This is a genomic window from Pseudomonas sp. GV047 (genome assembly GCF_003058245.1).
Lineage (GTDB): Bacteria > Pseudomonadota > Gammaproteobacteria > Pseudomonadales > Pseudomonadaceae > Aquipseudomonas > Aquipseudomonas marginalis.
This window is the reverse complement of record NZ_QCWA01000004.1, coordinates 1-458,848: the sequence shown is the minus strand read 5'-3', so window position 1 is coordinate 458,848 and position 458,848 is coordinate 1. Positions and strand designations below refer to the sequence as shown.

Below are 458,848 nucleotides of genomic sequence, written 5' to 3'. Positions count from 1 at the left end.
CGAGGCCGCCAGCCTGGCGATGCACAGCGGTGACACCCATTACACCGCCACCACCGGCACCCTCGCGCTGCGCCAGGCCGTCTGCCTGAAACTGCAGCGCGACAATGATCTGGTGTATGGCCTGGACGAAGTCGTCGCCGGCTGCGGCGGCAAGCACATCATTTATCACGCCCTGGCCGCCACCTTGAATCGCGGCGATGAAGTCATCGTGCACACACCGTATTGGGTGTCGTACCCGGACATCGCACGGCTCAACGACGCCACGCCGGTGATCATTGCCGGCGATGAAAGCCTGGGTTTCAAGCTGTCGCCCGCCGCCCTCGAAGAAGCGATCACCCCACGCACCAAATGGGTGATCCTCAACAGCCCGAACAACCCCAGCGGCGCGGTGTACAGTGAAGCCGAACTCTTGGCCCTGGCGCAGGTGCTGCGCCGCCATCCCCATGTGCTGATCATGGCCGATGAGATCTACGAGCACTTCGTCTACGGCGACGCCCGGCATGTGCCGTTGACACGCCTGGCGCCCGACCTCAAGCCACGCACGCTGATCGTCAACGGCGCGTCCAAGGGTTATGCGATGACCGGTTGGCGCCTGGGTTTTGGTGCGGGGCCGGCGTGGCTGATCGCGGCCATCGCCAAGCTGCTGTCGCAGACCACCACCTGCCCCAGCTCAGTGAGCCAGGCCGCCGCCGTGGCTGCATTTGCCGGTGACCAGGCGCCTATTGCCGCGATGCGCGAAGAATACCGGCAGCGTCGTGCCCTGATGCTGGAGCGACTGGCGGGTATTCCCGGCCTGGGCCTCATCCCGCCCGATGGCGCGTTCTATGTGTTCGCCAACGTCAGCGGCCTGATGGGCAAGCTCACCCCCCAGGGTGATCGCCTCGACAGCGACACCCAACTGGTGGACTACCTGCTGCGCGACTACGGCCTGGCCACGGTCAGCGGCGCGGCGTACGGCATGTCGCCGTATGTGCGCCTGTCGTTCGCAAGCGCCCTGGACGTGATCGAAGAAGGGTGCCGTCGCCTCAAAGACGCATGCCACGACCTGCGCTGACGGCCACCCGCAACACCCGGCGACCAGCGGACGGTCGCCTTTTGACTGCCTAGAACAACAACTTAAAAATCATTGATCAAATGAGGCATTCCCATGCACACGCCCCGTATTGCGCTGGTCTGGCAAATCATGATCGGCTTGCTCGCCGGTATCGCCATTGGTGCCCTGCTGCACCGCTTTCCCGAGTCCCGGCCGTGGCTGGTGGACAATCTCCTGCAACCGGCGGGCGATATCTTTATCAAGCTGATGAAGATGATCGTGGTGCCTATCGTGTTTGCCTGCATGGTGGTGGGCATTGCCGGCCACGGTGACGGCAAATCCCTGGGCCGTATCGGGGTCAAATCCCTTAGCTATTTTTTCTGCATCACCACCCTGGCGATCATCATCGGCCTGGTCATGGGCAACCTGCTCAAGCCCGGCGCCGGCACTGAACTGTCCAGCCTGCATGCGGCGAATATCACCCTGCCCACCAGCAACGGCGCCGGTCATAGCCTGGGGCAGATCATCGTCGGCATCATCCCCGACAACGTGGTCAACGCCATGGCCCAGGGCAGCCTGTTGTCGGTGCTGTTTTTTGCGGTGATGTTCGGCCTGGGCGTGGCGCGCCTGCCCGCCGAACGCAAGGACCCGGTCATCGCACTGTTGCGCGGCGTCAGCGATGCCATGTTCAAGGTCACCTCGATGATCATGGCCTACTCGCCCATCGGCGTGTTCGGCATGATCGCCGTGACCGTGGCCAACTTCGGCTTCAGCTCATTGCTGCCGCTGGCCAAGCTGATCATGGTCAGCTATGTGGCCATCGCGTTCTTTGTGCTGGTGGTGCTCAACCTGGTGGCGCGCGTGTGCGGGATCAACCTGTTCGCGCTGATGCGCCATATCAAGGATGAGTTGGTGCTGGCCTTCTCCACCGCCAGCTCGGCGGCGGTGATGCCGCAACTGATGAAAAAACTCGAAACCTACGGCGTGCCTCCTTCGCTGGTGAGCTTTGTGGTGCCGGTGGGTTACTCGTTCAACCTCGACGGCGCTTCCCTGTTCCTCGGCATCGGCACCCTGTTCGTCGCGCAGTTGTACGGCATCGACCTGAGCCTGGGCGATCAGGCGTTGCTGGTGGTGACCATGGTGCTCACCTCCAAGGGGGCTGCCGGAGTACCGGGATTCATGTTCGTGATCCTATCGGCCACCCTGGCCAGCGCGGGTTTGCCGCTGGAAGGCATCGCGTTCATCGCCGGGGTGTATCGCTTGATGGAGATGCCGACCACAGCGTTGAATGTGCTGGGCAATGCCTTGGCGCCGTTGGTGATTGCCAAGTGGGAGAGGCGTGAGGGGCGGGCGGGGCATGAGTCGGGCGGCGACACTATTCCTTTGCACTGAAGAGAGGCCCAGTCGTTTCCTGATGATGTGTAGGATCTGCCTGATTCCCCCCAATCCGGTTGGAACCAGCAGTATTTTTCCGCTAAATTCCCCCCAACGCATATGGGAAACCATGTGCCCACCTTCCGAGGCCCGTTGCGAGAAATCGCGCGGGCTTTCGTGTTTTTCACGGCTGGGGAAATCACATTTGGTGCAATACATTGCTTATCTGGATGAGTTTGGCCATGTAGGCCAGTACGTCTCACGAAAACACTCAATGTACAAAACCAGCCCTGTATTCGGGCTCGGCGGTATGCTGCTTCCCGCCAATGAAGTGCGTGAGTTCGCAATCTATTTCTACAAACTCAAATGTCAGTTACTTGCTTGGGATCTGGAGCACAAAAACCCTGAACACTTACCCGCCTATCATTGGGAAAAGAAAGGTTCTGCGCTTTTTACAGTGGCCAATGTAAGCAAATATAGGGAGCTGAGAAGGTCTTCGTTCCGTTTACTGAACCATATTCAGAAAATCGGTCGGTACGTTTTTTACACGGGAGAACACAAACCTACTGAGCACACGAAACACAACTCGACCGAAACATTCCAGCGGGTGTTGGTACAGTCCATCCGCAAGATTGATCGCTTCTGCACTTTAAACAACGCCTCTTTCATCGTTCTGCTGGATGAACAAAAAGCAGGAAATGAATGGCGTGAAAGAAACGTTGAAGCGTGCACGCTGGCAATGTTTGAAGACGCTTCGGAGAAATGCCGCACATTAATTGAGCCGCCGCTTCAAGGTGAAAGCTATCTTTTTCAAACGTTACAGTGCGCTGACTGGCTGTGTGGACTGATTGGTCGGTTGACGACCTATGCCGTCGCGCCAGAAGAGTTCGACGACTGGGAGCTATTTGACACCTATTTCGCAACGCGCATCGCCAACGTTGCCCTACCTTGCAGCGGTTTGGATCATAAGAAAGCAGCAAAGGTTACAAAAGTAGTCGCTCAGTTATCAGCAAATGACTGTTAATCATTGGGTCCAATAAAGGCGCTCCGAAGAGCGCCTTTATTCATTCCAGCCTTACTGCTCGCTGATGGATTTCACCTCGGCCTTGGCAGCACCGCCAATCGCAATGCGCTTAGGCTTGGCTTCCTCCGGTACCACCCTGAGCAGGTCGATGCTCAGCAACCCGTTGGCGAGTTGTGCGCCCTGCACTTCAATGTGGTCGACCAGGCGGAACGACAAACGGAACGCGCGCTGGGCGATGCCCTGGTGCAGGTAGGTGATGCCCTCATCGTGTTCGCGCTTGCCGCCGGCGACGGTCAACACGCCTTTTTCCACCTGGATATCCAGATCATCCTCCACCAGGCCTGCCGCCGCGATGACGATCCGGTAGTGATCTTCACCGTGCTTTTCGACGTTGTGAGGTGGGTAGGTGGTACCGGCCTCGCTGCGAAGCGCCGATTCAAAAAGGTCGTTGAAGCGGTCAAAGCCGACGGAATGACGGAACAGTGGGGCCAACGAAAGAGTAGTAGCCATTGCAAAATCTCCTGAGTTTTCTCCAAGTGATTTGACACGCGACCCGTATTCGGCATCGCGTAAAACCTAAGTAGGTTCAGGGGAAAAAATTTCAAGCAGCGCCAGCAAAAAAATTTATCCGCTGCTGTGATTGCGTGCAGACAGGCTGACGCAATGAGCCTTCCCCTAGGTCGAACAACCACTCAACGCCACATAGCAAAACGACAATTGTTGACTAGACTCATGGGCGCACTGCACTGGCAATGGGAATCGCTGCATGAGTGAAACAAACGCGCGGGCAGGGATGTTTTCCAGCCCGTGGCGACACAGGGAGTTGTTGTTTTCCATGGTCCAGCGGGAAGTGATTGGGCGTTATCGAGGCTCCATCATGGGGCTGTTGTGGTCGTTCCTTAACCCGCTATTCATGTTGCTGGTCTACACCTTCGTGTTCAGCGTGATGTTCAAGCTGCGCTGGCCCGCGGGCGACGGTTCGCGCACCGAGTTCGCGCTGCTGGTGTTTGCCGGCCTGCTGGTGTTCAACGTGTTCGCCGAATGCGTGGGACGTGCGCCAGGCCTGATCATCGCCAATGCCAACTACGTCAAGAAAGTCGTGTTCCCCCTCGAGATCCTGCCGTGGGTGGTGCTGGGCGCCGTGTTGTTCCACACCCTGGCCAGCCTGGTGATCTGGCTGGTCTTCCACCTGGTGTTTTTCGGCTGGCCGCCCCTGACCAGTGTGTTGCTGCCCCTGGTGTTATTGCCGCTGGCGCTCTTCACACTGGGAGTCACCTGGCTATTGGCAGCGCTGGGGGTTTACCTGCGTGATGTCGGCCAGGTGGTGGGCGTGCTGACCACGGCATTGATGTTTGTCTCGGCGATTTTTTACCCGACCAGCGCATTTCCGCCAGCCTACCAGGGCATCCTTCACCTCAACCCGCTCACCCTGGTGGTCGAACAGGCCCGTGACCTGCTGTTCTGGGGGGTGGTACCAGACCCTTTCACCTGGGCCTGCGGCCTGCTGGTGGCTGGTGGTATCGCCTGGCTGGGGTTCACCTGGTTCCAGAAAACCCGCAAAGGATTTGCCGATGTGCTCTGACATCGCCGTACAAACGGCCCACCTGAGTAAGAGCTATCACATCTACGACACGCCCAGGGATCGCCTGTGGCAGCTGTTGTCGCGCGGGCAAAAGCAGTTCTATCGAGAATTCTGGGCACTGCGGGACGTGTCGCTGCAACTGTGCAAAGGTGAAACGGTAGGGATCATTGGCCGCAACGGCAGCGGCAAATCGACGCTGCTGCAACTGATCTGCGGCACCCTCAGTGCCACCTCCGGCAGCATTGAGAGCCATGGCCGCGTGGCGGCGTTGCTGGAGCTGGGCTCGGGGTTCAATCACGATTTCACCGGGCGTGAAAACGTCTATATGAACGGTGCCGTATTGGGGCTCAGCCGCGCGGAAATCGATGCCCGTTTTGCCCAGATCACTGACTTCGCCACTATCGGCGAGTTTATCGACCAGCCCACCAAGACCTACTCGAGCGGGATGCTGGTACGCCTGGCCTTTGCCGTCGCGGTGTGCGTGGACCCCGACATCCTGATCGTCGATGAAGCCCTGGCAGTGGGCGACGCGTCCTTCCAGTTCAAGTGCCTCAATCGGCTGGAAGCGCTCACCCAGCAAGGCACGACGCTGCTGTTCGTGTCCCATGACATGGCCATGGTCAAGCGCTTTTGCAATCGGGTGATTTACCTGCGCGAAGGCCAGGTGCGTGCCAGTGGCTCTCCCGAAGAAATGGCCGAACTCTACCTGCTGGAGATGCGTGACGAACAGCGTCGCTGGGCCAGCGGCGGCGCGGTGGCGGTCGCCCCCAAGGCGTTTCTTGCCCAACAGGCTGGCATCGCCTTTGGCACCGATGAGGGGCATATCGTTGCGGCCTGCTTTACCAACACGGACAGCCTGTATTCAAGCTTTGTGTATGGCGAGACCATCGAACTGCGCATCGAAACCCGGGTACGCGAAAGTATCGAGCTGCCGACCCTCAGCGTGACGATCCAGGAGGCCCGCCTGCTGGTGATCGGCGGTGCCAACCTGCCGCTGCACCTGGAGGCAGCGCACAACGGCTGGCGCAAGGCGACGCTCAACGTCCGCTTCCCCGCCAACCTTGCGGCGGGCAAGTACCACATCACGCTGAAACTGATGAACGGCCACCTCGAAGAAACCGCGCAGCTCATCGAGAAGCAGGTCGCGCTGCTGGCGTTCGACACCTTGCCGGGTACCCGGGAATTCCTTGGTTTCGTCGATCTGGGAATAGAGGCCGGTCCTGCCCCTCACACGAATGAACCGGGGGTGCTGCAATGAGCCGAGAGTGGCAGGTCGGGATCTTCGGCACATTCGATGTCGCCAATTATGGCGACTTGCTGTTTCCCATTCTCGCCGAGGCGGAATTGACCCGGCGCCTGGGCGCGATAACGCTGCACCGGTTTTCCTATCACGGGAAAACACCGCCCGAGTGGCCGTACGAGGTCACCTCGCTGACTCGTTTGCCGGACATCGCCGGTCAGTTGGATGGAGTATTGATCGGCGGTGGTTTCATTGTGCGTTTCGACAAGCTGGTGGCCAGCGGTTATTACCCCCCGGATGCCACCATTCACCACCCCACCGGCTACTGGCTGACGCCCGCGCTGATCGCGCTGCAACATGGCATCCCGTTGATCTGGAATGCGCCGGGCATGCATTGCAACGACATCCCGCCGTGGGCCGCGCCACTGGTGCAATTGACCCTCGAACACAGCCCGCACATCAGGGTACGCGATGCGCTGTCCCAAGCGGCCCTGGCCCAGCTGTCGCCGACGGCCCAGGTCGAGGTGCTTCCCGACACGGCCTTTGGCCTGCCACGGGTGCTCGACCCTCATGCGCCGTCTACCCGGTTCCTGGCGCTGCGCAGCAGCGCCGACCTGACCCTCCCTTATCTGGTGGTGCATGCGATAGGAGGCTTGGACAGCTTCCTGCAGCTGTGGCAAACCCATGCCGGGCAGTTCGAGGACGTGCAACTGCTGCTGCTGCCCATAGGGCCGGTACTGGGTGATCATGAATCCGTACTGGGCGACGGCCTTGCGCGCGCGCGTTGCCTGCCCTTCTGGCCGGAGCCCCTGCTGTTGGCAGAGCTGATCGCCCATGCCGAAGGGGTGATCGGGCACAGCTACCACCTGGCGATCAGTGCACTGGCCTTTGGTGTGCCGGTCTTCTGCTCGGCGGACCTGGGCACCGGCAAATACACTGCGCTGCCGAGCCATGGACGAATATTCCAATTACGCCGGGACCAGCCGATTGATCCGCAGTGGTTTCGCGCACAGCTGGGCAAGCAACCGGTGTCCCAGGTGACCGCCGACGCGATGGTACGGATCGACGCACATTGGGACCGCGTGGCCGAGTTGATCCGCGAAGGTCCCAGGCCCACGCAGCCCGCGCTCAACCGCTACTGGCAAGCCTTGCCCGGCGTTCTCGAAGACCTGCACTCACACCTCGAAAGCCAGGCCGCCGAGCGACAACACGAACGCGAGCAACATCAACAGGCACTGGAAACGCTGTACCGCTCCAACTCGTTCAAGCTGACGGCGCCGTTGCGCCATCTGCGCCGAACCCTGAACAAATGGCTGGGAGCCCTTCGACATGATTGACCTGAGCAAACTGACGGCCCACCGCCTGCAGACCGTGCCTTTTTCCTGGGCGCAAATCGGTGCGCTCTACACCCCCGACGATGCCAAGGCGCTGGCCGAAACCTACCCGCACGACCACTTCAAGACGGTCTCCGGCTACGGCGGGGCCAAGGACTACGAATACGAGGCGCGGCAATTGATCGCCTTGGGCAGCCACCAGGTGGTCAACCCACAGGCCTTGAGCCCGCAATGGCTGGCACTGGCCCACAGCCTCTGTTCGCCGCAGTACCGCCAGGCCCTCTCCGCGCTGACCGGGGTGGACGTGACCGACGTCCCCATGGAAGCCAATCTGTTCCACTACGGCCCCGGGGCCAACCTCGGGCCGCACCCGGACCTGGAAGACAAACTGGTCACGCACGTTTTGTACTTCAATCAGACCTGGGACCCCGCCGACGGCGGCTGCCTGCAGATCCTCGGCTCTGCCAGGCCCACCGATATCGTCGCGCAAGTGACGCCCGAGGTCGGCAACTCGGCGATTCTCGTGCGCGCCGACAACTCCTGGCACGCGGTTTCACGGGTGGTCGAGGGTTGTCGTTCTTCCAGGCGCAGCGTGACGGTGACGTTTTACCGCCCCGGCTCTACCAGCTCGATGTGGCCGGACAACGACCCGACACCTCTGCACGCTTACGGCGAACAGCACAACACAAGGTTTTCGTGAAGGACGGCACCATGGACAGGCACACGGACGACACGCGCAACTACCTGCGCTACCCGGGCTTCGCCGCCGCAAATAACCAGGGGCTGCGCCTGCAGTCCTTCAGGGTACTGCAGACGTTGTTCCACATCGAAGACGGGCCGGTCGAGTCGGGCACGTTGAAAAGCGACTTGCTTTGTGGTGGTCGCCGCATCGCCGAAAACGTCCGGATGAGGTCGTCCCGCCCATGATGATCGAGCGACGCCCATCTGGCCGGCAGCGCTGGCGCGCGGTGTATCACCGGCTGCCGTTGCCGGCCAGCGCGAAAAAACTCCTGGCAGTCATCTACCGACGTGCACTGCTGCCCGCTGTGCGCGTACTGCGCGGCGTACTGCAACCGATGAAAACCTTAGCCGACCCAGCGCCGGCGCCTCAGCCTGCGCCCCAGCCACAACAGGCCGGGCTGGCGGATTACATTATCTGGGGCGCTATCGACTGGGACTTGCGCCACCAGCGCCCGCAGCAACTGGCCCAGGTGCTGGCCGCCACCGGCCGGCGGGTCATCTACGTGTCGGCCTCATTGATACATGCGCCCCAAGCCGGCTTTGAACTCGACTCGCTGGACCAGACGCAGCGGTTGTTCCAGGTCAAGCTGTTCGCCCGTGGTGCACCGCTGATCTACACCGCAGCGCCTGACGCCGCGCAGGTTCGACAGTTGTGCTGCAGTATTGGCGAGGTACTCCTCTGGGCCGGCTCAGCCCGGGTCATTTCACTGGTGCAGCACCCTTTCTGGTGCGACATCGCCGGTGAATTACCCAACAGCCGATTGATCTACGATTGCATGGACCATCATCAAGGCTTCGGCGACAACGGCCCGAGCATCCTGCAGCTGGAGCAACGGCTGGTGCGCAACGCGGACGTTCGGCTGTTCACCTCCGACTGGTTGGCCGAGCAATGGCCGGCCCAGGCCAATGAAACTCGCGCCATCCTGCGCAATGCCGCCGACTTCACCCGGTTCTGCACCCCACCTGCCTCGATCTACCGGGATCGCTTGCAACGTAAGGTGATTGGCTACTACGGTGCCATTGCACACTGGTTCGACCAGGCGCTCGTCGCCCGCATCGCCGAGGCGTTTCCACAGCATGTGGTGCTGCTGATCGGCGCCGATACGGTGGGCGCGCGGGCGCAATTGAGTGGCTATGCGAACGTAGAATTCACCGGCGAAGTGCCCTATGCCACCCTGCCCTACTACCTGCATGGCTTCGATGTGGGCATCGTGCCGTTTCACATCACGGCCCTGACGCTCGCTACCAACCCGGTCAAGGTCTACGAGTACCTGAGTGCCGGGAAACCGGTGGTCTCGGTCGACCTGCCAGAAATGCAACAATTCGGCTCCCTGGTGCAGGTCGGCCGGGACGGCCCGGCGTTCATTACCGCGATCACGCGGGCATTGCTGCCAGCGACGACCGAACAGATTGCCCAGCGCCAGGCGTTCGCTGCCCGACAAACCTGGACACACCGCGCCGATGCGCTCATCACCCTGGCCGAGCGCCGCGACCACGCGGCACGCATCAGCGTGATCGTGGTGACCTACAACAACCTGGCGCTGACGCGGGCGTGCCTGGACAGCCTCGAGCACGACAGCGAGGGGCCTGAACTGGAAATCATCGTGGTGGACAACGCGTCCAGTGACGGCACCGCTGAATTTCTCTCGCAATGGGCGGCCGACAGAGGCCAGACGATCGTACTCAACACCGACAACCGCGGTTTCGCCGCCGCGAACAACCAGGGCCTGGCGATCGCCAACGGTGAGTACCTGGTGCTGCTCAATAACGACACGCAGGTTACCAGCGGCTGGGCGAGTACCTTGCGCCGCCATTTACAACGCAATCCCGAGCTTGGCCTGATTGGCCCGGTGACCAACAACATCGGTAACCAGGCCAGGATCGACATCGGCTACACCGACCTCGCAGACATGCCACAAGCGGCTCGGCGCTTTACCTGCCGCCACCTTGGCGAGGTGGTCCGGCTGCCGACCCTGGCGTTCTTCTGCGTGATGATGCCGCGCAGTACCTACACGCGAATCGGCCCGCTCGACGAAGTCTATGGCCGTGGATTCTTCGAGGATGACGACTACTGCCGACGTGTCGAACATGCCGGCCTGGTGAATGCCTGCGCCCGCGATGTGTTTATCCATCACCAGCTTTCGGCATCGTTCGCGCTCATGAACCAGGATGAACGCCAAGCCCTGTTCGAGCGCAACAAGGCGATCTATGAAGCCAAGTGGGGCCCGTGGGTGCCCCATGAATATGAGTAACTAACGCAGGTCGTCCTGTGACAATAAAAATCCCCTGGGCGCGAAGCCAAGATCCCGGGCAGCCTCGGTATGCTCGAACACCAGGTCCTGGTTCATGCGCTGCGCCATCGCCGCCGACCAATGGCGGTAGCGTGGCAGTACTCGCAACAGCCACAACGTCATCCGGAACACCCAGAGCGGCACCGTGAGAAAACGCGGGCGGCGCTTCTGCGCGGTGAACACGCGGGAGACCATCTCCCGATAGGGCAACGTTTCTGCGCCGCTGAGGTTGTAGGCATGGCGGCACACCTGGGGTGCCTGCAACGCCCGCACACAGGCGCTCGCCACATCCTCGGCATGCACGGGTTGACGCAGTCCCATTGCGCCGCCCAACAGCGGGAAAAAGCCGAAGCGCCGAATAAAGCGTGCGATCTCGGTGATGTTTTTGTCGCGGCCCTGGCCGTAGATCAAGGTCGGACGCAGGATGCCCCAGTGCACCCCGTGGTCCTGCGCCCACTGCTCAACACGCGCCTCGGCATCGCCCAACAGGTTGGCGAGGCGCCGCTCTGCGGAGTCGACGGAGTGGCTTTTGCTAAAGCGACTGGTGGAAGACAGGGCCACGACCTTGCGCGCTCCGCAGGCCTGCAGCAGCGCAAAATGCTGCGGCAGCGTCCAAATCGGTGCCACGCAGATCCAGTAGGGAATCGGCGCGGCATACGCGCTTACACCCGCCTCAGGAAGCCGTTGCCAACTGACCGTATCGCTGCCGTGCCGGGGCTGGCGGGAAAAAGCGACGACCTTGAACTGTTCGCGCACAAGCAACACAAGCAGGCATCGGCCTACCAGGCTACTGGCCCCCAGCACACCGACCGTGACCTCAGGCATGCCCACTCCGGGATCGTCCCAGCAACCAATTGAATCCATGGTAGAGGCAGACCAAACCGAAGCGCAGCCACACCCCCAGGACCACCCACCACCACAATCCCTTGGGGTAGTTGGCCCTGAAGAACTTTGCGTAGAACCGCACCATCCCTCGGTGTTTGTGCCACTCGACAAAAAACCGTCGATTCCGGCTACAGGCGCCCCGCCAGTGCATGACGCGCGCCTGTGGCACAAACACGACGCGCCACTGTTTGAGCTTGAAGCGCATGCACCAGTCCAGATCCTCGCAATGCAGAAAATAGCCTTCATCCCAGAGGCCCACAGACTTCAACGCTTCACGCTTGACCAGCATGCAGGCACCGGAAATGGCTTCCACCGCGGCGGGCTCGGTGGGCAGCGGCTCACGATGCAACAGGAAGTCGGCGCACAGCGTGGGAAACACTCCATCCAGGCGCGATAAGCCAAAAGCCCGGACGAATGCTCTCCTGGGGGTCGGAAACACCCGGCGCCCGCCCGGCTGTTCGGACCCATCGGGGTTGCATAGAAAGCCCCCCACCATGCCCGTGGCGGCATCCGCGTGCAGCGCTTCCATCATGCCCAGCAATGAGCCCGGCAGCAGGACACAATCCGGGTTCAAGAACAACAATGCGCCGGCACTCGACACCCCCACACCGGTATTACAGGCCGAGGCAAAGCCCATATTCCGCTGATTCCGGATGATGCTCAGGCCCGTATAGGCCGGGCACTCATCCAGGTACGCCAGGCTGCCGTCAGTCGAAGCGTTGTCCACCACAATCACCCGCCGCGCGCCTTCCCTGAAGGCCGACGCTACGCATTCGCCGAGCAGCGTGCCGACGTTGTAGTTGACGACGATCACGTCGCAGTCATGGATGAAGCGTGGCGGCATCAAAACGCGCTTCCCATGAGTGTTGTCGTGCAAATGCACGGGCTTCGTCCGCATTGCGCTCACACTCCAAGGCGGCCTCGGCCAGCCCGGCAATATCGCTGTGCGAGTGACTGATAAAAACACCCGGCAGCCCTGAACGGCCATGCATCTCGCCGAAGTCAGTCGAGATCACCGGCAATGCCAGGCCGCGGTATTCGTAGTACTTGATCGGATCGACCGACGCGGTGAGCAGGGTCTTTTTGAAAGGAATCAAGCCCACGTCGAACTCGGCCATGGCGGCCAACGCCGCGCCATGATTATCGGCAGGCAACACCACTACGTTGCTCGGCAAATGCGCGGGCGCGGCGCCGAAGATCGGCCCCATCAAACGAATTTCATCGTTGGGCCTGGCTTCGGCCAAAGCCGCCACCCAGGCCCAGTCAAACCAGGTCGCCAGGGTGCCCACGTAGCCAAAAACCTTTCGACTCGATGACATCGGCGCCCGCTTTACGGCAGAGATCGCCGCCAAGTCCAGGCCGTTCAGCACCAGGCACACCTCGTTGCGATAACGCCGCCACTGTGCGTCGAGCACGGAACTCGACGTCCAGATGACGTCCACGTGCTGGGCGATCAGCCGCTCACGGCGCGCCAGGGCCGATCGCGAGAGGCCGGTATAAAACGCCGGGAAATCGTCCATTGCGTCATACAAGGACGCGCAGTGACGAAGCCGCTGCAACAACAGATGTGCCAGGACCGAGGGCTTGCCGACCACGAGCAAGGCTGGAGAGGCGTGGGTGAATTGATCGATCCTGCTCAATGCATGCCGCCAGCAAAAGCGGTTCACCCAGCCCGAGCACGGTAGAGGTTCTATCGGTAGACCGCCAGGCTTGATCAGCGTGAGCCATGGCGGCGTGCCACTGGATGGACTGGTTTGCGCGCAGGGCGCAGCCGCCTTGAGATCGCTCCACCTGGGCAGCCGCGTGGGATAAGGATCGACCCACAGCACCGACGCCCCTGTGCGGCTGTGCACCCAATCGACAAACTTGTGCGGCCGCTGGGCGAAGCTGTGCCAGGGCAACGGCGAGAGAAATACCAGGCGCTTCAAGAAAAGTGCTCGCGCAGGACCTTCACGATACGCCCGGCAGCCTGCCCATCGCCGTAGGGCGAAACACCTCGCACCATGCCACGGTAGGCCGATTCATCGTCAAGCAGGCGCTGCGCCTGCTCGATGATACGTTCATAGTTGGCCCCCACCAGCTTGACGCTGCCCTGCTCCACCGCTTCCGGGCGCTCGGTTTCATCCCGCATGACCAGCACCGGCTTACCCAGCGCCGGCGCCTCTTCCTGGACGCCTCCCGAGTCGGTCAGGATGAAATACGCCGCTTTCATGGCGGCGATGAACGCCGCGTAACCCAGCGGCGCGCACAGCCTGAAGTTCGGCATGCCTGCCAGGCACGCCTGGGCGACGTCCTGGATATTCGGGTTCGGGTGCACAGGGTAGAGAAACTGAACCCCAGGGTTGCTCTCGGCAAGGGTGCGCAGCGCTCGGCAGATGTCGAGAAACGGCGCGCCAAAATGCTCCCTGCGATGGGCCGTCACCAGCACCAGGCGCTTGCTCGGATCAAGATCAAGGCCGATCTCCACCTCACTGGCCGCGGTCATGATCAGGGCATCGATCACCGTGTTGCCCGTGACGAAAATGTCCCCACTGGCTACGCCTTCTTTCAGCAGGTTTTGCCGGGTGCCTTGCGTTGCCGCGAAGTGCCAGTGCGCTAATTTACCGGCAATGACCCGGTTGGCTTCCTCGGGGAACGGATGCTGCAGATCCCAGGTGCGTAGGCCGGCCTCAATATGCCCCACCGGTATGCGCCGATAAAAACAGGCCAGGGCACAGGCCATCACCGTGGTGGTATCGCCTTGCACCAGCACCGCATCGGGCCGTTCTTCGAGCAGGACAACATCCAGCTTGAGCAATAACTGCCCGGTCAGGGTGGCCAAGGTTTGATTGGGTCGCATGACGTCCAAGTCGATATCGGGCTCGATGCCGAAAAACGCCAGGACCTGATCCAGCATGTCGCGATGCTGTGCCGTGGCGACCACACGCACATCGACCCAGCCCTGCTGCTTCAAGGCCAGAATGACCGGGGTCATTTTGATCGCTTCGGGACGCGTTCCGACCACACAAAGAATTTTTTTTACCGACACATCAAGCCTATTTCCCTATTCGATAAGTGGCTGAATCGCTCAGGCGTTCAAGCTCATGCTCACGCACATTCCGCTGTGCTGTTTTGATGCTGTGATGGTGAAAATCCGGACTGCGGACAGCGAGAGTGCGGCGTCGAGACAGGTTCGTAGCGGGTCTCGACACCCATACTGCAGCATAGACACAGACTGCAATACCTGCACGGTGGATGGACTAAAGGACGGTCTGGTCCCGAGGAGTTCCCGCAAATCTACGCCAGGGAATGAGCGCACCGGTTCATGCCTGATGCGGTTGCCCTGGAAATGACGTGACCGACCTGTCGTTCGAGCCTGAAGACCGGCCAGATACAGTGCATAGCAGGCCAGCGCGGCTATCGTTTTTTTTGGGCCGCGTCTGTGAAAACGTCTGCTCAGGCCTGGCTGATATCCAGCAATCGAGGCATGGCGATCGCCAGATAGTCCTGCGTATCGAGCACCATCGACGCATCCAGCCGCCCCGCGTTAAAGGCTATTTCGGCGTAGCCTGTGGTCAAGGCTGGATCGACGATCAATTGAATCCGCTCATCGAAAACAAACGGAGGGATGGCGCCGATCCGGCACCCGGTCAGCTCCATGGCGGTTTCGGCCTTCACCAGCTCGGCTTTTTTCCCGCCCAGGGCCGCTCCGACTTTCTTCATGTCCAGCTTCTGGTCGCCCGGCAGTATCACCAGCGCATAGGGGCCGGCCTGGCCCTTGAGGGCGCAAAGCATGGCCTTCGCGCCTTGGCCGGGCTCGGTGCCACGGATTTCGGCGACGCGCGCCGACTGGCCCTCGGCATCGTGCATCAACACCCGGTAAGAGGCTGAGCGGGCATCGAGTAATGCCACGAGGCGATCGAACATGGGATGCATGGAGTTTTCCTCTGGTTTACAGGAACAGGTCGTAGGACAGCTTGCTGATCAGAATCACCAGTAACACCAGGAATAGAGCCCGGACAAAGGGCACGCCTTTATGAACCGCCAGCCAGGTGCCGGTGAGCGCGCCCAGGATGTTGAATGCCGCCATGGGGATTGCGATCAGGTAGAGCACGTTACCCGTCGGAATGAAGAATATCAGTGCCGCTACGTTGGTCGCGATGTTCACTAGCTTGGCCGATGCAGAGGCATGGAGAAAGTCGAAGGCGAAGCAGCGGATAAACAGGAAGATCAGGAAGCTGCCAGTGCCGGGACCGAACAGACCGTCGTAGAAACCGATGGCGCCGCCGATGACGATCGCCAGCAGTTTTTCCTTGGTACCGATGCGCATGGGTTTGTGCAGGGCGCCGAAATCTTTTTTCCAGAAGGTGTAGATCGCCATCAGCACAATCAACACCAGCACCGCCGGCCGGATCATCGACTGGGGTACGAACGACACCGTGGCGGCTCCGAAGAAGGCCATGACAAAGGCCGCGCAGGCGGCGGGGATCACAAGCCCCCAGTCGATCACCACCTTGCGCACGAAGGACCGGGCCGCGAATGCGGTGCCGCAGGCGGCCGCGACCTTATTGGTACCCAGCAGCGCCGCCGGTTGAGCGGTGGGTAGCACGTTGAATAGCGCGGGAATCTGGATCAGTCCGCCGCCGCCCACCGCCGCATCTATCAGGCCGGCGGCGAAGGCGAACACGCAAAGGATGACAATATCGACCATGAAATCAGGCTCTGACTATGTAGGGTTGATGAGGATCCAGCGGTACCACGCGTGCCGGATCATTGACCCCGAAGACACGCAACATCCAGCGATCACGGCCGTCGTAGCGGGGGGTAAAACCATCCCGGGCATGCAGGGTTTGCTGGTTCTTGAAGATCAGCATGTCCCCCGGTTGCAGCATGATGTGGTGCACGACATCGGGATGATTGGCGGCGGCGGCGAACAGCTGGAGAGCAAACTGCGCAGGGGCGCAGGTCGCTTCGACACTCGCTTTGTTGTAGCGGCAATACAGGCCATCGGTTGCGCTTCTGTACAGCAGGGGGACGTTTTCCAGCACATTCCCCTGTTTGCCGAAGGACGCCGGTCGGCGAACGGTGAAGTTCGGTCGTGACAGTTCTTCTTCGACGTAGGCCGGCAGAATGGCCAGCACCTCGTCAATGGCGACGATGCGCGTCGGCACGTCGAGCTCGCAGCGCAGGCCGGTCAGGGACAGGTACTCCGGACAGGCCGACAACTGCGAGATGGGTTCGCAGGTCAAAGGCAGGTGAGGGTTGTCGACATGCATGTCCAGATCCGCCCGCGAGCCATAGGAGCTCTTTTCGGTCTCCCGCTTGCGCTTGGGCGATACGTGACGGAACACGGAGTCGGTGCTTTCACCCTCGTACGCCAGCGGACGGGTTTGCAGAGTGTGCAGCACGGACAAAATAGCCCCGGCCAGAATCGACAGGTTCTCGATACCCGGCTCCAGGTCATAGGGCGTGGCGGGCAGTTGCGGGTCCAGCGGTAGCCCCCTGACGATCATCGCCACGTCACGGGCTTGTGGAAAATTGCGCAGCTGCTGGATTTTCTCGGTGCCCAGGACACTTTCCAGCAGCCGCCCCAGGACCGGCATCTGGCGGATACCCGAGGCGCTATCGGTCACGTCCAGCGATGCCAGCCCGGCCTGAAGTGTGCGTTGTTCTTCCAGCGACAGATGAATTTGCGGTATCTCCCGTCGGGTCAAAGTCACTGATTTTTTTTCCAGCCTTTCATGAATGACTTCATCAATACACGCTGCGGCTTTCCCGATTACTTCATCCAGCTTCGACACGTCCTTGCGCTCCTGTTTGCACCATCCTTGTGGGTTGAACGGGAAGGTTAACGGAAGGGCCTTTTTTGTGTTGCAATGCCGCGTTGTGAAAAATGCAATGAGGTGGAAAGTGGCACTGAATATGTTGGGGGAACTTGAAGCCTTCGCGACCGTGGCTCGCAAGCGCAGCTTCGTCGCCGCGGCACGGACGCTGGGGCGCTCCCCCAGCGCACTGACCCGTGCCGTTCAAGCCCTGGAGGAAAGTGTGGGGCTCAAGTTGTTCAATCGCTCGTCCAATGCCGTGAGCTTGACCGAAGCGGGCGAATGCTTATTGCCCCACGCGTACAAAATGCTCGATCTGCAACGTGAGGTGGATGAAGACCTGGCCGGCCTCAGCGGCCTGGCCTCCGGCTGGATCCGTTTTTCCGCCCCCGAGGTTCTCGGACACGGGGTATTGCCCCGGTTGATCGCGCAATACTGCGAGCGTTATCCAGACGTTAACATCGATGTGATCTTCACCGATGAGATCATCGACCCGGCCAAGAGCAAGCTGGACTTCTCGATTCGCGGCGCGTTTCCACAATCCAGCGACTTGATCGGCTTTGCGCTCTGGAGTTACTCACGTTACCTGTATGCCAGCCCCGGCTACCTGGAGCGCAACGGCATGCCCGACTCCATCGAGGCACTGGAGGCGCATTCGCTGATCCTGCATACGGCGCCGCGGATTCTCAAGGAGTGGAATTTTCGCAGTGAGGAGCAGGCCATCAGCTTTCGGGTTCATCCAAAATTTCGGTTCAGCTCCGGCCTGGCGGTATTCCAGGCAGCCCTGGCGGGCGTCGGGATCGCCCGCCTGGCGGATTGGATGGCGGAACCCGAAGTGGAAACGGGGCGCCTGCTCCGGGTGTGTCCTGAGTACAAGCTCACCTCCAGCAGCGGTGAGAGCCCACAGATGCACGCGGTATACCCGGCCGGAAACTTGCCGCTGCGGGTGAAGGCATTGATGGAGATGATCCGTGGCTTAGGTGAAAGCCTCGAATGTAAACGCGGCTCAGCACCTCTATGAAGACGGCCCTCACGTCGCTGTGAGGGGGATTCATTCAAGCATTCTGAATCGCCCCGGCACCGTAGACATCTCCAGCCTGCCAGGCTACGTTCATTAATGAGGCGTCATGGGAGGAAGGTAAAGGGTGTAGGCGCTGACCTTAGACTCCTTGTTCGAACGCTATATTGGGCTCCACTCTAAGTGCTCCCGCGGGCAAGCAAAGCGTGTGTTACTCGGCGATTCAGCCATCCAATTTGGTCATGCAAAATCACAATGGAAGTCACGGAGCAACTGAGTGACTGGCTCTCCCATCAAGCTCACACCAATGCAGTTGCAATCTTTCTGGAACGCCAGGCAAATCCCAGCACCATCAGCAGCCCTAGCCCCGCCACTGCCGCTCCAGCCAGGGAAATCGCCGGATAACCTAGCCCTGCATTGATCACCGCACCGCCCAGTGCCGCACCAATCGCATTGCCGAAGTTAAACGCACCGATGTTCACCGCCGAGGCCAGATTGGGCGCGTCCTTGGCGGCTTCCATGACGCGCATCTGTAGCGGCGGCACCAAGGCGAAACTGGCGATACCCCATATCAGGATGGCAACGGCCGCCGGCAGCGGCCAACGCATCAGTACCGTAAACGCCAGCAACACGAGAATCAGCACGCTCAGCGAAACGATCAGTGTGCGATCTATCGAGCGGTCGGCGGCCTTGCCGCCCCACATGTTGCCCAGTGTCAGGCCCACACCGAACAGAACCAGCATGGCGGTTATGTAGGCGGTGGACGCGTGAGTCTCGCTGCTAAGGATCGGCGCGATGTAGGTGAAGACGGTAAACATTGCGCCCGAACCGACTACCGTGAGGGCCAACGCGCCCAGCACCGGGCCACGGCCCAGTACCCGAATTTCGGCCATTACACCGACGCCTGGCGGCGCCTTCAGGTTGGGCAGGGCGAACCATAACGCGGCCATGGCGACCACGCCGAGGCCGGTAATGCCCCAGAATGCAGTGCGCCAACCGAACATTTCGCCAAACCAGGCGGCCAGCGGCACACCGCCAATGGTCGCCAGGGTGAGGCCCATAAACATTGCCGCGACCGCTCCGGCACGTTTCTCAGGGGCGACCACGCTGGCAGCAACGATAGAGCCAACGCCAAAGAACGCACCGTGGTTCAGTGAGGTCACCACCCTGGCGATCATGAGGCTGTAGTAATCGGTCGCCAGGGCTGACATCAGATTACCCAGGGTGAAAATCGCCATGAGTCCGATCAGCAGATAGCGCCGGGGAATCCTGCCGGTAGTCAGGGTCATCAGCGGCGCGCCGAGCAGTACACCCAGGGCGTAAGCACTGACCAACAGGCCCGCGGCGGGAATAGAAACGCCGAGATCCGCAGCGATGCCCGGCAACATGCCCATGGGGGCGAACTCGGTAACACCGATGCCAAAGGCACCTATGGCAAGTGCGACAAGTGGTGGATTGATACGCATGGAAGGCTCCTTATCTATGCCGCCAATGCTACGATCCAGCGTTTTAAGGCGGTAGATAGCATTTTTGGCAATCACCTATGCGTAAGGGGCACAAATGGACTTCAACGGCAGATCCGGTGACATGCTCGTGTTCGCCACCGTGGCGCAGGAAGGCAGCCTGTCGGCTGCCGCGCGTGCATTAGGGCTCACACCCTCGGCGGTCAGTCGGATCATCGCGCGTACCGAACAGCGCCTTGGCACCCGGCTGCTGTTGCGCACCACCCGAGCGATCAGCTTCACTGCCGAGGGCGAGGCTTTCCTGCGCGGCGCCCGGCGTATCCTGGCCGACATGGCCGAGGTGGAAGAAGCCATCGCCGACCAGGGCGTACCCAGGGGCCGATTGCGGGTCAGTGCCGCCCTTGGCCACGGGCGGCTGGCCATCGTCCCCCTGGTGGCGGCATTCAGCGCCCGCCATCCGAACATCTTGGTCGACCTCACCCTCGGCGACGAAGTGGTCGATATTCTCGGCGGCCAGGCCGATGTGGCGGTACGTTTTGGCCATCTGCCCGACAGCCCGCTGACCGCGCGCAGAATCGGCGACACCGGCCAGGTAGTGGTGGCATCGCCCGAGTATCTGCAACGCCACGGCATCCCTCGCGAACCGGAAGACCTGCTACGGCATAACTGCCTGCGCTTCAACTTCCGGCGTGCCGAACCCAACTGGCCGTTCATCCGCGACGCAAGAGAGTTCTCCCTGAAGGTCTGCGGCAACATCGAATGCAGCAGTGGTGAAGCGCTGGCACAACTTGCGCGAGTAGGTGCGGGCATTGCGCGTATCGGCGAGTTCAGCGTGAGCGAGGATCTGCAGCGCGGTGACCTGATACCGCTGCTGGAAGCCTGGAACCCCGGCGACCGGGAACCGATTCATGCGGTGTTCGTAGGCGGCTCGGCAATGCCGGCGCGGGTGCGATTGTTCGTAGACTTCTTGCTGGAGCATCACCGGATGTAAGCGGTGGCGTCAGCTGATTGAACGGATCATTGGAATGGATCAATGAGAGATTAGGAATGCAGGTGTGCGAAATGACCTGGTCGGCCCGGGTCTCGTTGTTCGCGATCAGTTGATAGGTTCCACCGGGCGCCTCGTGCGATAGCGCATAGAACGACGACAGCGACGGCTGATTAAAAGTCATTTGCTAGCTGTTAGTCGCAACGGTGCCACGGAAGAGCGTGGTGGAGAGATAGGGTTGCTGCATAGCGTGCGCTGTATGAGCTCAGCACGCCACGAAAGTTAGTCGTGTTGGATTGGGTGGTTGTCAAAGCGTGGTAAAGCAATGACTTGTAGGAAAAGGAGGCGGCAGCAGTCAGCTACCGGGCTATCTTCAATGCGTGTCTGAGCGGTTCGACTTCCAGATGGCGTTACTTCAAAGTTGTGGCAATTCGTAGCTACAGCACTAAAGGACAGACTATATTTAAAATTACTAAACCACCAAAGAATGGAATCGTGAGCTGACCTCGTTTGCTGACGCCCTATCCAGCAGCCTTCCCTACCTACAATGACAGAAGAAAGTCCTTCCAACCGCGTAAAGCCCGTTCGAAGTCATCCAAACTTATAGTTATTGAGAAGTCCTCATCATAAAGTGAATAAATTTTAACTCCACTTTTCGAAATATGGGTTGCCCAGGCATCGCGGGCCCATTCAGTGGTGACCTCGTCCTCTCGCCTCACGGCTATCAATCTATTCAGACCCTCGTCTAGCCAAGGAATAGTTTCGACAAAAGGTCCCCCTCCATCGTCGATCAATAGGCAAGCAAGAATATCTAAATCATCAGGCCCCAACCCATCCGTGCTACACCAAGGTATTGCTACCCCAGTTGACTCTTCCAAAAAAAAACAAATATTCCCCTTACCTCGTACGGGCATACGGTCCACTTCGAGATCCCCCCACCTCATCTTGATTTCACTAAAACCGGCTATAACTCAAAAATCCATGATCATTTCCTTAAACTTTAATCACAGTAGGCCGCGTACCAGCTGCATACTGAAAGTAAATCTGCTTTCCTTAGCAAGTTTTTCAAAGCTCGTACTTACATATCAACTTTTGTAGATCACCAGCTCTTTCAGGGTATTTATTCCCAAGAGCAAGCATAGATTCCTTCATGGCCTCCTTAACAGCCTGAACACTATAAACACGAGAATCAGGAAAAATACCGCTCATGTTCTGATCAGCTGAGAAAACATAGTGCCCAGAACAGGCATCCGGTTCGTATTCAAACTCCCAACCCGGGTCACCAGAAAGCCCTTCGCAACGTATAAACATCCTCTGCAAAAGCCCTTCTAAGTCACCCTCTGAAAACGCACCGATAGCAAACCAAAGAATCCAATATAACAGATTCTCACTATTTCCGGACAACTCACCCCACTTCATTTATCAACTCCAATTGGAAATACAGTTGAAACATATATCCCAACATTTTTTATATTAATCGGGACCTGAAACCTCTACTTACCAACAACAACTTCCTGCAGTCTCTCACCCGTCGCCTGATACTGAATGAGCGCTCTACGCAAGAAAATAGAGGTCAGACCAACATTCTTATTTTTAAAGAGCAATTTTTCTGGCCTTTATAAAAACATGGTCTGACCCCGATTTCTATGGGCTCGCGAGCAGGCAAATCGTTTGGATCCTCTTCAGCAGGAACTGGGCGAGGTCACCGAGCTTGCGGTTGAGCTGGAGAGTTGGTTCAGCGAGTCAAGCTTTGGGCGTAAGGAAAAGGATTGGTGGGGATGAAGCACCATTCGAAGACATCTACCCCCAAGCCCTCCACCGTAGCAAAGCGAAACCAAAAGCCGTCCACACACATACAAGCACTACTTTCAAGCGGTGCTTACCCAACTAGGAGCAGCCGACCTCTCATATAAGAAAACATCGTTCACATCACACTCCGGGTACACCCATTTACTCCAGTTATCAATCAGCCACCTTGTCGAAATCCCGTGACCAGGAGCACGACTTTCGATAGGGAGCTGAATGAGCATCAACCCTGACTTATTTCCAGACGCAACGACCAAAGAGTGCCCAAATTTCTCATCCGGGAGATCAACAACCATGAAATCCACAACACTTTCATATGGCCAACTTGCTGGCAGTCTAAATATATAGCCGCGCGAAATCAGCTCACCTGCATACTCAACCAGCTTAACACATGCCATTACTTAACCCTCAGATCATGACCACCAGAAGAGTCTTTTGAGTTTTCTACAGGACTAAGATCGAAGTTAACCTCTCCCATATGCGCCCCGCCCCTACCATTTAACTGCTCGAATCTACCATGAAGGGTATCAACCGAGTAAATAAAACCATCACCACCGACATAACGTCTCGCGAATTCATACTACTGAGACGGCTATCTTCCTTCCACCCAAGCGAATCAGAAGAAAATAGAGGTCAGACCAACATTCCCATTTTTAAAGAGTAATTCTGCTGGGATTTATAAAAAAGTGGTCTGACCCCGATTTCTTGAGTTCCATCATCAACGGCTGATGATGCCTCATATATTGCTTCGGTCGCTGCCATAAGCGAATCCTCTCCACCAGCTAAGGACAGCGCCGATACAGCGCGAGCTTGGCTAAACAGCTGAAGGTCTTCTACATTTAAGCTTTGCTCTTCGTCCAGGCTGCCTTGCAAGTCAAAATACTTCTCATCTAACTGTGCAGCTGAAGCATCTAGCCCAAATACCTGATCAGTCGTGAGTTTATTACCAGATTGTAGACACCTAAGAGACTCGGCAAAATTAAAAACTTCTACTGGACAGTCCTGAAATCAAGTTCGCAAGCCAATTTTACAGCACCTCTTCGTTATTCCTCACTGACTACCTTAAGTTTTTCTACAAAGCTTTTCTCAACCTTTTCTAAACGCATAATTATTATTTAGTCTCTGGCAGTGGTTTTAATGGCGCGGACACATCCTGTGCGCTCTTTAAACTACGACTGCCAAAATGTCAGACAGACGCCATATTCATCGAGAAGATCGTCAGCAATTTCAAACTGAAATACCTTCTCTGGAAAGGCATCGGATAAAGCGCGCTTCCAATATCTAGTGATCTGTTCAGCAAATAAATGACAAAGACGATAATCTTCTTCCGACAGACCCACTTTAAATACGGGTCTGCCCGGTGCATCCTCCCACTTTGAAAAGAACTGATTTATTGAAAAAATATTTCTGTATCGTTCAACGTCTCTACGCGATGTACTTTGTTCCAACACACTAGATTCGGTTTCAACCAGCCCGTTCAAATGAAATTTTTGTGGATCGTATTGCTGAGCGTTAGGCAGCCAGAAAATGTGACCCTTAGCCTCAATAAATCAGGAGAGAGCAAACCCAGAACAGAAATTGCCTGTTCTAATGAAACCAAGTGCCCTACATATGAAAAAAACTCTCCGGAGCCAATATCTGAAACAAACAGACTCAACGACTCTTTAGAAATATCACCCTGATAAAACTTCATCATTTCAACCCCAAGCTATCAAGAACCGACTGAGGAACATTTCCCTCAAAAAATTTTTGTGTCACTTCCCTTCTTGGGGAAATATGTTCCATTCGGAGCTTGGTTCCATTCGACCACCTTAATCCGAGAGCTAGACACATCATATAGTGCACGCCCCTCAGGACCGTAGACAACAACATGCCCATTTCCAAGATTCGCATAAGAATCGGGAGTTTACCCTTGCAACGGATACTGAACACCACCACGCGTTCCCGTGACCGTCACATTCGTTTGCCTGAGCCCCTTGGTATAATCTAAATCAATAGAGGAAAATAGGGGTCAGACCACTATTCTCATTTTTTAAAGAGCAATTTTTCTGGCCTTTATAAAAACGTGGTCTGCCCCCGATTTCTGCAAATAAACAACGGTGGGTTTCCCACCAGAACTAGCTAATTCTCCTGTCGCTTTTGCACCAACTAATTACGGCGAAATCAAAACCACTGGAAAATTTAAAACTCTTCCTTCAACATAATCCCAAGATAGGGCATGCAACTTCTTTGACACGCGCGAATCTATTGGCATAAGTAACATCAAGAAAGTCTCCAGTTCGTCACTATACTCTATTCCTTTTATACCTAAATTATCGTGCAGCCTTCCAGAATACTCACTTTCAATTCCATCATTCGAAAAGACATAAATTATCTCAGAGGTAATATCTGAGTAAACAATTGACTGAACAAAAACCTTACTGTTTATAGACGGAATGACCATTCCACACATCCTTAAACTCTTCAACGCCCATTTTGTACTGCGTACCATTAAAAGGATCTTTAATCAACACCCTGCCAACGTCATCCACTCCATCAACCACGACCCAGTGCCCCACTTTATTTCCAGAATCCCACATCATTGCACTCCAAGAGCCAGTTTTATTGAGTGCATTGAAGCTAGATACATCGACTGCATTCCCAACCAAACCAGAATCAACTGTATTCAATTTTCTCGCCAAGGAGTTCATGGAAGTAAGCTCGGTTCCAAGGTCAACCTGAGAAGTAAGAACACCTCGATCCTTCAACAGCATCTCACCACAGGCAGCACCGCAAGCTGCAAAACAATGACGTATAGGAAAAGGAGGCAGCGGCAGTCAGCTACCGGTTCATCTCCGATACGTATCGAACGGGGTCCACTTCTAGATGGAGTACTCAAGATTGTGGCAATTCGTAGGGACAGCACTAAGGGACAGACCATATTCAAAATTACTAACTAAACCACCAAAGAATAGAATGGTGGGCTGCCCCTAAGGAATCCCCACAAAACTTCCTTGCAGGTCAGTGAGATAGCTTGAAGTGCCGTGCATGAGTCGGGCAGTTTGGTAGTCGCCAAACAAACCAATATCTGAGACTCATGCAGGCCGTACGATTCTTACACAAGGCATTTTCCCAAGCACTCCCACTCTGTACCGCAAGCGCCTGAGCGCCCTGATGAGTCGCGTCAGCGCCTTGCTGTACGGGCACCGTCTGACGCCGACCGATCTGGGCAAATCTATGCCCAGCAGAGCTTACGCCAAGCATTCGATCAAACGTGTGAATTGCCTGCTCGGTAACGTTCAGCTGCAACCTGAACGTCCGCTGTTTTACTGGAAAATGCTCACGGCACTGATTGGCTCCTTGCGCCATCCCTTGATTTTGGTGCATTGGTCGCCTGATCAATGCCGCTTCTGATCTTTACCTGCTGCGGGCGTCAATTCCGCTGGCTGGCCGAGCGTTCCCTATTTACGAGAGTGTGCATGATCGTGAAGGTTGCCCCAGGCAGCAGCGGCGGTTGCTCGATGCGCTTGAACTTATGCTTCCCGAGCAGTGCGTACCGATCCTGCTGACGGATGCCGGGTTTCGTCGTCTCTGGTTCCAGGCCGTCGAAGCCAAAGGCGGGTATTACGTGGGACGTGTGCGCGATCGTGATCTCTATCGTAACGAGCAAGGTCAATGGCGACCGATAAAGCAGCTCTATCGGCAGACAACATCGACCGCACGTTCGCTTGCACAAATTGAGATGACACGTAGCGCACCGTACCGCGTTGCGCTGTACGGCATTCACCAACCGCCCAAGGGGAGAAAACATCGGCGAGTGACGGGTAACATCGCGCGCAGCAAACTCAGCCGACAGAACGCTCGCCGTGAACAAGAACCCTGGCTGCTCGCCTGCAATTTGCCGCAACCGCAATGGATGGCTCGGAAAATTTTCGGTATCTACCGCAAGCGGATGCAGATTGAGGAAGGTTTTCGGGACATGAAGAGTCTGCGTTTCGGCTTTACCTTTGACCTGCATCGAACGCGCAGCCCACGGCGTATCGAGATCCTGCTGCTGATCGCCGCGTTGGCCTGTTATGCACTGCATCTGGCCGGTCTTCAGGCTCGAACGACAGGTCGGTCACGTCACTTCCAGAGCAACAGCATCAGGGATAAATCGGTGCTCTCACTCTGGCGTCTCGGCCTCGAATACTTCGAGATGCTCCACCACCGGTTTGTCCTGCTCGAAATTGGCGGATATGGAACTATTGCTGCGCGATGAAGTGCACCGGCAAGCTCAGAGACTGGAGTAGATTTGTGGGGACTCCTCAGGGTCTGCCCCCGTTTCCCACTCGCCTGAAGAAATCAAACTAGATCCAGCCAGTCTCCGGAGAAACTATTGCCCCCATTAAGAATATAAGCACCATACTTTCGCTTGCAAAGCTCTATATTTTTAGAATCTATATCAATAGAAATAAATCCAGTGGGCTTTTCATACACACACAAAGACTCTATCTCAATGGTAGAATCTTCTACGCTAACAAAACGCCCAATAGCTTCCACTCTATGAAACACAAAGCTCTTCCCCCCACCAAGAGGATAAATACGATCTCTCACAGCATAAACAATATCAGAGTTTAATATCCTGACTTTCTTACTAATCTCATAGGGGTCGGCATAGCTCTCTTCCAAAATAAAAAACTCATTACCAATGATAACTAACCACCCGGAGAGACTATAAACGGCGCCACCCTCAACAAGCTCAGAAAGATGATCGCCTTCGAAAAGCAGCCCTACGTCCATAATCACCTCCCCACAATAATTGTGTTAGCGCCACTCGATATTGCTCTATCTACAAATAATTGCATTACTCCACGAGGCCCCGCAAGTGGATCTCGAGTCATATAATATCCAACCCCATCTACAACTTTAACACTATCCACTATAATAAAACGATATCCATTACCACCAACAGGAACTTGTAGAATCACATTCCTACCGCCTTGCAATACTTGATTAAGTTCGCTCGGCAGCATCGTAGCTTTCACGGTGTTATATACACCTGCATTTGATAAACCTCCGATAACTCCAGTGTATTCACACCTGACGATCTAATGCCGTTCGCAAACCCGCCAATTGCATCAACCAAACTAAGAGAGCGCCCCGTATTACCTGTTATTGTCATTGCCGCACATGCCGAACCGCACACAGGCGCATCTCCTTGCAAGACAACTGAGCCAGGAGGATCATATGAGATGGATGGTTTAAGACTACCACCAGCCCCATCTTTAATAACGTTTTCACCGGCGACACTGCCAACCGCTGCCTTCAGCCCCACTATATTCAGAAGCGCTTGCGCAAACCAACCAATACGCTCGCCAGTGGTCGCCTTCGTCTCTGTAATCGGGTTGGTGGCTCCAAACCCCATCGAAAGCTTGCATACGATACCGATTCCTAGCGACCCACCGCAGCCTTCATTGAATGAATCAGCAGCAATCTGCTTAAGCGACGCTATCGTATCGCTCGTCATCTTCTCCTGATTCGCTCGTCCTTCCAATGCCTGTTCGACAGTCACCGGCTTCAGATACCACTCGTCACCGTCAGCGGTTTTCACAGATTGATCTGTAACGACACAGAACGAGGTATAAGATGTATGGCACATGACGATGTCGCCAGGCTTGTGATCCAACTTGGACGCCTGTGTTGCATAAAATCGGCCAAAAGCGGACCGCCGGCGCAGTTCTGGTTCAGACCGATAGTCGAGGCTCACAGCATGCGACTGCATATCTAAAGTCATTCTGGCTTATTGCTTACACCCATATCCCTATTGGCTCCCTCTCGCCGTCCAGTTTACTGGGGGGATTGAAGACCCTCTAAGCTCAGCGGGAGCATGCTCCCGCCACAGGGGAACATTAAAGTCATAAGACTTGTATTGGCCACTGGGTAATTGGCATAGTGCTGCCACTCCCCAACTGACCCGGCGCCAAGGACTAAATCAGCCAGAAGCTGACGGAAGTTCAGGGCCTTGCCAGGTTGCTTGTTCCAAGGATCTGGACATTTACCCCATGAAAACATACGCAGCGCTGGCCCTTGCGCTCACCACTCTGTGCAGCACCGTCCACGCGGCGAGCTGGCAGATTTGCCGGTTGGACGTACAGATCGTCAACGTATTGAAACAACCGTACCCACAACTGCATGGGCGGATCCTCAAGGCCGCCCCGATCTCCACCACCACGCAATGTCCCCAGCAAGGCTCGATGGTCACCTTCACCCCGGAAACCACCGATTACCAGAACACCCTTCCGCGTCGGCAATGGCCTCGAAAAGGCCAGTCGGTGCAGATTGACTACCGGTATCTGGATGGCATTTGCAAGGGCGACGGCCACCCGCATCCGTGTCGCATCGACCACTATCCACTCATGGGACGCTAGTCGGGCGTCACTCGCTCACGCAACTTTCGCAGCAACCCATCGCATGGATATGCCCAGCACTCCTTCGCGCGAAATGCGTGGCGCTGTAGCATCATGAATTCTGCCAGCAATCCAGCCCTAAGGACGATTGATGGCTATTAACTTTGAACCCAAGATAGGCAGATCTTGGAGCGTAATTATGGCGGCTACCAGTACGATGAGAACGCCATGGCTATCATTAGAGGGACTCAAGCGCGCTAGCTGCCTATCAGCCATTCCAGCTCGGCCTTTCCAATTAGAAAGTCAGTTATCGGCCAAAAGGGGCCTTTGATAGACAGTAGTTGATGACGAAATTATCACTGTGGCTCTAATTCTGACCATAAACCTTTGCAGCCCATGCCGGCCATTAATGTCCCGAAGTCTTCAAAGTTGCAGACATTCACCTCAATCTGGCTCGCCCACGTTGCCTCACACTCGTCGCACACCCACAGTAAAAGTTGTGTAGAGCAGACCCGCATTGCTCGAACGTCACCTTGACCGCATCTTTGGCATTTAATCAGCATGAAAATAATCTCTGACAGGACCCCGGCGTAGTCTAATCAGATCGGTCGACTGTCGTCCGCGGCGACAGGCAGAGGTTGTCCAAAAGCAGAAATCTAAAGTGTCCCCACTAGAGTGGGGACTATTCAGTTGAGTGCCTGATGGTCGGCACGCTCTCAATCACCTTGGCGTCGTTCCGAGCGCGTACGCCGGCACTCTGGTCTCGGTGCTATTGCACACCTCGGCGAAAGCCGTGAATATCTTGAGGGGCGTCGTGACAAGCCTGTGGCTGTTGAGCTGCGCTGCCTTCGACTCATGGTGGAAATAAAAAATAGAGCAATCAGGGAATGGAATATCCTTCATTTGAAAACGAGCCAAAGAAAAAAGCTTTCTGGGCGGCGACGTGCCTGATTTTGGTAGTGGGCTGGATTGTTTATATGCTTTGGGCTAGTCGCATTGGGACTCGAATCGTTTTAATGGCGTCGATTTCTGAGTGGACCACCTATATAGTCGTTGGCTGTTTGGTTGGACTCGTTTTTACCGGACGAGCAATTTACTATCGCCCTGACGGAAGAGACTTGAAGCGAGTTGCCGACTATTTTGTGGGGGCGTTTGTCTGGGTCTTGTATTGTCTTTAAATTATTATAAGGTTTTTACTTATCTATTGCCTGGCGAGATTATTCATTATGAATCAGCTTATGAGCTACATATTCCGGGACCTTCCTTTGCAAGGTCTGGCCGGTGTGAGGCGGGCTTGCGGTTTAAGGATTTGAATACTGAGCGCTGGATTGAGCTGTGCACCACTGAGTTGGAGTTCAACGAGCGAAGGAAAAAAGGCATGGATTTCGTTTTGGTGACTGCACACTCCAATAAGATAGGCTCTTATATTGTTGGTTATCAGTTCATTTATAAATAAATTATAGTGGAGTCGCTTCCATAGACCTCAGCGCTTAATCAGCCTGTAAGAAACTCTGGCAGCACTTTGATGTAGCCTAGTACCGTCGTCCGCATCATCGCCGTTTCCTGTCATAGACGACAGGCAGAATCGACTCAAAAGCGGCTTCCGACACCGACAAAAATCCACAACTACAGATGCCACCAACGGCCGTAGCATCCGGGCGCCGAAAACAGATTTTCTAGAAGGCTAAAGGTCTATTTTCCTTCGGGTTGTGAGTCCAGGCGCCCAAGGCCGTAGTAATTCATGAATTCGCGCATAGTCGGTGAAAGCGTCTCTTGTGAAGCAATCTGCCAGAATTTTCTTTCCCCAAGAACCGGCTGTAACCGCTTGATGAGTTCCTGCGCCGTATTGTGATGGCCAGCACGCAGCCAATGCCTGAACATGTATTCGTTTTCTTGCCTCGGTAGCTGTGCTGCTTGGAGCAGTCTGAGTGAATACCGGAAGTTCAGTGGCCAAAGTTGCTTTAAAAAATCGAGCCTCTCAGCGATTGGAAGGCCCACTAACCATTGCCTCACATCTTTATCCACCTGAGCATTACCAGATCGCGACGCCATCTGCTGCGGGGTGAAACGAGAGTCGTCCATGAAGTGCAAGGCCTAAGAGTAAAAGGGAAGGTCACATTCTGTCGTATGCATAGGAATAACGGGCAGCTTATTTTTTGCCCTTTGCCTGCTATTGGCCGTTTTCTGCCTGTCCCGACCGACAGAAAACGACCCATTGCAGCCCATCGCGATCAGCGGCAGTTGGTCAGAACCAGCTGTTGACTGACTCTGCGACTCGACATCACGAGTCGAACGGTGAAGCTGAATAACGCTATTTTTTTTACAACCGGCCGAGTTGACCGCTTGAAGTAATCAAAGCTCTGGGCCGCTGAATTTTCCTGATGCAATACATTCTAAAAAAATTCTTTGTTCTGGTTTAAGAAGTTTGCGTGGCGTATAGCCGTGCTCATCAGGCTCCCTTAGCCACCTCGCCAAAGCTCGGCTCGCGGATTCCTTGAGAGCTTGACGCTCTGCGTCAGTGAAATTATGTTCCATCTCATGAGACATAGACTCAATTTCTTTTACTACCCAATCTTCGTCAAACCCTAAATCATCGCTTGAAAAATTCAGCGTCCAAAGATAGTTCAAAGCTATGTCCGCGAGATTATTCATAAACGTTCCTAATGGTCTATTCAGGGGACAATTTTGGCCGACCCGGATGAGCTACGCGAACAATTTTAAGCAGCTGTGTAGGTAGCCTCGCTGACTCGACCAAATGCGCAAAAAAATTCGCGTGTACATTACTCGATTCGCACGAAACGTGTCGATGGGAGAGGGTTGAAGGCTCTTCTCCAACACTTTCGTCATACGGTAGACTCTATTTCATTGATGCTGACCAGCATTTACTTTTGGCCGACCTCTGCCGGATGCGAAGGGCTGCAATGGGTCGATTCTGTTGAAAAAGCCGGCTTCGAATTCCGCGCCAGAAAAGTACGCGCCTGAGATTGAAATCTGAATTTTTGGCAGAAGGTTCAGCACTCGGATTTCGCGTAGCCGCGTGCAACTGAGGTGTTTTCATCCCTCAATATTCGAGTGTTTCGGGAAAGCCGACTTTTTCAACACAATCGGTCGATTTCTGCCGGCGGCGACAGGTAGAAAACGAGCCATTGCGGTCAATCGATCTGAGACGATGAGTTGGATGGCGTATACCAGTGAACTCTGGAGGCGACATAAACGTGTTTTTGCGTCTGAGGCGTGAAGGTGGTGTCGAGTGTGCCCAGTGCTATCGAAACCCAATCGGAAAATTCACCTTGAGAACGTGACCAGAACAAAGTCGAACCACACTGAGCACAGAATTCACGTTGCACAGATTCTGAAGAAGAATACTTAGTGATATACCTGGCGCCGTTGAGTATTCGTAACGCGCTTCGGGGCACGCTACCATACGAAGCGAATGCTGCACCGTGACCTTTACGGCATTGACTACAGTGACAATGACTCACTGCTTTTGGCGTAGTCAGTAGCTCATACCTGATTGCTGAGCATAGGCAGCTTCCCTTGTAGATCTCTGTCATGCCTTCGTCCCTGTCGCTGGAAGAGGCGCCAGCTTACTCACTTGAATCTGATCAGTCGAACGTCTGCTTCTGGCCGATTGTGTTGAAAAAGTCGGTTTTCTCAAACGGCCGAAAAATTGATCGGTGAAAGCGCCTTTTAGCACGCTGCTACGTGAAATCTCAGTCCGAATGCCTCTGAGAGAATTCTGGATTTCAATCTCAGGCGCTTACTTTTTGCCAAGGAAACTAAGGCCGACTTTTTCAACAGAATCGGCCGAAAGCAGGCGCTCGCGTGAGGCTGTTATCCGCCCCGCTTAAGAGTGAGTGATCTCACCGCACTGCAGACCGACGGTGCTGACTAGCAATTTAGCTTTTGCCCGACTACCACTCAGCTTTCGTCTCCCATGACGCTAGAAAGTCACCTCAACTGCACAATTTGAGAACCCCACTCAGGCTCTGGAGCCCCTCGTGCCCTCAATTCAGCGAAGACTTGCGCAGAACACTCACCGTAACCCGAATAGCCGAGTTTGATAGCAGACATACCATCTTCCTCCCGAACGTAGGTAGCGTCCGCTCCTGCTTGCAGAAGCAACATAGCGATCTCACTTCCCTTTTTCTTTCCGGCACTGCACGCGTGGAGCAAGGGCGTCAGCCCGTAGCGATCGACCTGGTCAATGGGTGCGCCGACCTCGATAAGAAATTTCACGAAGGCAATACGAAGCTTGTCCACTGCCGCCTCCATAGCGCCGTCCAGACTTGCGCCTGCATCCGCTAGCAACTTGGCTGCAGCAATCGTCCCGTTGTACACCGCCGATATCATTGCTGTACGGCCGAACTTATCTTTCAGGTCGACCTCTGCTCCGCGTTTGAGCAGCAACTTCGCAAGCTTTAAGTCACCCCTTCCGCAGACCGACGCCAGCGGCGTTGAGAGTTCACCCGTACCATTGGGGTTTCCTCCATGGTCGAGCGCATGCAGGAGTATTTCCTCCCTGCCGTAATAGGCGGCTTTGTCGAGCACGCTGTGGGGATCAGCTTCAAAGTCATATTCATGCCCAATGAAATCCAGAAGCTGCTGCAGGTCACAATCACGCATGAGGTTGCTGAGATCGTTTCTAAAACTCAATTCGCTCATTCAGACAAGTCCATTTGTTAGAGGTGAGTTTACGGGTGTTCAATGGATGGCAAAATAGTAGCAGACGATCTTGAGATATCGCTGAGTACGCACGCTCTCGATCAAAAAAATTGAAGGCTTGCATCAAGTAGGAGGGCTTGTTAACCCCATAGATTAAAGTTTACTGGGTTTTTATTGGCTTGCGCACCTAGTTCCGTAGACACCCGAAGGCCGCTTTTGGCCGGTTAGCGACGTTCTGATTTCGACCGTCACTATAAATGGTCAAACCTCAGTCTGTTCCGCCATCTCCAGGGCGTCATCGACCTCAATCCCCAGGTAAACAGTGCTCTCCAGCTTCGTATGGCCGAGCAGCAACTGAACCGCCCGCAGGTTCTTCGTCCTGCGATAGATCAGTGATGCCTTCGTACGTCTCATTGAGTGGGTACCATACATGGCTGGATCAGGGCCCACGGCTTTCACCCAGCCTTTGCGACAGCATGGACATCTCCGAATCCATTGACGTGCGCGACGCCTCCACACCCAGCGCCATCATTCCGATGGGCGCCGAACCTCAATCTCGACAATGTGGCGAGGACTCAGTCCACGCCGGGCATCGCCGTTGGCGATGGCGACTATAGCCGCGATGACCTTGGGCCAATCCTCATCCCGTAACTGACCGCGCATCAAATTCGCCAGGTTGAGCTCACCCAGGATGGCAATCAAACGAAACATCAGGGCGTGAGCGGGCATCTCCTGGCTATAGATCTGGACCGTGTTGGTGGGCTTCTGTTGAAGCGCGGCATCCACGACACTAAGTGCCAGACTGGTTTTCCCCATGGAAGGACGCGCCGCAATGACGATCAAGTCGGCATCTTGAAAACCACCCGTGACTTGATCCATCGCATCCAAACCACTGGGAATGCCGGTAACGCTGTCGCCCTCATTGAAGTGGTAGTCGATCCTTTCAACCACCTCCATCAGTGTCTGCTTCACGTCTACGAAATCACTCCGACTTCTATCCTGCCCCAGCAAGAAGAGTTTCTGTTCGATAAGGTCTTGGACCTCGGCGCTCTTGGCCTGGCTTGAAGAGGCCTCCCGACTGCACTCATAACCGAGCATCACCAAACGACGAAGGTGGGAGCGCTCACGGACGATCGCGGCGTAGGTCGAAATGTTGGCAACGGAGGGCGTGTTCTTTGCCAGCTCCGCCAGATAACTCAAGCCTCCAACTTCATCAGGTTCCTCGAGGGACTCAAGGACAGTGACAACGTCAATAGGTGAACTACGTGAAGCGAGCTGCTCAATTGCCTGGTAAATCAGACGGTGATCACGCCTGAAAAAATCGTCCGCAGAGAGGACGTCGGCGATGAGGTCCCATGTGGAGTTGTCAAGCATCAGGCCACCGATCACGCCTTGCTCGGCCTCAACCGAATGAGGTGGGGCTAGATCAAGGAGATCTCATACCGCAGTTCTCCCCAAGACCACCCTATTCGATAACAACGATATGTTCTGACTCAGACGCTCTTCGCTCAGCGCTTCAAATTTCGAGCGCCATTCGGGAAATAGCTCGATTGAGAGGTCTTTGATGACTTTGAAGGCGGTGGGTGAACGGCGGTGAGTCGGGAGGCGATACTCCAGGCGGTGCGCAGGAATGCCTTCTGTCGCAGCCCGACGAAAACTCACTGCCGCCGGGATCGTGGTCTGGATCATCTGAACCTTCGGATGATCAGCAAAGGTTTCGGTCAGCGTGTGATAAATCAGGTTTGCATCATTGGTTGCATCAAGCTTGTTGATCACGACATTCAACATTGGCGTCACTGCGCCCAATGCTGCCAACGGCTCAAGATCTCGATAGAGCTGGAGCATTCCACGCTGAAACTCTCGTGCAGTCAGCATATCCGGGGTGATGGGCGAAATCGCCATGTGTGCCCCAAGCAAGGCCATCTCCAGCACGATGGAGCGAGCGCCTTGGGTATCGATCAGAATCAGATCAAAGTCCTGCTCGAAAGCAGGCAACAGATTCTTGAGACGAAGGCGCCCGTCAGCAGCATGGAGCAACAAATTTCCCATCTGATTGAACGGATCATTGGAATGGATCAGTGAGAGATTAGGAATGCAGGTGCGTGAAATGACCTGGTCGGCCCGGGTCTCGTTGTTCGCGATCAGTTGATAGGTTCCACCGGGCGCCTCGTGCGATAGCGCATAGAACGACGACAGCGACGGTTGATTATCCAGATCGATGAGCAGGGTACGGATCCCTGCATCGGCGCAGAACGCGCCCAGATTGACGCCAACCGTGGTTTTACCCGGCCCGCCTTTGGTTGAAACGACCGCAGTGACTTTCATGATATTGACCTCGGAATCGTAGGATTTGAGATGCTTTCATGCAGGTCACGCTATGCGCTTTGATCACCCCGGAAAATCCAAGGCAAAAAAAAGCCTGCATCGCTGCAGGCTTTTCCCTATCTGGCTCCACGACCTGGACTCGAACCAGGGACCCAATGATTAACAGTCATTTGCTCTACCAACTGAGCTATCGCGGAATGCGCCGTATGTTACTGATTGAAAAGGAGAAGTCAAGCTTTCCCTGACGGCCTGGACGATTAATCCGGATGACCGGCTGAAAGCTGCTGCTCCTTGGCCAGGTCCAGCCAGGCGCGCACGGCGGGTGGCAGGTGGGCGCTGGCGCGCCAGGCCAGGGCGATGTGCCAGTCGGTGTGGGGTTCGTCGAGGGGGATCAGGGCGATGCCTGCGTGTTGATGCTTGTGCGCCAGCATGCGGGGCAGGAAGGCGACGCCGAGGCCGGCGGCGACCAGGTCGACGATGAAGTCGATCTGCCCGCTGCGCGCCGCCACGCGGGGTATCACGCCTTTGCGCTCGCAGGCGGCGAGGATCTTGGCGTTCAGGGCGAAGCCGGCTTCGAACAGGATGAATGGCGAATCCGCCAGGTCGGCGAAGTCGATGCGTTGACGCTGGGCCAGGGCGTGGCTCCTGGGCAGTACGGCCATCAGCGGTTCGTTGCGCACGGGCTGATAATCGAAGCCCGCATCCACCGGCAGCAGCAACGCAGCGAGGTCGACCTCCCCCGCTTCCAGGCACTCGCGCAATCTCTTGCTGCCGTATTCGGTGAGTTCGATGTCGATGTCCGGGTAACGGCTGCGATAGGTGGCAAACATCGTCGCAAACAGCACCCCACACCCCACCGGTGGCAGGCCGATGCGCAACACGCCGCGCTTGAGGCCGCGCAGGTCGTTGATCTCGGCGACCAGGTCATGGTGTTCGGCGAGCAGTACCAGGGCGCGGCGGTAGGCGATCTCACCCGCGGCGGTGAGTTCGTTGCGGTGGCCGAGGCGGTCGAGCAGCGGCATGCCGAGTTCTTCCTCCAGGGTCTTGACCGCCTTGCTCACCGTGGATTGGGTCAAGGCCACCACGTCGGCGGCCTGGGAAAATCCGCCCTGGCGCACCACTTCGACGAACGTGCGCAACGTTCTCAAGTTCATGGGTATTCCTTTAGCGACTGGTATCTAGCGATAAAAGTTGTTTTTATCATGACAGATATTTGCCTATCCTGACCCGCCCAGCCTTGTGGAGACACGCTTAATGATCATCTCGTCCGCCTCCGACTACCGCGCAGCGGCCAAACGCAAGCTGCCGCGCTTCCTGTTCGACTACATCGACGGCGGTGCCTACGCCGAGCACACGATGCGCGCAAACAGTTCGGACCTGGCCGAGATCAGCCTGCGCCAACGGGTGCTGCGCAATGTCGATAACCTGAGCCTCAAGACCACGCTGTTCGGCCAGCCCCTGGACATGCCGGTCATCCTCAGCCCTGTCGGCTTGACCGGCATGTATGCGCGGCGCGGCGAAGTGCAGGCGGCAAAGGCGGCGGCGAACAAGGGCATCCCCTTCTGCCTGTCGACGGTGTCGGTGTGTTCGATTGAAGAAGTGGCCTCGCAGAGCCCGCAGTCAATCTGGTTCCAGCTGTATGTGCTCAAGGACCGGGGCTTTATGCGCAATGCCCTGGAGCGGGCCCAGGCGGCGGGGGTTACCACCCTGGTGTTCACCGTGGACATGCCCACACCGGGCGCGCGCTACCGAGATGCCCACTCGGGCATGTCCGGGCCGTTCGCGACGCAGCGGCGCATGTTGCAGGCCGTCACCAAGCCGCAATGGGCGTTCGACGTAGGGCTCATGGGCCGCCCCCACGACCTGGGCAATATCTCCAGGTACCTCGGCAAACCCACTCACCTGGAAGATTACATCGGCTGGCTGGCCAATAACTTCGACCCTTCCATCAGTTGGAAAGACCTGGAGTGGATCCGCGACTTCTGGAAAGGCCCGATGATCATCAAGGGCATCCTCGACCCTCAGGACGCCAGGGACGCAGTGAGTTTCGGCGCCGATGGCATCGTGGTGTCCAACCATGGCGGCCGTCAACTGGACGGTGTGCTGTCCACCGCCAAGGCTCTGCCACCGATTGCGGACGTGGTGGGCGATGACCTGACGGTGCTGGTGGACTCCGGCATCCGTTCCGGGCTGGACGTGGTGCGCATGCTCGCCCTCGGCGCCAAGGCGTGCCTGCTCGGACGCGCCACCGCCTATGCACTGGCCGCCGACGGGCAGCACGGGGTAGAGAACCTGCTGGACATCTTCGCCAAGGAAATGCGTGTGGCCATGACGTTGACCGGTGTCACGTCCATAGACCAGATTGACCACAACACGCTGGTGCAATCAGCCAAATAACTGACGTCAGTGCTGAACGACCGTTTTTTTACTGTAAAAACGGTCTTTGATTTGTAAGGTTTTTTATTTATTTAAACGAAATGGCACGAATCTCGCTCTAACACCTTCCAAGCAGGTCAAGCGATGACAAGACGTGCGGCAGTGCCCAGGGGTTATAACCCCTGGTAAAGCGGTCTAAACTGTTTCCAATGTTTTACGGAACTGAAGGAACAGTAAGACGCCTGGCATTTGCCACTCTCATCCAGCCTGTAAGACAGCTAAGTGCTTAGAGGCCGTTTGCTTATGAAAACCCCCACCCAGACCAACGCAATTGACTTTGACAGTGCAAAATTGCAACGCCTGGGCTTTGGCCAACCCGCCCTCCTGCCACGTCGCCCCACCACCCTTGTCCAAACTCGCCAGCAACTGGGCATGCAACTGCAGACCAGCCTGGAACCGCAGCGCATCCTTGCCGTGTTCTTCCGTGAGGTCCAGCATCTGGTGCCCCTGGACGCCCTGCAGTACCGCCACGACGCCAGTGACCTGCGCCTGGAGTTCGGCCACCGTGGCCACCACTCGGTGAGCTACAGCCTGAGCCACGAAGGCGAGCACCTCGGCGAGCTGGTCTTTCGCCGCAACCAGCGCCTGCTGGAAGAGGAACTCGGCCAGCTCGAATCACTGCTGTCGACCCTGCTCTACCCGATGCGCAACGCCCTGCTCTACCGCGCCGCCACCCGCAGCGCCCTGCGCGACCCATTGACAGAAACGGGCAACCGCATTGCCATGGACCAGACCCTGCAACGGGAAATCGACATGGCGCGCCGGCACCTGAACCCGCTGTCCCTGCTGATGCTGGACATCGACCATTTCAAGACCATCAACGACACCCACGGCCATGCGGCCGGCGATAACGTATTGCGCGCCGTCGCCGGGGCAATCAAGAGCCAGTTGCGGAACGTGGACATGGTGTTTCGGTTTGGCGGGGAAGAGTTTCTGATCCTGCTGTCCAACACCGGCCGGGATGCGGCGGCCATGGTCGGTGAACGCCTGCGCCAGGCGGCACAGGCCCAGGACTATTGGGCGGATGGCACACGGATCGAATTGACGGTGAGCCTCGGTTGTTCGACCTTGCTGGCCGCCGAGTCGGCCGAAAGCCTGTTGCGTCGCGCCGACAGCGCCTTGTACGTGGCCAAGCGCGAAGGCCGCAATCGCCTGGCAATGGCGGGGTAAAACCCCGCCATCCCCGTTACATCACGCTTCGCTGGCGACCCGCAGCGGGCGCTCACGCACGGCAGCGCTCGCCGGTTTTTCTTTCTCCAGGCGCATGCAACTTTCCAGGAACAGATACATGTAGTCGTAGCTCTTGCATACGGCCTGGCGCAGCTCTGCCTGCAGTGCCCTGGTCGGGTTCATCCCGGCCAGGGTGCAGATGATTTCCAGGGCTTCCCAAGGATGGGCATCGTCGTACTGGGCGTGCATCTTCAACCACTTCATCGCACGCTTGCGGTCTTCCTCGGGAAAGGCTGCCGCATACACGCCGGTGGAGCACACCACCGCCGACCATTCCCCCGTCGCCCCCTCGATCGCATAGTTGGTCGCGGCAATGGCCACGATCAACGAATCGGCCGAGCTGGTGTGCCAGCACCAGTGGCTCAGCGCATGCAACTCCGGCGGCACGTCCTGGGCCTGCAGTTCTTCGAGGCTGACGCCATGGGCACGCGCCCAATGCACCCAATAGTCCGCGTGGTTCAGCTCCACACGGATATTGCGCATCAACCAACGGCGCGCCATGTCTTCCCCCGGATGGCGGGCAAACTTGGTTTTGGTGAGGTTCTGTGCCATGTACAAGGCAAACTGTTCCACCACGGGCCAGCCACCGATCAGGTAGTGACGCATGGTCTTGGCGCTGAGCGTGTTGTCACGCATGCGTTGGTACAGTTCGTGTTCGACAACCCGGCGCTTGCTCTCGCTGCAGTCCTGGATCAATTGCTGAGCCCAGGCGGGGTAGCTTGAGGCTTCCATAAGCGGGCCGGTTCTGCTGAATGTGTCGATCACTATTAAGGCTCCTTTTTAAGTGTGATTTACAGACCGGCGAATGTTTCAGCGGAATGTGCCGGGCGCCCTGAATAACAGAGGCTGCGGCCGCACGGGTCGACACTGCAAGCTATCGAAGGTAAACAATTGCGGTCGTTCAATCAGGTAGCCCTGAGCGTAATCCACACCAATATCGAGCAGGGCCTGTTCGATTTGCGGTGTTTCAACAAACTCGGCAATTGTGCGCTTACCCATGACATGGCCGATGTGATTGATCACTTCAACCATCGCGCGGTTAATCGGGTCGTCCAGCATATCCTTTACGAAACTTCCATCGATCTTCAGGAAGTCTACAGGTAAATGTTTGAGATAAGCGAATGAGGACATTCCGGCGCAAAAGTCATCCAGCGAAAAATGGCAACCTAAGGCCTTGAGTTCATTAATAAAGCGGATGGCACTGCCCAAGTTCGCAATGGCGCTGGTTTCGGTAATTTCAAAACAGATCATGCTGGGCGGAATAGCGTAGGTATGAAATTTCTCTCGCAGGAATCCGAGAAAGTCATCATCGCCAATCGTTATACCTGACAGATTGATCGCACACAGGGCCATGGGACGGCCCGGACGCTCTTTAATGCAACGGGCAATAATCTCAAATACATTCTCCACCACCCAACGGTCCAGGGACGTCATCAAACCATAGCGTTCGGCGGCCGGGATAAAGCTGTCCGGCAGGATTACACGCCCTGCCTCATCGTGCAGACGCAGCAGTATTTCGATATGCCCATTGCCGCCGTCGGTATGCCCGAGGGGGGAAATTTCCTGGGAGTACAGGCAAAAGCGGTTCTCCTCAAGCGCCATGTGCAGGCGCTGCACCCAGGCCATCTCGCCAAAGCGCAGGGACAGTTCGGAGTCGTCGGCGTGGTACACCTGCACGCGGTTGCGGCCTTTTTCCTTGGCCATGTAGCACGCCATGTCGGCGGCACGCAGCGAGGCTTCCAGGGTGGTCGGGGTGCTGGCAATGTGTACCAGGCCGATACTCACGGTGGTCATGAACGGCCGCCCCTTCCATACGAAATGCAGACTCTGCACGGTATGGCGCAGGCTTTCGGCGATTTTTTCCGCCACCGCCACCGGGCAGTTCTCCAGCAGGATGCCGAATTCATCGCCGCCCAGGCGCGCCAGGGTGTCACCTTCGCGCAGGTCCGATTGCAACAGCGCGCAGATGTGCCGCAACAGTTCGTCGCCTGCCGCATGGCCGCAGGTGTCGTTGACCAGCTTGAACTGGTCCAGGTCCAGGAACATCAACGCATGCCGCCCGGCCTGCGCCTGCCCTGCCGGGTGCAGCACCTGCTCCAGGCGATACTCGAATTCGCGGCGGTTGGCCAGGCCGGTCAGCGCATCGTGGGTCGCCTGCCATGACAGATTGGCGATGTACTGGCGCTCCTGGGTCATGTCATGCAGCACCAGCACCGCGCCCGAGACCTTGCCGGCGCTGCGGATCGGCGCGCCCACCAGGGTGACCGAGACCGTGCTGCCATCCAGGCGCTGGATCGTCTTCGAATGCTCGCTGCCGCCGCTGAGCTGGCCCTTGACGATGTGTTCGATCAGGGTGAAGCCATCCGGCTGTGCGTGGTCTTCCAGCAACTTGAACAACGCTGCCAGGGGCTGGCCCTGGGCCTGCGCCGAGTGCCAGTGAGTCAGCGCCTCGGCCGCCGGGTTCATATAGGTAATGGCACCGTCGACGTCGGTGGTGATCACCCCGTCGCCAATCGACTCCAGGGTGATCTGCGCCCGCTCCTTTTCTTCCTGCAAGGCATCGGCGAAGGCATGGCGCTGGGCCAGCAGCTTATGGGTGCGCAACAGTGCCAATACGATCAGGCCCAGGGCCGTCGCCAGGTTCGTGATGACCAGCAGCCGCAGAATCATGCGCGAACCTTCGCCGAGAGCATCGCTGAAGGCCTTGGCGGCGGGTGTCACGCCTTCGTTGATGGCGATGATATGCGCCTTCCACTGGCGCACATCGTTGGCGCCGATCTGGTCGTGAATGATCGCCTGGTGCATCTCGCGGGCCAGGTCATCCAGTTGAAGCAGGTAACCATCGCCTACGGTCCACAGTTGGATGGCTTTTTCCAGGTAGCTGAAATGGCGAAAGTTGAGGTACAGCCAGATCAGGCTGGAGACATCATCCGGGTGGTTGCCCCCCTTGAGGATACCCAGGCGGGCTGCGGCAAGGTCGGGCACGGGACGGTCAAGGGCAATGCGCAGTTCGTGCCCGCCCTGGGGCACGGCAATGGCCTGCTGGTACTTGAGGTACGTGCCGGCGTCGCGATTATCGGCGTAGAGCGTCAGGTAATAGATGGCGTCCTTCTGGCCCTTGGACCACAGGCTCTCGCCGGCCACGTAACCACGCACGGCCGAAAGCACGTAGAGACTGACGCAGCCCAATAATGCCTGGAACAGCACCACGGCGATAAATGGCCAGACAATGCCCAACAACCGGGGCGTTCCTAAAGTCCGCTTTTGCTTCATGAAGTCCCTTGCACATGCACTGCTGGATACGCACGCGAAAACCCGCTTCCGATAGCTCAGCCTAGGCTAAATCAACGTACCTGTTGCAAGTGTCCATACAGTTTGGCGTACAGCCCGCCATCGGCAATCAGCTGCTGATGGTCACCATCCTCGGCAATGTGACCGCCGTCGAACACCAAGACTCGATCCGCCTGCTTAACAGCCGACAGACGGTGGGCGATGATCAGTGTAGTACGCCCGCTGAGGAACCGTGCCAGCGCCTGGTGCAGGTTGTACTCGGTGGCGGCGTCCAGGGCGGAGGTTGCTTCGTCGAGTATCACCACCTTGGGTTCGGCCAGGACCATGCGCGCAATCGCCAGGCGCTGGCGCTGCCCACCGGAAAAACGCACCCCGGAACGCCCCACCACGCTGTCCAGGCCCAAGGGCAGTGCCTTGACGGTAGCATCCAACTGGGCGATTTCCAGTGCCTGCCAACAGGCCTGGTCGCTGCGCTCCCGGCCCATGGTCAAGTTGGCGCGCACGGTATCGTTGAACAGCGCCGGGTGTTGCAGCACCACCGCAACGTGCTCGCGAAGGGTCTCCAGGCCAATCTCCTGCTGGGTGGCACCGCCAAACCGGATACTGCCCGCCTGGGGTGTGTAGAGCCCGAGCAACAATTGCACCAGGGTGCTTTTGCCACCGCCACTGGCACCGACGATCGCCACCTTCTCACCGGGCGCGATGGCCAGGTTCAACTGGTCGAGTACCAGCTCTTCGCCGTAGCCGAAGTCCAGGCCGCGCACTTCGATGCCCACGGTGTCGTGCCCGGTGAACGGATCAGCACCGCCGGCATATTGCGGCTCATCGGCACGCGCCAGCAGCTCGTTGATCCGCGTCAGCGCCCCGCCTGCCGCGTAGTAGGCGTATTGCAGGTTGAGCAGTTGCTCCACCGGGCCGATCATGAACCACAGGTAGCTGAACACCGCGAGCATCTGGCCGATGGACAGGTCGGAAAACAGCACGGTAAGCATCGCCGCCGCACGGAAGATGTCGATACCGAACTGGAACAGCAACCCACTGGCGCGGCTCGAAGCGTCGGTTTTCCATTGCGAATGAATGGCGTAGTCACGCACTTCCTGGGCCCGCTGGCCGAGGCGCCCGAGGAAAAAGCCCTGGCGGTTGCCGGCGCGCACTTCCTGGATGGCATCCAGGGTTTCGGTCAGGGCCTGGGTAAAGCGCGAGGTGCTGTCGTTTTCCAGCTTCTTCAGGTGCTTGACGCGCTTGCCCAACTGCACCGTGGCGTAGATCACCAACGGGTTGAACAGCAGGATCAGCAGCGCCAGTTGCCAATGCATCCACACCAGGATCGCCGAGGTACCCACCAGGGTCAGCATGGCCACCAGGAAACGGCTGAGGGTTTCACCGACAAACTTGTCCAGCGTATCCAGGTCGGTGACCAGGTGGGTGGTGACGGTCCCGCTGCCCAGGCTTTCGTACTCGCCCAGGGAGATGCGCTTGAGCCGCTCGATCAGGCGCACGCGGATGCGGTACACGATGTCCTTGGCCAAGCGCGCAAACAACCGCGCCTGCACCACGTTGAACAGCAGCGCGCCACAACGCAGAAACAGCGTCACCAGCAGCATCAGGCCGATATAGCCGGCCGCCTTCTGCCAACCCAGGGGCAGTGCGTGGTTCATCACCTTGAGCGCGGCATCGCCGTGTCCCAACAGCACTTCATCCACCAGCAACGGCAACAGCAAGGGAATCGGCACGCTGCACAGGGTCGCCAGCACGGCGACGCCATTGGCGATCCACAGGGACTTCTTGTGCCGCAGGGCCAGGCGGCGAATTTCCGCCCAGGTCAGTCGGTCGGTACGGGGTGACTGATCATGCACAGGTCGCTCGCTCCAGCCATCGCCCCAACAACGGTGACAGCTCGGACAGCGGCTGGTAGCCGTTGGTCAGCAACGCCAACTGGCCATTACGCTCGGCAAGCAAGGTCGGAAACCCGGCGATCCCCAGGTCCTGGACCCAGGTGAAGTCAGCGGCGGTCGCGGCATGCTGCTCGGCACGGTCGAATGCGCCGGCAAACTCGATGCGCGGGATGCCTGCCTTTTCAGCCAGTTCCACCAGCACGCTGGCGAGGGTCACGTCGCGGCCCTCGACATAAAACGCGCGCTGAATCAGCCCCAACAGTGTCCAGGCGCAATCCGGCGCCAGGCTGCGCGCGGTGACGATGGCACGGCAGGCAGGCTCGGTGTCATAGACAAAGCCGTCGGGCAACGCGCCATCGCGCTTGAACGGCTGGCCGGTGGCGTCGGTGACCGCCTGCCAGTGCTCGAGGATGTAGCGCCGCGTGGTCGGTTCCAGTGCCGCGCCGCTGCCGGTGCGCAAGCCGCCCACCACCAGGTGCACGTCCACGCCGGCCGCCTGGGCCTGCTCGACCAGCGCCTGCGCCACCGGGGCAAAGCCCCAGCACCAGGAACACATCGGGTCCATCACATAGAGCAGGCGCGCGGGCATGGGTCAGGCCTCGGAAGGGGTTTGCTTGTAGTTGAAGCCAATCGGGTGCGGCATATTGCGGGCCTTGGCCAGCTCAATCTGCTTTTGCCGGTCGATCGCGCTGCGACGGGTTTTCTCCGGCAGCTTATCCCAGCAATGGGGGCAACTGATGCCAGCCACATAGTGTTCGGATGCGCGGTCGGAGGCGCTCACCGGTGTGCGGCAGGCATGACATTGATCGTAGTCGCCTTCGCTCAGGTCGTGGCGCACAGTGACGCGATTGTCGAACACAAAGCAGTCGCCCTGCCATTTGGTTTCTGCCTGCGGCACCTCTTCGAGGTACTTCAGGATGCCGCCCTTGAGGTGGTAGACCTCATCGAAACCTTCGCTGAGCATGTAGCTCGACGCCTTCTCGCAACGAATGCCGCCGGTGCAGAACATGGCGACCTTCTTGTGCCTGGCCGGGTCGAAGTTGGCTTTGATATAGGCGGGAAATTCGCGAAAACTGGTGGTTTTCGGGTCGATTGCGCCTTCGAAGGTGCCGATCGAAACTTCGTAGTCGTTGCGGGTGTCGATCAACAGCACTTCGGGGTCGCTGATCAGCGCGTTCCAGTCCTGCGGGTCGACATAGGTGCCGACTTTCTTGTTCGGGTCGACGCCTTCGACGCCCAGGGTCACGATCTCTTTCTTGAGCTTGACCTTGGTGCGGTAGAACGGCTGCTCATCGCAGTACGACTCTTTATGGTCGATATCGTCCATGCGCGGGTCGTTCTTCAGCCAGGCCATCAGGCCATCAATGCCTTCGCGGCTGCCGGAAACGGTGCCGTTGATACCTTCTTCGGCGATCAGCAAGGTGCCTTTGATGCCGTTGTCGACCATCGCCTGCAGCAGTGGCTCGCGCAGGGCGACGTAATCTTCGAGGGTGACGAACTTATACAGTGCCGCCACGACAATCGGTTGAGTCATGGGTGTTCTCTCCAGGTGGCTACCCTCGTAAGGGGTGAACCGGATGCAAAAAAAACGCGCCGGCTGAGCGGCGCGCTGCGGATTCTAGCAAATGCGGGGTGTCAGAGACACCCGCGTATCAGCCATGCCCGCCGGCGCAGGTCGGCGAGGCCGGGGCTGCGTCGATTTTCGCCCATTCTTCGGGCGTGTAGGTATGCAGCGCCAGCGCATGAAATTCGCTCATCAGGTCACCCAGGGTGGCGTAGACCTTCTGGTGGCGCTTGACGCGGTTAAGCCCCTCGAACTGCTGGCTGACCAGCACGGCCTTGAAGTGGGTCTGCAACCCACGGCTGTGCATATGGCTTTCATCCAGCACGCTCAAATGCTCCGGGGCCAGGGCGGCGAGCGCCGTTTCGATACGCTGTTGCATGGTCATTCCTGCTTACTTCTTCTTCGCCGGTGCGGCAGCTTTTGGCGTCAGCTCGTTGGTCATGTCTTCCAACAGCTTGTTGACTACCGGCACGGCGCTTTCCAGCTTGGCCTGGGTCATCTGGGCCGATTGCTGGGTCAGTTGCGGCATTTTTTCCAGGACTTTCTTGCCCAGTGGCGACTGGTAGAAGGCAACCAGGTCCTTGAGCTCGGATTCGCTGAAGTTGGTGGTGTAGAGCTTGACCATGTCCGGCTTCAGCTTCGGCCAGCCGATGGCCTGGTCCAGGGCGGCGTTGGCCTTGGCCTGGTAGCTGTCCAGTACGGACTGCTTGGCGGCAGGCGCCTTGGTCTGTTCGAAACGCTGGGCGAACATTTGCTGCACTTGCATGTACACCGGGGTACCCAGCTTGTCGGCATGGGCCAGGGTAAGGAAGGCTTCGGCACTGGCGTTGTGGCTGGCGGTATCGGCAAAAACCTGGCCGCTGGCGCAAACCAGAGCAACCGCGGTACAGATGGCACGAAGACGAGTCATCGAGTTTCCTTTTCTAGCAGGCGAGGTAAGACCCCAAGGGCGCCCATTCTGCGCCTAAAAAACGCTGCGGCTCAACCCCGGGCCTTACCGGGCGCGGATTGCAGTGAATGAATCCGATGAAAAGTCTTTTAGGGAACCCCCCAGGCCGATCAGGGCCTAAACTGCGCAAACGAACCTGAAGGAGAGTGCCCGATGAGCCGTATCGAAACCGACAGCCTGGGAGACGTGGAAGTCCCGGATGACGCTTACTGGGGCGCCCAGACCCAACGTTCGCTGGTGAATTTCGCCATCGGCGAGCAGCGCATGCCCCTCGCGGTACTGCACGCACTGGCCCTGATCAAGAAGGCCGCCGCCCGGGTCAACGACCGCAACGGCGACCTGCCCGCCGACATCGCCCGCCTGATCGAACAGGCCGCCGACGAAGTGCTCGATGGCCAACATGATGACCAGTTCCCACTGGTCGTCTGGCAAACCGGCAGCGGCACCCAGAGCAACATGAACGCCAACGAGGTCATCGCCGGCCGCGCCAACGAGCTGTCGGGCAAGCCCCGTGGCGGCAAGAGCCCGGTACACCCCAACGATCATGTGAACCGCTCCCAAAGCTCCAACGACTGCTTCCCTACGGCCATGAGCATTGCGGCGGTGCAAGCGGTGCACCAGCAATTGTTGCCGGCGATCAATACGCTGTCCGGCGGCCTCGCGGAGTTGTCGGCGCGGCATGCAAAGCTGGTGAAGACGGGCCGCACCCACATGATGGACGCCACGCCGATCACCTTCGGCCAGGAACTCTCGGCGTTTATCGCCCAGCTCGACTACGCCGAACGGGCGATCCGCAGCGCCCTGCCCCAGGTATGCGAGCTGGCCCAGGGCGGTACGGCGGTGGGCACCGGGCTCAATGCCCCCCATGGCTTCAGCGAGGCGATTGCTTCGGAATTGGCCGCCTTGTCCGGCCTGCCCTTCGTCACCGCGCCGAACAAATTCGCCGCACTGGCCGGCCATGAACCGATCGTGACCCTGCACGGCGCCCTGAAAACCCTGGCCGTGGCCCTGATGAAAATCGCCAACGACCTGCGCCTGCTGGGCTCCGGCCCGCGTGCCGGCCTTGCCGAGGTGAAACTGCCGGCCAACGAGCCCGGCAGCTCGATCATGCCCGGCAAGGTCAACCCGACCCAGTGCGAGGCGTTGTCGATGCTGGCCTGCCAGGTGCTGGGCAATGACGTGACCATCGGCATCGCGGCGAGCCAGGGGCATTTGCAGTTGAACGTGTACAAGCCGGTGATCATCCACAACCTGCTGGAATCGATCCGCCTGCTGGCCGATGGCTGCAATAACTTCCAGGAGCACTGCATTGCCGGCCTCGAACCCGACGCCGGGAAAATGGCCGAGCACCTGGAGCGCGGGCTGATGCTGGTCACCGCGCTCAACCCGCACATCGGCTATGACAAGTCGGCAGAGATCGCCAAGAAGGCCTACGCCGAAGGCTTGACCCTTCGGGAAGCGGCGTTGGACCTGGGCTACCTCACCGACGCAGAGTTCGACCAGTGGGTACGCCCGGAAAACATGCTGGGCGCCTAAGACGCCATGCGTAGCCGCCGGGCCTTGAGCCCGGCGAGCAACGACGGCGCCAGCGCCACCGCCGCCGACCCCAGCACCACCACCAACGCGCCGAAATAGCCCAGGGCATTGATCTCTTCGGCCTGCACATAGTCCGGCCACAGCCATGCCGCCAACGCCACCGCGACAAAGGTCACCAATGGCGTCAGGGCCAGGGTCGCGCTCACCCGCGAGGCTTCCCAGTGGGCCAGGGCCTCGGCGAATGCACCATAAGCCACCAGTGTGTTCATGCAGCACGCCAGCAACAGCCAGCCTTGCAGCGGGCTCAGTTGCAGGGCCTCCAGCGGATGGGCCCACGGCGTCAGCAGCACGGCGCACGACAGGTAGATCACCATCATCACTTGCAGCGAATTCCACACGGTCAGCAACTGCTTCTGTCCCAGGGCATAGAACACCCAGACCGAAGTCGCCAGCAGGATAGTCAGCACGCCGGCGGTGTAGGCGCCAAGGGACGTCAGCAACTCTTCCAGGCGTTGGTTGAAGAACAGCCCGAAGCCGATGATCAGCACCACCAGGCCCACGCTCTGCCCGACGCTGAAACGTTCCTTGAACACAAACACGCTGGCGATCATCAGGAAGATCGGGCCCATCTGCACCACCAACTGCGCGGTGCCGGGGCTGAGCAGTTTCAGGCCCACCAGGTACAACACGTAGTTACCCACCAGGCCGCACACCGCCATCGCCACCAGCCAGCCGCCCCTGGGGCCGAGTACCTTACGACTGGGCAGGCGCCTGGTCGCGGCGAGGTACACGAACAGGCAACTGCCGGCCACCACCAGGCGAAACCAGGTGACCGTGATCGGGTCCATGACCTGCAACACTTGCTTGAGCTTGATCGGCAGAATGCCCCAGAGCAGCGCGGTCAGCAGGGTCAGGAGAAAACCGTAGACCCAGCGGCCGGAAGAGATGTGCATGAGTGCCCCAGAAGCCAGAGGAAGTGGAGCGGGCATTCTAGGGGGAAGTGAGCGAATTGGGATACGCCGCCGTTCAAATGTGGGAGGGGCAAGTCGAATCGTCGCACTGTCCCTCCAACACTTATCAGCGCACGGCTTCGAACAGTCCGGTGGCGCCCATGCCGCCGCCCACGCACATGGTGACGATGCCATAACGCACATTACGCCGTTGCAGCTCACGCACCAGGTGCCCCACCTGCCGCGAGCCGGTCATGCCGAACGGGTGGCCGATGGAAATCGAGCCGCCGTTGACGTTGTACCTGGCGTTATCGATGCCCAGGCGATTGCGCGCATACAGGCACTGCGACGCAAAGGCCTCGTTGAGTTCCCACAGGTCGATGTCCGCCACCTGCAAGCCCCGCGACTTGAGCAGCTTGGGCACCGAGAACACCGGGCCGATGCCCATCTCATCCGGTTCGCAACCGGCCACGGTGAAACCGCGGAAAAACGCCTTGGGCTTGAGCCCCAGTGCCAGGGCTTTTTCCAGGCTCATCACCAGAGTCATCGAGGCACCGTCGGAGAGCTGCGAGGAGTTACCCGCCGTCACCGAGCCGTCTTCGGCAAATACGGGCTTCAACCCAGACAGGCTGGCCAACGTAGTGTCCGGACGGTTGCAGTCATCGCGATCAACCACGCCGTCGAGGATCTGCACGGCACCGGTGTTCTTGTCCTCGACCTTGTACTTGACCGCCATCGGCACGATTTCATCATCAAACAAGCCCTCCGCCTGGGCCTGGGCGGTGCGTTGCTGGCTTTGCAGGGCGTAGAGGTCCTGTTCTTCGCGGCTGACGTCATAACGGCGGGCGACGATTTCCGCGGTCTGGCCCATGGGGAAGTAAATGCCCGGCACCTGCTCCTTGAGCAGCGGGTTGATCAGGTTATCGGTGTTGACGCTTTTCATGGTCAGGCTGATGGACTCGACGCCCCCGGCAACGATGATGTCGCTGCAACCCGACGCGATCTGGTTGGCCGCAATCGCAATCGCCTGCAAGCCCGACGAGCAGAACCGGTTGAGGGTCATGCCCGCCGTACCGGTGCCCAATTGCGACAGCACGGCCACGTTGCGCCCGATGTTGTAGCCCTGGGCGCCTTCGTTGGAACCCGCGCCGACGATGCAATCCTCGACGCTGGCCGGGTCGATGCCGTTGCGGGTCAGCAGTGCGTTGACGCAATGGGCCGCCATGTCATCCGGGCGGGTCTGGTTGAACTTGCCGCGAAAGGATTTGGCCAAGCCGGTTCGCACGCTGTCGACGATCACTACTTCACGCATGGGCTACCTCGATCTTGTCGTTGTGGGGAGATGGATCGAGGATAGATCCAGGCCTGCCCCACCGCGACGATCATTCACCCGGCGTATACAAAAGCATGGTGACGGACATAAACCTGTTGCGGGGCGGGCCTGTTGTGGCAAGCGGGCCGGTTGTGGTGAGCAGGCTTGTTGTAGTCAGCAGGCCTGTTGTGGTGAGGGGGCCTGTTGTGGTGAGCGGGCTTGCCCCGCGCTGGGCTGCGAAGCGGCCCCAAAACCAGCCAATGAGGTCTGCCTGAAAGAACGCGGCGCCTTGGTCAGGGCCGCTTCGCGCCCCAGCGCGGGGCAAGCCCGCTCACCACAACAACCCTGCTCACCACCACAGCCCCGCTCGCCACAGAGGGCGGCACCCTGAACAACACCAGGCCAGTGGTTATTTCTTTTTCTTCTTGTCGTGCTTGTCGGACTTGGCGAACGCTTCCTCCAGGGCAAGGTTGATGGTGCGCAACACCTTGACCCGCGCCCAGCGCTTGTCGTTAGCCTCCACCAGCGTCCACGGCGAGACCTCGGTGCTGGTGCGGTCGACCATATCGCCCACGGCGGCGCGGTAGTCGTCCCATTTTTCGCGGTTGCGCCAGTCGTCTTCGGTGATCTTGAAGCGCTTGAAGGGGATTTCCTCGCGGGCCTGGAAGCGTTCCAGTTGGGTCTGCTTGTCGATGGCCAGCCAGAACTTGACCACGATCACACCGGCGTCGCGCAGTTGCTCTTCGAAGTCATTGATCTCGCCATAGGCGCGCATCCAGTCGGCCGTGGTACAGAAGCCCTCGATACGCTCCACCAGCACGCGGCCGTACCACGAGCGGTCGAACACGGTGAACTTGCCCCGCGCCGGGATCTTCTGCCAGAACCGCCACAGGTACGGCTGGGCGCGTTCATCCTCGGTGGGCGCGGCAATCGGCACGATGTGGTACTGGCGCGGGTCGAGCGCGGCCGCCACCCGACGGATCGCCCCGCCCTTGCCCGCCGCGTCGTTACCTTCGAAGACCGTCACCAGCGCGTGCTTGCGCATGCGCTTGTCGCGCATCAGGCCGGAGAAGCGCGCCTGCTCGGTAATCAGCTGTTCTTCGTAATCGTCCTTGTCCAGGCTCAAGGTCATGTCGAGGCTGTTGAGCAGGCTCATCTGGTCGACGGCCGAGGGCAAGGGTGCCGGGTTCATGCCGCTGGCCTTGCCCTTGGGCAGCTTCAGGGCGTTCTGCAGGCCTTCGAGCAGGATCTTGCCCACGGTGAGGCTGCGGTAGTTGGCGTCGACGCCTTCAATCACATGCCAGGGCGCGTAATCGCGGCTGGTACGGCGCAGGATGCGCTCGCCGAAATGCACGAACTTGTCGTAGGTCTCGGATTGCTGCCAGTCCAGCGGGCTGATGCGCCAACTGTGCAACGGGTCGTCGGCCAGGGCCTTGAGCCGTGCCTTCATTTGCTTCTTGGACAGGTGGAACCAGAACTTGAAGATCAGCGCGCCTTCATCGCAGAGCATCTTCTCCAGGCGCTCGGCGCCGGCGATGGCCTGGTCGAGCCGCGCATCCTTGATCTCGCCGTGCACCCGGCCTTGCAGCATCTGGCTGTACCAGTTGCCGAAAAAAATGCCCATGCGGCCTTTGGCGGGCAGTTGGCGCCAGTAGCGCCAGGCCGGGGGGCGGGCCAGTTCTTCGTCGGTCTGCTGGTCGAAGGTGCGCACCTCGATCAGGCGCGGGTCCATCCATTCATTCAGCAGTTTGACCGTCTCACCTTTACCGGCGCCTTCGATGCCGTTGATCAGGATGATCACCGGGAAGCGCTTTTGCTGTTGCAACTCGTACTGCACCTCCAGCAAAGCCTCGCGCAGGGCGGGCACTTCGGCCTCAAAGGTGTCTTTGTCGATGGCGTGACCGATTTCGGCAGATTCGAACATGGGCGGCTCCGTTCCAGAAGTGAGCAAGACTAGCGGATTGGGCAACAACGCGCGGGAGGAAATTCCACCTGGGCTTGCCGTGGGTCAATTCAAAGCCTGTTGATCGGCTAGAATGGCCGCCTTGCCTTTACCGAGCCGCCCATGAACCCCGTAACCCACGCCCAGCTCGACTGGGATGATCAAGGTCGCCCGCACTCGCGGGTGTTCGACGACGTGTATTTCTCCGACCAATCGGGCCTGGACGAAACCCGCTATGTGTTCCTGCAACAGAACCGCTTGCAGGAGCGCTTCGCCGCACTGCCGGCGGGCGGGCGGTTGGTGATTGGCGAAACCGGCTTCGGCACCGGCCTGAATTTCCTCTGCGCCTGGCAGTTGTTCGAGCAACACGCCGTAGCCGGTGCACGCCTGCATTTTGTCAGCGTGGAAAAATACCCCCTGAGCCACGCCGACCTGCAACGCGCCCTCGCCCTCTGGCCCGAGCTCGCGCCGTTCGCCGAGCAATTGCTGGCGCACTACATCGCCATTCACCAAGGCTTCCAGCGCCTGGTGCTGGATAACGGCCGCGTCACCCTCACGCTGCTGATCGGCGATGCCCTGGAACAGTTGCCGCAACTGGATGCGCAGATCGACGCGTGGTTTCTCGACGGCTTCGCCCCGGCAAAAAACCCCGAGATGTGGAGCGCCGAACTGTTTGCCGAGCTGGCACGCCTGGCGGCCCCGGGTTCGACCATCAGCACCTTCACCAGCACCGGCTGGGTGCGCCGGCTGATCAACGCCGCCGGTTTCAAGATGAAGCGTACGCCGGGCATCGGCCACAAGTGGGAAATCCTGCGCGGGGAGTTTCTCGGCTGGCCGGCCGAGACCCCGGCACCGGCCGCCGCCAAGCCCTGGTTCGCCCGCCCCTCCATGCCCAATGGCGAGCGCCGTGCCCTGGTGATCGGCGGCGGCCTGGCCGGCTGCGCCAGCGCGGCCAGCCTGGCGGCGCGGGGTTGGCAGGTCAGCCTGTTGGAGCGCCATGGCGGTCTCGCCCAAGAGGCCTCCGGCAATCCGCAAGGGGTGCTTTATCTCAAGCTGTCGGCACACGGCACGGCGTTGTCGCAGATGATCGTCAGCGGGTTCGGATACACCCGGCGCCTGCTGGAGCACCTGCAACGCGGCGTGGAGTGGGACGGCTGCGGCGTGCTGCAACTGGCCTTCAATGCCAAGGAGGCCGAACGCCAGGCGCAACTGGCCCAGGCATTCGCCCCGCAGCTGCTGCATCTGCTGGATAAGGCTCAAGCCCAGGCTCGCGCCGGGGTGGGCCTGGAACAGGGCGGGCTGTTTTTCCCCGAAGGCGGCTGGGTGCATCCCCCCGCGCTGTGCCAATGGCAGGCGCGCCAGCCAGGTATCGGGGTGCTGGCCCATCATGAGGTGCTGGACCTGCGCAAAGTCGACGGCCACTGGCAGGCCTGGGACGGCGATCGGCTGCTGGCCAGCGCCCCCGTGGTGGTGCTGGCCGGGGCGGCTGAGGTCAAACGGTTTGCCGCCAGCGCCGAGTTGCCCCTCAAGCGGATTCGCGGGCAGATCACCCGCCTGCCCCAGACCACCGCCAGCCAGGCCCTGGCCACGGTGGTGTGTGCCGAGGGCTACGTGGCGCCGGCTCGCCTGGGCGAACACACCCTGGGGGCCAGCTTTGATTTCAACAACGATGACCTCACCCCTACCGCCGCCGAGCACGCCGGTAACCTTGAGCTGCTGCAAGAGATTTCCCCGGACCTGGCCCAGCGCCTGCACGCCGCCGACCTTGCCGCAGAGACCCTGGAAGGCCGCGCCGCCTTCCGCTGCACCAGCCCGGACTACTTGCCGATTGTCGGGCCCCTGGCCGACAGCCTGGCGTTCGCCCAGGCCTACGACGCGCTGCGCAAAGACGCCCGCTACACACCGCAGGCTGCCTGCCCGTGGCTGGACGGCCTGTACATCAACAGCGGCCACGGCTCCCGGGGCCTGATCACCGCGCCGCTGTCCGGCGAGTTGCTGGCGGCATGGCTGGACAACGAACCGCTGCCCCTGCCCCGCAGCGTGGCCGAGGCCTGTCACCCGAATCGCTTTGCAGTGCGCGGGTTGATTCGCAGCAACGCTGCAAAAACGACCCCGTAGGCCGCGCTTCAACCTGCCGGTGGCAATTGGCAGGTGCCCAGCTCATCGAGCCTCAACGCCTCCTGGGTCAGGCGTTTGAGCTCGACGAGTTCGGCGCTTTCCCGCGCGCTCTGGATCGCGCCCATCTGGGTGTGATAGTCAGCGTCACCCAAGGTTTCCCTTTGCGCCCACACCGCTTCCATGCGATCGCCAAAAGGCTGGGTCAGGGTGTCGAACGAACCGCCATGGGTGCGCCTCAGGTAACTGCTCCAGAATGGCAGCTTCACCATATAGTTCAGCAGTTGCGGGGAAAGCTCGGCCTCCTTCAACTGCGCTTCGGCAACCTCCAGCATGTGCTCGGTCACCCCGGCCAGGCTGGCAAAGCGCATATGCCGGGGCTGCCCGGGCAAATGAAAGCGCTCCACCAGCCCGGTGCGATAAGCCAGGCTGACCTCCAGCGGGTCGAGCATCGGATGCTCGGCGCTGTGTCGGCTGGCCATGGACTCCAGGCGGTCGAGACGAAACAAGCCCCTGGCCAACCTGAGCAGCGGCTTGGCCGTGACCCTGCCGCCCTCCACCCGCTGCGAGGCCTCGTGGATTTCAACCAGCACCTCCAGGTCGCTGAAGCTCACGGCAGCGGCGTCATCACAGTTCAACGGCGTGGCCGCGCGCTCGAAAATCTCGGCCCGCAGCCGGGTATCGGCAGCGGCCGCCTCCAACACGCGCCAGATGCGGCGGTTCATGTCCTCGCGCACGTGGCTGGTGTCGGCGGCGCCACCCAGGCCGGCCAGCAATTTGAACAGGCCGTCGGAGCCGGGCTCATCCTTGAGCCCCAGCCAGGTCTCGGCCTTTTCGGCGAAGTGTGTCGCGTATTCATCGCCCAGCCACAGCTCCCGGGCGGTCTGCTCGTTGAGTCGCGCAATGTCATCCTCAACGAAGCCCATGCCCACGCCGATGGTGTCCCGGTAACGGTTCAAGGCCTGACGAGTGCTGGCGTCCAGAGGGTTATGCCGCACGTTGATGACTTCGGTGTGCTCACGCGGCGCATTGAACAACCATGCCGGCAAACTGGCGATGTCATTGTCCCGCAGGTCGAGTTGCTCCAGGTACGGAACGCGGGTAAAGCCGGTGGGCAGACTGGTCAGCCGGCAGTTGCGCAGCATCAGGTTGCGCAATTCGAACATCTTGTTGACGACGGGCGGGTCCACCAGGGGATTGTTGCTCAGGTCGAGCACGACCAGGCTCTTCAGGTCCGCGAGTTTGGTGCGGGTGTACTCGGTCAGTTGCAGGTGGTTATCGGCCATGTACAGCTGCCTGAGCCACGGCATGTGCTGGAGCACTTCCGGCAGCCGCGTCAGCCGATTGCCGTTCAACGCCAGGCTGCGCAGCCCCTTGAAGTGCTTGAGGAAATACGCGACGTCATCGTTGAGTCCCATGCGTTTCAATGACAATTGCCGGACATGCTCGAACTGCACGTGCGCCGGCAAGGTCGGTAACGCCCCGATGGCCATGCCGTCCAGGGACAGGCTCGGCACGTTCTGATGGTGTTCATCCGGCGCCAGCGACGCATATTGCCAACAACGCTCGATGGCCCGAGCGGCCTGGTGTCGCGCCAGGCGGTAGTCTTGCAGCGCGACGTCCGAGTAGGGCTGCGCCGGTTTGTCCTTGGCCCACAGCCTCAACGCCCGCTGCAGTGCCTCATAGTGCTGCTCAAGGGTGCGCACGGCTTTGGCCCGGGACAGGTGATCGGTGCCCAAGTCCTGCAGGAAGGTCGACAGGCGCCGGTCATCGAATAACGGGAAGAGTTTGCGAGCCTTGCGCATCAAGCCCGCAGGCTGTGGAGGCGGCGCAGGCGGCGAGCCTTGCACGCACGACAGGGCCGGCTCCTCGGGTACCGCGCGCTCGGGCCATAAGTAACGGCCGATGCGATTGCGTTCATCCTGCGCCTTGCCAATCAATGCATGCCGCAGCTGGCTGGCCCTGCCGCTCGCGGTCAGGCGCAGCGCGTCGCGTTGGGCGGCAGGCAAACTGTTGAGCAACGCCTCGTAGAAACCTTCCGACCCGCCGGCCAACGCGCCCAAGGCCTTACCTTGCCCATCGTGGGCGCGAAAGCCCTTGGCCGACTGCACCACGATGCGCCTCATATCAGCGTCTGCGTGGCCCACCTGGCCCAGGACAGTGCCCTGTACGCTTTCGCGGCGTACCTGCAAGAACAGATCCCCGGGCCAGCCTGGAACCCGTTGCAGCAACCCGGTGGCCACGCGCCGTGTCGCATCGGTGGCCAGCTCCGGCAAGTACAGGCCGGCCAGGGCGGCGTCTTCCTCCAGCGCTTCCAGGGCTTCCCGGGCCCATTGGCTGACCCGCAGCGGCACACGCCCGGTATGACGCAAGTGCCAGCGCTCCGCCGTGGAGGCCTGGGTCATGACCTCCCAGGCCACCCGGATCGGCAATTGCGGCAAGCGCTGCTTGAGCTGGCCGTGATCGGTCTGATCGATGAAATCGGCATCCATGCGCAGCCGCTCATAGACCGCCTGATGCGTGGTCTTGAGCGAGGCGGTGAGACGCCGCGCCAGGGCCGCTTGCGCTTCGTCGGCGTGGAAGGTGCCGCCGAGCAATTGCGCGGTTTCCTCGGGGTCGAGGGCGGCCAGCAAGGTGGGCAGGATCTGTCCGTTCCGCAGTTGTTGCGTGGTGAGGTGGATGCTCAAGTCCTCGTAATCGAACGGCGCGGTATCTGGATGGCGCTCAAGCAGGTAGCCCTCGTCGTCGAGCAGTTCGAAAAAACGCCCACGGGGCCACCCGTCCATCAGCGGCAGGGCCAGCATCTGTACACGGGTGGTGGCCGCATTAAGCGGGGCTTGATGCTCCATTTGCCAGATCAGGTCGCGAACCCCCTGGTTCAGCTTGAACCGCAGCGCACAATCGCGCAGCCGCTCCGGCAGCGGCAGGTTCTGCCTGGCCAGTTGCTGCAAACGCGGCAAGGTCGAGCCGGTGATAGCGGCGATATCCTTCAGGTGTCCGGCCGGGAAAACGCTGAGACTGGGGTCCAGCCGCCCCAGGATATAGTCAGGGCTGCGCCATTCATCCGCCTGCTCGAACGAGAACTGCCAGCCGCCCTGGTAGTTGTGGGTCAAGGGCGGCCGATAGGCCGAATCCCGCTGCGGATGCCGGGCTCGCCAGCGCCCGGTGCGGGCGTCAAAGACAATCGAATACAGCGCCCCGTCGACATTCACATAGGACTGGCCATTGAGCTGGTAGACCCCACGGGGGCTGGCCACTGTGCCTTCGAGCGAGACGGTGTGGCGATACGGCTCGGTACGACTGCGCCATAAGCGCGTGGACTTGTCGGGCAGCCGCACGGCTTCGAGGCTGTCGTAGAACCCCGCCGCCGACGGTGTGGTTCGCCACAGCCGGCCCACGACTTTTGTACCCGCGGCGAACAACGCCATGGCAGCGAGGTTTTCCGCAATGTTCGTCAGGTGCCTGAGGGCGCCGAGCTTGTCATGGTGCAGCCAGTCATCCACCCCCTCGAACACCTCGCCAAGCAATTGCCCAACGGCCACGCCGGTCATCAGTTGGCCCACCACCGGTACTACGAACCCGGCGACGTTGAGCACCGTCAAGCCGACATCCAGGTAATCCTGGATACGCTTGCGACGCGCGTCGTCATCGGCCTGGGCATTGGGAACCGCCAATACCTGCGCATCCAGCTGGATCTTGCCAACGCAGGCATTGAAAAAGAATGTCGACAACTTGCCTGTGACCGGGAGCGGCGTCACCCGCACGACGATTGCCTCCTGGTCAAAACGTTCGAAAAAACCGAAACGCTCGGACTCGTCCAGGTAACCCTTGAAGAAATCACGATAGGTACTGACGTGAAGCTTGAGGGTGAGGTAGAGCTTGAAATGCTCCAGTGATTCATAGCGGTACCACGGCCGCACGGGCTCGTTGGGCATATACACCACGATCGGGCCGCTGGAGAACCCTTCGGCCGATGCACTGGAAAACACCAATACCCCCCACAGGCAGGCGCCGTCGATGTTCAGGCCTTGCCAGGTCAGCGGCTGCTGGTTGAACCACAGTTGCCGGATGTCCCTGGCGGGCATATCCGCCTTGACCAGGCCCAGCAGCAACGCGCGGGTCGATGCATCGATATCGCCCTTGGCATGGGCCAGATGCAGGTCGATCTGCATGTCCACGCAACGGGATTGGCCGACCTGCGTCACCGAAGGGTTGAAGTCCTGGTCGGGCGCTACCAGGTTGAACACTTCGCGCACATGGGTCTGATAGGCATCTCCCAGGTTCAGCTCGCGGCAGTAGCCGATAAAGGCCTGGGCGCTGAGGGTTTGCGCAACTTGGCGCATGGGGCCGATGCGCACCACGGCAGTGGTCGGCGAGCCGCCTGGCTCGGCAGCCGCCTGGGAGAAATTCTGCATGGCCGCTTGCAGCAGGCTGTGCTTCTCCAGATTGACGGTCTCAATCATCTGACCGCCCAGGTCCTGGCTGACACCGCTGAACGAGCGCCGGGGGATTTCCAGGGTGTCGTTTTCGATGTCCAGGCCCCCATGCCCCTTGTCGTCCAGGAATGCCCTGAGCCGTCCGGCACAGAATTTATCCAGCGGTTGCAGACGGTTCAGCAATCGGTGCAGGGTTTCACGGGGGCGCTCGCTGTCGGCATACGCCTGCTCGATGGCCTGCAGTACATGGGAGTCGGCCTTGACCAACCAGGCCGGCAGCGTGTCGTGCAAGACCTGCGCTTTATCCAGGTCGCCGGTGATATTCAGCAGGGCCGCCATCAATTGGTCGTGGGGCACCGGCTCGAGCGCCTGGGTCAAATCAGTGGTTTGCGTCATTCGCAATGTTCCTTTATCGCGTTGAACAATGACGCCAGACGATAAGCGCTGCGATCGCGCAAAAGGGTTCAAATAGCTGCAGGATCAGCCCTCGTAACCGTCGATTTTTTGCATCTCACCTCGACTTAAGTACCGCCCCTTTCACCCACGCCGCACAGGCTGCTGGGGTGTTCCGAATGGGGGGCGGCGGTTTGCCATATAACTTATTGATCTAAAACTCCGCGTATAGCCTCGGGTCAGTCCCTAGGTACCCGCCCTTTTGGTGCGGGTCTTTCTATCCCTCCCCAACGGAAAAACCGGTAAGGAACCTATGTGCGGATTAGCTGGCGAGTTACGTTTCGATCACCAACCTGCGGACCTCGCAGCGGTGGAGCGAATTACCCATCATTTGGCCCCACGTGGCCCTGACGCGTGGGGCTTCCATGCCCAAGGGCCGATTGCCCTGGGTCATCGGCGCCTGAAAATCATGGACCTGTCGGACGGCTCCGCCCAACCGATGGTCGACGCCCAACTGGGCCTGTCCCTGGCGTTCAACGGCGCGATCTATAACTTTCCGGAATTGCGCCAGGAGCTTGAAGCCCTCGGCTACGCGTTCTATTCCGGCGGCGACACCGAAGTGCTGCTCAAGGGCTACCACGCCTGGGGCGAAGCGCTGCTGCCCAAGCTCAACGGCATGTTTGCCTTTGCCGTCTGGGAGCGCGATGCCCAGCGCCTGTTCATCGCCCGTGACCGTCTCGGCGTGAAGCCGTTGTACCTGTCGCGCACCGGCCAGCGCCTGCGCTTTGCCTCGGCCTTGCCGGCGCTGCTCAAGGGCGGTGATATCAACCCGATCCTCGACCCGGTAGCGCTCAATCACTACCTGAATTTCCATGCCGTCGTGCCCGCTCCGCGCACGCTGCTGGCGGGCATTGAAAAACTGCCGCCGGCCAGTTGGATGCGCATCGATGCCGAAGGCAACACCGAGCAGAAAACCTGGTGGACCCTGCCCTACGGCCCCCATGAAGATGAAAAAAACCTGAGCCTGGAAGACTGGACCGACCGCGTGTTGGACAGCACCCGCGAAGCCGTGGCCATCCGTCAACGGGCTGCCGTGGATGTCGGTGTGCTGCTCTCCGGCGGCGTCGACTCGAGCATGCTCGTCGGCCTGCTGCGTGAAGTGGGCGTGCAGGATCTGTCGACCTTCTCCATCGGTTTTGAAGACGCCGGCGGCGAGCGTGGCGACGAGTTCCAGTATTCGGACCTGATCGCCAAGCACTACGGCACCCGTCACCACCAACTGCGCATTGCCGAACGCGAGATCATCGAACAACTGCCGGCGGCGTTCCGCGCCATGAGCGAGCCGATGGTCAGCCATGACTGCATCGCCTTCTACCTGCTGTCGCGGGAAGTGGCCAAGCATTGCAAGGTGGTGCAGAGCGGCCAGGGCGCCGATGAGTTGTTCGCCGGTTACCACTGGTACCCGCAGGTCGACGGCGCGAGCGACCCGTATGCGGCTTATCGCGAGGCGTTCTTCGACCGCAGCTACGATGATTACGCCGCCACCGTCGCACCGAAATGGCTGACCGCCAACGATGCCGCCGGCGACTTCGTGCGCGAGCATTTCGCCATGCCCGGCGCGGACGCCGCCGTGGACAAGGCCCTGCGCCTGGACAGCACGGTGATGCTGGTGGATGACCCGGTCAAACGCGTCGACAACATGACCATGGCCTGGGGCCTGGAAGCGCGCACGCCCTTCCTCGACTACCGCCTGGTGGAACTGTCGGCCCGTGTACCGGGTAAATTCAAATTGCCCGACGGTGGCAAGCAGGTGTTGAAAGAGGCCGCGCGCCGGGTGATTCCGAGCGAAGTCATCGACCGCAAGAAAGGCTACTTCCCGGTACCGGGCCTCAAGCACTTGCAGGGCGACACCCTGAATTGGGTGCGCGAACTGCTGCTGGACCCAAGCCAGGATCGCGGCCTGTTCAACCCGGCCATGCTCGACCGCCTGCTCACCGACCCGCAGGGTCAATTGACCCCGTTGCGCGGCTCGAAGCTGTGGCAACTGGCCGCGCTGAACCTGTGGCTCAGCGAACAAGGAATCTGATTGATGAAACCCCATGCAGCGGCTTACAGCCAACGCTTGTTGAAGGGCCAGGCGCCGACCTACGAGCGCCTGCAAGCGCGTCTGGCCGAAGATGGCAGCCCATTGGCCGCCGAGCCGATCGCCGTGCATTGCGGCTGGGGCCGGTTGTTGATCGGCCATACCTTCCCGGACCCGGCGAGCCTGGCCCAGGAACTGCTCAACGAACAGCCCGGCGAGCGCGATATCGCGCTGTATGTGGCCGCGCCCCAGCAGATCCTCGGCATAGATCCGCAGCAGTTGTTCCTCGACCCATCCGACACCCTGCGCCTGTGGTTCAGCGACTACCGCCCGGCCACCCGTGTGTTTCGCGGCTTTCGGATTCGCCGGGTGCAGAGCGAGGCCGATTGGCTGGCGGTCAACCAGTTGTATCAAGGCCGCGGCATGCTGCCGGTCGACGCCGAACGCCTGACACCGCGCCATGAAGGCGGCCCGGTGTACTGGCTGGCCGAGGACGAAGACAGTGGCGCGGTGATCGGCAGCGTGATGGGCCTCAATCACCAGAAAGCCTTCCACGACCCGGAAAACGGTTGCAGCCTGTGGTGCCTGGCGGTCGACCCGCTGTGCACACGCCCCGGTGTGGGCGAAGTGCTGGTGCGCCACCTGGTGGAGCACTTTATGAGCCGTGGCCTGAGCTATCTCGACCTGTCGGTGCTGCACGATAATCGCCAGGCCAAGAACCTCTACGCCAAGCTCGGCTTCCGTGCCCTGACCACCTTTGCGATCAAGCGCAAGAACGGTATCAACCAGCCGCTGTTCCTCGGCCCCGGACCCCAGGCGGGGTTCAACCCGTATGCGCGGATCATTGTCGAAGAGGCCCATCGACGCGGCATCGATGTGCAGGTGGATGACGCCGATGCCGGTTTGTTCACCCTCAGCCATGGTGGCCGCCGCGTGCGCTGCCGCGAGTCGCTGAGCGACCTGACCAGCGCGATCAGCATGACCCTGTGCCAGGACAAGAGCCTCACCCACAAGGTGTTGAAAGCCGCGGGTTTGAAACTGCCTGCGCAACAACTGGCGGGCAGCGCCGATGACAACCTGGAGTTCCTCGACGAACACCAGCGCGTCGTGGTCAAGCCGCTCGATGGCGAGCAAGGCCAGGGCGTGGCGGTGGATCTGCAGAGCATTGAAGAGGTGCAGCAGGCAATCGAAGCCGCGCGCCAGTTCGACAGCCGCGTGTTGCTGGAGAGCTTCCACCAAGGCCTGGACCTGCGCATCCTGGTGATCGGCTTCGAGGTGGTCGCCGCTGCGATTCGCCGCCCTGCCGAAGTGACCGGTGACGGCCAGCATTCCATTGGTGCGCTGATCGAGGCCCAGAGCCGACGCCGGCAGGCGGCCACCGACGGCGAAAGCAAAATCCCCGTGGATGCAGAAACCGAACGCACCCTGCACGCCGCCGGCTACGACTACAGCAGCATCCTGCCCCGTGGCCAGACCCTGGCCGTGCGCCGCACCGCCAACCTGCACACCGGCGGCTGCCTGGAGGACGTCACCGCGATCCTCCATCCGACCCTGGTGGACGCCGCCGTGCGCGCCGCCCGCGCCCTGGATATCCCCATGGTGGGCCTGGACCTGATGGTGGCTGCGGCCGATCAACCCGAGTACGTCTTTATCGAAGCCAACGAACGGGCCGGCCTGGCCAACCATGAACCGCAGCCGACGGCGGAGAAGTTTGTGGACCTGCTATTCCCCCATAGCCAGCCGACAGCTCAATAACCCTGTGGTGAGCGGGCTTGCCACAACAAGCCCCTTGGCCACAACAGCCCCACTGGCCAAAGAATTTCACTTATTTCATCAGGAGTCTTCATGAGCCGAACCATCCCCGAACCGGACCTCAACTACCTGCAAAAAGTCCTGCTGGAAATGCTCGCCATTCCCAGCCCCACCGGGTTTACCGACACCATCGTGCGCTACGTCGCCGAACGCCTGGAAGAGCTGGGCATCCCGTTTGAAATGACCCGGCGCGGCACGATTCGCGCCACCCTCAAGGGCCAGAAAAACAGCCCCGACCGTGCGGTGTCCGCGCACCTGGACACCATCGGCGCCGCCGTGCGCGCGATCAAGGACAACGGCCGCCTGACCCTCGCGCCCGTCGGCTGCTGGTCGAGCCGCTTTGCCGAGGGCAGCCGCGTCAGCCTGTTTACCGACAACGGTGTGATCCGTGGCAGCGTGTTGCCGTTGATGGCCTCCGGGCACGCGTTCAACACCGCCGTGGATGAAATGCCGGTGAGCTGGGACCATGTGGAATTGCGCCTGGATGCCTACTGCGCCACCCGCGCCGATTGCGATTCCCTGGGGATCGGCATCGGTGACTACGTGGCGTTCGACCCCTTGCCCGAGTTCACCGAGAGCGGGCATATCAGTGCCCGCCACCTGGACGATAAAGCCGGCGTCGCCGCGCTGTTGGCTGCGCTCAAGGCCATCGTCGACAGCGGCGAACCGTTGTTGATCGACTGCCACCCGCTGTTCACCATCACCGAGGAAACCGGCAGCGGCGCCGCGGCGGCTTTGCCCTGGGATGTGAGTGAGTTTGTCGGTATCGATATCGCCCCGGTCGCCCCCGGCCAGCACTCCAGCGAGCACGCGGTCAGTGTGGCCATGCAGGATTCCGGCGGGCCGTATGACTATCACCTCTCCCGCCACCTGCTGCGCCTGGCCTCGGATAACGACTTGCCCGTGCGCCGCGACCTGTTCCGCTATTACTTCAGCGATGCCCATTCGGCGGTGACGGCCGGCCACGACATCCGCACCGCGCTGCTGGCGTTCGGTTGCGATGCGACCCATGGTTATGAGCGCACCCATATCGACAGCCTGGCGGCGCTGAGCCGGCTGTTGGGCGCGTATATCCTCAGCCCGCCGGTGTTCGCCAGTGACGCACAACCGGCCCAGGGCTCACTGGACCGGTTCAGCCATCAGATCGAGCACGAAACGCAGATGGAGAGCGACACGCGCGTGCCATCGGTGGACAGCCTGGTCGGCCAGAAGTCCTGACGCTGGCAACTGCGGTCCCGGCGCAGTAGGATCGCCGGGATCCATCATCTGAGGCTTGTATGCTGATTCCCTACGATGCACTTGAAGTCGACACCCTGACCCGCCTTATCGAAGACTTCGTGACCCGCGACGGCACCGACAATGGTGACGACACGCCCCTGGAAACCCGCGTGCTGCGGGTGCGCCAGGCGCTGACCAAGGGCCAGGCGCTGATTGTGTTCGACCCGGACAGCGAGCAGTGCCAGTTGATGCTCAAGCACGATGTGCCCAAGCATCTGTTCGACTGACTCAGGGGTTGGTGGCGGTTTGGGATTGCGGGGTTTGACGCTTGAGGATCTTTTGGTGGACCTCGGCACGATGGACATGCACCCCGACGGGCGCAACAACACCAAATTTCACCTGATTACCATTCAGCTCGAGAATGCGCACGGTGATGTCATCACCGATAGCGATGATTTCGCCTACGGCGCGGCTTAAGACCAGCATGGCGGTTGTCCTTATTGAATGACAGGACCCCGACCATGCGCGCTGGGTGTGGGCGCAGCAATGCCTCGCGGCAAAATCAGGCAACGCCTACACATGCAGGTAAATTGCCTGACAGACTACCGCCTGATCAGCCCTTAACAGCCTGTGCCTTGGCGCGCATCCTGTCGGCCATGGTGGTCATTTCGTCATAGAGCAACTGCGGGTTCTTCTGCTTCAAGGCCCACGCCATCCGCCCCTGCTCATGGGGCAGGATCATGAATTCGCCCTGCGCCACACGCTGGTAGATGTAGTCGGCAATGTCCGCCGCCGAGATCGGCGAACTCTCCAACAACTTGCCTACCTGCGCCTTCATCGCCGGTGTGGGCCCACGGAAAGAATCCAACAGGTTGGTCTGGAAGAACGACGGGCACACCACGTGCACGCCGACTTCCTGCTGCTTGAGCTCCACCAGCAAACTCTCCGACAGCGCCACCACACCGGCCTTGGCCACGTTGTAGTTGCTCATGGCCGGCCCCTGCATCAGGGCCGCCATCGAGGCGATGTTGATGATGCGGCCCTTGCTCTTTTCCAGCAGCGGCAGGAACGCCTTGCAGCCCTTGACCACGCCCATCAGGTTGATTGCGATCTGCCAGTCCCAGTCCTCCAGCGACAACTCGGCAAAGAAGCCGCCCGAGGCTACGCCGGCGTTGTTGACGATCACATCGATGCCGCCCAGCTTCACTTCGCAGGCCTGGGCAAACGCCGTGAGCTGGCTGTAGTCGCGCACGTCGCAGCGCTGGATAAAGCCATCGCCACCGGCTTCACGCACGCGCTTCAGGGTGTCCTGCAAGCCGGGCTCGCTGACGTCCGACAAGGCCAACTGCCAACCCTCGCGGGCCCAGCGCAGAGCGATTTCACGACCCAGGCCGGACCCGGCGCCAGTGATCATCATGCGATTTTGCATAGGAAGTAGCCTTGTGGTTCACAGAAGAAGTGATCGGCAGTGTAGCGAAGGTTTTTCCTGCACCCACGCACCATCAGAGTGATGAATGCCCCAGGCAAACCGTGGGCCGGGTCGGATACCTGCCGTCCGCCTAAGTTCAATGTTTTTCAACTAATAAGTGCTGGATGAGCGCGAATTAAAAGAAATAAGCGACTGACCGAAATGCTTTAAAAAAACATGGAATTTTCTGCGAAGCACCAGAGTCGGAGTAGTTAAGGCGTCTGTAATTAACTCTGCAGGCCTATCGTTAAACAACCGGTCTTTGCAGAAAGACAATAAGGAAAAAACCATGAGCCTCATTCTGATCATTATCTTGATCCTCCTGCTGGTCGGCGGTCTGCCGGTATTCCCGCACTCGCGTAATTGGGGTTATGGCCCGTCGGGTATCCTCGGTGTGGTGCTGGTGGTGCTGCTGGTCCTGTTGTTACTGGGCCGGATATAACCGCTCCGCGGTAATAACGAAGCAAAAAAAAGAGGCCTTGAAAAAGGCCTCTTTTTTATTGCCGGTTAATTAGTCCGGCTTACCGTTTACAACGCCTGCGGTGTTATCCAGCAAACTCTTGGTCGCGGTTTGCAGGAACGCTTCGAGTTTCTGCTTGAGTGCAGCCTCGTCCGGCGATTCGGCAATCACTTTACCGCTCGGGTTGGCGCCCAGTTCGTATTGCCACAGCTTCGGTGGCATTTCCTTGGGCAGTACCAGAATACGGTCTGCGGTGACCAGGGCCACGGTCTGGTCGCTGCCCGATGGCTTGATCACGCCAAAGCCCTTGTCGCCTTCCGGCAGGTTCAGCAGGTCGCGGCCCCAGCATTGGTGCAGGGTGTCACCACCCAGGCGGCCCATGATGGTCGGCACGATGTCGATCTGGGTGCCCACGGTGTGGTCACGCTCGCCGAACTTCTCCTGCACGCCCGGTGCAATCATCAGCATCGGTACGTTGAAGCGACCCAGGTCCATCTCGGTGATCTGCTGTTCGTTGCCGAAGCCATGGTCGCCCACGATCACGAACAGGGTTTCCTTGAAGTACGGCTCCTTGCGGGCCTTCTCAAAGAACTGGCCCAGGGCCCAGTCGGAGTAACGCATGGCCGTCAAATGCTCGTTGAGGCTGCCACGGTCGGTGACTTTCTCCACCGGCAATGGCGTCGGCAACGCGTACGGCGTGTGGTTGGACAGGGTTTGCAGGAGTGCGTAGAACGGCTTGCCGCCTTCACGGGCCTTCAACTCTTCCAGGCCACGGTTGAACATGTCCTGGTCGGACACGCCCCAGGTCGGGTCGGAGAACACCGGGTCGACGAAGTCGTTGCGGCCGATGAAGTTGGTCATGCCCTGGTTGCTGAAGAAGCCCGACTGGTTGTCCCAGGCGAAGTCGCCGTTGTAGACATACACGTCGTTGAAATCACGGGCGCTGAGCAACTGTGGCAGGCCCGACAGCTTATGGCTGCCTTCCGGGGTCTGCATCAGGTATTCAAAGCCTGGCAGGTTCGGGAAGCAGGCCATGGTGGCGAACATACCCTGGTGGGTATGGGTGCCGTTGGAGAAGAAACGGTCGAACAGCAGGCCTTCCTTGGACAGTTTGTCGAAGGATGGCGTGATGTTGCCGGGACGCCCCAAGGCGCCGACCGAGTGACCGGCGAAGCTTTCCATCAGGATCACGACCACGTTCTTGATCGGCAGGGTCTTCTCGGCCGGCGGCGTGTAGTCGCGGCGTACGGCGGCGATGTCGGTATCGACCAGTTTTTCCTGTGGCAGCACCAGCATGTCACGCACGGTCTGGGTGGCCAGCGGCTGGTCCAGGGTCGCCTTCCAGATGTTGGAGCGGTCCTCACCGAACCGGGCCTTGGCCGCCGCGATCAGCGACAAGGTGCCATTGAGGCCCAACTGGTTGGCGAAGTTCGAATCGGTGGTGTACACATCGCCCCAACGCAGCGGCGGGCCCTGGCGCAGGGTGCCACGGGCGGCAACCACGGCGATCAGCAGGCACACGACGAACACCGCGATGCGGCTGTACCACGGCGCCACCTGGCGCGTGCCGATGCTGCCACCACTGAACGGGCCACGTGGGCGCGTGGCGCGGTCGGCGCCTTTGAACGCGATGCTCAGGATCAGCGTGCCCACGGCCCAGGCCAGCAGGTAGCGCACCACCGGGAAACCGTACCAGAGCATGCTCATCACGGTTTTCGGGTCTTCCTTCACATACTGGAAGACCAGGCCGTTGAGGCGCTGGTGGAACTCGCGGTAGAAGTCCATCTCCATCAAGCCCAGGAACAGGGCGATGCTGGACGCAAGGGTCAGCCAGAAGCGGAATAACCCACGCGCGGCCATGGCCCGTACGCTGAACAGTGCCAGCAGCAGCGGGATCAGCAGGTAGACCACCAGGCGGATGTCAAAACGCAGGCCGTTGGCGAACGCTTCAAGGAAGGTCGAGGCCGGCGTGTCGAGGATCATCTCGCGGTTGTAGACCAGCAGCGCCAGGCGCAGCAGGGAGAACATCACCATCATGACCAGTGCGCAGAGCAGCGTGTACGCCAGATGGGATTTGACGGTCGGTTGCAGCAGGCGATTAGAAGCTCGCTGCTGACTCAGGGCGTCCGGGTTTGCCATGTCGTTTCAGGACCCATTGGAAGTTTAAGTGACGAAGTAATGCAGTGGCGCGAATGGTGCCCGATCAATGCCATCAAGGCTATTAATTACTGAACGAGCACCGCTGCGCCGCCTTTAAAAGCACCTGAGGCAGGGCCTTGGCAGGGAGAGATAGAGCCGGCGGATTGTCTTGGATAAGATGTGAAAATTGTGTGCAGCGAATATTTCGATACACAAAATACAGCGAAGAGACGAGCAAGTACCGTAGCAGCTGCCGAGCCTCGGCGAGGCAGCTGCTACAAGGAGGGAGCAGGGATCAGATCCGCACGTTACCGCGCGGCCCGGCGATAGCCCAGATGATCAGGCCCAGTACCGGCAGCAGCAGGATCAACAGGATCCACAACACCTTGGCCCCGGTGCTTGCGCCGCTTTTGAACACATTGATGATCGCCCAGATATCCAGCGCCAGGATGATCAAGCCGATCAGGCTGTTAAAAGTGGAACCCATGGTGTCGCTCCTAAGTGAGGGCATGCCCTTGTAGGATAGCCAGCCCTGGCCGGGGTTCCGTTTTATTTCAGACGTGCACGGCGACCTTCAGCGCTTCCAGGGATGGCTCGGCCTGGATGCCGACTTCGGCACACAACGCCAGCACGCGCGGCAGGTCATTGCCGAACACCAGCACCGCCTGGATCTCGTCGTCCAGCAACTGGCTGAAGTTGAGCAGCACATAACCGCCGTCTTCCGGGCTCAGGGCGCTCATCTGGATCTGGATACGGTTCAGGGCGGTGAGGCCGTCAGTCTTGGCCAGTTGCTTGGGTTTGAGGTTGAACGCCACACCCGGTCCGAACGACGCGACGATCTGCGCAAACAGGTCGCCATAGGTATCGGCCTGGAACAGCACGGTATCCGGCAGGCTGCCGACTACCACCCACTCCCCCAGCGGGATCGGAAAGCTGTCGTCGTAGTTGATATCCGGGTTGGCGGCCAGGAAGGCCGCCGGGTCGGCGTAGGCCTGGGCGGCCTCTTCGGCGATGCGCGCCACCTCGTCCGCGCCCATGACCCCGGCGCTGATTTTGCTGATAAGTTCGACGAGGGCGGTTTTCATGGGGTGATCCTGTAGCGGGCTGGTTTTTGAGGGCGCACAGCCTACACCAGTTTCTCCAACTGCGCCGCCGTGTCCTTCGCCCCCATGGTCTGCGCCGCCGCCAGCGCAGTCGCGCCCTGGGCATCGGTGGCCTTGGGGTTGGCGCCTTGGCTGAGCAGGTAGTCGACCATGTCGACGCGGTTGAACATGGCGGCCATCATCAACGCAGTACGCCCGTCGGACGAGGCGGCCTCGATCGGCGTGCCCCCTTCAATCAGCGCCTTGACCACCGGCAAGTGGCCCTTGAACGCCGCGCCGGCGATGGGCAACTGGTTCTTGTCATTGGCGATCAGCGGGTCGGCCTTGAACTCCAGCAGCACTTTTACCGCTTCGGCATGGCCGTGGTAGGCAGACAGCATCAGCAAGGTATCGCCGTTGTGGTTGCGAAAGTTGGCCGGCAAGCCTTTGGCCAGGAGCGCGGCGAGCATGGCGGCGTCGCCTTTGCGGGCGACGTCGAAGACCTGCTCGGCAAATTCGGCGGCTTCGTCTTCAGTCATTTGTTTGGCGTGGTCTGACATGTGGGGGCTCCTTGTCTGGTGCTTTATAGGCCGCCAGTGTCGCGAGGGAGTTCCCCACTGTCATGCCCTTTTTAGCAAAAGCGGCCATAGACAGAATCAATAGCGGAACTGGCCGCCCTGGATCTGCGCCAACAGTTGCCCGGTGACCGGCACATAGCAGTCCGACCCCGGCAACCAGGCATACACCGGGTCATTGCCGGCCTTGTCCGGATCAAAGGCTTCTTCCTTGAGCTTGACCTTCTGGTACTTGAAGGTACCGGTGGTTTCCATCTTGACCTTGATCCGCAGGAAGAGCGGCACCGCATAGTGGGGCAACTGGCCGTGGGCGAATTTCAGCAGCTCGCGCATGTCCAGCGAGGCCAGGGATTCACTCGGGGTGATGGCGACCATGCCCGCGCGGCCATTGGTGTTTTCGATCTCGACGCCATAAGCCACCACTTCGGCGATCTGCGGGTGTTGCAGCAGGACGTTCTCGACCTCGGTGGTGGACACGTTTTCACCTTTCCAGCGATAGGTGTCCCCCAGGCGATCCACAAATTGCGCATGGCCAAAGCCGATACTGCGCAACAAATCGCCGGTATTGAAGTAGCGGTCACCTTTTTCAAACACGTCGGTGAGTACCACCCTGCGATTCTTTTCCGGGTCGGTGTAGCCGTCGAAGGGCGATTTTTCATCGATCCTCGCCAACAACAGGCCCTGCCCGCCCGTGGGGACTTTACGCATAAAGCCATCGCTGCCACGCAGCGGCTCGCCGCTGTCATGGGCGTAGTCCACCAGCGCCCAGTGCTGCAGGCAGAAACCGATGGTGTTGTCGAAATTCAGCACGTTGGTAAAACCGATATTGCCGTCACTGGCCGCGTACAGCTCGCAGATATGCTCCACGCCATAGCGTGCCTTGAACTGCGCCCACACACCGGGGCGCAAGCCATTGCCAACCATCTTGGTCACGCAGTTGTCACGGTCGTTTTCGCTGGGTGGCTGGTCGAGCAGGTAACGACACAACTCACCGACGTAGCCGAGGGTGGTCGCCTTGAATCGGCGCGCATCGTCCCAGAACTGGCTGGCGCTGAACTTGCGGCGAATGGCGAAGCCCGAGGCCCCGACAATCGCCGAGCCCCAACACACGCAAAGGCCGGTGGCGTGGTACAGCGGCAAGGTGCAATACAGGACATCGTCCGGGCCCATGTCCAGCGCGATGCTGCCGAAGCTGACGGCAGTCTTGGTCCAGCGGCCGTGTTTCATGATGCCGGCCTTGGGCAGGCCGGTGGTGCCGGAGGTGTAGATATAGAAGCAAGGGTCGTTGAAGAAGATCTGCGCAGTGCTGGCCGGGTTGTCCACCGGGCACTCGGCGCTCGCCGCCAACAGGTCGATATACCCCTGCGGCACCAGGCTGGATGGCTGATCGGCGACGAACCAGGTTCGATTAGCCGCAATGGCCACCTGATCGCGCACCGCGTCATAGGGGGCCACCAGTTCCGCACCGACAATAATGGCCGCCGGGCTCACCAGGGTCAGGCTGTGCACCAGCGTCGCCTGGGTTTGCGCGGTATTGAGCATCGCGCAGATGCCACCCAGCTTGGCCACGGCCAGCACGTTCAAGAGCAATTCGGGGCGGTTTTCGATAAACAGCGCCACCACGTCACCCTTGCCGATGCCCTGGGCTTGCAGGTGATAGGCAATACGGTTGGCGCGCTGGTTGGCGTCGGTGTAGCTGAGCACACGGTCGCCGTACAGCAATGCGTTGCCGTCTGGGTTGCGCAGGGTGGCTTGCTCAAAGTGCCAGCCCAGCCCGCAAGGCTGCGCGGGGTCGGTGACATTGGCCGCACGCATGCCGCGCACTACGCGCGGCAGGGCGCGAACGATGGCCGGCACCTTACTCAGCAGCTTGCCCCAGGTGATCATGTCATTGTGCGGGTGGCTCATGGAGAAACGTCCTTTTTCTTATTCTTCGTCTGATCCCGAAGCACCGACACCTCCGTAAGAGGAAGGCCGAATGCATTGCAGGAAAATACGTCAGCCGTTCTTCGGCTGTACACGCGGGATTTGAAAAGTTTTGTATCCCGTCGGGTGGGTGCTCAAAAAAGGAATTTAGCTGCCCGCGAGTAGTCTTTATCCGTACAGGGGCGCCAACCCCATCCTATCGAGTAACGCAAAATGCAGGATGCATGATGGCCATTCATGCAAATTGCACGAAAGCGAAAATCCACTGTATTTTCAAGCCATTGATTTATAAGAATATTTTTTAAATCATAAGCTGGCACAATCACTGCACCTATCACTCCATGCTTGCCAACTTGAGCCAACGGAGCTGATAGACATGAGCCTGATCCAAGATAAATTCGCTTCAGTATTCTCCAACTACGACGTCACCACCCAGCCTCGTCCCGACGGCGGCATTCTGTTGACCCTGCGCAACAGTGACGGCAAGCAGGTCAAGCGTTCGATCTCTTACCAGCAGTTGCACACCGCCGATCAATTGACCTGGGTGATCAGCGCGATTCGTCGCGACCTGGCCGAACAAGCCAGTGAACTGCCGCAAATTTCGATGTTGCAAAGCCAGAACCGCTTTGCCCTGCCGACCTACCATTCGGCGTAAATACCGCAGTCATAACAAGGCCGCGACGCTCTTGAGCGTCGCGGCCTTTTTTGTTTGACGATGACTCCAGCCCGGCACTTCGCTGAACTGCGCCTGAGTCCGATACAGCTGTTTATACGCGAGTTCAACATCTGCCGGTGCCGTCTCGTCTTATAGAGTCGGCACCGGGGTGCCGCCGTTCAAGGCTGGAATCTTTGAAAACACCTCAGCCATGAAATCCATGAACACGATAGCCCGCGTGGGGAGCAATCTATTGGCGACATAAACCATCTGCACGGGGACAGGGGGAGCCCCATGGTTGGTGAGAATGAACTGTAATCTCCCGCTGTTCAGCCCGCCCTCAAACAGCCACGCGGGTCCATGCGCCACACCCAGGCCCGCCACGACCGCCGCACTCACAGCGTCGGGCGAGTTGACCCTGAGCCTGCCGGTAATCGGAATCTCCGCGTCCCGGAATCGCCAGGTCGCCCCGGACGACAGTAAGGTGTAGATGATGCAATCGTGGTCGCGTAGATCCTCCGGGGTCTGCGGAACGCCGCGTTTAGCCAAGTAGTCCGTGCTGGCGACGAAGACCCGGTCGTACCATCCAAGAGGCCGGGCGCGCAAGGTGCTGTCCTCCAGCAGTCCTATGCGAATGGCGAGTTCGGTGCCTTCATTGACCAGGTCTACGTATCGATCGTTGAGTTGGAGATCCAAGATCAATTGAGGGTAGCGCTCCAGAAAGGCCGGCACATGCGGCAGCACAAACGCGTGTGCGAGAGCTGTCGGACAGGCTACGCGCAAGAGTCCCGATGGATCGACGTTGTTTCTGAAGGACGATTCGGATTCATCCACCGCATCCAGGATGCGCCGGATGTCCGCATAGTAGCGTTCGCCCTCCGGTGTCAACGACAGCTTGCGCGTAGACCGGTGGAGCAAACGCGTCTGCAAATGATCCTCCAGAGCCGCTACATAGCGGCTTACATTCGGTTGCCCCAGCCCTAGATCCCGCCCCGCCGCCGAAAAGCTCCCGGTTTCTACAGCACGCGCGAAGCATGTCATCAACAGAAATCGGTCCACTTCTCCACCTCAATTCATGCTCAATTTGCATGAATTATATGCGAATAAGCAGTCTTATATACCATGGGGCATGAGCGCATATTCTCCCTGTCGACCGCGGTGGTCGTCATTCACCGGAGAATTCAAATGTCGCGCTTGCAAGGTAAACGTACGCTCATTACTGGCGGCACCAGTGGCATCGGGCTGGAAACGGCAAAGCAGTTCCTGGCCGAGGGTGCTCGCGTGATCGTAACGGGTGCCAACCCCGATTCGATTGCAAAGGCCCAGGCCGAATTGGGCCCGGAAGTGCCGGTGCTGCGCGCCGACTCGGCCAGCGTTGCGGCACAAAAGGAACTGGCACACGTCATCAAGGAACACTACGGCCAACTCGACGTTGCCTTCCTCAATGCCGGCGTATCCGTCTGGCAGCCCATTGAGGAATGGACGGAAGATATGTTCGACCGCTCTTTCGACATCAACGTCAAAGGGCCGTACTTCCTGATGCAGGCGCTGTTGCCGGTCTTCGCCAATCCTGCTTCGGTCGTGTTGACGACTTCCGTAAGCGCCCATGCAGGCGCAGATCGCTCGTCCGTGTATGCCGCAACGAAGGCCGCATTGCTGAACATGTCGAAGACGCTCTCGACCGAATTGCTGGGCCGTGGCATCCGTGTCAACGCAGTGAGCCCTGGCCCCGTCGAGACGCCGCTTTACGACAAGCTGGGTATTCCGCAAGCTTATCGCGCGCAGCTTAACAAAGAGATCGCGGCAACCATTCCGCTTGGGCGCTTCGGTACCTCCGACGAGGTGGCCAAGGCAGTGCTGTATCTGGCATCCGACGAGTCGCGCTGGACGCTCGGCTCTGAAATCGTCCTTGACGGCGGCCGCCTGCTGAATGGCTAAGCGCGCAGCTCAAGAATTACGCGAATGCCACATCGCCCGGGCTGAGTTAATCAGGTACTGAACGCCGGCCCCAGCACTCAGGGACGAAACAGTCCAATCCAGACTGCGCACACAGCGGTACGCGGGAAACCTCTGCCGCTGTTTGCGCTTGATAAACCATCCAGGGCCACTAAAAGCAATGAACGCTCTTACGCTGATAAGCCACCCACTATGCCCATTCGTACAGCGCGCCGCGATTGTGCTGCTTGAAAAGGGTATCCAATTCGATCGGATAAATGTCGATTTATCAGCCAAGCCAGACTGGTTTCTGGCAGTTTCGCCAACCGGCAAGGTCCCGGTGCTCAAGGTGCGCCGGGACAATGCGGAAGACGCGATCCTATTCGAAAGCATGGTCATCTGCGAGTACCTCGACGAAACCCAAGGCGGCGCGCCGATGTACCCCGTCGATGCGTTAGCTCGCGCACGGAATCGCGCGTGGATCGAGTTCGCGTCGCAGGCGCAGGCTGAAGCCTGGCAGTTTCTCCACGCTCGTGACTCTGCGACCGCAGATGCCAAGCGCACCGCATTTCGCGAACGGCTCGGCAAACTGGAGTCAGAAATAGGCGTGGGGCCGTTCTTCAATGGCTCGGCCTTTGGAATGGTTGATGCGGTTTATGCCCCGCTTTTCCGTTACTTCGAGAGTATCGACGCAACTGTCGCACACCAGATTTTCGACGGCCTTCCGCGCATTTCGGCTTGGCGTGAGGCGCTTGTGACACGCTCCAGCGTAAGGGATGCCGTTGTCGAAGACTATGCCGATCGTTTCCAGACGCATCTGCGCCAACAAGGAGCGCTGATCGCTGCCGCTTAGCCGACGCGATCAATCAAAAGACTGACGTCGAGCCTAGCGCCACCAATGCGACGTTAGGCATCGAGCCCCCCGAATGTGGGCGACACGATGAGGTCAATTAGGTGCAAGGTCGAGGTCATGGCATTACCGTTATTCCGCGTCAGGTACCGCCTCCGCTACGCCCGTTCATTGACACCCTCCGGAACTGGAGCCGAGTCGGTCGCCGAGGACATTCTGAAGGGGCATCCACGTAAGCACGACTTCGTTATGGCTGGACGATGACGCTTCAAACCGATTGCTTCGGTGGCCGAAAGCTGGGGTCAGCATAAACCTTGGCGTGCCGCCTCATTCATCGCCTGCACTCGGTTGGTCACGCCAAATTTGCCGTAGATATTGCGCAGGTGGAATTTCACCGTGGCTTCGGACGTGGTGCGAATCTGGCTGATCTCCCAGACGGTCTTGCCTTCGGAGGCCCAACGCAGGATTTCCAGTTCCGTAGGGGTCAGTGGTTTTCCGGACAAGCTCAAACGCCTCCTGGCGGCGTTGGGCACCGAATGTGGCACTGGAGACAATTCCCTGGGGCCTCTCATTAGTTTCACTCCCTTTTGCTGGCTATCGCCATATCACCTTCGGATTCCTCCTATTGACAGGTGATATAAACGTTGTTGCCGCAAAGAGTTACATAACCAATGGCACTAAGGCGCAGGCCCCGCGATAAACAGCCGGGCCTTACAAGAATAAGAGTTTATTCCCACAACAACTTCCAACATGCGGGGGTTGAAGTTTTCGATATGTCGTAATCAGTCATCCAGCCCGGGAAAGCGTCGGGCGATATCGTCGCCCGTCAACTCCGGCACCGGGTTTTGCGCCTGATTGAAGAGTCGCAGCGTTATACAGTGGGGGTTCTCCCCCATATCAAACCAATGCGGCATACCGGCGGGTACCACCAGCAGATCGTTTTTTTCACAACGCACGGCATACACGTAGTCGCCAACATGCAGGTTGAACAAGCCCTGGCCGGCGATGAAAAAATGCACTTCGTCTTCGCTGCAGCGGCGTTCATCCAGGAACCGGGCACGCCATTCGGCTTTTTGCGGGTGGTCGCTGGTGACACTGAGCACCGCCACCGCACCGTAGCCGAGGGCATCGATCTGCGGCTGATAGGCGGCAATCATCTCAGCGTCGCTGGCGCCCCTCTCGATCAGGGCAGGCTGCCAGCGCTCGAACCGCACACCGTGCTCGGCCAGGGTAGCGGCGATGTCGTCGACATGGGTCAGGACCTTGTTCGGGGTATCCGGTGAAGCGACGGGGTAGACGGCGACATAACTCATTGAAGGGTTCCTTGGTTCTGCTCTTGCAATCGAAAACCGATGATAGCGGCGGCGGCCAGGGCGGCGACGCTGGCAATACTAAAGGTGAAGGTCGGCCCCAGCAGGTTCCAGCTGTAGCCGGAATACAGCGCACCCAGCGCACCGCCGGTGCCGGCCAGGGCGGCGTACAGCGCCTGGCCCTGGCCTTGTTGCTTATCGCCAAAGCTGCGCTGCACAAAGGCAATCGCTGCGGCGTGAAAACTGCCGAACGTGGCAGCGTGCATGACCTGCGCCAGCAACAGCACCCACAGCAGTTCGGCAAACGAGCCCAGCAACAGCCAGCGCAGGGCCGCCAGCAGGAAACTGGCCAGCAGCACCCGGCGTACCGAAAAACGTGTGAGGATGCGGCTCATGCCCAGGAACATCAGCACTTCCGCCAGCACCCCCAGGGCCCACAGCATGCCGATCATGCCACGGCTGTAGCCAAGGTGTTCCAGGTGCAGGGTCAGGAAGGTGTAATACGGGCCATGGCTCATTTGCATCAGCGCCACGCAGGCGTAAAACGCCAGTACGCCGGGACTGCGCAGCTGCTTGAGGAAACCATCAGCGGCCAGACGATTGCCGTGGCTGGCGGGCTGCGCATTCGGGACCCACAGGCTGGCACCGATGATGCCGGCCATGATCACCACGACCACCACCGGGTAGATATCCAGGCTCAGCCAGTCGAACAGGCGGCCCATGATCACCACGGTGAGGATAAAACCGATGGAGCCCCACAGGCGCACCTGGCTATAGCGCGCGGTCTGTTTTTGCAGGTGGGCCAGGGTGATCACTTCAAACTGCGGCAGCACCGCGTGCCAGAAGAACGCATGCAGGGCCATCACCAGGGCCAGCCAGGCGTAGGAGTGGCTGACGAAGATCAGGGAAAAACTCAGCAGGGTGCACACCGCGCCGAAGCGCACGATGGCCAGGCGTCGGCCGCTGTAGTCGCCCAGCCAGCCCCACAGGTTGGGGGCCACGCAGCGCATCAGCATGGGGATGGCCACCAGCTCGCCGATGCGCGCGCTGGAGAACCCCAGGTGGTCGAAGTACAGCGCCAGGAACGGCGCCGTCGCCCCAAGCAGAGCGAAGTAGAACAGGTAGAAGCTGGAGAGGCGCCAGTACGGGAGGGCTGTCACCGCCGCGCCGTCACAGCTGGCCCAGCACCGGGGTACTCACGCGCACATCGGCATTTTGCCCGCGATTGCGCAGCAGGTGGTCCATCAACACGATGGCCATCATCGCTTCGGCAATCGGCGTGGCCCGGATGCCCACGCACGGGTCGTGACGGCCCTTGGTGATCACGTCCACCGGGTTGCCGTGCACATCGATCGAACGGCCCGGGGTGGTGATGCTCGAGGTGGCCTTGAGTGCCAGGTGCGCAACAATCGGCTGGCCGGAGGAAATACCGCCGAGGATGCCGCCCGCGTTGTTGCTGAGGAAGCCTTCCGGCGTCAGTTCATCGCGGTGCTCGGTGCCACGCTGGGACACGCAGGCGAAACCGGCGCCAATCTCCACGCCTTTCACGGCATTGATGCTCATCAGCGCGTGGGCCAGTTCGGCGTCGAGGCGATCGAAAATCGGCTCGCCCAGGCCCGGCTTGACGCCTTCGGCGACCACGGTGATCTTGGCGCCGACCGAATCCTGGTCGCGGCGCAGCTGGTCCATGTAGGCTTCCAGCTCCGGTACTTTGTCCGGGTCAGGGCAGAAAAAGGCGTTGTCTTCCACACTGTCCCAGGTCTTGAACGGGATTTCAATCGGGCCCAACTGGCTCATGTAGCCACGGATGACGATGCCCTGGGTCGCCAGGTATTTCTTGGCGATGGCGCCGGCTGCCACCCGCATCGCGGTTTCGCGCGCCGAGCTGCGGCCGCCGCCACGGTAGTCGCGTTCGCCGTATTTATGGTGGTAGGTGTAGTCGGCGTGGGCCGGGCGGAACAGATCCTTGATCGCCGAATAGTCCTTGGACTTCTGGTCGGTATTGCGAATCAGCAGGCCGATGGCGCACCCGGTGGTACGACCTTCGAACACCCCGGAGAGGATCTCGACTTCGTCGGGCTCCTGGCGCTGGGTGGTGTGGCGGCTGGTGCCGGGCTTGCGACGGTCGAGGTCACGCTGCAGGTCTTCCAGGGACAGCTCGAGGCCGGGCGGGCAGCCGTCGACAATGGCGACCAACGCCGGGCCATGGCTTTCGCCCGCGGTGGTGACAGTGAACAGCTTGCCGAAGGTATTGCCGGACATGCAGGGCGCTCCGTGAAATCAGTTGAATCAAGTCAACCGTAATAACTTAAGGCGGCCAGTATACGCAGGCTAACCGACTAGTTCATCCTCGAAACCTTACCGGTAGACCTTGGTCCAACCGGCACCTTCCTCATGATGGCGCGATGATGCTGCGAGTTCTTCTGTTTACCCTGACCCTGTTTACCGCCGTGGCCCACGCCGCCTCCCCTGTCGTACTGCAACGCCCGATCAGCCTGGACACCGGCAGTGGCGAACTGTTTGGCTCGCTGCTGCTGCCGCAGTCCGACAAACCGGTACCGGTGGTGTTGATCATCGCCGGCTCCGGCCCCACCGACCGCAACGGCAACAGCGCCGACGGCGCACGCAATGACAGCCTCAAGCGCCTGGCCTGGGTGCTGGCCCGGCATAACATCGCCAGCGTGCGCTACGACAAGCGCGGTGTGGCCGCCAGCCTCGCCGCCACGCCCGACGAACGCAACCTGACCCTCGATGCCTACGTGGCCGACGCGGTGGCCTGGGGTAAATTGCTCAAGGCCGACACACGCATGGGCCCGCTGATTGTGCTGGGCCACAGCGAAGGCGCGCTGGTTGCCGCCCTCGCCGCCCCCCAACTCGACCCGGCTGGAGTCATTTCCCTGTCCGGCAGCGCCCGCCCGGTCGACCAGGTGATCCGCCAGCAACTGGCCGATCACCTGCCCCCTGCCCTGCTGCTGCGCAGCAATGAAATCCTTGATCACCTCAAGGCCGGTCAGGTGGACGCCGATGTGCCTGGCCCGTTGCAGGGCATTTTCCGACCCAGCGTGCAGCCTTATCTGATCAGCCTGTTTCGCGCCGACCCTTCAGCGGCCTTTGCGAAACTGCGCATGCCGGCGTTGATCATCCAGGGCAGCAACGATATTCAGGTCGGTGTGGGCGACGCCGAGCAACTCAAAAGGGCCAAGCCCGATGCCGAACTGGCGGTGATCGAAGGCATGAACCACGTGATGCGCATCGTGCCCAACGACGTAAAGCAACAATTGGCCTCCTACAATGACCCGCAATTGCCGCTCGCCGCTGAACTGGGCACCCGCTTGGCAGGCTTTATCGACGGACTTCAACCCCGTTAACCGACAATTTGCCTCCAGTCCTGCAAAAAGCGGCCGATAAGCCCAGAGTCGACAGCAAAAAGACTGTCGACTGGCAGGGCTTGGACAGGATCGCACCGCATGACAACCACTGAAGCAACACCGGAACCGACCGCCGACACCCCGGCTGAAAAAACCGAGGCCATCGACACGGCGGCTCCCCTGCCGTGGGCGGATGTTCAGGCCGAGCATTTCAAGATGCTGCGCCTGGCCCCGCTGGCCACCGACCGCGCCACCGGCCTGCGGCCGCTGCGGTTCGTACAGTTCGGCTATGCCGAGCGCCATGACAAACACCACAGCCTGTTGCGCATGGTGATCCAATTGCCGGGGCAGCGGGTGCGCCGTGAGCAGAACCATCTGGATATCTGGGTGGATCACGATAAACACCGCGTGCACTTCGGCCCGGGCAACAGCCTGGAAATCGAACCGGCCAACCGCGGCATCGGCCGCTTCCTGGTGGCCCAGGGCGCCGCGTGGGCGAAGAAAAAATGGTCAAGCTACCGCGTCGACGGCGTGGACCTGGCCAACAAGGACGCACTCAACGAAGCCACACGCCTGCGCCGCGATCACTTCCTGCGCGTCCAGGGTTTCGATGTGGCCTACGCCGATGTGCAGCACCTCAAAGGCAACGTGCAGCCGGGCAAGGTCAGCGACGTACTGGACAGTTGGAACACCGAGAAGGTGCAGTTCGTGGAGATCCTTGAAGCCGCGCAGATGCTGCAACAGGCCGAGCACAACCTGCTGGAGCAGGAAGTGAAGCTGCGCAAGGAAGAAGAAAAGGTCACCAAGTTCAAGCGTGAGGACAGCGGGTTGCGCTTTACCATCACCTGCCTGGTGGCATTTACCGTGTTTCAGGCGGGGCTGTTGATCTGGATTGCCACGCACCGATAGCCGGCTGGAAAGCCATCGAAAGGTGGGAGGGGGCGTGGCCCCTCCTACATTTCCTACCCTAAGGTTGGTTAAACCCGAGCGGCGAAGATTGCCTGGTGCTCTCGGCACTGTTCGGCCGTGAGCATGAACACCCCATGCCCACCCCGCTGGAAATCCAGCCAGGCGAAGTCCACTTCCGGGTACAGCGCGTCAACATGCACCTGGCTGTTGCCCACCTCGACAATCAGCAAACCCTTCTCGGTCAGGTGGTCCGCCGCCTCGGCCAGCATGCGCCGCACCAGGTTCAGGCCATCGTCGCCGCAGGCCAGGCCCAGCTCCGGCTCGTGCTGGTATTCGTCCGGCATGTCGGCAAAGTCTTCGGCATCCACATACGGCGGGTTCGACACGATCAGGTCAAAGCGCTGGCCCGGCAGGCCGTCGAAGCCGTCGCCCTGCACGGTGTACACACGCTCGTCGACACCATGGCGCTCGATATTCTGATTGGCCACTTCCAGGGCTTCGAAGGACAGGTCACCGAGTACCACTTCGGCGTCCTGGAACTCGTAGGCGCAGGCAATGCCGATGCAGCCGGAGCCGGTGCACAGGTCGAGGATGCGCGTCGGTGGTTGGGCCAGCCAAGGTTCGAAGCGGTTTTCGATCAACTCGCCGATAGGTGAGCGCGGGATCAGCACGCGCTCGTCAACGATAAACGACATGCCGCAGAACCACGCCTCTTTCAACAGGTAGGCCGTGGGCACCCGCTCATGGATACGGCGATGCAACAAACGCTGTACGTGAGAGATTTCCTCTTCTTCCAGGTTGCAATCGAGGTAGCTGTCGGCAATTTCCCATGGCAGGTGCAAGGCACCGAGCACCAACTGCCGGGCTTCGTCCCAGGCATTGTCGGTGCCATGGCCAAAAAACAGGTCTTCCCCATGGAAACGGCTGACGGCCCAACGGATGTGGTCGCGCAAGGTGCGCAGGCGGGATGTGATCACGGGGGGCAGACTCCTGGAAAAAACGACTGGCGATTCTAACAGTCTTCGCCTGTATCGACGATGTACGAAAACCTGTTGCCGTACGTCGGATTTCATCCAAATCGCCATCATTCGGTTAAACATCGCCACCACTTGACATGGCTGCACGCCAGCAACGGCGTACCTTACGATAGTAGCGATTCACAGAACCGCTCAGCCAGTGGACAATGACGCAAAAGCCCCCCTCACAGGAGCCCCAGAATGTCCGTTCCAAAGACGATGTTTCAACTCAGCGGTCGTGGTTACGCAGCTGCCAACCTTGCCCATGCGACCCTCGTGATCATCGACGCTCAAAAGGAATACCTCAGTGGCCCGCTCGCCCTCTCCGGCATGGACGCGGCGGTCGGCAATATCAAGCAACTGGTCGCCGCCGCGCGCAACGCCGGGCGCCCGATCGTGCACGTGCGCCACCTGGGTACCGTGGGCGGCCTGTTTGACCCCCAGGGCGAACGCGGTGAGTTCATCCCCGGCCTCGAACCTCAAGGTGACGAAACCATCATCGGCAAGCTGCTGCCCAGCGCCTTCCACGGCACCGGCCTGGAAAAACACCTGCAGGACCTCGGTTCCCTGGACCTGATCGTCTGCGGCTTCATGAGCCACTCCAGCGTCAGCACCACCGTGCGTGCCGCGAAGAACCTGGGGTTTCGCTGCACCCTGGTGGAAGACGCCTGTGCCACCCGCGACCTGCCTTACAAAGGTGGCATCCTGAGCGCCGAGCATGTGCAGCAGACCGAGATGGCCATCATGGCTGACAATTTTGCCACTCTCGCACTGACTAAAGACCTGATCTGATCGCCCTTCGGGTGAGCGGCGCGGCCTGTTGCAGGTCCCGCTCATCCGCAAAGCCCTCTCATTTGGCGCATTTACCTCGGGTACAGGAACAACCTGTGTATCTTCCGGTCGAAGGGCCGATACCCTGGAGGAAAGGTCGGAATGAAGATATCCGATGGTTTTGACGCTCGTCGCTTGCGCCCCAAGGGCCCGAGCAACTGGCGTCTGCGCCTGGTGGCCGGCATTGCCGCGCTGCTGGCGGTCGTAGGTTTGCTGTTGACCGGCGCTGGTGGCGCCGGTTTGTTTGGCCACTCGCCGGCCCTTGGCGAACTGAATGCCAGCCCTGGCGGCTCGGCGATTCTGCTGGGGATCGGGCTGCTCGTGCTGTGGCTGGGCATATGGCTGTGGCGTCGCAGCCGTCGGAAGATGCGCCAGCCGTTGTCACTGAACATCGCCTCGCACCTGATGAAAAAGCACGACTGATGGCGCTTGGATAGCGTTTCCTGCGCCCCGGCCGCCGCGATTTAGGTAAACTGCCCGCCCTTCGCGGAGGCTGACATGCAAGACGACGATTTTTCCCTGTTCAAAAACGAGCTGCGCGGCGTCAAGCCGATCAAGCACGACCGCGCCGACACCGGCAAACCCAAGGCCGACCGCGCACAGATCGCCAAGCTGCGCCAGGCTGCTACCGTACGCACCGATGCCACCACCGTGGATGGCCTGTCAGACCAGTTCGTGATCGATGTCGGCCCCGAAGACGAGCTGATGTGGGCCCGCGACGGCGTACAGGAAAGCCAGATGCGCAAGCTCAAGGCCGGTCAGATCCCGTTCGAAGGCAGCCTCGACCTGCACGGCATGAACGTGGAGAAAGCCCGGGAAACCCTGTGGGCCTTCCTCGCCGAAGCCACCAAGTTTGAAATCCGCTGCGTGCGCGTCACCCATGGCAAGGCGGTGCGCTTGGACGGCAAGCGGCCGATGATCAAGAGCCACGTCAACACCTGGCTGCGCCAGCATGCCCAGGTGCTCGGCTTTACCTCGTGCCAGGCCCGTCATGGGGGCGCGGGTGCGGTGTATGTGATGCTCAAGCGCACGATGATGGAAGGGCGCGACGAGTAACAAGTGCCATCGTCAGGCTTGCAGCGATGTGTCGGCCACCGTAACCTTGCGCTTTGCGAAAATCCCACAGGTAGTTTCATGTCCCTGGAACAGAATTACACCGCGATCCTCGGCCAACTCGGCGAGGACGTCTCCCGCGAGGGCCTGCTCGACACGCCCAAGCGTGCCGCCAAGGCGATGCAGTACCTTTGCCGCGGCTATGAACAGACACTCGAAGAAGTCACCAACGGTGCCTTGTTCAGCTCCGACAACAGCGAAATGGTGCTGGTCAAGGACATCGAGTTGTACTCGCTGTGCGAACACCACCTGCTGCCGTTTATCGGCAAGGCGCATGTGGCGTATATCCCGAGCGGCAAGGTGCTGGGCCTGTCGAAGGTCGCGCGGATTGTCGACATGTATGCGCGCCGCCTGCAGATCCAGGAAAACCTCAGCCGCCAGATCGCCGATGCGGTGATGCAAGTGACCGGTGCCCTGGGCGTGGCCGTGGTGATCGAAGCCAAGCACATGTGCATGATGATGCGCGGTGTGGAGAAACAGAATTCGTCGATGATCACCTCGGTGATGCTGGGTGAGTTCCGCGAAAACGCGGCCACCCGCAGTGAATTCCTCAGCCTGATCAAGTAACAGGCTGGGTAGGGAAAAACCGGCGTTCATCGCCGGTTTTTTTTCGCCTGCAAAATTGAGGTAAGCTGCGGCCCCTTCTTCATGGGCAAGAGGTTTCAGCCATGTTCGTCAAAGCACTTCGAGTGGGCCTCGGCCACGTCATCATCGCCGGCGACTTCCTTACCCGCCCGCGCAAAAAGCAGCGCCCTGCCGAACAACAGGCGCAGGTGAACGCAGCGGCCAAGGACCTGACCCTGTATCAATTCCACGCCTGCCCGTTCTGCGTGAAGACCCGCCGCACCCTGCACCGCCTGAATGTGCCGGTGGCGCTGAAGGATGCGAAGAACAACGAGCAGGACCGCCAGACCCTGCTGGAGCAAGGCGGCAAGATCAAGGTGCCGTGCCTGCGTATCGAAGAGAATGGCCAGACCACCTGGATGTATGACTCCAAGGTAATCATCGATTACCTGGACAAGCGTTTCGCCGCGATCTGACCGACCTGGGCAGATTCACTGTGGGAGGGGCAAGTCCCTCCCAGAGTTAGTCCAGTAGTGCCAAATCGAGATCGAGCAGCGCCGAGCCGAGGCACTTGCCATGGGCATCCAGTGCCAGCGAGCGGGTTACGCCGCCGCGCAATATACCCGGCAGTACGAAGTTCAGCGCCTGCACATTCGGCAGTTCATAGCGCCGCACCGGGGCCGCGTCCGGCTCCAGCAGGCCGGCAAAAAAGTCGGCCACGCGCTCGGCGGTAAGCTGTTCACACAACAGCAGATAATCCTCGGCCCGGTAAGCAATGATCGAAATGTTCGAGGTATCGCCCTTGTCGCCGGTACGGGAATGGGCCAGCGTGTGCAGTTTCATGCTTCGATCCTCGGGTTGACCGCGTCACGGGGCAGCAGCAATGACGCCACCGCCACCACCTGCCGTACGCTCTTGCTGGCACCGCCGCCGCCGGACGGGCCGTTGGTGTAGAGGGTTTCCACTTCATTGCCGACCCGCACCGCTTCGCTGCGTTCTTCACAGCGGGCCGCCACGCGCAGGCGCACTTCCCAGGGCTCTACGCTGCTGCGCGGACCGTGCAGCGAGTCCATGCCGATCAGTTCGGCGCGTAGGTCCTGCATCTTCACACCCATCAGTTGCAAACGCTTGAGTACGACATCCCGCGCCAGCTGCGCCCGTGCGACCGCGCCGGGACCGCCGTAGGACATTTGCCCTTCGCCAATCCAGCCATCCAGGTAACCGACGCTCACCTTCAACTGCTCGGGCCGTGCGCGGCCAGCAGCACCGTGGGCACGTACCCGATCAACGCCCTCCTCATCAAACCCCACCTGGGAAAAATCGGCAGTCACGTCCGGGGTGAGATACGCCGCAGGATCATGCACTTCGTAGATCAACTGCTCGGTGCAGGTGGCACGACTGACCCGCCCACCGGAGCCTGCCACCTTAGTGATCACGGCCTCACCCTCGGCATCGATTTCAGCCAACGGAAAGCCCAGGCGTGCGAGGTCATCCACATCCTTGAAACCGGGATCGGCAAAATAGCCGCCGCTGACCTGCCCGGCACACTCCAGCAGATGCCCGACCAACGTGCCGCGCCCCAGGCGCTGCCAATCATCCGCTGCCCAGCCGAACGCAAACATCTGCGGCGCCAGGAACAGCGACGGGTCGGCCACCCGCCCGGTGATCACCACATCGGCGTCGGCGCGCAGGGCCTGCAAAATGCCGTCGACGCCCAGGTAGGCATTCGCGGAAATCAGTCGCTTGCCGAGTGAACCCACGGTCCGGCCGTTATCCAGTACTTGCTCGGGGCGCAAGACGTCCAGCACGTCATCGCCGACCACCGCCACCACCTTGAGGGCCAGGCCCAGCTCATGGGCAATCCGCCGCACTTCAAGCGCCGCCGACACCGGGTTGGCCGCGCCCATATTGGTGATCACCCGCAGGCGGCGGCGCCCTTCATGGCGGCCGACGTAAGGCAACACACGCTGCATGCGCTCACTGAGCAGCGGGTCATACCCCCCCTGTGGATCGCTGATTCGTGCCTGTTGTGCCAAGGCGATGGTGCGCTCGGCCAGGCACTCGAACACCAGGTAATCCAGGTCGCCCAGCTCGGCCAGTTCCACGGCAGGTTCGATGCGGTCGCCGGAGTAGCCGGCGCCGGAACCGATGCGCAAGGTTTTCATTTCAAATCACTCCCAGGAGCAACGCCGTCAGGGTCATCAACACCGACGCGGCAAACAGAAAAGGAATGGTGAAGCGCTGGTGATCGGCCAATTCGATCTTGCACAGGCCCACCAACAGGAAGGTCGCCGGGGTCAGCGGGCTGACCGGGAAACCGGTGGTGTGCACGCCCAGTAACGACGCCTGGGCCACTTGCAGCGGGTCGACGCCCAGGGCCTTGCCGACTTCGGCGATCACCGGCATCACGCCGAAATAATAGGAGTCGGGATCGAACAGCATGCTCAGCGGCATGGACATAAAGCCCACCACGGCCGGAATCAGCTTGCCGTGTCCGGCCGGAATCTGCGCTACCGCCACTTCGGCGATGGCCTTGAGCATGCCGGTGCCTTGCATGATGCCGGTGAACACCCCGGCGGCGAGCAGGATACTGGCCATGGTCAGGGCGGTTTTCGCATGGGCATCGATGCGGGCGCGTTGGGCGTCCACGTTCGGGTAGTTGATGCACAGCGCTACCACGGTGCCGAGCATGAACATCACCACCGGGTCGACCCAGCCGGCGATCATAACCACCATGACCAGCACGGTCAGGATCAGGTTGACCCAGAACAGGCGGGGGCGGCGCAGCTTGATGTCGTCGTCGCTGAGCACCCGTTGCGGCACGGCGTCCACGCTGGAGCCGGCGCCCAGGCCCAGGCGTCTTTCTTCTCGCCGGCCGAGCCACCAGGCGCAGGCGAAGACGAAGATCAGCCCGACGATCTGCACCGGGATCAGCGGCTGGAACAGGTCCGCCACCGGCACGTGCAAGGCCGCCGAAGAGCGCAGCACCGGGCCGGTCCACGGCAGGAAATTGACCCCGGCGGCCATCGCGCAGACACAGGCGAGGATGCGTTTATCGATGCCCAGCCGCGTATACAACGGCAGCATCGCCGGCACCGTCACCAGAAAGGTCACGGCACCGGAACCGTCCAGGTGCACCAACAGGGCCAGGGTCGCAGTCCCAACGACAATCCGTGTAGGACGTGTCCCTACCGTGCGCAGGATGCGATCAATGATGGGATCGAGCATACCGGCATCGGTCATGATCCCGAAAAACAGGATCGCGAACACGAACATGCCCACCACGGGGGCGACGTTCTTGATGCCGGTAATGATGAAGGCACTGGTTTGCAGGCCGAACCCACCGAGCAGCGCGGCGATGATCGGCAAGGCGATCAGGGCCACCAGTGGCGAAAGGCGTTTGCTCATGACGGCAGCGAGCAGGCACAGGATGGTAATGACACCCAGGGTTGCGAGCATGGGTTACTCCAGAGCGGCCTTGGTGGCCGGTTATTGTTTTCCCTGGAGTATTGGAAGCGCGTTACTCTTTGTAAATTGGAATGTTCAGCCAGTCATATTCGTAAAAACAAAACGCTCGAGAACAACAACAATGAAAAATTCGATCCAGCACATTCAGGCGTTCCTTGCGGTGGCCCGCACCGGCAGCTTTATCAAGGCCGCCCATGAGCTGCATCTTTCGCCTTCGGCACTCACCGTGCAGGTGCAACAACTCGAAGACTGGCTCGGCGTCGCCCTGCTCGACCGCAGCCCCCGGCATGTGAGCATCACCGCTGCCGGCCAGGACGCGCGCGGGCCGATGGAAAAACTGCTGCTGGACCTGGACAACATCGTCACCGGCTCCCGCGACCTCGCGGCCTTGCGCCGTGGCGTGGTCACCCTCGCGGCCCTGCCGTCGGTCTGCGCCGGCGCCCTGCCCCCGGCCCTGCGTCTGTTTCGCGAGCGTTTTGCCGGGATCGAAGTACGCCTGCAGGACCTGGTGGCCCATCGCATTCATGCCCAGGTGCGCGCAGGCGAAGTGGATTTCGGTATTGGCGTACGGGCGCGGCTAAGCCATGGCCTGGAGTTCACCCCGGTGCTGAATGATCGATTGTGTGCGTTCGTACCGCTGGATCACCCCCTCGCCCACCATCGCCAATTGACCCTGGAGCAACTGGCGGACCAGCCGATCATCCTTACCGGCCGCGACAGCAGCGTACGCGAGCAAGTGGATGGGCTGTTCGATGAGACGCGGTTGACGATGAACGCCGGGATGGAGGCCAACTACATGTCGACGGTGCTGGCGCTGGTGCGTCAGGGGCTGGGGATCAGCGTACTGCCGGAGTCGGCGGCGGACAGCCTGGAGGGGTTGAAGCGCATCCATATCGATCATCCCGGGGTGAACCGCGAGATCGGCTTGATCAGTCGTAGCGGGATGGGATTGAGCCCGGCGGCGCAGCGCTGTTTCGACCTGCTGAACGATGAATTATCTGGCACGGCATCGAGCTGAATGTGGGAGGGGCAAGTCGAATCGTCGCACCGCCCTCCCACCGTTTTTGACCGTGGTGATCAGTCGAGCATGGCCACATGCCTGGGATGGCTGGCCACGCGCTTCAACCAGGCCTGCACCGCCGGGTAAGGCGTCAGGTCAAACCCACCTTCATGGGCTACATGGGTGTAGGCATACAGCGCAATATCGGCAATCGAATACTGCTCGCCCACCAGGTATGGCGTGGTTTGCAGCTGACGCTCCATGACCTTCAGAGCCTTGTAACCGCGCTTGTGGGTGGTCTTGTATTCCTCCAGGCGATCTTCCGGCATGTTCAGGTAGAACTGGATAAACCGCGCCACCGCAATGTACGGCTCATGGCTGTACTGCTCGAAAAACTGCCACTGCAGCACTTGCGTGCGCAGGCGCGGTTCGGTGGGCAGGAATTCGCTGCCATCGGCAAGGAAGTTGAGGATCGCGTTGGACTCCCACAGGCAGGTGCCATCCTCCAGCTCCAGCACCGGGATCTTGCCGTTGGGGTTCTTGGCCAGGAATTCAGGGGTCTCGGTATCGCCGTTGAGGATGTCGATATCCACCCATTGATACGGGATACCCAACAGGTTGAGCATCAATTTGACCTTGTAGCAGTTGCCCGACTTGTAATCGCCATAAACCTTGTACATGGGGCTCCCCTTATGCCGCTTGCGCGTGCTGTGCTTGACGGACCACCGCGGCCAGGCGTTTGAGCCCTTCGTCCAGGCGGGCCGGGTCGATATGGCTGAAATTGAGTCGCAGTGAGCCTAAATGCTGGTCCGGCTCGGAAAAGAACGGTTCACCGGGCATGAACGCGACGTCCTGATCGAGCGCAGGTGCCAACAAAGTGCGGGTATCGAGCGGCTGTTTCAAGGTCAGCCAGAAGAATAATCCGCCCTGGGGCACTTGCCAGTCGGCCAGTTCGCTGAAGTGGCGTTGTAATGCAGCCTGGAATGCGTCGCGGCGCTCGCGGTAGAAACTGCGCAGTTCCACCAGGTGTTGCTGGTATTTCTGCGTGCCGATCCACTGCATGGCCTGCCACTGGCCGACGCGATTGGTGTGCAGGTCCGCCGATTGCTTGAGCTTGAGCAGGTGCGGGAACAGGTCCGGGCTGGCGATCAGGTACCCCACGCGCAGGCCGGGCAGCAAGGTCTTGGAGACCGTGCCGGTGTAGATCCAGCTGGCTTTTTTCAAGCGGCCGACGATGGGCTGCGCACTGCCGCCGTCGAAGGTCAGCTCGCGATAGGGTTCGTCTTCGATCAGGGTCACGCCGAACTCATCGAGCAAAGCGGCGACGGCCTCGCGCTTGGCTTCGCTGTAGCGCACGGCCGAAGGGTTCTGGAACGTCGGGATCAGGTAGATGAACGCCGGGCGATGGCGTTCGAGATTGGCGCGCAGGCTGGCCAGGTCGGGACCATCGGCTTCCAGTTGCACGCTGAGGCAATCGGCGCCGAACAGCTGGAAGATCTGCAGGGCGGCCAGGTAGGTGGGGCCTTCCAGCAGGATCCTGGTGCCTTTGTCGATATACAGCTTGGCCGCCAGGTCCAGGGTTTGCTGGGAACCGCTGACCACCAGCACCTGGCTGGCCTGGCACGGCACACCCAACCCACGCGCTTCGGCGGCGAGCAGTTCACGTAACTGCGGCTCGCCTTCGCTCATGCCGTATTGGCCGATGTTCAGCGGCATATCATCCCAGTCCAGCGCCGGCAGCATGGCTTCGGCCGGCAGGCCACCGGCGAACGACATCACTTCCGGGCGCTGGGCGGCCGCGAGGATTTCACGGATCAAGGAGCTTTTGAGGCGCGTAACACGTTCAGAGAAGGCCATAAGGTCACCGCTAGCGAAGCCTGTGGGAAATACGTCAAACTGGTTGACCGAAATTACGACAGCTTGAGTGGATACATCAACATGCTTGACCTTAAAAACCAAAGCAGCCAGCAACAAGCCATGGAAGCGTTCTTCTTTGGTTACCAGGCGTTCACTGCCAAGGCCGATGAAATGCTTGAACGCCGTGGCCTGAGCCGGGTGCACCAGCGCATCGTGTTTTTTATCGCGCGCTACCCGGCGCTGAGCGTCAAGCAACTGCTGGAACTGCTCGGTGTGAGCAAGCAGGCGCTGAACATACCCTTGCGCCAATTGCAGGAAATGCACCTGGTGGACAGCGTCGCGTCGCAGACCGACAAGCGCAAACGCCTGCTGGAGTTGACCGAGGAAGGCCTGCGTTTCGAGCAGTCGCTGCGCCGTGAACAGGTGAAGCTGTTGCAGCGTGCCTTCGCCGAAGCGGGCGAAGAAGCGGTAAACGGTTGGCTCGCAGTCAACCAGGCACTTGCAGGCCAGCCTTGATCCTCGGTGGCGCCCTGGCTTTGCCTTTCATCCTTTTCATGCAGAAAATAGAAAACATTATTTGCTTTATTTGTATACAAAAGCATAATTCGCTTCGTGCGAGTTCCTGACCTATTGGTCAACAAAACCCGCCGGTACCTCACAGCGCCCCGCGCTGGACATAACAATAAAATGCTTGAGGAGTACTCGCTGTGGATAGCCGCAAATCCGAAGCCTCGCCGCTGGACCTTGCCCCCTCACAGAACGGCTGGCTCGAACGCCTGTTCAAACTGCGCCTGCATGGCACCACAGTGAAGACCGAGCTGATCGCCGGGCTCACCACCTTCATCACCATGGCCTACATCATCTTCGTCAACCCCAACATCATGGCCGATGCCGGCATCGATCACGGCGCTGCGTTCGTCGCCACCTGCATCGCCGCCGCGCTGGGTTGCCTGCTGATGGGCCTGTACGCCAACTGGCCGGTGGGCCTGGCGCCGGGCATGGGCCTGAATGCGTTTTTCACCTACACCGTGGTCGGCACCATGGGTTACCACTGGGAAACCGCGCTGGGTGCGGTGTTTATTTCCGGGGTGCTGTTCATGGGCCTGACCCTTTCCCGGGTGCGTGAATGGCTGCTCAACAGCATTCCGGTGAGCCTGCGCCACGCCATGGGTGCTGGTGTCGGGCTGTTCCTCGGGGTGATCGGCCTGAAAACCGCGGGCATCATCGTCGACAGCCCGGCCACCCTGATCAAGCTCGGTTCGCTGCACGAGCCGGCGCCGCTGCTGGCGGCGGTGTGTTTCCTGCTGATCGCGATCCTCAGCTACCACCGGGTGTTCGGCGCGATCCTCATCAGCATCATCGCCGTGACCCTGGCCGGCTGGGGCCTGGACCTGGTGCACTACAACGGCATTCTCTCCACGCCTCCGAGCCTGGCGCCGACCTGGATGGCCATGGACATAAAAGGTGTATTCAATGTCAGCATGATCAGCGTGGTATTTGCCTTCCTTTTTGTGCACATGTTTGACACTGCAGGTACACTGATGGGCGTTGCGCAACGCGCCGGGCTGGTCAACGCCGACGGCAGGATCGATAACCTGTCCCGCGCCCTCAAGGCCGACAGCGCTTCGAGTGTGTTCGGTGCCATGGTGGGGGTGCCGCCGGTGACCAGCTACGTGGAAAGCGCCGCCGGGGTGGCCGCAGGTGGCCGTACCGGGTTGACGGCGGTGACGGTCGGCGTGTTGTTTGTGGCGGCCATGTTCTTCGCACCGCTGGCGGGCATGATCCCGGCCTATGCCACCGCCGGTGCGCTGATCTACGTGGCGATGCTGATGATGGCGAGCATGGCCCACATCAATTGGGATGAGGCCACCGACAGCATCCCGGCCATCGTGACTGCGATCATGATGCCCCTGACCTTCTCGGTCGCCGACGGTATCGCCCTGGGCTTTATCACCTATGTGGCGCTCAAGGCGGGCACCGGCAAGTACCGCGAGATTTCCGTAAGCCTGTGGGTGTTGTGCGCGATCTTTATCGCCAAGTTCGTCTTTCTATAGAAAAGGAGCATGCAATGAGTCTGGAAACCTGGCTGCTGTTCAGCGGCGCTGCGCTGGTGGTGATCCTGATCCCGGGGCCGCTGTCGTTGCTGATGATCAGCAACAGCCTGAACTACGGCCTGCGCCGCTCGTACCCGGCATTTCTCGGTGGGGTGATTGCCTCGATCTGCCTGTTGAGCGCGTCGGCCCTGGGCCTGGGCGCATTGCTGCTGGCTTCGGAACAACTCTTCAGCGCGTTGAAGATCGTCGGCGCGCTCTACCTGTTCTACCTCGCCTGGCAGAGCTGGCAGCAATCGCGCCAGCCGTCCCACGGCGCGACCGTCCCGGAGGCGGCGCCGGTGCCGCGTTTTCGCGCACTGTTCGGCCGCGCCTTCGTGCTGGGGGCCAGCAACCCCAAGGACATCCTGTTTTTCGCCGCCTTCCTACCGCAGTTCCTCAGCAGCCAGCAGCCGTTCCTGCCGCAATTGCTGATCATGATCGCCACCTGGACGCTCCTCGACCTGCTGTGCAAACTCGCCTACGGCCTCGGCGCCCATGGTGCTGCGCGCTACCTGCGCAGCGGCAGCGGCCAACACTGGTTCAACCGCGTCAGCGCCGCGCTGTTCGGCTGCGCCGGCGTTGCCTCGCTGCTCAAGGCACGGGTGGGCTCAGTTTGACGAAGTAAACGCTGGGCGCCAGGTTCCCCAGCACCGGCCACTGGATGCCTGCGACGATCCGAACCAGGCGCTGTTCCTCCATCGCCCCGCTGACCGTGGCGGCGAGGACGGAATCCCGGTGCGAACGGATGGCTGCCTGGAGCCAGCGGTCAGTGAGCCGCTTGTTCAACGCCACCGAACCGCGCTCGAACCACTGATAGGTCACGTAGTACAGGTTGTTCGAATGGGGATGGGTGGCAACCAGCTCAGGCACGAGGATCTTGCCGCGCCGCACACGCCATTCGTGAAGGCGGAAGCCCTGCTGCTCCAGTACAGCCCTGACGGCCTCCCGCTGCAGGGTTTTGCGTGCTTCGGAGACCTGCGCACCACCGGCCTTGAGTCGCGGCGCCACGGCGACCGGCGAACTGAAATCGACACGGGTGAAACCCGGCGCCTTGCCTTCGTAGCCAATGAACAGATTGGCGCCCCGCGTTGGCGTGGGCCGCAGCAGGTTGAGCAAATCATCGGTCTGGCCCAACCTCACAGGGTTGGGGGTCAACCAGTTGTCCAGGGTGGCCCGCAGGTTGAGCAAATGGCTGGCCGTGACCGAGCGCGAGGAATCGGCCAACTCAATCACCCTGGCAATCGCAGACGCCTGGCTTTGCCGCGTAATGCCCGGGAACGCCCTGCCCACCTGTGGCTCCAGCGGCCCGTCGAACAACGGCGCGTGCAATTGCCACTCCCCCGATGGCAGGCGCGACACCGGAATCGGCTGCTCCTGCAGCGCGCCGCCGGTCCAGCGCTCGATATCCACCTGGGCCTTTGAAACCAGCGGCTCGTTCCTGGCAATAAACCCGAGTGTGCTTAACGGTGCGTGATCACCCTGGTGAAGCAACCGGTAATAACCAACGCCCGATTGCGTCGCGGTGTCATACCTGGAGCCGATGTAAATAGCGTCGTAGGGAAAACCGGGCGGTTCCAGATGCACGTGAAATACCCCGGAAGCCGGTGTACTCGTCGCCTGGGCTTCAGGCACCCGGGTACGCCAACTGAACCAGTAGTCCGCCGGCGCGGAGGACTGAAGAATACGGTTGTGGGTGGCCATCGGTGCCGTGGGCGGTCGCCAGCCTGGTGCTCGGGCAGGTACCGGCCACGGGGTGAGCGTGGCCGAACTCGGCCCGGCCACGGGTGCATCCGCCCCCAGCAGCCACTCCCGGGGCTCATGGACCGTCAGGATCAACTCATCGGTGCCCGGCGCCTGCCGGTTCTTCAGGCGGAAATACGCTTCGTCGCCACGTCGGTAAACCGGGTAGTGGTGCGTGTCGTCCACCATGAAGTACTCGCCGTGTTTGACGTAGATGCCTTTTTCGCCCGGCCCCTTCAACGCCACGGCCTCCTGCGGCGCACCCTGGGTTTTGAAACGCTCCAGGGGATTGAAGCGCGCGCCCCTCGATGGCGACGGCTCCAATGGGGCGACCCGGCCCAACGTCGAGACGCTCGCGCGGTGGATACGATTCAAGCCGGCGCCCATGGAACGGACCGCCGGGTTCGCCACAGTGCCCGGCTTCAGCTTGGGGCCGGGGAAAAACGTCAGTAACAGGTCTATCGTCAAAAACACCGTGCCAAACGCCACATCCACCGCATCCCGCGCATCACCATAGCGGTGATAACGCCGCGAGGTGAGCAGCAACTCGTACAGCTGGTTACCCAAGCTGAAAAACGGCACCACCACCGACAGCAACGCCCGCCGACGCGTGTCACGTTGCGCCTCCAGGCGCTGTTCGCGGTAGCGCTGCAGCGCCTGGCCGGACTGACTGTGCGCCTGGGCCTGGCGGTGCAACTCAAGCACCCGCGCCCGGTACAACAGGGCCTGGGCATCGGCGTGGGACGTCGGGACCCAGGCCAGCCAGTTCAGCGGGTCGCTGGCGATTTGCTCAAGCAGTTGCTGTTCAATCTCCTCGACACGCGCCGCGGGCACCAGGTGCTTGATATTGAATGAGCGAACGAAATCAGCCGCGCGCCAGAGCCCCTGCAGCATGATCGCGCCCGGCAGCAGATTACTCGGCTGAAAAAAGCCGGCTTGCGCGTGCACCGGGCCCGGGTGATGGGCGATGGCTTCAAACGCCCAGCCCGGCGCAACATGCCGGGCCAGGGCGCTGACGTAATCGGGCAACGCCCCGACACGATTGAAGTGCTCATGGGCCTCTTGCAGGCTGGCGTACTCATGAATGTGCCGCGCATCCGGCGCACTGGGCCAATAGACCACGCAGCGTTGCGACAACAGGTCGTGAATCAGCAGGATGCCGGCGATATAGCGATCGTGCTGCAGGGTATGGCCCACCAGATGCGCCACGTGCAGTTGCAACTGATCGCCGTGTGCAAGCAAATCCGCGGGCACACGGGCCGCCATTGCCGTGTTGAAAAAACGTTGGGCACTCGGGGTCAGCCCCTGCTGAATCGCCGAATGGAGATGCGCCTCGATACCCGCCTGCAAGGCCCGCCTGAGCAGCTCCGGGACACGTGCGTCGCTCAGCCGGTGCGCAGCGGCATCGGGGGGATAAAACGCACGATTGATCAAGGCTTCGTAGCGCCCGCCAATATCCAGCGAGGACACCATGCCGATCAGGTAACGCGGGCTCAGTTGCTGCCGCCAGGCCGGTTGCAGGTACTGGGCATAACGGAAGCGCCACCAGGTGGACATCATCTGCGGGTCGAGGTTGTGCAGTGCCAGTTGCAGCAGGCTCAAGCGCGAACGCTCAGTACTGGGCGCGAGGACTTCCTTGCGATCGCCGACCGTACAGCCGCTTTCCCAACCGCAGAAGCGGCCATCGACCCGGTCGGGCATTTCGATAAACGGAGTGTCGATGTCCAGTTGCGGCGGCAGGCCGTCCTCACGCAAGCGCGCAATCAAAAGGCGGCGGGCGAAGCTGTGCAGATCCGGCAAACGCTGCCCGAGGCGCTCTTCATAGGCCAGGACGCTGCCCAGGTAGCGGCTCTGCAGGTACTTGAAACGGTTGCGTTGCGCCACCGTCGCCTCGGCCAGCCAACTCGGCAATCTGTGTTTGGCACTCGCCGCCTTGCGCACCAGATCGACCTGGGCCCGTGCTTGAATAAGGGCATCGCTGACCGGCGCGTCGAGGTGCTTCTCCAACTCGACGGCCAACAGAGAGCGAGTCAATTGGACATCCCGGGTTTCACTGAAAATATTCGCGCTGCCATCAAACCCGCGCTGCTGGCGCAGGTACCCCTTCATCAGCCTTTTGAGCGCAAGCAACACAGGATTACCCTCGCTGACCTCATAGCGCACCGCCAGGGTTTGATTGGCCACCTGTTCACGTAGGGCGTTGCGCTGCGGCCGCTCGATGTAGCGCCACAACACAGACCCATCACGGCTGTCGAGGCTGGCCTCGATGCCCAGGGACAAGGCTTCGAGGCTGGCAAACGTCGCCACGCCACCCTCGCGCCCCAACGCGCACAGCACCACCGGCACCCGGCGCTGCGGATCGTTGAGCGCCGTGGTGCGGGTCACCGCAAACACGCTGTGCAGAGGCTCAAAGGCGTCGGCGCTGCCCACCAGCACGGACAGCACGCGGGTATCACTGCCGGCGCGCTTGCTGGCCAGCGGCGTATCCAGCACATCCACCAGCAGGTCGCGATGGACTGCGCGGATCAATTGCAGCCGATGCAGCAAGAAGATGTCGGCGCGCAGCACATCACTCCACCCGTCGATGAGCGCGTTCAGGCGCCTGGCTTGACCGGTGGGGCGCGCCTTCCAGAAGGCAGGGTCGAACAGCTGCAATTGCGCGCCGTGCAGCAGCGTGTGCAGGGTGTCCGCGTGCACCTTGCGCCGCTGCTCCAACACGACGAAATCGTCAAAGGCCTGGGTATCCGCCCCGACGTCCTGCGGGTCGAGCAATGCCATCAGGCCTTTTTCATACCGTTTGAGCTGTTGCAGCGCCGTGTTCACGGGCAGGTGCGCGGCGGTGCTGGCGAACAGGATTTCCTTGCGCCGTCGATGCTGATCCCAGTCCTGCAACGTCCGGCGAAGGCTGCCCAGGCGTGCCTTGCCCACCCAGTGTCGGCGCGCGCGTTCGATATAGGCGAGCAGTCGCGCGGCATTCATCTCCAGCGGCTCGCGCCTGGCGGAAAACACCTGCGCAAGGTTGATCGACATCCCACAGGCCAACTCGTTTTCCCATTGCCCCTCCAGCACCGCCTGCGCGCTGTATGCCAGCGCATCGCCCCTCAATGCCACACCGCGTCCGGGCGCCGCCGCCGCGTCTTCGGGCCGGCACACCTCATGCCGGCGCCGCAGCGGCAGGCACTGCCAGAGGTCGTCGAACGAGGCGCCATTGATCAGTGCCACCAGGCCACACTGCAAGTGGGCGAACGACGGATATTCGTAGTAGTTGCGGCGGGCACCCGGCAGGTACATCACGTGCGGCCCGCCCGCCGGGTCGCCCTCGCGATAAATATGCAGGGCGCCGGGGATCGGCATCAGCCGCGGCCCCACGCCCGGCCACATCAACTCACTGGCCTTGACGCTGGCCCATGGCTCACCGGCGCGTCGGCGCGCCTCGGCCGTCGGAGCGTCCGCCAGCGCCTGGAGCATGCCCATCGCCCCCTCCGACAGCTCGTCCAACTGCCGCGCCACAAAGGCCTGGTCGGCGAACTGCTGCTTGTGCAAAACCGCCCAGCGCTCCTGGCGCGTCAGCCAGGAACCCGGCACCAGCGCCTGCCAATAGGCGCTGTGCACCTGGGCAAGTCGAGCCGAAAGGTTGAGCGCAATCACCCGGCGCAACGCCTCCAGCGGCGTAAACGGCAGCTGGCGTGCCGGTTCGGCCTTGAGGCTGACAGCGGTGAACTGATTGAGGTTGATCGGCACTGCAGGCAACACCATCAGCCGTAACGCACGGTCGGTCAGACTGTCGACCTGCTGCGCGGCTGCCGGCGGCTTGGGTTCGGTGAAGAGCAGGCCGTCCGGGTCCAGGTCAAAGGCCTTGCGCAGCTCGGCGCGAATCACCCGCAGCACCTTGGGCGCATGCAGGATCAGGCGAGACTGGTGTTTGACCGACTGGGAGCAGCGCAGGTCGGCAATGGCCAGCCAATTGATCAACAGGCTGGGATGGGGGCTGCGGTTGATGGACCGGGTCAGTTGGCGACGCATGGCCTGCAACGCATCGTCGTCAGCCATATCGGGATCGGTAGGTGAAGTCACGGCGGTATCTTCGTCGAGGAAAGCCCTAGCCTATGCAGCGCAAACGCCCAGGGGGCGCTAGATAATTGACGGGTGCCGCGCACAAAAAAAAGCCCGCAGTGTGGGCGGGCGAAAAACCAACGAAGAGCTTGGGGGTGTAACCAGGTGACGACTCAGCTACCGCGATAGGTGGAGTAGCTGTAGGGCGAAATCAGCAGGGGCACATGGTAGTGATCCTGTTCGGCGCTGATGCCGAAGCGCAATACCACCACATCCAGGAAGGCCGGCTCCGGTAATTGCACACTGCGGGCGCGGTAGTAATCGCCGGCGCTGAATTGCAATTGGTAGACACCGCTGCGGTAGTCATCACCTTGCAGTAACGGCGCGTCGCAGCGGCCATCGCTGTTGGTCAGCGCAGTGGCGACCAGTTCCAGCTGCGCGCCGTCGACGCGGTACAGCTCAACCTGGATGGCGCTGCCGGGGCAGCCGTGGGCTGCGTCGAGTACGTGTGTCGTCAGTCGTCCCATGGGGCGGGCTCCCTTGCATGAAGTGAAATAGGCTGCACCTTTACGGGGCATCAAAAAGCCGCTGATAGGCCGATTAAGACACTTTTAATAAAAATTGTACACAATAAAAACCACAAAGTTTCGCACAGGCTGCGACGCCTCGATCCTCAACGGGATTTCCCAGCAAGCCTTGCTTTTAAAAGACCTTTTGTCCGTTTACTGACCAATCGGGCAAGTTTCTTGCAGTGCTGAACGGCGGCAACTCCACGGAAAAAATGCGGAAATACAGGCTTACAAAGTGACCATTAAGTTGTATACAATCAGCCCATCGCTGTGACGCCACCCAGTCTTTCCGCTGGCCGCCACACACTTGCTACCACGAACAAGAAGGAAGACTGCAGTGAGCGCTGACTACCCACGCGACCTGATCGGTTACGGCAGTAACCCTCCTCACCCCCACTGGCCGGGCAAGGCACGCATCGCCTTGTCGTTCGTACTCAACTACGAAGAAGGCGGCGAGCGCAACATTCTGCACGGTGACAAAGAGTCCGAAGCCTTCCTTTCGGAAATGGTCTCGGCCCAGCCGCTGCAGGGTGAGCGCAACATGAGCATGGAGTCGCTGTACGAATACGGCAGCCGGGCCGGCGTGTGGCGCATCCTCAAGTTGTTCAAGGAATTCGACATTCCTTTGACCATCTTCGCCGTGGCCATGGCTGCCCAGCGTCACCCGGATGTGATCCGCGCCATGGTCGACGCCGGCCACGAGATCTGCAGCCACGGCTACCGCTGGATCGACTACCAATACATGGACGAGGCCCAGGAGCGCGAGCATATGCTCGAAGCCATCCGCATCCTCACCGAACTGACCGGCGAACGCCCGTTGGGCTGGTACACCGGGCGCACCGGCCCCAACACGCGGCGGCTGGTGATGGAGGAAGGCGGCTTCCTGTACGACTGCGACACCTACGACGACGACCTGCCCTACTGGGAACCCAACACCCCCACCGGCAAGCCGCACCTGGTGATCCCCTACACCCTGGACACCAACGATATGCGCTTCACCCAGGTGCAGGGTTTCAACAAGGGCGATGACTTTTTCGAGTACCTGAAAGACGCGTTCGACGTGCTGTATGCCGAAGGCGCCGAGGCACCGAAGATGCTGTCGATCGGCCTGCATTGCCGCCTGATCGGCCGCCCGGCGCGCCTGGCCGCCCTCAAGCGCTTTATCGAATACGCCAAGGGCCATGACCAGGTGTGGTTCACCCGCCGCGTCGACATCGCCCGCCACTGGCATGACGTACACCCTTTTCAGGGAGCGGCAAAATGACCGCTTTCCAGACCTTGAAACCTTCGACCTTGAGCCGTGACGCCTTCGTCCAGGCCTTCGCCGACATCTACGAACACTCGCCATGGGTGGCCGAAAAGGCCTTCGACCTGGGCCAGGACGCCTCGATCGACCAGATCGAAACCCTGCACCAGCGCATGAGCGACATCCTGTTGAGCGCCGATCACGCCAGTCAGCTGGCGTTGATCAACGCTCACCCGGACCTGGCCGGCAAAGCGGCCGTCCAGGGCCAACTCACCCAAGCCAGCACCGATGAGCAAGCTGGCGCGGGGATTCACCACTGCACGGCCGAAGAGTTCTCACGCTTCACCGAGCTGAACGATGCCTACAAGGCCAAGTTCAAGTTTCCCTTCATCATGGCGGTAAAAGGCAGCAACCGGCACCAGATTCTCGCCGCGTTCGAAACCCGCATTCACAACTCGGTGGATGCCGAGTTCAAGTGCGCGCTGGACGAGATCAACAAGATCGCGTTGTTCCGTTTACTGACCCTCTAAACGACCATCCCCAGCCACTCAATTTAAGGCAGACAAGAAGAATGAAAGCTTACGCCGTACCTTTCGAAAAGTTCGTCAACCTGGCCGACGCCCGCCTGGGCACCAAGATCATCTCCGTGACAGATGACTGGTTCGCCGACGCCAACCGCCTGTTCCAGCCGACCCCGGCCGTGTGGAAGGAGGGCGTTTTCGATGACAACGGCAAGTGGATGGACGGCTGGGAGTCACGCCGCAAGCGCTTCGAAGGCTACGACAGCGCAGTGATCCGCCTGGGCGTACCGGGCTCGATCAAGGGCGTGGACATCGACACGTCATTCTTCACCGGCAACTACCCGCCGTCGGCCTCCCTGGAAGCCTGCTTCCTGGCCTCGGGCGAGCCTGACGACAACACCCAGTGGGTAGAAGTCCTGTCGGCCGTCGAGCTGCAAGGCAACAGCCACCACTACCACGAGATCAGCAACGACCAGGCGTTCAGCCACCTGCGTTTCAACATCTACCCGGATGGCGGCGTGGCCCGTCTGCGTGTGTACGGCGTGCCGTTCCGCGACTGGTCGGCAGTGGGCGACAACGAACAGATCGACCTGGCTGCCGCATTGAACGGTGGTCGCGCACTGGCGTGTTCCGATGAACACTTCGGGCGCATGAGCAACATTCTCAACCCAGGCCGTGGCGTCAACATGGGCGATGGCTGGGAAACCGCCCGCCGTCGCACGCCAGGCAATGACTGGGTGATCGTCGCCCTGGGCCACCCCGGCGAAATCGAGAAGATCATCGTCGACACCCTGCACTTCAAGGGCAACTACCCGGACACCTGCTCGATCCAGGGCGCCTTCGTGAAGGGCGGCACCGACAGCCAGATCGAAACCCAGTCGCTGTTCTGGCGCGAACTGCTGCCGGCACAGAAACTGGAAATGCACGCCGAACACACCTTCGCCGAGCAGATCAAGGCGCTGGGGCCGATCACCCATATCCGCCTGAACGTGTTCCCGGATGGCGGTGTGAGTCGCCTGCGTGTGCTGGGTAAAGTCTCCAGGTAAACGCTGAATCCTGTGGCAAAAGAGCTTGTTGTGGTGAGCGGGCTTGTCGAATCGTCGCACCGCCCGCGTTGGGGCGCGAAGCGACCCTGGAAGCAGACACCGCGTTTTCACAGAAGAAACGCAGTGATCTTGTTGGGGCCGCTTCGCAGCCCAGCGCGGGCAAGCCCGCTCACCACATAAGCTCATTGCCACACACAAAATAGTTTTAACAACACAGAACTCGGATAAGAAGACAGCCATGCGCACACTGATGATCGAACCCCTGACCAAAGAAGCCTTCGCCCCTTTCGGAGACGTTATCGAAACCGACGGCAGCGATCACTTCATGATCAACAACGGGTCGACCATGCGCTTTCACAAGCTGGCAACGGTAGAAACCGCACAGCCTGAAGACAACGCGATCATCAGCATCTTCCGCGCCGACGCGCTGGATATGCCGTTGACCGTGTGCATGCTGGAGAGACACCCGCTGGGCAGCCAGGCCTTCATTCCGCTGCTCGGCAACCCCTTTCTGATCGTGGTCGCGCCACTTGGCGATGCACCTGTATCAGGCTTGGTCCGCGCCTTCGTCACCAACGGCAGGCAGGGCATCAATTACCATCGCGGCGTCTGGCACCACCCGGTGCTGACGATCGAAAAGCGGGATGACTTCCTGGTGGTTGATCGCAGTGGCACAGGCAATAACTGCGATGAGCATTTTTTCAAAGAGGATGAGCGGTTGATCCTCGCCCCCCACCAATAAGAGAAGGCCGGATCACCCGACAACAAGGGTGACAGGCGAGAGGTAAAGACTGTGGAAGCACATCTGTTGGAATGGCTGAACCTCAGCGTGCGCTGGGTTCACATGATCACTGGCGTCGCCTGGATCGGCGCTTCGTTCTACTTCGTCTGGCTGGAAAACAACCTCAACCGCGTCAACCCCAAGGACGGCCTGTCCGGTGACTTGTGGGCGATCCACGGTGGCGGTATCTACCACCTGGAAAAATACAAACTGGCCCCGCCGACCATGCCGGACAACCTGCACTGGTTCAAATGGGAAGCCTATTTCACCTGGATGTCGGGCGTCGCGCTGCTGTGCGTGGTGTTCTACCTCAACCCGACGCTCTACCTGCTCGCCCCCGGCAGCAGCCTCAGTGGCGGCGAAGGCGTCTTGCTGGGCATCGGCTCACTGTTCGCCGGCTGGTTCATCTACTCCTTCCTCTGCGACTCGGCCCTGGGCAAACGCCCTGCCCTGCTCGGCTTGATCCTGTTCGTGCTGTTGATTGCCGCCGCGTACGGCTTCAGCAAAGTGTTCAGCGGCCGTGGTGCGTACCTGCACGTGGGCGCGGTGATCGGCACCATCATGGTCGGTAACGTGTTCCGCATCATCATGCCGGCGCAGCGCGCGTTGGTGGCGGCGATCGCCGAGCACCGCACGCCCGATCCGGCCCTGCCGGCCAAGGGTCTGCTGCGCTCACGGCACAACAACTACTTCACCCTGCCGGTGCTGTTCATCATGATCAGCAACCACTTCCCGAGCACCTACGGCAGCCAATACAACTGGCTGATCCTGGCCGGGATCGCGGTGGCGGCGGTGCTGGTGCGGCACTACTTCAACACGCGGCATAACAGCCAGAAGTATGCGTGGACCTTGCCCGTGGGTGCGTTGGCCATGATTTGCCTGGCGTATGTGACCGGGCCCAAGCCGGTGGCGGAAGTCGCCAAGGCACCGGCGGCCATTGAGTACCAACCGTTGCCGGAAACCGCATTGGGCGGTGGCTTGAAACCCGCCGCGCCGGCAGCTCCGGCCGCCGCACCTGCGCCTGCCCAGGCGACGATTGATTTCGACAAGGTCCACGGGGTGATCCAGGAGCGTTGCGCCGTGTGCCATTCGGCCAAACCCACCAGCCCGCTGTTCAGCACCGCCCCGGCCGGCGTGATGTTCGATACACCGGCGCAGATCCAGCAACAGGCGGCACGTATCCAGGCGCAGGCCGTGGCAAGCCAGATCATGCCGTTGGGCAACATCACCCAGATGACCCAGCAGGAGCGGGATTTGATTGGCACGTGGATCAATCAGGGGGCGCGTACCAACTAACAGATTCACATAGTTCCAATGTGGGAGGGGCTTGCCCCCTCCCACATTTGGACCTGCAGTGTTTTGAAGATTGCGTTCCACACAACACAAAAATAAAAAAGATCCGAGGTGTTGCATGACCGAGTTAGTCGAACCGCAGATTCCTGCCGCACCCGCCATGGTGCGGCTGCCCCTCTTGCAACTGATTCTGGTAGGCCTGCAACACGTCTTGCTGATGTACGGCGGCGCCGTCGCCGTCCCCCTGATCATTGGCCAGGCCGCCGGCCTGAGCCGTGAAGAAATCGCCTTTCTGATCAACGCCGACCTGCTGGTAGCCGGCATCGCCACCCTGGTGCAGTCATTCGGCATCGGCCCGGTGGGCATCCGTATGCCGGTGATGATGGGCGCCAGTTTCGCCGCTGTGGGCAGCATGGTCGCCATGGCCGGCATGCCCGGTATCGGCTTGCAGGGCATCTTCGGCGCTACCATCGCCGCCGGGTTCTTCGGCATGCTGATCGCACCGTTCATGTCCAAGGTCGTACGCTTTTTTCCGCCGCTGGTGACCGGCACCGTGATCACGGCCATCGGCCTGTCGCTGTTCCCCGTGGCCGTGAACTGGGCCGGTGGCGGCAGCGCAGCGGCCACCTTCGGCTCACCGATTTACCTGGCGATTGCCGCCCTGGTACTGGCGACCATCCTGCTGATCAACCGCTTCATGCGCGGCTTCTGGGTGAATATCTCGGTGCTGATCGGCATGGGCCTGGGTTACGCCCTGTGCGGGGCCATCGGCATGGTTGACCTCAGCGGCCTGGCCCAGGCGCCGTGGGTGCAAGTGGTGACGCCGCTGCACTTCGGCATGCCCAGGTTCGAACTGGCGCCGATCCTGTCGATGTGCCTGGTGGTGGTGATTATCTTCGTCGAATCCACCGGAATGTTCCTGGCGCTGGGCAAGATCACCGGCCAGGACGTCACGCCGAAAATGCTGCGCCGTGGCTTGCTGTGTGATGCCGGTGCGTCGTTCTTCGCCGGTTTCTTCAACACCTTCACCCATTCCTCCTTCGCGCAGAACATCGGCCTGGTGCAGATGACCGGCGTGCGCTGCCGCTCGGTGACGATGATGGCCGGTGCCTTCCTGATTGTGCTCAGCCTGTTGCCCAAGGCCGCGTACCTGGTGGCGTCGATTCCCCCGGCGGTGCTCGGCGGGGCGGCGATCGCCATGTTCGGCATGGTGGCGGCCACCGGCATCAAGATCCTCCAGGAGGCCGATATCGCCGACCGTCGCAACCAGTTGCTGGTGGCGGTGAGCATCGGCATGGGCCTGATCCCCGTGGTGCGCCCGGAGTTCTTCGCACAGTTGCCCGTGTGGATGAGCCCGATCACCCACAGCGGCATCGCCATGGCGACCCTCAGCGCACTGTCGCTGAATATCCTGTTCAACATTCTCGGCGGGGCCGAACGCCCCGTAGTCGACCCCGCCCATACCTGACACGTGCCCCATTGTCGCCCTGTGCGCGCTGTAACGGCGCACTTGAGCCCTGACGTGGGAGCCAGTATTCTCCGCGCCCGCTTGAATCGACGGTTGTTTACCGCCTTGGCGCGGGTCTTGCTGTAGCAATAAAGCTGACCATTCAGACCACTTTTGTAACCACTAAAGGCGCCGCACCAGAGCGCTTGTGTAGAAGAAAAACCATAAAACTTTAACTCGGGAGCAACCGAATGAAACCTCTGTTCAAAGGCCTGATGCTGGCGGGATCCCTGCTGGCCGGCGGCCAGGCCGTGGCCGGTGACTTGTTGCAGTGGCAGAACAACAGCCTGACGTATCTGTGGGGCAAGAGCTTTACCGTCAACCCGCAGATCCAGCAAACCGTAACGTTCGAACATGCCGATGCCTGGAAGTACGGCGACAACTTCGTCTTCGTCGACCGCATCTTTTACAACGGCAAGGAAGACGGCAACGTCGGCCCAAGCACGTATTACGGTGAGATCAGCCCGCGACTGTCGTTCGGCAAGATTTTCGACCAGGACCTGTCCTTCGGCCCGATCAAGGATGTGTTGCTGGCCTTCACGTATGAGTTCGGCGAAGGCGACAACGAGTCGTACCTGCTCGGCCCTGGCTTCGACCTGAACATCCCGGGCTTCGACTACTTCCAGCTGAACTTCTACCAGCGCCAGACCGAAGGCAATCGCCCAGGCGACGGTGTATGGCAGATCACCCCGGTATGGTCGTACACCCTGCCGGTGGGCAACTCGAATATCCTGATCGACGGCTTCATGGATTGGGTGGTGGACAACGACAAGAACGCCCGTGGCACTTACCACGCCAACCTGCACTTCAACCCGCAGGTCAAATACGACTTGGGCAAGGCGCTGCATTGGGGCGACAAGCAGTTGTACGTGGGCTTTGAATACGACTACTGGAAGAACAAGTACGGGATCGAGGATTCCGGCGCGTTCAAGACGACCCAGGACACGGCGAGCTTCCTGGTCAAGTATCACTTCTAAAAGCTACTGCAAGACACATGTGGGAGGGACTTGCTCCCTCCCACATTCAGATAGGCGGCAGGCCCAGGAACCGCATGATCTCTTCACGCTTGGCCAGCGCATCCTTCCTGCCCAACTCAATCAACTCGCTGCAATACCCCGCCTCGAACAGCAAGTAACTCAGCACCCCTGCCCCGCTCGTCTTGGTCGCCCCCGGCCCACGCAGGAACAGACGCAATGCCGCCGGCAATTCCTGCCGATGCCTTGCGGCGATTTCGTCGATCGGCTGGCTTGGCGCAATGACCAGCACTTCCACCGGTGCCAGGCCACGGGCCGCGCTGTCGGCTGGCTGGTGATGGCTGAACTGGTTCAGACGCTCCAGCAGTTCGATATCGCTTTCCAGGCTGTCAATGAACGTGCTGTTGAGCATATGCCCGCCGATCTGGGCCAACGTCGGCTCCTGGCCGGTATAGGTGCGTTGCGCCATCGGTTCATTGCCCCGCGGGTTACCGCTGACACCCACCACCAGCACCCGGGTCGCCCCCAGGTGCAGCGCCGGGCTGATGGGGGCGGATTGGCGCACCGCGCCGTCACCGAAGTATTCCTGGTCGAGTTTCACCGGGGCAAACAGCAAGGGGATCGCCGAACTGGCCAGCAGGTGTTCAACGGTCAGTTGCGTCGGCACTCCGATACGCCGATGGCGCAACCAGGCGTCGATGGTGCCGCCGCCCTGATAGAAGGTCACCGCCTGCCCGGATTCATAGCCGAAGGCCGTGACGGCGACCGCATGCAGGTGCTGTTGGCGGATGGCCTCGTCGATACCTGCCAAATGCAGTTTGTCCTGCAACAAGTCCCGCAGCGGCGAGCTGTTGAGCAGCGCCACCGGCAACTGCCGGCCCAGCCCCAGCAAGCTGTGGGTAAAGAAGCGACTCGCCTGGCGCACCACCCCCGGCCAATCGCTGCGCAATACCAGGTGGCTGCGAAACCCCTGCCAGAACGCAGTCAGGCGCTGGATCGCCGCCGTGAAGTCCATCGCACCGCTGGCCAGGCTCACCGCATTGATCGCACCGGCCGACGTGCCGACGATCACCGGAAACGGATTGGGCGCCCCCGGCGGCAACAGCTCGGCAATCGCCGCCAATACCCCCACCTGATACGCCGCTCGCGCCCCGCCGCCTGAAAGAATCAAGCCTGTAACCGGTTCAGCTGCGCGCATTGCATCACTCCATGTGGGGGAAAGTCGGTCTTAGCGACGGCGTTTTTCGTACAGCTTGGGTTCGCCCGGTGGCCGACTCTTGAAGCGGCGGTGGGTCCACAGGTATTGCTCGGGACATTCACGCACCGAGGCTTCCACCCACCGGTTGATGCGCAGGCAGTCGACTTCATCGCTTTCGCCGGGGAAGTCGGTCAACGGCGGGTGGATCACCAGGCGGTAACCGCTGCCGTCCGCCAGGCGCTGCTGGGTGAACGGCACCACCAGCGCCTTGCCCAGCTTGGCGAACTTGCTGGTGGCAGGCACGGTGGCGGCCTGGATGCCGAACAGCGGCACGAAGATACTTTGCTTGGCGCCGTAGTCCTGGTCCGGTGCATACCAGATGGCGCGGCCGGCACGCAGCAGCTTGAGCATGCCGCGCACGTCTTCGCGCTCGACCGCCAGGGAGTCGAGGTTATGCCGCTCGCGGCCACGGCGCTGGATATAGTCGAACAGCGGGTTGCCGTGCTCGCGGTACATGCCGTCGATGGTGTGCTTCTGCCCCAGCAGGGCCGCGCCGATTTCCAGGGTGGTGAAGTGCAGGGCCATGAGGATCACGCCCTTGCCATCCAGTTGGGCCTGCTTGAGGTGTTCCAGGCCTTCGACATGGGCCAGGCGCGCCAGGCGCTGGCGCGACCACCACCAGCTCATGGCCATTTCGAAGAAGGCGATGCCGGTGGAGGCGAAGTTTTCCTTGAGCAGCTTCTTGCGCTCTGCGGGGGATTTTTCCGGGAAGCACAGTTCCAGGTTGCGGGCGGCGATGCGGCGACGTTCGCCGGCCACATGGTACATGCCTGCACCCAGCAGGCGACCAATGGTCAGCAGCGCACGGTACGGCAGTTGGGTCACCAGCCACAGCAGGCCGAGTCCCAGCCATAACAGCCAAAAGCGCGGGTGAAAAAATACAGCTCGAAAACGCGGGCGATCCATTACAGATTCCGGGAAAGACAGGGCCGCGCATTCTACAACGGTTCGACTCGGCTTGCGGCCAGTGAGTGTTCTCGTTATAAGTCTCGACACTTTTCGTGACAAGCCGCTTTTTGCCGACCATGAGCCAAACCGAACCGCTAGACCAAGATCCCGTGTTCCAGCTGAAAGGCAGCATGCTCGCCATCACCGTGCTGGAACTGGCCCGCAACGACCTCGACGCCCTGGACCGCCAGCTCGCCGCCAAGGTCGCCCTGGCGCCGAACTTCTTCAACAACGCCCCGCTGGTACTGGCCCTGGACAAACTGCCGGCCGGCCAGGGCAGCATCGACCTGCCCGGCCTGATGCGCGTGTGCCGCTCCCACGGCCTGCGAACCCTGGCGATTCGTGCCAGCCGCATCGAAGACATTGCCGCCGCCATCGCCATTGAACTGCCAGTACTGCCACCCTCCGGCGCGCGTGAGCGTCCACTGGAACCTTTGGTCGGCGAAGTGCAGAAAAAACCGGAAAAACCAGCGGAACCGACGATCAAGCCTACAAAGATAATCACCACGCCCGTACGCGGCGGACAGCAGATTTACGCCCAGGGCGGCGACCTGGTGGTGATCTCTTCGGTCAGTCCCGGCGCGGAACTTCTCGCCGATGGCAATATCCATGTATACGGCCCGATGCGCGGACGTGCCCTCGCCGGCATCAAGGGGGATACCAAGGCGCGCATTTTTTGCCAGCAATTGACCGCTGAGCTGGTGTCCATCGCGGGCCAGTACAAGGTTTCGGAAGATTTGCGCCGCGATCCGCTGTGGGGAGCCGCGGTGCAGGTCAGCCTGTCGGGCGATGTGTTGAACATCATCCGTCTTTAACGGATACTGCCGCATTTTCCAAGCATCTCTAGACTCTGATAGCACAGCGAAACTGGCATTACTTGCGTAGGAACATTTGAAGGTTGGCGTTTTTCCTGCGAAAACCCGTCTTTTTTCCTACAAAGGCTGTCCGCCTGCGGCGAGTTCCAAGAGATGTTTTTCAGGGGCTGAAAAGTCCTTTTTCCTTAGGGGTGAAACACCTTGGCCAAGATTCTCGTGGTTACATCCGGCAAGGGTGGTGTGGGTAAGACCACCACCAGCGCCGCTATCGGTACCGGCCTCGCTCTGCGCGGCCACAAGACAGTCATCGTCGACTTCGACGTCGGTTTGCGTAACCTCGACCTGATCATGGGCTGCGAACGCCGCGTGGTGTACGACTTCGTCAACGTGGTGAACGGCGAAGCCAACCTGCAACAGGCCCTGATCAAGGACAAGCGCCTTGAGAACCTGTATGTACTGGCCGCCAGCCAGACGCGCGACAAAGATGCGCTGACCAAGGAAGGCGTAGGCAAGGTCCTCGCTGAACTGAAGGAAACCTTCGAGTACGTGGTCTGCGACTCCCCGGCCGGTATCGAAACCGGTGCTCACCTGGCGATGTACTTCGCCGATGAAGCCATCGTGGTGACCAACCCGGAAGTGTCTTCGGTACGTGACTCGGACCGCATGCTCGGCCTGTTGGCCAGCAAGTCCAAGCGCGCCGAGGAAGGCCAGGACCCGATCAAGGAACACCTGCTGCTCACCCGCTACAACCCTGAGCGCGTCAGCAACGGCGAAATGCTCGGTGTTGAAGACGTCAAGGAAATCCTCGCCGTGACCCTGCTGGGTGTGATCCCGGAATCCCAGGCCGTGCTGAAGGCTTCCAACCAGGGCGTCCCGGTGATTCTCGACGACCAGAGCGACGCCGGCCAGGCGTACAGCGATGCGGTTGATCGCTTGCTGGGCAAGACCGTGGAACATCGCTTCCTCGATGTTAAGAAGAAGGGATTCTTCGAGCGTATCTTTGGAGGCAACTAAACAATGAAATTTCTCGACTTCTTTCGCGCCAACAAAAAGCCAAGCACCGCGTCGGTCGCGAAAGAGCGTCTACAGATCATCGTGGCGCACGAACGCGGCCAACGCAGTACCCCGGATTACCTGCCAGCCTTGCAGAAGGAGCTGGTGGAGGTGATCCGCAAGTACGTCAATATCGGCAACGATGACGTGCATGTCGCCCTGGAAAATGACGGCAGCTGCTCGATTCTGGAACTCAATATCACCCTGCCTGATCGTTGATCGAACAGGCGGCCGCCACGGCGGCTCGGTCACCTTGATCCCTTCGCGGGAACCGGGTGGTCGAGCCGCCGTTGGCGTTTGTTGCGAGGCTGTTTAATGCCGCTGTCCACTATTCATATCCTGCATCAGGACGACGCTGTCCTGGTGGTGAACAAGCCGACCCTGTTGCTCTCGGTGCCCGGCCGCGCCGATGACAACAAGGACTGCCTGATCACCCGCCTGCAGGAAAACGGCTACCCCGAAGCCCGCATCGTCCATCGCCTGGACTGGGAAACCTCGGGGATCATCCTGCTGGCCCGGGATGCCGATACCCATCGCGAACTGTCCCGCCAGTTTCACGACCGCGAAACCGAAAAGGCCTACACCGCGCTGGCCTGGGGCCAGCCGGAACTGGACAGCGGCAGCATCGACCTGCCCCTGCGCTACGACCCGCCGACCAAACCGCGCCATGTGGTGGACCACGAGTTCGGCAAGCATGCGCTGACCTTCTGGAAAGTGCTGGAACGCTGTGGCGACTGGTGCCGCGTCGAGCTGACGCCGATTACCGGAAGGTCGCACCAGTTGCGCGTGCATATGCTGTCCATCGGGCATCCGTTGCTCGGTGACGGCCTGTATGCCCATGAACAGGCCCTGGCTGCCTGGCCGCGCCTGTGCCTGCACGCGAGCATGCTGAGCTTCACTCACCCGCAAAGCGGTGAGCGCTTGCGCTTTGAGTGCCCGGCGCCCTTCTAAAGCTGTAAATACAGTACATGTGGGAGGGGCGGTGCGACTTGCCCCCTCCCACATTTGTTCTGTGCACTTCTCGCCCTCGAACGGTAAACTCCGCGCATTGCTGTCTGGAGCTATTTATGCGCGAAGCGTTGAATCAAGGCCTGATCGACTTCCTCAAGGCCTCCCCTACTCCTTTTCATGCCACCGCCGCCCTGGCCCAGCGCCTGGAAGCGGCCGGTTTCCAGCGCCTCGACGAGCGCGAGACCTGGGCCACCGAAGCCAACGGTCGCTACTACGTGACCCGCAACGATTCCTCGATCATCGCCTTCAAGCTCGGCCGCCATTCGCCGTTGCAAGGCGGGATTCGCCTGGTCGGCGCCCATACCGACAGCCCGTGCCTGCGGGTCAAGCCCCAGCCTGAGCTGCAACGCCAGGGCTTCTGGCAACTCGGCGTGGAAGTCTACGGCGGCGCGCTGCTGGCGCCGTGGTTCGACCGCGACCTGTCCCTGGCCGGCCGCGTCACCTTCCGTCGCGACGGCAAGGTCGAAAGCCAGCTGATCGACTTCAAGCTGCCCATCGCTATCATCCCCAACCTGGCCATTCACCTGAACCGTGAAGCCAACCAGGGCTGGGCGATCAATGCCCAGACCGAATTGCCGCCGATCCTCGCGCAATTTGCCGGTGATGAACGCGTGGACTTCCGTGCCGTGCTCACCGAGCAGCTGGCACGGGAGCATGGGCTGAACGCCGATGTGGTACTCGACTACGAGTTGAGCTTCTACGACACCCAGAGCGCCGCCGTCATCGGCCTGAACGGCGACTTCATCGCCGGCGCACGCCTCGATAACCTGCTGTCGTGCTACGCCGGCCTGCAAGCCTTGCTCACCAGCGAGAGCGACGAAACCTGCGTGCTGGTGTGCAACGACCACGAGGAAGTCGGCTCCTGCTCGGCCTGCGGTGCCGATGGCCCGATGCTGGAACAGACCCTGCGTCGACTCTTGCCGGAAGGTGATGAATTCGTACGCACCATTCAGAAATCCCTGTTGGTGTCGGCCGACAATGCCCACGGCGTACACCCCAACTACGCCGACAAGCACGACGCCAACCACGGCCCCAAGCTCAATGCCGGCCCGGTGATCAAGGTCAACAGCAACCAGCGCTACGCCACCAACAGCGAAACCGCCGGGTTCTTCCGTCACCTGTGCATGGCCCAGGAAGTGCCGGTGCAGAGCTTCGTGGTGCGCAGCGACATGGGCTGCGGCTCGACCATCGGCCCGATCACCGCCAGCCACCTGGGTGTGCGTACGGTGGATATCGGTTTGCCGACGTTTGCCATGCACTCCATTCGTGAACTGTGCGGCAGCCATGACCTGGCGCATCTGGTGAAGGTGTTGGGCGCGTTCTACGCCAGCCACGACCTGCCCTAAGACCAGGACTGGATGTCGTCAACATGTGGGAGGGGCGGTGCGACGATTCGCACTTGCCCCCCACATTTGGTTTACGTCCACCTGATCTGCATCACCTGCATTTCCTGCAATCCGACCTAGACTTGTCAGTATTCCCACTCCGACAAGGCCGTCGCCCCATGATCTCCATGTCCTCCTTCCACGCCATGCTTATCCCTATCCTGATCGGCATGATCATGCTCGCCGTCGGCTTCAACTTCCGCGACAAGCCCCTCGGCGTGTTCGGCATGTGGGTCGGCATGCTGCTGATCCTGGGCACCGTGGTGTACAAGATCCTCGCCAAACTGGCCGAATGACGCTTGCACTCGTACACTCGCTCAACCCGTCGTTTCCAAGGTTGACCGCCTCGTGCTTTCCCGTCTGTTTGCCCTGCCCTGCTGTTTCCTGATCGCCCTGCTCACGCTGCTGCCGCTCTCGTCCGCCCAAGCGGTGGGCCTGCCCGGGCTGCTCGGCACCACCAAGGCCCAACCCCAGGCCGAAGTGCCGTTGGGGCAGTCGCTGGACGAGGTGATCAAGACCCTGGAAAACGACCAGCAACGCACCCAGTTGCTGAGCGACTTGAAGAAGCTGCGCGCCGCTACCCAGAAGGCCCAGCCCGCCGCCGAGCAAGGCGTGCTCGGGCTGATCGGCAGTACGCTGTCGGGCCTGGAGCAGCAGTTCTCCGGCGCCGACAGCCCGCTGGGGCGCTGGTCGAATGAAATCGACCTGGCCAAGGACGAACTCAGCGCCCTGATGCTGCCGGCCAGCGAATGGCTGCCGATCATTTTCGGCTTTGCAGTGATTCTCGCGGTATGGAGCCTGCTGGCAGCCGCGTTGATCTGGCTGAGCCACCGGGTACGCGAGCGCTTCGGCCTGCCCGAGGAGTTGCCGCAACACCCGCGTACCTGGGACATGCTGCGCTTCGCCCTGCGCAAGCTGGGGCCCTGGCTGATCGCGCTGGTGATCACGGTTTACCTGAGCTACGCCCTGCCCTCGTCCCTGGGCAAATCCCTGGCGATGGTGCTGGCGTATGCGCTGGTGGTCGGCACCTGTTTCTCGGCGATCTGCGTGATTGCCTTCTCCCTGCTCGACGGCCCGCACCGCCACCGCGCGCTGTATATCCTGCGCCACCAGGCGTTCCGCCCGCTGTGGTGGATCGGCAGCTTTGCCGCCTTCGGTGAAGCCTTGAGCGACCCGCGGCTGGTGGCTGCGCTCGGCCAGCACCTGGCCCACACGGCGGCCACGGTCGCCAATGTGATGGCCGCGCTGTCCACCGGCGTGTTCATCCTGCGTTTCCGACGGCCGATCGCCCACCTGATCCGCAACCAGCCCCTGTCGCGCCGCCTGACCCGCCGCGCCCTCAGCGACACCATCGAGATCGTCGGCACCTTCTGGTACATCCCCGCCTTGCTGTTGGTGGGCATCTCGCTGTTCGCCACCTTCGTCTCCGCCGGCGACACCAGCACCGCCCTGCGCCAGTCGCTGTTGTGCACGGTGTTGCTGGTGTTGTGCATGGTGATCAACGGCCTGGTGCGGCGCCATGCGCTCAAGCCGCAACGGGGGCACAAGCGCCATGCGCTGTACTCCGAACGCCTGAAAAGCTTCGTCTACACCCTCGCCCACCTGGTGGTGTGGCTGGTGTTTATCGAACTCGGGCTGCGGGTGTGGGGCCTGTCGCTGATCCGCTTTACCGAAGGCGACGGCCATGAAATCAGCGTCAAGCTGTTCGGCCTGGGCGGCACGCTACTATTTGCCTGGTTGATCTGGATCCTCAGCGACACCGCCATCCATCACGCCCTCACCCGCTCGCGCAAAGGCCTGGCCAATGCCCGCGCGCAGACCATGATGCCGCTGATCCGCAACGTGCTGTTCGTGACCATCTTCATCATCGCCGCCATCGTCGCCCTGGCGAACATGGGCATGAACGTCACGCCACTGCTGGCCGGTGCCGGTGTGATCGGCCTGGCCATCGGTTTTGGTGCGCAGTCACTGGTGGCCGACTTGATCACCGGCCTGTTCATCATCATCGAAGACTCCCTGGCCATCGATGACTACGTGGACGTCGGCGGCCACCTCGGCACCGTCGAAGGCCTGACCATCCGTACCGTGCGCCTGCGCGACATTGACGGCATCGTGCACACCATCCCGTTCAGCGAGATCAAGAGCATCAAGAACTACTCGCGGGAGTTCGGCTATGCGATCTTCCGGGTGGCGATCCCGTACAACATGGAAATCGACGATGCGATCAAGCTGATGCGCGATGTCGGCCAGAAAATGCGCAACGATCCGCTGCAACGCCGCAATATCTGGTCGCCGCTGGAGATCCAGGGGGTGGAAAGCTTCGAGTCAGGCAGTGCGATCCTGCGCGCGCGCTTCAAGACGGCGCCGATCAAGCAGTGGGAAGTGTCGCGGGCGTTCAACCTGTCGCTGAAGCGGCATCTGGATGAAGCCGGTCTGGACCTGGCCACGCCGCGCTTGAGTGTGCAGGTGGTGACGGGGGCTGCGGGGGGGTTGGAGAAGGACAAGAACGCGTAAGGTCATGGCGAATGTGATGAGCTTGTTGTGGTTTGTGGTGAACTTATTGTGGTGAGCGGGCTTGCCCCGCGCTGGGCTGCGAAGCAGCCCCACTCAAGAAGCACTCGGTGTATCAGACATAACTCAGCGGCTGGTTTTGGGGCTGCTGCGCAGCCCAGCGCGGGGCAAGCCCGCTCACCACAACAAGCCCGCTCACCACAACAAGCCCGCTTGCCACAAAAAGCCTGCTTGCCACAACAGGCCCGCCCACCATAACAGGCCGGCCTACTGAAGGTTTTGCGTCAGGCCAGCGTTGCGCCGTCCATCTTCTGGCGCAGGCTCAACGGACGCATATCGGTCCAGGTTTCTTCGATGTAGGCCAGGCACTCTTTCTTCAGGCCGCTCTTGCCCACGGTGCGCCAGCCTTCCGGCACGGCCTTGTAGTCGGGCCAGATGGAATACTGTTCTTCATGGTTGACCACTACCTGAAACAGGATGTCGTCGCGGTCAAATACTGAGGTCATTGCTGTTCTCCATCGCTCAAAGGCTGGCTGCGCACCACGCGCAGCGCTGATATCTGTAGAAACGTACCAACACGCCAAAAAATTAGAGGCTGGCGACGGCTGCCGCCAGGGCGCGCCCGAAGATCTCGGCCACGCGGTCGATCTCGGCGGCGCTGATCACCAGTGGCGGCAGGAAGCGCACCACGCTGCCATGCCGGCCGCCCAGCTCGAGGATCAGGCCGCGCTTGAGGCATTCGCGCTGTACCAGCGGTGCCAGCTGGCGATGCACCGGCGGGTGGCCCTGGATATCCAGGGTGCCGTCCGGGTCCACCAGTTCCACGCCGAGCATCAGCCCGCGCCCGCGAATATCCCCCAGGTGCGGGTAGTCACGCTGCAGGATGCGCAGGTGTTCGCCCAGGCGCTCGCCCATGGCGGTCGCATGGCCGGCCAGGTCGTGCTCCTTGAGGTAGCGCATCACCGCCGAACCGGCCGCCATGGCCATCTGATTGCCACGGAATGTCCCGGCATGGGCGCCCGGCAGCCAGGTGTCGAGCCAGTCGCGATACACCACCACCGCCAACGGCAGGCTGCCGCCGATGGCCTTGGACATCACCACCACATCCGGAATGATGCCGGCGTGCTCGAAGGCAAACATCTTGCCGGTACGGCCGAAACCGCTCTGAATCTCATCGACAATCAACGCCACGCCGGCCTGTTCGGTGATACGCCGCAGGCCGCGCAGCCAGTCGAGATCGGCCGGGATCACCCCGCCCTCGCCCTGCACCACCTCGACAATCACCGCCGCCGGCAGCAACACCCCGGCTTCAGGATCGTTGAGCAGGTTTTCCAGGTAATGCAGATTGACCCGCACGCCTTCTGCGCCGCCGAGACCGAACGGGCAACGGTAGTCGTAAGGGAATGGCAAAAACTGCACGCCATTGCCGAGCAAGGCACCCAAGGGTTTTTTCGGCCCCAGGCTGCCCATCAGGCTCAACGCGCCCTGGCTCATGCCGTGATAACCGCCCTGGAACGACAGCACCGTGCTGCGCCCCGTGGCAGTGCGCACCAATTTCAACGCCGCTTCCACGGCATCGGTACCGGTGGGGCCGCAGAACTGGATCTTGGCTTCCCGCGCCAGTTCCGCCGGCAGCAGGCCGAACAGGTCCTGCACAAACTGGTCCTTGACCGGCGTGGTCAGGTCCAGGGTATGCAACGGCAGTTCGTCGCTCAGCACTTGCTGGATGGCCTGGATCACCACCGGGTGGTTGTGACCCAACGCCAGGGTGCCGGCGCCGGCCAGGCAGTCGATGAAACTGCGACCCTCCACGTCTTCCACGTAGATCCCCTTGGCGCGCTTGAGCGCCAGGGGAATGCGCCGTGGGTAACTGCGGGCGTTGGATTCCTGCTGGCGCTGGCGGGCCAGCAGCGGGCTTTCGTCGAACTGATAAAGCGTTTCATGCACCTGGGTATCTTCGATACGGCTGGTAGCGACTGACATCTCTCGATCCCTCAATACGCGGATGATGGTGACCAAACTGCCGATCCGTTGGCGTCTGGCCCAAGGGCATGCGCACGGATTTCCTGTTCTGGAGACGCACCAGCGAGAAAAGGATTTAGGGGGCAGTGATGGTTGACTGATGGATGAGGTCAAAGTCCGCGGTACTTTTCATTCAGGGCATACAGGATCGCGCAGGTCTCGGCATCCAACACACCACCATAATCCCGCGCCCGAAAGTGCATCTGAAACGCCCGGGTGCGCTGCTCGAACGCCTGGCGATTCTGCGCCGGCTTATAGCCATAGCGCTGAAATGCCCGCTCCACCTCCACTTCAGGCGGCAGCCCGACACAAAACCGGCGCTGGTACATGGCCCGCGTCGACTCGTCGAACCACGCCCCGACTCCCGCCTCGAACAAACCGCGCCACGGCAGGCGCGGTCCCGGATCGCTCTTGCGCCAGTACGCCACGTCCGAATGCCCAAGAATGTCGGCCGGTCCGATCTGCGGGTAACGCCCAAGGATGTCGCGAAGCAATGCGATCAACACCGCCACCTGCTCCTGGCCGTACGCGGGAAAGGTGAATACGCCGCCGTCATCCCGGGCCAGGTTGACGATTTCGATGCCGATCGCCCGACTGTTGAGGTTATCGCGCCCACCCCAGTGGCTCGCCCCGGCATGCCAGGCGCGCTGGTTTTCGTGCACCAGGCGAAACACGCGCAACTCGTCATACCCGGCGGCGCGGTAGCCGGGCTCATGGGGATCCGGCAGCAGGTAATGCGCGCTGACCCCGTTACGGGTGAGGGTGCGCAAGGAGGAGGCGAACGGGGCCGCGGTGTAATGCAGGATCACCTGCCGCACGGGTTCGCCGTGACGTTCGTTGAAATCCCTGGCGGGGAAACTGGTATCGATGACCAACATAAGAACCGTCCTTTTCAATACAGGCCGAGTCTTTCGGCCCGTTCAAGCGCAAAAAAATTACCGCCATCCTGAAGGCTTGCACCTCAAGCGGGCGGTAACTATTTGGCACGTGAAAGAACGCGGTCAGCGCCGCAACGGCATGCCCAGGTCAACGCGCAGGCCATCCACCTGGCTGTCGAACTTCAATGAGCAGGAACAGCGCTGCACGATCGCCTGCACGATCGCCAGGCCCAGGCCACAGCCCTCGCTGTTGCCGTTGCGCCAGAAGCGTTGGGTGAGGTATTGCAGGTCTTCGGGGGAGATCTGCTTGCCGTGGTCGCGCACGCGGAAGATCACGTGATCGGCGGCGGTAAACACGCTGAGCTCCACCCGTGTGTCTGCGGGTGTGTGGCGCAGGGCGTTGTCCAGCAGGTTGCGCAGGGCGGCAACTGCCAGGCCCACCGGCATGTCCACCGGGGTTTCGCTGAGGTTATCCGCCAGGTTCAGGTCGATACGCCCATTATCGCCGGCATTCGCATCCTGGATCGCCAGCCGTGCGACTTCCTCGGCGCTGGACTGCACGCCATCGTCGAATGACAGGCTGCCTTCCACCCGCGCCAACAGCAGCAATTGCTCCAGGGTGCGATGCAAGCGGTCGGCGCCCTCCTCGGCATGGACCAGGGACTGGTCGCGGGCCGCGCCTTCGGTCATGCGCGCCACTTGCAGGTGGGTCTTGATCGCCGTCAACGGGCTGCGCAGCTCGTGGGCGGCGTCGCCGGTGAGGCGGCGTTCGCGCTCGATGGTCTTGGCGATGCGTTGCAGCAGTTGGTTCTGGGTGTCGAGCAGCGGCTTGAGCTCGCTGGGCAGCGGGTGGATCTGCAACGGCTCGAGGGAATCGGCACTGCGGCGCATCAGCGCGTCACGCATGCGGTTGAGCGGCAGCAGGCTCTGGCCGATGCCCAGCCACAACAGGCACAGGCAACCGAGCATCGCCACGCCCACCGGCACCGAGGCGGCGAGCAGGATCGACAGGTTCAGCGCCTCGCGCTCCACCTGGCGGTCGGCGGTGGTGATCAACAGGTCGCCACGGGACAGGGTAAAACTGCGCCAGCCCACGCCATCGATGACCTGGTCACGAAAGCCGCTCTTGCGCGACTCCAGGCCCTCATCCGGCGTGGTATGGCTGCGGGCGAGGATTTCCCCGCGCAAGGAGCTGACCTGGCACGCCATGCCCCCCGGCACATTCAGTTGCTCGGCGCTGAAATGCGCGCCGCCGCTGACACTGGCCAGGCCCGGCATCTGCTCGGTCAGGCCCGCCACCATGCGCGCCGACGCCACCAGACGCTGGTCGAGGGAGAACATCATCTGATTGCGCAGGTCGTTGAGCATCCAGGCCGCCGCCAGTGCCCAGATCAGCACAAACGCGGCGCCGAGCTTGAACGTCAGGCGCAGGCGCAGGCTTTTCACGAAACGTTCTCGCCATCGTCTGCCGGGCCGAGGCGATAACCCAGGCCGCGTACGGTCTCGACGATGCCATTGCCCAACTTGCGCCGCAGGTGATGGATATGCACGTTGAGGGCGTTGCTTTCCAGTTCATCGTTGAAGCCGTAGACGCTGTCCTTGAGTTGCTCGCTGGACAGCACCCGGCCCTTGTTGTGCAGCAGCGCCTGCAACAGCGCCTGTTCACGTCGGGACAGGTCCACCGGCTGGCCGCCCAACAGGGTTTCGCGGCTGCTCGGGTCGTAGGTCAGTCGGCCGTGCTCGATCAGGTTGACGCTGCGCCCCGCCATCCGGCGCAGCAGGGTTTGCAGGCGTGCGGCCAATTCGCGCAGGTCGAAGGGTTTGAGCAGGTAGTCATCGGCACCGGCTTGCAGGCCGTCGACACGGTTGGTCACCGAATCCCGCGCGGTGAGGATCAGCACCGGAATCTCCAGGCCCTGGCTGCGCAACTGTTGCAGCAGCTTGAGGCCGTCTTCGTCGGGCAGGCCGAGGTCAAGCACCATGATGTCGAAGGTCGCCGCCTTGAGCATCGCGCGCGCAGCGGCGGCCGTGGCCACGCGCTCGACTGTAAAGCCCTGGGCTCCGAGGCCGGCCACGATGCCGCTGGCGATCAGTTCGTCGTCTTCACAGACCAGTACGTGCATGCTGAACCCTTCATGAAAGATGGGGGGATTAAAAGTGCAGCGGATTAAGCGCAGATTATGCCGTGAAAAGATGCAAGCTCAGATAATCCCTACACTTTAGAATAGCGCCCGGTTAATCATCGGTTAATCAACGCCACACATTGTGTGCCTCACTTGCATCGAACTAAGGCTTGACCATGCGGCATCTGTTTACCTTTCTGCTGGTGTTATTCGCGGGGTTCGCCCAGGCCGCGCCGGGCAATCCGTTTGAGACCAAACCTGATTTCCTCCCGGTGGGCAAGGCTTTCACCTTTACCTCCGAACGTCTTGAAAGTGGCGAGACCCAGCTGTATTGGCAGATTGCCGACGGTTATTACCTGTACAAGCAGCGCATGAAGTTCGATGGCCTGGCCGAAAAGCCCGTGCTGCCGCAAGGCGAAGCCCATAGCGACGAATTCTTTGGCGAGCAGGAAGTGTATCGCCAGGGCCTGGAAGTGAAGATTCCCGCCGGTGTCACCGGCCAGGTCAAGCTCGGCTGGCAGGGCTGCGCCGATGCAGGGCTGTGCTATCCGCCGCAGTCGATCAGCGTAGACCTGGGCGGCAACCCCGCCGTTGCGGCCACCGCCGAAGCCCAGGACCAGAGCCTGGCCAGCGGCCTGCAACAACGCAGCCTGGGCTGGAGCCTGCTGGTGTTCTTCGGCCTGGGCCTGCTGCTGGCGTTTGCCCCGTGTTCGTTGCCGATGCTGCCGATCCTCGCCGGCCTGGTGGTGGGCAGTGGCGCCAGCCCGCGTCGCGGCTTTGCCCTGGCCGGCAGCTACGTGGTGTGCATGGCGCTGGTGTACGCGGCGCTCGGCGTGCTCGCCGCCCTGCTCGGCGCCAACCTCGCCGCGCTGTTGCAAACCCCGTGGATCCTCGGCAGCTTCGCCGCCTTGTTCGTGATCCTCGCCCTGCCGATGTTCGGCTTCTTCGAACTGCAACTGCCCGTGGCCTTGCGCGATCGCCTGGATAACGTCAGCCGCAACCAGAGCGGCGGCAGCCTGGTCGGCGCCGGGGTGCTCGGCGCGCTGTCCGGCCTGCTGGTGGGGCCGTGCATGACCGCGCCCCTGGCCGGTGCATTGCTGTACATCGCCCAGAGCGGCAATGCCCTGCATGGCGGCCTGATCCTGTTCGCCATGGGCATCGGCATTGGCGTGCCGTTGCTGTTGCTGGTGACCGTGGGCAACCGTTTCCTGCCCAAGCCGGGCACCTGGATGAATGTGCTCAAGGGCATCTTCGGCTTCCTGTTCCTGGCCACCGCCGTGCTGATGATTCGCCCGGTGATCGACGAAAGCCTGTGGCTCGGCCTGTGGGGCGTGCTGGCCATGTCCATGGCCTACTGCGGCTGGCGCCTGGCCCAGGATTTCGGGCGGGTCGCCATGCTGTTCGGCGCCGGTTCCGTGGTCGTGGGGGTGTGGGGCGGCCTGCTGCTGGTGGGTGCTGCGGGTGGCAGCGATGACCTGTGGCAACCGTTGAAGGTCTACAGCGGCTCGCGGTCCACTGCCGCACCCAGCGCCCACGAAGCCTTCATGACCATCAATGACCCCGCTGTGCTGCAAGGCCAGCTCGACAGCGCCAAGGCCCAGGGCCAATGGGTGCTGGTGGACTACTACGCCGACTGGTGCGTGTCGTGCAAGATCATGGAAAAACAGGTGTTCGGCAAACCCGAAGTGCTCGATGCGCTGAAGGACGTACGTCTGCTGCGCCTTGACGTCACCGCCGACAATGCCGCCAGCCGCGCACTGCTGGGCCGCTACAAGGTACCGGGGCCGCCCAGCTTCGTGTGGATCGGCCCTGACGGTGAGGAACGCCGCGCCCAGCGCATCACCGGCGAAGTGGATGCCGCCGCCTTCCTGCAACGCTGGACTCACGCCCGGGACGCCCTCTGATGCTGACCCTGACCATCGGCACCTTCGCCATCGCCCTGAATCACATCCTGCTGATCAGCGCGTTGATTCTCGCCACCCTGGTGGGTTGGCGCGTGGCCAAGCGTGGCGGTGAAAATCCGGAATCGGTGCTGTTCAGCCTGTTCCTGCTGGGCATGCTGGCGGCCCGCGTCAGCTTCGTGCTGATGTACTGGAGTTACTACAGCAACGACTGGCTGCAGATGGTCGACCTGCGCGACGGCGGTTTTCTCGCCTGGCCCGGTATCGTCGCCCTGATCCTCGGTGCACTGCTCTATGGCTGGCGTCGCCCGGCGCTGCGCAAGCCCCTGAGCGCCGGGGTCATCACCGGGCTGGTGTTCTGGGGCATGACCAGCCTGTCCTTGAGCGTGTATGAAAAAGGCACACGCCTGCCGGACATCACCTTGCGCAACGCCAATGGCGAAGTGGTGCAACTGGCCGATTACCAGGGCGGTCCGCTGGTGATCAACCTGTGGGCCACCTGGTGCCCGCCGTGCCGCCGCGAAATGCCGGTGCTGGAAAACGCCCAGCGCATGCGCCCCGACGTGACCTTTCTGTTCGTCAACCAGGCCGAAAGCATGCAAAGCGTCAGCACCTTCCTCGCCACCCAGGGCCTGACCCTCGACAACGTGTTGTTCGACGCCAGCGGCCGCCTCGGCCAGGCCGTGGGCTCCATGGCCCTGCCCACCACGCTGTTCTACCAAGCCGACGGGCGCCTGATCAACAGCCACCTGGGCGAGTTGTCCCAGGCCAGCCTGGCCCGTGCCATGGAACCCTTCGACACCGCCCCTGCCGCCACAAGGAAACCGACATGCCTCGCCTACGCCACCTGCTGACCCTGCTGCCGCTGACGCTGGCGGCCACCCTGGCCCAGGCCGAAGACTGGCCGGCACCGATCAAACAGATCGAAGCCAAAGGCGCCAAAATCCTCGGCAAGTTCGACGCCCCCAGCGGCCTCACCGGCTACGCCGCGCAATACCAGAACCGCGGTATGGCGCTGTACCTGACCGCCGACGGCAAGAGCGTGATCGCCGGCAACCTGTACGACGCCCAGGGCAATGACCTGAGCAGCGCGCCCCTGGAAAAACTGGTGTACGCGCCGATGGCCAAGGAAGTCTGGGCCAAAATGGAAAAAAGCAGCTGGATCCAGGACGGCGACAAAAACGCCCCGCGCATCGTCTACCTGTTCAGCGACCCCAACTGCCCGTACTGCAACATGTTCTGGGAACAGGCGCGGCCATGGGTAAAAGCCGGCAAGGTCCAACTGCGCCACATCATGGTCGGCATCATCCGCGAAGACAGCGCCGCCAAATCGGCCGCCCTGTTCGCCGCCAAGGACCCGCAAAAGGCCCTGGAAGAACATGAAGCCGCCGGCAAGGGCAGCAAATTGCAGGCGCTGGCCAAGATCCCGGCGGACATCGAAGCCAGGCTCGATGCCAATATGAAGTTGATGGACGAGCTGGAACTGTCGGCGACGCCGGCGATTTTCTACCTGGATGACAAGGGCGGCTTGCAGCAACAGCAAGGGGCGCCGTCGCCGGAGAAGTTGGCGAAGATTATGGGGCCGAAGTAAGCGGCGCCTGGTCTGACGCCATCGGGGGCAAGCCCCCGATGGCGTCCTGACAGACAGCGAAGATCAGAGCCCCTCCAACTCCGCCATCAAATCACTCAACCGATCCACCTTCTCTGCACTGATCTCATTAGCCGCCAGCCCCTCGATGTACTCGGCCAACTCCGCCACCGTACTGCATTCGAACATCGCCCGCAGCGGCACATCCCGCTGCAGGGTCTTCTGCACGCGCGAGGCAATCTGCGTGGCCAGCAACGAGTGGCCGCCCAGTTCGAAGAAGTTGTCCTGCACGCCGACCCTGTCGACTTTCAGCACCTCGGCCCAGATCGCGGCCAAGGTGTTTTCCAGTTCGTTGCGTGGCGCCAGGTAGTCCTGGCTGTGCAACTGGCCGATCTCCAGTTCCGGCAGGGCCTTGCGGTCGAGTTTGCCGTTGGCGTTGAGCGGCAGGCGCTCGAGCCATAGCCAGTGCAGCGGCACCATATACTCCGGCAGTTCGGCGCGCAGGCGTTGCTTGATGCGGTCCAGGCGTTCGCCCGGATTCAGCCTCTCATCGGCGGCCACCAGGTAACCCACCAGATGCTTGCCGTTGACGCCTTCCTGCACGCCCACTGCCGCGTCGCGCACTAGGGGTTGTTCGTGCAGGCGCGCTTCGATTTCACCCAGCTCGATGCGGTAACCGCGAATCTTCACCTGATGGTCGATACGCCCGACGTACTCCAGCACGCCATCGCTGCGCCGCCGTGCCAGGTCGCCGGTGCGGTACAGGCGCTCGCCCGGTGCACCGAACGGGTTCGGCACAAACACCTGGGCGGTGCGCAGCGGATCGCTGACATACCCGCGGCCCACCGCGGTGCCGGCCACGCACAGCTCACCGACCGCCCCTTGGGGCACCAATTCCAGCGCACCATCCACCACGTACAAACGGTTATTGTCCGTCGGCGTACCAATCGGCAGGTAAGTGCCACGGGTGGACGCCAGGTCGACGCGGAAGAACGCCACATCGTCCGAACATTCCGCCGGGCCGTAGGCGTTGACCAGGCCGATCTCCGGGTAACGCAACAACCACTGGTGCGCCAGCTCCGGCGGCATCGCTTCACCGGTCGGCAGCATCCAGCGCAAACCGTCCAGGCTGATGCGATCCTGGGCCAGCATGCCCTGGATCAGCGACGGCACGCTTTCCAACACGGTGATGCCGTGTGCCTGCACATGGGCCAGCAAGCCCTGCGGATCGTGGGCGATGCTGTTCGGCACGATATCCACCCGTGCACCGAACAGCGGCGCGGCGAGGAATTGCCATACGGAAATATCGAAGCTTTGCGAGGCGGTCTGGGCGATCACATCCGCTGGCGTCAGGTCCATATACGGCACCTTGCTCAATTGGTTATTGAGCATGCCGCGCTGTTCGACCATCACGCCTTTGGGCAAGCCGGTGGAGCCCGAGGTGTAGATCACGTAGGCAAGGTTATCCGGGCCGCTGTAGATGCCAGGATTTTCCCCACGGGCAGGCACGTCCTCCCACACCAGCAACTGGCAGTCGACGCCGTCCAGCAGCTCGATGGCCTGCTCGCGGCACGCTTCGGTGCAGACCAGCAACGGTGTGCGACTCAGGTCGATGATGCGACTCAGGCGCTGGCTCGGCAGGCCCGGGTCCAACGGCAGGTAACCGGCACCGGCCTTGAAGCTGCCGATGATCATGCCCAGCAGGTCGAGGTTACGCTCGGCCAGCAACGCCACCGGTTGGTCCAGGCCGACGCCCGCCGCAATCAGTGCATGACCCAGGCCGTTACTGCGCCGGTTCAGCTCGTCATAGGTCCATTGCCGGTCCAGGCAACGGGCGGCGATGCGCTGCGGATGCGCGCTCACCTGGGCTTCGAACAGCTCGATATAGCTGCGTTCCAGCGGGTAGGCGTGTTCGCTCTGGTTGCAGCCGTCCAACAGGAACGCGCGCTCCTGTTCGCCCATCAGTGGCAGGTCGGCCATGTCGCCATGGAAGCCCTGCACCAGCGCCAGCAGCAGGCGCTTGAACTCGCCGAGCATGCCTTGCACGGTGGTTTCGTCGAAGTAACGCTGGTCGTAGGACAGGTGCAGGCCGAGGTCATCCCCCGGGTAGCACACGGCGGTCAGCGGGAAATTGGTGTGGGTGCGGCCGGAGTCCGAGGTGGCATTCAGGCTGTGGGCGCGGTCCAGCACCGAGACTTCCACCGGGGCGTTTTCGAACACGAACAGGCTGTCGAACAGCGGCTGGCCCTTGGGCAGTTCGCTGTGTTCCTGGATCGTCACCAGCGGCAGGTATTCGTACTCGCGCAGTTGCATATTGCTGTCGAGCAACGCGTTCAACCACTGGCGTACGCTGCAACGCTGGTCGTCCTCGGGCAGCTTCACCCGCAGCGCAATGCTGTTGATAAACAGGCCGACGGTGCGTTGCATCTCGGGCATTTCCACCGGGCGCCCGGCCACGGTGACGCCGAACAGTACGTCACGCTCGCCGCTCAAGCGTCGCAGCACCAAGGCCCAGGCCGCCTGGGCAAAGGTGTTGACGGTAAGTTGATGGGCCTGGGCCAGTTCGCGCAGTTGCGCACCGTCACGGGGGTCGAGGCGGGTGTAGCAGTCACCCACCACCATGCCGCCACTGTGGCCGGCATGTTCGCGCAGGAACGGCCGGTCGCTGGGGATCGGCGTGGTGCGCTCGAACCCTTGCAGGTTCTGCTGCCACCACTGGCGTGCTTCGGCCAGGTTCTGGCGTTGCAGCCAGGCGATGTAGTCGCGATAGCGCGGCGGCGTGGCCAGCTGCGCTTCACGACCTTCGCCGAGGGCCATGTAGATATCGAAGAAGTCATTCATCAACAGCGAGCGGCACCAGGCATCGATCAGGATGTGGTGGTTGCTCATCATGAACCAGTAGCGCGCTTCACCGACGCGGATCAGGCGCAGGTGGAACGGCGCCTGGTTGAGCAGATCGAAACCGGCTTCGCGCTCGGCCTTGAGCAGCGCTTGCAGGCGCGGTTCCTGTTCACTTTCCTGGTCGGCACTCCAATCCAGGTACTCGATCGGCGTGCTGCCCGGCTTGTGGATCACTTGCAGCATGTCTTCGCCGACGTTCCAGCAGAACGAGGCGCGCAAGGCTTCGTGGCGGGCGATCACCGCTTGCCAGGCCTGGGCGAAACGCTCGGGGTCCAGCGCGCTGTTGATGCGGTAGCGGTCCTGCATGTAGTAGAGGCCGGTGCCCGGCTCGAGCAGGGTGTGCAGCAGCAGGCCCTCTTGCATCGGGGTCAGCGGGTACACGTCTTCGATGGCGCCGGCCGGTACCGGCAAGCTGTCGAGTTGCGACTGGCTCAAGTGCGCCAGGGGGAAGTCGGACGGCGTGAGGCCGCCGGCGTTGTCCTCCAGGCAATGGGCGACCAACGCTTGCAGTTCGGCCAGGTAGGCCTGCGCCAGGTCCTGGATGGCCTGTGGGTCGTGGCGTTCGCGGCTGAAGGTCCAGCGCAGCACCAGTTCGCCGCCGTACACCTGGCTGTCCACACTCAGTTCGTTGGGCAGCGGCGCATCCGGGTCATGGGCCAGGCCCGCCGATTCGTCCAATGGGTGGAACAGTGCATCGGCGCCGAAGCTTTGATCGAACTGGCCAAGGTAGTTAAAGGTGATCTGCGCACTCGGCAAGGCGGCCATGCTCTGTTTGCACAGGTCATCGGCGAGGTAACGCAGCACGCCATAGCCCAACCCTTTATGGGGCACCGCACGCAGCTGTTCCTTGATCGCCTTGATCGAGTCGCCCTGCCCGGTTTGCGGGGTCAGGCGCAGTGGATAAGCGCTGGTGAACCAGCCGACGCTGCGGGTCAGGTCGATGTCGTCGAACAGGCTTTCGCGGCCATGGCCTTCGAGCTGGATCAGCGCCGCCCCGTGCCCGCTCCAGCGGCACAGCACACGGGCCAGGGCGGTCAGCAGCAGGTCGTTGACCTGGGTGCGGTAGGCGCTCGGCGCCTGTTGCAGCAACTGGCGCGTGTGTTCGGCATCCAGGCGCACGCTGACGGTGTCGGCATCGCGGTTGCGCCGCGAACCGTGCGGGTGGGCCACAGGCAATACCGCGTCAGGGCCGGCCAATCGGTCCTGCCACAGGCTCAGCTCTTCACGCAGGGATTCGCTGCCGGCATACGCCTGCAAGCGCGCGGCCCAATCGCGCAGGGCGCTGGTCTTGGCCGGCAGGCTGACGGACTGGCCGTCGCTGAGCTGGCGGTAAACGTTTTGCAGGTCTTCGAGCAACACGCGCCACGACACACCGTCCACCACCAGGTGATGGATCGCGATCAGCAAGCGTTGCTGGCCTTGAGGGCCATCCACCAGCAAGGCGCGCACCAGCGGGCCGTGCTCCAGGTCGAGGCTGCGCTGGGTGTCGGTGAACAGCGCGGTGCACTGTTGCATGTCGCGCACTTGCGCCTGCATCAGCACGCCGCCTTTCGGCACGGCCAAGTGTTCGGCATGCCATTGCGCATCGCGCCGGGTGAAACTCAGGCGCAGGGCGTCGTGGTGCTCGAGTACCGCCAGCAACGCTTGCTCCAGTCGATGAGGCTCGAGCAGTTGCAGCGGCTTGAGCACCAACGCCTGATTCCAGTGCTGGCGCGCGGGAATATCGGTGTCGAAGAACCAGTGCTGGATCGGTGTAAGGCCCGAAGCGCCGGTGAGCACGCCTTGCTCGGCGCTGACCTGCTCGGAGCGCGTGGCCACCCCGGCCAGGGTTTGCACGGTCTGGTGCTGGAACAGGTCGCGGGGGCTGAAGTGAATCCCCGCCTGCCGCGCGCGACTGACCACCTGGATCGACAGGATAGAATCGCCGCCCAGTTCAAAGAAGTTATCGTCGAGGCCGACTTGCTGCACGTTCAACACCGCGCACCAGATCGCCGCCAAGGTGCTTTCCAGCTCGTTGCGCGGCGCCACGTAGTGTTGGCGATTGGCCTCGGGATCAGGTTGCGGCAGGGCGCGGCGGTCGAGCTTGCCGTTGGCGGTCAGCGGCATGCTGTCGAGTACGATCAGGTGCGCGGGTACCATGTAGTCCGGCAGTTGCGCCTTGAGATGGGCCTTGAGCGCCTCACGCAAGGTGCCGTGGTCGGCGTCGCTGACCAGGTACGCCACCAGTTGCCTGCCACTCGGCGAATCCAGCGCCAGCACCACCGCTTCGCGCACAGCTGCGTGTTCCAGCAGGCGGGTTTCGATCTCGCCCAGTTCGATCCGGAAACCGCGAATCTTCACCTGGTGGTCGATACGCCCCAGGTATTCCACCAGGCCATCGGCACGCTGGCGCACCAGGTCGCCGGTGCGATACAGGCGACCGCCCTGGCGGGCAAACGGGTCGGCGACAAACCGTTCGGCCGTCATCCCCGGACGTTCGTGGTAACCCTGGGCCAGACCGGCGGCGCCCACATACAACTCGCCGGTCGCGCCTTGCGGTACCAACGCCAGGTCGGCGTCGAGAATATAAGCCACGCGGTCGCCGATGATGCTACCGATCGGCACGCTGGCGGCGCCCTCTTCCAACTGCTGCGGCGCCAGGCTGGCCAGGGGCATCACCACGGTTTCGGTGGGCCCATAGGCATTGAAAAACACCTCGGGCTGGAACGCCGCACGGATACGCTGCAGGTGTTCGCCGGTCAGCGCTTCGCCGCCGGTGATGCACATGCGCACCGGCAAGGTCTGGTGCTGGGTTGCCAGCCACTGCGCCAACTGGCTGCCGTAGCTCGGGGTAAAACCGAGGATGTTGATGCGATGGGTACGGATCAGCCCGCAGATTTCCTCGGCATCCCACTGGCCCTGGGCGCGCAGGACCACCTGGGCACCGCTGAGCAGCGGCACCAGCAGACGCTCGGTGGCGGCGTCGAAGTTGATCGAATAGAAATGCAGCTCGCAATCGTCCGGGCGCATGCCGAAGCGCTCGATCACGGCCTGGCAATGCATGGCGATTTCACCGTGGGACACCACCACGCCCTTGGGTTTACCGGTGGAGCCGGAGGTGTAGATCAGGTAGGCCTGATGTTGCGGCAAACTGATAAACGGCAGCTCGCCGGCCGGGTAATTGGCCAGCACCGGCAAGTCATCTTCCAGGCACCAGCAGGCCACGCTCGCCGGCAATTCGCCGAGGGCGTCGAACATCGCCGCATCGCTGAGCAGCAGGCCGATGCCGCTGTCTTCGATCATGTAGTGCAGGCGGTCCAGCGGGTATTCCGGGTCCAGCGGCACATAGGCGCCACCGGCCTTGAGGATCGCCAGCAGGCCGATGACCATTTCCAGCGAGCGCGGCAGCGCCAGGCCGACCCGCACCTGCGGGCCGACGCCGCGCTCGCGCAGCATCCAGGCCAGGCGGTTGGCGCGGGCGTCGAGTTCAGCGTAGGTGAGGGTCACACCGGCAAAGGTCAGCGCCGGGGCATCGCCACGCTTGAGCGCCTGCTGGCTGAACAGTTGCTGGAGGCACTGGTCGAGGCGATGCTCGCCCGCCTCCACGCCCAGGCTGTCCTGCAACGCGCGTTGCTCGGTGGCGCTCAGCAACGGCAGTTCGCTGAGACGTTGTTGCGGGTTGGCGATCAACGCTTCGAGCAGGTTGCGCCAATGCTCGGCCATGCGCGCGATGCGCGGTTCATCGAACAAATCGGTGCTGTAGGTCAGGCAGCAACCCAGGCGATGGTCGAGGTCGGTGACTTCCAGGTTGAGGTCGAACTTGGTCGCGCGGGCATCGTTGGCCAGGTATTCGACGGTCATGCCGGCCAGTTGGCGGCTCTGCTGGAATTCCCAGCGCTGCACGTTGCACATCACCTGGAACAACGGGTTGTACGCCGCGCTGCGCGGCGGTTGCAGGGCTTCCACCAGGTGGTCGAACGGCAGGTCCTGATGGGATTGGCCTTCGATCACCGTGTGACGGACCTGCTCGAACAGCTCGGCGACACACATCTGCCCCGTGAGCTGGCAACGCAGTACCTGGGTGTTGAGGAACGCGCCGATCAGCCCTTCGCTTTCCGGGCGAATGCGGTTGGCCACCGGCGCGCCGATACGCAGGTCGGTCTGGCCGCTGTAGCGATAGAGCAACACGGCCAGGGTGGCGGTCATGGTCATGAACAGGGTCAGGCCACGTTCGGCGTTGAAGGCACGCACACGGGCGGCCAGATCGTCGCTGAGGTCGAAGCGGTACAGCTCGCCCCGGTGACTTTGCACCGGTGGCCGTGGGCGGTCGCCGGGCAATTCGAGCAGTGGGTGTTCGTTGCCCAGTTGCGCGGTCCAGTAGTCCAATTGGCGTTGGCGTTCGCCGGACTCCAGCCACTGACGTTGCCACACGCTGTAGTCCAGGTACTGCACCGGCAACGGTGCCAGCGGCGACAGGCGCTCATCGATAAAGGCTTCGTACAGCGCGCTGAGTTCACGGGCAAAGATGTCCATGGCCCAGCCTTCGGTGACGATATGGTGCAGGGTCAGCACCAGGTAGTGCTCCCGCTCACCGGCCTTGACCAGGCACGCACGCAGCAGCGGCCCGGTTTCCAGGTTGAACGGGGTGTGCGCCTCGTGGTCGGCCAGTCGCTGCAAACGCTGCTCGCGCTCGCCTTCGTTCAACGCCGACATATCCTGCCAGTCCATGCGCAGGCCGGTCTGCGCCGACACCTTTTGATAGGCCACGCCGTCGACGCTCGGGAATGTAGTGCGCAGGGTTTCGTGGCGCATGACCAAGGCCTGCAACGCCGCCTCGAAACGCCCCACATCCAGCACGCCACGCAGGCGTGCCATGCCGCCGACGTTGTAGGCCGGGCTGTCCGGTTCCATCTGCCAGAGGAACCACATGCGCTGCTGGGAATACGACAACGGCACCGGCAGGCTGCGGTCGACGGTGGCGATTGCGGTTTGCTGGTTGCGTTGGCCGCTGGCCTGGATCAGGCCGACTTGCTCGGCAAACGCCCCCAGCTCGCTGGCCTCGAACAAGGTGCGCAACGGCAACTCGACGTCGCACGCCTGGCGGGTGCGGGAGATGATTTGCGTGGCCAGCAGCGAGTGGCCGCCGAGGGCGAAAAAGTCATCGCGCAGGCCGATTGCTGCCAAGCCGAGCACTTCGCGCCAGATCGCTGCAATCTGCTGCTGCAAGGGTGTTTCGGGCTCGATGTGTTCGCGGGTTTGCCACACCGGCGCCGGTAATGCGCGACGGTCGAGCTTGCCGCTGGGGCTCAGGGGCATCGCGTCCAGGCGCATCAGTTGCGCGGGCACCATGTACTCCGGCAGCTCGGCGGCCAGGGCGGCTTTGACGTCCTGTTCGTCCAAGGCGGCATGGGCGGTGTAGTAACCGATCAACTGCGCATCGCGCACCAGCACCACGGCCTGGGCGACACCGTCCAGGGCCAGCAGGCGCGCTTCGATTTCTTCCGGTTCCACCCGGAAACCGCGCAGCTTGACCTGCTGGTCGAGACGGCCGAGGTATTCGAGCACGCCATCCGCACTCCAGCGTGCACGGTCACCGCTGCGATACAGGCGCGCGCCCGCCTCGCCCAGCGGGTCGGCGACAAAGCGCTCGGCGGTCAAGCCGGCACGCCCAAGGTAACCACGGGCCAGGCCGATGCCGCCGATGCACAGCTCACCCGGCACACCGGCCGGCAAGGGGTTGAGCTGCTCGTCCAGCACGCGGCAGATCACATTGCCCAGTGGTCGGCCAATCGGCGAACGCTCGCCATCGTCAGCAGTGCAATGCCAGTGGGTGACGTTGATCGCCGTCTCGGTCGGGCCATAACGGTTGTGCAATTGCACCGCCGGCAACTGCGTCAATACGCGATTGCGCAACTCGGCGGGCAAGGCTTCGCCACCGGAGAACAGGCGACGCAGGCTGGTGCACTCGGGCACCAACGGTTCGTCGATAAACAGCTGCAACAGCGGCGGCACGAAGTGCAGCGTGGTCACGCCGTACGCCTGCACCAACTGCGCGATGCGGTGCGGATCGCGGTGCTCGCCGGGGCCGGCCAGCACCAGGCGGCAGCCGGTGATCAACGGCCAGAAGCACTCCCACACCGACACGTCGAAACTGATCGGCGCCTTTTGCATCAGCACGTCGCTGTCATTGAGTTGATAGGTGGCCTGCATCCACTGCAAGCGCTCGGCCAGGGCCGCATGGGTATTGCCCACGCCCTTGGGCTGGCCGGTGGAGCCGGAGGTGTAGATCACATAGGCGAGGTTGTCGCCATCGAGGTGCAGGCCGGGCGGCTGGGTCGGCCAGCTGTCGAGGTGCAGGCTGTCCATGGCAATCACGCACACGCCTTCGGCACTCGGCACACGGTCCAACAATGCGGTCTGGGTCAACAGCAGGTGCACGCCGCTGTCCTTGAGCATGTAGGCCAGGCGCTCGGCGGGGTAATCCGGGTCCAGCGGCACATAGGCGCCACCGGCCTTGATGATCGCCAGCAGGCCCACCAGCAACTGCGGCGAACGCTCGGCGGCGATGGCTACGCACACGTCCGGGCCGACGCCTTTGTCGCGCAGGTAATGGGCCAGGCGGTTGGCCTGGGTGTGCAGTTGGGCGAAGGTCAGGCTGCCGTCCTGCCAGACCAGCGCGGTGTTGTCCGAGGTGTGTTGATTGAGCAGTTCGGGCAACCATTGTTGAGCCGGTGCGCACGGCGCCTGGCTCCACGCTTGCTGTTCGTCCTGCGGCATCAGCGGGAGGTCACCGATGGCCTGTTGCGGCTGTTCGCACACGGCCTGCAGCAGGTGGATGAAGTGCGCGGCCAGGCGCTGGATGGTCGCGCTGTCGAACAGTTCGTCGGCGTAGTCGAAGGACAGGCTCAGGCGCCCGTTGCGGTCTTCTTCGCTGTGCAGCTGCAGGTCGAACTTGGCTTCGCGGCTGTGCCAGGGCAGCTCATCGGCGAGCATGCCCGGCAGGCGGCGCAAGGCGCTGAGGTCGCGCTGCTGGTGGTTGAACATGACCTGGAACAGGCCCTGTTCGCGGGCTTGCGGGAAGGCTTCCAACAGTTGCTCGAACGGCAGGTCCTGATAGGCCTGGGCGCCCAACGCAGTGTGGCGGGTGGCGGCCAGCAGCTCAGTGAAAGGCAGGCGCCCGTCCAGCTCGGCACGCAGCACCAGGGTGTTGATAAAGAAGCCGATCAGGCCTTGGGTTTCCTGGCGCGGGCGGTTGGCGTTGGGCACGCCGATGCGGATATCGCGCTGGCCGCTGTAGCGGTAGAGCAAGGTCTGGAACGCCGCCAGCAACAGCATGAACGGCGTGGACTCGTGGGCCTGGGCGGTCTGGCGAATCGCCTCGCTGAGGCTGACACTCAGGCGCACACTATGGCGCGATGCGCTGTGGCGTTGCCGGGCCGCACGCGGGTGGTCGGTGGCCAGGCTAAGGGTCGGGTGCTCGTCGCCCAACTGCGCTTTCCAGTACGCCAGTTGGCGCTGGCCTTCACCGTCGGCCAGCCATTGGCGCTGCCAGCTGCCGTAGTCGGCGTACTGCAAGGCCAGTGGCGGCAACGCCAGGGCCTGGCCCTGGCTTGCGGCGGCGTACAGGCGCGAGAACTCGTCGATGAGGATATTCAACGACCAGCCATCGGCGATGATGTGATGCAGGGTCACCAGCAACTGGTGATCGTCCTCGTCCAGGCGCACCAGGGTCACCCACAGCAGCGGGCCTTGTTCCAGGTCGAACAGGGTGCGGGCTTCGTCCTCACGGATCTGTTGTGCGCGGGCTTCACGCTCGGCGACGGGCAAGTCGCTGAGATCGATAACCTGCAGGTCAAAATCGCTATTGGCGTCCACACGCTGGAAGCCCTGGCCATCGCGCTCATAGAAGCGGGTGCGCAGGGCTTCGTGGCGCTGGATCAGGTACTGGAAGCTCGAGCGCAGCGCGTCTTCATCCAGCTCGCCACGCAAACGCAAGGCGCCAGGGATGGTGTAGGCGCTGCTTTGCGGGTCCAGTTGCCAGGTGATCCACAGGCGGTTCTGGGCCAGGGATTGGGGCAGTTCGTCCTGGCGCGACAACGGGCGGATCGCACCTTGGGCAATGCCGCCGTCCTGTTGCAGTTGCGCCACGCCGGCGGCGAACCCGGACAACGTCGGCGCCTCGAACAGCAGGCGCAGGTTCAGCTCCAGGCCGAGGGTTTCCCGCAGGCGCGCCACCACCTGGGTGGCGGTGATGGAGTTGCCGCCGAGCAGGAAGAAGTGGTCGTCGGCCACCACCGTGGCGACCTGCAACTGCTCGCGCCAGATAGCGGCGATCCGGCTTTGCAATTCGGATTCCAGTGCAACAGTGCTCGCCTGGGCATGCAGATCGGGGAACTGCGCGTAGCAGTCGAGGCTGCCGTCGGCCTGCCGAAGCGCGCACGCCGCACGCTGCACCTTGCCGCTGGAGGTCTTGGGCAAGCCGCCGGGATTGAGCAATACCACCACGCACGGCGCCTCTTGGTAGGCCTCGGCCACCGCCTGGCGGATGGCTTTGATCAACGCTTCAGGCGGCAGGATCTTCTGCACGCTGCGGCTGATCTCTGCGGCGATGCCGATGCCTTCCAGGCCGTTGTCATTCACCGCAAACGCCGCGACCCGGCCCTTGCGCACCACTTCCACTTCGCGCTCGATGGTCTGTTCGATGTCCTGGGGGTAGAGGTTATGGCCGCGCACGATCAGCAGGTCTTTCAGGCGACCGGTGATGTACACCTCACCCTCGCGGATAAAGCCCAGGTCACCGGTGCGCAGCCAGGTACGGCCGGCATGCTGCACGAAGGTCTTGGCGCTGGCCTCCGGGTTGCGCCAGTAGCCGTGGGCGATGCTCGGGCCGCTGGCCCAGAGTTCGCCGACGCAGTTGTCGGCCAGCTCGCTCAGTGTGTGCGGGTCGGCGATCAGCACCGCGTGTTCCGGCTGGGAGGTGCCGCAACTCATGATCGCACTGCCCTGCCCCGGCTCGGCACGGTTGGCGGCCAGGGCCTGCTCGTCAATGCGCAGCGCCGGGATGCCATGGCCCCGCCGGCCGCCGGCGACAAACAGGGTGGCTTCGGCCAGGCCGTAGGAGGCGAAGAAACTATCCGAGGTAAACCCGCAGGCGGCGAACTTCTCGGCGAAGCGCTCGAGGGTGTCGAGGCGGATCGGTTCGGAGCCGGAATAGGCCACGCGCCAGTTGCTCAAGTCCAGGCGTTCCAGGGCCGACTCACTGACCCGCTCGCTGCACAGGCGGTAGGCGAAATCCGGCCCGCCGCTGATGGTGCCGCGGTATTCGCTGATCGCTTCAAGCCAGCGCAATGGCCGGCCGAGGAAATAGGCCGGCGACATCAACACGCACGGCACGCCGCTGAAAATCGGTTGCAGCAGGCCGCCGATCAGGCCCATGTCGTGGTACAGCGGCAGCCAGCTGACGATCACGTCGTCAGGGTTCAGGTCGATGCCAAAGCCGCGCCGGATCAGCACTTCGTTGGCCACCAGGTTGCCGTGGCTGACTTGCACGCCCTTGGGCAACGCGGTGGAGCCGGAGGTGTATTGCAGGAAGGCGATGTCGTCGGGATGCAGGTCGGGGGCATTCCAGGCGCTGGCGATCTGTGCGTCGAGGGTGTCGACACTCAGCACCGGCGGCGCGTTTTCGATCTGCGCGAGGCCCTCGGCCAGGCTGGCGATGGTCAGCAACAGGCGCGGTTCGGCGTCACCGATAATCGACAGCAAGCGCTCCTGGTGATGACGGCGGGTGGACTCCGGCGGGTAGGCCGGCACCGCGATCACCCCGGCGTACAGGCAGCCGAAGAACGCCGCGACGTAGTCCGGGCCACTGGGGAACAGCAGCACCGCACGGTCGCCCTGTGCCGCATTGGCCTGGAGGGCGGCGGCGATGGTGCGGGCGCGTTGGTCCAGGTCACGGTAACTGAGTACCACGTTGTGCTCGGCCGACTCGGCGAGGAAGCGCAGGGCGACCTGGTCCGGGGCCTGGGCGGCGCGACGTTGAAGGGACTCGACCAGGGTGCGGGGAAGTTCGAAGGCGTCCATCATGGGGTTCCTGCCTGAAATCGGCTTGCGGGAAATTCGGGAATGGGAGAGCGATCAGCCGGCGGCCAGTTGCCGCGCCGCGCCATTGCGCCAGCGGGCCAGGTGTTCGTCGGCATAGCGCCGCACGCAGCGCAATACGGCGCTTTCGTGCTGGATAAGGAAGAAGTGGTGGCCGTCGAACATGTCCAGGGAAAAACCGCTGGCGGCATCGAGCTGCCAGTCGAGCAACTGGTCGGCGCGCACGCTGTCCTGCTTGCCGCCGAACACATGGATCGGCAGGTCCAGCGGCTTGCGCTCGCCGTAGGTGAAGCTGCCGCACAGCAGGAAGTCGGCGCGCAGGATCGGCAGCATCAACTGCATCAGCTCGGGATTGGCCAGGGCTTCTTCGGCAGTGCCTTGCAGTTCGCGCAGGCGGGCGATCAGTTGCGCGTCGGTCTTTTCGATGGCGTATTCGCTGACATCGCGGCGGGCCGGGCCGGCCGTGCCGGAGGCGAACAGCGCCAGCGGCGCAGGGACATTCCGTGCGTTTAACGCGTGGGCCAATTCAAAGGCCAGCAGACCGCCGAGGCTATGCCCGAACAACGCATAAGGGCCGCTCAAGTCGCGACTGATTTCCTCCGCGAGCTGCGCCGCCAAGGCCTTGATATCGCGTTGCAGAGGCTCGTCCATGCGCATGCCCCGTCCAGGCAATTCCAGCGGGCACACCTGCAGCCACTCCGGCAACGTGCGGCGCCAACGCGCGTAAACCATGGCGCTGGCGCCCGAATAGGGCAGGCAGAACAGGCGCAGTCGAGTCGGCGTAGTCATCCCGCGGCGACTCCAAACTGAAACACGCTGTGTGCACGATAAAAACCCATGTCGTCCTCCTGCGGGTGCTGATCCTTGGCCGCTTGACTAACGGCCCTGTCACCCAGAAGAACGGACGGCACCGGCAAATAATTAGTCGCCGGGTACCTGCGAGACGTGGTTCACACCTAACAAGAAAGCATAAGATTAGTTCGCCTTCTCATTTGACAATCATTATCATTCAGCATAATTTGTTGCCCGATGTGTAGGAGGCCTCAGCAAGGACGCCCTCCCCTAACCTCTTTTGCGACAAGGTGATTTCCATGACGGAACAAGTATCCACAGGCAGGTGCGACTCACCGCTTCTCCAGGCATTTGTCGACAATCGACTGATTCTGGTGAAGATTGCGGCACGTATTACCGGGTGCCGCTCCCGTGCCGAAGATGTAGTGCAGGACGCCTACTTCCGCCTGCAATCGGCGCCGACGATCACGTCATCGTTCAAGGCCCAACTGAGTTATCTGTTCCAGATCGTGCGCAACCTGGCGATCGATCACTACCGCAAGCAGGCCCTGGAACTCAAATATTCCGGGACGGAAGAGGAAGGCTTGAATGTGGTCATTCACGGCGCTTCACCGGAAACCTCCCACATCAATTTCAACACCCTGGAAAACATCGCCGACGCCCTGACGGAGTTGCCCCAGCGCACCCGCTACGCGTTCGAGATGTACCGCCTGCACGGTGTGCCGCAAAAGGACATTGCCAAGGAACTCGGGGTTTCACCGACGTTGGTGAACTTCATGATTCGCGATGCGCTGGTGCACTGCCGCAAGGTGTCCGGCAACCATAGCGATACGTTTGCACGGCGCGTGTGACCTCAGGGTACCGCCATCACATCGATGCGGTACGGCTCGAAAATCTTCAGCATCTCGCCGCTGTCGCGCAAGCGCTTGAGCAACGCCGAAAACGCCTCGCCCGTGATCGGCGCCTTGGGCCGCAGCAACGCGTAGTGGTGATAGACCTGGTCGATGCGCTCCGAGACCAGGAACTGCCCGGCCATATCCGCATTGCGCACCATGAAGTCACTCAAGTACGAACGGGTTACCAAGGCGATGTCCGCACGCCCGCGCGCAACCATCAGCAGGTTGCTGTCATGGGAATAGGTCAAGGTGGCGTTGAAGTGCTCGGCCAAGTACTTGGGGTCGGGGTTGAAGTTGGCAAAGGCGTAGTGATAGCCGCTGAACACGGCCAGGCGTTTTCCGGCAAGGTCGGCGAAATAGTCCTGGCCTCGACCGGGCTCACGCTGGGCGACGAAGATTTCCGCATCTTCCAGGCCCATGTCGATGCTGGTGTGGGCAACCTTCTGCCAGCCCCAATCGGGATTTTCGAAGATGGCCATGTCGATACGGCCTTGTTCGAAATCACGAAAACGCCGAGGGATGGAGGTCGGTACCAGCACAAACTGGTAGTCGGTTTGCGAGGCGTTCAGGGCCTCCACCAATTGAGGCAACAGACCGGTGTCGGCGCCTTGCTCCGGGCGCACGGTGTAGGGCGGAAAATGCGCCGCGCCGATACGCACCAGTTGCGCAGCCGAAGCCGGCAACCACGCTGCGGTGCCGAGTGCCCATAAAGTAAGTCCTGCAGCCAACCGCCATGGCGATAACATCAAGGCACACACCGTTCAATACATCGATGTCGATAAGCTAGGCGTTTTTGTCCAGCTAGACAACTTTCCACCGGAAAATTAATAGCTTGCGCCTCAATCGGCCTTCAAAACCATCAACAAGGCTTCTTCGGCCAATTGCTCCAGGGTCAGGTTGCCCTCGGCGCGAAACCAGGTGGTGGTCCAGGACAAGGCTCCGGTGAGGAAGCGTCGCGCAATAAACACATCGCCCTTGATGTAACCCGCCGCCTTGGCCTCGCCCAACACCTGCAGCCAAATGTCTTCGTACACATCGCGCAGCGCCAGCACCTGGGCCTGGGCGTCGGTCGACAGCGAACGCCATTCATACACCAGCACCGCCATGGCCTCGCCGCTGCCACCCATGATCGACTGCAATTCGCAGCGAATCAGCGCCAGCACACGTTCGCGTACGGTGCTCGCCTCCTCGAGCGAGGCACGCATCAAGGCGGTGTTGTAGTGGATGGTTTCCTCCATCACCGCGCGCAGGATCTCGTCCTTGCTCTTGAAGTGATGAAAGATACTGCCGGACTGGATGCCCACGGCACTGGCCAGGTCGCGCACGGTGGTGCGTTCAAAGCCCTTGTTGCGAAACAGGTGCGCCGCGGTTTGCAGCAACTTGCCCCGGGCACTGTCGGGGTCGGTCAATTGGCCGCCGTCGACCATGGTGCGCATCACCCGCAGGGCTTTGTGCTCATCCATGCTGCTCTCCTCTACTTCTACTGACGTCTTGGCCGGCAATTTAGGCCGTGCCAGTCACCCAAGCAAGCGCTTGGGCAAAACTTGTGACCGGAGTTTACAAACCAAGCGCTTGCTTGGTAGTCTCGTTGCCAGCCATTCGAGGAAGGATTTCTCATGAGCAAGACGGTTCGTATCGGCTGCGCCAGCGCCTTCTGGGGTGACACCTGCAGCGCGGCCGCGCAGTTGGTGCACGGCGGCAAGCTGGACTACCTGGTGTTCGACTACCTGGCGGAAGTCACGATGTCGATCCTCGCCGGTGCACGGATGAAAGATCCCCAGGCCGGCTACGCCACGGATTTCGTCGAGGTGCTCACACCGCTGCTGGCCGAGATCCAGCGCCAGGGCATCCGCGTGATCAGCAATGCCGGCGGCATCCACCCCCAGGCCTGCGCCGCCGCCCTGCAAGCTGCCTGCGATACAGCCCAGGTGCCGTTGAAAATCGCCGTGCTGCTGGGCGATGACCTGCAACCCCGGCTCAAGCACCTGCACGGCATCACCGACATGTTCAACGGCGCGCCGCTGCCCCCCCTGTGCGTCTCCGCCAATGCCTACCTCGGCGCACCGGGCATTGCCCAGGCGCTGCAACTGGGCGCGGACATCGTCATCACCGGCCGGGTGGTCGACAGCGCGGTGGTCAGCGCGGCACTGGTGCATGAATTCGGTTGGTCGTGGCAGGACTACGACCGCCTGGCCCAGGCCGCGTTGGCCGGGCATATCATCGAATGCGGCGCGCAGTGTACCGGCGGCAACTTCACCGACTGGCGCGACGTGCCCGACTACGAGCACATCGGCTTTCCCATCGTCGAAGTCAACGCCGAAGGCCAGTTCACGGTCAATAAAGTCGAGGGCAGCGGTGGCCTGATCAGCGAACTGAGCGTGGCCGAACAGCTGCTGTATGAAATCGGCGACCCACATGTGTATCTGCTGCCCGATGTGATCTGCGATTTCAGCCAGGTGAAGTTGCAGCAGCAAGGCAAAAACTGCGTACGCCTGCACGGCGCCAAGGGGTTGCCGCCAACGCACCAGTACAAGGTCAGCGCCACGTACCCGGAAGGCTTTCGCTGCACCGCCAGTTGCCTGATCGCCGGGATAGACGCGGTGGCCAAGGCCGAGCGGGTCAGCCAGGCGATCATCAACAAGACCTCGGAACTGTTCAGCCAGCGCGGCTGGGCGCCCTACACCGACGTAAATATCGAACTGCTGGGCAGCGAAGCGACGTATGGCCCCCGCGCCCTGCGCCACGACTGCCGCGAGGTGGTGGTCAAGCTGGCGGTGCGCCACCCGAGCAAGCCGGCCCTGGTGCTGTTCGCCCGCGAGATCGCCCAGGCGGCCACGGGCATGGCGCCGGGGCTGACCGGGATTGTCGGCGGGCGGCCGACGGTGTACCCGCTGATCCGCTTGTTCTCGTTCCTGATCGATAAGGCCGCCTGTGAGGTGGTAGTCGACTTCCAGGGCCAACGCCATGTCTGCACGCTGCCCATCGCCGACGCGCCGATCCTGCCTGCCGCCCCGATGGATCCGCCCCAGCCCCAAGGCCGCGCCGACGCCAGCGTGGCGTTGGTGAAACTCGCCGTGGCACGCTCCGGCGACAAGGGCAACCACAGCAATATCGGGGTCATCGCCCGCGCCCCCGAGTACCTGCCGTGGATTGCCGAAGCGCTGACGCCAGAGGTGCTCGTCGACTGGATGGGCCATGTGCTCGACCCCGTGCACGGCCGCGTTGAACGCTGGTATTTGCCCGGCAGCCACAGCCTCAATTTCCTGCTGGAAAACGCCCTGGGCGGCGGCGGTATCGCCAGCCTGCGCATCGACCCCCAGGGCAAGGCCTTCGCCCAGCAGCTGTTGGAAATCCCCATCGCTGTGCCGCAACACATTGCCGATCAACTCACGTAAAGGAGCATTGCCGTGGCCTTCGACTCGATCTTCAAAGCCGGCCTGTTCCAGGGCTACACCGTGATCGTCAGCGGCCGCGACACAAGGCGGAGCAATAAACCATGCCGCTGATTGACAGCCTGATCGATCCCCACAGCCCGCAGTTCGCCCAGAACCGCGCCGCCATGCTGGAAGGCATCCAACACCTGCGCCAGTTGGAACAGACCCTGCTGGGCAAGGCCGAGGAGGCCAGGCCCAAGTTCGAAAAACGCGGCCAACTGCTGCCCCGCGAGCGCCTCAACCTGCTGCTGGACCCGGGCGCGCCGTTCCTGGAACTGGCGAGCCTGGCCGGCTACAAGCTGCATGATGACAAGGACGGCAGCGCCGCCGGCGGGGGGTTGATCGCCGGCATCGGCTACGTCAGCGGCGTGCGCATGCTGGTGGTGGCCAATAACAGCGCGATCAAGGGCGGCACCGTTTCGCCCTCCGGCCTGAAAAAATCCCTGCGCCTGCAACAGATCGCCATGGACAACAAACTACCGGTGGTGACCCTCGCCGAAAGCGGCGGCGCCAACCTCAACTATGCCGCGGAGATTTTCATCGAAGGCGCGCGCAGCTTTGCCAACCAGGCGCGCATGTCGGCCATGGGCTTGCCGCAGATCACCGTGGTGCACGGCTCGGCCACGGCGGGTGGCGCGTACCAGCCAGGACTGTCGGATTACGTGGTGGTGGTGCGCGGCAAGGCCAAGCTGTTCCTTGCCGGCCCGCCGCTGCTCAAGGCGGCGACCGGTGAAGTCGCCACCGATGAAGAATTGGGCGGTGCCGAAATGCATGCACAGATCGCCGGCACCGCCGAATACCTGGCGGAAAACGACGCCGATGGCGTGCGCATCGTGCGTGAAATCGTCAGCCTGTTGCCCTGGGATGAGCGCCTGCCGCTGGCGCCCAAACGCAATTACGCCGAGCCGCTGTACCCCATCGACGACCTGCTGGGGCTGATCCCCGCTGACCCGAAAAAGCCCTACGACGTGCGCGAGATCCTCGCGCGCCTGGCCGACGGTTCGCAGTTCCTCGAGTTCAAGGCAGCGTTCGACGCCCATACCGTCTGCGGCCATCTGCACATCCAGGGCCGCGCGGTCGGCGTGATCGGCAACAACGGCCCGATCACACCCAAGGGCGCGAGCAAGGCGGCGCAGTTTATCCAGCTGTGTGACCAGAGCCGCACACCGCTGCTGTTCCTGCACAACACCACCGGCTTCATGGTGGGTACCGAAGCGGAGCAGCAAGGGGTGATCAAGCATGGCGCGAAGATGATCCAGGCGGTGGCCAACGCACGGGTGCCTAAACTCACGGTGGTGGTCGGTGGCTCCTACGGCGCCGGCAACTATGCAATGTGCGGTCGCGGCCTGGACCCACGTTTTATCTTCGCCTGGCCCAACAGCCGCACGGCGGTGATGGGCGGTGCCCAGGCGGGCAAGGTGCTGCGGATCGTCACCGAGGCCAAGCAGTTGAAAGACGGCCTGGTGCCGGATCCCAAGGTGCTGGACATGCTCGAACAGGTCACCGCGCAAAAACTCGACAGTCAGTCCACTGCCCTCTATGGCAGCGCGAACCTGTGGGATGACGGGCTGATAGACCCACGGGATACCCGTACCTTACTCGGCTTTCTGCTGGATATCTGTCACGAGGCCGACGTCCGCGAGTTGCAGCCCAACAGCTTCGGCATCGCGCGCTTCTAACCGGAGAACAAGAACAATGATCTTCACCCAGGAACATCAGGAACTGCGCCGCACCGTCCGTGCCTTCGTCGACCGCGAGATCAACCCCCATGTGGACGCATGGGAAAAAGCCGGGCGCTTCCCCATCCACGACATCTTCCGCAAGGCCGGCGACCTCGGCTTGCTGGGGATCTCCAAACCGGAACAATTCGGCGGCATGGGCCTGGACTACAGCTACTCGATCGTCGCCGCCGAAGAGTTCGGCACCATCCGCTGCGGCGGCATCCCCATGTCCATCGGCGTGCAGACCGATATGTGCACCCCCGCCCTCGCCCGCTTCGGTTCCGATGAATTGCGCGACGAATTCCTGCGCCCGGCTATCAGCGGCGAGCAGGTCGGTTGCATCGGCGTCTCGGAAACCGGCGCCGGCTCCGATGTGGCCGGGTTGAAAACCCATGCGCGCAAGGACGGCAGCGACTATGTGATCAACGGCAGCAAAATGTGGATCACCAACTCGCCCAGCGCCGACTTTATCTGCCTGTTGGCCAACACCTCCGACGACAAGCCGCATATCAACAAGTCGCTGATCCTGGTGCCGATGAACACCCCAGGGATCAGCGTCAGCCCGCCCCTGGAAAAACTCGGCATGCACAGCTCCGAGACCGCCCAGGTGTTCTTCGACGGCGTGCGCGTGCCCCAGCGCAATCGCATCGGCCATGAAGGCGCGGGTTTCATGATGCAGATGCTGCAGTTCCAGGAAGAACGCCTGTTTGGCGCGGCCAATATGATCAAGGGCCTGGAGTACTGCATCGACAGCACCGTCGAGTACTGCAAGGAGCGCCAGACCTTCGGCAAGGCGCTGATCGACAACCAGGTGATTCACTTTCGCCTGGCCGAACTGGCCACCGAAATCGAATGCCTGCGTGCACTGGTCTACCAGGCCACCGAGCAGTACATCAAGGGCCAGGACGTGACCCGCCTGGCCTCCATGGCCAAGCTCAAGGCCGGGCGCCTCGGCCGCGAAGTCAGCGACAGTTGCCTGCAATACTGGGGCGGCATGGGCTTCATGTGGGACAACCCGGTGGCCCGCGCCTATCGCGACGTGCGCCTGGTGTCGATTGGCGGCGGTGCCGATGAAATCATGCTGGGCATCATCTGCAAGTTGATGGGCACTTTGCCGGGGAAAAAGCCATGAATACCCTGCTGCTCGAACCCCACAACGGCGTGTTGCACATCACCCTCAACCGGCGCGAATGCCGCAATGCCATGAGCCTGGAAATGGTCAACGAACTGCGCGCGGTGCTGGCCGGGTTGGACAGCCAGGTGCGCGCCGTGGTGATCAGCGGCGCAGGCGGGCATTTTTGCGCCGGTGCCGATGTGAAGGACCTGGTCAGCGCCGGCGATCAATTGCAGGCCCTGAACCGGGCCTTCGGCACGTTGCTGCAAGCGGTGGAAGCCGTGTCGCCAGTGGTCATCGTGGTGCTGCAAGGCGCGGTGCTGGGCGGCGGGTTTGGCCTGGCCTGCGTGAGTGACATCGCGATTGCCGATCACCAGGCGCAGTTCGGTTTACCGGAGACCAGCCTGGGGTTGCTGCCGGCACAGATCGCACCGTTTGTGGTCAAGCGTATCGGCCTGACCCAGGCGCGGCGACTGGCGCTGACGGCGGCGCGGTTCGATGGGTTGGAAGCTCAACGGCTGGGGCTGGTGCACTTCACCGAGACCGATCCGCAGGCGTTGGCGGAGCGTCTGGATGAGGTGCTGGGGCAGGTGCTGCGCTGCGCCCCCGGCGCCAATGCGCGTACCAAGGCGCTGTTGCTGGCCAGCGTGGAGCAGCCCGTGGGGCCGCTGCTGGACCAGGCGGCGCAGTGGTTTGCCGAGGCGGTGACCAGCGCGGAAGGGATCGAGGGGACGCAGGCGTTTGTGCAGAAGCGCAAGCCTGGGTGGTGCAAATGACGCCCGCTGGGCATGGGTATCTACACAATTTTCTGTAGTCTGTGGCGAGGGCGCTTGCTGCCGTGGCGGCCTTCGGGCCGACCATGTCGTTGGCTTTGAGCGAGTACATATCCGTTGCTGCGGTAACGGCGGCTATGGGTTCCGCCCTTACGGCGGGTCACTTTGGAAAAGCCCCAAAGTAACCAAAGGGCTCTTGCCCCACCACTCGGTACCTCGCCTAGGCTCGGTATGCCCGAACGCAGGCTTGAATCCGTGGGCCGCCGTCATGGGCCATCCCTGGCCCAGGACGGCTAACCCGGCGTCCTGCCGGGTTACCCACGGATTCAAGCCTGCGTTCGGCCAGCGTGGTTAACGGGGCGCCTAAGATCAAAATCAAAAGCAGATCAAGAGCCAGAGCAGATCAAAAGATTGCTGACTTCGTCAGCGGTTAAGGAAGTAGAAGCCACACCGCGTACGCTTCAAAGATCAGGTCGGCTTTAAGGCCGCCTCGCTTTGTTTTTGATGTGGGATCGCCCCGTCAAACACGCTGGCCGAACGCAGGCTTTGGAGCGTGGGTAACCCGGCAGGACGCCGGGTTAGCCGCACTGGGCCAGGGATGGCCCAGTGCGGCGGCCCACGCTCCAAAGCCGGAGTGAGGGCACACCGAGCCTAGGCGAGGTGCCGAGTGTTGGGGCGAGGACCTTTTGGTTACTTTTGGGTCCTTCCAAAAGTGACCCGCTGTAAGAGCGGAACCCTAAGTGGCCGTTACCTAAATAACGGATATACACACGGAGCAAAAAATGCCGCAGTTCACAAAAATCCTGATCGCCAACCGCGGCGAAATCGCCTGCCGCATCCAGCGCACGGCCCAGGCATTGGGCTACCGCACCGTCGCCGTCTACAGCGACGCCGACGCCCAAGCCCGGCACATACAAATGGCCGACGAAGCCGTCCACATCGGCCCCGCCCCGGTACAGCAGTCGTACCTGAACATAGAAGCCATCCTCAATGCAGCCAAACTGACCGGCGCCGACGCCATCCACCCCGGCTACGGCTTCCTCTCGGAAAACCCCGGTTTCGCCCGCGCGTGCCAGGACGCCGGCCTGACCTTCATCGGCCCCAGCGCCGAGGCCATCGAATTGATGGGCAGCAAGCGCCGGTCCAAACTCGCCATGCTCGAGGCCGGCGTGCCTTGCATCGCCGGCTACCAGGGCAGCGCCCAGGATGACACCTGCCTGCAACGGGAAGCCGAGCGCATCGGCTACCCGCTGATGATCAAGGCCAGCGCCGGCGGCGGTGGCCGTGGCATGCGTCTGGTCCACCAGCCGGAGGCGCTGCTGGAAAGCCTGCACAGCGCCCGCTCGGAGGCCAGGCATGCGTTCGGCAGTGACGAACTGATCCTCGAACAGGCGCTGATCGAGCCGCGCCACGTCGAGATCCAACTGTTCGGCGACCGCCACGGCAACCTGATTTACCTCGGCGAACGCGACTGCTCGATCCAGCGCCGCCATCAAAAAGTCATCGAGGAAGCGCCCTGCCCGGTGATGACGCCCGAACTGCGCCAGGCCATGGGCGAGGCCGCGCTCAAGGCCGGGCGCGCAGTGAATTACCTCGGCGCCGGTACCGTGGAATTCCTGCTCGACCGCAACGGCCGGTTCTACTTCCTGGAAATGAACACCCGCCTGCAAGTGGAGCACCCGGTCACCGAGCTGATCACCGGCCTCGACCTGGTGGCCTGGCAACTGCAGATCGCCGCCGGCCAGCCGCTGCCGCTCGAGCAGGCGCAGGTGAGCCTGAGCGGCCACGCCATGGAAGTGCGCCTCTATGCTGAGGATCCGGCCCAGGGCTTCCTGCCGCAAACCGGTGAGGTGCTGCGCTGGGAACCGGCCGTGGGCGTACGGGTTGACCATGGGCTGTGCGAAGGCGAAACCATCAGCCCGTTCTATGACCCGATGCTCGGCAAGCTCATCGCCCATGGCGCCACCCGCGAAGAAGCCCGGCGCAAGCTGCTGCGGGCGGTGGAGGACACGTTGTTGCTGGGGGTGACGACCAATCAGCGCTTGTTGGCTGAATTGCTCAAGCACCCAGGGTTTATCGACGGTGATTTCAGCACCGGCTTTATCGCCGAGCACTTCGGCGAAATACCGCGCCAGGCCGCGACAAGTGATCAACTCGCCCTGGCCGCCGCGCTGTTTTACCAACACAGCGCCGACCAGCATCCCCACGGCCTCGCGGGATGGCGCAACAACGCCCGGGTTCCCTGCACCTTTCGCCTGGAGGTCGACGGCGAAACCCACACCGTCACCGCCGCCCCCCTGCCACTCAGCACCGATGGCCGTCACGCCACCGTGGTGCTCAACGGCATTCGCCGGCGTATCGCCTATCACCTGGAGGGCTCTCGGCTGTGGTTGCCTGGCCTTATCGTCACCAACCACACCCAGCAGGTTGCCGGGCGCCAGGCCGACGCCGGCAGCGGCACGGTCAAGGCACCGATGGACGGTGCCATCGTCGACGTCCGCGTCAGCACCGGTGAACAGGTGGCCAAAGGCCAACTGCTGCTGGTGCTCGAAGCCATGAAAATGGAGCATCCACTCAAGGCCGAGAGGGACGGCGTGGTCAAGGCCGTACAGGTGATGGCGGGCGATCAGGTACGCAATCGCCAGGTTCTGCTGGAGATCGAATAACCCCCTAGTCGGAACTACAAGGCCGGTCTACGCTCTATCCCCAACAGGAAAGGACGAGTACGGGAACCTGCGCGATGCCTCATTGGCTGATTATTGACCTTGAAGCCACAACGGATGAAGGCGGCTGGCCCGTGACGGAGATGGAAGTCATCGAGATCGGCGCGAGCCTGGTGAACCGCCAGGGCCGCGAGCTGGACCACTTCCAGCGCTTTGTGCGGCCGCTGCGCCGCCCCTTGCTCACGCCCTTTTGTCGCCAGCTGACCCATATCACCCAGGCAAATATCGACGGCGCTGCGCCGTTCATCGAGGTGTGGCCGCTGTTCGAGCGCTGGCTGGGCCAGCATCAGGCGCGCCTGGAAGGCTGGGCCAGTTGGGGTGACTACGACCGCGTGCAGCTGGAGCTCGAATGGCAGCGCCATGGCCTGGCCAGCGCCATGGCCCCCACGCCCCATGTCAACCTCAAGCAACGCTTCGCCAAGGCCCGGCGCCTGGACAAGCCCCTGGGGCTCAATGGCGCCCTGCAATTGGCGGGGATGCAGTTCCAGGGCCAGCAACATCGCGCGCTGGAAGATGCACGCAACACCGCGCGCCTGCTGCCGCTGATTTTGCCGGTCTAGGCAGCTTCCCTGGCCTTGGGCATACTGGCCGACCTTTCCAGACCCTTTTTCCGAGGATTCGCCCATGTTCAAAGTCAACGAGTACTTCGACGGCACCGTCAAGTCGATCGCTTTCGGCACCGCAGAAGGTCCGGCGACCATCGGCGTAATGGCCCCGGGTGAATACGAATTCGGCACCGCCCAGCGCGAAATCATGCACGTGGTGTCCGGCGCCCTGAGCGTCAAGCTGCCCGACGCCAATGACTGGGAAACCTTCGCCGCCGGCAGCCAGTTCAACGTACCGGCCAACAGCAAGTTCCAGCTGAAGGTCGCGGTAGACACCGCTTACCTGTGCGAATACCGCGGCTGATCGCTGCGCCGCAAAAAAAATGCCCGTCTCCCAGGAGACGGGCATTTTTTATGGGCCAATGGCTTATTCGAGGATGACCACCGGCATGCCCACTTCCAGGCGGCCCACGCCATCGTTGACCAGGTTCTGGCCAAAAATCGCGCCGTCCTCGGTCTTGCGGTAGGCCTCCAGCGTCACAAAAGGCTCACGGTCGGGACTGCGCTCGCCGGTGTGCGGATCGATGGTGGTGAGAATGCAGCGTGAGCAGGGCTTGACTGCACGAAACTCCACATCCCCGATGCGCAGGCGCTTCCAGCCATCCTCGGCGAAGGCGTCACTGCCTTCGATCACCAGGTTGGGGCGAAAGCGCAGCATGTCCATGGGACGGCCGACTTTTTGCGAGAGGTCGTCGAGGGACGCTTGCCCGATCACCAGTAACGGATAACCGTCGGCGAACGCGACCTGGTCATCATCGCGGCCGTAACCTGCCTGGGTAGTGCGCGCCAGCTCCAGAGGAATCTGCACCAGCCGTGTCGGTTTGCCGATAAAGGCGCTGACCCAGGCGGCGGCTTCGTCGCCGGCGTCCGGCACACGCAAGGTGTCGCGCCAGATGGTCACGCCACGTAACTCAGCCGCGCTGCCGGGCAACGCCACGTCCAGCGGCGCGTAGCCAGGCGAACTCAGGGTCAGGCCGCCGCTGCTGTTCCACAGCGCCGACAGTTGGCTCATCTTCGCCACGGCGCGCTGGGTGAGGAAACGCCCGCTGGCCTCATCCACCAGCATCCAGCGTCGATCGCCGTCCAACCCCAGTTTATCCAGGCCGATCTGTTGCAGGGTTTCGGCCTTGCCGGACTTCAAGGGGTAACGGTACAACGCGCTGAGACGAAGCATGGGCCAACATTCCTGAGGGGCAAAGCCGTCACCCTAAGGTCAAGCGGACGCTTCGTCCAGCATCAGGCGCTGACGCACCACATCCACCAGCTTGTCCGGCTGGAACTTGGACAGGAAGTTGTCGCAGCCGACCTTCTTCACCATCGAGTCGTTGAAACTGCCCGACAGCGAGGTGTGCAGCACCACGTAGAGCTTGCGCAGCCGTGGGTCGTTGCGGATTTCGGTGGTGAGGCGGTAGCCGTCCATCTCGGGCATTTCGGCGTCGGTGAAGATCATCAGCAGCTTGTCGGTCATCACATGGCCGGCGTCGGCCCAGGCCTTGAGCATGTTCAGCGCCTTGAGACCGTCGCTGGCGATGTGCATCTTCACGCCCAGTTGGCCGAGGGTGTCGCGCAATTGCGACAGGGCCACGTTGGAGTCGTCCACCAGCAGCACTTCGCGGCCACGGGCGCGTTCCAGCACCGGGTCGTCGAGTTTTTCGCGGGAGACCTTGGCGTTGTACGGCACGATCTCGGCGAGGACTTTTTCCACGTCGATGATCTCCACCAACTGGTCGTCGACCTTGCTGATGGCGGTGAGGTAATGCTGGCGCCCGGCGCTGGTCGGCGGCGGCAGGATGGCTTCCCAGTTCATGTTGACGATGCGGTCCACGCCACCCACCAGGAACGCCTGCACCGAGCGGTTGTACTCGGTGACGATAATGGTGCTGTTGGGGCCCGGCACCAGCGGACGCATGCCGATGGCCTGGGACAAGTCGATCACCGGCAGGGTCTGGCCCCGCAGGTTGACCACGCCGCACACGAAGGGGTGGCGCTGGGGCATCAGGGTCAGCTTGGGCAGTTGCAGGACTTCCTGCACCTTGAACACGTTGATGGCAAACAGCTGCCGCCCGGCCAGGCGGAACATGAGGATCTCCAGGCGATTCTCACCCACCAGTTGCGTGCGTTGGTCTACCGTGTCGAGAATGCCGGCCATTAAGAGCTCCTGGTGTGCGCTGGAAAGTAATGCGTGAAGTGTTTGTGCAGTTAGCTTGTTATCGGCGGCAAACGCCGGACCTTGACCCCGGTAAAATGCCACGTAAATTCATTGATGTCACACTGACATCATGCTTTACTGCTGAGGCCTGTTCATATGGCGGTGCAGCGACGTTGCGCGACATTCAAATCGACGCAAGGTTCCGCCATGTAAGGGATTCCCCTATACACAATCAGGCCCAACCTGATGTTCGCAATATCTAATAGCCATTAATGTGACGCCATTCTCATTGCATGAATGGAGTCAGGCTTTTGTTTGCCATCCCCAGCCCTCGTCTTATGGGTTTTCCAGACGCTCACGTCGCGGCAACTGAAGGTGTGCAATCGAGCCCGCTCACGGGGGCCACGCACAGCCGTCGCCGTCATTCAAATAAACGTCCTACTGAAAACTCAGAAGCAACCTACAGATTCCCGTTATCTTTCAGCGGTAGTTTTACGCCATTCACCCGGTGCGACCTCTCATCACCCGACCTTATGTTGTGGAGACTTGCATGATGAACGACGGTAACGAGTGGCAACTTGCACTTCCTGAGTTCCTGCGCGAGGCTGAAAAGCTGCTGACCAAGTCGGAAGAATGCCTGAGCCACCTGCATTTGATCCGCAACGACAGTGACGCCATCGACTGCATGAAAATCAGCCTGATCAAGCTCGCCGAAAAGGCCGATTGCCTGGCCCTGCAAGCGATCAGCGAGTTCTCGCGGCATATCCAGGACGTGATCGCCAACGCCGAAAACCCGTTGCAGTTACATGATCAAGCCCTGGACGCCCTGCATGACTGCCTGACATTGCTGGCCTGGCAGTTGGAATTGATCGATGCAAAAACAGGCCAACTGCCCCTGGATGAAGAAGAACAGACCAAGTTGATTGACACGGTCACCCTGCACATTCCGCAAAAGGGTTTCAGTTACAATCCGCAACAACGTATGCACCATTTGTCTTGAAGCGTTATCAGGTCGCATTCAAGCACGGGGTTATCTAAAAACGACGACTCCAACTAATCTGCTGGAGAAAAATGGCTATTCAATATCAATTAGCCATTAACGATACAAACCCTTTGAAATAATACAACCTCACTTCATTAACTCTGGGATTATCATTCCTCGAGTTGTTGCGCGTTTAAATAGGCCCGCCAGGCACGGCACCTGGCGACCAACGGTAAGAGTGGTGGTACTATGCACCCGCTTGAAGTGACTCAACTTCAGCCAGCTTGAGAACGATTCAAGAACGTATTCCAAACAGAGCCCGGTCAGCCGCGACCGGTCTTCCCGCAGCGAACCTTCATTGGCTCCATCCGCTATGCATGCCAGCCTCAAGACATTCATCGCAAGGTCCGCGTCCCGCAGTAACGCACGCCGTTTGATCCTCGCCCTGTGCCTCGGCTCGCTGCTGCTGAGCCTGTGGGCCTACAGCCGCTCCGCGCCGCTGCCACTGCTGGTGCTGCTGCTCAACCTGGCCATCTTGGTGGTGGTTGGCCTGCAACAGTGGCGCTCGCGTAAATCCATCAAGTTCCAGCCCCAGGAGTTGGCCGATCGCCTGTTGCAAGTGCAGGAAAACGAACGTCATCGCCTCAGCCGTGAACTGCATGACGATATCGGCCAGTTGCTGACCGCCGCCAAGCTGCAAAGCGAATGGCTCAAGCGCCGCCTGCCGGAGGAGCTGCAAAGCCAGTGCACCGTGCTGTGCAACACCTTGAACGAGACCCTGGCCAAGGTGCGCGACGTGTCCGCCATCCTCAACCCCCGGCAGCTCGCCAGCCTGGGCCTGGAAGCCAGCCTGCGCGCGCACCTGCTCAAGACCCTGGAAAACACCCCGGTGCACTGGAGCCTCGAATGCCAGCAACGACTGACCGGCATCCCTGAAGAAATGGCCGTGGCGGCCTTTCGCATTACCCAGGAAGCCGTGACCAACATGCTGCGCCACGCCCAGGCGCGCAACCTGCTGGTGCGCCTGCAGCGCCTGCCCGAGGGCCTGTCGCTGACCATCTGCGATGACGGCCAGGGCTTTTCGCCCGCCATCAACCCCGGCCTGGAAGGCCAACGGGGCATGGCCGGCATGTCCGAGCGCATTGACCAGCTTGGGGGTTCATTGTCCGTCAGCAGCCAACCAGGCCACGGCACACGGATCGACGCGCTTTTCCCCTGGGCGCCTCGCTCCCTCGAACGGGCCAGCGCCCCTAAGGTTATCGAGTGACCTGCACATTACTCCTGGTGGATGACCATGCACTGATCAGGGCCGGCGTACGTGCGCTGGTACAGGATATTCCCGGCTACACGGTGACCGGCGAAGCCAGCGATGGCGCGCAATTGCTGGAGCAGTTCAATACCCTGCTGCCGGATATCGTGCTGTTGGACTTGTCCATGAAACACACCACTGGCCTCGACGCGCTGCAGCAACTCAAGCGTGTGCACCCCAGGAGCAAGGTGCTGATCCTGTCGATGCACACCGATCCGGAGCTGATCATGTGCGCGCTGGAAGCGGGCGCCCACGGCTACCTGCTCAAGGACACCACTGCCAACGAGCTGGAACACGCGTTGCTGGCCTTGCGCAACAACGAGCGCTACCTGAGCCCGGCGATCGCCCATACCGTGATCAACCAGGCGCTGGTGCGCAGCCAGGGGCCGGCCACGCCCACCAGCCACAGCCATAACCTCACGGCCCGCCAACTGGAAATCCTGCGCCTGATCGTGCGCGGCAAATCCACCCGCGAGATCGCCCACGGCCTGGGCCTGAGCATCAAGACCGTAGAAGCCCACCGCTCGCAAATCATGAAGCGCCTGCAGATATTCGACGTGGCGGGCCTGGTGTTATTTGCCGTGCGCGAGCAGATCATCAGCCTGGACGACTAGGGGCGAACCCACCGGCAGATGCACGCGCAGGGCCTTGGGCAAGGCCTCGAAGTGCAGGTCGTCACCTTCCAGCGGCTCGCCATCGAGGTTGATGTACAAGCCCTGCGCGACCTTGATGTTGACCCACGGCAGGCGTGCCCGCACGAACATCGCGTCCAGCTCCCAACCGTTGCCCATCAGCTCGCGCAAGGTGCCGACCACTTCCTGGGGCGCCGGCAGGATACTGACGTCCAGCAAGCCATCGTCGGCCAATGCCCCAGGGCACAGCACATGCCCACCGCCCGCCTGGCGACCGTTGCCGATACCCAGGGCAAGCAGCTCGCCTTTCCAGTGGAAATCCGGCCCGTCCAGCTCCGCATAGGCGGCCTTCAACTCGCTGAAGCGCGTCAGGCCGGTGAACAGGTAGGCGGCGCCACCGAGGACTTTCTTCAGGTCTTCGGAGGTATTGGCGGTAACCTGGCTGCCGAAGCCGCCGGTGGCCATATTCAGGAAGATTTGCCCGCCGACCTGGCCGAGGTCGATCGCCCTGGGCGGCACATCCAGCAACGCCAGGGCCTGGGCGGGCTCCAAGGGCACGCCGGCAGCCTTGGCGAAATCATTGGCGGTCCCCAGGGGCATCAGCACCAGGCTGGCGTCACCCTTGGCCTGCGCCATGGCCTCGGCCACGTCGCGCAAGGTGCCATCGCCGCCGCCGGCAATGATGTGGGTATAGCCGCCCTCCAGGGCCTCCTTGACCAGGCGCTTTGCGTCACCGCCCTCCCAGGTCACCCGTACCGCCAGCTCCCAGCCCTGCTCGCGCCGGGCCAGCACGGCGCTGCGCACGTCCTCGTTGAGGGCCTGCTTGCCGTGGAGGATCAACAGTGCCTTGGGGGTGGTCATGGGTGGCTTACTCCTGGATTCAAAGGTGCTTGAAGGATGTGGACCCTGGGCGACCGAAAAAAAGCCATGGGCGTTGAAAATTAATCCCGCGACTCACTAGAAGTTATCCATCGCGTTGCACATCGACAGCTTGCCCTTGGGCACAGGCTCCACAGCGACCCATTGCTTGGCGCCCGCCGGCAGTTCATGCAACTGGATCGAACAATTGGCATACATGGACGCCTGCACCATGTAATCCACCCCGGGCCGAGGCACGAAGGCCATGCTGGCGGAGCATTGCCGGGAATACTGCAATTGCCCCAAGTAATGAAAGGCGATCGGCGTGTTCGCCGGCACCACCAATTCCGACGACACCGCAGCCGCCCACGAATAAATCGGCCCAGGCATGCCCAGGCTTTCACCGTTGTGATCGGGGAAGCCCGCTTTCGTCGACGCCATCACCCCGGCGCCCGGCACGTTCCAGTCCAGGCAATCACGCCCCGGCACCGCGCGCACCAGACCATCGGTGATCAACCGCACGCGGGCGGTCTCGCCGGTCTGCGGTGCAACGTAGCCGGTGGACAGGGAGCGGATGTTCGCCACTTGGCCGCAGCCGGTCAGCAGCACCAGCAACGCCACGGGAACCACACGTAAAAGGCTCATCAGCAGTCAACTCGCAGAGGAATAAAGGGCCGCTTACGGCTGACGGCAATTCTGCTTGACCGACAGCTCTGGCGCCGGCTCGTACTTCACCTGCTGCAAGCCATCAGCGCCCTGGAAGATGAAGTACTTGATCCGGCAGTCCTTGAACATCGGCGAATAACCCTCAGCCCGGAAGCCTTGGCCCTCGACCTGCTTGGTCACAGCGTTGTTTCGGCTGACCACCGCGAGCACCTGGGCGTAGCTCTGGCCCATCTTCACCCCCGGCTCGCCGGTGACCGTCATCGACGAGGCGCAACCGCCCAGCCCTGCCACCGCCAATGCCAGCGCGACGCCGTACAGTCCATTGCGTAGATCGTTCATTCCTTGCTTCCTTTTAGTGATGGATCAGCGGCGGCCATCGCACACTGGAGATTCGCCAACGCGGCCAAGCTTGCACAGGTCCAGATTATCCTTGCGGGTAAAGCCAGCGTCCTTCATGCAATAGAAGTGCTTCAGTCTCTCATCGATTGAGCCGCCGCCCGTGCCCGCCACATTCTCGTACCCGCACGCGAGCATGCTGCTCTTGACGCCCTCTACAGAGACCCCGCTCTTTTGCCAATCGGTAAAATCCGGCGGCGGCGGTTGGAAGCCCCTGCCCGTGCACCCAATCAATAACACCGCGTAAACACTCAACAGCAGCCCGCTCCTCAACATCGCGTTCCTCCTCATGGTTTGCGTAGACCGCTCACCCGCCAACGCGTCCCTGGCATGGCCCGTGGCTCAACGTGAGGTCAATGCCGCTGGCACCGATGCAACGTCCCTGCAACGGATCATCGACAGGGTTGACTGGACATCTTCAGCCTGATCGCCACTGAGCACGACGCGGTCGATCTTGAAGCACGGCATTTGATTGCGCGGTAAGCGCGGAGGTGGCAACCCAAGACGGCAGCCAAACAGAGGGTTTTGCTCGAGAGGGGATCAACAGGCATGTCGCATCCTTGTGAGTGAAACGTCCTACATGCGTAGCTTGGTCATCACAAACAAGTAAAAGTGCCACGGAAAAACATGGCACGGTGACGCATCCGACACAATCAGCCGCAGGCGGCATTCAAGGCATAGCGAGAAGCGCACGGTATACACGGCACAATCAGCTTTTGTGTAATTTACTCATCAACTGCGCCTCAGCCTGGGTCAAGCCACACGACTGGGTCAGTTCATCCACGGTAGCGCCCATGCCCACCAGCTTCGCCGCCTGGGCAAATGACAGGCTGGAAGGGTCACGCTGCTCGATCTGCGCCAGCTTGTCCGGCAGCGGCGCGAGAATGGCGCGCAGTTCATGCACCTCGTCCCCGACCCTCACCGCACTCTGCTGGAAGTGATCAACCCGCTTGACCAGCTCCAGCACCCGTCGATCACGCACCGCATCGCGCTCGGCCTGCTGCATCGCCAACTCGCGCTGCTGGCGTATGTAGCGCAGCAGAAAACCCAAGGTCCCGGCCCACAACAGGGCCAGGACAATCACCGCGACCTCAAGGAACAATCAGATGCTCTCCAGTTCCGACCATTCTTCTTCGCTCATCATTTTGTCCAGCTCAACCAGAATCAACAGTTCGTTGTTCTTGTTGCATACGCCCTGGATGAACTTGGCCGATTCCTCGTTGCCCACGTTCGGCGCGGTTTCCACTTCCGATTGGCGCAGGTAGACCACTTCCGCGACGCTGTCGACCATGATCCCGACCACTTGCTTGTCGGCTTCGATGATGACGATACGCGTGTTGTCGCTGACTTCGACCGTGTCCAGGCCAAAACGCTGGCGGGTGTCGATCACCGTCACCACGTTGCCGCGCAGGTTGATGATGCCCAGCACATAGCTTGGCGCACCGGGCACCGGAGCGATCTCGGTGTAGCGCAGCACTTCCTGCACGCGCATCACGTTGATACCGTAGGTTTCGTTGTCCAGTTTGAAGGTAACCCATTGCAGGATCGGATCATCCAAACCTTGTGCGGACGCTGACTTGTTCATATCTCTGACCCCTTCAAATGCCGATGTAGGCGGCGTGTGTACTTCTTTTGGCCGCACGTTCGCGCGGCCCTTGTTGTCCCATCAACTGCGTTTGTTCACCGGCATTGCTTTAACGGCACCGCTGGCGATCAACTCGGCCAGTTCGGCAACGTCCAGCAACGCACACATGTGTTCGATCACGGTGCCTGCCAGCCAGGGCCGCTGGCCCCGATGGCTGCGCCATTTGATTTCATTCGGGTCCAGGCGCAGCGAGCGGCTGACTTGATGCACCGCCAGCCCCCATTCGTAGCCCTGCACCGAGATCACGTATTGCAAGCCTTGGCGGAAGTCATCGCGGTAGCGGTCGGGCATCACCCAGCGTGCGGTGTCCAGCACCTTGAGGTTACCGGCCTGGCTCGGCAGGATGCCCAGGAACCACTCCGGCTGCCCGAACAACGGCGTCAGTTCCTGGCCCTCCAACGAGTAGATCGAGCCCAGGCACACCAACGGCACCGCCAGGGTCAACCCGGCGACGTCGAACAGCAGACATTCAAATGGCTCGGCCGCCCAGGCCGGCCGATCATCGCCACTCACCGGCGGTGGCGTGATGCTCGGTGGCAGGTGCACTTCCACGACCGGCTCGACCACCGCAGGTACGACGGGCGCGACCACCGGGACGCTGACCGGGACGACGAGTGCATCGCGGGCCTGCTCTTCCAATACAGCCAACTGGAACTCGTCCAGGCTGCTCGAGGACGGCACTTCGACCGCCGGCTCCAGCACCAGGATAGGCTCCTGTAATTCTTCTGCGGTCGCGTCCTGCAGCAAGGCATCCAGGTAGGATTCCAGTGCCAGTTGCGGCCGGGTCTTGACCTTGAGTTCGACGGGACGGTTCATCATCAGGCCACCTGCGCCACAAGCTGCTGGGACAGCAGGTGCTTGAGCAACGCCCGGTAGGCCAGCACACCGCGGCTTTTGCCGTCGAACTGCGACGGCGTGAGCCCGGCACGGCTGGCATCACGCAGGCGGGTGTCCACCGGAATGTAGCCGTTCCAGATAGTCTCCGGGTAGGCATCGCGCAGGACGCGCAAGGTGCCCAGGGACGCCTGGGTGCGGCGGTCGAACAGGGTGGGCACGATGCTGTAGGGCAACGCCTGTTTGCGCGAACGGTTGATCATCGCCAGGGTGCTGACCATGCGCTCCAGGCCCTTGACCGCCAGGTGCTCGGTCTGCACCGGGATCACCAGTTGCTGGCTGGCCGCCAAAGCGTTGACCATCAGCACCCCGAGCAACGGCGGGCTGTCGATGATCGCGTAGTCGAAGTCCTGCCACAGTTGCGCCAGGGTCTTGGCGATCACCAGGCCCAGGCCGCTCTGCCCCGGCGACTGGCGCTCCAGGGTGGCCAGCGCGGTACTCGACGGCAGCAGGAAAATGCTTTCGTTACTGGTGGGCAGCAGCAATTGCCCGGGCAGGTCGGCCGGTACGTTGCCTTTGTGCAGGAACAGGTCGTAGTTGCTGTGCTCCAGCGCATCCGGGTCGTAGCCGAAATAGCTGGTCATCGAGCCGTGGGGGTCGAGGTCGACCACGACCACACGCTTGCCCGCCTCGGCCAGCAAGCCGGCTAAAGCGATGGAGGTGGTGGTCTTGCCGACTCCACCTTTTTGATTGGCAACTGCCCAGACTCTCATTCGGATGGTTCCTCCCGGTGGGCACACGCGCGACCGAGACATTGCATAAGGTTATTGAGCCGGCGACGGAGAATTGACGGCACTCTGCTGAACCGGCGGCTTTGCAGGGGCCGGTGCAGTTTGTGTGCCAGCGCGCTTCAAGGCCGCATCCGGTGTTGCATTGGCGGTACCAGTGCCGGTCAGGCTACGGCGCACCTCCAGGTTTCGGGACACCACCAGCACCACCCGACGGTTGCGTGCGCGGCCTTCGAGCGTGGCGTTATTGGCCACCGGCTGGAACTCGCCATACCCCACCGACGCCAGGCGTCCAGGGTTCACGCCCTGCATCGCGAGCATGCGCACGATGCTTGCGGCACGGGCCGATGACAGCTCCCAGTTGGTCGGGTACTGCGCGGTACTGATCGGCACATTGTCGGTAAAGCCTTCAACGTGGATCGGGTTTTCAAACGGTTTGAGGATCGCCGCCACCTTGTCGATGATGGTGAACGCCTGGTCGCTGGGCAATGCATCGGCACTGGCGAACAGCAGGCTGGAATTGAGCTCGATCTCCACCCACAACTCATTGCCGCGCACGGTCATCTGGTTGGAGCTGATCAGGTCGCCAAACGCGGCACTGATATCGTCGGCGATGCTTTTCAGCGGATCACTGGTGCCGCCCACGCCGGCAGCGGTTTCGTCGCTGTCGTTGACCAGCGGCTTGGCCGGGGTCACGGTCCTGGGCCGCTCTTCGCCAATCGGGATCGGCTTGAGCGAACGGTCGGCGTCGTTGAACACACCGATCAACGCCTGGGAAATGACCTTGTACTTGCCTTCGTTGATCGACGAGATGGAGTACATCACCACGAAAAAGGCGAACAGCAAGGTGATGAAGTCCGCATAGGACACCAGCCACCGCTCGTGGTTGACGTGTTCTTCAGGCTCGCGACGGCGACGGCTCATTGGCAATACTCCCCATCAATCCATGAAGCCCTGGAGCTTCAATTCGATGGAGCGCGGGTTCTCGCCCTCGGCAATCGACAGGATGCCTTCGAGCAGCATCTCGCGATAGCGCGACTGGCGCATGGCAATCGACTTGAGCTTGCTGGCCACCGGCAACAGCACCAGGTTGGCACTGGCCACCCCGTAGATGGTGGCAACGAACGCCACGGCAATGCCGCTGCCCAACTGCGACGGATCGGCCAGGTTGCCCATCACGTGGATCAGGCCCATCACCGCGCCGATGATGCCGATGGTCGGCGCGTAGCCGCCCATGCTTTCAAATACTTTGGCGGCGTTGATGTCGCGGCTTTCCTGGGTGTAGAAATCCACCTCGAGGATGCTGCGGATCGCTTCCGGCTCGGCGCCGTCCACCAGCAATTGCAGGCCTTTGCGCGAATAGCTGTCGGGTTCGGCATCGGCCACGCCTTCGAGGCCCAGCAGGCCTTCCTTGCGTGCGGTGAGGCTCCAGTTGACCACACGATCGATGCCACCGGCCAGGTCGACACGCGGCGGAAAAATGATCCAGATGAGGATCTGCATCGCACGCTTGAACGAACTCATCGGTGACTGCAGCAACGCGGCGCCCACCGTGCCGCCAATCACGATCAGCGCCGCCGGGCCGTTGGCCAGGGCGCCCAGGTGACCGCCTTCGAGGTAGTTGCCGCCAATAATGGCGACAAACGCCAGGATGATGCCGATCAGGCTCAATACATCCATCAGAGGCAGGCCTCCACCAGATGCCTGCCGATGTCGTCCAGGCTGTAGACGGCGTCGGCCAGGTCAGCCTTGACGATGGCCATGGGCATGCCATAGATCACGCAGCTGGCTTCGTCCTGGGCCCAGATCGCACTGCCGCCCTGCTTGAGCAGGCGCGCGCCTTCACGGCCGTCGGCGCCCATGCCGGTGAGCACCACCGCCAGAACTTTGTCGCCGTAGGACTTGGCCGCCGAACCGAAGGTGATGTCCACGCACGGCTTGTAGTTGAGGCGCTCATCGCCCGGCAGGATTTTGATCGCGCCACGGCCGTCGACCATCATCTGCTTGCCGCCCGGAGCCAGCAACGCCAGGCCAGGACGCAGGATGTCGCCATCCTCGGCTTCCTTGACGCTGATGCGGCACAGCTTGTCCAGGCGCTCGGCGAAGGCCTTGGTGAACGCGGCGGGCATATGCTGGATCAACACGATCGGCGCCGGGAAGTTGGCCGGCAATTGGGTCAACACGCGCTGCAAGGCGACCGGGCCGCCGGTGGAGGTGCCGATGGCGACCAGCTTATAGGCCTTGCGCTTGGGCGCAGGCGAATGGGCAGCCGCCGGTGCCGACGTCCGCACCGGCGGCGCGGCAGGCCGTGCAACCGGCGCAGGTGCCGGGCGGCCAAACGTGGAACCGGCAGGCGCCGCCGGCGCAGCAACCGGTGCCGGCGCAGGGGCTGGCGCGCTGAACAGGCTGCGGCGGTTGCTGCGGGAAATACTGTGGACTTTCTCGCACAGCAGTTGCTTGACCTTCTCGGGGTTGCGCGAGATGTCTTCGAAATTCTTCGGCAGGAAGTCCACCGCCCCCGCATCCAGCGCGTCGAGGGTCACTCGGGCGCCTTCGTGGGTCAGCGAGGAGAACATCAATACCGGGGTCGGGCAGCGTTGCATGATGTGCCGGACTGCCGTGATGCCATCCATCATCGGCATCTCGTAGTCCATGGTGATCACGTCCGGCTTCAACGCAATGGCTTGATCAATCGCCTCTTTGCCGTTGGTGGCCGTGCCGACCACCTGGATGCTTGGATCGGCGGAAAGAATTTCCGAGACGCGGCGGCGGAAGAAACCCGAATCGTCCACCACCAGGACCTTGACTGCCATAAACACTCCGTTAGGTGGGGCGGGCAATACCGCCCTGCCCCACCAGAATCAAATACGCCGAGCGGCGTAACGCTTGAGCATGCTCGGAACATCGAGAATCAGCGCGATCCGACCGTCACCGGTGATGGTCGCGCCCGACATGCCCGGGGTTCCCTGCAGCATTTTGCCCAAAGGCTTGATGACCACTTCTTCCTGGCCAACCAGTTGATCGACGACAAAGCCGATACGCTGGGTGCCCACGGAGAGGATCACCACATGGCCTTCGCGCTGCTCTTCATGGGCGGCCGATGCAACCAGCCAGCGCTTGAGGTAGAACAGGGGCAACGCCTTGTCCCGCACGATCACCACTTCCTGGCCGTCGACCACGTTGGTGCGCGACAGGTCGAGGTGGAAGATCTCGTTGACGTTGACCAGCGGGAAGGCGAACGCCTGGTTGCCCAGCATCACCATCAGGGTCGGCATGATCGCCAGGGTCAACGGCACCTTGATGACGATCTTGGAGCCCTGGCCCTTGGTCGAGTAGATGTTGATCGAGCCGTTGAGCTGGCTGATCTTGGTCTTCACCACGTCCATGCCCACGCCACGGCCCGACACGTCGGAAATCTCGGTCTTGGTCGAGAAGCCAGGAGCGAAGATCAGGTTGTAGCACTCGGTGTCGGTCAGGCGGTCGGCGGCGTCCTTGTCCATCACGCCACGCTTGACCGCGATATTGCGCAGGATGGTCGGGTCCATGCCCTTGCCGTCATCGGTGATCGACAGCAGGATGTGGTCGCCTTCCTGCTCCGCCGCCAGGATCACCTTGCCGCCACGGGACTTGCCCGAGGCTTCGCGTTCTTCCGGGGTTTCGACACCGTGGTCGACAGCGTTGCGCACCAAGTGGACCAGCGGGTCGGCCAGGGCCTCGACAAGGTTCTTGTCGAGGTCGGTTTCTTCACCCACCAGTTCCAGGTTGATCTCTTTCTTCAACTGGCGCGCGAGGTCGCGGACCAGGCGCGGGAAGCGGCCGAAGACTTTCTTGATCGGCTGCATGCGCGTTTTCATCACGGCGGTCTGCAGGTCGGCGGTGACCACGTCGAGGTTCGACACGGCCTTCTGCATGGCTTCATCGCCACTGCTCAAGCCCAGGCGCACCAGGCGGTTACGCACCAGTACCAGCTCGCCGACCATGTTCATGATGTCGTCCAGCCGTGCGGTATCGACCCGCACGGTGGTTTCGGCTTCACTGGCCGGTTTTTCCGCGACCGGTGCCGCAGCGGCACGCGCTGGCGCCGGAGCAGCAGCCGGCGCAGGCGCAGGCTTGGCGGCGGGCGCGGCGGCTTTGGCGGCAACCGGTGCCGCCGTGGCTGCAGCAGCGGCCGGGGCGACTTCGGTGAACTTGCCCTTGCCGTGCAGATCGTCCAGCAGTGCTTCGAACTCGTGATCGGAGATCAACCCATCGTCCGCAGGCTTGGCGCCTGCAGCGGGTGCTGCCGGGGCCGCGGCCGTAGCGGCGACTGCCGGCAAGGCATCGGCCGCGAAGGTGCCCTTGCCATGCAACTGGTCGAGCAACGCTTCGAATTCATCGTCAGTGATGTCGGTGCTGGCAGAAGCGGCGGGCACCTCCGCAGCACCGGCGGCGGCACCGGCAGGCGCCACGGCGTCGGCAGCGAACTGGCCCTTGCCGTGCAATTGATCGAGCAGGGACTCGAACTCAGCGTCGGTAATGTCCTCGCTGGTCGGCGCGGCAGCCGGGGCAGCCGGGGCAACCGCAGCCGGCGCTTCGGCTTCGGCCTTGACGGCACTGAGGGAACTGAGCAGTTGCTCGAACTCGCTGTCCGTCACATCCGCTTCAGGCTCCGCCACTGGTTCCGGTACGGCTTCGACCACCGGCGCTGCCGTGGTGTCGGCCGGCTCGGCATAGCGCGCCAGGGCGGCCAGCAGTTCCGGAGTGGCTGCGGTGATCGGGGCACGCTCGCGCACTTCGCTGAACATGCCGTTGACCGCATCCAGTGCTTCGAGAATCACGTCCATCAACTCCGAATCAACGTGACGCTCACCCTTGCGCAGGATGTCGAACACGTTCTCGGCGATGTGGCAGCACTCCACCAGCTCATGGAGCTGGAGGAAGCCGGCGCCCCCTTTTACAGTATGAAAACCGCGAAAAATTGCATTGAGCAGGTTCGCATCATCCGGGCGGCTTTCCAGCTCGACCAGTTGTTCGGACAGTTGCTCTAAAATTTCGCCGGCCTCTACAAGGAAATCCTGAAGGATCTCTTCATCGGCGCCGAAGCTCATGTGGGTGCTCCTTAGAAGCCTAAACTGGATAACAGGTCATCTACGTCATCCTGACCTGACACAACGTCTTCACGTTTATCGGCATGAATCTGCGGACCTTCACCCTTGGCGAGATGTTTTTGTGGATCTTTTTCAGAGAGGATCGCTTCGCGGTCATGTTCGATGCCGGCAAAACGGTCGACCTGGCCGGCCATGAGTACCAATTTGAGCAGGTTGCTTTCCACTTCGGTGACCAACTGGGTCACACGCTTGATCACCTGACCGGTCAGGTCCTGGTAATCCTGGGCGAGCAGAATGTCATTGAGGTTGCTGGAAACCATGCGGTTTTCCTGCTCGCTGCGTGACAAAAACCCTTCGACCCGACGGGCCAGCTCACGAAACTCTTCCGCACCGACTTCACGGCGCATGAAGCGGCCCCAGTCAACGCTCAGGGCGTGGGCTTCCGTGGCCATGCCGTTGACCAGGGGCGTGGCGTTTTCCACCAGGTCCATGGTGCGGTTGGCCGCCGCCTCGGTCAGCCTGACCACATAGGACAGGCGTTCGGTGGCGTCGGTGATCTGCGAAATCTCTTCGGCCTGGGGCATGTGCGGGTCAATCTGGAAATTGACGATTGCGCTGTGCAGCTCGCGTGTGAGCTTGCCCACTTCCTGGTACAGGCCTCGGTCACGGGTCTGGTTGAGCTCATGGATCAACTGCACCGCATCGCCGAACTGGCCTTTTTCAAGGCTGTCAACCAACTGGTGAGCATGCTTTTTCAGGGTCGACTCAAAGTCTCCCTGTGACGTTTCTTTATGCTCCATAGCTCCCCCGCGATGGCATCAGCCGTGGATGCGTTCGAAGATCTTTTCGATCTTCTCTTTCAAGGCCTGTGCAGTGAATGGTTTGACCACGTAACCGTTGACCCCGGCCTGGGCGGCTTCGATGATCTGTTCACGCTTGGCTTCGGCGGTCACCATCAACACGGGAAGGCTGCGCAATTTTTCGTCGGCACGCACGTGGCGCAACAAGTCGATACCGGTCATCCCCGGCATGTTCCAGTCCGTTACCAGAAAGTCGATGCTCCCGCTGTTGAGGATCGGAATCGCCGTCAGGCCGTCATCCGCCTCGACCGTGTTTGTGAACCCAAGGTCACGCAACAGGTTTTTTATGATCCGCCGCATCGTTGAGAAGTCATCAACGATGAGGATTTTCATGTTCTTGTCCAATTCGACCTCCAAGCAGTCTTAAACGCGCCCAGCACCTGGACGCGCCATTTCAATCAACAGGCATTACACAAAAAGGACTGCCAAGGGCACCACGGCCCGAGCCCGCGAAGGCCTATCACCTTCGCGGTATCGCTTTGCAATGCTCCCCACACTGCCTGTCAGCGCGCTCGCCACTCTCCCAGACGCCCCCGCAAGCGGGCCGCGCACTGGCTATGCAACTGGCTGACACGGGATTCGCTGACCCCCAGGACCTCACCGATTTCCTTGAGGTTCAGCTCTTCGTCGTAGTACAGCGCCAATACCAACCGCTCACGCTCCGGCAAGTTGGCAATGGCGTCCGCCAACGCACCCTGGAAACGCTCATCTTCCAGGTCACGGGACGGCTCCATATGCGCGCTCGCGCCGTCCTCGTGCAGCCCTTCGTGTTCGCCGTCCTGCAACAGGTCGTCGAAACTGAACAGGCGGCTGCCCAAGGTATCGTTCAAAATCCCGTAATAATCGTCGAGACTCAATTGGAGTTCGGCCGCAACTTCGTGATCTTTAGCGTCGCGACCGGTTTTTGCTTCAATTGCACGAATTGCGTCACTGACCATGCGTGTATTGCGGTGCACCGAACGCGGCGCCCAGTCACCCTTGCGCACTTCGTCGAGCATCGCGCCACGGATGCGGATCCCCGCATACGTCTCGAAGCTCGCGCCCTTGCTCGCGTCGTACTTGGTCGACACTTCGAGCAGGCCGATCATGCCCGCCTGGATCAGGTCTTCGACCTGGACGCTGGCGGGCAGGCGTGCCAGCAGGTGATAGGCGATGCGCTTGACCAGTGGCGCATAGCGCTCGATCAACTCGCCCTGGCTGTCACGGGCAGATTTCTTGTAAGCGTTATAGCCGTTCGCTGTCATAGCACCGGTCCTGCACTCGTCTGATGCACCAATCGCTCGACGAAAAACTCCAGATGCCCCCGAGGGTTGGCAGGCAACGGCCAGGTATCGACCTTCTGGGCAATAGCCTTGAACGCCAATGCGCACTTGGAACGAGGGAATGCTTCGTAGACTGCACGCTGCTTTTGCACAGCCTTGCGCACACACTCGTCGTAGGGAACTGCACCGACGTATTGTAAGGCGACATCGAGAAAGCGATCCGTGACCTTGGTCAACTTGGCGAACAGGTTGCGGCCTTCCTGCGGGCTCTGGGCCATGTTGGCCAGGACGCGGAAGCGGTTCATGCCGTAGTCACGGTTAAGCAGTTTGATCAGGGCGTAGGCGTCGGTGATCGAGGTGGGTTCATCGCAGACCACCAGCAAGACTTCCTGCGCCGCGCGCACGAAGCTGACCACGGACTCGCCGATCCCGGCGGCGGTGTCGATCACCAGCACGTCGAGGTTGTCGCCGATGTCACTGAATGCCTGGATCAGGCCGGCATGCTGCGCCGGGCTCAGGTGCACCATGCTCTGGGTACCGGAGGCGGCCGGCACGATGCGGATCCCGCCAGGGCCCTGGAGCAGCACGTCGCGCAGCTCACAGCGCCCCTCGATCACATCGGCCAGGGTATGTTTGGGCGTCAGTCCCAGCAGAACGTCGACGTTCGCCAGCCCCAGGTCAGCATCCAGCAGCATGACGCGACGGCCAAGCTCTGCCAGGGCCAGGGACAAATTCACTGACACGTTAGTTTTCCCGACGCCACCTTTGCCGCCGGTCACCGCGATCACCTGTACGGGATGCATGCTGCCCATTTTATTTCTTTACCTTGTCTTGCTTAGACGCAGGCTACATGGCTTGGCCGCGTGAGTCGCTTGCAGACCATCGATGTAGGTACATTTCACGGTGTTCATCGCACCTCAACCCACCCGTTTTGCAGGCTTGTGGTAAAGGTCGGCGAACATATCGGCCATCGCTTCCTCGCTAGGCTCTTCTTGCATTTGCACGCTGACGGCGCGGCTGACCAGTTGATGACGGCGCGGCAGATGCAAATCATCCGGGATCCGCGGCCCGTCGGTCAGGTAGGCAACCGGTAGTTCATGGCTGATAGCCAGGCTCAACACTTCGCCCAGGCTGGCGGTTTCATCCAGTTTAGTCAGGATGCAGCCGGCCAGACCGCAACGCTTGTAGCTATGGTACGCAGCGGTAAGAACCTGTTTCTGGCTGGTGGTTGCAAGCACCAGGTAATTTTTCGACTTGATGCCACGCCCCGCCAGGCTTTCCAGTTGCAGGCGCAACGCCGGATCGCTGGCCTGCAGGCCGGCGGTGTCGATCAGCACCACGCGCTTGCGCAGCAATGGATCGAGCGCGTTGGCCAGGGACTGGCCCGGGTCGACGTGGGTGACCGGTACATTGAGGATACGGCCCAGGGTCTTGAGCTGTTCCTGGGCGCCGATGCGATAGCTGTCCATGCTCACCAGCGCGATGTTGTTCGCGCCGTACTTGAGCACATAGCGCGCCGCCAGCTTGGCCAGGGTGGTGGTCTTGCCCATGCCGGCAGGGCCGACCATGGCGATCACACCGCCCTCTTCCAGGGGTTCGATTTCCGGGGTGGCGATCATCCGCGCCAGGTGGGCCAGCAACATGCGCCAGGCCTGGCGAGGCTCTTCGATTTCGGTGGTCAGGGCCAGCAGGTCGCGGGACAACGGGCCGGACAGGCCGATGCGTTGCAGGCGGCGCCACAGGTTGGCCTGGTGCGGTTTGCTGCCTTGCAGTTGGGTCCAGGCCAGCGAACCCAGTTGCACTTCCAGCAATTCGCGCAGGCCGTTGAGTTCAAAACGCATCGAGTCGAAGACGCGCTGGTCGACTGCGGCGGCCGGGGCTGGCGCGGCAGGACGCGGCGGTTCGATGAATGTTGGCTCAACCAGCGGCTCGGCGGCGGTCAGCGGCAGGCCGGCGAACAACTGGCGATTGGTGGAGGCATCGCTGTCGCCACGCATGCTCAGCTCAGCCTGGGCCGAGACGATGCGCGAAGCGGTCTTGCGCAGCTCGTCTTCGAGTTCCATGTTCGGCACACGCGGCGCCAATGCCGAGGGGGTGTAGTCCAGGGCAGCCGTCAGCTCGACACCGCCGGCAATACGACGATTACCGATAATCGCGGCATCGGCGCCCAGCTCATCGCGGACCAGTTTCATGGCCTGACGCATATCGGCGGCGAAAAAACGCTTAACTTGCATAACCCACTACCCTCAGCCGTTGGGCCCTACTGTCGCGACGATAGTCACTTGCTTGTTGTCAGGAATTTCCTGATAAGCCAAAACGTGCAAATTCGGTACTGCCAGACGTCCAAACCGCGACAACATCGCCCGGACCGGACCCGCCACCAGCAGAATCACCGGTTGGCCCTGCATTTCCTGGCGCTGTGCGGCGTCGATCAACGAACGCTGCAGTTTCTCAGCCATGCTTGGCTCCAGCAGAACGCCCTCTTCCTGGCCTTGTCCTGCCTTCTGAATACTATTGAGCAATATCTGTTCCAACCTTGGCTCCAAGGTGATCACAGGCAGCTCGGAGTCAAGCCCTACAATGCTTTGCACGATTGCGCGGGACAATCCGACACGCACCGCCGCCACCAGCGCGGCGGTATCTTGACTCTTGGCGGCATTGTTGGCGATAGCCTCGGCAATGCTGCGAATGTCGCGTACCGGCACCTGTTCGGCCAGCAGCGCCTGCAGCACCTTGAGCAGTTGCGACAACGACAGCACGCCCGGCACCAGCTCTTCTGCCAGTTTTGGCGAGGCCTTGCCCAGCAAGCCCATCAATTGCTGGACTTCTTCGTGGCCGATCAGCTCGTGGGAGTGCTTGTACAGGATCTGGTTGAGGTGGGTGGCGACCACGGTGCTGGCGTCCACCACGGTGTAGCCCAGGGACTGCGCCTGGCTGCGCTGGCTGATTTCGATCCACACCGCCTCCAGGCCAAAAGCCGGATCTTTGGCGGTAATGCCGTTGAGGCTGCCGAATACCTGGCCGGGGTTGATTGCCAGCTCGCGGTCCGGGTAGATCTCGGCTTCAGCCAGAATCACGCCCATCAGGGTCAGGCGGTAGGCACTCGGGGCCAGGTCGAGGTTGTCGCGGATATGCACGGTGGGCATCAGGAAGCCCAGGTCCTGGGACAGCTTCTTGCGCACGCCCTTGATCCGCGCGAGCAACTGGCCGCCCTGGTTGCGGTCCACCAGCGGAATCAAGCGGTAGCCGACTTCCAGGCCGATCATGTCGATCGGGGTCACGTCGTCCCAGCCCAACTCCTTGGTTTCCTGGGCGCGGGCCGGGGACGGCAGCAGTTCCTGCTGGCGGGCGATCTCTTGCTGGGCCTGGACCTTGACCGCATTCTGCTTTTTCCAGAACAGGTAGGCCGCGCCGCCGGCCAGGGCCGCCATGCTCAGGAACGACACATGGGGCATGCCCGGCACGATCCCCATGATCGCCATGATGCCGGCCGCCACGGCCAGGGCCTTGGGCGAGGCAAACATCTGGCGGCTGATCTGCTTGCCCATGTCTTCGGAGCCCGAAGCACGGGTCACCATGATGGCGGCAGCTGTAGATAACAACAGTGATGGCAATTGCGCCACTAAACCGTCACCGATGGTCAGCAGGGCGTACACCTTGCCCGCATCGCCGAAGGTCATGCCGTGCTGGAAGATCCCGACCGCCATGCCGCCGATCAGGTTGATGAACAGGATCAGCAGGCCGGCGATGGCGTCACCGCGCACGAATTTGCTGGCACCGTCCATGGAACCGTAGAACTCGGCTTCCTGGGCGACTTCCAAGCGACGGGTCTTGGCCTGGTTCTGGTCGATCAGGCCGGCGTTGAGGTCGGCGTCGATAGCCATCTGCTTGCCGGGCATGGCGTCGAGGGTAAAGCGTGCGCTCACCTCGGAAATCCGTCCGGCGCCCTTGGTCACCACCACGAAGTTGATGATCATGAGGATCGCGAACACCACGATACCGACCACGTAGTTACCGCCGATCACCACCTCACCGAAGGCCTGGATCACCTTACCGGCAGCGGCGTGGCCGTCCTGGCCGTGGAGCATGACCACACGGGTGGACGCCACGTTCAGCGCCAGGCGCAACAGGGTTGCCACCAGCAGGATCGTCGGGAACACCGCGAAATCCAGCGGCCGCAAGGCGTAGACGCACACCAGCAGGACGACGACGGACAGGGCGATGTTGAAGGTGAAGAACACGTCCAGCAGGAACGGCGGCATCGGCAACATCATCATTGCCAGCATGACCAGCAACAACAACGGCACACCCAGATTGCCCCGCGAGAGGTCAGTCAGGGTGCCACGGGCCGTGCTGAACATTTGAGAGCGATCCACCACCGATATTCCTCGTTTCCTTGAAGCAAACTTTTGACGCCGGGAGGCGTCCTGGAGGCGGTATTGCAAGAAGCCTTCCAACTTTGCTTTTGAGGAGGTGGATCGCTACAGGCGCCCGAGTTCTATCGGATGTAAACACTCCAACGGTGAGAGAAAGGCTGCTCCCGTCCCACCGTTGGATCCGTTTGCATTTACTGCACGGGACCTTTCTATAACGGTCTCACATTGGCCGCCTGCGGCCCTTTTTGACCCGGAGTCACTTCGTATTCGACTTTTTGCTTTTCATCCAGGCTTTTGAAGCCCGCGCTGTCTATAGCGGAGTAATGGACGAATACATCCGCACTGCCGTCGTCGGGAGAAATAAACCCAAACCCCTTCTCCGCGTTAAACCACTTCACCGTGCCCGTTGCCATTGCCGTTCTCCCTAGATTTCACTCAAGAACCTGCGCCGGTGTCACAAGATAAGCCTGACCCTTGATGCATACACGCCATCGGGTCGATGGATCATCTGAAGCTCGACCTTCAAACCCACTGAAAGCCGAACCCCTTGCGAACCGAGCGAATCCACCAACACCACCTCTGCGCGATCATCCAGCACAATCACCCCCTTGCGGGACTTCGGGTCATAAGATTTGATCGTTCCCGTCACCACAGCCATCGCCACTCCCTGCATCTATTAACAGCGTGCGCGCAGTACCTGGTGGTATGGAACCGCGAGAATGGCAGGTTGGCTACTGTCAAACTTGACAGGTAGGCAAGGAGTGACGACGAATGGCAGGCCACTCGCCTGCCTCGGCTTTTACGTCGTTACTCGCTGGAGAAGCACACCCACAGGTCGCCGTTGGACTTCTGGGTTTCCATGCGATGAATGAAGGGTTTGAAAATAGAAATACTGTGATCCAACGTCCAGCCTTGCGCGTCATACACGTCAATCCGTCCGTGCTCTTCATAGGACCCGGTGTATACCCACTTCCCGTCCGGACTCACGGCCAATGACCGCACAGACAAACGCTGATTCTCCTTCTCTCTGCCGGTCTTCGTGTCGATGACACTGATAATGTCACCGCCGTATGCATACAGCCGCTGGCCATTGGCACTCAAGGTCAGCCCCCAGGCCGGGTGCTTGGATATTTTTTCGACGCGCTCACTGACAGGATCGAACCTATAGACCCCAGCCCCTTCGCCCAGCACGCCAAGACAAGCCACATAGACATGGCCGTCGTGCGGATTGCCCACGGTGTCGAACGTGATGGCCCCAACTGGTATTTTCTTGATCACTTCCTGCGACGCCCTGTCGACAATGATCAGCGAAGCTTCAGCGTTCCCAGGGCCACCCCACGCACCAACATAAATCTGGCCGCCATCGCGACCAAGCACCAGCCCCGTGGCGTATTCCTCAATGACAGCGCCTGGCAATAGCTCTTTTTCCTGCACATCAACGATGAACAAATGGCTATACAGCCAATTGCATGCATATAGAAACCGCCCGTCGGGGCTGAACCCTCCCAGCTTTTCAATGAAGACGGGATAGTTATCGACGAGGCTGATTGTCTGAAGATCGATCTTCGCAATGCCATTGACCCATTCGGCATGCAGATACCGGCCATCCGGACTGAACAGAAAACTGCCAATATTGCCCTCGATCATATGAACCACTTCGGCGGCCGCCGTGAGGGTGGCAATGCAGGGTTCGACCCTGATATCGATGTTCACATAGACACGTTCATCGTTCTTCTTCACGGGCACCCCCAAGTACAACAGGCGCTGGGCATGCACGCGGACGATGGCTTGGCGGGTGGCCTGACGCAGGCCCGAGCGACCTTGCTTGACCTGATAGCTCAACACATGCGGGCCATGGGTGAGCCGTTCGGCCGCTACCGAAAACTTGATCCCGGCCTGCAGCGGGTCACCTTCGAGCTTATGGCTGGCAATCACCTCGCCGTCCAATATCAGCTCAACAGCACTGTCGGCTTGGCCAAAGGTCTCACGCACATGCACATCGAGACCTTTGTTCGGATAAAAGCCGTGCTGGGCAGCCTGCTTGTCGACCGCATTGCCGGGACGTCGCCGCTGGCCAGGAAGGTTGATCGCAAGGAGAGGAAGGGGTTTGGTTGAGGAGCCGCTCATGGGGGGAAATCCCTCTGCATGGATGGGAATCCCATGTAACGCTCAGAAGTGCCAGCTCACAACTGTCAAACTTGACAGGTAGGCGGCATTTACCGACAGACTGAAACACCGCAAGCACGACAACCCTGCCTCAGGAGTCGCGGCGCAACTCAGGCGGGATCGGCAGATCCTTGAGCGGATCCGGGCGCTTGCCCTTGCCCGCGCGGTATTGGCGAATCTGATAGACATACGCCAACACCTGGGCCACGGCCAGGTACAACCCCGCCGGGATTTCCTGGTCAAGGTCGGTGGAGTAGAAGATCGACCGCGCCAGCTCCGGCGACTCCAGCAGCAGGATGTCGTGGGCCACGGCGATTTCGCGGATTTTCAACGCGGTAAAGTCGCTGCCCTTGGCCAGCAGCATCGGTGCGCCGCCCTTCTCCGGGTCGTACTTGAGGGCCACGGCGTAGTGGGTCGGGTTGGTGATGACCACGTCGGCGTCGGGCACCGAGGCCATCATCTTGCGCTGGGACATTTCCCGCTGCAGCTGGCGGATGCGCTGCTTGACCTCGGGGCGGCCTTCCTGGTCCTTGTGCTCGTCGCGCACTTCCTGCTTGGTCATCAGCAGTTTCTTGTGGCTTTCCCACAACTGGATCGGCGCATCCACCGCCGCGATGATGATCAGTCCGGCGGCCATCCACAGCGCACTCCAGCCCACCACCTGCACGCTGTGGATGATCGCCGACTCCAGGGGTTCATGGGCGATGCGCAGCAAGTCGTCGATGTCGGACGACAACACCATCAGCGCCACGAACAGAATCAGGATGAACTTGGCCAGGGCCTTGAGCAGCTCCACCAGGGCCTTGGCGGAAAACATGCGCTTGAGACCGGCCGCAGGGTTCATGCGGCTGAACTTGGGCGCCATGCTGCCGGCGGCGAACAGCCAGCCGCCGAGGGCGACCGGGCCGATCAGCGCGGCCAGCAGCAGGGTGATCAGGATCGGCTGCACCGCCAATATCGCGATCTTGCCCGAGTGCAGCAGGTATTGACCCATGGAGCCAGGGTTGAGCAGCACATCGCGGGGCAAGGTGAAGTTGTGCTTCATCAGCTCCATCAAGTCCAGCGCCAGGCCACCGCCATAGATCAGCAAGGCACCGGCTCCGGCCATCATGGTCGCAACGGTATTGAGTTCCTTGGAACGGGCAATCTCGCCCTTTTCCCTGGAGTCCTTTTTACGTTTCTCCGTGGGGTCTTCTGTCTTGTCCTGACCACTCTCGCTCTCGGCCATGGCTCAGCGCGCCCGTGCCAGATCACGTAGGAACTGCAAGGCGTCGGTCGCCAGCGGTTGATACTGATTGAGAATGTCAGCCAGGCCGACCCAGAAAATCCCCATGCCCAGCACCAGGGTCAAGGGGAAACCAATGGAGAAAATGTTCAGCTGTGGTGCCGCGCGGGTCATGACGCCAAACGCGATGTTGACCACCAGCAGCGCGGTGATCGCCGGCAATACCAGCAACAGCGAGGCGCCAAGCACCCAGCCGAGGCGCCCGACCACTTCCCAGAAGTGATTGACCACCAGCCCGGAGCCCACCGGTAAGGTGGTAAAGCTTTCGGTCAACACCTCGAACGCCACCAGGTGACCGTTCATGGCCAGGAACAGCAGGGTCACCAGCATGGTCAGGAATTGCCCGATCACCGCCGCCGACACGCCGTTGGTAGGGTCGACCATGGAGGCGAAGCCCATCCCCATCTGGATCGAGATGATTTGCCCGGCAATCACAAACGCCTGGAAGAACAGTTGCAGGGAAAAACCCAGCATGGCGCCGATCAGAATCTGTTCGGCGATCAGCATCAGGGCGCTGAGGTCCAGGGCATTCACCGGCGGCATGGGCGGCAAGCCCGGCACCAGCACCACGGTAATGGCCACGGCGAAATACAGGCGCACCCGGCGTGGAACCAGGGTCGTGCCGAACACCGGCATGGCCATCAGCATGGCCGTCACCCGGAACAACGGCAGGATGAACGAGGCCACCCACGTGCTGATCTGGGTGTCGGTCAATGCCAGCAAGGACTGCATCGGGTCAGCCGATCAACTGCGGAATACTGCCGTACAGCTGCAGGATGTATTCCATGAAGGTTTGCACCAGCCACGGGCCGGCGACAATCAGGGTGATCAGCATCACCAGCAGGCGCGGCAGGAAACTCAAGGTCTGTTCGTTGATCTGGGTCGCGGCCTGGAACATCGCCACCAGCAGGCCCACCAACAGGCTCGGCACCACCAGCACGGCAACCATCACGGTGGTCAGCCACAGTGCTTCACGGAACAGGTCGACGGCGACTTCTGGGGTCATGCTGCTTCACCTAACACATCACACCCCTCCGAAACTGCCGGCCAACGTGCCGATAATCAGCGCCCAGCCGTCCACCAGCACAAACAGCATGATCTTGAACGGCAATGAAATAATCAGCGGCGACAGCATCATCATCCCCATGGCCATCAGCACGCTCGCCACCACCAGGTCGATGATCAGGAACGGGATAAAGATCATGAAGCCGATCTGGAACGCGGTCTTCAGTTCCGAGGTGACGAACGCCGGCACCAGGATGGTCAGCGGCGCCTGGTCCGGAGTCGCGATGTCGGTACGCTTGGACAGGCGCATGAACAACTCAAGGTCGCTGGAACGGGTCTGCGACAGCATGAAATCCTTGATCGGGCCCTGGGCCTTGTCGATCGCATCCTGGGCAGTCATTTTTTCGGCCAGGTACGGCTGCAGGGCTTGCTGGTTCACCTTGTCGAACACCGGCGCCATGATGAACATCGTCAAGAACAACGCCATGCCGGTGAGGATCTGGTTCGACGGAGTCTGCTGCAGGCCCAGGGCCTGACGCAGGATCGAGAACACAATGATGATCCGCGTAAAGCTGGTCATCAGCATGACAAACGCCGGGATAAAGCTCAGCGCGGTCATGATCAGCAGGATCTGCAGGCTGACCGAATACTCCTGGGCCCCCGCCGCGTTGGTACCCAGCGTAATCGCCGGGATCGACAACGGGTCGGCGGCCAGCGCCAATGGCGTGGCCAGCAACAGCATGAGCGTCAATAAAACGCGCATTACTTCTTATCCTTCTGATCCTTGCCCAGCAATTCCATCAGGCGCTGGGCGAATTCTGGCGTGGCGGGCTGGGATTGGGTGGTTGGCACCGGGGTCTTGAGCACATGCAGCGGCGTGATTCGGCCGGGGGTAATGCCCAGCAGGATCTGTTCCTCGCCCACTTGCACCAGCACCAGCCGGTCACGCGGGCCGAGGGCGCGCGAGCCGATCATTTCGATGACCTGGGCATTGCCCGGGCCGATGCTCTGCACGCGCCGCATCAGCCAGGCCAACACGAAGATCAAGCCGACCACCAGCAACAGGCCCAGCACCAACTGCGTCAGTTGCCCGCCAACGCTGCCGCCGACGGGCGCAGCGGCAACCTGGGCTACCGGCTCCGCCGCCCACACCGCCAATGGCAGCGCGGCGAACAGTCCCACCATCAGCCGTTTCATATCAGCGCAACTTCTTGATGCGTTCGCTTGGGCTGATCACGTCGGTCAGGCGGATGCCGAACTTTTCGTTGACCACCACCACTTCGCCGTGGGCGATCAGGGTGCCGTTGACCAACACGTCCAGCGGCTCACCGGCCAGGCGATCCAGCTCGATCACCGAGCCCTGGTTGAGTTGCAGCAGGTTACGGATGTTGATGTCGGTGCTGCCCACTTCCATGGAGATCGACACCGGGATGTCGAGGATCACGTCCAGGTTCGGCCCATCGAGGGTCACCGGGTCGTTGTTCTTCGGCACGCTGCCGAACTCTTCCATGGGCAGGCGATTACCCGCTGGTGCTGTGGCGGCATCAGCGGCCAGCAGTGCGTCGATATCGTCCTGGCCGACATCGCCGGTTTCTTCCAGGGCCGCAGCCCACTCGTCAGCCAGGGCCTGGTCTTCGGCGGAAGTGTTTTCGTGTTCGGTAGCCATTACATGTCCTCGGCGGAGCAAACATTCATAAATAGGGATCAGCGACGGTTGATCGGCTCAACCACTTGCAAAGCGAGGTTGCCCTTGTGGGACCCCAGCTTGACCTTGAACGACGGCACGCCGTTGGCGCGCATGATCATTTCGTCCGGCAATTCGACCGGGATAATGTCCCCCGGCTGCATGTGCAAAATATCCCGCAGGCGCAACTGGCGCCGGGCCACGGTAGCGCTCAGCGGCACGTCGACATCCAGCAGGTCTTCGCGCAGGGCCTTGACCCAGCGTTCGTCCTGGTCGTCCAGGTCGGACTGGAAACCGGCGTCGAGCATTTCGCGCACCGGCTCGATCATCGAATACGGCATGGTCACGTGCAGGTCGCCGCCACCGCCATCGAGCTCGATGTGGAACGTGGACACCACAATGGCCTCGCTCGGCCCGACGATGTTGGCCATGGCCGGGTTCACTTCCGAGTTGATGTACTCGAAATTGACTTCCATGATCGCCTGCCAGGCTTCCTTCAAGTCAATGAAGGCCTGCTCCAGCACCATGCGCACCACGCGCAATTCGGTAGGGGTGAATTCACGGCCTTCGATCTTGGCGTGACGGCCGTCACCGCCGAAGAAGTTGTCCACCAGCTTGAACACCAGCTTGGCGTCGAGGATGAACAGCGCGGTACCGCGCAATGGCTTGATCTTGACCAGGTTGAGGCTGGTGGGCACGTACAGCGAGTGCACGTACTCGCCGAACTTCATCACTTGCACGCCGCCCACCGCCACGTCCGCCGAGCGGCGCAGCATGTTGAACATGCTGATCCGGGTGTAACGGGCGAAACGTTCGTTGATCATCTCAAGGGTCGGCATGCGTCCACGGACGATGCGATCCTGGCTGGTCAGGTCATAACTTTTGACGCTGCCGGGCTCGGCAGCCATTTCAGTCTGTACCAGACCGTCGTCGACGCCATGCAACAGCGCGTCGATTTCATCCTGGGACAGCAGGTCCTGCACGGCCATGGGGTGATCCTACTGCAATACGAAATTAGTGAAGAGCGCCTGCTCGATCACGACTTTGCCGAGCTCCTTCTGGGCCACTTCCTGCACGCTGGCAGTGACCTTCTGGCGCAGCATTTCCTGGCCCACCGGGGTGGCCAGGGTGTCGAAACTCTGCCCGGAGAACAGCATCACCAGGTTGTTGCGGATCACCGGCATATGCACCTTGAGGGCATCCAGGTCCGACTGGTTACGCGCCAGCAAAGTGATGCTCACCTGCAGGTAGCGTTGACGACCGTTCTGGTTGAAGTTGGCGACAAAGGCCGGAAGCATCGGCTCGAAGATTGCCGGTTGCTTGGCGTTAGTGGCGGTTTCGGCGGCAGGTGCCGGCTTGCTGGCACTGCTGTGCATGATGTACCAGGTGCCGCCCACCGAGGCGCCGATGGCCAGGAGCAGGCCCACGACAATCATCAGGATAAGCTTGAGCTTGCCTTTGCCTGCGGGTGCGGGTGCTTTTGCTGCGTCGTCGCTCTTCGCCATGCCAATAATCCGTCACTATTCGGGGATTCATAGATCTACGGAAAGGCAAGAGCAAGTGTTATGCCAGAGTTGTCTGGCTGAGCGCAGACAGAGGAACGCCACAAAAAAATGTGGAAGGGGGGGGGGCTGTGGTGGGGGGCTTGCTCACCGACAATGGGACTGCTGCGCAGTCCAGCGCGGGGCAAGCCCGCTCACCACAGCAACCCCGCTCACCACAGCAACCCCGCTCACCACTGCAAGCCAGCTCACCACAGCAAGCCAGCTCACCACAGCAAGCCTACCCACCACAGCAAGTCCGCTCCCACATTTTGTCCTATGCCAGACTCACATCAGGCGTAGTAGTCGACGGCGCTGGAGCCGATCACCGTCGAAGTCACGGGCGCCACGGCTTCGGCCACTTCAATGTGGCTGCCGCTGTCGCCGCTGTCGCCACCCCGCCCGCTGCGACTAACGCCCCCCGTCTGCGCCTGCTGTTGCTGTTGCTCCTGGCCACGGGACTGGTCGGACACGTTCACATCCACCTGGCCCATGCCCTGCTGGGCGAACATCTCGCGCAAGCGACCGGACTGGCTTTCCAGGGCTTCGCGCACCACCGGGTGAGCGCTCATGAAGTTGACCTGGGCCTGCTGGTCGGCGGTCATGTTGACCTTGATGTCCAGGCGCCCGAGCTCAGCCGGCTGCAACTGGATCTCCGCCGACTTGAGGTTGGCGCTGGAGAGGTACATCACACGGTTGACGATCTCGTCGGTCCAGCCGCTCTGATGCATGGCCAGCGGCGCATTCGTCACCGGCGGCAAGGCATTCGCGGTTTTCGGCGTGGCCGCCTGGGTCAATGCGGCCAGGCGGTTGGCGAAGTCATCGACGCGGGTGTCGCTGCTGGCCTCCTTCAAGTCCTTGAGGCCGCCTTCGATCAAGCCACTGAAGGCCTTGTCGCCGCCCTGGTCCGTACTGTCCTTGGTGGCTTGCTGGTCGACCATGGTGGCCAGGCCGGCGGCAAAGTTCTGGGCGGCGGTTGGCTGGTCCTGGGTGGTCGTCGGGGCAGTTTTGGCCGGTGCCTGGCTGCTGGCCGACACGTGCCCGCCCTGCTCCATTGCCAGGCGTACGGCCGGCATGGCGTCCAGGGGATCGGCCTCAGGGTCGAAGGCCGGCGTGGCGTCCTCGGTCGCTGCGATTGGCGCCGCAACCACGGGTGCGGCCTTGTCATCCTTGGCAGCGGCTGCGGGGACCGGGGTTTCCACCGGCACCGGCACCACCACCGGGGTGACCGTGGCAATCAATGCCGGGTCGACCACCGGGTCCACGGGAGGCTGCTGCGCCAGGGCCGGATCCACAGGTGCAGCGTCATCCTTGCTGGCAGTGTCGTCGGACGATGCCGCAGGCTTGGCAGGCAAGGTATTGCCGCTATCGGCAACCGCTGGCGTGGCGGCGGCAGGTTTGTCGTTGCCCGCCGCAGGCTTGGCGCTGGCATCGACAGGCTTGTCCCGCGTGGGCTTGGCCGAGTTGTCATCAGCCTTGACCGTGGGTTTGGAACCCTGGCTGGCGAACACCTGAGCGAAGCCTGGGCCCTTGTCCCGTGGGTCCGCAGCCACTGCCGGTGGATTGACGGCAGGCGCTTGAGGCTTGGCCGCAGGGGCAGCCTGGAGAAGCGAATTCGGGGCGACTGGCATAGGTAAAGGTCTCCACTGCATGGGGATCGGGGATGCAGTATCAGGAGGTAGAGCAAGAGTCGGGCCAGGTTTTCACACGGATGGAATCAAATCTGGAACCGCTGCCGCTCCGACTCATACATCGGCTTCACCAAGGCAAACTCATGATCGATCTGGTCCACCAGCGCCCCCAGGTCCGCCGCGGCCTCAGCGGACTCCGCCTCCAAGCGCTGGCACAGGTGCGCCAACCGCACTGCGCCGAGGTTGCCACTGCTGCCCTTGAAGCTATGGGCGATACGCCCCAGTGCCTTGGCGTCGTCCCGCGCCTTGCGCAACGCTTCGACGCGTTTCTGGGAGTCATCGAGGAAGGTATCGAGCAGCTTGGGATACTCGCCTTCCATGACCTCCTGCAAACCCGACAGCACGTCCGGGTCCATATGAATCTCAGCCACTTGCTCGCTCCTTGATCAAGAATCGGCGGATTATGCCAGAGCCCCCCAGCAAAACTCTACGCAGACACTGCGTCCGCCGTCGGACCAGCGCACCTGGCTGCTGAGTTGACGCACCAGGCTCAGGCCTCGACCTGACAGGCCATCGATGTCCAGCGGCCGGGCCAGCACCTGCTCCACGTCGAACCCTGGCCCACTGTCTTCAAGGCGCAGGGTCATCTTGCCGCCCGCCTCGGTGGGCACCACCTGCACATGCACGCGCACATAGCCACTGCTCAACTGCGCCAGGCGGTCATTGCGCTGGCGATAATACTCGGCAAAGCCCTGGGCATCGCGCTTGAGCCGCGAGTCCAGGCCCAGCACGCCATGTTCCAGCGCATTGGAATACAACTCGGCCATGACGCTGTAGAGCGCCCCGCTCTGCTCGCGCAGCCCCTGGATCTCCAGCAGCAGTTGCAGCAGGTAGGGCAAGGGGTTGTAACGCTTGAGGGTTTCGGCCCGAAATTCGAAACTCACCGACCAATCGAGCGGGCATGTCTGGCCGCTGTCGGCATACAGCAGCCCGGTCGCACGCAGCGGCTGCCCGGGTTGCAGGATGATTTCCACCATACTGACATCGTCCCGCGCCTCCCCGCGAAAAGCCGCCAGGGCGCGCTCGATGTCGTCGAAGAGCCGGTCGGGCTCACGGTTGGCGGCAAACACCTGCTGCAAGCGCTCGACGCCAAACAGCTGGTCATTGGCGTCGGCGGTGTCCAGCACACCATCGGAGAGCAGGAACACGCGGTCACCCAGCGCCATGGGCCAGACCTCGGTGCGATCATCAAACGCCTCCGCCGACAGCACCCCCAACGGCAAATGCCGCGGCTGCAGCGGCGTGCGCCTGCCGCTGGCGACTTCATGCACATAGCCTTCGGGCATGCCGCCGTTCCACACCTCCACCACCCGCCGCTGCGTGCTCAGGCACAGCAGGGTGGCGCAGCAGAACATGTCCACCGGCAGGATGCGCTTGAGCTTGGCATTCATCTCCCGCAGGATCTGCGCCAGGCCGTAGCCCTTGGCAGTCATGCCGTAGAACACTTCCGCCAGGGGCATGGCGCCCACCGCCGCCGGCAGGCCATGGCCGGTGAAATCGCCGAGCAGCACGTGCATGTCGCCCGACGGCGTATACGCCGCCAGCAGCAGGTCGCCGTTGAACAGCGCATAGGGCGATTGCAGGTAGCGGATATTCGGCGCCGCGTTAATGCAGCCGGAATGGGCGACTTTATCGAACACCGCCTTGGCCACCCGCTGCTCATGCAGCAAGTGGTCATGGTGCCTGGCGATCTGGTCGCGCTGCTGCAGCATCGTCGCCTGCAGCCGGCGCAGGCGGTCCATGGCGTTGATCTTGGCCGCCAGGATCAACTGGTTATAGGGCTTGGGCAGGAAATCATCGCCGCCGGCATCCAGGCACTCGGCCAGGGCGGCACTCTCGCGCAGGGACGTGAGGAAGATGATCGGCACCAGCTCCTCCCCCGCCAACTGCTTGATCCACCGCGCGGCGGTCAGGCCATCCATCACGGGCATGATCGCGTCCATCAACACCAGTTGCGGACGCTCGCGCGCGAATAGCTCAACGGCCTCCTCGCCATTGGTTGCAGTGAGCACCTGGTGCCCCTGGCGTCGCACAATGGTCGACAGCAACAGCAGGTCGGCGGCACTGTCTTCGGCGATCAGGATCGTCAGCGGCTCAACCGCGGGGGCCAGGGCGCTCAATTGATGTCGAACAATTTGTCGAAGTTGGAGATGGCGAGGATCTTGCGCACATCGGAGTTGGTGTTGATCACCTGGACCTCCGACTCCTCGCCGCCGGCATGGTCCCTCAACAGCAGGAGCATGCCCAGGGCCGAACTGTCCATGTAAGTGGTTTCCTTCAGGTCGACCACATACGACTCAGGCACCTTGTAGAAACGCTCGTAAGCCTCACGAAACGCCTGGTGGCTGCTGAAATCGAACCGACCCTTGATTGCGATCGTCAACTTCTTCCCGTCCAGGGATACTTCTGACTCAATTGACATGCGACTGCTTCCTTGTCATAGGCATAGACACAAGGTGTAGCAGGCGAATGGGATACCAGCAACACAGCAGATCAAATGTGGCAGGCGGGCAACCGTCAGTATTGTGATTGGCGCGGCAGGCGCTGGGACAATTCGTCGAGCAATTTCTGCTCGCGCTTGTCTTCCAATGCCCGCGCTTCGTCGATGTAGCGCTGCACCAGTTTGCGCAGGCCCTCGACGCGGGCGAAGGCTTGCTGCCAGCTCTCGCGGGCCTTGTCGAGGTTGTTCTGGTGCCAGGCCAGGCTTTGGCGCTGCTGGCCGACGGCCGTCTCGAGCTGATTGAGAAAGCCCTGGTAACCCATCAGCCATTGCCCCGACACACCTTGGGTGCCGCGTTCGATCCATTGCTGCTGGTACTCGCCACGAAAACGCTCCAGGTCGCCCAGCTTGCTTTCCGCCAAGCGCACCTGGCCCTGGAAATACCCCAGGCGCTGGACCGCGGTTTTCTCGGCCTTTTCGGCCATGTCGACCACCGGGGCCAGGCGCGCAGCGCGGCTGTTGGCCATGGCTTAGCCGCCCGGCGCAGGAGCGAAGATCGAACCCAGGTGCGCTTCGCTTTCACCCATGCTGATCTTGTCGTTGAGGCCCTGGCGCAAGTAGGTCACCAACTGCGGTTGCAGGGCGATCGCCAGGTCGGTGTCGCGGTCGCCGCCGGCCACGTAGGCACCGACGCTGATCAAGTCGCGGCTCTGTTGATAACGCGACCACAGCTGCTTGAACTGCTGCGCGCGGGCCATATGCTCCGGCGTGACCACCGCCGGCATGACCCGGCTGATGGACGCTTCGATGTCGATGGCCGGGTAGTGCCCCTCCTCCGCCAGACGCCGCGACAGCACGATGTGGCCGTCGAGCACACCCCGCGCCGAGTCGGCGATGGGATCCTGCTGGTCATCGCCTTCGGACAATACGGTGTAGAACGCGGTGATCGAGCCGCCACCGGCCTCGGCATTACCGGCGCGCTCCACCAGTTTGGGCAGCTTGGCGAACACCGACGGCGGATAGCCCTTGGTGGCCGGGGGCTCGCCGATGGCCAGGGCGATTTCCCGCTGGGCCTGGGCGAAACGGGTGAGCGAGTCCATCAGCAACAGGACGTTCTTGCCCTTGTCGCGAAAATATTCGGCGATGCGTGTGCAGTACATGGCCGCGCGCAGACGCATCAGCGGTGCATCGTCCGCCGGCGACGCAACGACGACCGAACGCTTGAGGCCTTCTTCGCCGAGGCTGTGTTCGATGAACTCCTTCACCTCGCGGCCCCGCTCGCCGATCAGGCCCACCACGATGATGTCGGCCTCGGTAAAGCGCGTCATCATGCCGAGCAACACCGACTTACCCACCCCCGTACCCGCGAACAGGCCCAGACGCTGGCCGCGGCCGACCGTCAATAAACCGTTGATGCTGCGAATCCCCACGTCCAGCGGCACACTGATGGGGTTGCGGTTGAGCGGGTTGATGGTGGGGCCGTCCATCGGCACCCAGTCTTCGGCTTTCATGCCGCCCTTGCCGTCCAGTGCGCGACCGGCGCCGTCCAGCACCCGGCCGAGCATGCTCATGCCCATGGGCAGGCGGCCGGTGTCGGCCAGGGGCACCACACGGGCGCCGGGGGCGATGCCGGCCAGGCTGCCGACGGGCATGAGGAAAATCTTGTTGCCGGAAAAACCCATCACTTCGGCTTCGACCTGCACCGGATGGTAGCTGTCGTCGTTGATCACCATGCAGCGGCTGCCCATGGCGGCCCGCAGGCCCTCGGCTTCGAGGGTCAGGCCGACCATGCGCAACAGGCGCCCTTCGAGGATTGGCTGGCCGGGCAATTCGGTGGCCTCGGCATAGCCGCCCAGGCGCTTGGCGAAGCTGGTGCGATCAAGGCGCATCGGGGGCGTCCAGGTCCACGCTCAGGTCCGGTTCGGCCGGGTTCAGCGCCTGCTCGTGTTGTTGATCAAGCAGCTTGGCCATGATCTGGCTGATGCGGGTTTCCACCGTGGCATCGATGCGGCTGTGCTCGGTCTCGACCCGGCAACCGCCGGGCTGCAGCGCCGCATCTTCGACGATGCGCCAGGTTTCTTCATGGCGCTCGCGCATCGCTTTGACCTGTTCGAAGTCCTGCGGGTTGATGTACAGCCGCACATTACCGACGCCCAGGGGCAGCAACTTGAGGGCTTCGCGCATCACGCTTTCGATCTGGCTGGAATCCAGCACCAGTTCGCGCTGGATCACCTGGCGGGTGATGTGCTGTACCAGGCCGACCATGGATTTTTCGATCTGCGAATCCTGCTCGGCGATGGGCGCGAACAGGTTGCCCATCAGGCGCTCCAGGCTGGCCAGCTTGACGCTCAGCGCCGCCTCGGCCTCCTGGCGCACCTTGAGGGTAGTGCTGCGAAAACCGTCTTTCTCGCCAGCGGCGAAGCCTTCGTTGTAGGCCTCCTGACGGATGCTTTCCAACTCTTCCAGGGTCAGTGGCTGGACTTCCTCCAGCGGCACTTCTTCCATTTCCACCGGCGGCTCTTCGACCGGTTCCGGCTCGGGCTCGGGCACATGCGGATCGAAGCTGGGCAACGACCAGATGTCGAACCCACCGACGTCCCGTGCGCGAATCAGATCGCTGGGCGCCTCATCTTTGTTCGACATGGGGAGCGCCTTAGATCATTTCTTCGCCGCCCTTCCCACCGAGAACGATTTCTCCGGCTTCGGCCATACGGCGGGCAATGGTGAGGATTTCTTTCTGCGCGGTTTCCACGTCGCTGACGCGCACCGGACCCTTGGCTTCCAGGTCGTCGCGCAACAGCTCGGAGGCACGCTTGGACATGTTCTTGAAGATCTTCTCCTTGACGCCTTCGTCCGAGCCCTTGAGGGCCAGTACCAGCACGTCGGAGGACACTTCGCGCAGCAACGCCTGGATGCCACGGTCGTCGACATCGGAGAGGTTGTTGAACACGAACATGAGGTCTTCGATCTGGCCGGACAGGGTGTCGTCGATCTCGCGGATCGAGTCCATCAACTGGCCTTCGACCGAGCTGTCGAGGAAGTTCATGATGTCGGCCGCGCGCTTGATACCACCCAGGGTGGTGCGCGAGGCGTTCGAGTTGCCCGAGAACTGTTTCTCGAGAATCGTGTTGAGTTCCTTCAGGGCCGCCGGCTGCACGGTGTTCAGCGACGACACGCGCAGGATGATGTCCAGGCGCACCTTATGGTCGAAGTGGCCGAGGACTTCACCGGCCTGGTCCGGGTCGAGGTAGGCCACCACGATTGCCTGGATCTGCGGGTGCTCGTAGCGGATCACGTCGGCGACCGCGCGCGGTTCCATCCACTTGAGGCTGTCCAGGCCACTGGTGTTGCCGCCCAGCAGGATGCGGTCGATCAGGCCGTTGGCCTTGTCTTCGCCCAGGGCCGAGGTGAGCATCTTGCGGATGTAGCTGTCGGAGCCGACGCCCAGGCTGGTCTGGTCGCCGACGATCTCGACGAACTCGCTCATCACCTGTTCGACTTGCTCGCGGTGCACATTGCGCATTTGCGCCATGGCCACGCCCACCCGCTGGACCTCTTTGGGGCCCATGTGGCGCAGCACTTGGGCGGCGTCGGTTTCCCCCAGGGACAGCAGCAGGACTGCGGCTTTGTCGACCCGGGAGAGCTTGGCAACAGCGGCTCGATCACTCATCTGCGTTAATCCACTCTTTCACGACCTGGGCCACACGGCCCGGGTCTTCTGCTACCAGACTTTTGATTGCGTTCAACTGCGCGTCATAGCCTTCGCTCGGGCTCGGCAACAGGATGCTTTGCGGGCCGCCGAGGCTGACGCGGTCGTTGGCCAGTTCGCCGTCCAGGCCGCCCATGCCACCCAACTCGACATCGCTGCCACCGAAGGCCGCCAGTTGTTTCTTGCCGTTGCCGGTGATGTTGTTGAGCACCGGGCGCAGCACGCCGAACACCAGCACCAGGATGAACAACACACCCAGCACTTGCTTGACGATGTCCCAGAACCACGGCTGGGTGTAGAACGCCGCTTCGGCGATCACTTCGCCACGCTCGGCGGAGAACGGCATGTTGATCACGCTGACGCTGTCACCCCGACTGGCGTCAAAACCAACGGCGTCCTGCACCAGGCGTGTGAAGCGCGCCAATTCGTCGGCGCTCCACGGTGCACGCGTTACAGCACCGTCAGCGGCGTTGACCTTGACCTGGTCATCCACCACCACCGACACCGACAGGCGATTGACGCGACCCTGCTGCTGCTTGGTGTGGCTGATGGAACGGTCGAGTTCGAAGTTCTTGGTGGACTGGTTACGCTTGTCCGCCGGGTACGGCGCGAGCATCGGCTGGCCGGTGGCCGGGTCCATGATCTGCTGGCCGTTGGCATCCAACAATGGCTGGCCAGGCTGGATCGCGCCCGCGGTGGCTGCGGCGCCACCGGTGGTTTGCGGCGCCGAAGCCGGGGCCGGCGGCTGGTTGCTCAGGGCACCGGGCACACCTTGCGGGCCATTGCTGGCGGTACGTTGTTCGCTGGTCGATTGCTCACTGCGCAGGGCCGGCTGGTCCGGGTTGAACTGCTCGGAGGTCGACTCGACGGCGCTGAAGTCCACGTCGGCAGACACTTCCGCCTTGTAGCGGTCATTGCCCAGCACCGGTTGCAGGATGTTGTGCACACGCTGGGTGAGCATGCTTTCCATGCGGCGGCTGTAGTCGAACTGCTTGCCGGCCTGGGTCAGCGCGGAGTTTTCGGCCATGTCGGAGAGCAGGTTGCCCTTCTGGTCGACCACGGTGATCTGCGACTTGCTCAGTTCGGGAACGCTGGTGGCCACCAGGTTGATGATCGCCATGACCTGGCCAGGCTCCAGGGAGCGGCCGGAAAACAGTTCGACCAATACCGACGCACTTGGCTTGCGCTCATCGCGCACAAACACCGAGCTTTTCGGAATCGCCAGGTGCACGCGGGCACCCTTGACGTTGTTCAGGCTGGAAATGGTGCGCGCCAGCTCGCCTTCAAGGCCACGACGGTAGCGGGTGGCTTCCATGAACTGGCTGGTCCCCAGGCCCTGGTCCTTGTCGAGGATCTCGAAACCGATATTGCTGTCGGACGGGGTCACGCCGGCGGCGGCCAGCTTCATGCGCGCACGGGCCACATCGTCGGCCTTGACCAGCAGGGCGCCGGAGTTGGGCTCCACGGTGTAGGCGATGTCGGCGGCGGCAAGGGTTTCCATGATCTGCTTGGAATCCATGCCCGCCAGGCTGCCGTACAACGGCCGGTAATCGGGTTGCTGCGACCACAACACCACGGCAAAACCAATCGCCACGCTGGCAGCCAGGCCGACCATCAGGCCCACCTGACGCAGCATGGTCATTTCCGAGAGGTTTTCCAGGAACGACAGGCCAAACAGCGGCGGCTTGCCGTCTGTCTTGGCGGGTACGTTGTCGGAGACTGCTTCTGCCATGACTTAAATCTCGCCCTTAAACCGGCATCTGCATGATGTCTTGATAGGCCTGAACCAGCTTGTTACGCACTTGGGTCAGGGCCTGGAAGGAAACGCTGGCCTTTTGCGAGGCGACCATCACATCGGTGAGGTCCACGCCGCTTTTGCCGATCTCGAACGCATTGGCCAACTGGCTGGAAGCTTGCTGGGTATCACTGACTTTGTTGATGGCCTGGCCGAGCATGTCGGCGAAGCTGCTTTGGCCCAATTCCGGCGCTGGCGCGACGGATTTCGGTTGAGCCATGGCATCCATCTGCATGGCGCGCATATCCAACATCAACCGATTGAACTCAATACCCTGGCTCATGACCTTCTCTCTCCAACCTGCAATTTTTTGACACTACGCAGCGATTACTAGGGGAGGTAGCAACAAGGGTGCCAGATCCGCATCAGCTCGTAAGAAAAGGCGACAAACATTGTCGACCTTCTTACCGGTTACGTGGCGAATAGATACGCTTCCACATCCATTCCGGCGTCACGCATCTGCGCCAGCTTGTAGCGCAGGGTGCGCGGGCTGATGCCCAGGCGCTCGGCGGCCTCTTTGCGCCGACCGCGCTCGGCGCGCAGGGTGTCGATGATCATCTGGAATTCGCGGCGACGCAGGTCGTCGCCGAGGGCGCCGGCCGATTCAGCCTCTGCAACCACCGGCGCGGGCGCCAACGTCGGCAATGGCGCCGCGCCACTGCCCATGGCCAGGCAGAAATCCTGGGGCTGGATCAAGCCGCCCTGCTGCAGGATCAGCGCGCGCTGGATGGCGTTGTCCAATTCCCGCACGTTACCGGGCCATGGATAACTGATCAGGCAGGCCTGGGCTTGCGCCGACAGCCGCGCCTGGGCGTGCTTCATTTTTTTGACGTGGTTGTTCAGCAGGCGCTCGGCCAGCGGAATGATATCTGCCGGGCGTTCACGCAGCGGGCGCCAGGCCAGGGGGAACACCGAAAGCCGATAGAACAGGTCTTCCCGGAAGCGCCCCGCCGCCACTTCGCCGGCGAGGTCACGGTTGGTGGTGGCGACCACACGGATGTCCAACTGGATCGGCTTGCGCGCGCCCACCCGCTCCACTTCGCGCTCTTGCAGCACCCGCAGCAACTTGGCTTGCAGGCCCAGGGGCATTTCCGAGATTTCATCCAGCAAAATCGTGCCGCCATCGGCCTGTTCGAACTTGCCCGCCTGGGCCGCGATGGCCCCGGTGAACGAACCTTTTTCATGACCGAACAGGGTGGCTTCAAGCATGTTGTCGGGGATCGCCGCGCAGTTGATGGCGATAAACGGTTGCTGGGCGCGGGTCGACTGCTGGTGGATATAACGCGCCAGCACCTCTTTACCGGTGCCGGATTCGCCGGAGATCAGCACGGTGGAGTCACTGCGCGCCACGCGGGCCGCCAACTCGAGCAATTGTGCACTGGCCGGCTCGAAGGCGATCGGGCCCTCGCCTTCGTTGGCCGGGATTACCCCCAGGGCGTGACGGGCCACCAGTTCGATCAGGGCTTTAGGCTCGAAGGGCTTGACCAGGTAATCCGCGGCGCCCTGGCGCATCGCGTCCACGGCACGCTCCACCGCACCGTGGGCGGTCATCAGCAACACCGGCAGCTGCGGCTGGCGCGCACGCAGCAGGCCGAGCAACTGGTGGCCGTCCATGCCGGGCATGTTCACGTCGCTGACCACCAGGCTGAAGGCTTCCTGCGCCACCGCGTCCAAGGCGTCCTCGGCAGAACCGACCGCCCGGTAGTCATGGCCCGCCAACAACAGCGTGTCAGCCAATGCTTCACGCAGGGCGCGATCGTCTTCCACCAACAGAACCTTGATAGCCATATCCTTACTCCGCGCTTGCCGCGCATGAAAACAGCGGCAAGGTCATCAATGCACAGGTGCCACGCCCAACGCGGGAATGCAGCTGCAATTCTCCCTGATGGGCACGCGCCACCGCCTTGACCACGGTCAGGCCCAGGCCGGTGCCGTTGGTTTTGGTGGTGAAAAAGGGTTCACCCAGGCGCTTGAGCACCACCGGGTCGATACCGCTGCCGCTGTCGCTGATGCACAGGCGCAGGGTTTGCTCGCGGTTGTACAGGTGCACCTTGAGCCGCGCGCCGGGACCGCTGGCCTGGGTGGCGTTTTCGATCAGGTTGAGCAGCGAGCCCACCAGGGTGTCGCGGTTGCAGAGCAGCTCGCCGAGGTGACTGTCGCACTGCCAGCGCACGTGCACGTCCTGGATATGGGCAGCGGCCGCCGCTTGCAGGGCCTGCATCAGCTGGGCCGGCGTCACGCGGTCGGTCAGCGGCAATTCGCCGCGGGCAAACACCAGCATGTCGCGGACCTGGTGCTCCAATTCATGCAGGCGCTCCTTCAGGCGCCCGGCAAAGCGCTGGTGCGTGGCGGCGGGCAATTGCTCATCAGTCAAATGACTGGCGTAGATCAACGCAGCCGACAACGGCGTACGGATCTGATGCGCCAACGAAGCGACCATCCGCCCCAACGAGGACAAACGCTCATGGCGCGCCAACTGGTCTTGCAGATGACGGGTTTCAGTCAGGTCGTTAAGCAGCACCAACTGGCCCGGCTCCGCATCCAGGGAACGGGTGGCGATGGACAGGCGGCGCCCGTCCTTCAGGGAGATTTCGTGGCCATCGTCCTCACGCGGCGCAAAGCAGCGGGTGATGACATGGCGCCACAGCTCGCCTTCCAGCGGCAGACCGAGCATGTCGCAGGCCGCCGGGTTGGCTTCACGCACGCGGCCTTCTTCATCGATGACGATCACGCCACCGGGCAACAGCGACAACAGGTTTTGCAGACGATTGGCCAGGCGCTCTTTCTCGGCCAACTCTGCCATGCGCTGGGCGCTGACCACGGCCAGTTCGCCTTTCAGCTCGGAGACCCGGGCTTCCAGCAGGCTGTAGGAGTCGGTCAGCTGGCTCGACATCTGGCTGAACTGCGAGAACGCCTGTTCAAGACCCTGGCGGGTCGGCGGCTCGACAGGCGGAACCAGCCCCTGGATGGCAGGGGCCGAAGATAGTTGGGCGGCGTGGGGCATGATGCTCTCTCGCTTGGCTGACCGTCAGTTAAACGGAACGTTGCGAGGGCTGTAGCAATAGTTGTGCCGAAAAAAAACCGCTGAAATATCAGCGGCTTGGAAAACAGGCGTCAATCATCTGCCTGTTCATCACCTTCTTTGCGGCTCATTCCGTACTTGCGCATCTTCTCCACCAGGGTGGTTCGACGGATGCGCAGGCGCTCGGCGGCACGGGCGACGATGCCGTTGGCGTCGTCCAAGGCCTGCTGGATCAACCCCTGCTCGAGGTTGCCGAGGTAGTCTTTCAAGTCCAGGCCTTCGGGCGGCAGCATGGCGGTGGAGCCGAAGTCCGGGGTGTGGCCGTTGATGGCAACCCGTTCTTCCATGTCGCTGCGCAGGCTGTCGACCAGTTGCTCATCTTCGTCGTCGACGTAGCGGAATTTCTTCGGCAGCTCGACCACGCCGATCACACCGTAGGGATGCATGATCGCCATGCGCTCCACCAGGTTGGCCAGCTCCCGGACGTTGCCCGGCCAGCCATGGCGGCACAGGGACATGATCGCGGCCGAGTTGAAGCGGATCGAACCGCGCTTTTCGTGCTCCATGCGCGAGATCAGTTCGTTCATCAGCAGCGGGATATCTTCCACGCGCTCACGCAGCGGGGCCATCTCGATCGGGAATACGTTGAGGCGGTAGTACAGGTCTTCGCGGAAGCTGCCGACCTCGATCATGCTTTCGAGGTTCTTGTGGGTCGCGGCGATGATGCGCACGTCGACGCTCTGGGTCTTGTTACTGCCCACGCGCTCGAAGGTGCGCTCCTGCAAGACGCGCAGCAGCTTGACCTGCATCGGCAACGGCATGTCGCCGATTTCGTCGAGGAACAGGGTGCCGCCGTTGGCCAGCTCGAAACGCCCGGCACGGCTGGTGATCGCCCCGGTAAAGGCGCCCTTCTCGTGGCCGAACAATTCGCTTTCGAGCAGCTCTGCCGGGATCGCTCCGCAGTTGACCGGCACAAAAGGCCCGTCGCGGCGCTTGGAGTGGTAGTGCAGGTTGCGCGCGACCACTTCCTTGCCGGTGCCCGACTCGCCGAGGATCAGCACGCTGGCGTCGGTATCGGCCACCTGCTGCATCATCTGGCGCACGTGCTGGATGGCACGGCTGGTGCCGACCAGACTGCGGAACAGGTTGGGTTCGCGGTGGCGACCGCGCTCGCGGGCCTGGTCGTACATCTCGCGATAGACCTGGGCACGGTGCAGGGAATCGAGCAGTTTGCTGTAGCTGGGGGGCATTTCCAGGGTGGAAAGCACACGACGGCGCTGGTCTTCGGGCAGGTCGACAGAAGAAATATCGCCTATTAGCAACACCGGAAGGAACTCATCCCAGGTTGACAGTGTCTTTAACAAGCCCAAAACAGCGCCAGGAGCGTTTACCGTCCCGATCAGCACACAGATGACTTCACGGCTCGATGACAATGAGCTGACTACCTGCTGCCAGTCATGGCTGCCGCAGGGCAGATTTTCTTCGCCAAGAAAATTCAAAATCACCGCTAAATCGCGGCGGCGGACGCTATCGTCATCGATCAGCAGAATTTTGGTTTCACGCCACATGCAATAGCAACTTCCCTAGTAAAACGCTCTGCCCAGTGTAGGGGCAATCGAGACGGCCGTAAGACTTCTTACTTTATAGACGTCTGAAATCTGAAAACAGCACTAGTTAAGTCAAAAAAGCTGGCACGGTCAAATTTATGACGCGCCGTTCGGATTAACTGCGCCTGTTCAGCCGAACAAATGGTAAACCTTTGACGCGTTCTTCGCTTGGTTGATCTGCGACATCTCTTCAAAAATCGCCTGGCGCTCGCCCGTCGTCACCTCAAGCAACTGCTGGTATACCGCCAACAGGCTCTCAAGCTTTTCACGCAACGCATCCTCATCCACCGGCGCTTCGCTGAGCACCTCGTCGATCACGTTGCGACAGCCCATGTCCAGCTCGCCAATGGCGTCCCAGTTACGGTCTGCCAGCGCGCCGATCAGCGCTTCACGGGTTTCATCAATGCGTTGCAATGCTTGGCTCATGACGTATTCCTCAAGGCCCTCAGGCCCTTCTCTGCTGCGCCTTACTCGGTTGCAGCCTGTGGCACAGCGATGGCATCCCAGCCTTCTTTCACGGTAATCAGCAAACGGGCGACTTCGTCGATCATGTCGGCATCGTTATGCAGGTTCGCTTCCATCAGACGGTTGGTCATGTACGCATACAGACTTTCCAACTGCTGGACGTAAGCCGGGTTGTCACTCTTTTCAGCATTCAGGCCGTCGCGCAGGCCGATCACGATATCGATGGCCTTGCCCAGCATCAGGCCCTTCTGGGCGATGTCGCCACGCGCCAGCGCCCCCTTGGCCTGGGCCATACGGTCCAGCCCGCCTTCCATCAGCATCTGCACCAGGCGATGTGGGCTGGCTTCGGAGATCTGAGCATGGGAATTGACCTTCTGGTATTGGCGAAGGGCTCTCATGGGATTCATGTTTCTACCTCGTGACAGGCGACAGCGAAAAGGATTCTAGTAACCAATATGTCGACTGACCCGCAAAAAGCTTTAGGGCCAGTCGTACCCCGATAAAAAAAGCCAGGCAGTTTGCCTGGCCTTTTTGCATCAGCAGGGGATCAAGAATTGGTTTTGACGTTGTTCAACGCATTGAGTGTGGTCATGACACTGGTGCTTTGCTGACGCAATTGGGCGACCAGGGTGTCCATGGCGTTGTATTTGGCCGACAGGCTGCTGGTGAGCAGGGTCATGCGCTCGTCGAGCGTGGCTTGATCCTTGGTCAGATCCTTCAACGTGTTCGACAAGGAGGTAGAGCGCGTCGCCAGGATCCCGGTGCTTGCCTTGGCAAAGTCATCCGTGGCGCTTTTCATCCGCGCCAGCATGCCGTCTTTGCCACTGAACATACTGTTGATGTCGGCCCCGTTGGTTTTAACCGCCGCGTCCCACTTTTTGTCATCAATCGCCAGCAGACCAGTGGTCGAACTGGTGGTCACGCCGAACTGAGCCAGGGACTTGAAGGCCCCGTTGCCCGACAGCGCGTTGAACTCATTGCGGATCGTGCTCTGCAACGAACGCATGGTCGAGTCACCCGTCAACGCTGCCGCAGTGGTGCTGCCGTCCAGGTTCGTGGTGACCTTGGTTTCGGCGTTCATCGCTGTGATCAGGGCGTTGTAGGTGTCAATGAACCCCTTGACCCCGGACTTGAGCGCGGTGTTGTTGGTGCTGACGGTGATGAGCGTGGCGTTCTTTTCACCCTCACTGCCCGTTTTGTAAGTCGACGTAGCTACCAGCTTGATATCCACGCCACTAAGAGCACCAGTGATGGTGTTGGACTTGGATACAGACGCAACCCCATCAATGCTGTATTGCGCATCCTTGGGAGGATCAACGACCGTGGCGCCCACATCCAGCCCCGAGGTGCCAGACAGCGTGAGGTCCGAGCCCGTCCCCATATTGGTAGAGGTCAGGATCAATCGAGAACCGTTGGAATCGGTCTGGATGTTGGCACTCAGCCCCGACGTACCAAACTGCGTATTGATCGAGTCACGTACCTGCTGCAGGGTCGCGCCGGCTGGAACGCTGAGGTCGTAAGCCTTGCCGGACTGACTGATGGTCAACGTGGTCGGCTTATCCGTCGCGTTGACAACCGTCGAAGTGCCACCGCTGAAGATCTTGCTCGACAGCTTGGACGCCTGGGCCAACTGGTCGACGATCAACCGGAAGCTGCCGTTCGAGGCCGTATTGCTGGCCGTCATGGTCGCGGTCTTTTCATCCGACGACGAACCGCTCAAACCGGTGAAGCTGCTGTCCTTGGACATGGTGTCCAGGGCGTTACGAAACGCATCCAGCGCTGCCTGAACCTTGCCGATCGAAGAAAGCGTGGTGGTCGCTTTCGCGGACGCGGTATTGATCTGCGTCTGCTTGGGCACCTTTTCGGCGTTAACCAAGGATGTCACGATCGCTTGCGTATCGATATTCGAACCGATACCACTTACCGTTGAACCCGCCATCATCTATCTCCTGTTCGGTGGCTGCCGTTATCTTGACTTATTACGCCTCAAGCCACGACAGCAACAAGTTTCATGCCAGCTCAGACTTTGTCGTCAAACAACAGGTTGCTTGCGCTGGAAAGGTTCTGTGCCAGCTTCAATGCCGTTTCCGACGGGATCTGGCGAATCACTTCACCACTGTCGGTGGCGATGACCTTGACCACCACACGGTGGGTGGAGTCATCAATGGAAAAGTCCAGTTTGCGCTGGGCCGCTTGTACGAATTCGCGAATATCAGTGACTGCTTTTTCCAGGTCGGCACGCTCAGGCTCTTTGCCTGTGGCCGGTGTTTCCTGGACTTTGGTGACGCTTTTGTCAGTTGCTGCTATCGGTGCAGGCGCGCTTTTAGGTGCAACCGGCGGATAAGACTGGTTCAGCTTTACACTCATGTCCATGTCCAATCTCCTCTAAACCGAAAAAACGGAAGGGCACGTAGACGCGCCCTTCCGTTAGTTACCAAGCGCTGGAATTACTGAAGCAGCTTCAGTACAGCGGATGGCAGCTGGTTAGCCTGCGACAGGATCGCGGTGGAGGCCGATTGCAGGGTTTGTTGCTTGGTCAGTTCGGCGGTTTCGGAAGCGAAGTCGACGTCCTGAACGGTGGAACGTGCAGCGGTGGAGTTCTTCTGAATGTTCTGCAGGTTGTCTGCAGTGGTAGTCAGACGGTTCTGAGTAGCACCCAGGCCCGAACGAACGCCGTCAATGGTGCCGATGGCCTTGTCGATAACAGCCAGCGCGTTTTGAGCGTTGGTAGCATCGGTCACGTCGGTGTTAGAGATAGTGGTCTTGGTCGACGAAACGGTAGCCGCCGAGAACAAGTCCGATACACCAGTACCAGCGTCGCTCAGGGAGTAGCCTTTAGCCGAATCCAGGGAAACCTGACCGGTCACAACGATTGCAGCAGCACCCAGAGCAGCCGGGGTGGCGAATGCGCCAGCGCCGTCTTTAGCGCCAACCAGGATGTTGGCCTGAGCGTTGGTATCAGCACCCGAGAACGACAGGTTTTCGCCGGAATCCGACTTAACCGACAGGGTTTTGTTGGATTCGTCGTAGTTAACGCTGATGCCCAGTTTGGCAGCGTTCGATTTCAGCTGGTCAGCCAGGCCGGCCAGGTCCTTCACGCCGACGAAATCAACAGCATTACCGCCGCCTACAGCCAGTTTGAAGTTCGACGGAGTGGCAGCGCCTACTTCCAGTTTGACTTCAGTGCTGGCGGTAGCGGTCAGGCCACCGATCGAACCGTTCAGGCCCGCAGCGATGTCTTTAGCCGAAGCGCCTGCAGCGTAAGTTACGGTTTTGGTCTGACCGTTGCCGGTAACAGTGATGTCGCCGCCAGCCAGGCCAGTTGCGCTAGGCACGATGGCCTTGGTTTTGATCTGCTGCGAACCAATGTTGTTGGCTGCAACGTTTTCCAGGCTCAGGTTGATGGTTTCGTTAGCGTTAGCGCCAACCTGGATGGCTTTGGTACCGTACGAACCGTCCAGCAGCTTCTGGCCACCGAAAGTAGTGGTTTGCGAGATACGGGTCAGTTCCGAAGTCAGGGCCTGGTATTCGTCGTTGTTCGACTTACGGTCGTCAGCGCTGAGGGAGCCAGTCGCGGAAGACAGAGCCAGGGTACGCATTTTTTGCAGGATGTCGGTCGAAGCCTGCATCGCGCCTTCAGCGGTCTGAGCGATGGAGATACCGTCGTTCACGTTTTTTACTGCTTGGCCCAGGCCGTTGATTTGGCTGGTCAGGCGGTTAGCGATCTGCAGGCCGGCTGCGTCGTCTTTAGCGCTGTTGATACGCAGGCCGGAAGACAGGCGCTGCATGGAGGTGGCCAGGGCGCCGCCGGCTTTGTTCAGGTTGCCCTGAGTAGTGATCGAAGCAATGTTGGTGTTTACTGTTAAAGCCATGACGAAATCCTCGTTGGATGGATACTGCGGCTTCCGGCCCTGGCAACCGCCGGGTGTGGCCTGAGAACCTACGTAATAGTTATCGTCGTGGTAGCCGGTTGCTTGAGGATTTTTTTTGATTTTTTTAATGGCGCCGTGCCACCCCTTGTAATTCAAGGGCTTACGACGGCTAAAAACCCATATTTCATTGGGTTTTCTGGCGCCAAATAAAAAACGCCGATGCTCTTTCGAGCATCGGCGTTTGCTTTTACGCAGAAAGCAGTCTATCGAAGCGTCACGGACGATAGAGAATCGCCGATCCCCACGACAGGCCCACGCCAAAACCGCTGATTGCCACGCGCTTCCAGGTGGCGTCCATCACATGCTTTTCCAGCAGCAACGGAATGCTCGACGACACGGTGTTGCCGGTCTCGACCATGTCCTTGATGAACTTCTCCACCGGCGCGTCTTCGAAACGCCGGGCCACGGCGTCGACAATCGCCGCACTGCCCTGGTGAATGCAGAACGCATCGATGTCATCGGCCGCAAGGTCCGACTCGTCGAGCAGCTCGTGCAAATGCGCCGGCACCTTGAGCAAGGCGAAGTTGAACACCTGGCGGCCATTCATGAAGAACACGCCATCGCTGACCTTGAGATGCGGTGCGCCGGAACCGTCGGTGCCGAACTTGGACTTGCCCAGCAACCACGGCGCGTCTTCGCCCATCCAGGTGGCGGTGGCGGCATCGCCGAACAGCATGGTGGTGTTGCGGTCTTCCGGGTCGACGATCTTCGAATACGGGTCGGCGGTGACCAACAGGCCGTTTTTCAGGCCGGTGGCTTCCATGAAGCCCTTCATCGCGTAGATGCCGTAGACGTAGCCGGAGCAGCCCAGGGAAATATCAAACGCCGCCACGTGGGTGGGCAGGCCGAGTTTGTCCTGGACGATCGCGGCCGTGTGGGGCAAACCCTCTTCATCGCCGTTCTGGGTGACGACGATCAGGGCATCGATGGACTCGCGCTTCAAATCCGGGTTGTTGGCAAACAAAGCGTTGACCGCCTCGACACACAGGTCGGAGGTTTCCTGCGCGGCTTCCTTGCGCGGCAGGAACGCCGAACCGATCTTGCCGATGATGAATTCTTCATCCTTGGCGAACTTGGCACCCTGGGCGTAGTTATCGATCCCGTCTGCCGGCACGTAACTGGCGATGCTTTTTATGCCAATCATTGTGGCTTCCCAATACTAAATAGCTGGAGAACACCCCAGACGTGGCCTGGAGTGCTGACAATAAAGGGGATAACCCCATAAAAATCTCGCTGAAAGCCGCCCCGCAAGGACCCTGTGACGACTTATCCTTTTCACACGATACAGTGAAGATGCGCTTTATGACTCACAGGTCACTCAATTGTGTGTGCTTTGTGCAAAACCTTCAAACAATTAAGTCCCAGAAACGGCAGCGGCCCGCCCTGTTTCCAGAGCGGGCCGCTTGACTTGACGCCACTTACATCTTGTTGAACAGGCTCAACTGCGAGACTTTCACGAAAGCCAGCTGCGAGGCCTCCAGCATGGTTTGCTGCAGGGTCAGGTTGATCGCTGCCTCGCCCATGTCAATGTTGGCCAGGTCACTCATCGTGGTCTTGTTGGCCAGGCCGACACTGGTGTTTTCACTGGACTGCACCGTGAGTGCATTCTGTCGCGCACCGATGGAGCCACGCACGTTGTCCACCTGGTCGGCCGAGTTGGTCAGGTTACTGACCGCGGCGTTCAGGGCGTCCTGAAGCTTGACCCGCGCACCGGGAATACCATCCGCCGGCTGTTCCAGGGCCTGGCGCAGCTGGCTCAGGGTGTCGAGGGCATTCTGGGTTTTCTGGGTGGTGTTGCCGACCGAAAACTGATCGCCGGTGTTCGGCGTACCGCTCAACTCGAAGGTGACACCCGCGGCGGTGATCGTGTCCTTGGCTGGCGGCGTACCGCTGACGATCACGCCATTATCGACAATCGGCTTGCTGTCGGGGGTATACGGCTGGGCATACACCTTATAAGCAGTCGGGTCGACATCGTCGAACTTGATCAGTACGCCGCTGTTGGGAAACGTACTGGAGTAGTCGGCTGCACTGCTGACGCGGGCATTGGTCAGTTGCGCCGCCGAAGTGTTGCTTGCGGTGCGAGAGACATTGAACGCGTCCGGCTTGGCGGCCAGGGTGAACTCACGCCCTGCGACCAACGCATCGGCATCCGGCCCGGTGGCCACGCCGGTGAGGTCCGCGGTGATATCGAATTTGACCCCGCGTACATTGATACTGGCGCTGCCTTCCTTGGTGGAGTCGAACGTACCATTACCTGGAAGCTGCGAAGTAATGTCGTTGTTGTCCTTGTCGGTCACAACGTACTGCGTGCTACTGGTAAAGGTCACCTTATAGGGCTGGCCGTCGGCAAACTGCTTGGTGTAATCGATGCCCGACGTTACCAGGCCTGCCGAGATCGCGACCTTGTGGTCATCCACCGTTGCAGGCGTCGTGTAGGTGGCTTGGGTGCGGCTGGTGTTGACCGCGCCTTCCAGGATGGTCTTGCCCGTATCGCTGGTGCGCACCTTCAGCGTCTCGGAAACCTGCAGGCTCAGCTCGTTTTCGTCGCCTTGATAGCTATAAGTACCATCATTGTTGCGCGAATACGGCGGCGTATCGGTCTTGGAACCGGAGAACAGATAGTTGCCCGCCGCATCCTTGCTGTTAAGCAAACCCAACAGCTGATTTTCAAGCGCGCCCACCTCGACCGAGATGGACTTGCGGTCAGCATCACTGGTCACGCCACCCGCACGCAGCGCCAACTGGCTGCCGGCCTGGATCGTTGTATTGATCGCCTCCAGCACGCTTTCTTCGTTCGTCAGGGTATTTTGAATGCTGGTGATATTGCCGCTGTACTGGGCGAGCATGTCTTTTTGCTGTTGCAGCATCAGCAAGCGCTGGGCGGCAACCGGATCATCCGAAGCGGTCTGTACACGCACGCCGGAGCTCGCCTGTTCCTGGGCCTTCACAACGCTGGAATAGTTGTTCTGATACTTGACGGCACTGGTGTCGTAATACTGCTGTGTAGAAATGCGCATCGTCCCAGACTCCCTTAAAGACTATTGATCAGCGTGCTGAAGGTTTCTTGCGCAGCCTTGATGATCTGCGACGACGCCGTGTAGTACTGCTGGAACTTGATCATGTCGCCCGCCTCTTCATCCAGGTTCACCTGGGATACGGAGTTGCGCGCGTTCTTGTTGGCGGCCAGCAGCGCACCGGTAGCGGTGTTGTCAGTGCCGGCCGAAGCGGCCTTGGCGCCGACGGTGGAGACCAGCTTGCTGTTGGCGCCCACCAGGCTGGTGCCGCCGCTGCCATCGGCCGCCAGGCCCACGGTTGCCTTGGTCTGCAGGTCGAGCAGTGCCTGGGCGTTGCGATTGTCGGACTTGCCGGTGGCATTGAACGAGAACGAGGTGCCGTCGCCGTTGGCCGGCGAACCGCCCACCGTGGTGTCGAAACTGAAGCTCTTGGCTGGCGACACCAAGGCACCGCTGGCATCACGCATCGGCACGCTGATGCTGATCTTATTGGCCTGTCCCGGAATGATGGTGCCGGAACCGATGGGATCGCCCTGGGCGTTACTCAGCGTATAAGGCTGGGTGCCATCGGCCGCCGGTTTACCGAAAACCATCTTCACCGGCATCGAGTATTCGATGCCGGTACGCAGTTGTGCCGTATCGGCACCACCCTGTATGTCCAGGGGCACGGTGAGCGTCGGCGGCGTGAAGGTGCCGGTACCCTGGTTGGTCTTGCTGGCCTCGCCCTGCAACGGCGCGGCAAAGGCAATCTTGCTGGGGTCGCTGAGGACCGTGCCGATTTCCTTGGCGCCGTTGGCGGTGGGGCTGACCTTGAAGCTGTCACCGGCCTGCACCGTACCGCTCTTGACCGCCAGGGTGAACCCATCGATGACCGGAGGCGGCGTGGCACTGAGGTCATAGGTGCCCATGGCCTTGCCGTCGGAACGCAGTACCGTGATCTTGTTGAGGTCGGTGCCGTCGTTGAAGCTGACCTTGTAATCGAAGCTGGTCAGCTGAGTGGTGTCCTTGATCGTCACGCCCAGGGCGCCGTCGCCCAGGTTGCCTTGGGCAGCCAGGCTACGCAGGGCAACCGAGGCTGCGTTGTTGATGTCGGTGAACATCGAGGCGCCGAACTCGCCATTGAGGTCCAGGCCCTGGCCCAACTGGCTGTTGACCGTATCGGCGGTGGCAATCGCGATGCGCCCCAGGTCATTGATCGCAGGAATCAACGCGTCGCTGCGATAGCGCAACAGGCCGCCGATGCTGCCGCCGCTGATCACGTTGCCCAGGTCCATCGTCGTACCGCCGGCCGCATTGAGCTGGATCGTGTACTGGCTGGTGTCGCTCTTGCTCGGTACGGCGGAAATGGTATTGGACTTATCACCCAGCACCAGGGATTGGCCGCTACCGGTGCTGACGCTGAACACACCGTTCTTCTCAGTGGCGGTCACACCGATCAGCTCATTGAGCGAGCGCACGGCTTCGGCGCGCGAGTCCAGCAGGTTGGCCGGGGTGGTGTTCGAAGAACCCTGCACCTGGGCGATCTGCTTGTTGAGAGAGGCAATCGACGAAGTCAGTTGGTTGACCTGATCGCTCATCGAGGACAACTGGCTGTTAATGGTCTCTTTCTGCTGGCTCAACTGGCTGGAAATGGAGTTGAACCGGTTGCTCAGCGTCTGGGCGTTCGTGAGCAGGATCTGGCGGGCCGAGGTATCGTTGGGGTTCGCCGAGGCGGTCTGCACAGCAGCGAAGAACGAACTGAGTACCGCCGACATGCCGGTGGTCTTGTCCGACAGGGTCTTGTCGACGGCACTGACCTGATCCAGGTAAGCCTTGGCATCGCTGTTGAGCGAGGTGCTGTTCTGGTAGGCGGTGTCCAGGTATTCGTTGTACACCCGACGCACGTCGGCCAGGGTGGTACCGCTGCCGATGAACACGCCGCCATACTGGTTCGACGCATTTGCGCTCTGGGTGGTCTGCTGACGCGAATAGCCCGCGGTATTGGCGTTGGCGATGTTGTTACTCAAGACCGACAACGATCCTTGAGCGGCGTTAAGCCCCGACATCCCGATATTGAGCAAACTCATGGTTCAGACCTTATAAATGAGTGGTCGCGCCCGCGGCAGCGTAATTCTGGTAACTGTTCATGGTTTTTGCGATCTGCGAAATCTTGCTGGCGTAGGCCGGGTCCGTGGCGTACCCGGCTTTTTGCAACTCGCGTACAAACTGTTCGGGGTTATCGGCCGATTTCACAACTTCTTTATAGCGATCATTGCTTTGCAGCAATGTCACGAGATCATGGAAGCTGTCCTGATAGGAGGCGTAGGAACGGAACTGCGCCGTTTCCTTGACCATCGCCCCATCACGAAACTCGCTGGTGATCGCACGGGCCTGGCCGCCCTGCCAGCTCTGGCCGGCCTTGATGCCGAACAGGTTGTGGCTGCTGCTGCCATCTTCGGCGCGCATCACCGACTTGCCCCAACCGGTTTCCAGGGCGGCCTGGGCCACCAGGTACTTCGGATCGACGCCGATACGCGCGGCCGCCGCCTTGGCCATCGGCAACATGGTCGCGACAAACTCATCCTGGGAGCTGAACGCCTTCTTCACCGGTGCCAATGGCGGCTGGGCCACGGCGCGGCCGTAGACCTGCATGCGCCCGCTCGGCACGGCAAACGTGCGCGCGGTGCTGTTGACCACATTGTCGGCGGCCGCGCTGTTACGCAGCGGCGCCGCCTGGGCAACGGTGGTGGTGTCGGTGCTCGGCACGATACCGGCGAGCAGGCGATCGGTCAGCTTGCTCGGCAAGGCGATACGGCGCTGGTTCATCAGTGCGATGTCGTTGCTGTGGGCCGCTGCAGCGCCCGCCTGGGGCTCCGCCACGCGATAGGCCCACAGTGGACGCTGGCCATTGGAACGCCCCAGTGGGCCCTCGGCCTGGGTGCCGGCGGCAATTTGCGTCGGCACATCGACTTTCTTGACCGCCTCGGCCGCCGCCGGGCCCTGCAAGGTGGCCGCCTGGGCGTCCACCGGCTTGTTCTTCTGCATCTGGCGCATCAGCACATCGGCCAGGCCGATGCCGCCGCCTTCGCGGGACATGGAAACCGCCAGTTGCTGGTCGTACATTTCCTGGTACTGCTTGGCGGCCGGGGTGTTCATCGGGTTGTCCTTGCCCAGGGCCTCGGTGGCCGAGCGCATGGACTTGAGCATCTCGCTCAAGAACAGCGACTCGAATTCCTGCGCCACCTTGCGCATGTTGCCTTCGCTGTTCTTGTCGCCGACCTTCAGTTGGTTCAGGCGATTCAAGTCGGAATACGAACCCGAATCCGCCGTGCTGGTCAGGCCGCTGTTACGCATGTCCATGGCCATGGCCTTAAATCACGATCAGGTCGGCTTGCAACGCGCCGGCCTGCTTCAACGCTTCGAGGATCGCCATCAAGTCGCCTGGCGCTGCGCCCACCTGGTTCACCGCACGTACAATCTCATCCAGGGTCGTGCCCGGGCCGAACTTGAACATTGGCTTGGCTTCTTGCTGGGCATTCACTCGCGAGCGTGGCACCACCGCCGTCTGGCCATTGGACAACGGCCCAGGCTGGCTGACGATCGGGTCTTCGGTGATGGTCACGGTCAGGCTGCCGTGGGTCACCGCCGCCGGCGAGACCTTGACGTTCTGGCCGATCACGATGGTACCGGTACGCGAATTGATGATGACCTTGGCCACCGCCTGGCCCGGATCGACCTCCAGGTTTTCCAGGATCGACAGGTAGTCCACGCGCTGGCTGGGGTCCAGCGGCGCGGTGACGCGGATCGAGCCGCCGTCGATGGCCTGGGCCACGCCAGGGCCGAGCATGTCGTTGATCTTGTCGACTACACGCTTGGCGGTGGTGAAGTCCGAACGGTTGAGGTTCAAGGTCAGGCTGTTGCCCTGGTTGAAACCGCTCGGCACCGTACGTTCAACCGTAGCGCCACCCGGGATACGCCCGGCCGACGGCACGTTGACGGTGATCTTCGAACCGTCGCGACCTTCAGCATCAAACCCGCCCACCACCAGGTTGCCCTGGGCGATGGCGTAGACGTTGCCGTCGATACCTTTCAGCGGGGTCATCAGCAGGGTGCCGCCCCGCAGGCTTTTGGAGTTACCGATGGACGACACGGTGATGTCGACCACCTGGCCCGGCTTGGAAAACGCCGGCAAGTCGGCACTGATCGACACCGCCGCGACGTTCTTCAACTGCACGTTGCCCGAACCCGCCGGCACCTTGATGCCGAACTGCGACAGCATGTTGTTGAAGGTCTGCAGGGTGAACGGGGTCTGGGTGGTCTGGTCGCCCGTACCGTTGAGCCCCACCACTAGGCCGTAGCCGATCAACTGGTTGGAACGCACGCCAGAGATGCTGGCGATGTCTTTCAGGCGTTCGGCCTGGGCGACTGCGCTCAGACTCAGCAGGAGTGCCGCCGCCATCAGCTGTTTGAGTTTCAAAGTGGCCACCTAGAAAGGGAACAGCGGGCTAAGGAAGAAACGGTCGAACCAGCCCGGCTGACTCGCATCAGCGAACGAACCCGTACCCGAGTAGGTAATGCGTGCATCGGCAATGCGCGTCGAGGGCACAGTGTTGTCAGTCGCAATGTCATCGGCCCGCACCATCCCGGCAATACGCACCAACTCATCACCGGTATTGAGGGTCATCCACTTTTCACCGCGTACGGCGATGATGCCGTTGGGCAACACATCCGCGACGGTCACGGTGATCGAGCCGGTGAGGCTATTGCCCTGCCCTGCGGCGCTCTTGCCGTTGGTGGCACGGTTGCCGCTGTACCCTGCGTTGAGGCTCAAGTCGCCGCTGCCCAGCGGGTTATTGGTATTCGGTACGGCACCAAACAACGAGCTCAGCCCAATGCTGTTGGTGCTGGTCTTGTCCACCTGGGAGTTGGCGTTCTTGCTGGCCGTCGTTCTCTCGTTCAGGGTGATGGTGATGATGTCACCCACGCGGAACGCCTTGCGGTCGCTGTACAGGTTCTGTTCGAAACCGGCCTGGTAGATCGAGCCATTGTTGGCCGCCGCCGGCAACGGCGTGCGCGGCAACACCGGCGCGTAGTACGGGTCATTGGGTTTTGGCGTCGGGGCGACACAGCCCGCGAGCACGGCAATCCCACTCAATGCCAGAACGGAAACATAGCGATTCATGACCCTTACCTCACGGTGTTGCAGGCGCTCTCAGGAGCGCCCCATAGACTTGATTACAGATTCTGCGTTACGAACGAAAGCATCTGGTCGGCGGTGGAAATCACCTTGGAGTTCATCTCGTAGGCGCGTTGAGTGGTGATCATGTTGACCATCTCTTCAACGGTGCTGACGTTGGAGGTTTCCAGGGTGCTTTGCAGCGTGGTGCCGAAACCGTTCAGGCCTGGGGTGCCGATTTGCGGCGCGCCGCTGGAAGCGGTTTCCAGGAACAGGTTGTTACCCATCGCCTGCAGGCCGGCCGGGTTGATGAAGTCGGCGGTTTGCAGGTTGCCGATCACTTGCGACGCCGGGTTACCGGCCACGGTGATCGACACGGTGCCGTCGTTGCCGACGGTGAAGGTCTGGGCGTTGTTCGGCACGACGATAGCCGGTTCCAGGGCGAAACCGTTGGCCGTCACGATCTGGCCATTGGAGTCCAGGTGGAAGGTACCGTCACGGGTGTAGGAAGTGGTCCCATCCGGCTGCAGGATCTGGAAGAACCCTTTGCCGTTGATGGCCATGTCCAGCGGCTGCCCGGTCTGCTGCAGGTTACCGGCGTTGAAGTTCTTCTGGGTGCCGACGATCTTCACACCGGTACCCAGTTGCAGGCCCGACGGCAATTCGCTGTCCTGGGTCGACTGGGCGCCTGGCTGGCGCTTGATCTGATAGAGCAAGTCCTGGAACTCCGCGCGGTCACGTTTGAAACCCGTGGTCGACACGTTGGCCAAGTTGTTGGAAATGGTGGTCAGGTTGGTGTCCTGGGCGGACAGGCCTGTTTTGGCAACCCATAGAGCCGGAAGCATGCTGTTCTCCTTCGTGCGCCTGTTTGTTGGCGCTGCGCTGCAAAAATTGGTAGTCGGTCAATAACGGGGCTATCAGCTCATCGCCATTACGCGAGTCATGGCCTGGTCGTCTTCCTTGGCGCTGTTCATCATCTTGATGTGCAACTCGAACTGCTTGGAAAGCGCCAGGACCGCGGTCATTTCTTCAACCGCGTTGACGTTGCTCGCCTGCAGGAAACCCGAGGTCAGCGTGACGTTCGCATCGGCGACGGCCGGCTGGCCATCCTTGGTATGGATGGTGCCATCCAGGCCTTTATTCATATTCTTGAGATCGGGCTGGACCAGCTTGATGCGGTCCACTTCAGCCATCACCCGCGGGCCTTCGCCCATGGCGCGGATGCTGATGGTGCCGTCGGCGCCCACCTCGACTTTCTGCTGCGGCGGTACGGCGATCGGGCCACCGTTGCCCATGATCGGCATGCCGTTGCCGGCGCGCAGCACACCCAGCGCATCGACGTTCATGCTGGCACTGCGCACGTAGGCTTCACCGCCATCGGGGGTTTGCACCGCCATCCAGCCATTGCCGTTCACCGCCACATCCAGGTCGCGACCGGTCTCGATCATGGCGCCAGGGCTGAAGTCGGTCGCGGGACGTTCGGTCATGGCAAACGCACGCGCCGGAAAGCTGTCACCGAACACCGGCATCGAACGCGCCTGTTCCAGGTCGCGTTGGAAACCGTTGGTGGAAATGTTCGCCAAGTTGTTGGCATGGGCCTTCTGCGCCAGTGCATTCTGGCTGGCGCCGGTCATTGCCACATAAAGGTACTTGTCCACGCTCTTTCCTCTTTCTGACGCAGGCTTGCCGCCCACCGCTGTACTGATGAGGCTTAAGCAATTTGCGAACCAACTTTTAAAAACAGGGGAAAGTCCAGGCGGGCTGGGGTTTTCGGGCAGGCAGCAGGATTTGAAGGACTGGAGATAGTCGAAAAAACGGCGGACTTATGCCGCTTACGGCAAGTACCCGTCTTACGGGTGACAGAGAACCAATGCGGGGGGCGCAGTTGGTTATTTGTCCGCCTTGAGGATTTCGTAATCGCGCAACTTATTGGCGATGGTGGTGTGCGACACCCCCAGGCGTTTCCCCAACTGCCGGCTGCTGGGATGCTCGGCATACAGGCTCTCCAGCACCGCCTTCTCGAAGCGCCCGACGATCGCCTCCAAACCGCCCTCCAGGGAAAAGTCGCCAAGGGGTTGGCGCACGCCGTAGTCCGGCAGGCGGATGTGTTCGACCTTGACCGTCCCGCCGTCACACAGCGACACCGCCTGGAACAGCACGTTTTCCAGCTGCCGCACATTCCCCGGCCAGTGGTAGTGGCTGAGCTTGTCCATGGCGGCAGGCGCCAGCCTGGGCAACGGGCAGCCGATCTGCCGGCTGGCCTGGTCGAGAAAGTGCTCGACCAGGGGCGCAAGGCCGTCGAGGCATTCGCGCAGGGGCGGGATATGCAAGGACAGCACGTTGAGGCGGTGATAGAGGTCCTGGCGGAATTCGCCACGGGCGCAGAGTTCGGAGAGGTCCACCTGGGTGGCGCAGATCACCCGTACATCCAGGTACACCTCTTCGTCACTGCCCACGCGCCGAAAACAGCCGTCCTGCAGGAAGCGCAGCAATTTCACCTGCAAGCGCGCGCTCATTTCCCCAACGCCATCGAGAAATAACGTACCGCCAGCCGTCAGCTCCAGCAGCCCGAGCTTGCCCTCGGCCCGCGCGCCTTCAAACGCGCCGGGGCCGTAGCCGAACAATTCGGTCTCGGCCATCGACTCGGGCAACCCGGCGCAGTTCAGCGCCATCAACGGCGATTGCCCGCGCGGGCTGGCCAGGTGGCACGCGCGCGCCAACAACTCTTTGCCGGTGCCGGTTTCGCCTTCTATTAATAGAGGCGCATCCAACGGCGCCATGCGCCGGGCTTCACGCACCACGGCGGCCATGACCTTGGAGCTTTGGAAAATACTGTCGAAACCGCGCAGCTCCTGTTTGCGCACATTGTAGATACGCTCGCCCACGCGGTCGGCACGGTGCAGGGTCAACACGGCACCGGCCATGGCTTCGCTGTCGTCATGTTCGGAGGATTGCAGCGGTGCGATATCCGCCAGGAACACGTCACCCTTGACCTTGACCCGCAGGCCATTGATCCGCGATTTACTCGCGCGTACCAGTTCCGGCAAGTCGAAATCCTCGGCGTAGCGTGACAGCGGAATACCCGGCACCTCGTCCACCCGCACCCCGAGCAACTGCGCGGCCGCACGGTTGGCGGCGACGATGGAGCCGCCCATGTCGATGGACAGCACCGGAAACTCCAGGGCACCGAGCAGCGCATTGAGCTCCATATGCCGACGCTCACTGGGCATCAGCCCTACCCTTTTGACGCCAAACACCCCGGCAATCGCCTCGAACTGCGGGCGCAGCGCCTGGAATTGCATGTTCACCAGGTTCGGGCAGAACAGGTAAATGGCGTTGCCATGCTCGCCGCCCACCTCACCCTTGGCGACGTTGACGCCGTACTCCACCAACAGGTTGAGGATGTCCCGCAGGATGCCGATGCGGTTCTGGCAGTGCACTTTGATACGCATGAAAAGGCTCGAAAAGTGGGTAGGCGCCGCGTCTTTTTGTCGCTGGGCGCAGATAGTCGTCAAGATTATGTGACAGCCTGGGGGCTTTTCCCAGCCCAATACGCCAACCAGTCGCGCTTCCGTAACGAATACTTTACGAAAACCAGTAATTTTTCCTACACAGCCGATGCTGAAGCCGATGGAATCTTGCCCCGCACGGCGTATCAATAGGCTCATCCCAGGACATAACAAGAACGAATGCCTAGCAGGAGAGCCGTATGAAGCAGACGCACTACGTGGCCCGCGAGCCCGATGCGCAAGGTTTTATCCACTACCCGGCGGAAGAGCACGCGGTGTGGAACACCCTGATCACCCGCCAATTGAAAGTGATCGAGGGCCGCGCGTGCCAGGAATACCTGGACGGCATCGACAAGCTCGGCCTGCCCCTGGATCGCATCCCGCAACTGGGTGAAATCAACCAGGTGCTGGCCTCGACCACCGGCTGGCAAGTCGCCCGCGTGCCGGCGCTGATCCCCTTCCAGACCTTCTTCGAATTGCTCTCCAACAAGCAGTTTCCGGTGGCGACCTTTATTCGTACCCGCGAAGAACTGGACTACCTGCAAGAGCCGGATATTTTCCACGAGATCTTTGGCCATTGCCCGCTGCTGACCAACCCCTGGTTCGCCGAGTTCACCCACACCTACGGCAAGCTCGGCCTCGCGGCCAGCAAGGAGCAACGGGTATACCTGGCGCGCCTGTACTGGATGACCATCGAGTTCGGCCTGGTGGACACCCCCGACGGTCGGCGTATCTACGGTGGCGGGATTTTGTCGTCGCCCAAGGAAAGTGTTTACTGCCTGTCCGACCAGCCTGAACATCAAGCCTTCGACCCGCTGGAAGCGATGCGCACGCCGTATCGCATCGACATCCTGCAACCGCTGTATTTCGTGCTGCCCAACCTCAAGCGCCTGTTCGAAGTGGCGCAGGAAGACATCATGGGCATGGTCGAGCGCGGCATGCAGCTTGGGTTGCATGCGCCGAAATTCCCGCCAAAACCCAAGGCCGCGTGAACCGTGGCTTTTAAGGCCAGGTGAGTCTGTTCCCCGGCACCGCGTTGCTTTAGGGTGACGCCACTGACGACCGTTTTTAAACACTCGAATTCAGGACACCATCACATGACCACCTTGAACCAAGCCCACTGCGAAGCCTGCCGCGCCGATGCCCCGCAAGTCAGCGATGAAGAACTGCCGGTGCTGCTCAAGCAGATCCCCGACTGGAACATCGAAGTGCGCGATGGCGTGATGCAGCTGGAAAAGGTTTTCCTGTTCAAGAACTTCAAGTTCGCCCTGGCCTTTACCAACGCCATGGGTGAAATCTCCGAAGCCGAAGGCCATCACCCAGGCCTGCTCACCGAATGGGGCAAGGTCACCGTGACCTGGTGGAGCCACTCCATCAAGGGCCTGCACCGCAACGACTTCATCATGGCCGCGCGCACCGACGAAGTGGCCAAGGACGCCGAGGGCCGCAAGTAATGCATTTCGATGCCATAGGCCGGGTACCCGGCGACCCGATCCTCGGCTTGATGGACCTGTATGCCCAGGACGCCAACCCGAACAAGTTCGACCTTGGCGTGGGCGTCTATAAGGACGACCAGGGCCTGACGCCGATTCCCGCTTCGGTAAAGCGCGCCGAGCAGCGCCTGGTCGACACCCAGGCCACCAAGACCTATATCGGCGGCCACGGCGATGCAGCGTTCGGCAGCCTGATCAGCGAACTGGTGCTGGGCGCCGACTCCGCCCTGCTGCGCGAACACCGTGCCGGCGCCACTCAAACCCCAGGCGGCACCGGGGCCCTGCGCCTGAGCGCCGACTTTATCGCCCACAACCTGCCCGGCCGTGGCGTGTGGCTGAGCGACCCGACCTGGCCGATTCACGAAACCATCTTTGCCAAGGCCGGGCTCAAGGTCAGCCATTACCCCTACGTGGGCGCGGACAACCGCCTGGATGTGGTGGCGATGCTGGCAACCCTCTCCACCGTGCCCAAGGGCGACGTGGTCTTGCTGCACGCCTGCTGCCATAACCCGACCGGCTTCGACCTGTCCCAGGATGACTGGCGCCAGGTGCTGCACATCGTGCGTGAGCGTCAGTTGCTGCCGCTGATCGACTTCGCCTACCAGGGCTTTGGCGACGGCCTGGAGCAGGACGCCTGGGCGGTGCGCTTGTTGGCGGCTGAACTGCCGGAAGTATTGATCACCAGTTCGTGCTCGAAGAACTTCGGCCTCTACCGCGACCGTGTCGGCGCGCTGATCGTGTGTGCGGCGGACGCCGAGAAGCTGAAGGATGTACGCAGCCAGTTGGCAAATACCGCGCGCAACCTGTGGTCGACGCCGCCGGACCATGGTGCGGCAGTGGTCGCGACCATCCTGGGGGATGCCGAGCTGAAACAGCAGTGGAGCGAGGAAGTCGAAGCCATGCGTGCGCGAATCGCGCAGTTGCGTTCCGGACTGGTGGAGGCGTTGGCGCCCCATGGTCTGGCGGAGCAGTTTGCGCACATCGGGGCGCAACGCGGGATGTTTTCCTACACCGGCTTGAGTGCCGAGCAGGTCAAGCAACTGCGCGAAAAGCACAGCGTGTACATGGTCAGTTCGGGACGGGCTAACGTGGCGGGGATCGATGCGACACGCCTGACGCTTCTGGCCGAAGCCATCGCCGACGTCTCCCACTGACGAAACCAGGACTGAAAATGTGGGAGGGGGCTTACTCCCTCCCACATTTTGACCGAGCACACCCCTCAGTTGGCGACCATCTCGGCTTTCAGCAGCGCTTCTTTCGCCTGGGCATCCGCCAAGCGATACAACTCGATGCTCCCATCCCAGTGCTCGATCAACGCCGTGCACGACTCCACCCAATCCCCGCAGTTGAGGTAATCCACCTCGCCCACCTTGCGAATCTCCGCATGGTGGATATGCCCGCACACCACGCCATGCAACTCGCGCCGGGTCACTTCGTGGGCGATGGCTTCTTCAAAATCGCTGATAAAGCTCACGGCGGTTTTGACCTTGTGTTTCAGGTACGCCGACAAAGACCAGTAGCCATAGCCGTAGCGGGCGCGCCAGTGGTTCAACCAGCGGTTCAAGGTGAGGGTGAACTCGTAGGCCGAGTCGCCCAGGAACGCCAGCCAACGGTGGTAGCGGGTGATCACATCGAACTGGTCGCCGTGGATCACCAGCAGATGGCGACCGTCGGCCGTCACGTGCACCGCCTCATCCACCAACTGGATATTGCCCAGGATCAGCTTGGAGTAGCGGCGCAGGAACTCGTCGTGGTTGCCGGTCACGTAGATCACCTCGGTCCCGCGCTTGGCCATGGTCAGCAGGCGACGGATCACGTTGGTGTGGGCCTGGGGCCAATACATGCCGCCGCGCATTTTCCAGCCGTCGATGATATCGCCCACCAGGTAGACCTTATCGGCGTGGTAGCCCTTGAGGAACTGCGACAGGTGTTCGGCCTGGCAATCCCGGGTGCCCAGGTGCACGTCGGAAATCCACAGGGTACGAACCCGCTGCTTGCGGCTGGGCTTGGTGAACTCGGCACTGGTCATGGGCATCCCTCGACGCTGTTTTCGCGAGCTTGCGCCCTGGCGATTAATAGCCCATGACAGTCGTGCGTCAGTCCGATGACAGCGCCCGCCGGCCGCGAAGCGTTGTAGACTGGCGCCCTGCCGCCCAGGAGACCGCGATGAGACCGTCGCTCACGCTACGCCACTACCTCGAAGCGCCCATCGCCCACAGCCATGACCATGCACAGTTGGTGTTCGGCCTGTCCGGCCACCTGGACCTGGAAGTCGACGGCCGTGGCAGCCAGGTGCGCGAAAGCAGCGTGATGGTGCTGCCCTTCTCCGCCCACCACGCCTGTGGCAGTCGCGATGGCAGCCGTTGCCTGGTGCTGGATGTGCCCACGGAGCATTGGCTCCTGCAATCCCTGGGCGAACACGCAGACGCCAGCCGCCGCCTGCTCGATCAACCGGCACGCCTGGCCCTGGATCCCCGGCAGCACCAACTGGTGCAATGGCTGGCGCACGGCCCCGTGGATGATCCACTGATCGTCCAGCAGGGTGCGGTGCTGTTGCTGGCCAGCCTCAATCATCCGCAGGCCCCGCAGGTGCCGGGCCGCCGCCTGCCGTATGCGGCATTCAATGCGCATATCGAGCGACACGTCGCCCATCCGTTGCAGGTCGCCGACCTGGCGCGTATCGCCGGCCTATCGGTGGCGCGCCTGCATGCGCGCTTCATCGCCGAATGCGGGCAGACGCCCATGGATTACATCCGCAGCCGGCGCCTGCAACTGGCCCTGAACCTGCTGCGCGAGACGCCGCTGCCCATCGGTGAAATCGCCGAGCGGGTGGGCTACACCTCACAAAGTGCCTTTGCCGCCGCTATGCTGCGTGAATTCGGCGCCTCTCCCGGCGCGTTGCGGCGCGCCCCATAGGGCGAGCCTTGCGCTAAAAATCGCGAGTCCCACGACAGACGCACACACCTGCACCCTCTAGACTGCGAACCTGTCACTCCCGTTGGTTCAAGGATCGCAATGACTCCCCGCTCAGCCCTCGGCGCCTTGCATATCGGCGCATTGATGTTTGGCCTCACCGGCGTATTCGGCAAGCTGGCGGCCGCCTCCCCGGCCATCATCGTCTTCGGTCGTGCCGCATTTGCCGTGATTGCCCTGGCAGTGTTTGCGCGCTTCGCCAGCAACGCCCCCTGGAAAACCCTGGCGCCGCAGGACTGGCGTCGCCTGCTGGTCAGCGGCGTGTTGCTGGCGGCGCATTGGGTGACGTTCTTCATTGCCGTCAAGGTCGCCGGCGTGGCCGTCGCCACGCTGGGGTTCACCGCATTCCCGGCGTTTACCGTGATCCTCGAAGGGCTGATCTTCCGCGAGCGTATTCGCGCCAATGAGATCGTGCTGGTGGCCCTGGTCACCGTTGGCCTGGTGCTGGTGACGCCGGACTTCAATCTCGCCAGCGAAGCCACGGGCGGCCTGCTTTGGGGAATTGTCTCGGGCTTGCTGTTCTCATTGTTGTCGCTGAACAACCGCGCCAGCTCCGGACGGATTCCCGCCGTGCAGGCAGCGCTGTGCCAGAACGTGGTGGTCGCGGTGTGCCTGCTGCCCGTGGCCGCGCCGGGGCTGGCGGACGTTCGCGCGCTGGACTGGTTGTGGATCGGCCTGCTTGGGGTGTTCTGCACCGGCCTGGCCCACAGCCTGTTTGTCGCCAGCCTCGCGGTGATCAAGGCACGCACCGCCTCGGTGGTGTTCGCCATGGAGCCGGTCTATGGCATCACGGTAGCCTGGCTGCTGTTTGCCGAAACCCCGACCCTGCGCATGTTGCTGGGCGGCGCGTTGATCATCGTCGCCATCGTGCTTTCCGGGCTGATGGGCAGCGCCAGCCAGGCCAAGCAGCCCGCTGCAACGGCCTGATCTATACTTTAAACATCCGCAACAGTCAGCCGTCGTTCAACGGATACAGACTCCTCGACGACAGCCATGGTGTTTTCTGCAGTTGCTGCACGCGAGTGGTCACTCCATCAACGCGATGCAGGGGTTTCATCATGGAAATGTTCATCAGCTTGTTGGTTCAGATCATCAGCGGTGCCGTCGGTGGCAATTTGGCCGGCATGACCAAACAAAGCCTGGGCACCGGGCTCAATACCATGCTGGGGGGTGTCGGCGGGCTCGTGCTGGGCCAGGTCGTAGCCGCGCTGACCGGCACATCGGGCGGCGAGGCGCTGGATGTGGCAGCAGTCGGCAGCAATATCGTCGGCGGCGGCGTGGGCGGCCTGGTGCTGACCTGGGTCGTGGGCTTCATCAAAAGCAAGATGGCCGCCAAATAGCGGCGCACTGAGGGGTCACCGCCCTGATGTAGCGGTGACCTTCATTGCGTACGGTCGTTGTGGCCCAGGTCGCGGTGTGGGTCGATCTGGTCGCGCACCCGTTGCTTGAGCACCTTGGCTTCAGGGAAGCCACCATCCGCCTTGCGCTCCCAGATCTGCACACCGTCGCAGGTGATCCGAAACGCACCGCCGGTGGCCGGCTCCAGCGCCACCCGGCCGAGGTCATCGGCAAACGTACTCAACAACTCCTGCGCCAGCCACGCGGCGCGCAGCAGCCACTGGCACTGGGTGCAATAGGTGATGACAATCTCGGGTTTGCTCAACGACATAATTTGAGAGGCTCCTGGCGTAACGGGCTCGGTGGATCGGATGGCTATAATACCGGCCTTTATCGCCCAGCCTCGAGATTCATGATGCGCCGCCTGTTGTCCTGCCTGTTCCTGTGCCTGCTCCCGCTTCTTGCCGACGCCGTTGAGACGCCCCGCCCCAAAATCGGCCTGGTGCTGTCCGGCGGTGCCGCCCGAGGCCTGGCCCATATCGGCGTGCTCAAGGCCCTGGAGGAACAGGGTATTCATATCGACGCGATTGCCGGCACCAGCATGGGCGCGGTGATTGGCGGGCTGTATGCGTCGGGCTACAAGATCGATGAGCTGGAAAAACTGGCCCTGGGCATCGACTGGCAACAGGCGCTGTCCGACGCACCGCCACGGGAAGACGTGCCGTTTCGACGCAAGCAGGATGACCGGGATTTCCTGGTCAAGCAGAAACTCAGCTTCCGCGATGACGGCAGCCTCGGCCTGCCCCTTGGCGTGATCCAGGGCCAGAACCTGGCGCTGTTGCTGGAAAGCATGTTCGCCCATACCAGCAACACGCGTAATTTCGACAAGCTGCCGATCCCCTTTCGCGCCGTGGCCACCGACATCACCACCGGCGAGAAAGTGGTATTCAGCAAGGGCCACCTGCCCCAGGTGATCCGCGCCAGCATGTCGATCCCGGCCGTGTTCGCGCCGGTGGAGCTGGATGGCCGCCTGCTGGTGGATGGCGGCATGACCGATAACATCCCACTGGATGTGGCGCGTGAGATGGGCGTGGACATCGCCATCGTGGTCGACATCGGCACCCCGCTGCGTTCACGCAAGCAACTGGCAACGGTGGTGGACGTGCTCAACCAGTCCATCACCCTGATGACCCGGCGCAACTCCGAAGAACAACTCAAGGCCCTGCAGCCCAGGGACGTCCTGATCCAGCCGCCCCTGGCCGCCTATGGCGTGACGGATTTCGGCCGCGCCAAGGACATGATCGACGCCGGCTACCGCGCCACCCGCGCCCTTGACGTTCGCCTGGCCCATTTGCGCCCCGCCGAGCCGATCGACCCGCAACTGGTGGCCGCGCGCACCGCGGGCGAACGCACCCCGGTGATCACCGCGATCAAGGTGGAGAACGACTCGAAGGTCAGCGACGACGTGATCCGCTACTACATCCGCCAACCGTTGGGCCAACCGCTGGAACTTGGCCGCCTGCAGACCGACATGGGCACCCTGTATGGCCTGGATTACTTCGAGCAGGTGCAATACCGCGTGGTGAAAAAGGGCCAGGACAACACCCTGGTGATCAGCGCGCGCGGCAAACGCAGCGGCACCGACTACCTGCGCCTGGGCCTGAACCTGTCGGACGATATGCGCGGCGACAGCGCCTTCAACCTCGGCGCCAGCTACCGCATGAACGGCATCAATCGCCTGGGCGCCGAGTGGCTGACGCGGGTGCAGATCGGTGATCGGCAGGAGCTTTACAGCGAGTTCTACCAGCCGATGGATACCGGTTCGCGCTACTTTGTCGCGCCGTATATCAGCGCCCAGGCACAGAACGTCGAGCTGATCCTGGACAACGACCCCATCTCCGAATACCGCCTGGAACGCTACGGTTTCGGCCTCAACGTGGGGCGGCAGATCGGCAACAGCGGCGAGATCCGCTTCGGTGTCGGCGAGGCCTGGGGCAAGGCGGATGTGCGCATCGGCGACCGCGACCTGCCAAGTGTGAGCTTCAGCGAAGGCTTCTATGAACTGAAGTATTCCTTCGACTCCCTGGATAACGTGTACTTCCCCCACAGCGGCGAGGACATTGGCCTGGCGTTTCGCGAATTCGAACCGGGGCTGGGCTCGGACCAGCGCTATCGACAATGGGAGTTCAAGCTGGACAAGGCCATGAGCCACGGTCCGGACACGCTGGTGCTGGGCGGGCGCTACGGGCGCACCCTGGATGATTCGGACGTGGTGATTTCCAGCTTCCTGCTGGGCGGTGCGCGGCAGTTATCGGGCTTCCGCCAGGATGCGATTTCCGGGCAGAACATCAGCTTGATGCGCGCGGTGTACTACCGCCGGCTGACACCGCGCTCCTATCTGCCGCTGGATTTCCCGCTGTACCTGGGCGCGTCCCTGGAACGCGGCCGGGCGTGGAACAACGACAATGAGTTCGACAGCGGCTATATCAACGCCGCGAGTATTTTTCTCGGGTTTGATACGCCGCTGGGGCCGCTGAATTTCAGCTATGGGTTCAACGATGATAATCAGAAGGCGGTATACCTGAACCTCGGGCAAACCTTCTAACCCTTGCTACAGGGCTCGGATCAGGATTTTTCCAGGTTTGCCAGGATGTGCCCATGCACCCGCATGCAGACACGCATATCTTCTTCGTCAATGCCCACAAACAGCTCGTGACGCAACGCCGTGGCGATCGTCTCGATCTGCTCGATCAACGGCTTGGCGGTGTCACACAGCAGGATGCGCTTGGCGCGACGGTCCTCCACCACGGCCTGGCGTTGCACCAGGCCCTGGCCTTCGAGGCTGTCGAGCAACCGGGCCAGGGTCGGCCCTTCTACGCCGACGCTTTGCGCCAACTCACGCTGGGTGGGGGCCTCTTCAAAACGGGCCAGGTGCAGCAGCACCAGCCAGCGCGCCTGGGACAGGCCCAACCCGGCCAAACGGCGGTCGAGCTCGGCGCGCCAACCTCGGGACATTTGCGCCAGCTGCATGCCAAAACGGTGTTGATCGGTTAACGGCATAAAAAACTCATGGTTTAGACTGAAAATAAAGTATGGCTAATTATTAGTCAGCTAAGCATGAGCCATGTCACTAGGCAAGAGTTGCTATGTACTGATTCGTTACATTGTCGTAATTGGCACACTAAATTTCGAATTCAGACTGCAAAGCGGCCCGCACGCAGTACAAAACCCCTTCAGGAACACGCCCGGTAAACAGCGGTGCAATCTCCGCAACCGGTGGCAATTCGCCTTCTCCGTCCAGGAATGCATCCTGGATTTCGCCGAGCAAATCTTCCGGCAAATCAAGGGCCTGCTCCAATGACAACTGCTGCTTGCCGATGGCTTCGGCCAGCAAGGTATAGACGTTTTTCTCCGTGCATTGCAGCTGGCCGGCGATCTGGATCGGGGTCATGCCGGCGCGGGCCAGGCTGATCAGCTCATGGCGAATATCGGCGATTTCCTTCGGCGCTTCGGCCTGGCCACCGAGCACTTCGAGGAACGCCTGGCCGTAGCGCTCCAGCTTGCGCGCACCGACGCCGCTGACCCGCGCCATTTCGGCCATGGTGGTGGGCTGCTCGCGCAGCATTTCCAGCAAGGTGGAGTCGGGGAAAATAACGTACGGCGGCACGCTGTGTTCCTGGGCCAGTTTGCGTCGCAGGGTACGCAGGGCTTCCCACTGTTCGCGCTCCTCGCCCCGTACAAGCTGGCTGGCCTGGCTGGTGCTGGTCTTGGCGGTGGTTTGCGGCTTGAGGTCGCGGCGCAGCTCCAGGCTCACCTCGCCCTTGAGCAGCGGCCGGCAGCTGTCGTTCAGGCGCAGGCCGCCGTACCCTTCGATATCGATGTCCACCAGGCCACGCGCGACCATCTGCCGGAACAGCGAACGCCACTCGCCTTCGGCACGGGCCTTGCCGACGCCGTAGACCGAGAGTTTCTCATGGCCGAAGCTGCGCACTTTTTCGTTGTCCTTGCCCAGCAATACATCCACCAGATGACCGACGCCATAACGCTGGCCGGTGCGGTAGATCGTCGACAGTGCCTGGCGCGCGGGCTCGGTGGCGTCCCAGGTCTGCACCCCATCGATGCAGTTATCGCAGTGACCGCACGGTTGCGGCATGTCCTCGTCGAAGTAGGCCAGCAAGGTCTGGCGGCGGCAGCGGGTCTCTTCACACAACGAGAGCATCGCGTCGAGCTTGTGCTGCTCCAGGCGCTTGTGGCGCTCATCGCCTTCGGAGTTCTGCAGCATCTGCTTGAGCATCACCACATCCTGCAGGCCGTAGACCATCCAGGCATCCGCCGGCAGGCCATCACGGCCGGCACGCCCGGTCTCCTGGTAATAGGCCTCGAGGGACTTGGGCAGGTCCATATGGGCGACGAAGCGCACGTTGGATTTGTCGATGCCCATGCCGAACGCGATGGTGGCCACCATGATCAGGCCTTCCTCGTTGAGGAAGCGCTTCTGGTGGGCAGCGCGCGTTTCGTTGGGCAGGCCGGCGTGGTACGGCAGCGCCGGGTAACCCTGTTCGCAGAGGAACGCGGCCACTTCATCGACCTTCTTGCGCGACAGGCAATAGACAATGCCTGCATCGCTGCGCCGCTCGGAGAGAAACGCCAGCAACTGCTTGCGCGGCTGCTCCTTGGGCACGATGCGGTAGAAAATATTCGGCCGGTCGAAGCTCGACAGGAACCGCTCGGCGTTCTGCAGGTGCAGACGCTCGACGATTTCTTCACGGGTGCGCTTGTCGGCCGTGGCGGTCAGGGCGATACGCGGAACGTCCGGGAACAGCTCCGCCAGTTGACCGAGCTGCAAATATTCGCGGCGGAAATCATGCCCCCATTGCGATACGCAGTGGGCTTCGTCGATGGCGAACAGGGCAATTTCCAGGCTCTGCAAAAACGCCAGCATGCGCGGCTGCACCAGGCGCTCAGGTGCCAGGTAAAGCATCTTCACTTCATCGCGCTTGATCCGCGCGGCCAGGTCGCGTTGCTGCTCGGCACTGAGGGTGGAGTTCAAGGCGGCGGCGGCAACGCCGAGTTCTTCCAGGGTCGCAACCTGGTCGTCCATCAACGCGATCAGGGGCGACACCACCACTGCCAGCCCGTTGCGCAACAACGCCGGCACCTGGAAGCACAACGACTTGCCACCACCGGTAGGCATCAGGACCAGGGCATCACCGCCCTTGGCCACGCGCTCAATGATCGCACCCTGGCGGCCACGAAAACTGTCGTAGCCGAAGATGTCCTTGAGGACGCGTTGAGCCTGATCGAGCATGTATAACTCCAACAAAATAGTGCCGAAATCCCTCTGTACAGGCTGGTCGAAAAAATGCGGGCTCACGGAAAATAATCCGTAAGCGAAGTTTTCTCGACCTGGCGCTTGGCCTGCAAGGGCATCACAAAACGCGGCAGTATACCCGAGCGTCATCCGGCAAAGGGTGCCGCTGACGAATTGCAGCCCGTCTCTAAAACCTGGCAAATATGCATGCCGACTGGCTTGGGCGCGCAAGAAAGCCTAGAATTCAGCATCGTTTATTCCCAAGGTAGTCCTTCAATGTCCTTCGCTGAGCAACTAACCCGCCTGCAAGCCTTCCTCGACGCCGATGAGCTGCATGACGAGGCGCTGGACTACGTGGCCGCCCACGGCTACCTGACCGCCCTGTCGATCTGCTCCGAGGTCGTTCCCGACCGTGAATGGATCGACGCACTGTTCGCCGAAGAGCCCCACTACGCCGACGCCGCCCAGCGCGAAGAAATCGAATCCACCCTGCTGGCCCTCAAGGCCCACATCTCTCGCCAACTGGCCTCCGATGAAGAGTTCGAGTTGCCGTGCGAGCTGGACCTGGGCGAGGAGCCGGACGACTCCGACCTGCGCGGCTGGTGCATCGGTTTCATGGAAGGTGTGTTCCTGCGTGAAGCCGCCTGGTTCGAAACCGCCGAGGAAGAAGTCAGTGAAATGCTCTTGCCGATCATGGTCGGTTCGGGGCTGTTCGAGGAAGAAGCTGAATTTTCCGACATCGCCGCCGACGCCAACCTGATGGACGACATGATCGTACAGATCCCGGAAGCCCTGACCGCCCTGTACCTGCTGTGCAACGCCCCTGACGAAAAACCGGCGATCCTCAAGCCACGCCACCACTGAGTCGCTTGCCCGTGACACCCATGGGCAATCGCTCGCTGCTCCTGCGCTACGTGCTGCTGGCCATCGGCTGGCTGAGCGTAGCGTTGGGAGTGATCGGTATTTTCCTGCCGGTATTGCCGACCACCCCCTTCCTCCTGCTCGCCGCCGCCTGCTTCGCTCGCAGCTCCCCGCGCTTCTACCAGTGGCTGGTGGAACACCCGCGCCTGGGCCCCTGGATTCGTGACTACCTGGACGGCAACGGCATCCCGCTCAAGGGCAAGGTCTACGCCATCGGCCTGATGTGGCTGAGTATCGGTTTTTCCTGCTACCTGGTGCCGTTGCCATGGGCACGTGGCTTCATGCTGACCAGCGCCGTACTGGTGACAATCTACATCCTGCGCCAGAAAACCCTGCCACCGCGCTGAACGCCCACTGCGACATTAGATCCCACACGACCTTGGTCGACACTGACTAACCCCAGGCATCATGCGAGACTGTCCAACCGGGCCTGGAATGCCTGGGTGTTCTCATGCTCGGAGTTACCATGACGCTGTCCAGCGGGCTGATCGCCGCCGTTGCCCTGGCCTATATGGCCATTATGTTTGCCATCGCCTTCTACGGGGACCGCCGCCGTGCGCCGCTGCCGCCGCGCATGCGTGCCTGGGTCTATAGCCTGTCGCTGGCCGTCTACTGCACCAGCTGGACCTTCTTCGGCGCCGTAGGCCAGGCCGCCGAACAACTGTGGGCGTTCTTACCGATCTACCTGGGACCGGTGCTGTTGCTGGTGTTGGCACCCTGGGTCCTGCAGAAGATGATCCTGATCAGCAAGCAGGAAAACATCACCTCCATCGCCGACTTCATCGCCGCACGCTATGGCAAATCCCAGTCCCTGGCGGTGGTGGTCGCGCTGATCTGCCTGGTGGGCGTGCTGCCTTATATCGCCCTGCAACTCAAAGGCATCGTGCTGGGGGTCAACCTGCTGATTGGCGCAGGTGCCGACACCACCGGCACCCGCGCGCAAGACACCGCCTTGATCGTGTCCCTGGTGCTGGCGTTGTTCACCATTGTGTTCGGTACCCGCAACCTCGACGCCACCGAACACCACCGCGGCATGGTGCTGGCGATTGCGTTTGAATCGTTGGTGAAGCTGTTCGCCTTTCTCGCGGTCGGGGCGTTCGTGACCTACGGCCTGTACGACGGTTTCGGCGACCTGTTCAGCCAGGCGATGCTCGCGCCACGCCTGGAGGAATACTGGAAGGAAACCATCAACTGGCCGTCGATGGTGGTGCAGACCGGCGTCGCCATGATGGCGATCATCTGCTTGCCTCGGCAGTTCCATGTGACGGTCGTGGAGAACATCGACCCCCAGGATCTGCGCCTGGCCAAGTGGGTGTTTCCGGCCTACCTGATCCTCGCCGCGCTGTTTGTCGTGCCGATCGCCTTGGGCGGCAAAATGATGCTGCCCGGCTCGGTGCTGCCGGACTCCTACGTGATCAGCCTGCCCATGGCCGAGGCTCACCCGGCCCTCGCCGTGCTGGCGTTTATCGGCGGTGCGTCGGCGGCCACCGGCATGGTGATCGTGGCGAGCATCGCCTTGTCGACCATGGTCTCCAACGACATGCTGCTGCCCTGGCTGCTGCGCCGTTCCAGCGCCGAGCGCCCGTTCGAAGTGTTCCGCCACTGGATGCTGTCGGTGCGCCGGGTCAGCATCGTGATCATCCTGCTGCTGGCGTATGTCAGCTACCGCCTGCTGGGCTCCACCGCGAGCCTGGCGACCATCGGCCAGATCGCGTTTGCCGCAGTGACTCAACTGGCCCCGGCCATGCTTGGCGCACTGTATTGGAAGCAAGCCAACCGACGCGGTGTATTTGCGGGGCTGGCGGCGGGTACGTTCCTGTGGTTCTACACCTTGGTCCTGCCGGTTACCGCGAAAAGCCTGGGTTGGTCCCTCGCCATTTTCCCGGGGCTGACGTGGATGCATTCGCACCCGCTCGGTTTGTCCGTCACCTCACTGACCCTGGGCACCGTGTTCTCCCTGACAGGTAACTTCACGCTGTTCGTGTGGGTGTCGATGCTGTCGCGCACGCGCGTGTCGGAACACTGGCAAGCCGGGCGCTTTATCGGCCAGGAAATCAGCCCGCGCGCCAATGCCCGCTCGATGCTGTCGGTACAGATCAGCGACCTGCTCAGCCTGGCCGCGCGGTTTGTCGGCGAAGAACGGGCCCAGCAGAGTTTTATCCGCTTCGCCTATCGCCAGGGCAAAGGCTTTAACCCCAACCAGAATGCCGACAACGACTGGATCGCCCACACCGAGCGATTGCTGGCCGGTGTGCTCGGCGCATCCTCGACCCGGGCCGTGGTGAAAGCGGCGATCGAAGGGCGGGAAATGCAGCTGGAAGACGTGGTACGCATCGCCGACGAAGCGTCCGAAGTGCTGCAATTCAATCGTGCCTTGCTGCAAGGCGCCATCGAGAACATCACCCAGGGCATCAGTGTGGTGGACCAGTCCCTCAAGCTGGTGGCCTGGAACCGGCGTTACCTGGAGTTGTTCAATTACCCGGACGGGCTGATCAGCGTAGGCCGACCGATTGCCGACATCATCCGCTACAACGCCGAGCGCGGCCTGTGCGGACCGGGCGAAGCCGAGGTCCACGTGGCACGCCGCCTGCACTGGATGCGCCAGGGCCGCGCGCATACCTCAGAGCGGCTGTTCCCGAATGGGCGGGTGATCGAGCTGATCGGCAACCCGATGCCCGGCGGCGGCTTCGTCATGAGCTTCACCGACATTACCGCGTTCCGCGAGGCCGAGCAGGCACTTACCGAGGCCAACGAAGGCCTCGAGCAACGGGTGACCGAGCGCACCCACGAACTGTCGCAGCTCAATGTGGCGCTCACCGATGCCAAGGGCGTTGCCGAGTCCGCCAGCCAGTCAAAGACCCGCTTCCTCGCGGCCGTCAGCCATGACCTGATGCAACCGCTGAACGCCGCCCGGCTGTTCTCCGCCGCCCTTTCCCACCAGAACGACGGCCTGTCCAGCGAAGCCCGGCAACTGGTACAGCACCTGGACAGCTCGCTGCGTTCGGCCGAAGACCTGATCAGCGACCTGCTGGATATCTCGCGCCTGGAAAACGGCAAGATCAACCCGCAGCGCCAGCCCTTTGTGCTCAACGAACTGTTCGACACCCTCGGCGCGGAATTCAAGGCCCTGGCCCAGGAACAAGGCCTGCGTTTTCGCCTGCGCGGCAGCCGCTTGCGCGTGGACAGTGACATCAAGTTGCTGCGGCGGATCCTGCAGAATTTCCTGACTAACGCTTTCCGGTATGCCGACGGCCCGGTGCTGCTGGGCGTACGTCGGCGCAAGGGCGAGCTGTGCCTGGAAGTCTGGGACCGAGGCCCTGGCATCCCGTTGGATAAACAGAAGGTGATCTTCGAAGAGTTCAAGCGCCTGGACAGCCACCAGACCCGCGCCGAGAAAGGCCTGGGCCTGGGCCTGGCGATTGCCGACGGCCTGTGCCGGGTGCTGGGCCATCGCTTGAGCGTACGCTCCTGGCCGGGCAAGGGCAGCGTGTTCAGCGTGCGTGTGCCGCTGGCACGCAACCAGGCCAGCCCGCAGCCCAAGCCTGCCCAGGAGAACGGCCTGCCGTTAAGCGGCGCGCAAGTGCTCTGCGTGGATAACGAAGAGAGCATCCTGATCGGTATGCGCAGCCTGCTGACACGTTGGGGCTGTGAAGTGTGGACCGCCACCGACCAGGCGCAATGTGCGGCGCTGCTGGAGCAAGGCGTACGCCCGCAACTGGCGCTGGTGGATTACCACCTCGACCACGGCGAGACTGGCACCGAGCTCATGGGCTGGCTGCGGGCGCAAATGGCGGAGCCGATTCCCGGTGTGGTCATCAGTGCCGACGGCCGCCCGGAGATGGTGGCAGAGGTGCATGCGGCAGGGTTGGATTACCTCGCCAAACCGGTGAAACCCGCCGCGCTGCGGGCGTTGCTGAGTCGACACTTACCGCTGTAAACCGGATGTACTCAGTCAAAATTGGGGAGGGGGCTTGCCCCCTTCCACCTTTCGGATTGTGTTTATTCGGGCAGGTGCGCCACGCCGTCGGCGTCGGTCATCGCCCGCTCCAGCAAATCCGCCGGCAGGCTCTTGCTGGCACGCGCACCGAGCAACCTTAATTGCTCGGTGCGACTGACCAGGTTTCCGCGCCCATCTGTCAGCTTGTTCCGCGCCGCGCTGTAAGCCTTGTCCAATTGCTGTAGACGATTGCCCACTTCGTCCAGGTCCTGGATAAACAGCACGAACTTGTCGTACAGCCACCCGGCGCGTTCGGCGATTTCGCGGGCGTTCTGGCTTTGACGCTCTTGCTTCCAGAGACTGTCGATCACCCGCAGGGTGGCGAGCAGCGTCGTTGGGCTGACGATCACGATATGCCGGTCGAAGGCCTCTTGGAACAGATTCGGTTCGGCCTGCAAGGCCGCGGAAAAAGCGGCTTCGATCGGTACGAACAACAACACGAAATCCAGGCTGTGCAGGCCTTCCAGGCGTTTGTAATCCTTGCCGGCCAAGCCTTTGACGTGATTGCGCAGCGACAGTACGTGCTGCTTCAAGGCTGCCTGGCCGATCACCTCATCATCCGCCGCGACATACTGCTGGTACGCGGTCAGGCTGACCTTGGAATCCACCACCACCTGCTTGTCGCCGGGCAGCATGATCAGCACATCCGGTTGGAAGCGCTCACCGTCCGGGCCCTTCAAGCTGACCTGGGTCTGGTACTCGCGGCCCTTCTCCAGGCCGGCGTGTTCCAGCACCCGTTCGAGGATCAACTCACCCCAGTTGCCCTGGGTTTTCTGGCCCTTGAGGGCGCGGGTCAGGTTGGTGGCTTCGTCTGACAGACGCAGGTTCAGCTGCTGCAGGCGTTCAAGCTCCTTGGCCAGGGAAAAGCGCTCGCGAGCCTCGTTCTGATAGCTCTCTTCCACGCGTTTTTCGAAGGACTGGATGCGTTCCTTCAAGGGATCGAGCAACTGGCCAAGGCGCTCCTGGCTGGTCTCGGCAAAGCGCTGCTCACGCTCATCGAAGATCTTGCCGGCCAGCTCAGCGAATTGCGCACGCAACTCGTCCCGCGAGCCCTGCAGGTCGGCGAGGCGCTGCTGATGGCTTTCCTGCTGCTCGCGCAGTTCGGCGCGCAAGGCGGCCGACAATGCGTCGAGGCGGCGTAATTCGGTTTCCTTGGCGCTGCGGTCAAGGTTCCAGGCGTGGGCGGCGTCGCGGGCGTTGTCGCGGTCGATCTGCAACAGCTCGACCTCGCGGCGCACTGCAGCCAGGTCCGCTTGCTTGGCGGCGTTGGCCTGGCTCAGATCGCTGATTTCATCGCGACTGGCATCCAGTTGAGCGGCGAGGCCCTCCTGGGCCAGTTGCGCAGTGGCCAGGCGCTCTTCGAGCAGTTCCCAACCGGTGGTCCGCGCGGTCAACCGCCGCTGAATCTGCCAGCACACCGCCAATAAAGGCACTGCGGCGCCAGCCAGGCCCAGGGCAACACTGGTCCAGTCAAAAACCATAGCCATTTCTGCCATCACCGAAAAGGAGCAAGGTTAACCAAGCGTAGAGCGTGAGGACAGCTCAGTCTTCGACCTGACCCAGTTCCCGTTGGGCACGGCGGTCACCGGCACGGGCGGCCAGGCGCAGCAGATCGTGGCCGATGCGGCGGTCGCGGGCGTTGCCGCACTCGCGGCACATCAATTGGCCCAGACGGCTTTGCGCAGCCACTACGCCCTCACGGGCCGGCTGCTTGAGCAAGCGCCCGGCGAAGTGTTTGACGTTGGTGCTATGCCCCAGGCGTGGGCTGTCGAGCAACCACAGGGCGACTTTCAAGGAAAAACGCTTGGGTGCGGTAACAGTCTGGGGGGTGTCGGTAACAGAAGGTGATACTGAGCGAAACTTCATAAAGCACTGTGGGACAGAACGGAAGGCGCGCCACTCTACTCTTTTTTTCGCACAGGTAAAGCTGAAAAAACCCGGCACGCCCGTTCTAGAGCAAGCGCTCGGGACAATCCACAGAAGCTGTGGATAACTCAGTGGACAACCAGCCTTTAACTCGCGCAAAGGCCCATGGAACGGGGCCCGCAGTCAAACTGACGATTTTTTCACCAATAAAAAAAAGCCAGATTTTTCATTGACTTAAATTTCCATTGCAGGCAAATGGCAGCCCTGTCCAGCGATCGACAGCCTGGTTACACACGCCGCAACTAATGTGCACAAGTACCGACCCGATGGTTATATCCCCGGCTTTTTTTGAAGCGATAGCCCTCAAAAATGTTACCGCCGAGGCAAAACAGGGACTTTTCAAATCTTTGCCAGCTCGCCACACTGCCCGACGGACAACACAACGCTGAGTGGGCCGATGAAAGGAATGCTGTTATTCGCCGTGTTGTTACTCGCCATCTGCGCCATTTCATTAGGGATCAATGTCGCGCTGCCATCCCCGGATGGGGCGTTGTTTGCCATCGCCATCCTGCTATCGGCCGCGTTCACCGCCGTGAGCTTGTGCATCGAGCTGGGTGAAGGGCGTATCGACGACATGGGCGATGTGATGAAGATGGTCGAGACCGGCCAATCCTTGCGCCTGACCCTGGCCGCCTATGGGTTGGGTTGTTCCCTGGCCGCCGCCGTCACGGTGCTGGTGTATCGCGGCCTGCTGGGCGGCTGATTGAAGTTTTTTGATTAACGCGCTTCCATTGCCTGTTTCAATCCGTTACTATCCGCAGCGTTAGTACCAAGCTGAAAGTCAATTCTGGTCGAACAACTCCCCTGAACAACACGGGATCGACCACCTCGATGGTTTCCAGGTATCACTTGCGACGACACTGCCTTTGAACAAGCAAAGGGTGCCGCGAAGTTTTCATACTCTGACCGAACCAACCTGCAAATTGATCAGGATCTTCACCCCGGGCCCAGAACCTTTGCCCTTGTTGTGTTGCCTGCCCTCCTAAGTACCTACCTGCCAGCCCAAGCGCGCCTAACTTAATCAGCGCTTCAAACTGGCTGCTTTGTTCCAGTCGGGTTCTTCGTTTGATCAATGGTGATCAACGTTACTGGAACGTTTTAACGTTGCACGGTTCTTATCCGTGTCATTTGTAGGAACACCAATAATATGTCCGCTATCCACACTCAGGATGCCATTCGCACCCTCACCAACGCTTTTGCCCCAATGAACTGCCTGATCATGGCCGCTCGCAAAGGCTGCTTCAGCTTCACCCTGGTCAACGAACATGGCATCGCCCGTCACAGCGAACGCCTGTACCCCGATCAATACTCCAGCGCTGAACCGCTGCAGGCCGTGATCGAGCGTACCCGTCAGGCACTGGTTGCCTGATCGACCCGAGTCGCTGAAACACAAAAAACCCTGTTTAAAACACAGGGTTTTTTATTGCCCGTCATTCTTGCCTCGAGTATTTGCACTAAGTTCAAATCGATATAAACGTTATAACTGGTTGAAGAAGATGTTTTAAAAACAGTCCTTTACCTCATGAATATGACACTACACTTCAACTCAAGCGGCATGATCCGCTTCCGACGAGCCTGAGAGCCGATCCACTGCTGCCAAGCCCCCTTTCTCAGGGCTCGTCGACCCTTTTCACGGATTGAGGCATGTATGGGTATCGCAGCCAGTGAATTGTGTCGTTATGTGATCCGGCCGACGCTGACGTACCTCGGCCAGCAGAGCCCCACGGCTGAGTCACTGCTGCTGGGTATCGCCGCCAGCCAGTCGGAATTGGGTTCTGCCCTGCATGATCGACGCGGCCACGGCCTGTACAGCATCACCGAACCTCGCCATCGCGCCTTGTGGGATAACTACCTGGCGCTCGACCCCGAGCGTGCCAGCCTGGTACGCGGGCTCGCCAGCCAACACGCCTTTCTCAGTGCGCCCCAACTGGAGCTCACCGTAAACCTGCGTTATGCCACGGCCATCGCCTGGCTCCTGGTCGAACAACACAGCCCCGCCCTGCCACCACCCGGTGATGTTTTAGCCATGGCGCGTATCTGGAAAGAAATATTTCATCCTCAAGGAAGGCTGCGGGATTTCGCCCAGGCCTGGCAAACCTGTGTTTCGCCCTTGAATCACGCGACCTGCTGACCGGGCAATTTGCAAGATTCGGCAAAAAAGCCGAATTTTGGTCTGATTGTCCTACAAAACCGCTCTATCTCCTGCATTACAGCCTATAGCGCGATGTTAATTTTATTGATACTTTCCGCTGCGGTGATCACCACGGAGTTCTAATAATGAAAAAAGTAATGCTCAAGACCACACTTAGCCTCGCCGTTGCCATGGCATCCTCCCAACTGTTCGCAAGCGGTTTCGCACTGAACGAACAGAGTGTCAGCGGGATGGGTACGGGTTTCGCAGGCCGCTCTTCTTCTGCCGATGATGCAAGCACTGTCTACGGTAACCCTGCCGGTATGTCGCGCCTGAATGGCCAGCAAATCACCGGCGGTGTTGCGGCTATCGATGCCTCTACCGACATCAGCAATACCGGTGGCAACTCTCGCGGCTCCAACAAAGGTGACATGGTTCCGTTCACCGCGGTGCCATTCGGTTTCTACACCAATAAACTCAACGATCAGTGGGCCGTCGGCTTCGGTGTATACGCACCGTTCGGCCTGGTGACCGACTATGAAAACGGCTTCCAGGGCCGTGGCTTCGGCAGCAAGAGCGAAGTGAAGGTCATGACCTTCCAGCCCACTGTCAGCTACGCCTTCAACGACCGTGTATCCATCGGTTTCGGCCCGACCATCAATCGGATTTCCGGTGTGCTCGAGTCGGACAAGACCCTCAGCCCGCTCGCTTCCGATACCAACGTCAAAATCAAGGGTGACGATACCGCCCTGGGTTTCAACGTCGGCGTATTGGTCCAGGCCACCGACACCACTCGCGTGGGCCTGACCTACCACTCGAAGGTCAAATACAAGCTGGAAGGCCACACCACGGTCAGCGGCCCAGCAGCCACTCAACCGTTCCTGCGTAACAACCGTTACGACGCTTCGTTGAAAATCGACACCCCAGAGTCCTACGACCTGTCGGTCACCCAAGACCTGACCGATGCCTGGAAACTCTACGGCGGTGCAACCTGGACCCGTTGGAGTCGCCTGAAAGAGATCACCGTCAACAACGAAGGCGTAACGGCTGCCGGCGGCGTACTGGCGCCAAGCCAACTCGGTTCCATCACCGAAGAACAAAACTGGCATGACACCTGGGCCTACGCCGTGGGTACCTCGTATCAGTTGACCAAGCAAGTCGTGCTGCGTACCGGCCTGACCTTCGACCAATCCCCGGCCAACAACACCGATCGTTCGCCGCGCATCCCGACGGGCGACCGTACGATCTTCAGCGTGGGCCTGGGCTACAAAGTCATGGATAACATGACCGTCGACTTGGCGTATTCGTACCTGAAAGAAGAAGACGTCAAGATCAACCAGACGGCTAACGCCCCGTCGACAGCCAGTTACCGCGCCAAATACGAAAACAGTGCCAACGGTTTCGGCCTGGGCATGACCTACACCTTCTGATCCGGATGGGTGTAAAAAAGCCCCGCTCTCCCGCAAGGGAGGCGGGGCTTTTCAGTGCCCGATAATCAGGGTTTGGACGCTATCGCCTGCTCCACCGCCTTGATCAGGTCGGGGCTGTCCGGCTTGGTCAGGCTGGAGAAATCGGCAATCACCTTGCCCTGGCGGTCGACCACGTACTTGTAGAAATTCCACTTCGGCGCATTGCTCTGCTGCGCCAATACCTTGAACAGGTGCACCGCGTCCGGACCCTTGACCTTCTGCGGCTCGGTCATGGTGAAGGTCACGCCGTAGTTCACGTAGCAGACCTTGGCGGTTTCTTCGCCGGTCTTGGCTTCCTGCTTGAAGTCATCGGATGGCACGCCGATCACCTCCAACCCTTCATCCTTGTAGCGCTGATACAGCGCTTCGAGGCCTTTGAATTGCGGCGCGAACCCGCAAAAGCTTGCCGTGTTGACGATCACCAGGGGCTTGCCGGCAAAACGTTGGCACAGGTCGATGGATTCCTTGGCGCGCAACTTGGGCAGTTGACCCTCCAGCAACGGCGGGCAATCGGCAGCCAACGCCACCCCGCCAAAAGCAGCCATCAGCACAGGTACAGCCAGCCAGCGCATCTGCATGTCGAAAAGTCCTTTAAAAAGTTCAGGCACCGAACTTAACAGATCGACATACCCAGTTGCATCAACGCCAGGCCACCGCGCTGCCAGCCCCACCAGGCCAGGGCCAGCAACAGCGCGGTCGCGGCGGCCCCGCAACACCAATACCAGGTCGAACTCATGCCGCCTCCATCTGCGCCTGCAATCGCGCCACCGGCCGCTCACGCACCGGCCAATTCAGGGCTGCGGCGAGCACGCTCAACAGGATCGCGACTTGCCAGATCAAATCGTAGTTACCGGTTCGATCATAGACCACTCCGCCCAACCAGCCGCCAAGGAACGAGCCAAGCTGGTGGAAAAGGAACACGATCCCACCGAGCATGGACAGGTTTCGCACTCCGAACAACGTGGCGACCGTGCCGTTGGTCAGCGGCACCGTGGACAGCCACAAAAAGCCCATGGCCATGCCGAACAGGTAGGCCGTGACTTCGGTCACCGGTGCCCACAGGAACAGGATGATCACCACCGCGCGCAGCAGGTACAACCCGGTCAACAGGCGCGGCTTGGACATGCGCCCGCCGAGCCAGCCGGCGGTGTAGGTACCGAAGATATTGAACAGCCCGATCAACGCCAACACCGTGGTACCGACGGTGGCCGGCAAGTGCTGGTCCACCAGGTAGGCCGGCAGGTGCACACCAATAAACACCACCTGGAAACCGCAGACGAAAAAGCCGAAGGCCAGCAGCCAGAACCCGGAGTGGGAGCAGGCTTCCTTCAAGGCTTCACCCAGGGTCTGCTGGCCGGCCATGACCGGCAGCGGGCGGTCCTTGAGCATGCTCACCAGCGGCAGGATCAGCGCCACCATCAAGCCCAGCGCCAGCAAGGCGGCCGACCAGCCCAGCCAACTGATCAAGCCCAACGTGCCCGGCACCATGGCGAACTGGCCAAACGAACCGGCGGCGCTGGCGATGCCCATGGCCATGCTGCGCTTTTCCGGCGCCACGGCGCGGCCGACCACGCCCAGAATCACCGAAAACGATGTACCCGACAGGCCAATCCCGATCAGCAGGCCGGCACTCAAGGACAATGACCACGCCGAATCCGACAGCCCCATCAACACCAGGCCTGCGGCGTACAACACCCCGCCGACAAACACCGCCCTGGTGGCGCCGAACCGGTCGGCCAGGGCACCGGTAAACGGCTGCGCCAGGCCCCAGATCAGGTTCTGCAAGGCGATGGCAAAGGCAAAGGTCTCACGGCCCCAGCCGAATTCGCTGCTCATCGGCGCCAGGAACAGGCCGAACCCGTGCCGCACGCCCAAGGACAACGCCAGGATCAGCGCACTCCCCACAAGGATCCAACCACTGGTGCGCCACATCGACGTCATTTCTTATTCTCCGTTCGCGGGTATATACCCGCTTGTATTCGAACAAACCCGCGTTCAGGCGAGTTCATCCAGCAAGGCCAACAGGGTTTCGCGTTTTTCCGCGCCGAGTTGATCGATCAATTTCTGTTGCGCCGCCTCCCAGGCGGGTAACGCTGCCGCCAGGCGCTCTTCACCGGCGGCGGTCAACAGCACCAGGCGGTTGCGCAGGTCATCGCCCTCTACCATCCGCACCAGGCCCTCACCTTCCAACACCCGCAGGTTGCGCCCCAAGGTGCTGCGATCCAGGCCCATGGCGTCGGCCAGGCTGGAAATGCTCGGTTGATCGAGGCGCTGCAGGTTGCACAGCAAGGAATACTGGGCGACGTTGATCCCGAAGCCGTCGAGGGCGCCGTCGTAGTGCCTGCTGACGCCACGGGCGGCACGTCGCAGGTTGGTGCATAAACATTGGGAGGCAAGCATGGAACGTGTATATACCCGCGATTAAGGAAATGCAAGAAAGTGTTACAACGCCAAACCGACCAGAATAGCCACTTCCAGCAGCTCCAGCAGCGCGCCAGCGGTATCGCCTGTGATGCCGCCGAGGCGATTGACCATCAGTTGGCGCAGGCCGATAAAACACACGGCCGCGAGCAGCACGGCGAGCCCCCCGCTGAAACCACCGATCAGGATGCAGGCCAGGCCACTGAGAATCAGCACCTGTTGCCCGACGACGCGGGGTAGATGATCCGACAACGCCTGGCCCAAGCCACCCGCTCGCACATAACGGGTGGTGAGAAACAACCCCAGCATCGACGCCCGCCCGATCAACGGCGCGAGAATCAACGCCACACCGTTGCGCTGTTCGATCAAGGCCACCAGTGCGGTGAACTTGAGCAGCAACACCAGGCCCAGGGTGACCACGGCAATCGGTCCGCTGCGCGGGTCTTTCATGATGCTGAGGGTGCGCTCGCGGTCGCCGAAGCCACCCAGCCAGGCGTCGGCGCTGTCCGCCAGGCCATCGAGATGCAGGCCGCCACTGAGCAACACCCAGGCCGTCAGCAGCAGCGCGGCGTGCAACAACAGCGGCGATCCGATCAAAAGCGTATTGAGCCCCCACAGCAGCACGCCGAACAGCAACCCGACCACGGGATAAAACAGCAACGAGCGCCCCAGTTCCTGCGGCTGCGGCATACCCGGCAGGCGAATCGGCAAACTGCTCAGGAACTGCACGGCGATCCAGAACGGCAGCATGCTCAGATTCCTTCCTTCAACACGCCATCGGCGCCGACCTGCAGGTTGAACAACCCACCATGAGCGACTTCGACATTCAGCAACTGCCCACGGGGCAGCCCCCGAGCCTGGGCCAACAGCAAACGCATCACCCCACCGTGGCTGATCAACAGCACACGCTCACCGGCATACGCCTTATGCAGCTGCAGGACGGCGCCCAAAACCCGCTGGGAAAACGCGCTGACCGGTTCGCCCTGGGGCGGCGTGAAGCTATAGGGATCGGCCCAGAACCGGCCCAGGCCTTCGGCGTCGGTCTCCATCAGCGCCGCCGCACTCTGCCCTTCCCAGGCACCGAAGTGCAGTTCCTGCAGGTCCTTTTCCAGGCTCACCGGCACATTCAACCGCGCGCCCAGTTCCTCCGCGAACCGCGCGCAGCGTTGCAGCGGCGAGCTGATCAGCCGATCCCAGGGCCCCTGCGCCAGCACGGCGGCGCGCATCTGTTCCCAGCCCTTGGCGGTCAATGCATCGTCAAGGCTGCCGCGCAGGCCGCCACCCAGTTCGGTTTCGCCATGGCGCAACAGGTCCAGGTGCAAAGTCATGCCGGACGATCTGCCACGGCCGCTTCGGCAAACGTCGCCATCTGCCCGTGCAGCGCACACGCCAGGCGCAGCAACGGTACCGCCAACGCCGCGCCACTGCCCTCGCCCAGGCGCAGGCCGAGTTCCAGCAACGGTTGTGCATCGAGGCTCTGCAAGACATGGCGATGGCCAGGCTCGGCACCGCGATGGCCGAACAGCAGCCAGTCGCGGCACGCCGGGTTCAAGCGCGTGGCGACCAGCGCCGCGACGGTGCAGATAAACCCATCCACCAACACCACGATGCCTTCCTGGGCACAGGCCAGGTAAGCCCCCACCAGGGCAGCGATTTCAAAGCCGCCGAGATTGCACAGGGTGTGCAGCGCATCCCCACGCTGCGCGGCATGCAGCGCCAGCGCGCGCTCGATCACCGCCACCTTGTGACTGACGCCTTGGGCATTCAATCCGGTGCCCGGGCCCGTCAGCTCGGCAACCTGGCAATCGAGCAAGGCGCAGGCCAGCGCACTGGCGGCGGTGGTGTTGCCAATGCCCATCTCACCGCCGACAAACAACTGCGCACCGCTTTCACGGGCGCGCAGCACACTGTCGCGACCCGCCTGCAATGCCAATCGGCCCTGGGCGCCGGTCATTGCCGGGCCCTTGACGAAATTGGCGGTGCCCGCGCCGATATTCAGGTGACGGACGCCGGGCAGGTTCAGCGAAGGGGTCACCGTACCGAGGTCGACCACTTCCAACTGCGCATCCAGTTGCCGCGCCAATACACTGATGGCCGCGCCACCGGTGACAAAGTTATGCAGCATCTGCCCGGTCACTTCCTGGGGAAACGCCGATACACCCTCGGCAACCACACCATGGTCACCGGCAAAGATGGCAATCCACAGCTGATCTACCGACGGCTTGACCTGGCCCTGCAAGCCGGCCAATTGCACGGCCAGCGCTTCCAGCTGGCCCAGGGAACCGGCCGGCTTGGTCAATTGCTGCTGGCGCGCCAGGGCTTGTTCGTACGCCGAGGCGTCAATGGCCTTACAAGGGTTGAGCCACCAGGTGTCAGTCATAACGCAGTACCTTTCAACGTCAGGGGCAGGCCGGCAACCGTCAGGACAACACGCTGACATCGCTCGGCCAAGGCTTGATGCAGCCAACCGGCTTCATCCACATAGCGGCGAGTCAATTCGCCCAGCGGCACGACACCCAGACCGGTCTCGTTGCTGACAAAAATAATTTCACCCGGCAGCACGGCCAGGCTTTCCAGCAATTGATCGCGCTCGAACGCCAGGCGCTGCGCGTCTTCGAGCATCAGCAGGTTGGTCAACCACAGGGTCAGGCAATCCACCAGCAGGCAACGACCGGGCGCGGCGTTTTCGCGTAGCACACGCGCCAGCTCGACAGGTTCTTCGATCAAACCCCAGTGATCAGGGCGACGCTCGCGATGCAAGGCAACGCGGGCATTCATCTCGCCGTCAAGCGGTTGGCTGGTGGCGATATAGATGACGGGCAAAGCGCTGTCGCTGGCGAGCTTTTCGGCCAGGCGGCTTTTACCGGAACGGGCGCCGCCTAAAATCAGTTGAAGCATGAGACACCCCCTACCCACCCACCCATCCACGATGCGCAGCGAGTCGTTTTTGATCTGGCTTTTGATCTGAGGTCGCCCCGTAAACCACGCTGGCCGAACGCAGGCTTGAATCCGTGGGTAACCCGGCAGGACGCCGGGTTAGCCGCACCGGGCCAGGGATGGCCCATTGCGGCGGCCCACGGATTCAAGCCGGAGTGAGGGCACACCGAGCCCAAGCGAGGTGCCGAGTGGTGGGGCGAAGGCCTTTTGCTTACTTTTGGGCCTTTCCAAAAGTGAGCCGCTGTAAGAGCGGAACCATAAGTGGCCGTTACCGCAGGAATGGATATGTACTCGGTATACCCGAACAATTCAGCACCTGATACACCGCTATCGGGGGCAAGTCGAATCGTCGCACCGCTCCTCCCACATTTGAACCGTGTGTACACCCTTAAACCCCACACAGTTTGCGCAACAAATCGGTATCCAAGTGGTTCTCCACCAGATCCGCCAGGCGCTCGATATCGCGCTCGCGCAGGGCGTGATAATCCACCGCCTGCACATCCTGCAACCCGGCCCAACGCAGCAACGCACCGCAGGCCGCCGGGGTCTCGAACACGCCATGCAGATACGTGCCGAGAATCTGCCCATCAGCACTGTGCGCGCCGTCACGGCGACCGTCCTCCAGCAGCACGGCGGCGTTCGCCAGGGCCGCGCCGCATGTCACGCCGGCATGGATCTCATAGCCACTGACCTCGGCGTCCTCCAGCAACAAACGCCCGCGTACATTACGCAACTGTTTCTCGGCTTCCAGGGTGGTACTGAACGCCAGCAGCCCCAGGCCGTCGCTGGAACCGGCCGGCCCTTCCAGGCCCAACGGGTCGTGCACCTGCTCACCGAGCATCTGCAAGCCGCCGCAAATCCCCAGCACCTTGCCGCCGTAGCGCAAGTGCCGCGCCACGGCGGTGTCCCAGCCATGGGCACGCAGGTACGCGAGGTCGCTGCGCACACTTTTCGAGCCCGGCAGGATGATCAGGTCGGCGGCCGGAATCGGCTGGCCCGGCCCGATGAACTGCAAATCCACTTGGGGATGCAGGCGCAGCGGATCGAAATCCGTGTGGTTGCTGATGCGCGGCAACACCGGCACCACCACCTTGAGCACCTGCGCCGTCTTGTCGATCTGACGTTGGTCGATGCCGTCCTCGGCTTCCAGGTGCAGGTCCATCACGTAGGGCAATACGCCCACCACCGGTTTGCCGGTGCGTGCCTCCAACCAGTCCAGGCCCGGTTGCAGCAGTGCGATGTCGCCGCGAAAACGGTTGATGATGAAGCCCTTGACCCGCGCCTGTTCGCTGGGAGAGAGCAGTTCCAGGGTGCCGACCAGATGGGCGAACACCCCGCCGCGATTGATGTCGGCAATCAGCAGCACCGGGCAGTCGACGGCCTCGGCGAAGCCCATGTTGGCGATGTCATTGGCGCGCAGGTTGATCTCCGCCGGGGAGCCTGCGCCTTCCACCATCACCACCGGGTAGGCTTCGCTCAACCGTGCGTGGGAGGCCAGCACCGCCTGCATCGCGATGGCTTTGTAGTCGTGATAGGCCACCGCGTTCATGCTGGTCACGGCGCGGCCATGGATGATCACCTGGGAGCCGGTGTCGCTGTTGGGCTTGAGCAGCACCGGGTTCATGTCGGTGTGGGGCGCCAGGTTGGCCGCCTGGGCCTGCACCGCCTGGGCGCGGCCGATCTCGCCGCCTTCGGCTGTCACGGCGCTGTTGAGCGCCATGTTCTGCGGCTTGAACGGCACCACGGCAATGCCCTGGCGTACCAGCCAGCGGCACAACGCAGTCACCAGGGTACTTTTGCCGGCATCGGAGGTGGTGCCTTGCACCATCAGCGTCGTCATGAGGCGTCCTTGTAGGCCGCCAGCGCTTCGTCAAGGCGCAGCCAGTCGGCCTCGGTGTCGGGCAGGCCAAACCGTACGCTGCTGTTGTGCACAAACAGGCGCAGCAAGATGCCGCGCTGGGCCATGAATTCGTGCATGCGTTCGGCGTGCGGGGTGATCAGCCATTGGAACAACGCGCAGCCGCCCTGGGGTTGAAAGCCACGGCGTTCGAGCAGTTCAAACAAACGCTGGCCGGCCTCGATGCAGCGTGCCCGCTGCCGCGCATGGCCGGCGGTATCGCGCAGGCACACTTGGCCCAGCACCCGCGTCGGCCCGCTGACGGCCCAGGGCCCGACCTGTTCGGCCAGCAACTTGAGCAGCCTGCGCTCGGCCAGCACAAAGCCCAGGCGCACACCGGCCAGGCCGAAAAACTTGCCGAACGAACGCAGCACAATCAGGCCGACCTGATGGGCCTGGCTCGCCAGGCTCAACTGCGGGGTGACATCCATGAACGCTTCGTCCACCACCAGCCAGCCGCCGCGCTGGGCCAGCCTTGTGTGCCAATCCAGCAGGCGTTGCGGGGCCAGGCTCAGCCCGGTGGGGTTATTGGGATTGACCACCACCAGCACGTCGAGGACGTCGAGGAAGAAGTCGACTTCCTGCTCCTGCACTTCACGCACCACGTAGCCGGCACGCCGCCAGGCCTCGGCATGTTCGGCGTAGCACGGCGACAGCACGCCGACCTTGCCGGCACGGCGCAGGCGCGGCAGCAACTGAATCGCCGCCTGGGAGCCGGGCACCGGCAGGACATGCGCGGCGCCGTAATACTCGCTGGCCGCCTGTTCCAGGCCGTCGTCCGATTCCGGCAAGCGCGCCCAGGCCCGCAGCGGAATCTCCGGGATCGGCCACGGCCAGGGCGCGAGGCCGCTGGACAGGTCGAGCCAATCGGCCTCGGCAATCCCGTACTGAATCGCTGCCTTGCGCAGCCGGCCACCGTGCTCAAGCATAAAATTGCCCCCCCACGCAGAGAATCAGCAACCACAACCATACGCCGCGCTGCACCAGTTGCCAGCCGCGGTCGATAGAGTCGGCATCCGCCGCAGGGCCTTCGCCCAGTGGCGGACGCTGGTGCACCTCGCCGTGGTAAATCGCGGCGCCACCCAGCTCAACGCCCAACGCGCCAGCGCCGGATGCCATCACCGGCCCGGCATTGGGGCTGTCCCAGGTCGGCCCCTGGGTGCGCCAGCATTTGAGGGCCAGGCGGGTTTTGCCCAGCACGGCGTAGGTCAAGGCCACCAGGCGTGCAGGAATATAGTTGAGTACATCGTCGATCTTGGCCGCGGCCCAACCGAAACGCTCGAAGCGTTCGTTGCGATAGCCCCACATCGCGTCGAGCGTATTGCTCAGGCGGTAGAGCACCACGCCCGGCACGCCGGCGACGACAAACCAGAACAGCGCGGCAAACACCGCATCGCTGCCGTTTTCCAGCACCGATTCGGTGGCGGCACGGGCGACTTCGGTACGGTCCAGTTCACTGGTCTGGCGGCTGACCAGGTAGCTCACCCGTGTGCGGGCCGCGTCGAGGTCATCGCTGCGCAGGGCCTGGGCCACCGGGATCACATGCTCGCCGAGGCTGCGCATGCCGAGGGCGCAGTACAACGCGAGGATCTCCAGGACCCAGCCGATATACGGCGCCCACGACAACGCGGTGGCCAGCAGGGTCAACGGCACCACGGCGATAACCCATGCGGTCACGCCATGGCTGCGCCAGCCCCGGCCACCGCTGTTGAAACGCTGCTCGATGCGCCCGGCAAAATTGCCGAACGCCACCAGCGGATGCCAGCGCCTGGGCTCGCCCAGCAGCGCATCCAGCGCCACTGCTGCGACACACAGCAAGGCCACACTCATTGACTCACTCCCCACGCGTTTTCATACACCATGTCACTCAACGGCCGAGGCTCGGTCCAGCCTTCGAGCTGCAACATCGGTGCCGGGTAAAACTCCGTCACCGGCCCCAGGCACAAGACCGCCAGGGGTTTCGCGCCGGGCGGCAGGCCCAGCAGGTCGGCCAGGGCCTGGGGGTCGAACAGCGAGACCCAGCCCATGCCCAACCCCTCGACCCGCGCCGCCAGCCACAGGTTCTGGATCGCACAGGACAGCGACGCCAGGTCCATCTCCGGCAAGGTGCGCCGCCCGAAGATGTGGCGCTCGCGATCATCCATCAACGCCGCCACCAGCACTTCGGCGCAGTCGTGGATGCCTTCGACCTTGAGCTTCATGAACGCATCGGAGCGCTCGCCCAACGCCTCGGCGGTGCGCACGCGTTCTTCTTCCACCAACTGTTGAATCCGGCTGCGCAATGCGCGGTCGCTGATGCGGATAAACCGCCAAGGCTGCATCAGGCCGACACTGGGGGCCTGGTGCGCGGCCTGGAGCAGGCGATGCAGCAATTCGGGCGCGACACTGCCGCCGCTGAAGTGGCGCATGTCGCGGCGTTCGGCGATGGCGCGGTAGACGGCGTCGCGGTCGGCCTGGGGGAAAGCGTTGTCGGTCATGGCCCTATCGGGGGCAAGCCCCCTCCCACAGTGGATGGGGTTTCAGCTCGGTCCGGGGCAAACAACGCGGCTACCGCCGTCGGATTCGACGGGAAATAGAAGTGCACGTAAGAGGCCGTCATCCGCCCCTGCCGGAACACCGCTTCGGCACCGCGCCCACCGTTCGGGCTCAGGCCACGGGCAATCGGCTGGCACTCGGTGCTGGTCAGGGAATGGTGATACGTGTGCCCGCGCAGCACGCCTTCCGGCAATTCGACGCTTTGCAGGGCGAGGGCCGCGAGTTTCTTTTGCATCACCGCATCGCCTTGCAGCAGGCCGACCAGTTCGGCGCGGGTGCCGTCGACATCGGTGAGCGAATCCAGCAGGTAGAGCATGCCGCCACACTCGGCGAGCAAGGGTTTGCCGGCGGCATGGTGGTTACGAATGGCGTCAAGCATCGGCGTGTTTTGCGACAGCGCCTGGTGGTGCAATTCCGGGTAACCGCCGGGCAAGTACAGGCTGTCAGCCTCGGGCAGTTGGCAATCATGGATCGGCGAGAAAAACGTCAGTTCGGCCCCCATCGCCCGCAGCAGGTCGAGGCTGGCGCCATAGGTGAAGGCGAAGGCTTCGTCACGGGCCACCGCAATGCGCACACCGGCCAGCAACGGCTCGGCCTCGATCACTTCCGGCGCGGCGAAGGTCACCGGTGGCGGCAATGCGACTTCGCAGCTGCTGCCCAGGGCCTGGGCGGCGGCGTCCAGGCGTACGTCGAGGTCATTCAGCTCGCTGGCCTGCACCAGGCCCAAATGGCGGCTGGGCAGTTCGATCCCGGTTTCGCGGGACAGGGCGCCATACCAGCGCAAGCCTTCGGTGAGGCTGCCTTCCAGCAACTGCGCATGGCGCAGGGTACCGACGCGGTTGGCCAGTACCCCGGCAAACGGCAGGTCCGGCTGATAACGCGCCAGGCCCAGGGCCAGGGCGCCAAAGGTCTGGGCCATGGCGGTGCCGTCGATCACACCGAGCACCGGCACGCCGAAATGCCGCGCCAGGTCGGCGCTGGACGGTGTGCCATCGAACAGGCCCATCACGCCTTCGATCAGGATCAGGTCGGCCTCACCCGCCGCTTCCCACAGCAGCCGACGACTTTCCTGCTCGCCCACCATCCACATGTCCAATTGATACACCGGCGCACCGCTGGCGCGCTCGTGGATCATCGGGTCCAGGAAATCCGGGCCGCATTTGAACACGCGTACCCTGCGTCCCAGGTTGCGGTGCAAACGGGCCAGCGCGGCGGTGACAGTGGTTTTGCCCTGGCCGGACGCCGGTGCGGCGATCAGGACGGCCGGGCAATGACGGGGCTGATTCAAAGTTCGACGCCCTTCTGTGCCTTGATCCCGGCCTGGAACGCGTGCTTGAGCATGCCCATTTCAGTGACGGTGTCGCCCATTTCGATCAGTTCAGGCTTAGCGCCACGGCCGGTGACGACCACGTGCTGCATCGGCGGACGCGCTTGCAGGTCGCTGAGGACCTGATCCAAGTCGAGGTAACCATGCTTGAGGGCGATGTTCAGCTCATCCAGCACCACCAGGCCGATGGTGGGGTCTTGCAGCAGCTCACGGGACACGGCCCAGGCGGCTTCGGCGGCGGCGATATCGCGCTGGCGGTCCTGGGTCTCCCAGGTGAAGCCTTCGCCCATCACGTGGAAACGCACTTGCTCGGGGAAGCGGCGGAAGAACAACTCCTCACCGGTGCTGTTGCGCCCCTTGATGAACTGCACCACACCGCACTGCATGCCGTGGCCCATGGCGCGCGCAAGCATGCCGAATGCCGAGCTGCTCTTGCCTTTGCCGTTGCCGGTCAGCACCAGCAGCAAGCCGCACTCATTGGGGGAATTGGCGATGCGCTCGTCGATCACGGCTTTTTTGCGCAGCATGCGCGCCAGGTGGCGTTCGTCGCGGTCGGGGGTATCGGTCATGGCAGCTCTCCATTGGGGCTGGACAAAAACGGCAGGCAGGAAAAAACAGACAGCCAAGCATCGCCCACCGTGATGCTGTTGGATGATCCAGGCCGGTCTCCGGGCTCATGAGTGGTGCGCTGGCTCATCGACAGAGCGAACACGCCGACGGCGCGCCTTCCCATATCGCGGGCGATACAGTGGCAAAAGGCACCGTCTTGACTCATTTACCGTTGCGGGGGCAGCGCCGGAATCGCGGCAGCACTGTGTACAAGTGCGCTCGCTCACCGGCTTCCCTGTTTCACTCGGTCGACCCATGGGTCACAGAGCACCTGGAACAAGCCGCGAAGGTTAGTGGGTTGGGGGTGGAGCGTCAATTAAAGCTGGCCTTGCACTTGAACCATCGCACCAGCGCCCTCCTCTACCCTTACAGGTATCAAGGAGAACACCATGCATAAAACCAGACTCGCCCTGCTCATCATGCTGGCCGGCACCCTCGCCGCCTGCGGTGAAAGCTCCACCCTGCAGGTGTCCGACGGCACCGGGCCGTCGCCGCAGCTACCGGAGCCGAACAAAACCCTGATTCCCACGGTGAACATTGCCCCGGCTATCGGCTGGCCGGAGGGCGTGAAGCCAACGGCAGCGGCCGGCACCCAAGTGGCGGCGTTCGCCGAAGGCCTGGATCACCCGCGCTGGCTGTATGTATTGCCCAATGGCGATGTGCTGGTGGCAGAAACCAATGCGCCGCCCAAGCCGGATGATTCCAAGGGCATTCGCGGCTGGGTCATGGAGAAGGTCATGGGCCGCGCCGGTGCCGGTGTACCGAGCCCCAATCGCATTACCCTGCTGCGCGACGCCGATCACGATGGTGTTGCCGAGACCCGTACGGTGTTCCTGGAAAACCTCAACTCGCCCTTCGGTATGACACTGGTCGGCAATGACCTGTACGTCGCCGATTCGGACAAGCTGCTGCGCTTCCCCTATCAAGCGGGCGAAACCGCGATCAAGGCAGTTGGCACCAAGGTGGTCGACCTGCCGGGCGGCCCCCTGAATCATCACTGGACCAAGAACGTGATCGCCAGCAAGGACGGCAGCAAGCTGTACGTGAGCGTCGGCTCCAACAGCAACGTCGGTGAGAACGGTCTTGAGGCGGAACAGGGCCGGGCGGCTATCTGGGAAGTGGATCGCGCCAGCGGCCAGCAGCGCATTTTCGCTTCCGGCCTGCGCAACCCTAACGGCATGGCCTGGGAACCCCAGAGCGGCAAGCTATGGACGGCGGTAAACGAGCGCGACGAGATCGGCAGCGACCTGGTGCCGGACTACATCACCTCGGTCAAGGATGGCGGGTTCTATGGCTGGCCCTTCAGCTATTACGGCCAGCATGTGGATGTGCGCGTCACGCCGCAGAACCTGGACCTGGTGGCCAAGGCAATCGTGCCGGACTATGCGGTAGGGCCGCACACCGCGTCTTTGGGCCTGACGTTCGCCGAGGGCAGCAAACTCCCGGTGCCGCTCAGCAACGGCGCGTTCATCGGCCAGCATGGCTCGTGGAACCGCAAGCCCCACAGTGGCTACAAGGTGATCTTCGTGCCGTTCGAGGCAGGCCAGCCTAAAGGGCAGCCGGTGGATGTGCTGACCGGGTTTCTCGATAAAGATGAGAACGCCATGGGCCGGCCGGTAGGCGTGGTGATCGATCAGCAGGGGGATTTGCTGGTGGCGGATGATGTGGGGAATAAGGTGTGGCGGGTGTCGGCCGCTAAATAAACGCCCCCAGAAGCATCACAAAACCAATGTGGGAGGGGGCTTGCTCCCGATAGCAGTGGGTCAGGCACAGATACTGTGACTGATACTTCGCTATCGGGGGCAAGCCCCCTCCCACATTTGGTTCAGGGATTACGTGCCAGGTTTGCTGGCAACACACGCTTGGCGCTCAGATAAGCATTCTGCCAATACGCCTTGGACAAGGTGTCCAGCTTGACCGTACCGCCGGTCTGCGGCGCGTGCACAAAGCGGCCTTCGCCCACATAGATGCCGGCGTGGCTGACCTGGGAACCGCCACCGGTGGCAAAGAACAGCAGGTCGCCGGTCTGCAGGTTCTGCTCGCTGACGTCCTGGGCGCGCATCACGATCAGCTCGCGGGTGGTGCGCGGCAGGGAGATGCCGGCGGCATCGCGGAAGACGAAGCCGATCAGGCCACTGCAATCGAAACCCGAGTCCGGCGTGTTGCCGCCCCAACGGTAAGGCGTGCCGACCAGGCCCAGTGCACGAAAGAGTACGTCTTCGGCCGCAGGCGAGAAATTCTGGGTGGAATAGTTGAATACCGGCTTGGGCTTGACCGCAACGGGAGCGGGTGGCGGCCGGCTGGCGCAGGCGCTGATAAGCGCGGCGCAGAGGATAAGGAGCAGGCGGGCTGAGGTCGACATGTGCAGAACAATCCTGGTCTGGATGCGGCTATCGCTGCCGAACGCTGAAAACCAGAACGCGCAAGCAAAGCTCGCGCGAACGGATTACAACAATGTCCAGAGATTCTAGCGCTTACACGTCAAACTTCAAGTATCACTTTAAGTTTACTTACTGGCGGTAACCGTAGTCGGGGCCATGGCGAGTGCGCGCTTGGCTTCGATGAAGGTTTTGCTCCAGTAGCTGTCACCCAGGCTGTCGACTCGAACACCGCCACTGCGACGGCTGCTGGAGTGGATAAACTGGTTATCGCCCAGGTAGATACCGGCATGGCTTACGCGACCACGGCCTGCAGTACTGAAGAAAAGCAGATCACCGGGCTTGAGGTTGTTGCGCGCGACCAACGGTGCTTTCACGTTGATCATTTCGCGAGTGGAGCGTGGCAGGTTCATGCCAGCTTCTTCACGAAACAGGTAGCCGATGAAACCGCTGCAGTCGAAACCGGCTTCAGAGGTACCGCCGAAACGGTAACGGGTACCGATCAGGGACATGCCGCGCTCGAGGATGCTGTCGGCCAGGACTGGAAGCTGGTAAGGCTTGTTGCCGGAGAAATCGGCCAGTTCCTTTTCGGTTGCCACCTCTTCTTCATAGACAGAAGCAGACTGTGCAGCAACGAATTTTGCCTGGGACTGTTGTTGAGGTTTTTGCTGCTCAACCACCTGTTGAGGGTGGGAGGCGCAACCAAACAACAGGGTAACGAGTGCGAGGGGCACGAGGGGTGCGAAGCGATTTAGCATGGGCACGACCGTGGCTGGTATGTAAAGAAGTCGAGACTATGCCTTCTATCACATCGATTTGCAAATTCAATCGTGATCTATGTGACTTCGCGATTGGACTATGACATCTAAGCCGTAATTCCATTTATCGGTTCACATGCGTAGCCAACGTGGCTTAAACGCAGGATTTCTGGCGCCTGGAAATTGCCGAATCCCGTAGATTCAAGCAGTTACCAGCCCAACGTTTCCTTGAGAAAAGGGATCGTCAATTTTCGTTGAGCCTGCAGGGAGGCCTGATCGAGCTGCTCGAGCAAATCGAACAACGCGCTCATGCTGCGGGTGCCACGGGTGAGGATAAAGTGCCCGACTTCATCGGTGAGGTGCAGGCCGCGACGGGATGCGCGCAATTGCAGGGCCCGCAGTTTGTCTTCGTCGGAGAGTGGGCGCATCTGGAAGATCAGCGCCAGGGTCAGGCGCGACTTGAGGTCGGCCAGCTTCACCGGTAACTCCCGTGGCGAGGTGGAAGCGGCAATCAACAAGCGCCGGCCGCTGTCACGCAGGCGGTTGAACAGATGGAACAGCGCCTCTTCCCAATCCGCCTTGCCGGCCACTGCCTGCAGATCGTCCAGGCACACCAGTTCGTATTGCTCAAGGTTGTCGAAGATCCCGATGCCGCGATCCATCAACTCGGCCAGGGGCAGGTAAACCGCCGGCTCGCCCATCTGCTCGAAACGCAGGCAAGCGGCCTGCAACAGGTGGGTACGCCCTACGCCGTGTTTACCCCACAGATAGATCAGGCTTTCGGTCCACCCGGCGTCGGCTTCGCAGAGCCGCTCGACATAGCCGAGTGCAGCGGCATTGGCGCCTGGGTAGTAATTGATAAAGGTAGCGTCATCACGCAGACGCACACCTAAGGGCAGCTGAATCGGTTTCATGCTGACTGAACGGCTCCCATCGAACCGTTAGTGGCCTCTGTGTAAAGTTTGCAAAGTTTATACCCGTGACGCCGGGCGCACAATGCAGCAGACCACAAGCAAAATCAAAGGTTTGCGTTAACTTGCCGGTTTTGAGCGGATTGTTTGACGCCATACCCCCATAAACAACAAACCCGGCCGAAGCCGGGTTTATGACGCAGCGGTTACAGGTCGGGGTCTTCGACCCCCGTATAGGCGTCGGAATCCTTGTACAGATCGTGCATATGACGCACCAGCACCATGATCACCGCCGCCACCGGCAGTGCCAGCAGAATGCCGGTAAAGCCGAACAGCTCGCCGCCCGCCAGGATCGCAAAGATCACCGCCACCGGGTGCAGGCCAATCCGGTCCCCCACCAGCAACGGCGTGAGCACCATGCCTTCCAGGGCCTGGCCAACCATGAACACCGCGACAATCCCCAGCATCGGGTACAGGTCGCCGCCAAACTGGAACAGGCCAGCCACCAACGCCGCGCCGATCCCGATCACAAAGCCCATATACGGCACGATAGCGGCAAGGCCGGCGATCAGGCCGATCAACAGGCCCAGCTCCAGGCCGATGGCCATCAAGCCCGCCGCGTAGATGATCCCCAGTGCCAGCATCACCAGCAGCTGCCCGCGCACAAAGGCACCAAGCACCTCATGGCACTCGCCGGCCAGGGCCACGATGCGCTCTTCACGGTTGCGGGGCAGCAGGCTACGGATCTTGGCCATCATGATGTCCCAATCACGCAGCAGGTAGAACGCCACCACCGGAATCAGCACCAGGTTGGTCAGCCAGCCGATCAGCGCCAGGCTGGAGGCGGTCGCCTGGCTGAGGATCACCCCCACAATATCGGTGGTCTGGCCCATGTGCTCGCTGATCGCCGCCTTGACCTTGTCGAACTTCCAGAAGCCATCCGACAGGCCCAACTTGGCCTGGGCCCACGGCATCGCCGTGTGCTGCAGCCAGTCGAGCATCTGCGGCGCCAGCTCATAGAGACGAAACAGTTGCTTGGCCAGCATCGGTACCAGCACCAGCACCAGCGCGGTGATGATCAACGTGAACAGTGCAAACACCGCAACCACGCCCAAGGTCCGCGACAGACCGGCTTTTTCCAGGCGATCCACCACGGGATCGAACAGATAGGCGAGCAGCAACGCAACCAGGAACGGCGTCAGGATCGAATGCAGCAGGAACACAAAAACGCACAGCAGGACGATCCCGCCAAGCCACACCCAACGACGCGTATCCGCCATAAACCACTCCATTATTTGCTTCTATCTATATAGGAAGAACTTTTACCAACGAAAATGCAGTTGCGCCTGGGGCGCAGGTGCCGCTGGCGGTTGTGTGCCATCGACCGCAGGCTGCTGCGCCGGGGCCTCACCGACAGGCACTTCCTGCAACCTGGCCAGGCTCAACTGGGTACGCAACTGATCGGCGCTGCCGTTGACCCGATACACAATACGATTGCCATCCACCCATTGCGGCTGGCCGCCAAACGGCTCAAGCAGGTGCCCCAGGGCCGCGTACCGCTCCAGGTTCATGCCCTGCACTTCCAGCAGTTGCTCGGTACTCACACCGGGCTTGACCGCAAAGCGCGGCGCCAGTTTTTGGCTGACCGCCAGCATGACTGCATCGGCCAGCGCGCCCGTGTCGGCGCCTTGCGCGGTGCCCTGCTCGCTCTTGTCACCCAGCCACAGGCGCCATTTGGCCTGCCATTGATTGCCTTCCTGGCGTGCATGCACGGCCAGCAAGGCGTCGGCACCGTAGCGCTCGGACGCGGCGCGCAATGGCGTGGCATCGGCGCTTTCAAGATTCGGCGCGGTGGCGACCACCTGTTCATCCAGGTCCCCCAGGGGCAGGCGCAATGGCAAGCCACGGTGCTGTGCCGCACGGCGCAGCGCCTGGGCAGCGGCCTGGCCATCGCCGACCAGGCTGCTGCCTTCGGTGGAGTCGTTCAGCCACCAGCCGAGGATCGAGGGCCGATTGCTGCCCCAGATCGACAGGCCGGCGTCACGCAAGGCGCGATCGGTGCTGACCGGGTCGAAGTCCACTTGCAGGCTCTCGGGCGGGCCGGCGTCGTAACCGTATTGAGTGATGATTTGCTGCGGATCCTTGCGAATCGCCGCCAGGCCCGGGCCTTGTGCGGCCTTGGCATCGCCGGTGAGGCGGATCACCAGGGTCTCCACCGCGCGCTGGGTCGCCTGGTCGCGCTCTTGCGGCGATTGGCTGCTGACGGGTTCGAGTACCTGGTACAGGCCATTGAGGGTTTCGGCATGACTCGCCAGGCTGATCAACGACAAGCAGCCTACAAAAAAGACATTACACAGACGCATGGAAGATTCCCGAACGACAAATTTAGCGGCTGGAACAGACCGCGTGAAATCGGTGTAGCCAGGCTGTGACCACAGCGACAACTAAAACATTCACGGGGTCCCGGTAAGTTTTCGCCATGTCATTAACGACAGCGGTTTAAAGGCTATACCTTAATACGTGCCTGAACAGACCCGATCAGCATTTTTTTAACCGGCTTTTTTAAATCTATCTGCCCTGCCCGTCGGCCCGAGGATGGCCGCTGCCCCTCAAGCCTGATAAAATCGCGCGCCTTCGCAGACCGTCAACGGCTGGGCCTTTTACCAAAAGCGCCTGCCCGCTCGGTCGTTACCCCTGAATCCCCCCTAAAGGCCTGGATCATGAGCAAGCAACCCTCCCTGAGCTACAAGGACGCCGGTGTAGACATCGACGCCGGTGAAGCATTGGTCGAACGCATCAAGAGCGTTGCCAAGCGCACTGCGCGCCCCGAAGTCATGGGCGGCCTGGGCGGTTTTGGCGCCCTCTGCGAGATCCCGGCCGGCTACAAGCAGCCCGTATTGGTTTCCGGTACCGACGGTGTGGGCACCAAGCTGCGCCTGGCACTGAACCTGAACAAGCACGACAGCATCGGCATCGACCTGGTGGCCATGTGCGTCAACGACCTGGTGGTATGCGGTGCCGAGCCGTTGTTCTTCCTCGACTACTATGCCACCGGCAAGCTGAACGTCGAGACCGCCACCCAGGTGGTGACCGGCATCGGCGCCGGCTGCGAACTGTCGGGTTGCTCCCTGGTCGGCGGCGAAACCGCTGAAATGCCAGGCATGTACGAAGGCGAAGACTACGACCTGGCCGGCTTCTGCGTCGGCGTGGTGGAAAAAGCCGAGATCATCGACGGCTCCAAAGTGGCTGCCGGCGACGCCCTGCTCGCCCTGCCATCCTCCGGCCCGCACTCCAACGGCTACTCCCTGATCCGCAAGATCATCGAAGTGTCCGGTGCCGACATCGAGAACATCCAGCTCGACGGCAAGCCGCTGACCGACCTGCTGATGGCCCCGACCCGCATCTACGTCAAGCCACTGCTCAAGCTGATCAAGGACACCGGCGCGGTCAAGGCCATGGCCCACATCACCGGCGGCGGCCTGCTGGACAACATCCCGCGCGTACTGCCAAAAGGCGCCCAGGCGATCGTCGACGTGGCCAGCTGGCAGCGTCCTGCGGTATTCGACTGGCTGCAGGAAAAAGGCAACGTCAATGAAACCGAAATGCACCGCGTGCTGAACTGCGGCGTGGGCATGGTGATCTGCGTCGCGCAGGAACACGTTGAAACCGCGCTGAACGTATTGCGTGAAGCCGGCGAGCAGCCTTGGGTCATCGGCCAGATCGCCACCGCTGCCGAAGGCGCGGCTCAGGTTGAACTGAAGAACCTCAAGGCTCACTGATGCCTCGGACCTGTGATGTCGTGGTGCTGCTTTCCGGCACCGGCAGTAACTTGCAGGCCCTGATCGACAGCACGCGCACCGGCGACAGCCCGGTGCGCATCGCTGCGGTGATCTCCAACCGCAGCGACGCCTACGGCCTGCAACGCGCCAGGGACGCGGGTATCGAAACCCGCTCGCTGGATCACAAGGCTTTCGAAGGCCGCGAGGCCTTCGACAGCGCCCTGGTCGAACTGATCGACGCCTTCAACCCCCAACTCGTGGTGCTGGCCGGTTTCATGCGCATTCTCAGCGCAGGTTTCGTGCGGCACTACGAAGGGCGCCTGCTGAATATCCACCCTTCCCTGCTGCCCAAATACAAAGGCATGCACACGCACCAGCGCGCCCTCGATGCCGGTGACAACGAGCATGGCTGCAGCGTGCACTTCGTCACCGAGGAACTCGATGGCGGGCCTCTGGTCGTACAGGCAGTGGTTCCGGTAGAGTCTGACGACTCGGCGCAGACCCTTGCGCAACGGGTGCATACCCAGGAACACAGGATTTACCCGCTGGCTGTGCGCTGGTTTGCCGAGGGGCGGTTGATTCTTGGTGACCAGGGTGCATTATTGGACGGTCAGTTACTTGCGGCCAGCGGCCACTTGATTCGAACCTAGGAGATTTTATGCGTCGCGCCTTGCTCTTCGCTTTTGCGCTGTTCGCCTTGCCTGCCGTGCAAGCGGCAGATCTACACCCGTTCTCCGCCAGCTACACCGCCGACTGGAAACAGTTGCCCATGAGTGGTTCGGCAGAACGCAGCCTGACCAAGAACGGTGACGGCACCTGGACCTTGAACTTCAAGGCTTCCATGATGATCGCCAGCCTGACCGAAACCAGCGTGATCCTGTTCGACAAGGACACCCTGCAACCGAAGAGCTATGCCTTCGAACGCGGCGGCCTGGGCAAGACCAAGAAGATCAACCTGGACTTCGACCCGTCGACCAAGAAAGTCACGGGCTTTGAAAACAAAGACCCGGTCAATGTGCCCCTGCAAAGCGGCATGCTCGACAAGTCGACCTACCAGTTGGCCTTGCAGCGCGACGTGGCAGCCGGCAAGAAAAGCATGAGCTACAACGTGGTTGAAGGCACCGACGTCGACACCTACGACTTCCGCGTGATCGGCCCGGAAAAGGTCCAGACCAAGGTCGGCAGCATTGACGCGATCAAGGTCGAGCGCGTACGCGACCCGACTCAAAGCAAGCGCATCACCCAGATGTGGTTCGCCAAGGACCTGGGTGGCATCCTGGTAGCCCTGCGTCAGGTGGAAACCGACGGCAAGGAATACAACATCATGTTGCAAGACGGTACCGTTGACGGCAAAGCCATCAAGGGCAGCTGATTGGATTGATGAGCAGAGAAGAGCCTCGCTGAATGCGGGGCTTTTTTTCGTCTGGGGGTTTTGGGTTCAAGTGTCTGCCGTCATCGGGAGCCCAACATGAAACTTCTGTCATAAACCTCTAAAGCGGTTTACTTAGCAAGCTAACAAACCGTATAAAAAGACCTGCGACGACTTGCCGCATACCCACCAGAAATTGGAGCAAGCAGATGACTGTAAAAGTAACTGAACGCGACGACGAACATATGTCCCACGAAGCGCTGGGCCATGGGATTCACATCTGGGATGTCCACCAACAGGACCTGCTGGTCGGCATGTTTCATAACGAGAGCGACGCTCATAATTATAAAAACGAGCTCGAAGCCCTTGAGATGAAACGCCAGACGCAAAGCGCCTGAAACTTCGAAATCCTGTAGGCCCCCCCCAGCCCCACGCAGCTGGGGGGGCCTATAAAACACAAACCCCGCCTTCTGAGCGGGGTTTGTGTGTTCTGGGGCTGCTTCGCAGCCCAACGCAGGGCACGCCTGCTCACCACAATTCGTTGCTACAGCCTTACCACATCAAATCATCCGGGATCTGGTAAGCGGCGTACGGATCATCCTCATCCGGCACCTGGCTTTCGGTGAGGATATTGAGCTGCACGATACGCTCCGGGGCGCGCTCCTGGATCTTCAGCGCGGCTTCACGGGGGATCACCTCGTAGCCGCCACCGTGATGCACGATGGCCAGGGAGCCGTTGCTCAGCTTGTTGCGCATCAACGTGTTGACCGACAGGCGCTTGACCTTCTTGTCATCCACGAAGTTGTAGTAGTCCTCGGTCGTGAGCTTAGGCAGGCGCGAGGTCTCGATCAGTTGCTTGACCTGGGCCGTACGGGCCTTGGCCTCGGCTTTTTCCTGCTGCTGGCGGTTCAGCTCCTGGTCACGCTTGACCTTCTCGGCCTGCGCTTCGGCGGCCAGGCGCGCCTGGGTGTCATCGGCCTCGATCTGGCCCTTGTGGACCAGGCGCTGCTGTTTCTGTTTCTCTTTGCCGACCTGCTTGGCCTGCTTTTGGTTGACCAGACCTGCTTTGAGCAACTGGTCGCGAAGGGAAAGGCTCATGGTGCTTACTCACTTAGGCAACTGCTCAACCGCAGCTGGACACGTTCTTTTCCTGACGTTTGGCTTCGCCCCACAGGGCGTCCAACTCTTCGAGGGTGCAATCTTCTATGGGTTGGTGGGTATCGCGCAATGCCTGTTCGATAAATCGGAAGCGTCGCTCGAACTTGGCATTGGCGCCACGCAGCGCGGTTTCCGGGTCGACCTTGAGGTGACGGGCCAGGTTGACCGCCGCGAACAGCAGGTCACCGACTTCATCGGCGATGGCCTCCGGGTCGTTGTCGGCCATGGCTTCGAGCACTTCGTCCAGCTCTTCGCGCACGTTATCCACCACCGGCAACGCCGATGGCCAGTCGAAGCCGACCTGGCTGGCGCGCTTCTGCAATTTGGCGGCCCGGGACAGGGACGGCAAGGCGCTGGGCACATCGTCCAGCAGGGACAGCTGCTCCGGCGCGTCGGATTTTTCCGCACGCTCCTCGGCCTTGATCTGCTCCCAACGCTCCTTGACCTGTTCTTCACTCAGTTGAGGAATATCCAGCGGCGCATACAGATCGCCGGTCGGGAACACATGGGGATGGCGGCGAATCAGCTTGCGGGTGATGCTGTCGATCACCCCGGCAAATTCGAAACGTCCCTCTTCCCGCGCCAGCTGGCTGTAATACACCACTTGGAACAACAGATCGCCCAACTCCCCCTGCAGATGATCAAAGTCGCCGCGCTCGATGGCGTCGGCCACTTCGTAGGCCTCTTCCAGGGTGTGCGGGACAATGGTCGCGTAGGTTTGCTTGATGTCCCACGGGCACCCGTATTGCGGGTCCCGCAGGCGACTCATCAGGTGCAGCAGGTCTTCAAGTGAATACATCTTTCTGTGTCCGATCAGTGTGGGAGCAAGCCCCCTCCCACATTTAGCCTGCATTCATTGCGCGAATCATGGGGTACGGTTGCGCCGCGTCTCAATGATGTTCGGCAGCTGGGAAATCCGCCCCAGCAACCGCCCCAGTGCGTCCAGCCCCGGAATCTCGATGGTCAGGGACATCAACGCGGTGTTGTCCTCTTTATTCGAGCGGGTGTTGACCGCCAGCACGTTGATGCGCTCATTGAGCAGCACTTGCGAGACGTCGCGCAGCAGGCCGGAACGGTCGTAGGCACGGATGATGATGTCCACCGGGTAGGTGAGCACCGGCACCGGGCCCCAGCTGACCTGGATAATCCGCTCCGGCTCGCGCCCGCCCAGTTGCAGCACCGAGGCGCAGTCCTGGCGGTGAATGCTGACGCCACGGCCCTGGGTGATGTAGCCGACGATGGCATCCCCCGGCAACGGCTGGCAGCAACCGGCGATTTGCGTCAGCAGGTTGCCGACGCCCTGGATCTGGATATCGCCGCGCTTGCCGGGCTTGTAGCCGGTGGCCTTGCGTGGGATCAGCTCCAGTTGTTCGTTGCCGCGCTCCGGCTCGACCAGTTGCTGGGCCAGGTTGACCAGCTGCGCCAGGCGCAGGTCGCCGGCACCGAGGGCGGCGAACATGTCTTCGGCGATCTTCATGTTGGCCTTTTCGGCCAGCTTGTCGAAGTCCACCTGCGGCAGGCCCAGGCGGCCCAGCTCGCGTTCGAGCAGGGTCTTGCCGGCGGCGACGTTCTGGTCGCGGGCCTGCAGCTTGAACCAATGGACGATCTTCGCCCGCGCCCGCGATGTGGTGATGTAGCCCAGGTTCGGGTTCAGCCAGTCGCGGCTCGGCGTGCCGTGCTTGCTGGTGATGATCTCGACCTGTTCGCCGGTTTGCAGGCTGTAGTTGAGCGGCACGATGCGCCCGTTGATCTTGGCGCCTCGGCAGTTATGGCCGATCTCGGTGTGCACGCGGTAGGCGAAGTCCAGCGGCGTCGCGCCCTTGGGCAAGTCGATGGCATGGCCGTCGGGGGTAAAGATGTAGACCCGGTCCGGCTCGATATCCACGCGCAACTGTTCGGCCAGGCCGCCGATGTCGCCGAGTTCTTCGTGCCATTCCAGCACTTGGCGCAGCCAGGAGATTTTCTCCTCGTACTGGTTGGACCCGGCCTTGACGTCGGTGCCCTTGTAGCGCCAGTGCGCGCACACGCCCAGCTCTGCCTCTTCGTGCATGGCGTGGGTGCGGATCTGCACTTCCAGCACCTTGCCCTCGGGGCCGATCACCGCAGTATGCAGCGAGCGATAGCCATTTTCCTTGGGGTTGGCGATGTAGTCGTCGAACTCCTTGGGAATGTGCCGCCACAGCGTATGGACGATCCCCAGCGCGGTGTAGCAGTCGCGCATTTCCGGCACCAGCACGCGCACGGCGCGCACGTCGTAGATCTGGCTGAAGGCCAGGCCCTTGCGCTGCATTTTGCGCCAGATCGAGTAGATGTGTTTGGCGCGGCCGCTGATGTCGGCATCGACCCCGGTGGCCTGCAGCTCGGCGCGCAACTGGCCCATCACGTCGCTGATAAAGCGCTCGCGGTCGAGCCGCCGCTCGTGCAGCAGCGTGGCGATCTGTTTGTATTGATCAGGTTCGAGGTAGCGGAAGGACAAGTCCTCCAGCTCCCACTTGATATGGCCGATACCCAGGCGGTGGGCCAGCGGTGCGTAGATGTCGAAGACTTCGCGGGCGACGCGGTTGCGCTTTTCATCGTCGGCGGTCTTCACCGCACGGATCGCGCAGGTGCGTTCGGCCAGCTTGATCAGGGCGACACGTACGTCGTCGACCATCGCCACCAGCATCTTGCGCAGGTTTTCCACCTGGCCCTGGGTGCCCAGCACCATGGACTGGCGCGGGCTGAGGCTGGCGCTGATGGCGGCCATGCGCAGCACGCCGTCGATCAGCTTGGCCACCACCGCGCCAAAACGCTGGCTGACGGTCGGCAACTGGATGTGCCCTTCGCGCACGCCGCGATAGAGCACGGCGGCGATCAGCGAGTCCTGGTCCAGCTTGAGATCGGCAAGGATCTCGGCGATTTCCAACCCGGTGCGAAAGCTGGAAGTGCCTTCGGCCCACAGGTTCTTGGCTGCATTGTCTTGTTGCTCAGACTCACGAGCGAACTCGCAGGCTGCTTTCAAGGCTTCACGGTCCAGTGCCGGGTCGACACTGATGGCATGATCCAGCCATGCCTCGAGATTGATACTGCCGTCGGTGTTGATCGGCTGGTGTGCTCTCACCTGTACCATCTTGCTTACCTTCCCTATGACGCACCTTGGATGCGCCAAAATCATCGCCGACCTTTTTACTGCGAGCTCCGTGGCAGATCATAGGCCTTGGAGAACGCAGGCCAGTCGGATTAAACGGGCATCCTAGCCCGCTTCAAATAACGCCATGGCCTCGACATGCGCTGTCTGCGGAAACATGTCGAGGATCCCGGCACGTTTTAGCCGGTAGCCTTGCTTGACCAGCTCAACCGTGTCCCGCGCCAGCGTCGCCGGGTTACAGGACACATACACCAGGCGCTTGGCCCCCAGGGTGGCGAGCTTACGCACAACCTCTTGGGCACCATCGCGGGGTGGGTCCAAGAGTACCGCAGAAAAGCCCTGTTTGGCCCATTCCGCGTCAGTCAACGGCTGGGACAAATCGGCCTGAAAAAACTGCGCATTATGCAAATTGTGGCTGATGGCGTTCTGCGCAGCCCGGTCCACCATGGTCTGCACACCTTCCACCGCCACCACGTCGCGCACCTGTTTCGCCAGCGGCAAGGCAAAGTTGCCCAGGCCGCAGAACAGGTCCAGCACCCGCTCATCAGGCTGTGGCGCCAGCCAGTCCAGGGCCTGGGCCACCATCGCCTCGTTGACCCCGGCGTTGACCTGGACAAAATCCCCCGGTCGGTACGCCAACTCCAAGTCCCATGGGCCCAATCGGAAACCTAGTGACTGATCAGGCTCAATCGGTTCCGGCTGGCCTTCCCCATGCAGCCACAGCTGGGCGTCATGGAAGCTGCAGAATTCTTTCAGGATCAGCAGGTCCGCCTCCGACAACGGCGCCATATGCCGCAGCAACACGGCGACGGACGAGCCGCTGAACAACTCCACATGCCCCAGGGCCTGAGGTTTGCTCAGGCGGCGCAGCATGTTCGGCAGGCGCTGCATGATCGGTTGCAAGGCCTGTACCAGCACCGGGCAATCATCGATGGCGACGATGTCCTGGCTGGCCACGGCGCGGAAACCCACCTCAAGCTTCTTCGCCTTGGCATCCCAACGCACCGCCACCCGGGCGCGGCGCCGGTAAGCGAATTCCGGCCCACTCAATGGTGCGGCCCACTCCTGCGGTTCGACACCGGCCACGCGGGACAGTTGCTCGGCGAGCATGCGCTGTTTCAGGGCAAGTTGTTCGGCATGGGGCAAGTGCTGCACGCTGCAACCGCCACAGCGACCGAAGTGCGCGCACGGTGCCGGGCGACGCAGCTCGCTGGCCGTGAACACGCGCTCGGTGCGGGCCTCGACCACCTTGCCGTGGGTGCCCAACACCCGCGCTTCAACCTCTTCGCCGGCCAGCGCACCGTTGACAAACCAGGTGCGACCTTCAAAGAACACGATGCCGCGGCCGTCGTTGGCCAGGCGCTCGATGGCCAGGCGTTGCTTCTTGCCCACGGGAATCTGTGGGGCCCGGCTGCCGCCCGTCGGTTGGAAGCGCAGGCCTCTCTCGTGCTTGGCCATCAGTTGGGTTCGTCGAAAATGCCGGTCGACAAGTAACGGTCGCCTCGGTCACAGATGATCGCGACGATCACCGCGTTTTCCACTTCCTTGGACAAGCGCAACATACCCGCCACGGCGCCGCCGGACGACACGCCGCAGAAGATGCCTTCTTCACGGGCCAGGCGGCGGGTGGTGTCTTCGGCTTCACGCTGGGCCATGTCGATGATGCGGTCCACGCGGGTCGCGTTGTAGATCTTCGGCAAGTACTCTTCGGGCCAGCGACGAATGCCTGGGATCGCCGCGCCTTCCATCGGTTGCAGGCCGACGATCTGGATCGCCGGGTTCTGCTCCTTGAGGTAGCGCGAGTTGCCCATGATGGTGCCGGTGGTGCCCATGGAACTGACGAAATGGGTGATGGTGCCCTGGGTCTGGCGCCAGATTTCCGGACCGGTGGTGGTGTAGTGCGCTTCGGGGTTGTCCCCATTGGCGAACTGGTCCAGCACCTGGCCACGGCCTTCGGCGGCCATGCGCTCGGCGAGGTCGCGGGCGCCTTCCATGCCTTCTTCCTGGGTGACCAGCACCAACTCGGCGCCATAGGCGGTCATCGCCGCCTTGCGCTCGGCGCTGCCGTTGTCGGGCATGATCAGCACCATCTTGTAGCCCTTGATCGCGGCGGCCATGGCCAGGGCGATCCCGGTATTACCCGAGGTGGCTTCGATCAGGGTGTCGCCGGGCTTGATCTGCCCGCGCAGTTCGGCGCGGGTGATCATCGACAGCGCCGGGCGGTCTTTCACCGAGCCGGCCGGGTTGTTGCCTTCGAGCTTGAGCAACAGGGTATTGCTGGTTTCACCCGCCATGCGTTGCAAGCGGACCAGGGGCGTGTTGCCGACGCAATCGGCGATTGTAGGGTACTGCAAGGTCATGGCGTATTCGCAATCCAGACTGCGGGGGCGAACATCATACCGGGAAAGGTCGGCGGGCCATATCACGCAAAGTGCGGTGCTTATGGCTTAAAGGAATAAGCGAGGCGGTGGTGGCTGAGCGGGCGCCATCGGGAGCAAGCCCCCTCCCACACTGGACCGCATTCTCATGCTGGAACTCGATCGAATGTGGGAGGGGGCTTGCTCCCGATGGCCGCGCCTCGATATCCCGCCTAGCGCAAATGCCCATCGCCATGATTTCTCCGAAAGACCTCCTCCCCCATCGCCGCAATCTGCCCTTCGATCAATGCATCAAACGGCTTGAGCAACGGCTCGAACGACACTGGCGCCTCCAGCACCTGCAACGCCTGCACAATCGCCTCCACCGTCGACAACGCCCCCGGTCCGGGCGCCTTGCGCAGTCGATAGCGAGACACGGCGCCCTCGACCAGCGTGACCCGTGGCAACGCCGCCAACACAGGATTGAGGTGCAGCAGTTTGCGCGCCTTGCGCCAGGTGCCGTCGGGCACTACCAGCAACAGCGGCTGATCGCCGGGTGCATAGGCTTGCAGCGGCTGTGCATCGTCAGCCGGAAACAACAGCCGCGCCTGATAGCCGGGCGGGTTCAACAGGGTCGGCAAGTCATCAAAGACCTCGCCCACCACCAACTGCGCATTGTTCAATCCCAACGCCGCCAGCCGCGCGGTATTGAGCGCATGGTTGACCTCACTCGGGTGCTGCAAAACAAGCACACGTGTGCGGCTGTCGAGGCTGGGAATCAGCGCGCACAGGCAATGGGCGGCGGGCCTGAGGCAGCGGGAACAGTGGGGTCGGGACATGGTTTTCAGGCCTGGTTGAGCTGCGCTTTGAGTAGATCGCGGAAGGTCTGGATCAGCGGTTCGCGGCTGCGGCCCCGGCGCATGATCATCGAGAACGGCGCCTGGTAGCCGAAGGTCGCCGGCAGCAATACGCGCAGGTCGCCCTTGTCGGCCCAGGCCTGGGCGTAGTGCTCGGGCAGGTAGCCGATGTAGGCACCGGAGAGCACCAGGATCAACTGCGCCTCCATACTTTCCACCGTCGCGGCGCTGTGCTTGAAGCCGTGGCGCGCCAGTTCGGCCTGGCTCCAGTAGCCGCGCCCGACCATGCGCTGCTGGGTGATCACCTGCTCGGGGATGCGTCGTTCGCTGAACAACGGATGGCGGGTGCTGCAATACAACCAGTGTTGCTCGCGGTACAGCGGCATGTAGATCAGCCCGCTCATGCGGTTGGAGAAGGCACCGATGGCCAGGTCCAGGCGGTTGTCCTGCACGCCGAGTTGCAGTTCGTAGGGGCTCATCACCGATAGATTCAGGTGCACCGCCGGGTGCTCCAGGCTGTAGGCGCCGATAACCTCGGCGAACGGCAAGGCCTTGTCGCTCACCGTGGAGTCGAGCACGCCGAGCTTGAGCGTCCCGCGCAGCTCGCCCTTGAGCGCGGCGGCGTATTGCTCGAAGCCTTCCAGTTCGCCGAGCAGGCGCAAGGTTTCCTGGTGGAACAGCTCGCCTTTGCTGGTCAGGCTGAACCCACCCCGGCCGCGATGACACAGCACCAGGCCCAACGCACTTTCCAACTGGCTCATGTAGGTGCTGATGGCCGAGGTGGACAGGTTGAGTTCGTGCTGGGCATTGGCGAACCCCTGGTGGCGCACGACGCTGACGAAGATGCGCAGGAGTTTCAGGTCGGGCAAGGCGCTGGCCATGGTCGGCTCCGGGTGTAGATGTGGGCAGTCTACCTGCCCGCATTAGTTTAGAAAAACCTGAACTAAGTATTTGCCCCTGCCGATTCTTCCCTTCCTGCGCTTTTCGCAGAATCGGCCCCTGATAAACACAACAACGATGAGGCAATCCCGTGGACAAGATTTTCCACCAACCACTGGGCGGCAACGAAATGCCGCGCTTCGCCGGCATCGCCACCATGATGCGCCTTCCCCACCTGCAATCGGCCAAGGGCCTGGATGCGGCCTTTATCGGCGTGCCCCTGGACATCGGCACCTCGCTGCGCGCCGGTACCCGCTTCGGGCCACGTGAAATCCGCGCCGAGTCGGTAATGATCCGCCCCTACAACATGGCCACCGGTGCCGCGCCGTTCGACTCGCTGTCGGTGGGGGACATTGGCGACGTGGCGATCAACACCTTCAACCTGCTGGACGCCGTGCGCATCATCGAAGAGGCCTACGATGAGATTCTCGAGCACAACGTGATCCCGATGACGTTGGGCGGCGACCACACCATCACCCTGCCGATCCTGCGGGCGATCCACAAGAAACACGGCAAGGTCGGGCTGGTGCACATCGATGCCCACGCCGACGTCAACGACCATATGTTCGGCGAGAAAATCGCCCACGGCACCACCTTCCGCCGCGCCGTGGAAGAAGGCCTGCTCGATTGCGACCGCGTCGTGCAGATCGGCCTGCGCGCCCAGGGCTATACCGCCGAAGACTTCAACTGGAGCCGCAAACAGGGCTTTCGCGTAGTACAGGCCGAAGAATGCTGGCACCACTCCCTCGCGCCACTGATGGCCGAGGTGCGGGAAAAAGTCGGCGGCGGTCCGGTGTACCTGAGCTTCGACATCGACGGCATCGACCCGGCCTGGGCGCCCGGCACCGGCACCCCGGAAATCGGCGGCCTGACCACCATCCAGGCAATCGAAATCATCCGTGGCTGCCAGGGCCTCGACCTGGTCGGTTGCGATCTGGTAGAAGTTTCGCCGCCCTACGACACCACCGGCAACACCTCGCTGCTGGGCGCCAACCTGCTGTACGAGATGCTCTGCGTACTGCCTGGCGTGGCGCACCGTTGATGAGCGTGCCGCAGGTATTGAAAGCCGCCGCCGACCTGGTGTCGGCCTTTGCACGCAACGACCGCGCCGCCTACTTCGGCGCGTTCACGGCCGATGCCAGCTTTGTGTTCTACACCCTCCCCCAGCCGCTGCTCAGTCGCGATGCCTACCAGGCGTTGTGGGACAGCTGGCGCCGGGATGAAGGATTTGAGGTGCTGTCCTGCACCTCAAGTAACGCCGTGGTCAGCCTGCAGGGTGACGTGGCGATATTTATCCATGACGTGGCCACCGAGCTGCGCATGAACGGGGAGCAATTCTTTAGCCAGGAACGCGAGACCATTGTCTTCAAACGCCAAGGATCTCGCACAGAACAACAAGAAGGCCCGTGGCTGGCCTGTCACGAACATTTGTCCGCTATGCCGGAAGGGCTGCCGCCCCCTTAGCCAATGTGATCGGAGCTGATCATGAATAATAAAAACAACGATAAAAGTATTCGCACAATAGAAACCAACGGGGTCGAACAGATCCCGGACAACGAACGTACCGCCACCCCCAAGGATCTGTTCCGCCTGATCTTCGGCGGCGCCAATACCTTTGCCACCGCCGTGCTCGGTTCCTTTCCCGTGTTGTTCGGCCTGTCGTTCCAGGCCGGCGTCTGGGCGATTGTGCTGGGCGTGCTGGTGGGTGCGTTGATCCTGGCGCCGATGGGTCTGTTCGGGCCGATCAATGGCACCAACAACGCGGTGTCTTCCGGTGCGCACTTCGGCGTGCACGGGCGGATTGTCGGCTCGTTTCTGTCATTACTGACGGCAATTGCCTTCTTCTCACTGTCGGTGTGGAGTTCAGGCGATGCGCTGGTCGGCGGTGCGAAACGGCTGATCGGCCTGCCGGAAACCGACCTGACCCTGGGCCTGGCCTACGGCGTATTCGCCATGCTTGTCCTGACGGTGTGCATCTACGGCTTTCGCTTCATGCTGTGGGTCAACCGCATTGCGGTCTGGGCGGCAAGCCTGCTGTTTCTGTTGGGCATCTTCGCGTTCGCGCCGACCTTCGACAGCCACTTCGCCGGCAGCGTAGCCCTGGGCCAGACCGGCTTCTGGGCGGCCTTTATCGGCGCGGCGCTGGTGGCCATGAGCAACCCGATTTCCTTCGGGGCGTTCCTGGGTGACTGGTCACGCTATATCCCACGTGAGACGCCGAAAATGCGCATCATGCTGGCGGTAGTCCTGGCACAGATCGCCACCTTGATCCCGTTCCTGTTCGGCCTGGCCACCGCCACCATCGTGGCGGTCAAGGCGCCGGACTACATCGCGGCCAACAACTACGTCGGCGGTCTGCTGGCGGTGGCACCGACCTGGTTCTTCCTGCCGGTGTGCCTGATCGCGGTAATTGGCGGCATGTCCACCGGCACCACTTCGCTGTATGGCACCGGGCTGGACATGTCCAGCGTGTTCCCGCGCCTGCTGTCGCGGGTCAAGGCCACGCTGCTGATCGGGGTGATGTCGATTGCCTTCATCTTTATCGGACGTTTCGCCGCCAACCTGGTGCAGAGCGTATCGACCTTCGCCGTGCTGATCATCACCTGCACCACGCCATGGATGGTGATGATGATCATCGGCCTGATCGTGCGTCGCGGCTTCTACTGTCCGGATGACCTGCAGGTGTTTACCCGGGGTGAAACCGGCGGCCGCTACTGGTTCAGCCATGGCTGGAACTGGCGCGGGCTGGGGGCCTGGATTCCGAGTGCGCTGGTGGGCCTGTGCTTCGTCAACTTGCCGGGGCAGTTTGTCGGGCCGCTGGGCAACCTGGCCGATGGCATCGATATCAGCCTGCCGGTGACGCTGGGGTTGGCGTCGGTGGTGTACCTGACGTTGTTGCGTGTGTTTCCGGAGCCGGCTTCGGTGTATGGCCCCAAGGGTCCGCTTCGCAGCCCTGCGGGAGCAAGCTCCGCTCCCACAACAAGTTCGCCTGTTACCTAAAACAATAATCGGAGACCCGCCGTCATGGCTTTGGATTTATTCGTCGTACTCATCTACGCCGCCGGCATGCTCGTGCTCGGCTATTACGGCATGCGCCGCGCCAGGACCCACGAAGACTACCTGGTAGCCGGTCGCAACCTGGGCCCGTCGCTGTACATGGGCACCATGGCCGCCACTGTACTGGGCGGTGCATCCACCGTCGGTACCGTGCGCCTGGGTTATGTGCATGGCATCTCCGGCTTCTGGCTGTGTGCGGCGTTGGGCATGGGGATCATCGCGCTGAACCTGTTCCTGGCCAAGCCGCTGCTCAAGCTGAAAATCTTCACCGTCACCCAGGTACTGGAAAAACGCTACAACCCCATGGCCCGCCAGGCGAGTGCGGTGATCATGCTGGCCTACGCGCTGATGATCGGCGTGACCTCGATCCTGGCCATCGGCACGGTGCTGCAAGTGCTGTTCGGCCTGCCGTTCTGGATTTCGGTGTTGCTGGGCGGTGGTGTGGTGGTGGTCTACTCGACCATCGGCGGCATGTGGTCCCTGACCCTCACCGACATCGTGCAGTTCGTGATCAAGACCGTCGGCCTGATGTTTATCCTGCTGCCGATCTGCCTGTACCGCGTCGGCGGTTGGGACGAACTCGTGGCCAAGCTGCCGGCATCGAGCTTCAGCTTCACCGCGATCGGCTGGGACACGATCATCACCTACTTCATGATCTACTTCTTCGGCATCCTGATCGGCCAGGACATCTGGCAGCGGGTGTTCACCGCCCGTGACGAAAAGGTCGCCAAGTACGCAGGCACTTTCGCGGGTTTCTACTGCATCCTTTACGGCCTCGCCTGTGCGCTGATCGGCATGGCGGCCCATGTGCTGATTCCGGACCTGGACAACGTCAACAACGCGTTCGCGGCCATCGTCAAAGTCTCGCTGCCGGACGGCATCCGCGGCCTGGTGATCGCGGCGGCACTGGCGGCGATGATGTCGACGGCCAGCGCCGGCTTGCTCGCCGCCTCCACCGTATTGACCGAAGACCTGCTGCCACGCCTGCGCCGCGGCAGACAATCGAGCCTGGCAATCAACCGCCTGTTCACGATGCTGACCGGTATCGTCGTGCTGGGCATCGCACTGGTGGTCAATGACGTAATCAGCGCCCTGACCCTGGCCTACAACCTGCTGGTGGGTGGCATGCTGATCCCGCTGATCGGCGCGATCTTCTGGAAGCGCGCGACCACGTCGGGGGCAATCACCTCCATGAGCCTGGGTTTTGTAACGGCGCTGGTGTTCATGTTCAAGGATGGCCTGGATGCGAACACGCCGATCTACTACAGCCTGGCAGTGGCGCTGGTGAGTTTTGTGCTGGTGAGTGTGTTGTCACGCCGGCCAGAGGCGGGGGTGGTTCGGGCGGTGTAAGCAATAACGAGGGTTGGAGCGGTTTCTTCAGCGGGTGCGACGTCGGATGTCGCACCCGTTTTTTATCATGAGTACATTGTGGAAACTGCGGGCGCCTTTGCCTGGATGATTTCCTCGACCAAGGAGGCCCACACCAATCCCTGGGTGGTGCCCCCGGCATACGTCCCGCCGGCGGCAATGCGGTTGTAGGCGGAGCAATAAACTATCGACAGTCCATCCGGAGTGCCAGGCCTGGCACATTCGATAATTTGCAAGTCGCCACTTTCGATCGCCCGGCGGTAAGACTTTGGAAAGTGACGAGAAACGGCTGCTTGACATGCCGTCAGTATCTGCTCCTTGTACGCAGGCGTGGAATCGGGAGGAACCTGCCCACCGGAGACAAGAATATAGTCCCCGTCCAGGCGGCAATTCATGACACCAATGGGCAGATCGTACTGCAGTTTGAGTCCGCGCATTCCGACAGCTTCACTACCAACAGCACGCATCTTAAAAAACCAGCCAATGATCGCGATGACTTCTTCTTCCTCTACCCCCATGGCAGTGACGACGACGTGTTCTCTGCTCAACTCAGCAATTTGGACAGGACTTAGATGCTGGGGTAGGAACTGAACCCCCGAGCGCGCCAAAAGCGCCACTATCTCATCCCTTAGCTGGACAAATTCCACATCGTAACCCGATACTTCAATAGCCCGAGCGATCCCTGGGACCCCATAACTTTTCTGGAATTGAAGGCGACTGATCTCTACAAGTTCACGTCCTGGCTTGCCACTCGGCCAAGGCCTTTTTTCAATATCGCGTTGCTCGTGGATCGCGGCTTCTACGCCACTAGCGTCGTCCATAAACGCTCGTACAATCCGCGACCGTGCAAACCGTGCTAACGATGGATTGTCGGCCAGAAACTTTTCAAACAGCTCAATGCCTGCACGATTGCACTCCACGGCCAGGTACTGGTTTCCAGGCATCAGATAAGCGTTGTCCAGCGGCTTTGCAGTCGTCTCCGTGGCTGAAAGGTGGCGCATGTTCACCTGCTTATGACTGGCGCCATCGCTCTGCTGATGTCCTCCGTAGACCGAGACCTGATAATTGGCCAGGCGGAACATCACGGCTTGGAGCAGGCCGTTGATGCCTCGACCGATGATCGATACGCGCGGCGCGCGGGCATCTGCCTGTTGCGCGGGGATCATCAATGAGTGGGCAAGTTTGCGCCGGACCAGGCAGCGCAAGGCGGTCAGGCTCAGTTGAATCGAGACGGCGTAGTCAAGGTCGCCGTGGCAGGCTTCAGTCATTGCCGCCTGGGTTGTCAGGGTCGCCGGCTTGCGCCACTTGGAGACACTGCAGCCGAGTGCCTGCGCGCGCACCCGAAATGCATCCAGTGTCCCAGGCCCGTAGTCCAATACAAGCTGGATAGCTTCAGCCGTTGCCAGGGCCCGTAAAGCGTCATCGCTGAAGACATCGGGCTTGGCGACGCAGACCAGGCGAGCCTGCCTGTGCAGGCACTGAATAAGGGCCCGATCAATGCGATGGGTGGACTCATCATTCAGGGATAAACAGATAGCGACGGCACGGGCCCCCTCCAGCACCTCGTGCCAGTCCACGCCAAAGGACACTCGGCTGTCGGAACAGGCTTTGCCGAGAGTGTCCGGCCTCTGACCATGTCGATCCAATACCTTGATCCGAACCTCCGGATCTCGATCAAGCAACAACTTGACCAGCTCCCTGCCCACGTTGCCGTATCCCAGCACACAGATGTCGCGCGGCAGGGAGCCATCAGCCAGTGTCAGCCAGCGCGCCATATAGGCGGCGACATGGGGCGCGTTGACCCCCGGCGTATTGACTACGCGGATGTCGTTGGAACCGCAAAGGTCCAGTCGCACCTTATCCAGGCTCGTACCTCTGCGGATCAAATGGAGGTCGCCAAACGGGTGGGATATGCGCCATTGGGCGATAACGTCTGCATCGATCGCCTGGTCCCCGACAATGATCGCCGATGGACTCAGGAGACCGATCTGAATGAGCAGATCGTGTTTGGTCAATGTCGGGGGGAAGAACACTACGTTGCTGGGTGCGTGAGCCTTCCAGGCTCTCGACACCGGTGCGAGATGCAGGATATTTCCGGTTATGGCGATGAGTGACGCGGCGACTGGCGGAATGGAAGAGAGCCTCATAGCTGTTTCTCCAACACTTCTGACGGACTGATGCCTCGCAGAGAGCCCTTCAATAAAGGGGGGGCGTTATTGGAAGGCCATTGAGAAACTCAACCTACGCTCATGGTTTGAATTGAATAAGCCAGCCACTTCTGATGAACAAGTAGCCTGATTCCGACACGTGAAGGTCAGAGGCCTGACTGACCTGCATGGATTCGGACTACTCGCCCAAGCTATCGAGGGACGACAGGGGTTCCTGAAAGCAGACGCTCGCATCCGAACGATTGTTCAGATCACTGGGGCGAGTGAGTGTTATGGCGTGAGGGTGCTATCGCGCAGGCCCGGGGCAAGGGTGACTGGGACGGCGAGAGGTATGACTGACGCTGAAAACGCTGTATGGACGCTGAGACGTAGGATGTCACGCCCGCTGGTTTTGCCTGGCGCAAAATAAACGGTGGGAGCGGGCTTACTCGCCCCCACCTTCAATCCTGCTTCAGCCAGAGATTATCTGCGGCGCGGACGACGCTGCTCGTCATCGGTACGAATCGGCACCGGTTGCAGGGGGGGCTCGATCAAGCCCAATGCAACGCCAAGGTCGTGGAGCCAGTTCTGGATTTTCTCTTTCATGGTTTGCCCCCTTTGAGGGAAATGCTGGTCGGCGCAAGTTCTGTCGCCTTTTCCTACATTGATAGTAGCCCTAAGTCCTACGTATTGCTTGAATGAAACCACAACGAACTGTTACTGAATTGATGCAAATCCTGACGGATCGCTCAAGCAATCGCACGTGCGTCTTGCAGGACCTCGGCCCTGCCCTCTTGCTGCAGGTCGATCCATGCGTTGAGGTTAGCGCCGAGCATACCCTTTCGCCACATCAGCCAGGTCGTCGCAGTGGCAAATTGCCCTGTCAGCGGATGAACGGACACGCTGTCCTTGCCCGGCAGGCTGTCGAGCATGGATTCGGACATCAGCGCCACACCTGAACCGGCGATGACACAGGCGAGCATGCCTTGATAAGACTCGATCTCAATCGCCCGCCCCATGGCGACGTGCTCGTGGGAAAACCAGGTTTCCAGGCGCGTGCGGTAGGCGCAACTGCGGCGAAAAGTGAACACCGAACGACCGGCAACATCCTGCGGCCCGCGCACCGGTGGGTGGTCGGCTTCGCATATCAGCACCAGGCGTTCTTCGCACAGGGCCACACCGTCCAGGGAGGCAATCGTGATGGGCCCGTCCACAAATGCGGCGTCCAGGCGACCGGTGATCAACCCTTCGAGCAGTTCACCGCTGGGCGCCGACAGCACCTGGAGGTTCACCATCGGATACGCCTTGTGATAGCACGCCAGCAGCTTCGGCAAATGCACTGCCGCCGTGCTGTACATGCTGCCCAGCACAAAATTGCCAGCCGGTTGCCCACCTTGCACGGCGCCATGGGCTTCATCATGCAGCGCCAGCAGACGAGTGCTGTAGTCCAGCAACACCTTGCCCGCCGGAGAAAGCTGCAAGCGCTGGCGTTCGCGCACGAACAATTCCACGCCAAGCTGTTCTTCCATCTGCTTGAGCCGGGTCGACAAGTTCGACGGCACTCGATGCAGGCGCTCGGCAGCACGGGTAATGGAGCCCTCTTCCGCCACCGCCTGGAAGATGCGCAATTGACTGAACTCCATGACTTTCTCCAAAACTGAACAAGTTGCTCACTATTATTCATTTTTACAGAAAGTCAATCCGCTCTAGCCTGACGGTATTCGCTTACCCGCAGGACACCCGACCATGTCACCCCTCACCCGCTTACTCGCCAGCTTTATCGCCCTGATGATGGCCATGGGCATTGGCCGCTTCGCCCTTACCCCGCAAATGCCCCACTTGCTCAGTGAAGGCCAGATCGACCTGACCGGCGCCGGACTGATCGCAGCGGCCAATTACCTGGGCTACTTCGTGGGCGCGGTGGATTCGATTTTTGCGCGCAGCCATCACCATGTGCGGGGTCGCCTGTATGGCGGGCTCTGGTTGTGCGTGTTGCTGACCCTGGCGTCGTACTGGGCCCAGGGTTTCTGGCCTCACATGCTGTTGCGCTTCGGTACCGGCGTTGCAAGTGCCTGGGCATTGGTGATGATCACCAGCCTGAGCCAGCCGCTGGCGATTGCCGCCGGGCGTGCACGCCTGGGCGCCCTGGTGTTCGCCGGGCCGGGGCTGGGGATTGTGTTGACCGGGTTGCTGGCGCTGGGCTCCAACCTGTTGGGCCAGAGCTCAGCAACCTTGTGGCTGATCTATGCGGTAGTGGCGCTGGTGATGCTGCTGGCAATCTTGCCCTTCCTGCCACAGCCGTCCGCCGTCACTGCGCCTGTTGCAAGCCACGCCGACACGGCCAGCAACGGCAGCATTACTCACCTGTGCTGGATCTACGTGTTGTTCGGCCTGGGCTACATCATTCCGGCGACCTTCCTGTCACAGATGGCCAGCGCGCAATTCAACGGCGCCTGGCAGGCTGATCTGTTCTGGCCCTGCTTTGGTTTGGCCGCGGCGATTGGGGTAGTGGTCGCAAGCCTGCGTCCCAAGGACCCGGACACCACCCGCCGCTGGCTGATGACCACGTTGTGGCTGCAGGCGGCCGGGGTATTCGCCTGCCTGCTGGGTAACGGTTGGGGCCTGGCGCTGGGGGTGTTGCTGTGCGGCGGGCCGTTCCTGGCCTGCATGCAGTTGGTGATGGCGCGCCTGCGGGACGTTGCGCCCCACGGCTATCAGCGCAACACCGGGCTGCTGACCGCCAGCTTTGCCATCGGCCAATTGAGCGGGCCGTTGCTGGCGTCGGTGAGCAGTCACCTGAGCGGAGGCCTGCAACCGGCGTTGGTGATTGCCGGTGCAGGCCTGTCAGTGGCGGGAGGGGTGTTGGTCAGCCGGCGACCAACGGTGCCGGCGCACGAACCTGCTCACGCCGCGCCAACACCAGGAAAAACAGCCCACCCAGGAAGCAGCCGGTGAACCAGGCAAAGTTAGCCATGCCCTGCAACGCCGGCGTGAAGGTGATCGCAACACCTGCCAGGGTCGCGGGCACCAGCGCCTTGACCGCCGTCCAGTTCACACCGCCGTCGAAGTAATAGCGCCCGCTCGGGCTGTCATCGAACAGCGCGTCCACGTCGATCTTCTGCTTTTTGATCAGGTAGAAGTCCACCAGCAGAATCCCGAACAGCGGGCCGATAAAGGCCGCGAGGATATCCAGGGTGTAGTGGATCATCAGCGGGTTATTGAACAGGTTCCACGGGGTGATGAAGATCGACGCCACCGCAGCGATCATGCCGCCGGCGCGCCAGCTGATCTTGCTCGGCGCGACGTTGGCGAAGTCGAACGCCGGGGACACGAAGTTGGCGACGATGTTGATGCCGATGGTGGCAGTCACAAATGCAAAAGCGCCCAGCAGCACCGCCATGCTGTTATCAATGCGCGAGACGGTCGCGATCGGGTCATGGAGCATTTCGCCAAACACCGGCAAGGTGCCCGAGACGATCACCACGGTCACCAGGGAAAACGCCAGGAAGTTCACCGGCAGGCCCCAGAAGTTGCCGCGCCGCACGTCCTGCATGCTGCGGCAATAACGGCTGAAATCACCGAAATTCAGGGTCGGCCCGGAAAAATACGACACCACCAGCGCCGTCGCCACGATGACCTGGCCAAACGCCTGCCAGCCCGACAGGGATTTTTCCGCCAGGGTAAAGCTGATATTCGCCCACCCTGCCTTCCACACGATCCAGCCGGCCAGGGCAAACATCACCGCATAGACCACCGGCCCCGCCCAATCGATAAAGCGGCGGATGGACTCCATGCCGGCCCAGAACACGGCCGCCTGCAACACCCATAAACTGAGGAAACCAAACCAGCCCAGGTAAGACAGGCCGGCAAAATGCGGCTCTGCAAACACCGCCATCTGTGGGAAAAAGCGCAATACCACAATGATCAAGGCACTCGACGCCAGGTAGGTCTGAATCCCGTACCAGGCCACCGCAATCAAGCCGCGAATCACGGCAGGAATATTCGCGCCGAACACACCAAACGCCAGCCGACAGATCACGGGATAGGGCACGGCGGCCTGCTGGCTGGGCTTGGCCACCAGGTTGGCAATCAATTGCACAATGCAAATGCCTGCCAGCAAGGCAATCAACACCTGCCAACTGGCCAGCCCCAAGGCAAACAGACTGGCGGCGAACACATAGCCGCCCACGCTGTGCACGTCACTCATCCAGAAGGCAAAGATGTTGTACCAGGTCCACTTTTGCGGCAGCGGCCCCAGGTCCTGGTTGTACAGGCGGGGGCTGTAGCCTTTGGGCAATTGTTCGGTCATCGCGGGCTCCTCGTCATACCGGCCTGCGCTTCCGTCACGGGGGTGCATACGGGAGGCGGCATGGTTTGTATACGAGATAGTCAGCAGAATACGTGCCAATAGCACACAATCCCTCTGCAACGGCGTTCCAACGGGGTACATAGGGGTTTAGTAACGGGGACTGCGCTCAGCAACGGTGCAGATTAATCCTGTACACAATCACTGGTGCACCCGATGTGCACACAAGTACCCGACCGTGCAGCAGGCCGCTGTGAGGAACGTGCCCCAGGCCATGTCCATCACCGCCAACCCGCCGGACCAGCCTTGCAGCGTGGCCCAATTGCTCAGGTCATAGGTGCCGTAGGCCACCAGGCCCAGCAATGCACCCAGTCGCGCCGCGCGCTGCCAGCTGGCACTGGGCAAGACCACGAACACCACGCAACCGAGGACATATAGGAGATAGAACAGCACTGCGGGCAACAGGCGAGGCTGATCGAGCATCAGCGGGCCCAGCAGGGATTTGTAGGTCGGGCCCATAAGGACGCCAAGCCAGAGGCCGTCGAGGACCAGGAAGGCAAGCAAGGTGCCGAGGTAGGCAAAGACAGACTTCTTGGACATTGATGCAGCCTCTGTAGGAGCGAGCTTGCTCGCGAAAATATTCCAGGCGCATCACGGTGTCGGATGGACCTTTTTCGCGAGCACGCTCGCTCCTACAGAAGAGCAAACCGCACTCAGCTTAGTTCAATGCGATCCGCGTGAATCACGATCTGGCCCTGCTTGTAGAGTGCACCAATGGCTTTCTTGAAGTTGCCCTTGCTCACGCCAAACAAGTTGCTGATCACCGCCGGGTCGCTCTTGTCGCTGAGCGGCAAACTGCCGTTGTTTTCACGCAACTTGGCGAGGATCTTCGAGTTGAGGCTGGACGCCGCTTCCTGGCCGACCGGTTGCAGGCTCAGGCTGATGTTGCCATCGGCGCGGATCTCTTTGATAAAGCCTTTTTCTTCCTTGCCCGGGCGCAGGAACTTGAATACTTCGTTCTTGTGGATCAGGCCCCAGTGCTTGTTGTTGATGATCGCCTTGAAGCCCATGTCGGTGGCTTCGGCGACCAGCAGGTCGACTTCCTGGCCTACGATGTAGTTGGCCGGCGTCTTGTCCAGGTAGCGGTCGAGGCGTGCGGTCGCGGTAATACGCTTGGTGTGTTTGTCGAGGTAGACATGCACCACGCAGTATTCACCGGCGGTCAGCTGACGTTTCTCTTCCGAATACGGCAGCAACAGATCCTTTGGCAAGCCCCAGTCGAGGAACACGCCAATACTGTTGACTTCCACGACTTTCAAACTGGCAAATTCGCCGACTTGAACTTTCGGCTTTTCGGTAGTGGCGATAAGTTTGTCATCGCTGTCCAGATAAATGAAAACGTTAAGCCAGTCTTCATCTTCACTGGGAATATCCTTGGGGATATACCGATTAGGCAAGAGGATTTCGCCATCTTGCGCACCATCGAGGTACAAACCAAAGTTAGTGTGTTTAACCACTTGCAAGCTGTTGTAGCGCCCGACTAAAGCCATTTCCAATACCCTCATTGCGTGGGCGGCATTCTACCCGAGTTGCCCTCGCCGCGCGCGCGCGCCTGAAAAATCGCGGGTTTGCCTGGCGTTCCAGTGGCACCGCCCCGCTCGTCCGATCATTCGGCTGAATTTTGCCACGCCACCGGTGCCGGCTCAGCCCGTGGTTTCGAGTTAAAACAGTAAGTTAGGGGTTTATTTCAAAGATGAACTTTGGCTGTTTTCCGCCGCCGCGCTTATTCCCGGGGGATATTTACCAAGCAATTGTCAAGTATTTCCTGTACGATGCCTGGCCAAGTTAATTTTCTACAGGTTAGTGGCCGCCATGCGTGTAAAAGCATCCAACAGCAAAGCAAAGCCAGCTCCCGCCGTTGAAACCAGCGAATCGATCAACAGCCAGATTGCTGCTTTCCTCAAGTCCGGTGGCGAAATCCAGCAAATTGCCAAGGGCGTGAGCGGCCAGACTTTCGGCCCGTCCAAGCAGATCAGCCTGGGTAAAAAGTAATACCGCGCAGCACATCTGGTCCCTAAGCGTCTTGCCTTCAAGGCGCTAGGACTAGAGCCCGAAATACCCTCTCGCGTCACCTTCAGAACGTGCAAATCGACGAACGGGCCTCACCTCCTGGCATTCGCCGGTATGCTTGCACACGTCTAGCACGGGCATCTGCCCTATTTTTCCGTTACTGCTCCTCGCTTTTCATGGAGTGAAGCATGCTTAAACGCTGCATTTTCGTGGCCAGTATCCTGGCGGCCAGCCCTCTCGCCGAAGCGCAGATTTTCCAGCGTGAACTGGGCGACTTCGACCTGAAATTGGGCACCACCCCCAGCCGTAGCATGGCCCAGGGCCTGGTCAAGCCGACCTCGCCGGGCAGTGACTCGTTCCATGGCGGGCTGGACCTGAGCCATGACAGCGGCCTGTACTTCGGCCAGTTTTCGCCGAACATGGGCCTGTCCTCGGCCAGCACCCTCGAAGTCGACTCCTACATGGGGTTCAAACACCCCTTCGACCAGACCCTGGGCTACGAAGTCGGCCTGATCCACTACAGCTACCCCAAGCTCAGCCCCCTCGACAGCCAGGAGTTCTACGGCGGTCTGAATCTACTCGGCAATCGTTTCGGCGCTTCCTTCAGCAACGACCCGGACCGCCAGGACAGCACGCTGTTCGCCGACCTCGGCGGTACCCAGCCCTTCGGCATCGGCGTCAGCATGAAATACACCACCCATCAGCTGGGCACGCCGGCTTCGGTAGAGGGCGGCACCATCAGCAGCTTCAGCGACTGGTCGGTACAGTTCTCCCGCGCCTGGAAAGGCATCGACCTGGACCTGATCTACAGCGACTCCAGCCTCAGCGGTGGCGATTGTTCGGCCTACTCCGGACACAATTCGCAATGCGATGGCCTGTTGACCCTGAAGGCGGTGCGGTCGTTTTATTGATGGGCTGAACTGTCGCGTGCGCCGCGGGTTCACATGCATTGACTCCCCTCTGCGCAAGGACACGCCCATGCTGCGTCGGCTCAAACTGCTGGTGGTATTCCTGACCCTGAGCCTGGTGCTCGCCGGCTGCAACCGCGTGGGCCTGGCCTACCGCAACCTGGACGTAATCATCCCCTGGACCCTCAACGACTACCTGGACATGAACGCCGGGCAGAAGAGCTGGTTCAACGACAAGCTCAAGGACCACCTGGCCTGGCACTGCACCACCCAATTGCCGGGTTACCTCGACTGGCTCGACCGCCTGCAAGCAATGGTCGAGAGCAACCAGGTCACCGATGCAGCGCTGCAAACCCGCACGGTTGAGGCCAAGCAGGCGATTGCCGAGGTGGCGCGGGAAATCACCCCGTCGGCGATTGAATTGTTACAAGGGCTGGATGACCAGCAGGTCAACGACATGAACGATGCCCTGGCCAAGGACCTGCGCAAACGCCAGGACGAATACCTCAAGCCGCCGCTGGCCAAGCAGATCCAGGACCGCGCCGAGCGTATGAGCAAGCGTCTGGATGCGTGGATGGGGCCACTGAGCGATAGCCAGAAGAACCGGGTAATGGCCTGGTCCATCAGCCTGGGCGAGCAGAACGAGCAGTGGATCGGCAACCGTGCCCACTGGCAGGCACAATTCATCGACGCCGTGCAGCAACGCCACAGCGCCGATTTCCCGCAGAAAATCCAGCAACTGCTGGTGGACCGCGAAAGCCTGTGGACACCGGAGTATCGCGCGGCGTATGCCCAGACCGAAGCCGCTGCACGCAGCTTGATCGTCGACGTCATGGCCGACAGCAGCGTGCCGCAACGGCTGAAACTCACCCAGAAAATCGACAAGGTCCGCAGTGACTTCCAGGCGCTCAAATGCCTGAAAAGCGCGCAGTCCTAATTGGGCGCCAGGGTGCCTAACCAGGCCACCAGCGCGAGGATCAGCGCCCCGGCCCCCATCTCCAGCACCATGCTGCGCCGTAGCGCAGCCATGGCAGCGACATAATCACCGGCCGCCACGGACCGTTGCAGAAGCGGCGTCAGGTGGAAACGATTGAGCGCCGCCAGCCCCAGCATCAGGCCAAACAGTCCCAGTTTCAGGCACAACAGGATCGCGTAGACACCGCCGGTAAGGCCGTCCAGATTCAGCCCGACCACCAACAGATAGTTGACCACCCCGGTGCCGATCAGCACCGCTACAAATCCCGCCCCCACATGCTCGAACCCCTTCAGCGCCCTTGCCAGCACCCGAACGTGATAAGCATCGTGCAAAGACGTGCACCTCGACAACAACCCGAACGCCGCCAACGCCCCGACCCAGCCACCCGCTGCCAACAGATGCGCGCCGTCGCTGAGGATGTGCCACACACCCAGCGTGCCTTCATGCATCACGCCGTGCCCGGTCCACGCCAGCGTCACCAACGCGGCGGCGCCCGACAACGCGGTCAGTGGCAGGCTAGGGCCAAGCGCAGCCACCACCAGCGCCCCCATCCGTAGCCACCACGTCACGCCCAGGTCGGTCTGCCAGAGCATCATGTGCAGATGCGGCCACAGCGTCTGCCAATCCGTTGCGCCACTCATGGCCTGGGTCAGCGCCAACAGCGACGCTATCGACAGCACTATTCCGACGCCAGCCGTCAGCCGCAGCAGGCCCCTCAAATTCAGCAGCACGCGCTCCGGCGCCTTGAGTCCGTAAAGACCAAAGAGCCCCAGGCCAAACAACAGCATCAGGTCAAGATAGAGCGCAAAGCGCAGTGTGACTTGGGTCAGTTCGCTCATGGCTGGACGCTGAACACCACGTTACCGGTAATCGGGTGCGTGTCGGATGACACTGCGCGCCAATCGACCCGGTAGGTGCCGGTAGCCAGTGCAGAAGCCGGCTTGATCAGCATCACCCTGGGGTCGGTGCTCGCCGCGACACTGGCCTTGATGGGCATCGGCGAATTGGGCATGCCGGGCATATCGGTCATGGTCAGCCTGGCTCCGGAAAACTGCGTCAGCAGGTTCTCCGAAAAGCGCAGTTCAATGACGGCCGGCGCGGCACCTTGGGCCCCGGCTGGAGGGAGGGAGGACAACAGTTTCGGATGGGCCGAGGCCGGCAGGCTGATCATCAATCCGACCCACAGCGCCCCCCCCGTTAACGCGGTTTTCAACATCGACATGCAAGGCTCCAGGCCGCTCAAGGCGGCGAGTTATAGGAATAAGAAACCGGTTAAAACCAAAGGCGCACACCGACCACCCAGCGCAGTTGGCTGATGTCCTCGTCTTCGTCGCGAGCGTATTGCGCCGTCCGCCCATAGCTGCGGTTCCAACTCACACCCACGTAAGGCGCCAACTCCCGGCGCACCTCGTAGCGCAAGCGCAGGCCCAGCTCGCTTTCCGACAGGCCTGCGCCCACCCGGCGCTGCGGATCGTTCTGCGCATAAAAATTGAATTCGGCCGTCGGCTGAAGGATCAGGCGGTTGGTCAGCAGGATGTCGTAGTCACCTTCCAGGCGTGCCGCGGTGTGGCCCGACTCGCCCACAAACAGCGTCGCCTCGGCCTCGAAGTTGTAGAGCGCCATGCCCTGCAGGCCGAACGCGGCCCAGGTCTGGCTGTCCCCGGGCTTGAAGTCCTGGCGCACGCCGCCAACCAGGTCCCACCAAGGGCTGATGGCGTGCCCCCACAACGCCTGGGCTTCGGCGCTGTCAGTGCGACCGGCGCTGCGCTCGCCTTCGCTGCGCAGCCACAGACGGTCGATGTCACCACCGACCCAACCCTTGATGTCCCAGTTCAGCGCACCACCGCCACCGCCGCCTTGCCATTCCAGCTGGTTGACCAGCAGCATTGAGTTGATGCCGCTGTCATGCACCACATGCCCGCCCGGCGCGTTATACACAGCGGCGCGATCAGCGTCGGTGAGCAGCGGGATCGGCGTACGGCTTTCGCTCAGCGCCGGAACCGCCGGGCTCATGCCTTGAAACTCCTCGGCCTGCGCCAGCGAGCCGAATGCCCACCCGGCCAGCGCGATACACACCGATAAAACCCGACGGCTCATGCTCGCGTCCTCATTCATGTACGCGCACTTCACGGAACATGCCCATTTCCATGTGGTACAGCAGGTGGCAGTGATAGGCCCAACGCCCCAGGGCATCGGCGGTCACGCGGTAACTGCGGCGCGAGCCCGGCGGCATGTCGATGGTGTGCTTGCGGACCTGGAACTGGCCGTTTTCATCCTCCAGGTCGCTCCACAGGCCGTGCAGGTGAATCGGGTGGCTCATCATCGTGTCGTTGACCAGCACCAGCCGGACGCGCTCGCCATAGGTCAGTTGCAAGGGCTCGGCATCGGAGAACTTCACGCCATTGAATGACCAGGCGAACTTCTCCATATGCCCGGTGAGGTGCAATTCAAGGGTGCGCGCGGGGTCGCGGCCATCGGGGTCCTCAAAGGTGCTGTGCAGGTCGGCGTAGGTCAGCACTCGCCGACCGTTGTTGCGCAGGCCGATACCGGGATCGTCGAGCTTGGGCACCGGGCTCATCGCCTGCATGTCCACCAAAGGGTTGTTCTGCTCTCTGGCCGGGTGGCTCTGCATCGACATCGCGCCCATCCCACTGTGATCCATGCCCGCCATATCCGGCATGTCCGCCATGGCGCCGTGATCCATCCCACCCATGCCCATGTCGTCCATGGTGAGCCAGGGGCGCGGCTCAAGTGCCGGTACGGGGGCCGTCGCCCCCGCCTGGCGGGCAAGCGTGCCACGGGCATAACCCGTGCGGTCCATGGACTGGGCAAACAGCGTGTAGGCCGCTGCCGTGGGCTCCACCAGCACATCGAAGGTTTCGGCGACCGCAATGCGGAACTCATCGACGCTGACCGACTTGACCGGCTGGCCATCGGCGGCGATGACGGTCATCTTCAGCCCCGGGATGCGCACATCGAAATAGGTCATCGCCGAACCGTTGATAAAGCGCAGGCGTATTTTCTCCCCGGCTTCAAACACCCCGGTCCAGTTGAGGCCGGGGGGCTGGCCGTTGAGCAGGTAGGTGTAGGTCTGGCCGCTGACGTCCGCGAGGTCGGTAGGGTTCATCTTCATCTGCGCCCACATCAGCCGGTCGCTGACGGTGGCCGACCAGCCCTGCTTGCCCACATCCCGTGCGAAATCGCCCACGGTGGGCTTATGCAGGTTGTAGTAATCGGACTGCTTCTTGAGGGTCTTCATCAGGGCGACGGGGTCTTCGTCGGTCCAGTCCGAGAGCATCACCACGTAGTCGCGCTGGCAGGTGAAGGGCTCGGGCTCCAACGGCTCGATGACCAGCGGGCCGTACACCCCCTGCTGCTCCTGGAACCCGGAGTGGCTGTGGTACCAGTAAGTGCCGTGCTGTCTGACCTTGAACTGATAGACAAACACGCCACCCGCCTCGATGCCCTTGAAACTCAGGCCGGGCACGCCGTCCATGGTCGACGGCAACAAGATGCCGTGCCAGTGGATCGACGTCGGCTCGCTGAGGCGGTTGTGCACGCGCAGGGTCACGGTGTCGCCCTCACGCCAGCGCAGCAACGGGCCGGGCAGGCTGCCATTGATGGTCAACGCGGTGCGCTGTTGACCCGTGAGATTGACCGGCGTCTGCTCGATAAACAGAGCGAATTCGCTGCCCGCCAGCACCGTGGGCTCGCCCGCACTTGTCAGCGCCCATACCGGCGTGCGCCATAGCCCGAGCCCGCCCAGCAGGCCGCCGGCGGCCAGGCCTTTGACGAAGGTTCGTCTGGAGGTAGTAGAGTGCATGCCGATTCAAGTCCGTCAGTTGAATGGCAGCAGATTAGGGGTCGCCGGCTGTCAGCAACCTTAGCGGCAGATTACCGATCCGACAGTTTCGGCGTGCCCGGCACCGCCTGGGTGCCGGGGCATGGAGGGGTCAGGCAATCTGTGCCTTGGACGCCACCTCAGCGAAGGTCGCCGGATCCAACGCATCGGCCTGCTCATCCAGCACCTGGCGCGGGTGATCGTTGCCCGGGATGGAGCTGTCGATCAGCGCCAACAGCTGCGCGCCCAGGGCGGTCAGAATGAAATTCTCTCCGTTACCGCCTTCTTCCTCAGGCCGCGACTCGATAAACCCACGCTTGAACAACAGCGCTTCATAGTCCGCGGCGGTCTTTTTAAGCGCATCCAGGTTACCGGTGGACTCGCCCGCAGTGGCCTTCTCGGCCGCTTCCTGCTCGGCGTATTTGCGTGGGGCAAAGCTGCCCTCGCCGTTCTGCACTTCATGCAGCAGACGTTCGATCAGATCCCAGTTGTAAGTCGTCATCCTGATTCCTCCTGCAGGCCTAAGGAAAGTAGCCCGTCTGTAGGAGTGACCCTGTGGGTCTGTGGCCGTTCATACCAACCGACGGGCGTCATTTCTCTGAACTTTCCAGACGTTCGCCCCCTCAACTGAGCATCACCGCCAAGGAGGTCCGACCATGAAAACCCTGATGAACCTGGCCATCGCCGCCACGTTGCTCACCGCCCTGCCTGCCTGGGCCTGCACGCCGGAGGAGGCCACGGCCAAGCGCGAGCAACTGGCCCAGGAAGTGGCCAAACTCACCGAGCAGAACCCGACCAAGGCCAAGGAGATGAATGACGAGCTGCAGAAGATGGACCTGGATACTGAAAGCGCGGAGTTCCCCGACAAGTGCCAGTTGATCGACGCCCGGCTCAAGGAATTGAAAGAAGCGGCGGCCAAGGCGAACAACTGAGGTTAAAAAAAACCGGACAACGTCCGGTTTTTTCACATCCCCCACGCCTTACTCGGCAGCGGGTGCTTCTGGCTTGCGACGCTTGAGCGGCGCCATGCCATCCTTGCTGACGAGCGACAGGTTGTCGGTCTTCGGCCGGTTGGCGATCTTGCGCTTGGTCGGCGACTTGGCACCGGCCTTTTTCTTCTCGCCCTTGGCGTCGGTTTTTTTCTTCTTCACGCCAACGGCCTTGCCCGACGCCTTGACCTTCTTCGGCCCGGTGTAGGTGCCTTTGACTTCCTTGATGGTGCGGCGCTCGAACGACTGCTTGAGGTAGCGCTCGATGCTCGACATCAGGTTCCAGTCGCCGTGGCAGATCAGCGAGATCGCCAGGCCATCGTTGCCCGCACGCCCGGTACGGCCGATACGGTGCACGTATTCGTCGCCGCTGCGGGGCATGTCGAAGTTGATGACCATGTCCAGGCCGTCCACGTCCAGGCCGCGCGCGGCGACGTCGGTGGCGACCAGGATCTTCACGCCGCCGGCCTTGAGGCGGTCGATCGCCAGTTTGCGGTCCTTCTGGTCTTTCTCGCCGTGCAGCACGAACGCCTTGTAGTCCTGGGCCACCAGGCGGCCGTAGATGCGGTCGGCGGCAGCGCGGGTGTTGGTGAACACGATGGCCTTCTGATAGGTCTCGTTGGCCAGCAACCAGTTGAGGATCTGTTCCTTGTGCACGTTGTGGTCAGCGGTGACGATCTGCTGGCGCGTGGTGGCGTTCAGGTCGCTGACGTTGTTGACCTGCAGGTGCTCAGGGTTGTTCAGGACCTTGGCGACCATCTCGCGCAGGGTCGAACCACCGGTGGTGGCGGAGAACAGCATGGTCTGCTGGCGGTTCACGCATTCAGCCACCAGGCGCTGCACGTCGTCGGCAAAGCCCATGTCGAGCATGCGGTCGGCTTCGTCGAGCACCAGCACCTCGACTTCCTTGAGGTCAAGGTTACCGGCGTTGAGTTGCTCGATCATGCGCCCAGGCGTGCCGATCAGGATGTCCGGCACCTTGCGCAGCATGGCGGCCTGGACCTTGAAGTCTTCGCCACCGGTGATCAGGCCGGACTTGATGAAGGTGAACTGCGAGAAGCGCTCGACTTCCTTCAAGGTCTGCTGGGCCAGCTCGCGGGTCGGCAGCAGGATCAGGGTCTTGATGCTGACGCGGACCTTGGCCGGGCCGATCAGGCGGTTAAGAATCGGCAGCACGAAAGCGGCGGTCTTGCCACTCCCGGTTTGAGCCGTCACCCGCAGGTCACGCCCTTCGAGCGCGAGCGGGATGGCCGCTGCCTGCACAGGCGTAGGCTCGACAAATTTAAGCTCGGCCACGGCTTTGAGCAGGCGTTCGTGCAGGGCGAATTGGGAAAACACGGGTGCTACCTCGAAGAAATACAAAAAATCAGCTGCATAGGGTACCGGTTTCGGGCGTCCAAACCGAGTGTCTTTACGCGAACGGCGCTAATCAGTTGCTTTTTTGTCAGAGCATTTGTCCACGGCATCAACTTTGTTGCACTTAAATGCTCTAATCGCGCCGTCTTGTCTTACAGAAGAATCGGTTTCATCCATGGATATCAAACAGCTCTGGCTCAACGTCCAAGACCTCTGGGGCACCCTCGACGAACACCCGCTGCTGCATGCCAGCCTCGGTTTCCTGGTGTTGCTGGTGGTGGCCCTGCTGCTCGGACGGGTGGCGCGTTACCTCATCCTGCACGCCGTCAAATTGCTCGGCCGGCAACCGGCGCTGCACTGGCTCAACGACCTGCGGCACAACAAAGTCTTCCACCGCCTGGCGCAGATGACGCCTTCGCTGGTGATCCAGTTCGGCCTGTACCTGGTGCCGGACCTGAGCAAGACCGCCATCCTGTTTATCGGCAACGTGGCCCTGGCCCTGACCATCCTGTTCCTGATGCTGGCCATGAGCGCCCTGCTCAACGCCCTGCTGGACATCTATGCGCGCACCGAACACGCGCGTACCCGCTCGATCAAGGGCTACGTGCAGTTGGCGAAGATGGTGCTGTACGTGTTTGGCGCGATCATCATCGTCGCGACCCTGATTGACCGTTCGCCACTGTTACTGCTGTCGGGCCTGGGTGCGATGTCGGCGGTGATCCTGTTGGTCTACAAGGACACGCTGTTGTCGTTCGTCGCCAGCGTGCAATTGACCAGCAACGACATGCTGCGTGTCGGCGACTGGATCGAAATGCCCCAGGTCGGCGCCGACGGCGATGTGGTGGACATCACCCTGCACACGGTCAAGGTGCAGAACTTCGACAAGACCATCGTCTCCATCCCGACCTGGCGCCTGATGTCCGAATCGTTCAAGAACTGGCGCGGCATGCAGGCCTCGGGTGGGCGACGCATCAAGCGCAGCCTGTTTATCGATGCCAGCGGCGTGCGCTTTTTGCGTGACGATGAAGAAGTACGCATGACTCAGGTGCACCTGCTCACCGACTACATCGGGCGCAAGCAGGCCGAACTCAAGGCCTGGAACGAAACCCAGGGCAATGTGGCGGCGATGTCGGCCAACCGTCGACGGATGACCAACCTCGGCACCTTCCGCGCGTATGCCCTGGCCTACCTCAAAAGCCATCCGGACATCCAGCCGAACATGACCTGCATGGTGCGCCAGATGCAAACCACCGCCGAGGGCGTGCCGCTGGAGATCTACTGCTTTACCCGCACCACCGCGTGGGCCGATTACGAGCGGATCCAGGGGGATATTTTCGACTACCTGCTGGCCGTGTTGCCGGAGTTCGGATTGAACCTGTACCAGCAACCCAGTGGCACCGACTTGCGCACCGGGATACTGGCCCTGGCAGGCACTGCCCGAACCTTGGAAACCCCGGAGTAGTGACAACGATATCGACGAGGGGCTGGGAAGCGCCTCGTCGCTATCTATATAGGACGATGGGCGCAACCGTATTCATCTAAACACGACCGATAAAAGCCAGCATCTATCTATAGCCGCTGCTGCCGATTATTCAACGGGCCCACCCCATAAAGAAAATTTCTCCTACGCCTTTAGTGAATTTCACTACTTGCGCGCACTATTTCTAATCTGTTTTAAAAAAAATCCACGCCTTAGCATCTGGCCATCAAACAACGCCAGCAAAAGGCCTCCCTCATGTTATGGACAACTCAGCTTTCCGATAATGCAGCAGACTTTGTATTAAGTTCGAATGCCGAAGCATTGACCCACTATTGTGGTGCTGGCGCCTTTGCTCAACCCCACGATTTTTATACCCAAAACCCCTACCAGCGCCCTTCGCGGCCGCAGGACGTCACCGATTCAATCATCACCACCTGCCTGACCAGCGACCAGCTTTCAAACAGCCAGCATCTATTGGCACAGCGGTTGTTATTGAATATCTACGAACAAGACCTGGTCTTCTTGCCCAAGCCGCCATTGGAACTCGACTTCAAGGCGTTCAAGCGTTTCTATGATCCCCAGCACGCGGCCAGTGGCAAAAAGATCCGCCCGTTGCTGGAACACTACTTGTACAACTGGCTCAAGGAAGAAGTACATATCAATGGCCCTTGGTGCCTGGACTCTTTTATCGCCCACACCGATAAAGTATTGGATGACGTCGCCCGATCCGAGTCCAAACTCCATGAAGTACTGACCACCAGCCGCCACCCCGAGCGAGCCGCCAGGTTTTTCATGACGCAGTGTGCGGGAGACTTCCTCAGTGAAGCATCGGCCATGGCCCGCAACGTACTGGGTAACAGCGGTGTGTACACCAGCGAATTGTTCAAGATCCTGATCGACGAGTACGGCTACGGCGTCGACAAAAAGAAGCACAGCACCATTTTTGAAGACATGCTCCAGGACATGGGCATGTCCCATCACGTGCACCACTACTGGCAGTTCTATACGCCGGCGTCGCTGTCGCTCACCAACTACTTCCACTATGTATCGGCCAACCATGGCGAGCTGTTCCGCTATATCGGCGCCATGTACTACACCGAAGCCACGTTGGCGCTGACCACCAAGCACCAGTCACGCGCGATCAAGACCATCTTCAACGGCAGCGTCTCCACGGACTATTTCGATGAGCATGCCCACATCGATGTGCACCACGGAAGAATGGCCCTCCAGCGCCTGATCATTCCCATGATCAAGCAGTTCGGCACCCAGATCATCCCCGACCTTATTCGCGGCTTTGAAGAGTTCAGGCTGCTTCAGGACATCGCCGACGAAGAGTTGTATGCCCATATCAACTGGCATGACGCGTTCGATGAGCATCGCGCACAGGCAGCGGCGCTCCAGGGCCACAAACCCGTGGACCTGAGGATTACCGAGACCGAACACGAGCTGTCGGTGCTGCATACCCACCCGAATGACGAACTGTTCTGGGTCGAATCAGGCGAGCTGGAGTTCGTCGCCAGCCCCGAACTGACGGTGCGCCTCAAGGCCGGCGAAGGCGTGGTGATTCCCAAGGGAATGCTGCACGGCACCCGCATCACCAGCCCGTCCTGCACGTACACCGTCACCGCCATCTGAGTAGGCAACCCAATGAAAGCCATCAGCCTGAATCTCGACCACGCCAACTTTGTGGCCGTGGGGGAAAGAACCTACTTTCTCAAGCGTCACGCCTATTCGACGCAATTGCTGCCCACCGCATGCCCCCACCGTGGCGGCCCGCTGCACATGGGCGAAGTGACAGGCGACGGCCAAAGCGTGATCTGTCCCTGGCACGACAATGCCTACAAGGTCTGCAACCTGGAAAAAAAGGCGCTGCCCACCGTGCGCGTCATGAACCAGATCAGCACCGTCGTCGGCGACACCGAGCGCTGTGTGCCGCTGCTTAAAATCTCCCGTTACGACTGATGAAGCCCATGAATACTAAATCGACATTGACCGCGTTCTATTCAATCGTGACCCTCTTCACCGGCCTCGACATGGCGATTGTCATCGCGATGGTCTGGTTCGGCCTGGAGACTACCGGTTCGACATTCCTGGTCGGCGCCACCTTGTGCGTGGCCACCGTGGTGCCCTATTTGTGCGAACAGTACATCGGCAAGTTCTTTACCATTGAACTCAGCCTGAAACGGCTGCTGTACATTCGCCTGGCGGCCTTCGCCGCAGTACTGGGGCTGTCGTTTACCCAGGCCGCCTTGCTGCCCATCGGCTTCCTGGCCATCGCGTTCGTGGTGGGCGTCACCGACTACTTCACCATCAGCACCCTGGAATCGAAAAATACCAAGCTGGTTCTGGCCGGCCTCACCGACAGCGATACCTGCGCGCGGTTGATGCAAACCTCCATCCAGATCGGTGCCTTCGGCGGTGCGCTGCTGGGCGGGTTGATCGTGGATGTGTTCTCGGTCAACCAGACGCTGCAGATCATCAGCCTGGCGGCGATCCTCTCGCTCGCGGCCATCCTCCTGGTGGCCGACAACCCCAACGAACACACCGCCGAACAGGCCACAGGGCCCTCCACTGCGCGGCCGCTGGACCTGCCGCGCAACCTCTACATCCTGATCATCGTGTTGAGCATGATCGGGTTCCATATCGGCGCGTTCAACAGCCTGGTGCCCATCGTTTTTCAAAAGCTCAATGAGTGGAATGCCACCCTGTTCGGCGTCGCCAGTGGCCTGGCCGGCCTGGGCGCCTTCAGCGCCGCGGTATTGCCGCGCATCAAGCTCAACAGCTACGGGGCCATCTCGCTGGTGATACTGGCGGACGTGGCAATCGTCTACTTCCAGAACCTCTACGTGATGATGGCCGCGGCCTTCCTGCTGGGTTTTTGCATCAACAGCCTGCGGATCCAATTGCGTAAAACCCTGATCGAGTCGGCGCCCAACGCCCGGGTAGCCGATGTGATCGCGGCCAAGAGTTCGCTCTACTACCTGCTGGTCAGTGGCTCGGCACCGATGATCCTGACGTTCTTCACCACCTCGGGATTTCTCGGACTCGAAGGCGCCCGCCTATTGATGATCGTCTCCGCCGGCCTGTTGGCCACCGCCGTACTGGCATGGAAACTGACCCCGGCCGCCGCGCCCACGGCCACCACGGAATAAGGAATGCACGACGTGAAAACCGTACTCATCGTTGACCCGTTCTCCACGGGCAAACTCTACGCGCCCTTGCTCAACGCACAGGGCATACGGTGCATCGCCGTGATCTCCACGCGCGCCTTGCCTGAACACTTCACCAACGACTTGATCACAGAGAACTTCCATGAGGTGTATGCCTGGGAAGAGAGCCTGTTGATTACCCTGGAAGCCTTGTCACCGAGCGCCGTGATCGCCGGTTGCGAAACCGCGATCTACCTCACGGACTACCTGACGGAGCTGCTCGACATCCCGGGCAACAGCCGTATCACCAGCGACCTGCGACGCAACAAATTCTCCATGCAGCAGGCGCTGAAAAAATACCAGTTGGCCCACATCGATTCGCACTTGCTGAGCTCACCGAGCCGCATCGGCGAAGTTCTGGGCAAACTCGACCAGGCGGCCACCTATGTGGTCAAGCCGCTGAACTCGGCCGCCACCGAAGGCGTGGTGTTTGCCCAGGGCAAGCGCGAAGTGGAGACCGCCTTGAAAAACGCGGCCTGGCAGCAGAAAAACGACCTGGGCGAAGTCAATCTCGGTTTTATCGTGCAGTCGTTCATAGCGGGACCGGAGTACGTGGTGGACATGGTCGCCTTTGACGGCACCTACGTCGTTGCCAGCGTCTGCAAGTACACCAAGATCCAGAAGAACGGCAGCATGTTTGTCTACGAAAGCCTCGACACCCTCGACCCGCGGGCTGAAGAACTGCAACCGCTGACCGATTACGCGCGCCAGGCGGCAGCGGCCCTGGGCGTGCGGGTCGGGCCGATTCATATGGAAATCATCTGGTCTGAGGCCGGGCCGGTGATGATCGAGGCCGGCGGTCGCTTGCACGGCGGCATCGCGCCCCTGCTGTTCCAGCAGGTGTATCACCCCGACTTGCTGTCACTGTCGATCGACAGCTACCTCGGCCACCCACGCCCCCAGGCCGATGCGGTCAGCCAGATCAGCCATGGCCGGATCGGTTTCTTCTGTTCCGATGAACGCCATGCCTTCGCTCCGCCCTCACCCCAGGCCATACAAAGCGCCCAGGCGGACGAGGCCTATTGCGGGCACCGTTATTTCATCGGCGCCGGCGATACCACGCCGGTCACGATCGACTTCGCCACCTGTCCAGGGCTGTTCTGGCTGCAAAGCCCTTCGGCGCAGCAACTGGACACCAGTACCGCCAACCTGCGAAAAAAACTGTGGGGCTAAGGTTATGAAAAGTCGCTTGATCATCAGAAAGTCAGCCTGTGAGCTGGGCATCAATAATGCGTGCGCCGCCGTGATCGAAGACATCACCGTGTCGGATGACCAGAGCTTCGTCGGGGTACTGCAAAGTAACCTGAACCACGTGGCCTCGCGCCTTAACGAGCTGGACTCGAACGTCGTATACGAGGGGTTTGCCAAACAGCTCAAGAAACTCGGCTACGAAAATACCGTGAGCGCCAACGAAAAGCTGCTGCGCCGCTTCATCGCCAAAGGCGTGTACCCCATCAACAACATCGTCGACGCCTATAACGCGGTCGCGATCCGACATGGGGTCAGCATCGGCGTGCACACCTATCATCAGAAGGATGACATCTACGTGATGCGGTCGGAAAAACCGAGGGTGCTACGCCCCCTGTTCGCCAAGAAGGCCATCACCATTCCCGTCGGCGATATCGTCTATACCTGCGGTGATGTGCCGTTGGCGAGCATCGGCAAGGTGGATGCCGATGCCCATGACTTCCGGCTGACAAAAGACTCGTCGAGGTTGTTGGTGGTGATCCTGGGGCACGACGACACATCGTTCCAATTCAACCAGGCGGTCATCGAAGAACTCGTGGACACCCTGCGCCAGAAAATGCCGAACCTGAGCCATCATTTTCTTGAAACCGTGCGCGACCACGCCTGAAGCCAGCACATGAAGGGGGGGCCGGCGCCTAGCGCCAGGCCTTCAGCACCGGGTTGACCACCACTTCCTTCACATGCTCGATCTTCAGCAGGCTGTCCTTGAAAACCATCAGTTCTTCAAAGCTCCTGTACCGAACGTCGAGCATCATGTCCACGTCGCCAAACAGGGAATAGGCATGCACCACCTGGCTGAACTGCTGGATCTTCGGAAACACCAGATGGCAGTTGCTGCCATTGAGCGTCAGCATCAAGAACGCCGCTTGCAGGGTCTCATCGCCCTCGGCGACGTTGATGGTGAACCCCAGGATGATGCCTTTTTCAATCAGCTTTTGAACGCGCGACTCCACTGCGGTTCGAGACTTGTGAACTTGCCGCGCCAATTGCGCCAGGCTGACTCGGGAGTCATCCTTCAAGGCTGCAATGATCAGTTCATCAATCTTGTCCACTCTGCCGCCCCCACACCGTTCTTTTCGATAGCAGACTTTCATTGTCGCTCACGCATGCCTTCGGCCGATCACGTCGCAGACTGTACGCCAGGCGCGGGCTTTACGCCCAATCGACTTATCCACACCGCCCCCAGGATCACCAGGCCACCCAAGGCCAGGCGACCCAACGGCTCGTGCTGGTTCCAGATCAGCAGGTTCAGCAACAATCCTACCGGCACATGCAGGTTGTTCATCACCGCCAGGGTTCCGCCATGCACCAGGCAGGCGCCTTTGTTCCACCAATAAATGCCAAGGGCAGTGCTGACCAGCCCGAGGAACAGCAAGACACCCCATTGCAGCGGCGCTTGCGGCAGGAAATCGGCCTTGCCGAACAACAGGAACGCCGGCAACACCACCAGCAACGCACCGAGGTAGAAATAACCGAAACGCCGGTAGTGCGGCAGGTCACTTGGGTAGCGTGCCACCAGGTGCTTGTACATCACTTGCCCGGCGGCGTAGGTGAAGTTAGCCAGTTGCAGCAGCAGGAAGCCCATCAGGAAGTGCGGGGTGATCTGGTCGAAGCGAATCACCGCCGCCCCCGCCACTGCCACCAGGGCAGCAACCAGTGCCCACGGGTTGAAGCGCCGGTTGAGCGCATCTTCGATCAGGGTCACGTGCAACGGCGTGAGGATGGTGAACAGCAGCACCTCCGGCACCGTGAGCACACGAAAGCTCAGGTACAGGCACACATAGGTCACGCCGAACTGCAGCGCGCCGATCACCAGCAGGCCGCGCATAAAGGCAGGTTCGACCGAACGCCAGCGAGTCAGCGGGATAAAGACCAGCCCGGCCAGTACCACACGCACCAGCACCGCGAAGTAGCTGTCGACGTGACCGGCGAGGTATTCGCCGATCAAGCTGAAGGAAAATGCCTGAATCAGGGTGACAACCAGTAGATAGCCCATGTGCGCCTCGCATCGAATGGGCGGGACATTAAAGGTTTTCGGCGATTGAAGAAACTCGGGGCAAAAAAAACCCGACCTCGCTAAAGCGGCAGTCGGGCAGGAGCACTCAGGAGCAACAAGTGCAAAGGGAGGTTCGTACGCGTACTTGAAGGGTTTGCGTGGAGCGATATAAACACCGCGCGATTATCTGACGATTAAAGGATCAACCACCTCATGCCACGAGCTGTACCAGCTGGGCCTTGGCGTGGTTGATGCCCTTTTCCTGGAAGTCCCCGCTCAGGTTCACCCCTTCGGCGTGAATGAAAGTGACGTCGTGGATGCCGATAAAGGCCATGACCTGGCGCAGGTACGGTTCCTGGTGATCGGAACTGGCGCCGGTGTGGATGCCACCCCGGGCGGTCAACACAATGGCACGCTTGCCGGTCAACAAACCTTGCGGCCCGGTGGGGGTGTACTTGAAGGTCACACCCGCCCGCAACACGTGATCCAGCCAGGCCTTGAGGGTGCTGGGGATGGCGAAGTTGTACATCGGTGCGGCCATCACCAGCACGTCGGCGGCCAGCAGTTCGTCGGTCAACTCGTTGGAGCGGTCGAGGGAAGCCTGTTCGTTACCGTTGCGCTGATCCGCCGGTTTCATCCAGCCGCCGAGCAGGTTGGCGTCCAGGTGCGGAACCGGGTTGAGCGCCACGTCACGCACCGTGATCCGGTCCGTCGGGTGGGCGGCCTGCCATTGGCTGATGAACTGCTCGGTCAGTTGACGGGAGATCGAATCCTGCTGGCGGGCGCTGCTTTCGATGATCAGGACATTGGACATGGCTTCGTAGGCTCCATCTGTAATTGCTGTAAGTCGATGGAGTGGAGATTAGACAGAGCCAATTCGATAAAAAAGCGCAAAAAACTGCTATAACCAATCTATAAATTTGTTTATAAGCGGAGTATCGCGAGGGGCATGCTCCGCTGCTGTGTTATTTCGGCGCGCAGGCCAACGCGATACGCATCTTGATAATGGCGCGGTTGAACTTGACCGTGGTGTTGGTGCTTTTCCCCGCCGGCACCGTAACCGTGCGACGACGCGGCGATTCCGGGCCATTGGTGAACGTTACCGAACACACGGCGTCCTGGGTGCCGTAGTTATTCAGCTGGATCGAGCTGATATCGCCGTCCACGTCGGAGGCGGTGTAATCGATGCTCACGCCGTCGATCTTTTTCGTCACGTCGATGGGGTAGGCAAACGCGCTCATCGGCAGCAGCGTCAGCAACACACAACAGAATTTTCTCATTCGGCAGTCTCCAATAGGGACCGCCAGCTTAGGACAAGAGGAACACATCTTGAAAGCGCCCCGCGTTACCCTCGATCAATGGCGCACGCTGCAAGCCGTCGTCGACCACGGCGGCTTCGCCCAGGCAGCGGAAGCGCTGCACCGTTCGCAGTCCTCGGTGAGCTACACCGTGGCCCGTATGCAAGACCAACTCGGCGTGCCGCTGCTGCGCATCGAAGGGCGCAAGGCGGTACTCACCGACGCCGGTGAAGTGCTGCTGCGCCGCTCCCGGCAACTGGTGAAAAACGCCAGCCAGCTGGAAGACCTCGCCCACCATATGGAACAGGGCTGGGAAGCCGAAGTGCGGCTGGTCGTCGATGCGGCCTATCCCAACGCGCGCCTGGTACGCGCACTCACCGCGTTCATGCCGCAGAGCCGTGGTTGCCGGGTGCGTTTGCGGGAAGAGGTGCTGTCCGGCGTCGAAGAGCTGTTGATCGAAGGCGTGGCCGACCTGGCGATTTGCGGCTTCAGCATCCCCGGCTACCTGGGCACCGAAATGAGCGACGTGGAGTTCGTCGCCGTGGCCCACCCCGAGCACGCCTTGCACCGCATGAACCGCGAGTTGAGCTTCCAGGACCTGGAAAGCCAGATGCAGGTGGTGATCCGCGACTCCGGCCGCCAGCAACCCCGGGATGTGGGCTGGCTTGGCGCTGAACAACGCTGGACCGTCGGCAGCCTGGCCACCGCCGCCGCCTTTGTCGGCAGCGGCCTGGGCTTTGCCTGGCTGCCACGGCACATGATCGAGCGTGAACTCGCCGAAGGCGTGCTCAAGCAGCTACCCTTGGAACAGGGCGGCAGCCGCCACCCCACGTTCTACCTGTATTCAAACAAGGACAAACCCTTGGGGCCGGCAACGCAGATCCTCGTGGAGCTGCTGCGCACCTTTGACACAGCCCCTCTGGACGCGCCTTTCGCCGCTCCCCAGCAAGCCTGAAACGGAGTTCATGCATGGCCTGGTTCGACCATGAAGGCTGCAGCCTGCACTATGAGGAATACGGCCACGGCACGCCGCTGATCCTGATCCACGGCCTGGGCTCCAGCAGCCAGGATTGGGAACTGCAGGTGCCGGCGCTGGCCCGCCACTACCGCCTGATCGTGGTGGATGTGCGCGGCCATGGGCGCTCCGACAAGCCTCGGGAGCGCTACAGCATCGAAGGGTTCACCTACGACCTGATCGCCCTGATCGAGCACCTGGACCTGCCGCCCGCCCATGTGGTGGGCTTGTCCATGGGCGGCATGATCGCCTTCCAACTGGCGGTGGACGAACCCGGCCGGGTCAAGAGCCTGTGCATCGTCAACAGCGCGCCGCAGGTCAAGGTACGCAGTGCCCGGGAGTACGGGTGGTGGGTCAAGCGCTGGACGCTCGCCCGTGTGCTCAGCCTCGCCACCATCGGCAAGGCACTGGGCGAGCGCCTCTTCCCCAAGCCGGGTCAGGCCGACCTTCGCCGCAAGATGGCCGAACGCTGGGCAAAAAACGACAAACGTGCTTATCTCGCCAGCTTCGATGCGATTGTGGGCTGGGGCGTACAGGAACGACTTTCGAGGATTACCTGTCCAACCCTGGTCATCAGCGCCGACCACGACTACACCCCCGTGGCCCAGAAAGAAAACTATGTAAAACTGCTGCCCGATGCGCGACTGGTGGTGATCGAGGATTCCCGCCATGCCACGCCCTTGGATCAACCCGAAGTCTTTAATACCACCCTGCTCGATTTTCTAGAGACAGTCGAAACCACTACCCAGGATCACTGACCCATGCTGAAAAAAATCGCCTTTTTTGCCGGTTCCGTTCTGTTCGCTGCCAACCTGATGGCCGCCGAGCCTTCCAAGGCGCCACACGTATTGATCTCCACCACCAACGGCGACATTGAAATCGAACTGGACCCGGTCAAGGCGCCGATCAGTACCAAGAATTTCCTCGCCTATGTCGACAAAGGCTTCTACACCAACACGATCTTCCACCGCGTGATCCCGGGCTTCATGGTCCAGGGTGGCGGGTTCACCCAGCAGATGTCGCAAAAGCCGACCGAAGCGCCGATCAAGAACGAAGCCAGCAATGGCCTGCATAACGTGCGTGGCACGCTGTCGATGGCCCGCACCTCGAACCCGGATTCGGCCACCAGCCAGTTCTTCATCAACGTGGCTGACAACGCCTTCCTCGACCCGGGTCGCGATGCCGGTTATGCCGTGTTCGCCAAAGTGGTCAAGGGCATGGATGTGGTCGACATCATCGTCAACTCCCAGACCACCACCAAGCAAGGCATGCAGAACGTGCCAATCGATCCTGTCCTGATCAAGTCGGCCAAGCGCATCGACTGAGGTCTGCAGGAAACTCCGCGCACGGCCCACAAGGCCGCGCGCGCATTTGAAAGGAGAGCCCGCCAGGCGGGCGTCAACCCTAATGCTCTATCGTCGTTTTGAACAACTGATCGATATTTTCCGCGACGCACCCAGCGCCGCCCCTCCCGACAAAGTCCTGCCCTTCTACCTCTACTACCTGCGCCAGGTGTGGCCGCACTTCGCCGCCTTGCTGGTGGTGGGCCTGATCGGCGCGCTGATCGAAGTCGCGCTGTTCAGCTACCTGAGCCGTATCATCGACCTGGCCCAGGGCACGCCACCCGCCAACTTCTTCCAGCTCCACAGCACCGAGCTGATCTGGATGGCCGTGGTCGCCCTGCTGCTGCGCCCGATCTTCGGCGCCTTGCACGACCTGCTGGTGCACCAGACCATCAGCCCCGGCATGACCAGCCTGATCCGCTGGCAGAACCACAGCTACGTGCTCAAGCAGAGCCTCAACTTCTTCCAGAATGACTTCGCCGGGCGTATCGCCCAGCGCATCATGCAAACCGGCAACTCCCTGCGCGACTCCGCCGTGGCGGCAGTGGACGCTATCTGGCACGTGGCGATCTACGCCATCAGCTCCCTGGTGCTGTTTGCCGAGGCCGACTGGCGCCTGATGATCCCACTCGTGACCTGGATCGTTTGCTACAGCCTGGCGCTGCGCTACTTCGTGCCGCGCGTGAAAGAACGCTCGGTGATCTCGTCGGAGGCACGCTCCAAACTGATGGGCCGCATCGTCGACGGCTACACCAACATCACCACCTTGAAGCTGTTCGCACACACCCAATACGAGCAGCAGTACGCCAAGGAAGCGATCATCGAGCAGACCGAAAAAACCCAGCTGGCCAGCCGCGTGGTGACCAGCATGGACATCGCAATCACCAGCATGAACGGCCTGCTGATCGTCACCACCACCGGCCTGGCCCTGTGGCTGTGGACACAGTCGCTGATCTCGGTGGGCGCGATTGCCCTGGCTACCGGCCTGGTGATTCGTATCGTCAACATGTCCGGCTGGATCATGTGGGTGGTCAACGGCATCTTCGAAAATATCGGCATGGTGCAGGACGGCCTGAAAACCATCGCCCAACCCCTGGCCGTGATTGATCGCGACAACGCCCCGCGTTTAAGCGTGCCCCGTGGCGAAGTCCGCTTCGAGCACGTGGATTTCCACTACGGCAAGCAGAGCGGGATCATTGGCGGCCTGAACCTTGAGATCAAGGCCGGGGAAAAAATCGGCCTGATCGGCCCGTCCGGCGCGGGCAAGTCGACCCTGGTCAACCTGCTGCTGCGCCTCTACGACCTGCAAGGCGGGCGGATCCTGATCGACGGCCAGAACATCGCCGAAGTGGCCCAGGAAACCCTGCGCGAACAGATCGGCATGATCACCCAGGACACCTCGCTGCTGCACCGCTCGATCCGCGACAACCTGCTGTACGGCAAGCCGGACGCCACCGACGAAGAACTCTGGGCCGCCGTGCACAAGGCGCGTGCCGACGAGTTCATCCCGCTGCTGTCGGACTCGGAAGGCCGTACCGGGCTGGATGCCCACGTGGGCGAACGCGGGGTGAAACTCTCCGGTGGGCAGCGTCAACGTATCGCCATTGCCCGTGTACTGCTCAAGGATGCGCCGATCCTGATCATGGACGAAGCCACCTCGGCGCTGGATTCGGAAGTGGAAGCGGCGATCCAGGAAAGCCTGGAAACCCTGATGCAAGGCAAGACGGTGATTGCGATTGCGCACCGGTTGTCGACCATCGCGCGGATGGACCGCCTGGTGGTGCTGGAGAAAGGCCAGATTGCCGAGACGGGCAGCCATGCCGAGCTGCTGGCCCATGGCGGCTTGTATGCACGTTTGTGGCAGCACCAGACCGGTGGGTTTGTCGGCATCGACTGAAGCAAATGTGGGAGGGAGCTTGCTCCCGATAGCGGTGGGTCAGTCACCACATTTTGCGACTGACACTCCGCTATCGGGAGCAAGCCCCCTCCCACATTTGGTGGCCTGGATTTGTGTAAAAACCATGCTGTACTCAGTGCAGTGCCCAGACGGGCGCTGAAGTAAATCTGCAGGGAGCATCACTGATTTACTGATTGGGTAGAGCGATCTATCAAGGACGTGCTGCATGTCTTTGTTCAAGCGTTCAGTCACAGAGGGGTTGGGAACGTTTTGGCTGGTGTTGGGCGGTTGCGGGAGTGCGGTGTTGGCCGCCGCTTTTCCCGCCGTCGGGATCGGGTTGCTGGGTGTGGCCCTGGCGTTCGGGCTCACGGTGCTGACCATGGCGGTGGCCATCGGGCATATCAGCGGTTGTCACCTCAACCCGGCGGTATCGGTGGGGCTGGTAGTGGGCGGGAGGTTTCCGGCCAGGGAGTTACCGGCGTACATCGTGGCCCAAGTCATCGGCGGGGTGGTCGCCGCCGCATTGTTGTACTTCATCGCCAGTGGCAGGCCGGGCTTTGAACTGGCCGGCGGACTGGCCTCCAACGGCTATGGCGAGCATTCGCCGGGCGGCTATTCAATGGCAGCGGGGTTTGTCTGCGAGCTGGTGATGACAGCGATGTTCGTGCTGATCATCCTCGGCGCCACCGACCACCGTGCCCCGAAGGGCCTCGCGCCCATCGCCATTGGCCTGGCCCTCACCTTGATCCACCTGATCTCCATCCCCGTGACCAACACCTCGGTCAACCCGGCCCGCAGTACCGGCCCGGCCTTGATCGTCGGCGGGTGGGCGATCCAGCAGTTGTGGATGTTCTGGCTCGCGCCGATCCTGGGTGCGGTGGCGGGCGGTGTTGTCTATCGATGGCTGGGCAAGGAGGAGCCGGCCTGAGGCAAAGGGTCAGCCCTGCCGGTAAGGCAGGGCTGCCCTCGCCTCTTCGGCATACGCCACAATCCCCACCCGTTCGCGCTCGAGGAAATCCTCGACGGCATTCTTCAACCCGGGATGGCGCAGGTAGTGCCATGACCGGGTGATCACCGGTTCAAACCCGCGAATCAATTTGTGCTCACCCTGGGCGCCGGCGTCGAAGCGTTGCAGGCCGTGGGCGATGGCGTAATCCATGCCCTGGTAGAAGCAGGTTTCGAAATGCAGCCGGTCAAACTCCGCCAGGCAACCCCAGTAGCGGCCGTAGAAGCTGTCGCCACCGATCAGGCTGAAGGCCATGGCCACTGGGCGTGTGCCTTGCTTGGCCAGCACCACACGGATCGCCTCGGGCATGCGTTCGGCGAGCAGGCTGAAAAATTCGCGGGTCAGGTAGGGTGTCTGGCGGCGGACCGCGTAGGTATTGGCGTAGCAGGCGTAGACAAAATCCCATTGCGCCTCGCTCAACTCGTGGCCTTGCAACCACTGGAAGTCGATGCCCTGCCCCGCCACTTGTTCGCGCTCCTTGCGCATCTGTTTGCGCTTGCGGGAACTGAGGGCATCGAGAAAATCCTGGAAGTCACGGTAACCACGGTTCTGCCAGTGAAACTGACAACCCAGGCGCTGCAACCAACCCGGTTGTTGGGCTAACGCCTCATCGGCCAAGCCGTCGGTGAAGTTGATATGGGCACTGGAGAGCCCTTCGATTTCCAGGTAGCCCGGCAGGCTCTTCAGCAGTTCGAAACCATCGTCGACGCTGGCCGCCAACAAGCGGGGGCCGCTGACCGGGCTGAATGGTACGGCCGTCAGCAGCTTGGGGTAGTAATCAATGCCCGCACGCTCGCAGGCATCGGCCCAACCATGGTCGAACACGTACTCGCCATAGGAATGCCATTTGCGATAACTGGGCAATGCCGCCACCAGGCGGTCGCCTTCCCAGTGCAACAAATGTTCCGGTTGCCAGCCCGATTGAGGGCCCAGGCTGGCACTGTCTTCCAGCGCGCTGAGGAAGGCGTGCCGCACAAAGGGCTGGGCGTCCGGCACCAGTGCGTCCCAGGCCTGCGGAGCGATTTCGGACAGGTTGTCCAGGCGTTGCAGCGGCATCGGCATCCTCACTACGTCATGGCATGAAAGCCTGGCGAGTATCGCTTATCGCAGGTCCGGGCACACCCCCAAATCGCCCGACAAGGCTCTAAATCAATAGTTCCATTCTTAAATAATTTGTCATCTACATGACATCACTTCGCCACTGCGCCGTCATAAACGATCGTGATACTGACGCCTGTTTTTAGAGCGCCTGGTTCTATCAGGTGGTTACTTTTCCGTCCGTCATCGGTCGGTTGTGTCCTGGATGGTTTGCCATCCCTCCTCACTTTCGGAGATTGATATGCGTCTTGCTTCCACTAAAACTGCAGCGGCCCTGTGCGGGGGCCTGTTACTGGCCCTGAGCGTTCCGGCCAGCGCTGCAGTCGACGCTAAATTGCTCGACATGCTCAAGGCCAACGGCCAGATCACCGCTTCGCAGTACACCGAACTGCAAAACGAGTTGGCCAAAGACCAGAAAGAACAGCAGATCGCACGGCAAGCTCAACAAGAGACCAACGAACAGATCGCGGCCACCGCGAAGAAAACCAACGAGCTGAGCAGCTTCGACCAGAAGCTGGCCTGGGCCGCCAAGACTCAGTTCAAGGGTGATGTGCGCATGCGCCACGAGACCATCAAGGTCGAAGGCGAAAATGGCGTTACCCGCGCCGGCGTCACCGGTCGTGACAAGGACCGCGAACGGATCCGCGCGCGCCTCGGCGCCTACACCGAAATCAACCCGCAGGTAGACACCGGTATTCGTATCGCCACCGGCGGCGGCAGCGATGCGCGCTCCACCAACCAGGACCTGGACGGCTACTTCGATAAAAAATCGATCTGGCTGGACCTCGGCTATATCGACTACCACCCCGACCAGATCAAAAACCTGCATATCATTGGCGGCAAAATGCTGCAGCCCTGGGTCAACATGGGCGATGTGATCTGGGATAGCGACATCAACCCGGAAGGCCTGGCACTCACCTACAAGTACCCACTGGGCGGCAGCGCCGAGCTGTTCGGCAGCCTGGGTAACTACAACCTCAAGGACAACGTGGACGGTGACGGCGTGCAGTACCGCCATGACCTGCGCCTGACCACCGGCCAGTTGGGGACCCGCTTCTCGGTGACCGACAACCTGAAAATGACCCTGGGCGGCAGCGTCTACGCCTACCAGAACGATGAAGACAGCCGTGCCTCAGGCACCAGTACCCCGAACGTGCTGGCCACCAACGGTAACACCCCCAACGGCGAGTTCCGCCTGTATGAAGGTTTCGGTCAAGTCGATATCGGCGGCCTGGCGGTCCCCCTGTCGTTCTACGGTCAGTATGTGAAAAACAACGACGCAATCGACGATGCGGACACGGCCTGGTTGCTGGGTGCCAAGTCCAAGGTGTTCGGTTTCAACCTGGACTACAACTATCGCGACGTGCAGAAAAACGCCGTGGTGGGTGCCTTCACCGATTCGGACTTCGGCGGCGGCTTCACGGGTTCCCGTGGTCACAAGTTCAAAGTCGGCTATGACATCGACAAGAACTTCGCCGTCGGCGCGACCTACTTCCTGACCAAGACCGACACCTACAGCCGCACGCTGGTGGACGGTAGCGCCAAAGCCAACACCTTCCAGCTGGATGCAGAAGCCAAGTTCTAAAGATAAGTGTTCAAGACCTCGGGCCAGGACGGCCCGAGGTGGCTGTACCAGACTTGCGTGGGTGGATCGGTCCCCATCATCCGTCCGATCGCCCCACGCGAGCCTGCTTATTCCCCGTCTTTCTGATCCTTGAGCCGCTCGGCAGCCAGCCGCTGCGCCAAGGCATCCACACCCTTCACCGGTTCCTGCGGCAGCATCCGCAACGTCGCCTGCAGCAGGCGCATCTGGCGGATAAACCGTCGGCAGTTGGGGCAGAACATCAAGTGATGACGCACCAGCAGACGTTCGCGAAAGGTCAATTGCCCATCGAGATAGTCACTGGAACGTGCCACTTGTTCTTTACAGGTCAACATTCGCCCGTTTCCTCAAAATGCTCCACCGTGGCGAAGACTTTAAGCCGTGCTCGATGCAACAGCACGCGGACATTGGAGAGTGAGAGCGTCAGAAGATTACAGATCTCCTCCAGCTCCAACCCCTGGCGTTCACGCAGCACCAGCACGCTGCTTTGCAGTTCGGACAAACTCAGCAACGTGTGCTCCAGGCACTTGCGCAGTTCATCCTCGGTCAGCAAGGCTTCCGGGGTGTCCTGGTGCCAGGCATACGGGGCGACGGCCCAGTGGCCATCATCGGCGGAGAATCGATCATCGCCGATGGTGCCGTGGGGCGAAGGCAAGTCGTCGAGCAGCACTTCCCGGCGATTCTGCTTGTAGCGCCCCTTGGCGGCGTTGGCGGTGATGGTCAGCAGCCAGGTCTTGAGGCTGGAGCGCCCTTCGAATTTGGCCAGGTTGCGCACCACCGACAGCCAGGCGTCCTGCACCACTTCGTCGGCATGGCGCTGGCCGGCGATGGCATACGCCACCGCCCGCATCGCGCTTTGGTACGTGGTGACCAATTCCTTGTAGGCCCGTTGCTCGCCCTTGAGCAGTCGTTCAAGCAGGTGCGCGTCGTCCGCTGCTGCCATTCAAGACCTCGATTGTCTTAACGCTTGCGCAGGATCACGCTACCGATCGAATAGCCTGCGCCAAACGAACTGAGGACCGCGACGGCGCCCTTGGGCAGATCGTCCTGGTAGGTGTGGAATGCAATCACCGAACCCGCCGAGCTGGTGTTGGCGTAAGTATCGAGGATCACCGGTGCTTCTTCCACCGTGGCTTCGCGGCCCAGCAGTTTCTTCACGATCAGGTGGTTCATGCTCAGGTTGGCCTGGTGCAGCCAGAAGCGCTTCACATCGGCCACGTTCAACTGGTTCTCGGCCAGGTGCACACCGATCAGCTCGGCGACCATCGGGCACACGTCGCGGAAGACTTTGCGGCCTTCCTGCACGAACAGCTTGTCGGGCGCACCGATGCCCTCTTCCGCCGCGCGGTTGAGAAAGCCGAAGTTGTTGCGGATGTTATTGGAGAACTTGGTCAGCAGCTTGGTGCTCACCACGTCGAACTGATGCTCGGACGTTGCCAGGTCGGCGCGCTCGAGGACCACCGCCGTGGCGGCGTCGCCGAAGATAAAGTGGCTGTCGCGGTCACGGAAGTTCAAGTGGCCGGTGCAGACTTCCGGGTTGACCATCAGGATCGCCCGGGCCTGGCCCAGCTGGATGCTGTTGGCGGCGTTCTGGATGCCGAAGGTCGCCGAGGAGCACGCCACGTTCATGTCGAAACCGAAGCCTGCGATGCCCAGGGCTTCCTGGACTTCGATGGCGATGGCCGGGTAGGCACGTTGCAGATTGGAACAGGCGACGATCACACCATCGATGTCGGCGGCAGTCTTGCCGGCGCGCTGCAGGGCCTGCTCGGCGGCACCGATGGCCATCTGGCAAAGCACCGACCACTCGTCATTGCTGCGTTCGGGCAGGCGCGGCGCCATGCGCTGCGGGTCAAGGATGCCGTCCTTGTCCATCACGAAGCGGCTCTTGATGCCCGAGGCTTTTTCGATGAACGCAGCGCTCGACTCCGTCAGCGCCTGGGCTTCACCGCGCTCGATGGCAGCGGCGTTGTCCGAGTTGAACTGGTGCACGTACGCATTGAAAGACTGCACCAGTTCTTCGTTGCTGATGCTGTTGGCAGGGGTGTAAAGGCCAGTGCCGCTGATGACGACGTTATGCACGATCGTTCCTCTAAATCTGTCAGGCAGATGATATTGGTACCGACGTACCAAACCGTAAGTAGTTCTATTCCGCCCAGCGGACATCAAACTGGCATCGCTTTATTCCATCGCGCCGTGGCTACACACCAGCCCATCACGACGATCCCGGCATTTATAACCGCGAAGTTTGCCACAAACCCTGGGGTTTGGCGCCATATGCCGGATAAACACCCCGATCAAAACGCGATCAAGTTTCAATGTGGGAGGGGGCTTGCCCTGATAGCGGTGTACCAGACACAGGTTCTGCCACTGACACATCGCTATCGGGGGCAAGCCCCCTCCCACATTTGGACCTGTCTGGTCTGGATAACCGAGAAAGGGATCAGGCCTCGACCAGGCTCCACTGCTTGCTCAAGCGCTTGTCGGAAATCGGCACCTTGGTCCCCAACTGCTGGGCAAACAACGACACCCGGTATTCCTCCAACCACCAGCGATAAAGTTCCAGTTGCGGGTCGCGCTTGCCTTCCTGGGTGTGCTTGTTCAAGCGGTTCTGGTACTGCGCCCACAGGCCGCCCAGTTCGCTGCTCCACACACGATCCTTTTGCACCTGGCTAGGCAATTTCTCCAGGCGCAATTCGATGGCCTTGAGAAAACGCGGCAATTCCTTGAACCACTGCGCCGGGGTTTCGCGCACAAAGCCGGGATACACCAGGCTGCTCAATTGCTGCTTGATGTCGTTCAGGGCCACGGCCTGGGCCAGGTCGATCTTGCCCTTGAAGCGCTTTTGCAGGCCATGCCAGAGCTTCAGCACTTCCAGGGTCAGGCGCGCCAGGCGTTCGGCGTGTTCGGTCCAACTGCCACGCTTGCGTTCAGCCAGCGCCGCCAACCCAGCACCGTCACGGGGCAAACTGGCTTCGCCTTCCAGCACACAGGTGTCGAGGCTGGCCAGCAGGATGTCTTCCACCAGGGCGTCGATACGCCCCAGTTCGCGGTACATCAGGCCCAGTTCAGTGAGGCCGGGCAATTTGCCGCGCAGGAATTTGGCCGGTTCCGCCAATTGCTGCATCAACAGGCGCTGCAACGCCCGGCGGTGCTGGAACTCAGCCTCGGCGGCGGTGGAAAAACGGCCCTCTTTCACGGTGCCGTTTTCTTCCACCAGCGCCGGATAGACCGTCATCGACAGCCCGGCGATCTTCTGCTGGGTTTTCTCGGCCACCGCCGCGAACACCTTGGCCTCCACCGGCTGCTGGCTTTTCGCGGTGTGCGGCACGGCCAGCGCGGCCTGGCTGGCTTCGGCAAACCGCGCAGTCAACTCGGCCAGGTCGCGGCCTTCGCCGAGGAACTTGCCCTGGCCGTCGACCACTTCCAGGTTCATCTTCAGATGGTTTTCCACCTGCTGCGCCGCTTCGGCCCAGGCCTCATCGCTGACCCGCGCCCCGGTCATGCGCAGCAATTCGCGCCCCAATGCCTGGGGCAGCGAACCCTGGCCAAACTCGATGCGCTGCAGCGCCGCCTTGACGAAATCCGGCACCGGCACGAAGTTCTTGCGCAGGGCCTTGGGCAGGTTGCGCACCAGGGCGATGCACTTGGCTTCGATCAGCCCCGGCACCAGCCATTCCAGGCGCTCCGGCGGCAAGGCTGGCAGCAGCGGTGCCGGTACGCGCAGGGTCACGCCGTCGCGGGGGTGGTTGGGTTCAAAGTGGTAACTCAGGGCCAGTTCCAGGTCGCCCAGGTGCAGGGTGTCCGGGTAATGGGCGGCAGTGACTTCACTGGCCTCGCGGGCCAGCACGTCTTCCTCGCGCATGATCAGCAACTGCGGGTCTTTCTGGCTGTTGACCTTGTACCAGCTGTCAAAGGTGGCGGTCTGGTGGATCTCCGCCGGCAGCCGTGCGTCGTAGAACGCGTACAAGGTCTCTTCGTCGGCCAGGATATCGCGGCGGCGCGCCTTGGCTTCCAGTTCGTCAAGCTGCTCCAGCAGTTGCTGGTTGGCCGTGAGGCACTTGGCGCGGGACTGGATCTCGCCACGCACCAAGCCTTCGCGAATAAACAACTCCCGCGACACCACCGGGTCAATCGGCCCGTAATGCACCGGCCGACGCCCGACCACGATCAGCCCGAACAGGGTGATCTGCTCGAACGCCACCACCTGGCCGCGCTTCTTCTCCCAGTGGGGCTCGAAGTGGTTTTTCTTGATCAAGTGCCCGGCCAGCGGTTCGATCCAGTCGGCATCTATCTTCGCCACCATGCGCGCATACAGCTTGGTGGTTTCCACCAGTTCGGCGGTCATCAGCCATTGCGGGCGTTTCTTGCCGATACCCGAGGACGGGTGGATCCAGAAGCGTCGCTGACGGGCGCCGAGGTAATCGCCGTCTTCGGTCTTCTGGCCGATCTGGCTGAGCAGGCCGGACAGCACCGCCTTGTGCAGCTTGGGGAAATCCGCCGGTTCTTTGTTGACGGTCAACTGCATGTCGCGGCAGATCAGGCTCAACTGGCGATGGGAGTCGCGCCACTCGCGCAGACGCAGGTAGTTGAGGAAGTTCTTGCGACACCAGTTGCGCAGCGGGCTGGCGGTGAGTGCCTGGCGCTGCTCTTCAAAGCCACGCCACAGATTGACCAGCCCGGCGAAGTCCGAGTCCGCATCTTTCCACTGTGCATGGGCCTGGTCGGCGGCCTGCTGGCGCTCCGGTGGGCGCTCGCGCGGGTCCTGGATCGACATGGCGCTGGCCACGATCAACACTTCCTGCAAGCTGCCGAGCTTGGCGGCTTCAAGCAGCATGCGGCCCATGCGCGGGTCCACCGGCAGGCGCGCCAACTGGCGACCCAATGGCGTGAGCTGGCTGTTGCGGTCGACGGCCGAGAGTTCCTGCAACAGGTTGAAACCGTCGCTGATGGCCTTGCCGTCCGGCGGTTCGATAAACGGGAAATCGGTGATTTCGCCCAGGCGCAGGTGCAGCATCTGCAGGATCACCGCCGCGAGGTTGGTGCGCAAAATCTCGGGATCGGTAAATTCCGGACGGCCGATAAAATCCTCTTCGCTGTACAAGCGAATGCAGATCCCCGGCTCCACCCGGCCGCAACGGCCTTTACGCTGGTTGGCACTGGCCTGGGAAATCGCCTCGATCGGCAGGCGTTGCACCTTGGCACGGTAGCTGTAGCGGCTGATGCGTGCGGTGCCGCTGTCGATTACGTAACGAATGCCCGGCACGGTCAGCGAGGTTTCCGCGACGTTGGTCGCCAGTACCACGCGGCGCCCTGGATGGGACTGGAAAATGCGCTGCTGTTCGGCCGGCGACAGCCGCGCGTACAACGGCAGGATCTCGGTGTGCTTGAGCTGGGCCTTGCGCAGCATCTCGGCTGCATCGCGAATCTCGCGCTCGCCGGGCAAAAATACCAGCACGTCGCCAGGGCTGCGGCGTTCGCTGCGCTCATAGGCGGCGATTTCATCAAGGGTGGCGAGGATCGCCTGGTCGACGGTCAGGTCGTCTTCGACGCGGTTGCCCTCCTCGTCCTGTTCCAGGGTCAATGGGCGGTACCAGGTGTCCACGGGGAAGGTGCGGCCCGAGACCTCGACAATCGGTGCGTCGTCGAAGTGCTTGGAAAAACGCTCCAGGTCGATGGTCGCCGAAGTGATGATGACTTTCAGGTCGGGACGACGCGGCAGCAGGGTCTTGAGGTAACCCAGCAGGAAGTCGATGTTCAGGCTGCGTTCGTGGGCTTCGTCGACGATGATCGTGTCGTAGCGTTCCAGGTAACGGTCGTTCTGGGTCTCCGCCAACAGGATGCCGTCGGTCATCAGCTTGATCAGGGTGTTGGCATCGCTCTGGTCTTCGAAGCGCACCTGATAGCCGACCAACGCGCCCAGCGGCGTGGCCAACTCTTCGGCGACGCGGCTGGCGACGCTGCGCGCAGCGATCCGGCGTGGCTGGGTATGGCCGATCAGGCCATATTGGCCGCGGCCGATCTCCAGGCAGATCTTCGGCAACTGGGTGGTCTTGCCCGAGCCGGTCTCGCCGGCAATGATCAGCACCTGATGCTTTTGCAGCGCGTCCTTGATCTCATCGCGCTTGGCGGCGATCGGCAGGCTGTCGTCGTAACGAATCACCGGCAGGCTGGCCCGCCGCGCCGTGACCTGGGCGCAGGACGCCTGCATGCGCGTGACCCACTGCGCCAGCTTCTCCTCGTCGGGCTTCTTGCGCAGCTCGAGCAACTGGCGCCGCAAGCGGTGGCGGTCGGCGAGCATGGCGTGGTCGAGGTTTTTCAGCAGTTGGTCGATAGCGGGCGCTTGGTCAGTCATCAGGTACGCAAAGGTCGTCTATTTATGCCGGGTGCGGATTGTCGCAGAAAAGCAGCTGCGAGCGGCAAGCTTCAAGCGGCAAGTCAGGGCGGATCTGCTTTTACTTGCCGCTTTGAGCTTATGGCTGCTCTTTTCTTTTATAAGGGAAGACATCGATCACTTTGCCTGCACGAATCGCCTCCTGCAGGCCTTTCCAATAATCAGCGTTATACAGCTCGCCGTGCAGTTCATCGAACAGCTTGCGCTGGCCGGCGTCGGCGAACAGGAACGGCGGGAACTCTTCCGGGAACACGTCCAGCGGGCCAATGGAGTACCAGGGCTCCGAGGCCATTTCATCCTCGGGCGTGCGCGGCGCGGGGATGTGGCGGAAGTTGGCTTCGGTGAGAAAGCAGATTTCGTCGTAGTCGTAGAACACCACGCGGCCGTGACGGGTGACGCCGAAGTTCTTCAGCAGCATGTCGCCGGGAAAGATGTTCGCTGCCGCCAGTTGCTTGATCGCCAGGCCGTAGTCTTCCAGGGCTTCGCGCACCTGGGCGGGGTTGGCGTTTTCCAGGTAGAGGTTGAGCGGGGTCATGCGCCGTTCGGTCCAGCAGTGGCGGATCAGTACCGTATCGCCTTCCACTTCTACGGTGCCGGCGGCGACGTCCAGCAGCTCCGCCAGGCACTCGGGCTCGAACTTGCCCAGGGGAAAGCGGAAGTCGGCAAACTCCTGGGTATCGGCCATGCGCCCGACGCGGTCGACGCTTTTGACCAGGCGGTACTTCTCGATCACCGTGGCGCGGTTGACGTTTTTCGACGGTGAAAAACGGTCCTTGATGATCTTGAACACGGTGTTGAAGCCCGGCAGGGTGAACACGCTCATGACCATGCCACGCACGCCAGGGGCCATGATGAATCGATCGTCGGTGGTCGCCAGGTGGTTGATCAGCGCGCGGTAGAACTCCGACTTGCCGTGTTTGTAGAAACCAATCGAGGTGTACAGCTCGGCGATGTGCTTGCCCGGCAGGATGCGTTTGAGAAAGCCGATGAATTCCGCCGGCACCGGCACGTCGACCATGAAGTAGGAGCGGGTGAACGAAAAGATGATCGACACCTCCGCCTCGTCGGTGATCAGCGCATCGATCTGGATGCCCTGGCCTTCGCGGTGCAGCAGCGGGATCACCAGGGGCCATTGTTCGTCGCGGGTGTAGATGCGCCCGACGAGGTAGGCGCCTTTGTTGCGGTAGAGCACCGAGGAAAACAGCTCGACCTTGAGGTCCGGGTCCTTGCACACCCAGTCCGGCAGGTTTTCCCGCAGTTGGGCTTCGAGGCGATGCAGGTCGGCTGCCAGGTCGGCGTAGGGCTCGCTGAAACGATAGTCGGCAAAAATCTGCGCGAGCATCTCGGGAATCTGGCCGGCGGGCGTGTAGGTACGGGTTTGTGCCGCCCGTGCCCGGCGCAGGCTCGGCCGCGTGGTGTGGATGAACATGCAGCCATCGCTGATCAGGTCATGGCTGAACAGCCCGCAGAAGATCGAGTTGTACCAGGTCTCGGACAGCTCATCGTCAAAGCGCAGGTCGATCAGGCCGATATAGGCGCTTTTCACCAGCGGCCACAGGTCAATGTCGAGCAATGCGCTGCCCTCGAAGTTCGCACGCAGGCGCGCGCTGACTTCACCGACCTTGTCTTCGTACAGGTTGATCCGCGCCGCCGACGCCGCCTGCCCCTGTTGCCACTGGGCCTTTTCGAAACGCTCGCGGGCGCCATCGGTGATCTGGCGAAAGTGTTCGCGGTAATCGTCGAAGCCTTCGAGGATGGTGCGGGCGATAGCGAGGGCAGGCGTGGATAGCGACATGCGGGAAACCTCGAGCGGGCATCTGGAAGCCCTGAGCTTAGCCAGTGTACGCAGGCAGGAGAAGGGTCATTTTTTGCACTGACTTGTACAGCTCCGTTCATTTCGTACATTTATTTTCAATTTTTTTAATTCGACCATCCGGTCAATAAACGCACCAAAAAGTCGCGCCACGTTTGATCCACACGCCTTTAACACCGTGGCCTGGGACGTAGCAGCGGGAAAACTGCCAACCAGCACGGGCGCGCGCGCTCCGCGGGGCTTTGGATCCAACTAAGGGAAACCCCGATTACTACCTTGATGGCACTTTGATATATAGCGCGCCCTCTCCCACCCTAACAAGGTCCGAAGACCGATCCGGGAGCAGGTTCTAATCGCCCAAGGAGCATTGAGATGTCATTGAGGAACATGAGGATCGGTCTGCGTGCCAGTCTGAGTTTTGGGGTTTTGGCCAGCTTGCTGGTGATTGTGGGAATGTTTGGCCTGGGCCAGATGGCCAAGCTGCGGGAAAGTGCGCTGGTCATTGAGCAAACCTGGATGCCGAGCATCGAGAATATCCATGACAGCGCAGCCTTGGTGGCCACCATCCGCCTGGAGTCCCTGCGCCTGGTGAGCACCGACGAATCTCGCGTGCGTGACACCAGCAGAGGCCTGATCAGCCGCACCAGCAGCGAACTGCAAGCCCTGCTCGATCGTCATGAAACCTTGCTGAGCAATGACGAAGAGCGCGAACTGCTGAAAACCCTCAAGGGCAATGTCGCGACGTACCTGGCCATCGTCGGACAGATGGTTGCGTTGGTGGACAAGGATCAACAGCAAGACGCCCTCGACCTGCTCGTCAGCCGCCTCGCCCCCCAGGGCACGATCCTGAGCCAGAGCCTGGAAAACCTGATCGTCTTTAACCAGAACGGCGTCGAAGCGGCGGCCGATTCGGCCGCACAGATGTATTCGAGCGCACAGTGGATTGTCGGCCTGATTATCGCAGTCGCATTGATCGCCACCTTGCTGCTGGCCTGGCTGCTGACCCGCAGTATCACCGCGCCGATCGGCCAGGCCCTGAACGTGGCGCGCACCATCGCCGCCGGCGACTTGAGCCAGCCGATCGTGGTGCGCGGCCATGACGAACCCGCGCAATTGCTGAGCGCCCTGGCGACCATGCAAGCGCAGCTGCAGACCACCATCCGAGGCATCAGCGAATCGGCGCAGCAACTGGCTTCCGCCGCGGAAGAAATGAGCGCGGTGATGGAACAAAGCACGCGCGGCCTGCAGGCGCAGAACGATGAAATCGAGCAGGCGGCCACCGCCGTGACCGAGATGAGCACGGCGGTGGACGAGGTCGCGGGTAATGCGGTGTCCAGCGCCGAGGCGTCCCAGGCTTCCGATGAGGACAGCAAGCACGGCCACTACCAGATCAGCGAAACCATCAGCTCGATCCAGAACCTGGTGGACGAAGTGCTCGGCGCCTCGAACAAGGCCGAAGGCCTGGCGCTGCAAGCCCAGGACATCAGCAAGGTGCTGGAAGTGATCCGTGGCATTGCCGGGCAAACCAACCTGCTGGCGCTCAACGCCGCGATTGAAGCGGCGCGTGCCGGTGAAGCCGGGCGTGGGTTCGCGGTCGTCGCCGACGAGGTGCGTTCGCTGGCACAGCGCACCCAGGACTCCACCGAAGAAATCGAACAGATGATCACCGGTATCCAGCAAGGCACCCAGGCCACCGTCGAGGCGCTGAACAGCAGCGCCGAGCATGCCGGCCAGACCTTGCAGCGAGCCAACAGCGCCGGCAGCGCCCTGGAAAAAATCACCGCCGCCATCTCGCAGATCAGCCAGCGCAACCTGGTGATCGCCAGCGCCGCCGAGCAACAGGCGCTGGTAGCGCGCGATGTGGACCGCAGCCTGGTGAACATCCGCGACCTGTCCACCCAGACCGCCGCCGGCGCCACCCAGACCTCGGCCGCCAGCCAGGAACTGTCGCGGCTGGCGGTGGACCTGAATGGGCTGGTGACGCGGTTTGTCCTGTAATCAGTGAAGGCGGCGTGCAACACTCGCGGCCTTATTGATGTAGGAGTGTTCCGTGAGGCCCGTTGACACCCTTTACCTGCTGGGGCTCGCCGCCATCTGGGGCGCGAGCTTTCTGTTCATGCGCATTATCGCGCCGGAAATCGGCACGGTGCCGACCGCATTTTTCCGCGTATCGATTGCCGCCGCCGGGCTATTGGTGATCCTGGCGATGGCGCGGGTGAACTGGGATTTCCAGGGCAAGTTCAAGACAGTCCTGTTGCTGGGGGTGATCAACTCGGGGATCCCGGCGACCATGTATTCGGTGGCCGCCCAGGTGCTGCCGGCGGGTTACTCGGCGATCTTCAATGCCACCACGCCGTTGATGGGGGTGTTGATTGGCGGGCTGTTTTTCAGCGAACGCCTCACCCCGTCGAAAATCGCCGGGGTGTGCCTGGGTCTGTTCGGTGTAGGCGTGCTGACCCGTGCAGGACCGGTGGCGTTTGACCTGGAATTATTGATGGGCGCACTGGCTTGCCTGTTGGCCACCACCTGTTATGGCTTTGCCGGGTTCCTCGCCAGGCGCTGGCTGGACCAGCGCGGCGGCCTGGACAGTCGTCTCGCGGCCCTGGGCAGCATGCTGGGCGCGACGCTGTTTCTGCTGCCGTTGTTTGCCTACAGCGCGATCAGCCATCCGCCGGCGAGTTGGGGTGGGTGGCAAGTGTGGCTGTCGTTGCTGGGGTTGGGGCTGGTGTGTACGGCGTTTGCGTACGTGTTGTACTTCCGGCTGCTCACCGCGATTGGGCCGGTGAGGTCGATGACCACCACCTTCCTGATCCCGCCGTTCGGCGTGTTGTGGGGGGCGTTGTTGCTCGACGAGCCGTTATCGATGGCGCATTTATATGGCGGCGTGTTGATTGCCGGGGCGTTGTGGCTGGTATTGCGGCCTCGAAAACCGTAGGCGCCGGCTGGCCGGCACCTACGGGGGGCATCAGTTTTTGCGGAACACGAAGACCAGCCCAATGATGATCAAGCCCATCCCCAACAGGCTCAGCATCGCGAGCCGATTGCCGAAGATCAGGTAATCCATCACCGCCGTCACCGCCGGCACCAGGTAGAACAGGCTGGTGACGTTCACCAGGTTGCCCCGGGCGATCAGGCGGTACAGCAACAGCGTTGCCAGCAACGACACCACCAGGCCCATCCACAGCACCGGCAGGTAAAAGCCGGCGTTGTGTTCAACATGGAACGGCTGGAACGGCACGAACACCGAACACAACAGCAGCCCCGCCAGGTACTGCACCGGCAGGGTACCAAGGGGGTTGTCGGTGATGCGCTTTTGCATGATCGAGCCGAAGGTCATGCTTGCCAGGGCCAGCAGCCCGAACAGCATCCCGGCCAGGGACATGCCCGCCAGCCCGATGCCTTGGTAGACCACCATGATCAGCCCGGCCAAGCCCAGACTCAGGCCGAACATCCGGCGCCAGGATCGCTGGCGCTCCATCAGCACCACGGTGAGGATCGGCTGCACCCCCATGATGGTCGCCATGACGCCGGGGGTGACGCTGAGGTCCAGGGCCAGCAGATAGAAAATCTGATAGGCCCCCAGCAACACCAACCCGGTTGCCGCCGCGTACAACAGGGGCTTGCCGGGACGCGGCAGTTTCAGCTTGAGGATCGGCACCAGCACCACCAAGCCTGCAAGGGCGACGGCAAAGCGGATCAGCAGGAAGGCGAAGGGTGACGCATGGGCCAGGCCCAGCTTGGAGAAGATCGCCCCGCTGCTCCACAGCAGGACAAACAGGCTCGTCGAGGCCGCCGCGGCCACGGAGTGTTTCGAAAGAACGGACATGGTTACCACCTGTAATCAGGCAAAAAAAGCCGATTCAGCCGCAGAGGCTGAAATTCAGTAGTTTTTTTCAGGCAGGCAGAGCGGGCACAGCAACGTGCCGATCAGCCCGAAATGCCAACACCCGGCGGTGATACGACTGCGTACACCGGCGTGCTACTGACAGGTGGGGGGTAGTGACTGATCTGCGCAGGCTGCTTGTTCGCGCACGGCACGCGCACAGCGTTGACCGCTGAATCGACTACCGCTATGCGCAGGGAAGCTGGCATGTGCTGATCTTTTTGACGGGATAAGGACGCAAGGACTATAACCAGCCGATGACATGTTTTGCAATCACTTGCCCAAGCCCTTTTGCGGGGAGGCGTTTTCACGTTTCGGGGCGCGGGCCGTCGCTATAATGCCGACCGGTTTTTTCCAAGGATTCCCCCATGCTCGCACTGCCCTGGCTGTACCTGGCGCTTCTTTCCATCGGCTATGTGCTGGCCTTGGCCTACGGGCAATTGGGCGTACTGGCGCTGGTGTCCGTCGCCCTGCTGTTGATCGCCGGCTATGCCGTACGCCAGCAGCGCACGCCGTGGGCGCGTTACCTGGGTCACGGGCTGTTTGTCGTGTTGGCGCTAGGCCTGGCGATGCATTGGCTGCCGGGGTTCCATAACGGTCGCGGCATTGCCCCGCAGCGCTTCACCCCCGATGCCGTGCCGTTCTCGATGTACCTGAACCTGGACAAGCCGTTGATTGGTTTCTGGTTGCTGCTGGCCTGCCCGTGGATTGTGGCGCGGCGTTCGTTGCGCCTGTCGATCTGCGTCACCGCGTTGTTACTGACCCTTACCGCCATCGTTGCGCTGGGTGGCGCAACCCTGCTGGGCGTGATCAGTTGGGCGCCGAAATGGCCGGACCAGGCCTGGCTGTGGGTACTCAACAACCTGTTGCTGGTGACCCTGGTGGAAGAAGCCCTGTTCCGTGGCTACATTCAAGGCGGCTTGAGCCGGCGCTTCAGACAGTTGCCCTACGGCGAAAACCTCGCACTGCTGCTGGCATCGCTGCTGTTCGGCCTGGTGCACGTGGGTGCAGGGTGGCAATGGGTGCTGCTGGCGGGCATCGCCGGGGTCGGTTATGGCCTGGCGTATCGGTTTGGCGGGCTGGGTGCGGCGATTGCCACGCACGTTGGCTTGAATCTGCTTCACTTCGGGTTGTTTACCTATCCGATGCTGGCAGGCTGATGACTGCCTTCGACGCTGCCCGGGTACTTTTACGACATTGGTAACACCTCGTAACCAGCCGAACGGTCAGTAGTCGGCCGCGTGCCCTTTGGGCAGAATCCCCCTTCGTTATCGCCCCACTCCGCACAACCCGGTCCCTACGCGCTGACACGCCTGGCACTGCGTTGAAGGCAGCTGTGCACCCGCGTTTCAGGCCCAGCTTTTACTCACCCTCCATACAAGAAGCCATCCCCATGCCTCTCAAGACACTGTCTATCTTCGGCACGCGCCCGGAAGCCATCAAAATGGCGCCGATGGTGATCAATCTCGCCAATGACGACCGTTTCCACTCGAGAGTGTGTGTCACGGCGCAGCACCGAGAGATGCTGGACCAAGTGCTTGAGCTGTTTGGATTGGTACCTGACTACGACTTGAACATCATGAAGCCGGATCAGAACCTGACGGATGTGACGACGGCAATCATCCAAGGGCTGCAAGCTGTCCTGGAAGACTTCAAACCCGATGTGATCCTCGTCCACGGGGATACGGCGACCACTTTTGCAGCCAGTCTGGCGGCCTATTACCAACAGATACCCGTTGCCCATATCGAAGCCGGGCTGCGTACCCACAACCTCTATTCCCCCTGGCCCGAGGAGGGCAACCGACGCCTGACCGGCAGCCTTGCCTCGATGCATTTCGCCCCCACCCAAACCTCGCGGCAGAACCTGATCAATGAGGGGGTGGCCGCCGAATGCATTCATGTCACGGGCAATACAGTGATCGATGCACTGCTCAGTGTTGTAGAGAAACTTCACGCCCCGACATCCCCTCTGCGCGGCCGCCTTGACCGGCAATTTGCCTTTCTGCCCCAAGACCAGCGGATGATCCTGGTGACAGGCCATCGCCGGGAAAACTTTGGTGACGGTCTTGAACGTATCTGCCAGGCCCTGGCTGAAACCGCCGCGCGTTTCCCGGCGGTGACCTTTGTCTACGCCGTGCACCTGAATCCCAATGTGCAGGAACCCGTGCGACGGCGACTGGCGAGCATCAGCAATGTACATCTGATCGAGCCGCTGGATTACCTGCCGTTTGTCTACCTGATGACCCGGGCGTACCTGATTCTCACGGATTCGGGCGGTATCCAGGAGGAAGCACCTGCACTGGGCAAGCCGGTGCTGGTGATGCGTGACACGACTGAACGCCCCGAGGCAGTCGATGCCGGGACGGCGCGGCTGGTGGGCACGGAGATCGCAAGCATTACCCACCACCTCAGGGAGCTGCTCAGCGATGACGCGGCCTACCGGGAGATGAGTAATGCCCACAACCCCTACGGTGACGGCAGAGCGTGCACACGCATTCGCGAAGTTCTGATCACAACCTGGCGAAAAAACGAGGCCGCGGCATGAGCGTGCCGACGCTCTGCGTCCTGGGCCTGGGTTATATCGGCTTGCCCACCGCCGCGCTGTTTGCCTCGCCGCAACGAACAGTCATTGGCGTCGATATAAACCCGCATGTCGTGGACCTCATCAATCTCGGCCAAGTGCATATCATAGAGCCCGACCTGGACCGGTTGGTCCGCTCGGCGGTCAGCCACGGCTACCTGCGGGCGACAACCCGGCCGGAGCCGGCGGATGCCTTCCTGATCGCCGTGCCCACCCCATTCCTGGAAAACCGCGAGCCAGACCTGAGCTATATAGAAGCGGCCTGCCGTGCCATCGCCCCGGTGCTGAAAAAGCACGACCTCGTGATCCTGGAGTCGACTTCTCCGGTCGGTACCACCGAACTGCTGGTGAAATGGCTGGCCAGTGTGCGTCCGGACCTGACCTTTCCCACCACCCATCAGCAAGCCAGTGACATCCGCATCGCCCACTGCCCCGAACGGGTACTGCCAGGGCATGTCTTGAGGGAATTGGTCAGCAATGACCGCATCATCGGGGGCATGACCGATGCCTGCTCAGCCGCAGCAGTACGGCTTTACCAGCAGTTTGTCGAAGGCCAGTGCATTGTCACTGACACACGCACCGCGGAAATGTGCAAGCTGACCGAAAACAGTTTCCGCGACGTCAATATCGCCTTCGCCAACGAACTCTCGATGATCTGCGCACAGTTGAAGATCGACACATGGGAGCTGATCCGCCTGGCCAACCATCATCCGCGTGTGAATATCCTGCAGCCCGGGCCTGGCGTCGGTGGGCACTGTATAGCGGTGGACCCGTGGTTCATCGTCAGTAAAACACCGGACTTGGCGCTGTTGATCCGCACCGCACGCCTGGTCAACGACAGCAAACCCCAGTGGGTCATCCAGCAAGTCAAGGTGGCGGTGGCCAACCTTTTGTTCAAGCACCCCGGGCTGCGCGCGCACAACGTGCGAATTGCCTGCTATGGCCTGGCGTTCAAGGCAGACATCGACGACCTGCGTGAAAGCCCGGCACTTGGCATTGCCCGCCAGTTGGCCAACGAACTGGGGATAACGCTGCTGCTGGTCGAGCCCAATATCGATGCACTGCCCGACGACCTGACTGGCCATTCCCTGACCGACGTGGCCTGTGCCTGGGACAGCGCCCATATCCATGTGTTGCTGGTCGGGCATCGCGAATTCAGATCCATGTCAGCGCGACATAGCAACGGCGTGGTGATTGATGCTGCCGGCGTACTGGCGAACTGACGATGAATAATCCACAGCCACTCGCCGATACCCATGATCGCGTCATGGAAGCCTATTACGGCAAGCTGGGCGAACACTTCATGCAGGAAACCCGTGCGCGGATCCATTGGATCTGCGCACAGGTCACCGGCAGGACAGTACTCGACGTAGGTTGCTCCCAGGGCATTATCCCCGTGTTGCTGGCCCGTGAAGGCCACAGGGTCACGGGCGTGGATAACGACCCCAGGGCGTTCGAGCAGGCCAAAGATTACCTGAGGGCCGAACCCGATCACGTGCAGCGCAACGTCCGCTACTTGAATGCAGACTTTATGTCGCTGGACACCCAGGGCATGGAACCTGACAGCATCGTGATCAGTGAAGTGCTTGAGCACCTCATCCACCCGGCAGCCTTCGTCGAAAAAGCCGCATCGATGCTCAAGCCGCGTGGCCGGCTGATCATCACCGTGCCGTTCGGGGTGAATGACTTCCTTGACCACAAGCACACGTTCTACCTGCTGGAACCCTTTCGGCTGTTGAGTGCGTACCTGCAGGTCATCCAGGTCGAAATGCTGGGCAAGTGGGTGGGAATGGTCGCCATCAAAACAGAACCCGAGGGCTGTTCGCTGGGTGTCGAGCATCTACGTCAACTGGAAGCGGCGTTCGAGTCCGTCGAGCGTAACCTGCTTGGCCAGGTAGCCGGCGGTCGCCAACAGCGGGAACAGGTCAATCAGAAATACCGTGAAGCGACTGAGCGCATTCAGCAACTCAAGAACGAACTGGCGTACTCAACCGAGTGCAATACCCGGCAGCAAGGGCAAATAGAAGTCCTGACCGCCAATCTGCAGCGCGCAAACGCCAGGTGCCACCTGCTGGAAAATCGCTTGATCAAGACGCGGGCCAGCACCACTTATCAGTTGGGGTATCAACTGCGTGTGGGGGTGGGCTCGCTACGTGAATGCCTGCTTTTGCCTGGCGCCTTGTTCAAGCTGTATCAACAAGCCCGCGCACGTCGCAAAGGCAACGCACCTACGGCCCCCCCTGGCGATGATGCGATCCCACCGGCGCTGCCTGGCACCGCCGCTTTCCTTGTCACGCCGGCCCCCACTCCGCTGGCGGATGCAGAGCATGTGCGCAGCCAGCTGTTGCTTGCCCCCCATGACACGGCCAAGCCCTTCAGAATGGCCTGTGTGATGGACACCTTTACCCATGAGGCCTACCGGTATGAATGCGATCTGTTGCAACTGACACCGGACCAGGGCCTGGCCGAACTGCAATCGTTCCAACCCGACCTGCTGTTTATCGAATCCGCGTGGCGCGGCCAGGATGGCCGCTGGCATAACAAGATCGCCCAGAACAGCACAGAGCTGCGCCAGGTCTTGCAGTGGTGCCGGGAACACAAGGTGCCAACGGTGTTCTGGAACAAGGAAGATCCGGTGCACTTCGAGACGTTCCTGGGTACCGCCACACAGTTCGACCTGGTGTTCACCACGGATATCGACTGTATTCATCGCTATAAAAGCGCGCTGGGGCATGAGCGTGTCTACCTGCTGCCCTTTGCCTGCCAACCGGCGATGCACAACCCGATCGAGTTGTACGAGCGCAAGGATGCGTTCTGTTTCGCCGGTGCCTACTACTGCCGATACCCCGAACGGACGCGGGACCTGGAACACTTCGTCAATGCCCTGCCGGGCTTTCGTCCGCTGGAAATCTACGATCGCAACTTCGGCCAGCCAGAAGCCAACTATCAGTTTCCGGCCCGATATCGGGGCTACATTGCCGGTACGCTTGAGGCGACACAGATAGACCTGGCCTACAAGGGCTACCGGTATGCGATCAATCTCAATTCGGTCAAACAGTCGCAATCCATGTTCGCCCGTCGTGCCTTTGAATTGCTGGGTTCCAACACCCTGACCGTCAGCAATTTTTCTCGCGGCCTGCGTGTGCTGATGGGCGACCTGGTCATCTGCAGCGACAACGGCCAGGAGGTCTTGCGTCGCCTCGACACGCCCGCCGGACACGCCAGGCTGCGGTTGGCAGGGCTGCGAAAGGTGATGCTGGAACACACCTATGCCCACCGGTTGATGTATGTGATGAGCAAGGTGACCCATCGCGTGCATGACCTGCCACTGCCGACGATTTGCCTGGTCGCTGAGGCGGCCGACGAGGCTCAATTGCAGGCGCTCATTGAGCATCTGCGGCGTCAGCGCTACCCCCGCGTCAAGCTGTATGTCGTGGTAAGCGACGCGCCGGCAAGGCAGCCCGCCACCGTTGACCCGCGCTTGCAGCTGATTGAGCGCAAACAGCTGGACAAGCTCACCCTCGGCGAGCTGGCAGGCGGCGCCGACTGGTTCGGCGCCATGCTTGCCGTGGACTACTACGGCCCTCACTACTTGCTCGACCTGGCCTTGGCCACGCGCTACAGCAAGGCCCGGGTGATCGGCAAGATGGCGCACCATGCCGCGGACGAACAGGATATACGCCTGATCAACCCAGGCCAGGAATACCGCAGTGCCACCGGGATAGCGGCACGTCGAGCCTTGATCAAGACAGAAGCGCTGGCACAACAGCCCGCCCGTGCCTGGCTGGAAAGCCTCCCGGCGCTCACCTACACCCACCCTCCATCCCTCGCGATCGATGCGTTCAACTACTGCGAAAACGCCGCGGGCACTGATCGACAGCACGTCGTTGCGGTGGTGGATGACCTCGAGCTGAACAGCGGAATCAGCCTCCAGCATCTCCAGCGCAGCAGTGAAACGATCCCGCCACTGAGCGCAGATACTGATGGCCCGCTGAGCAACGGCCGGGACCTGTCAGAACTGTTCGGCCCGCTGCGCAGCAAGTATCTGCGCGCGCAGGTCGAAGGCGGCACCTGGCATATCGACTCCTCCCTCGCGGACGGAAAACATGAATATCACTACGCCAGGCACGAGTTGAACGTTGCCCAGCTGAAACAGGCCGACGACACCTTGAGATTGCTGCTCGATGCCACGCCGGGCCTGAACCTGCAACTGGTCGTGCTGTATCTGGATGCGCAGAAACAACGGATCAGCCATGTCATGCAGCAGGCCAATCGCAATCAGGCCTGGGATATACCGCCCGAAACAGCGTACCTGCGCCTGGGCCTGCGGGCCCACGGCAGCGGCAGCACGACGATCAAGGCATTGGTTCAAGGACACCGGGAAATCCAACCCTCCCACCTCCTCGCCAAGGCCGCGCACCTGCTGCTGACCAACCACTACCCGGCCTATGACGACCTGTACCGTAATGGCTTTATTCATACCCGTGTCATGGCCTATCAGGAACAGGGCCTGGCGGTAGATGTCTTTCGTCTGCGCCCCGACGAGTCGATCAGTTATCACGAATTTGAAAATGTCGACGTGGTGACCGGCCCGGGCAGCGCCCTGGCAAGCATGCTGGACAGCGGACAGTACACGACACTGCTGGTGCACTTCCTGGATCCGCAGATGTGGGAAATAGTGCGCCCCTACTTGCCCCGCCTCCGGGTGATTGCCTGGGTGCACGGCGCGGAGATCCAACCTTGGTGGCGCCGGGCTTACAACTATGGCGACGAAACACTGTTGCAACTGGCCAAGCTCGACAGTGAGCGACGCATGGGCTTCTGGCTCAGCCTTTTGCAACCCATGCCGCCCAATCTGCAACTGGTATTCGTCTCCCGACAGTTTGCCGAAGACGTCATGGAAGACCTGGGGTTCAGGTTGCCGAGGAGTCAATACCGAGTGATCCACAACCCCATCAATACGCGGCTGTTTGCCTATCAGGAAAAACCGCCTGAGCAGCGCAAGAAAATCCTCTCGATCCGCCCCTATGTGTCACGCACCTACGCCAACGACCTGAGCGTCAAAACCATTCAACTGCTGGCGACCAAACCATGGTTCAACGAACTTGAGTTCCTGATGGTCGGTGACGGACCCTTGTTTGAAGAAACCCTCGCACCGCTGCGTCAGTACCCGAACGTCACCCTCGAAAAACGCTATTTGAAACAATCCGAGATCGCCGACCTGCACAAACACTATGGCGTGTTTCTGTGCCCCAGCCGCATGGACACACAAGGGGTATCGCGTGACGAAGCCATGGCGTCGGGCCTGGTCCCTTTGACTAATCGGGTCGGGGCCATCCCTGAGTTTGTTGACGACGACTGCGGTTTTCTATCGGCCCCCGAGAGTTTCACCGGGCTCGCCGAAGGAATAGAAACACTGTTTTTCAACCCGGAAATATTCAGGGCGAAATCATTCAACGCCAGGCAACGCGTGCTTGCGCAGAGCGCTATGCATTTGATCACCGCGGCCGAACTAAGCCTGATACGGGAACCCCACGGTGAGCCGAGACGTTAAGGCATTGCAATACCGTATCCTGTCGGCACTCCTGTGGTGCGTATGCCTGGGCCAGAACCTCATGAGCATCGCTCCACGTGCGGTGTTGATGGCCCATACCGCACATTTCTGCGCACAAGTGTTGTTGATAACGACGTACTTCCTGCCGATCAAGATTGTCATCCTGCTCGGTTCAGAGACGGTCCCCGCCTATTTGCCAGCCCCGTTGAAAGGCCTCGATCAAACCGCCCTGATCATCGGGCTCGGTCTGTTGACGGTGATCCTTTACGCTTTTTACCTGGGCGCCGGGTTCATGGCCTCCCGTTACTCAAGGGCGGGGGCACGCGCCCTGATAGACGGCGGTGCCGAACCTGCGCGGCTAAAAACCCAATTGGCCCTGGCAGCCAGGACATTTTCCAGGTTTGCGCGGGGTTTATCCGACGCCATGTTTACCCTGATCGTCTTCTGCGTGCTGCTCTACCTCTACCCGTCCCTCCTGGCGATCGGCCTGGCTTATTCCGTGCTCGCTGCGGCTGTGCTGATTGGCTTGAACAACCGTAGCCAACGTGTGCAGGCGGTACTCTCCCGTCACACACTCACGGTGGCCGATGCGTTTTACTCAATGGGCTTTCTGGCGGCATTCGCCTTCATCATTGTCGACTTTCTCTGCCTGACGCCTCCCCACCTGTACATCGCGTTGATAGCGCTGATCCTGATACGTCAAAGCCTCAGCAGACTGAAGGTCCTGACCCAGGACATTCTTTACCTGAACACCCACGCCCCGAGCATCAACCGGATGTTTCTCGCCCTCCACCCGACCCGCTGAACCCCGTCCACATCAACAGGAGTCTTCCGTGCCCCGCATCGCCATGATCGTCTGGAATGAGTTCCGCAACGACGCCCGCGTATTGAAGCAAGCCCGGACACTCCAGGCAGCCGGTTATCAAGTCACCGTGTTCGCCCTGCATGCGCCCGGCGTGACGCATCGCAAGGAGGTGCTGGCCGAAGGCATCCGCGTGGTACGCGTAGCGCGCAGCGTGCGCTGGGGTGCGGCCAACGCCGGATCGCCCCCATCGCCAGGCCCGTTCGCAGCCGAACAATCGATGCCCCTGCGACGCATTCTTTCGCGGCTTTGGGTACATGCAGGGCTGCTGCTACGTATCGCCCTGCATCGCGCTGCGGTGGTGCATGCCCACGACGTCAATACCCTGCCCACCGCCTGGCTGGCGGCCCGGCTCAGCGGCGCCAGGCTGGTGTATGACGCCCACGAAATCAGCACCAGCCGCGAGGGGTATGCGCGCTTTCGCAGCTGGGTAGGTTGTGTCGAAAAAACCTTGATGCCCAGGGCCGAAGGCATCATTACCACCACGCAAAGCCGGGCCAGGTTTTTTGCCAGGGCCTATGGAATCGCCCGCCCGCTGGTACTGCAAAACCGCCCCTGCCTGAGCGCCACCTCACCCGGCCAGAGGATTCGCCTTGAGTTGGGCTTGCGACACCCCTGGCCTATCGTTGTCTATCAGGGCGGCCTTCAACAGGGGCGCGGGCTGGAACGCTTGCTACGCGTGGCGGCGTCGTTGCAAGGCGCTTACCTTGTATTGATCGGGAGCGGCAGGCTTACCCCTGCCTTGATGGCATTGCGCACGGAACTTGGCCTGACAGACCGAGTGCACTTTATCCCGACCGTTGCACTGGCGGATTTGCCCAGCTACACCGCATCAGCCGATATCGGTGTGCAGCCGATCGAAAATACCTGCCTGAACCACTTCACCACCGACTCGAACAAATTATTTGAATATGTCATCGCCGGGCTGCCCGTGGTGGCCACGGACTTTCCGGAGATTCGCAAGATTGTCCGGGCCTACTCCATAGGACTTTTGGTACCGGCAGGCTCGGAGCAATCACTGCGCACCGCACTGCAGTGCCTGATCGATGAACCGTTATTGCGTCAGGCACTGGCGCAAAACGCAAAAAATGCCGCGCTGCATTTAAATTGGGAACGGCAGGAAAGCACGCTGGTGGCGCTGTACGAGCGTGTACTGCGGCGTAAAACCGAGGTGCGCGTATGACCAAGCGCATTCTCATATTGAGCTATTACTTTCCGCCCGATCTGTCGGCATTTCGCGTCGAGGCGTTGGTCAAGGCCTTGTTCACCCACGGTAACGGTGAGATAGAGATCGAGGTACTGACCACCCAGCCAAACCGCTACCCGTCCTATGAGGCTGACCCTGCCCACACCGCGCATCAGCCGAAGCTGTCCGTCACCCGCATCGGCCTCCCCGCGCACAGATTCAGCGCATGGGGCCAGGCCTGGGGGTTTGCCCACTATGCCTGCGGCGTCCTTCAGGCCGTGAAGGGTAAGCCGTATGACGTGATCGTGGCCACCTCTTCGCGACTGATGACGGCCGCACTGGGCGCCGCCATCGCGCGCAGAAAACACGCGCCTCTCTACCTGGATATTCGCGATATCTTTGTCGACGTCCTGCCCGAGCTTTTCCCCGGTGTTGTCGGCAAGCTCCTGGCACGGGTGTTTTCCCGCCTGGAAAAAGTCACCCTTGGGTATGCGACGCGGGTCAACCTGGTATCCCCCGGCTTCCTGAGTTACTTCGCGCCTCGTTATCCACACAAGACCTTCTCAACCTACACCAACGGTGTGGATGATCTGTTTCTTGAAACCCCCTTCCCTACCGAACCGCCTGACGACCCGACACGCCTGCTGAAGATCGTCTACGCTGGCAATGTCGGCGCCGGCCAAGGCCTGGAAAAAATCCTGCCCGCCCTGGCCGAACGGCTGGCAAACAGGGCCTGTTTCTATGTCATTGGCGATGGCAGCACGATGAAAAAACTGAGCGAGGCGCTGATCAAAAGAAACGTAAGGAATGTCGAGCTTATTCCTCCCATGCCTCGCCATAGACTGATTCACTACTATCAGCAAGCGGATGTGCTTTTTTTGCACCTTAATAGCTTTAAGGCATTCTTGAAGGTCATACCTTCCAAGCTGTTTGAATATGCAGCCACTGGAAAACCAATCCTGGCGGGGCTGGAAGGCTATTCAAAAGCGTTCACTCTTAACCATATTCCCAATGCTTGCGTGTTTGCCCCCGCAAACCCGGACGCTGCCGTTGCCGCACTCGCCCGTCTTGATCTGGGTACCACCGACCGAGCGGCATTTCTACAGGAGTATTCCCGCAGCAGGATCCAGCAACGCATGGCTCTGGACATTCTCGATACCACAACACCCGAAGAGCCGTGACCCTGGAAACTGCCAAGCCGATTGTTGCAAAAATAAGTTAAATAAACCCCCGTTACCGCCGATACCCAATGAAAGCCTTGCGGATTGAACAATCATGCGTAATAACCAGCCCGTTACCCAGCGCGAACGTACCTTCCCCGCTCAGCAACGGTTGATCTCCACCACAGATGCCAAAGGCGTGATCACCTACTGCAACGACGCATTCGTCGAAATCAGTGGATTCTCTCGCGACGAACTGGTGCGTGCCCCGCACAACCTGGTCCGTCACCCGGACGTGCCAGCGGCCGTGTTCGGGCATATGTGGACCACGCTCAAACAAGGCTTGCCATGGATGGGCATCGTTAAGAACCGTTGCAAGACGGGCGATCACTACTGGGTCAACGCCTATGTGACGCCGGTCTTCGAAGGCAACCAGGTGGTCGGCTACGAATCGGTGCGCATCAAGCCCACCGCCGAGCAGATCCGCCGTGCCGAGGCGCTCTACCAACGCATCAACCAGGGCAAGTCGGCCGTTCCCCAGCGGGACAAGTGGCTGCCGGTGTTGCAGGACTGGCTGCCGTTTATCCTGATCAGCCAGTTGAGCTTCATGATCGGTGCGTCGCTCAACTCCCACTGGGGCTTTGCCCTGGCAGCGGGTTTGTCGGTGCCATTGGGGCTGCTGGGCCTGAGCTGGCAACAGCGCGGTCTCAAGCGCCTGCTGCGCCTGGCCGAGCAGACCACCTCCGACCCGTTGATCGCGCAGATGTACACCGACAGCCGTGGTGCCCAGGCGCGCCTGGAGATGTCGATCCTCAGCCAGGAGGCACGCCTGAAGACCTGCCTGACGCGCCTGCAGGATACTGCCGAGCACCTCAACGACCAGGCGGCGCAGTCCAATACCCTGGCGCATAACAGCTCCAGCGGCCTGGAACGCCAGCGCGTGGAAACCGAGCAGGTGGCCACGGCGGTCAACCAGATGGCGGCAACCACCCAGGAAGTGGCCAGCCATGTGCAGCGCACGGCCGATGCGACCCAGGAAGCCAATCGCCTGACCGGTCGCGGTCGCGATATTGCCGGGGAAACCCGCGAGGCGATTCAGCGTCTGTCGGTGGCCGTGGGCGAGACCGGCGTGACCGTCACCCAACTGGCCAAGGACAGCGACGAGATCGGCGGCGTAGTCGACGTGATCAAAGGCATTGCCGACCAGACCAACCTGCTGGCGCTCAACGCCGCCATTGAAGCGGCGCGGGCCGGTGAGATGGGCCGTGGGTTTGCGGTGGTCGCCGATGAAGTGCGCCAACTGGCGCAGCGCACGGCTGAGTCGACCGGGCAGATCCATGCCCTGATCGCCAAGCTGCAGCAAACCGCTGCCGCTGCCGTGCAAACCATGGACACCGGGCATCGCCAGGCCGAAGAAGGCGTGGCGCGGGTGATGGAGGCGGACCAGGCATTGGTGGGCATCAGTGAAGCGGTGGCGCATATCACCGACATGACCACCCAGATCGCGGCCGCCACCGAAGAGCAAAGCTCGGTGGCCGAAGAGATCAGCCGTAACATCAGCACCATTGCGCTGTTGGCGGACCAGACCTCGGAGCAGGCGTTGAACTCGGCGCAGTTGAGTGAAGAGCTGACGCATACGGCGAATACCCAGTATTCGTTGGTCGAGCGTTTCAACCGGTAGACCGCTATCGGGAGCAAGCCCCCTCCCACAGTTAACCGCGTACATCCCTTGGAATGCGGTCGAATGTGGGAGGGGGCTTGCTCCCGATTGGCCCTAACAGGCGCTGAGAAACTCAGCCACCTGCACGGCCGCAGCCTCCAAATGCTGCTCATGCGTAAACCCCGAAGCCTTCAACGGCTTCAAGTCGTGATCCCCCGCCACCAGCCACATCACCTCGATGCTCGGCGACAAATCATAGCCCTCCACTGCTCCCCGATTGCCCAGGGCATCCCGTTCGCCCTGCACGATCAGCGTCGGCGTGCTCAGCCCGGACAAATGCTCGACCCGTGGTTTCTCCGGTTTCCCCACCGCATAGAACGGATACCCCAGGCACACCAGCCCGTCGGCGGCCAATTCGTCCGCCAACAGACTCGCCATGCGCCCGCCCATGGACTTGCCGCCAATGGCCAGTTTCCCAGCGACATGACGTCGCACCTCGGCATACACCCCGCGCCAGGCTTCCAGCAGTCTTGGCGCCGGGTTGGGCGGGCGTTTGCCGCCGTCCAGTCGGCGCTGGGCCATGTAGGGAAACTCGAAGCGCAACACGTTGACGCCATGCCCGGCAAGGCGTGCAGCCATGTCGTTCATGAAGGATGAGTCCATCGGTGCGCCGGCACCATGGGCCAGGATCAACGTCACGCAATCACCCGAAGCAACGCCCGACGCGACATCCCAAAGCCAACCGTGTTCCCGCACACACTGCGCCCATTGATCCCCGTCAATACTGGCCTTGTGCTCTTTGCCCATGCTTGCCTCGCTATTCAGTCTGCCTATAACTCCAGCCCAAGTGTCGCATTTGCTTGGGTTGAACCGTGGATGGGGAACCATGAACACTACTTTAAGTACCGCCTATAACTACAAGGTGGTCCGCCAATTCGCCATTATGACGGTGGTGTGGGGCATCGTCGGCATGGGGCTCGGGGTTTTTCTCGCCGCCCAATTGGTTTGGCCCGCGCTCAACTTCGACTTGCCCTGGACCAGCTTCGGCCGCCTGCGCCCACTGCACACCAACGCGGTGATCTTCGCGTTCGGTGGCTGTGCGCTGTTCGCCAGCTCCTTCTACTCGGTGCAGCGTACCTGCCAAACCCAGCTGTTCGCGCCGAAAATCGCCGCGTTCTGCTTCTGGGGCTGGCAACTTGTCATCCTTCTGGCCGCGATCAGCTTGCCCTTGGGCTACACCAGTTCCAAGGAATACGCCGAGCTGGAATGGCCGATCGACATCCTGATCACCATCGTCTGGGTGGCCTACGCCATCGTGTTCTTCGGCACGGTGATGAAGCGCAACACCAAGCACATCTACGTCGGTAACTGGTTCTTCGGTGCGTTCATCATCACCGTGGCGATCCTGCACATCGTCAACAACCTGGAAATCCCGGTCAGCCTGACCAAGTCCTACTCGCTGTATGGCGGTGCGACGGATGCCATGGTGCAGTGGTGGTACGGGCATAACGCGGTAGGCTTTTTCCTCACCGCCGGCTTCCTCGGGATGATGTACTACTTCGTGCCGAAACAGGCCGAGCGCCCGGTGTACTCCTATCGCCTGTCCATCGTGCACTTCTGGGCGCTGATCACCCTGTACATCTGGGCCGGTCCTCACCACCTGCACTACACCGCGCTGCCGGACTGGGCACAGTCCCTGGGCATGGTGATGTCGCTGGTACTGCTGGCGCCGAGCTGGGGCGGCATGATCAACGGCATGATGACCCTGTCGGGCGCCTGGCATAAGTTGCGCAGCGACCCGATCCTGCGCTTTTTGGTGGTGTCCCTGGCGTTCTACGGCATGTCGACCTTCGAAGGGCCGATGATGGCGATCAAGACCGTCAACTCGCTGTCCCACTACACCGACTGGACCATCGGCCACGTACACGCCGGCGCCCTCGGCTGGGTAGCGATGATCTCCATCGGCGCGCTGTACCACATGATCCCGAAAGTCTTCGGTCGCGAGCAGATGTACAGCCTCGGCCTGATCAACGCGCACTTCTGGCTGGCCACCATCGGCACCGTGCTCTACATCGCCTCGATGTGGGTCAACGGCATCGCCCAGGGCCTGATGTGGCGTGCGATCAACGAAGACGGCACCTTGACCTACTCCTTCGTCGAAACCCTGGTGGCCAGCCACCCAGGCTTCATCGTGCGGCTGGTGGGCGGTGCGGTGTTCCTCAGCGGCATGTTCCTGATGGCTTACAACACATGGCGCACCGTGCGCTCGGCACAACCTGTCGAAGCCGCCCCTGTCGCGCAGATGGCCTGAGGAGTCTGTGATGAAACACGAAACGATTGAAAAGAACGTCGGCCTGCTGATGCTGCTCATGGTGCTCGCCGTGAGCATCGGTGGCCTGACCCAGATCGTCCCGCTGTTCTTCCAGGACGTGACCAACAAGCCGGTGGAAGGCATGAAGCCCTACACCGCGCTGCAACTGGAAGGCCGCGACATCTACATCCGCGAAGGCTGCGTACAGTGCCACTCGCAGATGATCCGCCCGTTCCGCGCCGAGACCGAGCGCTACGGCCACTACTCGGTGGCCGGTGAAAGCGTGTGGGACCACCCGTTCCTGTGGGGTTCCAAGCGCACCGGGCCTGACCTGGCGCGCGTCGGCGCACGCTACTCGGACGACTGGCACCGCGCGCACTTGTACAACCCGCGCAACGTCGTGCCCGAGTCGAAAATGCCGGCCTACCCGTGGTTGGTCACGGCGGCGGTCGACAGCAGCCACACCGAGACCAAGTTGAAAGTGATGCGCACCCTCGGCGTGCCGTACACCGACGACGACATCAGTGGCGCCGTGGCCAGCCTCAAGGGCAAGACCGAAATGGACGCGCTGGTTTCGTACCTGCAAGTACTCGGCACTGCCATCAAGAGCAAGAGGTGAGCCATGGGATTTGAATTCGATGCGGGCACCATCCGCGGCCTCGGCACGCTGGTGGTCGCCATCGCCTTTATCGGCCTGTCGCTGTGGGTGTTCAACAACCGGCGCAATGCGGAATTCGAGCAGGCGCGCCTGCTGCCCTTCGCCGATGAACCCTCTCCAACCGACGCTCAAGAAGAGCCTGTAACAAGGAGCAACCGGCCATGACTACCTTTTGGAGTACATGGATCTGCGTACTGACCCTCGGCAGCCTGATCGGCCTGACCTGGCTGTTGTTCGCCACCCGCAAGGGCGAGACCAAGGGCAGCGTCGACCAGACCATGGGCCATGCCTTCGACGGTATCGAGGAATACGACAACCCCCTGCCCCAGTGGTGGTTCATGCTGTTCGCCGGCACCCTGGTGTTTGCCGTCGGCTACCTGATCCTCTACCCGGGCCTGGGCAACTGGAAAGGCGTGTTGCCGGGCTATGAAGACGGCTGGACCTCGGCCAAGGAGTGGGACAAGGAGATGGCCAAGGCCGACACCAAGTTCGGACCGATCTTCGCCAAATTCTCGGCCATGCCCGTGGAACAAGTCGCCAAAGACCCGCAGGCGCTGAAAATGGGCGGTCGCCTGTTCGCCTCCAACTGCGCGGTGTGCCACGGCTCGGATGCCAAGGGCGCATTCGGCTTTCCCAACCTGGCTGACAACATCTGGCGTTGGGGCGGTTCGGCCGAAGCGATCAAGACCACCATCATGAACGGTCGCCACGCGGCGATGCCGGCCTGGGGCGACATGCTCGGCGACGACGGCGTGAAAAACGTCGCCGCCTATGTGCGCCACGACCTGGCCAAGTTGCCATTGCCGGCCGACAGCACCGCCGACCTGGCCGCAGGGCAAGCCGCATTCAACACCACCTGCGTGGCCTGCCATGGTCCGCAGGGCCATGGCATGGAAGCCATGGGCGCGCCGAACCTGACCCTGCCCGCCGGCTACATCTACGGCACCAGCCTCGCGCAGTTGCAGCAGACCATTCGCCACGGCCGCCAAGGCCAGATGCCCGCCCAGGAAGTGCTGCAGGGCAACGACAAAGTGCACCTGCTCGCCGCCTACGTTTACAGCCTGTCCCATAACGCTGATGGCGCAACGCCAGAAAGCCCAGCCCAGTAACACCTGACTGCCGCCCCAATCTGGGGCGGCAGCTCTACCGCGCTACGCGACCAAGTGTCGCACCCTTCCAAAGCACACCTTTCCCCTCCTGCCATTCGGGTCTACGCTTGCTTGCACAGCGGACCGATCCTGGCGTACGCGACGACAGTCGTTGCGACCCCCGAAATTTCCTGTCCACTCGATCAGCTTTCGATTTCGGATTTTATCCTTACGCCAAACATGGAAAGGGCGCAGAATCTGGCGTGGAACGCATTGACACAGGTCAGCCTTGCGTTGCAATGGCCCCTTGCTTTCTACATACTTGCGGCCGAATTTTACCTATAAAAAAACCTAAACCGTGGAACCTTAGAATGAGCACAGCAATCAGTCCGACTGCTTATAACTATAAGGTAGTCCGCCAGTTCGCCATCATGACGGTGGTCTGGGGGATCCTTGGCATGGGGCTCGGGGTGTTCATCGCCTCGCAACTGGTTTGGCCGGAATTGAATTTCGGTCTGCCATGGACAACCTTCGGCCGCCTGCGCCCGCTGCACACCAACCTGGTGATCTTCGCCTTCGGCGGATGTGCATTGTTTGCCACCTCCTACTATGTCGTGCAGCGAACCTGCCAGACACGACTCATCTCCGACAGCCTCGCGGCCTTCACCTTCTGGGGTTGGCAAGCGGTCATCGTCGGCGCCATCGTCACCTTGCCGCTGGGCTACACCACGACCAAGGAATACGCCGAGCTGGAATGGCCGATCGCGATTCTGCTGGCCATCGTCTGGGTGACCTACGCAGTGGTGTTCTTCGGCACCATCGTCAAGCGCAAGACCAAGCACATCTATGTGGGCAACTGGTTCTACGGGGCCTTCATCCTGGTGACGGCGATGCTGCATATCGTCAACCACGCCTCGTTGCCGGTCAGCCTGTTCAAGTCCTACTCGGCCTACGCCGGGGCGACGGATGCGATGATCCAGTGGTGGTACGGCCACAACGCCGTGGGTTTCTTCCTCACCACCGGTTTCCTGGGGATGATGTACTACTTCGTGCCCAAACAGGCCGAACGGCCTATTTACTCGTATCGCCTGTCCATCGTGCACTTCTGGGCGCTGATCACCCTGTACATCTGGGCCGGCCCGCACCACCTGCACTACACCGCGCTGCCGGACTGGGCCCAGTCCCTGGGCATGGCGATGTCGATCATCCTGCTGGCCCCGAGCTGGGGCGGCATGATCAACGGCATGATGACCCTGTCGGGCGCCTGGCATAAGCTGCGCACCGACCCGATCCTGCGCTTTTTGGTGGTGTCCCTGGCGTTCTACGGCATGTCGACCTTCGAAGGGCCGATGATGGCGATCAAGACCGTCAACTCGCTGTCCCACTACACCGACTGGACCATCGGCCACGTACACGCCGGTGCCCTCGGCTGGGTAGCGATGATCTCCATCGGCGCCCTGTACCACATGATCCCCAAACTGTTCGGCCGTGTGCAGATGCACAGCGTCGGGCTGATCAACGCGCACTTCTGGCTGGCCACCATCGGCACCGTGCTCTACATCGCCTCGATGTGGGTCAACGGCATCACCCAGGGCCTGATGTGGCGTGCGATCAACGATGACGGCACCCTCACCTACTCCTTCGTCGAAGCGCTGCAAGCCAGCCACCCTGGTTTCATCGTCCGCGCCCTGGGGGGTGCGTTCTTTGCCAGCGGCATGCTGTTGATGGCCTACAACGTCTGGCGCACCGTGCGTGCCTCGGACCCGGCAGAAGCCGAAGCCGCCGCCAAGATCGCCGTTGTGGGAGCCCACTGATGAAGCATGAAGTCGTCGAGAAGAATATCGGCCTGCTGGCCTTCTTCATGGTCATCGCCGTGAGCATCGGTGGCCTGACCCAGATCGTTCCGCTGTTTTTCCAGGACGTGACCAACAAGCCGGTCGAAGGCATGAAGCCGCGCACCGCCCTTGAACTGGAAGGCCGCGACGTCTACATCGCCAACGGCTGTGTCGGCTGCCACTCGCAGATGATCCGCCCGTTCCGCGCCGAAACCGAACGCTACGGCCACTACTCGGTCGCCGGTGAAAGCGTGTGGGACCACCCGTTCCTGTGGGGCTCCAAGCGCACCGGCCCGGACCTGGCCCGTGTCGGCGGGCGCTACTCCGATGACTGGCAACGCGCGCACTTGTACAACCCGCGCAACGTGGTGCCTGAGTCGAAAATGCCGGCGTATCCGTTCCTCGTGGAAAACAAGCTCGACGGCAAGGACACCGCGAAGAAGATGGAAGTCCTGCGCACCCTGGGCGTGCCCTACACCGACGAAGACATCGCCGGTGCAGCCGCAGCCGTGAAGGGCAAGACCGAAATGGACGCATTGGTGGCCTACCTGCAAGGCCTGGGCACCATCATCAAAAGCAAACGGTGATTCTTCATGGATATCGGGATGATTCGAGGCCTGGGCACCGTCGTGGTGATGGTGGCCTTTATCGGCCTGGCGCTGTGGGTGTTCAGTCCCCGGCGCAAGTCGGAGTTTGACGACGCGACCATGTTGCCCTTTGCGGATGATCCCGAAGCCATCAAGCACGTCGAGCAAGCTTCTAGGAGTAACAAAGAATGACTACGTTCTGGAGTCTGTACGTCACAGTCCTCAGCCTGGGTACCATCTTCGCCTTGACCTGGCTGCTGCTGTCGACCCGCAAGGGCCAGCGCGCCGAGCAGACCGACGAGACCGTCGGCCACTCGTTCGACGGCATCGAGGAGTACGACAACCCGCTGCCCAAGTGGTGGTTCATGCTGTTCGTCGGCACCATCGTCTTCGCCCTTGGCTACCTGGTGCTCTACCCTGGCCTGGGCAATTGGAAAGGCCTGCTGCCGGGCTACAACTACCTCGACAACGACAAGCAAACCCCGTTCGCCAACGGCCAGACCGGCTGGACCGGCGTGCACGAATGGGAAAAGGAAATGGCCAGGTCGGACGCCAAGTTCGGGCCGATCTTCGCCAAATTCGCGTCGATGCCGATTGAAGATGTCGCCAAGGACCCGCAAGCCCTGAAGATGGGCGGTCGCCTGTTCGCCTCCAACTGTTCGGTGTGCCACGGCTCCGACGCCAAGGGCGCCTACGGTTTCCCCAACCTGACCGACGCCGATTGGCGCTGGGGTGGCGAACCGGCGACCATCAAGGAAACCATCATGAAGGGCCGCCATGCCGTCATGCCGGCCTGGCTGGACATTCTCAAGGAGCAAGGCGTCAGCGACGTCGCCGCGTTCGTCGTCACCAACCTCGACGGCCGCAAGCTGCCGGAAGGCGTAAAAGCCGATGTGGCCAACGGCGAGAAACTCTTCGCCGCCAACTGCGTGGCCTGCCACGGCCCCGCCGGCAAGGGCACTCCCGCCATGGGCGCGCCGGACCTGACCCACCCGGGTGCATTCATCTACGGTTCGAGCTTCGCCCAACTGCAGCAGACCATCCGTTGGGGCCGCCAGGGCCAGATGCCTGCGCAGGAGCAACTGCAAGGCAACGACAAGGTGCACTTGCTCGCGGCGTATGTTTACAGCTTGTCCCATGGGGATAAGAAGGCCGAAGAGCAGTAAGGCTCTCGGAAACAAAAGAGCCCCGCCCAGCGAAAGCTGGCGGGGCTTTTTCATTTCCAAGGCCGTGCCCCCCCCATGGGAAAAGCACGTTGACCGCTTGTAGCTTTAGGCTTGTGGCTTACCAAGGCCAAGTAGTAACGTAACTACATTCAACCCGCTCCAGGGGAGGCGCACCATGACTTTCACCACCATTTCCAGTCGCGAATTCAATCAAGACACAAGCGGTGCCAAAAAAGCCGCTCGCCAAGGCCCGGTTTTTATCACCGATCGCGGCAAGCCTGCCCATGTACTGCTAAGCATTGAGGACTACCAAAAGCTGACAGGTCGCAATGCCAACATCGTTGACCTGCTGGTGATGCCGGAAGCGGCCGATATCGACTTTGAAACCGAACGTGCCGTGATCACTCATCGACCCGTGGACCTCTCTTGATGTATCTACTCGACACCAACGTCATCTCTGAACTGCGTAAACCCCAGGCTGATGCAAACGTGGTCGCCTGGGCCAAAAGTGTCAGCGCACCGCGTATGTTTATTTCGGCAATCACCCTGAAAGAATTGGAAACCGGGGTCTTGCGCATTGAGCGGCGCGACCCGGCTCAGGGGAAGGTGTTGCGAACTTGGCTCAAGCGTCATGTGATGCCGGCCTTTGATGCCAGAATCCTGCCCGTCGATGCTGCAGTCGCGTTGCGTTGCGCACACTTGCATGTGCCGGACCGCGCCAATGAAAGTGACGCATTGATTGCCGCGACCGCGCTGGTGCATGGGCTCACGGTTGTCACGCGCAACGTCAGCGATTTCAAATCCAGCGGCGTTCCACTGATCAATCCTTGGGACGAATGACCGCTTCCTCCACGAAAACCGTCCATACTTCCCAAGTCAATTGATCCAGGTCACGTACACCATCAATTGATTTCCCCCAACGCGACCAAAGGTCGCACCCTTTGAGCACCATCGGGGGCGTATCATTACGCCACTGCAAGACCCTTAATTTGACCCCGGTTGGCACGTACTGGCCGAGGCAAATCTCCACCGCCGTGGGATGCAATGATGAGCAACCAGATACCGGTACATGACGTTACCCCGCCTGCCAAAAACGCCAGCAGTGCTGACACCAAGACTGTCGACCTGTACGCCTCGCGCGAAAAAATCTACACCCGCGCCTTCACCGGCCTCTTCCGCAACCTGCGCATGCTCGGCGGTGCCGGCCTGTTCCTGCTCTACTTCGGCACGGTGTGGCTGAACTGGGGCGGCCACCAGGCGGTGTGGTGGAACCTGCCGGAACGTAAGTTCTTTATTTTCGGCGCGACCTTCTGGCCCCAGGACTTCATCCTGCTGTCGGGCATCCTGATCGTCGCCGCGTTTGGCCTGTTCTTCATCACGGTGTACGCCGGCCGCGTGTGGTGCGGGTATACCTGCCCGCAAAGCGTGTGGACATGGATCTTCATGTGGTGCGAAAAGGTCACCGAAGGCGACCGCAACCAGCGTATCAAGCTGGACAAGGCACCCATGGGGGCCAACAAGTTCCTGCGCAAATTCAGCAAGCACACGCTGTGGCTGTTGATCGGTTTTGTCACCGGCATGACCTTTGTCGGCTACTTCTCGCCGATCCGCGAGCTGGTGTTCGACTTCTTCACCGGCCAGGCCGACGGCTGGTCGTATTTCTGGGTCGGCTTCTTCACCCTCGCCACCTATGGCAACGCCGGCTGGCTGCGCGAACAGGTGTGCATCTACATGTGCCCCTATGCACGCTTCCAGAGCGTGATGTTCGACAAGGACACCCTGATCGTTTCCTACGATCCACGCCGTGGCGAAGTGCGTGGCCCGCGTAAAAAAGGCACCGACTATAAGGCCCAGGGCCTGGGGGACTGCATCGACTGTACGATGTGCGTCCAGGTATGCCCTACCGGTATCGACATCCGCGACGGCCTGCAAATCGAGTGCATCGGTTGCGCCGCCTGTATCGACGCCTGCGACACCATCATGGACAAGATGGAGTACCCGCGCGGCCTGATCAGCTACACCACCGAGCACAACCTGTCGGGGCAGAAAACCCACAAGTTGCGCCCACGCCTGATCGGTTATGCCCTGGTGTTGCTGGCGATGATCAGCCTGTTGGCCGGGGCGTTCTTCATGCGTTCGCTGGTGGGCTTCGACGTGAGCAAGGACCGCGTGCTGTACCGCGAAAACGCCGAAGGGCGCATCGAAAACGTCTACAGCCTGAAGATCATGAACAAGGACCAGCGCGATCACACCTACGTGCTCGACGCCGCCGGCCTGCCGGACCTCAAGCTGCAAGGCCGACGTGAAATCAGAGTGGCGGCGGGCGATATCGTCAGCATGCCGGTGGAGCTGTCGAGTGCGCCGGAGCAACTGCCGTCGAGTACCAACGAGGTGAAATTCATCCTCACCGATGCCGATGACGCCAGCGTCCATGTTGAAGCCAAGAGCCGATTCATCGGCCCACAAGTTCGATAACGAGAGAACTGAACAATGCCCGTAGCCACTGCCGCAAGCCCCTGGTACAAGCACCTCTGGCCCTGGATCATCATTGGGATCCTGGCCTGCTCGGTGACCTTGACCTTGTCCATGGTGACCATCGCGGTGAACAACCCGGACAACCTGGTCAACGACAACTACTACGAGGCCGGCAAAGGCATCAACCGCTCCCTGGACCGCGAACGGTTGGCCCAGACCCTGCAACTGCGCGCCAAGCTGCACCTGGATGAGCTGACCGGCGAAGTCGAACTGCAACTCACCGGCTACAGCAACCCGAACACCCTGGAACTGAACCTCATCTCCCCGACCCAGCCGGAGAAGGATCGCAAGATCAACCTGACCCGCAGCGACAGCGAACCGGGCCGCTACATCGGCCAGGTCACCGACAAGGTCGAAGGCCGCCGCTTCGTGGAATTGCTGGGCGTGGAAGGCGACAGGACCTGGCGCCTGTTCGAGGAAGAAGAAGTCAGCCACGACAAGGATTTGCTGCTGGGTGATGAACCGTTGCAGGGTGCTGAAGACCTGAAAAAATAGCAGCGCCCATGACCAGCCCAACCCCCTGCTACCACTGCGCCCTGCCCGTCCCGTCCGGCAGTTGCTTCACCGCCGTGATCCTCGGCGAGCGCCGCGAGCTGTGCTGCCCCGGCTGCCAGGCCGTGGCCGAAGCGATTGTGGCCGGTGGGTTGGAAAGCTATTACCAGCACCGCAGCGAAGCCTCGGCCAACCCCGAGACGCTGCCGGTGCAACTGGTGGACGAACTGGCGCTGTATGACCGCGCCGACGTGCAAAAACCCTTCGTGCACCATGAAGGCGAGCTCGCCGAAACCACCTTGTTGATGGAAGGCATCAGTTGCGCCGCCTGTGGCTGGTTGATCGAGAAACACCTGCGCAGCCTGCCCGCCGTGGCCGAGGCGCGGCTGAACCTGTCCAACCATCGCCTGCAGGTGCGCTGGGCCGACGGGCAATTGCCGTTGAGCCAGTTGCTCAGTGAACTGCGCCATATCGGCTATGCCGCCCACCCGTATCAAGCGGACCGTGCGGCCGAGCAACTGGCCAGCGAGAACCGCCTGGCCCTGCGCCAGCTGGGGGTCGCCGGGCTGCTGTGGTTCCAGGCGATGATGGCGACCATGGCCACCTGGCCGGAATTCAATATCGACCTGAGCCCCGAGCTGCATGTGATCCTGCGCTGGGTGGCGATGTTTCTGACCACCCCCATCGTGTTCTACAGTTGTGCGCCGTTCTTCAAGGGCGCCATGCGCGACGTGCGTACGCGTCACCTGACCATGGACGTGTCGGTGTCCCTGGCCATTGGCGGGGCTTACCTGGCCGGGATCTGGACCGCAATCACCGGCGTGGGCGAGTTGTATTTCGATGCGGTGGGCATGTTTGCGCTGTTCCTGCTGGCAGGTCGCTACCTGGAGCGCCGTGCCCGGGAGCGCACGGCCGCCGCCACCGCGCAGTTGGTCAACCTGCTGCCCGCCTCATGCCTGCGCCTCAAAGGTGACGGCCAGAGCGAACGTATTCTCTTGAGCGAACTGGCGCTGGGCGACCGCGTGCTGGTGCATCCGGGCGCGGTTCTGCCGGCAGATGGGGTGATCCTCGACGGCCGCTCCAGCATCGATGAGTCGCTGCTCACCGGGGAGTACCTGCCGCTGCCGCGCCAAACCGGGGATGCGGTCACTGCCGGCACGCTGAACGTCGAAGGCGCGTTGACCGTCGAAGTGCGCGCCCTGGGCCATGAGACCCGCCTGTCCGCCATCGTGCGCCTGCTGGAGCGGGCCCAGGCCGAGAAGCCGCGCCTGGCGCAGATCGCCGACCGCGCCGCGCAGTGGTTCCTGTTGTGTTCGCTGATTGCCGCGGCGGTGATCGGCCTGTTGTGGTGGGAGCTGGATTCATCGCGGGCGTTCTGGATCGTGCTGGCGATGCTGGTCGCCACCTGCCCCTGCGCGTTGTCCCTGGCCACGCCGACCGCCCTCACCGCCGCCACCGGCACCCTGCACAAGCTCGGGCTATTGCTGACCCGTGGCCATGTGCTCGAAGGCCTGAACCAGATCGACACGGTGATCTTCGACAAGACAGGCACCCTCACCGAAGGCCGCCTGGCGTTGAAAGCGATCCGGCCCCTGGCCACTCTGAACAGTGACGAATGCCTGGGCCTCGCCGCCGCCCTGGAAAACCGCTCCGAACACCCGATTGCCCGCGCCTTCGGGCGTGCGCCGCTGGCCGCCGACGAGGTGCTCAGTTCCCCGGGCCTTGGCCTGGAGGGCCGTGTCGGCACACGCCAGTTACGCATCGGCCAGCCGGGGTTTGTTTGTGCACTCAGTGGGTGCCCGACTCCCGCCGCTCCGGAGGATGACGGCCAATGGCTGCTGCTGGGCGACGGCGACGGTGCCCTGGCCTGGTTCGTCCTCGACGACCGCCTGCGCAGCGATGCCCCTGCCCTGCTGGCCGCCTGCAAGGCGCGTGGTTGGCGCACGCTGCTGCTGTCGGGGGACAGTTCGCCGATGGTCGCCAGCGTCGCCGCTGAACTGGGCATCGATGAAGCCCACGGCGGCCTGCGCCCAGACGACAAGCTCCACGTGCTGCAACAACTGCACAAGGAAGGCCGCAAGGTGCTGATGCTCGGCGATGGCGTCAACGATGTGCCGGTGCTGGCCGCCGCCGACATCAGCGTGGCCATGGGCTCGGCCACCGACCTGGCCAAGACCAGCGCCGATGCGGTGCTGCTGTCCAACCGCCTGGATGCCCTGGTGCAGGCCTTTACCCTGGCACGACGCACCCGTCGGGTGATCATTGAAAACCTGCTGTGGGCGGGGCTGTACAATGGCCTTATGCTGCCGTTTGCCGCCCTCGGTTGGATCACTCCGATCTGGGCAGCGATCGGCATGTCCCTCAGTTCGTTGACCGTGGTGCTCAACGCCCTGCGCCTGACTCGCCTGCCGAGTGCGCAGGCCAGAAGCGCCCCTTTGGTAACCCGCCCGCTGCCGGCTTGAGCCGCGCGGGCATGGAGTGCAGATGCCAGCTCTATACGTGATGATTCCGGCGGCGCTGCTGTTAGTGGGCGTGGCCATCTACATCTTCTTCTGGGCGGTGGACAGCGGCCAGTACGACGACCTCGACGGCCCGGCCCACAGCGTGCTGTTCGACGACCAGGACCCCAACCACCTGGCGGCCGTGGACGAAGCCAACGGCCCCGAGCAACCGCCCGTGCCCAAAGACCCGCCCCATGCTTGAGCTGGCGCCGCTGCTGGTCTCTGCGCTGATCCTCGGCCTGCTGGGCGGCGGCCATTGCCTGGGCATGTGCGGCGGGCTGATGGGCGCGCTGACCCTGGCGATTCCCAAGGAACAACGCAGCCGTCGATTCCGCCTGCTGCTGGCGTACAACCTGGGGCGCATCCTCAGCTATGCCAGCGCCGGGTTATTGATCGGCCTCGCCGGCTGGGCGGTGGCCAACAGCCCGGCGGCCCTGTTCATGCGTGTGCTCGCCGGGTTGCTGTTGATCTGCATGGGGCTGTACCTGGCCGGTTGGTGGAGCGGCCTCACCCGCATCGAAAGCCTCGGGCGCGGCCTGTGGCGCTGCATACAGCCCGTCGCCAACCGTTTGCTGCCGGTGTCCAGCCTGCCCCGCGCGCTGCTGCTGGGCGCGCTGTGGGGCTGGTTGCCGTGCGGGCTGGTCTACAGCACCCTGCTGTGGGCCGCCAGCCAGGGTAATGCGCTGGACAGTGCGCTGCTGATGCTGGCTTTTGGCTTAGGCACATGGCCAGTACTGCTGGCGACCGGGTTGGCGGCCGAACGCGTGACCGCGTTATTGCGCAAGCGCAGCGTGCGTATGGCCGGGGGCCTGCTGGTGATTATTTTCGGTATCTGGACCCTGCCAGGTCCGCACCAGCACTGGCTGATGGGCCATTAAAAGGCTATGTGGCATAGCGCCGCTCCCCGTTGATGCAAATCAAGATGCCCTACCGGCCACGCCCCTAGACTCGGCTCACTAGCCTATCCGGGGAATGCCCGCATGCTCGACGCCATTCGTTGGGACCCACATCTGATTCAACGCTACGACCTGGCGGGACCGCGCTACACGTCCTACCCCACCGCCGTACAATTCGACAGCCAGGTCGGCACCTTCGACCTGCTCCACGCCCTGCGCGAAAGCCGCAAGGCCACGCGACCGTTGTCGCTGTATGTGCATGTGCCATTCTGCGCGAATATTTGCTACTACTGCGCGTGCAACAAGGTGATCACCAAGGACCGTGGCCGCGCCCAGGCCTACCTGCAACGCCTGGAGCAGGAGATTCAGCTGGTGGCCTGCCACCTCGACCCGAAACAATCAGTCGAGCAATTGCACTTCGGCGGCGGCACCCCGACCTTTCTCAGCCACGACGAACTGCGCCAGGTCATGGGCAGCCTGCGCCAGCACTTCAATCTGCTCGACGACGACTCCGGCGACTACAGCATCGAGATCGACCCGCGCGAAGCCGACTGGGCGACCATGGGCCTGCTGCGTGAACTCGGCTTCAACCGGGTGAGCATCGGCCTGCAAGACCTCGACCCCGACGTGCAGCGCGCGGTCAACCGCCTGCAAAGCCTGGAAGAAACCCGCGCGGTGATCGACGCCGCCCGCACCCTGCAGTTTCGCTCGATCAATATCGACCTGATCTACGGCCTGCCCAAGCAGACGCCGATCAACTTCGCGCGCACCGTGGAGGAAGTGATCAAGCTGCAGCCGGACCGCCTGTCGGTGTTCAACTACGCGCATCTGCCGGAACGCTTCATGCCCCAACGCCGGATCAACAGCGAGGAACTGCCATCGCCGGAATCCAAACTGCTGATGCTGCAAACCACCATCGAGCAACTGACCCAGGCCGGCTACCGCTATATCGGCATGGACCACTTCGCCCTGCCGGACGACGAACTCGCCATTGCCCAGGAAGAAGGCACGCTGCAACGTAACTTCCAGGGCTACACCACCCACGGCCATTGCGACCTGATCGGGCTCGGCGTGTCAGCCATCAGCCAGATCGGCGACCTGTATTGCCAGAACAGCAGTGACCTGAACGGCTATCAGAACGCCCTGGCCAGCGCCCAACTGGCCACCAGCCGTGGCTTGCTGTGCACCACGGATGATCGGTTACGTCGGGAAGTGATCCAGCAGTTGATCTGCACGTTCAGCCTGGCCTTCGAGCAGATCGAACAGGCGTTCAACATCGATTTTCGCGGGTATTTCGACGAGGTCTGGCCGCAACTTGAGGCGATGGCGCAAGACGGCCTGATCGAACTGGATGCCCAAGGCATTCGCGTGCTGCCCGCCGGACGGCTGCTGGTGCGTTCAGTCTGCATGGTGTTCGATGCGTACCTGGAGCACCAGAACCGGCAGCGGTTTTCGCGGGTGATCTAGTTACATCGACAACGACGCGGCTTTGAGCGCGTCATCGGCGCTCATGGTCTTCATCGCTTTGGCCAGAGAGGTCTGGGCCGTCATCAAACCTGCCTGCAACGAACTGATCGCGCCTTGCACATTGGCGGTCTTGGCCCGGGCCTGCTCCGGGGTCAAGCTTTTGTCTGCCGCGATCGCCTGAAGCTCAGCCATTTTCTCGGCGATCTGCTGTTTCAGCTTGCGGATCATTTTCAGCACCTCCTTGACGTTATCGTCCAGGCCGCTGTCGTCGATATCGGCATTCGCGCTTTTGGGCGCCCCGGCCGCCTTGAACGCTGCGGCGGAAATAGTCACCGTCACCCCTTCAATCACCTTGGTTTCAGGCGCCGGCGCGGTCACGGGCAGCTTTTCCTCGGCCTCGGCAGCGGGCTTCAAGTCCTGCACGCTGGGTACACGGATGGCAGGGTTGTAAGCCGCGATAACAGACATGATCCGAGCTCCGAAGGGTAGATATGCAACTGTATCGGCAACGGTACAAAAAGCTTTATACCGTTGCCTGTTTTTTGTACAGGCTGGCTTCACTGCCCACCAGTGCGGTACCCTTACGTCTTATGTGTGTTTTCCCACAAGGATTTAAGAAATGTCCGAGCCAGTCAAACTGCGCGCTCACAGCCAGGCTCACTGCAAGGATTGCAGCCTGGCCCCCCTCTGCTTGCCACTTTCGTTGAATCTGGAAGACATGGATGCGCTGGACGAAATCGTTAAACGCGGTCGCCCGCTCAAGAAAGGCGAGTTTCTGTTTCGCCAGGGGGACAAGTTCGATTCCGTCTATGCAGTACGTTCGGGCGCGCTGAAGACCTTCAGCCTGAGCGACAGCGGCGAAGAGCAGATCACCGGTTTCCACCTGCCCAGCGAGCTGGTCGGGTTGTCGGGCATGGACACCGAGATTCACCCGGTGTCGGCCCAGGCCCTGGAAACCACCTCAGTGTGCGAAATCCCCTTCGAGCGCCTGGACGAACTGGCCCTGCAATTGCCACAACTGCGCCGTCAATTGATGCGCGTGATGAGCCGCGAGATTCGTGACGACCAACAGATGATGCTGCTGTTGTCGAAGAAAACCGCCGACGAGCGCATCGCCACCTTCCTGGTCAACCTGTCGGCGCGGTTCCGTGCCCGTGGTTTCTCGGCCAACCAGTTCCGCCTGAGCATGTCGCGCAACGAAATCGGCAATTACCTGGGCCTGGCGGTGGAAACCGTATCCCGTGTGTTTACCCGCTTCCAGCAGAGCGAACTGCTGGCCGCCGAAGGCAAGGAAGTGCACATCCTCGACCCGATCCAGCTGTGCGCACTCGCCGGTGGTTCCTTGGAAGGCTGATGCAGACGCGTGCGGCCGCGCCAATCGGTGAGGCCGCAGGTATACTTCGAGTCCGTTTTCCGCCCAGGACTCTTCGACGATGACTTTCGATTCGTTCGACATCAAATCCCTGATCCGCCCCGTCATCGACTTCCCCAAGCCTGGGGTGATCTTTCGTGACATCACACCGCTGTTCCAATCGCCCAAGGCCCTGCGCCTGGTGGCTGACACCTTTGCCCATCGCTATGTCGAGGCCGATTTCAGCCATATCGGCGCGATGGATGCGCGCGGCTTCCTGATCGGCTCGATCATCGCCTACCAACTGAACAAGCCGCTGATCCTGTTCCGCAAGCAGGGCAAGCTGCCGGCTGACGTGCTGTCCGAGGGTTACCAGACCGAATACGGCGAGGCCTTCCTCGAAGTGCATGCCGACAGCCTGTGCGAAGGTGATTCGGTGCTGATGTTCGATGACCTGATCGCCACGGGCGGTACCCTGATCGCGGCGGCCAACCTGGTGCGACGCATGGGGGCGAAGATCTTTGAAGCGGCGACGATCATTGACCTGCCGGAACTGGGCGGCTCGCAACGCCTGGAAGACATGGGCATCCCGACGTTTTGCCTGACCCGCTTTGCCCTCACCGAGCGGTAACGGCTGCGCGGACTGACGTTATCAGGGGCAAGTGGATTCGCCGCACTGCCCCTCCCACATTTGATCCTGCGCTGATCGTCAGAGCGCGATCGGTTTACGACCGGCGAACGAATGCGCCAACGTGCCGCCGTCCACCAACTCCAATTCGCCACCCAGCGGCACGCCATGGGCGATACGCGAAGTGACCAGGCCTTTGTTGCTCAGCAGTTGGGCGATGTAATGCGCGGTGGCTTCACCTTCTACGGTCGGGTTGGTGGCCAGGATCACCTCGGTAAAGGTGCCCTGCTCCTCGATACGCGCCACCAGCTGCGGAATGCCGATGGCCTCCGGCCCCAGGCCATCGAGCGGCGAGAGATGGCCCTTGAGCACGAAGTAGCGCCCGCGATAACCGGTCTGCTCCACCGCATACACATCCATCGGCCCTTCCACCACGCACAGCAGCGTGTCATCGCGGCGCGGGTCGGCGCATTGCGGGCAGAGTTCTTCTTCGGTGAGGGTCCGGCACTGGCGGCAGTGGCCCACCCCGGTCATGGCCTGGCTCAAAGCCTGGGCCAACCGGGTACCGCCGCTGCGATCACGCTCCAGCAGTTGCAGCGCCATGCGTTGGGCGGTTTTCTGGCCGACACCCGGCAACGTGCGCAGGGCATCGATCAGTTGGCGAATCAGGGGGCTGAAGCTCATGGGCGAGTGGTCCGACAAAACAACGAGACGCGGTTTATACCCGCGCCTCGGATTAGCGTCAAATGCTCAATCCTGCGCGACCCGTACCACCAACTTGCCGAAGTTGCGCCCTTCCAGCAAACCGATAAAGGCTTCGGGCGCCTGCTCCAGGCCCTCGACCACGTCTTCGCGGAACTTGATCTTGCCGTCGCGTACCCACGGCGCCATGGCGCTGAGGAACTCCGGCTGGCGATCACCGTAGTCGTCAAACACGATAAAGCCCTGGATCCGTACACGCTTGGTCAACAACGTGCGTTGCAGCGCCGGCAAGCGGTCAGGCCCGCTGGGCGCTTCATGGGCGTTATAGCCGGCGATCAGCCCGCACAGGGGGATGCGCGCCTTGGGGTTGAGCAACGGCAGCACGGCGTCGAACACCTTGCCACCGACGTTTTCGAAATAAATGTCCACGCCCTTGAAGCAGGCCTGGGCCAAGTCGTCGGCAAAGGTTGCGCTCTTGTGGTCGATGCAGGCATCAAAACCCAATTCGTCCACCACGTAGCGGCACTTCTCGGCACCGCCCGCAATCCCGACCACACGCAGGCCCTTGAGCATGGCCACCTGGCCGACCACCGAACCCACCGCGCCGGAGGCAGCCGCCACCACCAGGGTTTCTCCGGCTTTCGGCTGGCCGATGTCCATCAGGCCCATGTAGGCGGTCATGCCCGGCATGCCCAGCACCCCCAGGGCCATGGACGGGCTGGCCAGGCCATTGGGCACCGGGATCAGGTTGCGGCCGTCGGAAATGCTGTGGCTCTGCCAACCGGTGGCGCCGACGACCAGATCACCCACCTCGAATTTCGGATTACGCGATTGCTCGACACGGCTGACAGCCCCGCCGGTCATCACCTCGTCGATTTCCACCGGTGCGGCGTAGGACGGTGCGTCGCTCATGCGCCCGCGCATATAAGGGTCGAGGGAGAGGTAGAGCGTCTTCAGCAGGACCTGGCCGTCTGCCAATTCCGGCAAGGTCACCCGTTCCAGGCGGAAGTTTTCCGGCGTGGGTGCGCCTTGAGGGCGTGAGACCAGGACAATGCGCTGGTTCAATGTCGGTTCGTGAGGCATGAAGGGGCTCCTTGATCGAATCTATCGGTATAGGGTGCAGACCATGGGTGCCGCGCCAGGGTTCGATTGGATTGGCACAAACAAAAATGCCAGGCACAAGGCCTGGCATTGGAGTCTAGCTAAAGCCTGGCGATCAGAACGGCAGCTTCATGCCCGGTGGCAGTTGCATGCCGGCAGTCACGCCGGACATTTTGTCCTGGCTGTTGGCTTCGATCTTGCGCACGGCGTCGTTGACGGCCGCGGCGAACAACGCCTCGAGCATTTCCAGGTCATCTTCGCCCACGCCTGGCAATACGCTTGGGTCGATGCTCACGCGCTTGATGTCGTGACGACCGGTCATCACCACGCTGACCATATCGCCACCGGCTTTACCGGTGACTTCGGCGTTGGCCAGCTCTTCCTGCATCTTGGCCATCTTTTCCTGCATCTGCTGCGCCTGCTTCATCAGGCCGGCCATGCCACCTTTCATCATGGGAATCACCTCAAAAGTACGTGGATCAATGAATAGCCCGGTGTCAGGATGACTGGGGCACCGGGGCTTCGACAGGTTCAATTGTATCTTGGCGAACGACCGCACCGAACTGCTGCATCATTTGCTGGATGAGCGGATCGCCGTGGATCGAGTCCTCAGCCTCGCGCTGGCGGTTGATACGCCGGCGGGTCGCGGCCTGGGCCGGGGTTTCCTGCTCGGGCTTGATCAACTCGATGGCGATGGTCAGCGTGCGCCCATGGTACTGGTTCAGGGCATCGTTGAGGCGCCGCTGTTGGGTCGCGTTGAACAGGGCGCTGTGGGCCGGGTCCAGGTGCAACAGCCAGTGGTCGCCGTCGATGGCGATCAGGGTGCAGTTGGCGGCGATGCTGCCGGTCATGCCGGAAATCGGCAGTTTCGGGAACAGCTCCAGCCATTGCAGGGCCAGGCCGGTGGCCGGTGCCGCAGCGGGCTCCACCTCGGGTTCCGGGGCCGGCTCGGCGGTGTGCTCGCTGGCCAGATCGTCCAGGTAGCTGTAGGCCGAATCCATGTCCGGCTCGATGTAGTCTTCGTCCAGCGGCGGTTCGTCGTCGAGGTCGATGCCCGGGGTTGCGGCTTCGACCTGGGCCACAGTCGGCTCGGGAACCGGGGCCGACACCCACTCGGGGGCGGCCGGTACCACGCTGTCCGGCGTCGGCGCAGGCATCGGCGTCAGCTCGGGCTGCTCACCGACGGTTTCCAGGACAGGCTCGACATAGGGCTGCTGTTCGACCTCGACCTCAGCGTCTACCGGGTCATTCCAGGGCAGGTCGACGACAGGCTCGGGCTCGACAACCGGTTCCGGCTCAACCACCGCTGCCGCCACTACCGGTGCCGGCTCAGGCGCCGGCGCAACAGGGGCAGCAACCACTGGCGCGACCACCGCCGCGCCAGCCACTGGTTTGGCGGAATCAACTGTGGCCTGGCTGATCCCCACTGGCTTTAGCGGCTGTCTCGGTGCGTCTGCCGAATCCGCCGGCCGGAAGGCCAGCATCCGCAGCAGGACCATCTCGAAGCCTCCGCGCGGATCGGGCGCCAAAGGCAGGTCGCGACGACCGATCAGGCCCATCTGGTAGTAGAACTGCACGTCTTCGGCCGGCAACGCCTGGGCCAGGGCCAACACGCGGTCGCGGTCGCCATGGCCGTTGTCGACACCTTCCGGCAATGCCTGGGCGATGGCAACGCGGTGCAGCACATTGAGGATTTCCGAGAGCACGCCGTTCCAGTCCGGGCCTTGCTCCGAGAGGTGGCGCACGGCTTCGAGCAACGCCTTGGCATCGCCCTCGATCAGCGCGTGCAGCACGTCGAACACCTGGCCGTGGTCCAGGGTGCCGAGCATGGCGCGCACATCGGCGGCCATGACCTTGCCTTCACCAAAGGCAATGGCCTGGTCGGTGAGGCTCATGGCATCGCGCATCGAGCCATCGGCGGCGCGGCCCAGCAGCCACAGTGCGTCGTCTTCGAACGGTACGTTCTCGACGCCCAGCACGTGGGTCAAATGCTCCACCACGCGCTCGGGGGTCATGTTCTTCAGGGAGAACTGCAGGCACCGCGACAGGATCGTTGCAGGCAGTTTCTGCGGGTCGGTGGTGGCCAGGATGAATTTGACGTAGGGCGGCGGCTCTTCCAGGGTTTTCAACAAGGCGTTGAAGGAATGGCTGGAAAGCATGTGCACTTCGTCGATCAGGTAGACCTTGAAGCGGCCACGGCTGGGCGCGTACTGCACATTGTCGAGCAGCTCGCGGGTGTCTTCGACCTTGGTGCGGCTCGCGGCGTCGATCTCGATCAGGTCGACGAAACGCCCTTCGTCGATCTCGCGGCACACCGAGCAGGTGCCGCAGGGCGTCGAAGTGATACCGGTTTCACAGTTCAGGCATTTGGCGATGATGCGCGCAATGGTGGTCTTGCCCACTCCACGGGTACCGGTGAACAGGTAGGCGTGGTGCAGCCGCTGGCTGTCCAAGGCATTGATCAGAGCCTTGAGCACATGGGTCTGGCCGACCATTTCGCGGAACGAGCGCGGACGCCATTTACGTGCAAGAACCTGATAACTCATCGAAAACCGTCGCAACTGGGAAGCGGAAGCGGGTAATGCTAGCGGAGCAAGGGGGAAATTGCATCCGGCACGCTCGCCTAATCTGACTAAGCTCTGCTGACTGGCCCCGAAAAGGCCTGAACCCGGAGAGTGTATGCGCGTAGTCCTGGGCGCTTTATGGATGATGACCACGGCTTGCCTGGCGGCGCCTGCACCGCTGCGTTTCTCGGTTTCCGACAGTTGGGCGATGCCCATGGTGCAGGTGGAGAACGGCCGGCCTACACAGGGGATTTTGTATGATTTGATGTTGAGCCTGGCCACCCAGGTTGGCCAGCCGGCGGAATTCCACGTGCTGGCCCGCGCCCGTATCGCCACAGCCATGGGGCACGGGGATATTGATGTGCGCTGTTATGTCACCCAGGCGTGGGTCGACAACCTGTCCGGCGACTACATCTGGAGCTTGCCTTTAATGGTGCAGCGCAATGTGCTGGTCAGTGTGCGCAACCAGCCGGTGCAGGTGCTCAAGCTGACACCCCAGCCGATCGGCACGGTGCTCAACTATCGCTATGGCGCCCTCGACCCACTGTTTGCCAACGGCCAACTAACCCGCGACGACGCCCGCAGCGAAGAACAGGTGCTGCACAAGCTGGTGGCGGGGCGATTCAACTACGCAGTGAGCAATGAATGGATCGTCGACCGTTTCAACCAGAAAATGCCAATCAGCCAGCGCTTGCACAAAGTTGCGCTGATTGAGGAGCAAAACCTCGGCTGCATCGTGCGCAACGATCCCGACGTGCCGGCCCAAAAGATCCTGCGCACTTTGCTGCGGATGAAAATGTCCGGCGAAATCGACGACATCATCAAGCTATACACTGGCGAAGACCCGGTCCCCCTGCACGCTCCTGACAAAAACTGACAGGCACTCCTTATAGACTCGGCGCCACACCACGCCCGTTCTCAAGGAGCCCACATGAACACCCTCGCCCATTACTTCCTGCTGTACGTCGACAGCCCGGCCACCAGTGCCCATTTCTATAGCCGCCTGCTGGGCAAGCCGCCGGTCGAATTGAACCCGACCTTTGCCCTGTTCATTCTGGACAATGGGGTAAAGCTCGGGCTGTGGTCGCGTCATACCGTCGAGCCGGCAGCCCGGTTCACAGGCGGTGGCGGTGAAGTGGGCTTCTCGCTGCCCGACATGGCCGCCGTGGACGCGTTGCACGACCAATGGGCAGAACGGGGCGCCATCATTGTCCAGTCACCGACGCCCATGGACTTCGGCTACACCTTCGTCGCCCAGGACCTCGACGGCCACCGCTTGCGCGCGTTTAGCCTGAACGACTGACCGCCAGCGCCCCTCCAGGCTGATGGCCGCCACGCTGGCCAGCACGATCACAGCGCCCAGCATCACCTGCACGGCAATGTGCTCGCCCAGCAACGTCGCGGCCATCACCATCGCCACCGGCGGGATCAGGTACATCGCCACCGACGCGCGGCTGACCTCCACATGCTTCAACACATACCCCCAGGCCAGATACGCCAAAGCGCTGGGAAAAATGCCAAGTACCAGCACCGCCACGTTCTCCGCCAACGGCGCCTGCACCACTGCAGCCGGCAGGCCCGGCAGGTTCACACACAGCATCAGGGTGCCCGCCCACACCATGTAGCACGCCATGGTCAGCGGACTGTAGCGGTGGGCATAGTGTTTCTGCAGGGCGAAGTACACGCTCCACGACACCGCCGCCAGCAGGATCGACAAGCCACGCGGGTCGATCTCACCCAGCCCCTGATCCCCCCAGATCACCACCAGCACGCCGAGCAGCCCCAGCAAGACGCAGCCCCAGCGCCAGGCACTGACCCGTTCCTTCAGACAGAAAAACGCGATCAGCACACTGAACAACGGCGCCGACTGCGCCAGGACGCTGGACGCCGCTGCCGTTACCCATTGCTGCCCATAGTTGAGGCTGGTGTGATGCAGGAACACGCCGAAGAACCCCAGCACCAGCAACCACGGAACATCCCGCAGGCGCGGCCGGCCGATGCCCATCACCAGTGCCACACCACCCATGAACAGCGAGGCAATCAAAAACCTTAGCAATGCCAATTGGCCGGGACTGTAGCTGTGCAGCCCGACGTGCACGCCAATCGGCGAATAGGCCCAACACAGGATGACGCTGGCGATGACTAGCGTAAGCTTTACAGGTGAAGGGGTATTCATCGATGGCGTCCAGAAACCGGGAAGGAGTGCCGTCAGTCTTGGCCCGGGCAAGGCGCAGGACAATTAACCGTTTCTGACTTCTGCAATCACTGGAACTGAGCAATGGAACTGGCCCAACTGAAAATGGTGCGAGCGGTGGCACAAACCGGCAGCGTGGCCCAGGCGGCCGTGCTGCTGCATTGCGTGCCGTCCAACATCACCACGCGCATCAAGCAGCTGGAAGGCGAGCTGGGCACACCGCTATTCATCCGCGCCGGACGTGGACTGGCCATCAGTGCCGCCGGTGAGATTTTCCTGGATTACTGCGAGCGCATCCTGGCGCTGGTGGATGAGTCCAAACGCGCCGTGGACGCCAATGCGATTCCCCGTGGCACCTTGCGTATCGGCGCGGTGGAGTCCAGCGCCAGCGGGCGCTTGCCGCCCCTGCTGGCGGAGTATCATCGGCGCTACCCCGATGTCAGCCTGGAACTGGTGACCGGCGCCTGGGGCCCGTTGCTCGACGACCTGCAACACCACCGCCTGGACGTGGCGCTGGTGGCCGCCGGCAACAAACGCACCAAGCTCGAACACAGCGTGGTCTACAGCGAACACCTGGTGCTGATCGCCAGCGCGTCCAGCGCCCCCATCAGTGGCGCCGAGGACCTCGCCGGCCGCACCCTGCTGGTATGGCCACTCGGCTGCCCCTATCGCGCAGCCCTGGAAAACTGGGTCAAGCCCCATGACTTCAAGCCGACCATCGCCAGTTATGCCAGCTGGGGCACGATCATCGGCTGCGTCAGCGCGGGGATTGGCGTGGCGTTGGCGCCGGAAGGGATCCTGGCCCGCTATGAGCAGGCCAACCAGCTGGCGTCTTATCGATTTGAAGAGTTGGCGGCGGTGGATAACCTGCTGTTCTGGCACAAGGACACCCAGCGGCATCTGGCCAGGGACGCATTTGCCGAGCTGTTGCGGGAGACTTTTGACTAACTCGCAACATGTTGTTTCGGTTATCCTCCAGCGAAATTAATTCAAAATGTAAGGGACTACCATGAATTACTTCCGCCTGGTGTTGGCGGCGGCCGCTCTGAGCCTGCCTGCCGCGCCTGCCGTTGCTGCTGCCTCGCCTGCCCCCGTTGAAACCAGTGCCCCCGCCGAAACAGCCGAGCACTTTCTGGCGTCACTCAACCAAAAGACCGGCACGGTCACCCTGCCCAGCGGCATCGCCACCCTCAAGCTCACCGACGAGTTCTACTACCTCGACCCCGCCGATACCGAGCGCTTGCTCACCGATGGCTGGGGCAACCCGCCGGGCTTCAAGACCCTGGGCATGATCGTGCCCAAAGCCGTCAGCCCATTGTCGGAACGCGGTTGGGGCGTGATCGTCAGCTACAAGGCAGATGGGCACATCTCCGACGAAGATGCGGCAAAAATCGACTACGCCGACCTGCTCAAACAAATGCAGGAAGAAGACGAAGCAGAGAACAAGGAACGCCAGAAACAAGGCTACGCCGGCCTGCATCTGCTGGGCTGGGCCGAGCCACCGCGCTACGACGACACCACCCACAAGATGTATTGGGCCCGCGAACTGAAGGCTGACGACGCCGACCAGAACACCCTCAACTACAGCATCCGCGTGTTGGGCCGTGAAGGCGTACTGGAACTCAACGCTGTGGCCGCCATGGCCGACCTGGCCACCATCCAACAGGAATTGCCTAAGGTGCTGGCCTTTACCAACTTCACCGACGGCAACCTCTATACCGACTTCAACCCGAAAACCGACAAGCTTGCCACTTACGGCCTCGCCGCGCTGGTTGCCGGTGGGATCGCCGCCAAGGCCGGGCTATTTGCCAAGATCGGTATCTTCCTGCTGGCTGCGAAGAAGTTCCTGGTGATCGGCGTAGTGGCGCTGCTCGCAGTGATTCGCAAGCTGTTCAACCGCGGCAAGGCCTGAACCCCAGGCACAAAAACGCCGCAGCGTGCCCGGCACACTGCGGCGATTGGGATGACTCAGTTGGGCGCGACCAGTCGACTGTATTGATCCTGGCTGATCCAGCCACTGAACGAGCGGTCGTCGTCATTGATGAACTCGACCTGGGCCCAACCGTCCTTGAAGGCCAGCACACCGACCACATCGCGCTTGACGATATACGGACGCTTGGCGGCCTTGGCGCCTGGGGCCTTGAGCAGGTAAGCCTTGTCGGCAGACACCGTCACCAGGCCGATCCATTGTTTGCTGGCGGTCTGGGTCAGGTCCAGGCCGGTGGCAATCTCCGGCATCAGCACATTCAGGCAGCCGGGGTGCTGGCGGCCCTCTTCCACCGTCAGGGTCACGCCATCGGACGAAGGCGCCAGGCTGCCGGGATGAGCCTCGTCAAGCCACGTGGTGAGCGCCTCAGGCTTGCCTTGCAGGTAAAACGCGCAACGGCGGGTGACGCCCTCGCCCATGGCTTCCGAATAGAACCCTTCGACCTGATGCTCCGGCGTCACCGCCAGCATCAGCCCTTCGTACTTGCCCGAATGCAACGCGGCCGAACCGGCCAAGGCAGGGCCCACGGCGCACAACGACAACACACCTATCGCTAGAAAACGGATCATCCTATTTTTTCCCTTCAAGTTTTTCGTAGGCTTTTTGCATAAGGACGTCGTAGTTGCCGTAGTCCTCGCCGTTATAGTTACGTGCCATGCCGGTAAAATCCTTGGCTTTCATGGCCTTCATCAATGCCGGGCTCTTGCTGCAAAAACCGAGGAAGGCTTTTAGTTGGTTACCGGCATTCACCTTTAGTGCTGCCGAAAACTCAAACACCGTCTTGTAGCCGCACGAGGCAAAGTTAAAGCCCATGATCTGGAACATGCCCCACGACGCCGACATGAGGGCCGCTTCCTGGTCCAGGGCAAAGGCGGTGGCCATGGTTTCCCAAGCCTTGGCCTGGTCCTTGTTATTGGCCTGCCACTGCGGCCCGGCCTTTTTCTTGTAGGGGTAGGACAGCAGCGGGTGCGCCTGGTCGTAGATGTGCTTGGTGTACTTGCGAAACAAGTGCCCTTCAAACGCGATCACCGGCAACTTGGCCGGCCCGAACCCGGAACGCCCACCTGATTCCACGGTGGCGAAGGCCTTGATGATATTCACCGAAATACCGCTGCCCAACTGCGTGGCAGCATTCTGGAAATCCGTTTCACTGAGGGTCATGCCCCCGTCGCACGTGGCCTGGAGCATCAATTGCCGGTTACGCCGCTCGGCCTCGATCATCGCGCGCATGCGGTCCAGGTACACATTGACCGTGGCCTGCACCGCATCGCCCTGGTTGTTGCCGAATGCATTGAGAAAACTCGGGATGCGCATCGTCGGAAAGGCCTTCACCGGCACCTTCACCGCTTCTTCGATCAGGCTGTTGAACGTACGACCGGTGGGGTCGACCACACCATCGGGATGGGCATACTTGAGGTGGCGAAACTGGTATTGGCTGATGCACTGCACCAACTGGCCATCGCACTTGCCGTTTTCGGCCAGCGGGAAACCCATCTTGGGAATGATCAGATTGAATAAATACTGGATGCACTGCACATCGGCGGGCAAGTTGCGGGCTTTACCCGGCGCACCTACCGAAGCACTGATAAGACGGGGTAACCCTTGCAGGCTTTTCATCACAGACATCCTTGTTAGTTAAAGAAGTGATGGCACTTCAATATCAAGTCGGCGCCCTCGTCATACTCTGTAACAAGTGGCCGGCGGAAACTAACAAGGCGGTTTGGGGTTGTCCAGAGGGGTGTTGGAAAGTTGTGAAACAACCATCATCGACCGCGCAATAAAACATCGGCAGTTGACTGAAAACAGGTGATTTGGATTTGAATCGAAGGGGGACTGCAAGGAAGAGCGCTATGGAGGCAACCCCACCAGCCACACCCCGGCACACAATGTTCCCGCTGTGGCTGCTGCCTTCCGGCTCTGACCAGGTTCACGGGTAATCGTTGCGGGGGGACCGATGGGGTCACCATAACGACGCTGGCCTCTCGGCAAGCGGGGCCATTGTACCGATCTCATCGGAAGTTACAACCGTTGGCGACGGATTAAAAATATGAAGGGGTTCAAGCACTTGCCATGGCCGTCAGCATCCCCTCCCACAGGGGTTCATCATTGTGCCTGCAACACCTCGTCCGCCCGGCCACCCTCTTCCTGGATCACCAGGTGGATGAAGTGCAGCTTGGCGATCACCGCCGGTGGCAGCACGAATGGGTAGAAGTCCGGCTGGCCCATGGCGCGGGACAGTTCATTGAGCATGCCCGCCAGTTCGATCCAGGCGTTGACGAAGGACAGGAATGCCACGCCGCCGGGATGTTCGGGGTCGTAGAGAGTGGTGAGTGGGAATGGCTGGTAATCCAGGTCCATCTCACGGGCGCTCATGCCAAAGCCCAGGGCGGTGTCGACGGCGTCCATCATGTGCAGGTAGTGGGCCCAAGTTTCGGCCCAGTCTTCCCAGGGGTGCATGGTGGCGTAGGCACTGACGCAGGTTTGCTGCCAGTCGGGGCGTGGGCCGTTCTGGTAGTGCTGATCGAGGGCGTCGGCGTAACTGGCGCGTTCGTCGCCGAACAGGTTGCGAAAAGGCTCCAGCCAGTGGCTGTTGGCGATCAGGCGATCCCAGTAATAGTGACCGACCTCATGGCGAAAGTGGCCCAGCAAGGTGCGATAGGGTTCGCGCATCTGCACGCGGATTTTTTCGCGGTGGGCGTCGTCGGCTTCCTTGATGTCGAGGGTGATCAGGCCGTTGGCATGCCCGGTCATGGGCGCGTTGCCTTCCAAGTCGATGCCGACGAAGTCGAACGCCAGGCCGCTGTCCTCGTCGACGCTCTTGGGCACCACTTGCAGGCCCAGGCTGATCAACTGCGCCACCAGCCGACGCTTGGCGGTCTCCACCTTGCGCCAGCGCTCAGGGTTCTCCGGGATCGACAGGTCGGGGATGGTGCGGTTGAGGCTGCACGCCACGCACAGCGGTGCGGTGCTGTGGGCGGGAATCAGCCAGTTGCAGGCCGCCGGGGTGTCGAGGTTGGCACAGCGGCGGAAGGCGCCTGCATCGAGGTTGTCGTCCTGTAGCCAGGTGCCTTCCACGGGCCCAGGCTGCAAGGAGGACAAGCGGCTTTGCTGCGGTTGATAGCCCAGCACCGCGTGGCAGGCCAGGCATTGGCTGTTGCGAAAGAACAGCGCTTGCCCGCACCGGCACTGCCACACCTTGCCGTTGCGCGAGGTTTCGGCCATGAACGGTGCGGCGATGCGCGAACTGAGTTGCTCGAAGTAGCGGAACATGGCGATCTCTCCCTGGGTGACTGAGACTAGATCATCTGGGACTCAGGATCGTTCCACTTTCTTCAAGGGCGGCTTCGCAGCCTGGCGCGGGCGGTGCGACGATTCGACAAGCCCGCTCACCACCGGCGCTGCGTCAGACCGAAATGTTGTGTTTGGCAAGGAACGCGACAAAGGCCTCTTCGTCCAGCACCTTCAACCCCAGTTCGCTGGCCTTGGCCAACTTGGAGCCGGCACCCGGCCCGGCCACGACGCAATGGGTCTTTGCCGACACGGAACCGGCCACCTTGGCGCCGAGGCTTTCGAGCTTGTCCTTGGCCACGTCGCGACTCATCAGCTCCAGGGAGCCGGTGAGCACCCAGGTATGCCCTGCTTCGGGCAGGCCTTCGACCACCTTCTTCTCGCTCTGCCAGTGCATGCCGAAGTCCTTGAGCTGCTGCTCGATGGCCAGGGCATGGCTGGCGTTGTCCGGGTTATCGAAAAACTCGCGCACGGCATTGGCCTGCTTCTCCGGCAGCGCCTGGCGCATGTCGAGCCAGTCCGCCTTGATCACACCTTCCAGGCTGCCGAACTTGTCCGCAAGTTTCTGCGCGGCGCCGGGGCCGACGGAGGGTACGTGCAGCTTGTCGAGGAAGCCGCCCAAGGTGGTACTGGCGGCGAACTCGGCGCTCAGCTCGCCCTGATCCTGCAATTGCAGGCCGCATTCATCAGGCGACAGCAACGCGCCGATCACGTCCTGGTTGTGGCTGTCTTCGAAGAAGCTGTGGATCTCATGGGCCACTTCCAGGCCCACATCCGGCAGGTACGTCAACACTTCCGGCAAGGCCTTCTGCACGCGCTCAAGGGACGCCAGGGAGCGCGCCAGCACCTTGGCCGTCTCTTCGCCCACATCGGGAATGCCCAGGGCGTAGATAAAGCGCGCCAGGGTCGGGGTCTTGCTGTTTTCGATGGCGGTGATCAGCTTCTTGCTGGAAATATCGGCAAAGCCTTCCAGGTCGATGATCTGCTCGTATTTAAGCTTGTAGAGGTCGGCCGGCGAACCGATGAGTTTTTCATCCACCAGTTGCTCGATGGTTTTGTCACCGAGCCCGTCGATGTCCATGGCCCGGCGCGAGACGAAATGGATAATCGCCTGCTTGAGCTGGGCACCACAGGCCAGGCGCCCGACGCAGCGGTACACCGCGCCTTCGCTGACGGTTTCCTTGCCCTTGCTGCGCTTGACCAGCTGGGTGCGCTCCACATGGGAGCCGCACACCGGGCAGCTTTCGGGGATCTGCACCGCGCGGGCGTGTTCCGGGCGGCGCTCGGTGACCACGGAGACGACCTGCGGGATCACATCCCCGGCACGGCGGATAATCACGGTATCGCCGATCATCAAGCCCAGACGCGCGACTTCATCCATGTTGTGCAGGGTGGCGTTGGACACGGTGACGCCCGCGACCTTGACCGGTTTCAAGCGCGCCACTGGGGTTACGGCGCCGGTGCGGCCGACCTGGAACTCAACGTCGAGCAACTCGGTGAGTTCTTCCATGGCCGGGAACTTGTGCGCTATGGCCCAGCGCGGCTCGCGGGCGCGAAAGCCCAGTTCACGCTGGGAGGCGATGCTGTTGACCTTGAACACCACGCCGTCGATTTCATAGGGCAGGCTGTTACGTCGCTCGCCGATATCGCGGTAATAGTCCAAGCACTCCTGGATGCCCTTGGCCAGTTTCAGCTCATGGCTGATGGGCATGCCCCACTTCTGCAGTTGCTTCAAGTTACCGATATGGGTGTCGCTGATATCCCCGGTTACCTGGCCGATGCCGTAGCAGCAGAACTCCAGCGGACGACTGGCGGTGATCTTCGAATCCAGCTGACGCAAGCTGCCCGCTGCCGCATTACGCGGGTTGGCGAAGGTCTTGCCGCCGACTTCCAGTTGCGAGGCGTTGAGCCGCTCGAAACCGGCCTTGGACATGAACACTTCGCCGCGCACTTCCAGGGTCGCCGGCCAGCCGCTGCCGTGCAGTTTCAACGGGATATTGCGCACGGTGCGCACGTTGACGCTGATGTCCTCGCCGGTGGTGCCGTCGCCACGGGTGGCGCCGCGTACCAATTCGCCATCCTGGTAAAGCAGGCTGACCGCCAGGCCATCCAGCTTCGGCTCACAGCTGTATTCCACCGCCGCGCCACCGCCGAACAGATCACCCACGGGCAGGTCGAGCCCCTCGGTGACCCGGCGATCAAATTCCAGCATGGTGGTTTCATCAAACGCATTGCCCAGGCTGAGCATGGGGATCTCGTGACGCACCTGGGTGAAGGCTGACAATGCCGCACTGCCGACCCGCTGCGTCGGCGAATCCCGCGTCACCAGCTCCGGATGCTCGGCCTCCAGGGCCTTGAGCTCGTGGAACAGGCGGTCGTACTCGGCGTCCGGAATGCTCGGTTCATCAAGCACGTGGTAACGGTAGTTGTGCTGATCCAGTTCAGCGCGCAGTTCGAGGATGCGGGTGTGGGCGGCGGTCATGGGTGTTCTCTCATAAAGCAAAAGAGCAGCCGAAGCTGCTCAAATGTTGGTGCGCTTATTCTAATGACAACGCTGGAAACCAATCCTCAGCGTTTCTGTGTCAGGGCGCGACGCTCGAACTCGACGATGCGCTGACGGTAGTGTTCGATGGTCTGGGCGGTCAGGACGCTGCGTTGGTCGTCCTTGAGCTCGCCGTTGAGTTCCTGGGACAGCTTGCGGGCAGCGGCCACCATTACGTCGAAGGCTTGTTTCGGGTGACGCGGGCCCGGCAGGCCGAGGAAGAAGCTCACCGCAGGGGTGCTGAACAGGTCGATGTCGTCCAGGTCGAAAGTGCCTGGCTTGACCGCGTTGGCCATGGAGAACAGCACTTCGCCGTTGCCGGCCATGCTTTCGTGGCGGTGGAAAATATCCATCTCGCCAAAGCGCAGGCCGCTTTCGAGGATGTTCTGCAACAGAGCCGGGCCCTTGAAGCCGGCGGCGTCGCGGCAGATCACGCTGATCACCAGCACTTCTTCGGCGGCAGGCTGATCGTTGACGGATTGACGCGGCGCATTCTTGCCGGCGTTTTCATCCGGGAAATCGTCATCACGGCTGCTGAAGCTCGGGCCTTCATCGACATCGAGGTTCAGGTCACCCTGATGGGGTTCGGCAACAGCTGCACTGGCGCGCTTGCCACGCTTGGAAGAGGGCTCGCGGGCTTCACGCACCGGTGCACTCATCGACGGCAGGTCATGCTCGTCCAGTTGCGGTTCCTTATGGGTATCCAGCACACGGGGCGGCCCCAGCAGCTCGGCGCTGCCGTCGTCGTCGGGCAAGTTGGACAGGTTGCGGTCCAGGCGGAATTTGAGCTTGCCCTTGCCACCGCGCATGCGGCGCCAGCCATCAAAAAGAATACCGGCAATGACAATAATGCCGATGACGATCAGCCACTCGCGCAGACCGATTTCCATGTAATCCCGTGCCTCTAATAAAAAATGCTGAAAAATAAGGGGTTTAGCACCGTGCAAACCGCTTTAAAACGTGGCGCCAACTCTATGTTCTGACTGACGTTTTGCCCACGCACACGAAAAATTGACATTAAACTAGCACGACCAAAGATAACTTTACACCGTCTGTCAAAATGCCTTGAACAAATATGTCCATTTGCCACTTTCACCAGGCCGGTAAATCACCTGACATCGCGCTGAAAACTTTCGCTCATGGCGCAGCTCAGGATTCCACCATCGCCATCGCTTCTTCGACATCCACCGCGACCAAACGTGAACAACCCGGTTCATGCATTGTCACCCCCATCAACTGATCAGCCATTTCCATGGCGATCTTGTTGTGGGTGATATAGATGAACTGCACCGTCTGGGACATCTCCTTGACCAGTCGCGCATAGCGTCCAACGTTAGCGTCATCCAATGGGGCGTCAACTTCATCGAGCATGCAGAACGGCGCCGGGTTCAACTTGAAGATGGCAAACACCAGGGCCAACGCGGTCAGGGCTTTTTCGCCGCCGGACAACAAATGGATGGTGCTGTTCTTCTTGCCCGGAGGCCGCGCCATGATCGTTACCCCTGTATCGAGTAGATCTTCGCCCGTCAGTTCCAAGTAAGCGCTGCCACCACCGAAAACTTTCGGGAATAACGCCTGTAAACCGCCATTAATCTGATCAAAGGTATCTTTGAAGCGGTTGCGGGTTTCCTTGTCGATCTTGCGGATCACGTTTTCCAGGGTGTCCAGGGCTTCCACCAGGTCGGCGTCCTGGGCATCCAGATAACGTTTGCGCTCGGACTGCTGCTGGTATTCATCGATGGCCGCGAGGTTGATCGCGCCCAGTCGCTGGATACGTGCGGCAATCCGTTCAAGTTCTTCCTCGGCTTCTTTCTCGTTGGCCTGGGCGGTCAAGGTATTGAGCACGCCATGCAAGTCGTAGCCGTCTTCGAGCAATTGGTCTTGCAGGGCCTTGCGGCGCACGGTCAGGGCTTGCCATTCCATGCGCTGTTGTTCGAGCTGGCCGCGAATCAGCTGGGATTGCTGCTCGGCCTGGGTCCGGCGTTTTTCTGCGTCGCGCAGTTCGCGGTCGGCGTCTTCCAGGGCGATCTGCGCGGTCTTGAGTTCTTCGTCGACGGTCATGCGCTTGTCGAGCAACTCTTCAAGCTTGAGGCGCAGCTCTTCCAGCGGTGCTTCGCCCTCCTCCAGGTTGAGGCTCAGTTGCTCGCGCTTTTCGGTCAGGCGTTCGGACTGCATCTCCAGGCGCTCAAGGGCCTGGGCCGTGGACGCGTGCTGGGCCTTGAGCGAACCCAGGCGCACGGCCAACTGATGGGCGTGGTCCTTGTGCTGGCGGGCTTCCTGGCGTACACGATCAAGGCGCTCGCGCAGGCTGTCACGCTGAGCCAGCAGCAATTCGCGCTGCTCGGTGTCCAGGGCCATGCTGTCGAGGGCTTCCTGCAATTGCAGGCGCGCTTCGCCGATCTGTTCGTGTTCGAGGGCGCGCTGTTCGCCCATCTCCGCCACTTCTTCGTCGAGGCGGGTGCGGCGCAGGGTCAGTTGCTCGGCCTTGGCCTTGCTCGCGGAAAGCTGGGCTTTCAATTCGCCTTGCTGGCGCGCTTCGTCCTGCAACAGGCGCCGCAGGTGTTCGCGGCCGGTCTCTTGCTGGCGCTGGGTGGCGCGCAGGGTTTGCAGTTCGGTTTCGAGGCTTTCCAGGGTGGCTTCGCGTTCTTCGCGCTCGGCAATCAGGTTGACGATTTCCTGACCTCGGGCCAGAACGCCGCTTTCCGCTTCACTGGCGCGGCGCACCCGCAGGAAGTGGCGGCCGACCCAGTAACCGTCGCGGCTGATCAGGCTTTCGCCGCCCGCCAGTTGACCGCGCTGGGCCAGGGCCTGTTCCAGGGACTCCACCGGCTTGACCTGGCCCAGCCACGGCGACAGGTCAATCGCCGCTTCGACCTTGTCCAGCAGGCTGCCCGGCACTCGCGTGCCATCAGCGGCGGGGCTGAGCAGACGCAGATCGCCCTGGGCGAAGCCGGCCAGGTCGAAGCCGCCAAAATCATCCACCAGTACGGCTTGCAGGTCGGCGCCTAGAACGGTCTCTACCGCCAGTTCCCAACCGGCTTCAACTTTCAAGCCTTCGGCCAAGCGTGGACGCTCGGCCAGGTGCTGGTCGCGCAGCCATTCTGCGGTGCCGGTGCCTGGGTCCAATGCCGCTTGCTGCAAGGCTTCAAGGGACGCCAGGCGGCCGTTAAGCCGCTGCAAATCACCCTGGGCCTGCTGCTGGGCCTGGGTCGCCTGTTGCAGTTGCTGGCGCAATTGCTCCAGGCGCTCCACTTGTTGTTCTTCGCTGGCTTCCAGCTCTTCCAGCGTCATCTCGCTTTCGGCCAGTTGCTCGCTGAGCTCCATGATCGCCGCGTCTTCCGGGTCGGCGGCAAGCAGCACGCGCTCTTCCTGCAGGCGACGCTGGCGCTCGGCCAGGCGTTCCATGCTGGTTTCCAGTTGCTGGATGCGCGACTGCTGCACCTCGGCCTGGCGCCGCGGTTCGGCGGATTGCAGGTTGAAGGCGTCCCACTGCTCCTGCCAGCCGTGCATGGTGGTTTCGGATTCTTCCAGCGCAGCGGCGGCCTCTTCGGCGGCGGCGTTGGTGATGTCCTGCTCGGGGGTGAGCATGTCCAGCTCTTCGCCCAACGTCAGCAGCAAGGTGCGGTCGTGGCCCAAATGGGATTCGGTTTCCAGGCGCGCGCGTTCCGCTTCCTTCAAGTCATCCTGCAACTGACGCAGGCGCTGCTGGCCGTGCTGGATGCTTTGCTCGACGCGGGCAATATCACCGCCCACCGAATAGAAGCGGCCCTGCACCAGATTGAAGCGTTCGGACAGGTCATGGTGCCCGTCGCGCAGGCGCTCGATGGCGGCGTCGGCATTGCGCTGCTCGGCCACCAGCGCTTCAAAGCTGATTTCCTGGGTGCCGATGATCGCTTCGCGCTGGCCCACCTGATCGTTCAACGCCTGCCAGCGCAGGGCCGACAGTTGCGCCTTGAGCTGGCGCTCTTCGCCCTTGTATTCCTGGTACTTCTCGGCCGCCTGGGCCTGGCGGTGCAGGCGCTCCAACTGGCGCTCCAGCTCTTCGCGCAGGTCGGTGAGGCGGGCGAGGTTTTCATGGGTGCGGCGGATACGGTTTTCGGTCTCGCGGCGGCGCTCCTTGTACTTGGAGATGCCGGCCGCTTCCTCGATAAAGTTGCGCAGGTCTTCGGGCTTGGCTTCGATCAGCTTGGAGATCATGCCCTGTTCGATGATCGAATAGCTGCGCGGGCCCAGGCCGGTACCGAGGAAGATGTCGGTAATGTCCCGGCGCCGGCACTTGGTGCCGTTGAGGAAGTAACTGTTCTGGCTGTCGCGCGTCACTTTGCGGCGGATCGAGATTTCCGCGTAGGCCGCGTATTCGCCGATCAGGGTGCCGTCGGAGTTGTCGAACACCAGTTCGATGCTCGCCTGGCTCACCGGCTTGCGGCTGGTGGAGCCGTTGAAGATGACGTCGGTCATCGACTCGCCACGCAGGTTTTTTGCCGAGCTCTCGCCCATCACCCAGCGTACGGCGTCGATGATGTTCGACTTGCCGCAGCCATTGGGCCCGACCACTGCCGCCATGTTACTGGGGAAGTTCACCGTGGTCGGGTCGACGAAGGATTTGAACCCCGCCAGTTTGATGCACTTGAGCCGCACGTTTAGGCGTCCGCCAACGCAGCGATGACCAGCGAGCTGCTGCGCTGGCAGTAGGCCGACAGCACCTGGCGGATCTGCTCCAGGTCACGGGCGAGTACGGCGGCGAGCAGTTGCTCGAACAGCGCCAGGTACTCGCTCATGGACGCCTTGCGCTGATCCAGGGCCAGGTAATAGGCACGGTTCATCGCCGGCTGCAGGTTCTCGACGGTTTCCTGCAAATACGGGTTGTTGGCGAAGGGGTACGCGGCGCGCATCACATTGAAGCATTCTTCGACAAAGGCGCGGATGTCCTGGCGCTCGAAATTGCTCACCAGGCGCTGCTGGATCTGGACGAACGGCGCCATGTCGGCCTGGGTCTGCCAGCCCTGGGCGACCGCATTGCCAAGCAGGATATACAGCTCACTCATCAGCGTGCACAGGCTCTGCACCTTGTGCGCCGTGAGCTCGGTCACATGGGCGCCACGGCGCGGCAGGATCGCGATCAGGTGGCGGCGTTCGAGGATCAGTAAAGCTTCACGCACGGAGCCACGGCTGACATTGAGCGCCAGCGTGACTTTCTGTTCCTGGATCCGCTCTCCAGGCTTGAGATCGCCGCGAATGATACGTTCGGCGAGGTGGTGAGCGATTTGCTCGGCGAGACTGTCCGGCGCCTTGAACGTCATGTTTTCCCTTCAAAATCGTCTATCGGTACAAGCGCGGCAGTGTAGCGCATTGGCCCGCTGATGGCGCTACGCCCACCGTGGCGAATTTGGCATGAAATAAGCAACGCTGAACACCCACACGCCCCCAAAAACGCCGGTTTCAGAAGACTGAACCATAATTGAAAGTGTTGCGATCGCATTTTCCTGACCTTCTGGTCAGAAAATCATTGACCGAAAAGTCAGACATGACTAGATTCGGCGCAAAGCGGTTAACAACAATAATGAGTCTGCGAGGCCTTCCGTGATCCAGTTTTTACTTAACCAGGAACTCCGTAGCGAGCACGCCCTGGACCCCAACCTGACCGTGCTCAACTATCTGCGCGAGCATGTGGGCAAACCCGGTACCAAGGAAGGCTGCGCCAGCGGCGACTGCGGTGCGTGCACGGTGGTGGTCGGCGAGTTGCACACCGACCCTCAGGGCGTTGAGCAGATCCGTTATCGCAGCCTCAATTCCTGCCTGACATTTGTATCGTCGCTGCACGGCAAGCAGTTGATCAGCGTCGAAGACCTCAAGCACCAGGGCCAACTGCACAGCGTGCAACAGGCCATGGTGGAGTGCCACGGTTCGCAATGCGGCTTTTGCACCCCCGGGTTTGTGATGTCGTTGTTCGCCCTGCAAAAGAACAGCGACGCCCCCGACAGCCAGAAGGCCCACGAGGCCCTGGCCGGCAACCTGTGCCGCTGCACCGGCTATCGGCCGATCCTGGCCGCCGCCGAACAGGCCTGCTGCAACAAACCGGCGGACCAGTTCGACAACCGCCAGGCCGAGACCATCGCCCGCCTCAAAGCCATCGCGCCGACCCAAACCGGTGAACTCAACAGCGGCGACAAACGCTGCCTGGTGCCCCTCACCGTTGCCGACCTGGCCGACCTCTACGACGCCTACCCGCAAGCCCGCCTGCTGGCCGGCGGCACCGACCTGGCGCTGGAAGTCACCCAGTTTCACCGCACCCTGCCGGTGATGATCTATGTCGGCAATATTGAAGAGATGAAGCGCATCGAGGACTTCGACGACCGCCTGGAAATCGGCGCCGCCACTGCCCTCTCCGACTGCTACACCGCGCTGCACCACGAATACCCGGATTTCGGCGACCTGCTGCACCGCTTCGCCTCCCTGCAAATCCGTAACCAGGGTACCCTCGGCGGCAATATCGGCAACGCCTCGCCGATTGGCGATTCGCCGCCGCTGTTGATCGCCCTGGGGGCGCAGATCGTGCTGTGCAAAGGCAACACGCGCCGTACGCTGGCCCTGGAAGACTACTTCATCGACTACCGCGTGACGGCGCGCCAGGACAGCGAGTTCATCGAAAAAATCATCGTCCCCAAGGGCCACGCGCTGTTCCGTGCCTACAAGGTTTCCAAGCGCCTGGACGACGATATTTCCGCCGTGTGTGCGGCCTTCAACCTGAAGATCGACAACGGTGTGATCAGTGATGCCCGCGTCGCGTTCGGCGGCATGGCCGCCACGCCAAAACGCGCGAAAAACTGCGAAGCCATGTTGGTCGGCGCCACCTGGAACGCCGCCACCGTCGAGAAAGCCTGCGCTGCCCTCGCCGAGGATTTCACCCCGCTGTCGGACTTCCGCGCCAGCAAGGAATACCGCCTGCTCAGCGCCCGGAACCTGCTGCGCAAATACTTCATCGAACTGCAAACGCCGCACATCGAGACTCGGGTGACCGCTTATGTCTAACCATCACGCCGTGGAAAAAACCCAGGCCGAACTGGCCGCGCTGTTTGCCCAGGACCTGACCTCCGGAGTCGGCCGCAGCGTCAAGCATGACAGCGCCGCCAAGCACGTGTCCGGTGAAGCGCAGTACATCGATGACCGCCTGGAATTCCCCAACCAGTTGCACCTGTATGCACGCATGTCCGACCGCGCCCACGCCCGGATCATCCGCATCGACACCACGCCCTGCTACGCCTTCGACGGTGTGCGTATCGTCATCACCCACGAAGACGTGCCGGGCCTGAAAGACATCGGCCCGCTGCTGCCCGGCGACCCCTTGCTGGCCATCGACACGGTGCAGTTCGTCGGCCAGGTGGTTTTGGCCGTGGCCGCCCGCGACCTCGACACCGCACGCAAGGCCGCGATGGCCGCCGTGATCGAATACGAAGACCTGGAGCCCGTGCTGGATGTGGTCGAGGCCTTTCGCAACAAGCACTTCGTGCTCGACAGCCACACCCACCAACGGGGTGATTCGGCCGGCGCACTGGCGACCGCCAAGCACCGCCTCCAGGGCACCCTGCATATCGGCGGCCAGGAACACTTCTACCTGGAAACCCAGATTTCCTCGGTAATGCCCACCGAAGACGGCGGCATGATCGTCTATTGCTCCACGCAGAACCCCACCGAAGTGCAGAAGCTGGTGGCCGAAGTGCTGGACGTGTCGATGAACAAGATCGTCGTCGATATGCGCCGCATGGGCGGCGGTTTCGGCGGCAAGGAAACCCAGGCGGCGAGCCCGGCGTGCCTATGCGCGGTGGTGGCGCGCCTCACCGGCCAGCCGACCAAGATGCGCCTGCCGCGCGTCGAAGACATGCTGATGACCGGCAAGCGCCACCCCTTCTATATCGAATACGACGTGGGCTTCGACGACAGCGGTCGCCTGCACGGGATCAACCTGGAACTGGCCGGTAACTGCGGCTGCTCGCCGGACCTGTCCAACTCGATCGTCGACCGTGCCATGTTCCACGCCGACAACGCGTATTACCTGGGCGATGCCACGGTGAACGGCCATCGCTGCAAGACCAACACCGCGTCCAACACCGCCTATCGCGGCTTCGGCGGCCCGCAAGGCATGGTCGCCATCGAGGAAGTGATGGACGCCATCGCCCGCCATCTGGCGCTGGACCCGTTGGCGGTGCGCAAGGCCAATTACTACGGCAAGACCGAGCGCAACGTCACCCACTACTACCAGACCGTAGAGCACAACATGCTCGAGGAAATGACCGCCGAACTTGAAGCCAGCAGCCAATACGCCGAGCGCCGCGAAGCGATCCGCCTGTACAACGCCCACAGCCCGATCCTGAAAAAAGGCCTGGCGCTGACGCCGGTGAAATTCGGGATCTCGTTCACGGCGAGCTTCCTGAACCAGGCGGGCGCGCTGATCCATATCTACACCGACGGCAGCATCCACCTGAACCACGGCGGCACCGAGATGGGCCAGGGCTTGAACACCAAGGTCGCGCAAGTGGTGGCCGAAGTGTTCCAGGTGGACATCGACCGCGTGCAGATCACCGCCACCAACACCGACAAAGTGCCCAACACCTCGCCGACCGCCGCGTCCAGCGGTGCGGACCTGAACGGCAAGGCCGCCCAGAACGCCGCCGAAACCATCAAGCAACGCCTGGTGGAATTCGCCGCGCGCAAGTACGACGTGAGCGAAGCGGATGTGGAATTTCATAACGGCCATGTGCGCGTGCGCGAGCAGATCCTGACCTTCGAGGCGTTGATCCAGCAGGCGTATTTCGCCCAGGTCTCGCTGTCGAGCACCGGCTTCTACAAGACCCCGAAAATCTTCTACGACCGCAGCCAGGCCCGCGGTCGGCCGTTCTACTACTTCGCCTTCGGCGCGGCGTGCTGCGAAGTGATCGTCGACACCCTGACCGGCGAATACAAGATGCTGCGCACCGACATCCTCCACGATGTGGGCGCCTCACTGAACCCGGCCATCGACATCGGCCAGGTAGAAGGAGGCTTTATCCAGGGCATGGGCTGGCTGACCATGGAAGAGCTGGTGTGGAACAACAAGGGCAAGCTAGAGACCTGCGGCCCGGCCAGCTACAAGATCCCGGCGGTAGCCGACATGCCTTTGGATTTGCGTGTGAAGCTGGTGGAAAACCGCAAGAACCCGGAAGACACGGTGTTCCATTCCAAGGCCGTGGGTGAGCCACCGTTCATGCTCGGGATTGCCTCGTGGTGCGCGATCAAGGATGCGGTGGCGAGCCTGGCTGATTATCGCCATCAGCCGAAGATCGATGCGCCGGCGACACCGGAGCGGGTGTTGTGGGGGTGTGAGCAGATGCGCAAGTTGCAGGCGGCGACAGCTGTCGAGACTGAAACTGAAATGGCTTCGCTCTAGACCGATGACGGCCTGACAGACACCACAAGAGGTGACTATGAACAACTGGATCAGCGCCCTCGCCGACCTGCAGAACCAGGGTGAACCCTGCGTACTGGTGACCATCATCGAAGAGCTCGGCTCCACGCCGCGCAATGCCGGTTCGAAGATGGTGATCAGTGCCGCGCAGACCTTCGACACCATCGGCGGTGGGCACCTGGAATACAAGGCCATGCAGATCGCCCGCGACATGCTTGTGCGTGGCCAGCAGAACACCCATCTGGAGCGCTTCAGCCTCGGCGCCAGCCTGGGCCAGTGCTGTGGGGGCGTCACCGTGCTGCTGTTCGAACCCATGGGCCAGGTGCAGGCGCAGATCGCGGTGTTCGGCGCCGGCCATGTTGGCCGCGCGCTGGTGCCGTTGCTGGCGAGCCTGCCGTGCCGGGTGCGCTGGATCGATTCCCGCGAGCAGGAGTTTCCGGAACATATCCCCCAGGGCGTGCGTAAAATCATCAGCGAAGAGCCGGTGGACGAAATTGCCGACCTGCCGGTGGGCAGTTACTGCATCGTCATGACCCACAATCACGCGCTGGATCTGGAACTCACCGCCGCCCTGCTCAAGCGCAATGACTTCGCCTACTTCGGCCTGATCGGCTCCAAGACCAAACGCGTCAAGTTCGAACACCGCCTGCGCGATCGCGGCTTCGACGCCGCGCAGTTGCAACGCATGCGTTGCCCCATGGGCCTCAGCGAGGTGAAGGGCAAGTTGCCGGTGGAGATTGCCATCTCCATCGCCGGCGAAATCATCGCCACTTATAACGCCAATTTCGGCCAGCACACCGCGAGCGCCGAACCCATTGCCAAATTGCTGCCGGCCTCGCGCCGCAGCCAAGCTATCAATTGAGACGACCATGCCTTTGACTCGCAAAGCCTACCTTGCCGCCCTCCTGCACAGCATCGCCGACCCCGCTGAAGTTGGGGTCGAAGCCTCGTATGAGTATTTCGAAGACGGCCTGCTGGTGATCGAAAACGGCCGGATCAGCGCCGTGGGCCATGCCGGCGACCTGCTGCCGAGCTTGCCTGCCGACATCGACATCACCCATTACCAGGATGCGCTGATCATCCCCGGCCTGATCGACACCCATATCCACCTGCCGCAGACCGGCATGGTCGGCGCGTATGGCGAGCAGTTGCTGGACTGGCTCAACACCTACACCTTCCCGTGCGAAAGCCAGTTCGCCGACAAGGCACACGCCGAAGAAGTCGCAGGCATTTTTATCAAGGAACTGCTGCGCAACGGCACCACCACCGCACTGGTGTTCGGCAGTGTGCATCCGCAGTCGGTGAACGCATTCTTTGAGGCGGCGGAAAAACTCGACCTGCGCATGATCGCCGGCAAGGTGATGATGGATCGCAACGCCCCGGACTACCTTACCGACACCGCCGAATCCGGCTACCAGCAAAGCAAGGCGCTGATCGAACGCTGGCACGGCAAGGGCCGCCTGCACTATGCGGTCACCCCGCGTTTTGCGCCGACCAGCACGCCGGAACAATTGGCGCTCGCAGGACAACTGTTGGGCGAATACCCGGACCTGTACATGCAGACGCACATCAGTGAGAACAAGCAGGAAGTCGAGTGGGTGAAGGCGCTGTTTCCGGAGCGCAACGGCTATCTGGATGTGTACGATCACTACCAGCTGCTGGGCGAGCGCTCGGTGTTTGCCCACGGCGTGCACCTGTGTGATGAGGAATGCGCACGGTTGGCGGAGACGGGGTCGGCGGTGGCGTTCTGTCCGACCTCGAACCTCTTCCTCGGCAGCGGCCTGTTCAACCTGCCGATGGCCGAGAAACACAAGCTGAATGTCGGCCTGGGCACCGATGTGGGTGGTGGCACCAGTTTCTCGCTGCTGCAAACCTTGAACGAAGCCTACAAGGTCATGCAACTGCAGGGCGCGCGGTTGAGCCCCTTCAAGTCGCTATACCTGGCCACCCTGGGCGGTGCGCGGGCGCTGCGCCTGGAAGACAAGATCGGCACGTTGCAGCCGGGCACCGATGCAGACTTCCTGGTGCTGGACTACAACGCAACGCCGCTGCTGAGCTATCGCTTGAAGCAGGCCAATAACATTGCCGAGACGTTGTTCGTGTTGATGACCCTGGGGGATGATCGGACGGTGTTGCAGACCTACGCTGCCGGCCAACTCGTGCACCAACGCTGATCTGCGCCACGACACAAAACAAATGTGGGAGGGGGCTTGCTCCCGATAGCGGTGGATCAGGCACTTAATTCAGTGACTGACACTCTGCCATCGGGAGCAAGCCCCCTCCCACATTTTTTAATCGGGTTTACAGCTTGACTGAAGAACGCCCCGGCTTCTTGGTCTGCAACAGATGCGAGAACACCGCATGCAAATCATCCGACGCACTTTCCTCGTCGAGGTTGAGCTTGCTGTCGATATGATCCATGTGATGCATCATCAAGTTCACCGCCAACGCCGCGTCCCGTGCTTCGATCGCATCGATCAGTTGGGTGTGCTCATCGTAGGAACAGTGCGAGCGGTTGCCGCTTTCGTACTGAGCGATGATCAACGAGGTCTGGGACACCAGGCTGCGCTGGAAGCTGATCAGCGGCGCGTTTTTCGCGGCTTCGGCCAGCTTGAGGTGGAATTCGCCGGAGAGGCGGATGCCCGCTCCGCGATCACCGCGGGAGAAGCTGTCGCGCTCGTCGTTGACCATCTGGCGCAGTTCGGCCAGTTGCTCAGCGGTGGCGTGCTGCACTGCCAGCTCGGTGATCGCTCGCTCTACCAGGCGCCGGGCCAGGAACACCTGGCGTGCTTCTTCCACGCTTGGGCTCGCCACCACCGCGCCACGATTGGGCCGCAGCAACACCACGCCTTCATGGGCCAGGCGCGACAGCGCGCGGCGAATGATAGTGCGGCTGACGCCGAAGATTTCGCCCAGTGCCTCTTCACTCAATTTGGTACCGGGTGCCAGGCGCTGCTCGAGGATCGCCTCGAAGATATGCGCGTAGACGATATCGTCCTGGGTTCCGCTGCGACCGGCCTTGCCGGCTCGCGGTTGTTTCTTGAGAGGTTGCAACTGTTCGTTCATGGGCACTCGGGTAGGGAGAACGGCGGCGAATTAACGGTAATACGGCAACTTTAAGGTAATACGGCAACACGGGGTCGCTGGCAAGTATCACCTAAAAACAGCGCACATTGTACACAACCCACTGCGCCAACACACTGTACGGCTGTTTGCGGTGCCGTCTGTATTGCAATGAGTCGTTACGTTTGAGTTTAGGCTTGAATCTGCGCCGTCACCGGCAAACACCCAGGTAAAAGGAACACCTCTCCATGACCGACGCCACCCAAGCGCCCTTGCGCCCGCTGGCCGACACTTCTGCCTCCGCCGTCGTCGCCGGCTTTATCGCCATGATGACCGGCTATACCAGCTCCCTGGTGCTGATGTTCCAGGCCGGCCAGGCGGCCGGCTTGACCACGGCGCAGATTTCTTCGTGGATCTGGGCGATTTCCATCGGCATGGCGGTCTGCAGCATCGGCCTGTCCCTGCGCTACCGCACGCCGATCACCATTGCCTGGTCCACCCCCGGCGCGGCGCTGTTGATCACCAGCCTGGGCGGTGTGAGTTACGGCGAGGCCATCGGCGCCTACATCACCTGCGCGGTGCTGGTGACGCTCTGCGGGCTCACCGGCAGCTTTGAAAAACTGGTCAAGCGTATCCCTGCGTCGTTGGCGGCCGCCTTGCTGGCGGGGATCCTGTTCAAGATCGGCAGCGAGATTTTCGTCGCTGCGCAGCATCGCACCGGCCTGGTACTGGGGATGTTTTTCACCTACCTGATCATCAAGCGTCTGTCGCCACGCTACGCGGTACTGGCCGCCCTGGTGATCGGTACCCTGCTGTCGGGGCTGATGGGCTTGCTGGACTTCAGCGGTTTCCACCTGGAAGTGGCGACGCCGGTATGGACGACGCCGCACTTCTCGTTGGCGGCAACCATCAGTATCGGGATTCCGTTGTTCGTGGTGGCGATGACCTCGCAGAACATGCCCGGCGTCGCCGTCCTGCGGGCCGATGGCTATAACGTGCCGGCCTCGCCGCTGATCACCGCCACCGGCCTGGCCTCGCTGGTGCTGGCGCCCTTTGGCTCCCACGGCATCAACCTGGCGGCGATCAGCGCAGCGATCTGCACCGGCCCCCATGCCCATGAAGACCGTAATAAACGCTACACTGCCGCCGTATGGTGCGGGGTGTTCTACGGGATAGCCGGGGTGTTCGGCGCAACACTGGCGGCACTGTTCGCAGCCTTGCCCAAGGAACTGGTGCTGTCGATTGCGGCCTTGGCCTTGTTTGGCTCGATCATCAATGGCTTGAGTATCGCCATGAATGAGCCGAAGGAACGGGAAGCGGCGCTGATCACCTTTATGGTCACCGCGTCAGGCTTGACGTTGTTTTCCATCGGCTCGGCGTTCTGGGGGATTGTGGCGGGGGTGTTGACGCTGCTGATTCTGAATTGGCGCAAGGCATAAAAAAACGGCGACCCTCAGGTCGCCGTTTTTTTCAGTATCACTTAGCCGCGTTGATCGGCTTTTCCGGATACCACACGTCCAGCAGCGGGCTGACTTCAGCCTTGGTCAGCTCGGAACGGGTTTTCAGCCAGGCTTCGACGGCAGCACGCTGCTCTTCGGAGACCGAGCCACGCTTCTGCAGGCAAACCAGACCGTAGTCGTCGCCGCCGACATAGCCCAGGCCGTTGGCTTCCATGGCTTCTTTGATGAATGCTTCGAGGAAAGCGTCGATAGCTTCTTCACTCAGGCCTTCTTTGAAGTCCAGGTTCAGTTCGAAACCCAGCTCTTGAAATTCATCAACGCACAGTTTTTTGCGCAGACGCTGGGAACGGTTAGTCGCCATTGGAACAATCCTCATAAGTAATAACGGGCGGCACTTTAGCAGTTTAAGGCGACGATTGCCCGACTCTCTGGGACGGGCGGCCGTTTGCTGTTAAAAAAACGCCGATTACCAGCTATCGTTCAGCTACAAGTGCCTTCACCTTGGGGCATAATGCCGACACTTTCATGACCATTGAGGGATTTTTCCTATCTACCCCTCGCCTTTTTCACCCTCCTCAGCAGTAGGGTTTTATTTCTTATGATCAAATCTTTGCGTCCATTGCTACTTGCCAGTTTTCTCCTGCCACTGGCCTTTTCCACCTCCGCGGCCCCGATCAATAACACCTTGCCTGCCAACGTCCAGCAGGCACTGGCCAAAGCCAAGCTGCAAAACACTGCGCTGTCCCTGGTGATGATCCCGTTGAACGGCCCCGGCACCCCCACCGTGTTCAACGCCGACGTCTCGGTAAACCCGGCTTCCACCATGAAGCTGGTCACCACCTATGCGGCCCTGGAAATGCTCGGCCCCAACCACCAGTGGAAAACCGAGTTCTACACCGACGGCACCCTCAGCGGTGGCGTGTTGCACGGCAACCTGTACCTCAAGGGCGGCGGCGACCCCAAGCTGAACATGGAAAAACTCTGGCTGCTGATGCGCGACCTGCGGGCCAATGGCGTGCAGCAAGTCACCGGTGACCTGGTGCTGGACCGCAGTTTCTTCAACCAGCCGCAGTTGCCGGAATTCAATGACGACGGCAACGACGAGAACAAACCGTTCCTGGTCAAGCCCGACGCCCTGCTGGTCAACCTCAAGGCCCTGCGCTTTGTGACCCGTAACGATTCGGGCCGCGTGCTCGTCTCGGTCGAGCCGCCGATTGCCAGCATCCGCATCGACAACCAGGTCAAGGCCTCCAACGCCAAGCAGTGCACCGGCGACGTACGCTACAACCCGGTCACAGGCGCCGATGGCAGTATGACGGTCACCGTCAGCGGCCAATTGGCCGATGGCTGCAGCTCGCAGACTTATCTGTCGTTGCTGGACCACGCCACCTACACCGCCGGTGCGGTGCGGGCGATCTGGCAGGAACTGGGCGGCACCATCGAGGGCCGCGATATCCAGGCGCCGGTGCCCAAGGATGCCAAGGTCCTGGCCCGCGCCTTTTCGCCGGACCTGGCGGAAATCATCCGTGACATCAACAAATACAGTAACAACACCATGGCCCAGCAGTTGTTCCTGAGCCTGGGCGCGCAGTTTCGCAACGATGCCGACGGCGACGATGCCAAGGCCGCGCAACGTGTGGTGCGCCAGTGGCTGGCGAAAAAAGGCATCACCGCGCCACACCTGGTGATGGAGAACGGTTCGGGCCTGTCCCGTGCCGAGCGGGTCAGCGCCCGCGAAATGGCCGCCATGCTCCAAGCCGCCTGGAAAAGCCCCTACGCTGCGGAATACATCAGCTCGATGCCGATCGCCGGCACCGACGGCACCATGCGCAAACGCCTGAAGACCACGGCCATGCGCGGCGAGGCCCACGTCAAGACCGGTACCTTGAACACCGTGCGCGCCATTGCCGGGTTCAGCCGCGACAACAATGGCAACACCTGGGCGGTGGTGGCGATCCTCAACGATCCGAAGCCGTGGGGCGCGTCGTCGGTGCTGGACCAGGTGCTGCTGGATCTGTACCGCCAGCCAAAACTGGCGGCGGCGGCTCCCGTCCTATAGGAGCGAGCGTCAGGCCCGCGCCCTCTCGGCCTCCACCCGGTCCCTGCCCGCCTGCTTGGCCACGTACACCGCCGAGTCGGCACGCAACAACAGGCCATCAATGCCTTCATCCACCCGCCAGCTGGCCACACCAAAGCTGGCGGTGACGATGCCCACAGGCTCCATCGGCAGGTTACGCAGGGATTGCCACAACTCCATGGCCAGGCCATAAGCCTGCTCGCCATCGGTATTGGGGCACAGCACCATGAATTCCTCGCCCCCCAGGCGGCAGAACACGTCGGTGCGGCGCAGACGCTGACTGATGCGCCTGCACAACTCCTGCAACACCCCGTCGCCAACCGCATGCCCGTGCTGGTCGTTGATACGCTTGAAATGATCGATATCGAGCATGATCACCGACAGCGCCCCACTGGTCCGGTTGAGCCTCGCCATCTCGGCCCTGAGGCGGTCCTGGAAATAGCGACGGTTGTGAATCCCGGTCAGGGAATCTGTGATGGACAGCGCGCGCAGTTCCTCTTCAACCCGCTTCAAGTCGGAAATGTCCGACACATAGCCATGCCACAGCGTACCGCCCCCCGGTAACTCTTCCGGGGTGGCCTCGCCGCGAATCCAGCGCAACCCCCGTTGCGGCAACTGCACCCGGTACTCTTCGCGCCAGTGGCTCAACTGCAGTGCCGACAGGCGAATCGAGGCCCGCACCCGCTCCGCGTCCAGCGGGTGGATTCGATCGAAGACCTTCGTCGCATCCCGCTGCAACGCGCTGACCTCGATTTCATAGATATCGCGCATGCCGTCGCTGGCGTAGATAAAGCGCCAGTTATCCTGGGGTTCCAGGGTGAATTGGAAGATCCCCCCGGGTACGTGGGCACTGAGTTTCTTGAGCAGGCGGTCCCGCGCCGCCAGGGCCTCGTAGGCGCGTTTCTGCTCGGTGACGTCCAGGTAAATCGCGAGGTGACCGATCCACAGACCATGGTCATCCAGCAAGACGGTGGCCAACATATTCACAATCAGCTGACTGCCATCCTGGCGGACCAAGGTCCACTCCCGGGCTTCGTGCAGGTTGTCGGGGCTTTCCACCAGCATCGCCTGGCTCGCCGGGATACGCTTGCCCAAGGTCACGCTCAGGCTCGCGGAACGTGCCTCCAGCTCCAACGCCAAGTGCAGGCTTTCCAGGGTCAGCTTGCCCACCACCTGCTCGGCCTCGTACCCCAGCATCTGCTCGGCACCGGCGTTGAAGGTGTTGATCACGCCGCGCAAGTCAGTGGCAATGATCGCCACTTGTGTAGCGGCGTTGAGTACGCTGCGCAACTGGCCATGGGCACCCCGTAGTTCCTGCTCACGCAAGCGCAACTGCACAGTGCGTTGCTCCACCAGTTTCAACGCACGCTGGCGCTGGCTCACCAGCACATAGAGCAAGGCGCTGAGCAGCAGGCTGAGTAGGCTACCCATGGTCAGGATCGTGGACAGCGAGGAATAGTTGGCCTGCTCGAACACCTTGCTCGGGCGCAGGCTCAGGGCGTACACATGATCGCCCAGGGTCAGGCGACGTGCGCCAGCAAGGTCACTGTTGGCCACGGTATTGCCGGACTCGAAGAGCACGCGCTTTTGCAGGTCTGAGGTGTCGACGATCTGCATCACCAGGTTGTCCCGCTCCGCTTTGGGCAAGCCGTCGGCGACCAACTGGCGCATGCTGATCACCGCCATCACGTAACCATATGGCTCATTTGGGGACGGCTCGGACGTGGGCAGGTGACTCACCGGCGCGACCAGTAATACACCCGTGGCATAAGCCGGCTCGACCCCCACCAACTGCATCGGTTGGGACACCGCCAGCTTGCCGCTCTTTTGCGCCCGCTCAAGGGTAGAGCGCCGCAGGGGCTGGGCCAACAGATCAAAACCCAAGGGCGACCCCAGCAGGCTTTGAGTCTGGCTGTAGAGCACCGGAACGTATTCATCACGCTCGGGCGCCGGGGCCAGTTCGCCGGCGCTATTAAGTTCACGGATAACAAAGGGTACCCCACGCAGGCGGGACACCTCTTGTTCAAACTGGCTGCGCTGTTCGCGAAACACACGGGGTGCCCAGGCGTAGGCGCGGGCGCGCAACAGTAACGGCTGGGCAAAGCCGTCGAACTCCTCGCGGGACACAACATCGGAATTGACGAAGAACCGCCGCAGGCTGTTCAGGCGTTGTTCCTGATCCTCGAAGCGTTCCTGCAAGCGGGTGTAACGCTCGTTGACCAGCAACTGAAAGCGCTGGCGAACCTGTTGCTGATAGAGGTCGGAGGCCGCCCAGGCGACGATGGCCGTCAGCGCAAAACCTGCCAATAACACCACCAACGCCACCAGCCAAGCCGACGCCTGTTCACTGATAAAGCCTAGGATTTTCGGGCGAACGGCTTGCAACGGCATAGGCAACACTCACAACGCCAGCGTGCGGGGGGTGTCACTTTGGCTAGGCCTTAAGTTATAGCCATCGGCCCAGGGTTTGACCAGCGTAAAAAAGCCGCAAGCCCGGAATAGTCCAGGCTTGCGGCTTTTTCGTGGCGGCGATCAGCGAGCAGTGATTTTCCACGCCCGGTGGATCTTCGCATTACGCGCAAAATCCGGATCGAGGGTCTTGTCGCTGATTTCCTCGACCGCATAGCGTTCGCTGAGATTGTCCTCCAGCTGGAACTTGCGGAAGTTGTTCGAGAAGTACAGCACGCCACCCGGTGCCAGGCGCGCCATGGCCAGGTCGAGCAACTGCACGTGGTCGCGCTGGACGTCGAAGATGCCTTCCATGCGCTTGGAGTTGGAGAAGGTCGGCGGGTCGATGAAGATCATGTCGAACTCATCGCGGCTGGCCTCCAGCCAGGCCATCACATCGCCCTGCTCCAGGCGGTTCTTGTCGGAAAAACCGTTGAGCGAGAAGTTGCGACGTGCCCAGTCCAGGTAGGTCTTGGACAGGTCGACACTGGTGGTGCTACGCGCGCCACCCTTGGCTGCGTGCACACTGGCGGTGGCGGTGTAGCAATACAGGTTGAGGAAACGCTTGCCGGCCGCTTCCTTTTGGATACGCATGCGCATCGGACGGTGGTCGAGGAACAGACCGGTGTCCAGGTAGTCGGTGAGGTTGACCAGCAGCTTCACGCCGCCTTCGCTGACCTCGGTGAACTTGCCCTGGGCACTCTGGCGCTCGTATTGCTTGGTACCGCTCTGGCGCTCGCGACGCTTGACCACCACGCGGCTCTTGTCGATGTTCAGCGCCTGGGGAATGGCCGCCAGGGCGTCGAACATGCGGGCCGAGGCTTTTTCCGGGTCGATGGATTTTGGCGCAGCGTATTCCTGGACGTGGACCCAGTCGTGGTACAGGTCGATGGCCATGGAGTATTCAGGCATATCGGCGTCGTAGACGCGGTAGCAATCCACCCCTTCACGCTTGGCCCACTTGCCCAGCAGCTTGAGGTTCTTTTGCAGGCGGTTGGCGAACATCTGCCCGCCTTCGCTCAGGCGCGCCTGCTCGACCACGGGGGCCGGGGCGGGCTTGATCGGGTTGCCGTTCTTGTTGTACTGGCGCTCCTGCGGCTCGACCGGAGCCTGGTCGTAAACGGCCTGCTCACGTTCGGCCTGGCGCTGTTCCGGGGTACGGCGCTCGCCGGTGACGAACTGATCCGGGTTGACCTTGATCAGCAGCAACTTGCACGGCAATGCGCCGTTCCAGAACGAATACTGCTTGTGGCTGCGGATCCCCATGCGCTTGCCCAGGTCCGGCGCGCCGGTGAACACCGCCGCCTCCCAGCCCATGCAGGCCTGGCGCAGGCGCTCGCCGAGGTTCTGGTAGAGGTACAACAGGCTGGCTTCGTCACCCAGGCGCTCGCCGTAGGGCGGGTTGCAGATCACCAGGCCTTTCTGGTTCTGGTCCGGGCGCGGCTCGAAGGTGCCGACTTCGCCCTGGTACACCTTGATCCAGTGGCTCAGGCCGGCGCGCTCGATGTTGTTGCGGGCGGGCTGGATCAGGCGCGGGTCGGCTTCGTAGCCCCGCACCCACAACGGCGGCTTGTTCATGCCGATGGCCGCGCGTTCAGTAGCTTCGGCGTGGAGTTTTTTCCACAGCGCCGGGACGTGACCGAGCCAGGTGGTGAAGCCCCACAATTCGCGATTGAGGTTAGGTGCCATGTCGGTGGCAATCATCGCGCCTTCCACCAGGAAGGTGCCCACGCCGCACATCGGGTCAGTCAGCGCGCCGCCTTCGGCAGCAATGCGCGGCCAGCCGGCACGAATCAGGATCGCCGCCGCGAGGTTTTCCTTCAACGGCGCGGCGCCCTGCTGCAGGCGGTAGCCGCGCTGGTGCAGGCTGTGGCCGGACAGGTCGAGGGACAGGATGGCTTCGCCACGGTCCAGGCGCAGGTGGATGCGCAGGTCCGGGTTGATCTTGTCGATGGACGGGCGTTCGCCGGTCGGGGTGCGCAGCTTGTCGACGATCGCATCCTTGACCTTCAGCGCACCGAAGTGGGTGTTGTCGATGCCTGAGCCGTGACCGCTGAATTCCACCGCCAGGGTACCGTCGGAGACCATGTGATCGGCCCATTCAATATCCAGCACACCGTGGTAGAGGTCTTCGGCGTCCTTCATCGGGAAACGCTTGAGCACCAGCAACACACGGTTGGCCAGGCGCGACCAGAGGCACAGGCGATAAGCGGTTTCCATGTCGGCCATGCCGCGCACGGCCGAGGTGTGCTCGCGGGCGTCCTCAAGGCCAAGCCCGACGGCTTCCTCGATCAGCAGGCCTTCGAGGCCCTTGGGGCAGGTGAGGAAGAGTTCAAAACGGTCCGACATGGGGCATTCCAGGCTTTTCAGCAATAAGTGAACGGGCGACGCATCGCCGGCTCGGTTTTCAATCAAGCACTTTTCTTGAAGAGTGCCCGCGTGGCACGAATGTGCCGTTCCACCCCGTCTGACGGGCCTTGGAGCCTTTATTGACGGGGCAGAGAGAGAATTTGACGCAACAAAAAGAAATATTCCGACCCTTCGTCGAATAATAACCGACTGCAACCAGCGGGCATTCTCACTAAAGGATTAAACCCGTCCTCTTTGCAGGGTGCATCATAGCTGGCTTTGCCCGACAAATGGGGCGAAAAGCCATCCCAGCTTATGGCTATAGCATCGTTATCGTTACGTGCTTATGACAAAACGATCATTGAATCCATGTGACCTATTGGTTAGAACTCAACACAGGTTGGCGCCGCAACGACGCCGACACATAGGCTCGCCACGCCGGCAGCGAGCCCACCAACGGCAGAAAAACTCTGCCCGGCCTCAGACGAGGCCGAAGGATATCAAGACAGTCAACAAGTGAGGGAAACACCCTATGAGAAGACTTAAGCGTGATCCGTTGGAAAGAGCATTTTTACGCGGATATCAATATGGCGTTCATGGCAAATCCCGTGAGCTTTGCCCATTTACTCTACCGTCGGTACGCCAAGCCTGGATCAACGGCTGGCGAGAAGGACGCGGCGACAACTGGGACGGTATGACTGGCACTGCGGGAATCCACAGACTCAACGAACTTCACGCCGTCGGCTAATCAAGGGCATTTAATTCCGACACCACCTCGAATATGTAGCGACTTAACCACGCACGCCCTATCCAGGCGGCGGGCTTCGGCCCAGGGGCTCCTCTTAAGGAGCCCTTTTTATTGGCCTGAGCATAATGAGGACTACCGCAGGAGCGAGATTGCTCGCGAAGAACCCGAGGGCGCCGCGTTAAACCAGATGCGCCGCGCTATCGTTGACGTTCTTCGCGAGCAAGCTCGCTCCTACACGCGCAAGGCCGCAATCGCATCCACTGACTGGCGGATCAACGCCGGGCCCTTATAAATAAAACCAGAGTACAACTGCACCAGGCTGGCGCCCGCAGCGATTTTCTCGGCGGCATGCTTGCCTTCGGTAATGCCGCCCACCGCGATGATCGGCAAACGCCCGGCCAGCTCAGCGGCCAGCACCTTGACGATATGGGTGCTCTTGTCACGCACTGGCGCCCCCGACAGGCCGCCCGCTTCATCGCCATGGGCCAACCCTTCGACGCCGACACGGCTGAGGGTGGTGTTGGTCGCGATGACCGCATCCATGCCCGCATCCATCAGTGCCTGGGCCACCAGCACGGTTTCTTCGTCACTCATGTCCGGGGCGATCTTGATTGCCAGCGGCACGCGCTTGCCATGGCGCACGGCCAGGTCTTCCTGGCGTTGGCGCAGGGCTTCGAGCAGTTGCTTGAGCGAATCGCCGAACTGCAGGCTGCGCAGGCCCGGGGTGTTGGGCGAGCTGACGTTGACGGTGACATAGCTGGCGTGGGCGTAGACCTTGTCCAGGCAGATCAGGTAGTCATCCACTGCGCGCTCGACCGGCGTGTCGAAGTTCTTGCCGATATTGATGCCGAGGATGCCCTTGTACTTTGCGGCCTCGACACGCGACAGCAGATGATCGACGCCCAGGTTGTTGAACCCCATGCGATTGATGATCGCCTCGGCTTCCGGCAGGCGAAAGATACGCGGCTTTGGGTTACCCGGTTGCGGTCGTGGCGTCACGGTGCCGATCTCCACAAAACCGAAACCCAACTGCGCGAAGCCATCGATGGCCGCACCGTTCTTGTCCAGGCCGGCGGCCAGTCCGACCGGGTTGGGGAAGTCGAGCCCCATCACCGACACCGGCATTTTCGCCGGTGCCTTGCATACCAGGCCATTGAGCCCCAGGCGGCCACCGGCGCCGATCAGGTCCAGGGACAGATCGTGGGAGGTTTCCGGGGAGAGTTTGAACAACAGCTGGCGGGCCAGGGTATACATGGGCGGGCTAGACTCGGATGGCGGCGAAAGGTGGCGGCGATTATAGCGGGGTGGCGGGGTGCACGCGAGGCGCGCCGCCCAAACGTCAGTAGCGTTGCTGTACCAGGGCCTCATAACGTGCCCAGATTTTTTCTGCATAGCGCATGCGCAACGCGTCGCGCTCAGGGCCGGAGCCGGGCCCGACATTGTAGGACCCCACCGCCGTCCAGTTGTAGCCAAAACGCTGGATAAACTCGGCCAGTATGGACGCCCCGACTTCCACCGACAGGCAGGGCTCACTCAACAGCCTTTCCTCGGTGATACCCAGCTTGAGCAGGCGAGGCAAATGGATACTGTTGATCTGCATCAGGCCGATATCCCGTGTGCCGTTACCGTTGGCGTAGTTCATCGCATCCGGGCGAAAATCCGACTCCACGGCGGCGATAGCCTGTAGCAACTCCGGCTCGATATCGTAGCGATGGGCGGTTTCCTCCCAGCAATAGGCCAGTGCCTGATTGCCGCTCGTCACCAGGCCAAGCCACAGCAGCCGGCGCCAGAACTCAGCCATGACTGACTTGGCCACAGGCCGAACACACATGCGGCACGGTATCCATAGGCCCGGGCCCCTGCCGCGCAGCCTTCACAGGGCATGTAAAGCGATACCCGCGACCATAAATGGTCTTGATAAAGCCTTTGTCAGCGCCAAGATGCTTGCGCAGCGAATAAATGCAACGGGTCAGCGACTCCTCGGCGACCTCCCCCTGGGGCCAGGCCAACTCCAGCAAACGATCCTTGGTCATCAGTGCACCGCCAGAGACCAACAACAGCCGCAAAACATGCAGCTCCTTGGGTGGCAACTGGACGTCGCTGCCGTCGCCGGTCAGGCGACCATCGCCATGCAGCGTCCACTGGGAAAAGAGCAGGGACGTCGTCGTCAACTCATCATTCACGACGGCCATATCTACCTCGACATCCGACTACTGACATTGAAGTCCTTATTTTCCAGTACTGGCTCTTGTGCCCACATCACGACTATAAAAAACCACCTTGCAGCCCACGCTAGGAAAAAACCCATACAGCCGACGCTTTTTAGCAACACCCTGTAAGACACTTCACCCACATACGTCAGGCGCTCCCCCATTTATAGACCTCGTGCAACTCAACACCCAACCGATCCTCCAGTTGCACCAACTCGCCCAATGCGAGCAACCGGCCATTAACCCGAACTTCCACGCAGTGGATGATGCCCGGCGACAATGGCAGCACCTTTCCAGCAGCAAAAGCTGCCAGGCGCCTGCGGCTGATCAGTTGTTCCTGTAGAAGAATTTCCAAATGCATGGGTCAACACCTTATTCACGGAGAGCTATCGCGACCCGGGCGTACAAACGCACGTTGCACGCGCTCGTATTGCGCCGCACTCAACGGTGGTGCGCCCACGCCTGTGGCCAACGCCTTCAACTCGCTACCCGCGGCCCGGGCCTGAATCACAAACAGGCGAACCTTGGCCGGGCCGGCTGGAGCGGTGCTGCGTCCCGGCTCATGCGCCTCACGGCTGAACGCTCCCAGCCACAGGCGCTTGCCCTGCGCGACCCTCACCACACTGCTGGCACTCACCCGTCCGACCGCGGTCGGTTTGCCGCGCCGCCCCGCCTGGCTCAATTGTCGACCATCCTCGACATGGAGCAGCATCTCGATCTGGTTCGCTTCGGCAAAACGCGGCAGTACGCTGACCTGGGAGCCGTATTGCACGGGCTTCCAATCAGCATGGTCGGCTCCGGGAGCAGGCAGGTAGAAGGTGTGGTTATCCTGGAACACGGCCGGCACATTCTCCTGGGTGAGAATCACCGGCAACGTCATCACCCTTGCTCGCCGCCGGCGCTCCAGCGTGGCGATTTGCGCCATCACGCGGTTATCGTCCATCGGCTCCAGAATGCGCGTGGCCTGGGCCTTCCCATCCTTGTCCCAGTCAAAACCCAGCTTTTTCAGCTCGTTACGGTCCACATCCACCATCCAGAGCGAGACTTCGATAGAACGCTTGGGCGTGTCCAACTCCGCCACCAGGCGCTCGATGAACCCCAACTGCGCAGGTTTACCCTTGATCAGCAGGCTATTGGTATCCGGGTATGCGATCACCACCAGGTTCTTGTCGGCCAGCGGTCCCTTCTGTTCGGAACCCAACAGGGTTTCGATCGTCGACGCGATTCCCGGCACCGTGACCTTTTCGTCACCCATGGCATAGCCGCGGTCTGCCACGTGGGTGTTGAGTACCTGAACGACAGCAAACGCCTGGTTACCTACTTGTAACTCAGCACGCTCGCGATCCATCAATTGGGCAAGGCGCAAAACGTGGTCGACATAATGAGGTGGGCCGGACACATCGAATGTGCGTGCCCCGCTCACGCGCAGGGGGTAGCGCGTCTCATCAAGCCCCCAACGGCGCATGAGGCCACGAAACCGCTCGACAGATATATGCCTCAGCACCACTGCCGAACGTTTTGCCTCGCTGGCGTTGTAGAGATAGAGCGCCTGGCCATCGCTGTACCAGATCAAGCCGTACTGCAACGCAAGCGTCTCCAGGGCGTGCAGCGGCATAGCGAGGTCAATGACCTCGCTGATGCGTATGCGCGCCACTTCACCGCTCACGACGATGGGCAGGCCCATGGGCACGGACAAGGCGGTAAAGACGGTATGCAGGCTCTCGTCCTGCGCCTGGTAGATTTCGCCCCGGGCACCGGCACTTCCCAGCATCAGCGCGGCAAGCAGCAGCCAGAGACAGGGAGTGGTTACGGAAAAGTGAGCGTACACCTGGGATTTCCTGGGCGGCCTGGCAGTAAGAAGCGGCCATACTGAGAGGCAGCCGAGTTTCAATCTTGATGAAAAGTTGACGGCTGGCGGCGCCCATCGGCCCGTGGCATGTGCCTTGCTACGGACTCTGTATCAAGGCGCGCACCAACGGCGGAGCGGGCTTACGGACAAAGGCGTCGTTACCCGCAATGGCCTTGCATCGCCATCTGAGGGAACGACGCTTTTTTGTGAAAGAAAAGGTAGGTGTTGATGAACGATTCGGTTGGCAACAGCCCGACGAACGACCCGCTGGCCTGGGTCAACGGCAGTGATGCCCCGGAAAAGAGCAGCCTTGACCTGGGCTTCATGGCCTTGAGCGATTGCGCATCCCTGGTGGTGGCGGCGACCCAGGGTTTCGCACAGCCTTATGGCTTGACCCTCAACCTCAAGCGCCAATCTTCATGGGCCAACCTGCGGGACAAACTGGTCAGCGGCGAGCTGGACGCCGCCCACAGCCTGTACGGGCTGGTCTATGCCGTGCACCTGGGCATCGGCGGCGTCGCACCTACCGACATGGCAGTCTTGATGGGGCTGAACCAGAACGGCCAAAGCATCAACCTGTCCCGCAGCCTGCAACAGCAGGGCGTGGTCACTCCTGAGGCGCTGGACCGTCATGTGCACCAAAGCCGAACAAAACTGACTTTCGCCCAGACCTTTCCCACAGGCACTCACGCCATGTGGTTGTACTACTGGCTGGCGAGCCAAGGCATTCATCCGCTACAGGATGTGGACAGCGTCGTGGTACCACCCCCGCAAATGCTCGCGCACCTGCAGGCCGGGCGTATCGATGGCTTTTGCGTCGGCGAGCCCTGGTGCGCCAGTGCCGTCAAGCAAAACCAGGGCTTTACCCTGGCGACCAGCCAGGCGATCTGGCCGAACCATCCGGAAAAGGTGCTCGGCTGCACCCAGGCATTTGTCGACCAGTACCCCAACACCGCCCGCGTGCTGGTGATGGCGATCCTGGAGGCCAGCCGCTTTATCGAGCAAAACACCGAAAACCGTCGCTCCACCGCACAACTGCTCAGTGGCCGCGAGTACCTCGATGCCCCGCTCGACTGCATCGAGCCGCGCTTGCTGGGCGCCTATGACGACGGCCTGGGCAACCAATGGCAGGACCCCCACGCCCTGCGTTTTTTTGCCGATGGCGAGGTCAACCTGCCCTACCTCTGCGATGGCATGTGGTTCATGACCCAGTTTCGACGCTGGGGCCTGCTGCGCGAAGACCCTGACTACTTGGGCGTGGCGCGCCAAGTGCAACAGCTGGCGCTGTATCGTCAGGCCGCCGAGGCACTGGGCCTCGGCGACAACGGCCAGGACATGCGCAGCAGTCAACTGATCGACGGCAAGATCTGGGACGGCTCGGATCCCGCCGGCTACGCGCGCAGCTTCCGCCTGCATGCCATGGCGGACCCTACCAGCCGCCAAGCCTTGCGCTGACAGGAGGATTTCCATGCTGCGAATCCTGTTGATCAACGACACGCCACGCAAAGTCGGCCGCCTGAGGACAGCGCTGATCGAGGCTGGTTTTGAAGTGATCGATGAATCCGGCCTGACCATCGACCTGCCTGCGCGCGTCGAAACGGTGCGCCCGGACGTCATCCTGATCGATACCGAGTCACCGGGCCGCGATGTGATGGAGCAAGTGGTGCTGGTCAGCCGCGACCAGCCCCGGCCCATCGTGATGTTTACCGACGAGCACGACCCCGACGTGATGCGCCAGGCGATCAAGTCGGGGGTCAGCGCCTACATCGTCGAAGGCATTCAGGCGCAGCGCCTGCAACCGATCCTCGACGTGGCCATGGCTCGCTTCGAGAGCGACCAAGCCTTGCGCGCCCAGCTCCAGGCCCGTGACCAGCAGTTGGCCGAGCGCAAGCGCATCGAGTTGGCCAAGGGCATGCTGATGAAAATGAAGGCCTGCAATGAGGAAGAGGCCTACACCCTGATGCGCCGCCAGGCCATGAGCCGCCAGCAGAAACTGATCCAGGTGGCGGAGCAGATCATCGCCATGAGTGAACTGCTCGGCTGAGCACACTACGGCCAGCATGTTGGCGCAGGACTTGCTAAGTAATCACCACAGGTAACCAACGGCGGTTGCCCCTTCACGACAAAGACGTCGCACACCCGGTTTGCCCTTGCGAACCCGGTGGCGGCGTTTTTTTGTTTTGGCCCCGGTAGCACGGGGCCGGTGGGGCGGCCTCAGCCGGCAGCTCCATCACCAGGCCTTCTTACAAGACTCCCAACCGTTGAGGTGCGTGATGAAATCAAGCTTCTGGAAATCCGGGCACACCCCGACCCTGTTTGCCGCGTTCCTGTATTTCGACCTGAGTTTCATGGTCTGGTATTTATTGGGCCCCCTGGCGGTGCAGATTGCCGCCGACCTGCACCTGACCACCCAACAACGCGGCCTGATGGTGGCGACGCCGATCCTGGCCGGCGCGGTGCTGCGTTTCCTGATGGGCATGCTGGCGGACAAGCTGTCGCCCAAGACCGCCGGGCTGATTGGCCAGGTGATTGTGATCGTCGCCTTGTTCAGCGCCTGGAAACTGGGGATTCACAGCTACGAACAAGCCTTGTTGCTGGGACTGTTCCTCGGCATGGCCGGCGCGTCCTTTGCGGTGGCACTGCCGCTGGCGTCCCAATGGTACCCGGCCGAACACCAGGGCAAGGCCATGGGCATCGCCGGTGCGGGTAACTCGGGCACGGTGTTCGCGGCGTTGCTGGCCCCTGTGCTGGCGGCGGCGTTTGGCTGGAGCAATGTGTTCGGCTTTGCGCTGATTCCGCTGATCCTGACGCTGATCGTCTTCGCCTGGCTGGCACGCAATGCACCCGAGCGGCCGAAAGCCAAGTCCATGGCCGATTACTTCAAGGCCCTGGGCGACCGCGACAGCTGGTGGTTCATGTTTTTCTACAGCGTGACCTTCGGCGGTTTTATCGGCCTGGCCAGCGCCCTGCCCGGCTATTTCAACGACCAATACGGCCTGAGCCCCATGACTGCCGGCTACTACACCGCCGCCTGCGTGTTCGGTGGCAGCCTGATGCGCCCACTGGGCGGCGCCCTGGCCGACCGTTTCGGCGGAATCCGCACCCTGCTCGGCATGTACAGTGTCGCGGCGATCTGCATTGCGGCAGTGGGTTTCAACCTGCCCAGCTCCTACGCGGCACTGGCGCTCTTCGTCTGCACCATGCTCGGCCTGGGTGCGGGCAATGGCGCGGTGTTCCAGTTGGTGCCACAGCGTTTCCGGCGTGAGATCGGTGTGATGACCGGCTTGATCGGCATGGCCGGCGGCATCGGCGGTTTCGCCCTGGCCGCGGGCATGGGCGCAATCAAGCAGAGCACCGGCAGCTATCAACTGGCCTTGTGGCTGTTCGCCAGCCTGGGCGTACTGGCCTGGTTCGGCCTGCATGGCGTCAAGCGTCGCTGGAGAACCACCTGGGGTTCGGCCGCAGTGACCGCTGCGCGCGTCTGATGAGCCTGCAACTGAGCGTCGCCCACGCCAGCGCCATCGGCCCACGGGCGGAAAACCAGGATGCGCTGCGGGTCGTCACCCCCGCAGCGGAACTGGCGGCGAGCAAAGGCTACCTGTGCGCCATGGCCGACGGTGTGAGCCAGTGCGCCGACGGCGGCCTGGCCGCACGCTCGACTTTGCAAGCCCTGGCCCTGGATTACTACGCCACGCCGCAAACCTGGGGTGTGGCACAGGCATTGGAGCGCTTGCTGCTGGCGCAAAACCGCTGGTTGCAGGCCAATGGCGGCGGCCAGCCGTTGCTGACCACCCTCAGTGCCCTGGTCTTTCGCGGCCAGCGTTTCACCCTGGCCCATGTCGGTGATTGCCGGGCGTATCGCTGGCTGGACGGTGAGTTGCAGCGCATCAGCGAAGACCATGTGTGGGAGCAACCGGGCATGCAGCACGTGCTCAAGCGTGCCCTCGGCCTGGATCAGCACCTGGTGCTGGATTTTCTCGACGGTCAATTGCGTGAAGGTGAGTGCTTCCTGCTGCTCAGCGACGGCGTCTGGGCCACCCTGGGCGATCACAGCATCAGCGCGATCCTGCGCGAACAAACCGACCTGGACCTGGCGGTCACCACGCTGGTCAATGCCGCACACCTGGCGGGCAGCCAGGACAATGCCAGCGCCTTGCTGGTGCGCGTCGACACACTCGGCGCTGCCACCCTCGGTGACGCCCTGGTGCAATTGCAGCAATGGCCCTTGCCACCGCTGCTGAAATCCGGGCAACGCTTTGAAGGCTGGCAGGTGGACAGCGTGCTGGCGCAAAGCAGGCAGTCGTTGCTGTACCGGGTGCGCGATGCCCAACAGCAGCCCTGGCTGCTGAAAACCCTGCCACTGAGCCGCGACGACGACAGCGACGCCGGCCAGGCATTACTGTCGGAAGAGTGGTTTTTGCGACGGGTAGCCGGGCGTGCCTTTCCTGAGGTGCACGCCGCCAGCGGGCGCCAGCATTTGTACTACGTCATGCGGGAATACCCGGGGCAGACCCTGGCCGAGCTGTTCCAGCACCAGGGCCCATTGCCCCTGGCGCAATGGCAGTCCGTCGCCGAGCGTTTGCTGCGCGCAGTCGGCATGCTGCACCGACGGCAGATCCTGCACCGCGACATCAAGCCGGAAAACCTGCTGCTGGGGGATGACGGTGAATTGCGCGTGCTGGATTTCGGCCTGGCCTACTGCCCGGGTCTTTCTGAGGACCGGGCCCACGTACTGCCGGGCACCCCGAGCTTTATCGCGCCCGAAGCGTTCAATGGCGACCGTCCGACAGCCCAGCAGGATTTGTACAGCGTAGGCGTCACCTTGTATTACCTGTTGACCGGGCATTACCCCTACGGGGAAATCGAAGCCTTCCAACGGCCTCGATTTGCCCAGGCTGTCAGCGCCAGCCGCTATCGCCCGGATCTCCCCGATTGGCTCCCCCTGAGCCTGGAGCGCGCCGTGGCTGCCCAGCCGGCGCATCGCTATGAAACCGCCGAGGAATGGCTGCTGGTGCTGGAACAGGCGGACCGCCATGAACTGAGCATCCGCCCCAGGCCCCTGCTGGAGCGCGAACCGTTGAAGGTCTGGCGCACCTTGGGCCTGGTCTCGATGCTGATCAATCTGATTCTTCTGTATTCACTCTTTCACAACTGACGTCAGCTCTAGACGAGGAAAAACCCATGAACGCAAAAGTCTGGCTGGTGGGCGCGGGCCCTGGCGATCCGGAGCTGTTGACCCTCAAGGCTGTACGGGCCCTGCACGAAGCCGATGTGGTACTGATCGATGACCTGGTCAACCCCGCAGTGCTGGAGCACTGCGCCGAAGCGCGGGTGATCACGGTCGGCAAACGCGGCGGCTGCCGCTCGACCCCGCAGGACTTTATCCACCGCCTGATGCTGCGTTACGCCCGCCAAGGCAAGTGCGTAGTGCGGCTGAAAGGGGGTGACCCGTGCATTTTCGGCCGCGGTGGCGAAGAAGCCGTGTGGCTGCGCGAACGCGGCGTCGAAGTAGAGTTGGTCAACGGGATCACCGCCGGGCTGGCGGGGGCAACGAATTGCGCGATTCCACTGACGTTGCGTGGCGTCAGCCGCGGTGTGACCCTGGTCACGGCCCATACCCAGGACGACAGCAGCCTTAATTGGCGCGCGTTGGCCGAGGGCGGGACGACATTGGTGGTGTATATGGGAGTGGCCAAGCTGGAGGAGATTCGCCAGCAATTGCTCGAAGGCGGGATGGCGGCAGATATGCCGGTGGCGATGATCGAAAACGCCTCACTGCCCCAACAGCGCGAATGCCGCAGTGAGCTGTCGCGGATGCATGAAGACGCACAGGCATTTGCCTTGAAGAGCCCGGCGATTCTGGTGATCGGCCATGTTGCGGCCGCCGAGCAGACGGCTTATGTCGCAGCCGCAGTCAGCGCCTGAGGCAAATTCCAGGCGAAAAAAAACCCGGCCGAAGCCGGGTTTTTTCTACATCTCAGTAATTACTGAGCGGTAGCTTCAACCGACGCTTCTACGCGACGGTTAACAGCACGACCAGCTTCAGTTGCGTTGTCAGCAACTGGGCGGGATTCGCCGTAACCTACCGCGGTGATGCGGCTAGGCTGAACGCCATCTTTAACCAGGACTTGCTTAACAGCGTCAGCACGACGCTGGGACAGCTTCTGGTTGTAGGCGTCTGGACCTACGGAGTCAGTGTGACCAGCAACTTCTACGTTGGTAGCTGGGTACTGAGCCATGAAGTCGGCCAGGTTTTTCACGTCGCCGTAGCTGTTAGGCTTAACAACGGCCTTGTCGAAGTCGAACTTAACGTCCAGCTCAACACGAACAACCTGGGCAACTGGAGCTTCTGGCTCTGGAGTTGGCTCTGGAGCTGGTGCTGGGGTAGGAGCTGGAGCAGCTGCGCCAGCGTTACCGCCGAAGTTCACGCCCAGGCCAACCAGTGCGGAGTAGTCCCACTTGCCGTTGTCCAGACCGTAGTCAGCTTCAACACCGGCACGAGCGTACAGGTTGTTGGTGAAGTAGTACTTCACGCCGGTACCAACGGTAGCGAAGGTAGTCTGGTCGCGACCGCTGTGGCCGTCAGCCTGGACGTTGGTACGGCTCTGGTGACCGAAGCCGCCTTCTACGTATGGACGCAGGCTGTCTACGCCAGCTTGACCGAAGTGATACTGGGCAACCAGGCTGCCGGTATCGCCTTTGATCTTCTGGTTACCAGTACCGTCGTTCGAACGGGTGTGGTTGGTCTTGTCGTAGGACAGGTTCAAGGACAGGTCGTCGGTCAGGAAGTAACCGATGCGAGCGCCAGGATTGAAGCCGTCTTCGATGTGCTTGACGCTATCGTTGTACTGCTTCTTGTAGAACAGCTCGCCTTCAACTGCGCCTTGGCCTTGTGCCAGAACGCCGAAAGAAGTAGCGGCAATAAGAGAACCAATGGCCAAGCCCAAGGTGTTTTTCAGTTTCATCCGTTAAATCCCCATCTGGTGATTGTAAAGCAGTCCCACAAACCGGGGGACAACTCGGCGACAAGTCTAACAGAACTTGCCTACACGTAAGAGATATTTGCCACGCACTAAGTTTCAGTCTCGCCCGCAAATTTCTCACGTAATTTATCTAGAGCACGCTTGTAACGCATTTTTGTAGCACTCAAACCCATGTGCATGATGTCAGCGATTTCCTGGAACTCCAGCTCTGCGACAAATCGTAGCACCAGAATTTCCCGGTCAATCGGGTTCACATACACCAGCCAGCGATCGAGTCCGCCCTTTTCCTCGGGTGCCGGCGCCTTTTCTTCAGACGCCTCCTCAAGGGGGTCCAGACTCAAGGCGTCCATCAAGCGACGCTTTCGCCGTTCCTTCCGATACTGCGTGATGCACTCGTTGTAGGTGATGCTGTACAGCCACGTCTTGAACTTCGATTTGCCCTCGAAGTTCTTCAGGCCGTACAGCACCTTGAGCATCACTTCCTGACAGACATCATCCGCATCTCTATCGTTCCCTAAATACCTTGAACAAACGTTGAACAGAGTGCGTTGATATCTGCGCATCAATTCTTCATACGCGCGAGTTACGTGAAACAGCTCCGTGTGCGAGCGCGCGACCAACTCCTCATCAGAGAGCTCACGGGGGTCATAGCGCGTGGACAGCGTTTGGGCTTTATTCAAAACAAGTCGTGCCGACAGTCAGGTCAATGTCCGCTACAGCCCGGTCAGCCGGGCTTGCGGCGGCGTACATTAGCAGGGTTTACCGGGTTAGCGGCTACTGACCTGCTGCTCGAGGAGAATCCGATTGGACAGCGACACCAGGTCGCCGTCATCGGTCAGCACCGTCGTCTTGACTGTGCCGATCTCCTCGATTTGCCCTTCGACCTCGCCCACACGCACCTGTTGCCCAACCTGATACAACTCACGCACATAGATTCCCGCGAGAATCTGGCCGGCAATTTCCCGGCTTCCCAAGCCCATGGCCAGCGCAACGGCCAGACCAACGGTAATCAAAACGATGACGATCACGTGGTTGAGCAGGTCAGTCTTGACCTCCAACTGGCTGATCGCGACCGAAATACTGATGATGATCACCAACCCCTGGGCGATGCGCCCCAGGCCAGCGGCATAATCCAACCCCACCCCTTCAGCGGCGCCGCGCACCAGCCCATTGGCCAGTTGAGCAAGCAAAACGCCTACGAGAAGCACCAGCGCGCCGCCGAAAACCTTCGGTAAATACAGCGCCAGCATGTCGAGCGTAGCTGAAACTCGCTCAAGTCCAAGGGATTGCGCCGCAGAAACCAGAAAAATCAGCAAAACAAACCAATAGACGATCTTGCCGATCAACGTGGAGATCGGCACCTGCAACCCGGCGCGGCCCAGCAGCTTGGTCAGGCCGGTGCCGGCCATCAGGCGGTCAAGGCCCAGTTTCGCGAGCAATTTGGACAGCAGGGTGTCGAGCAGCTTGGCCACGACAAAGCCCAGCAACACCAGGACCAGGGCACCAAACAGGTTGGGGATGAAATTCGCCACCTTGGTCCACAATGCGGTCATCGCGGTGACCAGGCTCTGGGTCCAGAGATCAAGTTCCATATTCAATCAGCCTTATCAGCAGTGCGAGCAAGAGGTTTACGACGGGAAACCGGCGACACGTGGGCCGAACCGTTGTTCAGGGCCATCATCAACGCCGGCATCCAGCGGCCGAGCAGACCGAACAGGTCACCCGCGCCCACCTGACGGTTAGCGGTTTTCAATACGCGGCCCAGGCAGGCATCGTCGTCACGGTTGGACGGCGAGGCATTGAGCATGTCACGCAAAGACTGTTCGAACGGATCGTGCATAAAGACCTCTCGCAAGTGTTTTAAAAGACGAGGGTAAAATTCCTGGGGTCACATAGGCCCCTTCCTACGTTCAGGTCATATTCAGCTCAAACCCAGCGCAATCGTCGAAACAGCCACCATTGTCCGAGTGCCACCGAGACCATCAACAGGCATGCAATCACGAATCCGTAGGGGCTGGCAGAGAACGGTATGCCCCCCACATTTATACCCAGCAAACCGGTCAGGAAACTCATCGGCAGGAAGATTCCCGTGATGATCCCGAAGCGGTACATGGTGCGGTTCATGCGTACGCTCAAGCGTCGGTCTTCGGCCTCAAGCACAAGCCCCACGCGCTCCCGGGTCAATTCGAGTTCTTCCAGGTAGCGGGTCAGGCTGTTGTTCAATTCGTTCCAATAGTCGGCATCGTCGTCACAGAACCACGGCAATTTTATCCGCGTGAGCTGGGCAAAAATATCCCGCTGCGGCGACAGGAAACGCTTTAGCCCGGCCGCTCGGCGACGGATCTGCAAAACACTGCCATGTTCAGGTGTATACCGTTCGTCGGTATCGAGTTTTTCTTCCTCCGCATCGACGATTTCCGACAAATCCGTGACCAGATCCTGGACCTTGTTGGTCAGGTACTGCGCCATATAAAGGATGAGCTCCGAAGCGGTTTTCGGCCCCTTGCCATCCGCCAACTGCACCAGCAGTTCATCGGTGGCGCGCAACGGGCGCAGACGCAGGGAGATCACACGGCTGGCGGCAGCGAAGATACGTACCGAGACCATGTCTTCCGGCTCGGCCCCCGGATTGAGGTTGACCCCGCGCAGGAACAGCAGCAACTCGGCATCCGGCAGCGGCAACAGGCGTGGGCGGGTGTTCTCCTCCAGCAGCAGGTCACAGGCGAATTCGCTCAAGCCACTGGATTTGCGCAGCCAGGTCTGGGTCTGGGGATGGCCGCGATCCCAGTGCAGCCACAGGCTTTCCTGGGGCTGCAGTTGCAAGTCGTCGAGCTCAGTCCGGGCAATCGAACGCGCACCGCCTTTACCGTCCAGCACCAGGGCATGCACCAGCCCCCACTGCGCGTTTTCTTCCTCGAACATCCTCACCCCTGTCGGTTATTGCGGTTTATTCAGGCATCTGCAGCGGGCTTGGCGAGACGATCACGCCATTATTGTCGGCGTAGATGTACTCACCCGGGCGGAACGTCACACCCGCGAATGTCACCACGACGTTCAGGTCGCCGATCCCGCGCTTATCGGTTTTCATCGGATGACTGGCCAGCGCCTGTACCCCAAGGTCGGTCTGGGCGATCACATCGACGTCACGGATGCAGCCATAGATCACCAACCCTTCCCAACCGTTTTTCGCGGCTTTCTCGGCGATCATGTCGCCCAGCAACGCGCGCCGCAGGGAACCACCACCGTCGACCACCAGCACCTTGCCGGCGCCCGGCTGGTCGGCCTGCTCCTTGACGAGGGAGTTATCTTCGAAACATTTGATGGTGACAATCTCGCCGCCGAAGGAATCTCGGCCACCGAAGTTGCTGAACATCGGCTCGACTACCTGCACCAGGTCCGGGTAGGCGTCGCACAGGTCGGGGGTCACGTAATGGTTCATTGAAAAATTCCTTTCCGCCAAAGAAGTGTCTTTCGAAAGAAGCACCAGCCGGAGCCGGTGCGCAACATCCCATCCGCTTCGTCGTAACGCAATAACCACTGCGCGACTGAATATGACCAGAAGCGTTTAACGCGTCATATATTAGCCGCAACCACACACGAGCGAAACGCCCTTGGCAGAGCCCTGGGTCAAACTACGACCAATGCCTCGGGCTTGGCAGCCAATAAAGGTGCCAGCGGGTCGTTCAACCATTGCTCAACCAGCGGCCAGACCTCGGCCTGGGCGGCCTTGCTGACGAGCATTTCCACATGCCCGAAATCACCGCTGAACCCTTGCTGGCGCCCCAGGCACAGGTACTGACGGTGCTCGGAGCCGATCTGCTCGAACAGCTTACGGCACGCCCAGTCCGGATCCTGCCGATCGCCCGCCGCGCTGACGGCCAACAGCGGCACATCGACGTCCGCCAGGCCTTTCCACCAATCGCGCTTACCTTCGCCAAAGCGACCGAACAGGCCATTCCAGCGCATGGCTTCGATCAGCACGCCCGCCGGTTCGTCCTCCGGGCCCCGCTTGAGCCGCGAGCCGGACACTGCGCCGAAACGCTTCAACAGCAGACGGCCGGTCCACTCCACCGGGGGAAGTTTCAAGGGCCAGTGGCTGCGACTGACCTGACAGCCAAACAGCGCCACCGAGGCCACTGCCGGCGCCCCCAGGTGCTGCCCACCCAGGGCCGCCGCCAGGGTTGTAGCGCCGAGAGAATGACCCATCCAATGGGGAATCTGCGCACTTTGCTCACGCACAAAGGCGCCAATGGCCGGCAGATCGTAACGCGCGTAGTCGGCGACGCGGTTGCGGGCGTAGCCCTGGTTGCGCCGGGACAGCCCATGACCGCGCATTTCCGGGATCCACACATCGAACCCCTGGCGGGCCAGGTAGGCGCCCAGGCCGATCCCCTTGGGCGAATACCAGAAACGCCGGTTGGAAAAACTGCCGTGCAACAAAATAACCGGGATGCCCCGGTTTTCCGGGACATCGGCCAGGCCCAAACGGGTCACCGCCAGCTCGACGGTACCGTCGGGGCTGTTACCGGGCTTGAGGCGATACACGTCTTCACTCAGGTCGCCACGACGCTCAGCGCTGATCAGGGCGACAGGAAACAGGTTGCTGCTGCTTTGCATAATGCTCTTGCACAAAAAAGGGCGACGTCCGCAAGGATTCCGCCCTGTACAGATAAGAATGCCGGTCACCCTGACGGGGGACCGGCACTTTTGACATGGCGACCTCAGGCGGACGCTTGGCCTTCCGCCAGGAAGAACCAGGTTTCCAGCACGGAGTCAGGGTTCAGCGAGACGCTTTCGATACCCTGCTCCATCAGCCATTTGGCCAGGTCTGGGTGATCGGAAGGGCCCTGGCCGCAGATACCGATGTACTTGCCGGCCTTGTTGCACGCCTGGATGGCGTTGGCCAGCAGCTTCTTGACCGCAGGGTTACGCTCGTCGAACAGGTGGGCGATGATCCCGGAATCGCGGTCCAGGCCCAGGGTGAGCTGGGTCAGGTCGTTGGAACCGATGGAGAAGCCGTCGAAGAACTCCAGGAACTCTTCGGCGAGGATGGCGTTGGACGGCAGTTCGCACATCATGATCACGCGCAGGCCATTTTCGCCGCGGGACAGGCCGTTTTCGGCCAGCAGGTCGACGACCTGGCTCGCTTCGCCCAGGGTACGGACGAACGGCACCATGATCTCGACGTTGGTCAGGCCCATCTCGTTGCGCACACGCTTGAGGGCGCGGCACTCAAGCTCGAAGCAGTCACGGAACGCTTCGCTGATGTAACGCGAGGCGCCACGGAAGCCCAGCATCGGGTTCTCTTCTTCCGGCTCATAGAGCTTGCCGCCGATCAGGTTGGCGTATTCGTTGGACTTGAAGTCCGACAGGCGCACGATGACCTTTTTCGGGTAGAACGCCGCCGCCAGGGTGCTGATGCCTTCCACCAGCTTCTCGACGTAGAAGCCCACCGGGTCGTCGTAGCCGGCGATGCGCTTGTCCACGCTTTCCTTGATGTCCAGCGGCAGGCCGTCGTAGTTCAACAGGGCCTTGGGGTGCACACCGATCATGCGGTTGATGATGAACTCCAGGCGGGCCAGGCCCACACCGGCGTTCGGCAACTGCGCGAAGTCGAAGGCACGGTCCGGGTTGCCGACGTTCATCATGATCTTGAACGGCAGGTCGGGCATGGCGTCGATGGAGTTTTGCTTGATGTCGAAGCCCAGCTCGCCTTCAAAGATGAAACCGGTGTCGCCTTCGGCACAGGACACGGTCACGCCCTGGCCGTCCTTGAGCAGTTGGGTGGCGTTGCCGCAACCGACCACTGCCGGGATCCCCAGTTCGCGCGCGATGATCGCCGCATGGCAGGTACGCCCGCCACGGTTGGTCACGATAGCGCTGGCACGCTTCATCACCGGTTCCCAGTCCGGGTCGGTCATGTCGGAAACCAGCACGTCGCCAGGCTGGACTTTGTCCATCTCGGACACGTCCTTGATGATCCGCACCTTGCCGGCGCCGATGCGCTGGCCGATGGCACGGCCTTCCACCAGCACGGTGCCGGTTTCTTTCAGCAGGTAGCGTTCCATGACGTTGGCCGAGGTACGGCTCTTCACGGTTTCCGGGCGGGCCTGCACGATGTACAGCTTGCCGTCGTCACCGTCCTTGGCCCATTCGATGTCCATCGGGCACTGGTAGTGCTTTTCGATGATCATCGCTTGCTTGGCCAACTCGCTGACTTCCGCGTCGCTCAGGCAGAAGCGCGCGCGCTCGGCTTTGTCGACGTCCACGGTTTTCACCGAACGACCGGCCTTGGCCTCGTCGCCGTAGATCATCTTGATGGCCTTGCTGCCCAGGTTGCGGCGCAGGATGGCCGGGCGGCCGGCTTCAAGGGTGTGCTTGTGCACGTAGAATTCGTCGGGGTTGACCGCGCCTTGTACAACGGTTTCGCCCAGGCCGTAGGCGCCGGTGATAAACACCACGTCACGGAAGCCCGACTCGGTGTCGAGGGTGAACATCACGCCGGCGGTGCCGGTTTCCGAACGCACCATGCGCTGCACGCCAGCGGACAGGGCCACCAGCTTGTGGTCGAAACCCTGGTGTACACGGTAGGAAATGGCACGGTCGTTGAACAGCGAGGCAAACACTTCCTTGGCGGCACGGATCACGTTTTCCACGCCGCGAATGTTAAGGAAGGTCTCTTGCTGGCCGGCGAAGGAGGCGTCGGGCAGGTCTTCGGCGGTGGCCGAGGAGCGCACGGCGACGGCCATGTCCGGGTTGCCGGCCGACAGGGTGGCGAAGGCGGTGCGGATTTCTTCGTTGAGCTTCTCGGGGAACTCGGCTTCCATGATCCATTGGCGGATCTGGGCACCGGTTTTGGCCAGGGCGTTGACGTCATCGACGTCCAGGGCATCCAGCGCGGCGTGGATCTGAGCGTTGAGGCCGCTCAGTTCGAGGAAATCGCGGTAGGCCTGGGCCGTGGTGGCGAAACCACCCGGCACCGACACACCTGCGCCTGCAAGATTACTGATCATCTCGCCGAGGGATGCGTTCTTGCCCCCTACGTGCTCTACATCATGGACGCCGAGCTTATCGAGGGAAACTACGTACTCTACCAAGGTGATCTCTCCACTAACTGTGTTGGAAAAGCTCAGGACGCCGGCTGCTCGTAGGAGCGATTACCCGCGTTTGTGGCCTGGACCTGGAAAATAAGTGAGAATGCGGCCCACTATGGGACGGCAAAATCGCGCCTATCATATCCAAGATTCGTCATCAGCTTAAGGCCCAGGGCTCAAATGAAACGATCTGCTTTCTTTATCTCCGACGGCACCGGCATTACCGCCGAAACCCTGGGTCAGAGCCTGCTCGCGCAGTTCGAAAACAATACCTTCGCCAAATTCACGCGGCCCTATATCGACAGCGTGGATAAAGCGCGGGCCATGGTACAACAAATCAATCTGGCGGCTGAAAAAGACGGCTTTCGGCCGATCATTTTCGACACCATCGTCAATCAAGACATCCGTGAGATTCTCGCAACGTCGAATGGTTTCATGATCGACATTTTCTCGACGTTCCTGGCGCCGCTGGAGCAGGAGTTGAGCGAACACTCCTCCTATTCGGTCGGAAAGTCCCATTCCATTGGGCACAACTCCAATTATATGGAGCGTATCGAGGCGGTGAACTTCGCCCTCGACAACGACGACGGCGCCCGCACTCACTACTACGACAAGGCCGACCTGATCCTGGTCGGCGTGTCGCGCTGCGGCAAAACGCCCACCTGTCTGTACATGGCCATGCAATTCGGCATCCGTGCGGCCAACTACCCGCTGACCGAAGACGACATGGAGCACCTGACGCTGCCCGCCGCGCTGCGCGCCCATTCGCACAAGCTGTTCGGCCTGACCATCGACCCGGACCGTCTCACCGCCATCCGCAACGAGCGCAAGCCCAACAGCCGCTACTCCAGCTATGCCCAGTGCGAGTTCGAAGTGCGCGAAGTAGAAAATCTGTTCCGTCGCGAGAACATTGCGCATATCAATTCCACGCATTTTTCGGTGGAAGAGATTTCGGCGAAGATTCTGGTGGAGAAAGGTGTGGAGCGGCGCTTCAAATAATGCCTTGAGACACTGTTTTACTGTGGCGAGCGGGCTTGCCCCGCGCTGGGCTGCGCAGCAGCCCTAAACCAGTCACCGAGAACTGGCTGACACACCGCATTTATCTTGATTGGGGCTGCTTCGCAGCCCAACGCGGGACAAGCCCGCTCACCACAACGAGCCTGCTCACAGCATGGACGTCCACTCGCTATAGGTGAAACCGCCCTCCCCCTTGCCCCAACGCCGTCGCCAACGCATCAAACCCCGCCCGCAACAACTGATCATCCCCCGAGGTATTGCAGATACTCGCCCGAATGAACTGCGGCACCGCCGTCTGCCCCACGGCAAACGCCTCGGCGGTGGCGATCAGGTAATTATTCTGCTTGAGCTCCGCCTCGATTTCCGACGCGCGCCAGGGCTCCGGCACCTCGATCCAGAAGTGCGGGCTGTTCAGGTGGGTGCGGTACGCCAGGCCGGCCAACAGGTCCTGCACCAGGGTCTTGCGGCGGCTGATCTCGTTGATCTGTTGGCGCAGCAGGTATTCCGCCGTGCCGTTTTCGATCCACTGCGTCGCCAGTTCCAGGGTCACCGGCGTGGCCATCCAGCAGGTGGAGCGCAACGCCGCCGAGATACGGCTGACCAGCGCCGGGGGCGCATGCACATAGCCCACACGCAGCCCGGCAGACACGGCCTTGCTCAGGCTGCTGATCAAAATCGTACGTTCGGGGGCAAAATGGCTGAGGGGCGGTGGACGGTCTTCAACCAACACGCCGTGGGCTTCGTCCTCAAGAATCAGCAGATTATGTTCCCGGCACACCTTCACCAGGGCTTCGCGGCGCGCCACGGATAACACCGCCGTGGTCGGGTTCTGGATGGTCGGCGTGCAATACAGCGCTGAAACCCGGTGATTACGACAGACTTCATCCAGCGCGCTCGGCAGCACGCCTTCTTCGTCCATCTCCAGGCCGATCAGGCGGATACCCAGCATGCGAGCCGCGGTGATCAGCCCCGGGTAAGTCAATTGTTCGGTGACCACCGTATCGCCGGCGCGCAACAGGGCCATCATCGCGCACAGCAGGCCATGCTGGCCGCCGTTGACGCAGATCACCTGCTCGGGGATCGGATGAAAATCACGCTGCACCAGCCACTGCGCGCCCGCGTCGCGATAACGCGGCAGGCCGGCATCGGGGGTGTAGGCGCTGATGTCCTGGAGGAACTTGGCGTTGGTCGACAGGGTTTGGAAGCTCTGTGCCAGGAAGGTGGTTTCCTGACCCGGGATATGCATGTTGCGACTCATGTCGAAGTACTGGCGCGGCTCCTCGCTGAAGTTACGAAAGCCTTCATCACGCTGGCGCTCCATCCCACGCTTGCGGACGAAAGTGCCGTCACCCACTCGCGCTACTACCAAACCCAGACGCTCCAGCTCACCGTAGGCCCGGCTGATGGTGCCGATGGTCACCCCCAGATTGTCGGAAAGCACCCGATGAGGCGGCAGTTTTCGTCCCGGCTCAATCAAGCCTTCGAGGATGCCCCGTTCCATGACATCGGACAGGCGCTTGTACTTCACGCCCTGCCCGTTGGACAACCCCTCACGCATAATTGACACCATGTCAATATTTGTTTTGACAGCCATCTTTCGCCCTAATAGTGTGCTTTTACGGGTTCAATCGCCGAATTTCATAACTCATTACAAGTTCAATATAGAGTTCAATTCAGGCTCAGGGAAGCAATAAACGATGCCAATGTCCGCCGTTCTCGAAAACACCGCCAAAACCAAAACGCAAAAACAGTGGCTGGCCGGGCTGGTGACCAGCGTGATGTTCCTGATCGTGTGCCTGAGCTGGGGCACCACGTGGCTGGGGATCAAGATCGCCGTGGAGAGCGTGCCGCCGCTGACGTCCGCCGGCCTGCGCTTCCTGATCGCCTTCCCGCTGTTCCTGTGCTTTGCCAAGGTGCGCCGCGAGCCCATCCTGTTTCCCCGCGAGAGCCGCTGGTTCTTCGTGTTCGTGACCCTGTCCTACTTCAGCGTGCCCTACTACCTGCTCAACTACGGCGAGATGCATGTGTCATCCGGTCTCACCGCCCTGCTGTTCAGTTGCATGCCGGTATTCATCCTGATTTTCTCCGCGTTGTTCCTGCGCGAGCGCATCTACTTTTCCCAGGTGGTCGGCATCGGTATCGGCTTCGGCAGCCTCTACATGATCATCAGGAGCCAGGGCCTGCACCTGGACCACGCCGAGTTCCTGGGGGTACTGGCGATCCTGGCGGCCGCGATCATGCACGCCTTGTGCTACGTCATCACCAAGCAAAAAGGCAGCGCCATCAGCGTGATCACCTACAACACCCTGCCCATCGGCATTGCCGGGCTGATGCTGTTCGTGGCCGGGTTGTGGTTTGAAACACCGACCTTTGAAGCCATCACCCTGCGCTCCTGGAGCGCGCTGTTCTACCTGGGGCTGGTGGCCTCGGTGGGTGGGTTCATCGTGTATTTCATGCTGCTCAAGCGCTTGAGCCCGATCATCCTGTCGTTCGTGTTCATCATCTTCCCGGTGTTCGCGGTGATCATCGGCGCCTGGTACGAAGGCGTGGCGATTTCCCGCGACCTGATGCTGTATTCGGCCATCCTGCTGGCCGGCTTTGCGATCACCAAATTGCCCATTGAAAAACTCCTGGCCAAGAAAAATTGACCCGCCATCAACGCGAGAGAAACATGGACGTCCTCCGCCCAAAAGCCCTGGAACAGATCTACGCCCACGCCAGCCGCAGCTACCCCGAGGAATGTTGCGGCTTTGTCTTCGCCGACGGCAGCGTGTACCTGGGCAGCAACATCCAGAACGAACTGCACCGCAAAAACCCCGAGATGTACCCGCGCAGCGCGGCCAATGGCTACACCTTCTCGGTGGCCGACACCCTGCTGATGAACAAGGCGTTTCGCAGCGACAACCCGGTGGTGGTGATCTACCACTCCCACCCGGATGTCGGCGCCTATTTCAGCGATGAAGACCAGGACAAGGCCCTGTTCATGGGCGAGCCGATCTACCCCGTCAGTTACCTGGTGGTCGACGTTCGCCAGGGCCAGGCCCTGGGTTCAAAACTGTTTGCCTGGGATGGCGAGCATTTCACCCTTAATCCCTTCAACGACCTGCACACGGAGTTGTCCATGAACGCTGTCTCTTTCCCCGACATTCTGGTTCGCGTGGCCAAGCTGCCGGAATCGACCCTCGAGGGCGCCGGATCGACATTGCGCGAAGTCATTGAAAACCTCTGCAGCAGCCACCCGCAGTTGCGCGCCCATCTGTTTCACGAAAAGAACAACCAGCTCAAGGAACACTTCCTGTTCACCGCCGAGGAAGAGCTGATCGGCGCCGATGACCGGCTGCCGGAAAAAGCCCGCATCGAAGTGCTGCTCGCCACCTCCGGCGGTATGGACGTCGACAGCCTCAGCAACGAGGAAGTGCAACGTTACGTGCGCCATATCACCCTGCCCGGCGTCGGCCGCGAAGGCCAGTTGAACCTCAAGAAAGCCAAGGTCCTGATCATCGGCACCGGCGGCCTGGGCTCGCCCATCAGCCTGTACCTGGCAGCGGCCGGTGTCGGTACCCTGGGGCTGGTGGATTTCGACGTGGTGGAAAGCAGCAACCTGCAACGCCAGATCGTCCACGGCAACAGCACCCTGGGCATGCCCAAGGTCGACTCGGCCAAGCAGCGCTTGCAGGACCTCAACCGCCATATCCAGATCAACGCCCACGACACCGCCCTGAACGCCGACAACGCCCTGGAACTGGTGGGCGCCTATGACCTGGTCATCGACGGCACCGACAATTTCGACACCCGCTACCTGGTCAACGACGCCTGCGTGCAACTGGGCAAACCCCTGGTGTACGGCGCCATCTACCGCTTCGACGGGCAGATCAGCGTGCTCAACTACCAAGGCGGGCCGTGCTACCGCTGCCTGTTCCCCAGCGCACCGCCCGCGGAACTGGCGCCCAATTGCAGCGCCGGAGGGGTGATCGGCGTGCTTCCCGGGGTGGTCGGGATGATCCAGGCCACCGAGGCGATCAAACTGTTGATCGGCATTGGCGAGCCCCTGTCCGGCCGCCTGATGCGCTTCGATGCACTGGCGATGAAGTTCAGCGAAATCCGTTTCAAGCGCCGTGCCGACTGCCCGTGCTGCTCCGACCTGCGCCACAGCGAAACCCTGGCGCCAGCCGTCTGTGCGGACGCCGTGCCCAGCCAACCGTCCCTGGCCGAAGAGCGCTATATCAAGCCGCGCGGACTCAAGCAGGTACTCGAACACCCCAGCAGCGCCGACGTGCTGCTGGATGTGCGCGACGCCAGCGAACTGGAGGTGTGCAAATTACCGGGGGTGGTGCATATCCCCCTGGCCGAGCTGGATGGCCAACTCGGGCGCCTCAGCCGCGACAACACCCATTACCTGATCTGCTACGCCGGCACCCGCGCCGAGCAAGCGGCCAGCACCCTGCTGGCGGCGGGTTTCGCCAACACCAAAGTCCTGCAAGGCGGCATGAAACACTGGGTTCGCGACGTCGAACCCGACATGCCGTTGTACTGACCCGGGGGCTGACCGATGCTGCATAACTCTATCCTCGACGCCATCGGCCATACGCCGATCGTCCGCCTGGCGCAGTTTTCCGAAGACCTTGGCATCGAGGTCTACGCCAAGCTCGAATCCCTCAACCCGGGGGGCAGCCACAAGGCGCGCATCGCCCTCGGCATGATCCTCGACGCCGAGCGGCGCGGCGTGCTGATCCGTGACGCCGGGCAAACCATCATCGAACCCAGCGGCGGCAATACCGGTATCGGCCTGGTGATGGCCGGCAACGTGCTGGGCTACAAGGTGGTGCTGGTGATCCCGGACAACTACAGCCCCGAAAAACAGAAGCTGCTGCGCCTGTACGGCGCCAAGGTGGTGCTCTCCGACAGCCGCCTCGGCAACAATTCCCACGGTGAAAAATGCATGGAGTTGCAGCTGGAAAACCCCAGCTACGTGATGCTCAACCAGCAACGCAACGGCGCCAACCCGCAAACTCACCGTGACACCACCGCGCCGGAAATCCTCCGCGCCTTCGGTGATCGCCGTGTTGACTATTTCGTCAGCGGCATCGGCACCGGCGGCCATATCACCGGTATCGGCGAAACCCTCAAGGCCGCCTGGCCAGCCCTGCGCGTGATGGGCGTGGAGCCCGAAGAATGCGACCTGCTGAAGAACCAGCACGCGCCGCACCATATCCAGGGCCTGTCCATCGGCCTGATCCCGAGCATCCTCAACCTGGAGGTGATCGACGGCATGCTCAAGGTCTCGCGCCAGGACTGCATCGACATGATGAAACGCATCATGCGCACCGACGCCATCAGCCTGGGCCTGTCCTCCGCCGCCAACATGGTGGCCATCGCCAGGCTCGCCCCCGAATTGCCGCCCGAAACGGTGGTGTTGACCATGGTCTACGACAATGCTGACAGCTACCTGCCCAGTTTCGAATAACGGGTTTTCCAACCAGCCAGAATGCGGGGGTGCCTCCATGGGCGGCTTTATCGACATGCAACAGTTGCACGATGAGTTGCTCACCCAGCTCATCAAGACCCTCACCCCCATGCAGATGAAACAGCTGGAGCCGCACCTCGCGCCGCTGATCCAGAATGCCGCCCAGGCGGTGGCCGAGGACTTGATCGCCTATGCCTATCGCGACCCGGCATCCCGTGGCCGCGGCGAACTGATCCTGGAGTCCTACGCCTCGTTCAAGGCGGTGCTCTATTACCGGCTTGCGCATCAGGTGTGGAATTTCCCCGACCAGACCAACGGCGTGTTTTCACGCATCGCCCTCAAGCTGAGCAACCAGGGCAAGGTCCTGTCCGGGGCCGAAATCCACCCGGCGGCGCGTATCGGCCGGCGCTTTGTGCTCGACCACGGCTACGGCACGGTAATCGGCGAGACCTGCGAGATCGGCAACGATTGCTACATCCTCTGCGGCGTGACCCTGGGTGCCCGCGGCATCGCCAACAATCCCGATGGCAAGCGCCATCCGCGCCTGGGCAACAACGTCGAGGTCGGCTCCGGCGCCCGGGTGCTGGGCTATGTGCTGATCGGCGACAACGTGTTTATCAGCCCCTCCTGTGTGATCACCCAGGACGTACCCGCCGGCACCAAGGTGAAGGTGGTGAACCAGATCCAACTGCAAAAAAACGATGAATCGGACCACAGCAACTACCTCGGGGCCTTCGCCCTGGATGAGCGCCTGCACGTGGTCGGCGAGGTCAATGCCAGCCACAAGGTCACGGTGCTGGACGCCGACTTTCATCCGTTGCAAGGCCTGATGCTGGAGCCAACGGTGAAGGAACGTCACCACCTGCAATTCAGGCTGCACCGCCTCGAATCCGGCAACTACCTACCGCGCCTGCCGCTGAACCTGAAAGTCTGCGGGCCGGAATTCGAAATCACCCTGCTCTCCCCCCCTGGCTTGAGCGCGATGGTGCGCCACCTGCTGCAGGCCAGCCCACTGATCGTCGGAGGTTGAACATGTCCGTGCACACCATGGAAACCCTGGCGCTGTTTGACAGCGCGCCCTACCAGAACGCATTCAGCGCCCGGGTGATTGCCGTCAGCGAACACGGCATCGCCCTGGAGCACACCCTGTTCTACCCCACCGGCGGCGGCCAACCCGGCGACACCGGCCACCTGACCCTGGCGGACGGTACCCGGGTCGACGTGACCGGCACGGTGCGCGACCCGGTGCTGCGTTCGATCATCTGGCACCAGGTGGAACACTGCCCCGAGCAACTGGTCGCCGGCGTGCTGGTGGACGCTGGCCTGGATTGGGAGCGACGCTACCAGCACATGAAAATGCACACCTGCCTGCACCTGCTGTGCTCGCTCATCGACGCACCAGTGACCGGTTGCAGCATCAGTGCCGACAAAGGCCGCCTGGATTTCGACCTGCCGGAAATGACCCTCGACAAGGACAGCATCACCCGTGACCTCAATGCGCTGATCGAACAGGCCCACGAGGTGAAGACCCTGTCGATGCCGGCTTCGGAGTACGCCACCCTGCTGCAGATCACCCGCACCCAGGCGGTTGCGCCGCCGGTGATCCAGGGTTCGGTACGGGTGATTGAAATCGGCGGGATCGATATCCAGCCATGCGGCGGTACCCATGTGCTCAACACCGAGGAAATCGGCCGGGTGTTCTGCGAGAAGATCGAGAAGAAGAGCAAGCACAACCGCCGGGTGATCCTGCGGTTTGAGTGAACGCAACAACTGTGGGAGGGGCTTGCCTCTCCCACATTTTTAGTTTTGCGGCGCCTGCTAGATGACGAACAGGTCCACGAAACGATTGACCGGCGTGGCCTCGAGCTTCGCCTGGTCCGTGCACAACGCAAAGATCTCGGCACTGCGCTGGGCGGTAAAGCGCGTGGCCAGGTTGGCTTTGAACTTGTCTTCCAGCAACGCAATGCCCTCCACTCGACGACGGCGATGGCCGATCGGGTATTCCACCGCCACTGGCTCGGTGCTGGAGCCATCCTTGAAGAACACCTGCACGGCATTGGCGATGGAACGCTTGTCGGCTTCCAGGTATTCACGGCTGTAGCGTGGGTCTTCGACGATGACCATCTTGTCGCGCAACTGATCAATGATCGGGTGAGCGGCGTGGAATGCATCCTCGTAGTGCTCGGCCACCAGGTTGCCGAATGCCAGGGGCACGGCGGTCATGTATTGCAGGCAATGGTCACGGTCGGCCGCATTGGCCAGTGGCCCGGCCTTGGAGATGATGCGAATCGCCGACTCATGGGTGGTGATCACGATGCGCTCGATGTCGTGCAGGCGATCCTTGACCAACGGATGCAAGGTCACCGCGGCTTCACAGGCGGTCTGCGCGTGGAACTCGGCGGGGAAGCTGATCTTGAACAACACGTTTTCCATCACGTAGGTGCCATACGGCTGGGACAGGCTGAACGCACGCTTGTCCTCGGGCTTGAGCGCCAGGTCGTTGTTGGTGTGGCTGAACAGCACGTCGTAGAAGCCCCATTGCGGCGCGCTCAGCACACCAGGGATGCCCATTTCGCCGCGCAGGGCTATATCCGCCAGGCGCACGCCGCGACTCGACGCATCCCCCGCCGCCCAGGATTTGCGCGAGCCGGCATTCGGCGCATGGCGATAAGTGCGCAGGGCCTGGCCATCGACGAAGGCGTGAGACAGCGCCGACAGCAACTGTTCGCGGTTGGCGCCCATCAGCTTGGCGGTAACCGCCGTGGAGGCGACTTTCACCAACAGCACATGGTCGAGGCCAACGCGGTTGAACGAGTTTTCCAGGGCAATCACACCCTGGATTTCGTGGGCCATGATCATCGCATCCAGCACCGCGCGCACGGTCAGCGGCGCGTCGCCATTGGCCACGCGCTGTTGCGACAGGTGATCCGCCACGGCAAGGATGCCGCCGAGGTTATCCGAGGGATGCCCCCACTCGGCGGCGAGCCAGGTGTCGTTGTAGTCGAGCCAGCGCACGATGCAGCCAATGTCCCAGGCCGCCTTGACCGGGTCCAGGCGAAACGAGGTGCCCGGCACCCGCGCGCCAAACGGCACCACCGTGCCTTCAACCATCGGCCCCAGGTGCTTGGTGCACTCGGGAAAACGCAGGGCCAGCAGGCCGCAACCGAGGGTGTCCATCAGGCAGTTGCGGGCGGTGTCCAAGGCGGCCTGGGACTCGATCCGGTAGTTGAGGACATAGTCGGCGATGTCCTGCAGAACCTGGTCGTAGTCGGGGCGGTTGTTCTGGTCGACGTTGGTGCTCATGGCAGATCTCCAAAGTGAGTTAGGGTTGTTGCATCCTCAGGGTCAGGGTTGATCGTTTCGCAGGTCTGAATGCCTGCTTATGACTGTGGGAGGGGGGCTTGCCCCTCCCACAGGGGATTGGTGTTGGACTTTAGAAAGAGTCGCCGGGTACGCGGACGAAACCTTCCATCAACACCCGCGCACTGCGGCTCATGATGGCTTTCTTCACCACCCACTCACCGTCCACCTGGGTGGCTTCAGCCCCCACGCGCAAGGTGCCGGAGGGATGCCCGAAGCGCACGGCATTGCGTTCAATACCGCCCGCAGCGAGGTTGACCAAGGTCCCCGAAATCGCCGCCGCCGTGCCGATCGCCACCGCCGCCGTGCCCATCATCGCGTGGTGCAGCTTGCCCATGGACAGGGCGCGCACCAGCAAATCCACATCGCCGGCCTTGATCGCCTTGCCACTGGACGCCACGTAGTCGGCAGGCTTGGCCACGAACGCCACCTTCGGCGTGTGCTGGCGCTGGGCCGCTTCGTCGAGGTGCTTGATCAGCCCCATGCGCAACGCGCCATAGGCCCGTACGGTCTCGAACATCGCCAAGGCCTTGGGGTCGCCGTTGATCGCGCCTTGCAGCTCGGTGCCGGTGTAACCGAGGTCTTCGGCGTTGATGAAAATCGTCGGGATGCCGGCGTTGATCAGCGTGGCCTTGAAGGTTCCGACACCCGGCACTTCCAGGTCGTCAACCAGGTTGCCGGTGGGGAACATCGAACCGCCGCCGCCCTCTTCTTCCGCCGCCGGGTCCATGAATTCCAGCTGCACTTCGGCCGCCGGGAAGGTCACGCCGTCCAGCTCGAAGTCGCCGGTTTCCTGCACCGCCCCGTCGGTGATCGGCACGTGGGCGATGATGGTCTTGCCGATATTGGCCTGCCAGACCCGCACCACGGCCACGCCGTTATGGGGCACGCGGGCCGCATCGACCAGCCCGGCGCTGATGGCGAACGAACCCACCGCCGCCGACAGGTTGCCGCAGTTGCCACTCCAGTCGACAAAGGGCTTGTCGATGGAGACCTGGCCAAACAGATAGTCCACGTCATGATCGGCGCGGGTGCTTTTGGCGAGGATCACGGTTTTGCTGGTGCTCGATGTGGCGCCGCCCATGCCGTCGATTTGCTTGTCGTAGGGATCGGGGCTGCCGATCACCCGTAGCAGCAAGGCATCCCGCGCCGCTCCCGGCACCTGCGCCGACTCGGGCAGGTCCTGGAGGCGGAAAAATACGCCCTTGCTGGTGCCGCCACGCATATAGGTGGCGGGGATCTTGATTTGCGCTGCGTGTGCCATGGTCATCCTCTTCAGGCGGTGGTCGCCGATTCCAGGAAATCCTGGGCAAAACGTTGCAACACGCCGCCCGCCTCGTAGATCGACACTTCTTCGGCGGTGTCCAGGCGGCACGTCACCGGCACCTCGACACGTTCGCCATCCTTGCGATTGATCACCAGCGTCAGCTGCGCACGCGGGGTGCGTTGGCCGATCACGTCGTAGGTTTCGCTGCCATCAATCTGCAAGGTGTGACGGTCGGTGCCCGGCAGGAACTCCAGGGGCAACACGCCCATGCCCACCAGGTTGGTGCGGTGGATGCGCTCGAAACCTTCGGCGGCAATCGCTTCCACACCCGCCAGGCGCACGCCCTTGGCCGCCCAGTCGCGGGACGAGCCCTGGCCGTAGTCGGCGCCGGCAATGATGATCAGCGGCTGCTTGCGCTCCATGTAGGTCTCGATGGCTTCCCACATGCGCGTGACCTGGCCTTCCGGTTCGATCCGCGCCAGGGAGCCCTGCTTGACCTTGCCGTTCTCCCGCACCATTTCGTTGAACAGTTTCGGGTTGGCGAACGTCGCGCGTTGTGCGGTCAGGTGGTCGCCACGGTGAGTGGCGTAGGAGTTGAAGTCGACTTCCGGCAGGCCCATTTTCGCCAGGTATTCGCCGGCGGCACTGTCGAGCATGATCGCGTTGGACGGCGACAGGTGATCGGTAGTGATGTTGTCCGGCAGCACCGCCAGCGGGCGCATGCCCTTGAGCGGCCGCGCACCGGCCAGCGCGCCTTCCCAGTACGGTGGGCGGCGGATATAGGTGCTCTGCGGGCGCCATTCGTACAACGGCGCGACTTTCGGGCCGGTGTCTTCGTGGATCGCGAACATCGGGATATACACCGCGCGGAACTGCTCCGGCTTGACCGAGGCCTTGACCACCGCGTCGATCTCTTCGTCGCTCGGCCAGATGTCCTGCAGGCGGATTTCCTTGCCGTCGGCGTCGAGGCCGAGCACGTCCTTCTCGATGTCGAAACGGATGGTGCCGGCAATCGCATAGGCCACCACCAGCGGCGGCGAAGCCAGGAACGCCTGCTTGGCGTACGGGTGGATACGCCCGTCGAAGTTACGGTTACCCGAGAGCACGGCGGTGGCGTACAGGTCGCGGTCGATGATCTCTTGCTGGATCACCGGGTCGAGCGCGCCGGACATGCCGTTGCAGGTGGTGCAGGCAAACGCCACCACGCCAAAGCCGAGCTTTTCCAGCTCATGGCCCAGGCCGGCTTCTTCCAGGTACATGGCCACGGTTTTCGAACCCGGTGCCAGGGACGACTTGACCCAAGGTTTGCGCGTCAGCCCAAGCCTGTTGGCGTTGCGCGCCAGCAGCCCGGCGGCGATCACGTTGCGCGGGTTACTGGTGTTGGTGCAACTGGTGATGGCGGCAATGATCACCGCGCCGTCGGGCATTTGCCCCGGCACTTCATCCCACTGGCCGGAGATGCCCTTGGCGGCCAGGTCGCGGGTGGCGACTCGGGCGTGCGGGTTGCTCGGGCCTGCCATGTTGCGCACCACACTGGACAGGTCGAAGGTGAGGCCACGCTCGTATTGCGCGCCTTTGAGATCGTCTGCCCACAGGCCGGTGTGGCGGGCGTATTGCTCGACCAGGGCGACTTGCTCGTCTTCGCGGCCGGTGAGTTTCAGGTAGGCGATGGTCTGCTGGTCGATATAAAACATGGCCGCCGTGGCGCCGTATTCCGGGGCCATGTTGGAGATGGTCGCGCGGTCGCCGAGGGTCAGTTTGGACGCGCCTTCACCGAAGAATTCCAGCCAGGCGCCGACCACTTTCTGTTGGCGCAGGAACTCGGTCAGGGCCAGCACCATATCGGTGGCGGTGATGCCCGGCAGCAACTGGCCGGTCAATTCGACGCCGACGCTTTCCGGCAGGCGCATCCACGACGCGCGGCCGAGCATGACGCTTTCGGCTTCAAGGCCGCCGACGCCAATGGCGATCACGCCCAACGCATCGACGTGGGGGGTATGGCTGTCGGTGCCAACGCAGGTATCCGGGAAGGCCACACCGTCACGCACCTGGACCACCGGGGACATTTTCTCCAGGTTGATCTGGTGCATGATGCCGTTGCCCGGCGGGATCACGTCGACGTTCTTGAAGGCCTTTTTGGTCCACTCGATAAAGTGGAAGCGGTCTTCGTTGCGACGGTCTTCGATGGCGCGGTTTTTCTCGAACGCGTCCGGGTCGAAACCACCGGCTTCGACAGCCAGGGAGTGATCGACGATCAACTGGGTGGGGACCACCGGGTTGACCTGGGCCGGGTCGCCGCCTTGCAGGGCGATGGCATCACGCAGGCCGGCGAGGTCGACCAGGGCGGTCTGGCCGAGAATGTCGTGGCACACGACGCGGGCCGGGAACCAGGGGAAGTCGAGGTCGCGTTTGCGTTCGATCAACTGGCTCAGGGATGCGTTGAGGGTGGCCGGGTCGCAGCGGCGCACCAGGTTCTCGGCGAGCACACGAGAGGTGTAGGGCAACGTGGCATAGGCGCCGGGGCTGATTGCATCGACCGCCGCGCGGGCGTCGAAGTAATCCAGGCGGCTGCCGGGGAGTGGTTTGCGAAATTCAGTGTTCATCGTCAGGACTCGGTCACGGTGATTGCAAAAGGAAGACCTGGGCCGATCCGGAATTGAAATGCGATTCAAATGTGGGAGGGGCGGTGCGACGATTCGACTTGCCCCCGATAGCGGTGTGTCATTCAACACCTATGGCAACTGATAAACCGCCATCGGGGGCAAGCCCCCTCCCACACTGGGTCCGGTTTCCACTTCGGGATCGTCGGTGTTCCCATTCAGCGACGTTCGATTGGCACGAACTTGCGCTGTTCGACGCCGGTGTACTCGGCGCTTGGACGGATGATGCGGTTGTTGGCGCGCTGCTCAAATACGTGGGCCGCCCATCCTGTAAGCCGCGAGCAGACGAAGATCGGCGTGAACAGCTTGGTCGGGATGCCCATGAAGTGGTACGCCGAGGCATGGTAGAAATCGGCGTTGGGGAACAGTTTCTTCTGCTCCCACATGGTCTTGTCGATGGCTTCGGAGACCGGGAACAGCACGGTGTCGCCCACTTCGTCAGCGAGTTTTTTCGACCAGCCCTTGATCACTTCATTGCGCGGGTCGTTGTCTTTGTAGATCGCGTGGCCGAAGCCCATGATCTTGTCCTTGCGCGCCAGCATGCCGAGGGTGCCTTCGACCGCTTCGTCTGCCGAACCGAAACGCTCGATCATTTCCATCGCCGCTTCGTTGGCACCGCCGTGCAGCGGGCCGCGCAGGGAGCCGATGGCGGCGGTGACGCAGGAATACAGGTCGGACAATGTCGAGGCACACACCCGCGCGGTAAACGTCGAGGCGTTGAACTCGTGCTCGGCGTAGAGGATCAACGACACGTTCATGACTTTTTCATGCAGTTCGCTCGGCTTCTTGCCATGCAGCAGGTGCAGGAAGTGGCCGCCGATGCTCGGCTCGTCGGTCACGCAGTCGATGCGCTTGCCGTCGTGGCTGAAGCGGTACCAGTAGCACATGATCGCCGGGAACGCGGCGAGCAGGCGGTCGGTCACGTCGCGTTGCACGCTGAAGTCTTTTTCCGGCTCGATATTGCCAAGGAAGGAGCAACCGGTGCGCATCACGTCCATCGGGTGGGCGTCGGCGGGGATGCGTTCGAGCACTTCTTTCAGCGCTTGCGGCAGGTCACGCAGCGTGCTCAGCCTGGCGCTGTAGGCGGCCAGTTCGGCCTGGGTCGGCAGTTCGCCGTACAGCAGCAGATAAGCGACCTCTTCAAACTGTGCATCGGCAGCCAGTTCGCGCACGTCGTAGCCACGATAAGTCAAGCCGGCTCCGGCCTGGCCCACGGTGGACAGTGCGGTCTGCCCGGCGACCTGGCCACGCAGGCCGGCGCCACTCAGTACTTTTGCTTCAGCCATGGTTTTTCTCCAATCTTGTCGTTATTCAGGGAGGCGTGTTCGTCACTTTTTCGCGGCGAACAGCGCGTCAAGCTTCTGCTCGAAGGTGTGGTAGTCGATGCGATCGTAAAGCTCCATGCGGGTTTGCATGGTGTCGATCACGTTCTGTTGAGTGCCGTCGCGACGGATCGCGGTGTAGACGTTCTCGGCAGCCTTGTTCATGGCACGGAAGGCGGACAGCGGGTACAGCACGATGGAAACATCGGCAGATTTCAACTGTTCAGTGGTGTACAGCGGCGTGGCGCCGAACTCGGTGATGTTGGCCAGGATCGGCGCCTTCACACGGGCGGCGAACAGTTTGTACATCTCAAGCTCGGTAATGGCTTCCGGGAACACCATGTCGGCGCCGGCTTCGATGCAGGCGGCGGCACGCTCCAGGGCGGACTCCAGGCCTTCCACGGCCAGGGCATCGGTGCGCGCCATGATCACGAAGCTGTCATCGGTGCGCGCGTCCACGGCGGCCTTGATGCGGTCGACCATTTCCTGCTGGGACACGATCTCTTTGTTCGGACGATGGCCGCAGCGCTTGGCGCCGACCTGGTCCTCGATATGAATCGCGGCCGCGCCGAACTTGATCATCGATTTGACCGTGCGCGCGACGTTGAACGCCGAGGAGCCGAAGCCGGTGTCCACGTCCACCAGCAGCGGCAGGTCGCAGACGTCGGTGATACGGCGCACGTCGGTGAGTACGTCATCCAGGCCGGTGATGCCCAGGTCCGGCACGCCGAGGGAACCGGCCGCCACGCCGCCGCCCGACAGGTAGATCGCCTTGAAGCCGGCGCGCTTGGCCAGCAGCGCATGGTTGGCGTTGATCGCACCGACCACCTGCAAGGGATGCTCGCTGGCGACCGCGTCACGGAAACGCTGGCCGGGTGTGCTTTTATTGTTCGAACTCATGACTCACCTCTATCAGGGGCGCCGCCTGGGAAATGACGGGCAATATTGCGTTTGGAAGCACCGATATGCCGGCGCATCAACAACTCGGCCAGTTCACCGTCGCGATCGGCAATCGCATCAAGAATGCGGTGATGCTCGGCAAAGGCCTGGCGTGGACGATTGGGGGTGGCGGAGAACTGGATGCGGTACATGCGCACCAACTGGTACAGCTCGCCGCAGAGCATCTGGGTGAGGGTGCGGTTGCCCGCACCTTGAATGATCCGGTAATGAAAATCGAAGTCGCCTTCCTGCTGGTAATAGCCGACACCCGCCTGGAACGCGGCGTCGCGCTCGTGGGTGTGCAGCACCTGACGCAGCTCTTCGATCTCCGCGTCGGTCATGCGCTCGGCGGCCAGGCGACAGGCCATGCCTTCCAGGGACTCGCGGATTTCATACAGTTCAACCAGCTCGGCGTGGCTCAAGGATACGACCCGGGCGCCCACATGGGGCACGCGCACCAGCAGGCGCTGGCCTTCCAGGCGGTGGATCGCCTCGCGCAGCGGGCCACGGCTGATGCCGTAGGTGCGGGCCAGTTCCGGCTCGGAAATCTTGCTGCCGGGCGCGATCTCACCCTTGACGATGGCGGCCTGGATGCGTCGGAAGACGTTCTCGGACATCGTTTGGGATTCGTCCGACGCCATTATCGGAGCTTCTGATTGACCCAGCATATTGTCGACACCTTTGAAAGCAGTGCGGCAAAAACTAGCCAATAAACCGCGACCAGTCAAAGAATAAATCGATATTGTCGACAATCGTCTAATAATCCCGGCTGTATCCCCTCAGGGCATGGCCGGCTGCCAGCGCTGGCGCCAGAAAAGCATCATGTTAGAATGCCCGCCGCATTTGCCTGACATCACTTGATGAAACGGCGCACGAAGGGAGCTTGCGCAGCAATGCCAGTCGCCTTGAATTGAACATCGCACTGCACCGCCTCAGGATCTATGAGACTCAAGCCCTTCCCCCTGTTGTTTTGCCTATTGTCCATACCGAGCCTTGGCGCTGCCGCCGAGAAGACGGTGTATGGCCTCAATGAATACGCGCAATTGGCCGGCATCGACCTGGAAGTAGCCGCCAAGCTCGACACCGGCGCCAAGACCGCCTCCCTCAGCGCCCGTGACATCAAGCGTTTCAAGCGCAACGGCGAATCCTGGGTGCGCTTCTACCTGGCCATCGACACCGCCCATTCCCATCCCATCGAACGCCCCCTGGCCCGCGTCAGCAAGATCAAGCGTCGCGCCGGCGACTACGACCCCGATGAGGACAAGAACTACACCGCCCGTCCTGTGATTGCCCTGGATATCTGCATGGGCACCGCTTTACGCAGCATCGAAGTGAACTTGACTGACCGCAGCGCTTTCCAATACCCGCTGCTGATCGGCTCCGAAGCGCTCAAACGCTTTGATGCCCTGGTCGACCCCAGTCTTAAATACGCAGCAGGCAAACCTGCCTGCGCCGCCGACGCTCATACCGCCGAGTAAACCGAATGCGCGCTCTAACCCTGCACCTGAGAATCCTGATCGCCATCCTGGTGGTGTTGGGTATTTCGGTCACCGCCTACCAGATCTTCGTGCTGGGCATTCCCGTCACCGAGGACGCCACCGACGACCTGTGGAACATCGACGCCAAGGTCGAGTTCGTCGCCAACCCCAAGGACCCGGTGAAGATCCAGATGTTCGTGCCGCCCTTGAGCCGCGACTTCGTCAGTCTTAATGAGAGCTTTATCTCGAATAACTACGGGGTGAGCGTCAACCGCATCGACGGCAACCGCAAGGTCACCTGGTCGGCACGCCGCGCCAAGGGCAACCAGACCCTGTATTACCGCCTGGTGCTGACCAAGCGCTACAGCGGCGAAAAAACCAAGATCAAGGGCCCGACCTTCCGCGACAGCATTGCCGTGGAAGGCCCGGAAAAAATCGCCGCCGAAGCCCTGCTGGCGCCGATCCGCCAGCATTCGGCCGACGTCGAGACCTTTATCACCGAGGCCATCAAGCGCACCAACAACCTCAACGACGACAACGTGAAGCTGTTGCTGGCCGGCGACCCGTCGACGCCGCACAAGGCCAAGATCGTCGAGCTGCTGCTGTCCATCGCCCACGTGCCGGTGGAAAAGGTCCACACCATCCGCCTGGTGGCCGACCAGCCGCAAACCCCGGAACTGTGGCTGCGCAGCTTCAATGGCAACGACTGGCTGTACTTCAACCCGGAAACCGGCGAACAGGGCCTGCCCGCCGACCGCCTGCTGTGGTGGACCGGCGATGAAAACCTGATCACCGTCGATGGCGGCAAGAAAGCCATGGTCACCTTCAGCCTCAATAACAGCGAAATGAACGCCATTCGCCTGGCCAAGCTGACCGACGAGAACACCGACGCCAACTTCCTCGAATACTCGCTGTACGGCCTGCCGCTGCAAACCCAGCAGACCTTCATGATCATGGTGATGATCCCGATTGGGGTGCTGGTGATCCTGATCCTGCGCAACCTGATCGGCCTGCAGACCCTCGGCACCTTTACCCCGGTACTGATTGCCCTGGCGTTCCGCGAGACGCAGCTGGGCTTCGGGATTGTGCTGTTCACGATTATCACCGCGCTCGGCCTGTCCCTCAGGTCGTACCTGGAACACCTGAAGCTGCAGATGCTGCCCAGGTTGTCGGTGGTGCTGACCTTCGTGGTGGTGCTGATCGCCGCCATCAGCCTGTTCAGCCACAAGCTGGGGCTGGAGCGCGGGCTGTCGGTGGCGCTGTTCCCGATGGTGATCCTGACCATGACCATCGAACGCCTGTCGATCACCTGGGAAGAGCGCGGCGCCAGCCATGCCATGAAAGTCGCGATTGGTACGCTGTTCGCCGCGTCCCTGGCGCACATCATCATGAGCGTGCCGGAGCTGATCTACTTCGTATTCACCTTCCCGGCGATCCTGCTGATCCTGGTGGGCTTCATGCTGGCAATGGGCCGCTATCGTGGCTACCGCCTGACCGAGCTGGTGCGATTCAAGGCCTTCCTCAAGGCTGACTCGTAATGTTCGGCTTCTGGAAGACCTGGAAGGCCCTGGAAGCGCGGGGGATCATGGGCATCAACCGGCGCAATGCCGACTACGTGCTCAAGTACAACAAGCGCAGCCTGTATCCGATCGTGGATGACAAGATCATCACCAAGGAGCGGGCCATCGCCGCCGGCATCCATGTGCCGGAAATGTACGGGGTGATCTCCACCGAGAAGGAAATCGACAAGCTCGACGAGATCATCGGTGGGCGCAGCGACTTCGTGATCAAGCCGGCCCAGGGCGCCGGCGGCGACGGCATCCTGGTGGTGGCGGACCGTTTCGAGGGGCGCTATCGCACGGTGTCGGGCAAGATCATCAGCCATGAAGAGATCGAGCACCAGATTTCCAGCATCCTCACCGGCCTGTACTCCCTGGGGGGCCACCGCGACCGTGCGCTGATCGAGTACCGCGTGGTGCCTGACCAGATCTTCAAGAGCATCAGCTACGAAGGCGTACCGGATATCCGCATCATCGTGCTGATGGGCTACCCGGTGATGGCGATGCTGCGCTTGCCGACCCGCCAGTCGGGCGGCAAGGCCAACCTGCACCAGGGCGCGATCGGCGTGGGCGTCGACCTCGCCACCGGCCTGACCCTGCGCGGTACCTGGCTGAACAACATCATCACCAAGCACCCCGACACCACCAACGCGGTGGATGGCGTGCAACTGCCCAACTGGGACGGGTTCATGAAGCTCGCGGCCGGCTGCTACGAGCTGTGCGGGCTGGGGTATATCGGCGTGGACATGGTGCTCGACCAGGAAAAGGGCCCGCTGATCCTGGAGCTGAATGCGCGGCCGGGGCTGAATATCCAGATCGCCAACGACTGCGGCCTGACCTTGCGCACCCATGCGGTGGAGGCGCGACTGGAAGAACTGAAAGCCGCCGGCGTGACGGAAACTCCGGAAGAGCGGGTGAAGTTCGTGCAGGAGATGTTCGGGCATATTCCCCCCGTGGAAGGCTGATCCGGTCTTCGAACTGTCTATCCCCGACATCCCCCCTAGGAGCAAATCCTACGGGGGACTACAATCCCTCTCCCCCCGCGCCATTGGCTGATCCAACCCCGCATGTCGACCTGCTCCGTACACCCATTGCCCTACCGGGCCAACCCCGCCGAGTATTTTGCGGCGATTCGCCACGCTCCCGGCGCGGTCCTGCTCGACAGCGGCCGCCCGGCGGCCGAGCGTGGGCGTTACGATCTGCTCAGCGCCTGGCCCGACGCAACCTTGACGGTAGCGCCTGACGAAAGCGGCGCTGCTTTCCTGCAACGCTTGCGGGAAAACCTGACGCGACTGGGTGAAGCCACAATTCCTGCCGGTTTGCAGTTGCCGTTCGCCGGTGGCTTGATCGGCTACCTGAGCTACGACTTCGGTCGGCACCTGGAGCCCATGCCGCACCTGGCGGTGGATGACCTGCACCTGCCGGACGCGCGCTTCGGGCTGTACGCCTGGGCACTGATCAGTGACCACCAGGCCCGGAGCAGCCAACTGGTGTTTCACCCCTCGCTGGCAGACAGCGAACGGCAACGGCTGATCGCGTTGTTCAGCCATGGGGCGGTCGACACCTCTGCGACGTTCAAACTCCAGGGCCCGATGGCCCCCGACCTCAGTGCCGAGGCCTACCGCCTGGCCATCGTGCGGATCCAGGATTACATCCAGGCGGGCGACTGCTACCAGGTCAACTTCGCCCAGCGTTTCCGCGCGCCGTGCCTGGGTGATCCCTGGGCCGCCTACTGCGCGTTGCGCGAAGCCTGCCCGACGCCGTTTTCCGGGTTCCAGCGCCTGCCGGACGACGGCGCAGTGCTGAGCCTGTCGCCGGAGCGTTTCGTGCGCATCAGCGAGCGCCACGTCGAGACCCGCCCGATCAAAGGCACCCGCCCCCGCGGCCTTACGCCGGAAGAAGACGCGGCGAATGCCGACGAACTGCTGGCCAGCCCCAAGGACCGCGCCGAGAACCTGATGATCGTCGACCTGCTGCGCAACGACCTCGGCCGCACGTGCCGCACCGGCTCGGTCAATGTGCCGGAATTGTTCAGTCTGGAAAGCTACCCCAATGTGCACCACCTGGTCAGCAGCGTGACCGGCACGTTGGCCGACGACAAAGATGCCCTCGACCTGATCGCCGGCAGCTTCCCCGGCGGCTCGATCACCGGCGCGCCGAAGATTCGCGCGATGCAGATCATCGACGAACTGGAGCCCACACGCCGTGGGCTGTACTGCGGTTCGCTGGTGTACCTGGATGTGCGCGGCGAGATGGACAGCTCCATCGCCATCCGCAGTTTGCTGGTCAAGGATGGCCATGTGTACTGCTGGGGCGGCGGCGGGATTGTCGCGGATTCGCAGTGGGAGGCGGAGTACCAGGAATCGCTGACGAAGGTGCGGGTGTTGTTACAAACGCTGGAAAGCCTGTAGCGCACAGTGCCTTCCTGGCTCTCAGACGCAGCGCCGGGCAGTAGAAAAAACCTGAATCAGAACCGCAGTAGACGTAGTTGAACGTCGGAAGATAGCGTCCGGCTTCAACCGTCCACCCGCCGTCTGTGAAGGATCACATGAAGCGACTGCCTACCCGTCAGGAAATATTTCCGAGATTGCGCCCCCTCTCAACCGCGCCTATCATCTCCCAAATTGGGAGGTTGCAGCGATGCGGATAATCGCCCTATCGACCTTACGAATATTCTGGGAAAGCCAACCCGCCTATATCGATGCAAAGGCACCGCTTATTGAACTGTATCGCCATATGGAAAAGGCCATTTACCCGACGCCACAAGCACTCAAGGCAGCGCTCAGGACCGCGAGCATTCTCAAAGGTGGCAGGGTTGTATTCAACGTGGGCGGCAACAAATATCGAGTGATCATGGCGATCGATTACCAGCGACAGCTTGGGTTCATACGGTTCGTAGGGACTCATGCGCAGTACGACCAGATCAACGCGGAGACCGTGTAATGAACATCAAACCCATACACTCCCAGGAAGACCTCACTGCGGCACTCGCGCGGGTGCAGCAGCTCTGGGGAGCGGACATCGGCTCGACTGAAGGCGATGAGCTGGAAATTCTTGCAGTACTCATTGAGAAGTACGAAGCCGAACATTACCCAATGCCACCCTCTGATCCGGTGGAAGCCATTAAATTTCGCATGGAGCAACTGGGCATGACTGCCCGCGACCTGGAGCCATTTATCGGCACCAGCGGACGGGTGTCAGAGGTGTTGAACCACAAGCGCAAGCTGAGCCTGTCGATGATCAAGCGGCTGCATGAAGGCTTGAGTATTCCTTATGAGCGGTTGCTTGCAGAGGGCTGACAGGAACATAGGCAGTGGCTTTACCCGCCCCATCAGCCCGGCCGAAAAAATTAAAGGCTCAACGGCCGATTCGAAGCCTTGATGAATTCCTTCTTCAAATCTTCAAACGTATGCACCGCCGGGAATTGCGGGAACTCGCGGATCACGTTCTCCGGCGCATGGAACAGAATCCCACGGTCGGCCTCGCCCAACATGGTGGTGTCGTTGTAGGAGTCGCCCGCGGCGATCACGCGGTAGTAGAGGGTCTTGAACGCCAATACCGACTGGCGCTTGGGGTCTTTCTGGCGCAGTTGGTAGCTGACCACGCGGTCGTTTTCGTCGGTGATGAGACGGTGGCACAACAAGGTCGGGAAGCCCAGCTGGCGCATCAGCGGCTGGGAGAATTCGTAGAAGGTGTCGGACAGGATCACCACTTGGAAGCGCTCGCGCAGCCAGTTGACGAACTCGATGGCACCGTCCAGCGGCTTGAGGGTGGCGATCACTTCCTGGATGTCGGCGAGCTTGAGCCCGTGTTCGTCGAGGATGCGCAGGCGCTGCTTCATCAGCACGTCGTAGTCGGGAATGTCCCGGGTGGTGGCCCGCAGGGATTCAATGCCGGTTTTTTCGGCGAAGGCGATCCAGATTTCCGGCACCAGCACCCCTTCCAGGTCGAGACAGGCAATTTCCACAAGACACTCCCATTAGATGTTGTTAGTTGAGCGAGCAAAAGGACTGCCGAACTCTAGCGATTCAAGCCCGCCGCCGCAACGCAGGGCGGATTTTGATACCATCGCTCCCCTATAGAGCGCTCAGCGCCATTGACCTGTAGGAACCGTCCTGATGAACCAAGCCTTCGACGTCGTTGAACTCGCCACGACTTATGCCAACAAGTCTGCCCAGGACATTCTCAAGCTGGCGTTCAGCCAGTTCGGTGATGACCTGTGGATTTCCTTCAGCGGCGCCGAGGATGTGGTGCTGGTGGACATGGCCTGGAAGCTGAACAAGAACGTCAAGGTGTTCAGCCTCGACACCGGTCGCCTGCACCCGGAGACCTACCGGTTTATCGAACAGGTGCGCGACTTCTACAAGATCGACATTGAACTGATCTCGCCGGACCAGAGCAAGCTGGAACCCTTTGTCAAGGAGAAAGGCCTGTTCAGCTTCTACAAGGACGGCCATGGTGAATGCTGCGGCGTGCGCAAGATCGAGCCGCTGCGCCGCAAGCTTTCCGGCGTCAGCGCCTGGGCCACCGGCCAACGCCGCGACCAGAGCCCAGGTACCCGCAGCCAGGTGGCGGCGCTGGAAATCGACACGGCCTTCTCCACCCCGGAACGTACCCTGTACAAGTTCAACCCGCTGGCGCAGATGACCAGCGAGGAGATCTGGGGTTACATCCGCATGCTGGAGCTGCCATACAACAGCCTGCATGAGCGCGGCTTTATCAGCATCGGCTGTGAGCCGTGCACCCGGCCTGTGCTGCCGAACCAGCACGAGCGCGAAGGGCGCTGGTGGTGGGAGGAAGCCACGCAGAAGGAATGCGGGCTGCATGCCGGGAATATCATCAGCAAGGCTTGAAGTTGATGCTGTAAAAAATGTGGGAGGGGGCTTGCCCCCGATAGCGGTGGGTCAGCCAGTTCAATAGTTGCTGACACACTGCAATCGGGGGCAAGCCCCCTCCCACATTTTGTCTTGTGCTGAATGTTAGAGATGTACACATAGATGTAACCATCGGTGCCATTTATGTGTGCAATTTCTCTTCAGCCGCACCATAACGTAACACCTCTCCCCTCCCGTCGATTGACCTGGCGAATCACAGGCTGACAGCGCAAAAATAAATAGCTGTTCAATCGGTCAATTTATATTTCTTCAAATTCAGCCAGTTATTTAACTAACCTATAAAAACGAAATTACCCAGAACTTTCATAGATCCAAAGCTGGCACGCATGTGGCTTAAGGTGAAATACGCTTTGTATACAATAAATACAAAACCTACATACACTTTGCCATCTGCAGCGCCCCGGCAGATGTGCTGGAGCCTGCCGGAATGCGTACAAGCCTCTCGAACAACATCGCACTGGATCTGCCCTCCTCCGCCCTGAACCCGGACGCCGCGAGCCCCGGCCCCCTGGTGCTCAGCCCGCGCCTGCACAACAAGGACCTGGCGCCCACCAAGATCGAAGGCCGACGCTGGGGGCGCTACAGCATCTTCGCGCTGTGGACCAATGACGTGCACAACATCGCCAACTATTCGTTCGCCATCGGTCTCTACGCGCTGGGCCTGGGCGGCTGGCAGATCCTGTTGTCCCTGGGCATCGGCGCGGCGCTGGTGTACTTCTTCATGAACCTGTCGGGGTATATGGGCCAGAAGACCGGCGTGCCGTTTCCGGTGATCAGCCGCATCAGCTTCGGCATTCACGGTGCGCAGATCCCGGCGTTGATCCGCGCCGTGATCGCGATTGCCTGGTTTGGTATACAGACGTACCTGGCGTCGGTGGTGTTCCGCGTACTGCTGACGGCGATTCATCCGGGCTTTGCCGACTATGACCACAACTCGATCCTGGGATTATCGACTCTGGGTTGGGCCTGTTTCGTGGCGATCTGGTTCGTGCAACTGGTGATCCTGGCTTATGGCATGGAGATGGTGCGCCGCTATGAAGGCTTCGCCGGACCGGTGATTCTGCTGACGGTGGCGGCGCTGGCCGGTTGGATGTACTTCCAGGCCGGCGGCAACATTGCCTGGTCGATCCGCGAACCGCTGAGCGGCGGCGAGATGTGGCGCAATATCTTTGCCGGTGGCGCGTTGTGGCTGGCGATCTATGGCACGCTGATCCTCAACTTCTGCGACTTCGCGCGCTCTTCGCCGTGCCGCAAGACCATCCTCGTCGGCAACTTCTGGGGCCTGCCGGTGAATATCCTGGTGTTTGCCGCCATCACTGTGCTGCTGTGCGGCGGGCAATTCCAACTCAATGGCCGAGTGATCGAAAGCCCGACTGAAATCATTGCAGCCATCCCCAATACCTTCTTTCTCGTGCTGGGCTGCCTGGCGTTCCTGATCGTCACCGTGGCGGTGAACATCATGGCCAACTTCGTCGCGCCGGCTTTTGTGCTGAGCAACCTGGCGCCCAAGTACCTGAACTTCCGCCGCGCCGGCTTGATCAGCGCCACCGTGGCCGTACTGATCCTGCCATGGAACCTCTACAACAGCCCGTTGGTGATCGTGTATTTCCTCTCCGGCCTGGGCGCGCTGCTGGGGCCGCTGTACGGGGTGATCATGGTCGATTACTGGCTGATTCGTAAAAGCCAGGTGGACGTGCCGCAGCTGTATAGCGAAAACCCGAATGGCGTTTATTACTACAGCCGTGGGGTGAATATGCGTGCCGTGGCGGCGTTTATTCCTGCAGCCGTGATCGCCATCCTGCTGGCGCTGTTGCCCGGATTTGCCAGCGTCTCACCGTTTTCCTGGTTGTTTGGCGCCGGTATTGCAGGGTTGCTGTACCTGCTGATCGCCAAGCGCCAGCCGTTCTACGCCGATGTCAGCGGCGAAAGCATTGCCGTCGATAACGTCAGTCACTGAGTAAGGACATTCCATGCGTATCCTTGTGGTCAACGTCAACACCACCGAATCCATCACTGAAACCATCGCTCAGCAGGCGCGGTCCGTGGCCTCGCCGGGCACCGAGATTGTCGGGCTCACGCCCTACTTCGGCGCGGAGTCGGTGGAGGGCAACTTTGAAAGCTACCTGGCCGCCATCGCCGTGATGGACCGGGTGATGGCCTACGACCAACCGTTCGATGCGGTGATCCAGGCCGGCTACGGCGAGCACGGCCGGGAAGGCTTGCAGGAATTGCTGAATGTGCCGGTGGTGGACATCACCGAAGCAGCAGCCAGCACCGCAATGTTCCTGGGCCACGCCTACTCCGTGGTGACCACCCTGGACCGCACCGTGCCGCTGATCGAAGACCGCCTGAAACTCGCCGGCCTGTACCAGCGCTGCGCCTCGGTGCGCGCCAGCGGCATGGCAGTGCTGGAACTGGAAGAAGACCCGCTGGCCGCCATGGAAGCCATCGTGCGCCAGGCGGAACTGGCCATCCGCGAGGACAAGGCCGAAGTGATCTGCCTGGGTTGCGGCGGCATGGCCGGGCTGGATGAGCAGATTCGTCAGCGCACCGGGGTGCCGGTGGTGGATGGGGTGACGGCGGCGGTGACCATTGCCGAATCCCTGGTGCGGCTGGGGTTGTCGACGTCGAAGATCCGCACTTACGCGACGCCACGCCCGAAGCAGGTGATTGGCTGGCCGACTCGGTTCGGCCGCTGACCGGCACCTGCTTTCAGATTGCGCTGAACCTCTGGCCCAGCTTCTTCTCGGCAAACTGCTCGATGATGAAATCCACAAACGCCCGGGTCTTGCCGGGCAGCAGTTTGTGCTCGGCGTAGTAGATGGAAATATTGCCGTCGTCGACACACCAGCCGGGCAACACGCGCACCACCGCGCCACTGTCGAGGAACGGCACGGCCATGGGCATGCTCACCAGCGCAATCCCCAGGCCCTGGGCGCTGGCACAGCAGGCGGCTTCGGAGTCGCTCATGGTCATGCCGGGCTTGAGCACCAGCGGGCGGTGTTCACGTTCGACACTGGTCAACTGCCAGGACCGGATACGCCCGGTTTGCGGCGAGCGGATCAGAATGCCCTTGCAGCGCGACAAGTCTTCGGGCTCGCGCACCGGCGGGCGCTGCGCCAGGTAACCCGGCGAGGCCACCAGCACCCGATGCGCCGGCGCCAGCTTGCGCGCCACCACCCCTTGGGGCAGCTCAAAACCGCCACCTATAGCGGCATCGAAGCCCTGGCCGATCAGGTCCACCTGGCGGTTATCGAAATGCCAGTCCGGGCTGATATCCGGAAAGCGCGCCATGAACGCCCCCAGCAACGGCACCACGTAGCGATTGCCAAACACCGTGCCCATGCTGACCTTGAGCGTGCCCACCGGCCGGCCTTCGGCGCTGGCCAGGTTAGCCACAGCATTCTGGATGGTGGTGAGGCTGCCACTGACTTCGGCCAGGAACAACTTGCCGGCTTCGGTCAGGGCCAGACGCCGGGTGCTGCGCTGGAACAGCCGCACGCCGAGGCGCACCTCCAGCTTGGCGACGCTTTTGCCGACCGCCGCCGGGGTCAGGCTCAGGTGCCGGGCGGCCTCGGCAAAGCTGCCACCTTCAGCGCTGCGCACGAAGCATTCGATACTGCCAAAGCTTTCCATGTCGCCCCACTCTAAACTTTTGGTTTACACAGACTATAGCAATCACGGTCTACCGGCAGCGGCGAGCGAGGTCGATACTCGGCTCCAACAACAGGGCATTGCGCCTTGAATGACCAGGAGATCGACATGACCACACACAACCTCAGCGGCAAAGTCGCCTTGATCCAAGGCGGTTCCCGCGGCATCGGCGCCGCCATCGTCAAGCGCCTGGCCGCCCAGGGTGCAGCCGTTGCCTTTACCTACGTCAGCTCGGCCGCCAAGGCTGAAGCCCTGCAGCACAGCGTGATCAGCGAAGGCGGCAAAGCCCTGGCGATTCACGCCGACAGCGCCGATGCCACTGCGATCCGCAACGCGGTCAACGCCACCGTGGAAGCCTTTGGCCGCCTGGACATCCTGGTGAATAACGCCGGCGTGCTGGCCATCGCACCGCTGGAAGACTTCAAGCTGGAAGACTTCGACCAGACCCTGGCGATCAACGTACGCAGCGTGTTTATCGCCACCCAGGAAGCCGCCAGGCATATGGGTGAAGGTGGCCGGGTGATCAACATCGGCAGCACCAATGCCGAACGCATGCCGTTTGGCGGTGGTGGCCCGTACGCAATGAGCAAGGCGGCGCTGGTCGGTTTGACCAAGGGCCTGGCGCGGGATCTTGGGCCGCGTGGCATCACGATCAATAACGTGCAGCCTGGGCCGGTGGACACCGATATGAACCCGGCAAACAGTGATTTTGCCGAGAGCCTGATCGGGTTGATGGCGGTGGGACGTTACGGGCATGTGGAAGAGATTGCCAGTTTTGTGGCGTATCTGGCCGGGCCGGAAGCGGGGTATATCACCGGTGCCAGCCTGACTATCGATGGTGGGTTCAGCGCATAACCCAATGTGGGAGCGGCTTGCCCCCTCCCACAGGTTGACCTTGTTGGTTCAGGAGATGGGCGGCAGGCCATAGGCCGCCAGGTCGAAATCCGCAAGCTTGCGGATGATCTGGTCGGCATGCTGGTACTTGCTGTCGGCCATGGCCTCATCGGGCACGGCGATGGCGGTCATATGGGCGGCCTTCGCCGCCGTCACACCAAACGGCGAGTCTTCGAACACCAGGCAATCCTCGGGCGCAACGCCCAGGCGGCGCGCAGCAGTAAGGAAGATGTCCGGCGCAGGCTTGGCGGCGCCGACTTCCGGGTCGTCAGCGGTGACGATGGTGTCGAACAAACCAAACCACTCGCGGTGCAGGGTAGTCTTGTGGCCAAACGAATTGCGCGACGAACTGGTGCCCACGCCAATCGGTATGTTGTGCGCCTTCAAGTGCCGCACCAGCGCCTCCGCGCCGGGCATGCCCAAGGCCTTGGGAAAGCGCTCGCTCATCAGCGGCTCGCGAATTTCGAGGAATTCAGCCGGGGTAATCGGCAGGTCCAGCGCCTTGACCACATAGTCGGCCAAATCCTGGGCGCCGCGCCCGATGATGTGCTGCTTGATGCCCCAGTCGTAGGTTCGTCCGTAGCGTTCAGCGATGATCTGCGTGACTTCGGTGTAGATGCCTTCCGTATCCAGCAATAACCCGTCCATATCGAAAATCACGGCCTTGATCGGACCGACTGCGGTACGCGGTGCATTCATCACTACAAACCCTGGAGGAAGGACTAAATGGATTCAGCACAATAACGGCCTGGGTTGCCTGCAAGCAACCTTCGCGGCCAGGTATTGAGTCGGCACACGCCTGCAATCTGTGTGCGATCAGTGATTCATACCGCGCAACAGTTTTACCCGCTTGCGTGCCATGCGGCCGTCTAGGGTTTGTAGGAACAGAGCGTTCGGCCGATAGCTCTCCTCTGAAAAATACCCCTTGCAAACCTTATAAAAGACTTATTAACTTCTGATGAACTCAATCCACTGGACCCGAAAAGCCGTCAAGCAATTGCTTCGATTGCATTCGTATCATCAGCAACAAGTGCGTGATGCCGTCTTCGTACTTGAACGCATGCCCGACGCAGTCAACGTCAAGGCGTTGGTCAACCACCCCTGCGGTTACCGATTAAGGGTCGGGAGTTACCGAGTCCTTTTCGACTGGGACGGCAATATCCAGGTAGTCAGCATTCAAGAGGTCAAGAAACGTGACGAGCGAACCTACTGCCATACAGATCATCCACAATACGGAGGGCAAGCCAGCGTTCGTGGTGATCCCTTATGAACACTATCTGGCCCGGCAGAACGATCCAAACCTCATCCCCCACGCGGTCGTCAGCCGCCTGGTAGATGGAGCCACTCCGATCCGAGCCTGGCGCGAACACCTGAACCTGACCCAGGAAGAAGTCGCCCTACGCCTGGGGATTTCCCAATCCGCATTTGCCCAGCAAGAGGCGGTGAACAAACCTCGCCGGACGACGCGGGAAAAGATTGCCAAGGCATTTGGCATTAACGCCGCTCAGCTCGAGCTATAAGGTCAACCGGGACAGTCCGCGCCTTCCAGCCACTTAAAAGCGAAACCCTATGCTCTATCGTCTAGCCGCAGACAGCCTCGTGCTGTTCCACCTGTGTTTCATCCTGTTCGTACTGTTTGGTGGGCTGCTGGCCCTGAAATGGCGCCCGGTTATCTGGCTGCACCTGCCCGCCGCCGCATGGGGCGTGGCGGTCGAAGTGTTCCACCTGCCCTGCCCGCTGACCCGCTGGGAAAACCTGTTTCGCCACCTCGCCGGGCAGGACGGTTATGGCGGTGGGTTTATCGAGCATTACATCGTTACGCTGATCTACCCGGCCGGGCTGACGCCACAGATCCAACTGGGCCTGGGCGGGTTGGTGCTGGCGATCAATATCGCGGTGTATGTACGCTTGATCAGGCGTTACGTACAGGCTTGAGACAGCTTCTCTGGTGAAGAATCAGACTCCCTCAGTCCCTTCACCGGCGCGCCCCCATGTCCGAAGCCTTCGAAGTCCCCAGCCCCCACGAAAAACACCTCGAACACACCACCGAACATGCCCACGCCCGTGGTGACAGTTTCGCCAGCCGCATCGCCGTCATGACCGCGCTGATGGCCACCCTCGGCGCCATGCTCAGCTACCAGGCCGGCTCCACCGAGAGTGAGGCGGCGATGGACAAGAACAACGCGGCCATCATCAAGACCGACGCCGCCAACCAATGGAACTACTACCAGGCCAAGTCCAGCCGACAGAACCTGGCGGAACTCGCGACCCATATTCCCGGTGTGGATGCCGCCCATTACAAGGATGAGATCGAGCGCTACAAAAGCCAGAAGGAAGAGGTACGCAAGCAAGCGGAAAAACTGGAAGCGACCTCAAAGGAATGGGATGAAAAATCCGAGCAGGCCCTGCACCAGCATCATCGTTGGGCCCAGGCGATGACCGCGATTCAGATCGCGATTTCGCTGGCGGCGATTACGTTGTTGACGAGAAGGGAATGGTTGAAGCGCATGTCCTATGCGGCGGCGGGTGTCGCGGTGGTGCTAGGTAGCCTGGCCTGGCTGCATATCTAGCAATTTTACTTGGGCGCGTTGCACTCATCGCTATATAGTAAATGGCATAACGCTACCCAAGGAGAGACCGGTGTCCGCACAACCCAAAGAAGCCGTGGGCGCCGCCTACAGCATTGAATCCATGCGCTATGCCCAGGCCATGACCTGGCAAGCCATCGACCACCTCGCCCAGCGCATCCGCCCCGGCATGCTGGAATCCGAAGCACGCGAATTGGGCAAGCACGTGCTTGCCGAACTCGACATGCAACGCATCTGGCACCCGCTGCTGGTGCGCTTCGGCGCCAACACCCTGAAGACCTTCAAACAACGCTCCGATGGCGACCCGGTGCTGGGCGACAACGACATTTTCTTCATCGACATGGGCGCCGTGTGGCAAGGCCACGAAGGTGACGCCGGCGCGACCTTCGCCACCGGCAACGACGCGGACATGATCGCCTGCGCCAACGCCGCCAAGGAACTGTTCGACCGCGTGCAAGCGCGCTGGATAGACGACCGGGGCGCCGGCCTGGAGCTTTACCGCTACGCCGAAGAACAAGCCCAGGCCATGGGCTGGCAACTGAACCTGGACATCAAGGGCCATCGCGTCAGCGACTTCCCCCACGCCATCCATCGTGGCGGCGACCTGGGTGACTTCGAGCACTACCCGAATGCAGGGCTGTGGATCCTGGAAATCCAGATCGCCCACCCGACCAAGCCCTACGGCGCCTTCTATGAAGACTTACTCGCCTGACCGTTAAAGGAACAGAAATGGAACGCTCCACTGAACACTCTGTGCTGTTGTTTTCCTACGGCACATTGCAGGACAAAACCGTGCAACTGGCCAACTTCGGGCGGGAACTGGCAGGCCGACACGATGCAATGCTGGGCTACGCACAAAGCTGGGTAGAAATCACCGACCCGCAGGTACTGGCCAGCAGTGGCAAGACCCATCACCCGATTGTGCAACCTACCACCGAGGCGGGGGCGCGTATTGAGGGGATGGTGTTTCAGATTTCCGAGCAGGAACTGGCGGCGGCGGATGCGTATGAAGTGGCGGACTACAAGCGCATGGCTGTGACGTTGGCGTCCGGGCTGACGGCGTGGGTGTATGTGCAAGCCTGAAGATGACGTTGCCCAAATCGCCCAAGCTTTAACCTGAGCCCGCGACGTATCATGGGCCAACCTTTCGAGGATGGCCCATGAACCTCAGTATCTTCTACGCACTCGCCGCCGCCGCCCTGTTCGGCGCCAGCACCCCGCTCGCCAAACACCTCGGCCTGGGCCTCTCGCCCGTGCTGCTCGCCGGCCTGCTCTATCTTGGCAGTGGCGTCGGCCTCGCTGGTGTGCGCGTGATTCGTGATCGCGGCTGGAAACCCTCCGGGCTAACCCCTTCGGAATGGCCCTGGCTGCTCGGCGCCATCGCATTCGGCGGCATCCTCGGGCCCGTCGCGTTGATGTTCGGCCTGACCCGCACCGCCGGCGCCACCGCCTCCCTGATGCTCAACCTGGAATCGGTGCTGACCGCCGTTATCGCCTGGGTCGTGTTCAGGGAAAACGCCGACCGTCGCATCGTCCTGGGGATGATCGCCATCGTGCTGGGCGGCGTGGTGTTGTCAGGGGCCGACGGCGGTGGCACCAGCCATGACTGGACGGGGCCGCTGGCGGTTGCCGTGGCGTGCCTGTGCTGGGGGATCGATAACAACCTGACGCGCAAAGTGTCTGCGTCGGACGCGCTGTTTATCGCCGGGGCCAAGGGGTTGATCGCGGGGCTGGTGAATGGCGGGTTGGCGCTTTATCTCGGGGCGCGGATCCCGGGCATGGCGCAGCTGGCGCCTATCTTGCTGGTGGGTTTTCTGGGCTATGGCATCAGCCTGGTGATGTTCGTGCTGGCGTTGCGCGGACTGGGCAGTGCACGCACGGGGGCGTATTTTTCGACTGCGCCGTTCCTGGGGGCCGCGATTGCGCTGCTGTTGTTGGGTGAGTCAGTGACGCTGGCGTTCTGGATTGCCTCAGCGCTGATGGCCGTGGGGGTTTGGCTGCACCTGACGGAGCGGCATGCCCATGAACATCAGCATGACGCGACGGAACACGGGCATCGGCATGTGCATGATGAACACCATCAGCATGAGCACGGGTTTGCGTGGGATCCGGCGGAACCCCATAGCCATGTGCATGTGCACAGTCCGCTGAGGCACAGCCATGCGCATTTTCCGGATGTGCATCATCGGCATCGGCATTGAGGGAGCCCCCACTACCTCTTCGACGTAGCGCTGTCGCGCAGCAAACGGGGACCTTTGTGGCGAGCGGGCTTGTCGAAGCGTCGCACCGCCCGCGTTGGGGTGCGAAGCGCCCCTGATGAAGACGAATGAGGTCTATCAGGCACTCCTCTGCGCCTGGTTTTGGGGCTGCTGCGCAGCCCAACGCGGGGCAAGCCCGCTCGCCACAGGAATGCGGTCGCCTGAAATTGCTTATGCAAGGCTCAAGACTTTAGGATGAAATATTAAATCTTAAAAATCAGTAAGCTATTTTAAGTTTGGTAAGCGATGTATTGCACAGCAGCAATAGATTTGAGCAACTTCCTACAAAGCCCTCAGAAGCGCCACTCCTGCTCTTTTTGTCGACACCACCGCGCCTCTGCAGATACTGCTCGATGCCGCGACATATCGACTTCACGCCGTCACCCAAGTCCTGGAGAACCTCGTACTACACAGTGAAATCAGCTGCGATGCCGTTGTTCTGAGCGATTTTGCATTGCTCTGCTCAATCCCTCTACGAGACGGATGCGATTTGCTGGATGTCATAGGGCGACGGATGGATGTGGCGGGCGCGTGATTTAATCCTCACAGACTTTTTCAGAATCCGAAAATTACAAAACCCTGGTTTCTTTCGAAATCAGGGGTTTTGTTTAAAAATCAAATAAATCTTTCCGCTTTTCCTTGTAAAACCAGAGTGCCGGGAGCCGGTAGGCCACTCTAGGGGGGATTGGTTTCCGGAGCCCGAAAAAAGGCCCCCGCACCAGGTCAAAGTGTGGGGACCCTTTTTACATAAGCGGCGTTATTCGTAATGCGTCCAGATGAATTTTTGAAAGCCAGCTATCGACCCATAGCAGTCATCTGAACCGCATTGATCGACAGAAATGTCCACCGCCAATCCTAAAATCGTGAAGGTAGCTCATTTCCGGTCTTGATATTCGAAAAGACCTCATCTGGATCTGCCTGACACCAATATCTGAACAGAAGGCGAGGTTCGGTATTTCCGAAATACTGATCAACGGTGCTGTCGGGCGGCACGGTCAATTTAGGTGCTGGCCATTGCTGCGCTAAAACACCTATTGGTTTGTCAGACGACCAAATAATCCAAGTAGCCTTGCCTCCATTGATACCCGGTAAGTAGCCGGCATCTTGTATCACTTCGATTAAGGCGCGCAGCGTTGCTGATGGATCGAGTGTGATCGACGTCGCATGGCTTCCCAGATCATCTCCTGCATGAACGCTATCTCGATCAATGGCAACTTCCAACGTGACTACTCCTTTTTTACCGCTGTGCTGTCACTAGATCGTCCAGCGTAGAGACATCAACAGCTACCTGTCCACAGCCTGCTTTTGGCCGCAAGCTGACGTTGATCATACCGTGCAAAAGCAGGAAAAAGTGGACGTTAGGCACGAGCCTGTTGAAACTGACGTCGAATTGACCCAGAGGCCTATGCCACACTGCCCCATCCCGTCAGTAAATATCTAGTGCTGGTAATAGTTCACAGGGTAGGATCCTGGATCAGTAAAGTTTCTGTAACAGGGCCAATCCAGCACTGGCGATAATAATCTCAGGCGATATACACGTTTTACCAGAGGTGAAGTAATGCCGTTAGATAAAGATTGGCAGCCAAGTTTTGGGACTATCTTCACGTGGTTCGCCATGGATCGACATGGGCGTATAGCTGTAATGGTGAATAACTGTTTCGGCCCTATCCCTTCGAGCTTGTTGGCTATTCCAGAGCTAGAGAAAAAACTCGACAGTATAAATGAGTTTATGTGGGAAGAGTCGCGTGAGTTTCAAAGTTATCCAAAAAACAAGGAAGGTCAAACTCTTTTAGATATATATAGGTTTCGCAGGGAGCTCAAACCCTCGTCGCGCGGCGAAATGGAACGCATAGTCTTAGAGAGTTCGAACTTTTATCAAGAGCTCACGGAGTATTCAATTCCATCAATAAAAGGCTTCTATGTTTATCACGCGCTAGAAGATTACGTGTCCAGCGAAGACAATCCGATTGGTTATGAGGGCGACGCGGGAATTGGAGACTACTTTCGATATTTGATTCCAACGGCATGCGCTAGCATCGAAGACTTCCCTGAAGAATTAAGGTCACTAATCGCCGTATCCGACACATTAGATTTCACAGTTGACCGAGCCATATTTAGTATGTCAATCAATCAGAGTTTTAAGCGATCTTTTAATCAACAGACGTGAAAGATTAGCAGTTTTTAAAAAGTATTCGTTTCATCGGCTACGCAGTGAAGCGCTCTGGATTTGTAGACAAACGGAGTGTCAGTTATTGGCCGATTGCTGCCTGCGAGGTGATATTCCCTAGGCCTACCGCAGGCATATTATCGCGTCGGTAATCGCTTTTGCATTTGTGTCCAGAGTTGCCGTGGCCATGATTGCGTTATCTGCAGCACTCACTACGCCATTCTCTGGAAGCCACTTAGTGGTCTCTTCAATCGCCGCACCCAAGGCATGCTGAATGTGCAGGAGCAACGTCAAAGCGTCTGCTGCAGCGATATTGCAACCTGAGTTATCTGGCAGTCGTCCTTGATGAGAGTTGCGGAAATCCTAATTCACGCGGGCTAGAACAGTTTTCTGGTCCAAGTGTTGGCTTTTGAGCCCATCATACTTCTTCCGCTAATTTTCACACCAGAACAGGGCGCCAGTCCCATGGCGGTCCCATGAGGGCATTTTTCGGACGCAAAAAACCACAAACCCCCGACTTTCTCTAGGAAAATCAGGGGTTCGCGTTTTCAAAATGTGGCGGTGAAGGAGAGATTCGAACTCTCGATACAATTTCTTGTATACACACTTTCCAGGCGTGCTCCTTAAGCCACTCGGACACTTCACCGTATCTCGTCAAACCAGTTCAGTCTGTCGAGGCGCGCTAATGTAGTCGAAAGCCTTTCTGATGGCAAAGGTTTTTTTCAGAATTTTCATGCGGTTAGATGGGTATGCCGGGATGTGCCCGGCTAGGGGTGGTGATTCTGCCATTCTTGGGCATGGGCGTCCTGTGTCTGGGGCCAGTGTTGCGCCCTGCTCCAGGCCTTCCGGCGTTCTCCCTGCGGGGAAAGTCTGACTGGGCAGTCAGTCACGGCGCTTTACCGGGGCGGGCGTGGTGGGTAACGTCTGCGCATGCGCCTTTATAAACAGCCTCTCTATAACAAATCCTACAAGGAACCGCGTCATGAGTGAGTTGATTGCTTACCACCTCGAAGACGGTATCGCGACCCTGACCCTGAGCAACGGCAAGGTGAATGCCATTTCTCCGGATGTGGTCAGTGCGTTCAATGCAGCGCTGGACCAGGCCGAGAAAGATCGGGCGGTGGTGATCATCACCGGCACGCCGGGGATCCTGTCGGGTGGGTATGACTTGAAGGTGATGACAGCCGGCCCCAAAGAAGCCATCGGCCTGGTGACGTCGGGCTCGACATTGGCACGTCGCCTTTTGTCCCACCCGTTTCCGGTGATTGTGGCGTGCCCTGGGCATGCGGTGGCCAAGGGTGCTTTCCTGTTGTTGTCGGCAGATTATCGGATCGGGGTGGAAGGCCCGTTCAGCATTGGCCTGAATGAGGTGGCGATCGGCATGACCATGCACCACGCCGGTATCGAGCTGGCGCGGGACCGTCTGCGTAAATCGGCGTTTCATCGCTCGGTGATCAATGCCGAGATGTTTGACCCGCAAGGCGCGTTGCAGGCCGGTTTCCTCGACAAGGTGGTGGCACCTGAAGAGCTGCAGGCGGCGGCGCTGGAAGCGGCACGTCAGTTGAAGAAGCTGAATATGAATGCCCATAAGCACACCAAGCTGAAGGTGCGTAAGGCGTTGCTGGAGGCGTTGGATGAGGCAATCATCCAGGATCAGGGGCATATCCTGAGTTAATACCTACAACCGGAACATCGAAGCCCGACCTTGCGTCGGGCTTTTTCGTACAAATGAATCCGAAACATCTTTAGCCGCTCTAGCCTGCCTATATCGGCACATGATGAAACATGTGCTTAAACATCGCCCATCTCCTACCTCTTTACGGGTAATTGCCGAATTCAGTGCACATCCGTACACTGCGCCACCTTTTATCCCGATGGGCCGTGTCGATGCTTTTTCTGTTACGCATGTTATTGATGGGCCTGCACTTTATGGTGGCCGGTGTACTGGGCGTGCTGCTCGGGGCCTGCCGGCCATTCCACCCGGACAACAGTCGCTTGTGTGCGCGCCTGTATGCGCTGCCGGCCATGTGGATCCTGCGCCTGAAGGTGAAGACCGATGTCGACTCCCTGCGCAACAAGCCTGGTACGTGTGTGATCATCGCCAACCACCAGTCCAACTATGACCTGTTTGTGCTGGGCACCGTGGTGCCCCATCGCACCGTGTGTATCGCCAAAAAGAGCCTGAAATGGGTACCGCTGTTCGGCCAGTTGTTCTGGCTGGCGGGCAATGTGCTGATCGACCGCGGCAATGCGCACAAGGCACGTCGCGCGATGCTCACCACCACTCATACGTTGCAGCATCAGGACACCTCGATCTGGGTGTTTCCGGAGGGCACGCGCAATCTGGGCAAAGGCTTGTTGCCGTTCAAGAAAGGCGCGTTTCATATGGCCATCGCCGCTGGCGTGCCCATCGTGCCGGTGTGTGTCAGCAATTACGTCACCCATATGAAGCTCAATCGCTGGAACAGCGGTGATGTGCTCATACGCTCGTTGCCGCCGATTCCTACTGTGGGCCTGACTTCGGATGACATCCCGCAGTTGATGCAGACCTGTCAGGCGCAGATGGATGAGTGCATTACAGCGATGGATCGCGAAGTGCAACCTGCCTGAACACCTTCCGGGGGGCCTGGCCTCCCCACGCAAACAAGCTTGCTCGTCACAAAAAGCGAGCACCTGCAGACGCCGCAACGGAACGTCATTCAAGCTAAGCTGCCCAACACCTGTCCTCCTAATAAGAAGTGATCAGCACCATGGGTAGAGTTGTTGCGGCCGCCGTGTACAGCGCCGGAAAGAAAGTCACGGATATCACCCTAGACGAAGGCGCGGCCTGGGCCGCCAAACCCGGGCATTTTGTGTGGATCGGCCTGGAAGAGCCCAACGCCCAGGAGTTGGCCAACCTGCAACGCCAGTTCAACCTGCATGAACTGGCCATCGAAGATGCCCTGGAAAAACACAGCCGCCCCAAGCTGGAAACCTTCGGCGACGCACTGTTTATCGTCACCTATTCACCGGTGCGCGAGAACGGCAAGCTGGAGTTTATCGAGACCCATATCTTCGCCGGCAACGGCTACATCATCACCGCGCGTAACGGCCATTCGGCGTCCTACGGCTTTGTTCGGCAACGCTGTGAGGCGCGGCCGTTATTGCTGGAGCATGGGGAAGATTTCGTACTCTACGCCCTGCTGGATTTTGTCACCGAGAACTACCAGCCGGTCAGCGAGGCGATCCACGCCGAGATCGATGAACTGGAGCACAACGTGCTGTGCAGCTCGCTGAGCGAGCGCGATATCCAGAAGATCCATGGCCTGCGCCGCGACGTGCTGCGACTCAAGCGCTATGTGGCGCCGATGGTGGAGATCAGCCAGGAACTGCAGAAGCTGAGCTTTCCGTTTATCGACAAGAACATGCGCCCGTATTTCCGTGACGTGCAGATCCACGTCACGCGGCAGATGGAAGACCTCACCACCCTGCGCGATATCGCCAGCCAGACCATCGAGATCGGTGTATTGCTTGAGGCCTCGCGCCAGAGCGTGGTGCAGCGCAAGTTTGCCGCGTGGGCGGCGATCCTGGCGTTCCCCACCGCGGTGGCGGGGATTTATGGGATGAACTTCCAGAACATGCCCGAGCTGCAATGGCACTACGGCTATTTTGCGGTGCTCGGGTTTATTGCGTTCGGTTGCACCGGCTTGTGGGCCAGTTTCAAGCGCTCGGGCTGGCTTTAAACCCGGGCCTCAGGCTTGTGCGCCACGAAGCGCATCATCCATTCCGCCACGGTCACGCCGTGGTGGTCGCGCGCCAGGCTGGCCACGCCGTTTGTGTAGACTTTTTCACCCAGGGTTGTCTGAAGAATCTCCAGCAACTCGCGGGAATAATCATGGATAAATTCCGGGTGCCCCTGGAAGCACAGCACCTGGTCGCCGATGTGATAGGCGGCGAACGGGCAAAACTCGCTGGAGGCGATGACCGTGGCATTGTCCGGCAAGGTGGTGACCTGGTCCTGGTGGCTGATCAATAGCGTCAACTCTGGCACTTCAGGGCTCATCCACGGCGCCTTGGTATCCAGTTTGTAATCGTGAATGCCCATGCCCCAGCCCTGCCCCGCGCGCTCGGCCTTGCCGCCCAGCAGCAGCGCGAGCAATTGATGGCCGAAGCAGATGCCCAGCAACTTGTCGCCGCGCTCATAGCGTTCGAGCAGGTAGGTCTTGAGGGTCTGGATCCAGGGGTCGGTGCCGAAGGAATCGGCCTTGCTGCCGGTCACCAGGTAGGCGTCGAACACTTCGTCGTCCGACGGGTATTCGCCCTGCACCACGTTGTACACAACGAATTCGGCGGCAATCGGCTGCTTGGAGAACAGGCGCTTGAACATCTGCCCGTAGCCTTGGTATTGATCGATCAAGCCTGGACGCAGGATATCGGTTTCCAGGATACAGACGCGTAGCGACATAAAAAATACCTGACACGGTGATGGGAATAATGCACACCCCAGAGCCTGCCTTGAAATACCCTGACAAGGCAAGCCCTGTGCATGCCCAAAACCGTCAGAAGGTCGTGTTCTGCGCAGCTTTGTCGAGCAACAACGCCGGCGGCGAGAACCGCTCCCCATACTGTTCCTCCAGGTAGCGGGCACGGGCGATAAAGTCATTGAGGCCGTACTGGTTGATAAACTGCAACGCGCCACCACTCCAGGCGGCAAAACCGATCCCGAAGATCGACCCCACGTTGGCATCCGCGGTGGACATCAACACGCCCTCCTCTACGCAGCGCACGGTCTCGATGGCCTGGATAAACAGCAAACGGTCGCGCACATCCTGTGCTGAAATGCGCTGGTCGGCTCGCTCAAAGCGCGCTTTCAATTCAGGCCACAAATGCTTCTGCCCGCCCGCCGGGTACTCGTAGAAACCGCCTCCCGCCGCCTTGCCCGCGCGTTTGTACTCGTTCACCAACAGATCAATTACCACCGTCGCCGGATGGCGTGGGACTGTTTTACCTTCCGCCTGCAGATCCTTGGCAGCCTGCTGTCGGATATGACTCATCAGGCTGAGGGACACTTCATCGGACACCGCCAGCGGCCCCACCGGCATACCCGCCTTGCGCGCCTCGGTCTCGATCATCGGCGCAGCCACGCCTTCGCCGAGCATGGCGATGCCTTCATGGGTGAAGGTGCCGAACACCCGCGAGGTGAAGAACCCGCGACTGTCGTTGACCACGATCGGAGTTTTCTTGATTTGCAGGACGAAATCGAACCCTCGGGCCAGGGTTTCGTCCGAAGTGCGGGCGCCCTTGATGATTTCCACCAGGGGCATCTTGTCCACCGGGCTGAAGAAATGCAGGCCGATGAACTTGCCTTGATCCGGCACCGCCGTGGCCAGGCCGCTGATGGGCAAGGTAGACGTGTTGGAGGCGATCACCGCGTCGGCGCCGACCACATTGTGTGCGGCAGCCGAGACCTTGGCCTTGAGTTCACGGTCTTCGAACACGGCCTCGATGATCAGGTCACAGCCGGCCAGATCAGCATCCGAAGCCGTAGGATGAATCCGCGCGAGGGTGGTTTCGCGCTGCTCGGCGGTCAATTGCCCACGGCTGACCTTCTTGTCCAACAGCGCCGTCGAATGCGCCTTGCCCTTCTCGGCGGCCGCCTGGTTGATGTCCTTGAGCACCACATCGATACCGGCGCAGGCGCTGACATAGGCGATGCCTGCGCCCATCATCCCGGCACCGAGTACCCCGACCTTACGCGTCACGTAAGGCGCAAAGCCCTGAGGCCGCGAGCTGCCGGCGTTGATTTCATTGAGTTGGAACCAGAAGGTGCCCATCATGTTTTTCGCCACCTGCCCGGTGACCAATTCGGTGAAGTAGCGGGTTTCAATCACATGTGCGGTATCGAAATCCACCTGCGCGCCTTCCACGGCGGCGCAGAGGATTTTCTCCGGGGCCGGGAAGCAGCCGTTGGTTTTGCTGCGCAAAATCGATGGTGCAATGGCGAGCATTTGCGCCACTTTCGGGTGAGACGGCGTACCACCGGGAATCTGATAGGCCTTGTTGTCCCACGGCTGACTGGCCTGCGGATTGGCGAGAATCCATGCGCGGGATTTGGCCAGCAGCTCAGTGCGATCCGCCGCCAGCTCATCGACCCACCCGGCTTGCAGCGCTTGCTGGGGCCGGACTTTCTTGCCTTCGAGCAAATACGGCAAGGCCTTTTCCAGCCCCAGCATGCGCACCATCCTCACCACGCCACCGCCGCCTGGCAGCAGGCCAAGGGTGACCTCCGGCAAACCGAGTTGCACCGACTTGTCATCCAGCACGACGCGGTAGTGACACGCCAGGCAGATCTCCCAACCGCCGCCGAGGGCTGCGCCATTGATGGCGGCCACCACCGGCCTGCCGAGGGTTTCCAGGCTGCGCAGCTGCGCCTTCAACACCAGGACGCTGGCGTAGAAATCCTTGGCGTGGGCCTTGTCGACCTTGATCAGTTCATTGAGGTCGCCGCCGGCGAAAAAGGTCTTCTTCGCCGAGGTGATAACCACACCGGCAATGTCGTCCTTTTCCGCTTGCAGGCGTGCGACGGTGGCCGCCATTGCCTCACGGTACGCGGCGTTCATGGTGTTGGCGCTCTGGCCGGGCATGTCGAGGGTCAGCACCACGATCTGGTCCTGGCCTTTTTCGTAACGAATGGCAGCGGTCATGACAAATTCCTTGGGCTCAGAGGCGTTCGATAATGGTGGCGATGCCCATGCCGCCGCCGACACACAGGGTGGCCAGGCCGTAGCGCTGCTGGCGCACCTCCAGTTCGTCGAGCAGGGTGCCGAGGATCGCGCAACCCGTGGCGCCCAGCGGGTGGCCCATGGCGATGGAGCCGCCGTTGACGTTGACGCGCGCGGCGTCGATGCCCATGTCCTTGATGAACTTGAGCACCACCGAGGCAAAGGCCTCGTTGACCTCGAACAGGTCGATGTCTTCTACGCGCAAACCGGCCTTGGCCAGCGCTTTACGGGTGGCCGGCGCCGGGCCTGTGAGCATGATGGTCGGGTCGGTGCTAGTGACGGCCGTGGCGACGATGCGTGCCCGCGGTTGCAGGCCCAGCTCGCGGCTCTTCGCTTCGGAGCCGATCAACATCAATGCGGCGCCGTCGACGATGCCCGAGCTATTGCCCGGTGTGTGTACATGGTGGATGCGTTCTACATGGCTGTAGACCCGCAACGCGGTGGCGTCGAAGCCCATCTGCCCCATCATTTCGAAGCTGGGCTTGAGCTTGCCCAGGCCTTCGAGGGTGGAATCGGCGCGAATGAATTCATCATGGTCCAGCAGCACAATGCCGTTCTGGTCCTGCACCGCGATCAACGACTTGTTGAAGGAACCGTCTGCACGCGCCCTGGCGGCTTTCTGCTGGGACTGCAGGGCAAAGGTATCGACATCCTCGCGGGTGAAACCTTCCAGGGTGGCGATCAGGTCGGCGCCAATGCCCTGGGGCGTGAAGTGGCTGTGCATGTTGGTCTGCGGGTCGAGCACCCAGGCCCCGCCATCGCTGCCCATGGGCACGCGGGACATGGACTCCACGCCGCCGACCACCACCAGGTCCTCAAAGCCGGAACGCACTTTCATCGCGCCGAGGTTAACCGCCTCCAGGCCCGAGGCGCAGAAGCGGTTGATCTGTACACCGGCGACGCTGACGGCCCAGTCCGCCACCAGCGCGGCGGTCTTGGCGATGTCGGCGCCCTGGTCGCCCACCGGGGTAACGCAGCCGAGCACGATGTCATCCACCTGCTGGGTGTCGAGGTCGTTGCGTTGTGCCAGCGCGGTGAGCAGGCCGGCCACCAGGTTTACCGGCTTGACGCTGTGCAGGGCGCCGTCGGCCTTGCCTTTGCCGCGGGGCGTGCGTATCGCATCAAAGATCAAAGCTTGGGTCATGACGTCCTCGAACCATTGCGCAGTAATGCCCTTACCTTAGGCCCGATTGACACGGTTTCAATGACGGATGCGCTCATTGCTTTTGACCGCCACGCTCGGACGAACGGTAGGCACCTAAGGTAATTGCTGGATTAATCGTTTTAGCTGTCTAGCCAAGGCATTGGCGCCAAGATGGCGTTATGCCTCATGCCTTTTTAAGCTGAAATGCTGATCAGGTGATATGAAATGGGTCTAAGCCGCGCAGAACGAGGGCTCTAAGGTTCAATCAGTAAGAAGTTGCTGCCGGGTTTTGCTGGAGCAGCTGTAAGAAAAGCGACACGTCACATTGCGATACTCATATTCAACGGCACGCATTTGACGCTCAGGAATAACAACAAAAGGCAGTCAGCCATGTTCAAACATTCGAAAGTACGTCAGGCGGGACTTATTCTGTTCGCCACCACATTGATTCTGATCTTGCCCAACTTGACCAAGGTCATTGGGTGACCTCTTCTTGAGCCTGTTCTTTCCTCAGGATTACCGCTTTTGGCAGCACCTGCCGGGACTTCGTGCATAGCGATCCTGTTGCAGGGGCTGCCTTTTTACCTGCACTTTTCCGCTATCGTGGGCCCTATCGCCACTTAACACGGGGCCGCCGTCTTGAAACCGATCTTCGCATTCCTTGCCTTGTTCCTCGCCCTGCCCGCTTCGGCGGCGCAATTGACCGTCGAGCTGGATCACAGCCGCAAGACCTGGCAGACCGCCGACCTGCTCAAGCATCCGGACGCGCAGACAGTGCAGGTCGTCGATGACGTTTCCTACAAGCGCAACATGACCTATCGCGCAGTACCGCTGGCAGTGCTCCTGCCGGGCCTACAGCCCGATAATCATCTGCAAGCCGTTGCCCTGGATGGCTTCGCCGCCGAACTGACGGCTGCACCGTTGCTGCAAAAAAACGGCGCCCGCGCCTGGCTGGCCGTGGAAGACCCGGTCCACCCATGGCCCCCGTTGGCAGACGGCAAGCCGAGTGCCGGGCCGTTCTACCTGGTGTGGACCGATCCGCAGGCCGGGCATATCAGCCCGGAGCAGTGGCCGTTCCAGATCTCCGCGATCAAGCAGTTGAAGACGGTGGCCGAACGTTTTCCGGCGCTGTTGCCCGACCCGAAGTTGGCTGCGAATGATCCGGTCAACCAGGGCTTTGCGCTGTTCCAGAAGAACTGCCTGGCCTGTCACCGCCTCAATGGCGCCGGCGATGCACAGGTGGGGCCGGACCTGAATGTTCCCTACAACCCTACGGAATATTTCAGCGGCGACTTCCTCAAGCGCTATATCCGCGACCCGCAGAGCCTGAGGCACTGGCCGCAGGCGAAGATGCCAGCGTTCGCCGCCAGGGTGTTGCCTGACAGCGAGCTGGAATTGCTGGTGGGGTACTTGAAGCATATGGCGGGGCGTAAACAACACCCCTGATCCCAGCCTGATCTCGGTGGCGAGCGGGTTATTGCTGCTGGACCAGGACCACCGGCGTCGGCGCCACGAATACCTTGGCATGCATCTGCTCATGCCCACCGCCACGGCGCATGCCGCGCACCGGGCAAGCGTCGAGGTAGTCCAGGCCCACGGCCAGTTTCAAATGCCGCTCCGGCCGGGCCAGTTGGTTGGTCACGTCAAAGCTGTACCAGGCGTCATCCAGCCAGGCTTCGGCCCAGGCGTGGCTGGCCAGGTGAGTACTGTCTTCCGTGTACAAATACCCCGACACATACCGCGCAGGAATGCCCAGGCTGCGCGCGCAGGCCAGGAACGCATGGGTATGGTCCTGGCACACCCCCGCCCGCCCTGCGAAGGCCTGGGCGGCGCAGGTGTCGACTTCGGTGGCGCCGGGCGTGTAGACCATCGACTGGTTGAGGGCGTGCATCAGGTCGATCAACGCGGTGCGATCACGACGCTGGTGGCAATGCTGCTGCGCAAAAGCGCGCAGGGCGTCGTCGGGCTCGGTCAGGCGGGTGCAGCGCAGGAACGGAAAGGCTGACTGGCTCTCGTGTTCAGCCTCACGCAGCTCATCGATATCCACCTGGCCACGGGCGCCAATGATGATGGCGTCGTGGGGTTCGTCCAGGGTCAGCACGTGCAGGATGTTGCCGAACGGGTCGATCTGCGCGCGCACCGGGCGAGGCAGGTCCAGTTGCCAACTGAGCACGTGCTGGCGCTCGCTGTCGTGGGGCGTGAGGCGCAGGTACTGGATGCTGGCGCGTACCTGGTCTTCGTAGTGGTAGGTGGTTTCGTGACTGATGGAGAGTCTCATGCGGCCTCCAGGTAGGAACTGTAGATGGCGTCGCCCAACTGGCGGACCAAGGGGATAAAGTCGGTCAGCCAGGCGTGCAGGCCTTCCTCGAGGATTTCATCGATCGCGGTAAACCGCAGCCGCGCATCCATCTCGGCCGCCAGGCGCTGGGCCGGACGCCCGTTGATGCCGGGCAGGCTGGCGAGGATCTGGTCGATCTCTTCGCTGCAGGCCCGCAGGGAGCGCGGTACATCGGCGCGCAACAGCAACAGCTCCGCGACTTGCCGGGCCCCTGGGGCGTCGCGGTAGATCTCGGTGTAGGCCTCGAACGACGATAACGCGCGCAGCAAGGCACTCCATTGATAGTAGGCGTGGGCGGTGCCATCGGTAACGGCTTCGGCCTGGTCACCGGCCATTTCATAGCGCGCATCCAGCAGGCGCAGGGTGTTGTCGGCGCGCTCGATAAACGTACCCAGCCGAATAAAACGGAAGGCGTCATTGCGCATGATGGTGCCGTAGGTCGCCCCCCGGAACAGATGGGAACGCTCCTTGACCCACTCGCAGAAGCGGCTCATGCCGTAGCGGCTGAGGCCCTGCTGTGAGATTTCGCGAATCTCCAGCCAGGTGGCGTTGATGTTTTCCCACATGTCGGCAGTAATTCGCCCACGCACAGCATGGGCGCTGGCCCGCGCGGCACCGAGACAACTGTAGATGCTGGCCGGGTTGGCCGCATCCAGTGCGAAGAAATGCAGCAGGCGTTCGGCGTGCAATTCGCCGTGGCGCTCGCGGTAATCATCCAGCGTGCCGGTGATCAACAGCGGCATGGCCAGTTCATGCAGGCCATCACCGCGCCCATCCTGGGGCATCAGCGACAGCGAATAACTGACATCGAGCATGCGCGCGAGGTTTTCCGCGCGTTCCAGGTAGCGCGACATCCAGTACAAATCCGAGGCAGTTCTACTCAACATGGCATCAGTCCTCGACCACCCAGGTGTCTTTGGTGCCGCCGCCCTGGGACGAATTGACCACCAGCGACCCTTCACGCAGCGCGACACGGGTCAAACCGCCGGGTACCACACGGGTTTCCTTGCCGGACAACACGAACGGGCGCAGGTCGATATGGCGCGGCGCAATGCCGTTTTCGACAAAGGTCGGGCAGGTGGATAAACACAGGGTTGGCTGTGCGATATAGGCGTGGGGCTTGGCCTTGATACGCGCGCGGAAGGCTTCGATTTCCGCGGCCGTGGACGCTGGGCCCACCAGCATGCCGTAGCCGCCGGAGCCCTGGGTTTCCTTCACCACCAGGTCCGGCAGGTTGGCCAGCACGTGGGACAATTCGTCGGGCTTACGGCACTGGAAGGTGGGAACGTTCTGCAGGATCGGTTCTTCGTCCAGGTAAAAACGGATCATCTCGGTGACGAAGGGGTACACCGACTTGTCATCCGCCACCCCGGTGCCGATGGCATTGGCCAGCACCACATTGCCCGAGCGATACGCCGCCAGCAGGCCGGGCACGCCGAGCATGGAGTCGGGGTTGAAGGCCAGCGGGTCGAGGAATGCGTCGTCGAGGCGACGGTAGATCACGTCCACGGCTTTGGGGCCGTCGGTGGTGCGCATGAACACACGGTCATCGCGCACGAACAGGTCGGCGCCTTCCACCAACTCCACACCCATTTCCCGGGCTAAAAATGCATGCTCGAAAAACGCGCTGTTGAAGCGCCCCGGGGTCAGCACCACGACGCTGGGATTATCCAGGGGGCTGGCGCTTTTCAGGGTATCGAGCAGCAGGTTGGGGTAATGATCGATCGGCGCGATGCGCTGGGCCGCGAACAGCTCGGGGAACAGGCGCATCATCATCTTGCGGTCTTCGAGCATGTAGCTCACGCCGCTGGGTGTACGCAGGTTGTCTTCCAGCACGTAGTAGGTGCCGTCGCCGTCGCGTACGAGGTCGACTCCGGAGATGTGGGAATACAGGTCGCGGTGCAGGTTCAGCCCCTGCATTGCCAACTGGTATTGCTCGTTGGCCAGTACCTGTTCGGCGGGAATGATCCCGGCCTTGATGATGCGTTGTTCGTGATAGAGGTCGGCGAGAAACATGTTCAGCGCCTTGACCCGCTGGATGCAGCCACGCTCGACCATCCGCCATTCGCTGGCGGGAATGCTGCGGGGGATGGTGTCGAACGGAATCAGGCGCTCGGTGCCCTGCTCGTCGCCGTAAAGCGTGAAGGTGATCCCGGCGCGGTGAAACAGCAAATCGGCTTCGCGCCGGCGCTGGGCCAGCAGTTCAGCGGGGGTGTCGGCCAACCAGCGGGCGAACTCGCGGTAGTGAGGGCGAACCTGCCCTGCCCCATCGTACATTTCGTCGTAATAAGTGCGGATCATGCCGTACTCCTTGTCACCCGGACGCAAGAACCATCGCAAGGCCCGTGCCAGCGGCATAAACACTTAAAAATCAGTGAGTTGAATATAAGCAAAGACCTGATCGCACCGTCCTGGTGCGCGGAATCCCCACTGCACTGCCGCACGCTTCATGGCAATGCAGGCTTTGGCTATCAACAGCATAGTCAGAGTTGATTTCACTGCCCGTGCCAGCCTGCGGATAATTCTCCCCATCCGCTGAACAGGACACGTCCTACAGCCTTACCCATCCCGCACTCGGTACCTTGAAGCTCGTGTACTGACCGGCTCCTTCGGTCTTCCCTTTCAGCCACCCTTTTCGGGTGGCTTTTTTTTGTGCGGGAAAGGGCAACGGTAGTTCCGGAAATTTTCACACAGCACATACAAAATCGGCCGACCCCAGGGTCAGCCGATACGCTGTGTTGCTCATACAATGGCGCTACATGGGTAACCCACGCACCTCCTGCTTGACGCCCCAACCTTCGATGATTCCGCCCAGCGGCTCGACCACCGCTTCAAAGTCCTGCTCGAAGTCTCCTATGCCATCGTAGGTTGCAAACATGATCTTGCTCAGTTCCAGGTACCAGGCGCCATCGTCGCGCGCACTGACCTGGGCATTCAGGGACTCACCACGAAATTCACCCGCAGCCCTGCGCGCCCGTTCCTCATCCGGGAAAATGGCGTAGAACTCAATGGGGTGGAACCGTGAAAAGTCGAAGCCGCCTTCTTTCATGCGGCGCAGAACGTTGGTGCTGATGTCTTCTTGATAGGCTGTGCTCATGAAACGTCCTCCTCAAACCGATGGATAGACTTTCCGTGCTTCCCAAAGCCCGCGCGCTGACGGCGCGGGTACCACGGCAACAACATCACCACGGGAAAACAAGCATGTAGCTGACAAGACCAGACCTTAGCGATTCATTCGCTGATCTCACTTGCAGAGTAGCGCGAAGCTATCACCTCCACCAGAGGTGCTTGAATGGCATACAGGAAATGTTCAGGCGGCGGGAGAGATGTCGAGGATTTGAATACTGTTCTGGTCTTTGAGGATCTTGACCGTTGGCTCGGGCTTGCGGCCCTCAAGGTCGTTGAGGTCCAGTTCGGCGGCCACGGGCACCAGCTTGTTGCGGATCATGTGTGCCGCATCTTCGAGGCTGGGCTTGTGCTCGCAGGTGAACTGCTCCACGGACTGTACGCCGTGATCATCAACGAAGGTAATCTGCCACTTTTGCATCGGTGCCTCCTCGATAAAACCCATGTGTGGGCTTACATCTATCTGGACCTTGAGGGCTCGGCAAACGTTCCACTCAAGTCAGGAAGCACCGGATCAAGCACAGTTATTTTTCAGCGTGTTCCTTCAAGGCTTTCAGGGTGTTGAACGGCGCTTCCACCACGAACTTGTTGGCCAGCCACGACGGCACGCTGCCGCCTGGCTCGGTGTGTACCTGGTAGGTGACTTCGGTCTCATTGGCGCCTTTAGGGACCAGTTTCCAGAAGCCCTCGACCTGAGCGACTCGCACGTAGCCTTTTTCTTCGGGCTTGTAGGTCGGCACGCCCTGCAGCTTGCGGGTTACGCTGCCGTCGGCGTCCTTGGTGGTGGTGACATGGATGTACGAATCACGATCGGTCACCGGGAACGGCGCCTTGAACTGGGTGTAGGTCCAGGCCTCATCGCCTTTCTTGTCCACCAGCTTCTGGGATTTGCATTCATGAATCCACGAGCAGGCACCAGCCACATCTTCCTGCAGGGCCTGGATCCTGGCGACAGGCGCCTTGATCACGGTCACACCGCGATACGCCTTGTATTTGGAGCCGGCGACTTCGCTCAGGGACACCTTGATACCGTCTTCATCCTTGGCAACCTGCCAATCCTCAGCCTGGGCAGTGGCAGCAAATACCAGGGTAAAACCGCACAGCACAGCCATTCGTTTCAGCGAACCCATTGTTGTATTCCTTATTGTTGAAGTTCCGATAGTAAAGCCCCTCAAGCCGCCGTCATCTGCTCCCACCAGCCGATCAACCGGATCGCATCGGCCTGGTCGGTGCCGCAGACATCGATATCCGCCTTGAAATCACTGCACACCGCCGGGCGCTCCGGCTGGCCGAACAGTTGGCACAGCTGTTCGACCGACAGGTGCAGGCAGCGTTCGCCCGCCGGTTTGCCATTGGGCATCCCGGGTAACGGCGAACTGATGGAGGGGGCGATGCAGCAGGCGCCACAGCCTTCACGGCAATTCATGACCAGCAGGTCCTCGACGACTCAATAGGGACGGCCGGGCTAGGGTACGCCCTTAAACAGTCGTTTTAAAATGGGTTAACAGGGGTTTTTCGCACAAAACAAAAGTGACCGACCAGTCTGCGACAGATGGTCGACGGCCTGCGTCACTTTGTAGGAAAAAGTTTACTGTTTGAACTCGAATTCCAACGCGGCACCTTCCACTTCACGGCGCTCTTCGTTGCGCAGTTGCAGCTTCATCTCATTGCTGAGCAAACGGCCGTTGATCTGGAACGCACTGTTGTCGGTGGGCTTTTCACCGAACATCGGCGGCAACAACGGCACGCTCTTGGGCTTGGGCACGGTCCCCAGGGGCTGCAGATGCCTGACCATGTCCGAAGGCAGGGACAAATCCAACTGTGCCGGTGGCAGTTTGGTCTGTGCCACTTCCTGGGCTGACTTGGATTTTTTCGCCGTCGACGCACGTTTTTTCGCCGTGGCGGTTGGTTTTTTCGCGACGGGGGCTTGCTTGGTGGGGGAAGGTTTTTTTGCCGGGGCATCCTGCCGGGTATTGGCAGCGGGCTTGTTTTCAGCCACGGGTGCCGCCGCCAGCGCTGTGCCGACGTTACACAGGCTTAACAGGCCAATCACCAAAGCAGCGCGAACAATCGAGGTCATATTGCCTACAGCATTAACGGCAGAGGGCCATATGCTCGCTTGTTGTGCGCGGCATGACAAGCGCGGTGATCAGCCAGCTATCGGCGCTGCGCCTTTTCGGCGCCTCAAAAGCCGGCTGCGGTTTCCTGGCATAGCTGGCTGGCCAGCATCCCCAGGGTCATCAGCGCACGCTCTGCTTCGCGGTTCCACGGTGTGCCGCAGTTAAGGCGAATACAGTGGTTGAACTGCTCGGTGTTGCTGAAGATCAAGCCCGGCGCAATGCTGATGCCCTGTTGCAGGGCGCGCACGTGCAGTTCCTGGGTATTGACCCGCCCAGGCAAACTGACCCACAAGATAAAGCCGCCCGTCGGACGAGTCATCTGGGTGCCTTCCGGGAAATACTGCTGCACCGCCAGTTGGAAGGCGCTGAGATTCTTGCGGTATTCCTGGCGGATGTAACGCAGGTGCCGGTCGTAGCCGCCGTTCTCCAGATACGCTGCCACGCCCATCTGGGTGACGCTGCAGGCCGAGTGGGTGCTGAACATTTGCAGGCGCTGGATTTCCTGCTGGTACTTGCCGGCGATCATCCAGCCGATGCGCACACCCGGCGACAAGGTCTTGGAAAAGCTCGAGCAATAAATGACCCGGTCCAGGCGATCATAGGCCTTGAGGGCCTTGGTGCGGCCGAGTTCGAACATCAGTTCGCCGTAAATATCGTCTTCGACAATCTGGATGTCGAAATCCGAGGCCAGGCGCAGCAACTGTTTCTGCCGTTCCTCGGGCATGGTGCCGCCCAGGGGGTTGCTCAGGCGCGTGGTCAACACCAGGGCCTTGATCGACCATTGGTTGGCGGCCAGTTGCAGGGCTTCCAGGCTCATGCCGGTGGACGGGTCGCTGGGGATCTCGATGACCTTGAGGCCCAACAGGTCGGCCAGTTGCAGCAAGCCGTAATAGGTCGGCGATTCAGCCGCGATCAAGTCGCCGGGGCGTGTCAGCACCCGTAGCGACATCTGCAAGGCGTCAACACAGCCGTGGGTGATCACCACTTCGGAGGGGTCCACCACCACGCCGGCGTCACGCATGCGAATCGCCACCTGGCGACGCAGCGGCTCGAAACCGGGGCTGAACATGTAGCTGAAGGCGCGTGGGCTCTGGAAGCGCGTGACCTTGGCCAATTGCTGGTGCAGCGCCCGTACCGGCAGATAGTCGACGCTCGGCACGGCGGCGCCCAGGGGAAATACACCTTCGCGGCGCGACTCGCCCAATACCTGCTGGATAATGCTGCTGCGGGTGACCAACCCCGGGCGCTCGACCCGCGCGATGTCCGGCGTGGGCGCCGTGAGTGCTGGCGTCTGGTGCACGTAGTAACCGGACTGCGGCCGTGCCCGGATCAGCCCCTGGTCTTCCAGGTTGGCGTAGGCCTGCAATACCGTAGCGTGGCTGACATTGAGCTGGGAGCTCATCTTGCGCACCGAGGGCACGCGCTCGCCAGGTTGATAGACACCGCGACGGATGTCCTCAGCCAGTTGCTGGGCGATACGTTGGTAAAGCAACAGATTGGTCATGACGCAGCACTCGATTTCACGGGTATTTTATTTTTGTGTGAAACATACCAGCACAGTTTAGAAGTGTACGGGGACAGTTGCCACAATAGTCGAGCGCGCGCGGGAGTGACAGTAAAAACTGTAAGGTGAGTGGAGAGAATATTCAGATGTATACAGAACAATGTGGGAGGGGGCTTGCTCCCGATGACGGAGTGTCAGTCGCCGAAAATAGTGACTGGTCCACCGCTATCGGGGGCAAGCCCCCTCCCACCCTTTTGATTTGCGCAAGACTTCAGCGAGCGGCGCCCAACTGGCCCTTCTCGTCGGAGAACACTATTTCCACGCGACGGTTCTGCGCGCGGCCACGCTCGGAGGCGTTGGCTTCCACCGGGTACTGGTCGCCGTAGCCTTCAACCTGGATGCGCTTCTCATCGATCCCCAGGTCCACCAGCACATCGGCCACCGACTGCGCACGATCACGGGACAGTTTGAGGTTTTCCTGCTGACCACCGGTATTGTCGGCGTACCCCTCGATGCGCACCACACGCTTGGGGTTCAGTTGCAGGAACTGCACGATTTTCAACACCGTGCGGTTGGCCGAATTTTTCAACTCCGCTTCGCCGGTATCGAACAGCACGTCGCCCAGGGTCATCACCAGGCCGCGATCGGTCTGGGTGGTGGTCAGGCTGGCGATCTGTTCTTCGAGCCATTTACCCTGCTGCTGCACGCTGATCAGCTTGCTTTCGCGCAGGGCCAATTGCAGGCGCTGGCGTTCCAGTTCGAGCTTGGCGGCACGCTCTTCGTTAAGTGTCTGCTCGGTGTGTTCGCGGGCGATGGCACTGTAGCGCTGGCTCAGGTAGGCGTAATGCACCACGTCGGCACCGCTGCCCCAGTAGCTGGACAAACGGTCGGCCCGCGCCAGGGATTCGCCGGCGCGGATCACGTCCTTGGGTGCGATACGCAGCACGTTGGCGTCTTCCTTGACCTTCTGGAAGTCGCTGCCCGCCTGTTGCAAGGCCTGTTCGCCATTGGGGTGGCTGGCACAACCGCCCAGTGCCGCACTGCCCAGCAGCACCGCACAGCCCAGACCACGGATCATCGGGTTCATTGGGCTTCTCCCAGCTGCAATTGCTTGCGCAGGCGCGTGATGCGGGTGTTGAGCACGTTCAGTTGTTCCTGGCTCTTGCGGGTCAGTACCTGGGCTTCGGCCAGGCGCGCGTCCAGCTCGGCCTGTTCGGCCTGCATGCGCGCGTCCTTGTAGGATTGCTCGGCCATGTCGGCCTTGGCCTGGGCGAATTTGTCCTCGGCCAGTTTCAGTTCGGGTGATTCATCGGCGCTGGCGCCCACGGCGTTGGCTTGTTCCAGGGCTTGCTGGGTGAGGCGAATTTGTTCATTCGGCGCAGGATCGGCCGCACATCCCGCCAGAGCGACAACGGCGAGGGCCGCGAAAAAAGGTCGAAGAGTCACTGAAAATCCCTACTTTGTTGGGGTGCCGACGGGTTGTTGCAATTGCGCTTTCCAACGCTCCAGATTGCGCTGCAGCGCGGCTTCCGTCACACCAGACCCGGGCAATTCTGTCATCTTTTTGGCCAGCTGTCCGCGCAGCCACGGATCATTGCAGGCCGAGTTGTGGGAAATCGCCAGGTACAGGCCGGGCTGATCGACGGGCACGTCGCGGGCGACCAGGTCATTGCTCATCCCTAACGTCTGGGCCATGGCCATGCCGGAGTAACGCCCGGCCAGCACGTAGTCCACTTCCCCCAGCAGCAGTTTCTGGAAGGCCGGGGTCAACGTGGGCAGGCGTTGCAGGGTCAGTTGCTGGCCGGCGAAGGTTTCAAAGTCGCGGCTCAAGCGTGCTCGCTCCGACACTGCACCCTTGTGGCCATGCAGGTCGGCCGCCGTGGTATAGGCCAGCGCCGAATCCTTGCGGGTCCAGACCAGATAATCGAGCTGTACCAGCGCCGGGTGGATGTAGTCGAGGGTTTCCAGCTCGCCAAGGTTCAGCGGTGCATCGGCGAGGATGTCCATGCGCCCGCTGCGCACTTCGTCCAGGGCCAGGGAACGCTTGCCGCCGTAGAGCAGGTCGATTTTCAACCCAAGCTCCTTGGCTACCTGTTGCAAGACATCGGCGGTGGCGCCGATCAGGTGCGTCGGGTCTTGGGGATCGCGCCACAGCAGCGGCGGTGCGTCCGGGCTGCCGGTGATCACCAGGCGGTCACATTTGCCGGCTGCCTGGGTCAGGCTCGGCAGCAGCGTAAGTCCCAGCAGTACGGCCCAGGGGCGCAGTTCCATGGCGGTTTCTCCGGCGTTCAAAAAAGCCCGGGCCAAAAAAAGCCCGGTCACTAGACCGGGCTCTTTATAAGTGAAGCGGCTGGATTAGACCAGCTTCTCCAACTCAGGTACGGCTTCGAACAAGTCCGCCACCAGGCCGTAATCGGCCACCTGGAAGATCGGTGCTTCTTCGTCCTTGTTGATCGCGACGATCACCTTGGAGTCTTTCATGCCGGCCAAGTGCTGGATCGCGCCGGAGATACCGACGGCGATGTACAGCTGTGGCGCAACGATCTTGCCGGTCTGGCCGACCTGCATGTCGTTGGGTACGAAGCCTGCGTCGACGGCCGCGCGGGAGGCGCCGACCGCAGCGCCGAGCTTGTCGGCCAGGGCGTACAGGTGCTTGAAGTTGTCACCGTTCTGCATGCCGCGGCCGCCGGAAACGACGATCTTGGCAGCGGTCAGCTCAGGACGGTCCGACTTGGCCAGCTCTTCGCCGACAAAGCTGGAGGTGCCAGCGTCGTGGGCCGCGGAAACAGCTTCAACGGCAGCCGAGCCACCTTCAGCGGCAACCGGGTCGAAACCGGTGGCACGCACGGTGATGACTTTGACGGCAGCGGTCGATTGCACGGTGGCAATCGCGTTACCGGCGTAGATCGGGCGCTTGAAGGTGTCGGCGCTTTCTACCGAGATGATCTCGGAGATCTGGTCAACGTCCAGCTGCGCGGCAACGCGTGGCAGGATGTTTTTGCCGTTGGAAGTGGCGGCAGCCAGGATGTGGCTGTAGCCAGCGCCCAGCTCTGCTACCAGAGGGGCGACGTTTTCCGGCAGTTGGTGAGCGTAAGCGGCATTGTCGGCCAGCAGTACTTTGCTCACGCCAGCCACTTTGGCTGCAGCCTCAGCCACGGCGCCAGCGCCTTGACCGGCGACCAGTACGTGGATGTCGCCACCGATTTTAGCGGCAGCAGCAACAGTGTTCAGGGTGGCCGGGGCCAGCACCTTGTTGTCGTGTTCAGCGATTACCAAGATAGTCATTTTTAGATTACCTTCGCTTCGTTTTTCAGTTTCTCGACCAGTTCAGCCACCGACTTGACCTTGATGCCCGCGCTGCGTGCAGCCGGCGCTTCGACTTTGACGGTCTTGTTGGTGGAGGCGGTGGAAACGCCCAAAGCATCCGGAGTCAGCACTTCGAGAGGCTTCTTCTTGGCTTTCATGATGTTTGGCAGGGACGCGTAGCGCGGCTCGTTCAAACGCAGGTCGGTGGTGACGATGGCCGGCAGTTTCAGGGAAACCGTCTGCGCGCCGCCGTCGATTTCACGGGTCACGGCAACGTTGTCGCCGCTCACTTCGACTTTGGAAGCGAAGGTGCCCTGGCCGTAACCGGTCAGTGCAGCCAGCATCTGGCCAGTCTGGTTGTTGTCGCTGTCGATCGCCTGTTTGCCGAGGATCACCAGCTGAGGCTGTTCCTTGTCGACAACGGCCTTGAGCAACTTGGCCACGGCCAGGGAGGTCAGCTCTTCAGCGGACTCGACCAGGATAGCGCGGTCGGCACCCAGTGCCAGGGCGGTACGCAACTGCTCTTGAGCAGTGGTCGGGCCGATGGAAACCACAACGATTTCAGTCGCCACGCCTTTCTCTTTCAGGCGTACGGCTTCTTCCACGGCGATTTCACAGAAAGGGTTCATCGACATCTTGACGTTAGCAAGGTCGACGCCGGAATTGTCCGCCTTGACGCGAACTTTCACGTTGTAATCGACAACGCGTTTGACAGCTACAAGAACCTTCATGGATTCCTCGTTACTCTCCGGTGAAAAGAAAGTCGCCTAGGCGAACCTGGCGGTTGATGCTCATCGGCACACAAGGGCACCTCCAAAAACGGCGGCGAATGACCTTGCTCACGGGAAGTGATGACCGTTCGTCAGTGGTGACTGGGAGGTCATTCTTTATCGCGGCGTGTAAACTGCGCGCCATCAATTAAACGCGCGTCACCTGTTTTGCCTTTGCCGTGCTTTTGGACGTGCTCTTGAAACCTACAGTCTGCCTACGGTCTGTGCAAAACCGACCGTATATTGACCGGAACGCCTATTCTGGTCAATACGGCAAAATGGCCAGTCATAAGCCGCGTTGCTTTGATTTACCTAGCCTGCGGGCAATTCAAACAAACGTTTGTATTGGACGCTGACAGTGGTCTATATATAATGCGCCACCTAGAGAGACAGGTGGGTCATCCCCTGCCGTTGCGCACGGCGATGACGGACACGACACCGAACCTCCACCCATTAGAAAAAAAGCCTGTTGAGCCTTGAGTAGGAGATAGCCTGTGGAACGCGAATACATGGAATTCGACGTGGTCATCGTCGGCGCTGGCCCGGCGGGCCTGTCTGCCGCCTGCCGACTGAAGCAGAAGGCCGCCGAAGCCGGTAAGGAAATCAGCGTCTGCGTGGTCGAGAAAGGCTCCGAAGTGGGCGCACACATCCTCTCCGGTGCCGTGTTCGAGCCCCGCGCCCTGAACGAACTGTTCCCGGACTGGAAGGAACTCGGCGCCCCGCTCAACACCCCCGTGGTGCGCGATGACATCTATGTGCTGCGCAGCGCCGACACCTCCACCAAGGTGCCTGACTTCTTCGTGCCCAAGACCATGCACAACGAAGGCAACTACATCATCTCCCTGGGCAACCTGTGCCGCTGGCTGGCCCAGCAGGCCGAGAACCTGGGCGTGGAAGTCTACCCAGGCTTCGCCGCCCAGGAAGCACTGTTCGATGAAAACGGCGTGGTGCGCGGGATCATCACCGGCGACCTGGGCGTCGACCGTGAAGGCCAGCCAAAGGAAGGCGTCTATACCCCCGGCATGGAACTGCGCGGCAAGTACACGCTGTTCGCCGAAGGCTGCCGTGGGCATATCGGCAAGCAGTTGATCCAGCGTTTCAACCTGGACAGCGACGCCGACGCCCAGCACTACGGCATCGGCCTCAAGGAAATCTGGGAAATCGACCCGGCCAAGCACCAGCCAGGCCTGGTGGTGCACACCGCCGGTTGGCCGCTGGACATCATGAGCAACGAGAACACCGGTGGCTCGTTCCTCTATCACCTGGAAAACAACCAGGTGGTGGTTGGTCTGATCGTCGACCTGTCCTACAGCAACACCTTCCTGTCGCCCTTCGATGAGTTCCAGCGCCTCAAGCACCACCCGGTGCTGGCCCAGTACCTGGAAGGCGGCAAGCGCATCAGCTACGGCGCACGCGCCCTGGCCAAGGGAGGTATCAACTCGTTGCCGAAGATGGTCTTCAAGGGCGGCGCGCTCATCGGCTGCGACCTGGGCACCATGAACGTGGCCAAGATCAAGGGCAGCCACACTGCGATGAAGTCCGGCATGCTCGCTGCCGATGCCGTGGCCGAACGCCTGCTGGCCGAATCCGAAGGCGGCGATGAGCTGACCAACTATGTCGACAGCTTCAAGGCAAGCTGGCTCTACGAAGAACTGTTCGCCAGCCGCAACTTCGGCCCGGCGATGCACAAGTTCGGCCCGATCATCGGCGCCGGCTTCAACTGGTTCGACCAGAACATCCTCGGCGGCAAGATGCCGTTCACCCTGCACGACACCAAGCCGGACTACGCCTGCCTGAAGCTGGCCAAGGACAGCAAGAAGATCGACTACCCGAAACCCGACGGCAAGTTGAGCTTCGACAAGTTGAGCTCGGTGTTCATCTCCGGTACCAACCACGAAGAAGAGCAGCCGTGCCACTTGAAGTTGAAAGACCCAAGCATCCCGATCGGCACCAACCTGCCGCTCTACGATGAACCGGCGCAGCGTTACTGCCCGGCGGGCGTGTATGAAGTGATCACCCAGGAAGACGGCGAGAAGCGCTTCCAGATCAACGCCCAGAACTGCGTGCACTGCAAGACCTGTGACATCAAGGACCCTTCGCAGAACATCACGTGGGTCACACCGGAAGGTGCGGGCGGGCCGACTTACCCGAATATGTAAGCCAAGCGAGGCTCCCGAATGGGAGCCTTTTTTATGCAGTCAAACTCGGACAACTGTGGGAGGGGGCTTGCCTGAAATGACTAGGCAGCCCGCTCTTCGCCAGGGTTGCGCTCGAAGTAGCGCTTGTACTCGCGACTGAACTGCGACGTACTCTGGTACCCCACGCTATGCGCCGCCTGCGCCACGCCCATGCCCTCCACCAGCAGCAACTGCTGAGCCTTGAGCAAGCGCAAACGCTTCAAGTACTGCACCGGCGACAGCAGCGTGCAACGCTTGAAATGCTCGTGAAACGTCGACGCACTCATATGCGCGTACCCCGCCAACGTCTCGATATTCAGCGGCTCGGCGTAATGGGCATGCAGGTGATTCAACGACGTGGCGATCCGCGAAAACTGCCCCTGCTGTTCCACCAAGGCGCGCAGCACATCGGCCTGGGGGCCGCGCAAGGCGGTGAACAATAATTCCCGCACCCGCGCCGGGCCCATGATCCGGCTTTCCAGTGGATCGTGCAGGCACTGCAGCAGCCGCTCCACGCAGCCGCGCATGGCGTCATCCAGGACCACCGAACTCATCGACTCCAGGGTTTGCGCGGTCGGCGGCGGACCGGCCTGCATGCCCATGGCCATCACCAACTCACCCAGCACCACGCGGTCGATGCCCACGGTCACCCCCAGCAGCGGCGCACCGGGCGCCATGGCGAATGTCTCGCACTCGAACGGCACCGGCATCGCCTGGATCAAGTAGTGCCCGGCGCCATACTCCAGCGTACGCGGGCCCAGGTAGGCGACCTTGCTGCCTTGGGCGACGAACATCAGGCTCGGCTCGTAGATCTGCGGACCGCGTGCCACGTCGCAACTGGCGCGCAGTACTTGCACACCCGGCAGGTGGGTCGGGGAGAAACCGTCGCGGGACGTCAGCCCCTCGATCAGGGCAACCAGCGTGGCGTTGGCATCAACATGGCGGGTCAACAGCATGGCAAAAAACTTCGCGAATAAGGGATGAGAGCATCATCGCAGGTCTGGCCGCAGATGAATCCAAACAGGGGGCACTCCCGGACGAATAGGCATGAGACTCGGAGCAATCGCCATGGCCGCATCAGGGGGTGACGCGGAAAATGGCCCGCCTCATCTGTCCCTGCTTTTGCGAGGTTTTCGCCATGTATACCGCCATCGGTTACGCCGCTCAGTCGGCCACCACTCCCCTCGCCCCCATGTCGTTTGAACGCCGCAGCCCGCGCGCCGATGACGTGGCCATCGAGATTCTCTACTGCGGCGTGTGCCATTCCGACATCCACCAGGCGCGCAACGAATGGGGCATCGCCGTGTACCCGCTGATGCCGGGCCACGAGATCGTCGGCAAGGTCACCGCCGTCGGCGCCCGCGTGACCGCGCATAAAGTCGGCGACCTCGTCGGTGTCGGCTGCATGGTCGATTCGTGCCGCCACTGCGAAGCGTGCAAATCGGACCTGGAGCAATATTGCCTCGAAGGCCCGACCATGACCTACGCCACACCGGACCGCGTCGACGGCAGCAACACCATGGGCGGTTACTCCGACAGCATCGTGGTCAGCGAGCACTTCGTGGTGAAGATCCCGGCCAAGCTCGACCTGGCCAGCGCCGCGCCGATCCTGTGCGCGGGCATCACCACCTATTCGCCGCTCAAGCACTACGGCGTCAAGGCTGGCGACAAGGTCGGGGTTCTCGGCATGGGTGGCCTGGGCCATATGGGCATCAAGTTCGCCAAGGCCATGGGCGCGGAAGTGACACTGTTCACCCGCTCGGCGAGCAAGGCTGAAGAAGGCCGCCGCCAGGGTGCCGACCATGTGATCGTGTCCACCGATGCCGAACAGATGCAAGCCGCCGCCGGCAGCTTTGACTTCCTGCTCGACACCATCCCGGTGCAGCACGACCTGAACCCCTACCTCGACGTATTACGCTTTGATGGCGTGCACATCCTGGTTGGCCTGATCGAGCCCGTGGCCCCACCGGTCAACGCCGCCAAACTGGTATTGGGGCGTAAAGTGCTGGCCGGTTCGCTGATCGGTGGCATTGCCGAAACCCAGGAAGTCCTGGATTTCTGCGCCGAGCATGGCATCACCTGCGACATCGAAATGCTCGACATCCGCCAGATCAATGAGGCCTATACCCGCATGATCGCCGGTGATGTGAAGTACCGCTTTGTCATCGACATGGCAACCTTGAAGGTCTGATCAGGCCTTCGCACCCAACTCCGCCGACAGCCGCGCTGCGACCTGTTTGATCACAGGGATCAGCTCGGCCATTTTCTCCAGCGGCATGTAGGGCACGGTACTGGCGATGCTGATGCCGGCGACGATTCGCCGGCTGGCATCGCGCACCGGTGCCGCTACGCAACGGATCGACGGTTCGTTGTCTTCCAGGTCGAACGCATACCCGCCCACCACATACTCACGCATGCGCTGCTCGAACTGCGCCCAGGACTGTTCTGGATGCTGCGGCCATTGCAGGTTTTTCCCACCCGCCGGCAGGCTGGTCTCGTACAAGCGCTGCCACTCTTGCACCGAGTCATCCAGCAGCATCGCCTTGCCCACGCCCGTGCGCGCCAACGGCATGCGATGGCCGACCCGCGAGCGCATTTCCGGACCGTTGCGGCCAGGGTTCTTGTGCAGGTAAAGCACATCGTCGTATTCGCGAATGGCCAGGTGGATGGTGTCGCCGGTCAATGCCGACAGCTCATCCAGGTACGGCACCGCCAGGGTCACCAGCGGCAGCTCTTCGCGGGCCTGAAACCCCAGCTCGATCAACTTCGGCCCCAACAGGTAGCCGACTTGCGGCACCACGCGCAGGTAACGCTCTTCCACCAGGCAACTGGCCAGGCGGTGGGTGGTGCTGCGGGTGGTGCCGATGCGCCTGGCGATCTCTTTCAGATCCCGCGCACCGGCCGCCACCGCCTGCACGACGCCCAGGCCACGCAGCAGGGTCTGGGTGCCGGTGGGGGCAGCGTCTTTGACGGGGGTGTGGGCGTTTTCCTGCATATCGGGCCTATAGGTATGAAAGCGGGGGCATTATGGCAAATACCGTCCCTCAATACAGTGGCGATCCAAAGGTGGGAGGTGTTCGGTCTAGCGCTGCTTCATGCGGTCGATGATGACCGCCAGCAACAGGATCGAACCACGAATCACGTACTGGTAGAAGGTGTCGATATTCTTCAGGTTCATCGCGTTCTCGATGATCGCCAGGATCAGCACCCCGGCAATCACATGGCGGATCATGCCGATGCCGCCGCTCAACGACACCCCGCCCAGCACGCAGGCGGAAATCACCGTCAGCTCGAACCCCTGGCCGATCATCGGCTGGCCCGAGGTCATGCGCGAGGCGAGGATCACCCCGGCCAAGGCGCCGATCAGGCCGTGCACGGCGAAGATGATGATCTTGGTGCGATCAACGTTCACCCCGGCGAGCAACGCCGCTTCCTGGTTCCCCCCGATCGCCATGGTGTTGCGCCCATAGGTGGTGTAGTTCAACAGCCAGCCAAAAAACACAAAGCACAGCACGGTGATGATGATCGGCACCGGCACGCCCAACAGTTGGCCGTTGCCGAACACAAAGAAATCCTCGTTCATCACCCCCACCGCCTTGCCGTTGGAGAAGATATAGGCCAGGCCGCGCACGATCTGCATGGTCGCCAACGTCGCGATCAACGCATTGATACGCAGCTTGGCGATGACAATGCCGTTGATCAGCCCCACCACCAGGCCCATGGCCAATGCAGCGGACACACCGAGCGCCACGCTGTCAGTGTCGCGAATCACGATCCCCGCCACCACACCGGCGCAGGCGATCACCGAGCCCACCGACAGGTCGAAGTGCCCCGACGCCAGGCAGAACAGCATGGTGCAGGCGGCAATGCCCACGGTGGAAATCGCCAGGCCCAGGCCACGCATGTTCAGCGGCGAGAGGAAGTTGTCGATAAACAGCGCGCTGAGCACAAAGATGCCCAATGCCGCCAGCAGCATCACCCAGTCATCGAGAAACTTGCGCTGGTTGAAACCCGGCCAGAAGCCCTTTGCAGTTTTTACCTGAGACATGCCTACACCCTCTTATTCTTCAAGCCCGCGAACGCGGGAGTGCCAATTGCAGCAGGCGTGCTTCATCCGCTTGATCGCGGCTCAGCTCGCCGGTCAGCGCGCCTTCGCTCATCACCAGGATGCGATCGGAGATGCCCATCACTTCCATCAGGTCGCTGGACACCACAATCACCGCAATACCGCTGGCGGCCAGGTTATGAATGATCTGGTAGATCTCCGACTTGGCGCCGATGTCGATGCCGCGGGTCGGCTCGTCCAGCAGCAGCACCTTCATCGGCATCGACAGCCAGCGGCCGAGAATGGCTTTCTGCTGGTTGCCGCCGGACAGGTACATGATCTTTTGCGCGGCGGT

The 458,848-nt window shown here is 61.3% G+C and carries 418 protein-coding genes, 2 tRNA genes, 1 other RNA gene, 6 pseudogenes and 1 riboswitch (1 of these 428 cut by a window edge); of the genes and pseudogenes, 180 read left to right on the top strand and 247 right to left on the bottom strand.

Features of this window, described 5'->3' with window-relative positions; all coding sequences use genetic code 11:
• The 3 genes from C8K58_RS13220 to C8K58_RS13210 form a co-directional block, all read left to right on the top strand.
• Positions 1-1,054, top strand: the 3' portion of a protein-coding gene (locus tag C8K58_RS13220; protein WP_027603996.1) for a pyridoxal phosphate-dependent aminotransferase. It extends 155 nt beyond the left edge of the window; 1,054 of the gene's 1,209 nt are visible here — the last part of the coding sequence; the start codon falls outside the window, past its left edge; the stop codon is at positions 1,052-1,054.
• Positions 1,055-1,147: 93 nt separating this feature from the next.
• Entirely contained in the window at positions 1,148-2,425 is a 1,278-nt protein-coding gene (locus tag C8K58_RS13215) for a cation:dicarboxylate symporter family transporter (protein ID WP_027603995.1), read from the top strand.
• 190 nt (positions 2,426-2,615) lie between these two features.
• Positions 2,616-3,431, top strand: a complete 816-nt coding sequence (locus C8K58_RS13210) for a DUF3800 domain-containing protein (protein ID WP_108573830.1) — start codon at positions 2,616-2,618, stop codon at positions 3,429-3,431.
• 51 nt (positions 3,432-3,482) lie between these two features.
• Here the strand turns inward: C8K58_RS13210 and C8K58_RS13205 are convergent, their stop codons facing one another.
• Complete coding sequence (locus C8K58_RS13205) at positions 3,483-3,941, bottom strand: Hsp20 family protein (RefSeq protein ID WP_108573806.1); 459 nt, start codon at positions 3,939-3,941, stop codon at positions 3,483-3,485.
• A 256-nt stretch (positions 3,942-4,197) separates the two neighbouring features.
• Between C8K58_RS13205 and C8K58_RS13200 the strand changes: the two genes are divergently transcribed.
• Genes C8K58_RS13200 through C8K58_RS13175 form a run of 6 tightly spaced genes read left to right on the top strand, consistent with a single transcriptional unit; the run spans position 4,198 to position 10,580 of the window.
• Complete coding sequence (locus tag C8K58_RS13200) at positions 4,198-5,013, top strand: ABC transporter permease (RefSeq protein WP_051429305.1); 816 nt, start codon at positions 4,198-4,200, stop codon at positions 5,011-5,013.
• Complete coding sequence (locus C8K58_RS13195) at positions 5,003-6,271, top strand: ABC transporter ATP-binding protein (RefSeq protein ID WP_027603992.1); 1,269 nt, start codon at positions 5,003-5,005, stop codon at positions 6,269-6,271. Before C8K58_RS13200 ends, C8K58_RS13195 begins: the two co-directional genes overlap by 11 nt.
• Positions 6,268-7,590 carry a polysaccharide pyruvyl transferase family protein gene (locus C8K58_RS13190; protein ID WP_092355031.1) on the top strand — a complete coding sequence of 441 codons (1,323 nt, stop codon included), beginning with the start codon at positions 6,268-6,270 and terminating at the stop codon, positions 7,588-7,590. The genes C8K58_RS13195 and C8K58_RS13190 overlap by 4 nt, the downstream gene beginning before the upstream one ends.
• Positions 7,583-8,287, top strand: coding sequence for a 2OG-Fe(II) oxygenase family protein (locus C8K58_RS13185; protein ID WP_108573805.1), 705 nt, complete (start codon positions 7,583-7,585; stop codon positions 8,285-8,287). Before C8K58_RS13190 ends, C8K58_RS13185 begins: the two co-directional genes overlap by 8 nt.
• An 11-nt stretch (positions 8,288-8,298) precedes the next feature.
• The gene (locus C8K58_RS13180; RefSeq protein ID WP_027603989.1) at positions 8,299-8,514 is read left to right on the top strand and encodes a hypothetical protein; all 216 of its coding nucleotides are present in this window, start codon (positions 8,299-8,301) and stop codon (positions 8,512-8,514) included.
• Positions 8,511-10,580, top strand: coding sequence for a glycosyltransferase (locus tag C8K58_RS13175; RefSeq protein ID WP_108573804.1), 2,070 nt, complete (start codon positions 8,511-8,513; stop codon positions 10,578-10,580). The genes C8K58_RS13180 and C8K58_RS13175 overlap by 4 nt, the downstream gene beginning before the upstream one ends.
• On the opposite strand, the gene C8K58_RS13170 is transcribed toward C8K58_RS13175, so the two are convergent.
• The 7 genes from C8K58_RS13170 to C8K58_RS13140 all read right to left on the bottom strand — a co-directional run bounded on the left by C8K58_RS13170 (position 10,581) and on the right by C8K58_RS13140 (position 17,284).
• Positions 10,581-11,444 (bottom strand): NAD-dependent epimerase/dehydratase family protein, encoded by an 864-nt coding sequence (locus tag C8K58_RS13170; RefSeq protein WP_108573803.1) that lies wholly within the window; start codon positions 11,442-11,444, stop codon positions 10,581-10,583.
• A complete protein-coding gene (locus C8K58_RS13165; RefSeq protein ID WP_108573802.1) occupies positions 11,437-12,348 on the bottom strand; it encodes a glycosyltransferase family 2 protein in 912 nt (303 codons plus the stop codon). Before C8K58_RS13165 ends, C8K58_RS13170 begins: the two co-directional genes overlap by 8 nt.
• Complete coding sequence (locus C8K58_RS13160; protein WP_166655302.1) at positions 12,326-13,432, bottom strand: glycosyltransferase family 1 protein; 1,107 nt, start codon at positions 13,430-13,432, stop codon at positions 12,326-12,328. The genes C8K58_RS13165 and C8K58_RS13160 overlap by 23 nt, the downstream gene beginning before the upstream one ends.
• Complete coding sequence (gene wecB / locus C8K58_RS13155) at positions 13,429-14,532, bottom strand: non-hydrolyzing UDP-N-acetylglucosamine 2-epimerase (RefSeq protein WP_223841620.1); 1,104 nt, start codon at positions 14,530-14,532, stop codon at positions 13,429-13,431. Before wecB (C8K58_RS13155) ends, C8K58_RS13160 begins: the two co-directional genes overlap by 4 nt.
• A 407-nt stretch (positions 14,533-14,939) precedes the next feature.
• The gene (locus C8K58_RS13150) at positions 14,940-15,419 is read right to left on the bottom strand and encodes a YbaK/prolyl-tRNA synthetase associated domain-containing protein (protein WP_027603983.1); all 480 of its coding nucleotides are present in this window, start codon (positions 15,417-15,419) and stop codon (positions 14,940-14,942) included.
• 16 nt (positions 15,420-15,435) lie between these two features.
• Positions 15,436-16,194: a TSUP family transporter gene (locus C8K58_RS13145; RefSeq protein ID WP_027603982.1), complete on the bottom strand. Its 759-nt coding sequence runs from the start codon at positions 16,192-16,194 to the stop codon at positions 15,436-15,438.
• A gap of 4 nt (positions 16,195-16,198) precedes the next feature.
• Entirely contained in the window at positions 16,199-17,284 is a 1,086-nt protein-coding gene (locus C8K58_RS13140; protein ID WP_027603981.1) for a TauD/TfdA family dioxygenase, read from the bottom strand.
• A 109-nt stretch (positions 17,285-17,393) separates the two neighbouring features.
• On the opposite strand from C8K58_RS13140, the gene C8K58_RS13135 reads away from it, so the two are divergent.
• Entirely contained in the window at positions 17,394-18,326 is a 933-nt protein-coding gene (locus tag C8K58_RS13135) for a LysR family transcriptional regulator (protein ID WP_027603980.1), read from the top strand.
• A 296-nt stretch (positions 18,327-18,622) separates the two neighbouring features.
• On the opposite strand, the gene C8K58_RS13130 is transcribed toward C8K58_RS13135, so the two are convergent.
• On the bottom strand, positions 18,623-19,789 hold the full coding sequence (locus tag C8K58_RS13130; RefSeq protein WP_027603979.1) for an MFS transporter: 1,167 nt from the start codon (positions 19,787-19,789) through the stop codon (positions 18,623-18,625).
• A 94-nt stretch (positions 19,790-19,883) separates the two neighbouring features.
• On the opposite strand from C8K58_RS13130, the gene C8K58_RS13125 reads away from it, so the two are divergent.
• A complete protein-coding gene (locus C8K58_RS13125; RefSeq protein WP_027603978.1) occupies positions 19,884-20,777 on the top strand; it encodes a LysR family transcriptional regulator in 894 nt (297 codons plus the stop codon).
• A gap of 10 nt (positions 20,778-20,787) precedes the next feature.
• On the opposite strand, the pseudogene C8K58_RS32700 reads toward C8K58_RS13125, so the two are convergent.
• From C8K58_RS32700 to C8K58_RS13090, 6 genes and pseudogenes are all read right to left on the bottom strand, one after another.
• A pseudogene (locus tag C8K58_RS32700) lies at positions 20,788-20,946 on the bottom strand (ParA family protein); the annotation flags it as partial.
• A gap of 893 nt (positions 20,947-21,839) precedes the next feature.
• Complete coding sequence (locus tag C8K58_RS13110; protein ID WP_027603976.1) at positions 21,840-22,193, bottom strand: hypothetical protein; 354 nt, start codon at positions 22,191-22,193, stop codon at positions 21,840-21,842.
• Positions 22,194-22,642: 449 nt separating this feature from the next.
• Entirely contained in the window at positions 22,643-22,978 is a 336-nt protein-coding gene (imm45, locus tag C8K58_RS33075; protein WP_081744377.1) for an Imm45 family immunity protein, read from the bottom strand.
• A 235-nt stretch (positions 22,979-23,213) separates the two neighbouring features.
• Positions 23,214-23,453 (bottom strand): hypothetical protein, encoded by a 240-nt coding sequence (locus C8K58_RS32250; RefSeq protein WP_133822117.1) that lies wholly within the window; start codon positions 23,451-23,453, stop codon positions 23,214-23,216.
• A gap of 1,279 nt (positions 23,454-24,732) precedes the next feature.
• A complete protein-coding gene (locus tag C8K58_RS32505; RefSeq protein ID WP_139202093.1) occupies positions 24,733-25,023 on the bottom strand; it encodes a hypothetical protein in 291 nt (96 codons plus the stop codon).
• Positions 24,998-25,333, bottom strand: a complete 336-nt coding sequence (locus tag C8K58_RS13090) for a cysteine peptidase family C39 domain-containing protein (protein ID WP_081744376.1) — start codon at positions 25,331-25,333, stop codon at positions 24,998-25,000. Before C8K58_RS13090 ends, C8K58_RS32505 begins: the two co-directional genes overlap by 26 nt.
• Before the next feature lie 323 nt (positions 25,334-25,656).
• Here C8K58_RS13090 and C8K58_RS13085 point away from each other — a divergent pair.
• Positions 25,657-26,851: pseudogene (locus C8K58_RS13085) on the top strand (IS4 family transposase).
• Between the two features lie 52 nt (positions 26,852-26,903).
• On the opposite strand, the gene C8K58_RS13080 reads toward C8K58_RS13085, so the two are convergent.
• Together C8K58_RS13080 and C8K58_RS13075 are read right to left on the bottom strand one after the other, a co-directional pair.
• Positions 26,904-27,341, bottom strand: coding sequence for a hypothetical protein (locus C8K58_RS13080; protein ID WP_027603974.1), 438 nt, complete (start codon positions 27,339-27,341; stop codon positions 26,904-26,906).
• A 241-nt stretch (positions 27,342-27,582) separates the two neighbouring features.
• Positions 27,583-28,335, bottom strand: a complete 753-nt coding sequence (locus C8K58_RS13075; RefSeq protein ID WP_133822116.1) for a hypothetical protein — start codon at positions 28,333-28,335, stop codon at positions 27,583-27,585.
• Positions 28,336-28,603: 268 nt separating this feature from the next.
• Here C8K58_RS13075 and C8K58_RS13070 point away from each other — a divergent pair, with 268 nt between their 5' ends.
• Positions 28,604-28,969: a hypothetical protein gene (locus C8K58_RS13070; RefSeq protein ID WP_027603972.1), complete on the top strand. Its 366-nt coding sequence runs from the start codon at positions 28,604-28,606 to the stop codon at positions 28,967-28,969.
• Positions 28,970-30,640: 1,671 nt separating this feature from the next.
• On the opposite strand, the gene C8K58_RS13055 is transcribed toward C8K58_RS13070, so the two are convergent.
• From C8K58_RS13055 to C8K58_RS13015, 9 genes and pseudogenes are all read right to left on the bottom strand, one after another.
• On the bottom strand, positions 30,641-31,030 hold the full coding sequence (locus C8K58_RS13055; RefSeq protein ID WP_027603970.1) for a hypothetical protein: 390 nt from the start codon (positions 31,028-31,030) through the stop codon (positions 30,641-30,643).
• Between the two features lie 270 nt (positions 31,031-31,300).
• The gene (locus tag C8K58_RS32245) at positions 31,301-31,600 is read right to left on the bottom strand and encodes a hypothetical protein (RefSeq protein WP_094949838.1); all 300 of its coding nucleotides are present in this window, start codon (positions 31,598-31,600) and stop codon (positions 31,301-31,303) included.
• A 500-nt stretch (positions 31,601-32,100) separates the two neighbouring features.
• The gene (locus tag C8K58_RS13050) at positions 32,101-32,502 is read right to left on the bottom strand and encodes a GFA family protein (protein WP_108573797.1); all 402 of its coding nucleotides are present in this window, start codon (positions 32,500-32,502) and stop codon (positions 32,101-32,103) included.
• Between the two features lie 397 nt (positions 32,503-32,899).
• Positions 32,900-33,613 (bottom strand): ankyrin repeat domain-containing protein, encoded by a 714-nt coding sequence (locus tag C8K58_RS13040; RefSeq protein WP_027603968.1) that lies wholly within the window; start codon positions 33,611-33,613, stop codon positions 32,900-32,902.
• A gap of 261 nt (positions 33,614-33,874) precedes the next feature.
• Positions 33,875-34,081: pseudogene (locus tag C8K58_RS13035) on the bottom strand (integrase); the annotation flags it as partial.
• Positions 34,082-34,216: 135 nt separating this feature from the next.
• A pseudogene (locus C8K58_RS13030) lies at positions 34,217-35,050 on the bottom strand (replicative DNA helicase); the annotation flags it as partial.
• On the bottom strand, positions 35,051-35,938 hold the full coding sequence (locus tag C8K58_RS13025; protein ID WP_108573796.1) for a ParA family protein: 888 nt from the start codon (positions 35,936-35,938) through the stop codon (positions 35,051-35,053).
• Positions 35,939-36,059: 121 nt separating this feature from the next.
• A tRNA-Asn gene (locus C8K58_RS13020) sits at positions 36,060-36,135 on the bottom strand.
• A gap of 60 nt (positions 36,136-36,195) precedes the next feature.
• A complete protein-coding gene (locus C8K58_RS13015) occupies positions 36,196-37,092 on the bottom strand; it encodes a LysR family transcriptional regulator (RefSeq protein WP_027603966.1) in 897 nt (298 codons plus the stop codon).
• Positions 37,093-37,192: 100 nt separating this feature from the next.
• On the opposite strand from C8K58_RS13015, the gene lldD reads away from it, so the two are divergent.
• Both lldD and C8K58_RS13005 read left to right on the top strand, forming a co-directional pair.
• Complete coding sequence (lldD, locus tag C8K58_RS13010) at positions 37,193-38,335, top strand: FMN-dependent L-lactate dehydrogenase LldD (protein WP_108573795.1); 1,143 nt, start codon at positions 37,193-37,195, stop codon at positions 38,333-38,335.
• A 282-nt stretch (positions 38,336-38,617) separates the two neighbouring features.
• Positions 38,618-39,544 (top strand): GGDEF domain-containing protein, encoded by a 927-nt coding sequence (locus tag C8K58_RS13005; protein WP_092355052.1) that lies wholly within the window; start codon positions 38,618-38,620, stop codon positions 39,542-39,544.
• 21 nt (positions 39,545-39,565) lie between these two features.
• Here C8K58_RS13005 and C8K58_RS13000 read toward each other — a convergent pair whose 3' ends face one another.
• The 7 genes from C8K58_RS13000 to C8K58_RS12970 form a co-directional block, all read right to left on the bottom strand.
• A complete protein-coding gene (locus tag C8K58_RS13000; protein ID WP_222935384.1) occupies positions 39,566-40,336 on the bottom strand; it encodes a TenA family transcriptional regulator in 771 nt (256 codons plus the stop codon).
• Between the two features lie 78 nt (positions 40,337-40,414).
• Complete coding sequence (locus tag C8K58_RS12995) at positions 40,415-42,877, bottom strand: EAL domain-containing protein (RefSeq protein ID WP_092355055.1); 2,463 nt, start codon at positions 42,875-42,877, stop codon at positions 40,415-40,417.
• Positions 42,878-42,948: 71 nt separating this feature from the next.
• Positions 42,949-44,751 (bottom strand): ABC transporter ATP-binding protein, encoded by a 1,803-nt coding sequence (locus C8K58_RS12990; protein ID WP_027603961.1) that lies wholly within the window; start codon positions 44,749-44,751, stop codon positions 42,949-42,951.
• Complete coding sequence (locus C8K58_RS12985) at positions 44,744-45,346, bottom strand: DsbA family protein (RefSeq protein WP_169898031.1); 603 nt, start codon at positions 45,344-45,346, stop codon at positions 44,744-44,746. The genes C8K58_RS12990 and C8K58_RS12985 overlap by 8 nt, the downstream gene beginning before the upstream one ends.
• A gap of 36 nt (positions 45,347-45,382) precedes the next feature.
• The gene (locus C8K58_RS12980) at positions 45,383-46,324 is read right to left on the bottom strand and encodes a rhodanese-related sulfurtransferase (protein ID WP_027603959.1); all 942 of its coding nucleotides are present in this window, start codon (positions 46,322-46,324) and stop codon (positions 45,383-45,385) included.
• 118 nt (positions 46,325-46,442) lie between these two features.
• Positions 46,443-46,739 (bottom strand): BolA family transcriptional regulator, encoded by a 297-nt coding sequence (locus C8K58_RS12975; RefSeq protein WP_027603958.1) that lies wholly within the window; start codon positions 46,737-46,739, stop codon positions 46,443-46,445.
• Positions 46,740-46,745: 6 nt separating this feature from the next.
• Positions 46,746-47,264, bottom strand: a complete 519-nt coding sequence (locus C8K58_RS12970) for a DUF2059 domain-containing protein (protein ID WP_003236690.1) — start codon at positions 47,262-47,264, stop codon at positions 46,746-46,748.
• Positions 47,265-47,456: 192 nt separating this feature from the next.
• Here C8K58_RS12970 and C8K58_RS12965 point away from each other — a divergent pair, with 192 nt between their 5' ends.
• Positions 47,457-48,839, top strand: coding sequence for a class II fumarate hydratase (locus C8K58_RS12965; protein ID WP_027603957.1), 1,383 nt, complete (start codon positions 47,457-47,459; stop codon positions 48,837-48,839).
• On the opposite strand, the gene C8K58_RS12960 is transcribed toward C8K58_RS12965, so the two are convergent.
• From C8K58_RS12960 to pap, 3 genes are all read right to left on the bottom strand, one after another.
• The gene (locus C8K58_RS12960) at positions 48,836-49,792 is read right to left on the bottom strand and encodes a DMT family transporter (protein WP_092355068.1); all 957 of its coding nucleotides are present in this window, start codon (positions 49,790-49,792) and stop codon (positions 48,836-48,838) included. The two genes, C8K58_RS12965 and C8K58_RS12960, sit on opposite strands and share 4 nt — an antisense overlap.
• A 124-nt stretch (positions 49,793-49,916) precedes the next feature.
• On the bottom strand, positions 49,917-51,101 hold the full coding sequence (locus C8K58_RS12955; protein ID WP_092355071.1) for a thiolase family protein: 1,185 nt from the start codon (positions 51,099-51,101) through the stop codon (positions 49,917-49,919).
• Positions 51,102-51,510: 409 nt separating this feature from the next.
• Positions 51,511-53,025 (bottom strand): polyphosphate:AMP phosphotransferase, encoded by a 1,515-nt coding sequence (gene pap / locus C8K58_RS12950; protein WP_027603955.1) that lies wholly within the window; start codon positions 53,023-53,025, stop codon positions 51,511-51,513.
• A gap of 141 nt (positions 53,026-53,166) precedes the next feature.
• On the opposite strand from pap, the gene mnmC reads away from it, so the two are divergent.
• Positions 53,167-55,161 carry a bifunctional tRNA (5-methylaminomethyl-2-thiouridine)(34)-methyltransferase MnmD/FAD-dependent 5-carboxymethylaminomethyl-2-thiouridine(34) oxidoreductase MnmC gene (mnmC, locus tag C8K58_RS12945; RefSeq protein ID WP_027603954.1) on the top strand — a complete coding sequence of 665 codons (1,995 nt, stop codon included), beginning with the start codon at positions 53,167-53,169 and terminating at the stop codon, positions 55,159-55,161.
• A gap of 8 nt (positions 55,162-55,169) precedes the next feature.
• On the opposite strand, the gene C8K58_RS12940 is transcribed toward mnmC, so the two are convergent.
• Positions 55,170-59,990, bottom strand: a complete 4,821-nt coding sequence (locus C8K58_RS12940) for an NEL-type E3 ubiquitin ligase domain-containing protein (RefSeq protein WP_108573794.1) — start codon at positions 59,988-59,990, stop codon at positions 55,170-55,172.
• A 310-nt stretch (positions 59,991-60,300) separates the two neighbouring features.
• On the opposite strand from C8K58_RS12940, the gene C8K58_RS12935 reads away from it, so the two are divergent.
• The 4 genes from C8K58_RS12935 to C8K58_RS12920 all read left to right on the top strand — a co-directional run bounded on the left by C8K58_RS12935 (position 60,301) and on the right by C8K58_RS12920 (position 65,387).
• Positions 60,301-62,073: an N-acetylglutaminylglutamine amidotransferase gene (locus C8K58_RS12935; RefSeq protein ID WP_027603952.1), complete on the top strand. Its 1,773-nt coding sequence runs from the start codon at positions 60,301-60,303 to the stop codon at positions 62,071-62,073.
• Between the two features lie 3 nt (positions 62,074-62,076).
• The gene (gene ngg, locus C8K58_RS12930) at positions 62,077-63,825 is read left to right on the top strand and encodes an N-acetylglutaminylglutamine synthetase (RefSeq protein ID WP_027603951.1); all 1,749 of its coding nucleotides are present in this window, start codon (positions 62,077-62,079) and stop codon (positions 63,823-63,825) included.
• A 90-nt stretch (positions 63,826-63,915) separates the two neighbouring features.
• Complete coding sequence (locus tag C8K58_RS12925; RefSeq protein ID WP_027603950.1) at positions 63,916-65,100, top strand: osmoprotectant NAGGN system M42 family peptidase; 1,185 nt, start codon at positions 63,916-63,918, stop codon at positions 65,098-65,100.
• Positions 65,101-65,159: 59 nt separating this feature from the next.
• Complete coding sequence (locus tag C8K58_RS12920) at positions 65,160-65,387, top strand: YheU family protein (RefSeq protein WP_003236706.1); 228 nt, start codon at positions 65,160-65,162, stop codon at positions 65,385-65,387.
• 1 nt (position 65,388) lies between these two features.
• On the opposite strand, the gene csrA is transcribed toward C8K58_RS12920, so the two are convergent.
• Complete coding sequence (gene csrA, locus C8K58_RS12915; protein WP_092355080.1) at positions 65,389-65,586, bottom strand: carbon storage regulator CsrA; 198 nt, start codon at positions 65,584-65,586, stop codon at positions 65,389-65,391.
• Positions 65,587-65,713: 127 nt separating this feature from the next.
• On the bottom strand, positions 65,714-66,529 hold the full coding sequence (locus C8K58_RS12910; RefSeq protein ID WP_027603948.1) for an SDR family oxidoreductase: 816 nt from the start codon (positions 66,527-66,529) through the stop codon (positions 65,714-65,716).
• A gap of 328 nt (positions 66,530-66,857) precedes the next feature.
• Here C8K58_RS12910 and C8K58_RS12905 point away from each other — a divergent pair, with 328 nt between their 5' ends.
• Complete coding sequence (locus C8K58_RS12905) at positions 66,858-67,010, top strand: DUF3309 family protein (protein ID WP_015885095.1); 153 nt, start codon at positions 66,858-66,860, stop codon at positions 67,008-67,010.
• A 69-nt stretch (positions 67,011-67,079) separates the two neighbouring features.
• On the opposite strand, the gene C8K58_RS12900 is transcribed toward C8K58_RS12905, so the two are convergent.
• The 5 genes from C8K58_RS12900 to C8K58_RS12880 form a co-directional block, all read right to left on the bottom strand.
• Positions 67,080-69,167: an LTA synthase family protein gene (locus C8K58_RS12900; protein WP_098478982.1), complete on the bottom strand. Its 2,088-nt coding sequence runs from the start codon at positions 69,165-69,167 to the stop codon at positions 67,080-67,082.
• Positions 69,168-69,462: 295 nt separating this feature from the next.
• Positions 69,463-69,654 (bottom strand): PLDc N-terminal domain-containing protein, encoded by a 192-nt coding sequence (locus C8K58_RS12895; RefSeq protein ID WP_003192770.1) that lies wholly within the window; start codon positions 69,652-69,654, stop codon positions 69,463-69,465.
• 67 nt (positions 69,655-69,721) lie between these two features.
• On the bottom strand, positions 69,722-70,252 hold the full coding sequence (locus tag C8K58_RS12890) for a hypothetical protein (protein ID WP_027603946.1): 531 nt from the start codon (positions 70,250-70,252) through the stop codon (positions 69,722-69,724).
• Positions 70,253-70,293: 41 nt separating this feature from the next.
• Positions 70,294-70,809, bottom strand: coding sequence for an ankyrin repeat domain-containing protein (locus C8K58_RS12885; RefSeq protein ID WP_027603945.1), 516 nt, complete (start codon positions 70,807-70,809; stop codon positions 70,294-70,296).
• Between the two features lie 96 nt (positions 70,810-70,905).
• Positions 70,906-72,732: a long-chain-acyl-CoA synthetase gene (locus C8K58_RS12880; protein ID WP_108573793.1), complete on the bottom strand. Its 1,827-nt coding sequence runs from the start codon at positions 72,730-72,732 to the stop codon at positions 70,906-70,908.
• A gap of 394 nt (positions 72,733-73,126) precedes the next feature.
• Between C8K58_RS12880 and C8K58_RS12875 the strand changes: the two genes are divergently transcribed.
• On the top strand, positions 73,127-73,405 hold the full coding sequence (locus C8K58_RS12875) for a DUF3509 domain-containing protein (protein WP_027603943.1): 279 nt from the start codon (positions 73,127-73,129) through the stop codon (positions 73,403-73,405).
• Positions 73,406-73,555: 150 nt separating this feature from the next.
• Here C8K58_RS12875 and C8K58_RS12870 read toward each other — a convergent pair whose 3' ends face one another.
• Complete coding sequence (locus C8K58_RS12870; RefSeq protein ID WP_027603942.1) at positions 73,556-74,464, bottom strand: LysR family transcriptional regulator; 909 nt, start codon at positions 74,462-74,464, stop codon at positions 73,556-73,558.
• A 126-nt stretch (positions 74,465-74,590) separates the two neighbouring features.
• On the opposite strand from C8K58_RS12870, the gene C8K58_RS12865 reads away from it, so the two are divergent.
• Complete coding sequence (locus tag C8K58_RS12865) at positions 74,591-75,343, top strand: SDR family oxidoreductase (protein WP_108573792.1); 753 nt, start codon at positions 74,591-74,593, stop codon at positions 75,341-75,343.
• Positions 75,344-75,521: 178 nt separating this feature from the next.
• Positions 75,522-76,193, top strand: a complete 672-nt coding sequence (locus C8K58_RS12860; protein WP_108573791.1) for a glutathione S-transferase family protein — start codon at positions 75,522-75,524, stop codon at positions 76,191-76,193.
• 299 nt (positions 76,194-76,492) lie between these two features.
• Here C8K58_RS12860 and C8K58_RS12855 read toward each other — a convergent pair whose 3' ends face one another.
• The 4 genes from C8K58_RS12855 to aroC all read right to left on the bottom strand — a co-directional run bounded on the left by C8K58_RS12855 (position 76,493) and on the right by aroC (position 79,762).
• Positions 76,493-76,762 (bottom strand): response regulator transcription factor, encoded by a 270-nt coding sequence (locus C8K58_RS12855; RefSeq protein WP_108573790.1) that lies wholly within the window; start codon positions 76,760-76,762, stop codon positions 76,493-76,495.
• A gap of 210 nt (positions 76,763-76,972) precedes the next feature.
• A complete protein-coding gene (locus C8K58_RS12850) occupies positions 76,973-77,503 on the bottom strand; it encodes an acireductone dioxygenase (RefSeq protein ID WP_027603938.1) in 531 nt (176 codons plus the stop codon).
• A complete protein-coding gene (locus tag C8K58_RS12845) occupies positions 77,500-78,660 on the bottom strand; it encodes an MFS transporter (RefSeq protein WP_027603937.1) in 1,161 nt (386 codons plus the stop codon). The genes C8K58_RS12850 and C8K58_RS12845 overlap by 4 nt, the downstream gene beginning before the upstream one ends.
• 10 nt (positions 78,661-78,670) lie before the next feature.
• Positions 78,671-79,762 (bottom strand): chorismate synthase, encoded by a 1,092-nt coding sequence (gene aroC, locus C8K58_RS12840; RefSeq protein WP_027603936.1) that lies wholly within the window; start codon positions 79,760-79,762, stop codon positions 78,671-78,673.
• Positions 79,763-79,905: 143 nt separating this feature from the next.
• Between aroC and C8K58_RS12835 the strand changes: the two genes are divergently transcribed.
• Together C8K58_RS12835 and C8K58_RS12830 are read left to right on the top strand one after the other, a co-directional pair.
• The gene (locus C8K58_RS12835; protein ID WP_027603935.1) at positions 79,906-80,868 is read left to right on the top strand and encodes an alpha/beta hydrolase; all 963 of its coding nucleotides are present in this window, start codon (positions 79,906-79,908) and stop codon (positions 80,866-80,868) included.
• A 99-nt stretch (positions 80,869-80,967) separates the two neighbouring features.
• Positions 80,968-81,777 carry a hypothetical protein gene (locus C8K58_RS12830; RefSeq protein ID WP_027603934.1) on the top strand — a complete coding sequence of 270 codons (810 nt, stop codon included), beginning with the start codon at positions 80,968-80,970 and terminating at the stop codon, positions 81,775-81,777.
• Between the two features lie 68 nt (positions 81,778-81,845).
• Here C8K58_RS12830 and prmB read toward each other — a convergent pair whose 3' ends face one another.
• Positions 81,846-82,754, bottom strand: a complete 909-nt coding sequence (gene prmB / locus C8K58_RS12825) for a 50S ribosomal protein L3 N(5)-glutamine methyltransferase (RefSeq protein ID WP_027603933.1) — start codon at positions 82,752-82,754, stop codon at positions 81,846-81,848.
• Between the two features lie 240 nt (positions 82,755-82,994).
• Between prmB and C8K58_RS12820 the strand changes: the two genes are divergently transcribed.
• From C8K58_RS12820 to C8K58_RS12800, 5 genes are all read left to right on the top strand, one after another.
• Positions 82,995-83,585, top strand: coding sequence for a cysteine hydrolase family protein (locus C8K58_RS12820; RefSeq protein WP_027603932.1), 591 nt, complete (start codon positions 82,995-82,997; stop codon positions 83,583-83,585).
• A 141-nt stretch (positions 83,586-83,726) separates the two neighbouring features.
• Positions 83,727-84,047, top strand: a complete 321-nt coding sequence (locus tag C8K58_RS12815; protein ID WP_108573789.1) for a hypothetical protein — start codon at positions 83,727-83,729, stop codon at positions 84,045-84,047.
• A 75-nt stretch (positions 84,048-84,122) separates the two neighbouring features.
• Positions 84,123-84,680, top strand: coding sequence for a Smr/MutS family protein (locus tag C8K58_RS12810; protein WP_016976371.1), 558 nt, complete (start codon positions 84,123-84,125; stop codon positions 84,678-84,680).
• Positions 84,681-84,758: 78 nt separating this feature from the next.
• Entirely contained in the window at positions 84,759-85,304 is a 546-nt protein-coding gene (folE, locus tag C8K58_RS12805; protein ID WP_003442011.1) for a GTP cyclohydrolase I FolE, read from the top strand.
• A 101-nt stretch (positions 85,305-85,405) separates the two neighbouring features.
• Positions 85,406-85,777: a glutathione S-transferase N-terminal domain-containing protein gene (locus tag C8K58_RS12800; protein ID WP_027603930.1), complete on the top strand. Its 372-nt coding sequence runs from the start codon at positions 85,406-85,408 to the stop codon at positions 85,775-85,777.
• Positions 85,778-85,823: 46 nt separating this feature from the next.
• On the opposite strand, the gene C8K58_RS12795 is transcribed toward C8K58_RS12800, so the two are convergent.
• Genes C8K58_RS12795 through C8K58_RS12785 form a run of 3 tightly spaced genes read right to left on the bottom strand, consistent with a single transcriptional unit; the run spans position 85,824 to position 88,760 of the window.
• The gene (locus C8K58_RS12795; RefSeq protein WP_027603929.1) at positions 85,824-86,144 is read right to left on the bottom strand and encodes a hypothetical protein; all 321 of its coding nucleotides are present in this window, start codon (positions 86,142-86,144) and stop codon (positions 85,824-85,826) included.
• Complete coding sequence (locus C8K58_RS12790; RefSeq protein WP_108573788.1) at positions 86,141-87,466, bottom strand: acyclic terpene utilization AtuA family protein; 1,326 nt, start codon at positions 87,464-87,466, stop codon at positions 86,141-86,143. Before C8K58_RS12790 ends, C8K58_RS12795 begins: the two co-directional genes overlap by 4 nt.
• A 1-nt stretch (position 87,467) precedes the next feature.
• Positions 87,468-88,760: a CitMHS family transporter gene (locus C8K58_RS12785; protein ID WP_108573787.1), complete on the bottom strand. Its 1,293-nt coding sequence runs from the start codon at positions 88,758-88,760 to the stop codon at positions 87,468-87,470.
• A 130-nt stretch (positions 88,761-88,890) separates the two neighbouring features.
• Here C8K58_RS12785 and C8K58_RS12780 point away from each other — a divergent pair, with 130 nt between their 5' ends.
• Positions 88,891-89,787: a LysR family transcriptional regulator gene (locus C8K58_RS12780; protein ID WP_027603926.1), complete on the top strand. Its 897-nt coding sequence runs from the start codon at positions 88,891-88,893 to the stop codon at positions 89,785-89,787.
• Positions 89,788-89,846: 59 nt separating this feature from the next.
• Here C8K58_RS12780 and C8K58_RS12775 read toward each other — a convergent pair whose 3' ends face one another.
• Together C8K58_RS12775 and C8K58_RS12770 are read right to left on the bottom strand one after the other, a co-directional pair.
• Complete coding sequence (locus C8K58_RS12775; RefSeq protein WP_027603925.1) at positions 89,847-90,449, bottom strand: glutathione S-transferase family protein; 603 nt, start codon at positions 90,447-90,449, stop codon at positions 89,847-89,849.
• Positions 90,450-90,459: 10 nt separating this feature from the next.
• On the bottom strand, positions 90,460-91,626 hold the full coding sequence (locus C8K58_RS12770; protein WP_027603924.1) for a PLP-dependent aminotransferase family protein: 1,167 nt from the start codon (positions 91,624-91,626) through the stop codon (positions 90,460-90,462).
• Positions 91,627-91,707: 81 nt separating this feature from the next.
• Between C8K58_RS12770 and C8K58_RS12765 the strand changes: the two genes are divergently transcribed.
• The 3 genes from C8K58_RS12765 (at position 91,708) to C8K58_RS12755 (ending at position 94,336) form a co-directional block, all read left to right on the top strand.
• Positions 91,708-92,142, top strand: a complete 435-nt coding sequence (locus C8K58_RS12765) for a MarR family winged helix-turn-helix transcriptional regulator (RefSeq protein ID WP_092355113.1) — start codon at positions 91,708-91,710, stop codon at positions 92,140-92,142.
• A gap of 191 nt (positions 92,143-92,333) precedes the next feature.
• Complete coding sequence (locus C8K58_RS12760) at positions 92,334-93,680, top strand: NCS2 family permease (RefSeq protein ID WP_027603922.1); 1,347 nt, start codon at positions 92,334-92,336, stop codon at positions 93,678-93,680.
• 14 nt (positions 93,681-93,694) lie between these two features.
• Positions 93,695-94,336: a LysE family translocator gene (locus C8K58_RS12755; RefSeq protein WP_027603921.1), complete on the top strand. Its 642-nt coding sequence runs from the start codon at positions 93,695-93,697 to the stop codon at positions 94,334-94,336.
• Here the strand turns inward: C8K58_RS12755 and C8K58_RS12750 are convergent.
• Together C8K58_RS12750 and uraH are read right to left on the bottom strand one after the other, a co-directional pair.
• Complete coding sequence (locus C8K58_RS12750; protein WP_108573786.1) at positions 94,311-99,533, bottom strand: dermonecrotic toxin domain-containing protein; 5,223 nt, start codon at positions 99,531-99,533, stop codon at positions 94,311-94,313. The two genes, C8K58_RS12755 and C8K58_RS12750, sit on opposite strands and share 26 nt — an antisense overlap.
• 152 nt (positions 99,534-99,685) lie before the next feature.
• Positions 99,686-100,039, bottom strand: coding sequence for a hydroxyisourate hydrolase (uraH, locus tag C8K58_RS12745; protein ID WP_092355122.1), 354 nt, complete (start codon positions 100,037-100,039; stop codon positions 99,686-99,688).
• 379 nt (positions 100,040-100,418) lie between these two features.
• On the opposite strand from uraH, the gene puuE reads away from it, so the two are divergent.
• The 7 genes from puuE (at position 100,419) to C8K58_RS12710 (ending at position 107,452) form a co-directional block, all read left to right on the top strand.
• Entirely contained in the window at positions 100,419-101,345 is a 927-nt protein-coding gene (gene puuE, locus C8K58_RS12740; protein ID WP_092355125.1) for an allantoinase PuuE, read from the top strand.
• The gene (uraD, locus tag C8K58_RS12735; protein WP_092355128.1) at positions 101,342-101,857 is read left to right on the top strand and encodes a 2-oxo-4-hydroxy-4-carboxy-5-ureidoimidazoline decarboxylase; all 516 of its coding nucleotides are present in this window, start codon (positions 101,342-101,344) and stop codon (positions 101,855-101,857) included. Before puuE ends, uraD begins: the two co-directional genes overlap by 4 nt.
• 41 nt (positions 101,858-101,898) lie before the next feature.
• A complete protein-coding gene (gene alc / locus C8K58_RS12730) occupies positions 101,899-102,894 on the top strand; it encodes an allantoicase (protein WP_027603916.1) in 996 nt (331 codons plus the stop codon).
• Between the two features lie 238 nt (positions 102,895-103,132).
• Positions 103,133-103,636 (top strand): ureidoglycolate lyase, encoded by a 504-nt coding sequence (locus C8K58_RS12725; RefSeq protein ID WP_027603915.1) that lies wholly within the window; start codon positions 103,133-103,135, stop codon positions 103,634-103,636.
• Positions 103,637-103,687: 51 nt separating this feature from the next.
• Positions 103,688-104,971, top strand: a complete 1,284-nt coding sequence (locus C8K58_RS12720; RefSeq protein WP_027603914.1) for a urate hydroxylase PuuD — start codon at positions 103,688-103,690, stop codon at positions 104,969-104,971.
• Positions 104,972-105,086: 115 nt separating this feature from the next.
• On the top strand, positions 105,087-106,436 hold the full coding sequence (locus C8K58_RS12715; protein ID WP_092355131.1) for a nucleobase:cation symporter-2 family protein: 1,350 nt from the start codon (positions 105,087-105,089) through the stop codon (positions 106,434-106,436).
• A gap of 230 nt (positions 106,437-106,666) precedes the next feature.
• Positions 106,667-107,452, top strand: coding sequence for an outer membrane protein OmpK (locus tag C8K58_RS12710; RefSeq protein WP_027603912.1), 786 nt, complete (start codon positions 106,667-106,669; stop codon positions 107,450-107,452).
• A 46-nt stretch (positions 107,453-107,498) separates the two neighbouring features.
• Here C8K58_RS12710 and C8K58_RS12705 read toward each other — a convergent pair whose 3' ends face one another.
• Both C8K58_RS12705 and C8K58_RS12700 read right to left on the bottom strand, forming a co-directional pair.
• Positions 107,499-108,647 carry a patatin-like phospholipase family protein gene (locus tag C8K58_RS12705; RefSeq protein WP_027603911.1) on the bottom strand — a complete coding sequence of 383 codons (1,149 nt, stop codon included), beginning with the start codon at positions 108,645-108,647 and terminating at the stop codon, positions 107,499-107,501.
• Between the two features lie 30 nt (positions 108,648-108,677).
• Complete coding sequence (locus C8K58_RS12700; protein ID WP_092355134.1) at positions 108,678-109,613, bottom strand: lipid A biosynthesis lauroyl acyltransferase; 936 nt, start codon at positions 109,611-109,613, stop codon at positions 108,678-108,680.
• Positions 109,614-109,732: 119 nt separating this feature from the next.
• On the opposite strand from C8K58_RS12700, the gene minC reads away from it, so the two are divergent.
• The 7 genes from minC to C8K58_RS12670 all read left to right on the top strand — a co-directional run bounded on the left by minC (position 109,733) and on the right by C8K58_RS12670 (position 116,433).
• Positions 109,733-110,470 carry a septum site-determining protein MinC gene (minC, locus tag C8K58_RS12695; protein WP_027603909.1) on the top strand — a complete coding sequence of 246 codons (738 nt, stop codon included), beginning with the start codon at positions 109,733-109,735 and terminating at the stop codon, positions 110,468-110,470.
• A gap of 201 nt (positions 110,471-110,671) precedes the next feature.
• Positions 110,672-111,484, top strand: coding sequence for a septum site-determining protein MinD (gene minD, locus C8K58_RS12690; RefSeq protein WP_003175251.1), 813 nt, complete (start codon positions 110,672-110,674; stop codon positions 111,482-111,484).
• Positions 111,485-111,487: 3 nt separating this feature from the next.
• Positions 111,488-111,742: a cell division topological specificity factor MinE gene (minE, locus tag C8K58_RS12685; RefSeq protein ID WP_003175252.1), complete on the top strand. Its 255-nt coding sequence runs from the start codon at positions 111,488-111,490 to the stop codon at positions 111,740-111,742.
• 96 nt (positions 111,743-111,838) lie between these two features.
• Positions 111,839-112,474 (top strand): RluA family pseudouridine synthase, encoded by a 636-nt coding sequence (locus C8K58_RS12680; RefSeq protein ID WP_027603908.1) that lies wholly within the window; start codon positions 111,839-111,841, stop codon positions 112,472-112,474.
• Between the two features lie 116 nt (positions 112,475-112,590).
• A complete protein-coding gene (locus C8K58_RS12675) occupies positions 112,591-113,880 on the top strand; it encodes a M18 family aminopeptidase (RefSeq protein WP_027603907.1) in 1,290 nt (429 codons plus the stop codon).
• 158 nt (positions 113,881-114,038) lie between these two features.
• Positions 114,039-114,215, top strand: a complete 177-nt coding sequence (locus C8K58_RS32500) for a hypothetical protein (protein ID WP_016970148.1) — start codon at positions 114,039-114,041, stop codon at positions 114,213-114,215.
• Positions 114,216-114,267: 52 nt separating this feature from the next.
• Positions 114,268-116,433, top strand: coding sequence for a mechanosensitive ion channel family protein (locus tag C8K58_RS12670; RefSeq protein WP_027603906.1), 2,166 nt, complete (start codon positions 114,268-114,270; stop codon positions 116,431-116,433).
• Positions 116,434-116,714: 281 nt separating this feature from the next.
• Here C8K58_RS12670 and C8K58_RS12665 read toward each other — a convergent pair whose 3' ends face one another.
• The 5 genes from C8K58_RS12665 to C8K58_RS12645 all read right to left on the bottom strand — a co-directional run bounded on the left by C8K58_RS12665 (position 116,715) and on the right by C8K58_RS12645 (position 121,453).
• Complete coding sequence (locus tag C8K58_RS12665; protein WP_027603905.1) at positions 116,715-116,936, bottom strand: MbtH family protein; 222 nt, start codon at positions 116,934-116,936, stop codon at positions 116,715-116,717.
• A gap of 82 nt (positions 116,937-117,018) precedes the next feature.
• Complete coding sequence (locus tag C8K58_RS12660; RefSeq protein WP_092355137.1) at positions 117,019-118,413, bottom strand: aspartate aminotransferase family protein; 1,395 nt, start codon at positions 118,411-118,413, stop codon at positions 117,019-117,021.
• A gap of 149 nt (positions 118,414-118,562) precedes the next feature.
• On the bottom strand, positions 118,563-119,330 hold the full coding sequence (locus C8K58_RS12655; protein WP_092355140.1) for an N-acetylmuramoyl-L-alanine amidase: 768 nt from the start codon (positions 119,328-119,330) through the stop codon (positions 118,563-118,565).
• 123 nt (positions 119,331-119,453) lie between these two features.
• Entirely contained in the window at positions 119,454-120,776 is a 1,323-nt protein-coding gene (locus tag C8K58_RS12650) for an ATP-binding protein (protein ID WP_108573785.1), read from the bottom strand.
• Entirely contained in the window at positions 120,773-121,453 is a 681-nt protein-coding gene (locus C8K58_RS12645; protein WP_027603901.1) for a response regulator, read from the bottom strand. Before C8K58_RS12645 ends, C8K58_RS12650 begins: the two co-directional genes overlap by 4 nt.
• Positions 121,454-121,629: 176 nt before the next feature.
• On the opposite strand from C8K58_RS12645, the gene dsbD reads away from it, so the two are divergent.
• From dsbD to dsbG, 3 genes are read left to right on the top strand one after another with little or no spacing between them, the layout of a single operon-like run.
• Positions 121,630-123,357: a protein-disulfide reductase DsbD gene (gene dsbD / locus C8K58_RS12640; protein ID WP_027603900.1), complete on the top strand. Its 1,728-nt coding sequence runs from the start codon at positions 121,630-121,632 to the stop codon at positions 123,355-123,357.
• Positions 123,357-124,208 carry a TlpA disulfide reductase family protein gene (locus C8K58_RS12635; RefSeq protein ID WP_027603899.1) on the top strand — a complete coding sequence of 284 codons (852 nt, stop codon included), beginning with the start codon at positions 123,357-123,359 and terminating at the stop codon, positions 124,206-124,208. The genes dsbD and C8K58_RS12635 overlap by 1 nt, the downstream gene beginning before the upstream one ends.
• Positions 124,184-124,945, top strand: coding sequence for a thiol:disulfide interchange protein DsbG (gene dsbG / locus C8K58_RS12630; RefSeq protein WP_027603898.1), 762 nt, complete (start codon positions 124,184-124,186; stop codon positions 124,943-124,945). The genes C8K58_RS12635 and dsbG overlap by 25 nt, the downstream gene beginning before the upstream one ends.
• Positions 124,946-125,008: 63 nt before the next feature.
• Here dsbG and C8K58_RS12625 read toward each other — a convergent pair whose 3' ends face one another.
• Positions 125,009-137,905 (bottom strand): non-ribosomal peptide synthetase, encoded by a 12,897-nt coding sequence (locus tag C8K58_RS12625; RefSeq protein WP_108573784.1) that lies wholly within the window; start codon positions 137,903-137,905, stop codon positions 125,009-125,011.
• 51 nt (positions 137,906-137,956) lie between these two features.
• On the bottom strand, positions 137,957-138,709 hold the full coding sequence (locus tag C8K58_RS12620; RefSeq protein WP_027603896.1) for a thioesterase II family protein: 753 nt from the start codon (positions 138,707-138,709) through the stop codon (positions 137,957-137,959).
• A gap of 302 nt (positions 138,710-139,011) precedes the next feature.
• On the opposite strand from C8K58_RS12620, the gene C8K58_RS12615 reads away from it, so the two are divergent.
• Positions 139,012-139,563 carry an RNA polymerase factor sigma-70 gene (locus tag C8K58_RS12615; RefSeq protein WP_027603895.1) on the top strand — a complete coding sequence of 184 codons (552 nt, stop codon included), beginning with the start codon at positions 139,012-139,014 and terminating at the stop codon, positions 139,561-139,563.
• Positions 139,564-139,565: 2 nt separating this feature from the next.
• Here C8K58_RS12615 and C8K58_RS12610 read toward each other — a convergent pair whose 3' ends face one another.
• Both C8K58_RS12610 and C8K58_RS12605 read right to left on the bottom strand, forming a co-directional pair.
• A complete protein-coding gene (locus tag C8K58_RS12610) occupies positions 139,566-140,354 on the bottom strand; it encodes an ABC transporter substrate-binding protein (protein WP_051429302.1) in 789 nt (262 codons plus the stop codon).
• Between the two features lie 93 nt (positions 140,355-140,447).
• On the bottom strand, positions 140,448-141,071 hold the full coding sequence (locus C8K58_RS12605) for a TetR/AcrR family transcriptional regulator (protein WP_027603893.1): 624 nt from the start codon (positions 141,069-141,071) through the stop codon (positions 140,448-140,450).
• A gap of 153 nt (positions 141,072-141,224) precedes the next feature.
• Here C8K58_RS12605 and C8K58_RS12600 point away from each other — a divergent pair, with 153 nt between their 5' ends.
• The 7 genes from C8K58_RS12600 to C8K58_RS12570 all read left to right on the top strand — a co-directional run bounded on the left by C8K58_RS12600 (position 141,225) and on the right by C8K58_RS12570 (position 150,282).
• Complete coding sequence (locus C8K58_RS12600) at positions 141,225-143,003, top strand: acyclic terpene utilization AtuA family protein (RefSeq protein ID WP_108573783.1); 1,779 nt, start codon at positions 141,225-141,227, stop codon at positions 143,001-143,003.
• Positions 143,004-143,104: 101 nt separating this feature from the next.
• The gene (locus C8K58_RS12595) at positions 143,105-144,721 is read left to right on the top strand and encodes an acyl-CoA carboxylase subunit beta (RefSeq protein WP_092355157.1); all 1,617 of its coding nucleotides are present in this window, start codon (positions 143,105-143,107) and stop codon (positions 144,719-144,721) included.
• A 16-nt stretch (positions 144,722-144,737) separates the two neighbouring features.
• Positions 144,738-145,895: a citronellyl-CoA dehydrogenase gene (gene atuD, locus C8K58_RS12590; protein ID WP_092355160.1), complete on the top strand. Its 1,158-nt coding sequence runs from the start codon at positions 144,738-144,740 to the stop codon at positions 145,893-145,895.
• Positions 145,892-146,653 (top strand): enoyl-CoA hydratase/isomerase family protein, encoded by a 762-nt coding sequence (locus C8K58_RS12585; RefSeq protein WP_092355163.1) that lies wholly within the window; start codon positions 145,892-145,894, stop codon positions 146,651-146,653. The genes atuD and C8K58_RS12585 overlap by 4 nt, the downstream gene beginning before the upstream one ends.
• 779 nt (positions 146,654-147,432) lie before the next feature.
• Positions 147,433-149,316, top strand: a complete 1,884-nt coding sequence (locus C8K58_RS12580) for an acetyl/propionyl/methylcrotonyl-CoA carboxylase subunit alpha (RefSeq protein WP_108573782.1) — start codon at positions 147,433-147,435, stop codon at positions 149,314-149,316.
• A 74-nt stretch (positions 149,317-149,390) separates the two neighbouring features.
• Positions 149,391-149,933, top strand: coding sequence for an exonuclease domain-containing protein (locus tag C8K58_RS12575; RefSeq protein ID WP_027603887.1), 543 nt, complete (start codon positions 149,391-149,393; stop codon positions 149,931-149,933).
• Between the two features lie 64 nt (positions 149,934-149,997).
• Positions 149,998-150,282 (top strand): pyrimidine/purine nucleoside phosphorylase, encoded by a 285-nt coding sequence (locus C8K58_RS12570; protein ID WP_027603886.1) that lies wholly within the window; start codon positions 149,998-150,000, stop codon positions 150,280-150,282.
• Positions 150,283-150,345: 63 nt separating this feature from the next.
• Here the strand turns inward: C8K58_RS12570 and C8K58_RS12565 are convergent, their stop codons facing one another.
• Together C8K58_RS12565 and C8K58_RS12560 are read right to left on the bottom strand one after the other, a co-directional pair.
• The gene (locus C8K58_RS12565) at positions 150,346-151,152 is read right to left on the bottom strand and encodes an MOSC domain-containing protein (RefSeq protein WP_108573781.1); all 807 of its coding nucleotides are present in this window, start codon (positions 151,150-151,152) and stop codon (positions 150,346-150,348) included.
• Between the two features lie 39 nt (positions 151,153-151,191).
• The gene (locus C8K58_RS12560) at positions 151,192-152,127 is read right to left on the bottom strand and encodes a chemotaxis protein CheV (RefSeq protein WP_027603884.1); all 936 of its coding nucleotides are present in this window, start codon (positions 152,125-152,127) and stop codon (positions 151,192-151,194) included.
• 29 nt (positions 152,128-152,156) lie between these two features.
• On the opposite strand from C8K58_RS12560, the gene C8K58_RS32240 reads away from it, so the two are divergent.
• The 4 genes from C8K58_RS32240 to C8K58_RS12545 all read left to right on the top strand — a co-directional run bounded on the left by C8K58_RS32240 (position 152,157) and on the right by C8K58_RS12545 (position 155,032).
• Complete coding sequence (locus C8K58_RS32240; RefSeq protein ID WP_133822115.1) at positions 152,157-152,390, top strand: hypothetical protein; 234 nt, start codon at positions 152,157-152,159, stop codon at positions 152,388-152,390.
• Between the two features lie 287 nt (positions 152,391-152,677).
• Positions 152,678-153,127, top strand: coding sequence for a hypothetical protein (locus C8K58_RS12555; RefSeq protein WP_027603883.1), 450 nt, complete (start codon positions 152,678-152,680; stop codon positions 153,125-153,127).
• A gap of 355 nt (positions 153,128-153,482) precedes the next feature.
• Positions 153,483-154,376, top strand: a complete 894-nt coding sequence (locus C8K58_RS12550; protein ID WP_027603882.1) for a sensor histidine kinase — start codon at positions 153,483-153,485, stop codon at positions 154,374-154,376.
• Positions 154,373-155,032, top strand: coding sequence for a response regulator transcription factor (locus C8K58_RS12545; RefSeq protein WP_092355169.1), 660 nt, complete (start codon positions 154,373-154,375; stop codon positions 155,030-155,032). Before C8K58_RS12550 ends, C8K58_RS12545 begins: the two co-directional genes overlap by 4 nt.
• Here the strand turns inward: C8K58_RS12545 and yegS are convergent.
• From yegS to C8K58_RS12250, 56 genes are all read right to left on the bottom strand, one after another.
• Positions 154,991-155,911 carry a lipid kinase YegS gene (gene yegS, locus C8K58_RS12540; protein WP_092355172.1) on the bottom strand — a complete coding sequence of 307 codons (921 nt, stop codon included), beginning with the start codon at positions 155,909-155,911 and terminating at the stop codon, positions 154,991-154,993. The genes C8K58_RS12545 and yegS overlap by 42 nt on opposite strands.
• 96 nt (positions 155,912-156,007) lie before the next feature.
• The gene (locus tag C8K58_RS12535) at positions 156,008-156,553 is read right to left on the bottom strand and encodes a hypothetical protein (protein ID WP_027603879.1); all 546 of its coding nucleotides are present in this window, start codon (positions 156,551-156,553) and stop codon (positions 156,008-156,010) included.
• A 33-nt stretch (positions 156,554-156,586) separates the two neighbouring features.
• Positions 156,587-156,913: a hypothetical protein gene (locus C8K58_RS12530; protein ID WP_108573780.1), complete on the bottom strand. Its 327-nt coding sequence runs from the start codon at positions 156,911-156,913 to the stop codon at positions 156,587-156,589.
• A gap of 24 nt (positions 156,914-156,937) precedes the next feature.
• Complete coding sequence (locus C8K58_RS12525) at positions 156,938-157,246, bottom strand: hypothetical protein (protein ID WP_027603877.1); 309 nt, start codon at positions 157,244-157,246, stop codon at positions 156,938-156,940.
• 433 nt (positions 157,247-157,679) lie between these two features.
• Positions 157,680-158,072, bottom strand: a complete 393-nt coding sequence (locus tag C8K58_RS12520) for a DUF2802 domain-containing protein (RefSeq protein WP_092355175.1) — start codon at positions 158,070-158,072, stop codon at positions 157,680-157,682.
• A complete protein-coding gene (locus tag C8K58_RS12515) occupies positions 158,073-158,555 on the bottom strand; it encodes a chemotaxis protein CheW (RefSeq protein WP_005790025.1) in 483 nt (160 codons plus the stop codon).
• An 81-nt stretch (positions 158,556-158,636) separates the two neighbouring features.
• The gene (locus tag C8K58_RS12510) at positions 158,637-159,431 is read right to left on the bottom strand and encodes a CheW domain-containing protein (protein WP_027603875.1); all 795 of its coding nucleotides are present in this window, start codon (positions 159,429-159,431) and stop codon (positions 158,637-158,639) included.
• 2 nt (positions 159,432-159,433) lie between these two features.
• Entirely contained in the window at positions 159,434-160,222 is a 789-nt protein-coding gene (locus tag C8K58_RS12505; protein ID WP_027603874.1) for a ParA family protein, read from the bottom strand.
• A gap of 51 nt (positions 160,223-160,273) precedes the next feature.
• Complete coding sequence (motD, locus tag C8K58_RS12500; RefSeq protein ID WP_027603873.1) at positions 160,274-161,161, bottom strand: flagellar motor protein MotD; 888 nt, start codon at positions 161,159-161,161, stop codon at positions 160,274-160,276.
• 15 nt (positions 161,162-161,176) lie between these two features.
• Positions 161,177-161,917, bottom strand: a complete 741-nt coding sequence (locus tag C8K58_RS12495) for a flagellar motor protein (RefSeq protein ID WP_027603872.1) — start codon at positions 161,915-161,917, stop codon at positions 161,177-161,179.
• Entirely contained in the window at positions 161,917-163,050 is a 1,134-nt protein-coding gene (locus tag C8K58_RS12490) for a chemotaxis response regulator protein-glutamate methylesterase (RefSeq protein ID WP_074847404.1), read from the bottom strand. Before C8K58_RS12490 ends, C8K58_RS12495 begins: the two co-directional genes overlap by 1 nt.
• A gap of 48 nt (positions 163,051-163,098) precedes the next feature.
• Entirely contained in the window at positions 163,099-165,324 is a 2,226-nt protein-coding gene (locus C8K58_RS12485; protein WP_108573779.1) for a chemotaxis protein CheA, read from the bottom strand.
• An 11-nt stretch (positions 165,325-165,335) separates the two neighbouring features.
• Positions 165,336-166,124 (bottom strand): protein phosphatase CheZ, encoded by a 789-nt coding sequence (locus C8K58_RS12480; protein ID WP_027603869.1) that lies wholly within the window; start codon positions 166,122-166,124, stop codon positions 165,336-165,338.
• Positions 166,125-166,142: 18 nt separating this feature from the next.
• Positions 166,143-166,517, bottom strand: a complete 375-nt coding sequence (locus tag C8K58_RS12475; RefSeq protein WP_160385018.1) for a chemotaxis response regulator CheY — start codon at positions 166,515-166,517, stop codon at positions 166,143-166,145.
• Positions 166,518-166,687: 170 nt separating this feature from the next.
• Positions 166,688-167,428: an RNA polymerase sigma factor FliA gene (gene fliA / locus C8K58_RS12470; RefSeq protein ID WP_015885174.1), complete on the bottom strand. Its 741-nt coding sequence runs from the start codon at positions 167,426-167,428 to the stop codon at positions 166,688-166,690.
• Positions 167,425-168,258 carry a flagellar synthesis regulator FleN gene (gene fleN / locus C8K58_RS12465; protein WP_003192912.1) on the bottom strand — a complete coding sequence of 278 codons (834 nt, stop codon included), beginning with the start codon at positions 168,256-168,258 and terminating at the stop codon, positions 167,425-167,427. Before fleN ends, fliA begins: the two co-directional genes overlap by 4 nt.
• A 105-nt stretch (positions 168,259-168,363) precedes the next feature.
• Positions 168,364-169,680: a flagellar biosynthesis protein FlhF gene (flhF, locus tag C8K58_RS12460; RefSeq protein ID WP_027603868.1), complete on the bottom strand. Its 1,317-nt coding sequence runs from the start codon at positions 169,678-169,680 to the stop codon at positions 168,364-168,366.
• A gap of 12 nt (positions 169,681-169,692) precedes the next feature.
• Positions 169,693-171,807: a flagellar biosynthesis protein FlhA gene (gene flhA, locus C8K58_RS12455; protein WP_222935394.1), complete on the bottom strand. Its 2,115-nt coding sequence runs from the start codon at positions 171,805-171,807 to the stop codon at positions 169,693-169,695.
• 224 nt (positions 171,808-172,031) lie between these two features.
• Positions 172,032-172,235: a cold-shock protein gene (locus C8K58_RS12450; protein ID WP_098478959.1), complete on the bottom strand. Its 204-nt coding sequence runs from the start codon at positions 172,233-172,235 to the stop codon at positions 172,032-172,034.
• A gap of 41 nt (positions 172,236-172,276) precedes the next feature.
• Positions 172,277-172,480: a DNA-binding protein gene (locus C8K58_RS12445; protein ID WP_108573778.1), complete on the bottom strand. Its 204-nt coding sequence runs from the start codon at positions 172,478-172,480 to the stop codon at positions 172,277-172,279.
• Positions 172,481-172,629: 149 nt separating this feature from the next.
• Positions 172,630-173,949: a YncE family protein gene (locus C8K58_RS32395; protein WP_158277074.1), complete on the bottom strand. Its 1,320-nt coding sequence runs from the start codon at positions 173,947-173,949 to the stop codon at positions 172,630-172,632.
• A gap of 130 nt (positions 173,950-174,079) precedes the next feature.
• Entirely contained in the window at positions 174,080-175,216 is a 1,137-nt protein-coding gene (gene flhB / locus C8K58_RS12420; protein WP_027603865.1) for a flagellar biosynthesis protein FlhB, read from the bottom strand.
• A 3-nt stretch (positions 175,217-175,219) separates the two neighbouring features.
• Positions 175,220-176,005 (bottom strand): flagellar biosynthetic protein FliR, encoded by a 786-nt coding sequence (fliR, locus tag C8K58_RS12415; protein ID WP_092355178.1) that lies wholly within the window; start codon positions 176,003-176,005, stop codon positions 175,220-175,222.
• A 4-nt stretch (positions 176,006-176,009) separates the two neighbouring features.
• On the bottom strand, positions 176,010-176,279 hold the full coding sequence (gene fliQ, locus C8K58_RS12410) for a flagellar biosynthesis protein FliQ (RefSeq protein ID WP_027603863.1): 270 nt from the start codon (positions 176,277-176,279) through the stop codon (positions 176,010-176,012).
• Positions 176,280-176,297: 18 nt separating this feature from the next.
• Positions 176,298-177,041, bottom strand: coding sequence for a flagellar type III secretion system pore protein FliP (gene fliP, locus C8K58_RS12405; protein ID WP_027603862.1), 744 nt, complete (start codon positions 177,039-177,041; stop codon positions 176,298-176,300).
• On the bottom strand, positions 177,041-177,475 hold the full coding sequence (gene fliO, locus C8K58_RS12400) for a flagellar biosynthetic protein FliO (protein WP_108573773.1): 435 nt from the start codon (positions 177,473-177,475) through the stop codon (positions 177,041-177,043). The genes fliP and fliO overlap by 1 nt, the downstream gene beginning before the upstream one ends.
• Before the next feature lies 1 nt (position 177,476).
• Positions 177,477-177,944, bottom strand: a complete 468-nt coding sequence (gene fliN, locus C8K58_RS12395; RefSeq protein WP_027603860.1) for a flagellar motor switch protein FliN — start codon at positions 177,942-177,944, stop codon at positions 177,477-177,479.
• 38 nt (positions 177,945-177,982) lie between these two features.
• On the bottom strand, positions 177,983-178,951 hold the full coding sequence (gene fliM / locus C8K58_RS12390; protein WP_027603859.1) for a flagellar motor switch protein FliM: 969 nt from the start codon (positions 178,949-178,951) through the stop codon (positions 177,983-177,985).
• A gap of 9 nt (positions 178,952-178,960) precedes the next feature.
• The gene (gene fliL / locus C8K58_RS12385) at positions 178,961-179,467 is read right to left on the bottom strand and encodes a flagellar basal body-associated protein FliL (protein WP_065924962.1); all 507 of its coding nucleotides are present in this window, start codon (positions 179,465-179,467) and stop codon (positions 178,961-178,963) included.
• A 329-nt stretch (positions 179,468-179,796) separates the two neighbouring features.
• On the bottom strand, positions 179,797-181,134 hold the full coding sequence (locus tag C8K58_RS12380) for a flagellar hook-length control protein FliK (RefSeq protein WP_027603857.1): 1,338 nt from the start codon (positions 181,132-181,134) through the stop codon (positions 179,797-179,799).
• Positions 181,135-181,220: 86 nt separating this feature from the next.
• Complete coding sequence (locus C8K58_RS12375) at positions 181,221-181,565, bottom strand: Hpt domain-containing protein (RefSeq protein ID WP_065940558.1); 345 nt, start codon at positions 181,563-181,565, stop codon at positions 181,221-181,223.
• A gap of 30 nt (positions 181,566-181,595) precedes the next feature.
• A complete protein-coding gene (locus C8K58_RS12370; protein ID WP_108573772.1) occupies positions 181,596-183,314 on the bottom strand; it encodes a fused response regulator/phosphatase in 1,719 nt (572 codons plus the stop codon).
• A complete protein-coding gene (locus C8K58_RS12365; RefSeq protein ID WP_027603854.1) occupies positions 183,311-183,616 on the bottom strand; it encodes an STAS domain-containing protein in 306 nt (101 codons plus the stop codon). Before C8K58_RS12365 ends, C8K58_RS12370 begins: the two co-directional genes overlap by 4 nt.
• Positions 183,617-183,711: 95 nt before the next feature.
• Complete coding sequence (gene fliJ, locus C8K58_RS12360; RefSeq protein ID WP_027603853.1) at positions 183,712-184,161, bottom strand: flagellar export protein FliJ; 450 nt, start codon at positions 184,159-184,161, stop codon at positions 183,712-183,714.
• A gap of 3 nt (positions 184,162-184,164) precedes the next feature.
• Entirely contained in the window at positions 184,165-185,523 is a 1,359-nt protein-coding gene (gene fliI / locus C8K58_RS12355; RefSeq protein ID WP_027603852.1) for a flagellar protein export ATPase FliI, read from the bottom strand.
• A complete protein-coding gene (gene fliH / locus C8K58_RS12350; RefSeq protein WP_027603851.1) occupies positions 185,513-186,277 on the bottom strand; it encodes a flagellar assembly protein FliH in 765 nt (254 codons plus the stop codon). The genes fliI and fliH overlap by 11 nt, the downstream gene beginning before the upstream one ends.
• Before the next feature lie 10 nt (positions 186,278-186,287).
• Positions 186,288-187,304, bottom strand: a complete 1,017-nt coding sequence (gene fliG / locus C8K58_RS12345; protein WP_017527617.1) for a flagellar motor switch protein FliG — start codon at positions 187,302-187,304, stop codon at positions 186,288-186,290.
• Positions 187,297-189,075: a flagellar basal-body MS-ring/collar protein FliF gene (gene fliF / locus C8K58_RS12340; RefSeq protein ID WP_027603850.1), complete on the bottom strand. Its 1,779-nt coding sequence runs from the start codon at positions 189,073-189,075 to the stop codon at positions 187,297-187,299. Before fliF ends, fliG begins: the two co-directional genes overlap by 8 nt.
• Before the next feature lie 16 nt (positions 189,076-189,091).
• A complete protein-coding gene (gene fliE, locus C8K58_RS12335; protein ID WP_010208741.1) occupies positions 189,092-189,421 on the bottom strand; it encodes a flagellar hook-basal body complex protein FliE in 330 nt (109 codons plus the stop codon).
• 128 nt (positions 189,422-189,549) lie between these two features.
• Entirely contained in the window at positions 189,550-190,926 is a 1,377-nt protein-coding gene (locus tag C8K58_RS12330; RefSeq protein WP_108573771.1) for a sigma-54 dependent transcriptional regulator, read from the bottom strand.
• A gap of 4 nt (positions 190,927-190,930) precedes the next feature.
• Complete coding sequence (locus tag C8K58_RS12325; protein WP_108573770.1) at positions 190,931-192,142, bottom strand: PAS domain-containing sensor histidine kinase; 1,212 nt, start codon at positions 192,140-192,142, stop codon at positions 190,931-190,933.
• Positions 192,143-192,252: 110 nt separating this feature from the next.
• Positions 192,253-193,728 carry a sigma-54 dependent transcriptional regulator gene (locus C8K58_RS12320; protein ID WP_027603847.1) on the bottom strand — a complete coding sequence of 492 codons (1,476 nt, stop codon included), beginning with the start codon at positions 193,726-193,728 and terminating at the stop codon, positions 192,253-192,255.
• 168 nt (positions 193,729-193,896) lie between these two features.
• Complete coding sequence (gene fliT, locus C8K58_RS12315) at positions 193,897-194,193, bottom strand: flagellar protein FliT (protein ID WP_027603846.1); 297 nt, start codon at positions 194,191-194,193, stop codon at positions 193,897-193,899.
• Positions 194,194-194,234: 41 nt separating this feature from the next.
• Positions 194,235-194,639 carry a flagellar export chaperone FliS gene (gene fliS, locus C8K58_RS12310; protein WP_027603845.1) on the bottom strand — a complete coding sequence of 135 codons (405 nt, stop codon included), beginning with the start codon at positions 194,637-194,639 and terminating at the stop codon, positions 194,235-194,237.
• Positions 194,640-194,779: 140 nt separating this feature from the next.
• The gene (fliD, locus tag C8K58_RS12305; RefSeq protein WP_027603844.1) at positions 194,780-196,171 is read right to left on the bottom strand and encodes a flagellar filament capping protein FliD; all 1,392 of its coding nucleotides are present in this window, start codon (positions 196,169-196,171) and stop codon (positions 194,780-194,782) included.
• An 80-nt stretch (positions 196,172-196,251) separates the two neighbouring features.
• On the bottom strand, positions 196,252-196,605 hold the full coding sequence (locus tag C8K58_RS12300) for a flagellar protein FlaG (RefSeq protein WP_027603843.1): 354 nt from the start codon (positions 196,603-196,605) through the stop codon (positions 196,252-196,254).
• A gap of 74 nt (positions 196,606-196,679) precedes the next feature.
• A complete protein-coding gene (locus C8K58_RS12295; protein ID WP_108573769.1) occupies positions 196,680-198,104 on the bottom strand; it encodes a flagellin in 1,425 nt (474 codons plus the stop codon).
• A gap of 274 nt (positions 198,105-198,378) precedes the next feature.
• Positions 198,379-199,308, bottom strand: coding sequence for a ketoacyl-ACP synthase III (locus C8K58_RS12290; RefSeq protein WP_065924951.1), 930 nt, complete (start codon positions 199,306-199,308; stop codon positions 198,379-198,381).
• A 274-nt stretch (positions 199,309-199,582) separates the two neighbouring features.
• A complete protein-coding gene (locus C8K58_RS12285) occupies positions 199,583-201,184 on the bottom strand; it encodes a flagellar hook-associated protein 3 (RefSeq protein WP_027603840.1) in 1,602 nt (533 codons plus the stop codon).
• A gap of 14 nt (positions 201,185-201,198) precedes the next feature.
• Positions 201,199-203,247 carry a flagellar hook-associated protein FlgK gene (flgK, locus tag C8K58_RS12280; protein WP_108573768.1) on the bottom strand — a complete coding sequence of 683 codons (2,049 nt, stop codon included), beginning with the start codon at positions 203,245-203,247 and terminating at the stop codon, positions 201,199-201,201.
• A gap of 10 nt (positions 203,248-203,257) precedes the next feature.
• A complete protein-coding gene (gene flgJ, locus C8K58_RS12275; RefSeq protein WP_027603838.1) occupies positions 203,258-204,526 on the bottom strand; it encodes a flagellar assembly peptidoglycan hydrolase FlgJ in 1,269 nt (422 codons plus the stop codon).
• Positions 204,527-204,530: 4 nt separating this feature from the next.
• Positions 204,531-205,619, bottom strand: coding sequence for a flagellar basal body P-ring protein FlgI (locus C8K58_RS12270; protein WP_033901075.1), 1,089 nt, complete (start codon positions 205,617-205,619; stop codon positions 204,531-204,533).
• A 27-nt stretch (positions 205,620-205,646) separates the two neighbouring features.
• Positions 205,647-206,342 carry a flagellar basal body L-ring protein FlgH gene (gene flgH, locus C8K58_RS12265; protein WP_027603836.1) on the bottom strand — a complete coding sequence of 232 codons (696 nt, stop codon included), beginning with the start codon at positions 206,340-206,342 and terminating at the stop codon, positions 205,647-205,649.
• 53 nt (positions 206,343-206,395) lie between these two features.
• Complete coding sequence (gene flgG, locus C8K58_RS12260) at positions 206,396-207,181, bottom strand: flagellar basal-body rod protein FlgG (protein WP_027603835.1); 786 nt, start codon at positions 207,179-207,181, stop codon at positions 206,396-206,398.
• 72 nt (positions 207,182-207,253) lie between these two features.
• Complete coding sequence (locus C8K58_RS12255) at positions 207,254-207,994, bottom strand: flagellar basal body rod protein FlgF (protein ID WP_065924946.1); 741 nt, start codon at positions 207,992-207,994, stop codon at positions 207,254-207,256.
• A 231-nt stretch (positions 207,995-208,225) separates the two neighbouring features.
• Entirely contained in the window at positions 208,226-209,788 is a 1,563-nt protein-coding gene (locus C8K58_RS12250) for a sigma-54-dependent transcriptional regulator (RefSeq protein ID WP_065946832.1), read from the bottom strand.
• Between the two features lie 257 nt (positions 209,789-210,045).
• Between C8K58_RS12250 and phhA the strand changes: the two genes are divergently transcribed.
• The 3 genes from phhA (at position 210,046) to C8K58_RS12235 (ending at position 212,492) form a co-directional block, all read left to right on the top strand.
• Positions 210,046-210,837 carry a phenylalanine 4-monooxygenase gene (gene phhA / locus C8K58_RS12245; RefSeq protein ID WP_108573767.1) on the top strand — a complete coding sequence of 264 codons (792 nt, stop codon included), beginning with the start codon at positions 210,046-210,048 and terminating at the stop codon, positions 210,835-210,837.
• Positions 210,838-210,942: 105 nt separating this feature from the next.
• Positions 210,943-211,299: a 4a-hydroxytetrahydrobiopterin dehydratase gene (locus C8K58_RS12240; protein WP_010208721.1), complete on the top strand. Its 357-nt coding sequence runs from the start codon at positions 210,943-210,945 to the stop codon at positions 211,297-211,299.
• Entirely contained in the window at positions 211,299-212,492 is a 1,194-nt protein-coding gene (locus tag C8K58_RS12235) for an amino acid aminotransferase (protein WP_108573766.1), read from the top strand. The genes C8K58_RS12240 and C8K58_RS12235 overlap by 1 nt, the downstream gene beginning before the upstream one ends.
• Positions 212,493-212,557: 65 nt before the next feature.
• Here C8K58_RS12235 and C8K58_RS12230 read toward each other — a convergent pair whose 3' ends face one another.
• Positions 212,558-213,367: a UDP-2,3-diacylglucosamine diphosphatase gene (locus C8K58_RS12230; protein WP_108573765.1), complete on the bottom strand. Its 810-nt coding sequence runs from the start codon at positions 213,365-213,367 to the stop codon at positions 212,558-212,560.
• 137 nt (positions 213,368-213,504) lie between these two features.
• On the opposite strand from C8K58_RS12230, the gene C8K58_RS12225 reads away from it, so the two are divergent.
• The 3 genes from C8K58_RS12225 to C8K58_RS12215 all read left to right on the top strand — a co-directional run bounded on the left by C8K58_RS12225 (position 213,505) and on the right by C8K58_RS12215 (position 215,651).
• Complete coding sequence (locus C8K58_RS12225; protein WP_027603829.1) at positions 213,505-214,254, top strand: AraC family transcriptional regulator; 750 nt, start codon at positions 213,505-213,507, stop codon at positions 214,252-214,254.
• Between the two features lie 99 nt (positions 214,255-214,353).
• Positions 214,354-215,238, top strand: a complete 885-nt coding sequence (locus C8K58_RS12220) for a DMT family transporter (RefSeq protein WP_027603828.1) — start codon at positions 214,354-214,356, stop codon at positions 215,236-215,238.
• Between the two features lie 131 nt (positions 215,239-215,369).
• Positions 215,370-215,651 carry a hypothetical protein gene (locus C8K58_RS12215; RefSeq protein WP_027603827.1) on the top strand — a complete coding sequence of 94 codons (282 nt, stop codon included), beginning with the start codon at positions 215,370-215,372 and terminating at the stop codon, positions 215,649-215,651.
• 41 nt (positions 215,652-215,692) lie between these two features.
• Here the strand turns inward: C8K58_RS12215 and C8K58_RS12210 are convergent, their stop codons facing one another.
• Positions 215,693-215,980 carry a SelT/SelW/SelH family protein gene (locus C8K58_RS12210; protein ID WP_092355209.1) on the bottom strand — a complete coding sequence of 96 codons (288 nt, stop codon included), beginning with the start codon at positions 215,978-215,980 and terminating at the stop codon, positions 215,693-215,695.
• Positions 215,981-216,064: 84 nt separating this feature from the next.
• Between C8K58_RS12210 and C8K58_RS12205 the strand changes: the two genes are divergently transcribed.
• The gene (locus C8K58_RS12205) at positions 216,065-218,254 is read left to right on the top strand and encodes a patatin-like phospholipase family protein (RefSeq protein WP_092355212.1); all 2,190 of its coding nucleotides are present in this window, start codon (positions 216,065-216,067) and stop codon (positions 218,252-218,254) included.
• 20 nt (positions 218,255-218,274) lie between these two features.
• Here C8K58_RS12205 and C8K58_RS12200 read toward each other — a convergent pair whose 3' ends face one another.
• Positions 218,275-218,709, bottom strand: a complete 435-nt coding sequence (locus tag C8K58_RS12200; protein ID WP_027603824.1) for a MarR family transcriptional regulator — start codon at positions 218,707-218,709, stop codon at positions 218,275-218,277.
• Between the two features lie 121 nt (positions 218,710-218,830).
• A complete protein-coding gene (gene recQ, locus C8K58_RS12195; RefSeq protein ID WP_108573764.1) occupies positions 218,831-220,957 on the bottom strand; it encodes a DNA helicase RecQ in 2,127 nt (708 codons plus the stop codon).
• Positions 220,958-221,236: 279 nt separating this feature from the next.
• On the opposite strand from recQ, the gene C8K58_RS12190 reads away from it, so the two are divergent.
• The 3 genes from C8K58_RS12190 to C8K58_RS12180 all read left to right on the top strand — a co-directional run bounded on the left by C8K58_RS12190 (position 221,237) and on the right by C8K58_RS12180 (position 225,818).
• The gene (locus C8K58_RS12190) at positions 221,237-221,824 is read left to right on the top strand and encodes a YecA family protein (RefSeq protein ID WP_027603822.1); all 588 of its coding nucleotides are present in this window, start codon (positions 221,237-221,239) and stop codon (positions 221,822-221,824) included.
• Between the two features lie 20 nt (positions 221,825-221,844).
• The gene (locus tag C8K58_RS12185; protein ID WP_027603821.1) at positions 221,845-222,228 is read left to right on the top strand and encodes a YbaN family protein; all 384 of its coding nucleotides are present in this window, start codon (positions 221,845-221,847) and stop codon (positions 222,226-222,228) included.
• A 119-nt stretch (positions 222,229-222,347) separates the two neighbouring features.
• Positions 222,348-225,818 (top strand): PAS domain-containing hybrid sensor histidine kinase/response regulator, encoded by a 3,471-nt coding sequence (locus tag C8K58_RS12180; RefSeq protein ID WP_092355220.1) that lies wholly within the window; start codon positions 222,348-222,350, stop codon positions 225,816-225,818.
• A gap of 62 nt (positions 225,819-225,880) precedes the next feature.
• On the opposite strand, the gene rmuC is transcribed toward C8K58_RS12180, so the two are convergent.
• Positions 225,881-227,245 (bottom strand): DNA recombination protein RmuC, encoded by a 1,365-nt coding sequence (rmuC, locus tag C8K58_RS12175; protein ID WP_174562748.1) that lies wholly within the window; start codon positions 227,243-227,245, stop codon positions 225,881-225,883.
• A 175-nt stretch (positions 227,246-227,420) separates the two neighbouring features.
• Entirely contained in the window at positions 227,421-227,744 is a 324-nt protein-coding gene (locus C8K58_RS12170) for a hypothetical protein (RefSeq protein ID WP_043293316.1), read from the bottom strand.
• Positions 227,745-228,201: 457 nt separating this feature from the next.
• On the opposite strand from C8K58_RS12170, the gene C8K58_RS12165 reads away from it, so the two are divergent.
• From C8K58_RS12165 to C8K58_RS12145, 4 genes are all read left to right on the top strand, one after another.
• Positions 228,202-228,507, top strand: coding sequence for a hypothetical protein (locus C8K58_RS12165; protein ID WP_065940586.1), 306 nt, complete (start codon positions 228,202-228,204; stop codon positions 228,505-228,507).
• 444 nt (positions 228,508-228,951) lie between these two features.
• Positions 228,952-229,173: a hypothetical protein gene (locus C8K58_RS12155; protein ID WP_010563939.1), complete on the top strand. Its 222-nt coding sequence runs from the start codon at positions 228,952-228,954 to the stop codon at positions 229,171-229,173.
• A 279-nt stretch (positions 229,174-229,452) separates the two neighbouring features.
• Positions 229,453-229,935, top strand: coding sequence for a hypothetical protein (locus C8K58_RS12150; RefSeq protein WP_092355223.1), 483 nt, complete (start codon positions 229,453-229,455; stop codon positions 229,933-229,935).
• Between the two features lie 146 nt (positions 229,936-230,081).
• Positions 230,082-231,365, top strand: coding sequence for an OmpP1/FadL family transporter (locus tag C8K58_RS12145; protein WP_092355226.1), 1,284 nt, complete (start codon positions 230,082-230,084; stop codon positions 231,363-231,365).
• Positions 231,366-231,430: 65 nt separating this feature from the next.
• Here the strand turns inward: C8K58_RS12145 and C8K58_RS12140 are convergent, their stop codons facing one another.
• The 14 genes from C8K58_RS12140 to cobO form a co-directional block, all read right to left on the bottom strand.
• Complete coding sequence (locus C8K58_RS12140) at positions 231,431-231,982, bottom strand: glutathione peroxidase (protein ID WP_027603814.1); 552 nt, start codon at positions 231,980-231,982, stop codon at positions 231,431-231,433.
• A gap of 35 nt (positions 231,983-232,017) precedes the next feature.
• Positions 232,018-232,140 (bottom strand): hypothetical protein, encoded by a 123-nt coding sequence (locus C8K58_RS32695; protein ID WP_256568629.1) that lies wholly within the window; start codon positions 232,138-232,140, stop codon positions 232,018-232,020.
• The gene (locus C8K58_RS12135; RefSeq protein WP_166655305.1) at positions 232,137-233,336 is read right to left on the bottom strand and encodes an MFS transporter; all 1,200 of its coding nucleotides are present in this window, start codon (positions 233,334-233,336) and stop codon (positions 232,137-232,139) included. Before C8K58_RS12135 ends, C8K58_RS32695 begins: the two co-directional genes overlap by 4 nt.
• A gap of 63 nt (positions 233,337-233,399) precedes the next feature.
• On the bottom strand, positions 233,400-233,804 hold the full coding sequence (locus C8K58_RS12130) for a MarR family winged helix-turn-helix transcriptional regulator (protein ID WP_027603812.1): 405 nt from the start codon (positions 233,802-233,804) through the stop codon (positions 233,400-233,402).
• A gap of 42 nt (positions 233,805-233,846) precedes the next feature.
• Entirely contained in the window at positions 233,847-234,575 is a 729-nt protein-coding gene (locus C8K58_RS12125; RefSeq protein ID WP_108573763.1) for an adenosylcobinamide-GDP ribazoletransferase, read from the bottom strand.
• Positions 234,576-234,577: 2 nt separating this feature from the next.
• Positions 234,578-235,153 carry an alpha-ribazole phosphatase family protein gene (gene cobC / locus C8K58_RS12120; protein ID WP_092355232.1) on the bottom strand — a complete coding sequence of 192 codons (576 nt, stop codon included), beginning with the start codon at positions 235,151-235,153 and terminating at the stop codon, positions 234,578-234,580.
• Complete coding sequence (cobT, locus tag C8K58_RS12115) at positions 235,150-236,205, bottom strand: nicotinate-nucleotide--dimethylbenzimidazole phosphoribosyltransferase (protein WP_092355235.1); 1,056 nt, start codon at positions 236,203-236,205, stop codon at positions 235,150-235,152. Before cobT ends, cobC begins: the two co-directional genes overlap by 4 nt.
• Positions 236,202-236,723 (bottom strand): bifunctional adenosylcobinamide kinase/adenosylcobinamide-phosphate guanylyltransferase, encoded by a 522-nt coding sequence (gene cobU, locus C8K58_RS12110; RefSeq protein WP_092355238.1) that lies wholly within the window; start codon positions 236,721-236,723, stop codon positions 236,202-236,204. The genes cobT and cobU overlap by 4 nt, the downstream gene beginning before the upstream one ends.
• Before the next feature lie 427 nt (positions 236,724-237,150).
• The gene (locus C8K58_RS12100) at positions 237,151-238,602 is read right to left on the bottom strand and encodes a cobyric acid synthase (RefSeq protein WP_092355240.1); all 1,452 of its coding nucleotides are present in this window, start codon (positions 238,600-238,602) and stop codon (positions 237,151-237,153) included.
• Positions 238,599-239,588, bottom strand: coding sequence for a threonine-phosphate decarboxylase CobD (cobD, locus tag C8K58_RS12095; RefSeq protein ID WP_092355243.1), 990 nt, complete (start codon positions 239,586-239,588; stop codon positions 238,599-238,601). The genes C8K58_RS12100 and cobD overlap by 4 nt, the downstream gene beginning before the upstream one ends.
• Entirely contained in the window at positions 239,581-240,489 is a 909-nt protein-coding gene (cbiB, locus tag C8K58_RS12090) for an adenosylcobinamide-phosphate synthase CbiB (protein ID WP_092355246.1), read from the bottom strand. Before cbiB ends, cobD begins: the two co-directional genes overlap by 8 nt.
• Positions 240,486-241,136 carry a 5,6-dimethylbenzimidazole synthase gene (bluB, locus tag C8K58_RS12085; protein ID WP_092355249.1) on the bottom strand — a complete coding sequence of 217 codons (651 nt, stop codon included), beginning with the start codon at positions 241,134-241,136 and terminating at the stop codon, positions 240,486-240,488. The genes cbiB and bluB overlap by 4 nt, the downstream gene beginning before the upstream one ends.
• Positions 241,133-242,482 (bottom strand): cobyrinate a,c-diamide synthase, encoded by a 1,350-nt coding sequence (locus tag C8K58_RS12080; RefSeq protein WP_027603803.1) that lies wholly within the window; start codon positions 242,480-242,482, stop codon positions 241,133-241,135. Before C8K58_RS12080 ends, bluB begins: the two co-directional genes overlap by 4 nt.
• On the bottom strand, positions 242,479-243,090 hold the full coding sequence (gene cobO / locus C8K58_RS12075; RefSeq protein WP_027603802.1) for a cob(I)yrinic acid a,c-diamide adenosyltransferase: 612 nt from the start codon (positions 243,088-243,090) through the stop codon (positions 242,479-242,481). Before cobO ends, C8K58_RS12080 begins: the two co-directional genes overlap by 4 nt.
• A gap of 72 nt (positions 243,091-243,162) precedes the next feature.
• Positions 243,163-243,420: riboswitch (cobalamin riboswitch) on the bottom strand.
• 99 nt (positions 243,421-243,519) lie between these two features.
• Here cobO and C8K58_RS12070 point away from each other — a divergent pair.
• Positions 243,520-244,833 (top strand): sorbosone dehydrogenase family protein, encoded by a 1,314-nt coding sequence (locus C8K58_RS12070; RefSeq protein ID WP_108573762.1) that lies wholly within the window; start codon positions 243,520-243,522, stop codon positions 244,831-244,833.
• A gap of 122 nt (positions 244,834-244,955) precedes the next feature.
• Here C8K58_RS12070 and C8K58_RS12065 read toward each other — a convergent pair whose 3' ends face one another.
• From C8K58_RS12065 to C8K58_RS12045, 5 genes are all read right to left on the bottom strand, one after another.
• A complete protein-coding gene (locus C8K58_RS12065; protein WP_027603800.1) occupies positions 244,956-245,492 on the bottom strand; it encodes a C40 family peptidase in 537 nt (178 codons plus the stop codon).
• 144 nt (positions 245,493-245,636) lie between these two features.
• Entirely contained in the window at positions 245,637-246,266 is a 630-nt protein-coding gene (locus C8K58_RS12060; RefSeq protein ID WP_027603799.1) for a C40 family peptidase, read from the bottom strand.
• A gap of 209 nt (positions 246,267-246,475) precedes the next feature.
• Positions 246,476-247,180, bottom strand: a complete 705-nt coding sequence (gene hda, locus C8K58_RS12055) for a DnaA regulatory inactivator Hda (protein WP_027603798.1) — start codon at positions 247,178-247,180, stop codon at positions 246,476-246,478.
• A gap of 203 nt (positions 247,181-247,383) precedes the next feature.
• Entirely contained in the window at positions 247,384-248,457 is a 1,074-nt protein-coding gene (locus C8K58_RS12050) for an AI-2E family transporter (RefSeq protein WP_027603797.1), read from the bottom strand.
• 42 nt (positions 248,458-248,499) lie between these two features.
• Positions 248,500-249,540 carry a DUF2066 domain-containing protein gene (locus C8K58_RS12045; RefSeq protein WP_092355257.1) on the bottom strand — a complete coding sequence of 347 codons (1,041 nt, stop codon included), beginning with the start codon at positions 249,538-249,540 and terminating at the stop codon, positions 248,500-248,502.
• 357 nt (positions 249,541-249,897) lie between these two features.
• Between C8K58_RS12045 and purM the strand changes: the two genes are divergently transcribed.
• The 4 genes from purM to C8K58_RS12025 all read left to right on the top strand — a co-directional run bounded on the left by purM (position 249,898) and on the right by C8K58_RS12025 (position 252,723).
• Positions 249,898-250,956 (top strand): phosphoribosylformylglycinamidine cyclo-ligase, encoded by a 1,059-nt coding sequence (purM, locus tag C8K58_RS12040; RefSeq protein WP_014719398.1) that lies wholly within the window; start codon positions 249,898-249,900, stop codon positions 250,954-250,956.
• Positions 250,956-251,606, top strand: a complete 651-nt coding sequence (purN, locus tag C8K58_RS12035; protein ID WP_027603795.1) for a phosphoribosylglycinamide formyltransferase — start codon at positions 250,956-250,958, stop codon at positions 251,604-251,606. The genes purM and purN overlap by 1 nt, the downstream gene beginning before the upstream one ends.
• Before the next feature lie 8 nt (positions 251,607-251,614).
• The gene (locus C8K58_RS12030; protein WP_027603794.1) at positions 251,615-252,328 is read left to right on the top strand and encodes a DUF3108 domain-containing protein; all 714 of its coding nucleotides are present in this window, start codon (positions 251,615-251,617) and stop codon (positions 252,326-252,328) included.
• Positions 252,329-252,534: 206 nt separating this feature from the next.
• The gene (locus C8K58_RS12025; RefSeq protein WP_027603793.1) at positions 252,535-252,723 is read left to right on the top strand and encodes a hypothetical protein; all 189 of its coding nucleotides are present in this window, start codon (positions 252,535-252,537) and stop codon (positions 252,721-252,723) included.
• A gap of 154 nt (positions 252,724-252,877) precedes the next feature.
• On the opposite strand, the gene C8K58_RS12020 is transcribed toward C8K58_RS12025, so the two are convergent.
• From C8K58_RS12020 to C8K58_RS11990, 7 genes are all read right to left on the bottom strand, one after another.
• A complete protein-coding gene (locus tag C8K58_RS12020) occupies positions 252,878-253,423 on the bottom strand; it encodes a DUF2058 domain-containing protein (protein ID WP_010208656.1) in 546 nt (181 codons plus the stop codon).
• A gap of 25 nt (positions 253,424-253,448) precedes the next feature.
• On the bottom strand, positions 253,449-254,282 hold the full coding sequence (gene mazG / locus C8K58_RS12015; RefSeq protein ID WP_108573761.1) for a nucleoside triphosphate pyrophosphohydrolase: 834 nt from the start codon (positions 254,280-254,282) through the stop codon (positions 253,449-253,451).
• Between the two features lie 66 nt (positions 254,283-254,348).
• Positions 254,349-256,592 (bottom strand): GTP diphosphokinase, encoded by a 2,244-nt coding sequence (relA, locus tag C8K58_RS12010; RefSeq protein WP_027603791.1) that lies wholly within the window; start codon positions 256,590-256,592, stop codon positions 254,349-254,351.
• Between the two features lie 123 nt (positions 256,593-256,715).
• Positions 256,716-258,068 carry a 23S rRNA (uracil(1939)-C(5))-methyltransferase RlmD gene (gene rlmD / locus C8K58_RS12005; protein ID WP_092355260.1) on the bottom strand — a complete coding sequence of 451 codons (1,353 nt, stop codon included), beginning with the start codon at positions 258,066-258,068 and terminating at the stop codon, positions 256,716-256,718.
• Complete coding sequence (cysM, locus tag C8K58_RS12000; RefSeq protein ID WP_015885254.1) at positions 258,068-258,970, bottom strand: cysteine synthase CysM; 903 nt, start codon at positions 258,968-258,970, stop codon at positions 258,068-258,070. The genes rlmD and cysM overlap by 1 nt, the downstream gene beginning before the upstream one ends.
• Positions 258,971-259,200: 230 nt before the next feature.
• Entirely contained in the window at positions 259,201-259,806 is a 606-nt protein-coding gene (locus tag C8K58_RS11995) for a tRNA-uridine aminocarboxypropyltransferase (RefSeq protein WP_092355263.1), read from the bottom strand.
• A 5-nt stretch (positions 259,807-259,811) separates the two neighbouring features.
• Entirely contained in the window at positions 259,812-260,705 is an 894-nt protein-coding gene (locus tag C8K58_RS11990) for a LysR family transcriptional regulator (protein WP_065924693.1), read from the bottom strand.
• A gap of 149 nt (positions 260,706-260,854) precedes the next feature.
• Between C8K58_RS11990 and speB the strand changes: the two genes are divergently transcribed.
• The 4 genes from speB to C8K58_RS11970 are packed head-to-tail and all read left to right on the top strand — an operon-like array spanning position 260,855 to position 265,170.
• Entirely contained in the window at positions 260,855-261,805 is a 951-nt protein-coding gene (gene speB / locus C8K58_RS11985; protein ID WP_092355266.1) for an agmatinase, read from the top strand.
• The gene (locus C8K58_RS11980; RefSeq protein ID WP_027603786.1) at positions 261,805-262,227 is read left to right on the top strand and encodes a nuclear transport factor 2 family protein; all 423 of its coding nucleotides are present in this window, start codon (positions 261,805-261,807) and stop codon (positions 262,225-262,227) included. The genes speB and C8K58_RS11980 overlap by 1 nt, the downstream gene beginning before the upstream one ends.
• 21 nt (positions 262,228-262,248) lie before the next feature.
• On the top strand, positions 262,249-263,763 hold the full coding sequence (locus C8K58_RS11975; RefSeq protein WP_027603785.1) for a cytosine permease: 1,515 nt from the start codon (positions 262,249-262,251) through the stop codon (positions 263,761-263,763).
• A gap of 24 nt (positions 263,764-263,787) precedes the next feature.
• Positions 263,788-265,170 carry a sodium:solute symporter gene (locus C8K58_RS11970; protein ID WP_027603784.1) on the top strand — a complete coding sequence of 461 codons (1,383 nt, stop codon included), beginning with the start codon at positions 263,788-263,790 and terminating at the stop codon, positions 265,168-265,170.
• 65 nt (positions 265,171-265,235) lie between these two features.
• Here the strand turns inward: C8K58_RS11970 and C8K58_RS11965 are convergent, their stop codons facing one another.
• From C8K58_RS11965 to C8K58_RS11960, 3 genes are all read right to left on the bottom strand, one after another.
• Positions 265,236-267,335, bottom strand: a complete 2,100-nt coding sequence (locus C8K58_RS11965; RefSeq protein ID WP_027603783.1) for an NAD(P)-dependent oxidoreductase — start codon at positions 267,333-267,335, stop codon at positions 265,236-265,238.
• Between the two features lie 483 nt (positions 267,336-267,818).
• A complete protein-coding gene (locus C8K58_RS32690; RefSeq protein WP_003193089.1) occupies positions 267,819-267,941 on the bottom strand; it encodes a PA1414 family protein in 123 nt (40 codons plus the stop codon).
• A 143-nt stretch (positions 267,942-268,084) separates the two neighbouring features.
• Positions 268,085-268,978, bottom strand: a complete 894-nt coding sequence (locus tag C8K58_RS11960) for a LysR family transcriptional regulator (RefSeq protein WP_065924698.1) — start codon at positions 268,976-268,978, stop codon at positions 268,085-268,087.
• 103 nt (positions 268,979-269,081) lie between these two features.
• Between C8K58_RS11960 and C8K58_RS11955 the strand changes: the two genes are divergently transcribed.
• Positions 269,082-270,290 (top strand): MFS transporter, encoded by a 1,209-nt coding sequence (locus tag C8K58_RS11955; protein ID WP_027603781.1) that lies wholly within the window; start codon positions 269,082-269,084, stop codon positions 270,288-270,290.
• Here the strand turns inward: C8K58_RS11955 and C8K58_RS11950 are convergent.
• The 3 genes from C8K58_RS11950 to C8K58_RS11940 form a co-directional block, all read right to left on the bottom strand.
• Entirely contained in the window at positions 270,202-271,644 is a 1,443-nt protein-coding gene (locus tag C8K58_RS11950; protein ID WP_027603780.1) for an NCS1 family nucleobase:cation symporter-1, read from the bottom strand. The two genes, C8K58_RS11955 and C8K58_RS11950, sit on opposite strands and share 89 nt — an antisense overlap.
• Before the next feature lie 198 nt (positions 271,645-271,842).
• Positions 271,843-272,241 carry a DUF2177 family protein gene (locus C8K58_RS11945; protein WP_108573760.1) on the bottom strand — a complete coding sequence of 133 codons (399 nt, stop codon included), beginning with the start codon at positions 272,239-272,241 and terminating at the stop codon, positions 271,843-271,845.
• A 113-nt stretch (positions 272,242-272,354) separates the two neighbouring features.
• The gene (locus C8K58_RS11940) at positions 272,355-273,191 is read right to left on the bottom strand and encodes a S1 RNA-binding domain-containing protein (RefSeq protein WP_108573759.1); all 837 of its coding nucleotides are present in this window, start codon (positions 273,189-273,191) and stop codon (positions 272,355-272,357) included.
• Positions 273,192-273,513: 322 nt separating this feature from the next.
• On the opposite strand from C8K58_RS11940, the gene C8K58_RS11935 reads away from it, so the two are divergent.
• The 3 genes from C8K58_RS11935 (at position 273,514) to C8K58_RS11925 (ending at position 275,556) form a co-directional block, all read left to right on the top strand.
• A complete protein-coding gene (locus C8K58_RS11935; RefSeq protein WP_003193095.1) occupies positions 273,514-273,693 on the top strand; it encodes a hypothetical protein in 180 nt (59 codons plus the stop codon).
• Between the two features lie 206 nt (positions 273,694-273,899).
• Positions 273,900-274,622, top strand: coding sequence for a TorF family putative porin (locus C8K58_RS11930; RefSeq protein WP_027603777.1), 723 nt, complete (start codon positions 273,900-273,902; stop codon positions 274,620-274,622).
• A gap of 67 nt (positions 274,623-274,689) precedes the next feature.
• The gene (locus C8K58_RS11925; protein ID WP_027603776.1) at positions 274,690-275,556 is read left to right on the top strand and encodes a DUF6279 family lipoprotein; all 867 of its coding nucleotides are present in this window, start codon (positions 274,690-274,692) and stop codon (positions 275,554-275,556) included.
• On the opposite strand, the gene copD is transcribed toward C8K58_RS11925, so the two are convergent.
• The 5 genes from copD to C8K58_RS11900 all read right to left on the bottom strand — a co-directional run bounded on the left by copD (position 275,553) and on the right by C8K58_RS11900 (position 279,938).
• The gene (gene copD, locus C8K58_RS11920) at positions 275,553-276,434 is read right to left on the bottom strand and encodes a copper homeostasis membrane protein CopD (protein WP_108573758.1); all 882 of its coding nucleotides are present in this window, start codon (positions 276,432-276,434) and stop codon (positions 275,553-275,555) included. The two genes, C8K58_RS11925 and copD, sit on opposite strands and share 4 nt — an antisense overlap.
• Complete coding sequence (gene copC / locus C8K58_RS11915; protein ID WP_027603774.1) at positions 276,431-276,817, bottom strand: copper homeostasis periplasmic binding protein CopC; 387 nt, start codon at positions 276,815-276,817, stop codon at positions 276,431-276,433. The genes copD and copC overlap by 4 nt, the downstream gene beginning before the upstream one ends.
• A 50-nt stretch (positions 276,818-276,867) precedes the next feature.
• Complete coding sequence (locus C8K58_RS11910) at positions 276,868-277,692, bottom strand: copper resistance protein B (protein ID WP_108573757.1); 825 nt, start codon at positions 277,690-277,692, stop codon at positions 276,868-276,870.
• Between the two features lie 10 nt (positions 277,693-277,702).
• Complete coding sequence (locus C8K58_RS11905) at positions 277,703-279,418, bottom strand: copper resistance system multicopper oxidase (RefSeq protein ID WP_027603772.1); 1,716 nt, start codon at positions 279,416-279,418, stop codon at positions 277,703-277,705.
• Positions 279,419-279,548: 130 nt separating this feature from the next.
• Positions 279,549-279,938: a hypothetical protein gene (locus C8K58_RS11900; RefSeq protein WP_017134854.1), complete on the bottom strand. Its 390-nt coding sequence runs from the start codon at positions 279,936-279,938 to the stop codon at positions 279,549-279,551.
• A 154-nt stretch (positions 279,939-280,092) separates the two neighbouring features.
• Here C8K58_RS11900 and C8K58_RS11895 point away from each other — a divergent pair, with 154 nt between their 5' ends.
• Positions 280,093-280,368, top strand: coding sequence for a hypothetical protein (locus tag C8K58_RS11895; protein ID WP_027603771.1), 276 nt, complete (start codon positions 280,093-280,095; stop codon positions 280,366-280,368).
• Between the two features lie 48 nt (positions 280,369-280,416).
• Here the strand turns inward: C8K58_RS11895 and C8K58_RS11890 are convergent, their stop codons facing one another.
• Positions 280,417-281,763 (bottom strand): DEAD/DEAH box helicase, encoded by a 1,347-nt coding sequence (locus C8K58_RS11890; RefSeq protein WP_027603770.1) that lies wholly within the window; start codon positions 281,761-281,763, stop codon positions 280,417-280,419.
• A 193-nt stretch (positions 281,764-281,956) separates the two neighbouring features.
• Here C8K58_RS11890 and C8K58_RS11885 point away from each other — a divergent pair, with 193 nt between their 5' ends.
• The 6 genes from C8K58_RS11885 (at position 281,957) to C8K58_RS11860 (ending at position 288,325) form a co-directional block, all read left to right on the top strand.
• Complete coding sequence (locus C8K58_RS11885; RefSeq protein WP_027603769.1) at positions 281,957-283,243, top strand: mechanosensitive ion channel family protein; 1,287 nt, start codon at positions 281,957-281,959, stop codon at positions 283,241-283,243.
• Between the two features lie 273 nt (positions 283,244-283,516).
• The gene (locus tag C8K58_RS11880; protein WP_051429301.1) at positions 283,517-284,896 is read left to right on the top strand and encodes an iron-containing redox enzyme family protein; all 1,380 of its coding nucleotides are present in this window, start codon (positions 283,517-283,519) and stop codon (positions 284,894-284,896) included.
• Positions 284,897-284,908: 12 nt separating this feature from the next.
• Positions 284,909-285,223 carry a Rieske 2Fe-2S domain-containing protein gene (locus tag C8K58_RS11875; RefSeq protein WP_027603767.1) on the top strand — a complete coding sequence of 105 codons (315 nt, stop codon included), beginning with the start codon at positions 284,909-284,911 and terminating at the stop codon, positions 285,221-285,223.
• A gap of 8 nt (positions 285,224-285,231) precedes the next feature.
• A complete protein-coding gene (locus C8K58_RS11870; RefSeq protein WP_027603766.1) occupies positions 285,232-286,413 on the top strand; it encodes an MFS transporter in 1,182 nt (393 codons plus the stop codon).
• A 12-nt stretch (positions 286,414-286,425) separates the two neighbouring features.
• Entirely contained in the window at positions 286,426-287,643 is a 1,218-nt protein-coding gene (locus tag C8K58_RS11865; protein ID WP_108573829.1) for an ATP-grasp domain-containing protein, read from the top strand.
• 4 nt (positions 287,644-287,647) lie between these two features.
• Positions 287,648-288,325, top strand: coding sequence for a phenylalanine--tRNA ligase beta subunit-related protein (locus C8K58_RS11860; protein WP_027603764.1), 678 nt, complete (start codon positions 287,648-287,650; stop codon positions 288,323-288,325).
• 28 nt (positions 288,326-288,353) lie between these two features.
• On the opposite strand, the gene C8K58_RS11855 is transcribed toward C8K58_RS11860, so the two are convergent.
• The 4 genes from C8K58_RS11855 to C8K58_RS11840 form a co-directional block, all read right to left on the bottom strand.
• Positions 288,354-288,770: an Lrp/AsnC family transcriptional regulator gene (locus C8K58_RS11855; protein WP_027603763.1), complete on the bottom strand. Its 417-nt coding sequence runs from the start codon at positions 288,768-288,770 to the stop codon at positions 288,354-288,356.
• Positions 288,771-288,838: 68 nt separating this feature from the next.
• Complete coding sequence (locus C8K58_RS11850) at positions 288,839-289,714, bottom strand: carboxylate/amino acid/amine transporter (protein ID WP_027603762.1); 876 nt, start codon at positions 289,712-289,714, stop codon at positions 288,839-288,841.
• A 211-nt stretch (positions 289,715-289,925) separates the two neighbouring features.
• Positions 289,926-290,528, bottom strand: a complete 603-nt coding sequence (locus tag C8K58_RS11845; RefSeq protein WP_108573756.1) for an FMN-dependent NADH-azoreductase — start codon at positions 290,526-290,528, stop codon at positions 289,926-289,928.
• A 151-nt stretch (positions 290,529-290,679) separates the two neighbouring features.
• A complete protein-coding gene (locus C8K58_RS11840) occupies positions 290,680-290,994 on the bottom strand; it encodes a hypothetical protein (protein WP_027603760.1) in 315 nt (104 codons plus the stop codon).
• 49 nt (positions 290,995-291,043) lie between these two features.
• On the opposite strand from C8K58_RS11840, the gene C8K58_RS11835 reads away from it, so the two are divergent.
• The 5 genes from C8K58_RS11835 (at position 291,044) to aqpZ (ending at position 296,195) form a co-directional block, all read left to right on the top strand.
• Positions 291,044-291,967 carry a LysR family transcriptional regulator gene (locus tag C8K58_RS11835; protein WP_108573755.1) on the top strand — a complete coding sequence of 308 codons (924 nt, stop codon included), beginning with the start codon at positions 291,044-291,046 and terminating at the stop codon, positions 291,965-291,967.
• A 14-nt stretch (positions 291,968-291,981) separates the two neighbouring features.
• Positions 291,982-292,785, top strand: a complete 804-nt coding sequence (locus C8K58_RS11830; RefSeq protein ID WP_027603758.1) for an alpha/beta fold hydrolase — start codon at positions 291,982-291,984, stop codon at positions 292,783-292,785.
• A 3-nt stretch (positions 292,786-292,788) separates the two neighbouring features.
• Entirely contained in the window at positions 292,789-293,352 is a 564-nt protein-coding gene (locus C8K58_RS11825; RefSeq protein WP_027603757.1) for a peptidylprolyl isomerase, read from the top strand.
• A gap of 82 nt (positions 293,353-293,434) precedes the next feature.
• Entirely contained in the window at positions 293,435-295,267 is a 1,833-nt protein-coding gene (locus C8K58_RS11820) for an ABC transporter ATP-binding protein (protein WP_108573754.1), read from the top strand.
• A 226-nt stretch (positions 295,268-295,493) separates the two neighbouring features.
• The gene (gene aqpZ, locus C8K58_RS11815; RefSeq protein WP_092355304.1) at positions 295,494-296,195 is read left to right on the top strand and encodes an aquaporin Z; all 702 of its coding nucleotides are present in this window, start codon (positions 295,494-295,496) and stop codon (positions 296,193-296,195) included.
• A 9-nt stretch (positions 296,196-296,204) separates the two neighbouring features.
• On the opposite strand, the gene C8K58_RS11810 is transcribed toward aqpZ, so the two are convergent.
• A complete protein-coding gene (locus C8K58_RS11810) occupies positions 296,205-297,329 on the bottom strand; it encodes a GNAT family N-acetyltransferase (protein WP_092355484.1) in 1,125 nt (374 codons plus the stop codon).
• A 283-nt stretch (positions 297,330-297,612) separates the two neighbouring features.
• Here C8K58_RS11810 and C8K58_RS11805 point away from each other — a divergent pair, with 283 nt between their 5' ends.
• Positions 297,613-298,956 carry a putative porin gene (locus tag C8K58_RS11805; protein ID WP_027603753.1) on the top strand — a complete coding sequence of 448 codons (1,344 nt, stop codon included), beginning with the start codon at positions 297,613-297,615 and terminating at the stop codon, positions 298,954-298,956.
• A 107-nt stretch (positions 298,957-299,063) separates the two neighbouring features.
• Here C8K58_RS11805 and C8K58_RS11800 read toward each other — a convergent pair whose 3' ends face one another.
• The 5 genes from C8K58_RS11800 to aceK all read right to left on the bottom strand — a co-directional run bounded on the left by C8K58_RS11800 (position 299,064) and on the right by aceK (position 307,163).
• The gene (locus C8K58_RS11800) at positions 299,064-299,309 is read right to left on the bottom strand and encodes an anti-sigma factor (RefSeq protein ID WP_108573753.1); all 246 of its coding nucleotides are present in this window, start codon (positions 299,307-299,309) and stop codon (positions 299,064-299,066) included.
• Positions 299,303-299,917, bottom strand: a complete 615-nt coding sequence (locus C8K58_RS11795; protein WP_108573752.1) for an RNA polymerase sigma factor — start codon at positions 299,915-299,917, stop codon at positions 299,303-299,305. Before C8K58_RS11795 ends, C8K58_RS11800 begins: the two co-directional genes overlap by 7 nt.
• Positions 299,918-299,934: 17 nt before the next feature.
• Positions 299,935-301,056, bottom strand: a complete 1,122-nt coding sequence (locus tag C8K58_RS11790; RefSeq protein WP_108573751.1) for a beta-ketoacyl-ACP synthase III — start codon at positions 301,054-301,056, stop codon at positions 299,935-299,937.
• A 361-nt stretch (positions 301,057-301,417) separates the two neighbouring features.
• Positions 301,418-305,329: an ATP-dependent RNA helicase HrpA gene (hrpA, locus tag C8K58_RS11785; RefSeq protein WP_108573750.1), complete on the bottom strand. Its 3,912-nt coding sequence runs from the start codon at positions 305,327-305,329 to the stop codon at positions 301,418-301,420.
• Between the two features lie 118 nt (positions 305,330-305,447).
• Positions 305,448-307,163, bottom strand: coding sequence for a bifunctional isocitrate dehydrogenase kinase/phosphatase (gene aceK / locus C8K58_RS11780; RefSeq protein ID WP_108573749.1), 1,716 nt, complete (start codon positions 307,161-307,163; stop codon positions 305,448-305,450).
• Positions 307,164-307,553: 390 nt separating this feature from the next.
• Between aceK and C8K58_RS11775 the strand changes: the two genes are divergently transcribed.
• Together C8K58_RS11775 and C8K58_RS11770 are read left to right on the top strand one after the other, a co-directional pair.
• Complete coding sequence (locus tag C8K58_RS11775; RefSeq protein ID WP_027603747.1) at positions 307,554-309,179, top strand: methyl-accepting chemotaxis protein; 1,626 nt, start codon at positions 307,554-307,556, stop codon at positions 309,177-309,179.
• 52 nt (positions 309,180-309,231) lie between these two features.
• Positions 309,232-310,116 carry a DMT family transporter gene (locus C8K58_RS11770; RefSeq protein ID WP_027603746.1) on the top strand — a complete coding sequence of 295 codons (885 nt, stop codon included), beginning with the start codon at positions 309,232-309,234 and terminating at the stop codon, positions 310,114-310,116.
• A gap of 30 nt (positions 310,117-310,146) precedes the next feature.
• On the opposite strand, the gene C8K58_RS11765 is transcribed toward C8K58_RS11770, so the two are convergent.
• A complete protein-coding gene (locus C8K58_RS11765; RefSeq protein WP_092355313.1) occupies positions 310,147-311,007 on the bottom strand; it encodes a DMT family transporter in 861 nt (286 codons plus the stop codon).
• Between the two features lie 425 nt (positions 311,008-311,432).
• Between C8K58_RS11765 and C8K58_RS11760 the strand changes: the two genes are divergently transcribed.
• The 8 genes from C8K58_RS11760 (at position 311,433) to C8K58_RS11725 (ending at position 324,088) form a co-directional block, all read left to right on the top strand.
• Positions 311,433-312,224 carry a CPBP family intramembrane glutamic endopeptidase gene (locus tag C8K58_RS11760; RefSeq protein WP_108573748.1) on the top strand — a complete coding sequence of 264 codons (792 nt, stop codon included), beginning with the start codon at positions 311,433-311,435 and terminating at the stop codon, positions 312,222-312,224.
• 233 nt (positions 312,225-312,457) lie between these two features.
• A complete protein-coding gene (gene wecB, locus C8K58_RS11755; RefSeq protein WP_027603743.1) occupies positions 312,458-313,609 on the top strand; it encodes a non-hydrolyzing UDP-N-acetylglucosamine 2-epimerase in 1,152 nt (383 codons plus the stop codon).
• Positions 313,606-314,868: a UDP-N-acetyl-D-mannosamine dehydrogenase gene (gene wecC, locus C8K58_RS11750; protein ID WP_108573747.1), complete on the top strand. Its 1,263-nt coding sequence runs from the start codon at positions 313,606-313,608 to the stop codon at positions 314,866-314,868. The genes wecB (C8K58_RS11755) and wecC overlap by 4 nt, the downstream gene beginning before the upstream one ends.
• A gap of 2 nt (positions 314,869-314,870) precedes the next feature.
• Positions 314,871-319,199, top strand: a complete 4,329-nt coding sequence (locus C8K58_RS11745) for a methyltransferase domain-containing protein (protein ID WP_108573746.1) — start codon at positions 314,871-314,873, stop codon at positions 319,197-319,199.
• Positions 319,183-320,004: a hypothetical protein gene (locus C8K58_RS11740; RefSeq protein ID WP_108573745.1), complete on the top strand. Its 822-nt coding sequence runs from the start codon at positions 319,183-319,185 to the stop codon at positions 320,002-320,004. The genes C8K58_RS11745 and C8K58_RS11740 overlap by 17 nt, the downstream gene beginning before the upstream one ends.
• Positions 320,005-320,032: 28 nt before the next feature.
• Positions 320,033-321,244 carry a glycosyltransferase gene (locus C8K58_RS11735; RefSeq protein WP_027603740.1) on the top strand — a complete coding sequence of 404 codons (1,212 nt, stop codon included), beginning with the start codon at positions 320,033-320,035 and terminating at the stop codon, positions 321,242-321,244.
• On the top strand, positions 321,241-322,428 hold the full coding sequence (locus C8K58_RS11730) for a glycosyltransferase family 4 protein (RefSeq protein WP_092355322.1): 1,188 nt from the start codon (positions 321,241-321,243) through the stop codon (positions 322,426-322,428). Before C8K58_RS11735 ends, C8K58_RS11730 begins: the two co-directional genes overlap by 4 nt.
• Before the next feature lie 94 nt (positions 322,429-322,522).
• Entirely contained in the window at positions 322,523-324,088 is a 1,566-nt protein-coding gene (locus C8K58_RS11725) for a PAS domain-containing methyl-accepting chemotaxis protein (protein WP_027603738.1), read from the top strand.
• A gap of 93 nt (positions 324,089-324,181) precedes the next feature.
• Here the strand turns inward: C8K58_RS11725 and C8K58_RS11720 are convergent, their stop codons facing one another.
• On the bottom strand, positions 324,182-324,874 hold the full coding sequence (locus C8K58_RS11720) for an alpha/beta family hydrolase (protein WP_108573744.1): 693 nt from the start codon (positions 324,872-324,874) through the stop codon (positions 324,182-324,184).
• A 79-nt stretch (positions 324,875-324,953) separates the two neighbouring features.
• On the opposite strand from C8K58_RS11720, the gene ccoN (C8K58_RS11715) reads away from it, so the two are divergent.
• From ccoN (C8K58_RS11715) to hemN, 16 genes are all read left to right on the top strand, one after another.
• Entirely contained in the window at positions 324,954-326,378 is a 1,425-nt protein-coding gene (ccoN, locus tag C8K58_RS11715) for a cytochrome-c oxidase, cbb3-type subunit I (RefSeq protein WP_085205420.1), read from the top strand.
• A gap of 10 nt (positions 326,379-326,388) precedes the next feature.
• Complete coding sequence (ccoO, locus tag C8K58_RS11710) at positions 326,389-326,997, top strand: cytochrome-c oxidase, cbb3-type subunit II (protein ID WP_017735321.1); 609 nt, start codon at positions 326,389-326,391, stop codon at positions 326,995-326,997.
• Between the two features lie 3 nt (positions 326,998-327,000).
• Complete coding sequence (locus C8K58_RS11705; RefSeq protein WP_027603735.1) at positions 327,001-327,201, top strand: cbb3-type cytochrome c oxidase subunit 3; 201 nt, start codon at positions 327,001-327,003, stop codon at positions 327,199-327,201.
• Entirely contained in the window at positions 327,198-328,145 is a 948-nt protein-coding gene (gene ccoP, locus C8K58_RS11700) for a cytochrome-c oxidase, cbb3-type subunit III (RefSeq protein WP_092355331.1), read from the top strand. The genes C8K58_RS11705 and ccoP (C8K58_RS11700) overlap by 4 nt, the downstream gene beginning before the upstream one ends.
• A 350-nt stretch (positions 328,146-328,495) precedes the next feature.
• On the top strand, positions 328,496-329,938 hold the full coding sequence (ccoN, locus tag C8K58_RS11695; RefSeq protein WP_027603733.1) for a cytochrome-c oxidase, cbb3-type subunit I: 1,443 nt from the start codon (positions 328,496-328,498) through the stop codon (positions 329,936-329,938).
• On the top strand, positions 329,938-330,546 hold the full coding sequence (ccoO, locus tag C8K58_RS11690; RefSeq protein WP_003193167.1) for a cytochrome-c oxidase, cbb3-type subunit II: 609 nt from the start codon (positions 329,938-329,940) through the stop codon (positions 330,544-330,546). Before ccoN (C8K58_RS11695) ends, ccoO (C8K58_RS11690) begins: the two co-directional genes overlap by 1 nt.
• Before the next feature lie 6 nt (positions 330,547-330,552).
• Positions 330,553-330,738, top strand: a complete 186-nt coding sequence (locus tag C8K58_RS11685; protein ID WP_003193169.1) for a CcoQ/FixQ family Cbb3-type cytochrome c oxidase assembly chaperone — start codon at positions 330,553-330,555, stop codon at positions 330,736-330,738.
• Positions 330,735-331,712: a cytochrome-c oxidase, cbb3-type subunit III gene (ccoP, locus tag C8K58_RS11680; RefSeq protein WP_027603732.1), complete on the top strand. Its 978-nt coding sequence runs from the start codon at positions 330,735-330,737 to the stop codon at positions 331,710-331,712. Before C8K58_RS11685 ends, ccoP (C8K58_RS11680) begins: the two co-directional genes overlap by 4 nt.
• 175 nt (positions 331,713-331,887) lie before the next feature.
• The gene (locus C8K58_RS11675; RefSeq protein WP_108573743.1) at positions 331,888-332,142 is read left to right on the top strand and encodes a type II toxin-antitoxin system Phd/YefM family antitoxin; all 255 of its coding nucleotides are present in this window, start codon (positions 331,888-331,890) and stop codon (positions 332,140-332,142) included.
• Positions 332,142-332,552, top strand: a complete 411-nt coding sequence (locus C8K58_RS11670) for a type II toxin-antitoxin system VapC family toxin (RefSeq protein ID WP_065924739.1) — start codon at positions 332,142-332,144, stop codon at positions 332,550-332,552. The genes C8K58_RS11675 and C8K58_RS11670 overlap by 1 nt, the downstream gene beginning before the upstream one ends.
• Before the next feature lie 207 nt (positions 332,553-332,759).
• Positions 332,760-334,187 (top strand): cytochrome c oxidase accessory protein CcoG, encoded by a 1,428-nt coding sequence (ccoG, locus tag C8K58_RS11665; protein ID WP_027603729.1) that lies wholly within the window; start codon positions 332,760-332,762, stop codon positions 334,185-334,187.
• A 15-nt stretch (positions 334,188-334,202) separates the two neighbouring features.
• On the top strand, positions 334,203-334,742 hold the full coding sequence (locus C8K58_RS11660) for a FixH family protein (RefSeq protein ID WP_065924741.1): 540 nt from the start codon (positions 334,203-334,205) through the stop codon (positions 334,740-334,742).
• Between the two features lie 8 nt (positions 334,743-334,750).
• Positions 334,751-337,201 carry a heavy metal translocating P-type ATPase gene (locus C8K58_RS11655; protein WP_108573742.1) on the top strand — a complete coding sequence of 817 codons (2,451 nt, stop codon included), beginning with the start codon at positions 334,751-334,753 and terminating at the stop codon, positions 337,199-337,201.
• A gap of 22 nt (positions 337,202-337,223) precedes the next feature.
• Complete coding sequence (gene ccoS / locus C8K58_RS11650) at positions 337,224-337,442, top strand: cbb3-type cytochrome oxidase assembly protein CcoS (RefSeq protein ID WP_027603726.1); 219 nt, start codon at positions 337,224-337,226, stop codon at positions 337,440-337,442.
• Positions 337,435-338,118, top strand: coding sequence for a sulfite exporter TauE/SafE family protein (locus C8K58_RS11645; protein ID WP_027603725.1), 684 nt, complete (start codon positions 337,435-337,437; stop codon positions 338,116-338,118). The genes ccoS and C8K58_RS11645 overlap by 8 nt, the downstream gene beginning before the upstream one ends.
• A 102-nt stretch (positions 338,119-338,220) precedes the next feature.
• Complete coding sequence (gene hemN / locus C8K58_RS11640) at positions 338,221-339,603, top strand: oxygen-independent coproporphyrinogen III oxidase (protein ID WP_027603724.1); 1,383 nt, start codon at positions 338,221-338,223, stop codon at positions 339,601-339,603.
• On the opposite strand, the gene C8K58_RS11635 is transcribed toward hemN, so the two are convergent.
• Positions 339,604-340,071 (bottom strand): hypothetical protein, encoded by a 468-nt coding sequence (locus tag C8K58_RS11635; RefSeq protein WP_092355340.1) that lies wholly within the window; start codon positions 340,069-340,071, stop codon positions 339,604-339,606.
• A gap of 151 nt (positions 340,072-340,222) precedes the next feature.
• Between C8K58_RS11635 and fnr the strand changes: the two genes are divergently transcribed.
• Together fnr and C8K58_RS11625 are read left to right on the top strand one after the other, a co-directional pair.
• Positions 340,223-340,957, top strand: a complete 735-nt coding sequence (fnr, locus tag C8K58_RS11630) for a fumarate/nitrate reduction transcriptional regulator Fnr (protein WP_027603722.1) — start codon at positions 340,223-340,225, stop codon at positions 340,955-340,957.
• A gap of 79 nt (positions 340,958-341,036) precedes the next feature.
• Positions 341,037-341,585 carry an adenine phosphoribosyltransferase gene (locus C8K58_RS11625; protein ID WP_108573741.1) on the top strand — a complete coding sequence of 183 codons (549 nt, stop codon included), beginning with the start codon at positions 341,037-341,039 and terminating at the stop codon, positions 341,583-341,585.
• 78 nt (positions 341,586-341,663) lie between these two features.
• On the opposite strand, the gene recR is transcribed toward C8K58_RS11625, so the two are convergent.
• From recR to dnaX, 4 genes are all read right to left on the bottom strand, one after another.
• Positions 341,664-342,266, bottom strand: a complete 603-nt coding sequence (gene recR / locus C8K58_RS11620) for a recombination mediator RecR (protein WP_027603720.1) — start codon at positions 342,264-342,266, stop codon at positions 341,664-341,666.
• A gap of 66 nt (positions 342,267-342,332) precedes the next feature.
• A complete protein-coding gene (locus tag C8K58_RS11615) occupies positions 342,333-343,367 on the bottom strand; it encodes an NADP-dependent oxidoreductase (protein ID WP_027603719.1) in 1,035 nt (344 codons plus the stop codon).
• A gap of 133 nt (positions 343,368-343,500) precedes the next feature.
• Positions 343,501-343,839 carry a YbaB/EbfC family nucleoid-associated protein gene (locus C8K58_RS11610; protein ID WP_003193199.1) on the bottom strand — a complete coding sequence of 113 codons (339 nt, stop codon included), beginning with the start codon at positions 343,837-343,839 and terminating at the stop codon, positions 343,501-343,503.
• A gap of 43 nt (positions 343,840-343,882) precedes the next feature.
• Positions 343,883-345,931: a DNA polymerase III subunit gamma/tau gene (gene dnaX / locus C8K58_RS11605; RefSeq protein WP_108573740.1), complete on the bottom strand. Its 2,049-nt coding sequence runs from the start codon at positions 345,929-345,931 to the stop codon at positions 343,883-343,885.
• Positions 345,932-346,064: 133 nt separating this feature from the next.
• Here dnaX and C8K58_RS11600 point away from each other — a divergent pair, with 133 nt between their 5' ends.
• The gene (locus tag C8K58_RS11600; protein ID WP_027603717.1) at positions 346,065-346,826 is read left to right on the top strand and encodes an ABC transporter substrate-binding protein; all 762 of its coding nucleotides are present in this window, start codon (positions 346,065-346,067) and stop codon (positions 346,824-346,826) included.
• A 54-nt stretch (positions 346,827-346,880) separates the two neighbouring features.
• Complete coding sequence (locus C8K58_RS11595; RefSeq protein WP_027603716.1) at positions 346,881-347,252, top strand: VOC family protein; 372 nt, start codon at positions 346,881-346,883, stop codon at positions 347,250-347,252.
• Here C8K58_RS11595 and C8K58_RS11590 read toward each other — a convergent pair.
• On the bottom strand, positions 347,166-348,125 hold the full coding sequence (locus C8K58_RS11590) for a DMT family transporter (RefSeq protein ID WP_108573739.1): 960 nt from the start codon (positions 348,123-348,125) through the stop codon (positions 347,166-347,168). The genes C8K58_RS11595 and C8K58_RS11590 overlap by 87 nt on opposite strands.
• Before the next feature lie 102 nt (positions 348,126-348,227).
• On the opposite strand from C8K58_RS11590, the gene C8K58_RS11585 reads away from it, so the two are divergent.
• Both C8K58_RS11585 and C8K58_RS11580 read left to right on the top strand, forming a co-directional pair.
• A complete protein-coding gene (locus tag C8K58_RS11585) occupies positions 348,228-349,091 on the top strand; it encodes a LysR family transcriptional regulator (protein ID WP_108573738.1) in 864 nt (287 codons plus the stop codon).
• 61 nt (positions 349,092-349,152) lie between these two features.
• Positions 349,153-350,055 carry a DUF2167 domain-containing protein gene (locus C8K58_RS11580; protein WP_108573737.1) on the top strand — a complete coding sequence of 301 codons (903 nt, stop codon included), beginning with the start codon at positions 349,153-349,155 and terminating at the stop codon, positions 350,053-350,055.
• A gap of 56 nt (positions 350,056-350,111) precedes the next feature.
• Here the strand turns inward: C8K58_RS11580 and C8K58_RS11575 are convergent, their stop codons facing one another.
• The 8 genes from C8K58_RS11575 to C8K58_RS11540 all read right to left on the bottom strand — a co-directional run bounded on the left by C8K58_RS11575 (position 350,112) and on the right by C8K58_RS11540 (position 361,260).
• Positions 350,112-350,699, bottom strand: coding sequence for a hypothetical protein (locus C8K58_RS11575; RefSeq protein WP_108573736.1), 588 nt, complete (start codon positions 350,697-350,699; stop codon positions 350,112-350,114).
• Between the two features lies 1 nt (position 350,700).
• Positions 350,701-351,747, bottom strand: a complete 1,047-nt coding sequence (locus C8K58_RS11570; RefSeq protein WP_065924756.1) for an N-acetylmuramidase family protein — start codon at positions 351,745-351,747, stop codon at positions 350,701-350,703.
• 243 nt (positions 351,748-351,990) lie between these two features.
• An RNA gene (gene ffs, locus C8K58_RS11565) (signal recognition particle sRNA small type) lies at positions 351,991-352,087 on the bottom strand.
• A 146-nt stretch (positions 352,088-352,233) separates the two neighbouring features.
• Positions 352,234-353,400 carry a putative zinc-binding metallopeptidase gene (locus tag C8K58_RS11560; protein ID WP_108573735.1) on the bottom strand — a complete coding sequence of 389 codons (1,167 nt, stop codon included), beginning with the start codon at positions 353,398-353,400 and terminating at the stop codon, positions 352,234-352,236.
• A 133-nt stretch (positions 353,401-353,533) separates the two neighbouring features.
• Positions 353,534-355,900, bottom strand: a complete 2,367-nt coding sequence (gene ligA, locus C8K58_RS11555) for an NAD-dependent DNA ligase LigA (RefSeq protein ID WP_108573734.1) — start codon at positions 355,898-355,900, stop codon at positions 353,534-353,536.
• Between the two features lie 86 nt (positions 355,901-355,986).
• Positions 355,987-356,850 carry a cell division protein ZipA gene (gene zipA / locus C8K58_RS11550; RefSeq protein WP_027603708.1) on the bottom strand — a complete coding sequence of 288 codons (864 nt, stop codon included), beginning with the start codon at positions 356,848-356,850 and terminating at the stop codon, positions 355,987-355,989.
• 259 nt (positions 356,851-357,109) lie between these two features.
• Complete coding sequence (gene smc, locus C8K58_RS11545) at positions 357,110-360,598, bottom strand: chromosome segregation protein SMC (protein WP_108573733.1); 3,489 nt, start codon at positions 360,596-360,598, stop codon at positions 357,110-357,112.
• A gap of 2 nt (positions 360,599-360,600) precedes the next feature.
• On the bottom strand, positions 360,601-361,260 hold the full coding sequence (locus C8K58_RS11540; RefSeq protein ID WP_027603706.1) for a GntR family transcriptional regulator: 660 nt from the start codon (positions 361,258-361,260) through the stop codon (positions 360,601-360,603).
• A gap of 280 nt (positions 361,261-361,540) precedes the next feature.
• Between C8K58_RS11540 and xdhA the strand changes: the two genes are divergently transcribed.
• Genes xdhA through guaD form a run of 4 tightly spaced genes read left to right on the top strand, consistent with a single transcriptional unit; the run spans position 361,541 to position 367,573 of the window.
• Positions 361,541-362,989, top strand: coding sequence for a xanthine dehydrogenase small subunit (gene xdhA, locus C8K58_RS11535; RefSeq protein WP_027603705.1), 1,449 nt, complete (start codon positions 361,541-361,543; stop codon positions 362,987-362,989).
• Positions 362,982-365,381, top strand: a complete 2,400-nt coding sequence (xdhB, locus tag C8K58_RS11530; protein WP_108573732.1) for a xanthine dehydrogenase molybdopterin binding subunit — start codon at positions 362,982-362,984, stop codon at positions 365,379-365,381. The genes xdhA and xdhB overlap by 8 nt, the downstream gene beginning before the upstream one ends.
• A gap of 37 nt (positions 365,382-365,418) precedes the next feature.
• Positions 365,419-366,261: a xanthine dehydrogenase accessory protein XdhC gene (xdhC, locus tag C8K58_RS11525; protein WP_027603703.1), complete on the top strand. Its 843-nt coding sequence runs from the start codon at positions 365,419-365,421 to the stop codon at positions 366,259-366,261.
• A 7-nt stretch (positions 366,262-366,268) separates the two neighbouring features.
• Positions 366,269-367,573, top strand: coding sequence for a guanine deaminase (gene guaD, locus C8K58_RS11520; protein ID WP_108573731.1), 1,305 nt, complete (start codon positions 366,269-366,271; stop codon positions 367,571-367,573).
• A 127-nt stretch (positions 367,574-367,700) separates the two neighbouring features.
• On the opposite strand, the gene C8K58_RS11515 is transcribed toward guaD, so the two are convergent.
• Complete coding sequence (locus C8K58_RS11515; RefSeq protein ID WP_003175499.1) at positions 367,701-368,465, bottom strand: GntR family transcriptional regulator; 765 nt, start codon at positions 368,463-368,465, stop codon at positions 367,701-367,703.
• Between the two features lie 245 nt (positions 368,466-368,710).
• Here C8K58_RS11515 and C8K58_RS11510 point away from each other — a divergent pair, with 245 nt between their 5' ends.
• The gene (locus C8K58_RS11510; RefSeq protein ID WP_108573730.1) at positions 368,711-369,901 is read left to right on the top strand and encodes a benzoate/H(+) symporter BenE family transporter; all 1,191 of its coding nucleotides are present in this window, start codon (positions 368,711-368,713) and stop codon (positions 369,899-369,901) included.
• 37 nt (positions 369,902-369,938) lie between these two features.
• Here C8K58_RS11510 and C8K58_RS11505 read toward each other — a convergent pair whose 3' ends face one another.
• Positions 369,939-370,283, bottom strand: coding sequence for a YggL family protein (locus tag C8K58_RS11505; protein ID WP_010208515.1), 345 nt, complete (start codon positions 370,281-370,283; stop codon positions 369,939-369,941).
• 237 nt (positions 370,284-370,520) lie between these two features.
• On the opposite strand from C8K58_RS11505, the gene dacB reads away from it, so the two are divergent.
• The gene (gene dacB / locus C8K58_RS11500; RefSeq protein WP_108573729.1) at positions 370,521-371,981 is read left to right on the top strand and encodes a D-alanyl-D-alanine carboxypeptidase/D-alanyl-D-alanine-endopeptidase; all 1,461 of its coding nucleotides are present in this window, start codon (positions 370,521-370,523) and stop codon (positions 371,979-371,981) included.
• A 9-nt stretch (positions 371,982-371,990) separates the two neighbouring features.
• Here dacB and C8K58_RS11495 read toward each other — a convergent pair whose 3' ends face one another.
• The gene (locus C8K58_RS11495) at positions 371,991-374,390 is read right to left on the bottom strand and encodes a GGDEF domain-containing protein (RefSeq protein ID WP_027603699.1); all 2,400 of its coding nucleotides are present in this window, start codon (positions 374,388-374,390) and stop codon (positions 371,991-371,993) included.
• A 141-nt stretch (positions 374,391-374,531) separates the two neighbouring features.
• Positions 374,532-376,796, bottom strand: a complete 2,265-nt coding sequence (gene rlmKL / locus C8K58_RS11490; protein ID WP_092355404.1) for a bifunctional 23S rRNA (guanine(2069)-N(7))-methyltransferase RlmK/23S rRNA (guanine(2445)-N(2))-methyltransferase RlmL — start codon at positions 376,794-376,796, stop codon at positions 374,532-374,534.
• 532 nt (positions 376,797-377,328) lie between these two features.
• On the opposite strand from rlmKL, the gene rmf reads away from it, so the two are divergent.
• On the top strand, positions 377,329-377,544 hold the full coding sequence (gene rmf, locus C8K58_RS11485; protein ID WP_002553055.1) for a ribosome modulation factor: 216 nt from the start codon (positions 377,329-377,331) through the stop codon (positions 377,542-377,544).
• A 231-nt stretch (positions 377,545-377,775) separates the two neighbouring features.
• Here rmf and C8K58_RS11480 read toward each other — a convergent pair whose 3' ends face one another.
• From C8K58_RS11480 to sctC, 5 genes are all read right to left on the bottom strand, one after another.
• Positions 377,776-378,798, bottom strand: coding sequence for a quinone-dependent dihydroorotate dehydrogenase (locus C8K58_RS11480; RefSeq protein WP_027603697.1), 1,023 nt, complete (start codon positions 378,796-378,798; stop codon positions 377,776-377,778).
• 85 nt (positions 378,799-378,883) lie between these two features.
• A complete protein-coding gene (locus C8K58_RS11475) occupies positions 378,884-379,345 on the bottom strand; it encodes a transglycosylase SLT domain-containing protein (protein WP_027603696.1) in 462 nt (153 codons plus the stop codon).
• Positions 379,338-379,736, bottom strand: coding sequence for a winged helix-turn-helix domain-containing protein (locus tag C8K58_RS11470; RefSeq protein ID WP_027603695.1), 399 nt, complete (start codon positions 379,734-379,736; stop codon positions 379,338-379,340). The genes C8K58_RS11475 and C8K58_RS11470 overlap by 8 nt, the downstream gene beginning before the upstream one ends.
• Before the next feature lie 166 nt (positions 379,737-379,902).
• Entirely contained in the window at positions 379,903-380,115 is a 213-nt protein-coding gene (locus C8K58_RS11460) for a FliM/FliN family flagellar motor switch protein (RefSeq protein WP_027603693.1), read from the bottom strand.
• Between the two features lie 15 nt (positions 380,116-380,130).
• Positions 380,131-381,525: a type III secretion system outer membrane ring subunit SctC gene (gene sctC / locus C8K58_RS11455; protein WP_092355487.1), complete on the bottom strand. Its 1,395-nt coding sequence runs from the start codon at positions 381,523-381,525 to the stop codon at positions 380,131-380,133.
• A gap of 306 nt (positions 381,526-381,831) precedes the next feature.
• On the opposite strand from sctC, the gene C8K58_RS11450 reads away from it, so the two are divergent.
• The 5 genes from C8K58_RS11450 to cobA all read left to right on the top strand — a co-directional run bounded on the left by C8K58_RS11450 (position 381,832) and on the right by cobA (position 387,528).
• Positions 381,832-383,058, top strand: a complete 1,227-nt coding sequence (locus C8K58_RS11450; protein ID WP_027603691.1) for a CmpA/NrtA family ABC transporter substrate-binding protein — start codon at positions 381,832-381,834, stop codon at positions 383,056-383,058.
• A 13-nt stretch (positions 383,059-383,071) separates the two neighbouring features.
• The gene (locus tag C8K58_RS11445) at positions 383,072-383,647 is read left to right on the top strand and encodes an ANTAR domain-containing response regulator (protein WP_027603690.1); all 576 of its coding nucleotides are present in this window, start codon (positions 383,072-383,074) and stop codon (positions 383,645-383,647) included.
• A gap of 229 nt (positions 383,648-383,876) precedes the next feature.
• Positions 383,877-385,088, top strand: coding sequence for a NarK/NasA family nitrate transporter (locus tag C8K58_RS11440; RefSeq protein WP_027603689.1), 1,212 nt, complete (start codon positions 383,877-383,879; stop codon positions 385,086-385,088).
• On the top strand, positions 385,088-386,758 hold the full coding sequence (locus C8K58_RS11435; RefSeq protein WP_027603688.1) for a bifunctional protein-serine/threonine kinase/phosphatase: 1,671 nt from the start codon (positions 385,088-385,090) through the stop codon (positions 386,756-386,758). Before C8K58_RS11440 ends, C8K58_RS11435 begins: the two co-directional genes overlap by 1 nt.
• A gap of 26 nt (positions 386,759-386,784) precedes the next feature.
• On the top strand, positions 386,785-387,528 hold the full coding sequence (gene cobA, locus C8K58_RS11430; RefSeq protein WP_065924776.1) for a uroporphyrinogen-III C-methyltransferase: 744 nt from the start codon (positions 386,785-386,787) through the stop codon (positions 387,526-387,528).
• Positions 387,529-387,587: 59 nt separating this feature from the next.
• Here the strand turns inward: cobA and C8K58_RS11425 are convergent, their stop codons facing one another.
• The 8 genes from C8K58_RS11425 to ppsA form a co-directional block, all read right to left on the bottom strand.
• Positions 387,588-388,568: an OmpA family protein gene (locus C8K58_RS11425; RefSeq protein WP_027603686.1), complete on the bottom strand. Its 981-nt coding sequence runs from the start codon at positions 388,566-388,568 to the stop codon at positions 387,588-387,590.
• 107 nt (positions 388,569-388,675) lie between these two features.
• Complete coding sequence (gene sigX / locus C8K58_RS11420) at positions 388,676-389,266, bottom strand: RNA polymerase sigma factor SigX (protein ID WP_010208495.1); 591 nt, start codon at positions 389,264-389,266, stop codon at positions 388,676-388,678.
• An 87-nt stretch (positions 389,267-389,353) separates the two neighbouring features.
• Positions 389,354-390,178, bottom strand: coding sequence for a mechanosensitive ion channel domain-containing protein (locus tag C8K58_RS11415; protein WP_003175519.1), 825 nt, complete (start codon positions 390,176-390,178; stop codon positions 389,354-389,356).
• A 2-nt stretch (positions 390,179-390,180) separates the two neighbouring features.
• Positions 390,181-390,426, bottom strand: a complete 246-nt coding sequence (locus tag C8K58_RS11410) for a hypothetical protein (RefSeq protein ID WP_015885347.1) — start codon at positions 390,424-390,426, stop codon at positions 390,181-390,183.
• Positions 390,427-390,512: 86 nt separating this feature from the next.
• The gene (locus C8K58_RS11405) at positions 390,513-391,508 is read right to left on the bottom strand and encodes a zinc transporter ZntB (protein ID WP_108573728.1); all 996 of its coding nucleotides are present in this window, start codon (positions 391,506-391,508) and stop codon (positions 390,513-390,515) included.
• Positions 391,509-391,533: 25 nt separating this feature from the next.
• The gene (rraA, locus tag C8K58_RS11400; protein ID WP_027603684.1) at positions 391,534-392,025 is read right to left on the bottom strand and encodes a ribonuclease E activity regulator RraA; all 492 of its coding nucleotides are present in this window, start codon (positions 392,023-392,025) and stop codon (positions 391,534-391,536) included.
• 188 nt (positions 392,026-392,213) lie between these two features.
• A complete protein-coding gene (locus C8K58_RS11395; protein ID WP_027603683.1) occupies positions 392,214-393,203 on the bottom strand; it encodes an alpha/beta fold hydrolase in 990 nt (329 codons plus the stop codon).
• Positions 393,204-393,307: 104 nt separating this feature from the next.
• Complete coding sequence (gene ppsA / locus C8K58_RS11390; RefSeq protein ID WP_027603682.1) at positions 393,308-395,683, bottom strand: phosphoenolpyruvate synthase; 2,376 nt, start codon at positions 395,681-395,683, stop codon at positions 393,308-393,310.
• 177 nt (positions 395,684-395,860) lie between these two features.
• On the opposite strand from ppsA, the gene C8K58_RS11385 reads away from it, so the two are divergent.
• Positions 395,861-396,679 (top strand): pyruvate, water dikinase regulatory protein, encoded by an 819-nt coding sequence (locus C8K58_RS11385; protein WP_027603681.1) that lies wholly within the window; start codon positions 395,861-395,863, stop codon positions 396,677-396,679.
• Between the two features lie 187 nt (positions 396,680-396,866).
• Here C8K58_RS11385 and C8K58_RS11380 read toward each other — a convergent pair whose 3' ends face one another.
• The gene (locus C8K58_RS11380) at positions 396,867-398,291 is read right to left on the bottom strand and encodes a PLP-dependent aminotransferase family protein (RefSeq protein WP_027603680.1); all 1,425 of its coding nucleotides are present in this window, start codon (positions 398,289-398,291) and stop codon (positions 396,867-396,869) included.
• Positions 398,292-398,451: 160 nt separating this feature from the next.
• Here C8K58_RS11380 and C8K58_RS11375 point away from each other — a divergent pair, with 160 nt between their 5' ends.
• From C8K58_RS11375 to C8K58_RS11355, 5 genes are read left to right on the top strand one after another with little or no spacing between them, the layout of a single operon-like run.
• Positions 398,452-399,345 carry a DMT family transporter gene (locus C8K58_RS11375; RefSeq protein WP_161985727.1) on the top strand — a complete coding sequence of 298 codons (894 nt, stop codon included), beginning with the start codon at positions 398,452-398,454 and terminating at the stop codon, positions 399,343-399,345.
• A 23-nt stretch (positions 399,346-399,368) separates the two neighbouring features.
• On the top strand, positions 399,369-401,231 hold the full coding sequence (gene moeB, locus C8K58_RS11370; RefSeq protein ID WP_027603678.1) for a molybdopterin-synthase adenylyltransferase MoeB: 1,863 nt from the start codon (positions 399,369-399,371) through the stop codon (positions 401,229-401,231).
• Positions 401,232-401,246: 15 nt separating this feature from the next.
• Positions 401,247-402,161 carry a PLP-dependent cysteine synthase family protein gene (locus tag C8K58_RS11365; protein WP_027603677.1) on the top strand — a complete coding sequence of 305 codons (915 nt, stop codon included), beginning with the start codon at positions 401,247-401,249 and terminating at the stop codon, positions 402,159-402,161.
• Positions 402,162-402,198: 37 nt separating this feature from the next.
• Complete coding sequence (locus tag C8K58_RS11360) at positions 402,199-403,191, top strand: serine O-acetyltransferase (RefSeq protein ID WP_065940684.1); 993 nt, start codon at positions 402,199-402,201, stop codon at positions 403,189-403,191.
• A gap of 2 nt (positions 403,192-403,193) precedes the next feature.
• Positions 403,194-403,922, top strand: a complete 729-nt coding sequence (locus tag C8K58_RS11355; RefSeq protein ID WP_092355416.1) for an alanyl-tRNA editing protein — start codon at positions 403,194-403,196, stop codon at positions 403,920-403,922.
• A 57-nt stretch (positions 403,923-403,979) separates the two neighbouring features.
• On the opposite strand, the gene prpD is transcribed toward C8K58_RS11355, so the two are convergent.
• The 6 genes from prpD to C8K58_RS11325 form a co-directional block, all read right to left on the bottom strand.
• Positions 403,980-405,464, bottom strand: a complete 1,485-nt coding sequence (gene prpD, locus C8K58_RS11350; protein ID WP_092355419.1) for a 2-methylcitrate dehydratase — start codon at positions 405,462-405,464, stop codon at positions 403,980-403,982.
• Positions 405,465-405,594: 130 nt separating this feature from the next.
• Positions 405,595-406,785 carry a 2-methylaconitate cis-trans isomerase PrpF gene (prpF, locus tag C8K58_RS11345; protein ID WP_027603673.1) on the bottom strand — a complete coding sequence of 397 codons (1,191 nt, stop codon included), beginning with the start codon at positions 406,783-406,785 and terminating at the stop codon, positions 405,595-405,597.
• An 11-nt stretch (positions 406,786-406,796) separates the two neighbouring features.
• Positions 406,797-409,391: a Fe/S-dependent 2-methylisocitrate dehydratase AcnD gene (gene acnD / locus C8K58_RS11340; RefSeq protein ID WP_098478911.1), complete on the bottom strand. Its 2,595-nt coding sequence runs from the start codon at positions 409,389-409,391 to the stop codon at positions 406,797-406,799.
• Between the two features lie 215 nt (positions 409,392-409,606).
• Positions 409,607-410,734 carry a 2-methylcitrate synthase gene (gene prpC / locus C8K58_RS11335; RefSeq protein ID WP_027603671.1) on the bottom strand — a complete coding sequence of 376 codons (1,128 nt, stop codon included), beginning with the start codon at positions 410,732-410,734 and terminating at the stop codon, positions 409,607-409,609.
• Between the two features lie 42 nt (positions 410,735-410,776).
• A complete protein-coding gene (gene prpB, locus C8K58_RS11330) occupies positions 410,777-411,670 on the bottom strand; it encodes a methylisocitrate lyase (protein WP_027603670.1) in 894 nt (297 codons plus the stop codon).
• Positions 411,667-412,377 (bottom strand): GntR family transcriptional regulator, encoded by a 711-nt coding sequence (locus tag C8K58_RS11325; protein ID WP_027603669.1) that lies wholly within the window; start codon positions 412,375-412,377, stop codon positions 411,667-411,669. The genes prpB and C8K58_RS11325 overlap by 4 nt, the downstream gene beginning before the upstream one ends.
• A 273-nt stretch (positions 412,378-412,650) precedes the next feature.
• Between C8K58_RS11325 and C8K58_RS11320 the strand changes: the two genes are divergently transcribed.
• From C8K58_RS11320 to C8K58_RS11295, 6 genes are all read left to right on the top strand, one after another.
• A complete protein-coding gene (locus C8K58_RS11320; RefSeq protein WP_027603668.1) occupies positions 412,651-413,187 on the top strand; it encodes an ATP-dependent zinc protease in 537 nt (178 codons plus the stop codon).
• A gap of 5 nt (positions 413,188-413,192) precedes the next feature.
• Complete coding sequence (locus C8K58_RS11315) at positions 413,193-414,725, top strand: inactive transglutaminase family protein (protein WP_027603667.1); 1,533 nt, start codon at positions 413,193-413,195, stop codon at positions 414,723-414,725.
• On the top strand, positions 414,725-415,711 hold the full coding sequence (locus C8K58_RS11310; RefSeq protein WP_027603666.1) for an alpha-L-glutamate ligase-like protein: 987 nt from the start codon (positions 414,725-414,727) through the stop codon (positions 415,709-415,711). The genes C8K58_RS11315 and C8K58_RS11310 overlap by 1 nt, the downstream gene beginning before the upstream one ends.
• A 102-nt stretch (positions 415,712-415,813) precedes the next feature.
• Entirely contained in the window at positions 415,814-417,157 is a 1,344-nt protein-coding gene (gene pabB, locus C8K58_RS11305) for an aminodeoxychorismate synthase component I (RefSeq protein ID WP_027603665.1), read from the top strand.
• Between the two features lie 229 nt (positions 417,158-417,386).
• Positions 417,387-417,689, top strand: coding sequence for a type II toxin-antitoxin system HigB family toxin (locus C8K58_RS11300; RefSeq protein ID WP_053132719.1), 303 nt, complete (start codon positions 417,387-417,389; stop codon positions 417,687-417,689).
• Positions 417,689-418,045 carry a type II toxin-antitoxin system HigA family antitoxin gene (locus C8K58_RS11295; RefSeq protein WP_027603663.1) on the top strand — a complete coding sequence of 119 codons (357 nt, stop codon included), beginning with the start codon at positions 417,689-417,691 and terminating at the stop codon, positions 418,043-418,045. The genes C8K58_RS11300 and C8K58_RS11295 overlap by 1 nt, the downstream gene beginning before the upstream one ends.
• 50 nt (positions 418,046-418,095) lie before the next feature.
• Here the strand turns inward: C8K58_RS11295 and thrH are convergent, their stop codons facing one another.
• Positions 418,096-418,713, bottom strand: a complete 618-nt coding sequence (gene thrH / locus C8K58_RS11290) for a bifunctional phosphoserine phosphatase/homoserine phosphotransferase ThrH (RefSeq protein ID WP_027603662.1) — start codon at positions 418,711-418,713, stop codon at positions 418,096-418,098.
• Positions 418,714-418,864: 151 nt separating this feature from the next.
• Here thrH and C8K58_RS11285 point away from each other — a divergent pair, with 151 nt between their 5' ends.
• The 3 genes from C8K58_RS11285 to C8K58_RS11275 all read left to right on the top strand — a co-directional run bounded on the left by C8K58_RS11285 (position 418,865) and on the right by C8K58_RS11275 (position 422,340).
• Complete coding sequence (locus tag C8K58_RS11285; RefSeq protein ID WP_027603661.1) at positions 418,865-419,599, top strand: phosphoadenylyl-sulfate reductase; 735 nt, start codon at positions 418,865-418,867, stop codon at positions 419,597-419,599.
• A gap of 469 nt (positions 419,600-420,068) precedes the next feature.
• Entirely contained in the window at positions 420,069-421,598 is a 1,530-nt protein-coding gene (locus C8K58_RS11280; protein WP_027603660.1) for an NCS1 family nucleobase:cation symporter-1, read from the top strand.
• A gap of 13 nt (positions 421,599-421,611) precedes the next feature.
• Positions 421,612-422,340 carry an aspartate/glutamate racemase family protein gene (locus C8K58_RS11275; RefSeq protein WP_027603659.1) on the top strand — a complete coding sequence of 243 codons (729 nt, stop codon included), beginning with the start codon at positions 421,612-421,614 and terminating at the stop codon, positions 422,338-422,340.
• A gap of 13 nt (positions 422,341-422,353) precedes the next feature.
• Here C8K58_RS11275 and C8K58_RS11270 read toward each other — a convergent pair whose 3' ends face one another.
• Positions 422,354-423,277, bottom strand: coding sequence for a LysR family transcriptional regulator (locus C8K58_RS11270; protein ID WP_092355433.1), 924 nt, complete (start codon positions 423,275-423,277; stop codon positions 422,354-422,356).
• 126 nt (positions 423,278-423,403) lie between these two features.
• Here C8K58_RS11270 and C8K58_RS11265 point away from each other — a divergent pair, with 126 nt between their 5' ends.
• Positions 423,404-424,150, top strand: coding sequence for a 3-oxoacyl-ACP reductase family protein (locus C8K58_RS11265; RefSeq protein ID WP_027603657.1), 747 nt, complete (start codon positions 423,404-423,406; stop codon positions 424,148-424,150).
• Positions 424,151-424,198: 48 nt separating this feature from the next.
• Here the strand turns inward: C8K58_RS11265 and C8K58_RS11260 are convergent, their stop codons facing one another.
• On the bottom strand, positions 424,199-424,888 hold the full coding sequence (locus C8K58_RS11260; protein WP_098478907.1) for an HAD-IA family hydrolase: 690 nt from the start codon (positions 424,886-424,888) through the stop codon (positions 424,199-424,201).
• Between the two features lie 259 nt (positions 424,889-425,147).
• On the opposite strand from C8K58_RS11260, the pseudogene C8K58_RS11255 reads away from it, so the two are divergent.
• From C8K58_RS11255 to C8K58_RS32685, 8 genes and pseudogenes are all read left to right on the top strand, one after another.
• Positions 425,148-425,399 (top strand): annotated as a pseudogene (locus tag C8K58_RS11255) (type II toxin-antitoxin system RelE/ParE family toxin); the annotation flags it as partial.
• On the top strand, positions 425,383-425,709 hold the full coding sequence (locus tag C8K58_RS11250; protein WP_027603655.1) for a helix-turn-helix domain-containing protein: 327 nt from the start codon (positions 425,383-425,385) through the stop codon (positions 425,707-425,709). The pseudogene C8K58_RS11255 and the gene C8K58_RS11250, both read left to right, overlap by 17 nt.
• 49 nt (positions 425,710-425,758) lie before the next feature.
• Positions 425,759-426,124, top strand: a complete 366-nt coding sequence (locus C8K58_RS11245; RefSeq protein WP_108573727.1) for a DUF2784 domain-containing protein — start codon at positions 425,759-425,761, stop codon at positions 426,122-426,124.
• Positions 426,125-426,180: 56 nt separating this feature from the next.
• Complete coding sequence (locus C8K58_RS11240) at positions 426,181-426,759, top strand: DUF4337 domain-containing protein (RefSeq protein WP_027603653.1); 579 nt, start codon at positions 426,181-426,183, stop codon at positions 426,757-426,759.
• 70 nt (positions 426,760-426,829) lie between these two features.
• On the top strand, positions 426,830-427,489 hold the full coding sequence (locus tag C8K58_RS11235; RefSeq protein WP_108573726.1) for a M24 family metallopeptidase: 660 nt from the start codon (positions 426,830-426,832) through the stop codon (positions 427,487-427,489).
• 17 nt (positions 427,490-427,506) lie between these two features.
• On the top strand, positions 427,507-427,860 hold the full coding sequence (locus tag C8K58_RS11230) for a gamma-glutamylcyclotransferase family protein (RefSeq protein WP_027603651.1): 354 nt from the start codon (positions 427,507-427,509) through the stop codon (positions 427,858-427,860).
• 77 nt (positions 427,861-427,937) lie between these two features.
• The gene (locus C8K58_RS11225; protein WP_027603650.1) at positions 427,938-428,978 is read left to right on the top strand and encodes a DMT family transporter; all 1,041 of its coding nucleotides are present in this window, start codon (positions 427,938-427,940) and stop codon (positions 428,976-428,978) included.
• A gap of 394 nt (positions 428,979-429,372) precedes the next feature.
• Positions 429,373-429,570, top strand: coding sequence for a short-chain dehydrogenase (locus C8K58_RS32685; RefSeq protein WP_081744370.1), 198 nt, complete (start codon positions 429,373-429,375; stop codon positions 429,568-429,570).
• A 320-nt stretch (positions 429,571-429,890) separates the two neighbouring features.
• Here C8K58_RS32685 and C8K58_RS11215 read toward each other — a convergent pair whose 3' ends face one another.
• Positions 429,891-430,256, bottom strand: coding sequence for a hypothetical protein (locus tag C8K58_RS11215; RefSeq protein ID WP_081744369.1), 366 nt, complete (start codon positions 430,254-430,256; stop codon positions 429,891-429,893).
• A 337-nt stretch (positions 430,257-430,593) separates the two neighbouring features.
• Between C8K58_RS11215 and C8K58_RS11210 the strand changes: the two genes are divergently transcribed.
• A complete protein-coding gene (locus tag C8K58_RS11210) occupies positions 430,594-431,202 on the top strand; it encodes a hypothetical protein (protein ID WP_027603649.1) in 609 nt (202 codons plus the stop codon).
• A gap of 123 nt (positions 431,203-431,325) precedes the next feature.
• Here the strand turns inward: C8K58_RS11210 and C8K58_RS32680 are convergent, their stop codons facing one another.
• Both C8K58_RS32680 and C8K58_RS11200 read right to left on the bottom strand, forming a co-directional pair.
• On the bottom strand, positions 431,326-431,538 hold the full coding sequence (locus C8K58_RS32680) for a hypothetical protein (protein ID WP_081744368.1): 213 nt from the start codon (positions 431,536-431,538) through the stop codon (positions 431,326-431,328).
• A 220-nt stretch (positions 431,539-431,758) separates the two neighbouring features.
• Positions 431,759-431,848 (bottom strand) — tRNA-Ser (locus C8K58_RS11200).
• A gap of 336 nt (positions 431,849-432,184) precedes the next feature.
• On the opposite strand from C8K58_RS11200, the gene C8K58_RS11195 reads away from it, so the two are divergent.
• The 3 genes from C8K58_RS11195 to C8K58_RS11185 all read left to right on the top strand — a co-directional run bounded on the left by C8K58_RS11195 (position 432,185) and on the right by C8K58_RS11185 (position 434,924).
• The gene (locus C8K58_RS11195; protein ID WP_027603648.1) at positions 432,185-432,877 is read left to right on the top strand and encodes a crotonase/enoyl-CoA hydratase family protein; all 693 of its coding nucleotides are present in this window, start codon (positions 432,185-432,187) and stop codon (positions 432,875-432,877) included.
• A 212-nt stretch (positions 432,878-433,089) separates the two neighbouring features.
• Complete coding sequence (locus C8K58_RS11190; protein WP_108573725.1) at positions 433,090-433,812, top strand: 1-acyl-sn-glycerol-3-phosphate acyltransferase; 723 nt, start codon at positions 433,090-433,092, stop codon at positions 433,810-433,812.
• Between the two features lie 140 nt (positions 433,813-433,952).
• Positions 433,953-434,924, top strand: coding sequence for a magnesium and cobalt transport protein CorA (locus tag C8K58_RS11185; protein WP_027603646.1), 972 nt, complete (start codon positions 433,953-433,955; stop codon positions 434,922-434,924).
• On the opposite strand, the gene C8K58_RS11180 is transcribed toward C8K58_RS11185, so the two are convergent.
• The 3 genes from C8K58_RS11180 to C8K58_RS11170 all read right to left on the bottom strand — a co-directional run bounded on the left by C8K58_RS11180 (position 434,921) and on the right by C8K58_RS11170 (position 439,107).
• Positions 434,921-435,646, bottom strand: a complete 726-nt coding sequence (locus C8K58_RS11180; protein ID WP_027603645.1) for an amidotransferase — start codon at positions 435,644-435,646, stop codon at positions 434,921-434,923. The genes C8K58_RS11185 and C8K58_RS11180 overlap by 4 nt on opposite strands.
• A 94-nt stretch (positions 435,647-435,740) precedes the next feature.
• On the bottom strand, positions 435,741-437,885 hold the full coding sequence (locus tag C8K58_RS11175; RefSeq protein ID WP_027603644.1) for a 3-hydroxyacyl-CoA dehydrogenase NAD-binding domain-containing protein: 2,145 nt from the start codon (positions 437,883-437,885) through the stop codon (positions 435,741-435,743).
• A 16-nt stretch (positions 437,886-437,901) separates the two neighbouring features.
• Positions 437,902-439,107 (bottom strand): acetyl-CoA C-acetyltransferase, encoded by a 1,206-nt coding sequence (locus tag C8K58_RS11170; RefSeq protein ID WP_092355451.1) that lies wholly within the window; start codon positions 439,105-439,107, stop codon positions 437,902-437,904.
• A 639-nt stretch (positions 439,108-439,746) separates the two neighbouring features.
• Here C8K58_RS11170 and C8K58_RS11165 point away from each other — a divergent pair.
• Positions 439,747-440,553, top strand: coding sequence for a cytochrome c (locus tag C8K58_RS11165; RefSeq protein ID WP_092355454.1), 807 nt, complete (start codon positions 439,747-439,749; stop codon positions 440,551-440,553).
• Between the two features lie 28 nt (positions 440,554-440,581).
• On the opposite strand, the gene C8K58_RS11160 is transcribed toward C8K58_RS11165, so the two are convergent.
• From C8K58_RS11160 to C8K58_RS11095, 14 genes are all read right to left on the bottom strand, one after another.
• Positions 440,582-441,385, bottom strand: coding sequence for a transglutaminase family protein (locus C8K58_RS11160; protein WP_027603641.1), 804 nt, complete (start codon positions 441,383-441,385; stop codon positions 440,582-440,584).
• Positions 441,382-442,332 (bottom strand): alpha-E domain-containing protein, encoded by a 951-nt coding sequence (locus C8K58_RS11155; protein WP_027603640.1) that lies wholly within the window; start codon positions 442,330-442,332, stop codon positions 441,382-441,384. The genes C8K58_RS11160 and C8K58_RS11155 overlap by 4 nt, the downstream gene beginning before the upstream one ends.
• Before the next feature lie 4 nt (positions 442,333-442,336).
• Positions 442,337-443,746, bottom strand: coding sequence for a circularly permuted type 2 ATP-grasp protein (locus tag C8K58_RS11150; RefSeq protein WP_027603639.1), 1,410 nt, complete (start codon positions 443,744-443,746; stop codon positions 442,337-442,339).
• 454 nt (positions 443,747-444,200) lie between these two features.
• Positions 444,201-444,542, bottom strand: a complete 342-nt coding sequence (locus C8K58_RS11145) for a ribonuclease E inhibitor RraB (RefSeq protein WP_015885395.1) — start codon at positions 444,540-444,542, stop codon at positions 444,201-444,203.
• Between the two features lie 213 nt (positions 444,543-444,755).
• Complete coding sequence (locus C8K58_RS11140; RefSeq protein WP_027603638.1) at positions 444,756-444,992, bottom strand: hypothetical protein; 237 nt, start codon at positions 444,990-444,992, stop codon at positions 444,756-444,758.
• 103 nt (positions 444,993-445,095) lie between these two features.
• Positions 445,096-445,701 (bottom strand): START domain-containing protein, encoded by a 606-nt coding sequence (locus tag C8K58_RS11135; RefSeq protein ID WP_027603637.1) that lies wholly within the window; start codon positions 445,699-445,701, stop codon positions 445,096-445,098.
• A gap of 41 nt (positions 445,702-445,742) precedes the next feature.
• Positions 445,743-445,997, bottom strand: a complete 255-nt coding sequence (locus C8K58_RS11130) for a YkgJ family cysteine cluster protein (protein WP_017527406.1) — start codon at positions 445,995-445,997, stop codon at positions 445,743-445,745.
• Between the two features lie 162 nt (positions 445,998-446,159).
• The gene (locus tag C8K58_RS11125; RefSeq protein WP_092355457.1) at positions 446,160-446,651 is read right to left on the bottom strand and encodes a translation initiation factor 2; all 492 of its coding nucleotides are present in this window, start codon (positions 446,649-446,651) and stop codon (positions 446,160-446,162) included.
• A gap of 104 nt (positions 446,652-446,755) precedes the next feature.
• Complete coding sequence (locus C8K58_RS11120; protein ID WP_017527404.1) at positions 446,756-448,195, bottom strand: PLP-dependent aminotransferase family protein; 1,440 nt, start codon at positions 448,193-448,195, stop codon at positions 446,756-446,758.
• Between the two features lie 271 nt (positions 448,196-448,466).
• The gene (locus C8K58_RS11115) at positions 448,467-449,282 is read right to left on the bottom strand and encodes an OmpA family protein (protein WP_027603635.1); all 816 of its coding nucleotides are present in this window, start codon (positions 449,280-449,282) and stop codon (positions 448,467-448,469) included.
• Positions 449,279-449,641: a DUF4398 domain-containing protein gene (locus C8K58_RS11110; protein WP_027603634.1), complete on the bottom strand. Its 363-nt coding sequence runs from the start codon at positions 449,639-449,641 to the stop codon at positions 449,279-449,281. Before C8K58_RS11110 ends, C8K58_RS11115 begins: the two co-directional genes overlap by 4 nt.
• A gap of 9 nt (positions 449,642-449,650) precedes the next feature.
• On the bottom strand, positions 449,651-450,466 hold the full coding sequence (locus tag C8K58_RS11105) for an ABC transporter substrate-binding protein (protein ID WP_027603633.1): 816 nt from the start codon (positions 450,464-450,466) through the stop codon (positions 449,651-449,653).
• 84 nt (positions 450,467-450,550) lie between these two features.
• Positions 450,551-451,480 (bottom strand): electron transfer flavoprotein subunit alpha/FixB family protein, encoded by a 930-nt coding sequence (locus C8K58_RS11100; RefSeq protein WP_027603632.1) that lies wholly within the window; start codon positions 451,478-451,480, stop codon positions 450,551-450,553.
• Positions 451,481-451,482: 2 nt separating this feature from the next.
• Positions 451,483-452,232, bottom strand: coding sequence for an electron transfer flavoprotein subunit beta/FixA family protein (locus C8K58_RS11095; RefSeq protein ID WP_065924817.1), 750 nt, complete (start codon positions 452,230-452,232; stop codon positions 451,483-451,485).
• Between the two features lie 533 nt (positions 452,233-452,765).
• On the opposite strand from C8K58_RS11095, the gene C8K58_RS11090 reads away from it, so the two are divergent.
• Positions 452,766-454,430 (top strand): electron transfer flavoprotein-ubiquinone oxidoreductase, encoded by a 1,665-nt coding sequence (locus tag C8K58_RS11090; protein ID WP_027603630.1) that lies wholly within the window; start codon positions 452,766-452,768, stop codon positions 454,428-454,430.
• Between the two features lie 80 nt (positions 454,431-454,510).
• On the opposite strand, the gene C8K58_RS11085 is transcribed toward C8K58_RS11090, so the two are convergent.
• Positions 454,511-455,404 carry an AraC family transcriptional regulator gene (locus C8K58_RS11085; protein WP_027603629.1) on the bottom strand — a complete coding sequence of 298 codons (894 nt, stop codon included), beginning with the start codon at positions 455,402-455,404 and terminating at the stop codon, positions 454,511-454,513.
• A gap of 182 nt (positions 455,405-455,586) precedes the next feature.
• Here C8K58_RS11085 and C8K58_RS11080 point away from each other — a divergent pair, with 182 nt between their 5' ends.
• Positions 455,587-456,639 carry an NAD(P)-dependent alcohol dehydrogenase gene (locus tag C8K58_RS11080; protein WP_092359806.1) on the top strand — a complete coding sequence of 351 codons (1,053 nt, stop codon included), beginning with the start codon at positions 455,587-455,589 and terminating at the stop codon, positions 456,637-456,639.
• Here C8K58_RS11080 and C8K58_RS11075 read toward each other — a convergent pair whose 3' ends face one another.
• The 3 genes and pseudogenes from C8K58_RS11075 to araG all read right to left on the bottom strand — a co-directional run.
• Positions 456,640-457,443 carry an IclR family transcriptional regulator gene (locus C8K58_RS11075; RefSeq protein WP_027603627.1) on the bottom strand — a complete coding sequence of 268 codons (804 nt, stop codon included), beginning with the start codon at positions 457,441-457,443 and terminating at the stop codon, positions 456,640-456,642. It lies immediately after the preceding gene.
• A gap of 87 nt (positions 457,444-457,530) precedes the next feature.
• Positions 457,531-458,496 carry an L-arabinose ABC transporter permease AraH gene (araH, locus tag C8K58_RS11070; RefSeq protein WP_065924819.1) on the bottom strand — a complete coding sequence of 322 codons (966 nt, stop codon included), beginning with the start codon at positions 458,494-458,496 and terminating at the stop codon, positions 457,531-457,533.
• A gap of 19 nt (positions 458,497-458,515) precedes the next feature.
• Positions 458,516-458,848: pseudogene (araG, locus tag C8K58_RS11065) on the bottom strand (L-arabinose ABC transporter ATP-binding protein AraG); the annotation flags it as partial.

Excerpts from the sequence above, each read along its gene's own strand:
- C8K58_RS11745 (WP_108573746.1), top strand. The coding sequence starts at position 314,871 with ATGAATAATCCACAGCCACTCGCCGATACCCATGATCGCGTCATGGAA.
- C8K58_RS12855 (WP_108573790.1), bottom strand. The coding sequence starts at position 76,762 with ATGAGAGGCCCCAGGGAATTGTCTCCAGTGCCACATTCGGTGCCCAAC.
- C8K58_RS11320 (WP_027603668.1), top strand. The coding sequence starts at position 412,651 with ATGAGACTCAAGCCCTTCCCCCTGTTGTTTTGCCTATTGTCCATACCG.
- C8K58_RS11760 (WP_108573748.1), top strand. The coding sequence starts at position 311,433 with ATGCTCGCACTGCCCTGGCTGTACCTGGCGCTTCTTTCCATCGGCTAT.
- purM (WP_014719398.1), top strand. The coding sequence starts at position 249,898 with ATGAGCAAGCAACCCTCCCTGAGCTACAAGGACGCCGGTGTAGACATC.
- flgJ (WP_027603838.1), bottom strand. The coding sequence starts at position 204,526 with ATGGCCATGGACATGCGTAACAGCGGCCTGACCAGCACGGCGGATTCG.
- C8K58_RS12925 (WP_027603950.1), top strand. The coding sequence starts at position 63,916 with ATGAGCCGAACCATCCCCGAACCGGACCTCAACTACCTGCAAAAAGTC.
- C8K58_RS12065 (WP_027603800.1), bottom strand. The coding sequence starts at position 245,492 with ATGTCGACCTCAGCCCGCCTGCTCCTTATCCTCTGCGCCGCGCTTATC.
- C8K58_RS13125 (WP_027603978.1), top strand. The coding sequence starts at position 19,884 with ATGGACTTCAACGGCAGATCCGGTGACATGCTCGTGTTCGCCACCGTG.
- C8K58_RS12625 (WP_108573784.1), bottom strand. The coding sequence starts at position 137,905 with ATGATGGACGCCTTCGAACTTCCCCGCACCCTGGTCGAGTCCCTTCAA.
- C8K58_RS12570 (WP_027603886.1), top strand. The coding sequence starts at position 149,998 with ATGTTCAAAGTCAACGAGTACTTCGACGGCACCGTCAAGTCGATCGCT.
- uraH (WP_092355122.1), bottom strand. The coding sequence starts at position 100,039 with ATGGGACGACTGACGACACACGTACTCGACGCAGCCCACGGCTGCCCC.
- C8K58_RS12215 (WP_027603827.1), top strand. The coding sequence starts at position 215,370 with ATGGAAATGTTCATCAGCTTGTTGGTTCAGATCATCAGCGGTGCCGTC.
- C8K58_RS12180 (WP_092355220.1), top strand. The coding sequence starts at position 222,348 with ATGACGCTGTCCAGCGGGCTGATCGCCGCCGTTGCCCTGGCCTATATG.
- C8K58_RS12535 (WP_027603879.1), bottom strand. The coding sequence starts at position 156,553 with ATGAGCCTTTTACGTGTGGTTCCCGTGGCGTTGCTGGTGCTGCTGACC.
- C8K58_RS11360 (WP_065940684.1), top strand. The coding sequence starts at position 402,199 with ATGGGCGGCTTTATCGACATGCAACAGTTGCACGATGAGTTGCTCACC.
- C8K58_RS12610 (WP_051429302.1), bottom strand. The coding sequence starts at position 140,354 with ATGTTATCGCCATGGCGGTTGGCTGCAGGACTTACTTTATGGGCACTC.
- C8K58_RS11385 (WP_027603681.1), top strand. The coding sequence starts at position 395,861 with ATGAAACGATCTGCTTTCTTTATCTCCGACGGCACCGGCATTACCGCC.
- C8K58_RS13025 (WP_108573796.1), bottom strand. The coding sequence starts at position 35,938 with ATGAAAGTCACTGCGGTCGTTTCAACCAAAGGCGGGCCGGGTAAAACC.
- C8K58_RS11440 (WP_027603689.1), top strand. The coding sequence starts at position 383,877 with ATGAAATCAAGCTTCTGGAAATCCGGGCACACCCCGACCCTGTTTGCC.
- C8K58_RS12890 (WP_027603946.1), bottom strand. The coding sequence starts at position 70,252 with ATGAAAACCGCCCTCGTCGAACTTATCAGCAAAATCAGCGCCGGGGTC.
- C8K58_RS12230 (WP_108573765.1), bottom strand. The coding sequence starts at position 213,367 with ATGACCAGTGCCGAGTTCACCAAGCCCAGCCGCAAGCAGCGGGTTCGT.
- C8K58_RS11895 (WP_027603771.1), top strand. The coding sequence starts at position 280,093 with ATGAAAACCCTGATGAACCTGGCCATCGCCGCCACGTTGCTCACCGCC.
- C8K58_RS11670 (WP_065924739.1), top strand. The coding sequence starts at position 332,142 with ATGTATCTACTCGACACCAACGTCATCTCTGAACTGCGTAAACCCCAG.
- C8K58_RS11675 (WP_108573743.1), top strand. The coding sequence starts at position 331,888 with ATGACTTTCACCACCATTTCCAGTCGCGAATTCAATCAAGACACAAGC.
- C8K58_RS11560 (WP_108573735.1), bottom strand. The coding sequence starts at position 353,400 with ATGTTCCGCTACTTCGAGCAACTCAGTTCGCGCATCGCCGCACCGTTC.
- C8K58_RS11125 (WP_092355457.1), bottom strand. The coding sequence starts at position 446,651 with ATGACCTCGATTGTTCGCGCTGCTTTGGTGATTGGCCTGTTAAGCCTG.
- flhF (WP_027603868.1), bottom strand. The coding sequence starts at position 169,680 with ATGCAAGTTAAGCGTTTTTTCGCCGCCGATATGCGTCAGGCCATGAAA.
- aqpZ (WP_092355304.1), top strand. The coding sequence starts at position 295,494 with ATGTCTTTGTTCAAGCGTTCAGTCACAGAGGGGTTGGGAACGTTTTGG.
- C8K58_RS11910 (WP_108573757.1), bottom strand. The coding sequence starts at position 277,692 with ATGAGCCGTCGGGTTTTATCGGTGTGTATCGCGCTGGCCGGGTGGGCA.
- C8K58_RS11085 (WP_027603629.1), bottom strand. The coding sequence starts at position 455,404 with ATGCTGTTGACCCGCCATGTTGATGCCAACGCCACGCTGGTTGCCCTG.
- C8K58_RS11300 (WP_053132719.1), top strand. The coding sequence starts at position 417,387 with ATGCGGATAATCGCCCTATCGACCTTACGAATATTCTGGGAAAGCCAA.
- C8K58_RS12445 (WP_108573778.1), bottom strand. The coding sequence starts at position 172,480 with ATGGCTGTGGTGACGGGAACGATCAAATCTTATGACCCGAAGTCCCGC.
- C8K58_RS12050 (WP_027603797.1), bottom strand. The coding sequence starts at position 248,457 with ATGGCGGATACGCGTCGTTGGGTGTGGCTTGGCGGGATCGTCCTGCTG.
- C8K58_RS12635 (WP_027603899.1), top strand. The coding sequence starts at position 123,357 with ATGCTGACCCTGACCATCGGCACCTTCGCCATCGCCCTGAATCACATC.
- C8K58_RS11395 (WP_027603683.1), bottom strand. The coding sequence starts at position 393,203 with ATGCAAAGCAGCAGCAACCTGTTTCCTGTCGCCCTGATCAGCGCTGAG.
- relA (WP_027603791.1), bottom strand. The coding sequence starts at position 256,592 with ATGGTACAGGTGAGAGCACACCAGCCGATCAACACCGACGGCAGTATC.
- C8K58_RS13200 (WP_051429305.1), top strand. The coding sequence starts at position 4,198 with ATGAGTGAAACAAACGCGCGGGCAGGGATGTTTTCCAGCCCGTGGCGA.
- alc (WP_027603916.1), top strand. The coding sequence starts at position 101,899 with ATGAAAGCTTACGCCGTACCTTTCGAAAAGTTCGTCAACCTGGCCGAC.
- C8K58_RS11315 (WP_027603667.1), top strand. The coding sequence starts at position 413,193 with ATGCGCGCTCTAACCCTGCACCTGAGAATCCTGATCGCCATCCTGGTG.
- fleN (WP_003192912.1), bottom strand. The coding sequence starts at position 168,258 with ATGGGCAGCATGCATCCCGTACAGGTGATCGCGGTGACCGGCGGCAAA.
- C8K58_RS11100 (WP_027603632.1), bottom strand. The coding sequence starts at position 451,480 with ATGACTATCTTGGTAATCGCTGAACACGACAACAAGGTGCTGGCCCCG.
- fnr (WP_027603722.1), top strand. The coding sequence starts at position 340,223 with ATGTCCGAGCCAGTCAAACTGCGCGCTCACAGCCAGGCTCACTGCAAG.
- C8K58_RS32690 (WP_003193089.1), bottom strand. The coding sequence starts at position 267,941 with ATGAAAGAGAAAATCCAGAACTGGCTCCACGACCTTGGCGTTGCATTG.
- C8K58_RS13075 (WP_133822116.1), bottom strand. The coding sequence starts at position 28,335 with ATGACTTTAGATATGCAGTCGCATGCTGTGAGCCTCGACTATCGGTCT.
- zipA (WP_027603708.1), bottom strand. The coding sequence starts at position 356,850 with ATGGAAATCGGTCTGCGCGAGTGGCTGATCGTCATCGGCATTATTGTC.
- prpB (WP_027603670.1), bottom strand. The coding sequence starts at position 411,670 with ATGAGTTCGAACAATAAAAGCACACCCGGCCAGCGTTTCCGTGACGCG.
- fliA (WP_015885174.1), bottom strand. The coding sequence starts at position 167,428 with ATGACAGCGAACGGCTATAACGCTTACAAGAAATCTGCCCGTGACAGC.
- C8K58_RS11925 (WP_027603776.1), top strand. The coding sequence starts at position 274,690 with ATGCTGCGTCGGCTCAAACTGCTGGTGGTATTCCTGACCCTGAGCCTG.
- C8K58_RS32695 (WP_256568629.1), bottom strand. The coding sequence starts at position 232,140 with ATGAGTTCGACCTGGTATTGGTGTTGCGGGGCCGCCGCGACCGCGCTG.
- C8K58_RS13000 (WP_222935384.1), bottom strand. The coding sequence starts at position 40,336 with ATGGAAGCCTCAAGCTACCCCGCCTGGGCTCAGCAATTGATCCAGGAC.
- fliD (WP_027603844.1), bottom strand. The coding sequence starts at position 196,171 with ATGGCGGGTTCAACGGTAAGTGGTATCGGTTCGAATATCGATACGCAA.
- C8K58_RS12655 (WP_092355140.1), bottom strand. The coding sequence starts at position 119,330 with ATGTTGGTCATCGATACCAGTTTCCCCGCCAGGGATTTCAACGAACGT.
- flhA (WP_222935394.1), bottom strand. The coding sequence starts at position 171,807 with ATGTTCAGCACGGCCCGTGGCACCCTGACTGACCTCTCGCGGGGCAAT.
- cobU (WP_092355238.1), bottom strand. The coding sequence starts at position 236,723 with ATGCTTCAACTGATTTTAGGCGGCGCCCGTTCCGGTAAAAGCCGCCTG.
- C8K58_RS11295 (WP_027603663.1), top strand. The coding sequence starts at position 417,689 with ATGAACATCAAACCCATACACTCCCAGGAAGACCTCACTGCGGCACTC.
- C8K58_RS32240 (WP_133822115.1), top strand. The coding sequence starts at position 152,157 with ATGCGTGAAGTGTTTGTGCAGTTAGCTTGTTATCGGCGGCAAACGCCG.
- C8K58_RS13145 (WP_027603982.1), bottom strand. The coding sequence starts at position 16,194 with ATGGTCGATATTGTCATCCTTTGCGTGTTCGCCTTCGCCGCCGGCCTG.
- rraA (WP_027603684.1), bottom strand. The coding sequence starts at position 392,025 with ATGAACCATTACGTGACCCCCGACCTGTGCGACGCCTACCCGGACCTG.
- C8K58_RS12045 (WP_092355257.1), bottom strand. The coding sequence starts at position 249,540 with ATGCGTCTGTGTAATGTCTTTTTTGTAGGCTGCTTGTCGTTGATCAGC.
- cobO (WP_027603802.1), bottom strand. The coding sequence starts at position 243,090 with ATGACCGATACCCCCGACCGCGACGAACGCCACCTGGCGCGCATGCTG.
- C8K58_RS12555 (WP_027603883.1), top strand. The coding sequence starts at position 152,678 with ATGATGAACGACGGTAACGAGTGGCAACTTGCACTTCCTGAGTTCCTG.
- C8K58_RS12530 (WP_108573780.1), bottom strand. The coding sequence starts at position 156,913 with ATGAACGATCTACGCAATGGACTGTACGGCGTCGCGCTGGCATTGGCG.
- C8K58_RS11325 (WP_027603669.1), bottom strand. The coding sequence starts at position 412,377 with ATGCTGGGTCAATCAGAAGCTCCGATAATGGCGTCGGACGAATCCCAA.
- fliN (WP_027603860.1), bottom strand. The coding sequence starts at position 177,944 with ATGGCTACCGAACACGAAAACACTTCCGCCGAAGACCAGGCCCTGGCT.
- C8K58_RS12190 (WP_027603822.1), top strand. The coding sequence starts at position 221,237 with ATGTCCTTCGCTGAGCAACTAACCCGCCTGCAAGCCTTCCTCGACGCC.
- C8K58_RS11600 (WP_027603717.1), top strand. The coding sequence starts at position 346,065 with ATGCGCGTAGTCCTGGGCGCTTTATGGATGATGACCACGGCTTGCCTG.
- C8K58_RS11265 (WP_027603657.1), top strand. The coding sequence starts at position 423,404 with ATGACCACACACAACCTCAGCGGCAAAGTCGCCTTGATCCAAGGCGGT.
- C8K58_RS11225 (WP_027603650.1), top strand. The coding sequence starts at position 427,938 with ATGAACCTCAGTATCTTCTACGCACTCGCCGCCGCCGCCCTGTTCGGC.
- C8K58_RS12585 (WP_092355163.1), top strand. The coding sequence starts at position 145,892 with ATGAATACCCTGCTGCTCGAACCCCACAACGGCGTGTTGCACATCACC.
- prpC (WP_027603671.1), bottom strand. The coding sequence starts at position 410,734 with ATGGCTGAAGCAAAAGTACTGAGTGGCGCCGGCCTGCGTGGCCAGGTC.
- C8K58_RS12865 (WP_108573792.1), top strand. The coding sequence starts at position 74,591 with ATGTCGCGCTTGCAAGGTAAACGTACGCTCATTACTGGCGGCACCAGT.
- mazG (WP_108573761.1), bottom strand. The coding sequence starts at position 254,282 with ATGTATTCACTTGAAGACCTGCTGCACCTGATGAGTCGCCTGCGGGAC.
- ccoO (WP_003193167.1), top strand. The coding sequence starts at position 329,938 with ATGAAGCATGAAGTCGTCGAGAAGAATATCGGCCTGCTGGCCTTCTTC.
- C8K58_RS12480 (WP_027603869.1), bottom strand. The coding sequence starts at position 166,124 with ATGGAGCATAAAGAAACGTCACAGGGAGACTTTGAGTCGACCCTGAAA.
- C8K58_RS12980 (WP_027603959.1), bottom strand. The coding sequence starts at position 46,324 with ATGACTCAACCGATTGTCGTGGCGGCACTGTATAAGTTCGTCACCCTC.
- C8K58_RS11150 (WP_027603639.1), bottom strand. The coding sequence starts at position 443,746 with ATGATCCGCACTTATTACGACGAAATGTACGATGGGGCAGGGCAGGTT.
- fliS (WP_027603845.1), bottom strand. The coding sequence starts at position 194,639 with ATGAATCCCATGAGAGCCCTTCGCCAATACCAGAAGGTCAATTCCCAT.
- C8K58_RS11730 (WP_092355322.1), top strand. The coding sequence starts at position 321,241 with ATGACCAAGCGCATTCTCATATTGAGCTATTACTTTCCGCCCGATCTG.
- C8K58_RS12235 (WP_108573766.1), top strand. The coding sequence starts at position 211,299 with ATGCATTTCGATGCCATAGGCCGGGTACCCGGCGACCCGATCCTCGGC.
- C8K58_RS12835 (WP_027603935.1), top strand. The coding sequence starts at position 79,906 with ATGATGCTGCGAGTTCTTCTGTTTACCCTGACCCTGTTTACCGCCGTG.
- C8K58_RS13205 (WP_108573806.1), bottom strand. The coding sequence starts at position 3,941 with ATGGCTACTACTCTTTCGTTGGCCCCACTGTTCCGTCATTCCGTCGGC.
- C8K58_RS11380 (WP_027603680.1), bottom strand. The coding sequence starts at position 398,291 with ATGGCTGTCAAAACAAATATTGACATGGTGTCAATTATGCGTGAGGGG.
- flgK (WP_108573768.1), bottom strand. The coding sequence starts at position 203,247 with ATGAGTTTGCTCAATATCGGGATGTCGGGGCTTAACGCCGCTCAAGGA.
- wecC (WP_108573747.1), top strand. The coding sequence starts at position 313,606 with ATGAGCGTGCCGACGCTCTGCGTCCTGGGCCTGGGTTATATCGGCTTG.
- C8K58_RS11170 (WP_092355451.1), bottom strand. The coding sequence starts at position 439,107 with ATGACCCAAGCTTTGATCTTTGATGCGATACGCACGCCCCGCGGCAAA.
- hemN (WP_027603724.1), top strand. The coding sequence starts at position 338,221 with ATGCTCGACGCCATTCGTTGGGACCCACATCTGATTCAACGCTACGAC.
- C8K58_RS12295 (WP_108573769.1), bottom strand. The coding sequence starts at position 198,104 with ATGGCTTTAACAGTAAACACCAACATTGCTTCGATCACTACTCAGGGC.
- C8K58_RS12300 (WP_027603843.1), bottom strand. The coding sequence starts at position 196,605 with ATGGACATGAGTGTAAAGCTGAACCAGTCTTATCCGCCGGTTGCACCT.
- C8K58_RS12060 (WP_027603799.1), bottom strand. The coding sequence starts at position 246,266 with ATGCTAAATCGCTTCGCACCCCTCGTGCCCCTCGCACTCGTTACCCTG.
- minC (WP_027603909.1), top strand. The coding sequence starts at position 109,733 with ATGAGCCAAACCGAACCGCTAGACCAAGATCCCGTGTTCCAGCTGAAA.
- copD (WP_108573758.1), bottom strand. The coding sequence starts at position 276,434 with ATGAGCGAACTGACCCAAGTCACACTGCGCTTTGCGCTCTATCTTGAC.
- C8K58_RS12895 (WP_003192770.1), bottom strand. The coding sequence starts at position 69,654 with ATGGGTTCCACTTTTAACAGCCTGATCGGCTTGATCATCCTGGCGCTG.
- C8K58_RS12580 (WP_108573782.1), top strand. The coding sequence starts at position 147,433 with ATGCCGCAGTTCACAAAAATCCTGATCGCCAACCGCGGCGAAATCGCC.
- C8K58_RS11900 (WP_017134854.1), bottom strand. The coding sequence starts at position 279,938 with ATGACGACTTACAACTGGGATCTGATCGAACGTCTGCTGCATGAAGTG.
- ccoN (WP_085205420.1), top strand. The coding sequence starts at position 324,954 with ATGAACACTACTTTAAGTACCGCCTATAACTACAAGGTGGTCCGCCAA.
- C8K58_RS12795 (WP_027603929.1), bottom strand. The coding sequence starts at position 86,144 with ATGAAACTGCACACGCTGGCCCATTCCCGTACCGGCGACAAGGGCGAT.
- C8K58_RS11480 (WP_027603697.1), bottom strand. The coding sequence starts at position 378,798 with ATGTATACCCTGGCCCGCCAGCTGTTGTTCAAACTCTCCCCGGAAACC.
- C8K58_RS13080 (WP_027603974.1), bottom strand. The coding sequence starts at position 27,341 with ATGGACGTAGGGCTGCTTTTCGAAGGCGATCATCTTTCTGAGCTTGTT.
- C8K58_RS12020 (WP_010208656.1), bottom strand. The coding sequence starts at position 253,423 with ATGAGCCTTTCCCTTCGCGACCAGTTGCTCAAAGCAGGTCTGGTCAAC.
- C8K58_RS11955 (WP_027603781.1), top strand. The coding sequence starts at position 269,082 with ATGTCACCCCTCACCCGCTTACTCGCCAGCTTTATCGCCCTGATGATG.
- C8K58_RS11195 (WP_027603648.1), top strand. The coding sequence starts at position 432,185 with ATGAGTGAGTTGATTGCTTACCACCTCGAAGACGGTATCGCGACCCTG.
- C8K58_RS11800 (WP_108573753.1), bottom strand. The coding sequence starts at position 299,309 with ATGTTGACCTGTAAAGAACAAGTGGCACGTTCCAGTGACTATCTCGAT.
- C8K58_RS12775 (WP_027603925.1), bottom strand. The coding sequence starts at position 90,449 with ATGTACAAGGTTTATGGCGATTACAAGTCGGGCAACTGCTACAAGGTC.
- C8K58_RS11080 (WP_092359806.1), top strand. The coding sequence starts at position 455,587 with ATGTATACCGCCATCGGTTACGCCGCTCAGTCGGCCACCACTCCCCTC.
- C8K58_RS12270 (WP_033901075.1), bottom strand. The coding sequence starts at position 205,619 with ATGGCGGCGGCACTCCTGCTGAGTCTGAGCGCAGTCGCCCAGGCCGAA.
- C8K58_RS11820 (WP_108573754.1), top strand. The coding sequence starts at position 293,435 with ATGCTCTATCGTCGTTTTGAACAACTGATCGATATTTTCCGCGACGCA.
- wecB (WP_027603743.1), top strand. The coding sequence starts at position 312,458 with ATGCCTCTCAAGACACTGTCTATCTTCGGCACGCGCCCGGAAGCCATC.
- C8K58_RS12165 (WP_065940586.1), top strand. The coding sequence starts at position 228,202 with ATGAAAGGAATGCTGTTATTCGCCGTGTTGTTACTCGCCATCTGCGCC.
- C8K58_RS11240 (WP_027603653.1), top strand. The coding sequence starts at position 426,181 with ATGTCCGAAGCCTTCGAAGTCCCCAGCCCCCACGAAAAACACCTCGAA.
- C8K58_RS12170 (WP_043293316.1), bottom strand. The coding sequence starts at position 227,744 with ATGAAGTTTCGCTCAGTATCACCTTCTGTTACCGACACCCCCCAGACT.
- C8K58_RS12200 (WP_027603824.1), bottom strand. The coding sequence starts at position 218,709 with ATGCCGTTAACCGATCAACACCGTTTTGGCATGCAGCTGGCGCAAATG.
- uraD (WP_092355128.1), top strand. The coding sequence starts at position 101,342 with ATGACCGCTTTCCAGACCTTGAAACCTTCGACCTTGAGCCGTGACGCC.
- C8K58_RS11210 (WP_027603649.1), top strand. The coding sequence starts at position 430,594 with ATGCCGTTAGATAAAGATTGGCAGCCAAGTTTTGGGACTATCTTCACG.
- csrA (WP_092355080.1), bottom strand. The coding sequence starts at position 65,586 with ATGCTGGTCTTAAGCCGCGCCGTAGGCGAAATCATCGCTATCGGTGAT.
- C8K58_RS12025 (WP_027603793.1), top strand. The coding sequence starts at position 252,535 with ATGACTGTAAAAGTAACTGAACGCGACGACGAACATATGTCCCACGAA.
- C8K58_RS12790 (WP_108573788.1), bottom strand. The coding sequence starts at position 87,466 with ATGAAAACCTTGCGCATCGGTTCCGGCGCCGGCTACTCCGGCGACCGC.
- fliM (WP_027603859.1), bottom strand. The coding sequence starts at position 178,951 with ATGGCCGTGCAGGACCTGCTGTCCCAGGATGAAATCGACGCGCTGTTG.
- cobC (WP_092355232.1), bottom strand. The coding sequence starts at position 235,153 with ATGACTTTGCACCTGGACCTGTTGCGCCATGGCGAAACCGAACTGGGT.
- C8K58_RS11645 (WP_027603725.1), top strand. The coding sequence starts at position 337,435 with ATGCTTGAGCTGGCGCCGCTGCTGGTCTCTGCGCTGATCCTCGGCCTG.
- C8K58_RS11475 (WP_027603696.1), bottom strand. The coding sequence starts at position 379,345 with ATGGCTGAGTTCTGGCGCCGGCTGCTGTGGCTTGGCCTGGTGACGAGC.
- C8K58_RS12810 (WP_016976371.1), top strand. The coding sequence starts at position 84,123 with ATGCAAGACGACGATTTTTCCCTGTTCAAAAACGAGCTGCGCGGCGTC.
- C8K58_RS12210 (WP_092355209.1), bottom strand. The coding sequence starts at position 215,980 with ATGTCGTTGAGCAAACCCGAGATTGTCATCACCTATTGCACCCAGTGC.
- C8K58_RS13190 (WP_092355031.1), top strand. The coding sequence starts at position 6,268 with ATGAGCCGAGAGTGGCAGGTCGGGATCTTCGGCACATTCGATGTCGCC.
- C8K58_RS12665 (WP_027603905.1), bottom strand. The coding sequence starts at position 116,936 with ATGACCTCAGTATTTGACCGCGACGACATCCTGTTTCAGGTAGTGGTC.
- C8K58_RS12880 (WP_108573793.1), bottom strand. The coding sequence starts at position 72,732 with ATGAGCCACCCGCACAATGACATGATCACCTGGGGCAAGCTGCTGAGT.
- C8K58_RS32245 (WP_094949838.1), bottom strand. The coding sequence starts at position 31,600 with ATGAATAATCTCGCGGACATAGCTTTGAACTATCTTTGGACGCTGAAT.
- C8K58_RS11445 (WP_027603690.1), top strand. The coding sequence starts at position 383,072 with ATGCTGCGAATCCTGTTGATCAACGACACGCCACGCAAAGTCGGCCGC.
- C8K58_RS11685 (WP_003193169.1), top strand. The coding sequence starts at position 330,553 with ATGGATATCGGGATGATTCGAGGCCTGGGCACCGTCGTGGTGATGGTG.
- C8K58_RS12330 (WP_108573771.1), bottom strand. The coding sequence starts at position 190,926 with ATGGCTATCAAGGTTCTGTTGGTGGAAGACGATCGCGCCCTGCGTGAA.
- rlmKL (WP_092355404.1), bottom strand. The coding sequence starts at position 376,796 with ATGTCGGACCGTTTTGAACTCTTCCTCACCTGCCCCAAGGGCCTCGAA.
- C8K58_RS12765 (WP_092355113.1), top strand. The coding sequence starts at position 91,708 with ATGCTTGACCTTAAAAACCAAAGCAGCCAGCAACAAGCCATGGAAGCG.
- C8K58_RS11795 (WP_108573752.1), bottom strand. The coding sequence starts at position 299,917 with ATGGCAGCAGCGGACGACGCGCACCTGCTTGAACGACTGCTCAAGGGC.
- C8K58_RS11460 (WP_027603693.1), bottom strand. The coding sequence starts at position 380,115 with ATGCATTTGGAAATTCTTCTACAGGAACAACTGATCAGCCGCAGGCGC.
- C8K58_RS12605 (WP_027603893.1), bottom strand. The coding sequence starts at position 141,071 with ATGGATGAGCACAAAGCCCTGCGGGTGATGCGCACCATGGTCGACGGC.
- C8K58_RS12320 (WP_027603847.1), bottom strand. The coding sequence starts at position 193,728 with ATGTGGCGTGAAACCAAAATTCTGCTGATCGATGACGATAGCGTCCGC.
- C8K58_RS11135 (WP_027603637.1), bottom strand. The coding sequence starts at position 445,701 with ATGGGTTCGCTGAAACGAATGGCTGTGCTGTGCGGTTTTACCCTGGTA.
- C8K58_RS12550 (WP_027603882.1), top strand. The coding sequence starts at position 153,483 with ATGCATGCCAGCCTCAAGACATTCATCGCAAGGTCCGCGTCCCGCAGT.
- C8K58_RS11505 (WP_010208515.1), bottom strand. The coding sequence starts at position 370,283 with ATGGCGACTAACCGTTCCCAGCGTCTGCGCAAAAAACTGTGCGTTGAT.
- purN (WP_027603795.1), top strand. The coding sequence starts at position 250,956 with ATGCCTCGGACCTGTGATGTCGTGGTGCTGCTTTCCGGCACCGGCAGT.
- C8K58_RS11180 (WP_027603645.1), bottom strand. The coding sequence starts at position 435,646 with ATGTCGCTACGCGTCTGTATCCTGGAAACCGATATCCTGCGTCCAGGC.
- C8K58_RS12970 (WP_003236690.1), bottom strand. The coding sequence starts at position 47,264 with ATGACTCGTCTTCGTGCCATCTGTACCGCGGTTGCTCTGGTTTGCGCC.
- C8K58_RS12620 (WP_027603896.1), bottom strand. The coding sequence starts at position 138,709 with ATGACTACGCCGACTCGACTGCGCCTGTTCTGCCTGCCCTATTCGGGC.
- ccoG (WP_027603729.1), top strand. The coding sequence starts at position 332,760 with ATGAGCAACCAGATACCGGTACATGACGTTACCCCGCCTGCCAAAAAC.
- C8K58_RS12875 (WP_027603943.1), top strand. The coding sequence starts at position 73,127 with ATGAGCCTGATCCAAGATAAATTCGCTTCAGTATTCTCCAACTACGAC.
- ngg (WP_027603951.1), top strand. The coding sequence starts at position 62,077 with ATGAAACCCCATGCAGCGGCTTACAGCCAACGCTTGTTGAAGGGCCAG.
- fliL (WP_065924962.1), bottom strand. The coding sequence starts at position 179,467 with ATGGCGAAGAGCGACGACGCAGCAAAAGCACCCGCACCCGCAGGCAAA.
- C8K58_RS12100 (WP_092355240.1), bottom strand. The coding sequence starts at position 238,602 with ATGACGACGCTGATGGTGCAAGGCACCACCTCCGATGCCGGCAAAAGT.
- recR (WP_027603720.1), bottom strand. The coding sequence starts at position 342,266 with ATGAGCTTCAGCCCCCTGATTCGCCAACTGATCGATGCCCTGCGCACG.
- C8K58_RS12560 (WP_027603884.1), bottom strand. The coding sequence starts at position 152,127 with ATGGCCGGCATTCTCGACACGGTAGACCAACGCACGCAACTGGTGGGT.
- C8K58_RS12125 (WP_108573763.1), bottom strand. The coding sequence starts at position 234,575 with ATGCTGCCGTTCTGGATCGCCGTGCAGTTCCTGAGCAGTTTGCCGATT.
- C8K58_RS32500 (WP_016970148.1), top strand. The coding sequence starts at position 114,039 with ATGATCTCCATGTCCTCCTTCCACGCCATGCTTATCCCTATCCTGATC.
- C8K58_RS11075 (WP_027603627.1), bottom strand. The coding sequence starts at position 457,443 with ATGCAGGAAAACGCCCACACCCCCGTCAAAGACGCTGCCCCCACCGGC.
- flhB (WP_027603865.1), bottom strand. The coding sequence starts at position 175,216 with ATGGCCGAGAGCGAGAGTGGTCAGGACAAGACAGAAGACCCCACGGAG.
- C8K58_RS11945 (WP_108573760.1), bottom strand. The coding sequence starts at position 272,241 with ATGTCCAAGAAGTCTGTCTTTGCCTACCTCGGCACCTTGCTTGCCTTC.
- C8K58_RS11185 (WP_027603646.1), top strand. The coding sequence starts at position 433,953 with ATGGGTAGAGTTGTTGCGGCCGCCGTGTACAGCGCCGGAAAGAAAGTC.
- C8K58_RS13150 (WP_027603983.1), bottom strand. The coding sequence starts at position 15,419 with ATGCATCCCATGTTCGATCGCCTCGTGGCATTACTCGATGCCCGCTCA.
- C8K58_RS11805 (WP_027603753.1), top strand. The coding sequence starts at position 297,613 with ATGCGTCTTGCTTCCACTAAAACTGCAGCGGCCCTGTGCGGGGGCCTG.
- guaD (WP_108573731.1), top strand. The coding sequence starts at position 366,269 with ATGCCTTTGACTCGCAAAGCCTACCTTGCCGCCCTCCTGCACAGCATC.
- C8K58_RS12575 (WP_027603887.1), top strand. The coding sequence starts at position 149,391 with ATGCCTCATTGGCTGATTATTGACCTTGAAGCCACAACGGATGAAGGC.
- C8K58_RS13055 (WP_027603970.1), bottom strand. The coding sequence starts at position 31,030 with ATGGACGACTCTCGTTTCACCCCGCAGCAGATGGCGTCGCGATCTGGT.
- C8K58_RS12820 (WP_027603932.1), top strand. The coding sequence starts at position 82,995 with ATGTCCGTTCCAAAGACGATGTTTCAACTCAGCGGTCGTGGTTACGCA.
- C8K58_RS11435 (WP_027603688.1), top strand. The coding sequence starts at position 385,088 with ATGAGCCTGCAACTGAGCGTCGCCCACGCCAGCGCCATCGGCCCACGG.
- pap (WP_027603955.1), bottom strand. The coding sequence starts at position 53,025 with ATGTTCGAATCTGCCGAAATCGGTCACGCCATCGACAAAGACACCTTT.
- dacB (WP_108573729.1), top strand. The coding sequence starts at position 370,521 with ATGATCAAATCTTTGCGTCCATTGCTACTTGCCAGTTTTCTCCTGCCA.
- C8K58_RS11260 (WP_098478907.1), bottom strand. The coding sequence starts at position 424,888 with ATGAATGCACCGCGTACCGCAGTCGGTCCGATCAAGGCCGTGATTTTC.
- sctC (WP_092355487.1), bottom strand. The coding sequence starts at position 381,525 with ATGCTGGGAAGTGCCGGTGCCCGGGGCGAAATCTACCAGGCGCAGGAC.
- ligA (WP_108573734.1), bottom strand. The coding sequence starts at position 355,900 with ATGACCGCCGCCCACACCCGCATCCTCGAACTGCGCGCTGAACTGGAT.
- folE (WP_003442011.1), top strand. The coding sequence starts at position 84,759 with ATGTCCCTGGAACAGAATTACACCGCGATCCTCGGCCAACTCGGCGAG.
- flgG (WP_027603835.1), bottom strand. The coding sequence starts at position 207,181 with ATGCTTCCGGCTCTATGGGTTGCCAAAACAGGCCTGTCCGCCCAGGAC.
- C8K58_RS11875 (WP_027603767.1), top strand. The coding sequence starts at position 284,909 with ATGAAAGCCATCAGCCTGAATCTCGACCACGCCAACTTTGTGGCCGTG.
- cysM (WP_015885254.1), bottom strand. The coding sequence starts at position 258,970 with ATGACCTTGCAGTACCCTACAATCGCCGATTGCGTCGGCAACACGCCC.
- rmf (WP_002553055.1), top strand. The coding sequence starts at position 377,329 with ATGAGAAGACTTAAGCGTGATCCGTTGGAAAGAGCATTTTTACGCGGA.
- rlmD (WP_092355260.1), bottom strand. The coding sequence starts at position 258,068 with ATGGCCAAGCACGAGAGAGGCCTGCGCTTCCAACCGACGGGCGGCAGC.
- hrpA (WP_108573750.1), bottom strand. The coding sequence starts at position 305,329 with ATGACTGACCAAGCGCCCGCTATCGACCAACTGCTGAAAAACCTCGAC.
- C8K58_RS12860 (WP_108573791.1), top strand. The coding sequence starts at position 75,522 with ATGAACGCTCTTACGCTGATAAGCCACCCACTATGCCCATTCGTACAG.
- C8K58_RS11470 (WP_027603695.1), bottom strand. The coding sequence starts at position 379,736 with ATGGCCGTCGTGAATGATGAGTTGACGACGACGTCCCTGCTCTTTTCC.
- pabB (WP_027603665.1), top strand. The coding sequence starts at position 415,814 with ATGTCGACCTGCTCCGTACACCCATTGCCCTACCGGGCCAACCCCGCC.
- C8K58_RS12995 (WP_092355055.1), bottom strand. The coding sequence starts at position 42,877 with ATGAAGCAAAAGCGGACTTTAGGAACGCCCCGGTTGTTGGGCATTGTC.
- C8K58_RS11765 (WP_092355313.1), bottom strand. The coding sequence starts at position 311,007 with ATGTCCGTTCTTTCGAAACACTCCGTGGCCGCGGCGGCCTCGACGAGC.
- fliI (WP_027603852.1), bottom strand. The coding sequence starts at position 185,523 with ATGCGCCTTGATCGCACCAGCTTCGCCAAGCGCCTGGGCGGCTATGCC.
- C8K58_RS13005 (WP_092355052.1), top strand. The coding sequence starts at position 38,618 with ATGAAAACCCCCACCCAGACCAACGCAATTGACTTTGACAGTGCAAAA.
- C8K58_RS12475 (WP_160385018.1), bottom strand. The coding sequence starts at position 166,517 with ATGAAAATCCTCATCGTTGATGACTTCTCAACGATGCGGCGGATCATA.
- C8K58_RS12150 (WP_092355223.1), top strand. The coding sequence starts at position 229,453 with ATGGGTATCGCAGCCAGTGAATTGTGTCGTTATGTGATCCGGCCGACG.
- C8K58_RS11410 (WP_015885347.1), bottom strand. The coding sequence starts at position 390,426 with ATGCACGATCCGTTCGAACAGTCTTTGCGTGACATGCTCAATGCCTCG.
- C8K58_RS12600 (WP_108573783.1), top strand. The coding sequence starts at position 141,225 with ATGAGCAAGACGGTTCGTATCGGCTGCGCCAGCGCCTTCTGGGGTGAC.
- C8K58_RS12905 (WP_015885095.1), top strand. The coding sequence starts at position 66,858 with ATGAGCCTCATTCTGATCATTATCTTGATCCTCCTGCTGGTCGGCGGT.
- C8K58_RS11365 (WP_027603677.1), top strand. The coding sequence starts at position 401,247 with ATGCTGCATAACTCTATCCTCGACGCCATCGGCCATACGCCGATCGTC.
- C8K58_RS11615 (WP_027603719.1), bottom strand. The coding sequence starts at position 343,367 with ATGCCTCACGAACCGACATTGAACCAGCGCATTGTCCTGGTCTCACGC.
- C8K58_RS11570 (WP_065924756.1), bottom strand. The coding sequence starts at position 351,747 with ATGAAAAGCCTGCAAGGGTTACCCCGTCTTATCAGTGCTTCGGTAGGT.
- C8K58_RS11775 (WP_027603747.1), top strand. The coding sequence starts at position 307,554 with ATGTCATTGAGGAACATGAGGATCGGTCTGCGTGCCAGTCTGAGTTTT.
- C8K58_RS11660 (WP_065924741.1), top strand. The coding sequence starts at position 334,203 with ATGCCCGTAGCCACTGCCGCAAGCCCCTGGTACAAGCACCTCTGGCCC.
- C8K58_RS12780 (WP_027603926.1), top strand. The coding sequence starts at position 88,891 with ATGAAAAATTCGATCCAGCACATTCAGGCGTTCCTTGCGGTGGCCCGC.
- C8K58_RS12850 (WP_027603938.1), bottom strand. The coding sequence starts at position 77,503 with ATGAGTTATGTCGCCGTCTACCCCGTCGCTTCACCGGATACCCCGAAC.
- C8K58_RS12185 (WP_027603821.1), top strand. The coding sequence starts at position 221,845 with ATGGGCAATCGCTCGCTGCTCCTGCGCTACGTGCTGCTGGCCATCGGC.
- C8K58_RS11190 (WP_108573725.1), top strand. The coding sequence starts at position 433,090 with ATGCTTTTTCTGTTACGCATGTTATTGATGGGCCTGCACTTTATGGTG.
- C8K58_RS32505 (WP_139202093.1), bottom strand. The coding sequence starts at position 25,023 with ATGGTCATTCCGTCTATAAACAGTAAGGTTTTTGTTCAGTCAATTGTT.
- C8K58_RS13050 (WP_108573797.1), bottom strand. The coding sequence starts at position 32,502 with ATGACAGAGATCTACAAGGGAAGCTGCCTATGCTCAGCAATCAGGTAT.
- C8K58_RS13170 (WP_108573803.1), bottom strand. The coding sequence starts at position 11,444 with ATGCCTGAGGTCACGGTCGGTGTGCTGGGGGCCAGTAGCCTGGTAGGC.
- C8K58_RS12965 (WP_027603957.1), top strand. The coding sequence starts at position 47,457 with ATGAGCCGTATCGAAACCGACAGCCTGGGAGACGTGGAAGTCCCGGAT.
- C8K58_RS12660 (WP_092355137.1), bottom strand. The coding sequence starts at position 118,413 with ATGTCAGTCGCTACCAGCCGTATCGAAGATACCCAGGTGCATGAAACG.
- C8K58_RS12450 (WP_098478959.1), bottom strand. The coding sequence starts at position 172,235 with ATGGCAACGGGCACGGTGAAGTGGTTTAACGCGGAGAAGGGGTTTGGG.
- dnaX (WP_108573740.1), bottom strand. The coding sequence starts at position 345,931 with ATGAGTTATCAGGTTCTTGCACGTAAATGGCGTCCGCGCTCGTTCCGC.
- fliE (WP_010208741.1), bottom strand. The coding sequence starts at position 189,421 with ATGAGCCAGGGTATTGAGTTCAATCGGTTGATGTTGGATATGCGCGCC.
- C8K58_RS12800 (WP_027603930.1), top strand. The coding sequence starts at position 85,406 with ATGTTCGTCAAAGCACTTCGAGTGGGCCTCGGCCACGTCATCATCGCC.
- C8K58_RS11510 (WP_108573730.1), top strand. The coding sequence starts at position 368,711 with ATGACCGACGCCACCCAAGCGCCCTTGCGCCCGCTGGCCGACACTTCT.
- C8K58_RS11595 (WP_027603716.1), top strand. The coding sequence starts at position 346,881 with ATGAACACCCTCGCCCATTACTTCCTGCTGTACGTCGACAGCCCGGCC.
- C8K58_RS13215 (WP_027603995.1), top strand. The coding sequence starts at position 1,148 with ATGCACACGCCCCGTATTGCGCTGGTCTGGCAAATCATGATCGGCTTG.
- aroC (WP_027603936.1), bottom strand. The coding sequence starts at position 79,762 with ATGTCCGGCAATACCTTCGGCAAGCTGTTCACTGTCACCACCGCGGGC.
- C8K58_RS11405 (WP_108573728.1), bottom strand. The coding sequence starts at position 391,508 with ATGTTCGAGGAAGAAAACGCGCAGTGGGGGCTGGTGCATGCCCTGGTG.
- C8K58_RS12565 (WP_108573781.1), bottom strand. The coding sequence starts at position 151,152 with ATGCTTCGTCTCAGCGCGTTGTACCGTTACCCCTTGAAGTCCGGCAAG.
- C8K58_RS11845 (WP_108573756.1), bottom strand. The coding sequence starts at position 290,528 with ATGTCCAATGTCCTGATCATCGAAAGCAGCGCCCGCCAGCAGGATTCG.
- C8K58_RS12290 (WP_065924951.1), bottom strand. The coding sequence starts at position 199,308 with ATGATTGGCATAAAAAGCATCGCCAGTTACGTGCCGGCAGACGGGATC.
- C8K58_RS11930 (WP_027603777.1), top strand. The coding sequence starts at position 273,900 with ATGCTTAAACGCTGCATTTTCGTGGCCAGTATCCTGGCGGCCAGCCCT.
- imm45 (WP_081744377.1), bottom strand. The coding sequence starts at position 22,978 with ATGGCATGTGTTAAGCTGGTTGAGTATGCAGGTGAGCTGATTTCGCGC.
- C8K58_RS12885 (WP_027603945.1), bottom strand. The coding sequence starts at position 70,809 with ATGTCAGACCACGCCAAACAAATGACTGAAGACGAAGCCGCCGAATTT.
- C8K58_RS11160 (WP_027603641.1), bottom strand. The coding sequence starts at position 441,385 with ATGAGACTCTCCATCAGTCACGAAACCACCTACCACTACGAAGACCAG.
- C8K58_RS11705 (WP_027603735.1), top strand. The coding sequence starts at position 327,001 with ATGGGATTTGAATTCGATGCGGGCACCATCCGCGGCCTCGGCACGCTG.
- C8K58_RS12510 (WP_027603875.1), bottom strand. The coding sequence starts at position 159,431 with ATGAACCGTCCCGTCGAACTCAAGGTCAAGACCCGGCCGCAACTGGCA.
- copC (WP_027603774.1), bottom strand. The coding sequence starts at position 276,817 with ATGTCGATGTTGAAAACCGCGTTAACGGGGGGGGCGCTGTGGGTCGGA.
- C8K58_RS11810 (WP_092355484.1), bottom strand. The coding sequence starts at position 297,329 with ATGCCGCTGCAACGCCTGGACAACCTGTCCGAAATCGCTCCGCAGGCC.
- C8K58_RS11725 (WP_027603738.1), top strand. The coding sequence starts at position 322,523 with ATGCGTAATAACCAGCCCGTTACCCAGCGCGAACGTACCTTCCCCGCT.
- ccoS (WP_027603726.1), top strand. The coding sequence starts at position 337,224 with ATGCCAGCTCTATACGTGATGATTCCGGCGGCGCTGCTGTTAGTGGGC.
- C8K58_RS12710 (WP_027603912.1), top strand. The coding sequence starts at position 106,667 with ATGAAACCTCTGTTCAAAGGCCTGATGCTGGCGGGATCCCTGCTGGCC.
- ccoO (WP_017735321.1), top strand. The coding sequence starts at position 326,389 with ATGAAACACGAAACGATTGAAAAGAACGTCGGCCTGCTGATGCTGCTC.
- C8K58_RS12205 (WP_092355212.1), top strand. The coding sequence starts at position 216,065 with ATGCGCCGCCTGTTGTCCTGCCTGTTCCTGTGCCTGCTCCCGCTTCTT.
- C8K58_RS12975 (WP_027603958.1), bottom strand. The coding sequence starts at position 46,739 with ATGACCATGCAACAGCGTATCGAAACGGCGCTCGCCGCCCTGGCCCCG.
- C8K58_RS11825 (WP_027603757.1), top strand. The coding sequence starts at position 292,789 with ATGCTGAAAAAAATCGCCTTTTTTGCCGGTTCCGTTCTGTTCGCTGCC.
- xdhC (WP_027603703.1), top strand. The coding sequence starts at position 365,419 with ATGAACAACTGGATCAGCGCCCTCGCCGACCTGCAGAACCAGGGTGAA.
- C8K58_RS12830 (WP_027603934.1), top strand. The coding sequence starts at position 80,968 with ATGACAACCACTGAAGCAACACCGGAACCGACCGCCGACACCCCGGCT.
- C8K58_RS11960 (WP_065924698.1), bottom strand. The coding sequence starts at position 268,978 with ATGGAGTTCAGTCAATTGCGCATCTTCCAGGCGGTGGCGGAAGAGGGC.
- C8K58_RS12955 (WP_092355071.1), bottom strand. The coding sequence starts at position 51,101 with ATGCGTGAAGTAGTGATCGTCGACAGCGTGCGAACCGGCTTGGCCAAA.
- C8K58_RS11625 (WP_108573741.1), top strand. The coding sequence starts at position 341,037 with ATGACTTTCGATTCGTTCGACATCAAATCCCTGATCCGCCCCGTCATC.
- C8K58_RS12380 (WP_027603857.1), bottom strand. The coding sequence starts at position 181,134 with ATGCCAGTCGCCCCGAATTCGCTTCTCCAGGCTGCCCCTGCGGCCAAG.
- C8K58_RS13185 (WP_108573805.1), top strand. The coding sequence starts at position 7,583 with ATGATTGACCTGAGCAAACTGACGGCCCACCGCCTGCAGACCGTGCCT.
- fliF (WP_027603850.1), bottom strand. The coding sequence starts at position 189,075 with ATGGCAGAAGCAGTCTCCGACAACGTACCCGCCAAGACAGACGGCAAG.
- C8K58_RS12725 (WP_027603915.1), top strand. The coding sequence starts at position 103,133 with ATGCGCACACTGATGATCGAACCCCTGACCAAAGAAGCCTTCGCCCCT.
- C8K58_RS12145 (WP_092355226.1), top strand. The coding sequence starts at position 230,082 with ATGAAAAAAGTAATGCTCAAGACCACACTTAGCCTCGCCGTTGCCATG.
- C8K58_RS11830 (WP_027603758.1), top strand. The coding sequence starts at position 291,982 with ATGGCCTGGTTCGACCATGAAGGCTGCAGCCTGCACTATGAGGAATAC.
- C8K58_RS12700 (WP_092355134.1), bottom strand. The coding sequence starts at position 109,613 with ATGGATCGCCCGCGTTTTCGAGCTGTATTTTTTCACCCGCGCTTTTGG.
- C8K58_RS11415 (WP_003175519.1), bottom strand. The coding sequence starts at position 390,178 with ATGGAACTTGATCTCTGGACCCAGAGCCTGGTCACCGCGATGACCGCA.
- C8K58_RS11275 (WP_027603659.1), top strand. The coding sequence starts at position 421,612 with ATGCGTATCCTTGTGGTCAACGTCAACACCACCGAATCCATCACTGAA.
- C8K58_RS11950 (WP_027603780.1), bottom strand. The coding sequence starts at position 271,644 with ATGACCGAACAATTGCCCAAAGGCTACAGCCCCCGCCTGTACAACCAG.
- C8K58_RS11355 (WP_092355416.1), top strand. The coding sequence starts at position 403,194 with ATGTCCGTGCACACCATGGAAACCCTGGCGCTGTTTGACAGCGCGCCC.
- C8K58_RS11285 (WP_027603661.1), top strand. The coding sequence starts at position 418,865 with ATGAACCAAGCCTTCGACGTCGTTGAACTCGCCACGACTTATGCCAAC.
- C8K58_RS12135 (WP_166655305.1), bottom strand. The coding sequence starts at position 233,336 with ATGTGGCGCACCAGTGGTTGGATCCTTGTGGGGAGTGCGCTGATCCTG.
- C8K58_RS12920 (WP_003236706.1), top strand. The coding sequence starts at position 65,160 with ATGCTGATTCCCTACGATGCACTTGAAGTCGACACCCTGACCCGCCTT.
- xdhB (WP_108573732.1), top strand. The coding sequence starts at position 362,982 with ATGTCTAACCATCACGCCGTGGAAAAAACCCAGGCCGAACTGGCCGCG.
- C8K58_RS13175 (WP_108573804.1), top strand. The coding sequence starts at position 8,511 with ATGATGATCGAGCGACGCCCATCTGGCCGGCAGCGCTGGCGCGCGGTG.
- C8K58_RS13040 (WP_027603968.1), bottom strand. The coding sequence starts at position 33,613 with ATGAGCGAATTGAGTTTTAGAAACGATCTCAGCAACCTCATGCGTGAT.
- C8K58_RS12220 (WP_027603828.1), top strand. The coding sequence starts at position 214,354 with ATGACTCCCCGCTCAGCCCTCGGCGCCTTGCATATCGGCGCATTGATG.
- flgH (WP_027603836.1), bottom strand. The coding sequence starts at position 206,342 with ATGAATCGCTATGTTTCCGTTCTGGCATTGAGTGGGATTGCCGTGCTC.
- C8K58_RS12325 (WP_108573770.1), bottom strand. The coding sequence starts at position 192,142 with ATGCCCCACGCCGCCCAACTATCTTCGGCCCCTGCCATCCAGGGGCTG.
- C8K58_RS12365 (WP_027603854.1), bottom strand. The coding sequence starts at position 183,616 with ATGTCAATTGAGTCAGAAGTATCCCTGGACGGGAAGAAGTTGACGATC.
- dsbD (WP_027603900.1), top strand. The coding sequence starts at position 121,630 with ATGCGGCATCTGTTTACCTTTCTGCTGGTGTTATTCGCGGGGTTCGCC.
- C8K58_RS11850 (WP_027603762.1), bottom strand. The coding sequence starts at position 289,714 with ATGGGCTATCTACTGGTTGTCACCCTGATTCAGGCATTTTCCTTCAGC.
- C8K58_RS12485 (WP_108573779.1), bottom strand. The coding sequence starts at position 165,324 with ATGAGCTTCGGCGCCGATGAAGAGATCCTTCAGGATTTCCTTGTAGAG.
- C8K58_RS11120 (WP_017527404.1), bottom strand. The coding sequence starts at position 448,195 with ATGACCAATCTGTTGCTTTACCAACGTATCGCCCAGCAACTGGCTGAG.
- C8K58_RS12680 (WP_027603908.1), top strand. The coding sequence starts at position 111,839 with ATGCCGCTGTCCACTATTCATATCCTGCATCAGGACGACGCTGTCCTG.
- C8K58_RS12815 (WP_108573789.1), top strand. The coding sequence starts at position 83,727 with ATGAAGATATCCGATGGTTTTGACGCTCGTCGCTTGCGCCCCAAGGGC.
- C8K58_RS12525 (WP_027603877.1), bottom strand. The coding sequence starts at position 157,246 with ATGTTGAGGAGCGGGCTGCTGTTGAGTGTTTACGCGGTGTTATTGATT.
- C8K58_RS12675 (WP_027603907.1), top strand. The coding sequence starts at position 112,591 with ATGCGCGAAGCGTTGAATCAAGGCCTGATCGACTTCCTCAAGGCCTCC.
- C8K58_RS11450 (WP_027603691.1), top strand. The coding sequence starts at position 381,832 with ATGAACGATTCGGTTGGCAACAGCCCGACGAACGACCCGCTGGCCTGG.
- cobT (WP_092355235.1), bottom strand. The coding sequence starts at position 236,205 with ATGACTGACACCTGGTGGCTCAACCCTTGTAAGGCCATTGACGCCTCG.
- cobD (WP_092355243.1), bottom strand. The coding sequence starts at position 239,588 with ATGCTTGAGCACGGTGGCCGGCTGCGCAAGGCAGCGATTCAGTACGGG.
- C8K58_RS12785 (WP_108573787.1), bottom strand. The coding sequence starts at position 88,760 with ATGCTCGCAACCCTGGGTGTCATTACCATCCTGTGCCTGCTCGCTGCC.
- C8K58_RS11995 (WP_092355263.1), bottom strand. The coding sequence starts at position 259,806 with ATGTCCCGACCCCACTGTTCCCGCTGCCTCAGGCCCGCCGCCCATTGC.
- C8K58_RS11095 (WP_065924817.1), bottom strand. The coding sequence starts at position 452,232 with ATGAAGGTTCTTGTAGCTGTCAAACGCGTTGTCGATTACAACGTGAAA.
- C8K58_RS13110 (WP_027603976.1), bottom strand. The coding sequence starts at position 22,193 with ATGAAGTGGGGTGAGTTGTCCGGAAATAGTGAGAATCTGTTATATTGG.
- C8K58_RS12715 (WP_092355131.1), top strand. The coding sequence starts at position 105,087 with ATGACCGAGTTAGTCGAACCGCAGATTCCTGCCGCACCCGCCATGGTG.
- C8K58_RS13090 (WP_081744376.1), bottom strand. The coding sequence starts at position 25,333 with ATGCTGTTGAAGGATCGAGGTGTTCTTACTTCTCAGGTTGACCTTGGA.
- C8K58_RS13195 (WP_027603992.1), top strand. The coding sequence starts at position 5,003 with ATGTGCTCTGACATCGCCGTACAAACGGCCCACCTGAGTAAGAGCTAT.
- C8K58_RS12495 (WP_027603872.1), bottom strand. The coding sequence starts at position 161,917 with ATGGATGTATTGAGCCTGATCGGCATCATCCTGGCGTTTGTCGCCATT.
- prpD (WP_092355419.1), bottom strand. The coding sequence starts at position 405,464 with ATGAGCACCAACGTCGACCAGAACAACCGCCCCGACTACGACCAGGTT.
- C8K58_RS11990 (WP_065924693.1), bottom strand. The coding sequence starts at position 260,705 with ATGGCCAGCGCCTTGCCCGACCTGAAACTCCTGCGCATCTTCGTCAGC.
- minE (WP_003175252.1), top strand. The coding sequence starts at position 111,488 with ATGAAATTTCTCGACTTCTTTCGCGCCAACAAAAAGCCAAGCACCGCG.
- C8K58_RS11870 (WP_027603766.1), top strand. The coding sequence starts at position 285,232 with ATGAATACTAAATCGACATTGACCGCGTTCTATTCAATCGTGACCCTC.
- C8K58_RS12935 (WP_027603952.1), top strand. The coding sequence starts at position 60,301 with ATGTGCGGATTAGCTGGCGAGTTACGTTTCGATCACCAACCTGCGGAC.
- fliT (WP_027603846.1), bottom strand. The coding sequence starts at position 194,193 with ATGAGCCAAGCATTGCAACGCATTGATGAAACCCGTGAAGCGCTGATC.
- recQ (WP_108573764.1), bottom strand. The coding sequence starts at position 220,957 with ATGCTCGATCAGGCTCAACGCGTCCTCAAGGACATCTTCGGCTACGAC.
- C8K58_RS12155 (WP_010563939.1), top strand. The coding sequence starts at position 228,952 with ATGTCCGCTATCCACACTCAGGATGCCATTCGCACCCTCACCAACGCT.
- C8K58_RS11905 (WP_027603772.1), bottom strand. The coding sequence starts at position 279,418 with ATGCACTCTACTACCTCCAGACGAACCTTCGTCAAAGGCCTGGCCGCC.
- C8K58_RS12770 (WP_027603924.1), bottom strand. The coding sequence starts at position 91,626 with ATGGCCTTCTCTGAACGTGTTACGCGCCTCAAAAGCTCCTTGATCCGT.
- C8K58_RS11230 (WP_027603651.1), top strand. The coding sequence starts at position 427,507 with ATGGAACGCTCCACTGAACACTCTGTGCTGTTGTTTTCCTACGGCACA.
- C8K58_RS12960 (WP_092355068.1), bottom strand. The coding sequence starts at position 49,792 with ATGCACATCTCTTCCGGCCGCTGGGTCTACGGTTTTCTCCTGACCCTG.
- C8K58_RS12705 (WP_027603911.1), bottom strand. The coding sequence starts at position 108,647 with ATGCGCGCAGCTGAACCGGTTACAGGCTTGATTCTTTCAGGCGGCGGG.
- dsbG (WP_027603898.1), top strand. The coding sequence starts at position 124,184 with ATGCCTCGCCTACGCCACCTGCTGACCCTGCTGCCGCTGACGCTGGCG.
- C8K58_RS32395 (WP_158277074.1), bottom strand. The coding sequence starts at position 173,949 with ATGAGCGGCTCCTCAACCAAACCCCTTCCTCTCCTTGCGATCAACCTT.
- C8K58_RS12595 (WP_092355157.1), top strand. The coding sequence starts at position 143,105 with ATGCCGCTGATTGACAGCCTGATCGATCCCCACAGCCCGCAGTTCGCC.
- C8K58_RS13070 (WP_027603972.1), top strand. The coding sequence starts at position 28,604 with ATGAAAACATACGCAGCGCTGGCCCTTGCGCTCACCACTCTGTGCAGC.
- C8K58_RS11130 (WP_017527406.1), bottom strand. The coding sequence starts at position 445,997 with ATGAATTGCCGTGAAGGCTGTGGCGCCTGCTGCATCGCCCCCTCCATC.
- C8K58_RS12615 (WP_027603895.1), top strand. The coding sequence starts at position 139,012 with ATGACGGAACAAGTATCCACAGGCAGGTGCGACTCACCGCTTCTCCAG.
- hda (WP_027603798.1), bottom strand. The coding sequence starts at position 247,180 with ATGAAACCGATTCAGCTGCCCTTAGGTGTGCGTCTGCGTGATGACGCT.
- fliO (WP_108573773.1), bottom strand. The coding sequence starts at position 177,475 with ATGAAACGGCTGATGGTGGGACTGTTCGCCGCGCTGCCATTGGCGGTG.
- C8K58_RS12900 (WP_098478982.1), bottom strand. The coding sequence starts at position 69,167 with ATGGCAAACCCGGACGCCCTGAGTCAGCAGCGAGCTTCTAATCGCCTG.
- prpF (WP_027603673.1), bottom strand. The coding sequence starts at position 406,785 with ATGGCACACGCAGCGCAAATCAAGATCCCCGCCACCTATATGCGTGGC.
- atuD (WP_092355160.1), top strand. The coding sequence starts at position 144,738 with ATGATCTTCACCCAGGAACATCAGGAACTGCGCCGCACCGTCCGTGCC.
- C8K58_RS11540 (WP_027603706.1), bottom strand. The coding sequence starts at position 361,260 with ATGACGTTCAAGGCGCCGGACAGTCTCGCCGAGCAAATCGCTCACCAC.
- C8K58_RS11115 (WP_027603635.1), bottom strand. The coding sequence starts at position 449,282 with ATGAACCCGATGATCCGTGGTCTGGGCTGTGCGGTGCTGCTGGGCAGT.
- mnmC (WP_027603954.1), top strand. The coding sequence starts at position 53,167 with ATGAACCCCGTAACCCACGCCCAGCTCGACTGGGATGATCAAGGTCGC.
- C8K58_RS11980 (WP_027603786.1), top strand. The coding sequence starts at position 261,805 with ATGAGCGTGCCGCAGGTATTGAAAGCCGCCGCCGACCTGGTGTCGGCC.
- C8K58_RS11245 (WP_108573727.1), top strand. The coding sequence starts at position 425,759 with ATGCTCTATCGTCTAGCCGCAGACAGCCTCGTGCTGTTCCACCTGTGT.
- fliG (WP_017527617.1), bottom strand. The coding sequence starts at position 187,304 with ATGAGTGATCGAGCCGCTGTTGCCAAGCTCTCCCGGGTCGACAAAGCC.
- acnD (WP_098478911.1), bottom strand. The coding sequence starts at position 409,391 with ATGAACACTGAATTTCGCAAACCACTCCCCGGCAGCCGCCTGGATTAC.
- C8K58_RS11860 (WP_027603764.1), top strand. The coding sequence starts at position 287,648 with ATGAAAAGTCGCTTGATCATCAGAAAGTCAGCCTGTGAGCTGGGCATC.
- C8K58_RS11105 (WP_027603633.1), bottom strand. The coding sequence starts at position 450,466 with ATGGAACTGCGCCCCTGGGCCGTACTGCTGGGACTTACGCTGCTGCCG.
- phhA (WP_108573767.1), top strand. The coding sequence starts at position 210,046 with ATGAAGCAGACGCACTACGTGGCCCGCGAGCCCGATGCGCAAGGTTTT.
- C8K58_RS11840 (WP_027603760.1), bottom strand. The coding sequence starts at position 290,994 with ATGAGAAAATTCTGTTGTGTGTTGCTGACGCTGCTGCCGATGAGCGCG.
- C8K58_RS11155 (WP_027603640.1), bottom strand. The coding sequence starts at position 442,332 with ATGTTGAGTAGAACTGCCTCGGATTTGTACTGGATGTCGCGCTACCTG.
- C8K58_RS13180 (WP_027603989.1), top strand. The coding sequence starts at position 8,299 with ATGGACAGGCACACGGACGACACGCGCAACTACCTGCGCTACCCGGGC.
- C8K58_RS13130 (WP_027603979.1), bottom strand. The coding sequence starts at position 19,789 with ATGCGTATCAATCCACCACTTGTCGCACTTGCCATAGGTGCCTTTGGC.
- C8K58_RS11970 (WP_027603784.1), top strand. The coding sequence starts at position 263,788 with ATGGCTTTGGATTTATTCGTCGTACTCATCTACGCCGCCGGCATGCTC.
- bluB (WP_092355249.1), bottom strand. The coding sequence starts at position 241,136 with ATGACCGACAACGCTTTCCCCCAGGCCGACCGCGACGCCGTCTACCGC.
- C8K58_RS11935 (WP_003193095.1), top strand. The coding sequence starts at position 273,514 with ATGCGTGTAAAAGCATCCAACAGCAAAGCAAAGCCAGCTCCCGCCGTT.
- C8K58_RS12130 (WP_027603812.1), bottom strand. The coding sequence starts at position 233,804 with ATGCTTGCCTCCCAATGTTTATGCACCAACCTGCGACGTGCCGCCCGT.
- C8K58_RS11145 (WP_015885395.1), bottom strand. The coding sequence starts at position 444,542 with ATGAGCACAGCCTATCAAGAAGACATCAGCACCAACGTTCTGCGCCGC.
- ccoN (WP_027603733.1), top strand. The coding sequence starts at position 328,496 with ATGAGCACAGCAATCAGTCCGACTGCTTATAACTATAAGGTAGTCCGC.
- C8K58_RS11655 (WP_108573742.1), top strand. The coding sequence starts at position 334,751 with ATGACCAGCCCAACCCCCTGCTACCACTGCGCCCTGCCCGTCCCGTCC.
- C8K58_RS11495 (WP_027603699.1), bottom strand. The coding sequence starts at position 374,390 with ATGCCGTTGCAAGCCGTTCGCCCGAAAATCCTAGGCTTTATCAGTGAA.
- fliH (WP_027603851.1), bottom strand. The coding sequence starts at position 186,277 with ATGTCGAACAAAGATGAGGCGCCCAGCGATCTGATTCGCGCACGGGAC.
- lldD (WP_108573795.1), top strand. The coding sequence starts at position 37,193 with ATGATCATCTCGTCCGCCTCCGACTACCGCGCAGCGGCCAAACGCAAG.
- fliJ (WP_027603853.1), bottom strand. The coding sequence starts at position 184,161 with ATGGCCAACAGCCGCGCTGCGCGCCTGGCCCCGGTGGTCGACATGGCC.
- C8K58_RS11280 (WP_027603660.1), top strand. The coding sequence starts at position 420,069 with ATGCGTACAAGCCTCTCGAACAACATCGCACTGGATCTGCCCTCCTCC.
- C8K58_RS11885 (WP_027603769.1), top strand. The coding sequence starts at position 281,957 with ATGGATATCAAACAGCTCTGGCTCAACGTCCAAGACCTCTGGGGCACC.
- C8K58_RS11585 (WP_108573738.1), top strand. The coding sequence starts at position 348,228 with ATGGAACTGGCCCAACTGAAAATGGTGCGAGCGGTGGCACAAACCGGC.
- C8K58_RS12240 (WP_010208721.1), top strand. The coding sequence starts at position 210,943 with ATGACCACCTTGAACCAAGCCCACTGCGAAGCCTGCCGCGCCGATGCC.
- C8K58_RS11965 (WP_027603783.1), bottom strand. The coding sequence starts at position 267,335 with ATGAGGCTCTCTTCCATTCCGCCAGTCGCCGCGTCACTCATCGCCATA.
- C8K58_RS12940 (WP_108573794.1), bottom strand. The coding sequence starts at position 59,990 with ATGACGCAAACCACTGATTTGACCCAGGCGCTCGAGCCGGTGCCCCAC.
- C8K58_RS12505 (WP_027603874.1), bottom strand. The coding sequence starts at position 160,222 with ATGAGAGTCTGGGCAGTTGCCAATCAAAAAGGTGGAGTCGGCAAGACC.
- C8K58_RS11425 (WP_027603686.1), bottom strand. The coding sequence starts at position 388,568 with ATGAAACTGAAAAACACCTTGGGCTTGGCCATTGGTTCTCTTATTGCC.
- C8K58_RS12250 (WP_065946832.1), bottom strand. The coding sequence starts at position 209,788 with ATGCGTATCAAAGTGCACTGCCAGAACCGCATCGGCATCCTGCGGGAC.
- fliQ (WP_027603863.1), bottom strand. The coding sequence starts at position 176,279 with ATGACCCCAGAAGTCGCCGTCGACCTGTTCCGTGAAGCACTGTGGCTG.
- C8K58_RS12140 (WP_027603814.1), bottom strand. The coding sequence starts at position 231,982 with ATGCAGATGCGCTGGCTGGCTGTACCTGTGCTGATGGCTGCTTTTGGC.
- C8K58_RS11580 (WP_108573737.1), top strand. The coding sequence starts at position 349,153 with ATGAATTACTTCCGCCTGGTGTTGGCGGCGGCCGCTCTGAGCCTGCCT.
- C8K58_RS11720 (WP_108573744.1), bottom strand. The coding sequence starts at position 324,874 with ATGGGCAAAGAGCACAAGGCCAGTATTGACGGGGATCAATGGGCGCAG.
- C8K58_RS12910 (WP_027603948.1), bottom strand. The coding sequence starts at position 66,529 with ATGCAAAATCGCATGATGATCACTGGCGCCGGGTCCGGCCTGGGTCGT.
- C8K58_RS11590 (WP_108573739.1), bottom strand. The coding sequence starts at position 348,125 with ATGAATACCCCTTCACCTGTAAAGCTTACGCTAGTCATCGCCAGCGTC.
- C8K58_RS11310 (WP_027603666.1), top strand. The coding sequence starts at position 414,725 with ATGTTCGGCTTCTGGAAGACCTGGAAGGCCCTGGAAGCGCGGGGGATC.
- C8K58_RS12515 (WP_005790025.1), bottom strand. The coding sequence starts at position 158,555 with ATGAACAAGTCAGCGTCCGCACAAGGTTTGGATGATCCGATCCTGCAA.
- C8K58_RS11140 (WP_027603638.1), bottom strand. The coding sequence starts at position 444,992 with ATGCAAAAGTGGCAGATTACCTTCGTTGATGATCACGGCGTACAGTCC.
- ccoP (WP_092355331.1), top strand. The coding sequence starts at position 327,198 with ATGACTACCTTTTGGAGTACATGGATCTGCGTACTGACCCTCGGCAGC.
- C8K58_RS12490 (WP_074847404.1), bottom strand. The coding sequence starts at position 163,050 with ATGGCAGTCAAGGTCCTGGTGGTGGACGATTCGGGTTTCTTCCGCCGC.
- ccoP (WP_027603732.1), top strand. The coding sequence starts at position 330,735 with ATGACTACGTTCTGGAGTCTGTACGTCACAGTCCTCAGCCTGGGTACC.
- C8K58_RS13015 (WP_027603966.1), bottom strand. The coding sequence starts at position 37,092 with ATGAACTTGAGAACGTTGCGCACGTTCGTCGAAGTGGTGCGCCAGGGC.
- yegS (WP_092355172.1), bottom strand. The coding sequence starts at position 155,911 with ATGACCACCCCCAAGGCACTGTTGATCCTCCACGGCAAGCAGGCCCTC.
- fliR (WP_092355178.1), bottom strand. The coding sequence starts at position 176,005 with ATGCAGTCCTTGCTGGCATTGACCGACACCCAGATCAGCACGTGGGTG.
- C8K58_RS11175 (WP_027603644.1), bottom strand. The coding sequence starts at position 437,885 with ATGACCGCTGCCATTCGTTACGAAAAAGGCCAGGACCAGATCGTGGTG.
- cbiB (WP_092355246.1), bottom strand. The coding sequence starts at position 240,489 with ATGAGTGTGGCCTTGCTGTGTGTCGCAGCAGTGGCGCTGGATGCGCTG.
- C8K58_RS11610 (WP_003193199.1), bottom strand. The coding sequence starts at position 343,839 with ATGATGAAAGGTGGCATGGCCGGCCTGATGAAGCAGGCGCAGCAGATG.
- motD (WP_027603873.1), bottom strand. The coding sequence starts at position 161,161 with ATGAGCCGTCGCCGTCGCGAGCCTGAAGAACACGTCAACCACGAGCGG.
- C8K58_RS11880 (WP_051429301.1), top strand. The coding sequence starts at position 283,517 with ATGTTATGGACAACTCAGCTTTCCGATAATGCAGCAGACTTTGTATTA.
- C8K58_RS12755 (WP_027603921.1), top strand. The coding sequence starts at position 93,695 with ATGAGTCTGGAAACCTGGCTGCTGTTCAGCGGCGCTGCGCTGGTGGTG.
- aceK (WP_108573749.1), bottom strand. The coding sequence starts at position 307,163 with ATGTCGCTATCCACGCCTGCCCTCGCTATCGCCCGCACCATCCTCGAA.
- moeB (WP_027603678.1), top strand. The coding sequence starts at position 399,369 with ATGGACGTCCTCCGCCCAAAAGCCCTGGAACAGATCTACGCCCACGCC.
- C8K58_RS12645 (WP_027603901.1), bottom strand. The coding sequence starts at position 121,453 with ATGCACGTACTGGTCTGTGAAGACGACGAACTGATCGCCAGCGGCATC.
- C8K58_RS11975 (WP_027603785.1), top strand. The coding sequence starts at position 262,249 with ATGAATAATAAAAACAACGATAAAAGTATTCGCACAATAGAAACCAAC.
- C8K58_RS11940 (WP_108573759.1), bottom strand. The coding sequence starts at position 273,191 with ATGGCTTTAGTCGGGCGCTACAACAGCTTGCAAGTGGTTAAACACACT.
- C8K58_RS12285 (WP_027603840.1), bottom strand. The coding sequence starts at position 201,184 with ATGCGCATTTCTACACAGCAGTATTACGACACCAGTGCCGTCAAGTAT.
- C8K58_RS12985 (WP_169898031.1), bottom strand. The coding sequence starts at position 45,346 with ATGTGTTCCTGGTGCTGGGGCTTTGCCCCGGTGGCGCAGGCGCTGGTC.
- C8K58_RS12070 (WP_108573762.1), top strand. The coding sequence starts at position 243,520 with ATGCATAAAACCAGACTCGCCCTGCTCATCATGCTGGCCGGCACCCTC.
- C8K58_RS13165 (WP_108573802.1), bottom strand. The coding sequence starts at position 12,348 with ATGCCGCCACGCTTCATCCATGACTGCGACGTGATCGTCGTCAACTAC.
- cobA (WP_065924776.1), top strand. The coding sequence starts at position 386,785 with ATGAACGCAAAAGTCTGGCTGGTGGGCGCGGGCCCTGGCGATCCGGAG.
- C8K58_RS11515 (WP_003175499.1), bottom strand. The coding sequence starts at position 368,465 with ATGAACGAACAGTTGCAACCTCTCAAGAAACAACCGCGAGCCGGCAAG.
- C8K58_RS12225 (WP_027603829.1), top strand. The coding sequence starts at position 213,505 with ATGAGACCGTCGCTCACGCTACGCCACTACCTCGAAGCGCCCATCGCC.
- fliP (WP_027603862.1), bottom strand. The coding sequence starts at position 177,041 with ATGCGCGTTTTATTGACGCTCATGCTGTTGCTGGCCACGCCATTGGCG.
- C8K58_RS12030 (WP_027603794.1), top strand. The coding sequence starts at position 251,615 with ATGCGTCGCGCCTTGCTCTTCGCTTTTGCGCTGTTCGCCTTGCCTGCC.
- C8K58_RS11270 (WP_092355433.1), bottom strand. The coding sequence starts at position 423,277 with ATGGAAAGCTTTGGCAGTATCGAATGCTTCGTGCGCAGCGCTGAAGGT.
- C8K58_RS11575 (WP_108573736.1), bottom strand. The coding sequence starts at position 350,699 with ATGATCCGTTTTCTAGCGATAGGTGTGTTGTCGTTGTGCGCCGTGGGC.
- araH (WP_065924819.1), bottom strand. The coding sequence starts at position 458,496 with ATGTCTCAGGTAAAAACTGCAAAGGGCTTCTGGCCGGGTTTCAACCAG.
- C8K58_RS11635 (WP_092355340.1), bottom strand. The coding sequence starts at position 340,071 with ATGTCTGTTATCGCGGCTTACAACCCTGCCATCCGTGTACCCAGCGTG.